The following is a 461,373-nucleotide window of genomic DNA, read 5'->3' as shown; positions in this document are numbered from 1 at the left end:
TCGACTCATGACCACAAGGGCCATCCAGGATGGCCCTTGTTTTTTGACGGTCTCAGCCACCGCGCCCCCCTGCCTTCTGCCGACAAATTTCTTGATGTGCGGCATAAATTCATCAGATCCTGCTGTCGTCCTCTGCCGGGTTGGCTATCATGCCCGTCTGGCTATCACTGCGCCTTGACCCTCGCCGGGGCCACCACAGTCACCCGGCACCAGTTCAGGAAGAACATCATGAAAGGCTACTGCGGATTATCCGTTTTACTGCTGGCGCTGCTGGGCAGCCCGGCGCATGCCGCCTGTGACAAGGGGGTGGCGCTCAGGCTGGCCAAGGCGTTCTGGAACGAGCACAAGGATTTCTATTACGCCGACCCGGCGCCGCTCAAGGCGCTGCTCACCCCCGACTTCTTCGCCGTGCTGAGCAGCGAGGCCGCCTGCAACGCCGATGGCGAGGTGTGCGCCATCGATGCCGATCCCTGGATCAACGCCCAGGATGGCGAGGTGAGCGAACCCGTCAGCTTCACCCTGGCCAACGAGCAAGAGCAAGGGGTAACGGTCAGGATGCAGTATCTGTTCGCCCTCTCCGACACCCAGAAAGAGCCGCAGACCGTCAGCCTCCACTTTCAAAAGAGCGGCGACAATCGCTGCTACCTGATGGATGACTTCATCCCGCCCGGCGACGGCTCGCTCAAGCAGCGCCTGCGCCAATGGCAGAACCACAACGCCATCGAACCACAATAAAAAACCCCCGCCGTGCTGGCGGGGGTTTTACATTCTGCCGGGCCACGTGCGCATCAGCGCAGGGCTGGCCACGGGATCACTCCTCCACGGCCTCCGGCTGAGGCTCTTCAGCGCGGATCTGCTGCAGCTCTTCGACCCTGGCCTGCCATTTGTCGTGGGCCTGTTTGCGCTCCTGTTGCTTGAACTCTTCGCGCATGGTGTCGATCTCTTGGACCAGTTTTTCCATCGGGATGTCTCCTTACATCTAGGTGAACATGACAAGTAAAACGGGTTGACGGCACACTCCGCATCAAGGGCGTTGGCCTGTCGGTTCATCAGGTTTGACTTCCGGTTTGCCAAAACTGTCCAACTAAATAAACGATTGGATATGCAAAAAGCAATCTAAAAAATGATTAAACGTCTCCCAACAGGCCATCAAAAGGAGGTCAAAACCGCCTCTTCCCACTCTGACCAAGAAAATGCAAAATATTAATTATCAAATAGTTAAATGCATACTACTGCAAATCCGCACACCCTTTTCAATCGGCCGATTATGCACTGATTTTTCATCCCCCCCTTCTTGCGTTTCCTGCCACCCCGCCACCGTGAGCATCCCCCACGGCCAGGCCACCGCTTTTGCCGACCGGCTCACAATTTTCCCGCCCGCTCGAGCGCACAAATCTCCATCCCGTCGCCTGCCGACAGCATTCAGGCTCACCACTTATTGGTCATCAGCCGCACTAAGATTAAAAATAATCGACTGTTTTGAAATGCATTATTATAAAAACCAGTTCCCCCGTACAGGCAGGACAAAATGCGAGCAGGGTCACAGGCAGGCACCGTCGGCACAAAAATCCAGTAAAGGGCACATATGTCCGATTTCGGCCAAGCCCTCTGGGAGAAACAATAGGCAGGTCAACCCGTTGCACCACCGTTTTCAACAGGACCAGCTCCATTCGGACGGCACCAGCCAGGAGAGAACCATGCTCACCACCCTGATAGATGAAGGATTGATCTGCCTCGATCTTGCGGCCCGCGACAAGCAGGCGCTGTTTGTCGAACTGGCCGCCAGGCTCAAGGCCAGCGGCAAGATAGCCAGTCAGGATCAGTTTATCCGCGACCTCTGGGCGCGAGAGGAGCTGGACAACACCGGCTTCGAGCAGGGGGTCGCCCTGCCCCACGCCAAGAGCGAGGCGGTGCGAGAACCCGCCATCGTGGTCGGCATCAGCCGCCAGGGCATCGACTACGGCGCCGAAGATGGCGAGCCCTCCAGGCTGTTCTTCATGATTGCCTCCCCGGCGGGCGGCGCCAACCACCATATCGAGGTGCTGGCCGAGCTCTCCACCAAGCTGCTGGAACCCGGTTTCATCGCCAGCATGCAGGCGGCCACCAGCCGCACCGAGGTACTCGCCTTGCTGGCCGCACCAGGGCCATCCGCAGCCCCTGCCCGGGCGCAACCCGCCCAGCCGGCGGAGGCGCAGGAGCGCGGCATCAAGGCCCAGCTCAACACCCTCAAGCAGCACCTGCTGTTCGGCACCTCCCACATGATCCCCTTCATCGTCGCGGGGGGCGTGCTGCTGTCGCTGTCGGTGATGATCAGCGGCAAGGGCGCCGTGCCCGAGGCGGGCGTGCTCAAGGACATGGCCGACATGGGGATTGCCGGGCTCACCCTGTTTACCGCCGTGCTGGGCGGCTACATCGCCTACTCCATGGCGGACAAACCGGGCCTGGCCCCCGGCATGATCGGCTCCTGGATTGCAGTGCAGCAGTTTCACACCGGTTTTCTCGGCGCCATCCTGGTGGGCTTTATCGCCGGCCTCATCGTCAACCAGCTCAAACGCATAAAACTACCGGACTCCATGAGTTCGCTCGGCTCCATCTTCATCTATCCCCTCATCGGCACCTTTCTGGTGTGCGGCATCGTCATGTGGGTCATCGGCGCCCCCATCGCCGCCATGATGGAAGGGATGAACCACTGGCTCTCCAGCATGGCGGGCTCCGGCAAGGTGATGCTGGGTGCCATCCTCGGTGGCATGACCGCCTTTGACATGGGCGGCCCCATCAACAAGGTGGCTACCCTGTTCGCCCAGACCCAGGTCAACACCCAGCCCTGGCTGATGGGCGGGGTCGGCATCGCCATCTGCGTGCCACCGCTCGGCATGGCGCTGGCAACTCTGCTCTCGCCCAAGCGCTACAAGAAAGAGGAACGTGAAGCGGGCAAGGCGGCCGCCATCATGGGCATGATCGGCATCAGCGAGGGGGCCATTCCGTTTGCCGCCGCCGACCCGGTGCGGGTCATCCCGGCCATCGTCGCAGGCGGCATCGTCGGCAACATCACCGGTTTCATGATGCACAGCATCAACCACGCCCCCTGGGGCGGCTGGATCGTGCTGCCGGTAGTGGAGGGCAAGATGGGCTATATCCTCGGCACCCTGCTCGGCGCCCTCACCACGGCCCTTATCGTCAACCTGCTGAAAAAGCCGGTCAGCGACACCGAAGAGAGCAACGAGCGCCTGGAGGAGTACCAGATCATCGAGGCGGAAGGGGAAGCCGAAGTGCTGGCCATCACCGCCTGCCCCTCCGGCGTGGCCCACACCTTCCTGGCCGCCAAGAGTCTGCAAAAAGCGGCCGCCAAGGCCGGCATCAAGCTGAAAGTGGAAACCCAGGGCGCCAACGGCATCATCAACCGCATTACGCCCAAAGACGTGGCCAACGCCCGCTGCGTCATCCTGGCCCACGACGTGGCCATCAAGAACAAGGAGCGCTTCGCCCATATCGAGGTCATAGACGTCAAGACCCGGGAGGCAATCCACAACCCGGAAGGGCTGCTGGCCCGCACCCAGCCGGGGCGCCAGGTGGCCTGATAACGGACTTGAGAGTACCTACGACAGAGGGGGCCAAGGGCCCCTTCTTTTATCTCGGTATCAGGCAACAGCAAACCCTGCTCGTCAGCCGCCCGAACGGGGATAGCGCCCTCCCCCTCAGGATCGATAAGATAGGAGCCATATTGTGCCTTCGCATGCCAGCCGGCCTCGCGACCGCACCTGGATGGAGCCTTGCACTGATGGAATTGACGGACGTACTGCTCACCCTGGCGGGTCTGGTGACCGCCGGCATCATTCTCAAGAATCGCGCGGTGACCCAACCCGACTGGGACAAGCTGCCCACTCTGCCCGAGTACCTCGCCCGCCATCCCGAATGCGCCACCGACGATAGTGAAAACGCCAGCTGCTGTGCCTGCGGCTCTCACAAGGTGCTATTTCAGCCGCTGACCGGCGCCGGCGATTACCGTTTGCGCCACACCTGCCTGGCCTGTGGCAAGGTGCTGTTTCGCAGCCGCGCCATTCTCTGACGGATTCCTATATCAACTAGATGAGTGAAGGGACGCCCAGTGAGTGACCGAACAGCCGCCGCCCGTTGGCGCTGGCTTCGCCAACATATAAAAACATTGCGCAATGCTGAGCTGGAACCCGAAGAAAAGGGGACGACTTGGCGCTTTGCGGGATTGATCGTGGCGGCCATTCCTGCCCTGACAGCAGCGACCTACCTCCTGGGGATGGCCTATCACTATGGCTATACTCTGGCGTTTAACCTCGACTATGCCGAATTTTCTCCACCGGCGGATTATCTGCTGGCCCTTGGCCTTCTCACGACTCTCAATATGCTCAAACCCTGGATGTGGCCTGTATTGGGTAGCATCTTCACGATTTTTTCAGTGGCGATCACCCTACTCATCTGCGCTCGCTGGCGAATTCATCTCACATGGCTGTGGCAAAGCTCAATGTTCTATCGTTGGCTGATCAAAAGAGCCAAAAAGATTGGACGCTACCCCGCCCCCTCTCTTTTCAGAGCATTTGTTTGGATGGGGAATAACTATTACAAATTTGCCTTCTTGTCGTTATCCATATTGATCCCCGTCATGGGTGCGCTCTGGTTCTTTGTGAAAGGTGTTGAAGAGGCACAAACACAGATCACCCGCCTCGAGCAAAACAAGTGGCCGCAGACAGAGGCCCATAGTCAGTCGCTTATGCTCGGGGATGAGCCCCATATCCGCATCGCCTGCAACGCTTCCCACTGTGCCTATCGCCTCAAGGGGGGTGATACCCTGATCCTCCGCTTTGATCAGATAGAAGAGACCCGCTATCGGCCTGACAAGGCCGCCTCGAAATAGCAACCGCCGCCCGAGGGCGGCGGCGCGCTATCTGGCCAGCAGCTCTTGCAGTGCGCTGATAAGGGCGTCTAGGCCTTTCTCTACTTTCGAGCGAGGGCAGCCGACGTTGAGGCGAAGATAGCCAGTGCCTTCCGGGCCATAGGTGTCGCCGCGCATGATGGCGACCCGGTATTTTTCCACCAGCAAGGTTTGCAGCGCATCCATCCGCTCGGTGGTGTCGATGCCAAGGCAGCTCAAGTTAATCCAGGCGAGATAGGTCCCCTCGGGCACACGATAGTCGATGGTGGGGAAGGCGGCGTTTAGCCGTGCAGCCACCTGGGTCAGGTTGCCGTGCAGATAGGTTTTGAGCGCATCAAGCCAGGCGCCGCCGCTCCGATAGGCGCTGATATGGGCCAGCACCCCGAGAATGGGGGGCGATGAGAGGCCATGGGCCGCCTTGAGCCGCTGCAGATAGGCGGCCCGAGCCTCGGCGTTGGCAATAAAGGCGTAGGCGCCGCCAAGGGCCGGAATATTGAAGGATTTGGAACCCGAGCTCACCAGCGCCCAGCTCTCGTCCTCTGCTACCTCGCTCCAGGGCAGGTAGCGGGCAAAGCTCACATCCATATGGATGTCGTCCGAGATAACCTTGACCCCGTAGCGCTGGCAGATGGCGGCCATCCGGCCGAGTTCATCCCGCGTCCAGACCCGGCCGGTGGGGTTGTGGGGGCTGCACAGCAGCAAAATCCGGCAATCGGAGCGGGCCGCTTGCTGCTCGAAGCATTGCCAGTCGATCTGGTAACTCCCCTCTGTTTTTTTGAGCGGGCAAGGCAGCAGCACCCTGTCGTTGGCGGCCAGCATATTGCCGAAGGCATCGTAGGCGGGGGTATGTACCAGCACGCCTTCGCCGGGCGCAGACCAGAGGCTCACCAGCTGGGCGATGATGTAGATGACCGAGGGGCCGTAGACTAGGGTGTCAGGGTCGAGCTGCGCCCCGTAACGGCTGGCAAACCAGTTGCTCACCGCCCCCTTGAAGTCGTCGTGATTCCAGCGGCTGTAGCCAAAGACCCCGTGCTCAAGGCGCTTGGCCAGGGCCGCGCGAATGCAGGGGGCTGTCTCGACATCCATGTCGGAGATGGTAAAGGGGAGCAGGTCGGCGTGGCCGAAGCGGTCGGCCACATAGTCCCACTGGGTGCAGTAGGTGCCGTGGCGATCGACGACGCGATCAAAATCAAAGGAGTCTGTATTGGCCATCTTTTTCTCACCAGTAAAACAGCAATGAACAAGGGGGCATGGCCCCCCCGACGTACGTTAACAGAGGGCAGACTCAGGCCCCCATCAGGCTCTGCAGCTGGTTTTTCACCAGATGGACCTGGGGCCCGATCACCACCTGCAGGTTGTGCTCGTCGAGCTTGATCACCCCGATGGCGCCGTTCGCCTTCAATACCTTGTCATCGACCCGGCTCATGTCCTGCACCGACATCCGCAGGCGGGTGATGCAGTTATCGAGCGCCAGGATGTTGTCGGCGCCGCCCAAGGCGTTCAGGATCACCTCGCCGTTGTAACCGCTGTTGCCAGCCTTCTTGCCCGCGGGCTGGGCAGCCTCGCTGGCCTCAATCTCGCGGCTCTCTTTTTCACGGCCAGGGGTTTTGAGGTTGAAGCGCACGATGGCAAAGCGAAACACCCCGTAGTAGATGGCAAACCAGATGGCGGCTGCCACCGGCACCAGATACCACTTGGTGGCGGTGCCTTGCAGCACGCCAAACACCAGAAAATCGATGAGGTTGCCGTCGGTGTTGCCGATGGTGACGCCGAGCAACCCCATGGTCATAAAGCCCAGACCCGTCAGGATGGCGTGAATGACGTAGAGCACCGGCGCCACGAACAGGAACAGGAACTCCAGCGGCTCCGTGATGCCGCCGATGACGCAGGCCACCACACCGGAGACCAGCAGCGCCTTGATCTTGCCGCGATTTTCCGGGCGGGCGCAGTGATACATGGCGAGCGCCGCCCCTGGCAGACCGCCGAGGAAGGCCGGCATCTTGCCCTGAGAGAGGAAGGAGGTGGCCGATACCGAGAACTGGGCGGTGTCGGCGCAGGAGAGCTCGGCGTAGAAGATGTTGAGTGCGCCGCTCACCTCGTTGCCGCACACCAGCGATGTGCCGCCCGCCTCGGTAAAGCGGATCAGCGCCACCAGAATGTGGTGCAGGCCGAGCGGCAGCAGCAGCCGCTCACCGGTACCAAACAGGAAGGGGCCAAAGGGGCCGGCGTGGGAGATGAGCGTCCCGATGCCGTTGATGCCGGCCGCAAACCAGGGCCAGACCAGGGGCACCACCAGACCGACCACCCCCAGCACGATGGCGGTGATGATGGGCACGAAGCGGGCGCCGCCGAAGAAGGCGAGCGCATCGGGCATCTGGTAGGTGTAGAAACGGGCGTGCAGTTTGGCGACGATCACCCCGACGATGATGGCCCCCAGAATACCGGTGTCGATGGAGCTGATGCCGAGGATGGATTTCACCCCGTAGGCCTTCTCTGCCGCCCCATCACCGATGACATTGGCCACCGTGAGGTAGAAGTTGATGGAGAGGTTGAGCGCCGCATAGCCGACGAAACCGGCAAAGGCCGCCACCCCCTTCTCTTCCCGTGCCAGACCCAGCGGAATGGCCACCGCGAACATCACCGGCAGGTAGATAAAGGCCACCAGCCCGACCTTGGTCATCCAGAGGAACAGCAGTTGCAGCACGGTATTGTCGAGGAAGGGCATGCTCTGCTTGACCGCATCGCTGGTGAGCGAGCTGCCGACACCGAGCAGAATGCCCGAGAAGGCCAGCAGGGCCACCGGCAGCATGAAGGTCTTGCCGAGACTCTGCAGGAACTCCCAGATGGTGGATTTGGCGGGGGACTTGGCCATGTGTCAGATCCTTGTGAGGTGAGGGTCATTCGATACGCCTGCCCGGTAGCCTCCCTGACGGATGGCAACGGCGAACCGTATCTGGTTTTGCTGGATGATAAAACGTTTTATCAACTCACAAGTGCCGACAGGATCACAGTTCAACCGCCCTGCTGGACGCTGTTCCTCAAATTTGTGAGGCAGATCCATGGACGCGGGATGTAACGTTTCACTCGGCAACCCAAGCGGGTATGCTGTGCACCTCCTCTCTTCGCCTTGATCGCCACCGCCTGCCTATGTCGCCCAAACCGCTGCTCGCCAACAACCCCAAGATCACCGACGTGGCCCGGCTGGCCGGGGTCTCGGTCACCACCGTCTCCATGGTGCTGCGCGGCAAGGGGCGTATCTCGCCGGCCACCGCCGAGCGGGTGCAGCAGGCGATAAAAGAGCTCGACTACGTGCCCAACAGCGCCGCCGCCAACCTGCGCAGCCAGCAGTCCAACCTGGTGGGTCTGATCCTGCGCGACATCACCGACCCCTTCTACACCGAGGTGACCGCCGGGGTGAGCGAGGTGCTGGAGCAACAGGGCTATCTGCTGTTTCTGACCCAGTGTGGCCACAGCCCGGAGCGGTTGCAGCAGAGCATCCAGTCCCTGTCGCGCCAGGGGGTGGCGGGCATCATCTTCAACCCGGTGCGCGGCGCCGCCGCCAAGCCGCTGGAGCACCTGCTCGGCTCGGCGCTGCCGCTGGTGTGCGCCGCCCGTTCCTACTATCGGGACGACGTGGACTTTATCGGCCCGGACAACACCCACGCCGCCCAGCAGGCCACCACCTATCTCATCGAGCAGGGCCACCGCCATATCGCCTACGTCGGCGGGCGGGCCGACTCCCTCACCCGCGCCGAGCGCATCGGTGGCTACTGTGCCAGCCTGCTGCAATACGGCCTGCCCTTCAAACCGGAATGGGTACTGGAGTGCGAGCGCACCCAGCGCAGCGCCGCCGACACCATCGCCCAGTTGCTGCACCGGCACCCCAAGGTGACTGCCGTGCTCTGCCACTACCCGGAGGTAGCCCTCGGCGCCATCTACGGCGTCGAGGCGAGCGGGCGCAGCGTAGGCAAGGACAACTACGTCGGCCAACAGGTGGCCCTGCTCGGCTTTGACGATGTGGCGGAGGCCGAACTCACCTTCCCCGCCCTCACCTTCGTCAGCTCGCCGGCCCGCGACATCGGCCGCCAGGCGGCCCTGCGCCTGCTGACCCGATTGCAGCAACCCGAGCTCGCCCCCAACCGCCATCTCATCATCCCCAGCTTGCAAAAGCGGGCATCGGCCTGAGTTCGCTGGGTGGCAAGCCCCCCCTTCACTTTTCCTGCGCCTTGATCCAGCGTCTATAGCGGGCGTTGCCAAGCAGGGTCTGCCACTGCTGGCAGGCCAGCGCCAGGGCGGGCGCGATCTTGGGGCGGCTCGGCTGCCCGCGCCCCAGCCGCCGCAACTGGTATTTCACCATCGCCATGTAACCTACCGAGGCCAGCACCTTGTTGCGCCAGGGGATGGGCCTGAGCTCGGCACTTGCCGCCTGCTCACGGTGCCATCTTGCGGGCAGATCCGGGGCGATGGCCAGCGCAGTGGCCATGCCGGCGACCGCCACCCCGCTGCCAAGCACCTGCTCCACCACCGGGTAGCGGCGAATTCCCCCGGTCACCATCACGGGCATATGGGCAACAGAGACGATCTCCCGAGCGAACTCCAGAAAATAGGCCTCCCGCGCCAGAGTCCGACCATCGCGGGCCTGGCCGTGCATGGCGGGCGCCTCGTAACTGCCGCCGGATAGCTCCACCAGATCCACCCCGATCGGGTTGAGCATCTCCACCACCGCCTTTGCATCCTCGGTGCTGAAGCCGCCACGCTGAAAGTCGGCGGAGTTGAGCTTGACCGACAGTGCGAAGCCGCTGCCCGCCTGCTGGCGGATCCCTTCAACTATCTCCAGCAGCAAGCGGGCGCGATTCTCAAGGCTGCCGCCCCAACGATCGCGGCGCTGGTTGGTAAGTGGCGAGAGGAACTGGCTCAGCAGATAGCCGTGCGCGGCATGGATCTGTACCCCGTCAAAACCGACACGCTGTGCCAGCAGCGCCGTGTTGATGAAGCGCGCCTTCACCTCGGCAATGTCGGCCTCGCTCATGGCTCTGGGCGGAGAGAACTGCCTCGAGAAACTGCCGAGCGCCATGGGTACGGCGGAAGGGGCCAGGGTGGGCTGCCCCAGCGCCGCCGGCATCTGGCGACCGGGGTGGTTGATCTGCATCCAGATCTGGGCGCCACCGCTCTTGGCCGCCTCGGCCCAGGCACTGAAACGCCCGGCCAGCGCTGGGGAGAGATCGTGGGAATCTAGTACCACGCCCCCCGGCCCCGTCATGGCGTGGCCGTCCACCATTACATTGCCGGTGATGAGCAGGCCGGCGCCACCCTCTGCCCAGGTACGATAGAGCTGGATCAGCGCCTCTGAGGGGGCATGGTCATAGTCGGCCATGTTCTCTTCCATGGCGGCCTTGGCGAGGCGGTTGATAAGCTGGCTGCCATTGGGCAGGGTCAGGGGAGTAAATGGGTTCATGGCGATCTCCTCGGTAGTGAGGACCCCACCATAAGTTTGAAGCTGACTTGAAGGTCAAGCCCCTTTATCGGGATGCCATCGCGATGGGAGAAATGGTCTCCACCCGCACAGCCCATAGGACCGTTGACATTCAAGCGGGCTTTCACCCTAGAATTCCCCTTGATCCCCCCTTTCGGCGGGCAGACCCGCCAACCCGCAGCCCAGGAGGCAAGATGAAGATCGGTGAACTGGCCAAACAGACCGGCATGGCGGCCTCCACCATCCGCTTCTACGAAGCCAGAGGCCTACTCAGCAAGGTACGGCGGGGTACCAACGGCTATCGCGACTACCCGCCCGAGACGGTACCCTTGCTGACCATCATCGGCCAGGCGCAGCAGGCAGGCTTCTCCCTCGACGAGATCAAGCAGTTGGTGCCCGCAGATATCAGTTCTTGGCAACACGCCCCGCTACTGGCGGCGCTCGAGGCCAAGGTGAGCGACATAGAAGCGCTGGAGACAAGACTTGCCCACAGCAAGCAGCAATTGCAGGCCCTGATCAGGCTGGTGGAGTCCAAACCCGACGAGATGCCGTGTGAAGAGAACGCCGCCCGGGTATTGGCTAGCATGGGTATTCCCTCCCCCGAGGGCATCGCAACAAACACCATCGCAGCCAAGCCCGCTACGCGCCCCAAAAAGTGATCCCGCTCGCAACCAGCACACGCCCCCAGCATGGGGGATTGAGAGCCAACTGAAGAAGACTATGATGGGCGCGCCATCCATAACAGGTCATCATCATGACAACAGAGCGCACCGCCCACTCCCAAAGCGAGCCACCGAGTGAAATCCATCGCTGTGACAAATGCCGGGAGCGCACCCGCCATATCGTGGTGCTGGTCGCCCGCGATCACACTCAGGACATCATGCCCAAGGATCCGCGCAAAGCCTTCTGGCAAGCCTTTACTTCCAGCAGCATCACCAACTGGGCGTTTGGTGAAACGCTGGCTTACCAGGCCACCCATGTAAAGCACCTGATCTGCGAGCGCTGCGGCGAGAAGTTTCTGGAGTATTGAGGCCCAGAGGACAGCACACCCCGGACCGTCACAGCGAGATAAAAGAGAGAAAGATGAAGTTTGTCGAGATGGACCCCAATCAACTGCCGCTGGCGCTGCTGCTGGAGGCCGATCCCGCAGAGCAGCGCATTGCCGCCTATCTGCCCGGCGCCTGGGGCTTTGCCGCCCTGGCGGGCAACGAGGTAGTAGGCGCCTGCGTGGCAGGTCTGGTGGGGGAGCAAACGGCCGAAATCTTCAATATCGCCGTTGACCCCACTAGACAGCAGCAAGGCATCGGCTACGGCCTGCTGCACTTCGTACTGACCAGCCTGGCCGAGAAAGGGGTATGCCGCGTCGAGCTCGGTACCGGCAGCTTCGGCCACCAGCTCACCTATTACCAGCGCCACGGCTTTCGCGTCGATGCCGTCATCAAGGATCACTTCCTTATCCACTACCCGGAGCCCCTGATGGAGCACGGCATCCAGCACAAGGATATGCTGCGGCTCTCGCTGGTGCTGGAGCCCAATCCCCCGCTCCATAGCGGCCAGTAACCCGTCGCTACCGGCAGGCGGAAGCCAATCAACCCTCTTCCTTATTAAGTAATTTGTTGATCTGAGGCTGATTTTGTTCAGCTTCCTGTTTTGCCACCCAATCACCTTGGTTAAGATGCCCACTTGGAAACCATTTATGCAAAGACACATCTGTGCGGCCGTTTCGCCATCCACCACATCGCCGGATGACCGTAGCAGGCTGGAGGCTGTAATCCACGGTCGGTAGCGTGGAATTCCGCCTCTTTATTCAACTCAATTTAAGACGCTCCGAGACAGTAAATAAACGACGCAAGCAGCACTTTACAAAAGTTCAAGTGGCAGGATAAATCAACATGAAATTACTTATCATCATCACAACTTTATTACTATGCTTCTCCATTTCTGCAAAAGCAGACGCCACATTTATAATTGACGGAGTGAAAGTAGATATTAAAAAGAGGGTGAATGCTTTTACTTGATGACAGCAGGAAAAGAAAAGCAGCAACTTAAATGTATTGATGATAATTTGGAGTCTGATATTTTTATACAGGATTTCAACTTTGATGGTTATAAGGACATTGCCATTACCAACTATCTTGGCATGGTAAATAATATTTTTCATGTGTTCTTATATGATCATATGAATGCAATATTCAAAGAGCTAAAATTTGCAGACTCGAAGACACCTACATCTGCCTGCGAAGATCTCTATAACCTTTCAGTTCGATTAGATGATCTTTCTTTGGTTAGCTCTTGCCGCTCCGGCCCTGTATGGTATTACGATACTTACCGATATAACGCCCAAGGTGAACTCTGGCTATATAAAACAACAGAGTATCAGATCCAAAACTCCGAAATTGATACCTTCCCTCTTTACGAGCACACATTTAATCAGAAGGGAGAGAAACTGGACACCGTTGCGATTGATTTTGATGGCAAGAAAATTCTCTGGTCAGTCACATCCGAGAAAGCCTTTCTCTACTCATCACCTGAAAAAAAATCAAAGACCAAAGCCTATCTTATTCATAACGACAAAGTAGAAATTCTCGAGCAGAAAGATGACTGGATTAAGATCCGATTTGCCTCCAGAAAAGGCCCCCTTGTCCGTTGGCTCTATCTTCCAGAAGCAATAGCCAAAAGTTAACCTAGAACTTTTAATACCCAAGCGTACTTAGACATTCACGTCATCAATTCGGTAGGGTGCAATAAGAGCAGCGCATTGCACCTCTACCTTTTCTGCCTCCAAAAAAACGGTGCAATTCACTTCGTTCATTGCACCCTACCGGGCCAATGCCTGTGCTTTCACTCGCGCGTTGTGGTGGGCTGTCTGGCTCCCATGGCTCAACCCATTTCTCCACCTTTCCCCTCGCCGACCTCCCCTTACCAAGCACCCCGTCACCGCCATTTATGTGCACCAGCTCACACCCCGCCCGCTCTTTTCATCTCACAAATTTACAGTTCCTCACCGATTCTAGGCCGGATAATATCACCCTCCATCATAAAAGCACGTTGAAAGAATCAACATCAAGATACTGATTTTTAAAAATAAAAAATCACTTATCGATTCAATTCAGACCCATTTTGTCAGCTGGTCTGCTGTGCGATCGGGGTCACACTCGAGGTGGTTGCGCACAAAAATCCAGTATTTCGCAGTTTTGTCCGATAGGTGCGCAGCTCAGCGGGCGGGATAATAGTGGGGTCACTTTTGTCTGCATCTCCTGGGCGCTAGCCCAGGAAAAGATGCCAACAGGCTCCGGCCAGGAGCAGGGAGAACGCCATGATCACCACCCTTATCAACGAGCAGCTGATCGCGCTCGATTTAAAGGCCACTCGCAAGGAGGAGGTCTTCACCGAGATGACCCGCCTGCTCGCGGCGCAAGGCAAGGTCAGCAACGAGCAGCAGTTCATCAAGGACTTGTGGGCCCGGGAAGAGCTGGACAACACCGGCTTTGAAGAGGGCGTTGCCCTGCCCCACGCCAAGAGTGCGGCAGTGAGCACCCCGGCGGTGGCCATCGGCATCAGCCGCGCCGGTATCGAGTACGGCGCCGAGGATGGCAAGCCCTCCCGACTGTTTTTCATGATTGCCTCCCCGGCTGGCGGCGCCAATCACCATATCGAGGTGCTGGCCGAGCTCTCCGCCAAGCTGATTGAAGAGGGCTTTATCGATGCCCTGCTGGCAGCCAAGACGCCTACCGATGCGCTGGCCCTGCTGCTCGAGAAGAAAGAGCCGCAAGTGGCCACCCCGGCCGCCGACAAGGGGCTGATCATCGGCGTCACCGGCTGCCCGGCCGGCATCGCCCACACCTATCTGGCGGCAGAGTCCCTGGAGCGCGCCGCCAAGGAGCTGGGCTTTGAAGTGAAGGTGGAGACCAACGGCTCCATCGGCGTCAAGAACAGCCCGACTGCGGCCGAGATTGCCCGCGCAAGCGCCATCGTGGTGGCCTGCGACAAGCAGGTGGACATGGCCCGCTTCAACGGCAAGCCGCTCATCAAGACCGGCGTGAAGGCTCCCATCAAGGATGGCAAGGGGCTGATTGAGCAGGCGCTGAAGGCCCCCGCCTATGTGGCGGACAAGGATGAGCGCAAGAGCGAAGAGAAGAGCTCAGGCGGCAGCTCGGATCTCTACCGTTATCTGATGAACGGCGTCTCCCACATGATCCCGTTTGTGGTCACGGGGGGTCTGCTGATCGCCCTGGCACTGGCCATCGGCGGCGATCCGACCCCGAGCGGCATGCAGATCCCGGCAGGGAGCATGTGGAACCAGATCCTCAACGTGGGGGTCGCCGCCTTCACCCTGATGATCCCCATTCTGGCGGGCTACATCGCCTACGCCATCGGTGACAGACCGGCACTGGCACCGGGCTTTATCGGCGGCTGGATCGCCAACAACGGCAGCTTCTACGGCGCCGACGCCGGTACCGGCTTTATCGGTGCCATCATCGCAGGCCTCTTGGTCGGTTATCTGGTGCGCTGGATTGCCACCCGCCACTACCACAAGATGGTGCAACCGCTGGTGCCGATCCTGATCGCCCCCATCGTCGGTTCCCTGTTTATCGCTGCGGTCTTCATCTTCATCATCGGCGCCCCCATTGCCGACATGATGACGGGTCTGAACGCCATGTTGCTCTCCATGAGCGGCGGCAGTCTGGTGCTGCTGGGGATCGTGCTGGGCGGCATGGCCGGCTTTGATATGGGTGGCCCGGTCAACAAGGTGGCCTTCCTGTTCTCGGTGGGGATGATCGCCTCCGGCCAGACCCAGTTCATGGGTGCCATGGCCTGCGCCATCCCGGCCGCGCCCCTTGGCATGTCGCTGGCTACCGTACTGGGTCGCAAGCTCGGCATCTTCGACGCCACCGAGATTGAGGCGGGCAAAGCCGCCGGTGCCATGGGCCTGGTGGGGATCTCCGAAGGTGCGATTCCATTCGCCGCCCGTGATCCGCTCGCCGTCATCCCGGCCAACGTGCTGGGCAGCATGACCGCCGCCGTGATGGCCTTCCTGTTTGGCATCACCAACAGCGTCGCCCACGGTGGCCCCATCGTGGCCCTGCTTGGCGCCGTCAACAAGCCGCTGCTGGCCCTGCTCTGCATGATCTGCGGCGCTATCGTCACCGGAGTGGTGGCAGTTGCCCTGAAAAAACTGCGGGTCAAGAAGAGTGACGAGGTGACCCTGGCCAAGGCCGCCTGATCCCCGCCCAACCAAGTCGCCCCTGCTGGCGGCGACCAAACCGGACGAGGCCACCTGCGGGTGGCCTCCTCTTTTGTCGGGTTCGAGAGAGCCCGTTCACCTCTGCTGTACACCGCCGGCTTGTGATCCTCTTCACGCTTCGCGGCCGGATCCCGCCAAACTAGGAAATTTTCCTACCCCCCCTAGGGATGGCTCTCACGCCATTTGCAGCGTGCCTCATTAAAGTCACGCTACCTGATGTCGTTACCCGACCCGCGCCATGGCGCAAGGGACGGGCATGGGTTCAATCGACAGGGACTCGCCGCGCACCGCGCCCGCTTCCTGTTGTTCTTTCCGTGGCGTGACCTCCAACTCCAATCAAAAAGTGAGGAACGCGGCGGAAACAGCGTCTATCTCGCAGAGGATGAACGAAGATGTTTAAACTGCTCGAACAGGTCCGGGTCCCCACCCTGAACCTGCCGGTCGAAGCCCGGCGCAAGCTCTGGTTCAAACCGTTTATGCAATCCTATCTGGTTGTGTTCATCGGTTACCTGACCATGTATCTGATCCGCAAGAACTTCAACATTGCGCAGAACGACATGATCCAGGAGTACGGTCTCTCCATGACCGAGCTCGGCATGATCGGCCTTGGCTTCTCCATCACCTACGGGGTGGGCAAGACCATCGTCTCCTACTATGCCGATGGCAAGAATACCAAGCAGTTCCTGCCGCTGATGCTGATCCTCTCCTCCCTCTGCATGCTGGGCTTCAGTGCCAGCATGGGCGGTACCGGTTTCAGCCTCTACCTGATGATCTTCTTCTACGCGGCCAGCGGTTTCTTCCAGAGCTGCGGCGGCTCCTGCAGCTACTCCACCATCACCAAGTGGACGCCCCGCAACAAGCGCGGCACCTACCTCGGTATGTGGAACCTCTCCCACAACGTGGGCGGGGCCGGTGCGGCCGGGGTGGCGCTGTTCGGTGCCAACTACCTGTTCGATGGCAACGTGCTCGGCATGTTCATCTTCCCCTCCATCATCGCGCTGATCGTCGGCTTTATCGGCCTGCGCTTTGGTAGCGATTCGCCGGAAGCCTATGGCCTGGGCAAGGTGGAAGAGCTGTTTGACGAAGTGGCCAGCGAAGAAGATATCGCCACCGAGGAGCAGCAGCTGACCAAGTGGCAGATTTTCGTCAAGTACGTGCTGATGAACAAGGTGATCTGGCTGCTCTGCTTTGCCAACATCTTCCTCTACGTGGTGCGTATCGGTATCGACCAGTGGTCCACCGTCTATGCCCACCAGGAGCTCGGCTTCTCCAAGGAAATCGCCATCCAGGGCTTTACCTTCTTCGAAGTGGGCGCCCTGGTCGGTACCCTGATGTGGGGTTACCTCTCGGATCTGGCCAACGGTCGCCGTGGTCTGGTGGCCTGCGTGGCACTGGCGCTGATCATCGCCACCCTGGGCCTCTACCAGCACGCCACCACCCAGTTCATGTTCCTGGGCTCCCTGTTCCTGCTGGGCTTCCTGGTGTTCGGTCCGCAGCTGCTGATCGGCGTGGCCGCCGTGGGCTTCGTACCCAAGCAGGGCATCAGCGTGGCCGATGGCGTCAAGGGCACCTTCGCCTACCTCATCGGTGACAGCTTCGCCAAACTGGGTCTGGGCATGATTGCAGACGGCACCCCCATCTTCGGCCTGACCGGCTGGACCGGCACCTTCGCGGCGCTGGACATGGCCGCCGCCGCCTGTCTTGTGCTGATGGCCTGCGTAGCGGTCGCCGAAGAGCGCAAGATCCGCCGCATCAAGCGGGAGCTGAAAGCCGCCACTTTGGCGACCCAGTCCGCCTGAACCAGCGCGAACTGAAGCCGCCACCCTGGCCACCCAGTCCGCCTGAGCCCTAGCATCCGGGCAGTCACTGCCCGGTCGCACGGTTTCACTCCGTAGTGTGCATTCGGCCCGCCTTCTGGCGGGCCGTTTTTTATCCCCTGTTTTCCCCACTTGTCCCTTTTGGGGCCATAAATTCGCCGACCCCTTGCCCATCCCTTCAGCAGAGCGCAGTCGGGATCCCATTTTTGCCTCCGCCCCTTTGGCAAGGCCGCCCCTTGGCGCTATCTTGTTGCCCCACCCGAATTTGCCGTGAGAGCCCATGAAGATCCTCGCCGTCACCGCCTGCCCTACCGGCATCGCCCACACCTACATGGCCGCCGAAGCGCTGCAAAAAGCCGCCGACAAGCTGGGGCTCAAGATCAAGGTCGAAACTCAGGGGGCCATGGGGCTGGAGAACATCCTCACCGCCCGCGACATCGCCGGCGCCGATCTGGTGCTGATCGCCTCCGATATCGAGATTGAGCAGAAGGATCGCTTCCTCGGCTGCCCTATCCACCAGGTCAAGCTGGAGGCGGTGCTGCTCGATGCGGTGGCCGTGCTCAAAACCGCCGCCCCCGGCGTCTGAATGCTGATCCGCGAGATCTCCTTTCACTGCCGGCTGGGGCTCACCATCACCCAGGCCAAGCAGTTGAGTCGGCTAGCCGGGCTGTTCAAGTCCCATATCCAGTTCATCAACGTCACCCGCCGCCAGGCGGTAGAGGCAACCAACCAGCTCTCCCTGCTCACCCTGGCCACCCAGCCCGGCGATCTCTGCCTGCTGCTGATCGAGGGGCTGGATGCCGAGCTCGCCCACATGGCCTTCACCTGCTGGTGCGTGGAGCTGGGCCAGCCGCTGGGACGCCCCGGCAGCGCCGCCCTGGCCGAGCAGCGCCTGGGCCAGGCGCTGCCCGACTATTGCTTCACCCTGGCTCAGCTTGGCCATGCCACAGCCCCCCTTGACAAGGCCCAGGCACTGGCGGTGCTGGTGGATCTGCTGCCCGCCCCGCTGATAAGCGACAGGCCAGCGCTGGAGCAGGCCATCGCCGCGCGCGAGCAACTGTCCGCCACCATTATCCGGCCCGGGCTCGCCATGCCCCATGTCATCTGCCCCGCTATCCGTCGACCCGCGCTCTCGCTGCTCAGTAGCAGCGAGCCCATCGAATGGGGCTCCGTACTCGGACCGGTGCAGACCCTGATTTTGCTGGCAGTGCCCGCCGGCCTGGCTCCCGAGCAGTTGCGCCCCCTCACCCGGCTGGCCCGCGCACTGATGGACGAGCAGGTAGGCACAGCGCTGCTGCACGCGAGCTCCGCCCCCGCCCGTCAGGCCATCGTCATCGACGGCCTGCTCGGCTGAGCCGTCCCCGTCGTTCATGCCCGCGACAGCCCCCTGTGGTACACTCGCCCTTCCCCTGTTTTTGGTATGCATGCGATGAAATCAGCCCGTCCCCGTCTCTCCCTCTCCGCCCGCCCTGACACCGAGCACAAGGCCAAAGGGCCCGCCACTGCGCGACCATCCCAACGCCGGGAAGTGCAACACGCCATGAGAGACAGGGAGGGCGAGCGCAAACCGGCCCCCGCCCCGGCCGATCGCAAGCTGCTGCTGTTGAACAAGCCCTACATGGTGCTCTGTCAGTTCACTGACGAGGCGGGCCGCGAGACCCTCAAGGATTACATCACCGAGCCCGGCATCTATGCCGCGGGCCGGCTCGACCGCGACAGCGAGGGGCTGTTGCTGCTCACCAACGACGGCAAGCTGCAGGCACGCCTTACCCAGCCGGGGGAGAAGACCCCCAAGACCTACTGGGTGCAGGTGGAAGGAGTGCCGAGCGAGGAGAAACTGGCTGCCCTGTGCGCCGGCGTGGAGCTCAACGACGGCATGACCTTGCCCGCCGGGGCGCGCATCATGGAGGAACCTGCCGTGTGGCCACGCAACCCGCCCATTCGCGAGCGCAAGGAGATCCCCACCTGCTGGCTGGAGATCAAGATAGTGGAGGGGCGCAACCGCCAGGTGCGGCGGATGACCGCCCACATCGGCCACCCCACCCTGCGTCTTATCCGCTACGCCATCGGCGACTGGTCCCTCGACGGGCTGGCACCGGGGGAGAGCCGCGCCCTGCCCGCTCCCGAGCTGGCCCCGGCGCCACGGCCAGCTACCACGCAAGGGAAAGCACAAACATCCGCCAAGCCACAGGGAGCAGGCCAGCGAGGCGCACCGCGAGCGGCTCGCCGCCCCCAGCATCAGGGCCAAGAACAGGCACCCGGCCAAGGGCGGGGCAGCCGCGAGGCCGAGCCGCACCCCGGCCATCGCAGCGGCGGGCGCGGCACCGCCCGTCGCCCGGCCCGCAGCAAGCCGGCGGAATGATACGAGTAAGCCATTTGGCCAGCGTGCGTCACCTGAACAGCACAGTTGAATCCAGCGCCCCACCGGGGCACAGCCAACCAGACAAGGAGTCCCTTATGAGCGATCACCCACCGCTGCCCACCCGCCTCACCGTGGCCGCCCTGGTACACTGGCAGGGCCGCTTTCTGCTGGTAGAAGAGGAGATCAAGGGCCAGTGCCGCTTCAACCAGCCCGCCGGCCATGTGGAGCCGGGGGAAGATCTTATCCAGGCGGCCTGCCGCGAGCTGAAGGAAGAGACCGGGCTCACTGCCGCTCCCACCGGCTGGCTCGGGGTCTATCTCTACAAACCGGCGGACAGCGAGGCCACCTTTGTGCGCACCGCCGTCATCTTCGACCTTGAAAAGGCGCCGGGTCAGCACCATCCAGAGGATCCTGACGGCGACGTGCTGGCCTGCCACTGGCTCACCCTGGCGGAGATCGCCGAGTGCAAACCGGCTCTGCGCAGCCCCCTGGTGTGGCAGTGCATTCAGGACTATCTGGCCGGCACCAGGCTGCCGCTGTCGGCCCTCAAGGCCTTTATCTGAGAGCCTGCCCATGCTCTTACTGCGAGGCCGTGATCAAGGCTCATGTGCTGCTCGCTTGTTTGCAATCAGGAAAGCTCACGTATATCTATACGTTCCGGTTCCTGCGCTGCTCTTTACCTTGCTGACGGCCTCTTGTGACAGATCGTGAACAGGCTATGCGGGACCGTTTGGCGCCACTTTTTCATCATGGCGCCGACAAATAGAAAAACGATTTCCTGCTGCCGAGTTCCTGATGGGAACGGCGGCATGGATATGTGACCGGGGGCGCGAAATTCTGGTAGAATACGCCCCGTTTAAACGAACTGGTAACTTCGACTAATGACAGACAACAGCCAAATCAAGGTGATCGTCGGCATGTCCGGCGGCGTGGATTCTTCCGTCTCGGCCTACCTGCTCCAGCAGCAGGGCTATCAGGTCGAAGGCTTGTTCATGAAGAACTGGGAAGAAGACGACACGGACGAGTACTGCTCTGCCGCCCAGGATTTGGCTGATGCCAAGGCCGTCTGCGACAAGCTGGGGATGAAACTCCACACCATCAACTTCGCCGCCGAGTACTGGGACAACGTATTCGAGCACTTCCTCGAAGAGTACAAGGCCGGCCGTACGCCGAACCCCGATATCCTGTGCAACAAGGAGATCAAGTTCAAGGCGTTCCTGGAGTTTGCCGCCGAGGAGCTGGGTGCCACCTACATCGCCACCGGCCACTATGTGCGCCGTGACGATAGCACCGGCCGCCCGCGCCTGCTGCGCGGCCTGGATACCAACAAGGATCAGAGCTACTTCCTCTACACCTTGAGCGAAGCTCAGGTGGGTCAGAGCCTGTTTCCGGTCGGCGATCTTGAAAAACCGGAGGTGCGCCGCATCGCCGAGCAGCTGGATCTCATCACCGCCAAGAAGAAAGACTCCACCGGCATCTGCTTTATCGGTGAGCGCAAATTCAAGGACTTCCTGGCCAAGTTCCTGCCCGCCCAGCCCGGTCCCATCGAAACCGTGGACGGCAAGGTGATCGGCGAGCATCAGGGCCTGATGTATCACACCCTGGGTCAGCGCAAGGGGCTTGGCATCGGCGGTCGCAAAGATGCCACCGAAGAGGCCTGGTACGTGGTCGACAAAGAGGTGGAGCGCAACACCCTGGTGGTGGCACAGGGCGAACATCCCCGTCTCTACTCCGATGGCCTGATCGCCAGCCAATTGCACTGGGTGGATCGCACCCCCATTCGCGCGCCGCGCCGCTGCACCGTCAAGACCCGCTATCGGCAGGAAGATATTCCCTGCCTGATCCAGCCCATCGACGATGAGACCATACGGGTCATCTTCGACGAGAAACAGGCGGCGGTCACCCCGGGTCAATCCGCCGTCTTCTACGACGGGGAAGTGTGTCTGGGCGGCGGCATCATCGAACAACGTTTCAGCCATCCGGTCTAAGGGCTGGGCGCTCACGAGCGTCCGCGCTGTACTCCCTTCTCCCCTCGCGGGAGAAGGGTTGGGGATGAGGGGATAACCCCCCTCACCCTGACCCTCTCCCTGAGGGAGAGGGGACAAAGACAAAACAGCACAAGGCAGCGATACATGATTGGCAACTTCCAGGCCGGCTCATGGCATCGGCCGGTGAATGAACAGAACAGGGCTGTGAAGATATGAGCGACAAATTCCAAGACAGAACCATGGCCTTTGCCGGCATCTGCCAGGCCGCCTATCTGGTACAGAAGGTGGCCCGTGACGGCAGCTGCGACGAGGCGGCCCTGCGCGAGAGCCTCTCCAGCATTCTGGTGACCAACCCGAGCCAGCCGCTCGAGGTGTTCAACAACACCCATCTGGCCATTCGCGACGGCTACCGCGCGCTGGTCGAGCAGCTGGGCGCCGACGGCAGCCAGAAGAATGCCGAGCTGACCCGCTACGTGGTGAGCCTGATCGCGCTGGAGCGCAAGCTGGCCAAGCGCAAAGACATCCTCAACATGCTGGGTGAGCGGATCAGCCAGATTGGCCGCCAGCAACAGCACTTCGATCTGCTCGACGAGCAGATCCTGGCCAACATGGCGAGCATCTACAGCGATCTCATCAGCCCGATCGGCCCCCGGATCCAGGTGGCGGGTACCCCGCTGTTCCTGCAGCAGCCGCTGGTGCAGCACAAGGTGCGCGCCCTGCTGCTGGCCGGCATCCGGGCCTGCGTGCTGTGGCGTCAGCTCGGCGGCAGCCGCACCCAGATCATCTTCGCTCGCAAGAAGATGGTGGAGCTGGCCAAACGTTACTAATCATCGGCTTGTGCGCGGGCCGAGGGACGACAGCAAGGCGGGCAGCCGCACATCCCCCTTGCTGACAACCCGGGCCCACGCGCGAGTGGATACGGATCCCCCACACCAATCATCAGGAGTTCACCCCATGGAGCTGTCCGCGCTGACTGCTGTTTCCCCGATTGACGGTCGTTATGGCGACAAGGCCGATGCCCTGCGCCCTATCTTCTCCGAATTCGGCCTGCTGCGTTTTCGCGTCGAAGTCGAGGTGCGCTGGTTGCAAAAACTGGCCAGCCACGCCGGGATCCCGGAAGTCCCTGCCCTGAGCGCGACCGCCAGTGCCCTGCTCGACGGCATAGTCCAGAGCTTCAACGAGCAGGATGCCGCCCGCATCAAACAGATCGAGCGCACCACCAACCATGATGTGAAAGCGGTGGAGTACTTCCTGAAAGAAAAAGTCGAAGTGAACCCGGAGCTGGCAGCTGTCAGCGAGTTCATCCACTTCGCCTGCACCTCGGAAGACATCAACAACAACTCCCACGGCCTGATGCTGAAAACCGCCCGCGAAGAGGTCATCAAGCCTTACTGCGAGAAGCTGATTTCCGAGCTCAAGCGCCTGGCCCACGAGTACCGCGACATGCCGCTGCTGTCCCGTACCCACGGTCAGCCGGCGACCCCGAGCACCATGGGCAAGGAGATGGCCAACGTCGCCTACCGGCTGGAGCGCCAGTACAAGCAGATCATGGCGGTAGAGATCCTCGGCAAGATCAACGGCGCGGTCGGCAACTACAATGCCCACATCAGCGCCTACCCGGATGTGGACTGGCACCAGTTCTCCGAGGAGTTTGTCACCTCCCTCGGCCTTTCCTGGAACCCCTACACCACCCAGATCGAGCCGCACGACTACATCGCCGAGCTGTTCGACGCCATGGCCCGCTTCAACACCATCCTGATCGACTTCGATCGCGACGTGTGGGGCTACATCTCCCTGGGCCACTTCAAGCAGCGCACCATCGCCGGCGAAATCGGCTCCTCCACCATGCCGCACAAGGTCAACCCCATCGACTTCGAGAACTCCGAAGGCAATCTGGGTCTGGCCAACGCCGTGTTCCAGCATCTGGCGAGCAAGCTCCCCATCTCCCGCTGGCAGCGGGATCTGACCGACTCGACCGTGCTGCGCAACCTTGGTGTGGCGGTTGGCTACTCCCTGATTGCCTATCAGGCGACCCTCAAGGGTATCTCCAAGCTGGAAGCCAACGACGCCGCCATGGCTGCCGATCTGGATGCCAACTGGGAAGTGCTGGCGGAGCCGATCCAGACCGTGATGCGCCGCTACGGCATCGAGAAGCCCTACGAGAAGCTCAAAGAGCTGACCCGTGGCCGCCGCGTCGATGCCGAAGGGATGCGTACCTTTATCGACACCCTGGAGTTGCCGGAAGCGGTCAAGGTCGAGCTGAAGAAGCTGACCCCGGCCAACTACATCGGCGACGCCCAGCGTCTGGTCGATCTGCTGAAATAAGCGGATAAGTGACACCACCGGGGCCCTGTGCATGATCTGCAACAGGGCCCCGGTTATTTTATGTGGCACCCTATACACCCTTTGCAAGAGGTCTTGCCCGAGGCCAGCCACCGCCTCCGGCAAGACCTCTCTTGACCTTTGTCGAACCCTTTGACGAGAAGACCTATGTACCAACTCAATCTGGATATCGCTCACTTCCTCGAGCACTACTGGCAGAAGCGCCCACTGCTCATCAAGGGCGGCTTCACCGACTTTCAGGATCCCATCAGCCCGGACGAGCTGGCAGGTCTGGCCATGGAAGAGGTGATTGAATCGCGCCTGGTCACCCGCTTCAACAACAAGTGGGAGGCGGCTCACGGCCCCTTCGAATCTTACGATCACCTAGGTGAAGAGAACTGGACCGTGCTGGTGCAGGCCTGCAACCACTGGGCCCCCGAGGTCAACGAGCTGGCGCTGCCGTTCCAGTTCATTCCGGGCTGGCGTTTTGACGATGTGATGGTGAGCTTCTCCACCCCTCACGGCGGCGTCGGCCCCCACATCGACAACTACGACGTCTTCATCACCCAGGGCCAGGGCAAGCGCCACTGGCGCGTCGGCGATGCCAAGCCCTTGAACGAGTTCGCCGCCCACGCTGCCCTGCTGCACTGCGAGCCGTTCGAGGCGATCATCGACGTCATCATGGAGCCGGGCGATATCCTCTACATCCCGCCTGGATTCCCCCACGAGGGCTACGCCATCGAGCCGTCCCTGAACTTCTCGGTGGGCTTCCGCGCGCCGGATGCCAAGGCGCTTATCTCCTCCTTTGCCGATCACCTGATCGACAACGAGGTGCGCACCGAGCGTTACGGCGATGCCGATCTCAAGCCTCGCGCCCGCCACGGCGAGATCCAGCCCCACGAGCTGCACCGTCTGCGCGAGCTGATGCAGCAGGCCCTCGATGACGAGACCCTGTTCAAGGAGTGGTTCGGCACCATGATCTCCGAGGCCAAGCACGATCTGGACGTCAATCCGGTGGAGCCGGACTACAGCGCCGAGGAAGTGGCCGACCTGCTGACCCAGGGCGAGCCCGCCATCAAGGTGCCGGGCCTGCGCACCGTCTGGTTCAGCGGCGAGAGCCAGCAGTGCTACATCGACGGCGAAGCCTGGACGCTGCAGAGCGAAGATGCGGCAGCCATTTCGCTCTTGTGCGACAAGGACATGGTCACCCAGGCCGACATGGTGGAGCTTGCCGATCAGGCCGGCTTCCTGCAGCTGCTGACCCGGTTGGTCAACCGCGGCTACTGGTTCTTCAGCTGAGCTGACGGACAGAGATAAAAAAGGCGCCCGAGGGCGCCTTTTTCACAGATATAGACCATTCATGCCTCGAGCGGCGCTTCGTCAGGCAGCTCGTCAAACAGCGGGTGGTAGAGCACTTCGCCCTGCATCCCGGTCAGGCCGCCTTCCTGCAGCTCCATCGCCATGAAGCAGTCGGCGGGCACTTCGTAGATGCAGTGCAGGCCGAACTCGCTGGCGGGGCGAAAACCGAAGCGGCTGTAATAGGTCGGGTCACCCAGCACCACCACAGCCTTCCAGTCCATCTCCAGCGCCGTGTCCAGCCCCTCGCGTACCAGATCCGACCCTATGCCCTGCCCCTGCCAATCGGGATGGACCGCCACGGGCGCAAGACCGAGCCAAGGCCCTTCCATGCCGTTAATGGTGATCGGGCTCAGCATCAGGTGCCCCATGAACTCGTACTCCTCCTCCTCGACCATGGTCACCACGGCGGCGCCACATTCGCGCAGGCGGTTGACCAGTTCGGCCTCGTCGGAACGGCCAAAGGCGGCGCTCACCAGGTCATAGACCGGCAGCATGTCGCCGGGGCGCTCGGTTCTCAGCATACAGCGTTACTCCTCGTACAGCAGAGCGGGCATTATTCCACAAACTGACCGCCGCCCTGAGCACCTTTGTCGAGAAATGGGAGGGTGGACTCAGGAAACCGCACGGCCAGCAGGCGCAGCAGTGCTTGCAGATCGCTCGGTTGCAGGGTAGTGATGGTCGCCCGATAGGCGGCAAACAGTTCGGGCTCCATCTGCTCCAGCCAGCTCAGCGTCTGGTCTGGCCCGCGATGCCAGCGTCCGGCCAGCTCGTCGATGAGGGCGGGCAACTCCACCAGCAGCCAGAGCTGGTGATAACGGCGGCTGACCCCCTCCCCCTGTGTGTTCTCGCCGCTGGCCCGGCGGGCCAAGGTGCCCAGCCAGCCGAGCCGCTGACGCCGCTCCGCCAGCGTGAGCGGCGCCGGGCCCTGGCGCTGCAGGCTGGCCAGCTGCTGCAGATAATCCAGCCCCTGCTCTTCATGGTCCTTGAGCAGCAGCCCCCGGTACAAGTAGAGCTGGTCCGGCTCGGCCTGCGCCAGCACAGCCTGATCGTGATACTCCAGCGCCAGTGGCCCGTCGCCCTCCCGCTCGGGCAGGGAGTCGACAGCCAGTCCGCTCTCTGGCTCCCCCTGCTCTACCAGAAAGAGGGCCAGCCGCCTCGGCTCACCCTCCTCGGCGCCTGCTTGCAGGATGGCCGCCACCACCCGTTCGTCGGCCAGCAGAGGGGCCAACTGCCGTGTCAGCGGCGCCGCCAGCGTCTGGCTTCGCTCCAGCTGCCAGTAGCTCACCTCGCACGGCGGCTGACCACTCAGCTCACGCCGACCGCAATAGCGCATGCCAAGCTTGGCCATCACCCGGCCGGAGGCCAGATTGCCTGGCATATGGCGGGCGGTCAGCACCGGCAGTTGCAGCCGGTCAAACGCAAAGGCCTTGACCAGCCGGGCGGCCCGGGTCGCCAGCCCGCGATTTTGCCAGGGCACGCCCACCCACCAGGCGAGCTCGCCATTCCAGTGCAGCGAGATCACCCCCACCAGCGGCGCCTGGCCCTCACCCGCCGGCAGGGTCAGCGCCCAGCTCCAGCCCAGCCCGAGCGCCGCCTTGCGCCAGCAACCGGCCAGCCAGTCGCGAGCGGCCTCCGGCGGGTAGGGATGGGGGATGTTGAGGGTGTAGCGGGCGAGAGCCGCATCGCTGCAATAGCGCACCACGTCGGCTTCATCGCACGCCAGCAGGGGACGCAGTTGCAGGGCAGGCCCCGACGGCGAGGCGGGTTCGGCCAGCACCGGCACCGTCAGACGGCGGGCCCGCAGGCGGTTGAGCACGGCGCCCAGATCGTCTGGCGCCGTCAGCGTCAGATCGGCGCCCTGTGGCCCCAGCGTCAGCAGCCCCTCCTCCCGGGCCAGGGTCAGCAGGGAGGCCGAGCCGCTGATGAGGATCTGGCGGCTCGGATCCCTCGCGGGCTGGGCAGGCAAGTCGCCATCCAACCAGGCGGCCAGCAGCGCGCTGGCCGAACGCACGCCATCGGGCGGACAACCGGACCAGAGTCCGCCAATATCGCTCGGCAAACCCTCATCGACCTTGCTCTGCAGCAACAGCCAGCGGCCGCCCTGCCGTTGCCAGGCTTGCAGCACCGGCGCCCAGTGGGACTGCCACAGGGCCCGCTCGATCAGCAGCTCCATCAGCCGGCCTGGCAGGCAGCCGGCAGGCTCAGGTGACGGGGATGCGCCTCGATACGGGCGATCCAGTCGCGAATAGCTGGCCAGCCCTGCAGCGAGAAGATCCCCTCCTCCGCCACATGGGTGTAGGCATAAAGCGCGATGTCGGCGATGGTCGGGGAATCACCGCACAGGTAGGGACTCTGCTTGAGCTGCTGCTCCAGCACCGCCAGCGCCTTTTCGCCGCCGGCTTTGAGCCCGTCGAGGCGCGCCTCCTGATACTCCGGCCGCCCCAGATAGTGCACGATGAAACGGGCTACCGCGATATAGGGCTCATGGCTGTACTGCTCGAAGAACAGCCACTTGAGCACCTCGGCCTGCTGGCGCGGCTCGGTCGGCCACAGGGGCGAGCCCTGCGCCAGATAGAAGAGGATGGCGTTGGATTCCGCCAGGGTATCGCCGTGGGCCAGCTCCAGCACCGGGATCTTGCCGTTGGGGTTGATGGCCAGAAAATCGGGGGTACGGGTCTCCCCCGCCAGCACATCCACCGGCACCCAGTCGAGGGGCAGTTCAAGCCAGCGGGCCAGCAACCAGGGCTTGTAGCAGTTGCCGGACTTCAGATCGCCATACAGACGCATACAGACTCCTTGTCAGCGGCAGCGGGCACTCAGGGCGCCAGCCGCTCGATGTGCCAGCCTTCCCCTTCGCGGGTGTAGTAGAAACGATCGTGCAGGCGATGTTCGCCCCCCTGCCAGAATTCGACCGTGTCGATCCGCACCCGAAAACCACCCCAGAAGCTCGGCAGCGGCACTTCGCCATTGGCAAACTTCTGCTTGAGCTCGAGGAATTTGGCCTCCAGCACGCCGCGCGCCGAGATGCGGGTCGACTGCTGGGAAACCCAGGCGGCGATCTGGCTGTCCTTGGGGCGACTGTGGAAGTACTTCATCACCTCAAAGGTGCTCATCTTCTCCACCCGGCCAGTCACATGCACTTGTCTATCCAGCGTGTGCCAGGGAAACAGCAGGCTGATGCGGGGGTTGCCCTCCAGCTGATGCGCCTTGCGGCTGCCCATGTTGGTGTAGAACACCATGCCCTCGGCATCGTAGTGCTTGAGCAGCACGGTGCGCTGCCAGGGCTGGCCGTCGGCATCGACGGTGCCCACCACCATGGCGGTGGGATCGGTCAGCTTGGCCTCGCACGCCTGGGCCAGCCACTTCTCGAACAGGGCAAGGGGCTCGGCTGGCAGATCGGCCCGGTGCAATCCACCCCGGGTGTATTCGCGGCGCAGATCGGCTACATCCATCATCTTGATTTTCCTTCTCTCTTTGCCGCCCATGCGGCCATGCGTGCTGGCATTGTGCGACGAGCACGCCATGGGTACAAGCCTTGTGACCGGCAAATGGCGGCTGCAAAAAAGGGGGAGGCTCACGCCTCCCTCCCTTGGTATGCCCTTCGCACGCTCTTGCTACGCGCAGACTTATTGCTTGCCGGCAACAGCGGGACAATGCGCCAGCATGCGCCGGTTGTAATCGGCCGCGTAGGCCGCCAGCTTGGCCTGGGCCTCTTCCTGCCCGGGCTTGATGACATCCCCCAGGCCATCGAGGTAGCGCACGCCGCAGCGCGCCTTGGCCGAGGCCTGCTGCTCCGGCGCAATGCCGGGTGCCACCTCGCCGCGCCCGGCCCGCACGATCAACCGGTAATCCTGCTTGGCCAGACTGGCGCTGACCGCCTGCTCCAGGGTATCGGCGTCCGCCTGACAACCGCCGAGCAGGGATACCAACACCAGCCAGCCAGCCCTCATCCGCGCCTCCGTTGCCAACCCAGCAAGGCCAGCGCCAGAGTCCAGAGACCGATGGCGCCACCACCGCCGCCACCGCCCGAGCTGCCGCCGCTTTGGGCGACCGGCAGCTTGGCCGGACTGATGGCAAAGAAGATGTTGTCGCTGCAGGCCACCTTCAGGCGGGCGGCGCTGGCCAGATCCGCCGGCAGGGTGACGGTGGCGGCGCCGCTGTTGGGCTGGCTGACCGCCAGATTGCTCCAGCTGGTTCCCTCGTTCTGGGTGATGAACAGATCCACCTTGCTGCAGCTGATCGGCGCCAGCGTGGTGCCGGCCACATCCCAGCTGACCGCCTGGCTTGCCCCCGGCGTCAACGCCCCCCCAAGCGGGGCAGTCAGCCGGAAGGCGCTGCCGGTGTTGACCACTTGAACCTTCATGTCGTCGCTGGCGACACCGCCCTTGCCGTCACGCACCGTCAACCGGAAGTTGAGATCCCGGTTGGTCGTGGGCCAGGCCTCGCCCTTGGCGAGCGTGCCCGAGAGCAGAGAGGGCAGGCTCGGCAGGATCCGCTCCGGCGAGCTGGTGGGAGAAACGAAGCGAAACAGCGGCCGGCTGCCGTCGTCCACCATGGTGGCCGGGCTGCTCGATTCCGTGCCCAGGTCGATCTGCTCCCAGGTGTAGGTCAGAGGATCCCCGTCCAGATCGGCACCGGCCCCCTTGAGCACGAACGGCGTATTGGCCGGAATGATGCGGCTGGCCCCGGCCGCTGCCTGGGGCGCATTGTTGACGAGGTTGAGGGTGGTGCCGCAGGCCGGCACGGTCGCCATGTGCGCCCGCATCTGCTCGATGGACTTGCTGTGGAAATAGGGGTCGCTGTGGGGCTGGATGTTCTCGTCCCCGCAGATCCCAGCATAGGCCATGATGGAGGTGCCGCTGCCCGGCTCCCAGGCTTGGGTTGCCTCCCGATTGTCGCTGCCACAACTGTTGGTGGTGCCGTTGAAGGTGTGGTCGGCGCCGAACTGGTGGCCAATCTCGTGGGCCACGTAGTCGATAAAGAAGGCATCCCCCACCGGAGTGGCCGAGCCGGTCATGCCCTGCGAACGGGTGACGGTACAGAGCGCACCGAGATTGGCCAGCCCGCCGCCCCCGGTATTGACCACATGGCCGATGTCGAACTGTCCAAGCGGCGCGCTGGGCAGGGTCTGGGCATTGGCCTGCACCACGCTGTTGATGTCGACGTCGGCATCACCATTGGTGAAGGGATCGCTGGCCGGATCGGTAAAGATGATGTTGTCGTTGCCGCTGGCCAGCTGAAACTCGGCCCCCACATCGCGCTGGTACACCTCGTTGACCCGGTTGAGCAGGGTGGCGATGGCCGCGGTGGCCAGCACCTTGGAGCCACCGTGGAACTGGGTGTACTCCCCCGCCGCCGAGATGGCGATGACGTAACGCTTGCGCACGTTGCCATCCACCTGCACCTTGTGCGCCAGCGCCCTGCTGGCCTCGCTGCCGATAACCTTGTCCGCGTCCTCCTCCAGCCGGCTGTAGGCATCCTGCTGGTAATAGACGGCATAACCGTCGGTATTGCGCAGCGGGTCGACGAACACCGTCTTGCCCTGATGGGTGAACATGGCGTGAAAGCCCAGCGGCCCCAGGTCAAAACGTCCCGTCTCTACCGGTACCGCCGGGTTATAGCCCTTGAAGGTCAGGATCTCGGGGAATTTGGCCGCCTGATCGGCCGGCAGCAGATCATAGGCTTGCAGGGTGAAGGTCACCTCTCCCCCGTCGGGCAACGGCAGGGTCAGCGAACGGGCCCCGGCCTGCAGGCCGGCAAAATAATCGATGGGCACCTTGGCGACCCGAAACTGGCTGGCCCGCACTTCATAGCCGTCGGCGGCGCTGGCGCGCGCCGCCACCGTGTCCCACTCCTTGGCCACGAGGCCACCCGAGCTCATCAGGCTGGCTACCACCAGCGCCAAGGGAGAAAATTTCATCAACTGCATCTTTTTAGTCCTTTTAAATGCACTCACCCAAACTGCAACTGGCATCATTCGCCTGCCGCCCTGCTTAGTCCAGCACCAGCTAGCGGATATTCCCCGAATGGGGAGTGTTGCACCAACCCTGTCTAGCCCCTATCATTGCGCGGATTTATCAGTTTTTGAGCCGCGTCACCATGACGATGGTTCGTCTTTATCTGACCAAGGTTAATCTCATGCTCAAATCCCCACTGTTGCCCCGTTTCGGGGACCTGGTCGTTGCCATTGTTGACGATGTGCTGGGCCAGGGTCTCACCCTGGATCGCGCCTATGCCCGTCACTTCTCTGGCATCGAACTCAAACCGCAAGAACAGGCAAGGATTGCCCTGGTCACCGGCGATCTGCTGCGTCGCCTCAGCCTCTATTGCGCCCTGACCGGCATCCAGGTCCGTCAGGCTGAGAAGAACGTCTGGCCGCTGCTGCACAGCTGGCACGCTTTTCACAAGATAGCCCAACCCAACCATCCGACGCTGGATCGCTTCAATGAAGAGGCGTTTCGTCGCCGTCTGACCGAAGCCAAGAAGAACCCGGTACTGATGGATGGCTGCCCGACCTGGCTGGAAAAACTCGGCAGCGAGCAACTGGGCGAAGCCTGGCCTGCCGAGCGTGCCGCGCTGGCCTGGATGCCCAAGCGTTATCTGCGGGTCAACAGCCTCAAGTGCACCCGTGAAGAGCTGCAGGCCGCACTGGCCAAAGAACAGGTCACCACCATTCCAGTGGAAGGGGTCGATTCGGCCCTGCAAGTGACCTCGGATGCCGCCCTGTTTCGTACCAAGGCCTTTGCCGATGGCTGGTTCGAGCAACAGGATGCCGGCTCCCAGCAGGTTGCAGCCGCGCTGGAAGTGAGCCCCGGCATGCGCGTCATCGATGCCTGCGCCGGTGCCGGTGGCAAGACCCTGCATCTGGCCGCCATGATGGAGGGCAAGGGCCGCCTGCTGGCGATGGATGTGGAAGAGTGGAAGCTGGAAAACCTCAAGCAGCGCGCCCGCCGCGCCGGGGCCCACAACGTGGAGACCCGGGTGATCACCAGCAGCAAGACCGTCAAGCGCCTCAAAGAGAGTGCGGATCGCGTGCTGCTGGACGTGCCCTGCTCCGGCCTCGGCGTGCTCAAGCGCAATCCGGATGCCAAGTGGCGCGACACCGCCGAGCGGCTGCCGGTACTGGTTGCCCTGCAGGCGGAGATCCTGCAGCGCTACAGCCAGATGGTGAAGGTGGGCGGTCTGCTGGTCTATGCAACCTGCTCCATCCTGCCGGAAGAGAACCGTCAGCAGGTGGACAAGTTCCTCGCCGCCAATGAAAACTACCGCCTGCGGGATGACCACACCGTCAGCCCGGCCGCCACCGGCTTCGATGGCTTCTACATGGCACGCATCGAACGCATCGCCTGATGCCTGTTGTGACATAAAGTTGTGAAATAAAAAAGGGGAGCCAGCGGCTCCCCTTTTTGCATGATGCAGCTGCTGCCTTATTCGGCGGCGGCGTCATCCTGCTTGTGTTTGGCGGCAGTTTCCTTGATCAGGGTCTGCAGCTCACCGGCCTGGAACATCTCGATCATGATGTCGCAGCCACCGACCAGCTCACCTTCCACCCACAGCTGGGGGAAGGTCGGCCAGTTGGCAAACTTCGGCAATTCGGCACGGATATCCGGGTTTTGCAGGATGTCGACGTAAGCAAACGGCTCGCCACAGGACATCAGGGCCTGGGAGGCCTGGGCAGAGAAACCGCAGCTGGGTAGCTTGGGGGAGCCCTTCATGTACAGGATGATGGGGTTTTCAGCCAGCTGCTGTTTGATCTTTTCAATAGTTTCCATAGGTGCCTCACTAGAGCGATTTCGGCGGCCATTCTACTGCAATCCGGGCAGACCACAAACTGGCAAACCACCTCGGATGCAAGAAGTGATGAATCAATACGCCGCAGCTTGATCCGGATCATGGCGAGAATCAAGAGTTGTTAGCCCATCTTTGATGCTGGTACAATCGATGGGCTTTGGGCCATCTGGCCCCCTTATTTCAAGAACAATTCTTTTCAAGATAGAAAAGAGTACGCAATGTCTTGCAACCGTCGCCTTCGCACGGCCAGCCAATGGAGAGTAGAAAATGGCATTCGAACTTCCCGCTCTGCCCTATGCAATCAATGCTCTGGAACCGCACATCTCCCAGGAAACTCTGGAATACCACCATGGCAAGCACCACAACACCTATGTGGTCAACCTGAACAACCTGGTGCCGGGTACCGAGTTTGAAGGCAAGTCTCTGGAAGAGATCATCAAGACCTCCACTGGCGGCATCTTCAACAACGCCGCCCAGATCTGGAACCACACCTTCTACTGGCACTGCCTCTCCCCGAACGGCGGTGGCGAGCCTACTGGCGCCCTGGCCGATGCCATCACCAAGGCCTTCGGCTCCTTCGCCGAGTTCAAGGATGCGTTCACCAAGTCTGCCATCGGCAACTTCGGTTCCAGCTGGACCTGGCTGGTGAAAAAGGCTGACGGCTCCCTGGCCATCGTCAACACCTCCAACGCCGGTTGCCCGCTGACCGAAGCCGGTACCACTCCGCTGCTGACCGTCGACCTGTGGGAACACGCCTACTACATCGATTTCCGCAACCTGCGTCCGAAGTACATGGAAACCTTCTGGACCCTGGTCAACTGGGAATTCGTGGCCAAGAACCTGGCTGCCTGATAGCTCCCGTTCTAGCCAAAACGCCCCGCTCTTGCGGGGCGTTTTTTTTATGCCTGTGCAACAGCAGAGACGAAAAAGGCGCCCGCAGGCGCCTTTGTTGCGTTACTCGAGCAGAATGCGCTGGCATCACTGGTCGATTTCATCCAGATAGTCGTCCAGATTGCTGTCGTCTTGCTTCTCCTGCTGCTCTTGCTTGAGCTCGGTCTGACGGCCGGTCACCTTGTTCTGGTTGTACTGCAGATAGAAGTCCTTGGTCAGGGCGTAAGGATCGAGCGCGTTGTCGATGATCCGCTCCTGATCGATCAGCTTGGAACGGGTACCCAGACCATCCAGCGCCCAGTGCACCACCTTCAACGGGAAAGTCAGCAAGGCATAAGGGAAATACAACGTATCCACGGTATCCCCCACCAACTTGCGGGTGGTGGTCGGGCCGTAGACCGGCACCATCAGGTAGGCGCCATCGCCGATATCGGCGCGGCCCAGCACGGTATTGAGCTCCAGCTTGTTGCGCGCAAGGCCAGCATGCTTGGCCACATCGAAGATACCCAGCAGACCCACGGTGGTGTTGAGGGTGAAGCGACCCAGGTTGGTACCCGCCCCCTTCAAATCGCCGGTGATGAGATGGTTGACCATGCTGCTCGGCTCGTTGAAGTTTTCCACCAGGTTTTCGATGCCGTCCTTCATTCCCTGCGGGATATAGCGGGCGTAGCCATGCACCACGGGACGGGCCACATAGGGCTCCAGTACATCGTAGTTGACGGCCCACATGGCCCGGTTGGCGCCCTGGAACGGGTCACGACCATCGCTGGCCGTGCTGGTCGCACCGGGCCGGCTCGGCGTCTCCTTGAGGTCAAGGCTCTCAGGCCCCTGCTTGGGCGGGCCGCCAGCACAGCCGCCCAGCAACAAGGCCACCATCAATGCCCCTACACGCACATACATATGGAAGTCCTAGCTTTTTATTGTGATTAATCTGAATTATAGGCAGCCCGGCCCCATCGAGGGGCCGGGCCAAAGGCGTATTAGAGGGCGTGATCGATGCGGATGTCAATCGGCGCTGAAGGAATCGAACCGGTTGCGACCGGAACGGAGACGCCTTCAAACGCCCCTTCCTTGTTCATGACGTTGCCGCCACGGGAGAGGCGCGCCTTGAACTGCAGCTCGGGATAGGCAGCCAGCTTGTTGCCTTCCATCATGGCGTCACCGTCACCCAGCGACAGGGTCAGCGGGAAGTGCGGCCCCGGGATGCGCTTGACCGCGATGGGCATGGGCGGTCCGTTGGGGATCACCGCAAACACGAACAGATGGGCATCTTCCGGCAGTGCAATGCCATCGGCCAGCGTTACCTTGAGCGGGAACTCGCCAGCCTTCACTTCCAGCACCTGGTCAGAGGCCGCGTTCTGCCCGCTCGCCTCAGCCGGCACGGTCGCACTGGCCATGCCGAGTTTCTTCAACTGCTGCTCGGCATAGTCGATGGATCGCTCCACCATGGTGTAACGGGTCGAGCCCTTCTCCATCAGCGGCAGCATCTCGCGCCAGCGTTGCAGGGCGGTCTTGAAGTCCTCTTTTTGCAGCGCCATGAAGGCGTAGACGGAGCGCGCCTCGATATTGGCAGGATCCTGGGCAATGGCCACCCGCAGCAGCTGGTCGGCTTGCGCGTCATCCCCTGTCATCATCAGCGCCTGGGCGTAGGGCACCGCCACCATCGCCTTCTGTGGAGCCAGCCCGTAGGCCCGCTCCAGCGCCTCGCGTGCCATCTCGGGATCATTGCCATCCAGTGACAGCCGACCCAGCAGCAGCCAGCCGCGGTAATCATTCGGCTCATCCTTCAGGCGGGTACGCAGGCCTAAGGTAAAGTCCAGCAAATCCTGCTCGGTGACCTCGGCGTCCCGCTCCACCAGGATGCGGTTGCTGAGCTCACCCAGCCGGCTGTTGGCATCCTGCCAGCGGCTGACCTCCTGCCAGGAGCCGAGCTTGTAATAGAGCCCCAGGCTCACCACCAGCAGCACCAGCACACCCGGGATCCAGATCATGCTCTTGCCGCCGCGGGCGGTCTGCTCCACGTCGGGGATGTCGTCCAGCAGGCTGCGTTGCAGCTCGATCAGGGAGTCCTGCTCTTCCGCCAGCACCCCTTGCTCGCGCTCTTCCCCGATCTCCAGCAGACGCTGGCGATAGAGCTGTTTGTTGAGGGCCGAGCGGCTGATGCTCTGCTTGCCCTCACCCCGCCACAACGGCAGCACCAGTGCCAGACTCACCAGCACCAGCAGGGCCGCGATCACTATCCAAAATGCGGTCATTGTTTCTCTTCCTCTTTGAGCAGGGCAGCCAGACGACGCTGCTCCTCCGCGCTCAGGGCGCTATCCGCCGGCGTAGCAGCCGCGGGACGACGGCGACTGCGCACCACCACCATGACGACACCGATGACGATCACCAGCAGGGGGCCGAGCCAGAGGATCAGGGTCGACGCCATCAGCGGCGGGTTGTACAGGATGAAGTTGCCGTAACGGGCGACCATGTAGTCCACCACTTCCTGCTTGTCCTTGCCCTCGCGCACCATCTGGTAGGTCTTGTCACGCAAGTCCTTGGCCAGGCCCGCGTTGGAATCGGCGATATCCTGGTTCTGACACTTGGGGCAGCGCAGCTCCTTGGTCAGCTCGCGAAAGGTCTGCTCCTGGGCGTCGCTGTCGAAGGTGTAGACATCGATGGCGGCCAGCGCCTGGCCCGCCCCGCCCAGTCCCGCCAGCAGCAGCAGGGACGCAATAAACATTCTCATCAGGCTCTCCCTCACTTCATGGCGTCATAGATGGGTTTGAGGGTGCTGGCCCACACCTCGGGGTTGACGTCCCCCACGTGGCGATAGCGAATGATACCCTGACTGTCGATGAAGAAGGTCTCCGGCGCGCCGTAGACCCCCAGATCCAGCCCCAGCATGCCGTCGGGATCATAAAGATTGATCTGATAGGGATTGCCGAGCTCCGCCAGCCAGTTGATGGCCTTGGCCCGCTCATCCTTGTAGTTCATGCCGACGATGTAGATCCCCTGCCCCGCCAGCTGCTTGAGGTAGGTGTGCTCCCCATAGCAGGTCGGGCACCAGGTGGCCCAGACGTTGAGCAGCATGGGGCGCCCCTTGAGAATGCTCCTGTCATGCTGTTTGTTGAGGTCATAGATGTCCTGCAGGGTAAACACGGGCACTTCCTTGCCCACCATCACGGACTCGAGCTTGGTGGGATCGGAGTAGAGCCCCTTGAACAGAAACACGGCCCCCAGCAGAAACACGATGAAGGGGATCAGAAACAACCAGGTCTTCTTGCTCATGCCTTGGCCTCCTCGTCACGGCGACCGAAACGGTAGCGCTTGTCCAGCATCGCCAGCACGCCGCCAATGGCCATGAAGACGCCGCCGAACCAGATCCAGCGCACGAAGGGTTTGTAGTAGATCCGCACCGCCCAAGCGCCGCTGTCGAGCTGCTCGCCGAGCGCCGCGTAGAGATCCCGGGTGAAGCCGGCATCGATGGCCGCCTCGGTCATCGGCATCCGGGTCACCTTGTACATGCGTTTCTCCGGCTTGAGCAGGGCGACCTGCTTGCCGTCCTTGTGCACTTCCAGCACGCCCTTGAAGCCGTCGTAGTTGGGGCCGTTCTTCTCCTTGATGCCGGTGAAGACAAACTCGTAGTCGGCAAACTGGACCCGATCGCCGGCCTGCATCCGCAGATCCTTCTCGATGCTGTAGTTCTGGGTACAGGCGATGCCGATGATGCTGACCGCGAGGCCCACGTGGCCCAGGATCATGGCCCAGTGGCTGTTGCCAAGGCGGCGCACGCCGACGGCGAAGCTGTGCTTGTGGGTGGCACGCACCCAGGTCTCCTGCACGCTGGTCACGATGATCCAGGCGCCAAGCCCGATACCGAGCGCAGCCCAGGGCTTGAACTCCTCAGCCAGCAGCAGCGGCAGCAAAATGGCGGCGGCCAGGCTCAATACCAGCGCCAGCACCACCTTGCCCTTGAGCTCGCCCAGCTCCTGGCGGCGCCAGCGAAACAGCGGGCCGACCCCCAGCAACAGGGCGAACGGAATGATCAGCCAGCTGTAGATGTGGTTGAAGAAGGGAGTACCGATGGAGATGCTGCCCAGCCCCAACTCCTTGTGTACCAGCGGCAGCAGGGTGCCGAGCAGCACGGTCAGCAGACCCGCCACCAGCATGATGTTGTTGCACAGCAGCAGGGTCTCGCGGCTCCACAACTCGTGCTTGCCGTGGCTTCTCACCTGGGAGCCCTTGAAGGCAAACAGCAGCAAGGATGAACCGATTACCGCCAGCAGGAAGCCCAGAATGAACAGGCCGCGGGTCGGGTCGGAGGCAAACGCATGCACCGACACCAGCACGCCGGAGCGCACCAGGAAGGTACCCAGCAGGCTCAGGGAGAAGGCGGAGAGCGCCAGCAGCACGGTCCAGGCCTTGAAGGTGGCGCGCTTTTCACTGACCGCCAGCGAGTGCAGCAGGGCGGTGCCCGCCAGCCAGGGCATGAAGGAGGCGTTTTCTACCGGATCCCAGAACCACCAGCCACCCCAGCCGAGCTCGTAATAGGCCCACCAGGAGCCCAGCACGATACCCAGGGTGAGGAAGACCCAGGCCGCCATGGTCCAGGGACGCGACCAGCGCGCCCAGGTGGCATCGAGCCGACCGGTCATCAAGGACGCGATGGCGAAGGCGAAGGCCACCGAGAAGCCCACATAGCCCATGTAGAGCATGGGCGGGTGGAAGATGAGACCCGGGTCCTGCAACAGCGGGTTGAGGTCGCGCCCATCTACCGGGAAGTAGGGCAAGGTACGAATGAAGGGGTCGGAGGTAAACAGCACGAAGGCGGTAAAACCGACCGAGATGAGGCCGAGCACGCCGAGCACCCGCGCCACCGCGTCGAGCGGCAGGCGACGGCTGAACATGGCGACGGCCGCAGTCCAGCCTCCCAGGGTCAGCACCCACAGCAGCAGCGAACCTTCATGGGCGCCCCACACCGCGGAGATGCGATAGGCCAGCGGCAGCAGGCTGTTGGAGTTGGTGGCCACGTACTGCACGGTAAAGTCGTTGTCGATGAAGGCCCAGGTCAGGCACAGGAACGACAGCAACAGCAGCAGGAACTGGGCATAGGCCAGCGGGCGGGCCGCCGACATCATGCCAAGGCGCCCCCATTTGGCCCCGAGCAGCGGATAGCTGCCCAGCAGCAGGGCGGTGGCGAAGGCCAGGATCAGTGAAAACTGTCCCAATTCAGGGATCATGGCTGAACTCCTTTCAAATGAGCCGCAGCACGAACCTGTAAACCGGCTTGAAAAGGTGAAAACGGTGCGAATGCTGCCGGGATCATTGCTTGCTCCCCTTCAGCTGCGCCTCGGTATATTCCGGCTTGAAGTGCATGCCGTTGGTGGCATCGGCCACTTCCGGCGGCATGTAGTTCTCATCGTGTTTGGCCAGCACCTCGAAGGCGGCGACCGTGGTTGCATCCTTGAGGGTGCCCTGGGCGACGATGCCCTGCCCCTCGCGGAACAGATCCGGCAGGATGCCGTCAAACTCGACGGTCACCAGATGCCCGCCGTTGTCCACCAGCTTGAAGGCCACCTTGAGGCTCTGGGGATCCCGCTGTACCGAACCCGGCACCACCAGACCGCCGATGCGCAGGCGCTGTCCCTCTTCCGGCTTGATCTTGTCCGGGCCCTTGCCCTCCACCAGCTCGCTCGGGGTATAGAAGAGATCAATGTTCTGGCTGAGGGCATAGAGCACTAGGCCGATCACCGCGGCAAGCCCGGCACTGATCGCCAGGATGATGGTGAGGCGTTTCTTGCGTCTCGGGTTCATAGGGTGTTCTCCATCTGCTGGGCCGCCTTGCGGCGGGCCTCGCGCGCCTGCTTGTTGCGCAGTTCACCGAGCAGGGCGCGGGTTTTCATACGGGTGGAAATGACGATGCCGACCAGGCAGAGCAGGGTCAGGCCGAAAGAGAGCCAGACGTAGAAGGCGTAACCGCCCATCGCCAGAAAGTCACTGAATGAGGCAAAGTGCATGCTTACTTCTCCTGCTCGGCTATCTCTTTGACCCAGGGGCGGTGCCACTCCCGCATCAAGAGCTCGTTTCTAAAACGCATCAGGGAGAGGGCCCCGAGGAAGGCGGCAAAGGCCAGGATCATGATGAGCAGCGGCCACAGCATCTCGGGGGAGATGGAAGGCTTGTCAAACTTGGTGATGCTGGCGCCCTGGTGCAGGGTGTTCCACCACTCCACCGAGTAGTGGATGATCGGCAGGTTGATCACCCCCACCAGCGCCAGGATGCCGGCGGCGCGACCGGCCAGTACCTTGTCGCTGAAGGCGTTGTAGAGGGCGATGACGCCGAGGTAGAGGAACAGCAGGATCAGCTCGGAGGTGAGTCGCGCATCCCACACCCACCAGGTGCCCCACATGGGTTTGCCCCAGGCGGCGCCGGTAAACAGTGCGATGAAGGTGAACACGGCGCCGACCGGCGCGACCGCAGCCACCGTCATGTCCGCCATCCGCAACTGCCACACCAGACCGATGAAGGCGGCCACCGCCATGGTGGAGTAGGCCCCCATGGAGAGGATCGCGGCCGGAACATGGATGTAGATGATCCGGAAGGAGTCGCCCTGCTGATAATCCGCAGGTGCAAAGGCCAGCCCCCAGAGGGTGCCGATGATGAATGCCAGCAGGCTTGTCACGGCAAACCAGGGCAGCAGGGTCCCTGCCAACTGGTACGCGCGCTCGGGTTTAGCGTAAGGGTGCAACCATTTCCACATAGCTCACAAAACCTTTCTGTTATTAATATCGTGGCGAGGCCTACCATACCCACTGCCGGAAAACATCACATCCCCCGAAAGCAATAAGCAGCCATCCTCTTGATCTATCTCAATTATATTTTTTATAACGGCCCTTCCATGGCCACTTTTTCAGACGCTTTCGTCAATTCACGCTGACCCGCAGCGCCGCCGAGACCGCCAGTGGGGTCAGGGTCAACGCACCGGCCAGCATGGCCCCCAGAATCGCCAGCTGCCCCGAATAGGGCAGCCCCATCCCCGCCGCATCGATGGCGGAGGTGGCAAAAATCAGTACCGGAATATAGAGCGGCAGGATCAGCAGGCTGAGCAGTACCCCCCCCTTGCGCAAACCGACCGTCAGGGCGACGCCGACCGCCCCGAGCAGGCTCAGCACGGGCGTCCCCAGCGCCAGGGTGGCGACCACCGCCAGATAGGTGTTCATGTCCAGCGACAGCAAAATGGCGAGCAACGGGGAGATGAGCAGCAGCGGCAGGCCGGTCAGCAACCAGTGAGCGATCACTTTGGCCAACGCCAGCAAGCCCAGTGGATGGGGCATCAGCATCATCTGCTCCAGCGCACCGTCGCCGAAGTCGTCGCGAAACAGCCGCTCCAGCGACAGCATGGCCGCCAGCAGGGCGGCCACCCAGATGATGCCGGGAGCGATGCGGGCCAGCAGCTTGGGCTCGGGGCCGATCCCTAACGGAAACAAGGTGATGACGATGAGGAAAAACCAGAGCGGGTTGAGGATGTCAGAGCGCTGGCGCAAGGCCATCAACAACTCGCGGTGGATCAGGTGCATTACGGCGCGCAACATCAGAACTACTCCTGCAGCAAGGGCGTGAGAGAGAGGGTCTTCAACCGTCCCTGCATCAGGGTCATGTCCTGATGGGTGGTGAGGATCACCATGCCCCCTCGTTCGGCGTGGGTCAGGAACAACCGCTCCAGCACCTTCACCCCCTGCTTGTCGATGGCAGTAAACGGCTCATCCAGGATCCAGAGCGCCGGCTTGTCGCTGAGCCACAGACGGGCCAACGCGACACGGCGCTGCTGGCCGGCAGAGAGCTGACCGGTGGGATTGTCTTCAAACCCGGCCAAACCGACCTGGGCCAGTACCCGCCACAGATCCACGCTGGTATCGGCCGCATGGTGCAGCTTCTGGTAAAAGGCGAGGTTTTCGAGCGGTGTCAGGGCAGCCTTGACGCCAGGCTGATGACCAAGATAGAGCAGATTGGCGTGATATTCATCGCGGCAACTGCGGATATTTTCGCCATTCCAGCACACTTCACCGGCAAATGGTTGGGACAAGCCGGTCAGCAAGCGCAGCAGGCTGGTCTTCCCTACCCCGTTGGGGCCTTCAATTTGCACCAGATCACCGGGAGCCACCGCAAAGGAGAGATGTTCAAACAGAGTGCGATCTTCACGCACGCAGCTCAGATTGTGAATTTGAAGCAGCATGAGGATGTAATCAGTGAAAAGAAGCGGCCTGCATATTAACACAGTATCGGGAAGCGTCTTTTCAAAGATGCCAATTATCAGCAGGATTTGTGGGGGAGATCCCGCCTTGAAGAGAGGGGAGGAAAATCAGGAAGGCGGACGCCTTCCCGAACATTCATGAGCGGCCTTTTCGCAATGAAATCAACAATTCAGCCTCGGCCTTAGGCAATTCACATTCATTCATGACCTCATCGAGGTCGGCACCAAGTTCCACCATCTTGGCGGCGCGGCTGTACAGACGGCGTTCCGGATCCTGCAGGGTCAGCTCCTGCTGGCGATCGTTGATCTGCTGCATGGCCCCTTCGACGGACTGCAGACGCTGGCCCATGCCGATGGCCCCGGTATGCAGCTCCATCATCTGCTTGCGCAGGCTCTCGAGCTGCCCTTGCAGCGTCTCCACCCTGGCCTCGGACTCTCGCTGGCCACGTCGGCTGCCAATCACCCCATACAGGGCCAGCACCAACGCCAGCAAGGACAACCCCAAGGCGGCAATTTCAATCATCAACACATTATCTTCCTATCAGAGGGAACCGATATCTTCCCACTCTTCATCGGAGAGCAGCTTGTTCAGATCGACCAGGATCAACAGCTGACCATCGCGGTTGCTGACACCCTGAATGAACTTGGCACTCTCTTCGGTACCCACCGCCGGGGCCGCGTCGATCTCGGAGGAGCGCAGATAGACCACCTCGGCCACGCTGTCGACCATGATGCCGATCACCTGCTTCTCCGCCTCGATGATGACGATACGCGAGTTCTCACTCACATCGCCGGAGGGCAGGCCGAAACGGGAACGGGTATCGATGACGGTCACCACATTGCCGCGCAGGTTGATGATGCCCAGTACATACTCGGGCGCACCGGGCACAGGGGCGATCTCGGTGTAGCGCAGCACCTCCTGCACCTGCATCACGTTGATGCCGTAGGTTTCATTTTCCAGCTGGAAGGTGACCCATTGCAGCACTTCATCTTCGGCCAGATTCTGTGCAATATTGCGCTTTTCTGTCATGTTTTTATTCCTTTTATGAAAACGTCTACTGGTAAAACTAGCAATAAAACAGCCCGAGTGCAGAAGTTATCAGCGACCTTCTATGTTGACCCCGCGCTCCAGCAACAGGAGCAATTCTTTCACATGCAGCAGGGCACACATCTTCTCCTTGACCATGCCCGCCAGCCAGGGGCGTTTGCCCTCCTGATGGCGCCATTTGACCTGGTCACGATGCAATAACTCCGTTCCCTTCAGATGATGGCAGGCAAGTCCCCAGGGAGATTCACCCAGCATGATCAAATACTTGTAATCAGGCACTTCCAGATGCTGGCCGGGCATGACCCACTGCGCCGTGTCCACCACGTTCATCTTCTGTTCGCGGGAAGTCATGATCCCCTTGTACCAGCCTGGCTGACCAAACAGGGTGTTCACTTCTCCCAGTTGATGAATGCCGCCAAGCTCGGTCAACGGCACCGCAAAGGTGACACCGGCGACCTCAAAGAACAGCGCCTGAAACTCCTTGCCGGTATCGATATTCTCCCAGGTGGAGGGTGCAACCTCCTCCTGTGGCGCCAATGCAACATCGGTTTCCGTCACCACCAGCGTGGCAGGATCCGCAGCTGCAGGTTCGGGCATCACCTCGGGCCAGACTGGCTCGACGGGCAGCAGGGCATCTTCTGCCTCAATCTGGAGCGGCTCGCTGACGACCTCTTCATGGCTCAGCGCGTCGATTTCAAACTGCACCTGACCGACCTGAGCCAGCAATTCACTCAACTGCTCCAGCCGTTGATCCGCTTCCAGATAGGGTTGCGCCACCTTATCGGCAACCGGCTGGGGCTGACGCTGCAACTGGATGACGGGGGCAGAGTCAGGCTCGTCGGACGAATCCAGCAACAGCGCATCATCCAGCAACAGGGAGTGGAAGTAATCATCCATGGCCCGAACTTGGGTGGTATCTCTCATGATGTTACCTCATGAGCACGCTGACGCTCTTGCGCATCAAGATAGTTGAGCAGGGTCTCATAGGCATAGGTGCCACGGCTGCTCGGCGAATAGATGGAGGGGGGAATGTGAAGCAAACTGGCATCCCGGAATTTGGTATCTATGGGTATGACGGCATTCCATACCGCATTGCCGTGCTGCTCCTTGATGGACTGCAGAGTCATCAGCGAGGCACGGGTTCGCTTGTCAAACATGGTGGGAATGACGGTATAACGGAACTTCTCCCGCTTGGAGCGCTGCATGATTTCAAACGTCTTCATCATCCGCTCCAGCCCTTTGAGCGCCAGAAACTCGGTCTGTACCGGCACCAGGATCCGGTCACACGCCGCCAGCGCATTGACCATCATGACCCCCAAGACGGGCGGGCAGTCGATCAGCACATAATCGTACTGATCCTGAATGCGCAGCAACGCTCGCTTGAGCACAAGTCCCATCCCTTCCCGATTGCCCATTACCCGATCCAGGGTCGCCAGGGTGATTGACGCGGGCAGCAGATGAATGTTGTCAAACTTGGTGCGCAGCGTCAGTTTATTGACGAGCTCTGCCGTTGGTTTGACCGCCTGAAACAGCTCATAAAGAGTGCCATCCAGCCGGTCGGAATCAAAATCGAGATAAGAGGTCAGGGAGGCATGAGGGTCGGTGTCAATCAACAGCACCCGCTGGCCGCGCTGGGCCAGAATACCGGCCAGCGAGACCACTGTGGTGGTTTTACCGACCCCACCCTTTTGGTTGGCAACCGTCCAAACAATCACTGTATCAATCCTGCCTCGTTGTTATGCGTATGCCACCACCTGGCAGCGTGATCACCTTGACCTCTCCTGCCTCGACCGCCTGTTGCACTGCCGGCACTTGCGTCTCCGTTACAGCCTGCACCGGGGGAGTTGATACCGGAGCTAGTGGCACCCAGGCGAACTTGGAAATAGCGACCACCACCTTGCGATTCTGTAAGCGCCCCTGCTCGGTACTGTTGTCCGTGAAGGGAGAAAACTCCCCGTAAGCTTCATAGGCCAACCGCTGCGGCGCTATCCCTTTGGCGATGAGCGCCGTGAGTACGGCTTCCGCCCTTGCCGCAGACAACGTCCAGTTGGAACGAAAAATTTCATTATTTATCTGCTGGTTATCGGTATAACCGCGCACTCTTACATAGTTATCGACCTGCTTCAGAATACTTGAAAGAGTATTTAGCACGGGATCGGCATTGGTACTCATGAAGGCGCTGCCACTGCCGAACAACAGACCTGAGCTCAGCTCGACGGTCAACCAGTTGTCATTGAGCGTTAACTTGACTACCCCGGCATCGACCAGAGAACCCATGCTCTCCTGCAATTGCGTATCGATCTTCGCAAGAGTCATACCATCTTGCGCGATGGGAACAACTGAGATGGGAGCCAAAGAGGGTGAGCGGGCTGTGGCGCTCTCCAGAACCGAGGAGGCGGCAGATACCTCGTTGTTCAACAACGACTTTCCCTGCCCTTCCAGCAAACCGTCGCTGCGTGGCTGCATGACGTTGAATGCCTGGGTCATACCATCGATGACCGCGCGATACTTGTCCTTGTTGACCAGTGCCACCGAATAGAGCACCACGAACAGGGCGAAGATCAGCGTCATGTAATCGGCGTAGGAAACCAGCCAGCGGTCGAGATGTTCCCGACCTTGCAGATGCAAACGGTAGCGCTTGCGCATGGCTATTCTCCCTTCAGATAAGCCTTCAACCGCCGTTCAACCTGAGGACCATTTTCGCCGTGGGCGATTGCCATCAAGCCTTCCAGCGTCATCTCCTGAAACAGGGCGTAATGATAGTGAAAAGCCCGCAACCGGTTGGCAATCGGCAGGTATAACAGGTTGGCAAAGCCAACCCCGTAAATAGTGGCGACAAACGCAACGGCGATACCGGCCCCCAGCGAGGCGGGTTCTTCCAGATGAAACATGGCCTGGATAAGTCCAATCACAGCACCGATGATACCTATGGTCGGACTGTAGCCCCCCATGGCTTCAAAGACCCTAGCGGAGTGTTCGTTTCGCTCCTGCTCGATATCGATATCTGCTTCCAGCAACATGCGAATATCATCTATCGACACCCCGTCCACTATCATGGTGAGCCCCTGCCGGGTAAATTCGTCGCTCTCCTGATCAGCCTGGTTCTCCAGCGCAAGCAACCCTTGCTGACGTGCAAACACGGCCCAGGCTTGCAGTCGCTCGGCCTGGGCGACCAGATCCCAGGCGGGAGGCAGCAACATCCAACGGGTCTGTCTTATCGCTTCCAGCAGAAACTTGCGTGGTGTCTGCAAAATGACCGCCCCCCAAGTTCCTCCTACAACGATGACGAAAGCAGGCCCATCAAGCAGGGTGAGCAGGTTGCCGCCATGCCATAACTGGGCAATGGCTATGGCTCCCAGTGCCAGGATCAGGCCGAACATGCCCATCGTTAGCGGCCCAGCTCAACCAGGATTCGTTGTGCTACCCGATCCAGCGGCAGTGATTCCGTGGCGATGCCGGCTTTGGCAACCGCTTGCGGCATGCCATATACCACGCAGGAAGCTTCATCCTGTGCCCAGATGGTAGAGCCCTGCTCCTTGAGCAGACGCGCACCATCCCGACCATCTGCCCCCATCCCGGTCAACACGATGGCGAGCACCTTGTCGGCATAGGTTTTGGCGGCAGAGGCAAAGGTGATGTCGACGCACGGTTTGTAATTCACCTTGTCATTGCCATCGACAATCCGGATACGGGCACCCGCACCACGCCCTTCCAGCAGCATCTGCTTGCCGCCCGGAGCCAGGTAAGCATGACCAGGTTTGAGCACATCACCATCTTCCGCTTCCTTGACCCCGATCTGGCACAGACCGTTGAGGCGAGCGGCAAACGCAGCGGTAAAGGTTGCCGGCATATGCTGGATCAACAAGATGGGATGAGGAAAATCACCGGGTAATTTGGTCAACACGTTCTGCAGCGCAACCGGGCCCCCCGTCGAGGTACCGATAGCCACCAGCTGATAACTCTTGCCACTGCGTTTGAAGGCTGCCGCAGGCATAGCTCGCGGCGGCTCGGCCTGACGCTCTGCTGGCCGGGCGATTGAGCTGCTCAGCGGGGAACGGGCGGCAGGTTCAGGGGCTTTGGGACGAGCAGGTGCCGCCATCAGGAAACGCTTGCGAGAAATCTCCTTGACTCGCTGCTGCAACAGGCGAACGGCTTCATCCTTGTCACGGGCGATATCTTCAAATTTCTTGGGCAGGAAATCGAGCGCCCCGGCATCCAGCGCATCCAGCGTCGCCTTGGCCCCTTCATGAGTCAAAGAGGAGAACATCAGGATCGGAGTCGGACACTTGGCCATGATCTCGCGTACGGCGCTGATGCCATCCATCACGGGCATCTCGATGTCCATGGTGATCACATCCGGGCGCAGCTGGATCGCCTTGTCCACGGCTTCGCGTCCATTTTGAGCCGTATCGATCACCGTCAGCATGGGATCCTGAGTGATGATCTCGCTGACCCGACGACGGAAGAAGCTCGAATCGTCGACAACTAATACCTTGACTGCCATTGTTATTTTTCTAACTCCTTGGGCCTGGGCTATCAATGTCTACGGGCATACGCCTTGAGCAGACTCGGCACATCCAGAATGAGTGCAATACCGCCATCGCTGGTGATGGTGGCTCCCGCCATGCCTGGGGTACCTTGCAACAGGCTGTCCAGCGGCTTGATCACCACTTCTTCCTGGCCAATCAGGTTATCCACGACAAAACCGATCTGCTGCGTGCCAATCTGCACGATGACCACATGACCCGTATCTTGCCGTGACTTCTTGTGCTTGCCCCTGACCAGCCAGTTGTACAGATAGAAGAGCGGGATGGCTTTTTCGCGCACTATGATGGTGAGCTGGCCATCCACCATGTTGGCCTTCTTGAGGTCCAAGTGGAAAATCTCGTTCACGCAGCCCAGCGGCAGCGCGAAGGTCTGCTCACCCACTTCCACCATCAGGGTCGGCAGAATGGCCAAGGTCAGCGGCACCTTGATTTCAAGACGGGTACCCTTGCCCCAGGTCGAATCGATATGCACCGAGCCATTGAGGCTGACGATACTGGTCTTCACCACGTCCATCCCGACACCACGGCCGGAGATATCCGAGATCTCGGACTTGGTAGAAAAACCGGGAGCGAAGATCAGGTTGTAGGCATCGTTGTCGCTCATCCGAGCTGCCGTATCGGCATCCAGCACACCACGGCTGATGGCGATGGACTTGAGCTTCTCGGGATCCATACCGGCACCATCATCTTCGATGCACAGCAAGATATGATCGCCCTGCTGGGAAGCGCTCAGGGTAATGGTGCCCTGCCGTGGTTTGCCTGCTTTCTCACGGACATCCGGCATTTCAACCCCATGGTCACAGGAGTTGCGCACCAAGTGAACCAGCGGGTCAGCCAGCGCTTCAACCAGGTTCTTGTCCAGATCCGTCTCTTCCCCGACCATCACCAGCTCGATTTCTTTCTTGAGGGTACGAGCCAGATCACGAACGACGCGCGGGAAGCGACCAAACACTTTCTTGATGGGCTGCATGCGGGTTTTCATGACAGCACCCTGCAGATCTGCCGTCACCACATCCAGATTGGCAACCGCTTTTGACATGTCTTCATCGTTGCTGGCAATACCAAGGCTGACCAGACGGTTGCGCACCAATACCAGCTCACCCACCATGTTCATGATGACGTCCAGCGTCTTGGTATCCACCCGAACGGTGGTATCGCTTTGCACTGCGTTGTCAGCAGGCGCAGGGGCCGGTTGCTTGGCTGGCGCAGGGGCTGGTGCCGGTTTTGCCGGGGCCGCAGCCGGTTTGGCGGCGGCCGGGGCTGGCTTGGCTGCCGGAGCTGGCGTAGCGGCAGCGGGTGCTATCGCGGCCTGTACAGGCGCGGCTGGCGGCGGCGTAATACTGGTTTGCGGCCCTTGGCCACGACCGTGCAGTTCATCCAGCAGTCGCTCGAATTCATCGTCATCGATCAGTTCATCAACTTCTTTTTGTACTGATTTCAATGGATTGCTTTCAGGTGCTCCGCCATGTTGGCCCTGACCATGCAACTGATCGAGCAGGGCCTCGAATTCATCGTCGGTAATATCTCCGGAGCTTGCCACCACCGGGCTAGCGGCAGCAGTCGGAGCACCTCCCACGCCATGCAGTTCATCGAGCAGGCGTTCGAATTCATCGGCGGAGATCTCGTCGATGGAGCTCCCACCACTGACGACGGAAGAAGCGGGGACGGGATCGGCGACAGGTTCCGGGATGGCTGCGGCCACCTCGACCACCTCTTCAACGGCAGGAGCCATCTCTTCAGACGCCACACTGCCACCCGCAGAAGCGGTCAACAGCTGCTCTTCCCCTTCAGGCTTGCAGAGCTCATGCAGGTCGTGCAGGATTTCAGCGGAAGCCGGGCTTGGCGGTTCGCGATTCTGCACCTGGGCAAACATCACATTGATGGCATCCAGCGCCTGCAAAATAACATCCATCAACTCGGCGGTAACGGTTCGCTTGCCATTGCGCAAGATATCGAACACGTTCTCGGCACCGTGACAAACATCCACCAACTCGGTCAGCGAGAGAAAGCCGGCACCGCCTTTGACGGTATGGAAGCCGCGAAATATGGCATTCAACAGATTCTTGTCATCGGGTCGCTTTTCCAAGTCGACCAGTTGTTCAGACAACTGTTCCAATATTTCGGATGCTTCGACCAAAAAGTCTTGCAGTATGTCTTCATCAACTTCGAAGGCCATGCGTCACTCCATTAAAATCCCAGGCTAGACAGCAGATCGTCCACATCATCCTGACCATTGACCACATCGGAACGAGTCTCAGGGTTCATGATGGGGCCTTCAGCTTCAATCCCGCTTACAGGAAGGCTGCGAGAAGAATGCTCAGCAGATGCCTCACCAAACATAGTCAGCATTTCTATTAATTTAGTTTCAACTTCCTGAACCAACTTGATGACCTTGCGGATCATCTGGCCGGTCAAATCCTGAAAATCTTGCGCCATCAGGATTTCTGTCAGCAGTTGCCGTAATTTATCGGCATCAGATTCAGAAGCCTTAATGAAATCATCCAGTTGGTGACATAAAGACTTGAACTGCCCAACACTCATCTCTCTGCTCATCAGGGCATTCCAGTTGGGCAGAACAAGCTGAATATTGTCATTTAGTCGATCGGCAATCGGTAGACTGGCTTCCACGGCATCCATGGTGCGATTGGCAGCTTTGTCCGTCATGTCGATGACATAACTGAGTCGCTCCCGCGCATCGGGGATTTCATGGGTGGCCAGATCGGGGATCCGGGGATCTAGCCGAAAATCTTGTAGGGAATCATGCAGTTGTCGGGTCAACTGACCCACTTTGTCAAACAGGGCCGCCGCATTGGGAGCACACGCATCGGCGATGAGAGTGTCGGCCTGTTCAAATTCACCTTGCTCAAGATGGGCAACAAGCATCCTTGCCTGATCGAGCGAAATCATTGCACTCGTTTTGGCCTTCATCCCTGCTGCTCCTTAGCCGATTCGTTCAAAGATTTTGTCGAGTTTCTCTTTGAGCGTTGCAGCAGTGAAAGGCTTGACGATATAGCCATTGACGCCGGCCTGGGCAGCTTCAATGATCTGCTCGCGTTTCGCTTCGGCAGTCACCATCAGAACCGGCAGGTGTTTGAGTTTGTCATCGACGCGAATAGCCTTGAGCAGGTCGATGCCTTGCATACCCGGCATGTTCCAGTCGGTCACGACAAATTGAAAATCACCATTTTTCAACATTGGCAAGGCCGTGTTGCCATCGTCTGCTTCGTGGGTATTGTTGAATCCCAAGTCACGCAGCAAGTTCTTGATAATCCGGCGCATCGTTGAAAAATCGTCAACAATGAGGATTTTCATGTTCTTGTCCAAAATTCCCTCCTAAATAGCCGCCAGAGCGGCTCACTTACATGATGCAGATCGCAGGTTTTGTTTTGCGGATTATGCCTTAGAGTTTTGTTTCAGTGTAGCCAGTACAAACACTTATACATGCCAATCTCTTAAACGCGCGCGTAATCTGTGCATCGCCTGACTATGTATCTGGCTCACGCGAGACTCGCTGACGTTCAATACCTCGCCTATTTCACGCAAGTTCAGTTCTTCATCGTAGTAAAGGGAGAGCACCAGCGCTTCCCGCTCCGGCAGGCGGCCAATGTGTTCGGCCAGCGCCCCTTGAAAACGCTCGGCAGCCAGTTCATCAAACCCGTTGCTGCCCGGCTCATCATCGGGGTGGCCAATGACATCCTCGCTGACGCCAAGATCTTCGATGCCGATGATCTTGCCGCAGGAGACATCCTGCAGCATCGTGTGATACTCACCAAGGCTGACCCCCATCTGGGCGGCAACCTCGCTATCGCGAGCATCACGGCCATGGGCTTGTTCAACATTTTCGATGGCTTCGGCGATGGTGCGGCTGTTGCGGTGTACCGAACGCGGCACCCAGTCACCCCGCCGGATCTCGTCGAGCATGGAACCGCGGATACGGATCCCGGCGTAGGTTTCAAAGCTCGCCCCCTTGCTGCCGTCAAAATTGCGGGAGGCTTCAAGCAATCCAATCATACCTGCCTGGATCAGGTCATCCAGCAAGACACTGCTTGGCAGGCGAGCCAACAAATGCTGGGCGATCCGTTTCACCAGCGGAGCATGACGCTCGACCAGCACATAGGAATCCTGATGACGCAAGTACGCTTGGGCTTTATTCACGGGAACCTTCCTGTGCTATGACCGGCTTTTGCAGCAAATTTTCCAGGAAAAATTCGAGATGACCGCCGGGTTGGTTAGGAATGGGCCAGCTTGCCGCCTTGTTGGCCAGCGCTCTGAACGCCAGCGCGGCCGGGGACTTGGGGAAGGCTTCGACAATCAGCTTCTGCTTGCGCACGGCGGCTCGCAGATTGGTGTCGTAGGGGACGCAGGCAACCAGCTCCAGCGAGGTATCCAGGAAACGGTCGGTGACCCGGGTCAGCTTGGCATAGAGTTCCTGACCTTCGCGCAAGGAGCGAACCATGTTGGCCACCACCTTGAAGCGGAAGACGCCGTGCTCCTTGGAGAGGATCTTGATGAGGGCGTAGGCATCCGTGATGGAGGTCGGTTCATCGCACACCACCACCATGATGTCCTGGGCCGCACGGGTGAAGCTCAGCACCATGTCGGAGATTCCAGCCGCCGTATCCACCAGCAGGATGTCGACCTGGGTCTTCATCTCGCTGAAAGCGCGGATAAGCTCGGCGTGTTGCACCGGCGAGAGCTCGACCATGGACTGGGTACCCGAGGTGGCCGGCACTATCATCATGCCGTAAGGCCCCTCGACGATGATGTCGTCGATGGTGCATTCGCCGGCCAGCACATGGGACAGGTTGCGATGTACCCGCAGCCCCAGCATGACGTCCACGTTGGCCAGGCCAAGGTCGGCGTCCAGTACCATCACCCGTTTGCCTTGGGCGGCCATGGCTCCCGCCACGTTCAGGGTCACGTTGGTCTTGCCGACGCCCCCCTTGCCACCAGACACGGCGATCACTTTTACTCGATTGTTTTGACGCATTTTGCGCAGACCACTCGCCTGATCCATATACATGTTACTCATAAAACTCCGAATCTTCGGCCTCGCCAAAGCCTGTGCCCCAGAAATAGGGTTCTTCTGTTTCCCGCTCCAGCGAGCCCATGGCAGCTCCGACGAGCTGTGCCGCATTGGCGACCTGAATATCTTCCGGAACCCTTTGTCCATCAGTGATATAGCTGATAGGCAGCGCATTCTGGATACACACGTTAATCACTTCGCCCAGATTCAGACTCTCATCCAATTTGGTAAGTATGCAGCCGCTCAATGGAATACGCCGGAAATGGTCCACCGCTTCCTGCATCACCCGACGCTGGGAAGTGGCCGACATCACCAGGTAGCTGCGGATGCGTACCTTGGCATTCTTGACCAGGGTATCGAGCTGCTCGGTCAGCCGGATATCCCGCTGCCCTACCCCGGCGGTATCAATGAGCACCAGCCGGCGGTGACGGAACTGATAGAGCGCATTGGCCAGCTCCTCGGCATCCCGCACCTGCCGCACCGGGCAGCCCATGATGCGACCATAGGTCTGCAGCTGTTCATGGGCACCGATCCGGTAGTTGTCGGTAGTGATGAGCGCCACCTGCTCGGCGCCATACTTCATGGCAAACCGCGCCGCCAGCTTGGCAATGGTGGTGGTCTTGCCCACCCCGGTCGGCCCGAGCAGGGCAACCGCCCCACCCTGCCGCAGAATTTCGTCTTCGCTGATCTTGAGCTGGGCCGCCAACACCTCGGCCAACTGGGCCATGGCCTGATGGATGGACATATCCTCGGGGATAAGGCCGGCCAGCTGATCGGCAAAGGCATCGTCAAACCCTATCTTCTTGAGCTCCTTGATGAGCAGGGCACGCATCGGCTCGCGACGCTCAACCTCCTGCCACATCAGGCCGGAGATCTGGTGCTCCAGCAGCTTGCGGATGCTGGCCATCTCCTTGCGCATCCCCTCCATCTCCTGATCCCGCTGGGGGGATTGGGGAGCACGGCCGGGCGCGGCGGCTCTCGCCTTCGGTTTGGCGGACTCGGGAGCGGCTCCCCATTGTCCCTGTTCGGCCAGAGTGCGGGGCGCGCCGCTGGCAGCAGCCGACGGGGCACCGCTCTGGCCCGCCTGACCGTTCTGGGCCGGGTTCAGCTTCTGCTGGCGGGCCAGCAGGGCGGCCAGGGTGTCGGCATAATGTTCGTTCTGCTCCTGGGCCGGACTCGGTGCAGGGCGGGTCATCTGCCGTCCGGCAGACGAGATATTGACGCTCTCATCGTTTAACTGACGGCGAACCGGCGCATCTTTGGGTCCCGGAACCTGGGATTGATAATCGACAGCGGCGACTATTTCCACCCCACCGGTGACCTTCTTGTTGGACATGATGACGGCATCGGGCCCGAGAGTCTCCTTGACCTCGGCCAGAGCCGTTCGCATGTCCTTGGCAAAAAACCGCTTAATCTTCACCCGTCATCTCCGCTAACTAGTTCTGCCCTACCGCACTGACGATGCGGATTTGCTTGTCATCAGGCACTTCCTGATAAGACAGAACGCGCAATCCAGGAATGGCATTCTTGACAAATTTCGCCAGGGTATTGCGCAGTATCCCTGATGTCAGAAGCACGGCCGGTTGGCCTTCCAGTTCTTGTCGTTGAGTGGCTTCCACCAGCGAGCGTTGCATCCGCTCCGCCAGACCCGGCTCTATGCCGGCGCCATCACCACCCCCTGCCTGCAGGGATTGATGCAATATACGTTCCAATTCCGGTGCCAAGGTGATCACCGGCAGTTCAGGATCCGGGCCGGCAATTTCCTGCACGATCAGCCGGCGCAGGGCGATACGGCAGGCCGCCGTCAGCACTTCCGGATCCTGGCTGCGCGGGGCATATTCCACCAGGGTCTGCAGGATAGTGCGCATATCGCGGATTGGCACGCCTTCATTGAGCAAATTCTGCAATACCTTCACCAGGTTACCCATGGTGATGACCTCAGGAACCAGCCCTTCCACCAGCTTGTTCTGGTGCTTCCCAATCATGTCGAGCAACTGTTGTACTTCGTCATGGCCCAGCAGCAGGGCGGCATGGTTGGAGAGGATTTGGCTGAGGTGAGTGGCCACCACGGTCGCGGTATCCACCACTGTGTAGCCAAGGGTCTGCGCCTGGGAGACCTGCTCCTTGGCAACCCACACAGCCTCCAGCCCGAAAGCGGGATCCCGGGTCGCAACCCCCTGGATCTGGCCGAACACCTGGCCCGGATTGATGGCCATTTCCTTATCATGGTAAACATTGGCCTCGCCGGTACTGACTCCCATCAAGGTGATGCGATATTGGTTCGGGGCCAGATCCAGGTTGTCGCGGATATGCACCGCAGGCACCAGAAAACCCAGCTCCTGGGAGAGCTTCTTGCGCACCCCCTTGATCCGGTTGAGCAGCTCGCCGCCCTGGTTGCGATCCACCAGCGGGATGAGTTGATAACCCACCTCCAAGCCGATGATGTCCACCGGCATCACGTCGTCCCAGCTCAAGTCTTTCTGCTCGTGGGTCTGCTCCGTGCTCGCCGGCATCAGCTCGCCCTTGGCCGCCTTGGCCGCCAGCTGTTTCTCGCGGCGCAGCAGCCACCAGGCACCGGCAGCGGCGATGGCCCCCAGACTGAGGAACGCCAGATGGGGCATGCCGGGCACGCTGCCCATCATCAGCAGGATACCGGCCGAAATGATCAGGGCTTTGGGATTGTCGAACAACTGGCCCAGCACCGCGGTGCCCATGTCCTGATCCGTGTTCTGGCGGGTCACTATGATGGCGGCGGCGATGGAGAGCAGCAGCGACGGGATCTGGGCCACCAGACCGTCACCGATGGCCAGCAGGGTATAGATCTGGGCCGCTTCGCTGAAAGTGAGCTGGTGCTGCACCATCCCGATGATGAAGCCGCCCAGGATGTTGATGAAAAGGATCATGATCCCCGCCACCGCATCCCCTTTCACGAATTTCGAGGCACCGTCCATGGAACCGTAGAAGTCGGCTTCCTGGGTCACGTCCTGGCGGCGCTTCTTGGCCTCTTCCTGATTGATGAGGCCGGCGTTCAAGTCCGCATCGATGGCCATCTGTTTGCCGGGCATGGCATCCAGGGTGAAGCGGGCGCTAACTTCTGAGATCCGGCCCGCACCCTTGGTGACCACCACGAAGTTGATGATCATCAGGATCATGAAGACGATGATGCCGACCGTGTAGTTGCCGCCGATCACCACGTTGCCGAAGGCTTCGATCACGTGGCCGGCCGCCGCACTGCCGTTGTGGCCTTCCAGCAACACCACCCGGGTAGAGGCGACGTTGAGCGCCAGCCGCAGCAGGGTCGCTATCAGCAGCACGGTCGGGAAGGCGGCAAATTCGAGCGGACGGCGGGTGTAGACGGCCACCAGCAGCACCACAATGGAGAGCGCGATGTTGAAGGAAAACAGGATATCCAGCATCAGCGGCGGAATGGGCAGCACCACCATGCCAAGAGAGGCCAGCACCAGCAGCGGCGTCCCCAGGCCCTTGGTCAACAGCCACTTGTACTCTTTGATTCGGCCCAATGATGCCTGGAGTTTCATCGTTTTTCTCAATCTCAAACCGCTGATGCCAGATTAAAGCAAACATCAAGCCAACAATACAAGATATTGAAATACAATGATTTTATTTTGACTGTGTCAGAAGTTTGTCATTTGCGGAATTCGGTTGGAATGGGCAGATCCTTGGCCAGCGGATTGGGACGGCGACCACGGCCACGGCGGAACTTCTTGAGCTGATAGACATAGGCCAGCACCTGGGCCACGGCGGCAAACAGTCCTTCCGGGATCTCGTGACCAATTTCGGTGGCGTGGTAGATGGCGCGAGTCAACGCCGGGGACGGCATCACCGGGATCTCGTACTCCCTGGCTATCTCTCTGATCTTCATCGCGATTTCATCGGTGCCCTTGGCCACTACCTTGGGCGCGCTGCCCGGCTTGGCGGTATCGTACTTGAGCGCCACCGAGTAGTGGGTTGGGTTGGTGATGACCACGTCCGCCTTGGGTACATCCCCCATCATGCGGCGCATCGCCATCTCCATCTGCAGACGGCGGATCCGCCCCTTCACCTCGGGTTTGCCTTCGCTGTCCTTGAACTCGTCCTTGACCTCCTGCTTGGTCATCTTGAGCTGGCGCATGTGGTTCCACTGCTGGAACGGCACGTCGATGGCCACGATGGGAATGAGGGCGCAGCAGAGGATGATCAGCATCCACAGCAGCAGATCCAGCGCGTCTATGATGCCGCCCGGGTAGCCCTCGAGGGAGAGATTGAGCAGGTGGTTGAACTGGCTGGAGAGCATCCACCAGGCGAACAGGGAGATGAACACCACCTTGGCGATGGACTTGACCAGCTCGACCAGGGATTGCACCCCGAACATCCGCTTGATGCCGTTGAGCGGGCTCAGCTTGCTCCACTTGGGCAGCATGGCCTCGGAGGAGAAGTTCATCCCCCCCATCAGGATGTTGCCGACGAAGGCGGCGATGGCCACCAGCATGAACAGCAGACCGAGTGGGTGCAGCAGCTCGCGCAGCAGGGCCGGCAGCATGGTCATCATGGCATTGGGGTCGAACGCCTGCTCCCGATCCAGAGTAAAGCCCATGGTGAGCACCTTGACCATGGCGCCGGCCAGGCTCTCCTTGACCATCAGCAGGCCAAACACGGCCGCCAGCAGGACGCTGGCGGTACCCAGCTCCTTGGATCGTGCAATCTGCCCTTTTTCCCGGGCTTGTTGCAGTCGTTTGCCCGTGGGTTGTTCGGTACGTTCCTGATCGGTATCAGCCATGCTGACCCCCGCACAGGTCGAGGCAATCCGGCATCAAACCCGCCGGAGCGCCGTTGTTCAGTCGCACCATGCCAACAGGGCAGGTCCAGGCAATCAATCTCGGGCAATGGAGCCCCCAGCCTGCCGCCGGCATCTTACTGCCCCCCCAGGCACTGGGTGCCGATGAGGGTGCAACTGGTCTCCTGCACCCGCTCCCACATGCTGTCGAAATGGCCGAGGAAGCCACCTATGGTGAGCCAGAGGATCAGCAGGCCCGACATCATGCTGACCGCAAAGCCGATACTGAAGATGTTGAGCTGGGGGGCGGCGCGGGTCATGACGCCAAAGGCAAAGTTGATGAGCAGCAGGGCGACGATGGCGGAGAGTGCCATCACCAGCGAGGCCTGATACATGACCCCGAGAAAACCGATCAGATCGCGAATGGAAGGCAGGCTGAGGCCGCTGTCCGACACCGGCAGGGTATCAAAGCTCAGCACCACCATGCGCAGCATGATGAGGTGGCCGTCCACCGCCAGAAACACCAGGGTCGCCAGCATCAGGTAGAACTGGCCCACCACCGGTGCCGACTGGCCGTTCATGGGGTCCACCAGAGTAGCGAAACCCAGACTGGTCTGCATGGCGATGATCTGGCCGGCCATCACGAAGCTCTCCATCAGGAACTGGGTCATGAGACCGAGCGCGACCCCGATGAGCAACTGCTGGCCCAGCACCAGAAAACTGCCGACCGAGAACAGCTCTATCTTGGGCATGGGGGGAAGCAAAGGGGCAATCATCAGGGTCAGCGCCAGCGCCAGGCTGATGCGCACACGGGCCGGTGTCAGCCGGCTGCCAAACACCGCCATCACCATCAGCAGCCCGCTCACCCGCGCCAACGGCCAGACGATGGAAGACAACCACTCCATGATGAGAGCGGTTGTGTAGGTCATCCGGGCACCTTGCGGGCCATCGAGGCCGGCAACGAGCACAGAAGGCCGCCCTGCTCGAGCTGGCCCATCATCCCACCACCTCCGGAATTTGGCTCACCATCAGCAGGAAGAAGTCCATCAGACTCTGCAAGCCCCAGTGCGCCCCCGCCCCCAGTGCAAACAGGGTGACGATGAGACGGGGCAAAAAGCTCAAGGTCTGTTCGTTGATGGAGGTGGCCGCCTGGAAGATGGCCACCAGCAAGCCGACGCAGAGGCTCGGCAGGATCACGGCACACACCATGATGGTGACCAGCCAGAGCGCCTCGCGAAACACGTCGATAAAGGTTTCAGGACTCATGCCGTTCGCTCCTTGCGTTGCTCGCCCTTAGCCACCGGCGCCCAGCCCGAAGCTGTTGGCCAGGGATCCCAGGATCAGGTTCCAGCCATCCACCATGACGAACAACATCAGCTTGAATGGCAGGGAGACCAGCATCGGCGACAACATCATCATCCCCATCGCCATCAGGATACTGGCCACCACCAGGTCTATCACCAGAAACGGCAGAAACAGCATGAAGCCTATCTGGAACGCGGTCTTGAGTTCGCTGGTGACAAACGCCGGGATCAGCACCCGCAGCGGCACGTCGGCGGGCTTGTCCACCTGCACGTTCGCTATCTCCATGAAGGTGTTGAGATCCTTGATCCGGGTCTGGGCCAGCATGAACTGGTGGATGGGCAGCTCGGCCTTCTCCAGCGCCTCCTTGGCCTGGATGGTCTCGGCCAGATAGGGTTGCAGCGCCTCGTTGTTGATGCGATCCAGCACCGGCGACATGATGAAGAACGACATGAACAGGGCAATGCCGATCAACACCTGGTTGGAGGGGCTCTGCTGCAGGCCGATGGCCTGGCGCAGAATGCCGAGCACTATGATGATGCGAGTAAAGGAGGTCATCATGATGACGATGGCCGGCAGGAAGGAGAGCGCCGTCATCAGCGCCAGCACCTGCAGGGTCAGGCTGTATTCCTGGCTGCCATCCGCCATGGTCTTGATGGTGACTGCCGACATGCCGTCCTGGGCCAGCGCCAGCGGCGAGCAGAGGATCAGGAGGGATAACAGGCCGACCAGCAGCCCACCGTGCGGCCGTGAGCCGTTAGCTTTTTTCATGCTTGCCCATCAATTTGCCAAGCTGCTGGGAAAACGCCTGGGGCTGGCTCTCGTCCAGCGGCTCTTCCAGGCGATAGAGAAAGTTGACCTGCTGCGGCGTCACCCCGAGCAACAGTTGCTGTTCGCCCACCTTGACCACCAGCAGCTTCTCCTTGTAGCCCACCGGCAGGCTGGCGATGACCCGCATCTGGCCGCCCCCCATGGCGGTGGCAATCTTGCTCTTCTTGAGCAGGAAACCGAGCACCAGGATGAGGCCTATCACCATCAGGCTGGAGAGCAGCCAGGAGGTGAGGCTGGGCGGATTGGCGCCCGCACCGGGTTCAGCCAGTGCGGGGAGGGAGAGAAGCCACAGCGGGAAGAGACGGATCATTTTAGTTTCTTGATCCTTTCGATCTGACTGATGACGTCAGTCAGCCTGATACCGAACTTGTCGTTCACCACCACTACCTCGCCGTGGGCGATCAGGGTACCGTTGACCAGTACGTCGAGCGGCTCGCCCGCCACCCGATCCAGCTCCACCACCGAGCCTTGGTTGAGCTGCAGCAGGTTGCGGATGCTGATCTGGCTGCGGCCCACTTCCATGGCGATGGTCACCGGAATATCCAGAATGGTATCCAGCTTGCGCCGCTCCTCGGCACTGATGGGGGCATCATCCTTGAGCTCTTCGAGGGGAGCGGGCTTGGCTTCGGCAGTCACCTGCTCTTCCAGCGCGGCTGCCCAGGCGTCCGCCATCAGATCCTCTTCATCAGTTCCGCTCATCTTGAATTCCTTATGCTGCTTTCTTGACGGCCTGCCAGTGCAGATCGCCGTTTATCGTTGTTGATCTTCGATGCTGCGCTCGAGCTCTTCCAGCTCGGCCTCGCCATCAATGCGTACACCGCCCCGGGTCACCAGATGCATCTCGGTCTTGACCCCTTCCGGGCGCTTGAGTTTGTCGGTGATCTTGAGCGCCACATTGTCCTTGGTCCGCCCCATCTTGGCATGGAAGGTGGGCAAGTCCTCCACGAACACCAGCAGGTTCTCCGGCATCTCCACCGGGATGATGTCGCCGGGTTGCAGCTCCATCAGCTCGCGCAGGGTGAGCTCGGTCTCCAGCAACTTGGCCCGCAGCTCCACCTTGACGTCCATGATCTCGTCGCGCAGTGCCTTGCTCCAGCGCACGTCGGTGTCACCCTTGTCGCTCTGCACGCCGGCGTCCAGCAGCTCGCGGATGGGCTCCAGCATGGAGTAGGGCATGGCCACGTGAAAGTCACCGCCACCGCCATCCAGCTCGATGTGGAACGAGCTGACCACGATCACCTCGGTGGGGCTGACGATGTTGGCCATGGCCGGGTTCACCTCGGAGTCGAGGTACTCGAAGCCCACGTCCATCACCGGTGCCCAGGCGTCCTTGTAATCCTCGAACACCAGCTTGAGCAGCATCTGGATAATGCGCCGCTCGGTGGGGGTGAACTCACGCCCCTCGATCTTGGCGTGGTAGCGGCCATCGCCACCGAAGAAGTTCTCCACCAGGATGAAAACCAGCCGTGCCTCCATGGTGATGAGCGCGGTCCCCTTGAGCGGGCGGAAGCGCACCATGTTCAGGCTGGTCGGCACGAACAGGGTGTGCACGTACTCGCCGAACTTGAGCATCTGCACGCCGTTGATGGAGACCTCGGCGGTGCGGCGCATCATGTTGAACAGGCTGATCCGCATGTGACGGGCGAAACGCTCGTTCACCAGCTCCAGGGTCGGCATGCGACCACGGACGATGCGGTCCTGGGAGGAGAAGTCGAACTGGGCGACGCCGGGATCCCCCGCCGCGCCTATCTCTTCCTCTTCGACATCATCGACCCCGTGCAAGAGGGCATCAATTTCGTCCTGACTTAACAGATCGCTCACGCTTCACCCTTATTGCATGACAAAGCCGGTAAACAGCACTTGTTCGATAACGGGGGAAGAGACCAGGTCATTGAGCACCCGACGGCACTCTTCCAGTGAATCCTTGCGCAGCTTCTCCTTGCCCTCGAAGGTCATCAGCTGCTCGCTGGTGGCCGCACTGAAGACCCGCAGCAGGGTGCCTTCGATGAGGGGGATATTCTGCTTGGCCAGCGTCTCGTCGGCGGTGCCGCGCACCATCAGCTGGATCTTGATCTGCACCAGCCGGTCGCGCTGACCACCGGAGACGTTAAACACGAAGGGGCGCGGCATGCCCACGTAGAGCGAAGGCTGGGGCGCCGCCTCCTTGGGCTTGGCGTCTTTGCCCTCCCCCGCGGCCTCGGCCGCCGGTTTGTCGCCGCCGGACAGCATGAACCAGGCGCCGGCCCCGCCGCCACCCAGCACAATCACGGCCAGGGCGATAATCATGATCAGCTTCTTTTTCTTGCCTGCCGCCGGGTCTTTCAGCGTCAGTTCGTTATCGTCTGCCATCCCTTGTCCACCCTAGTCTCAAACTTGTTCGATATCATAAACTTACTCGGGCTGGCATCAAGCATAGAAATCAATTCCGCTGTCGTTTGTCGATTCCGTCGACAAACGCATGCCGGCGCCCGTGACCTCTGCCTCAGTTTGGCCTGTTTCGGCAAAAGATCCGCTGCCTTTTTGGCCTTGCTGGCCCTGACCGGCAAATGCCGACTGGCCCTGTGACTGCTGCTGCGGCTGTTGTTGCACCAGGGTCTGGCCCAGCTGGATGCCCTGTCCGGCCAGCATATCACGCAGCCGGGGCATGGCCTGCTCCAGCATTTCCCGGGTCTGGCCGTGCTGCACCACGAAATGGACGTTGGCCTGGCTGTCAGCCCCCATCTGGATCTGGATCTTCATCTTGCCAAGGCCGAGGGGATCGAGCTGGATCTCCGCCTGCTGCAGCTTGTCCGCCAGCATCAGATTGACCTTCTGATGCAACTGGGCCGGCGCCTCCGGATCGGCCAGCTTGAGATGGGGCAGGTTGGCGGGCTCGCGCCGCGCAGCCGCTTCGGTGGCCGCCGGCCGGTTGTCATGACCCACCGCCTGGGGCTGGCTGTTCTGCTGGACCTGCTGGCTGCGGCTGCCCTCCGGGGTGGTGGTCGTCTCGCTGCTCTCCTGGGCGCTACCACGAGCCAGCTCTGCCACCTTCTGCTTCACGTCGACTTTCACCTCGCTGCGGGCCCTGGGGGCTTCGCTGCGCTCGGTGGCTTCCATCTGCTTGAGCCCGGCTGACAGGCTGGCCAGGGACGCTTGCGGGCCCTGCGGCTCGCTGCTGGCGAGCACCTGTTGCGGCGCCACCAGCACGGGTTCGCTGGCTGGGGCCGGCGCCGGTGCGCCGCTGCTGGCGGCAGGAGCAGGCTGGCCCTCGGCCTTGGCAGCTACCGGCTTGGACTGCCCATCTGCATCGGCAGCGGTCTGCGTCGGCGCCTTGTCAGCAGCGGCGCTGCTCGAGCCGCCATCGGTGCGAGTCACCCCCTCTTCAAACGCTCTGGCGGCGCCGGGCTGAGTGGCCACGGCCTGGTGGGTGGCCTGCAGCGGAGCGGTTTTTACCGGCTCTTCCTTGCCCGCCATGGGCGGCACCACTGGCTTGGCCCCCTTGTCGGCGCCCTCCAGCTGGATTTTGGTGTCATTTTCACCCTGTTCGCTTAACGCGGCGGCGGGCACCTTGCTCAACAAGGCCGCCCGCTCGGCGGCGGAGAGCTCGTTTTTGCTCCCCTTGGTCTCTTTGCCATTGCTATCGGTAGGTTGGTTGGCATTGGCGCCGGTGCCACTCTCCTTGCCACTTCCCTCTTGCCCGGTTTCCTGCAGCTGAGCCGCCAGGGCGGCGTCATCCGTCATGACAACATCCGGCTGCGCGGCCTTCGCATCAACCGGCACACTGGTTTCGCCCGTGAGCAAGCTGGCAGCCTGGCGGGCCAACGCGGCGGCACTGGTCGTCGCCCCCTGCTTGTCGCTGCTGCCGGCGAGCGGCTGGGTGAGGGTGGCCGCTGCCTCGGCCGACTCGGCGTCCGCGCCCTTCTGCGGCAACATCTTGCCGTCCGTCTCGACGACGGGTGCGGTGGCGACCAGATTGATGGCCGGCGGGGCGACCAGGGAGGTGTCCTGTTTGAGGGCATCCTGCAGACGCTGCAAGAAATCGTTGGGGGCGAGAGTGGAGTCGGGCTCGCTTCCCTTCTGTGGTTTGTCGTCGGCGCCAGCGGACTCTTCAGCCTCATTCGCCAAAGATTTGGCAGCCTCGCCCTTGGCGGTCGGCACCGGCTTGTTGCTCTCCAATGCACCAGCACTCCCCTGCTCGGCGCCAGGCCGCGCCGGAACCTTGTTATCAGCATTGGGGGCCTTGCCATCAGCGTTGGCAACCTTGCCATCGGCTTTGGCATTGACCTTGTCAGCCTGCTGCACCCGGTTCATCACCTCGGAAAAGCCGACCTTGCCGTCGCTCTGCAGGGCCCCTTCACCGCCATCCTGGCTCGCCGTCAGCACAGCGCTCTTGTCGGCAGCGGCAGCGGTCGGTGCGGCGGGAGAATTGGTTAACAGTGTCTGCATCATGGTGAAGATTCCTGGCGACATTCGGCTTCGGGTTTATCCTCAGCTCCCCGGGGGAAGTGAGGCGCACACGGGATGACAAGAAGAAAGCAAGTTACAGGCCAGAATGGTGGAAACGGCGCAGCATGGCGTACTCGTCCAGCATCTTCTGCTCCTGACGCTGGGCTTTCTGCTGCTCGCGTCCCGCCTGTTTGGCCAGCAGCAACTCCACCGCCTTGCGCCGCTGCTGGGCGGCCAGCCACTCCTCGCGGCGCAGCTCCAGCGCCTGGCGTACCTGCAGCACTCCTTCGTACTGCTGGGTGGCTGCCTGCTCGAGCTTGTTGATGAAGGCGTGATACTGGCTGTTCTGCTGGGCACCTATGCCCTGCAGGCCGCGGTCGGTCCACTGCTGGTGGTAGATCTGGCGGTACTGGTTGAGCGCGTCCTGCTGCTCCATGAAGATCTTCAGATCCTGCTGGGCCTTTGCCAGCGCCAGCGCCGCCTGCTGTTCGGCCTCCACCAGCCGCTCCGACAACATTACCAAGCCTTTACTCATGGGCACGCCTCCCTCTTATCTTCTCGTCAACGCATCAGCGGCATGGCCACCAGCTGCAGGGCCTGCAGGCCGGCATCGTAGTGAATGACCTCGCGCATTCCCTGCTGCAAGAACTGATCCAGATAGGGTTTTTGTATTATGGCGCGGTCGATGCGGGGGTCGGAGCCCTGGCTGTAGGCACCGATAGTGATGAGATCGCGGTTCTGCTGGTAGAGGGAGTAGAACTGCTTGAGGGTGCGCGCCAGCTCCATGTGTTCCGGCGAGGTCACCATGGGCATCACCCGGCTGATGGACTTTTCGATGTCGATGGCCGGGTAGTGGCCCGCATCGGCCAGCTCGCGCGACAGCACGATGTGGCCGTCGAGGATGGCCCGCGCCGCGTCGGCGATGGGATCCTGCAGATCGTCCCCTTCCGTCAGCACGGTGAAGAAAGCCGTGATCGAGCCCTGGCCGTCGCTGCCGTTGCCGGCCCGTTCCACCAGTGCCGGCAATTTGGCGAACACCGAGGGCGGATAGCCCTTGGTGGCCGGCGGCTCGCCCACCGCCAGGGCGATCTCGCGCTGGGCCTGGGCGTAACGGGTGAGCGAGTCCATCAGCAGCAGCACGTTGAGCCCCTGATCGCGGAAATACTCGGCGATAGCCAGCGCCGTCTCACACCCCTTGAGCCGCATCAGCGGCGAGGCATCGGCCGGCGCCGCCACCACCACGGAGCGGGCACGCCCCTCCTCCCCCAGGATCTCCTCGATGAACTCCTTCACCTCGCGGCCCCGTTCGCCGATGAGCCCCACCACCACCACGTCGGCCACCGAGCCACGGGTCATCATGCCGAGCAGCACGGATTTGCCGACGCCGGAGCCGGCGAACAGCCCCATCCGCTGGCCCTGCCCCACGGTCAGCACGGCGTTGATGGCGCGCACCCCCACGTCCATCGGTTGATGGATCGGGCGGCGGGAGAGCGGGTTGATGCGGTGCTGGGCAAACTGTACCGTCTGGGAAGAGAGGATGGGACCGAGCCCGTCCAGCGGCTGACCGATGCCGTCGATGACCCGCCCCAGCAGGTTCATGCCGACCGGGATGCCGTGCTCCTCGGTGATGGGCACTACCCGGGCACCGGGAATGACCCCCTTGAGCTGTTCGCTTGGCATCAGAAACAGCCGATCGCCGGAGAAACCGACCACTTCGGCCTCCAGCGAGCCATCCTGGGTATCGATGCGACAGAGCGCCCCGATGGCGGCACGACAGCCGATGGCTTCGAGGGTCAGCCCCACCACCCGGGTCAGCTTGCCGGCCACCGGCGGTTTGGGGGCAATATCGCGTACCCGATACCCTTGCAACCGATTGAGTAACGAGCCGCTCATCCGGCCTCCTGAGATATGACGTTGAATGGGTAGAGAAAGCAGACGGGCCGCACCCTGGCGGCCCGCACGCCCTTAGCCGCGGGCATCCTGCGATGTATTGTCACGCAGGAAGTTGCGCAGCAGCTGATCGATGCGCCCCGCGAGGGTCAGATCGATGCTGGAGAGTTCGGTGGCCAGTTGCAGATCACCGGGGGAGAGAGTGGGATCGCTTTGCAGCCGCCAGTGGCGCTTGGCACACTCCTCGGCGCCGAACGCCTGCTCGACCCGGGCCAGATCGTCCGGGTGCAGCATCAGGGTGACCCCCAGTTCGGCGGCCGGCAACAGCGCCAGCCCCTGCTTGAGCGCTTCGAGCAACAGCCGGGGCGAGGTTTCGGCCTCGTGACGGATGAGCGCGCGGGCCAGCTGCATCACCAGAGCGATGAGCTGCTGCTCTACCGCGCCGTCCAGCTCCTTGAGCGGGTTGGCGAGGCGATCGATCAGCCCCTGCCAGTGGCTCATTTGCTGCTCCACCAGCTCGCGGCCGAGGGCCAGCCCCTCCTCCTTGCCCTGCTCCAGCCCGGCGGCATGGCCCTGCTGCAAGCCTTCCAGCTTGCCCTCTTCGAGCCCCTTGGCGTAACCGGCGTCACGCCCCTCGGCCATTCCCTCTTCCCAGGCGGCCTGGCGGATCGCTTCGAGCTCCTCGGCAGTGATGCTGGGGGCCGGCTCCTCCACCGGTTCTTCGACCGGAACCTCTTCTTCCTGCCGATACCAGTCTGGCGTCAGCCCGAGAGCATTGGTCTCGACCTCCGCCTCGACCTCCATCTCGGGCCAGCCCCAGGTCTGGACCTGGCTCTCATCCCCGTCGGGTCTGACATAACCGCGCAGCTTGTTGTTGTTCATCTGTCTGCCGCACTCCTCGCCATAATGCTGCCCAGTCTGCTATTCACGCCGACGTGACCGTTCATCAGAGGAACTCCTCGCCGCCACCGGCACCCAGCATGATCTCGCCGGCATCCGCCAGACGGCGGGCGATGGAGAGGATCTCCTTCTGGGCGGCTTCCACTTCGGAGACCCGGATCGGCCCCATGGCCTCCAGATCGTCCGCCAGCATCTCGGCGGCCCGCTTGGACATGTTCTTGAATACCTTCTCGCGCATCTGATCGTCGGAGCCCTTGAGCGCCCGTTGCAGCAGATCCCCCGGCACTTCTCGCAGCATGGTCTGGATGCCGCGATCGTCCACATCGATGAGGTTTTCGAACACGAACATCAGATCCTGGATCTGCTGGCTCATCTCCTCGTCCGACTCGCGGATGGAGTCCATCAGCTGGCCTTCGATGTTGGTGTCGAGGTAGTTCATGATGTTGGCTGCCGCCTTCAGGCCGCCCATCTTGGCTGCCTGGGCACCTGCCGCACCGGCGAACTGTTTCTCCATGATGTCGTTGAGCTCTTGCAGTGCCGCCGGTTGCACCTCTTCCAGGTTGGCGATACGCATCACCAGATCGAGGCGCACCTGTTCCGGGAACTGGCTCAGGATCTCGGCCGACTGTTCCGGCTCCAGATAGGAGAGGACGATGGTCTGGATCTGCGGGTGTTCGTTCTGGATGATGCTGGCCACCTGGCGGGCATCCATCCACTTGAGCGAGTCGAGGCCGCGGGCACCTGACCCCAGGATGATCTGGTCCACCAGGTTGCTGGCCTTGTCTTCGCCAAGGGCCGCCACCAGCGCCTTGCGCACGAAGTCTTCGCTGCCGATACCGATGTTGGTGTACTTCTGGATGTCGTCGATGAATTGACGGTGTACCGCCGCCACCCGGTCGTGACTGAAATCCGACATGGAGGCCATCGACATGCCGAGCCGCTGCACCTGCTTGGGCTCGAGATGGCGGAAGATCTGGGCGGCATCCTCTTCGTTGAGGCTCAGCATCAATACCGCCGCCATCTCCATCCCGCTCATCTGATCCAGGATCTGGCGCTGACTGTCGGTGATGTCATTGCCGGTGACCTGTGTCTTGTTTTCGTCAGCCATCTTTGTTCGCTACCCATTCTTTAATGACCTGTGCGGCCAGATCCGGTTCGTTCGCCACCAGCGCACGTACCGCCTTGAGCAAGTCTTCGTCACGGTGCAGATCCGGCAGTTTCAGATGGCCGTCACGTACCCCGAACACCGGCTCGGATTCAGCCTGAGCCGCCAGCAGACTGAGCTCGTCATCCCCACCCAAGACGGTGTGGTTGTCGAAGTCCAGTTCCCCTTCCGGCTTGGCATCCGGATAGAGCAGGCGCTTGAGCATGGGCCGTACCACGGTGACGATCAACACTATGATGACCAGCACGGAGGCGGCGATGCGCACCGCACGCCAGAACCAGGGCTGTTCGTAGAGCGGCGCTTCGGCCACACTTTCGAGCTCGGGCCGGTTGAACGGGATGGCGACCACCTCCAGAGTATCACCACGGGTCACATCAAAGCCAAGGCCACCGCTCAGCAGACGGCGCAGGGTATCGAGTTCGGGCTGGGTACGGGGCTCGCGGGTCACCTTGCCATCGGCAGCGGTAGACGCCTTGTAATCCACCGCCACCGAGACGGTCATGCGGCGGATGCCACCCATCTGGCGCCGGATATGGCTGACGGTGGTATCCAGTTCAAAGTTGCGGGTCGCCTCCTTGCGGGAGCGGCCGGAAGAGGACGCAGTTGTTTCGGCATTGGGGCCGGTCGCCTGCTGCGGAATGTTGGAGGCGGCAGGCGGCTGATTGGAGAGGGCGCCGGGCACGCCACCGTTGCTGCCGTTGGCGCTGTTCTCTTCCATGGTCATTTCGGAGCGCACCGCCGGCAAGTCCGGGTTGTAGGTCTTGCGGGTCTGCTCCTGCTGGGAGAAGTCGAGGGAGAGATCGACCTCCGCCGTATAATTGTCGGCGCCGAGCACCGGGATCAGGATGGCGTCAATTTTTTGTTTGTATTCCAGCTCCTGCTTCTGCTGCATCGCAAACTCCTTGCGAGTCTGGGCAGAGACGGGATCCTGGGAGCCCGAGTTGAGCAGGCGGCCGTTCTGGTCGGTCACGGTGACGCGAGTCGGCTCCAGACCGTGCACGGCGGAGGCGACCATGTCGACGATGGAGTCTACTTCACCCTGGCCGAGGGCATTGCCCTTGAGGCTCAGCACCACAGTCGCGCTGGGTTTGCGTTCGTTGCGGGCAAACACGTTGTCTTTCGGGATGGCCAGCAGCACCTGGGCCTTGGCCACGTTCTGGAACTGCTCGATGGCGCTGGCCAGCTGGCGCTCGCGGCTCAGCTTGAGACGCTCGCTCTCCATGCGCTGGCTGACGCCAAAGCTGGAGTCCTTGAGCAGGATGTCTTCCCCGTCACTGGTGGTGTCGGTGGCGTTGGCCAGGCCGGCACGGGTCAGCGCCAGCCGGATGCTGGAGTAGTTCTCGGCACTGACCAGCACGCTCTTGCCATCCACCTGATAGGGGATCTTCTGCTGATCGAGGTAGTCGAGGGTCTTGACCAGCTCCTGGGTGGTGTAGGTGCCAAGGGGCCGCATGTCCGGCTCCTTGCCCCACAGCAGGATGAAAACGGCGATCGCCAGACAGATGGCCAACCCCAGGATCAGGGTGATCTGACGCAGCACATCCGTGTTGGACAGAAAGCCGAGTGCTGAACTCTTCTGCTCATTCTCATCGAGGGCGGCACTCCCCTCATCGTTCATCAGCAGTTCGCCGTTTTGGTCATTAGCCACGATTTATGTCCTTATTGCTGACATGTTCATGATGTTCAGTTGCCATGGTGAGCGCGCTTATACCGGCATGTTCATGATGGTCTTGTAGGCATCGACCATCTTGTTGCGTACCTGCACCGTCGCCTCGAAGGCGATGGAGGATTTCTGCCCGGCGATCATCACCTGGGACAAGTCGACCGAGTTGTCGCCCATGTCGAAACGGGTACGCAGATCGTTGGCGGCACCCTGCAACTCGTTGACGTTGCCAAGGGCCTGTTGCAGCAACTGGCCAAAGTCGGACGTGACCTGGCGGCCGGGCTGGGTCAGCGGCGTGGCGCCGGCTTCGACCTTGAGTGCCTGCATCTCTTGCATCAGGCTGCTTGCACTAATTTCCATATTCCATCCCCAGACAGATCATTGACGCTGTCAGGGTGTAAGCAATTAGGGTGCCAACAAGTAGAAAACCACAAGGCAAGCGGGATGAGAGGGGGTAAGCAGCCCGTAACAGGCGATACGAGGGCAGATTATTTGCCAAGTGACGGCCTTCCCGTCAGCCAGCAAGATGCGGGCCGACGGAACAGGCCGGAAAGCGGGTGACTAGCGGGTTAGATCCTTGTCCACCCAATATTTGGAGCCAGAGATGTTGGCATCGAGCAGCAAGCCTTTCTCGCCGATCTGGTAGATGGCCATGCCGCCGTTGTACTTGGCGCTGAGCTCGGCGCTCTCCTTGCCCGCCACGGCCCCCATCTCGGAGGTGGCCTCCCAGCCTTGGCTCACGAAGGCATCGAACCTGGCCTTGTCTTCAAACAGGATCACCTGCTGGTAGAACTTGCCACCGAGCCCGGCCGCGAGCCCGGCACCGAACATCTTCATGTAGGTGTGCTTGCCGCTGGTACGATTGACCGCCACCCCGGCCCCCTGGTTGGTGTGCAGCATCAGGGAAAACTTGCGCGAGTCGAACACCGCATAGCCATAAGCCTTGTCAAACAACAGCTTGGCCGAGGGTTGCTGGTTGAACAGCCGTACCAGGGCGGTGTCAGCCATGGTATCGAGGGCAAGGCGCGCCTCGTCGGCCGTCTTGGGTTCGAGCATCTCGTCGAGCTTCTTGTCGGCCACCGTCAGCCACTCCTTGCCGGTCGCCACGCTCTTGTCGGTCCAGGCGCCGGCGGTGTTGAACGCCTCCGAACCCCACTGGGAAACCGATGCCCAGGTCGCCTTGGAGAAGTCGGTGACGCTCTGCCACGCCTCCTTGCTGGTGTCGCTCACCGCGCTGCCGAGCTCGCTCGCGGCCGCCTTCACCTTGGCCCAGTCAGCCAGGCTGGGGGCCGACGCCAGCGCCATGGTCGTTGCTATCACCAGGAATCGAATCTTCATGCTGTGCTCCACCCTTTGTGATGAGTTGATGGTCACAGTAGCAGATCTGGCCTAAGCCGGATAAGCCCAAGGGCACGAAGCGGGTCAATCAGTGACGCTCGTCATGATGGGCTCCATCCGATTGGCGACCTCGACGGGGCAAAGCCCGCCGCAGCTCTCACGCTATCTCGGGCAGAGTCGCAACAGGGCAAAACGAGGTAAGGCAAGTCATGACACCAGGCCCGCCGCCTAGCTGGCGGCGGGCTCTCGGTATTGCTGATGGATGGCGCGAAACGCCTCCTTGTTGCACAGCGCCGCGGCGACGCAGACGGGGTCGAACTGGCTGCCGGCGTGGGTTTCGAGGTAGGCAAAGGCCGCTTCGAACGTCCAGGCCTGCTTGTAGGGTCGCTCGCTGGTGAGCGCATCGAACACGTCAGCCACCGCGACAATGCGGGCCTCCAGCGGGATTGCCTCCCCCGCCAGCCCCTCCGGATAGCCCTGCCCGTCGAAGCGCTCGTGGTGATAGGCGATGATGTTCTTGAGCATGTCGGTGTGATGGATGCCGTCGAGGCCAAACTCGCTGATCATCAGGGCGATCATCTCCCGCCCCTTGAGCGGGTGGATCTTCATCACCCCGTACTCCTCTGGCGTCAGCTTGCCGGGTTTGAGCAAGATGGCGTCGGGCACCGCAATCTTGCCGATGTCGTGCAGCTCGGAGAAGAGATAGATGAACTCCACCTCCTCGTCGCTCAAGGGATAACGGGTGGCCACGGCGCGGGCGATGAGCCGTGAATAGGCCGACATCCGGTGCAGGTGATTGGCGGTCTCTTCATCCCGGTAGCGGCTGAACTCCCGCGCCGTGGTGAGCGCGCCGCTCAGGGTCTGAATCGAGAAAAACTCCACTGCGATGATGGCCGCCAGGATCTGGGCGTACGCCGCCAGTTCGCCGCGGATGGCGGGGTCGAAGTAGCCAGGCTCCCTGGCATCGCAAAACAGAAAACCGAACAGTTTGCTGTTGAACAACAGCGGTTCGGTGTAGCTGGATTCATAACCGGCCGCCAGCAGCTTGCGGCTGTGCTCGGAGGGGGAGCTCAGCAGCGAATCCAGCGTGTCGAGCACCCTTGCTTGCCGGTGTTCGGCCAGATAGCGTAGAGAGGGGACATCGCTCAGCTTGACCTCGTACTGCACCAGCGGGGAACTTCCCTCGGTGCTGTGGGCAAAGGTCTTGAGCCTGTCCGTGTGCTGGTCATAAATTGCGATGGCCACCCGGCTCAACTTGTCAAACCGCTGCCTGAGCGTGGCGTGCACGTTCTGCATTCTCTCGCCAAATGAGCTGTCCATCCCGTCCTTCCTTCCAGTCTGCCTGCAGGGAGTATAGTGACACCCGTCTTCCCGCTCTCGCAAAATTGAGTTGAAACTCAACAGCCAGCGAACTGACGGGGCAAGGGGGCCGCCATCGGCCCGTATCGGCTCAAAACGGACCTGCCTTGGCACAATCCTGCCTCGCCGGAGATATTGTTCGATTCCGCCGTGCCGGCTGTATAGTTTTTGGTTAGCCATTCCGGTAAAATCCGCGCCCTAAAACTAGAGCCACCTAAGAGTGATTGAGCGATGTCCAACACAAAACAGGCCCCCAAAGTAGGATTCGTCTCCTTGGGTTGCCCCAAAAATCTGGTCGATTCCGAGCGCATCCTGACCCAGCTGCGTACCGAAGGGTACGACGTGGTGCCCAGCTATGACGATGCGGAAGTGGTGGTGGTCAACACCTGCGGCTTCATCGACAGCGCAGTACAGGAGTCCTTGGAAGCCATCGGCGAGGCCCTGGCCGAAAACGGCAAGGTGATCGTCACCGGCTGCCTCGGCGCCAAAGAGAACCAGATCCGCGAGATCCACCCCAAGGTGCTCGAGATCACCGGTCCCCACGCCTATGAAGAGGTGCTGGGCCACGTGCACAAATATGTCGAGAAGCCGACCCACAACCCCTTCACCAGCCTGGTGCCGGCCCAGGGCGTCAAGCTGACCCCCCGCCACTACGCCTATCTGAAGATTTCCGAAGGCTGCAACCACCGCTGCACCTTCTGCATCATCCCCTCCATGCGCGGGGATCTGGTGAGCCGCCCCATCGGCGAGGTATTGGCCGAAGCCAAGCGCCTGAAAGAGGCCGGCGTGAAGGAGATCCTGGTGATCTCCCAGGACACCTCCGCCTACGGCGTGGACGTCAAGCACCGCACCGGTTTCTACGACGGCATGCCGGTCAAGACCAGCATGGTGGCCCTGTGCGAAGAGCTGGCCAAGCTCGGCATGTGGGTGCGCCTGCACTATGTCTACCCGTACCCGCACGTGGATGACGTCATCCCGCTGATGCGCGACGGCAAGGTACTGCCCTACCTCGACATCCCGCTGCAACACGCCAGCCCGCGCATCCTCAAGCTGATGAAGCGCCCGGGCACCGTCGAGCGCACCCTGGAGCGGATCCAGAAGTGGCGCGAGATCTGCCCCGAGATCACCCTGCGCTCCACCTTCATCGTCGGCTTCCCCGGCGAAACCGAAGAAGAGTTCCAGATGCTGCTGGACTTCATCGACAAGGCGGAGCTGGATCGGGTCGGCTGCTTCAAATACAGCCCGGTCGAAGGGGCCAAGGCCAACGAGCTGCCGGATCCGGTGCCGGAAGAGGTGCAGGAAGAGCGCTTCCAGCGCTTCATGGAGCTGCAGCAGCAGGTCTCCATCCGCAAGCTCGCCCGCAAGGTCGGCAAGGAGATGCTGGTACTGATCGACGAGGTGGACGAAGAGGGTGCCACTGGCCGCTCCGCCGCCGATGCCCCCGAAATCGACGGCCTGGTCTATCTGAACGGTGAGACCGGCCTCAAGCCCGGCGACATGGTCAAGGTCCGCATCGATGAAGCGGACGAGTACGACCTGTGGGCCAGCCTCATCGACTGATCCCCGGCAAGCGCCAACAAAAAAGCCAGTCAGTGACCCTGACTGGCTTTTTTATTGATTGCGCGAACTGGCTATACCGGCAGAACAGCAGTATCAAGCATCACTGGACCACCTTTTCTGACGAGGACGGGACGCCGGTATCCGCCACCATCACCAGCACATGAAGGCCTTTATAATGGACCTCCTCAAGGGCCTTGAAACCATGACGGCAATAAACGCCACCGGTCAGGTTCTCGGTTTGCAAGTACAGCTTGCTGATCCCCGCCCGGCGAGCACGGCTGAGGATCTCTGTTACCAGCAAGGAAGCGACCCCCTGCCCGCGCGCTTTTTCAACCACATAGACCCCACCCAACCAATGCTCGTACTCGGGAAACATCGCCATTTCGCGGATCTTGAGCTCGGCAGCCCCCACCCATTCACCGGCCAGGCGGGCCAGTACCATCAGCGGAGCCCGGTCGACCTGGGTGGCCGCCGTGACCTTGGCCAGTACCTGCTCTTGCGTGCAGCGACCAGTGTCGCGGCACCATTCGTCAAAATACCATGAGGCAACCACGCCTGCGGCAGAGGGCGCATCCGCCAGTAACAACAGCTCCATAAAATCCTCTTTTGCCTATGACCCCTGACCAGCAGGGGAGGGATGAACAGGGCGAGGCGAAACCCAGGGTCGCTCCAGCGGACGTCAGCCTCGGCGGCAGCGAGTCTCCAGGACTCGTCTGCCCCAGACTAGGTTACCGAATGGATATCATAACCAGCCGGAGAGCGGAAGCTGGCCATGCCTGAAAAGGCAGGTGCAGCCCCAGCCATTGGCAGAATGCGCTGGTTGCGCGAGGGAGCCAGGAGGCGTGTTCCCGCCATCATGCAGGCAAAGCGATTCACCCCCACCCTCTTGCCATAAAAAAACCTGCTCCGAAGAGCAGGTTTTTACCTAACGGGATGGGAGTCAGGTCGCTCAGGCGACCCGGCCCTTGCCCTGGATCACATCACCCCAGGCCGACTGCACCAGGCTGTTGGCCTGGCTGTCGAGCCGGTTGAGCAGACCCATGTCGCCCGCTTCGGGGGCGAAGCTGCTCATGGCCTGGATCAGCTTGTCCACCGCCTGATGGGAGAGCGCGCTGTAGCTGCGCTCGCCATCAGCCTGCTGCTCGCCAAGCCCGATCACCAGCTGGGCCCGGTTGTCGGCGAAGTAGTTGCTGAAGGTGGCACTGCCCAGCTGCTCGAACTTGCCCTGCTCGCTGGTACCGTCGGTGTGACGGTTGACCAGCAGTTGCAGATCGTAGCCGCTGCGCTTGAACCAGAGATCCCGCCAGCTGACGTCGTTGAAGACGATGAAGTCCTCCTTGCCGATGTCCTGCACCAGGTTCTTTATCACGGCGCCACTGAACACGAAGCTGTCGACGCCGGTGCCACCGCTGAACTGGTTCTGGTAACCGCCCAGCACCAGCAGGTCATCACCGGCGCCGCCATCGAGCTGGCTGAACTTGGCGACCTGATCGGCGATCAACCGATCCTGGCCGTCACCGCCCCGAATGGTGGCGTGATAGCCCATCAGCTTGACCTGGTTGTTGCCATGTTCGGCCAGCAGACGGTTGTGATTGCCAAACACCATGGCAAAGTCGTCGCCTTCTCCGAGCCGGATCTGGTTGTGATGGCCTATGGTCACCGTGAAGTCCTGATCCGAGCCAGCATCTATCTGGTTGTAGTTGCCGGAGGTCACCAGATAATCCTGACCGGCCCCCCCTTCCACTATGCCCTCTTCCCCGAAGATGAAGGCCTGATCGTTGCCCTCCCCCATGAATGCGCGGTTGACACGGCCGGCCAGCACGGCGACATCGTCACCCTGCCCGCCGAACATCATGTTCTCCCGGCCCATCATGATCCCGGTGTCCTGACCGGCACCGCCGGTGAAGATATTGGAAGTCCCGGTGGCGTAGAAGACATCGTCCCCGCGGCCACCCCAGAAGTTGTTGTTGTCGCCGAGGTAGGCCCCCAGATCCTTGCCGTCTCCCCCCCAGTTGAAGTTGTAGTTGCCAAGGGAGACATGCATGTCGCCATCCCCCTGCAGGTGACCACTGTTACGCAGGAAGTCGAAGGTCTGCTCCTTCATGTTGAGCAGATCGGCCGTCAGGTTCTGCTTGAGGTTGCTAGCAAGCGCCACCACCTCCGCCTGCTTGTCCCGGTTGAACAGGGTAGCAAACAGGTTGGGCAGACTCAGCGCATTGAAGCCGAAGGCCCGCTCCTCGGTGGCGGCCGGCAGCGCCGCCGGCTTGGCGTCGTTCCCCTGCTGCACCGTCACGGTACCGGACTTGGCCTCCTCGGGTGCCTCATCCTGCAGGCCGTGGCTGCGGGCAAAGCTGCTGAGGGCATCTTCCCCCAGATCCAGCCCGGCCTTGAGCTGATCGAGCCACTTGGCCGGATCGGTCAGGCTCTTGAGCTGATCGCCACCAAACTCGGCGATGACGCCCAGCATCTCCTGCAACAGGGCCGGCGCATCGATGGCCGCTCCATCACGGGCCACCAGCTGGCCACGGGCGTTGTAATCCACGCCGAAGATGTCCGCCAGCGTGGTATCGGCCCCCACCCCTGCCAGGCGCCCCAGCAACCGGTTCTGCAGCTGGCGCGGCAGATCGGTCGGGGTGAAGGTAAAGGTGGTTTTCGCCTGCCCGCTGGCGGTGAACTCCTGGGTCATCAGCCCGAACAGGGAGCCCAGGTTGGTGTCCAGGATCGCCTGGATGTTGTCACCGAACACGAAGTTCCAGTTGCCCGTGGTGACCTGGATGTCGGCCCCCTGACCGGCCACGGCAAAGTTGAATACCAGCTTCTCGTTGGCCTGGCGCAGCTTGTCCGCCCGGCTCAACGGTCCCTGTTCCCCCTGGCCGCCGCCCGAGATCCGCTTGTTGAACTCCTTGTTGAGGGTTGCCTCCAGATCGCTCTTGAGCCCGCGGCTGCTGCGTTCATGGTCGCTGTCCAGACGCGTGAGCGAGCCGTATTCGACGCTGCTGGTCTGATCCAGACCGGCCATGTCGGCCACGAACTTGTTGGCGCCGGCCAGGGTCCACTGATCCCACTGGCTGGCTACCCAATCCGGCTTTGCACCGTCACCGGCGATCTGCTGCAGGGCGCCGGCAATGCGGGCCGCCCCGCCAAACGGGTTGACCAGCGGCGGAGTGGGGATGGATTTTTCCAGCATCACGATGAGATCGTTGCTGCGCCCCAGGTTGAAGCTGACGTTGCGTTGCCCCACGAACAGCTGGGCCCCTTCCAACGCCCGGTAGCCGGCGATGTCGACGCTGTGTTTGCTGTCGCCATCCCCGATGTGCACCATGACGTTGTTGTCACCGAAGGCCAGCGACTTCATGCCACCCGTGCCCACTTTGACCCCCAGGTTGGTGGTCCCCCAGTTGAGGGCGGTGAACTCGCCATCCCCCACGTTGACCTGGATGTTGCCCGAGTAGCTGACCGCATTGTCGGCATGGCTCGAGGCCGTTTCCGGCTGGCGTTGTTTGTCGGGTGCGACGAAGGTCTCGTCGTTGTCGGCAATGGCGCCCCGGGCACGGCTTTCACCCTCGCCCACCTTGGCCAGCACGATATCCCCTTCAGCCACACCGCCACGCACCCGTTCGTTGTGCACCACGGGTTCGCCGGCGTCATCCAGGGTCAGCACCACCTTGTTGGCAGCCACCTTGCGGGCCCAGACATCCGCCTCATTGCGGGTATGCTTGCGCCCGCCCTGATCGACTGCCACTTCACTGCTGCGGGCCGAGACCTGGGTACGGATCCCCTCATTATCCAGCGCCTGGATGAAACGGCGGGCAAAACCGGTCTGCAGGTCGTCGCTCACCAGGGAGCAACCCACCAGACTGATGTGGCTCGGCTTGGTGGTCACGCCAGCCTCTTGCTGCAGGCGATCGCCCAGGCGGCGCAGATGCCCGGCCAGCTCATCGGCGCTGTAGCCACTGAGGCGGCTGTTGTTCTGCCCGTCGGCATCGCGGCCGTGCCCCACCACCTGCCAGCGGATATTGCCGGCCAGTTGCGCAGGGTCGCCATACACCACCCGATAGTTGCCATCCGCATCCAGCTGCACCACCAGACTGCGGTCTGGGTGCTTGCCAGCCAGGCTGGCCGCGGCCTTGGCGGCCACCGGGTCATCTTCGGTCTGGATGATGACTTGGCTGGTGAAGCGGGTCTCGCCCCCTTCACTGCCCGGCACCACCTCAGGTCGCTGCCACTGCTCGACCCGCTGATTGCGAACCGGCTGATCCGCGCCATCCAGCGCCGCCGGCGGCGTCCACTTCCTGCCGACATCGGCGTACTCGACCCGCTGACTGACATCATCCCCCTGCAGATGGAAGCGATTGTCCGCATCCACCTTCAGGGCCGGCAGCCCCAGACGATGGGTGATGCCGGGCACGAAGCCTTCGATCCCCTTGTGGGACGCCAGGTGCGCACTGCCGTAGATGGCGACGAATTTCTCACCAGCTGGCAGCTTGCCCAGTACGTCGACGGCGACATTGTTGGCTGCCCCGGCCCGGTACATCAGGCCGTGCTCGGTCCCGCCGATAACGGGTCTGGCGGTACTGCCATCGTCCAGCGCCACGATCCGCAGCCCCCGCTCCCGGGCCCGCTCGAACAGGGAGGGCTCCAGGTGCTTGCTCTTGAGCATGGTCGCCAGCTCGGGAGACATTTCCCCCCCCGCCAGATAACGGTCGATCAGCGGCTGCGCCAGCTCACCACGCAGATGCTCCAAGCCGATGACGGTCACGCCCTGGGCCTTGAGTGCATCCATCTGTTCATTGACAAACCGCAGGCCGTTGACATCGCTGCCATGGGTTTCACCGATCAGCAGGCCATTGCGGTTATCCAGCAGGCGTGCCAGTTGTCCGGCCAGCGTACTATCCCCATCCAGCTGCGCGTTCAGCGTCCGCAGGGCGTCGCTACCATAGCGGGCATCCCAGGCCGCCACATCGGTCTGTTTGCTGCTGTGATAGATGTTCTCGATCTGCTCGATGCGGCGAGACTCCAGCTCACCGAGGTAACGGCGGTCACCGAACTTGTCCAGCATGATGTGCTCGGCAGAGAGATCCGAACCGGGTGCGGCCTGCTTGGCAGCCTCCTTGATGAAGTAGACTGCCATCTGGGCGGACTGCTCCCCCGTCATGTCCTGCAGCTCCTGATAGGAGTAACCCAGATGCAGCAACTTGCGGGTGTCGTCCAGCACGGCCCGGCTCAGCAGCCCTTTCCCCTGGGCCTCGGTCAGCCACTTCTTCAGGTCACCATGGTGTTCGCCCAGCGCGATGTGGAAGCGGGCATCAAACGGCAAATCCGCCGGCACGCCCCCCTGGTATCCAGCCTTGGCCGCCAGATAGGGGTCTTGCGCCGCCCAGCGCAGCACCATCTGGGTGAGACCCGGATGCTGGCCCTGCGCCTCTTCGGCAGCCTTGCCGATGACAATGGCAGCCAGGTCCGGGCGGGTCTTGGCCAGCGCCGTCACCTCGGTCTGCAACGAGGCCAGCTCGCCACGATAGAGATTGCCGTGAAGCTGACTCTGCAGCTTGCTCAGCGCCGGGTTTCTGCCGGAACCTTCGTACTTGACCAGGTAGTCGTCAATCAGATTGTTCAACCGCAATGCGGCCTCTATCTTGGTCTGCCCGCTGGCACCGTGCAGCGTGGCGAGCTGATCCAGGATCTGCTGATAAGACTCGCCAATGGGCTTGGCAAAGACCTGGGCGGCTTTTTTCAGCTCATCCGGGCTGTAGACGTCGGCAAACAGCTTGGCTGTGCGCTCCGTCACCACCGTTTTGCCCGGCAGCTCCGCCATCGGACTCTCGTCAAATACCGGCAACTGCAGGATCTCCTGCAGGGTGACCTTGTTGGCCAGATCCTTGGACGGCTTGAAGCGGGCGAGCTCGGCGCCGTTCATCTCGCTGACCCTGAAGAACAGCGGCTTGCCATCCGGCCCCGGCTTGAGGTGGTAGCCGTTGGCCATGTCCAGCCCTTCTTTGCCAAAGAAGCCCGTCATGTAACGACTGAACTTCTCGGCGGAGGAGAATTCGACGATGCCGGCATTGGGATCGTAGAAGCCGTAGATCCGGCCAGACTCTCCCTGCTTGGCCCAGGCCGCCATGGCGTGGCCCGGTGCATCCAGCTCCATCAACACGGGAGCATCGCTGCCCTTGGCGGTCAGCTTGGTGAGCACGGTGCCGAGGGAGATGGCGTTCTTGCCCTCCCACTTCTCCTTGACGATGTCGTACTTGATGCTGCGCAGGCTGTCGTAGTTGTAGGCGGCCGGCGTGTTGGTATGGATCTCCGCCAGGCTGCCCACCAGCTTGCGGGCATTGTCCAGCTCGGTTGCCGAGTAGCGATCCGGGTTGTTGATGACCGCCGCCGCGGAGTAGAGCTTCTCCATCATGCGCCGCGCCAGATCGGGCTGCCCCTCGCTCTCCAGCTGCTTGGCAACCAGCACCAGCTTGGAGAGGGGATCGCAGCGACCACCGAAGCCGTCATCCGCCAGATTGAGCAGCAACAGCTGGGGAGCCAGATGCTCTCTGGCATATGGATCCGTGCCACCTTGCGAAGCCACGTCGCGGAACAGACGGTTGGACTGCTCAATCCTGGGCTTGATGGTGCTCTTGAGCGCCCGGTTTTCGATCTCCCAGGCCAGCGCCCCCTGCTGCTGTGGCGACAGGGTCGGCTGGACGAACAGGTCCACCAGCTGGGTCATGCTCATGTCGGGCTGGAAGCCCTCGACCACCTTGCCGGCCAACCCTTGCTGATACCCGGCCAAGAAGGCCTTGGTGGTACGGATGTCTCTGGTCGCCCCATTGCTGCCCACCTGCGGGGTGAGCGCCTCCTGATAGCGTTTGAGATCGCGCCTGATGGCCTCGATGCCCTTGAGCGGCGCCTCGATGTCTGCAGCCGACGGCGTGCGGTTGAACAAGTCATCCACAATCTGCTCGGCGTACTGGCCCATCAGGCGGTTGCTGGCCAGATGGCCATAGAAGGTCTGCTCGCCGCTGACCTGATAACCGGCCACCGCCAGCTTGGCCCGCAGTTTTTCCCCTTCTCTGCCGAGCCCTTCGTTGTCGGTCAGCAGCATGATGGGCGTGCTCTTGGGCAAGCCATCGAGGTTTTTCTCCACCGAGAAACGACCGTTGATCGCCTTGGCAAGCGCCCCCACCAGACCGCCCGGGTTGGGCAGCTCGTGGGCCGTGATCGCCTTGCTCATGCTGGGCATGGGGCGATCGAGCAGCAGCCCGCCCACCGGCTTGCCCTGCTCGGCGGCATAACGGGCCAGATCGGCGGCAATGGGACCGCCCATGGAGTAGCCGTGGATCAGGATCTTGTCAGGCGCCACCCCACGCTCTTCCACCAAATAGCGGAACATGGTGCGGGCATCCTGGTAGACCCCCTGTTCGCTGGGTCCGCCATCGCTCGTCCCATAACCACGCAAGTTGACCGCCAGCATGTCGATGCCCTGCTTCTGGTAGTGGCTGCGAACCGCATCGGCCTGCTCCTCGGCGGAAGACCCCGAACCGTGCAGGAACAGCACCACCTCGGGCTTGCCATCCTGCGGCGTACCTGGCCGCTCGGCTCCCTTGTGCAGGTAACCGGACAGACGGCCGGCATCTCCTTGCAGGGTCACCTGCTCGGCCTCGCCCTTGCTCACCGCATGGTCGAGCAGTTGGCGGGTGATGTCGCCCACCTGGCGCCGCTCATCACGGGTGCCGTAGAGGTTGTCGTTGAGGAAGCGGGTCAGCGGATTGAGTGGCTGCTTGTCCAGCGGGACCGTATCGGCATTCGCCACGCCCGGGCTCTGGTCTCCCGGTTTGTGGCCGCCCAGAGCCTGCAGTCCGCTTGCATCCTGCGCTTGATGCTCGGCGGTGAGCTGGCTCCATGCCTCGGCATGGTTGGCCATCACCCACTCGGCCTTGTGGTTGGCAGAGGCCACCTTCTTGGCATTCTTGACCGGTGGCAACCCCTGGCGCTCCCGATAGGCCTGATACCAGCTGTCGAAGTCCGCGCTCTGCTCGACCAGATTGTTCACCGCCGCCACTATGGTGCGGCGGCTGACTGGGTCGAACTGGTCGAGGGTCTTCACCTCCACCCTGGCGGTCGATTCCGACTTCGGCACAAACTGGCTCAGCTCGTTCGGTACCTGGCGGAACTCGAACAGGATGGCCGGCTCGGGGTGCTTGCTGTCCCCCGTGGTCGCATTGTTGATGCCATGCCCGGCCACCTCGCCACCAAACTTGAAGTAGTCATAGATGTTCTGTGCCAGCGCCGGTGAATAGGCCGACTTGAGGGTCGCCAGGATCTGCTCGGACACCAGCTTGCGGTCATGGGCACTGAGCAGGGCCAACATGGCCACCGGCTTGGTTCTCGGCAGGATTTCCCAGGCATTCTTGACCTTGGGATCGGTCAACCCCTGGGCGTTGGGCGTGATCCCTTCTGCCAGCGGATCCCAGTCATTGATGTGAATGCCATATTCCCGGGCCAGATCGGCCGTCTTGCCGTAGATGGAGGTGAGATAGGCAAACACATTCTGTGCGGTGGCCGCATCCTCCCACTGCACATTGGCCATGTTGGACAACAGCAGATCCTTCAGCTCGGGGTGATACCAGGGAGCGGACTCCAGCAGCCGGATCTCCTGGGAAGAGCCGCTACCAAACGCCTTGGCGCTGACCGCCACGGTCGCCTGCTGGCCGCTCGGCGTCATGCCGATGGTCTGCCCCTGACCGTCACGGGCGGCGCCATTGCCGGCCGCGATCACGTGGTTGGCATTGGAGATGACCAGAGTAAAACGGCCATCCTCGCTCACGAGATCGGACAGTCTGGTGTGATTGGTCTGGCTGATGTGCTGGGTGAACTCTCTGGCAAGCCAGAGCATGGCCTCCTTGCGTGCTTCCACCGCCTGCTGATCCTGCATCTCGCTTGGATAGGTCACCAGCTCGATGGTATGGGTCTGCCACTGGTTGATCCCTTTGACATCGCTGATCCCGGCGGGATTGGTGTACCCCCCCTGGTTCATGTCCTTGGTCAGCATGAACAGCGGGTTGCCTGCCGCATCGTGCACGTAACCAAACTTCTGTGCCGAGTTCTTCGGCAGCGCCACCACCAGCCCAGTCAGCTCGTTCTCTATGCCGATGGAAGAGCCGTCGAAGTGGCTGCTGAACTCAGGCACGGCCTTGCTGCCCGGGCGGGGGCCATGCAGACCGGTGAGATCCACGGCCGCCTTGGCCAGTACCTCATGCTGCTGCGCCGGTTTGGTCACCGTGGCTGTCGCCTGCGCCTCCTGCTGCACCTCGGTCGGTGTTGGGGTCGGCGTTGGGGCCACCGGTTGACGGGAGCCGGCATTGATCTGCAACCGGTTGACCGCCGCCAGCGCCCCGTCGAGAGCGGACTGTTCCTGCTCGCTCAGCCCGGTGGCGGTGTCGATGGCCGAAGACGGAACCTCATCAGGAGCCGACAAGGTACTGACGGCGGGCACATCCAGTTCGCCGGTCTGCAACAGGGGCTGCCCGGCTGCCGTCGACGGGCCGGACTGAACGCCCTGGCGGGTCGGCTTGTCGCCGCTTTGCTTGAGGCTCGCCGCATTCTGTTTGGCCTGGTTTGCCTGCAAGCCGGCCTGACTGGCCGCCTGCTCGCCGGCGAGCTGTGCCTGGCTGGCACTCGCTTCGCCCTGCTGCTGCCGCGATGTCGCCTCCCCCTGGCGAGCCAGCGCGTCGAGACGGCGCTGTTCAGCCTGCGCAGCCCTGTGCTGGCCCGCCGCCTCGGCATTACCCTGCTGCTGTTCGCTGCGCTGCTGACCCGTTTTGGACTTGGCCAGCGCGGTGTCTAGCTGCTGGTGCTGCGCCTCATGGCGGGATCTGCCCTCTTCGATCGCCGTGCCGGCCGTGTTGCCGGCATCGTCCAGATCTTCCTGGACCGTGCTCAGCAGGCGGTCGGCAAAGCCGGTGCGCCAGTGCTGACCGGACGGTTCGCTCGCCGCGTCGGAAGCTCTGACCTGCTCGAAGCGACGCGCCAGCGTATCGAGCTGCGCCGTCATCTCGCGGGATTCCGCCTCGATGGCGGCACGCTGATCCTGACCATTTTGCGCCAGCTTGTGCTGATCGGTGGCCTCCAGCTGGGCCTGGGTGCCGGCAATGGCGGCCAGCTGCTGCCCCTTCTCCTGCTCCAGCCGCTGCTTGTCGGCGTCGGCACTCGCCTGATCGCCTCTCGCCCGGGCCGCGTTGTCGTCTTGCGCCAGCTGGGCGCTGACCTGGCCTATCTCGGCCTTGCCAGAGGCGGTGGCCACCACGTTGTCGAGCAGGTAGCCAAGGCCGTTGCTCTCACCGATACCGCGGAACGCCAGGGTGTTGCGACCCTCGCTGGCCGTCAGCGTCAGCGCCTTGCTCTGCCAGCTGCTGGCGTCTCCTTCACTGGCAAACACCCGCTCGCCATTCCACAGCACTTCGATGCCGTGTTGCAGGGAAATATTCGCCCGGCGGGCAAAATCAAATGTCAGGTTGACGGTCTCGCCCGCCTTGAGGCCGGCAAGATCCTGGGAAATCTGGGTATTGCGGTCAGTCGACAGTTCACTGACCCGGGCACCGTGCCCGTCGGCAGCCAGCCCGTAGGTGGCGGCGGAAAAATCGGCTTCAATGCCGGCACCGGCATGCTGCCAACCCTGGGCGCCCCGCTCGAAATCGCCGTTGACGATGAGGTTCTCACCCCCTCGGGCCAATCCCTGCTCATCGAGCTGCAGCGCTTTGTCCATGGCCTGCTCGTCGTGCTCGCCGGCCTGGCTCACCTTGCCGGTCAGACTGCCGGCCAGGGAAGACTTCACCTCGCCAATCTCGTCCAGCCCAAAGCCGCTGAGCCCCTGCACCTCGCCCAGGCTGGCCGCTTGCGGCGCCTTGAGCGGGCCCTCTTCGTCCCCCTGCACCAGATAGTTGATGGCCTGGTTGCCCGCGCTGCCGAGCAGGGTCTGCTTGATGTTGTCAAACAGGGTGCCGAGCTTGTTGCTGCTGGTGTTGCTGCTGGCGATGGCCAGACTGTAGAAATCGCCGTTGCCGATCTTGATGGCCACGTTGTGACGGGCATAAGCCGCCGTGATGTCCAGCCCGTCGCCGATCTGGACGTTGGCATTGCCCTTGCCCTTCATGACCGCAACGTTGAGGCCGTCTCCCACCTTGGTGTTGAGGTTGTAGTCACCCCACGCCAGGTTGATGGTGGTGCCATCGCCCACCTTGACGTTGTTGTTGAACTTGCCGTAGGCGGCCGTCACGCTCAGGCCGTCCCCGACCGTGGTGGTCTGGTTGACCTCCCCCTTGGCGAGGGTGACCTGGATGCCATCCCCCACCCGGGTGACGATGTTGGCCTTGCCGAGCAGCGCCTGATAGCCATCGCCCTCCCCGACCTGGGTCACTATGTTCGCATCACCCTTGGCCAGCACGACCTGACGGCCATCCCCCACCTTGGTGATGACGTTGGCCTTGCCCCAGGCGCCGGTGTAGCCGTCGCCGTTGCCGACCTGGGTGACCAGGTTGGCCTCCCCTTGCAGCACGGCCACTTCCCGGCCATCGCCCACCTTGGTCAGCACGTTGGCACGGCCCTTGGCGAAGCTGTAACGATCGCCGTTGCCGACCTGGGTCAGCAGGTTGACGTCGCCCCAGGCGCCCTGTACCACCAGCCCGTCACCCACCTTGGTGATGAGGTTGGCGCGCCCCTTGGCCAGGCCGATGGTGCTGCCGGCCCCGACGTGGGTCATCACGTTGCCCACCTCGGAGATGAGCAGACCCACGGTGGTGCCGTCACCGATCTTGGTCAGCAGGTTGCCCTTGCCCCACAGCACGCCGGCGGTGGTGCCATTGCCCACGTGGGTCAGCACGTTGGCATCGGCCTTGGCGATGGCGCCGAGGAAGTCATCCCCCACCTTGGTGATGATGTTGGCCTTGCCCAGCGCCAGTACGCCGGTCAGACCGCCGCCGACATGGGTCACTATGTTGGCCTTGCCGAACAGGGCTGCCAGCGTGGTGCCGTTGCCCACCTTGGTCATCACGTTCAGCTCGCCGGCAAACAACCCCAGGCTGGTGCCGTTGCCGATGTGGCTGTAGACGTTGGCCTTGCCGATCATCAGCGCAGCCGTCAGGCCATCCCCCACCTTGGTGAACAGGTTGGCCTGCCCCAGCATGGCGGCGAAGGTTTCACCAGCACCGACGTGGGTGAAGACGTTGGCATTGCCCACCATGGCGGCCAGCGTCATGCCGTTGCCCACCTTGGTCGCCAGGTTGCCCTGGGCCAACATCAGCGCCACGGTCAGGCCGTCACCGATATGGGTGAAGACGTTGGCCTTGGCCACCATCAGCGCCAGCGCATTGCCATCGCCGACCTTGGTGAAGATGTTGGCCACCCCGCCCATCAGTGCCCAGGCATCGCCTTGGCCTATCTGGGTAAACAGGTTGCCGGCGCCGATCATGGCGGCAATCGCCGTGCCGTCGCCCACCTTGGTAAACAGGTTGCCAGCGGCCCCCATCACGCCCAGGGTGTCGCCGTTGCCGACATGGGTCAGCACGTTGGCGCCCCCCAGCATCACCGCAGAGAGATCGCCATCACCGACCCGGGTCAGCACGTTGGCAGCCCCCAGCAGCAGCGCCTGGGTATCCCCCTGACCAATCTGGGTCAACACGTTGGCGCCGCCTCCCAGAATCGCCTGCACCTTGCCGTTGCCCTTCTTGGTCAGCACGTTGGCACCGCCCAGCAGCACGGCGCGGGTGTCGGCAGCCTCCTCGCCCTGAGTGACGTGAGTCAGCACGTTGGCGCCGCCCAGCAGGCCGGCGGTCAGTTGACCCGCACCCAGCTTGGTCAGCACGTTGGCCCCACCCACCGACAGGGCGTCGAGCCGGCCGTTGCCGACCTGGGTCAGCAGGTTGAAGCCGCCCCCCGCCAGCCACAGACCGTGGCCGTCGCCCAACTGGGTATGGGTGTTGTAACCGCCCAGCATGACCACCTGGCTGTCGCCACGGCCCTGCTGCACCGAGATGTTGCCATAGGCCAGCAGACGGGCCAGGTACTCGCCGTCACCGCTGCGCACCAGCACGTTGGCCGCACCGGCTGCATAGACATCCATCCGGCCCTGGGCACCCTGATGAACCAGCACGTTGGCCAGGCCCGCCCCACGGAACACCAGGTCGCCGCGCTGGCCGCGCTTGATCAGCACGTTGGCCGCCCCGGCGCCGTTGAAATGGATGTTGCCCTCGGTCACGTCGGACTCGATGACGTTGCCGCCACCGGCGCCGTCAAAGAAGATGTCGCCCTTGCTCTTGCCGCCGCTCTGCTGGCGAGGCAGCAACGACTGGCTGGAGAACTCGCGGGTGGCCGGCAGTCGATCCGACACAGCCGTGACGGTATCGAGCTGGTAGCGCACCTCGCTCAGGGAGTAGCCCCCCGTCCCCATGGCGGTGAAGCCGGTATGCTCCGAAATGACCTTATCGGCCAGCCCCGCCAGGTGGTTGCCCTCCTTGTACCAGGCCTTGGCGAGGTACTTGAGCGCCCCGGTCTCCCGATCATTGGCCAGCTCCACCACCACTATCTTGGTGTAGGGACCAAGCTGTTTGGCAAACACATAGGTATTGGCCTGCGCCCGGGATTTCACCGCGTTCACGTCGACCTTGGTGCCATCCTCAAAAATGGCGTAGCCGCTCATCTTGGCGCTGGAGAGCGTCACGTCGGCAGCCGCCACGTTCACCCCGCCACCGTAGTTGATCCAGCTGTTTTCGGTCAGATCCGCTTCCACCGCCTCCAGCTTGATGCGCTGACGCCGCTCGAACACCAGATCGCTCAGCCGATAGGCGCCGTCGGTTTGCGTCGAGACGAAGCCGTTGCCCGCATCAATTTGACGACCGGCCAAGCCATCGAGGTGATTGCCCTCCTTGTACCAGGAGGTGGCGTGATAGCGCAGGGCACCGTTCGCGCCATCGTTGGAGAGCTCAACCCGGTTGACCTTGGTGTACATGCCGTCAAAGAAGGCAAACAGGTAGGTATTGGGCTGCAGGCTGGACTTGATGGCCGTGACGGGCTGAGACTGGTTGATCCAGCTGCCGCCCATGGTGGCGGTGGTCAACGCGATCTCGTCGGCACGGGCGCCGGCGAAGGGGGAGCTGTCGCTGTCCGCGCCCTTGCGGGAGAGATGGTTGTAACCCCCCGCCCCCTTGAAGTGGATGTTGCCCTCGGCCACGTCCGACAGCAGCCGGTTGTAGCCACCGGCCCCGTTGAAGCGGATGTCGCCACGGGTCTGCAGGTACTCATCCTGCTCGTTGCGCAAGCGGGAGAGCTCGTTCCAGCCGCCGGCCCCGTTGAAGTTGACGTCCCCCTCGCGCCCCTTGCGGAACACCTTGTTGTAGGCACCGGCGCCGTTCAGGGTGACGTTGCCGGACTCCACCTGGGAGCTGATGATGTTGGCCGCACCGGCCCCCGCGAAGTGGATGTTGCCCTGCGAGCCCTGATACTGGCTGTGCCAGGTGCGGTCCAGCTTGTTGGCCGCCCCGGCCCCGCTGTAGCTCAGATCGCCGCGGTCGGTCTGGTGCCAGAGCTTGTTGTAGCCGCCGGCCCCCTCGAAGCTGACGTTGCCGCTGATCCCCTTGCGGGTCAGGAAGTTGGCCAGCGCCGCCCCCTGATAGCGGATGTCGCCGTCGCGCCCCTGGTGATCGATGTTGGTGGCGCCGCTGGCCCCGGCGAAATGGACATTGCCGGACTGGGACTTGCTGATGTCGGCATAGCCCGCCGCCCCCTTGACGGTCAGGTTGCCGGAGTCGTCAACCACCTTGAGGTAGGCAGCACCGCCATAGACGCTGTCGTTGCCCGTACCGGTATAGACGGTGGCGCCGATGGAGCCGACCCTGATGGTGTCGTCACCACCATAGGCATGGATGACGCCACCGAGGCCATAGGCATCGATATCATTGTTTCCGTCATCTGCCGTGTAATTACCGGTAAAGAAGTACTCAATACTTCTCCATACACTCTTTCCCATGTATTAACTCATTATGATTAAATGGAAAACCACTGCACCCTGCGCACACAATGGCCAAGTTCGGCATGAACATGACCGCGCACTGTGCAGACCCGCTGCCCTTTCCATGGCAAGAATATCCGGCGACGCAGATCGCTCACCACGGCGCGGGCGTGTCCGTATGGCGCTATCATCTCCGGAATAAAAATGTGGTCGCCGGATTGCCAATCCTCACGGATCAGCTCCCGCTCGGCGGCCAGCAAGGTGTCACGAATGGATAAAGAGACAAACGCCCAGTTGCAAAATGCAACCGGGCGTCCGCATGAGTCTTCGTAATAGCAGAACTGGTTCAATTCAAATGCTGGCAATATACGTTGCTGCCACTCGGCGACGGAATAACGCCGGTGCAGGGAGGAGTGCTGACTGAGCAGCATGACACCTCCCAACATATGTTGTTTTTGTTGCCAGTTAGGTTCCGTTGGTTGCAATACCAAGTGCATTGACTCCCCACACCGGAAACTTATTTCTTCTTGCGCGGCGCAGCCTGTGCAGTGGCGGCAGGAGCGGTTTCCTGTGCGTCGGCGGGGGTGGCCGGGATCAGACCAGCGGCAATCAGCTTGTCGAACTCGGCCGCCATGCGCGGATCTTCAAGCATGTTTTTTATCATTGAAACCATATACATAAAGCCAGCTGCCGGCATGTGCACCGTCTGTTTCAGCGCCAGCTCATTGTCGCTTTCAGCCATGACGCCCTGCGCCATCTTGAGCGGATCCTGGCCGACGAAATAGAGGGAGAAAATCCCCTTGTTGTAGTTGACGCTGGATACTGTCTGTACAAACTGCTCTGTCATATAAATTCCATTATCAATAAATATAAGGTAAAACAAAAAACAAAAATCCCACCAAAGATAAATCAACATGGTGCTAACATTTCATTTTTCGCTATATTTACCATATTTGAAAATATTATTTGATTCAATTAAACAATGATTCAAAAATAGAGTAATTACGTCAATATAAGTATCAACAAACTCATTAAGGTTAATAATGAGGCCATACTTGAGATTACCTTTAGATATATTGACCCAGTAAATTTATTATTGATTTTGTCAGCGCACATAATATTTGACAGATAATTATCGGCTCGTTAGTATGCGCGCCCTGCCTGTAACAGGTCACCTCGCTCCATATAAACAGGAGGGGTTTAAACGCGGCAACGGGGTATATTATGACTGCGCATGACGAGTCTGTTTTGGCATGCTTGAAGATTATTACCGGATTATTGGGCTGTCCCCCTAAAGATATAGATATCACGCCAGACGAACCCTTTGATATTATTGTCGATAGGCTGCAGCAGCAGACCGACAGCCAGATCCGCCAACGTCACATTGCTCCCCGCAAACTCGCCAAACAGACGCTCCCCCTGGTCCTGCTCAGTGACAACGGCAACCCCTGCGTCCTGGCCCAGCGTCAGGGGGAGCAGGCCCTGATCCTGGACCCCGCCGTCGGCAACCCGCAGGTCATCGACCAGCAGGCGCTGCTGGCTCGCTGGAACGGACGAGTCTATCAAGTACGCAGACAGCAGAGCCGCTTTGACATCCGCTGGTTCATCCCGGCCTTCCTGCAGCAAAAACGGCTGCTGGGGGAGATATTGCTTTTTTCGCTGGTCTTGCAGCTCCTGGCTCTCATCTCCCCGCTCTTTTTTCAGGTCGTCATGGACAAGGTGCTGGTGCATCAGGCCTGGTCGACGCTGGATGTGCTGGTGTTCGGGCTGCTGATCACCGCCCTGGTGGAGGTCTGTCTGCGCGGATTGCGGGAGTACCAATACGCCCACACCGCCAACCGGATCGACATCCAGCTCGGCCTGCGCATGGTGCAGCACCTGTTTGCTCTGCCCCTGCTCTATTTCAAGAGCCGCCAGGTGGGGGCCATCGTGACCCGGGTGCAGGAGCTCAATACCATCCGCGAGTTCCTGACCGGCACCATGTTCACCCTGACGGTGGACGTGCTGTTCATGTTCGTCTTCCTGGCGGTCATGGCCAGCCTTTCCGGCATGCTGACCCTGGTGATCCTGCTCTCCATCCCCGCCTATGTACTGATCGCCTGGTGGATCACGCCGCGCATGCAGCAGGCGGTCGAACAGCAGTTTGGCCACGCCGCCGCCAACACCGCCTTCTTGAACGAGACGGTCGCCGGCGCCGAGACCCTCAAGAGCCTGGCGCTGGAACCGCGCTTCGTGCGGCGCTGGGATGAGCAAACCAGCCAGATGGTGACTGCCGGTTACCGAGTTCAACAGCTCAACAATGCCTCCCAGCACGGCGTCATGTGGCTGCAAAAACTGGTGAGCGCCGGCGTGCTCTGGCTCGGCGCGAGCGAGGTGATCAGCCTGCAGCTCACCATCGGCCAGCTCATCGCCTTCAACATGATGGCCGGCCACGTGGCCCAGCCCCTGTCACGGCTGGTCGAGCTGTGGGGCCAGTTCATCCAGACCCGGATCGCGGTGGACAAATTGGGTGACATGCTCAACCTGCCCCCCGAGCACCAGCGTGATGGCGCGGGTCAGGTGAGTGCCGGCGCCATTTTGCTGGAGAGGGTGCGGTTTCGCTATCAGCCGGACGCCCCCCTCATCATCGATGATCTCTCCCTGACCATAGCGCCCGGCGAAACGCTCGGGGTGGTCGGCGGCTCAGGCTCGGGCAAGAGCACCCTGGCCAGACTGCTGCTGCGCCTCTACCAACCCGAGCAGGGCGAGATCTTCATCGACGGCCAGCCCATCCGCCAGCTCCCCCTCCACCACCTGCGCGAGCAGATGGGGGTGGTGCTGCAGGAGAACCACCTGTTCAACAAATCGGTACGGGACAACATCGCCCAGTCGATGCCCCATGCCAGCCTGGACCAGATCATCCGGGCTGCCACCCTGGCCGGCGCCCACGACTTCATTCTGCGGCTGCCCCTTGGTTACGACACCGTGCTGGCGGAGGGGGGCAGCTCGCTCTCCGGCGGCCAGCGCCAGCGCATCGCCATCGCCCGCACCCTGCTGGCCGATCCCAGGATCCTCATCTTCGACGAGGCCACCAGTGCCCTCGACGATGAGTCCCAGGCGCTGATCCAGCGCAACATGCGCCAGATCGCCTGTGGCCGTACCGTCATCACCATCGCCCACCGTCTCTCCACCGTGCGCCAGTGCGACCGCATCATAGTCCTGCAGCGCGGCAAGATCGTCGAGCAGGGCGACCACGCCAGCCTGCTGGCGCGAGGAGAGCATTACGCCCGGCTGTGGCGACTGCAGCAGGACTTGCACGAGGAGACATCATGAATCTGCGTACCTGGCTGGCCCGCTTTCGCCAACCCCGTCCACCTCGGCAGGCGGATACCCACTACGGCTTTCTGCCGGCCCACCTGGCGCTGGCCGAGACGCCCCCCTCTCCCTTTGCCCGCATCACGGCGCTGACCCTCAGCGCCGGCGTGCTGCTGACCCTGCTGTGGGCCTGCTGGGGCGAGCTAGACATCCAGGCCACCGCCAGCGGCCGCTTGCTGGTGCTTGGCCGCAGCCAGATGATCCAGTCCTACGAGCAGGCCAGAGTGGTGAGCATCCACGTGGAAGACGGTCAGGCGGTTGCCGCCGATGCGCCGCTGCTGACCCTCAATACTCTCGGGGTCAGCCAGGATCTGAGCCGCTTGCGCCAGCAGCAGGCGTTCCAGTACCAGACGTTGATCCGCTACCAGTCGCTCTACCGTGACCAGACCCCCGATCAGCATCCGGACTATCTCAGGCTCACGCCGGAGCAGCAGCAGGCGCTGGTGGAGAACTACCAGAGCGAACTGCACGAATTTCACAGCACTCTCGGCAACCTGCAGGCCGAGCTCGGGGTCAACCAGGCCAACCAGGCCGCCAGACGGGGTGACATGGCTTCTCTCACCACCCTGCTGGCCAACATCCGTCCCCGCCTGCAGGCCCGTCAGACCCTGAGCCAGTCCCATGCCATCTCCCGGGTGGAGTATCTGGAGCAGGAAAAAGAGCTGCTGGAGACCCAGCGTCAGCTCGCCCAGCAGCGGGCGGAGCTCGAGGTGCTGCAATCCCAGCAGCAAAGCCTGCAGGAGCGGCTGGCCGGCTTCAAGGCACAAAAGCAGCGGGAGTGGATCGAGAAACGCCAGCAGGCCAGGCTGCAGCTGACCGCCATCGAGCAGGAGCTCGCCAAGCTGCGCGAGCGGGAACATCTGGAGGTGATCCGCGCCCCCGTGGCCGGCACGGTGCAGCAGCTGGCCATTCACACTCAGGGCGCCGTGGTGCAGCCAGCCCAGCAGTTGCTGGTGATCGTGCCCAACGAAGGGGTGCAGCTCGCCGAGGTGAAGATCCTCAACAAGGACATCGGCTTCGTGCACGAGGGGCAGGCGGTGAGCATCAAGGTGGATGCCTTCCCCTACACCCGCTACGGCACCATAGATGGCGAGCTGGTGAGCGTGTCGCGCGACGCCACCGCCGATGAGCAGCTGGGGCTGGTCTTTGCCGCCAGGGTCAAGCTGAGCCGGGACGAGATGCTGATCGACCAGCAGCCCGTCAAGCTCACCCCCGGCATGTCGGTGGTGGCGGAGATCAAGACCGACCGGCGCCGGGTCATCGACTATCTGCTGAGCCCCATTCGCGAGTATCAGGCCGAGGCGCTGCGGGAGCGATGACGATGCAGCAGACCCACGCCGCCGACAGCGCCCCTGTCGCCAATGGCGCCCTCGCCGCCCTCACCCACGCAGCGCACCAGCTGATGCTGACGGCCGATGCCGAACAGCTGGCCCACGCCCTGGGGTGCGATCTGGCACCGCCCGATCTGACGGTGCGGGAAGCCGCTGCCCGTCTTGGCCTGCGCAGCGCCCTGTCGCAGGGGCCGGGCTGCCCGCTCGCGGCGCTGCCGCTGCCGACCTTGCTCAAGCGGGATGGCCGCTGGTACACCATCACCGCCATCACGCCAGAGGGCTGGCTGCTGTTTGATCCCGCCAGCGGCAGCAGCGGGCAGCAACCGCTGCCGAGCCAGGCCGAGGCGGCGCAGTGGCACTTTCTGTTGCTGGCCCAGCAGGATCTCACCCAAGCCGAGGTCAAATTCGGGCTGAGCTGGTTCAGCCCGGCGGTGCTGCGCCAGCAGAAACAGCTGCGGGACGTCTTCTGTTTCGCCATCTTGCTGCAGCTCATCGCCCTCGCCAGTCCGCTGCTGTTCGAGAACATCATCGACAAGGTGCTGGTGGGGCGCAGCCTCGGCAGTCTGCACGTGCTGGCCCTGGCCATGGTGGCACTGGCCTGCGCCGAGCCGCTCTACGGCTTTCTGCGCGGCCAGGTGTTCGGTCACCTGGCCAACCAGGTCAATGCCGAGCTCTCCGGCAAGCTCTATCGCCATCTGGTCGGCCTGCCCATCGGCTATTTCAAGGCCCGCCAGACCGGCCAGATCATCGCCCGGGTCAAGGAGATGGCCCAGATCCGCCAGTTCCTCACCGGCTCGACCCTGATGCTGGTGCTGGATCTGCTGTTCATCCTGCTGTTCGTCGGGGTCATGTTTCACTACGCCCCGCGCCTGACCGCCTGCGTGCTGGGCTCGCTGCTGATCTACTTCCTGCTCTGGCTGCTGATAGGGCCGCTGGTGCGCAGAAAGGTCGAGGCGGAGTATCAGGCGGATGCCGATGCCACCAGCTTTCTGACCGAGGCGGTCACCGGCATCGAAACCATCAAGACCACGGCCACCGAACGCCGCTTCTACCAGGAGTGGCAGCGCCTGCTGGCACGCCAGCTCAGACGGGGCTTTCAGGCCAAAAAGGTGGGGTTGGCGGCCGGCCAGGGCATCGATCTGGTGCAAAAACTCACCGCCGCCCTGCTGCTCTGGCTCGGGGTCGGCGAGGTACTGAACGGTCGCATGAGCCCGGGGGAACTGGTCGCCTTCAACATGCTGGCCGGCCACGTCACCCAGCCGGTGCTGCGCCTGGCCCAGGTGTGGCAGGATTTTCAGCACACCCTGATCGCCCTGCGCCGGGTCGGCGACATCCTCGACGAGGCGCCGGAGCATGGCAACAACGGGCTCGCCTCCGTGCCCGCCCTCCAGGGTGCCATCGAGTTTCGCCACATCCGCTTTCGTTACCAGCCGGATGCCCCCGAGGTGCTGGCCAACCTCTCCCTCACCATTGAGCCGGGGCAGTTCATCGGCATCACGGGGCCGTCCGGCTGCGGCAAGAGCACCCTGACCCGTTTGCTGCAGCGGCTCTATGTGCCTCAGCACGGCCAGGTACTGGTGGACAACATGGATCTCGCCATCGCCGACCCCGTCTCCCTGCGCCGCAACATGAGCGTGGTGCTGCAGGAGAGCGTGCTGTTCTCCGGCACCATCGCCGACAACATCCGCATCTGCCGCCCCGATGCCACCCAGGCCGAACTGGAGCAGGCGGCGCAGCTGGCCGGTGCCCTCGCCTTCATTCGCGAGCTGCCCCATGGCTTCGAGCAACAGGTAGGAGAGAAGGGAGCCCGCTTGTCGGGCGGCCAGCGCCAGCGCATTGCCCTGGCCCGCGCCCTGCTGGTCAACCCCAGGATCCTGCTGCTCGACGAGGCCACCTCGGCCCTCGACTATGAGTCGGAAGCGGCCATCATGGCCAACATGGCGGCCATCCGCCGCGGCCGCACCCTCATCAGCATCGCCCATCGCCTCAATACCCTGCGCGAAGCGGACCGTATCCTGGTGATGGAGGCAGGGCAGATAGTGGAGTCGGGCAGCCATGATGAACTGCTGGCCCGCGAGGGGCTCTATGCCAGGCTGTGGCGTCAGCAGACCGGAGCTGAGACAAGTCAGACCCTGACTCACACTGGCTAGGAAGTGGCTAATGATGGGGTGGTGAGTAATGGCGGGCTGATTCAGTCCCGATACAGCCAGGGCTGTTAGGATCCGGATTGACTCTCCCCGTCATAAGCCCTCTAATTGACAGCCTGGATCCCCATGATCGCGCACCTTATGAAAATATTGTTGGTCGAAGACGACAAGCTGCTCAATCACCACCTCAGCACCCTGCTGACCGAAGCCCAGAATCAGGTACACAGCACCGACAGCGCCCAGGTGGCACTGCATTACGCCGCCGACTATCCCATCGACGTGGCCATCATCGATCTGGGCCTGCCGGACATGGACGGCCTGCAACTCATCCGCCAGCTGCGCGAGCAGCAGATCCCCTTCCCCATCATCGTATTGACCGCCCGCGGCAACTGGCAGGACAAGGTGGAAGGGCTGGAAGCCGGAGCGGACGACTACCTGGTCAAGCCGTTCCAGAAGGACGAACTGCTGGCCCGCCTCAACGCCCTGGTGCGCCGCAGCGCCGGCTTCATCTCCCCCAGGGTCAAGGCCGGCGACTACGAACTGGATCTCTCCCGCAAGGAGCTGACCATCGCCGGCACCCCGGTGGTGCTCACCAGCTTTGAATACCTGATCCTCGAATACCTGATGCGCAACGCCCGCCAGGTGGTCTCTAAGCAGCAACTGCTGGACCAGCTCTATGGCGATGGCGAGGGGGACCCCAACACCATCGAGGTGATGGTGAGCCGGCTGCGCAAGAAGCTGGATCCGGAGGGGACCATCCAGCCCATCTCCACCATCCGCCGCCAAGGTTACATCTTCAACCTGTCGTGCAACTGATGGACGTTCGTCTGCTGCGCCCCATGCGCTTCATCCGCCGCTCGCTGCACATCAAGCTGATGCTGAGCGCCATGCTGGTCATCGCGCTCATCATGGCCTTCTCGGTCTACATCCTCTATCTGGGTCACACCGAGGAGCAAGCCCAGAAGGCCAGCACCCGCATGCAGGAGAACCTCTCCAAGCTGTTCTCCTCCAAACTGCCGGACGCCCATGCCACCACGGATCTGGGCCGGATCACCCCGGATGCCGTCGACCCCAATCTGGATACCCTGATCTGCCGGGCCGATGGCCAGCTGAGCTGGTCCAGCATGCACATGCCGGAGGTGATCCAGGCCAGGGACACCATCTGCCAGGATCTGATGAAGTATCTGGGCGGGCTGGATCAGGACTACTTCTTCAAGCGTCACACCATCAAGAACGGCGAGAGCTACTTCATTTACAGCCTGCGCTTTTTGCGCAATCACGGCGACGGCCCCACCACCTATTACGTGGTGATGGTCGATTCGGCCAAGCGCTATCTGGCCCAGACCCGCGATTACCTCTACCAGTGCATCCGCCAGGCCCTGCTCGCCTACTCTCTGCTCGGCGCCCTGCTGCTGCTCACCAGCTTCTGGAGCCTGGGCTCCCTGCGCACCATGGCGCGCCAGATGGACGAGATCCGGGCCGGCAAGCGGGAGGCGCTCTCCAACGACTATGAGCGGGAGCTGACGCCGCTGACCGAGTCGGTCAACCAGCTGCTGGAGAACGAACGGCAGCAGACCCAGCGCTACCAGCACGCCCTGAACGATCTGGCCCACAGCCTGAAAACCCGGCTGGCGCTGATCCAGATGACGGCGCAGGAGGTCAAGCTGGGGCGCGACATCCACGACAACATCAATGAGCAGATCCTGACCATGGATCAGATCATCCAGTACCAGCTGCGCCGTGCCGTCACCGGCCGCAAGCGCCTCGCCAGCAAGGGTACCGAGCCGGTGCCCCTCATCGAGAAGCTGCTGGCCAGCCTCGCCAAGGTCTATCGCCACAAGAAGCTGCAGACCCGCTTCAAGTTCGATGACGACGTCTTCTTCGCCGGCGAGCAGGGGGACTTGATGGAGCTGATGGGCAACCTGCTCGACAACGCCTTCAAGTTCGCCATCAGCGAGATCAAGGTGACGGTGAGCCGCCGGCTCGACCGGCTGCGGATCGAGATCGAAGACGACGGCCCCGGCATCGACCCCGGCAAGTCGCAGCAAATCTTCCAGCGCGGGGTACGCGCCGACAGCTCCCCCGGCCAGGGCATCGGGCTGGCGGTGGTCACCGAAATCGTGCACAGCTACGGCGGCCAGATCATGGTGGATGAATCCCCGCTCGGAGGCGCCCGCTTCACCCTCGACCTGCCCTGAGCCCATCCCTACCCACTGCGCCTGCCACCCGGCAGGCGCAGTCCATTGCGGCGCAGGCCCATCCTTGTTGTAGATGACGACATCCCCATCCAGCCGGCAAAGCGCAGGCATAAAAAAACCGGCCGCGAGGGCCGGTGAAACAGTTCAGGCTTGTCAGGTGACAAACGCACCCAGCGGATGAAGACAAGTCCCAACTCCTTATGGAGCCCTGCCTTCTTGAGTACGTGTTGACACTCTACGCCATGGTCACTGAATCAAGGCTGAACCATGGCCGATCCGTCCCCCGGCAAGCCTCCTGCTTATAGCTTGATGCCGAGCGACTGGCGCAGATAGGCGCCGGCGCCGAGCAGACCCGGCCCCTCGTGGGTGATGAGGAAGACGGGGATATCCTTGAGGTAGGATTTGAAACGCCCCTTGTCTTCGAAGGCCACCCGAAAGCCCGAGCCGATGAAGAACTCCTGAAAGCGCGGCACTATGCCACCGGCGATGTAGACGCCGCCGAAGGTGCCCATGTTGAGCGCCAGGTTGCCGGCAAAGCGGCCCATCAGCACGCAGAACAGGCTCAAGGTACGGCGGCAGTCCAGGCACTCGCCCGCCAGCGCGCGCTCGGTGATATCCTTGGGTTCGAACGCCTGCGGCTCGCGGCCGTCGGATTTCACCAGCCCACGGTAGATGTTGACGAGGCCGGGGCCGGAGAGCAGCCGCTCGGCCGAGACGTGGCCCAGCTCGGCGCGCATCACCTGCAGCACCGCATCCTCTTCTTCGCTGTTGGCGGCAAAGTCCACGTGACCGCCCTCGCCCGGCAGGCTCAACCACTGCTCGCCGGTGTGCACCAGGTGGGCCACGCCAAGGCCTGTACCGGCCCCGTAGATGGCGATGGGCTTGCCAGCCACGGGCGCCGCGCCTCCCAGCTGGATGCAGTCAGCCGCGTCCAGCACCGGCACCGCCATGGAGACGGCGGTAAAATCGTTGATCACCTGCAACCGGCTCAGGCCCAGATTGGCCTGCATCTCGCTGATGGAAAACTCCCAGCTGTGGTTGGTCATGGCGACCCAGTCGCCGTTGATGGGGCAGGCGATGGCGATGCAGGCTTCGCCCACCTGCACCTTGTGTTCATCCAGATAGAGGCGAACCACGGCTTCCAGACTGGGATGGGCCAGCCCGGAATAGGTCTTGGCCTGGGAAATGGTGCCGGTTGCCAGCTCGCACAGGGCCAACCGGGCATTGGTGCCGCCTACGTCGCCGACCAGCGCATGGGTATGCTGCATAAAACAACTCCTTCGTTACTGGGGTCGGGGCGGCCGTTACCGTCCCGCACTTATTATTTGGTGCCAATTCTACCCGAGCCCCTCCCCTTGCGGCGCGTTTGATGGGTGCAACTGTGCGCCCGCTCACAGTGTTGTTGCTTTGCAACATTTGTAAGCGCTTTCACGGAATGACTGGAAGTTTGTAACCAAAACAACGAAATAATTAGACATGAGTCATACTTTGCAGGGCCGAGATTAGTTTCGATAAGAGCTTGTCTTGTATAGTCATCAAGTTGATTGGAAACCTGCTTAGCCATGAATTTAGTGCAAAGACACTGAAGCTAAATTACAAAAACGCCTGGTGGTGATGATGAATACCCTTGATAAAATTACTAATAATTTGGAAAGTTTCAGTAAATCAGAGCGTAAAGTCGCCGAGGTCATCCTGGCCTCCCCGCAGACGGCCATCCACTCCAGTATCGCCACCCTCGCCAAGATGGCTGACGTCAGCGAGCCGACCGTCAACCGTTTCTGCCGCCGTCTCGATACCAAAGGCTTTCCCGATTTCAAACTGCATCTGGCCCAGAGCCTGGCCAACGGTACGCCCTATGTGAACCGCCACGTGGAGGCGGAAGACGGGCCCGATACCTATACCGCCAAGATCTTCGAATCCACCATGGCCTGCCTCGATGCCGCCAAGAACAGCCTGGACATCTCCGCCATCAATCGCTGCGTCGATATCCTGACCCAGTCCAAGAAGATCAGCTTCTTTGGCCTCGGCGCCTCCTCCGCCGTCGCCCGCGATGCCCAGAACAAGTTCTTCCGCTTCAACATCCCGGTGGTGAGCTTCGATGACATCGTCATGATGCGCATGAGCTGCATCAACAGCAGCGAAGGGGACGTGGTGGTGCTCATCTCCCACACCGGCCGCACCAAGGCGCTGGTGGAGATTGCCGCGCTGGCCCGCGAGAACGACGCCACCGTCATCGGCATGACCGCCAAGGACTCCCCGCTGGCGCGCGAGTGCAACCTGGTGCTCTCCATGGACGTGCCGGAAGACACCGACGTCTACATGCCGATGGCATCGCGCATCGCCCAGCTCGCCCTGGTGGACGTGCTGGCGACCGGTTTCACCCTGCGCCGCGGCATGAAATTTCGCGAAAACCTGAAGAAAGTCAAAGAAGGTTTGCGCGAATCCCGCTTTGATACACCCCACTCTTCGTAAGCAGCGGGGGCCTCGGCCCCCGGCTGTCTCTGCCACCTTCCTTGGTGTAGTATTGTAATTTAGTAACAAAAGCCACCCAGATGGCTTGCAAGCGGGTGCAATGGGTCATGCGCTTGACGGGGCAGTATCTCAAGTCATATCAACTTCAAAACTGGAGTCTTTCATGCCAAGACGTACAAAGATTGTAACCACACTCGGTCCGGCCACCGATCGCGAAGGGATCCTCGAGGGGATCATCCGTGCCGGTGCCGACATGGTGCGGATGAACTTCTCCCACGGCACTGCTGAAGACCACATCCTGCGCGCCAACCAGGTGCGTGACATCGCCGCCAAGCTGGGTCGTCACGTCGCCATCATGGGCGACCTGCAGGGCCCCAAGATCCGTGTTTCCACCTTCAAGGACGGCAAGATCTATCTGGCCGTCGGCGACAAGTTCATCCTCGATGCCGCCCTCGGCAAGGGTGAAGGCTGCCAGGAGCAGGTCGGCATCGACTACAAGAGCCTGCCGGGCGACGTGATCGCCGGCGACATCCTGCTGCTGGACGACGGTCGCGTGCAGTTGAAGGTGGAGCAGGTCGAAGGCACCCGCATCCACACTACTGTCACCGTGGCCGGTCCGCTCTCCAACAACAAGGGCATCAACAAGAAGGGTGGCGGCCTCTCCGCCCCGGCCCTGACCGAGAAGGACAAGGAAGACATCAAGACCGCCGCCCGCATGAACGTGGACTACCTGGCCGTCTCCTTCCCCCGTTGCGGCGATGACCTGCGCTACGCCCGCGAGCTGGCCCGCGAAGCCGGCTCCAACGCCAAGATCGTGGCCAAGGTCGAGCGCGCCGAAACCGTCGCCACCGACGAGGCGATGGAAGACATCATCCTCGGCTCCGATGCCGTCATGGTGGCGCGTGGTGATCTGGGCGTCGAAATCGGCGATCCCGAGCTGGTCGGCGTGCAGAAAAAACTCATTCGCCACTCCCGCCGCCTGAACCGCGTGGTCATCACCGCCACCCAGATGATGGAGTCGATGATCAACGCGCCGCTGCCGACCCGTGCCGAAGTGATGGACGTGGCCAACGCCGTGCTGGACGGTACCGATGCGGTGATGCTCTCCGCCGAGACCGCCGCCGGCCAGTTCCCCATCGAGACCGTCACCTCCATGGCCAGCGTCTGCGTCGGTGCCGAGAAGCATCCGAGCCTGAACGTCTCCAACCACCGCATGAGCTACACCTTCACTTCGGTGGAAGAGGCCGTCGCCATGTCCACCATGTATGCGGCCAACCACCTGGAAGGGGTCAAGGCGATCGTGGCGCTGACCGAATCGGGCACCACCCCGCTGCTGATGTCCCGCATCAGCTCCGGCCTGCCGATCTTCGCCATGTCACCGCACAACAAGACCCTGGCCTGGACCAACCTCTACCGCGGTGTCACCCCTGTGCTGTTCGACGGCGACGAGACCAAGCCGGTCTACGAGGTGTGCCGCGACGCGCTGGACGTGCTCAAGGCCAAGGGGCTGCTGCAAAGCGGCGACATGGTGTTGCTGACCCACGGCGACAAGATGGAAACCGTCGGCAGTACCAACACCTGCAAGGTGATGATGGTCGAGTAATCGCCCTTCACCGGCACCAAAAACGGCTCCCGCGGGAGCCGTTTTTTTATGGCGAAACCGCCGCCTCAGCCGCGAAACAGTTCGACCTTGTCGCCGTCCTGCAGGCTGCCGGCGCCACGCACCACCACCCTGTCACCCTGCTTGAGCGCTCCGCTCACCGCCACCTGCCGGCTGTCGCCAAACAGCACGGTCACCGGCACCCGGTTCACCGTCAGCTCCTCGCCGCGCTGCTCCACCTGATAGACCACGCTCCCCTCGGTGTTGAGTACCAGGGCATCGCGCGGCAGCAGCATGGTCTGCTGCTCCGCCAGCGGCAGCGCCACCCGCACCGGCGAACCGATGATGAAGCGGCCCGCTTCGGGCTTGAGGCGCAGCTCGATGAGGCGCGACTTGGGATCGGCACTCGCCGCCCGCTGGTAATAGACACCGTGGCCGCTGAGCTGCTCCCCTTCCACCCGCAGCCGGGTCTGGGGCGCCAGCTGACCGGCCCAGACGATGGGGGCCTGCAGCCGGATGTCGGGCTGATCGGGATTGACCAGCTCCAGCGCCTGCTCGCCGGCATCCACGTGCTCCCCCGGCTGAATGAAGTGGTTGTTCACCACCCCGTCGAACGGCGCGAAGATGTGGCTTCTGCGCAGTTGCTCCTCAATCTGGCGCACCTGTACCCGCGCCAGCCGCTCGGCCAGTTCAGCCTGCTCCACGTCGTAGCGCGCCTTGTCATACTGGCTCTGGGAGGTGCTCTTCTGGCGGTGCAGCGTCGCCAGCCGGCCAAACTCGGCGCGGGCGAAGCGCACGTTGCTCTCCCACTTGGCCTGCTCGGCCTGGGCCTGCTCCAGCGAGAGCCGCAGCGCCGCACTGTCGAGGCGCAGCAGCTCATCCCCCTTGCTGACCCGGCTGCCGAACTCGGCGATCCACTCCACCCGGCCGCTCACCTCGGCGCTGAGCGCCGCCTGCTGGCGGCTCGCCACCGTGCCGCTGACCCAGATGCTGGCCGCCGCCTCCCCCCGGGTCACGTCCGCCAGGGTCACCATCTTGCCCTGGGCCAACGCGGGGAGCACGCTACCCGCCAGCAGCGCCGCGCCCACTACCATCCTTGTATAACCGTGTGTCATCGATGAGCTCCTTGCTCAGGCCCGCTGGCGCAGGGCGAGCGGTGATTCGACCCGCTCTCCCAGTCGCAGGAAAGCGGGCAACAGGATCAGGGTAAACAGGGTGCTGCAACTCATGCCGCCGACGATGACGGTGGCCAGCCCCCGGTAAATTTCACTGCCCTCGCTCGGGCTCAGCATCAGCGGCAGCATGCCGAAGATGCTGGTGAGGCTGGTCATGGCGATGGGCCGCATCCGGCTTTGCAGGGCATCGGCCACCGCCAGCTGGCGGCTCATCCCCTCCCGCTCCGCGGTGCGGGTCTGATGCACCAGCAGGATGGCGTTGTTGACCACCAACCCCAGCAAAATGACGAAGCCGATGATGGTCAAGAGATCCATCGGCAGCGGCACCAGCAGGCCGCTCAGGTGCAGCGCCAGCACGCCGCCGACGGTGGCAAGCGGCAGGGTCAGCAGCACCAGCACGGCATCCTTGAGGGAGGCAAAGACCCCCCACAACAGGATCAGCAGGATCATCACGGCAAACAGGAAGATGGCCCCCAAGTTGCCGAGCGCCTGCTGCAGGCTGTCGGCATTGCCGGAGACCCGCAGCTCGCCGCCGGCGGGCAGCAGTGGTCGGATGGCGGCAAAGCTTTTGCTCTGCAGGGTATCGAGTACCTGTTCCATGCTCATCCCCGCCGGGGGCGAGATCTGCAGGCTGATGCTGCGCCGGCCGTCGGCCCGAAAGATGCTGGCCGGCCCCATGTCGTGCTCCACCCGCAGCAGCTCGCCGAGCGGCACGATGCGCCCGGACGGGGTCGCCAGCGGCACCGCCTTGAGCTCGTCCGGGTTGGCCGAGGTCTGCCCCATCAGCATGATGTCGAGCCGCTCCTCCCCGTCGAAATATTCACCGACCCGCAGCCCGTCGCCGAAGGTCTGGATGATGGCGGGCATGGGCGTGCGATCCCAACCCACCTCGGCCAGACGCCTGTCCTGCGGCACCAGCCGCAGCTCGGGGGCGGTGAAATCGAGATCCGGCTGCGGCCTCACCTGGGCGCCCGGCAGATCCTGTTTGACGATGGCCATGGCGGCCCGCGCCGCCTGGTAGAGTTCGGCCAGATCGCCCCCCTGCAGCAGCAGGGAGATCCCGTTCTCGCTGTCAAAGCCGCCGAACAGCGACCCCTGGCCGCCAAACACCTGGGTGTCGGGGATCCCCACCAGCAGCTGCTTCATCAACAGCTGCTCCAGCACCTTGATCTGATCCTCCTCTTTCGGCCGTACCCCGATCTGGGCGCCGCCCGGATAGCGCAGGATGTAGTAGTTCTTGAGGGCCGGCTCCCGCTCCCCCTTCATGTAGGGGGCGAGGCGAGCGATCAGGGTGTCGATCACCTCCTCCCGCTGGGCCTGCAGGTTGAAGCCCGGGGTGAAGTTCATCCAGACATCCACCGCATCGCGCTTCACGTCCGGCAGATAGTCCATCTTCGGCAACAGGGCCCAGGTGGCCAGCGCCGGCAGGCTCATCATCAGGGTGATGACGGTCCAGCGCTGGCGGGAGGTGCCGGTCCAGCGGATCACCCGTCGGGTGGTGCCCTGCCACAGCCCCTCATAGGGATCGATCAGCCGCTCACGTCCCATCCAGCGCGCCGCCACTGCCGGCAGCACGGTCACCGCCACCAGCATGGAGACGGTCACCGCGCAGGCGATGGTGAGCGCCAGATCGGCAAACAGCTGCCCCTCCACGTCGTTGAGCAGCAGCACCGGCAGGAAGATGGCGACCGTGGTCAGGGTGGAGGCCACCAGCGCGGTCCACACCCGGCTGGTGCCTTCCAGCGCCGCCTCCGCCTTGCTCAGATCCCCTCGCTCGTGGCGCCGGTAGATGCTCTCCAGCACCACGATGGCGGCATCGAGCACCATGCCCACCGCAAAGGCGATTCCCGCCAGCGAGATGACGTTGAGGGTCCGCCCCAGCACCTTGAGCAGGCAGAAGGTGAGCATGATGCTGATGGGAATGGCGATCGCGATCATCAGGGTCGCCTTGAGCTGGCGCAGAAAGACCCAGAGGATGGCGCAGGAGAGCAGCACGCCGAGCCCCAGGTTGGCAGTCACCATGCCCACCGCCCGGTTGATGTAGAGGGAGGCGTCAAACGACTGCTCCATGTGCAGGCCGACCGGCTCCAGCATCTCGCGGTTGAGCTCGCCCACCTTGAGCTTGATGGCCTCCAGCGCCGCCAGGGCGTTGGCGCCGCTCTCCTTGAAGATCTGGGCCGCGATGGCGGTGTTGCCGTTCTGGATGCGCAGCACTGGGTTCTCCTCCCGGGCCAGCTGGATCTCCGCCACGTCCCGCAGATAGATGGGCAGGCCGTCGCGCCAGTCCACTACCTTGTCTCCCAGGGTCACCACGTCGTAGCGACCGGCAAAGCGCAGCTTGTATTCCCAGCGGCCAATGTCGAGGGTGCCGGCGGAGACGTCCCAGCCGGTGCTGGCCCGGCTGGCCAATACCGGGATCTCCACCCCCAGCTCGGCGGCGCGGTAAGGGTCGAAACGGATCTGGATCTGGCGCTCGTTGATCCCCTCGATGTCGACCGTCGACACCCCGGGGATCCGCTCCAGCTCCGGCTTGACCCGCGCCTCGATCAGCGCCTGATGATCGTCGATCTGCCCCTTGGCACCGGGCAGCTGCTGGATGAAGAAGAAGGTGAGGGTGTCGTTGCTGCTGTAGTTGTTGACATAGGGGCCGCCAATCTTGTCCGGCAGGCCGGAGACCCGGTTCAGGCGGGAGATGACGTCGAGCTGGGCCCGCTGCATGTCGGTGCCGAGGGCAAACTCCAGGTCGATTTCGGTGAAGCCGGGGAAGCTGTTGCTGGTGAGGTTCTTGAGCCCCTGCACCCCCTGCATCTCCTGCTCGATGGGGTCGGTTATCTCCGACTCCATCTCCTGGGGCGAGGCCGAGCGCCAGTCCACCGAGATGTTGAGGTGCGGGCGATCGATGTCGGGAAACAGCTGGATCGGCAGCCCCCGGATGCTGAGCAGGCCCAGCAGAAAAATCAGCACGATCGAGACCGCCACCCAGATGGGGCGTTCGATCGCCGTTTTGGCGAGATTCATTCACTCTTCCTGAGTTTGTTGTTGTCGGCCATTCCGCTGGCCTTGCTTCCTGCCCCAAGGGTGAGGGGCCATTGCATTAAACTGGAATTAATCGAGGTTGTAAATGCAGGGTTAACAAACAAAAAAACCGGCCATGATGGCCGGTTTCAGGTTCAGGAGTGAGTGCTCTCTCAGGCGGCGTGCACCACCGGATTTTGCTGGGATAACCCCTCCAGCTCACCCGGGGCGAAGTTGTCCACCTGGATCGCCTCGTAGCGCAGGGCATCGGCGGCCAGCAGCTTGTCCGCCTCGTCCTTGCTCAGGATGGATTGGGACAGGGCAGCGGCAACCAGCTCCGGCAGCGCCAGCTTACGGGGCAGTTTGCCCTCTTTCTGGGCCTGCACCAGCTTCTTCTCGTAGGGCTGCACCGAGACCATGGCCTGGAAGGCGCGCTCCATCAGGCCGACCGGATCCGCCTCGTCCTTGCCGACGTAGCACAGCGCCGTCAGACGGTCACGGAACTCGCCCGGCTTCATCATGGCCAGACAGATGGCGTGGCAACGATCGTCGGCCGGCATCTGGTAACCGACACCAAACGGGAATACCACCCGCTTGAGTACGGCCCCCACCACCTTGTTCGGGAAGTTCTGGAAGAAGCCCTCGAACGCCTTGCCAATCAGGTAGAGGTTGCGCTCCACCGCGTACTGCACGAACGGCAGATCGGAGACCATGCGGCCCTGATCCTCGTAGTGCTTGAGGGTGGCGGAGGCCAGGTAGAGGTGGCTCAGCACGTCACCCAGACGGGCGGAGATCATCTCCTTGCGCTTGAGATCGCCACCCAGCATCAGCATGGAGACGTCGGCGCACAGCGCCAGCCCTTTACTCATGCGAGAGAGCTGCTTGTAGTAGCGGGCGGTTTCACCGGCCACCGGCGCGCTGTTGAACTGGCCCAGGGTCAGCCCCTGGAACAGGGAACCGAAGAAGTTGCCGGCGCCGAAGGCGATGTGCTTCAGCAGCAGGGCGTCAAACTTCTCGAGACCGCGCTCCACATCGGTATCGGCCGCCGCTTCCAGCTCGGCAAACACGTACGGGTGGCAGCGGGTGGCACCCTGCCCAAAGATCATCAGGTTGCGGGTCAGGATGTTGGCCCCTTCCACCGTGATGGCCACCGGAATGCCCATGTAGGCGTAGCCAGTGTAGTTTTTCGGGCCCAGCTGGATGGCACGACCGGCGTGGATGTCCATGGAGTCATCCATGATCTGGCGCGCCATCTCGGTCATGTGATACTTGGAGATCGCGGTAACGATGGCCGGAGCCTGACCCAAGTCCAGGGAGCCGGCGGTCATGCGACGGGCCCCTTCCAGCTGATAGGTGAGGCCGCCGATACGGGCCAGCGCTTCCTGCACCCCTTCAAACTTGCCGATGGACATGCCGAACTGCTTGCGCACGTAGGAGTAGGCGCCCACGGTGCGGCTCGCCATGTGACCACAGGCGGTACCCAGAGCAGGCAGCGAGATGCCGCGACCGGCGGAGAGGCACTCCACCAGCATGCGCCAGCCGCGGCCGGCGTAATCCGGGCCACCGATGATCCAGTCGAGTGGAATGAACACATCCTTGCCGAAAGTCGGGCCGTTCAGGAACGCCAGCCCCATGGGGTAGTGGCGATCGCCGACGCGCACGCCAGGGTGGCTGGTGGGGATGAGCGCGCAGGTGATGCCGAGCTCTTCCTTGTCACCCAGCAGTTTTTCCGGGTCATAGAGTTTGAACGCCAGCCCCAGCACGGTGGCACGAGGGGCCAGGGTGATGTAGCGCTTGTTCCAGTTGAGGCGAATACCCAGCACCTCTTCACCCTTGTGCATCCCCTTGCAGACGATCCCCTTGTCAGGGATGGCGCCAGCATCGGAGCCCGCTTCCGGCCCGGTCAGGGCGAAGCAGGGCACCTCTTTGCCATTGGCCAGCCCCGGCAGCCAAAAATCTTTCTGGGCTTGGGTGCCGTAGTGCATCAGTAGCTCGCCCGGGCCAAGAGAGTTCGGCACCATGACGGTGACCGCCACGCTCAGGCTCTTGGTGGCGATGCGGGTGACGATGGTAGAGTTGGCAATCGCCGAGAATTCACGGCCGCCGTAGGATTTCGGGATGATCAGGGAGAAGAAACCTTCCTTCTTCAGATAGTCCCAAACCGGCTCCGGCAGGTCTTTGGTTTCATTGACGATCTTGAAGTCGTCGACCATGGCGAGCAGGGTTTCGACCTGGTTGTCGATGAAGGCCTGCTCCTCGGCGGTCAGCTCGGCTTTACCGTAGCCGTGCAGTTTTTTCCAGTCGGGGTTGCCGCGAAACAGCTCCCCATCCCACCAGACGGAGCCGGCTTCCATGGCCTCCCGCTCGGTGGCCGACAAGGGCGGCAGTATCTTCTTGAAGATGCCGAACACCGGGCGGGTGACCACCTTTTTACGGATGGAGGGCACGCCGAGCACAACGGCTATCGCCAGCACCAGCAGGATAAGCAATGTGATCATACTCAAGTTCCTTCTATTTCACTGTTTCCGTTGATTTATTGTTGGTTGTTACACGGCCAGGGAGAGCCTGGTCGACTCCACGGGCGCCCCGACACCGGACGCCAGATAAGGAATGACGTTGCGTACCAGCCCCTCCACATCGAGCTGCTGGCCGAAATCGGCCTGGGCGATGTCGCGCAGCGCATCGGCCGAGGCCATGGTGAACACGACGGTGCCCAGGGTGAAGTGCAGCCGCCAGAACAGATCCGCCGGCGACAAGGCCGGGTTGGCCTTGGAGATGGCCTGGGTGATCCGCTGCAAAATGGGGCCGTAGTGGGCAGTGATGAAGCGGCGCAGGTGGCCCTGGCTGTCGATGTAGCCACGCCCCAGCAGCTGCATGAAGATGGCCGGGCCGTTGGTGCGCACCGCCACCAGCTTCATCAGGGGATCGACGAAGCTCTCGAACACCTGCAGCAGGGTCAGCTGCTCCTGCGCCATCAGGGTATGCAGGCGTGCATCCAGCTCGGGCATGAACAGGCTCAGATAGCGATCGAGCACCGCCTGGATCAGCTCCTTCTTGGAGCCGAAGTGGTAGTTCACCGACGCCAGATTGACATCGGCCTCGCTGGTGATCAGACGCAAAGAGGTATCGGCGAACCCCCGTTCGGCAAACAACACCTCAGCGGCATCGAGAATGCGGTTTTTGGTATCGATTTTACTCACAGGACACCTCACTTAAACGAATGTTTAAAAAGTACGTTTCACAACCTTTTGTGTCAAGAGAATGTGAACGGGTGTTAGTGAAATGTTTTTGTTGAAAATGGGGAACAAGGCGGGAACTTCACGGACGAATCGGACTCTATATCTATGCCACTGCAATTAAACATTAAGTCTCGCCCAACCTGCTTCATGCTAGTTGGGCATTTTTTTGCCCGGTAACCACGCTGCGCGCTGGCAAACAGGCAAAAAAAACCGTCGCAGGGCGCGACGGCGGGGAAATGAGGTTGCACCATCCTGATCCAACCCATCGATGCGAGTTCAGGCTTTCATCGATGACGCCATCATGACCGCCAAGCGTGTTCAAACTTTGTCATCCAGCCCCCAATTTGTGACAAAGTATGACAAGCCACGACATGGTCTCGACCCGCCGCCTTTGCTATGCTGGCGCCTCACGCCAGAGGGGAAGATAAGATGAAGTACACGGTCGATACCCACACCCACACCGTCGCCAGCACCCACGCCTACAGCACCATCCACGACTACCTGCCCATCGCCAAGGCAAAGGGGATCAAGCTGTTCGCCACCACGGATCATGGCCCCGACATGGCCGATGCCCCCCACTTCTGGCACTTCGTCAATCTGCACGTGTTGCCACGGGTGGTCGACGGGGTCGGCATCCTGCGCGGCATCGAAGCCAACATCAAGAACATCGACGGCGAGATCGACTTCCCCGAGCGCTACGAGTCGCGGCTCGACATGATCATGGCGGGCTTTCACGAGCCGGTGTTCCCCCCCTGTGACCAGGCCACCCACACCCAGGCCATGATCAACGCCATCAAGAGCGGCCGGGTCGACATGATAAGCCACCCTGGCAATCCCGCCTTCCCCATCGACATCCAGGCCGTGGTCAAGGCGGCGGCAGAGTATCGGGTGGCGCTGGAACTCAACAACTCCTCCTTCAGCCACTCCCGCCCAGGCAGTGAAGGCAACTGCCGCGCCATCGTCGAGGCAGCACGGGACATGGGTGCCTACCTCACCTTCGGCTCCGACTCCCACGTGGCCTTCAGCCTCGGGGATTTCGAGCACTGCCACCGACTGGTGACCGAGGCCGGCTTCCCAGCAGAGCGGATCCTGGCACGCTCCCCCCGTGCGCTGCTCGATTTTCTCGAAAGCCGCGGCCGGGCCCATATTCCGGAGTTCGCCGACCTCTGACATTGACCGTAACTCCATGAGCTCACTCATAAAACTGAGTGCAGCTCATTGACTTGCCCCATTGTTTTCGGGAATCTAGTGGCACGCCGGTATAGCTCAGTTGGTAGAGCAGCGCATTCGTAATGCGAAGGTCGGGGGTTCGACTCCTCTTACCGGCACCAGTCACGCAATCAACAACGCCGCATCTCTTATGCGGCGTTGTTGTTTATAGGATGTGCGGGCTCTGCTGCATTGGGCTGGCAGGCTTGAACCGGCTCACGCCTGCAAACCTCTCAGCTCATAGCAGCAACAGATTGTCCTGCCGATTGGAAGCAGTCACCAGCACCGGGATGGACTTGGAGGTCGGCGTAAACGAGCCCGCCCCTATGCTGTCGATGGGGACCAGTGGGTTGGTTTCCGGATAGTAGGCCGCGATGTTGCCACGCGGGATCTCGTAGATCACCACCACAAAACCCGTCACGCTACGCTCGCGCCCGTCGTTGCAGATGGCCGCCATGTCGACCCGATCCCCTTCGGCAAAGCCAAGCTGACGGGCATCCGCCTCATTCATGAACACCACGTTGCGCTGGCCCTTGATGCCGCGATAACGGTCATCCATGCCGTAGATGGTGGTGTTGTACTGATCGTGAGAGCGCAGGCTCTGTAGCAGCAGTACCGGCTGATCCGCCATCTGCTCGGCATGGCGGGTACACTCCGGCAGCACTGATTGCGGTAGGGTGCTGGCACGAAACTCAGCGCAGCCGCTGGCAGTATTCCAGGTCAGCAGCGCCGCGGAGTTATCGAGATGAAAACCGCACGGCTGCTGGATGCGGGCATTGAAATCGGCAAAACCGGCGATAGTCTGCTCGATAAGATCGCGGATAAGCGCGTAGTCATCGCGCAGGGCGAGCCAGTCGACCCGCTCGCTACCCACGGTAGCGTGAGCCATCCGCGCCACTATATCAGTCTCGGAGAAGCAGAGCGCCGAGACCGGCTCGGCCGCACCGGTCGAGGCGTGTACCATGCTGAAGGTGTCCTCCACCGTGATCTTCTGGTTGCCGCTGCGCTGGATATCGAGCTCGGTACGGCCGAGGCAGGGCAGGATCAGCGCCGCCTTGCCTACCTGCAGGTGGCTGCGGTTGAGCTTGGTGCTGATCTGCACGTTGAGTTCGGCCTTTTTCATCGCCCCGTAGGTGAAGCCGGTATCGGGCGCCGCTGCCGCCAGGTTGCCGCCCAGGCAGATGAGCACCTTGCTCTTGCCTTCGTCCAGCGCCTTGAGCGCCTCGTAAACGTTGTGGCCACGGGCCCGCGGCAGGCTCACCTGCAGGTGACGCTCGAGCCGGTCGATAAAGGCGGCGGTCGGCTTTTCGTTGATCCCCATGGTGCGGTTGCCCTGCACGTTGCTGTGGCCCCGTACCGGACAGAGCCCCGCCCCCGGCTTGCCAATCTGACCGCGCATCAGATGCAGGTTGACGATTTCGCGGATGGTATCGACCGAGTGCAGATGCTGGGTCACCCCCATAGCCCAGCAACTGATAATGCGCTGGCTGGCGGCAAAGACCTTGGCTGCCTGCACGATATCGGCGCGAGTCAGGCCGGACTGCTGCTCGATTGCCGCCCAGTCGGTGGCACGCACCTGCGCCTCATACTCATCAAAATGGCGGGTGTGGCGGGCGATGAAGTCGCGATCCACCACCTGTGGCGCCTCTTCCAGGATGTACTTGGCCATGCCGCGGATGGCGGCCATGTCACCCCCCAGTTTCGGCGTCAGGTATTGGTGGCTGATGGTGGTGGCAGCCGGGGTCAGCAGCTCGAGCGGGCTCTGCGGGCTGGCAAAACGCTCCAGCGCTACCTCTTTCAAGTTGTTGAAGCTGACGATCTTGCAGCCGCCACGCGCCGCCTGGCGCAGGGCATTCATCATGCGCGGATGGTTGGTACCCGGATTCTGGCCATAGACGAACACCGCATCGGCCTGATCGAAGTCACCCAGCACCACAGTCCCCTTGCCGATGCCGACCGACTGGATCAGCGCCACCCCGCTCGCCTCGTGGCACATGTTGGAGCAGTCGGGGAAGTTGTTGGTACCAAACAGGCGGCCAAACAGCTGATAAAGATAAGAAGCTTCGTTGCTGGCACGCCCCGAGGTGTAGAACTCCACCTCGTCCGGGCTATTCAGCCCCTTGAGGGTGTCCGCGATCAGGGCAAAGGCATCGTCCCAGCTTGTTGGCTCGTAGTGATCGGTCGCCGGGTTGTAGCACATCGGCTCGGTCAGCCGCCCCTGATACTCGAGCCAGTAGTCGCTCTGGGTCGCCAGCTGGCGTACCGAGTGGGCGGCGAAAAACTCGGCCCCCACCGTCTTGCCGGTGGATTCCCAGGCCACCGCCTTGGCGCCGTTTTCACAAAACTGGAAGGTGCCGTGGTCGTTGTCACCCCAGGCGCAGCCCGGGCAGTCGAAGCCATCGGTCTGGTTGACCCGCAGCAGGTTCTTGATGTTCTGACGGGTCTTCTGGCTGCGCAGCACCTGTTTCATGGTGGATTGCAGGGACGAAAAACCGCCGGCTTTGGCGGGCTTTTCAATATGACTCATGGCACTCTCCGATGGGATCCGCCGGACGATAGCTGGAGTAGCTGACCGGGGCATCAAACTTGGGAATATGAACGACGTTGAGGTTGTATTTGAGGGCCAGCCTGACCGCCAGCTGACTGGGCGATGCCAGACAGATGAGGTGACGGGCACCGAAACGGGCGGCTTTTTGCACCAGCTCGCTGCCGCAGCGGCTGGTCACCACCAGGGTGTCACACGCACTGTGCCCGCGCAGCAGCAGGCCGATCAGCTTGTCGAGGGCATTGTGGCGCCCGATATCTTCCCGGCAGTGCAGGATCCGGCCCTCGGCATCCAGCGCCAGCGCCGCATGCAGGGCACCGTGTTGCTGTCCCTTGAGCTGCCACTGGGCGATCTGAGGGCGCAGCCCTGCCAGCAAGGCCCCATCCAGCGGCGGCGTCAGTGGCAACACCGGCAATGCGGGCAGCGCCTGCTCCACCGCCGCCACGCCGCAGATGCCGCAGCCGGTCACCCCGGTCAGCCGGCGCTTGTGTTCGGCCAGAGCGGCCATAGAGCGGTTGGCAATGGTCACATCCAGCACAATACCCTGTTCGGCTGGCGCGACCTGGATGTCGTGGACTTCGTGGTTATGCCGGATGATCCCCTCACCAAACAGAAAGCCGACGGCAAAGTCGTCGAGATCGTCCGGGGTCGCCATCATCACCGCATGGTTGATGCCATTGATGTTGATGGCGACGGCTACCTCTTCCACCAGATGATCCAGTGACGGCAAGTTGGCGGGGGTTGCGACGGGAGAATGGGCAGGCATGCAGGTTGGCCTAAAAATGCAAACTGCATTCAAGTTTAGAGAGGCGGCAGACGCAAAACCAATGAAATAAATCTATATGGCAATAGAGTTGTTCTATTGACGACGTTTTTTCAATTGATTAATTTTTAGGTTCATCCTCGCCTCCCGAATGATCATGAACATCAAGCAGCTGCACTATTTCCACGAACTGGCCAAACATCAGCATTTTGCCAGGGCGGCCAAGGCCTGCCACATCACCCAGCCGACCCTCTCAGCCAGCATCACGGCACTGGAGAAAAACCTCGGCACCGATCTGGTGGTGCGTACCAGCCAGTTCGTCGCCCTCACCGAAGCGGGCGAGCTGGTGCGCCAGTATGCCGAGCGGATGCTGCTGGAGCAGGAGGCGCTCAAGCAGGAGCTGGCACTGTTTCATGGCGAGCTCTCCGGCACCTTGCGCATCGGCATCGTGCCCCAGTCCAATGTCGACATCATGCCGCTCATCGCCCGCTGCAAGCAGCGCTACCCGGACATCGTCATCCGTCTCTCGGTGCTCAGCAACGAAGCCCTGCTGTCACAGCTGGAGCTGCACCAGTGCGATATCGGGCTGGGGTTTGATGAGCCGCTCACCGGTGCCGCCAGACAGACTTTCCACCTCTATCCCCAGGGCAACAACCAGATGGCGGTGCTGATGAACCGCGACGAGGCGGATCAGAGCCTCCCCGGCGATAAGCTGACCCTGACCGCACTGCAGCAGCGGCCGCTGGTACTGCCCAGCCGCACCATGCAGTTTCGCAAGTATCTGGACCGCGCCGCCGAGCGGGCCGGCATCCGGCTTGACGTGGTGCTGGAAACCGACTCCCTGTTTCATCTGGTGAGCGCCGTGCGCCACCGGCTGGGCTGGGCCATCGTCAGTGCCGGCCTCGCCCGATCCGCCAGCAAGCTCTCGGATCTGGTCTGCCTGCCACTGGCGCCGCAACGCGACATCGGCCACACCGCCTTCATCACCCGCCAGCACAGCATCACCCCCGCCATGCGCGCCTTCCTCGAGCTGGTGCGAGAGGCAGATGCCCCTCTTGAAAAATAAGGTGACGCCAACAAACACACTGCTTTTTTATATTTCCGCCATGGCCAAAGGTGGCATAAATATATACCTTACCACTGAAAACAATCGCGCCATGGTTAAATAGAAGAGATGAGCACTCAGGAAAATGATTGCTGCAATGAGGTAAACAAATGACAACTTAATCCCTATCTAGACTCCTTAAAATAGTTATTCCTCATTGAAAATGACTTTAACCAGGAGATAAAAACGTCGTGTTCAATACACAAGTAGAGTTCTCAAACAAATCCAATTAAAATATTTAAAGCGACGCTTTCATCTTTATTTCAAGGTTATTTGTGAAGCACCACACAATAACGACTTTTCCTCCCGCGTCCCATTTCCTCATATTGATGGCGATCAAGAATGATCATACCGTCTGGTCGGTATGATTGGGCCATGAACATAGAAACCCAACATAGAAAAAAAGACCCTGTACGTCTTTATCGACAACTGCTGGAGTCGGCCGCCACCATCGCCGGCCGGGATGGTATCGCCGCCCTGTCGTTGAACGCCGTTGCCTATGAGGCCGGGGTGAGCAAGGGGGGCTTGCTGCACCACTTCCCCAACAAGCAGGCGCTGATCTTTGCCCTGTTTGCGCGTCTGCTGGCCATCATGGAAGAGGCCATCTCAGCACTGATGGCGGCAGACAAGACCGCCTACGGCCGCTTTACCCGTGCTTACCTGCACTATCTCTCTGCTCCTGAATTGACGGACACCCAGGAGAGCCGCCAGCTGATGGTGCTCTCGCTGGCCATGCCAGATGAGCCGGTGCTGCGGCAATGCTGGCGTGACTGGATGCTGGCGCATCTGGCGCAAGGGGATGAACTGGATAATGGCCATACCGGCACCCTGGTACGTTATGCCGCAGACGGCATCTGGCTATCGGAATTGACCGAGGGGCGCACCATGAGCACCGAGCACCGTCAGGCGCTGGTCAAGACCCTGCATAATATGACGCTCCCCACGTGAAGCTGATGGATTGAGGCCGAGATGCGCTACCACATCAATGCCCGCTTCATTTATGACGCGACCGATGGTTCCCTGACTCAGCGGGAAAGCGTTGAGCCGGACAGCCAATTATCCATCACCGCCAATGCGCTGTTTTATTTTTTCTTGCGAAATACCGGGATAGTCAGCCGCGAGGAAGTGCTTAAAAAAGTCTGGGACGATAACGGATTAACCTCATCGAACAGTAACCTCAACCAATACCTGAGCATATTGCGCAAAGCTTTTCGCCACTACGATATCGACAATATCATCATCACGGTGTCGCGCGGTTATTTGCAGCTCAATCCCGAGGTCATTATCGAGCCTATTGAGCATGTGCCTGCACCATCCATTGAAATAGTGCCTTCGCCCTCCACGGTGGCCGCCGCCGAGCCGGCATTCGACCCTGCCGAATGGCCACTTCCCCTCACCCCCCGTTCACGCGGCATCTGCTGGTACATCGCGGGGGGCTGCATGCTCGCGTTTGCCCTCATGCTGCTGGCATTCGGTCTCTTGAATGGCCGTGAGCCGCGCCCCGTCACCCTGACCGGGATCCCCAACAGCCAGTGCGAATTGCTGGCCAGCGACGAGATGCTGCGCTCGGTCAGCGCCACGACCTACGGTGAGCATTTCGAGCAGGTGCGCCAGCGCTTGAACATCAGTTGCAAACCCGGTGAGCGTTTTTTGTTTTTCTACGGGGACAGACTGGAAACCAACGGCCTGGGCCGGGTATTTCTGGCCCACTGCGCCATGCACGAAGACAACCCGTTCAGCTATTGCGACAACTATTTCTACTACTCCTGGAAGCCGTGATGATACTTGCGCCGCGTCCCTTCTTTCTCTTCTCCTGCACCCTGTTCCTCGCCGCGGCACTCTATGCCTGCTACCAGCTGCCCAGCGAAAATGATGGTGTCATGAGCTGCGCCACCAAAGGCATCATGCGCTTTGAGGACATGAACAAAGAGAACGTCAACGGCAACATCCACTTCAATTTCGGCCGCCAGGGGAAAGGCTCCATGGTGGTTGAAGGCTATACCGATTCGGCCGCAGGCTGGCTCTACCTCCAGCGCTACGTCACGTTTACCTATAGCAGCAACCGGGTCTCCGCCACCGAGCGTCAGTACCGCATCAACAAATGGGATGCGAGCGCCTCCTCCATCGATCAATCGCCGGACGTGATCTTCGACTACTTCATGCGCGAGATGTCCGACAGTCACGATGGGCTGTTTCTGAGCGCCCAGCGGCTCAATCAGCAGGCCATACTGCTGAGCTCCATCAACTCGCCGCTCTGGATCTGCACCCTCAAATCCGGCAGCGAACTGAACTAGTCCCGGCAATACGGCAGATGCCCCGACCCAAGCGCCGATGACGCACACATATCGCCCTGCCCCCACAACCTGACCCGTGCAAGCCCCTGATGACTCAGCCCTGATTCGGCCTGCCCCCCCCCTTCCCCCGACTGCACATCCGTGCCGACAAGACGCCCCTTGCGCATCACCAGGCAAGACCGGCACCCGCTACTTTTCCAGCCCGACCCATCCACTCTCGCACCGGCACCCACATGACGCGCGCCCCGCTCTCAATGCCACCTCTCCCCGTCTGACCCGCCCTCACCGCCCTTATCTCGCCTTCCCGTCACACCCGGCTCACTTTTTACATTTAGCCTCGCCGGCAAAACATGAGCTCCGCCACAGTTAGCAGCCGGCCAAATTACCTCTCGGCCCCCATTGCCCAACAACTCATTAACATCGACCAACGATCTTTTCCCGGGCCTGAATTCGGCCTTATGCAAGGCGAAAACAGCCTCGTGGTCGCAGCATAGATAGATAAATACGGCTTATAAAAATCATAAATACAGAACAACAAACTAAATATCTCAATTTTACAGATTCAAATTCCACAAATGCCGCCAGTACCTATAGTGGCGATTGAACGCCGCAACCGTGGCTCAACGCCGTGACACGGACGGAGTTCCTTAACCACACCACACAATCTGTTCTGAGGAGATCACCATGGGTGATGCATTGGGGCTTATCGAAACCAAAGGTCTGGTGGCCTGCATTGAAGCCGCGGATGCCATGTGCAAATCCGCCAACGTGGAGCTGATCAGCTATGAAAACATCGGCTCTGGCCTGGTCACCGTCATGGTGAAGGGGGATGTCGGCGCGGTGAAAGCGGCGGTGGATTCCGGCGTGGAGTCGGCACAGCGCATCGGTGAAGTGGTGACCTCGCTGGTCATCGCCCGTCCGCACAACGACATCAACAAAATCGTCATTAAACACAAGGCTTGAGGCCGGGAGATCGCAAATGGGTGATGCATTGGGTTTGATTGAAACCAAGGGCCTGGTGGCCTGCATTGAAGCGGCGGATGCCATGTGCAAAGCCGCCAACGTCGAGCTGATCGGCTATGAGAACGTCGGCTCTGGCCTGGTCACCGCCATGGTGAAAGGCGACGTAGGGGCCGTGAAAGCCGCGGTGGACTCCGGCGTGGAATCCGCACAGCGCATCGGTGAAGTGGTGACCTCGCTGGTCATCGCCCGTCCGCACAACGACATCAGCAAGATTGTCGCCCACTACAAAATTGCCGAATAACGGGAGAGAACATGATGAAAGAAGCGCTTGGTCTGATTGAGACCAAAGGCCTGGTGGCCTGCATCGAAGCGGCAGATGCCATGTGCAAGGCCGCCAACGTCGAGCTGATCGGCTATGAGAACGTCGGCTCTGGCCTGGTCACCGCCATGGTGAAAGGCGACGTCGGCGCGGTCAATGCGGCGGTGGATTCCGGTGTGGAAGCGGCGAAACGCATTGGCGAAGTGGTTACCTCTCGCGTCATCGCACGCCCGCACAACGACATCGAAAAAATCGCGGCGCAGCACAAGGCATGACCTGAGAGGGCACGCCCCGTCCGCACTTTTTTAGTCTGATGAAGGATAGATTCATGATTGAACTCGATACCGATTTGCTCTCCCGCCAGAACGCGAGAGAACTGGTGCGCAACGCCAAACAGGCGCAGGTGATTATGGCCACCTTTTCGCAGCAGAAAATCGACGCCATCGTGAAGAACGTGGCCGAAGAAGCCGCGCGCCATGCCGAAACGCTGGCGAAAATGGCCGCAGAAGAGACCGGTTTTGGCAACTGGCAGGACAAGGTGCTGAAAAACCGGTTCGCTTCGCTGCACGTTTACGATGCCATCAAAGAGATGAAGACCGTCGGGATCATTCATGACGATCAGGCGAAAAAAGTGATGGATGTGGGCGTGCCGCTGGGCGTGATCTGCGCGCTGGTACCCTCCACCAACCCCACCTCCACCATCTTCTACAAAACCCTGATCGCCCTCAAGGCGGGCAATGCCATCATCTTCTCGCCGCACCCGGGCGCACGCCAGTGCAGCTGGAAAGCCATCGAAATCGTCAAGCGCGCCGCCGAAGCCGCCGGTGCCCCGGCGGGCATCGTGGACGGTGTCACCCAGCTGACCCTGGAGGCCACCTCCGAGCTGATGCACAGCAAGGACGTATCGCTGATCCTGGCAACCGGTGGCGAAGGCATGGTGCGCGCGGCCTATGCCTCCGGCACCCCGACCATCAGTGGCGGCCCGGGCAACGGCCCGGCCTTTATCGAGCGCAGCGCCGACATTCACCAGGCGGTGAAGGACATCATCACCAGCAAGACCTTCGACAACGGCGTGATCTGCGCCTCCGAACAGTCGATCATCGTCGAACGCTGCATCTACGACGAGGTTCATCGCGAGCTGGCGGCCCAGGGCGCCTACTTCATGAACGAAGACGAAGCCGCCAGGATGGCTGCCCTGCTGCTGCGCCCGAACGGCACCATCAACCCGAAAGTGGTGGGCAAGACGGCGCTCCATCTCAGCCAGCTGGCCGGTTTCAGCGTCCCCCCCAGCACCCGCGTGCTGGTGGCCGAACAGACCACTGTCTCCCACAGCAACCCCTACTCCCGTGAAAAGCTCTGCCCGGTGCTCGGCCTCTACGTGGAAGAGGAGTGGCGCGCCGCCTGTCATCGGGTGGTTGAGCTGCTGACCAACGAAGGGCTGGGCCACACCCTGGTGATCCATACCCGCAATCAGGACGTGATCCGCCAGTTCAGCCTGGAAAAACCGGTCAACCGGATCCTGATCAACACCCCGGCCGCCCTCGGCGGCATCGGTGCCACCACCAACCTCACACCGGCACTGACCCTCGGCTGCGGCGCCGTCGGCGGCGGCTCCAGCTCCGACAACGTCGGCCCGATGAACCTGCTCAACATCCGCAAGGTGGGTTACGGCGTGCGCACCATCGAAGAGCTGCGCGCCCCCATCCAGCCGGTTGCAGTGCAGCCCGCCAGTGCTGCCCCCACCGCACCCCAGCCCTGCAGCATCCTCGACGATGCCCGCTTCAGTGCCCCGGCGCCGGCCTGCCACAGTGCCGACGACCGTTTTGCCGGCGCCAGCGCCGAGGTCGGCGGCGAGATCAGCGAGCAGAACGTGGAGCGGGTCATCCGTCAGGTGCTTGAGCGCCTTGGCAAGTAACCCATTTAGATAAGGCGATAAAAACCATGATTCTCGCAAAGGTAACCGGACATGTCGTCGCCACGCAGAAGTGCGATGAGCTGCGCGGCAGCAACCTGCTGCTCATCACCCAGCTGGACGATCAGCAGCAACCGATGAAGGACCGCTCCTGGGTCGCCGTCGACAGCGTCGGCGCAGGCATGCACGACGTCGTACTGGCCGAGGAGTACCTCGCGCTCAACAGAGACCGCTACAAGGCCATGTCGGTGGTCGCCATTGTCGAGAAGGTGTTTCGGGACGCTTGAGGAGTGAATGACCCAATGAGTGAATTTTTGCTGAAACCCCGGATCCGCTTCGGTCAGGACGCCCTGTCCGCCCTGGCCGAAGTGCCCGCCCGCCAGGCGCTGCTGGTCACCGATCAGATGATGGTGAAAGTTGGCCTGGCCGACCGGGTGACGCAGATCCTGCGCCAGCGCGGCATCCCGTTCCTGTGCTGGGACGATGTAGTGGCCGATCCGGACATCACCACGGTCGTGCGCGGCATGAAGCTCATGGACGGCTGCTATCCGGATCTGGTGATCGCGCTGGGCGGCGGTTCGGTGATTGATGCAGCCAAAGCGGTCATGTTCGCCCTGGCGCAAACCCGCCCGCATCTGGGGCGCGAGCGCCCCTGTTTCGTGGCCATCCCGACCACCAGCGGCACCGGTTCGGAAGTGACCAGCTTCTCGGTGGTCAAGGCCCGCAGCGAGAAGCTGGTGCTGGTCGACCCGTCATTGCTGCCGGATATCGCCATTCTCGACCCCTCGCTGGTGGCATCGGTACCGCCCGCCATTACCGCCGACACCGGGATGGACGTGCTGTGCCATGCGCTGGAGGCCTATGTCTCCCGGGCGGCCAGCGACTTTTCCGACGCATTGGCGGAGAAGGTGGTGCAGCAGGTCTTTCGCTACCTGCCCGCCTGCTGGCGCGACGGCCACGATCTGCTGGCGCGGGAGAAGATGCACAACGCCTCCTGCATGGCGGGCATGGCCTTCACCAACGCCTCGCTCGGCATCACCCACAGCCTGGCCCATGCCCTCGGCGGCGTATTCCGCGTCCCGCACGGGCGTGCCAACGCGCTCCTGATGGCGCAGGTCGTGGCATGGAACGCCGATCATGACGGGCAGTGCGATACCCAGGCCGCCCACAAGTATGCCCGCCTGGCCCACCTGCTGGACCTGCCCGCCCAGACGCCGCGCGAGGGGGTCAACAGCCTGCTGGTGGCCATCCAGGCGCTCAAAGACGAGATGAAGATGCCCGCCGGCATTGGCGATACCGGCCTCCTCGCTGCCGATTTCGACCAGCGGCTGGCGGAGATGGTCAGCCAGGCGCTGCGCGACAACTGCACCCCGACCAACCCGCGCGCACCGGATGCCCGGGCATTGACCGAACTCTATCGCAAGGCATGGTGCGGCACTCTCGCCGCCGGCCACTAAGAACAAGAACTGGAGAACCTACCTCATGGCACACTACAGCTTAACGCCGCGCGTCAACGTGCTGGCTGAACGTTTACTGGCGCACACCAGCACCCTGTGCAGCGAACACGCCACGATTTTGAGCGGGCTGGATGGCGACATCGCAGGCATTCCCGCCGCCGTCAAACCGGCACGTCGCTTTTACGAGCTGATGCGTCAGCTACCGCTGACCATCAGTGCCGACGAGTTGATTGTTGGCAATCAGACCCGCACCCCGCACGGCGCCATTTTCCACGACGAAAGTGCCGGGCAGCGACCGTCCACCTTCCAGTTCCTGAATCTGAACAGCGCCATCGACTCCCCCGACTACAAGCTGGTGGTGGAGAAGGGCGTGCTGGCCATCAAGCAGCAGCTGGAAGAGAAAACCCGCGCGCTGGGCAGCGCCGTCAGCCGCAGCGGCATGGACGAGGTCAACGGCTGCCGCGCCGCCATCCACGCCTGCGATGCCCTGATGGCGCTGGCACAGAACCTGGCCAACAGCGCCGAAACCCTGGCCGCCGCCGAAACCAACCCGTTCCGCCAGGCCGAGCTGCGCGACAGCGCCGCCATTTTGCACCATGTACCGGCCCACCCGGCGCGCAACTTCAAAGAGGCCTGCCAGTCGTTCTACCTGTTCCAGCTGGCGCTTCAACTCGACAACGGCAGCTATGCAGTCAACCCGGAAGGGGCCGACAAGGCGCTGCTGCCCTACTTCCAGCGCGATATCGCCAACGGCGCACTGACCGAGCAGCAGGCGTACGAGATCGTCGAGTGCCTGTGGTTCAAGCTGGCAGAGCTGAGCGAAGTGCGCGCCACCTGCGCCATCGACGGCTACCCCATGTTTGATGCCCTGCTGCACGGCGCCAGCCTGGAGCAGGCGAGCATCAACCCGCTCTCCGAGATGTTCCTCTGCGCCCAGCAAAACCTGAGCGCCCTCAAGCTGCCGGTTCGCCTCTTTCGCGGAGTGCAGCACGTCTCCGCCGCCCCGTTCGCCGCCTGTGCCGATACGCCGGTGATGGAGGGGCTGACGCCGCGCCTGCAGCGCCTGCGCAACCACTATCTGACCGTGCGCCCCAGCGTCTCCATCTACCGGGCACAGGCCTTTACCGAGGTCGTCAAGGCCAACCCAGGCATGCCGACCATCTTGCTGCGGGCCAAGGCGTTCCGTCACGCCTGCGAAACCGCCCCCATCCTTATCCAGGATGACGAGCTGATCGTCGGCCACCCGTGCGGCAAGCCGCGCGCCGGTGCCTTCTCGCCGGACATTGCCTGGCGCTGGGTTCGCGACGAGCTCGATACCATGAGCACCCGTCCGCAAGATCCCTTTGAAATCAGCGAAGCGGACAAGAAAACCATCCGCGAAGAGATAGTGCCGTTCTGGGAAGGCCGCTCGCTGGACGAGATCTGCGAAGCGCAGTACCGGGAAGCCGGCGTCTGGGCCTTCAGCGGCGAAACCTTCGTCAGCGACCTCTCCTACCACCAGATCAACGGGGGTGGCGACACCTGCCCGGGCTACGACGTGCTGCTGTTCACCAAGGGGATGAACGGCATCAAGGCAGACGCCCAAGCCCATCTCGACCAGCTAAGCATGGAGAACCCGGACGACATCGATCGCATCTACTACTACAAGGCAGCGATCGAAACCTGCGAAGGGGTGGTCAACTACGCCCGCCGCATCGCAGCCCATGCCCGCGAACTGGCGGCGAAAGAGCAGGATGCCCAGCGCCGCGCCGAACTGCTGACCATCGCCGAGGTGAACGAGAACGTGCCGGCCAACCCGCCCAAGACCCTGCAAGAAGCGCTGCAGAGCATCTGGACGGTGGAGTCGCTGTTCGAGATCGAAGAGAACCAGACCGGTCTGTCACTCGGTCGGGTCGACCAGTACTGCTACCCCATGTTCGAAGCGGATATCCGCGAGGGTCGTCTGACCCACGAAAGCGCACTCGAGCTGATGCAGGCCTTCATCATCAAGTGTGCCGAGCTGATGTGGATGTCGAGCGAGCTGGGGGCGAAATACTTCGCCGGCTATCAGCCCTTCATCAACCTGACCGTGGGTGGCCAGAAGCGCAGCGGCGGCGATGCCTGCAACGATCTGACCTACCTCATCATGGATGCCGTGCGGTTCGTGAAGGTCTACCAGCCGTCGCTGGCCTGCCGCATTCACAACCAGTCACCGCAGAAATACATGGAGAAGATCGTCGACGTCGTGAAGGCGGGGATGGGTTTCCCGGCCTGCCACTTCGATGACTCCCACATCAAGATGATGCTGCGCAAGGGCTTCGACTTTGAAGACGCCCGCGACTACTGCCTGATGGGCTGTGTCGAGCCGCAAAAATCGGGACGCATCTATCAGTGGACCTCCACCGGTTACACCCAGTGGCCCATCGCCATCGAGTTCGTGCTCAACCGTGGCCGCATGGTGCTGTTCGACAGCCATCAGGGGCTGGATACCGGCGACCTGCGCGAGCTGCGCACCTTCGAGCAGTTCGATGCGGCGGTCAAACAGCAGATTGCCCACATCGTTCGCATGTCAGCAGTCGGCACCGTGATCAGTCAGCGCGTGCACCGCGACGTGGCGCCGAAACCGCTGATGTCACTCATGGTGGAAGGGTGCATGGAGAGCGGAAAAGATGTCTCCGCTGGCGGTGCAATGATCAACTATGGGCCCGGACTCATCTTTTCTGGCCTTGCAACTTATGTCGACTCCATGGCGGCAATCCGCAAGCTGGTGTTCGAGGAGCAGAGATACACACTCGAACAAATTCGCGATGCGCTGCTGGCCAACTTCGAAGGGTTTGAAGCGCTGCGCCGCGACTGTCTCAATGCACCCAAGTACGGCAACGACGACAACTACGTCGACCAGTACGCACTGGATATCACCGAGTGGACGGAGAAGGAGTGTCGCAAGTACAAGATGCTCTACTCCAGAATGAGTCACGGCACCCTCTCCATCTCCAACAACACCCCCATCGGCGAGCTGACCAACGCCACGCCGAACGGGCGCCTGGCCTGGATGCCGCTCTCCGACGGCATCAGCCCGACCCAGGGGGCAGACAAGCAGGGGCCGACGGCCATCATCAAGTCCGTCAGCAAGATGAACGTGGAGACCATGAACATCGGCATGGTGCATAACTTCAAGTTCCTCAAGGGGCTGCTGGATACCCAGGAGGGACGCCATGGCCTCATCACCCTGCTGCGCACCGCCTCCATCCTCGGCAATGGCCAGATGCAGTTCAGCTATGTCGACAACGAAGTGCTGAAAAAGGCGCAGCAGGAGCCGGAGAAGTACCGCGACCTCATCGTGCGCGTCGCCGGCTACAGCGCCTATTTCGTCGAGCTGTGCAAAGAGGTGCAGGACGAGATCATCAGCCGCACCGTGATTGAGAAGTTCTGATCGATGCGTTGATAACCCGTCTTTCTTAATCACCAAAATAACCGGAAGTACTCCGTGATGGCAGGTCGCAAATAATGCGACTGCGGCCTGCCACATCCGGAGAGGAGGCAAGCGTGATCGCAAATAATGAATTAACCGGCCGCATATTCAATATCCAGAAATATTCGATATATGACGGCGATGGCATTCGCACGCTGGTTTTTTTCAAGGGCTGCAACCTTTGCTGCCCCTGGTGCGCCAACCCTGAAGGGCTCAGCAGCCAATTTCAGGTGATGTTTTCCCACGACAAATGCATCAACTGCGGTGACTGCGTAAATGTCTGTCCGGCCGGAGTCCATTACCGGGCCGAAGAGAACGGCAGCATGAAACACTTCGTCGATCGCAATAAAGATTGCATCGGCTGCCGCAAATGCGAGGAGGTCTGCACCCAGCATGCGCTGGACATCATGGGCAAGGATGTCACCGTCAGCGAGCTGATGGAGATCATCATGCAGGACTATGACTTTTACATCTCCTCCGGCGGTGGCGTCACCATCGGCGGCGGCGAGATGAGCCTGCAGACCGACTTTGCCGTCGCGCTGTTCAGCGAATGCAAGAAGATGATGATCAATACCGCCATCGAGACTCAGGGCACCACCTCGCTTGCCAATTACCAGCAGCTGGCGCCCGTCACCGATACCTTTTTGTTCGATATCAAGCAAATCAACAGCGAACAGCATAAAGCGATGCTGGGTATCGGCAATGAAGGTATTCGCCGCAATCTGGAATGGCTGGTTGATTACGGCGCCAAGGTGATTGTGCGCATGCCGCTCATCCGTGGATATAACGATTCATGGGATGCCATTACCGGCGCCATCGAATACGTACAGAAATTGGCAAAGCGGGGAAATATTCTGCGGATCGACATGCTGCCGTACCACCAGTTGGGCCGCAAGAAATATGAGCGGCTGGATATGCCCTACCCGATTGCGCAAGACCCCTCTTACACGCCGGACGAATTGGATCGGCTGGAGAGCTTCTTTGCACAATTTGATTTCGATATTCGCTTGGTCCGCCATTAACAGGAGTCGACGATGAAAAGTTTGGGCGTAATTGAAACGCGAGGATGGGTCGCCGCCATTCAGGCCGTAGACGCCGCCTGCAAAGCGGCAGGCGTCAGCTGCATCGGCTATCGCAAGGTGGGTTCCGGGCTGGTGAGTGTCTGCTTCGAAGGGGAGATCAGCGCCATCCACACCGCCATCGAGCGTGGCGTCGCGGTGGCCGCCACCATCGACCAGCAGGTCCATTCCCTGGTGATTGCCCGTCCGGAGCCAAGCGCGGTAGCGGCGCTCGGCAACCTCAAGGGTTACCCGCCGCGCGCACCGGCCAGCACCAGAACCGAGTTGACGGCCGCAACAGGTGCAGCCCCGGCCCTGCCACCGCCAAGCGGTGCCGATACCGAACCGACCACTCCATCGGCCAGCCAGCCTGCCACGGATCTGGCGGAAGACAGACAGGCCGCGGCAAGAAAAGGGAAGAAAGCATGATCGATCCCCAACTGCATCAAAAGATCGCCGCCCGTCTGAGCCTGGTCAGCCCGGCGATCCCGGTCGGCATCTCGAATCGCCACGTCCACCTGGCACAACAGGATGTGGAGGCCCTGTTCGGCAAGGGCTACACCCTGACGCCGCTCAAACCGCTGCGCCAGCCGGGTCAGTTTGCCGCCGAAGAGTGCGTCACCGTGGTCGGCCCCAAGGGCTCGCTGACCCGGGTACGGGTGCTCGGACCGACCCGGCCGGTTTCACAGCTGGAGGTCTCCCGCGCCGACTGCTTCACCCTCGGTATCAAGGCGCCGGTCCGAGAGTCAGGCCAGCTGGAAAATACCGGCAGCGCCCTGCTCATCGGCCCCGCCGGCCACGTGGAGTTGCGCTCCCAGGTGATCTGCGCCTGGCGCCATATCCACCTCTCGCCACAAGACGCTCGCCAGCTGAACGTGACCCACGGTCAGAAGGTGAGCGTGCGCAGCGACGGCGAGCGCCAGTTGACCTTCGATGAGGTGGTGGTGCGGGTACGCGACGATTTTGCGCTGGAATTTCACATCGATACCGAAGAGGCCAACGCCGCCGGCTTGAAAAACGGTGCGCAGGTCAGGCTGCTCGGCTAACGGAGATCCCCATGACCGACCAACAGATTGAACGCCTGATCGAACAGATGCTCAGACGCCTGCAGCCGCCACTGCTGGTGATGGTGACCGCGGCCCAGGGCTATCGGCAGGCCATTCGAGACCGTCTGGCCGGCTGTGGGCAGCCCCTGCTGCTTGCGCTGGCAGCAGACATCGAGGATGGCGCGCTGTGGCAACCGCTGGGGGAGACAGTGCCGGCCAGCGTCTGGCAACAGGCCCTGCCGCCCGGCCCCTATCGCGCGCTGGTGCTGCCCTTTCTCGACTACCCGCTGGCGATGGATCTGCTGAGCGGCTCGCTGCAAAGCCCCGTCGCCCGGCGGCTGCACGATGCCCTGCTGAGCGGCTTGCCGGTGCTGGCGCTGCGCTATCACTGCGATCCCGCTAGCGAGCTGAACCTGCTGCTGGGGGCGCAACCGAGCACGCCATACGCCGGGCACATGCAGGCGGCGCTCAGCCGTCTGGGCGAGATCGGTGTGGTGCTGTGCACCATGAATGAGCTGCTGGAAAAGCTGGCACCGGCGAACGACGCGGCCCCGGTGCCGGCGGGCACGGCGCGGCGTTATCTCACGGTCAGCGATGTTGAGAAGGATCCGGCGCTGGCACAGACGGCCGAGGCCCAGCTGACCGATGCCGCCATCGATTTTTTGAAAAGCAGAAGAAAAGAACAACAACCTTACCTTAAATAACAAACCCGGAGTTTAACTTATGTCTTCAAAAACAAAATGTTGGCTATGGATGCTGCTGGTGATCGTGTCCGAAACCTCGGCCACCTCCACCCTCAAGATGTTTGGCAGCAGTGAAGGAACCACCAAGATGCTGTTGCTCGGTCTGCTCGTGCTGCTCTATTGCACCTGCTACTACTCCCTCTCCCGCGCGGTAAAAGACATTCCCGTTGGGCTTGCCTACGCCACCTGGTCCGGCACCGGCATCCTGGTGGTCTCCACGCTGGGGATGGCGTTTTACGGCCAGCACCCGGACACCGCCGCCATGATCGGCATGGCCGTCATCGCCAGCGGCATCGTCATCATGAACCTGTTCTCCAAGATGGGCAGCGAAGAGGGCACCGATGCCTCCGCCGAGCCCCTCACTCCCCCCATGAACAACAACATCGCCAACTGACGCAAAAGGAATGACCCCATGTTTAATTTCGGATTTTTATGGCTGGCGCTCTCTATCGGCTCTGAGATCACCGGCACCTCGATGATCAAGAAGACCAACGGTTTTAGCAGACTGGGGCCATCCATACTGGTCGTCTGCGCCTACAGCCTGTGCTACTTCGCCCTCACCCGCGCCATGAGCACCATTCCGGTCGGGGTGGCCTATTCGCTCTGGTGCGGCTTCGGCATCGTCGGGGTCACCATCTGTTCGATGATCCTCTACAAGCAAAAGCCGGATCTGCCCGCCATCCTGGCGATGGCGCTGATCATCTCGGGCGGGGTGATCATGAATGTCTTCTCCAGCATGTAACGCCGTGACAAGACCATGGCAGTGGCGCTCTGCCCCTGCCACCGGCGCGCCGGCATGCCAGCCCTGACACGCCCTGCCGGGTAACAAGCCGGCAAGCGTGCAAATAGAGAAAGGCCCAAGCTGGCTAGCAGCTTGGGCCTGATATTTGATCTCGTTGTCGCTCCCGCGACATACACGCCCCCCATCGCATGCCTCAACCCCATCACCATGAGATGGGGAAAGAGCCTCTCTTGCCGGCAGGCTGTTGGCCTAGATGGGCCAGGAGAGCGTGAATGTCGTTCCGCCACGTTCGGTTGGTTGGCAAACCGCACTGCCGCCGTGGGCCTCGGCAATCGCCTTGACCACGGCCAGCCCGAGCCCGCTGCCGCCACTCTTGCGCGAGCGTGACGGATCCCCCCGGCGAAACGCCTCGAAGATATAGGCGGCGACCTCCTCGCTGATGCCGGGCCCTTCGTCTTCCACGCTCAGGATGCATTGGGCGCCCGAACGATGCAGGCGCACGGTCAGCATGCCGGGCACCGCGTGCTTTTGGGCATTTTCCAGCAGCGCCATCAGGGCCTGACGGATGCGAAGTGCATCGCAACAGACACAAAGCTCGGCATCGAGCTCCCGCTTGAGAGTGAAACCGCTCGCGGCCAGAGGGGTGGCAAACGCCTCGAGCACCACGGCAAGCTCGTCGGCCAGCTTGACCTCTGAGTGTTGCAACTCCAGGTGGCCGCTGTCGTTGAGACTGAGCACCCGCAAGTCTTCGATCAGGTGGGTCAATCCCTCCACCTGACGCAGCAGCCCTTCAAAGAGCGAACGCTCTGGCGGAAATACCCCTTCGGCCAGCCCCTGCAAGCGGCCGCGCAATATGGTCACCGGGGTGCGCAACTCGTGGGCGATGGCGGCATTCCAGAACTCCCGCTCGCGGGTCATGCTCTGCAGTCGCTCGGCCATGGTGTTGAAGTCGCGCACCAGTTGCGCCGTCTCCCCGATCGCCTGTTCATCCAGCGGTACACGGGCGTCGAGCCGACCCTGTGCCACCTCTCGCAGGCTGTTCGCCACCGAGTTGAGGGGAGTCAGGATGCGACGAGAGAGGCGCACCGCCACGTACAGCGCCATCCCCAATGCAATGAGAATGGTCGAGCCAATCCAGATCATCTCGACCCTGGAGGGCATCCAGCTCTCGGAGATGCTGCCAGGCACATAGGTCACGGCAATGGCGTAGAACACATAGGTGCCGATCACCGCAAGGGAGATGATGCCGAGCGCCATCAAACCCAGGGAGTAGATGATCTGCCTGCGCAGGCCGGGTGCCGATGTCACGCATCGCTCCCGAAGCGATAGCCGACGCCCCAGACACTGGCGGGCACCCCCTGAATGCCCTGTGCCTCCAGCTTCTTGCGCAGCTTGCTGATGTGGCTGTCCACCGTGCGCTCCTGGGTATCCCCCTCGGGCAGGCAGTGGGTCAGCAGTTCGGCGCGGCTGAACACCCTTTTTGGTGTCCGCATCAGGGAGGCGAGCAACTTGAACTCGGTCAGGGTCAGATCCAGCATCTGTTGCCTCTCATCTCGGCAAATGCTGGCCTCGTGGCTCTCCAGATCGATCTGGAAGGGGCCGACCCGCAGCACCCTGGCCGTGGCCTGTTTTGCTGCCTGGCTGCGTCTGAGCACCGCCTGTACCCGGGCCACCACTTCGGCCGGGTTGAAGGGTTTGACCACATAGTCATCCGCCCCCATGCGCAGCCCCATCAGCTTGTCAAGGTCCTGATCCAGGGCGGTCAGCATGATCACCGGCATGTCGCCACGGGCCCGGATCTCGCTGAGCACCTGCCAGCCATCAAGCTGCGGCATCTGCACATCCAGCAACAGGAGATCGGGTTTGCATGTCTGGTGCATGGCCAGGGCTTCGCGGCCATCGGCGGCATGCAAAGTGCGCAATCCGTGGCGTTGCAGGTAAGCGGCGAGGATGTCGGCTATCTCGGCTTCATCCTCTGCAATCAGTACCAGTGACTGGGCCGCCGGGTTGGCGGAAGCAGGAAGATACGACATGGTCAGCCTCGAAAATGGTGGGCTTGAACTTTATCACCGGCTCCATGGATTCTCCACAAAGCCTCGAATCATTCGCAATAGCCCCTCTCCATAATGCCTGCTCGATATTCTCTCGCGGCAACACCATGCCGGGGAGACGGTTTAACGAGGTGAGTATGATGTTTGTCAAACAGCGGTATGCGGGCGCCCTGCTCGCCGTCATTGCCGTATTCGGATTGGCAGGTTGCGATGGGGCGCCGCAAGCACAGGACGTGCCGGCCCTTCCTCAGGTGTCGGTGATGGCGCTGGCAGGTCAGGACTTGGTCATCAGCGAGGATCTGCCCGCCCGGGTGACCGCGCTGCGCAGCGCCGAAATTCGAGCCCAGATCAGCGGCATTGTGCAGCGCCGCCTGTTCGAGCAGGGCGCCGAAATCAGCGCAGGCACCGTGCTCTTCCAGATAAACCCGGCCCCCTTCAAGGCGGATGTCGACAGCGCCGCCGCGGCATTGCTGCGGGCCCAGGCCGTATTGGCCCGCGCCCGCATCCAGATTGACCGTCTGGTACCGCTGCTACGCACCGAGGCCATCAGCCGCCAGACCTATGACGACGCCGTCTCCCAGCGGGATCAGGCGGCCGCCGACGTGGCCCAGGCCAAGGCAACCCTGGCCCGGCACCAGCTGAATCTGCAATTTGCCAGCGTGGAGGCCCCCATCGCCGGGCGCATCGATCAAGCGCTGGTGAGTGAAGGGGCCCTGGTGTCCCCCACCGATGCTACCCCCATGGCCAGGATCCAGCAGATCGATCAGGTCTACGTCGATGTGCGTCAACCTGCCTCTGTACTGGACACCCTGCGCCAGCAGGCTGGTTCGACGGCACCGGAACTGGCGGTGGCGATCCTCGGCAGCGACGGCAAGCCGCTGGGGATGCAGGGACGCATCCTCTTCTCCGGCATCGAGGTGGATGCCGGTACCGGCGATGTGCTGCTGCGGGTGCTGGTGGACAACCCCGAAAGGCGCCTGTTGCCCGGTCTCTACGTGCAGGCGCGCATTCCCCGGGCTCACTATGCCAACGCCCTGAGCGTGCCTCAGCAGGCGGTGGTGCGTACATCGGGCCAGACCAGCGTGTGGGTGCTGGATGACCAGGGGCAGGCACAGCAGATACCGGTCAAAACCGGTGAGCTGGTGGCGCGCCATTACCGCATCGCATCCGGACTCAGCGCCGGACAACAGGTGGTGATCGAGGGGATCGACCGCCTGACCCCGGGGGCGCAAGTCATTGCCCATCCCTGGCAATCCCCCGCTGTCAGCCAGCAGGCTGATGCCGGCACCCGCTGAATCGGAGAGTTTTCCATGCCGCAGTTTTTCATTCATCGCCCGGTGTTTGCCTGGGTGATCGCCCTCTTCATCGTGCTGGCAGGCGTCATCGCCATCCCCAAGCTGCCCATCTCCCACTACCCCTCAGTGGCGCCGGTATCGGTGACCCTCTATGCCACCTACTCCGGTGCCACACCGCAGACCCTGAACGATGCGGTGGTGAGCCTGATCGAGCGCGAGCTGTCGGGGGTGAAGAACCTGCTCTACTTCGAGTCATCGGTAGACGCCTCCGGCAGCGCGCAGATCACCGCCACCTTCAAGCCGGGCACCGATCCGGAGCTGGCCCAGATGGACGTGCAAAACCGCATCAAGGCGGTCGAACCCCGTTTACCGCAAGCAGTGCGGCAAAATGGCCTGCAGGTGGAATCCGCCTCTTCCGGTTTTCTGATGATGGTCGGCATGACCTCACCGGATGGCCGCTTCGAGGAGGTCGCCCTCAACGACTACATGGCGCGCAATATCGTGCAGGAGCTGCGCCGCATCGACGGCGTGGGGCGAGTGCAGCTGTTCGGCGCCGAGCAGGCCATGCGCATCTGGGTGGATCCGGGCAAGCTCGCCGCCTACGGGCTGACCATCAGCGAGGTGGCGCAGGCCATCGAGCAGCAGAACGTGCAGATTGCACCGGGGCGCCTCGGCGACGAACCCGCCCTGCCAGGCCAGCGGCTGACGGTCCCCCTCACGGTAGAGGGGCAGCTGACGACTCCCGAGGCGTTTGCCGCCATCGTGCTGCGGGCCGGTACTGATGGCGCCAAGCTGGTGCTGGGTGATGTGGCCCGGGTCGAGCTGGGGGCACAATCCTACGCCTTTGCCAACCGCGAGAACGGCGTAGCCGCCACCAGCGCCGCCATCCAGCTCTCCCCCGGCGCCAACGCCGTGCGCACCGCCGATGCGGTACGCACTCGCCTTGCCCAGCTCTCGCCAACCCTGCCGGCGGGCATGGCTTACTCCATCCCGTTCGACTCGGCCCCCTTCGTCAAGGTCTCCATCGAAAAGGTGATCCACACCCTGCTGGAAGCCATGGTGCTGGTGTTTCTGGTGATGTTCCTGTTCCTGCAGAACCTGCGCTACACCCTGATCCCGGCCATCGTCGCCCCCATCGCTCTGCTCGGCACCTTCGCAGTGATGCTGCTGGCCGGCTTTTCCATCAACTCCCTGACCATGTTCGGCATGGTGCTGGCCATCGGCATCATAGTCGACGACGCCATCGTGGTGGTGGAGAACGTCGAACGCCTGATGGCCAGCCGAGGGCTGTCACCCAGGGAGGCAACGTCGCAGGCCATGAAGGAGATCAGCGGGGCGGTGATCGGCATCACCCTGGTGCTCACAGCGGTGTTCATCCCCATGGCGTTCGGCGGCGGCTCGGTGGGGGTCATCTACCAGCAGTTCACCCTGTCGATGGCGGTGTCGATCCTCTTCTCCGCCTTCCTCGCCCTGACCCTGACGCCGGCGCTCTGTGCCACCCTGCTGCGGCCGATCAGCCCGGATCACCATGAAAAGCGCGGTTTCTTCGGCGCCTTCAACCGGGGCGTCGAGCGGCTCACGGCGGGCTACGGCGCACGGGTGACTTCGCTAGTCGGGCGCAGCGGACGCGTGATGGCCACCTTCGCCGCCCTCTGTGCCGTGCTGGCCATCGCGGCCACCCAGCTGCCCTCCTCTTTTCTACCGGACGAGGATCAGGGCTACTTCATGACCTCCATCCAGTTGCCGACCGGAGCCACCAGCGAGCGCACCCAGGCCGTCATCAAGGAGTTCGAGGCCCATGTGGCCTCTCGCGAGGCGCTCGACACCAACCTGGTGGTGCAAGGCTTCAGCTTCTCCGGCGCCGGCCCCAATGCGGCCATGGCCTTCACCATGCTCAAAGACTGGGATCAGCGTCATGGTGCCACGGCCGCCGAAGAGGCAGAGCTGGCACAAGCGGCCATGGCCAACAGCCATGAAGGCACGGTAATGAGCCTGATGCCGCCCACCATCGACGAGCTGGGCACCGCTTCCGGCTTCACCCTCTTTCTGCAGGACAGGGCCAATCGGGGAGAAGCCGCACTGCTGGCCGCCCAGGCACAACTGCTGGCGCTGGCCGCCAACAGCAAGGTGGTGAGCGATGTCTACCCGGACAGTCTGCCCCCCGGCCAGAGCGTTCACCTCGAGATCAACCGGCAGAAGGCCGAGGCCATGGGGCTCTCGTTCACCAGCGTGAGCAGTACCCTGTCGGCGGCGATGGGGTCGCTCTATGTCAACGATTTCCCCAACGACGGACACATGCAGCAAGTCATCCTGCAGGCCGATGCGTCGGCACGCATGCAGCTCGATGACGTGCTCGGCCTGCGGGTACGCAATGCCAGCGGCGGCATGGTGCCGCTGCGGGAGGTGGTGACACCGGTCTGGCGGGAATCACCGCAACAGATGATGCGTTTTGATGGTTTCCCCGCCGTGCGTATTGCCGGGGGGGCGGCGCCAGGCATATCCAGCGGCGCAGCGATGGCGGAGATGGAGCGTCTGGTGGCGCAACTGCCGCCAGGCTTCGCCGTGGCCTGGACGGGACAGTCGCTGCAGGAACGCCAGTCGGCGGCGCAAGCCCCCCTGCTGATGCTGCTGTCGGGGCTGGTGGTGTTCCTGGTGCTGGCCGCGCTCTACGAGAGCTGGTCCATCCCGCTCTCGGTGATGCTGGTGGTGCCGCTGGGCCTGCTCGGCGCCGTCGCGGCGGTGATGCTGCGCGGCATGCCCAACGACGTCTTTTTCAAGGTGGGCATGATCACCATCATCGGCCTGTCGGCCAAAAACGCCATCCTCATCGTGGAGTTTGCCCGCCAGTTACATGGCGAAGGACGCTCGCTGCTTGACGCTGCGGTAACCGCCGCCCGCCTGCGCCTGCGCCCCATCCTGATGACGTCGCTGGCCTTCACCCTCGGCGTGGTACCGCTGATGCTTGCCAGTGGTGCCAGCGCCGAGACCCAGCATGCCATCGGTACCGGCGTGTTCGGCGGCATGATCAGCGGCACCCTGCTGGCCATCTTCTTCGTGCCGGTCTTTTTTGTCTTCATTATCGGGGCGCAGGAGCGCCTGCAGCGCTGGCAGGCCCGCCGTGCAGAGCAACGGGGGAGCCAATAAGGTGAAAGCAATGCTTCGAACAGCCCAACACTGGCCAGATAAGCCAGGGGGATCCACTGGCATGGAATACGGGGTGGCATACTCGTAGACGCAAAAACGAAAAAGCCCAAGCTGGCTGGCAGCTTGGGCCTTGAAGATGGCGGAGAGACAGGGATTCGAACCCTGGGTGGCATTGCTGCCACAATTGATTTCGAGTCAATCCCGTTCGGCCACTCCGGCATCTCTCCACGGGGCATCATTGTTACCGGAGCCGCCTCTGGAAATCAACTTGAATATCTTTAAAGATCAAACGACTGCACATAAAACCAGCAGATGAGCGCATGCCCGGTGGCGAGATGTTCTCCGCCGTCGTGCCTGCTGTCGTTGCAGCACTGACGCCGAGACATTCTCCCTGTATGGGTGCTTCCGGCGCTACTCACCACTCATCCCCTCTCCCACGCCCCTCCAGGCATGCTGTTCATTGCAGGTTATGCTGCCTTGCATTAAAAACGGGCAAGAAACGGTCAAAATGATGGATTACCATGTCGGGACCCGGCTGTAACCCTGGCAGCCAAGCTGGCAATCGTCACCCGTTTGACTGACAATTTCCCCCTTTTACCCAGGGCGGTCGCCTCGCTGCCCCCTCATCTCAATCAGACAGGAAGTACATGTTCATAGCACGAACCCTCTCATTGCTGGCGCTGGCCGCCAGCCTGCTGACGGCTCCGGTCCTCGCCACCACCTATCCGCTGCCCCCGGCAGGCAGCCGCCTGATCGGCGAACTGGAGGACTACATAGTCCAGCCAGATGAACATCTTGAGCTCATCGGCAAGCACACCCAGATTGGTTTTCTGGCGCTGCTCGAAGCCAATCCAGGGGTTGACCCCTATTTACCAAAACCGGGCACCCGGCTGACCCTGCCAACCCAGATGCTGCTGCCGAATGTGCCTCGCGAGGGCATCGTCATCAATCTGCCGGAGCTGCGCCTCTACTACTTCCCGAAAGGCAAAAACGAAGTGATGGTGCTGCCCATCGGCATTGGCGACATAGGGCGGGAGACGCCTGAGATGACCACCACAGTGATCGCCAAGAACCCCAATCCGACCTGGGTGCCCGGCCCCATGGTGCGCAAGTCCTGGCTGGAGCAAAAGGGGATCACCCTGCCGGCGGTGGTGCCGCCCGGTCCCGACAATCCCCTCGGCAAGTTCGCCATGCGCCTCGGTTATGGCAAGCAGGACTACCTCATCCACGGCACCAACAAGGATTTTGGCGTCGGTCTGCGGGTCAGCGCCGGCTGCATTCGGTTGCGCCCCGACGACATCGAGGCCCTGTTCAAGATTGTCCCCATCGGCACTCAGGTGCGGGTGATCAACCAGCCGGTCAAAACCGCCATCGAGCCCGATGGCCGTCACTGGCTGGAGGTGCACTCCCCGCTCTCCCGTACCGAACTGGAGCTGGAACAGGGCGCCCCATTGATCCTCTCCCCTGAGGTGGAGGCCTTCATCGCCAAACCGGAAGTCGATGGTGACAAGGCCGCCGGCGTGCTAAACAGCAAGAACGGTATCCCCCGTCCCGTCAGCGGCTGATGGCCAACCATGTTCACGAGGATCTTCATGAGCTACCGCATTTTTTTTCTGCTGGCCCTGCTGCTGAGCCCGGCGGTATCGGCCGACATCCTCTGGATGGACAACGGTGACCGGCTGACCGGCACCATAGAGGAGATAGGTGACCAGCAAGTGCGCATCGCGCTCCCTTACAGCGCCCCCATCACCGTCAAGCGCGAAGCGGTCAAGCGCTGGCGCATCGAGAAGCAGGACAAACCCAAACCGACCGTCAAGACCGGCATTACCCTGCTGGCCCTGACGCCGGATGACCAGAAAGCCTGGCTGTGGAGCGGCAGCAGCGATCTGAACGTCAAGCTCAAGCACAGCGACAAGCAGACCAACAACGTCAACCTGAAAGCCTCCACCGAGGTGGCCAACCTCGACTGGCGCTATACGCTGGATGGGGAGTACATCTACGAGACCGCCAACAACGTCACCAACAGCCATGAGTACCGGCTCAAGCCCATGCTGGACTTCTTCTTCGATCAGCGCTGGTTTCTGCGCACCGCCGTCGACTTTGAATACCAGATGCTGAGCCCCGAATACATGGATGTGGGTTATGTGACCGGACCTGGTTACCGGTTCTGGAACGACAAGCGGCGACGGCTGGAGCTGATCAGCCAGGCCGGACTGGAGCGATCCTACTTCCGGCCGGATGACATCAACACCATCTTTATCATCGATCTGTTCAACGACAGGATCATCAACTACCCCCTGATGGGCCTTGGCTGGGACTACCGCCAACCCATCGCGCTCTGGTCGGAGCAACTGGAGCTGTTCAGCAAGGGTAACTACAAGCGCTATCTGGACCAGCCATCCCCCTACATCACCCGAGAGCAGGCCGTGCAGGGTAGCCTGGGGATGCGCTACTACTTCAACGATCATCTGCGCCTCTCCTGGTCGAGCGAGCTCGATTGGGAAGACTCCAGGTTGGACTATCAAGGTGTGCAAACACCCTTATCAGGCAAAGAGTGGCGTCATCTGATAAGCCTGGGGGCCAGCTTCTAGCCCTCGGGGCAAGTCATGGATGCGCGAGTGGCGCCTATATAGAGGCGACATAGGCAAGTACAGCAAACGCCATAAAAAAACAGGCTCACCGAGGTGAGCCTGTTTTTTTCAATACGATTCATGCCAGCGGGTGACACCGTCACCTCATCAGAAGTAGATCCGGGTGACCGATTCAATGACGCAGCCTGGGCGACGAATACCCTCGATCTCGACCTTGATCTCCTTGAGCAGCTCCAGCCCGCCCTTGATCGGGGTAACCCGAGCCAGCTTGGTGCGGGCGCGGATGTTGCTGTCCACCTTGATGGGGTACGGGAAACGCACCTGATCCAGGCCGAAGTTCACCACCATGCGGGCGGTCGGAAACTCGGGGGCGGCCTCGTTGATGCTGCCCGTCAACCGCGGCAACAACGCCAGGGTCAGGAAGCCATGGGCAATGGTGGTTTTGAACGGTGACTCGGCCGCTGCGCGCTCCGGATCGGTGTGGATCCACTGGTTGTCGCCGGTCACGGCGGCAAACTCGTTGATCATCTGCTGGCTGACCAGCAACCACTCACCGACATGGGTCTCTTCGCCGATGCGCTCCTGCAGGGTGGCAAACAGAGCGGCTGCCTCACCGCTGAGTTCGACGGCAGGGGTATCCAGCGGCACGGGCTGGCCATTGACGGCTTGCGCCGCGCCCTGCTGTTGCTGTGTGGACTGGCTGTCGCTCTGCAAATCCAGCACCCGGCCCAGCAGAGGGTGGAGGTGTGCCTTTTGCTGAAACTCACGCCAGTAGTCGCGGATCGCCGGAGAGAGCCAATCCTTGAGCTCAAAGGGGTGCTGCGCCAGTATTTCGCGCTTGCGCTTCAGAAAATCGACAACTTTCATGTACCGATCCCTATTCGATTCAAAGCCTGTAAAGAGGTCTAACCAGTCCTATTTTATGAAAGTTTCAACTGCAAGTGCAAAAAAATCTCAGCGTACAACTGTACCGAGGGTGAAAGTGATCACTAACATGCAGGCGCCAGCCCAGATGCCACAAGGGGAAAAACGATTGTCATGGGTGCCGGGTATCGACCCAGACTGGCCACTGGCGCTCCCCAAAAAACAAGGGGCATACCATCGGCATGCCCCTTGTCGTCGTCCCGCTTCAGCCGGCTCAGGCGTTATCGTGCGCCATTGGCGACCACCACTGCCTGCTGGCAGCCTCGTCTTGGAAAGACCAGGCCAGGACCCGGCTGATCTTGTTGCCCTGGGCCATCTCGAGCACCCTCACCTGACGGGCCCCGATCCGGCTCAGTCCCTGCTTCGCTGCCGGCAGGTTCTCTTTTTTTGACACCAGTGAGCTGAACCAGAGGCACTGGCTGGCGAATGCTTTGCTCTGAGTGATCATGCTGGCCAGAAAGGCGGCCTCCCCCCCTTCACACCAGAGCTCGGCCTTCTGACCGCCGAAATTGAGCACCGGCTTGGCCGTCGCCTCCTTGCCCAGGTTGCGCAGCTTGCGCTCCGTTCCCTTGCTCGCCTCTGCCAGTGAAGCATGAAAGGGAGGATTGCAGAGGGTCAGCGCAAAACGCTCGCGCTGCGCCACAATCCCCTGAAAAATGTCGCCGGCCTTGCCCTGCAGACGGCATTCGATCTGGCTGCCCAGCCCGTTGCTCTTGGCCAGCAGGGTAGCGGCCTTGACCGACACCGGATCGATGTCGGAGCCGACGAAGCGCCAGCCATATTCGCGGGCACCCAGCAGCGGATAGATGCAGTTAGCACCAACCCCGATATCCAGCACCCGCACGCCCTTGCCGGTCGGCACCTTGCCGGCACTCTCGGCCAGCAGATCGGCCACCCGATGCAGATAATCCACCCGCCCCGGAATGGGCGGGCAAAGATAGCCGGCCGGCAGATCCCAGTGCGCAATGCCATAGTGCAGCGCCAGCAACGCCTTGTTCAGCGCCTTGACGGCAGCCGGATCGGCAAAGTCCAGGGTCTGGGTGCCGTGCTCGTTGACGAACACGAAGGGTTGCAGCTCGGGGGTGCGCTGACAGAGCGCATCGAAATCATAGGGAGCCTGATGGCGATTGCGTGGATGCAATCCGGATTTACGGTCGGAATGGGTCTTCATGCTGGGCCTGCCGAGGAAAACGGGCCCACACTATAGTGACTTGGCCCCGGAAAGTCTAAATGACGGCCATAAAAAACCGGGCTGTCGAGCCCGGTTCAAGTGAGGTTGGAAAAACAGTCCGTACTGCGAGCCGTTTGTCCAGCCTGACTCAGATGTCGATCCGGCGTGCCTGCCAGAATTTGCTGCGCCAGTAGGAGCTGTCGAGCTTGGAGCGCGTTACCCCGGCGCGGGTGGAGGCGTGAATGAATTCACCATTGCCCACATAGATGCCGACATGATTGAGACGGCGATTGATCTTGAAGAAAACCAGGTCACCTTCGACCAGATCCTGCTTGGAAACGCGGGTGCCTTCATGGACTTGGGAGCGGGTATCACGGGGAAGTTCGATGCCGACGGCGTTGCGGAACACTTCACGGGCGAAGGCGGAACAATCGATGCCGCGCTGGCTGCTGCCGCCCATGCGGTAAGGAACACCGCGCCACTCTTTGTATACTGTCAGGATTTCGTTTACATCTGGGGTTTGCGAAGCTTCCGGTTCAATAACGGGTTCCATCATGGAAACTTCGATCTTGCTCGCGACCTCGGGCTGGGGTGCCGAGGCACAACCCACCATTCCGAGCGCGACCAGCAGTAGCATCAGGTGGCGCAATCCTTTATCCCCGCAAAATAGTAAAACTTGTTAAAATACGGCCCGAATGGGCAATTTATAAGGCAACAGCACCCGACTATATCCAAGAATTCTATCGAGGCAAGCGAAAATCCCTATCGACATCACATTTCTGCAAGGAAATGCATTATTTTTCCTGATTAATGTGATCGTGGCCAAACAATATACAATCTCGAAAGGGGCCACCCAGGCCGGATCAAACTGACTTTTATCGCTGTTTCAGCATGCTTTTTAAGTGAAAAATTATGATCTCTGTGGATCTCTATTTGTTAAAACCGGCAAACACGGACGCCGACCAGCTGAGCCTGCTGCAAACCTTGCTCTCCCCCGAAGAACGGCAGACATGGCAGTCCATCGGTCAGCCGGCACGCCGCCAGGAGTACCTGCTCAGCCGTGGCTTGCTGCGACGGCTGCTGGCCGAGCGCCTGCTGTGCCGCCCCGATGCGCTGCAGTTTTGCAGCAACCCGCACGGCAAGCCGGCACTGAGCGACGGGCGCTGGCAGTTCAACCTCAGCCACAGCGGTGACTGGCTGGCGATTGCCCTCTGTGCCGCCGGCCCGCTCGGAGTGGACATAGAGATGGGTCAGCGGCGCCGCCAGACTCTGCCACTGGCCCGCCGTTTTTATGCGCAGAGTGAATATGAGTGGCTGCTCGCCCTGCCCGAGGCGGAGCAAGAGTCGGCCTTCTATCGGTTCTGGTCGCGCAAGGAGGCGGTATTGAAGGCCCACGGCGCCGGCATTGCCGCCGGTCTCGACAAGGTGCACTTCGTGCCAGAGGAAGCGTGGCGGCTCGACAACCAACTCGATGAACAGGATTACCGGGTACAGGATTGGCCCATCGGCCGGGGCTGGCTCAGCCTGGCGGCACCGACCCTCACCGTCAACGGCTGGCTGCTCGATGGCAGCTTGAATTCTGTGCCCATCAACCCCATGTTAACTCACACCATTTTCCAAGAGTCAGCCTCATGATCGTCGACATCCATCCCCAGAATTTCCAAAGCGCCCTGATCGATGCTTCCATGAAAAAGCCGATCGTCATCTATTTCCACGCCCCCCAGAGGCCGGAGTGTCAGGCCATGACCCCGCTGGTGGAAGCGCTGGTCGGCCCGGCCAATCCCCAGGTGACCCTGGCCAGGGTGGACATGAACGATCCGCAGCTGCAGCCGCTGGCTGGCCAGCTCGGCCTGCGCGCCCTGCCGGCGCTGGTACTGTTCCACCAGGGCCGCCCTGACGAGCAGGCCATTCTGGAAGGCCCACAGGACGAAGCTACCTTGCGCCACTACTTTGCCGCCTTCGCCCCCAAGGAGGAGGAGTTGCTGTTCGAACAGGGACAGCAGGCGCTGGCGGAGGGTCAGGCGGACCTTGCCTATGCCCATCTCGGCAAGGCCCATCAGCTGGCACCGGAGCGCCACGACATCAGCCTGTGGCTTATTCAGGCGGCGCTCGATCTCAATCTGCTGGACGAAGCACAGGAACGGCTGGGCAAAATCCCGATGATCGCCCAGGACGATCACTACCAGACCCTGACATCCCGGCTGGCACTGGCCCAGCAGGCCGCCGACAGCCCGGAGCTGCGGGCGCTGGAAGCCCGTCACCAGCAGGAGCCGGACAACTTTGCCCTGGCCCAGGAGCTGGCGGTGCAATACAGCCAGGCCGGCCGGCAGGAAGAGGCGCTGACGCTGCTGTTTACCATCCTCAAGCAGGATCTCGCCTTCGGTGATGCCAAGAAGACCTATCTCGACATCCTGACCACCATGGGCAGCAACCCGGCGGCGCAGAGCTACCGTCGCAAGCTCTACAGCCTGCTCTACTGATCGATGCGGGAATGAAAAACGGGGTGATGCCGAGTGATCGGCATTGCCTTGTCAGGCGAGCATCAGAGGGGAAAACGCGGGAATTTGACGAATTTCAGGCAAAAAAAATGGCGCATAACTGCGCCATTTTTTCGCATGGATTACTTCTTGTAGGAAGTAGCCATGTTGTCGATGCGCTGGTTAGCACGCATAGCTTCTTGCTTGGCTTCTGCAACATCAGCAGCGATCTTGGATTGATCAGCACGAACAGCGCTAACATCTTGAGCCAGTTGGTCAACTTTGTTAGACAGATTCTGAACGGAAGTTTCCAGTTCGCTGGTGTTTGCACAACCGCCCAGCAGAGCGGACAGACCAACAACACCTACCAACAACATTTTTTTCATTTTAAAAGCTCCCTTTAACTCGCCAGACGTTTAGCAAGCGGCGTGATTATGGCACAAAAAAATCATAGTTTGGATAGGCCCCATCACAGATAAATGCATTAAAACCCTCATTTTTTTTTAAACGTACACTTTTTGTGCAAAGTTAAGCCAAAAATGAGGGTCTCTGGATGAGGTTCGCACAAAGCGTAACCAAATTTTGGGCTTATTACAATTTCGTATGAGGCTCAGGCTGAACGTTCTGACAGCAATTGACGATATTGCACCAGATCCTCGATGGTCAGCACCGGCATCTGATGCTGGCGACCGAATGCCACCAGATCCGGCAGCCGCGCCATGGAACCATCTTCCTTGGTCAGTTCGCACAACACCCCGAACGGTTTGAGTCCGGCCAGCTGCATCAGATCGACCGTGGCTTCGGTGTGGCCGCGACGGGTCAACACCCCGCCGGTGCGAGCCCGCAGCGGGAAGACGTGGCCCGGGCGGTGCAGATCGGACGGTCTGGCTCCATCGGCGATGGCGGCCCGGATGGTGGTGATGCGATCGGCCGCCGACACGCCGGTGGTCACCCCCTGCGCCGCTTCGATGGTCACGGTGAAGGCGGTCTGATAATGGCTGGAGTTGGCCTCCACCATCATCGGCAGTTCGAGCTGACGTACCCGCTCATCGGTCAGGCAGAGGCAGACGATGCCGGAACACTCGCGGATCATCATCGCCATCTGTTCGTTGGTCATGGACTCGGCGGCGAAGATGAGATCCCCTTCGTTCTCCCGATCTTCATCGTCGGCCACCAGCACGCCGCGGCCGGCACGCAGAGCCGCTAGCGCCGCTTCGACACGGGCAATGGGATCACCAAATTCACTGAGAAGAGACTGATTCATGGTAAGACTCCTAAACAAGACAAGGACCAGAATCAGGGCATGGAAAGGCAGACAGAGATAGGTATGCAGCGGCCGGCCCATGGGGCTTGCCTGCAATATCTGTCTTATCCTCTTTCATCCGGACTATGACCGTCGGCTCCGGCATCTCACCGGATCTGCTGACCCCGTCCCGGTGCAATACCGGGTCGGGCGCTCGCGGGCTCCCCGAGTCACATCGGGATACCGCCGGTGGGGAATTTCACCCCGCCCTGAGAATAAGCGCAGACAGCGTAAAGAAAAAAAACGCAGGATACCAGCCCAAAACCCATCAAAGATGAATAGCGTACCGCTTGTGGCCGCATTGCATCAGGGCACACGGCGCACTGTCTTTTCTGATTTTGTTTGTGGCATAGTGCCTGAAAAAACGCGCAGCCTGCGCAGACTCAGGCGCCAACAACACAAACGGAATCATGACAGAGATGGAAAAGAAAATACTGCTGACGGACTGCCCGGACGCCAAGGGCCTCATCGCCAAGATCACCAACATCTGCTACAAGCACCAGCTCAACATCAACAAGAACGACGAGTTCGTGGATCACGAAAATGGCCGCTTCTTCATGCGCACCGAGCTGGAGGGACGCTTCAACGACGAGACCCTGCTGGCCGACCTCGATGATGCCCTCCCCGCCGGAGCCCAGCGCCGGCTGGTCAAGGCCGGCAAGAAGCGCATCGTCATCCTGGTGACCAAGGAGACCCACTGCCTCGGCGACATCCTGATGAAGAACTACGCCGGTGCGCTGGACATGGACATAGTCGCGGTGATCGGCAACTACGACACCCTCGCCGAGCTGACCGGCAAGTTCGACATTCCGTTCCACACCGTCAGCCACGAGGATCTGAGCCGCACCGAGCACGAAGAGCAGGTGCGCGCCATCATCGACGGCTACCAGCCCGACTACGTGGTGCTGGCCAAGTACATGCGGGTGCTGACCCCGAGTTTCGTCGAGGCCTATCCGCGCAAGATCATCAACATCCACCACTCCTTCCTGCCCGCCTTCATCGGTGCCCGCCCCTATCGTCAGGCCTTCGATCGCGGGGTCAAGCTGATCGGCGCCACCGCCCACTTCGTCACCGACGATCTGGATGAGGGCCCCATCGTCGAGCAGGACGTGATCCACGTCGATCACACCTTCAGCGCCGACGACATGGCCAAGGCTGGCCGCGACGTGGAGAAATCGGTGCTGAGCCGGGCACTGGAGCTGGTGCTGAACGAGCGGGTGTTCGTCTACGGCAACAAGACGGTGGTATTCAAGTAATCCCGGCCACTGAAAACAACAAAGGCTCCCACGGGAGCCTTTGTTGTATGTGCACTAAAGCAACGTCAATCAGAGCGGCAGACCGTTGACGGTCATGGCACCCTTGTCGAGCTTGAGCTCGGCCGTCAGTTGCTCCTTGTCCGCCTTGAGGTAACCCATGGCGGCGAACTGATCCAGCATGGGCGCCAGCTGCGGCACCGCCTTGCCCAGCTTGCCGCTCAGGTTGGCGTGCAGCAGGCCGGAGAGCGCGTGCATGCCCTCTTCGCTGTTGAACAGCTGCTCCAGCGAGGTAGCCGCCAGCTTGATGTCGCCCTTCATGGCCACCGGCTCGCCATTGAGGTGGGAGCTCAAGTCCACCAGCTCCAGCGTGGCGCCACGCTTGAGCATCTTGTCCAGCGCCTGCTGGATCGCCTCCTCTTCCACGCCCTGGCCGCTGGAGGCCTGCAGCGCCTGATAGCCTTCCAGATCCAGCCCCTTCAGATTGAGGGCCAGCTTGCTCTGGGTCAGCGCCAGGTTGTCGGTCTCGTTCTCCAGATTGAGGGTATCCACCTTCATCTGGTAGCTGCTGGAGAGAGTCTGGGCATCATCCCCCGCCAACTGGGTTTCGGTGGTCAGCCCCTGCAGGGAGACCTTGACGCTGTCAGGCAGCTGTACTGACAGCGCGGAGAGGGTCATGTCGCTGCGCGGAGAGAGCCAGATGCCGCTGATCTCGGCCATGTCGGCACTGCCCTTGAGCTCGGCCAGCACCATGTCCATCTTGTTCTGCTCTTCGTGCACCGTCATGCCCTGCCAGTGGAAGGTGACGTGACCGTTGCCTTCCAGATCGCCGTGATAGTCGCCCTTCATCGGCAGGAAGTTGAACTCGTCGAGCCCCTGCTTGATCTTGAACTCGTTGGCCCAGAAGCGGCTGCTGTTGCTGGCGGTCCACAGGCTGCTGACCGACTCGATGCCGAACTGCCACTGCTCCATCTTGAAGGCGTTGAACACCGGCGCCAGCGAACCCTGTTTGGTGTCGAGCAGCATGTGGCTCTTGATGTAGAGCGGCAGGATGCGGCTGTTGACGATGAACTGCGCCTCGACCGGCTCACTCCCCTCCAGCTGACCATCCAGGCTGGCCAGGGTCTGCGGGGTGACCACCACCTTCAACACGCCGTCGCGGGCAAACAGGTTGCTCGAGCTCGGCTGCCAGCTCAGTTCGACGCCGCTCTCCTGCTTCACCTTGGCGATCTGCTCGGCCATGATGCGATCGAACGTGTTGCCCGTGTACCAGCAGGCACCCAGCCCACCCACCACCAAGGCCGCCGTGACGGCCAGCGCTACTCGCTTCTTCATCTTCTTCTGTTTCTCCAGGGAGTGATTGCCGCACTCTACGGGGCCAGCTTGGGGCTAGGCAAGCGCAATTCGGCGCCTGCCGCAATTAAGTGATGTCACAACAAGGGGCTGAACAGGTAGAACATGTTCTCCATCACCTTCTTGTACCAGGGACGTGCCCGCCACTTGGCCAGCGACATGGGGGTCGCCTCTATCATGTAGCCCTGCACCAGCTGGGTCATCTCGGCGACGAACACCGGGTTGTCGATGAGCAGGGTCACCTCGAAGTTGAGCCAGAGGCTGCGCCGGTCCAGGTTGACCGTGCCCACCAGGGCGAAGTCGTCATCCACCAGCACGCTCTTGGTGTGCAGCAGGCCGGCGTCATAGCGATAGACCTCCACCCCCGCCTCCAGCAGCTCTTCCATGAAGGCGTTGCAGGCGTAATTGGCCATCAGGGAGTCGTTGCGCGCCGGCAGCACCAGCTGCACCTGCACGCCGCGGGCCGCCGCCGAGGAGAGCGCCGCCGCCAGCGGATCATCCGGCACGAAGTAGGGGGTGGTCAGCACCAGATGGTGGCGAGCCTGGTAGATGGCCAGCAGCAGGCTCTGCTGGATGCAGTCGCCGCCGACGAAGGGGCCGGATGGAATGAGCTGGGCCCGGTAGTTGCTCTGGGGCCAGGCCTCCGGCTCGTGCTGCAGGCTGTCGAGCAGCCGCTCGCCGGTCTCCATCTCCCAGTCCCAGACGAAGATGGACCACATCAGCGGCACCATGGGCCCCTGTACCCGGATCATGATGTCGACCCACTGGCCGACCCCGGCGTTCTGCTTGAAGAAGCGGGGATCCACCATGTTCATGGAACCGGTGTACCCGACCCGGTCATCGATCACCACCAGCTTGCGGTGCATGCGCAGGTCCTGACGCTGGAACGGGATGCGCCAGGCACCGACCGGCAGCACCTCCACCAGCTTGACCCCGGCCTTGCGCAGCTTTTTCGGCCAGGATGAGCGGAAGAAGGTCTTGCTGCCCATGGAATCGAGCAGCAAGCGACAATCCACGCCGCGCGCCGCCACTTCCATCAGCGCTTCACACACCTCGTCGGTGTCGCCGCCCGGGTGCCAGATGTAGAACTCCAGGTAGCAGGACTGGGAGGATTGGCGGATGTCGCGCACTATCTCGCGCAGGATGGCTTCCGGCTTGCTCAGCAGCGTCATCCGGTTGCCGGAGAGCATGGGCATGGCCAATCGGCCCTGGATCAGATCGTGCAGCGGCTGGGCCTTCTCCCCCACCTCGCAGCAGTGCTGGGGGAAGAGCCGGGCCAGCTGGCGGATCCAGATGGCGTAAGGGCGGTACATGGCCTGCGCCCGCTCGGCGCGGCGCCGGCCGAGGCGGATCTCGCCGAACAGCACGTAAAAACCGACCCCGGCAAACGGGATGGCATAGATGAGGGCGAGCCAGGCCAGCGAGACCCCGATGGGGCGCCGTTTCATCACCACCCGAAATGAAACCCCCGCCACGATCACGGTGTGAAACAGCAGCAGCAACCAGCCGAGGAACTGGGAAAACAGCAGTTGGATGTCGTGCTCCAGACCGTTGATCACGAGAACTCCTTTTACAGACGAGTGAAATGCGGTGGGCAGATCCCGCGAAGCCAGGATGGTATGCTGTAAAACACACCCATTCTATCAGGTCGTTAGCATGATCCTGCAATCTATGCTGCTCAGTCTGGCCATGCTAGGTCAAGGCTCATATGACATCAATGAGCAACAGATAAACCAGTACCTGCAATCCCAGGTGCAAGTGAACAAACAGCTGGAGCTGCCCGGCATCATCAAGGCTCATGTGCAGCTCGAGCAGAGCGATGTCCAGATCGGGCGCCAGAGCCCGGACACCGCCAGGGTCTATGGCAAGGGCAAGCTCAAGATCGCCCTGCCGGATCAGACCGAGTACGACGCGCGGCTGAACATGACCTATGAGGCGAGACCGCGCTACGACAAGGCGCAGAGCGCGCTGTTCCTCGACAACATGAAGTTGATTGAATACAAGCTGGAGCCGGAGGCGGCGCAGCAGAAGTTCGGCTTCATGCTCGGCATGCTGCTGCAGAGCATGGAAAAGCGGCTGGAGACCCAGCCGGTCTATCGGCTCAACGACAAGGATCCGAACCAGGCCTGGCTGAAGGAGAATCTGTTGGGGCTGGAGCTGTCACCGGGCAAGATCCACCTGTTGACCAAGCCCCAGTGAGTCGTCAGTTGTAGACCGGGGCCTTGGCCTGGCGCACCAGCAGCTCGATCTGGTAACCCTGTTCGCGCTGCTGGTCATAAAGCGAGAAGAGCGGCCCCTCCAGTTCATGCAGGGGCAGGTCGGCGAAGCCGGCCTTGAGGTAGAACGGCTTTTCAAACGGCAAGGCCTGACACACCACCGGCTTGTCTTGCAGATCGTTGCAGGCGTGCTGCAACAGGCGCGAGCCCAGCCCCAGCGACTGGTAGTGGGGCAGCAGACGAAAACCACACAGGTGGTAGTAATCCTGTTCGTCGCGCAGGCGCACGGCTCCCACCAGCCAGTGGGCGTCGCGTACCACGAAGATCCGCTCGGCCAGATCCGGCACATAGTGGGAGAAAGTGGTTTCGTAGTAATCCCTGATCAGGGAAAGGTCTGCATCACAGTACTCTTCGAACGTGAGTTCCATCGCCCGCTTGCCTATCACACCCGTTCCATCCATGGCCATTCGGCCCGGTCCTCATACATTGATGTCGGTCGCAGAGATCCGACCAGATTGACGATATCACGGCTTTTAATAACAAAAAAGCCAATAACCACACCGAGTTGCATAATTTTTAACATGCCGTCAGCCGGTCTGGCCAGTGGCGATCCTATCACGGCAAGCCAGTGGCAGACACTGTTTGCGCCTCTTCCCTGCCCTTTACGACTGCCCGCCATTTCTTGGCCCGCAACTCACTGATTTGGCTCTACAAACCCTTTTCGTAAACATTTGTTAACAAACAGATGCCGCTATCCCTCCGCACAAAAAGCCCCATTTGAATAGCAACTTTGGCATTTGCCCCTATGGTGAAGCCTTGGCATAGCCTCGCGCTGTTGTTGCCCGCGTGGGTCCATCCCCACACCGACACCTCACCACTTTGCCAAGGAGTTATCATGTCCAGACCGATCCCCTCCCTGCTGATGCTGGCCCTGCTTCCCGCCGCCGGCTGGGCCGGCGACATCCATGCCCCGCTTGCCCCCTATCACTTCACGGCGCAGCAGCTTGCCGCCAGTCAGACCCCGGCCCTCCCCCTGGATGAGGCCCACTTCGTGTTCGGCGAGGCGGCCATGGCCTTCGATCTGCACGACTTTTTGCTGCAACAGGCGCCCCACCTGCTGCCCAAGGAGGAGGTGATCCTGCACTGGAGCGGCATCACCAGCCTCAACCCCCAGTTGCTGCTGGCTCTGATGGAGGCGAGCAGCCAGCTCATCTCGGCTCCCTCCGAGCAGGCCATGGCGGCGCCGTTCGCCAAACTGGTCAATGCCAGGGGCTTTGACAACCAGCTGGAGCTGATGGCGCGCCAGCTCTCCGAGCGCTTCTATCAGGCCCGCGCCCAGCAAAAACTTATGCAGCGCAGCGCCCCCGCCCTGGCGCCACAGGCTGCGCACCAGGCTGCCCTCGCCAGCATGCTGAGCACGTCAATGCAGCGCCAGCTCGGTGAGCAGTGGCAGACCCTGTTCGGTCAGGACGCCATGACCTCTCCCAGGGGCGGCGCGGCCGCCCCCGCCGCACCGCTGGCCGGCGGCCAGTTCCAGCTGCCCTGGCGCCAGGGCTACAGCTGGAAGGCCAATGGCGCCCACTCCCATACCGGCTCCGGCTACCCCTACTCCTCCATCGATGTCTCCTACGACTGGCCGGGCTGGGGCGGCGCCACCTACACGGTCACCGCCGCCAACAGCGGCACCGTCACCGTCTTCTCCCGCTGCCAGGTGCGCGTCACCGCCACCAACGGCTGGGCCACCAACTACTACCACATGAGCGGGATCTCGGTGCGCAGCGGCGACTACGTGGCCGCCGACACCCCCATCGGCACCTATGCCAGCAACCGCAACGAGGCGCTGTGCGAGGGCGGCTCCTCCACCGGCCCGCACCTGCACTTCTCCCTGCTCTACAACGGGGTGTTCCAGTCCCTGCAGGGGCAGCGGCTGAGCAGCTATGCCGTCAACGTCGGCGCCAGCAACTACGACGACAACTGCAACCGCTTCTGGCTCTACAACCAGCGCAATGGCCAGCGCTACTGCGCCTGGCAACCGCTCTACAACAACGGGATTGACTGAGCCGAAAACAGCCCGGTGAAGTGATTGAAAAGTCAGTAATGACGCGGCCTGCGCGGTTTTTTGCAAGCCGTCACAGATCCGCACAGTCCGCTTTGAAAGTGCTCACAAAATCGCCGCCCGGCGATTGCTGGCAAGACAGGCCGGTGTGAGGCTCTGGGTGCCCATCTGGGCACCCAAAACAAGGACTGACAATAATGAAACACACAGCGGGAATCTGGGCGATCGCAGGCATGCTGATCGCGCCTTTGGCACATGCCGACGTCATACTGCACGCCTTCAACTGGAAATACAGTGAAGTCACCGCCAAGGCCGATCTCATCAAGGCCGCCGGCTACAAACAGGTGCTCATCTCGCCACCCCTCAAGTCATCGGGCAACGAGTGGTGGGCACGTTACCAACCCCAGGACCTGCGCCTCATCGACACCCCGCTTGGCAACAAGCAGGATCTGGAGCAGCTGATCGCCGCCATGCAGGCGCGGGGCATCGCCGTCTATGCGGACGTGGTGCTCAACCACATGGCCAACGAGAGCTGGAAGCGCAGCGATCTCAACTACCCCGGCAGCGAGCTGCTGCAAAGCTATGCCGTCAACCCCGGCTACTTCGAGCGGCAGAAGCTGTTTGGCGATCTGGGCCAGAACTTGCTCGCCGGCCAGGACTTCCACCCGGAAGGGTGCATCAGCGACTGGAACGATCCGGGCAACGTGCAGTACTGGCGGCTGTGCGGCAGCGCGGGCGACAAGGGGCTGCCGGATCTTGACCCCAACAACTGGGTAGTGAGCCAGCAGCAGGCCTACCTCAAGGCGCTCAAGGGGATGGGGATCAAGGGCTTTCGGGTCGATGCGGTCAAGCACATGAGTGATTACCAGATCAACGCCGTGTTCACCCCCGAGATAAAGCAGGGGATGCACGTGTTCGGCGAGGTGATCACCACCGGCGGCGCCGGCAGCAACGATTACGAGCGCTTCCTCAAGCCCTATCTCGACAGCAGCGGTCAGGGCGCCTATGACTTCCCGCTGTTTGCCTCCCTGCGCGGAGCCCTTGGCTATGGCGGCAGCATGAACCAGCTGGCAGATCCGGGGGCCTATGGCCAGGCGCTGCCGGGCAGCCGGGCGGTCACCTTCGCCATCACCCACGACATTCCTACCAACGACGGCTTTCGCTACCAGATCCTGAACCCGACCGACGAGAAGCTGGCCTATGCCTACCTGCTCGGCCGCGACGGCGGCTCGCCGCTGGTCTATTCGGATCATGGCGAGACCCAGGCCAAGGACGGGCTGCGCTGGCAGGACTATTACCTGCGCAGCGACCTCAAGGGGATGATCCGCTTCCACAACGCGGTGCAGGGCCAACCCATGCAGCTGGTCGGCAGCGGCGACTGCTTCGTGCTGTTCAAGCGTGGCAAGCAGGGGCTGGTCGGCATCAACAAGTGCGACTACGAGCAGGAGTACTGGCTCGATACCGCCAAGTTCGAGATGAACTGGTATCGCAACTATCGGGACGTGCTAGACCAAAGCGCCGTGGTCAATGTGCAGAGCCAGTGGGTGCGGGTCGCCATTCCCGCCCGCAGCGCCCGCCTCTGGCTGCAGGAGTAAACCGGCCATTGCCGCGCGAGGCCGCCACCGGGCGGCCTCTTTATTTGGTCTGTCACCGCTATTTTCTCGGCCGAGTGCACGGGTCGGTCAGGGCGGGCTTGTTCTGCCCGCGCCGTGATGCTTTACTCAACAAGGCTAACGAGGCTGAAGGAGCAAGCCGTTGAAAGCATGGATGTTGATGGGATTGATCCCGCTGTTTTCCCCGCCCGGCTGGAGCCAGACACCCGCCCCGGCCGAGGTGGTGATCCTCACTGCCGAGCCGCCGGCACCGCCCCCCGCGGCGGCCCCCGTCACCATGCACACCCCGGGCGTGCTGCCGCCCCCCGAGCCGGCCAGCCCCCCGCTGCCGCCCGGCACTCGCCAGATCCAGGTCTACAAGTCGGTGCAGAAAAACGGTGTGGTGCGCTACTCCGACATGATGCCGGAGCAGGGTCACTACGAGCTGCTGCTGTTCAACGACTGCTACGCCTGCGACCCCGACTCCAAGGTCAACTGGCACACCACGGGGCTGTTTCTCTATGACTACGCCAGCACCATCCAGGCGGCGGCCAAGGCCTATCAGGTGGAGCCAGCCCTCATCCGGGCATTGATCCATGCCGAGTCCGCCTTCAACCCGCTGGCTGTGTCCCGCAAGGGGGCCATGGGGCTGACCCAGCTGATGCCGGCCACGGCGCGGGAGCTGGGAGTGGGCAACGCCCTGCTGGCGGAGCAGAACATCTTCGGCGGAGTGAAATACCTGGCGGGGCTGCTCAAGCAGTATGGCGGCAACGTGGCACTGGCCACCGCGGCCTACAACGCCGGTGCCGGCTCGGTGCAAAAACATGGGGGCATCCCTCCTTATGCCGAAACTCGCGCCTATGTGGAGCGGGTGCAACTGCTGCGCCAGCGCTACAAAGACATGCTGAGCGCCAAGGGGTTGTAAGACCTTTCCTCTTTCACCCAGCAACGCAAGCAGCCGGGCCCTTGTGGCCCGTTTTCGTTCCCGCCAGAAACGAAAAAACACGCCCGGGGGCGTGTCGATACCACACTTTGTTGCCCTGACGGATCAGGCTTTGGTCGCGATCGCGCGATAGGCCAATGCACCCAGAATGGCACCGACGATGGGCGCAACCCAGAACAGCCACAGCTGGCCCAGTGCCCAGTCCCCTACGAAGAAGGCCACGCCCGTGCTGCGCGCCGGGTTGACCGAGGTGTTGGTCACCGGAATGCTGATGAGGTGAATGAGGGTCAGGCACAGGCCGATGGCGATGGGAGCAAAGCCGGCCGGGGCCCGGCTATCGGTGGCGCCCATGATGACGAACAGGAAGAAACCGGTCATCACCACTTCACACACCAGCGCCGCCAGCATGCTGTAGCCGCCCGGGGAGTGCTCGCCATAGCCGTTGGAGGCAAAGCCCGCCGCCAGATCGAAACCGGCCTGACCGCTGGCAATCACATAGAGCACCGCCGCTGCCGCAATCCCGCCCAGTACCTGAGCGACCATGTAGGGCAGCACGCCGGAGGCCGGGAAACGACCGCCGGCCCAGAGACCAATGGTCACGGCCGGGTTCAGGTGACAGCCCGAGATATGGCCGATGGCGTAAGCCATGGTCAGCACGGTCAGACCGAACGCCAGCGCCACGCCAAGCAGGCCGATGCCGACGTTCGGAAAGGCGGCGGCCAGCACGGCGCTGCCGCAGCCCCCCAGCACCAGCCAGAAGGTTCCCATGAATTCAGCTGCAAAAGGTTTCACTTCTCAACTCTCCCAATGATGGATGAAGCGGGAGCCAGCGGCTCACCGGGCCGCACCACGCGGCCGGCGCACATTATGGGAGTCCCGTTCGGGCAAGCGAAGGGAAGCGATGAAGGCCTGAAAACGTGACTTGCGTCACAAGTCGTTGATTAACTGAGAAGATTGTCGTTAGCACCCGGGCGGGCTGCGCCTTGCGGCAGGCAGGCAGTGCGACAGCTTGTGACTCTGTTGAGGCTTTTGCCGACAGTCGCCGCCAGAGGGGCAACCAGCCGGCACATGGCCGCTTGCCTGAGATTGCCGGCATCAGACCGGCAATCTCGGCTCAGCGGTAACGACCGCGCACCGATCCCGTGCTGCGCCCGGCCATCTTGATCAGGATCTGGCGGGTATGGAAGTGGCAAAGCGCCACCCCGAGGGCATCCGCCGCATCCGCCTGAGGGGTGGCCGAGAGCTTGAGCAGGTGGGTCACCATGTGCTGCACCTGCTCCTTGGCCGCGCCGCCCGTGCCCACCACCGCCTGCTTGATCTGGGTGGCCGAGTATTCGCTGACCGGCAGCAGGGCATTGACCGCCGCCACGATGGCGCTGCCGCGAGCCTGACCCAGCTTCAAAGCCGAATCCGCGTTGCGTGCCATAAAGACCCGCTCGATGGCGAACTCGTCGGGTTTGAACTGGGTGATGATCTCGCTCACTCCGTCATAGACCTGCTTGAGGCGCGAAGGCAGTTCGCCCAGATCGGTGCGGATGCAGCCCGAGCCCAGGTACTCCGCCTTGCCTGCCACGATGCGAATGACCCCGTAACCTGTGATGCGCGAACCCGGGTCTATCCCCAAAATGATGCTCATGGACGGGCCACCCTGGCCATCATGGCGGGGATCCGCTGCCGTTTGGCAAGGGCAGCCAGCCGGCCACCCCGTTTCAATAGCTGGTTCATCACACTCTGTCGCTCTGCTGGCAGTTCATGGCCGCCAAGATAGCAAACAAGCGCCCGCTTGGCTTGCGCGGCAGCGCCCCCGCCAATCAACTGCGCAGGGATGCGCCATCTCATACAGTGGTCCGGCGATTTTTTCGCCCGCCGCCCCGCCCATGGCCCTGCGCGGCGATCACCCTCACTCCCCCGCCAAGGCCACCAGTCGCTCTGCCAGCCGGTGGCTGTGCAGGTAGCTCTCAATCAGCGCCCCGTCGGCCCGCCCCGCTTCAATCTGCTGATACCAGTGAGCCAGCATGGCGGCAAAGCCCCGTTGGGTAAGCACCGACTGCCAGTCGTCGGGGGCCAGGGTCTGCACGGTTTTATCGCGGGCCAGGGTGCCCCGGGTGCAATTTTCGATATGCAGGGAGAGGTTGTCGCCATAGGCATCGATGCGCTCCTCGGTGAGGCCGGCGCTGCGGTTCATGCTGCCGCTCACCGCCACCTGCCCGCTCTGCCAGGCAACGCTCACCCCGGCCAGCAGCTCGGGTTGACGGGCACAGCGCCGCAGCACCGCATGCAGATCCCCATCAGGCGCGCCGCCGTAGTAGCAGAGGCTGTCGAGCACATGGATGAAGTCGTCGAACAGAAACGAGCGCGGCGCCCCCGGCAAGGCGTGGCGGTGCTTTTGCCAGTTGAGCTCGGTAAGCAGCTGGCCGCGGGCCGCGCTCATGGCGGGCAGATAGCGGCGGTTGAAGCCCACAAACAGCGGGCGGTTCTGCGCCAGCGCCAGGTTGGCGAGCTCCTCTACCCCGGCAAGAGTGTCGCAGAGCGGCTTGTCGACAAAGGTGGGGATGCCGGCGCGCAGGCACTGGGCGGCCAGCTCAAGGTGCACCGCAGTGGCGGCGTGGATCATCACCGCATCCGGGCGGCTTGCCAGCAGGTCGCCCAGCTCGGTAAAGCACTCGGCGATCCGGTACTGGCGAGCCAGCTTATCCAATACCGCTGGATTGCGGGTACAGAGCAGCGGGGTGACTTGCTCGTCACTGGCAAGCAGCGGCAGATAGGCTTTCTGGGCGATATCACCAAGACCTACGAGGGCAATGCGCATGGGGACTCCTTGTGGCGGCGGGTTATGGGCGCAGTTTTATCCGGCAACGGCTGACAGGGTAGCATCCCCGCCGACCCGGACACAGCCGATGGCTGGCCCAACCCTGCCCTCTGCCGGGGGAGTGTTATTTGGGGCTCCATCTGGCTAAGATGTCCGCTTTTGGACATAAGACGCGCCAAGGAGTGCCATGCCAAGCTCAACCCTGCTCTCGCTGTTTCGCTACAAGGCCTGGGCCGATGGCGAACTGCTGGATGCCCTCGCCACCCTGGATGCCGCGCAAGATGGTGAGGCCCACCACACGGCCCTGCGCATCTTCAACCATATCCATGTGGTCGATGCCATCTTCAAGGCCAATCTGCTGGGGGAACGGCACAGCTTTACCGCCACCAATACCCCGGAGACACCGACCCTGGCGATGCTGCGCACCGCCATCGGCAAGCTGGATGCCTGGTATCTGGAGTACGTTGCCGGCCTGAGCCAGGCAGATGGCGAGGCCGTGCTCTCGTTCAACTTCGTGGATGGCGACAAGGGGCAGATGAGCCGCGCCGAGATGCTGTTGCACCTGGTGACCCACGGCGGCTATCACAGGGGGGCGATCGGGCGCATTCTGGTGCAGTGCGGCATCACGCCGCCGCGCGATACCCTGACCACCTTTTTGCATCGCAGTGAACCCAGGCGGCGGGGCGATGCGGCCCTGACAGATGGCGAGGCCCGCCCATGAAACGCGCCTGTTTGCGGCTCGCACCGCTGCTGCTGATCGGGCTGCTAAGCGGCTGCGCCGCCGCCATCGATCACTACTCGGGGCGCTTTCGCGAGACCCTGGCAGCGGGGCAGACCCGCGCGACCATTCGCGCCGAACTGGGCGAGCCCCAGCTCTGCCAGCAGGCCACCTATCTGACCGAGGATAAGGTGCAGGGCTGCGATCGCTTTACCGTGCTCGGCAAGATCCACAAACGCGGTGATGGCAATGGCCAGGCCACGGCGAGCGCCGTGACTATGGGGCTGGGGGAGCTGATCCTGATACCCATGACGGTGGCCGGCGTGGCGGCGGATTATACCCAGCAGCACACCCTCACCGTCTATTACGATCGGGACGATCACTATCTCTTTCACACCCTGCTCAATGCCAAGGGGCAGGAAGTGTGGCAGTAGGCGCACCAGCCAGTGGGCCTTCTTTGGCCGGCGCATCCTCCCGACGAGGAGACCTTACTGACAGCGCAGCGCCGGTTTGTCTTCCAGCAGCCAGGCTATCCAGCGCCGCCGCGAGTTCAGCACAAACCCTTCGTCTGCCGCGATCCCGCTGACGATATAGCCGTCGGCCGCCAGGTCAGCGGCCTCGCGGGAGAAGATGAAGTCGCTGCTGTTCACCCGCTCACCCTTGCTGAGCGCCACATCGAGCCGCGGCGTCATGACGACGATGGCCAGCCCCGCGGCGGAGTCGATGCCAAGGCCGCTGCTCGCCAGCTTGCCGACCGCCACCGGCACCCGGATGGCGCAGTGACGCCCCTCGGCATCAGTGGTGGTATAGGTTCCCTCCCCCACCCGCCCTTGCATCCACAGCAGCTCGCCACGGGTCAGGCTGTCGACCTGCAGCAGGCCCAGTGCCCCCTTGGGAAAATCGTGGGGATTGTCGACGGCAGCCACCGTCAGCGAGCTGCACAGCATAAACAACCAGAGTGCGTGTCTCATGCCGATGCCTCCTTGCCAACATGGGTTGCCCCGCTTTGCTGCGCCAGCAAATAGATAAGCAGCAAGGGCCCCACGGCCGGCACCAGAAAGACCCAGCCCCACCAACCGGAGCGACCGGTGTCGTGCAAGCGACGCACGATAAGCGCAATCAGGGGCACGCTGCTTACCAGGCCGTAGCCCAGATCCAGCCAACCCAGGTTGGCAAGCAGCACGTCCAGCCAGATGCAGATCAGGGTGACCAACAGATGGCCCAACATGAACCACCCACATTCGGCCCGGGTGGCGCGACCCGAAAAATCCAGGGCGCGTTGCCACCCCAGCCAGTAGAAAGAGAACATGGATACCTGCCTTTTATGGTGATTGGGAGCCCTTATCATGGGGAGCAAAGCGCCCCCTGGCGTCCTCAAACCGGTTTCAGGTCGTCCTCGAACCGCGCCCGCGCCATCATGGGCTTCATTCGCCTGACCCAAGCCGTTATGCTGGCATGCCGCCGCCGGTCAACGGCCTCTCTTTGCACACGGGATACATGATGCTGGCCATACCCATACCCTTTATCGTCTCCTTGCTGCTGGCTCTGCTGGCCGCCGTGCTGCTGGCGCGCCTCGGCCGGGCGGCCAGAACGACCGCCCTCTTTTTGCTGCTGTGCGCCATCACCACCGGCGTGGTGGGGCTGCGCTGGACCTTCGATCTGGCGCTGCTCAGTCTCGCGCAGCCGATCCTCGCCTCACTTATTCCGGTGGCCGCCTGGCATATCTTCAGCCGGGCCAGGGCGCCAGGGGCCCGCTTCTCCTGGCTGCACGGCATCGGTCCCGCGCTGGTTACCCTTGGCATGCTGACCCACAACTGGTTGCCACTGCCGCTGGATGGCCTGCTGACCTCCATCTATCTCTGCTACGGCATCGCGTTGGTGCGTTTTTCCGATAAGACGCAACTACTGCTTTATGTCTCGTTCAATGAGTGGGAGGGGGTCAGACGGGCGGAACATATCGCGGGCTGGATGCTGCTGTTTTCGGCGGCCATCGATGCCGCAATCTCCCTCGACTTCGCCTTCAATCAAGGCCAGCTGGCGCCCTACATCCTGTCGCTGGGTCACCTGATGCTGGTGCCCATGCTGGCGGCGGCCGTGGTGATGGTGGGGGTCAATACCGCTGACGCAGAAGAGGAGGAGATGCCAGCCTCCGTTCCCGAGCCTGCGGAGAAAGCGCAACTGCTGAGCGAAGATCGTGCCCGGGAGATAGTGGCCCTGCTGGATAACCTGATGAAAGAGAAAGCCTGCTATCTGGATCCTGAGCTGACCCTAGCCCGTCTCTCACGCAAACTGGGCATTCCCGCCAAGCAGATCTCCAGTGCCGTCAATCTGGTGTGCCAGCAGAGCATCCCCAGGGTCATCAACGAATATCGGATTGCCCATGTCAAGCAGGCTCTGCTTAACACGGATGAGAGCATCACCCAGATCTTGATGAACGCCGGTTTTCAGACCAAATCCAACTTCAATCGCGAGTTTCAGCGCATCACCGGTCTGACTCCCAGCCAGTTCAGAGCAACCCGCGACCTGTCGGCCGCCTCCTGAATCAGTCGCCAGCGCTCGTTTGCTCCCGGCGATCCAGCCACTTGCCTATCCTGGCCCCCAGCTCGGAGCAGACCAGCGCCGTCACGGCGGCCCAGAGCATCTGGTTGCCATCAAAGCCCGCCTGCTTTTCAAAGAAAACAGGCACCAGCAGATTGAAGCCGATGATCCCGAGCAGCAGCCCAAGGCCGCTGCCCACCTTCTCCCTGCGGGATCGCATCTTTAACGCCATCTGATTGCTCCTGTTGAGATGAGATAAGGGGCACACATCGCCCCTGCAGACATCCCCGGCAAGATAACAAAGCCTCCCCCGATGAAGACAGTCATCTTTTGGGGCGATGAAAATAGCCACATATGCCCTTTCAAATCCATTTGCTGATCCAGTTCAAAAAACGATGAGATTCTGATGGTTGCATCATTTTAAGGCTCGCACAGGTAGTTTCGTTTGGCTTACCATAGCCATCCAGAACCTGTTGAACTGCGATGGGTTGCTGCCATCGCTGGTCAAGGGAGCATATTGGAAGCTGTAATCCACGAGCGGTAGCGTGGGATTTGGTGACGTTACGCCCCACACCGGAAGATGGGTGTCCCAGAATTTCACCATGGATTTGCTTCTTATTCAAAACGATTGATTTCTCAGTCATCTTTATTTATCAACATATCTAAATATAAAAGCCAGACTGATTTCTTATCCTTCTGGGATCTGTTACTCAGAATAGCTATTTAACATGGATTTTTACGAGGTGATATTTTGGCCGGATTTTGGGAAAAAGATGAATATAAAAATTCTAAAAAATGGATCCACAAATCTAGACATGGTAACCTGAATGTCATCCCATGTATATCTGGCTGGATAGATATTTGTGGTTTCGGCACAGCATTAGAAAAATGTGCATGGGATCTCTCTAAATTACAAGATAGTGGTCTAATAACGCTCCTAAATGATGTATACCAGACTGCTGCTCGCCCATTTTTAGTTGGAGTAGAACCTGCACCATATGAAAGTATTTTGGTCATAAATGATGGTATATCTCGTACTGTTGATTTAGGTAAACCCGAGTTTGCTCATGCTCCCATTATTATTTTTTACTTAAGAGATTTATTCGTTGCCCATAGAAACTTAATGAACTTAACCCGGTCCTATGGATATGGAATTAGAACTGTCTTTGCCGGTGGCGAGCGAGTTCAATATTCACCGGAATCATATACAGGAAACATGTTCCTTCAATACAACGAAGAGAATATTACTGACTATGGAAAAGCACTTCTTAATAAAAACTTTCTACACAACCCTTCAGAATTTCAAATGAACACCGCCTTCGCTAAGGCATACTCTGTTGATTCCCTTGGTAGCAAACACGGATTTAAAGTAAACAACTGCTATGTTGAAAAAACATTTTGGCAGTTGATAAACTCAATTCCGATGATCAACATTGAAAAGAAAGGCGCTTCAATTTTAATTAAAATAAATGATATGCCCGCCATTGAAATATATTTTGGAGAGCAGATAAATACCTCTTTCAAGGGTATTAATATGTCTATAAACCAAGTAATTGCAATTCGAATCGATAAAGATTTTGAGGGTGAAGATACTTATATAGATATCACGATGCCGCCAGCGCCCGAGCTCAATCCGGCTTTCGGCAAGGTCATAGATGTCAAAGCTCCCAGATTTCACAAGTCTTAAACAATAAGGCGTAGCATCTTGAAAATTGTATTTAATGTAAACGGAAAGAAAGTACCAATCAAATCGTTAAAGTACATAAGCAAAGCAAATAAACTAGAAGTAATGCGCAGCTGGTTCTACGAGAACTTTGAAAATCCAGTGGAGTCGTGTCCACACGATAGCGAAGATGGGTATATTTACATTTATGGTGGGCCATATGAGGCAAGTGAAGAACTTCAAGAGATGTTTGGCGAGTACATCGATGAAAAATTAATTGAAGAGTTAGTAGCCGATCTCAACAATGAATGTTATGAATGGTCTGCAAACTCCAATAATATCAACGACTGGTACGATGATGATATCTACGATGCCGTAATATCATCAGAACAACCATACATTAAGTTTTGCGAAAACATCAATAGCATAAAGGCACTTTCAAAAAACAATCCCAAATCACAGCAAAAAGAACACTTGCTTGGTCTTTTGTACACCAATGTAATCACCGCCTTAGAAACTCTTTATGTTGAACTCTACGTTAAGTCAATGGAAAAAAACGATACGTATGTGTCAAATTGCATAGAGAAAGGAAAGATAGAGTTCAAAGTAAGCAAGGATATTGCAGCTTTACCTTTCAAAGGTGAAACTATCGAAAAGATGCACGAAGAACTTCTCAAAGCAGTCGTTGATTGCTTGATAAATGCAAGTTGGCACAGCACTAATAAAGTTATTGAGCGTTACAAGGCAACATTTGGCATTCAAGTTCAAAAAAACTGGCCCATAAGTGAAATTGAAGCTGCAACGCTGATAAGAAACCACTTAGTGCATCGAGGTGGAAAGGATAAAGAAGGTAATCCAGTAGTGATTAGCGAACATGACTTAGAGAAGCTGTTAGATAATGCAATGGTACTCGCTGAAAATCTCAACAATAGTGTAGAAGCTGTTATAAAGGATAAAAAGAGAGCTGACATAGAGGCTAGCATTGCCAAATATGGATTCTAGAATGAGGGGCATTGCCCCTCAAGTATTAGTGACATTGGACTTCAATTTGTTCGTGGCTTAACCCAGTAAAATCTCTTCCGTTATCACAAACAATAATGACAGTGTCAAAGGCAACAGGGACTCTGTTGTAAGATATATATTCCGGCTAAAGCGGTCTGATTTTTTAAACGGAAGTTGAACTTCAGAGTTGAATCCCACTTATCAATAAACTTTCTATATAAGTTGGCTATTAAAAAGGCGACCATCCGGTCGCCTTTTTTTATTTCTATCGCTTTCCAATCAGGAAAAATTACCGCGCCGGTCGCTTGGCACCATTGCCTTTTGCCACTGGCTTGCTGCCCTGAGTAGCGGGTTTGGCAGAGCCGGCACGGGTCGGCGCCTTGCCCTTATGGGCGGGTTTGCCGGTCGGTTTGCCCTTACCTGCACTCTTACCAGCACTATGACCTGCGCCTTGTCCGGCGGGCTGGCCGTTCCCTTTACCCAACTTGAGCTCGGAACCCAGCGGCTTGCCATTGCCCTTGCCGCTCTTGTTGGCGTTGCCACTAGCGTGCTGGCCGTTGCTCTGGCCCGCCCCCTTGTTGCCGTTGCCAGTACCGTTGCCACGCTGATGGGCAATGTTGCTATGGCGAGTCAGGGCCGGTTTCATCCCCTTGCCAGTGGCGGCGCGCTCGTTGCGCCCTTCCGCCGGCACCAGACAACCCGGGCCGTTGCCGATCAGGTGACCCTTGCCCATCTCCAGCAGGGCTTCGCGGATCATCGGCCAGCCGGCCGGATCGTGGTAGCGCAGCAGCGCCTTGTGCAGGCGACGGCGACGCTCCCCTTTCACCACGAACACGTCCCCACCCTGGCGGCTCACCTTGTTGAGCGGGTTTTTCTCGGTGTAATACATGGTGGTGGCGTTGGCGAGCGGCGACGGGTAGAAGTTCTGCACCTGATCGAGCTTGAAGCGGTTGGACTTGATCCAGAGCGCCATGTTCACCATGTCTTCATCCGTGGTGCCCGGATGGGCCGAGATGAAGTAAGGGATCAGGTACTGCTGCTTGCCGGCCTCTTTGGAATACTTGTCGAACAGCTCCTTAAAGCTGTAGTAGCTGCCCATGCCCGGCTTCATCATCTTGGAGAGCGGGCCCTCTTCGGTGTGTTCCGGCGCGATCTTGAGGTAGCCGCCGACGTGGTACTTGGCCAGCTCCTTGATGTAGCGCGGATCTTCCACCGCGATGTCGTAACGCACCCCGGAGGCGATGAGGATCTTCTTGATCCCCTTGAGGTCGCGCGCCTTGCGATAGAGGTTGATGGTCGGGCTGTGGTCGGTGTCCATATGCGGGCAGATGGTCGGCCAGACGCAGGAGGCGCGGCGACAGGTCTGCTCGGCCTTGGGGCTCTTGCAGCGCAACTTGTACATGTTGGCGGTGGGGCCGCCCAGATCCGAGATGACGCCGGTAAAGCCCGGCACCTTGTCGCGGATCTCTTCGATTTCTTTCAAGATCGACTCTTCCGAGCGGCTCTGGATGATGCGCCCCTCGTGCTCGGTGATGGAGCAGAAGGAGCAGCCGCCGAAGCAGCCGCGCATGATGTTGACCGAGGTCTTGATCATGTCGTAGGCCGGGATCTTCTCGTTGCCATAGGCCGGGTGCGGCACCCGCTGATACGGCAGGCCGAACACCCCGTCCATCTCGTCGGTTTCGAGCGGGAAGGCGGGCGGGTTGACCCAGATGATGCGATCACCGTGCGCCTGGGAGAGCGCGCGGGCGCAGCCCGGGTTGGTCTCGTGGTGCAGGATGCGCGACGCATGGGCGTAGAGCACCTTGTCCTCCTTCACCCGCTCGAACGCTGGCAGCTTGACGTAGGTTTGCTCCCACGGCTTTTGCTTAGGGGGCTGCACCAGGATGGGCTTGGCCTCCTGCTCCACCGGCGCGGTGCCTTCGTCATCGCTGCAGGGAGCCCCTTCCATATAGGGGTTGGGGATAGGATCGATGCGGCCAATCTGATCGAGCTTGCTCGAATCCACCCCGCGCCAGCCCGGCAGCGGCTCCTTGCGGATCACCGCGGTGCCGCGAATGTCCTGCATGGTGTCGATGGTCTCGCCGCCTGCGATGCGGTGAGCCACCTCGATCAACGGCCGCTCGGCGTTGCCGTAGATGAGGATGTCGGCCTTGGCATCGATCAGGATGGAGCGACGGATGGTCTCGGACCAGTAGTCGTAGTGGGCGATGCGGCGCAGCGATGCCTCGATGCCGCCGATGACCACCGGCACCTCTTTATAGGCCTCTTTGCAGCGCTGGGTGTAGACCAGGGTGGCGCGGTCCGGCCGCTTGCCGCCCACGTCCCCCGGGGTGTAGGCGTCGTCGTGGCGCAGCTTCTTGTCAGCGGTGTAGCGGTTGATCATGGAGTCCATGTTGCCCGCGGTCACCCCGTAGAAGAGGTTCGGCTTGCCCAGGCGCATGAAGTCATCTTTCGATGACCAGTCCGGCTGGGCGATGATGCCGACCCGAAACCCCTGGGATTCGAGCATGCGGCCGATCACCGCCATGCCGAAGCTCGGGTGATCCACGTAGGCGTCCCCGGTCACCAGCACGATGTCGCAGCTGTCCCAGCCAAGCTTGTCCATCTCCGCGCGGGACATGGGCAGGAAGGGCGCCGTGCCGTAGCACTCGGCCCAGTAACGGGGATAGGAGAAGAGGTTGGTAACCGGCTGCATTTTGACCACCTGGAACAATTCGGGTCGCGCATTATACCGGCAGAGCAAGGCGGGGGCGACGGCTTTTTGCCCCTACGATAGATACGGAAAAGGCGAGCCAGCGGGGCTCGCCTGAAAAGTGCGGGTTGATTGTCGGCTCAGGCCAGGACGCGGGCCAGCACGATGCGGTTGTAGTGGCGCTGCAGCAACTGATAGCCGCCCAGCAGGCACCAGACCAGGGCGGGCGCCAGGAACACCGGGTGGGTGGCCAGGCGCAACATCAGCAGGCCCAGCAGGATCAGCGCGAACGGCCGGCTCTCGTAGAGCCACAGCGGCCAGCCCTGCTTTCGCAGTTGCTGCTTGTCGGGCCGGCGATAGGCGCCGCGTCGAAACCAGGCCAGCGAACCGGCCAGATAGAATGCCAACCCGGCCAGCAACAGCCCCGGCTGATCGGCAATCCCCAACAACAGCAAACCGCTGCCCATATAGGCAAAGGGCAGCGGTTCATAAATGGCTGATGGCAACATAGCTCACCTCAACATTAAACTGGCTATATATTAACCCGCTTACCCGAGGATGCCATCAGCTTGCAGTGCTTTTCACCTATATGGGTGTAGGCATCAGGCCGCCGGTTTGTCCTGCTGCGAGGCGGCCTCGCTGGCCGCCAGCGCCTCGTCCACCAGTTGATCCCGCGCCCCGGTCATGCCGGCCCGTTTGGCCAGCAGATGGTAGATGGCGGGCACCAGCAGCAGGGTCACCAGAGTCGCCAGAGAGAGGCCGAAGAAGACCACGGTGCCCACCGACATCCGGCTCTCGTAACCCGCCCCCATGGAGAGCATCAGCGGCACGGCCCCTATGATGGCGGTGAGCGAGGTCATCAGGATCGGGCGCAAGCGGCGCACCGAACCTGCGATGATCGCCTCGTCGAACCCCTCACCGCGCTGGCGCAGCTGATTGATGAACTCGACGATCAGGATGCCGTTCTTGGTCACCATGCCGATCAGCATGATCATGCCGATCTGGCTGTAGATGCTCATCTCCTGCCCCGTCAGCCAGAGGCCAAGCAGGCCACCGAAGATACCGAGCGGCACCGTCACCATCACCACCGCCGGGGTCAGCATGCTCTCGAACTGGGCCACCAGCACCAGATAGACCACCAGCAAGGCCAGACCGAACACCATCACCATCTCGCCCTGGTTGTCGCGATAGTCCTTGGACTCGCCGGCATAATCCACCGTCATGCCGCTTGGCAGGTTGGCGCTGGCCCAGCCGTCCAGGTAATCCAGCGCCTCGCCCAGGGTGTGGCCCGGCGCCAGATCCGCAGTCAGGGTCACCGCCTTCTGACGCTGATAGTGGTTGAGGCGCTGCGGGCTCGCCACCTGCTTGACGGTGGCCAGGGTCGAGAGGGTCACCATCTCGCCGTTGGCCGCCTTGAGGTAGATGCGGCTCAAGTCGGAGACGCCGTTGAAGTCGCGCTGGTTGGCGCGCAGGTAGACGTCGTACTCCTCTCCTCTGTCTACATAGGTGGTCTGGCTGATGCCGCCGAGCAGGGCCTGCAGGGAACTCGCCACTGTGGAGACCGGGATGCCGAGCTGGTTGGCCCGATCCCGCTCTATGGTCACCTGCAGCTCCGGGGTCTTCTCGGCATAGTCGAGATCCGGTGTCTCCATCAGGCCGCTCTGGGCTGCCGCCTCTTTCAGGGCCAACCCCTGCTGATAGAGCTCGGCGTAATCGGAGCCCTGCAGCACGAACTGCACCGCCGCGGTGGAGCCACCGCGAAAGCCCGGCTGGAAGGTGCGGATCATCACGTCCGGAATGCCGGCCAGCCGCCCGCTCAGGGACTTGGCAAACTCGGTGGCGGTCTCATCCCGCTCGGCCCAGTCAGTGAGCTGGATGATGGCCATGCCGGTCTGATCGCCGCCGCGGCCGAAGGCCGGGGTGCTGAAGCTCATGGCCTGCACCACCCCCTTGCCAAGCAGCGGCATGATGGCCGCCTCCACCTGCTGCATGTTGCGCTTCATCCGCTCGATGCTGGTGCCCTCGGCCCCCTTGACGAACACGTAGAGCACGCCCCGATCCTCGGTCGGGGTCAGGCTGGTAGGCAGCTGGGCAAACAGGGCGCCGATGCCGCCAAGGCAGAGCACCAGCACCAGTGGGGTCCAGCGCGAATGGTGCAGCATCCAGCCGAGCAGCCGGCGGTAGTGGGTCTCCACCCAGCCGAGGCCGCGATCGAGCGCCGCCGTCAACCGGTTGGGCCGATCCACCGAGCGCATCAGCCAGGAGCCCATGGCCGGGGTCAGGGTGAGCGCGATCAGCGACGAGAAGAGCACCGCCAGCGACAGCAGGATGGCGAACTCGGTAAAGAGCCGGCCCACCATGCCATCCATGAAGGCGATGGGCACGAACACCATCACCAGCACGGCGGTGGTGGCGATCACCGCAAAGCCCACCTCGCGGGTGCCGTGCCAGGCGGCCAGCAGGGGCTGTTCGCCGCGCTGCAGATGGTGGTGAATGTTCTCCACCACCACGATGGCGTCATCCACTACCAGACCGATGGCGAGAATGAGCGCCAGCAAGGTGATGAGGTTGATGGAAAAGCCCAGATACCAGGCGCCGATAAAGGCCGAGATGAGGGAGACCGGCACAGTGATGGCCGGAATGAGGGTGGTGCGCCCCTGCCCCAGAAACAGGTAGAGCACGGCCACCACCAGCACGGCGCAGATGGCGAGGGTCTCGTACACCTCGTCGATGGCCTGCTTGATGAAGATGGTGGAGTCGTAGTCGACCTCCAGCGCCGCCCCCTCCGGCAGGAAGCGCTGCATCTCGGCCATCTTCTTCTCGACCCCCTGCGCCACCGCCAGCGGGTTGGCGGTGGACTGGGCGACGATGCCTATCCCCAGGCTCTCGCGGCCGTTGCGCTGGTAGGCGCTGTCTTCGTTCTTGGCGCCCACCTCCACATCGGCGATGTCGGCCAGATAGATGCTCTGGCCGTTGGTGGCAGTGCGCACCTGCAGTGCCTGGAAATCGGCGGCGGTGTGATAGAGCCGGGCAATCTGCACCGCCATGGTCATGCTGTTGTTGCGGATCTCGCCGCCCGGCAGCTCGATGTTCTCGCGCTTGAGGGCGTCCTGCACATCCGCCACCGTGACGCCGCGCGCCGCCATGTCGGCTGGGCGCAGCCGTACGTACATTACCTGGGTCAGATCGCCGGAGAGCGACACCTCGCTCACCCCGTCCACCAGGCTCAGGGGATCCACCAACACCCGGTTGGCGTAGTCGGTCATGGCGGTGCGGTCCATCTGGGTGCTGCTGAAGTTGAGCCAGACCGCCACGTCGCCGTTGCCGTTGTCCTTGGTGACCAGGGGTTCATCCACCTCGTCCGGCAGCTTGGGGCGGGCGCGGGAGATGGCATCGCGCACATCGGAGATCCCCTCCACCATGTTCCAGCCGAGCTTGAACTCCACCGTGATGACAGAGCGCCCCTTGCGGGTCACCGAGTTGATGTTCTTGATGCCGCTGATGCCGGAGAGCTGATCCTCGATGGGCTTGGTGACCTGGCTCTCCATGACGGCGGGGGCGGCCCCCTCGTACATGGTGGTGATGGAGACGGACGGCGTCTGCACGTCCGGCATCTCCCGCACCGTCAGCTTGGAAAACGCCACCAGACCGAACACGGTGAGCAGCGCGCTCAGCACCACCGCCACCAGCGGGCGGCGCACGGAAATATCGGAGAGCCACATCAGCCTTTGACCTCCGCCAGATCGTGCACGCTGACGCCGTCACGCAGGTTGACCAACCCCTCGACCACGATGCGATCGCCCACCTTGAGCCCTTCGGTCACCCACACCTCTTCGCCATGGGTATCCCCCAGCACCACCGGTACCCGCTTGACCTTGCCGTTGGGTTCGAGACGATAGACGAAGCGCTGCTCGCCGGCATACTCCACCGACTGGGCCGGGATCAGGGTCATCTTCTGTGGCGGCAGGGAGAGTTCGACGTTGAGCAGCATGCCGGGGCGCAGCTGACCGTCAGGATTGGGGATGATCACCCGCGCCTTGATGTTCTGGGTATCGTTGGAGACGCGGCTGTCCAGCGTCTCCAGCACACCGCGGAAAGATTGGTCCGGCCAGGCCGAACTGGTCGCAGTCACCGCCATGCCGGGGCGCAGCAGCGAGAGGTAGCGCTCAGGCACCGCCAGATCGAGCCGCAGCTTGGCCAGTTCGTCCAGGTGGAGCAGGGTATCGCCGCTGTTGACCAAGGCCCCTTCGCTCAGATCGATGAGGCTGACCGAGCCGTCGAACGGCGCCAGCAGGGTGCGCAGGGAGAGCTCGTACTTGGCGGCATCGGCGCGAGCCTGAGCCTGGGCGACCGTGGCCTCCTGCCCCTCCAGCTCGGAGGTGGTGATGGCGCCGCGCGCCACCAGCCGGCGCATGTCCCGCAGCTTGCGGCTCTCGTCGCGCACGCTGGCGCTCTGCTCGGCCAGCTCCGCCTGCTGCTTGCCGGCGTCGAGGGCGATCAGCACATCCCCCTGCTTGACCTGCTGGCCGGAGCGCACCGCGATTTTGACGATGCGGCCGGTCACCTCCGGGCTTATCACTACGGAGCGATTGGCGGCCAGCTTGCTCACCAGCTTGATGGAGGGTTCGGCCAGGCTCTGGCTGACCGTCTGCGCCCTGATGTTGACCTGACGTGGCTGGGGTTTGCCGACAGGGGCGGAGTGGCGGTAATACAAGCCGGCGGAAATCAGCAGAGAGAGGCAGGCAAGCACCAGCCATATACGCATTTTCATCAAGCAATCCATGAAATTAAGAGAAAAGAGGGCACTTCATCAATGATGGTCACCATGTTACCCCCTGACTATGCCGTGACTATGTATAAATGTGACAAAACGTAACAGAAACGGCGATATTTGATTGAAATAGCAGTAGCAGAAGACGGGCTTCACGATTGTGCCCTAAACTGATGCTCCGAACCTGTCCGGATCCCGCCTAACGCCTATGCCTGAACCCAGATCTCATTTTGTTACCTGTCGCCTGCAATGGCTGCTCTGCGCCTTTGTCGCCCTGCTGCTGGCCATCACTCTCAAGCTGACCCTGACCCAGGTCACCGACCATTATCAGAGCGACACCCTCAGCACTGCCTCCCGCTTGAAATCCCAGTTTCAGCAGATGGAAACCTTTCTCGAGGCCATGCGCGGTCAGGCAGAGGAGCGGCTGCGCAGCAACCCGCAATCCGCCCTCACCCAGCAGCTCTACGGCGCCCTGCGGGAGAATGGTGACCAGGGCTTTGCGCTGGATAAGGTGCCCGCCAACCTGCCCAAGGGGCTGAGCGGCAACCTGACCGGACTGGGGCCGCTGCCGGCCCCCGGCAGCCAGCGCGCCGCCAGGCTGCACCTGGCGCTGAGCCTCTCCCCCCTGCTCTCCACCGCCAGCAAGCTGCTCGGGGACAAGGTCGGCTGGCTCTACTTCACCGGGGTCGATGACTTCGTCTATCTCTACCCCTGGGTCCCCGCCAGCCAGTTTCACTTTCGGCGCAACATCTATCTCAAGTCCTACTGGCAGGATGCCCTCAAGCAGAAGGAGAAGAGCCTGCACGCCACCGTCTCGCGCCCCTACGAGGACTTTGCTGGCGCGGGCCAGATGATCACCCTGTCACAGCCCATAGTGAAAGATCAGGTGCTGGTGGGCGTCATCAGCATCGATGTGCTGCTCTCCCGGCTGGAGCAGCTGCTGCGCGAATCCACCCCAGGTATCGGCACCCTGTTTCTGGTCAACCAGCATCAGCAGATCCTCGCCAGCAGCAATCAGGAGGTCGACTTCGTCCCAAAGCCGTCAACGGCTCTGGATGGCTACCGCTGGCAGCAGGGGGCGTTTCAGTTCCAGTACGCCATTCCTGACACCGAGCTCACCCTGCTCCACCGCATCCCCCTGCCCTCCCTGCTGTGGGCCCTGCTCTGTCAGTCCGCTCCGACCCTGATCGCCCTGTTCTTCATGGCCTGGGCCGTGCTCGCCAATCTCAAGTCTCGCCGCCTGAACCGGCAGCTGGACTATCTCTCTCGCCACGATGCCCTGACCGGCGCCTTCAACCGCCACTACTTAGACGAGTTCGAGCGCCGCCATCAGCAGCGCGGGGGCAGCCTCGGGGTGATCATGTTCGACTGCGATCACTTCAAGCAGGTCAACGACCGCTTTGGCCACGAGGTGGGCGATCAGGTGCTGATCCAGCTGGTGCGCCTGTGCCAGCAGCACCTGCGGCGGGAAGACGCCCTGATCCGCTGGGGCGGCGAGGAGTTTCTGCTGCTGGCGGCCAAAGGGGGCGAACCACTCGACCAGCTGGCCGAACAGCTGCGTCTGCGCATCGCCCGTTACCCCTGGCAGGAGCTGGCGCCGGCCCTGGCGGTGACCGTTAGCCTGGGTTACCACCACAGCACTACCGATACCCAGTTGCAGGAGGCCATTCGGCGGGCCGACGTGGCGCTCTATCAGGCCAAGGCCAACGGCCGCAATCGCAGCGAACGCTGGCAGGATGACGGCGCCGGCAACTGCGGGTAAGCTGGCTTTCTCACTCACTCCTGGAGAGACAAAGTGGCACGAAAACCCCGTGTGGGACTGGCTCTTGGTAGCGGCGCGGCCCGTGGATGGGCACACATCGGCATCATACGGGCGCTGGAGCGGCTCGGCGTCAAACCGGATCTGGTGGCGGGATGCTCCATCGGCAGCTTTGTCGGCGCCGCCTATGCCGCCGGTGAACTGGACAAGCTGGAGAGCTGGGTACGCGGCTTCAGCCGCTTGCAGGTGGTCAGCCTGCTCGACCCGGCCCTCTCCGGCGGCCTGTTTCGCGGCGAGAAGGTGTTCGGCATCGCCGCCAACCACTTAGGCGATCCCGCCATCGAGACGCTGCCGCTGCCCTTTGCCTGCGTCGCCACCGAGCTCGACACCGGCCGCGAGATCTGGCTGCAGCAGGGGCCGCTGCGCCAGTGCGTGCGCGCCTCCTGCGGCATGCCCGGCATCCTGACCCCGACCCGGGTCGAGGATCGCTGGCTGGTGGACGGCGCCGTGGTCAACCCGGTGCCCATCTCGCTGGCCCGCGCCATGGGGGCCGAGGTGGTGATCGCCGTCAACCTCAACGCCGACATGCACCAGCCCTGGACCGACGAGCCGGATGAACCGAGCGGTGGCAACCGCTTCAGCCAGTGGTTCAACCGGGGCGACAGCCCCAACACGCCGGGCATGTGGAGCGTGATGACCGGCTCCATCAACATCATGCAGGAGCGCATCACCCGCGCCCGGATGGCCGGCGACCCGCCCGAGATCCAGCTCTGCCCGCGCCTTGGCAGCTTCTCCATCATGGATTTCCACCGCGCCAGCGACGCCATCAACGAGGGCGAGGCCTGCGTCGAGCGCAACCTCGACCAGCTCAAGGATGAACTCGGCCGCCTCGGTGTGCTCTAGTACAGTTCACCGGATTCGTCCTCCCCAACAAAAAGAGCGCCTTGCGGCGCTCTTTTGCTGTGGGAACTGTGGGTCCAACCCTGCTGGCTAGAACAGCCCCAACCCTTTGAGCATCACGATCAGGATCAGCAGCGGCGACACGTAACGGATGATGAAGAAGAGCGGCTTGAGGATCGCCAGCTCCAGCTCGCCGCCGTTGGTCAGCGCCTCCTTCATCCGCTCGAAACCCCACACCCAGCCCACGAACAGGCAGAGGAAGATGCCGCCAAGAGGCATCAATACGTTGGAAGAGACGAAATCGAACAGGTCGAAGAAGGTCTTGCCGGCGATATGAACGTCCGCCAGCGAGCTGTTGGAGAGCGCACAGGTCGACCCCACCGCCCCCAGCACCAGCAGGTTGAGCAGGGTCGCCTTGGGGCGGCTCATGCCAAATCGCTCTGACACCACCGAGACCGGCACTTCCAGAATGGAGAGCATGGCGCCGGTGGCGGCGATGGCAGAGAGCACGAAGAACAGCACCATGAACAGGTGGCCGAACGGAATGCTGGCGAAGACCGCCGGAATGGTGATGAACAGCAGGGAGGGACCGGCAGTGGGCTCAAAACCGAAGGCGAATACCGCCGGGAAGATGGCGATGCCGGCCAGCATGGAGACGAACAGGTCGGCGCACATCACCCGGAAGGTGGTCAGCGGGATGTTCTGATCATCCCGAAAGTAGCTGCCATAGGTCATCATGCAACCCATGCCGATGGAGAGCTTGAAGAAGGCCAGCCCCATGGCGGTCAGCACCACCCCGGCCGTTATCTTGGAAAAATCCGGTGAGAACAGAAAATGCAGCCCCTGGCTCGCCCCCGGCAGGGTCAGACTGCGGATGCCGATAACGAGCAGCAGGATGAAGAGTACCGGCATCAGCTTCTTGGTCACCGCCTCGATCCCCTTGGAGACTCCCATCAGCAGGATGCCGCCCATCAGCGCCAGCACCAGCCACTGCCAGAGCAGGCTCTGCAGCGGGTCGCTTATCAGCGCCCCGAAGGCCGCCCCGGTCACCTTAGGGTCGGTCGACAGAATGGAGCCGTCAACGGCCTTGAAGATGTAGGCAAAGACCCAGGCTGCCACCTCGGAATAGAAGGACATGATAAGGAAGGCAGCCAGCACCCCCATGGCCGCGATCAACCACCAGGGCTGCCCCTTTGGAGCCAGCTTGCTGAGGGTGGTGACGGCATCGGACTTGCCTTTGCGCCCCAGCATGATCTCGGAGATCATCACCGGCAGGCCGACCAGCAGCGTCGCGATGACATAGACCAGCAGGAAACCGGCGCCACCGTTTTCGCCCGTCAGGTAGGGAAACTTCCAGATATTTCCCAGCCCGACGGCTGAGCCCAGGGTGGCGGCAAGGACGCCGAATTTGCTGGTAAAGCCATCTCTGGCCTTGGGGGTGATTTGACTCATGCTTGTCTCACTGTGCGCATCATGCGAGGGATACCGCTAATTTTAGCGGTCAGAATTTTCTGAGGATTAATCCGGCTTGCCAAGGTATTTTCGTGAAAAGCCTTGGTGAGAGCACAATTAGCCAAATTTAATTAATTTCGTGGGTTATTTGATGGATAAAAAATGCCGCCTCGATGGCGGCATTTTTGTCAAAGCTCAATCAAATCAAGCCTTGGCAATATCGTCCGGGCCGCTCTGACCGATTTCGGCGACTTTTTTGTCAGCCAGCAGCCAGAGGGTGAACTTGTGCAGTTCCGGGTGATGAGCCAGTGCCACCAGGAAGGCGCCACCAACTTCACGATAACCCAGTTCGTAGTTCTTCAGGGTGGTCGGGGGAACGCCCAGCAGATCTGCAAACTTGGGACGGCTCAGGCCGACCGCTTCACGGATCTGACGGATCTTCTTGCCAACAGTTACGATATTTGAATTCATGTGTTCCATACTCCGTACGGCGGATTGACTCCACCTTTATTTTTCGCGACGACTCGTAGTCAAGTGTATCAGTTTTGAACGGACTCGTTATGGTCGAGCCTCTATCTTTAATCAGCGTCTTTCGACGACAACCCTTGCAAACATCGGGGATGGTAATCGCTCAACCGCCTCAGGTAAACAGTCTCGAAAAGAAACCTTTATTGTTGCCACAGGAATAACTCGTATAATTCGCCGGCTATCCCCTAAGAGTAAGAACTCATGGCGCTTCCCGGCATAATCTCCTGTTTACACCCTGTCACCCCCCCCGCAGAACTCGCTCGTCAACTGCAGCAAGGCCAGCAGACTCGTGCCGAGGCCTTCTGGTTGCCCGCCGCACTGCACGATCAGGCGGCAGCAGTTTTGGCTGCGCTCGATGACAAGAGCAGCCTGTTTCTTGAGCGGCCCGCAACCGGGCTGCCAATGCGCAGTCACGATGGCGTCATGCAGGAAAATGGAACCCTGCTGCTTGGTAATGGTCTGCACCTAACACTGGCCAAAGAGCCGGGCGATGGCGGCCTGGTCCCCGTCAACGGTCTGGCCGAGATGGCCGACTGGCTCGAAGCAGGCCACCTGCATTTTTGCTGTTCAGCTGCAGTACAGCCTGTGGCGCGAGCCATCCTCAACATCTGGCCGCTCGATCCCTACCTGGCCCGTCATTTTTTGTGCAGTTTTACACCCTTACTGTGCGAAGCAACCGAGGCCGATTACCTGGCCGTGTTCCAGGCGAGGGAATTTCCCGCCATGGCGCAATCTGACTGGGTTCAGGCCTATATGAAACTCGAGAAGAGACTGCACCGAGCCTATTTGGATCACTAATTAATTTGGATAAACAGCCAGTTATCCACACGACACAATTTGCCATATGGATTATGTGTGAGCTTGATCATGTTTTGAAATCGGCATAGAGTGCGCCACGTCATCGGAATGACATCGGCTGTTCGTGAAGGGTTGAAGGCATTGCTTACGCTGCCACCCGCTCGCTTGTGCACCAGGAATGTGTGCCTCCCGGATGGATCCGGGATCCCTGCCAGACTCAACGCTGTTGTTCGGCAGAGCCTGCAGCTTACATAAATTAAAAAGTGCGAAGCACGTGAACAACGTGCCATCTCAACGAGGATTTTTTTATGATGAAAATGGCTCCTTCCCTGATCGCCATCGCCATGGCTGCCATGGGTGCAACTGCAGCTCACGCCGCTGACGACATCTACTTCGGTGCCGGTGCCGGTGCTGCCCACTTCAACGGTCTGAACAAGATCGGTGGTGGCGGTTACGCTGGTACTGAAGACGCTGCTGCTGCCAACGCCTTCGTTGGTTACAACTTCACCGAAAACTTCGGTACCGAGTTCGGCTACCAGTACGCTGGCCGCGGCAACACCGATGGTCTGCGTTACGAGAACCAGGGTGCCACCCTGTCCGGTATCGCTCGTCTGCCGCTGGGCGGCGACTTCTCTGCCTTCGCTGAAGGCGGCGCCTACTGGGCTCACACCGACGGTCTGGGCACCAGCGACACCAAAGTATCCCCGCTGGCCGGCCTGGGCGTGACCTACAAGGTTAACGACGCGCTGGATCTGCAAGCTCGTTACCGCTACATGTGGGACGTGGCTGACCTGCACGCAGGCGATGCCCCGGACGACGTACGCTACAAGTCCAACCAGAGCGTTGCGACCCTGGAAGCCGTATACCACCCGTTCCGCACTTCCTACGTAGCCCCGGCTCCGGCCCCGGTTGTTGAAGAAGCGCCGGCTCCGGCTCCGCAGGTTGTCGAGAAGAACTTCGCCCTGAACTCCGACGTGCTGTTTGCCTTTGGCAAAGACAGCCTGAAGCCGGAAGGCGTTGCTGCCCTGAACGGTCTGTACCAGCAAATCGTTGAATTCCAGCCGAAAGATGGCAACGCTGTTGTCGTTGGTTACACCGACCGCATCGGTTCCGACGCTTACAACCAGAAGCTGTCCGAAGCCCGCGCTCGCACTGTTGCCAACTTCCTGGTCAGCAAAGGCATGGCCGCCAGCAAGGTTGCTGTTGAAGGTCGTGGCGAAGCCAACCCGGTCACCGGCACCAAGTGCAACGGCGTGAAAGCCAAAGCTCAGCTGATCTCCTGCCTGGCTCCGGACCGTCGCGTTGAAGTTCGCGTATCCGGCGTACAAGAAGTTCAGAAGTAATCTGACTCCGTTCAGATGATGCGAAAAGGGGATGCCACGGCATCCCCTTTTGTTTGTCTCCCCGCCACCAACTGACCAAAAACACAGCAAGGCGCGTCACTTTCTGTCAAATCGTTTCCCTCCGCCAGTTTTCTAGCACCAAGTGCAGAGCCGCGCCAGCGCTGGATATCTGTACAGAAACTTGATCAACGCGAGTCAAAAGAATACAGTAATCCCGCTTGTAAGGCATTGGATGAACTATTAAAAGTGCTTCCGGCCCGGTTAGTTGTCCATGGAGCCAAGGCTTCGTGAGTATCCAGGAACCATCTCTTTTTTCATTCAGGCCAACCGTGGTTCACCATGGCGGTCGCAGCTGAATTGTCACTTGTGACCGGTATAACTGAAGAGTGCGCAGTACGCCCTAGCACGGCAAACTCAACGAGGATAAAACGATGAAAATGAAAATGGCACCCGCCCTGATTGCTCTGGCCATCGCGGCCATGGGGACTTCCACCGCTCAGGCTGCCAACGACTGGTACACAGGTATCGGTGCTGGTTGGGCTTATGGCCACGACCTGAACGACTTTGGCAAAGATGCCGACAAGGATGCCACCGCGCTCTCCCTGTTTGGCGGCTACAACTTCAACGATAACTTCGGCGCCGAGCTGGGTTATCTCTACGCCGGCAAGGGTGGCGTCGATGGCGTTGACTTCAAGACCCAGGGCGCAACCCTGTCCGGTCTGGCTCGTCTGCCGCTCGGCGACATCTTCTCCGTGTTTGCAGAAGGCGGCGCCTACTTCAACCACGTCAACGGCAACGGCAGCAGCGACAACGGCACAGCGCCGCTGGCCGGTCTGGGCGTGACCGCCAAGCTCTCTGACCTGATCGATCTGCAGGCCCGTTACCGCTACATGTGGAACCTGGGTGACGAGCAGAAGACCTGGGAAACCAACATGAGCGTGGCCACCCTGGAACTGGTGATGCACCCGAACCGCTCCACTTACGTGGCACCGGTAGCGGCACCGGCTCCCGAGCCGGTTCCTGAGCCAGTCGTGGTCGACAAGAACTTCGCCCTGAGCTCAGACGTGCTGTTTGCCTTCGGCAAATCCACCCTGAAACCGGAAGGCGTTGCCGCCCTGAACACCCTGTATCAACAGATCGTCGACGTACAGCCGAAAGATGGCAGCGCCGTGGTCGTCGGTTACACCGACCGCATCGGCTCCGACGCCTACAACCTGAAGCTGTCTGAAGCCCGTGCCCGCACCGTGGCCGACTTCCTGGTCGGCAAGGGTCTGCCTGCCGGCAAGGTAGCCATCGAAGGTCGTGGCGAAGCCAACCCGGTCACCGGCACCCAGTGCAACGGCATCAAGGCCAAGGCCCAGCTGATCTCCTGCCTGGCCCCGGATCGCCGCGTAGAAGTGCGCGTCACCGGCGTACAGCAAGTCACCCAGTAAGTCACCTTGGTGGCCGAAAAGGAGGCCATCCGGCCTCCTTTTTTATTGCCTGGCGCTCACCCTGAGCACCTCGACTGACCAGCAGATCCCCGCTCATTGCCATCCTCGATACCACCTAAGTGGTTAAAAACCCTGCATCGCCTATAAATAGTGGTGGTTGTACACAACAGGGCTTGCGCCCTACTACACCAGACATCGACGAGGATACGCGATGAACATAAGAGTAAAACCTGTTTGGATTGCATTGGCACTGGCAGCCACGGGCGCACAGGCGGCGCCGGACAACGACTGGTACGCCGGGGTGGGAGGTGGCTGGGCCATCGCTCACGATCTGGGTGACTTTGGCAAGGATGCGAGCAAGGACGCCACCGCGCTCTCCCTGTTCGGCGGCTACAACTTCACCGAGAATCTGGGGGCTGAGCTCGGCTACCTGTCGACCGGTGACTGGGACGTGCAGGGCAACGACTTCAGCAGCCAGGGCGCCACCCTGTCGGTGATTGGTCGGTTGCCGCTGGGAGATATCTTCTCGGTGTTCGCCGAGGGCGGCGGTTATGTCTACCACGTCAAGTCCATCAACGGCGGCGACAACAACCTGGCTCCGCTGGCCGGCCTCGGCCTCACCGCCAAGCTGCACGACTGGGTCGACATCCAGGCCCGCTACCGCTACATGGTCCGGGTCGGCGACGATCCCGACAATGACAAGGTGGGCAGCGGCACCCAGCGCTGGGTCAGCGACATCAGCACCGCCACCCTGGAGCTGGTGATCCACCCCAACCGCAGCAAACCGGTCGAGCCAGCCCCAGCCCCCATGGTCGTTCCCCCGCCACCACCCGCTCCCGAGCCGGTGGATCAGACCTTCAACCTGAGTTCGGACGTGCTGTTTGCGTTCGGCAAGGCGGAGCTGAAACCGGAGGGGATGCAGGCGCTGGAGTCGCTCTATCAGCAGATAGCCGACGTCAAGCCCAAGGATGGCAACGCCGTGGTGATGGGCTATACCGACCGCATCGGGTCGGATGCCAACAACCAGGCGCTGTCGGAAGCCCGAGCCAGCACGGTCGCCAACTTCCTGATCGGCAAGGGGCTGCCCGCCGACAAGGTGAGCATCCAGGGCAATGGCGAGAGCAACCCGGTCACTGGCAGCCAGTGTGATGCCATCAAGGCCAGGGCCGCCCTCATCGACTGCCTGGCACCGGATCGCCGGGTAGAAGTCAGGGTCACCGGCACTCAGGGGGCCCCCGAGGCAGCCGCCGCCCCGGCCGAGCAGTAATCCCAGCCACCAAGAGAGCACAGCGTCAGACGTGTGAAGAGGTGCAGATAACAACAAGTGGTGAGCAAGCCCACCCACAACGCGATGCACAAAAAAGGGATGCCGAGGCATCCCTTTTGCTTTGCGCCTTCCCGCAGAAATCAGAAGGAGGTACGGCGATAGCGACGATACTCGGGGCGCCAGAAGTTGGCCTCGATGGATTGATCGATCACCTCGTCCGGGGTCTGTACCGCCTTGCCCTGCAGCATGGCGGTCTTGGCCACCATCTTGGCGATGTAGCGGGAGACCTGGTGAATATCCGCCAGATCCGGCAGCAAGGAGCCCTCCTCCCCTTTCACCAGCGGCGAGCACTCCGCCAGCGCGCGGCTGGCCGACATCAGCATGGCATCGGTCACCCGGGTGGCACCGGCGGCGATCACGCCAAGGCCGATCCCCGGGAAGATGAAGGAGTTGTTGCACTGGGCGATGACGTAGCGCTTGCCCTTGTACTCCACCGGTGCAAATGGGCTGCCAGTGGCCACCAGCGCCTGACCGTCGGTCCAGCGGATCAGATCTGCCGGTGTCGCCTCGACCCGGGAGGTGGGGTTGGAGAGCGGGAAGATGATGGGGCGGGCACAGTGCTTGTGCATGGTCTTGACCACCTCTTCGGTGAACAGCCCCGGCTGGCCGGAGACCCCGATCAGGATGTCCGGGCGACCGTGCTCCATCACCTCCAGCAGGGAGATGTTGTCCCCCACCGGCCAGTCGGCGATGCGCTCCACCGGCTGGGAGAGGCGGCGCTGGAAGTCGAGCTGGTTGGGGATCTTGTCGGTGATGAGGCCGAATCTATCCACCATGAAGACCCGGCTGCGGGCCTGGGCATCGGTCAGCCCCTCGGCTTTCATCTGCGCCACGATCTGCTCGGCGATGCCGCAACCGGCGCTGCCCGCGCCGAGGAAGGCGACCCGCTTCTCGGAGAGCTTGGCGCCGGAGGCTTTGCAGGCGGCGATGAGGCTGCCCAGGGTCACGGCGGCGGTGCCCTGAATGTCGTCGTTGAAGCAGCAGAGCTCGTTCTTGTAGCGATTGAGCAGCGGCATGGCGTTGTTCTGGGCGAAGTCCTCGAACTGCAGCAGGATGTCGGGCCAGCGGCGTTTGACCGCCTGAATGAAGGCGTCGACGAACTCGGCATACTCTTCGCCGGAGATGCGCGGATTGCGCCAGCCCATGTAGAAGGGGTCATTGAGCAGCTGCTGGTTGTTGGTACCCACGTCCAGCACCACCGGCAGGCAGTAGGCCGGCGAGATGCCGCCACAGGCGGTGTAGAGCGACAGCTTGCCGATGGGAATGCCCATGCCGCCGATGCCCTGATCGCCGAGGCCCAGGATCCGCTCACCGTCGGTAACCACGATCACCTTGACGTTCTGCTTGGTGGCGTTCTGCAGCATGTCATCGATCCTGTCCTTGTCCGGATAGGAGATGAACAGGCCACGGGCGCGGCGATAGATGTTGGAGAACTCCTCGCACGCCTTGCCGACGGTCGGGGTGTAGATGACCGGCAGCATCTCGGTCAGGTGGTTGGTCAGCAACCGGTAGAACAGCGTCTCGTTGGTGTCCTGGATATTGCGCAGGTAGATGTGCTTGTCCATGTCGTTGCCGAACGCCATGAACTGACGGTAGGCCCGCTCGGCCTGCTCTTCGATGGTCTCGATATTCTGGGGCAGCAGGCCTTCGAGGTTGAAGTTGCTGCGCTCCTCGCTGGTGAAGGCGCTGCCCTTGTTGAGCAGCGGGGTCTCCAGCAGGGCCGGACCGGCATAGGGGATATAGAGGGGACGTTTCTGGTTATTATCTTCAAACATGGATCGGGTACCTAAACGATGACCTGGACGAAGGAGTCCGCCGATCCTATGGGCTTGCGCCATTAATTTCAAAGAGTTTGCACATCCGTTGCAAAAGGTTTGCGACCCAGGCGACGAAAGGCGCCGGGGGTCAAACCAGTGAGCCGGCGAAAGCGGTTGGCAAAGTTGGCGCCGTCGCTGTAACCGACCCGGCCAGCCAGCTCGCCGAGTGGCCAGTTGGTGTAGAGCAGCAGCTGGCGCGCCTTGTTCATCCTGAGCTCGGTCACCTTCGCCATGGGCCCCATGCCGAACGCCTGCTGGCAGAGCCGATGCAGATGGGGCACCGAGCAGGCCATCTGATCGGCGAGCAACGCCACGCTCCATGGCTCGTCGAGGCGCGCCTCCACCCGGCGAAACAGCGCCTGCAACCTGAGCTCAGGCGTGCCGCGCACCTCCCCCTGCAGAGTGCGCTCCAGGAGCGCCAGCAGCAGGCTCAACAACTGGGGCTGCAGCGGTGACCGAGTGCCCTCCCCCTGCATCAGGCTGAGCAGGTGATAGAGCTGCTCCCCCTCCTCCCCCTGCCAGATGCGGTGGCCGAGCCGGTGCAGGTGCTGCCAGCGCGGCACGTCATCCAGCAGGATCCAGCTGGTGCGCCACTGCGCCCCCACCAGCTTGAGACCACCGGGCACTGCCGCCGGCAGGAAGATGAGCGAACCGGCCGGGATGGGCTGCTCGCCACCATCGGTGAGCAGGGCGCCCCCCTCGTCGTGGCTCACCATCAGGATGTGAAACTCCGGCCGGTTGCGACGGATCAGGTAGTGATCGCGGATGCTCGAGAGCCCGGTCAGGAAGATGCCCGCCTCGCCGAGCAGCGGCAGCCCTTCGCGCCCCAGCATTCGCTCCTCGCAGGCCGGGGCGATTTCCAGACTCTCGCTGACAAACGGCATAACACCTCAACAGGATAGTTTTACACAAGAAAGCCGAGAGAGGCTCACAGTGAAGCCGCCCACCACTCCCCCTATCATACCCATGACGAACCTTGCTTTTTATCTACCCGGTTAACATAAATGAATTATTGGCAAGCGATTTTAAAACAAACCACCGATCGTGAGTTCATGACCCGATTGTGGCGGCTGGCCCTGCCGGTCTCGCTGCAATCCATGATGTTCTCCCTGCTCGGCCTCATCGACATCATGATGGTGAGCCAGCTTGGCACCACGGCTGTGGCGGCGGTTGGCTTGGGTAACCGGGTCTTCTTCTTCAATCTGCTGGTGATAGCGGGACTCTCGGGCGGGGTCTCGGTGTTGGCGGCACAATATTACGGTCGCGGCGAGATGGCCGGGGTGCGCCGCTCGCTGGCGCTGGCGCTGGTGGGGGCCCTGCTGGTGAGCCTGCCGTTTGCCCTGGTCTACGTGCTCTCACCGGGCAGCGTGCTCGGCTTTGCCAGCCAGGAGCCCGCGCTGCGCGAGCTGGCCGATCAGTTTCTGATGATCACCGGCGCCACCATCCTCTGCACCGCCGTGGTGGTACCGCTGGAGTCGGCGCTGCGCTCGGTCGGCAATGCCGCCGCCCCCACCCGCATCGGTATCATCGCCATCATCGCCAACGTCACCCTCAACTACGCCCTCATCTTCGGTCATTTCGGCTTCGAGGCGATGGGGGTAGCCGGCTCGGCCTGGGGCACCACCCTTTCACGGCTGCTGCAAACGACCCTGCTGCTGCTCTACGTGAGACGCTATGAGGCGCGCCTGATCCCGCGAAAGGATGACTGGCTGGCCGCCTTCAAACGCAAGGAGGTGGTGCGCTTCACCCTGATCGCCCTGCCGCTCCTGTTCCACGACGGGCTCTGGGCCTTCGGCATGCTGCTCTACGGCTTTCTTTACGCGCACCTTGGCACCGACTCGCTGGCCATCATGACCACCCTCGGCACGCTGGAGAGCATCCTCATCTCCCTCTTCTTCGGGCTGGCGGTGGCCTGCTCCACCCTACTCGGCCACCGGCTCGGGGCGGAAGAGTACGAGGTTGCCTGGCAGCACTCCCAGCTCTTTCTGCTGCTCGCCCCCATTGGTGCCCTGCTGGTGGGGATCGCGGTCTGGCTGCTGCAGACCCACCTGCTGCAGTGGATCGGCAACCTGCCGGGCGAGCTGATGACGGAGGCCGGCCAGGTGCTCGCCATCATGTGTCTGGGCATGCTGCTCAAGGTGTTCAACATGGTGGGCATCATAGGGGTGCTGCGCTCGGGCGGGGATGTGAACTACAGCATCTTCATCGACATCGTCGGCATGTGGTGCATCGGACTGCCACTCGCCTGGGGCGCGGTCAACCTGCTGGGCTGGCCCCTCTCCTGGGTAGTGGCGGTGGTGTTGCTGGAAGAGCTCAGCAAGGTACTGCTGGTGCAACGTCGCATTCGCCAGCGCCGCTGGCTCAGAAATCTGGTGCTGGGATAAGGGGACAGAGCAAAGCGGGAAAATGCGGGGTCATATCAATGACAGAAAATCCCTGTTTGCAGTATGCTGGCCCCCTCTTCAATCAGAGGCAGGGCGCACCGCGTGCAGCGACATTATGCCCCTGCCCAGTAGTCGTTTAAGGAGACGAGCATGCAACCACAAAAAGAGCTGATCACCGAGACTGCCCTGCTGGAGATGGCCAACAAGATCATCAAGGAACACGAAGACTTCATCCACGGCATGCGTGCCGATTCGGTGGAGCAGAAGGGGGAGATCCTGGTGTTCAAGGGGGAGTTCTTCCTGGCCGAAGATGGCACTCCGACCGGCAAGACCATGGCGGTGTTCAACATGTTCAAGCTGCTGGCCCAGCAGCTCTCCGGCAAGTACCAGCTGGGCTGAGCCCGCTCAACCCAGCGCAAGCAAGATGCCGCCCTCAGGCGGCATCTGTCTGTATGGCGGCAGGCTGTGCCGGCTTGCCGCCCAGCTCCCCCACCACGCAGTTGCGCCCGGCCATCTTGGCCATGTAGAGGCACTCGTCGGCCCGGTTGAGCAGATCCTCCACCCCCTCGCCACGCAGGGCCAGGGTCAGGCCGATACTCACCGTCACCTCCAGCAGTTCGTCGGAGGTGGGGCTCTTCACCAGCCGCGCCTCCACCGCCACCCGCAGCCGCTCGGCCACCCGCTTGGCCTGGGCCAGCTCGGCGCAGTTGGGCAGCAGGATGGCAAACTCCTCGCCGCCGTAGCGGCCCAGCACCATGCCGGGCTCCAGCTGCTCCGCCAGGGTCGCCGCTACCTCCTTGAGCACCGCATCCCCCGCCAGATGGCCGAAGGTGTCGTTGATGCGCTTGAAGCGGTCCAGATCCAGCAGCAGCACCGCGAACGGCGCCTGCTTGCGGATCATGCTCATCCTCGCCTTCTCCAGCTGTTTCATCAGCAGGCGGCGGTTCATCATCCCGGTCAGCTCGTCGGTGGTGGACTCCCGGTAGAGCTGCAGCAACATGTTGAGCTGGCCGCACTGCACCCAGCTGCTGGCGAGGGCAAACAGCCCCAGCAACCAGATCTGGTTGAGGGTCTGCACGCTCCAGAGCGGCTGCCCCACCAGCAGCCAGTTGCCGGCCAGCATGGTGACCAGAATGCCCCCCGCCAGCTGCAGGCCGAGGGAGAGCGGAATGGGGAAGATGGCGAACAGGCTGATGAGCAGGTAGGGGAAGGCCATGTAGCCCGCCTGCAGCTCCTGATCCGCGCCGAAGCTGTGCAGGCAGATGAGGGAGAAGAGCATCATCACCGCCATCAGGTAGCCGAGCGCCAGCTTCATGCGTTCGCGTCTGAAGTGGATGAGGTAGGAGAAGGGGATTAGCGGGGAGAGGGCGAGCAGGCAGAAGATCCGGGCCTGAAACAGTTCATCGAACTGGGCGGAGGGCAAGGTCAGCCAGTCCACCACCGCCCAGGCGGGCAGGCCCACCATCAACAGACAGGTGAGCAGCCGAAGACGCACCGTCATAAAGCCCATGCGGGTCAGGGTAAAATCTTCGGAGTGGGCACGGGCACTCCAGAACTCCGACAGCTTCAGCATCCAGAGCCTCCAAATCGCAACAGAGGGCTCATTCTACGCCGTGCGGCGGCAAAATCCTATGCAACCGGCGCCATTTCCGGGCGAGCGCCGTCACACAAACCGGCGGATCATAATCGCCGCGCGCAAACGTTTCAACCCATCAAAAAATAAACCCGTTACAACCCGAATTAGCGCTGGTCAGCCCGTTCTCAATCACTAAAATAGCGCCCAATTTTCTGCCCCCTCCCCCACACATTCGAGGTATTTATGGAACAGGCTGCCGCCGTACGCGCAACCCGAGAGGCCCATCCCCCCAGGCGAGCCCACAGCGAACTGGTCTATGGCATAGAGGATGTCCCGCCCCTGCCCCAGACCCTGTTCGCCGCCCTGCAGCATATGCTCGCCATGTTTGTCGCCATCATCACCCCGCCCCTCATCATCGCCAACGCCCTCGGCCTCCCTGCCGCCGACACCCGCTATATCGTCTCCATGTCGCTGGTCATGTCCGGCATCGCCTCCTTCATCCAGACCCGCCGCTTCGGCCCCCTCGGTTCCGGCCTGCTCTCGGTACAGGGCACCAGCTTCAACTTCCTCGGCCCCATCATCGCCTCCGGCCTCGCCCTCAAGCAGGCGGCCATGCCCACCGAGGATCTGCTGGGCACCCTGTTCGGCACCATGCTGGCGGCCGCCCTCACCATCGTCGTGATGAGCCGCTTCCTGCACCTGGTCAAACGGATCATCACCCCGCTGGTGACCGGCATCGTCGTGCTGCTGATCGGCCTGACCCTCATCAAGGTGGGCCTCATCAGCATGGGGGGCGGCTACGGCGCCCTGGCGGACGGCAGCTTCGCCAGCCACACCAACCTCTTCCTCTCCCTGCTGGTGCTCGGCCTCATCGTGCTGCTGCAGCGCAGCCGCAACCCCTGGCTGCGCCTCTCCGCCATCATGCTCGCCATGCTGGTGGGCTATGCAGTAGCGCTGCTGCTGGGCAAGGTCAACGCCCCCACCTTCGACGGCCCGCTGCTGATGGTGCCTATTCCGCTCCACTACGGGCTCGGCTTTGACTGGCAGCTGTTCGTGCCGCTCGCCATCATCTTCGTGGTGACGGCGCTCGAGGCCATCGGCGACATGACCGCCACCTCCGACATCTCCGGCGAGCCGCTGGAAGGGCCGGTCTACATGGAACGGATCAAGGGCGGCGTGCTGGCCGATGGCGCCAACTCCATGCTGGCGGCGGTCTTCTCCACCTTCCCCATGTCCACCTTCGCCCAGAACAACGGCGTCATCCAGCTGACCGGGGTGGCCAGCCGCCACGTCGGCCTGTTCATCGCCGCCATGCTGGCGCTGCTCGGCCTGTTCCCGGCTGTCGCCAGTCTGGTACAGCAGATCCCCGAACCCGTGCTGGGGGGCGCCACCATCGTCATGTTCGGCACCATCGCCGCCGCCGGCGTGCGCATCATCTCCCGCGAGGAGCTCGATCGCCGCGCCCTGATGATCCTGGCGGTGTCGCTGGCAATGGGCCTCGGGGTGGCGCAGGTGCCGGAAGTGCTGCAGCACCTGCCGGATCTGGCCAAGAGCGTGCTCTCCTACGGCGTCGCCACCGGCGGCCTCACCGCCATCATCATGAACCTGCTGCTGCCCAAGCGCGCCGCCGCACAAGTCTGACACTCCGCCATCCTTGCACCAAAGCCCCGCCATGCGGGGCTTTACCTCCTTCGCTGCCACGGGTAGTGTGCTGGGCAGCCTCTGCTCAGGATGCCTTTCATGCCCTATACCCTGCTTCCCTCCCTGCCCGCCAGCCACACCCCGGATCAGATCCTGGCCGAGGAGCAGCGCTGGCTGCGAGAATGTGCCCATGACCGCCAGCCCCGCGCCCACCTCTGGCAGGCGCCCCAATGCCTCATCGTCACCCGCAAGGACGCCCGCTTGCCCCGCTACCAGGCCGCCTGCGAGCAGCTTGCCGCCGAGGGCTGGCCCGTGCATGTGCGCGACAGCGGCGGCACTGCCGTGCCCCACGGCGCCGGCATCCTCAATCTGTCGCTCATGCTGCCTCGCACCACCACGGATCTGGCTCACTACTACCGGCTGCTGGGAGCGCCGCTGCTGAGCCTGCTCGGGGAATACGGTCTCGCGGGCAGCTATGACTTCGTGCCCGGCTCGTTTTGCGATGGCCAGTACAATCTGGTGATCGGGGGTCGCAAGGTGACCGGCACCGCCCAGCGCTGGCTGGCACCGGGCCAGGATCACCAAGGGGCCGTGCTGGCCCAGGCCATGCTGCTGGTGGCCGGCAATGTGGACCAAGGCACCCGGATGGCGAGCCGCTTCTACGAGCTGGCGGGCGGCGAGCTGCGCTTTCTCCCCGCCACCTCCACCACCATCACGCAAGCCATAAACTGGCAGGGGAGCGAGGGCGAATTGGTGGAGAGGGTGCGAACCCGGCTCACCGCGCTGCTGACCCAGGAGTGAGCTCCGCGCCCTGCTGCCGGGCACCACAACCGGCCCCCTCATCAAAAATGCCCATAAAACAAGCCACGACCCGGGTCGTGGCTTTTCGTTTGGATGGATGGTCGCGGCGTCAGGCCGTCTGCGGCTCGGGCTCGGACTCCGTATCCCGGTCCCGGCTGAAATAGGCGCGGGTCTCGGCGATCACCACGTGGCGCAGGCCGATGAGGCCGATGAGGTTGGGCACCGCCATCAGGCCGTTGACGATGTCTGCCAAGAGCCAGATCAGGTCCAGATGGAGGAAGGCACCACTCGCCACCAGCACCAGATAGATGAGGCGGTAGGGTTTGATCGCCTTCACCCCGAACAGGTACTCGGTGCAACGCTCACCGTAGTAGTTCCAGCCAAGGATGGTGGTAAAGGCGAAGAACAACAGGCCGATGCTCACCAGATACTGGCCGACATGGGCATCGAGCCCCTGGGCAAAGGCCAGACTGGTCATGGCCGCGCCGCTCACATCGCCGCTCCACACCCCGGTCACCACCAGGGTCAGACCGGTCATGGTGCAGATGATGATGGTGTCGATGAAGGTGCCGGTCATGGAGACCAGCCCCTGCTCCACACAGGAGTCGGTCTTGGCCGCCGCCGCCGCGATGGGGGCAGAACCCAGCCCCGACTCGTTGGAGAAGACCCCGCGCGCCACCCCGGACTGGATCGCCAGCATGATGCCGGCACCCACGAAGCCGCCGGTGGCTGCATGGCCAGTGAAGGCACTCCCGATCACCAGGGCGATCGCCTCCGGCAGGGCGGCGGCATTGTTCACCAGCACACCGAGGCAGGCGACGATGTAGAAGATGGCCATGAAGGGCACCACCTTGCTCGACACGCTGGAGATGGACTGGATGCCCCCCAGGGTCACCAGCGCCACGATCAGGGTCAGCACCACGGCGGTCACTTCACGGGGTACCGAGAAGGAGAGGCTCATGGCGTCACTGATGGCGTTGACCTGCGGGAAGGTGCCGATGCCGAAGAAGGCGACGCCGATGCCGAACAGAGCGAACAGCTTGGCCAGTGGCCTGGAGCCGAGCCCCTTCTCCAGATAGTACATGGGGCCGCCGGCCATCTGGCCGTTGGCGTCCTGCTGGCGATATTTGACCGCTAGCAGGCACTCGGCGTACTTGGTGGCCATGCCGAACAGGGCGGCCATCCACATCCAGAACAGGGCGCCTGGGCCCCCCAGCTTGATGGCGGTGGCCACCCCGACGATGTTGCCGGTGCCTATGGTGGCGGAGAGGGCGGTGCAGAGCGCGCCGAAGCTGGATACATCCCCCTGCTTGCCCTGACCCTGATCGCGGCCAAAGACCAGCCGCAGGGCGAGCGGCAAGCGCACCACCTGAAGCAGACCCAGACGCAGGGTAAGGTAGATACCGGTCCCGACCAGCAGGATCAGCAGGGGTGGCCCCCAGATAAAGCTATCGATGGCGGCGAGCGCCGATTGAATTGATGACATGCATCCTCCTTAAGAAACAGAAATTAAGGAGGAGAAGGATGATCTTCCCATAGGTGTCGCGATCAGCCAGAGGCGATCGGATGCGGGCCAAGCCCAGGTACAACCATCCCATCCCCTCTGTCCTTTTGCCTGAGAGTTTCCGGCGCCAGATTGCGATGCAATCACGGTGCCTTGCTCCTTCGGCGCCCGATTCAACGGGTCTCTCCAGAGTATCGTCCAGTAGCAGTCCACACCGGTTGCCCGGTACCTGAAAGATTCACTTCTTCGGTGGATGGTTGCCCATCACTCTCCTGCTACCTTCATCCGAACTAGTTTGGATTAGGAAGCCGGCATGGTAATCCAAAAAGTGTGAGCTGTCTCCCACTCGGCCACCCCGGCCGCCGTTTTTTTTCGCACCGAACCATCTGTTATTTGTTCGTTAACTATCAATAAGTTATTCCCACTTATCGCAGATGGCCCAGCTTCACTAGCCGATACGGCCGCCATATCAAGATGATATTTCGTCTCGACCAGAAAAACTTGCCGACATATCCAATCAAAAGGGTTGCACGCAAACGCAATAAGCCGATAATCCCGCGCATAACTAAGCACTTTGCAATGGAGTTATGCAATGTGCCTGGTTGGTCCCTCCGGACCGCTCGCCTGAGCCGGCCGTCGCCGGTTCAACCCCATATGGCTTGGGCATATCACGCCCCCTAAGGATGACCAAAAGAGAATGAACGAGACCCTGGTAGCACAAGATTACCGTCAGCTGGTTGAACAGTTCGGCTCCCCCCTGCTGCTGCTCGACAAGGCAGCCGTCCGCAAACAGTATCGGGCCCTGGCGGCCGCCCTGCCCGATGTACGATTGCACTATGCACTCAAACCCCTGCCCCACGAGGCAGTGGTCTCTGTCTTGAAGGAAGAGGGGGCCTGTTTCGATCTGGCCACCAATGGCGAAGTGGATCTGGTGCGCAGTCAGGGTGTCCGCCCGGGACGCTGCATTCATACCCATCCCATCAAGCGCGACAGCGACATCCGCTATGCGCTGGAGTACGGCTGCACCGTGTTTGTCTACGACAACCCGCTGGAGCTGGAGAAGTTCATTCCCTACAAGGATGAAGTGAAACTGCTGCTGCGAGTCAGCTTCCCCAACCCCGAGACCAAGGTCGATCTCTCCAAGAAGTTCGGCTGCACCCCGGAGCAGGCGCTGCCGCTGCTGCAACTGGCCCACGCCAAGGGGATCAAGGTGATGGGGCTGTCGTTCCACGTCGGTTCCCAGGTGCCCCACGCCCGTCGCCACGTGCAGGCCATCGATGCCTGCCGCGAGATCATGGAGCAGGCCTGGGAACTCGGTCTCAAGCCCTGGGTACTGGATATCGGCGGCGGCTTCCCGGTGGATTATGAGGGCGGCGAGTTCGACATCGACGGCTTCTGCGCGCCGATCCGCGAGGCGCTGGCCAAGCTGCCGGCCACGGTGCAGAAGATTGCCGAGCCGGGCCGCTTCATCAGCGCGCCGGCCATGACCTCGGTCTCCAGCGTGATGGGCAAGGCTCATCGCGGCGACAAGATCTGGTACTACCTGGATGACGGTCTCTACGGCAGCTACAACGGCCAGCTCTACGATCACGTCACCTACCCGGTGAGCACCCCGCTGGCTCGCGGCGAGCTGCACAACTCGGTGCTCTCCGGCCCTACCTGCGACAGCGTGGACGTGATCCGTGACGGCATCATGCTGCCGGATCTGGCCATCGGCGAGCTGGTGGTGGGCCGGGTGATGGGAGCCTACACCTGGGCCTCGGCCTCCACCTTCAACTTCTTCCCCAAGGCGAGCATCCTCATTCTGGACAGCAGCCAGAAAGGGCAAAAGCTGGTGGCAGTCGCTTAAGAGCCATCAACAGAATGCAAAGAGGGGAAGCCGCGGCTTCCCCTCTTTCGTTTCATCCAGCTCAAACGGCTAGATAAACTGGCTGGCCAGCAACCAGCCGGTGTAGCCCACGAAGCAGGCGAGCAGCAGGCCCCCCTCCAGCCGGTTGATCCGCCCCTGCCCCTTGCGGCCCAGGCACATCACCAGCAGCAACAGGGTCAGCCCCATCATCACGCTCCAGTCGCGGGAGAGCACTTCCGGTGCCACGTCGAGCGGGTGGATCCCCGCCGCGATCCCCACCACCGCCAGGGTGTTGAACAGGTTGGAGCCGAGCACGTTGCCAAGGGCCAGATCGTGCTCGTTCTTGCGAATGGCGATGAGGGATGAGGCGAGCTCCGGCAGCGAGGTGCCGATAGCGACTATGGTGAGGCCAATCACCAGATCGCTGATGCCGAGCGCCTGGGCGATGGTCACCGCCCCCCACACCAGCAGGCGGGAGGCCGCAATCAGCAGCACCAGCCCGACGATGAGCCAGCCGATGGCCGCCTTGAGAGACATCCCCTCGCTGTCGATGCTCTCCTCGGTTTCCGCATCCAGCGCATCCCCCTTGCCGCGCATGCCGGCCCGGATCGACCAGCCCATCAGGCCAACGAACACCACGCCGAGGATGACGGCGTCCGTGCGGTCCAGATGACCGTCCAGCAGCAGAGCGCCGGAGAGCAGGGTGATGCCGAGCAGGATGGGGATCTCCTTGCGCACCACCTGGGAGGCCACGGCGATGGGGCTGATCAGGGCGGTCAGTCCCAGGATCAGGGCGATATTGGTGATGTTGGAGCCATAGGCGTTGCCGAGCGCGAGGCCGGGGTTGCCCTGGGAGGCCGCCAGCGCGGAGACCACCATCTCGGGGGCCGAGGTGCCAAAGCCGATGATCACCATGCCGATCAGCAGCGGCGGCATGCCGGCGTAACGGGCGGTGGCGGCGGCGCCATCGACAAACTTGTCCGCACTCCAGACCAGCAGCGCCAGTCCGGCAATCAGGGCAACAAAAGCCAGGGTCATAACATCTCCATTCCATCGCCAGCAAACGCAAGAGCCAGGCGATGGCCCGGCTCTTTGCAGAAGTGGGCCCAGTGTAGCGAGCCGACTTTCCATTTCAAGGAAAAATCAAACGACGATTGATATTTTACAGCGCCGCCAGCAGGCTCTGGGCATCCGACACCTCGAACTTGCCGGGGGCCTCCACAAACAGCTGCTCGACCACGCCATCGTTGGCGATGAGGGCAAAGCGCTGGGCACGCACGCCACCAAAGGCCCCGGTCTCCTTGGCCAGACCCAGTGCCCGGGTCCAGCTGCCATCGCCGTCGGCCAGCATGGTGATGGCCTCGGCGTTCTGGGCATCCTGCCACGCCTTCATCACGAAGGCGTCGTTGACCGACAGACAGCAGATGGCATCGACCCCCTTCTCCTTGAACTTGTCCGCCAGCACCACATAGCCGGGCAGGTGGGCGTTGGAACAGGTGGGGGTAAAGGCACCGGGCACCGCAAACAGCACCACCCGCTTGCCGCCAAACAGGCTTTGGCTATCCCGCTGCTGCTTGCCCTCGGCGGTGATGAAGGTGAATTCGCCCGCAGGCAGGGCTTGGCCAATCGCTATCATGATCTCTCGTCCTCAACTGGATGGCAGGGGCTCCAGTCTACCCCACTCCCGCCATGTGACACAGACCCCGATCCCGTTCGCCTTTTGGACTAACCTTGAGCAGGATCAGCCGACCAAGGAGGCCTCATGCAGCACTATTACGATGGACTGGAAATTCGCCCCTCCGCCTTGCGAGAGCAGCAACAACTGGATCAACTCAATCACCTGCTTACCCATGTCGGCCAGTATTGCGCCGGTTATTCCAGTGCCTACCGCCAGCGTCGCCTGCAGGATCTGGGCGAGCTGACCAGCCTGCCCCTGCTCAACGCCAGCGAACTGTTCGCCGCCCAACAGGCTCACCCGCCCTTTGCCGGCCTCACCGGCCGCCCCGCCAGTCAGGCGCTGCGGGTCTTCGCCTGTCCGGGCCAGCTGGCCATTCCCGAGTACGCCGGCGCCGACTGGTGGGGGGCGGCGCGCGCCCTGTTCGCCGCCGGTTTCAAGGCCGGGGAGGTATTGCTCAACGGCCACGACTACCACATCAGCCCCACCGCCTTCATCTTCGACAACGGCGCCCGCCAGCTGGGTGCACCCGTGGTGCCCTGCGGCCCCCACGATACCGGGCGCCAGCTGGAGGCACTGCAGCGCTATGAGCCGACCGGGTTCGTCGGGCCGCTGGCGGTGCTGCTGGATCTGCTGGAGGCGGCGGAACGGGCCAACGTGCCGAGCGACAGCCTGCGCTGCGCCCTGCTGTGCGAATCCTCCCACCCCGATACCCGGCCGCTGCAGGCGGTGCACGGCATCCGGGCGCTCAACTGCCTGTTGCTGCAGGATGCGGGGGTGATCGCCTATGAGAGCCAGCCCGGCCAGGGCTTCATCGTCAACGAAAGCTGCCTCATCGAGATCATCGATCTGGCCAGCGGCGAGCCGGTCATCGGTGATGGCGTCGGTCAGCTGGTGGTAACCCGGCTCGATCTGGAATACCCGCTGCTGCGTCTGGTGACCGAGTGGCAGGGCCATTGGCTCGCCGGTGCCAGTCCGTGCGGGCGCACCAACCGCCGACTCAGGCTGATCTAACATCCCCCGCCCCGAAACAAAACGGGCAGCCAGTGGCTGCCCGTTTTGTTTGCAGGGTGCGCGTCAGCGCCGTGCCTGCCAGGTGGCGATGGCGAGCAGGGAGTCGGGGGTAAATTCGGCGGCCCGCGCGGCGATCTCCGCCTGGCTCATCCAGCACACCTCGCTCACCTCTTCGGCCTGCAGTTGCAACGGCCCCTGATAGCGGCAACTGAAGAGACCGCCCCAGACCCGATACCCCTCCCCTTCGGCATAGAAGTCACCGAATGCCTGCAGCGGCACATCGCGGATCCCCAGCTCCTCGGCCAGCTCGCGGCGGGCGGAGGGCTTCATCTGCTCGCCCGTGGTGACCACGCCACCGGCGCAGGCATCCAGCATGCCGGGGCAGAAGTCCTTGCTGAGGGTGCGGCGCTGCACCAGGATGCGGTCAGCCTCGTCGAGCACCAAGATATAGCTGGCGCGGTGGCAGAGGTTCTCCCGCCGCACCTTGGCACGCTCGGCAACCCCGACCACCTGATTGTTTCCATCCACCACATCCACCCATTCCACACGCAGACCCTTCTTGTTCATGGCGTTAAACTGCCCGCAGTATATCGGGGTAACGGCTTGTCATGGCAGCCTTTTTTCACTCCCGCCCCAGATGGACGGCCAATGCGGGTGGAGGACAAACCGGATTCATACAAACCTCCACAAACTGTCACATCCGTGTCACCTGGCAACGCCATAGTGTGCCCTGTCCACGCAACAGGTGTTTTGTGATGAAGGTGTTCAAGAACTTGTCTCCCCGCCAGATTGCCCGCTACATCAAGAGCTTCCATCACGGCAGCTTCATGGTGGAGGCCCACGGGCGGTTCGAGTTCAGCGGCGGCGAGATCAATCTGGAGAGCCTGACCTGCCGTCAGACCCTGAGTCTGGCCAGGCAGATCAATCTGGAGGTTCGCGGCCTGCGTCACACCACCCTGCTGTTGGGGTAACTTCCATAGTCCTTTCTGTTTTGTAGTCTGCGTTCATGCACGTCTTTGCCCGCCGGCTACTCGCCGCGCGGGCCGTTTTCGATATCGGTGATCACCCCGTTTCGCACGGTGACGAAGCGCATGAACTCGTTCTTGCCGAAGTTGTAGGTCCAGCGCTCCCCATACTTCACCTGCATCAGGTTGCCGAATTGATTCTCCTCGTTGCGGGTCAGCTCCTCGCGCAGCATGGGTTCGCCGCATTTGAGCAGCATCTCGGCGGTGCTGTCCCCTTCGGTGATCAGCGCATTCTTGCAGCGCATGGCGCCGGCACTGGCCGGCAGACTCAACAGCAGGGCCAGCAGGGCCCCGCCAACCAGCGGTAGTGACTTCATCGGTGACTCCATTTGAACAGGGCACTGCCCAGGGTGATGCAGCAGAGCGTAAACAGCAGGACCCAGCCCAGTGGCGCCGCCACCTCGGCCCAGCCTGCCCCTTCCAGCATGACGGCGCGGGCCGCCGCGATGATCTGGCTGAGCGGCAGCCAGGCCGCCAGCTGCTGCAGCCAGGCGGGGGCCCCTTCCAGCGAGAACCAGACACCGGAGAGAAACATCATCGGCATGCTGATGACGTTGAGCAGCCCGCTCGCCAGTTCCTCGTTCTGGATGCGGGCCGCCACCAGCAGGCCGAGGGACGCCATGGACGCCCCGCCCAGCAGGGCGATCAACAGCAGCAGCCAGCCCGAGCCCAGCAGCGGCACCCCGAGCAAGAAGTAAGCCACTAAAAATACCAGCAGGCTCACCACCAGGGTGATCAGAATGCGCGACAACAGCTGGGCGCAGAGAAACTCGGCGGCCGAGAGCGGGGTGGCCCGCAGCCGCTTGAGCACCCCGTTCTTGCGGTAGCGGACGATGACGAAGCCCACCCCGAACAGGCCGGAGAACATCAGGTTCATGCCGATCACCCCGGGCAGCAGCCAGTCACCGTAGCGAATGGCCTGCCCGCTCAGGGTCTCCCGCACCAGCTGCACCGGCACGGCCTGGCGCAGCAGGTACTCGGCCATGGCTCCCTGGGGGGCGTCCGGGTTGATCCAGTAACGGCCCGTGCCGGGCGAGAGCAGCAGATCCAGCTGATGGTGGCGCACCTTGAGCCGGCCCTTCTCCTCTTCGTCATAGGGGATGATCTTGAGCAGCGGCACGGCGCGCAGCGGGGCATAGGTCGCGGGCTGCTCCCCCACCACCCCCATCTGCACCAGCGGCTTGGGCGGGCCGGAGAAGATGAGGGTGAACCCCAGCACCAACAGCAGCGGAAAGGCCAGGTTCCAGATCAGCGCGGCCCGATCCCGCACGAACTCCAGGTTGCGGGCATAGAAGAGCGCGCCGATGCGCTTGAGGGATCCCGTCATCTGGTGCTCCTTGGGCTGGCAGGCTGGGGTGACATGCCGGTAGGCGCCGCTGCGGGGTGCCACGGGGCAGCCTTCATGCGCCGCTCCGCAGGCTGTGGCCGGTCAGATGGAGGAAGAGATCCTCCAGATTGGGGGAGCGCACCTGCATGCTGGTCAGCGGCACGCCCAGGCTCAGCAGCCGTGGCAGCAAGTCCGCCACGTCAGGGCAGCTCAGCTCCACCTGCTCGCCCAGCGGGCGCAGGGGATAGCCGAGACTGGCGAGGGCCGGGTGAGCCGCAAGGCGCACCAGCACACCGTCAAAATGCTGGGCCAGCAGGGCGACCGGGGTATCCAGGCTGAGCAGATGGCCGTGATCGACGATGGCAATCTGATCGCACAGCTGCTGGGCCTCGTCCATGTAGTGGGTGGTGAGCACCACCGTCTTGCCCTGCGCCTTGATCGCCTCGATGCGCTGCCAGAAGTGGTGGCGGGCCTGGGGATCGAGCCCCGTGGTGGGCTCGTCCAGAAACAGCAGCTCAGGGTCGCCGAGCAGGGCCAGCGCCAGCAGCAGCCGTTGCCGCTGACCGCCGGAAAGCTTGCGGCTGTCCCGATCGATAAATTCCCCCAAGGCGCACAGCTCGATGAGCTGGGCCTGGGGCAAGGGGGCCGGGTAGAGGCTGGCAAACAGTCGCAGGGTATCGCGCACCGTCAGGAAATCCTGCAGCGCCGTGTGTTGGAACTGGATGCCGATGCGGGAGCGGTAGTCGGGGCCGCGCGGGGCACCGTGGAACAGGATCTGGCCGCTGTCCGGGGTGAGGATCCCCTCCAGCAGTTCGATGGTGGTGGTCTTGCCCGCCCCGTTCGGGCCGAGCAGGCCGAAACAGCTGCCAGCGGGAATGGCAAAGCTGAGCCCGTCCACCGCTTTCACGCCGGGGAAGTGCTTGACGAGATCGACGACTTCAATGATGGCAGCCATGGGCGCTCTCCCAGCAGGAGCCATGACTATATCCAAAAGCGCAGGCGCTGCCCATGCCCCGCCGCGCGTGGCGCAAAAAAACAGACGGCGACCCGAGGGCCGCCGTCTGTATCAATCAAGCCAGCCGGATCACAGGATGTCCAGCAGCTCCACTTCGAATACCAGGGCGGAGTACGGCGGGATGGAACCGGCACCGCGTGCGCCGTAGGCCAGATCCTGCGGAATGTAGAGCTTCCACTTGGAGCCAACCGGCATCAGTTGCAGCGCTTCTACCCAGCCGGCGATCACGCCAGTGACCGGGAATTCGGCCGGCTGGCCGCGGGCGACGGAGCTGTCGAACACGCCACCGTGGGTGAAGGTACCGTGGTAGTGCACACGGACGGACTGACCGGCTACCGGTACGGCACCGTTGCCTTCCACCAGCACTTCGTACTGCAGACCGGACTCGGTGGTCTTCACTTCGGCGCGCTTGGCGTTGTCCGCCAGGAAGGCTTCGCCTTCGGCGGCGGCAGCCTTGGCGACGGCTTCCTGCTCTTCCTGCATGCGGGCGGTGATGACCTGGAAGGCATCGTTGATATCGTCACGGCTGACCGCGAACTCCAGACCATTCAGGGCATCTGCCAGACCTTGCTGCAGGGCCGGGATATCCAGACCGGCGAAGGCTTGCTGCGCCAGTTGATCACCCATGTTGCGGCCGATGCCATAGCTGGCCTTCTGTTCGATAGAGTCGTATTGGGACATTGAGAAGTTGCTCCGGGTCCTGAGGGTAAAAAGAGACGGGATAATATCAGACTTTTGCGCCGGGTGCTGCCGGCCTGGCGCCTGATTTCCCCCACCGTGGGAGAGAGTTCACACAAGCTGGCAGAAGGGCGCCGACATGCGGCGTCCTTCTGTTTCGTAGGATTATCTCCTTCGCCGAGCCGGTATCAGGCCCTGTCCAGCAGAGCCCGCACCGCCGCCACCTTGGCGCCGTCGGTGATATTGACCCGGCCGTCGTCCGAGGTGCCCATGTTGACGCCCCATGACGAGACACCATGCCGCCGCACGGCCCGTATCAGGCCCTGTCCAGCAGAGCCCGAACCGCCGCCACCTTGGCGCCGTCGGTGATATTGACCCGGCCATCGTCCGAGGTGCCCATGTTGACGCCATGGGGCACCATGCCGCCGCGCCAGCCCATGCCGGACATGTGCACCTCGTTCACCCCGGTGAACTCCACTATGGTGAGCACGTTGTCGGCATTGACCCCGGCACCCGGCATCAGGCTGGCCCGCCCCGCCAGCGCCTGCTGCATCGCCTGCAGAGTCTCCAGCCCCGCCAGCGCGGTCGGCGCGTGGCCCGAGCTCAGAATGCGCTCGCAGCCGGCGGCAACTATGGTCTCCAAGTCGAGGCGCCAGTCGGAGGAGAGGTCGATGGCGCGGTGGAAGGTAACGCCGAGGGGCCCTGCCGCCTCCACCAGCTGGGTGAGTTTGGCGGCAGGCACCCGTCCCTGCTCGTCCAGCAGGCCGACCACCACCCCTTGCAGGCCGGCGGCGCGGGCCGCCGCGATGTCCTGCAGCATCATCTCGAACTCCCCGTCACCAAAACAGAAGTCGCCGGCCCGGGGCCGGATCATGGCGTAGACGGGAACGGTGGCATGGCGCGCCGCCAGCTGCATGAAGCCATAGGAGGGAGTCAGGCCGCCCAGCCCCAGCGCAGAGCAGAGCTCGATGCGATTCGCGCCAGCCTCCTGGGCGGTAAACAGGGATTCCAGATTGTCGATACAGATTTCAAGAGAGGTCATGATGGACTCCTTTATTGGGGAGATCAGACCCCGGATCTGATCTCATAAATTGAGCAAGGCGGCCCCGCGCACCCCGCCGGCGCCGCCGAAGCGGGCCTCGCGGATCTCGGGCAGGGCAACCCCGGGCAGCAGATGGCCAGGCAGGCGCAGCGGCAGCTGTTCGTAGAGCGCGGGCAGGCCGCTCAGGCCGCCCCCCAGCACCACCACGTCGGGGTCGACCACCGAGATGGCGGTGGCCAGCCCGGCGGCCATGATTTCGAGCCAGCAGTCGACCGTGGCCACCGCATGGGGTTCGTGCGCCTCGAAGCGCCCCACTATCTGGTGGCCGCTGGCACGCTGGCCGTGGAAGTGGTGGTAGAGCCGCTCCAGCCCGGTGCCGGAGGCATAGGTTTCAAAACAGACCAGACGGCCGCAGCCGCAACGGGGACGAGGCAGGTCGGGGTACTTCATCAGCATGGTGGCCGGCAGCGGGTAGTGACCTATCTCCCCCGCCAGCCAGTTGCGGCCCTGGATGAGCTTGCCCGCCAGATAGACGGCGCCACCGATACCGGTGCCGATGGTGACGCCGAGGGCGCTGTCGGCTCCCGCCGCCGCCCCCTGATGTACCTCGGACCAGAGGAAGCAGTTGGCATCGTTGTCCACCTTGACCGGACGCGCCAGCAGTTCAGCCAGATCGGCGCCCAGGTGGCGGCCATTGATGGAGGGCAGATTGGCCGCCACTATGCTGTGGTCGTGCCGGTTGAGAATGCCGGGAAAGCCGATGCCCACCGCACCACGGGCGCCGAAACGGGCATCCGCCTGTTCGACCCGCGCGCGGATCAGCTGCTGCAGCCCTTCATAATCATTGCCGGGAGTGCTCATGCGCTCCTCGTGACAGAGATTCAAGGCGCCGTCATACACAGCGAACGCTATCTTGGTGCCACCAATATCAAAGCCGTAATACATGCCACACTCCCTTGTCGATGAGTCGCCTCACCTCAGCCTGTCCAGAGGGGGACATTGTATTAATTCGCAAAAAAAATAAAGTGACCGGAGGCGAAAAACGGGAGAGAGATCAAAGCAAACGAAACATTTGTCGCTGCAGGCAGGGCTGGCCGAGGCTCATCAGGGTGCGCTCCTGACCGTCGAACATGAAGCCGCGGCGCAAGTAGAACCCCTCGCCGATGTGGTTGCCATCGAGCAGCCACAATCTGACGCCTTCGCAGCCGGCGCGTCGCATCTGCATCGCCACCGCCTGCCACAGCCGCTTGCCGTGGCCCTGGCGCCAGTGGTCGGGGTGCAGGTAAAAGGCGCGGATCCAGGCGGTGGGGTACTCCCCCGTCGTCTCCGGCTGCCAGTAGAGCAGGCCGATGACCACCTCGTCCTGGCACAGCAGCATGGGCCTGGGGCCTGTCTCCGCCAGCCGGCGCTGCCAGATCTGCAGATGCTCGGTCACCGCCAGCTGGGCCAGCATGTCGGCACCGAGCACGCCGCCGTATGCGGCGAGCCAGCTGGCCCGCTGCATCACCGTCATGGCGGCGGCGTCATCGGGCCGCGCCATGCGCAGGCTTATGCCTTGCATTGGGGTACCAGCCCGGAGGCGCGGGCCTGCTCGTAGAGCGGCACGGCTTCAGCCTGTTGGGCCTGCAGCTCGGCGATCCGGTTCTCGTTGCTGGGGTGGGTGGAGAGCAGCTGGGGCGGCGCATTGCCACCCGCGGCGGCGCTCATGTTCTGCCACAGGGGAATGGCTTCGGCCGGATTGAAACCGGCGCGGGCCATCAGATCCAGACCCAGCCGGTCCGCCTCGCTCTCCTGCTCGCGGCCATAGGGCAGCATGACGCCGACCTCCACCCCGAGCCCCAGCGCTGCCATGGTGGCACCGCGGTATTCGCTGCTGCCCATGGCGATGTCGGCCGCCGCCAGCCCAAGGCCGGTCAGCTGGCTGCGGGAGAGCCGCTCGTTGGAGTGCTGGGCCAGCACGTGGGTCAGCTCGTGGCCGATGACGGTGGCGAGCTGATCCTGGTTCTTGGCCACCTTGAGCAGGCCGCTGTAGACCCCGATCTTGCCGCCGGGCAGGGCGAAGGCGTTGACCTGCTTGGAGTCAAACACCACCACTTCCCAGCTGGTGATGCCGTACTGGCTCGGCACCTGGGCGGTCACCGCCTTGGCGACGCAGGAGACATAGGCGTTCATCTTCGCATCCGTGCTCACCTTCTCCTGCTTCTTCATCTCTTCGAAGGAGTCGGCCCCCAGCTTGCTCATCTGCTGGGGCGAGAACAGCAGCATCTGGCTGCGGCCGGTGGGAGACTGGGCACAGCTGGCGAGCAGGGTGGAACAGAGTGCCGCCAGGCCAAGCTTGAACAGGGGAGATGTCATGGAGGTGTCCTTCACCATAAAGATGCCCTATTTTCGGAAATGCGGGCGTCCGGTGCAAGTCGACAAATCACCCGGTCTGGCGAAAGCGGTCACATACCGCCATCATGCGGCGGCCAAAAAACAAAACGGGCCCCGCAGGGCCCGTCTGGCAAAGGAAACCGGCTTACATGATGCCCAGTTTCTTCAGGTCGGCTTCGACCACCTTGGCCGGTACCGGTACGTAGCCATCTTTGGCAACGATGTTCTGGCCCGCCTTGGAGAGCACCATCTTCAGGAACTCTTGCTCCATCGGAGAGAGCGGCTTGTTCGGGTGCTTGTTCACGTAAACGTACAGGAAGCGCGACAGCGGATACTTGCCGGTGATGGCGTTGTCAGAGGTCGCCTCGATGAAGGTCTTGCCATCCTTGGAGAGCGGTACGGCGCGCACGCCGGAGGTGACGTAACCGATGCCGGAGTAGCCGATGCCGTTCAGGGAGGAGGAAACCGACTGCACCACGGAGGCAGAACCCGGCTGCTCGTTCACGCCGCTCTTGAAGTCACCGTTGCACAGGGCGTGTTCCTTGAAGTAACCGTAGGTACCGGACACCGAGTTGCGACCGAACAGTTGCAGATCCTTGGAGGACCAGTTGCCGTCCAGACCCAGATCAGCCCACTTGGTTGCGGCCTTGGCTTCGCCGCACTTGAGGGTGCTGGAGAAGATGGCATCCAGTTGCGGCATGGTCAGCCCCTTGATGGGGTTGTCCTTGTTGACGAACACCGCCAGGGCATCGACCGCGACGCGGATGGCGGTCGGCTTGTAGCCGTAGCGCTTCTCGAAGGCCTCTTCCTCGCCGGATTTCATGGCGCGGCTCATGGGGCCGAACTGGGCAACGCCTTCGGTCAGTGCGGTCGGCGCGGTGGAGGAACCGGCGGCCTGGATCTGCACGTTGACGTTGGGGTACATGCGCTTAAATTCTTCGGCCCACAGGGTCATCATGTTGGCCAGAGTATCCGAGCCGACAGAGGACAGGTTGCCCGAGATGCCGCTGGTCGGAGTGTAATCCGGCAGGTTTTTATCCACACCGGCAGCCAGGGTGCTGACGGAAAACAGGGTAGCTGCGGTGAATCCGATTACACCAGCCAGTTTGTTGAGTTTCATCCAATCTCTCCAAGGTTGCAGAACGCAGTCCATCAAAACACGGGTTAACTTGGCTCACCGCCGGCCACGCCGGACGATGCGCTGAGTGTCATTTCCTGCCCTCTTCCTCCAGTCCTGTGGTGGCAGAAGGCAAGCGTCAATCTGAGGCCGAAAGTGGTCACATCCCGAGCACTGCGATCGGCTGGTCGCGTTTCGTGCTCTCCCTGCGCCAAACCGGCGACAGGTCCGTTCTCAAGACGGCGCCAGTATCTGACCTGGCAGTGACAAATTTATGGATTTAATGTGACACTTTAATGACATGGCGGGCTTGTTTAACAAATGAAAAAAGGGCCGCCATCGCCGCCCTCTTTTGATGCCAACCCCTTGCCGGAAAAGACTATTTCACCACCACCATGCGGCCGGGGATGAGAAAGCTGAAGCGGCTGCCGAGGCCGACCCGGCTCTCGATGTCGAGCTGGCAGTCGTGGTGACTCAAGGCATGCTTGACGATGGCAAGCCCCAGCCCCGAGCCGCCGGTGTGACGGGAGCGGGCCTTGTCGACCCGATAGAAGCGCTCGGTGAGCCGCGCCAGGTGCTCGGGCGGGATCCCCTCCCCCTCGTCCTGCACCGCAAACAGCGCCATCGCCCCCTGCTTGCGCCACTCCACCGTGATCTTGCGCCCCGCCGGGGTGTAGTGGATGGCGTTGTAGACCAGGTTGGAGACGGCGCTGCGCAACTGATCCTGATCGCCGCGCACCAACAGATTGGGCTGCACCATGAACTCGATCTGGTGGGCCCGCTCGCCGGAGAGCGCCCGCGCCTCCTGCTCCAGCAGCCCCAGCATGGCGGGCATGTCCACCAGGTGGGAGAGATCCACGGTCGGCGCCGCCTCGATGCGCGACAGGGTGAGCAGCTGATTGACCAGATTGTCCATCCGGATGGTCTGCTCCATCATCACCTTGTGCGCCTTGGCCCACATGGCGGGCGGCGGCGGTTCCTCGGTCATCTCCAGATAGCCCTTGAGCACGGTCAGCGGTGTGCGCAGCTCGTGGGAGACGTTGGAGACGAAGTGCTTGCGGGTCTTCTCCAGGCTGCGCAGCCGGGTCACGTCCCGCACCACCAGCATGGCCTGATCCTCGGCGTAGGGCATGATGCGAAACTCGAGAAACTTCTCCTCGTTGATGGGCGAGGTCATCTCGAACGGTTCATCATACTGCCCCTTGCCGAGGTAGGCGCCGAAGGCGGGATTGCGAATGAGGTTGCCGATGTGCTGGCCGGCATCTTCCGGCCAGCGAAAACCGAGCAGCTGCTCGGCCAGCCGGTTGCACCAGAGGATGCTGCCGTCGGTGCGAAACACCACGGCCGCATCGGGCAGAGCCTCCGCCCCTTCCCGAAAGCGGCGGATCAGCCCCGCCAGCTCGCGGCGGCGGGCCCGGTGGCGCTGCTGCAACTTGTAGATGCCGTTGAAGATGTACTCCCAACTGCCGCTGCCGTTGGGGGGCACCAGGCTGCGATCGTGCCACAGCCAGTCCGACAGCCGCTTCTGGAAGCGATAGTGCCAGCCCAGGTGCAGCACGGTGGCCGCCAGCAGGCAGAGGGCGAGGGTATTCGTCAACCAGCCGACCAAGGCGAAGGGCGCATAGAAGAACGCCATTCGCCACAACTGGCGCCGCCAGGCATAAGGTTGCAACATAACTTCCTCTACAGACGGGTTGAGAAGCGATAGCCTGCGCCGCGCACCGTCTGGATCAAGCGATCGTGCCCCGTCTCTTCAATGGCCTTGCGCAGGCGACGGATGTGCACATCCACGGTTCTGTCCTCGACGTACACATTGGTACCCCAGACATTGTTGAGCAGCTGCTCGCGGCTGTAGACCCGCTCCGGGTGAGTCATGAAGAAGTGCAGCAGCTTGAATTCGGTCGGCCCCATGTCGAGCGCCTTCTCCTCGGCGCTGACCCGGTGGGAAACGGGGTCCAGCTTGAGCCCCTGCACCTCGATCACCTCGTCCACCGAGGTGGGAGAGACGCGGCGCATCACCGCATGCAGACGGGCGGTGAGCTCCTTGGGCGAGAACGGCTTGGTGATGTAGTCATCGGCCCCCGCCTCCAGCCCGCGCACCTTGTCCTCTTCCTCGCCGCGAGCGGTCAGCATCACCACCGGGATCTGGCGGGTCACCTCATCCTGCTTGAGCTGCTTGATGAACTGGATGCCGCTGCCGCCCGGCATCATCCAGTCCAGCACGATGAGTTCGGGGTAGGGTTCGCGCACCTTCGCCAATCCGTCGGCAAAATCTTCAGCTTCTACTGTTTCATATCCCTTCTGCTCGAGCACGAAGCAGAGCATTTCGCGGATCGGTGCTTCGTCCTCGACCACCAGAATTCGCTTAGCCATATCCCTTCTCTCTCCTCTGTGAAGATGGGTGCGCCAATTATTAGAACTTTCTGTGACACTTTTATGACTTTATGACAGGCGGGATGATAAACGTTTTCAGATTCAGTTGGCAGCAGCGAGTTGCAGCAGATCCCAGCGGTTGCCACTGATGTCCTCGAACACCACTACGGTGCCGTAAGCCTCGATACGCGGCTGTTCACAAAAGTGGACACCGTACGCCTGCATGCGCTGGTAATCGCCCCAGAAGTCGTCGGTCTCGAGGAACAGGAACACCCGGCCGCCCCCCTGCTGGCCGATGGCGGCCCGCTGCTCCGGAGTGGCGGCACGCGCCAGCAACAGGGCGGAACCCGGGGCCCCCTTGGGGGCAACCCGCACCCAGCGCTTGCCCGGTTTGCCCGGCTCGTCGAGGGGCGTGTCTTCCAGCAGCTCGAACCCCAGTCCCTGGGTAAAGAAGGTGATGGCCGCATCGTAATCGGCCACCAGCAGGGCCAGGGCGCCAATGTGTTGTGCCATGGGAAGTTCCTCAACAGATGAATGGACGGGGCGCATCATAACGGGGGACGGCCCCGGGCTCCAGCACCGGGGCAGATGAGAGGACAAAGGGCAGAAGACGGGTGCATCCCGTCTAAAGCAATCGGTTCAGCCCTGCCCGAGCCAGTCGCGCAGCACGCTATCCCGGTCCCCGTCCAGCGCCGGCGAGGCGCGCCCGTAGCGCACCGGGGTGGCCGACAGATGCAGCGGATTGGCCAGGGTGGGCAAGGGTTGCTCGCCGCGCTGCACCTGCTGCACCCAGCCACGCACCGCCCCCTGCTCGAGGGCGAACAGGGCATCCAGGGTGAGGATGGGGCCGCCCGGCACCCCGGCCGCCTCCAGCATGGCACTCCACTCGGCGCTGCTGCGCGCCAGCAGCCGCTCGGCAATCAAGGCATTGAGCCGGTGGCGCTGGCGCACCCGGGCGCTGTTGCTGGCAAAGTCCGGGTCCTGCGCCCAGCCGGGTTCCCCCAGCAGGGCCGCCAACGCGGCAAACTGGCCGTCGTTGCCCACCGCGAGGATCAGATGGCCATCCCGGGTGGGGTAGACGTCGTAGGGGACGATATTGGGGTGGCCGTTGCCAAGGCGTCCGGGCGCCTGACCGGTGGCGAGATAGTTCATCGCCTGGTTGGCCAGCACCGCCACCGACACGTCGAGCAGGGCCAGATCGATCTGCTGCCCCTCCCCGGTCCGCTCCCGGTGGCGCAGAGCCGCCTGGATGCCGATGGTGGCGTAGAGGCCGGTGAGGATGTCGACAAGCGCCACCCCCACCTTGACCGGCCCGCCGCCGGGGGCCTCGTCCGGCTGGCCGGTGATGCTCATCAAGCCGCCCAGCCCCTGGATCAGCAGATCGTAACCGGGTCGCTGGGCCCAGGGACCGTCCTGGCCAAAACCGGTGATGGAGCAGTAGATGAGCGCTGGGCGGCGGGCCTTGAGGCTCGGGTAATCGAGGCCATAGCGCGCCAGCCCCCCTACCTTGAAATTCTCGATCACCACGTCGGCCCGCTCCACCAGGGCCAGCAGGGTCTCGCGATCACGGGCCAGATCGAGGGCGATGGAGCGCTTGCCCCGGTTGGCGGCATGAAAGTAGGCCGCCTCCCCCGCCACCAGCTCGGGCGGGCCCCAGTGGCGGGTGTCGTCACCGCGCCCGGGGGCCTCCACCTTGACCACGTCGGCGCCGAGATCGGCAAGCAGCTGGCTGGCCCAGGGGCCGGCCAGCACGCGGCTGAGATCCAGCACGCGCACGCCGGCAAGGGGCCCCATCACTCAAATGCCTGCAGGTCGGTCTGGGCCCGCCCCAGGATCAGGGCGTGGATGTCGTGGGTCCCCTCGTAGGTGTTGACCGCCTCCAGGTTCATCACGTGACGAATGACGTGAAACTCGTCGCTGATACCGTTACCGCCGTGCATATCGCGGGCGACGCGGGCTATCTCCAGCGCCTTGCCACAGCTGTTGCGCTTGATGAGCGACACCAGCTCCACCGGGCAGCGCCCTTCGTCCATCAGGCGCCCGGCCTGCAGGCAGCCCTGCAGGCCGAGGGCAATCTCGGTCTGCATGTTGGCCAGCTTGAGCTGAAACAGCTGGGTGGCGGCCAGCGGGCGGCCGAACTGCTGGCGATCCAGCCCGTACTGGCGGGCGGCGTGCCAGCAGAACTCGGCGGCGCCGAGCGCCCCCCAGGCGATGCCGTAGCGCGCCTTGTTGAGGCAGCCGAACGGCCCCTTGAGGCCGCTCACCCCCGCCAGCCGGTTCGCTTCTGGCACGAAGACCCGCTCCATCACTATCTCGCCGGTGATGGAGGCGCGCAGGGAGAACTTGCCCTCGATCTTGGGGGCAGAGAGCCCGGCCATCCCCTTCTCCAGCACGAAGCCGGTGATCTCGCCATCCAGCTTGGCCCACACCACGAACAGATCGGCGATGGGGGAGTTGGTGATCCACATCTTGTTGCCGGTCAGCAGATAGCCGCCGTCGACCCGCTCGGCACGGCTCTTCATGGAGCCAGGGTCGGAGCCCGCGTCCGGCTCGGTAAGGCCGAAGCAGCCCACCAGTTCGCCCCGGGCCAGCCCCGGCAGCCAGCGCTGGCGCTGGGCCTCGTCGCCATAGGCGTGGATCGGGTGCATCACCAGGGACGACTGCACGCTCATGGCCGAGCGGTAGCCACTGTCGACCCGCTCCACCTCCCGGGCGATGAGGCCGTAGGCCACGTGATTGACCCCGGCGCAGCCGTACTGCTCCGGCAGGGTGGCGCCGAGCAGCCCCAGCTCCCCCAGCTCGTTCATGATGGTGCGGTCAAACTGCTCGCGGCGGTTCGCCTCCAGCACCCTGGGCATCAGCCGTGCCTGGCAGTAATCGCGGGCGGCGTCGCGGATGAGCCGCTCCTCTTCGCCGAGCTGGCCATCGAGAAAGAAGGGGTCTTGCCAATCAAATCGGGTACGCGTCATAAAGCACTCCATGCCATGCAAAAGAATCATCAAAGGGTCTCTTGTGGACCCATCTTAACCACGAAAAAGCTCAGGCAACAAACCCCTCAGCCTGCCTCCCGCAGCGCCCGATAGAGGGTAGTGCGGCTGATGCCGAGCCGGCGCGCCGCCTCGCTCACGTTGCCATCGCACTCTGTCAGAGTCTGCTGCACCCGTTGCCGGTTCTGCTCGCGCAATGTACTGCCCGCCACCGCCATGGTGGCGGCCGGTGCCACCGCCACGGTCGGCAGATGCAGGTGGGCAGGCTCAATCCAGCCCTGCCCCTCCGCCAATACGCAGGCCACTTCCAGCGCCTGCTTGAGCTGGCGCACGTTGCCGGGCAGCGGGTGGGCCAGCAACTGTCCCTCGGCCTCATCGGTCAGGCGCAGGGCGGGATCCATCTCGGCGAGCAGGCGCGAGATCAGCGCCTGCCGCTCGCGGGCCGGCCAGGCCCGCAGCGGCGCCAGTTGCTGACGCCAGCCGCAGATCCGGTAGTAGAGATCTTCCCTGAACGTCCCGGCCGCCACCATGGCCGCCAGATCCCGATGGCTGGCGCTGACCAGCCAGAAATCCACCGCCTCGGGTCTGTGGCTGCCGACCGGGGTGACGGCGCGCTCCTGCAGCACCCGCAGCAACCGGGTCTGGGCCAGCAGCGGCAGCTCGCCGATCTCGTCCAGCATCAGGATGCCGCCGTGGGCGGCGCGCAGATAGCCCTGGCTGCCCTGGCTGCGAGCACCGCTGAAGGCCCCGCCGACATAGCCAAACAGCTCGGCCTCCACCAGCTCCGCCGGCAGGGCGCCGCAGTTGACGCACACCAGCGGTTGCGCCCGCCGGCTCGACTGCCCGTGCAATTCGCGCACCAGATGCTCCTTGCCGCTGCCGGTCTCCCCCTCGATGAGCAGCGAGATGCCGCGCTCCAGCATCTTGAGCGGCACCTGCCGGCCGTGCGAGCCGCCGGTATCGGCCGGCAGGCCGGGCAGGGTCGCCACGGGATGAGCCTCCGGCACCAGCCGCAAGCCACGCCGATCCCGCAGCAGTTGCTTGCCGTCGAAGGGGTGCTGGCCGAGCCAGAGCCGACCGGCCCGGTTGGCCCCGAGCAGCTCGCCCTCCTCCCCCAGCAGCAGACGGGCGGACCAGAGACTCTGGGGCTCGAGATCCACCAGCCAGCCCGGCTGGCGCGCCAGCAGCGCGTTTTCCAGGGTCATGGCCAACAGCCGCACCGTGCCCAGCATGTCGCCATCGTGATGGGCCGCGTCGGTGGAGATGTCGAGCACCCCGAGCAGTTGCCCGTCCGGCCCGAGCAGCGGGCAGGCGCTGCAGCTGAGAAAGCTGTGCTGGGCGAAGAAGTGCTGATTGCCGAGCACCTGCACCTCGCTCTGCTCGGCCAGCGCGGTGCCGATGGCGTTGGTGCCCTTGCTCGCCTCCCCCCAGCGGGCGCCGCTGCGCAAAAAAATGCGCTCGGCGTGGCGAGCGAAGCCGTCGTCACCGCTGGCGGCCAGGATGGCGCCTTCGCCATCGCACAGCAGCAACCGACAGGGGCGCCCTGCCAGCAACTGGCCAAACAGCGGCAACACGAAGCGCTGGAAGCTGGCGATCAGCACCCTGTGCTGCTCCTGACGGGCCGACAGCTCCCCCTGGGGCAGCAAGTCCAGCTCGGCGCTCTGCCGGCGGCTCAGCCCCTGATTCAGGCAGCGCTGCCAGGAACGCTCGATCGGGCTGGCACTGGATTGAGATAATTCGCTCATCACGCCTCCTGTTCACAAACGGCACGACTGTCACGGTCACTGTCCAGAATCGGCACAGTTTCCTCACCTTCGCCCTGGTTATTGGTTAACCAAGATACGCTGCCACATCCCGTTTGATAACGTTTTTGTAACTTTTGCTGTGCTGGTCAGACCCTCTGGCACGCCCCTTGCGATACACAGCAGCAACCGGGTTGCCCGCCAGCTCGGTCAGGACCACACACATAAAGGATGATGAGATGATTTATACCGCTCCCGGTCAGGCAGGTGCCCTGGTCAGCTTCAAGTCCCGTTACGACAACTTCATCGGTGGTGAGTGGGTGGCGCCGCGCGCCGGCCGCTACTTTGAAAACATCTCGCCGGTGGACGGCAAGGTGTTCTGCGAAGTGGCCCGCTCCGACGCCGCCGACATCGAGCTGGCGCTGGACGCAGCCCACAAGGCGTTCGCCAGCTGGAGCAAGACCAGCGTCACCGAGCGCAGCAACCTGCTGCTGCGCATCGCCGATCGCATCGAACAGAACATCGAGGTGCTCGCCATCGCCGAAACCTGGGAGAACGGCAAGGCGGTGCGCGAAACCCTGGCCGCCGACCTGCCACTGGTGGTGGATCACTTCCGCTACTTCGCCGGCTGTATCCGCGCCCAGGAGGGCTCGGCCGCCGAGCTGGATCAGAACACCGTCAGCTACCACTTCAAGGAGCCCATCGGGGTAGTCGGCCAGATCATCCCGTGGAACTTCCCGCTGCTGATGGCGGCCTGGAAGCTGGCCCCGGTGCTGGCGGCCGGCTGCTGCAGCGTGCTCAAGCCCGCCGAGCAGACCCCGGTCACCATCATGCTGATGATGGATCTCATCAAGGACATCCTGCCTGCCGGGGTGGTCAACGTGGTCAACGGCTTCGGCGCCGAGGCGGGCCAGGCGCTCGCCACCAGCAACCGGATCCAGAAGCTCGCCTTCACCGGCTCCACCGAGGTGGGCGCCCATATACTGCGCTGCGCCGCCGACAAGCTGATCCCCTCTACCGTGGAGCTGGGCGGCAAGTCCCCCAACATCTACTTCGCCGACGTGATGCAGCACGAGAGCAGCTACATCGACAAGGCGGTGGAAGGGATGCTGATGACCTTCTTCAACCAGGGCGAGGTGTGCACCTGCCCCTCCCGCGCCCTGGTGCAGGCCAGCATCTATGACGACTTCATGGACAAGGTGCTGGCCCGCGCCCGCACTATCGTGCAGGGCAACCCCCTCGACACCGCCACCCAGGTCGGTGCCCAGGCGTCGCGCGAGCAGTTCGACAAGATCCTGAGCTACATGGAGATCGGCCGCGGCGAAGGGGCCAAGATGCTGATCGGCGGCGGCCCGGCCAGGGTGAGCGGGCTGGAGGGGGGCTTCTACATCCAGCCCACCATCTTCTCGGGCCAGAACAAGATGCGGGTGTTCCAGGAGGAGATCTTCGGGCCGGCGCTCGGGGTCACCACCTTCAAGGACGAGGCGGATGCACTGGCGATTGCCAACGACACCCAGTACGGGCTGGGAGCGGGCCTGTGGACCCGCGACAGCAACCTGGCCTGGCGCATGGGACGCGGTATCCAGGCCGGCCGGGTCTGGGTCAACTGCTACCACGCCTACCCGGCGCACGCGGCCTTTGGCGGCTACAAGAAGTCAGGGATCGGCCGCGAGACCCACAAGATGATGCTGGACCACTATCAGAACACCAAGAACCTGCTGGTGAGCCACGACATCAACCCGCTCGGCTTCTTCTAAGCCCATCCGGTGATCAACAAGGGCGCCTGCGGGCGCCCTTTTCATTGCTTAGAGTGGTCGCAGCTAGAGCGCCGCCTGCCCGGCGCCGATGCCCAGTTGCTGGCGATAGCGCTGGGGCGAGCAGCCCAGCTCCCGGTTGAACATGGCGATGAAGGCCGAGGTGGAGCCGTAACCGAGCCGCCAGCCAATCTCCTGCACCGGCAATTCCCCCTTGAGCCAGGCCAGCGCCTTGAGCAGCTTGAGCCGGGCCCGCCACTGGCCGAAATTCATGCCCAATTCCCGCACGCAGCGCCTGGCCAGGGTGCGCTCGGTGGTGTGCAGCTGCTCGGCCCACTGGGCCAGGGTGCGCGGGTCGGCAGGGTCGCTGTGCAGTGCCGCCAGCATGGGGGCCAGCAGCTTGTCCTGGCTCATGGGCAGGTAGCTGTCCTGGCAGCGGGTGCGGGTCAGCTTCTCCACCAGCAGCTCGGCCTGGCGTACGTCCCACTCATCCTCCATATGGCCCAGCTTGCGATCGCAAAAATCGGCCAGGATGGCGCGGATCAGCGGAGTCATCTGCAGCAGCCTGGGCTCGGCCGGCAGCCGCGCCGCCAGGGCGTGATTGACGTAGATGGAGGTGTAGTCGAGGGCCTGCTGGTTGTAGGAGGCGTGCTCCAGATCCGCCGGCACCCAGATGAGGTAATCAGCCGGCGCCACCAGCCGGTGATCGTCAAGCACTATCTCCATCACCCCCAGACTGATCAGGCTGAGCTGGCCCCAGGGGTGGCTGTGAGGCGCACTGGCACTGTCCGCCTGGATCTGCTGATAACGTAGATAGAGCGGATTGGGCGCAGCCAGCTTGGCATCCTGGTCCAGATAGGGGAGGTATGGCATAAGTTGTCCTTTATGCGGGATCATCTGTCAGTTTTACGTTACTTGATAACAGAAAGACAAGGGTAGACTGGCCATCTCGATAATTAGGAGCCTGTAATGCGACTCTTCTACCCACTGATGTTTCCGCTGCTCGCCGTGCTGATCTGGGCCACCAATACCGTGGTGGCCAAGGCCGCCGCTGGGGTGGTGGATCCCGCCGCCATCTCATTTTACCGCTGGGTGATCGCCGCCCTGGCACTGACCCCCTTCTGCCTGCCGCAGCTGTGGCGTCGCCGTGGCGAGATCCGTCCCTTGCTCGGCAGGCTGCTGGTGCTATCCCTGCTCGGCATGGTGCTTTATCAGTGCCTCGCCTACTACGCCGCCCACACCACCTCGGCCACCAACATGGGGGTCATAGGCTCTTTAGTGCCTCTGCTCACCTTGTTGACTAGCGCACTGTTCTTTGGCCAGCGGCCGGGCAAACAGGCGCTGCTCGGCATGAGTATCTCGCTGTTTGGGGTACTTTGGCTGCTAGGTCAGGGTCAACCGCTGGCACTGCTGCATGGTGGTATCAATCCGGGTGATGGCATGATGTTGCTGGGGGCAACCAGCTACGCCCTCTATGGCCTGCTGATCCGCCGCTGGCAACTTCCATTCGGCCCCTGGCTCAACCTCTACATACAGATCCTGCTGGCCGTGCTGCTGCTGATCCCGGTCGCCCTCTGCGCCGAATCGCTGGCGGTGCCCGCCGAAGGCTGGGGACTGGTGCTGTTTGCCGGCATCGCCTCCTCGCTCTTCGCCGCCTACTGCTGGATGCGCGGCCTCGCCTGCATGGGAGCAGAGCGTACCTCGGTGTTCATGAACCTGATGCCGCTGTGCACGGCGCTGATCGCCGTCATCAGCCTGGGGGAGCCCATTCACGGCTATCACCTGCTGGGGGGTGGTCTCATTCTGGCGGGGGTCATGCTCTCCCAGTTCAAGCCGAAGGCCCGCCCGGCCCTGCTGGAAGAGGCCTGAGCGGCCTGCCGTACCGGTTTTTACACCAACAACAGACACAAAAAAGGGAGCTCAGGCTCCCTCTTTTGTTGGCATGGATCTGCGTGCGGCCAGCTGCTCAACTGCCCCGCCGCCAGTGGTAGCGGCGCTCGGGCCGGCCACGCTGACCGTAGTTGAGATCCACGTCCACCCGGTCCTCAGACTCCAGATACTCCAGATAGCGGCGCGCCGTGGTGCGGCTGAGGGACAAGCGCAGCGCCACCGTGTCGGTGGAGAAGGCGCTGTCCGGCTCACCCGCCAGCAGCTCCAGCACCTGGCGCAGGGTGATGGCGTCGATCCCCTTGGGGGTGTCGCGCACCTCGCGCCCCTGGGGTCTCACCTTGCCCATCAAGCGGTCCAGGTCGCTCTGCTCGAGGGAACCGCGCTCGCAGATGCGCCGGTGCAGAGTGAGGATCTCGTCCAGGCTCTGCTGGATGCGAAACAGCCGCAGCGGTTTGATGATGTAATCCTGCACCCCCTGATTGAGGGCCTGCTGGATGGTCTCCACGTCGCAGGAGGCGGTCACCATGATGACGTAGGCTTCGCGGTTGTGGCTGCGCAGCCGGTTCACCCACTCCAGGCCTGAGCCGTCAGGCAGCGAGATGTCCACCAACAGCAGTTGTGGCTGGGCCGCGCGCATCATGAGATCGGCCTGGGTCAGGCTCTCGGCCCGACCCAGCAGGGAAAATCCGGGAGTGGAGGAGACCAGCTCGGCCAGAATGGATCCTATCCGTTCGTCATCCTCGATCACCAGAGTGAAAATGGGCTCCATAGATCACACCAATTGGTTTTTATTCAAGTAGATACCGAACAGAGTCGTCTGTTCGGCGGTGCGGCGCCATTCTATCACACCCCCTCGCCTGGCCACCGTCTCCTTGACCAGGAACAGGCCGACACCGTGATCGCCGGTCTGGCGACTGATGCCGTAATCAAACAGATGGTCCGCCAGCGCCTCGTCCACCCCCTCGCCGCTGTCCTCCACCTCGATCACCAGCCGGCGCCCGAAGTCGTTGAGGGAGATGAGCACCCGTGGTGGACACTGCTTGCGCCGGGCCCAGGCGGCACGGATGCCGTTGTCCAGCAGGTTGCCGATGAGGGTGATGAGATCCGCCGACACCGCTGCCGGGTACTCGCCCAGCGCCGAATCGGGATCCAGCACCAGCTCCACCCCGAGCTCGCGGGCCCGGCTGAACTTGCCGAGGATGAGCCCGGCCACCGGCTTGTCCTCGATGGCCCGCAGCAGATCGTGCAGCATGGTCTGGCACGCCTCGCTCTCCTGCTGGATCAGCTCCACCGCCTGATCCACGTGGCCCAGCTGCAGCAGACCGGAGAGGCTGCTGAGCTTGTTGGCGAACTCGTGGGTCTGCATCCGCAGCATCTCGGCATACTGGCGCAGGTGAGTCACCTGCATGCCGAGGCTGCCGGTCACCTCGGGGCGACTGAAGATCAGCAGCCGACCGGGGATCTTGCCCTCCACCGCCTGCCAGCGCCCGATGAACGACTCGCCGTGCACGGTGAAGCCGAGCTCGGTCTCGAGCTGGGTCAGGGCGGGGGCGAGCGGCGGCGACAGCTCCGCCAGCGGCTGGCCGAGCAGGGAGTGGCGACCGGTGCCGGGCAGGCGCAGCTGGTAAAAGGCGGCGCTGTTGAGCATGCGGATGTGGCCCTGGCTGTCGAGGGCGATCACCCCCTCCGAGATGTGCTCCAGCACCAGCTCCTGCAGCACGAAGCGGTTGACGATGGTCTCCGGCTCCAGATCCAGCAGGGTGCGCCGCAGCCGATGCTGGATCCAGAGCGCCAGCAACAGGCCGCAACCCAGCACGGCGCCGATGGCGCTGATGAGCAGGGCGATCCGATCCAGATAGATGCCCTCCACCGTCTGCATCAGATAGCCCACCACCACGGCGCCGATGGCACGCCCGTCCGCCCCGATCACCGGGGCGAAGCAGCGAATGGCCGGCCCCAGGGTGCCCACGTCCTTGGAGCAGTAGCTGCTGCGCTCGTTGAGGGAGGGCCAGATATCCTCGCCGCGAAACAGACCGCCCACCAGCTCCGGAGAGGGGTGGCTCAGCCGGCGGGCGTGCTCATCGGTCACCACCATGTAGGCGGCGTCGGTGCGGCTGCAGATCCCCTGCACATAGTCCCGCAGACCCGGATCGCTGCCCCACTCCAGCGCCTGTACCACTCGGCTGTCCGCCGCCAGCACCCGCGCCAGGTCCCCCCCCTTCTCCTCCAGGTTCACTTCCAGCAGGTGGCGAATAAAGAGCGCCAGCAGGCTGCCCAGGATGACGATCAGGAGCAGTGACAGGCCCAGGGAGAGGGTGACCAGTTGGTGACGCAGTTTCATCGATTAGCCTTGCAACATCAGGACGCGGACCAATAGTGCGGGCGCCACCAGGTCTGGTCAATCAAAGGTGCGGGATCGCCGGCAAAATCCGCCAGCCCCTCGGCACGGGCACACAGTGCCACCGCTCTCGCCACGGCGCGGGCCACCTCCCCCACCTGCTCGATGGGAGGCAGCAGCCGCCCTTCGGCCAGTGGATAGGCGCCCACTGCCTGCACCGCCGCCCGCAGCATGCCGTCACTGATACGCCGCGCCTTGACCGCACTGGCCCCGAGGCCAATGCCCGGGAACACATAGACGTTGTTGCACTGGGAGACCACTCGCGCCGCCCCGTCCACCGTCACCGGCGGGAAGGGGCTGCCGGTGGCGAGCAGAGCGCGCCCGCCGGTCGCCTGCCACACCTGGGCCGGGGTCGCCTCGGCGCTGCGGGTGGGGTTGGAGAGCGGCAGGATCACCGGCCGCTCACACACCTCCCCCATGGCCGTCAACACCGCCTCGTCGAACAGACCGCCCTGACCGCTCACTCCGATCAGCACCCCGGGGCGCAGCCGCTCGATGAGCGCGGCCAAGGAGTGGCACGCCTCCGCCGCCGGGCGGGCGAACGGCTGCTGGGCCGGGGTGAGCCCGGCGCGGTCCTGGCAGACCAGGCCATCCTGATCAAACAGCTGCACCCGCTCCGTACCGCCCGCCAACTGGGCCAGCATGGCGGCGATACCGCAGCCGGCCGAGCCGGCCCCGACGATCAGCACCGGGGTATCGGCCAGTGTACTGCCCGCCTGCTGCAGGCCCGCCAGCACGCAGGCCGACGCCACCGCCGCCGTGCCCTGGATGTCGTCGTTGAACATGCACAGCTCATCGCGGTAGCGGGCCAGTAGATTGGCGGCATGCTTGCCGGCAAAGTCTTCAAACTGCAGCACCACCTGGGGCCAGCGTTTGCGAATAGCGGCCACCACCTTGTCCATGAAGTGGTAGTAAGGCTCGCCATCCACCCGCGGCGCCTGCCAGCCGAGGTAGGAGTCATCTTCCAGCAGCTCGGGGTTGTTGGTGCCCACATCGACACACAGCGGCAAGGTGCGCGCCGGGTTGATACCGCCGGCAGCGGAGTAGAGCGCCAGCTTGCCGATGCAGATCCCCATGCCGCCGATGCCGAGATCGCCGAGCCCCAGCACCCGCTCGCCATCGGAGATGACGATGACGTCCACCTCCTGCTCCACCGCCGCGAAGATGTCATCCAGCTCGTCCCGGTCGTGCCAGGAGAGGTAGAGGCCGTGGCTGCGCAGATAAAGGTCGCTGTGGCGCTGGCACGCCTCCCCCACCACCGGGGTATAGATGATGGGCAACAGCTCGGGCAGGTGGTGGCGCACCAGCTCGTAGAACAGCACCGGGTTGTCCTCCTGCAGCTGGCGCAGCAGCAGGTGCTGATCAAACGGGCTCTGCATGGCCGAAACCAGCCGGTAGATGCGGCGCCGCTGCTGGGCCAGCGACTCCTCCTTGTGGGGCATGCGCCCCATCAGTCCCTGTCGCTTGCGCTCGGCATAGGGCAGGCTGGTACCCATCATGATGTCGTTCATTATCTTGTTCCTTATGCCAGCAGCGAAATGAGCAGGGTGGCCAGGATCAGCATGACGGCCCCCCCGAGACGGGAAGAGATCTGGGCAAACGGCATCAGCGTCATGCGCTGGGCCGCCGAGAGCACTGCCACGTCACCGGTGCCCCCCATGTTGGCCATGCACAGACCGCCGGTGATGGCCGCCTCGATGGGATAGAAGCCGATCATTCGGCCCACCAGCGCAGCCCCCAGGGCACCGCTGACCACGGTCACCAGCACCAGCACGAAGTAGCTGACGGAGAAGGCGCTGATGAGCTCGGGGATGCTGGTGTAGGCGACGCCGATCCCCACCAGCAGAGAGGGAGTCAGGTTGCTGACCACAAACTGGTACCAGTCAGCCGCCGCCTGCTCGTAACGGCGGGGCAGCAGGCCGCTCACCTTGATGACGGCCACCGCCAGGATCATCAGGGCGAAGGGATGCATGGGGATGAAGTTGCCGAGCAATGAGCCCAGCACGAACATGCTGGAGCTGATGAAGAGCCCGAGACCCAGGCTCTCCAGCGTCGGCGCCTGCACCTTCTCTTCGGCCACGCCAGCGGCACTCTCTTTTATCATCAGCTTGCCGTTGCCGGTCAGGGAGGGGTAGCGGCGACCAAGGCGGGCCAGCAAGGTCCCCACCAGGATGGCCAGGGTGTTGGCGATCACCACCGCCGGCACCATGCGCGACAGCAGATCGGCGCTCGACATCTGCAGCGGCCCGGAGAGGATCTCCACCAGCGGCACGGCGCCGGCTCCCATGCCGCCCCCCATGATGGGCAGACCGATCAGCAGCACCGCATTCTTGAAGCCATACCCCATCAGGGCGCCCACCAGACCGACGCTGAGCAGCGCCAGCGCGACGCCCCCCAGGATCACCGGCAAGTAGCGCATGGCGGCGTTTTTCAGCAGGGCGCCGCTCAGGCCGAACACCGAGCCGGTTACCAGGCTGGCGATGAAGAAGTTGAGAAAGCCCCCCTCCTTCATGAAGCCGATGATCACCTGGCCCGCCTCGACGGGCAGGATCCGGTATTCAAACAGGGCGGCGCCGCCGAAGATGGCGAGTATGGTGCCACCCCCCAGGTATTCACGGATGGGGGTGATGCGCTCCCCCAGCTCGGTCAGCAGGGTGCCGAGCACGAACATCAATGCCAGCGCGCCGACCATGCCGAGTGGCAAGGATCCATTCCAGCCCGAGAAGAGTACGCAGGTAGCAAGCCCGAGGAAGATCATCATGGGCATGCCGGCAATCTGTCGGTCGCCAAACAGCGCGATCCGGGTCTGTGGGGTAGAGAGGTTTTTCATTGTTATGCTCCAGCGTGTGGTGTGGCGCCACTCTAGCTATCTCTCTTCCCCCTGTCGGTTAGCCTGTCTGCAAAGGCATATAAAAACATTAAATTCTTAAACGTTATGGCTGGCAAAGGATGCCGCCCGGCCTGTCATTGGCATTATTCAGGCGCACTATTGTGCCGCGCCAATCAAACCGGTGAGCCCTCATCCCTCAATGCCAACAGGCTCTTGATGGGGCCATTATCAAATAACGATTAAATAATGGGCGGCATACATCTCAATAATGGGAAACCATGCTTGCCCCGCTCGATGCTATTTCGATTGATCACCGGCAAGGATTGCGTGGCGATCTCAAGATCGGCAAATCCCAATCGGATAAACCGCCGCAGACCGGAAGAGACACCAGGAAGATTGCGGGCGGGCGATCACGCCGATGCCCGCAAGGATGATCTGCCCATGGCAGGCCGTGCCTGCCTCAGGGGAGCGTTTGAGCCGATACAAGCAGGCCCTGCAACAGACCATCAGATGATGATGACGGCCTCATGACACCAACCGAAAAACTATTCGGCTAATAACAGTGGAATATTGGCAGGGTCAAATTCATGACAGATTTCGGTACTTTCCAGGCTGAGACCATAATGGCCATCGGCAACATATTCCACCTCCACCAACAGGCTCTCGATGGAGAAATAGGGGTCACCCGATTCATATCGTTCCACAGCTATCGTCTCCCTGTTTAGCTGACCCATCAATATTAGTGGATAAAAAACAGCCTGCCGAATTCAGATAATATTTTTCTGCCACCAACATTATCGGCCATGGCTATTCGAAGGCTATTTTCAGCACGCTCGGTGACATGATTTGGTTATTTCACCGGCCCATGGTGGGAATGGTTCACCCAAATAGGCTCGCGGCAGACACGGGTGGCTGCCAACAGGACATTCAAACCCAGCAAGCAAGATCCATAAGAAACCTACCTCCAATTTTCATAAACAAGATCGCGATCACACTATTTACTTAGCCTGCTAAACAACTACAATGCTTAGCAAGCTAAGTAAATGGAGAGTCTCATGATGAAGGATCTGGAAATGCTGCGCGAGCTGTCCCTCGCCGAACGGGTCGGCCGACTGCATCGGCTGTGGCGCACCGTGGCCGATCTCGAGCTGGCCCCCCTCGGCCTCACCCATCCTCGCTGGACGGCGCTGTGGAAACTGAGCCGGCTCGGTGGCCACCTCAGCCAGAAGACCCTGGCCGAAGCGCTGGAGATCGAACTGCCCTCCCTGATGCGCACCCTGGGCCAGCTGGAAGAGCAGGGGCTGGTGGAGCGCCACTGCTGCAGTCAGGACAAGCGAGCCCGCATCGTCACCCTGACTCCGGCCGGCAAGGCGCTGCTCGACCAGATTGAAGATCGCATCATGGAGATACGCCGGGAGCTGCTCGCCGGCATCAGCCAGCGGGAGCTGGAACAGTTTGAAGATATCGTGCACCGCATCTGCGCCAATGCCCTCGGCAAGATAGGTGCACAGTGCACAGAGTGAAGAGAGAGAGTGAAATGACCCCGGATCAACAATTCAAGCTCTGGATAAAATGGGCCATGGGCGCCTTCGTACTGGTCTTTGCCTACTTCCTGCTGGCCGACCTCAAGATGCCGCTCACCCCGCAAGCCATGGCGACCCGCGTCGTGACCAAGATGGCGCCCCAGGTCAGCGGCAAGGTGGTCGAGGTGGCCGTCGGCAACAACCAGCACGTCAAGCAGGGCGATCTGCTGTTCGTGCTCGATCCCGCCCCCTTTGAACTGGCGGTGGAGCAGGCCCGCCTCGCCCTGGCCCAGGCCGAGCAGCAGAATCGCCAGCTCGATGCCACCCTCAATGCCGCCAGCGCCGACTTCAGTTCGCTGCAGACTCAGGCTGCCCTCAAGCTGCGGGAGGCCGAGCGCATCGACGCCCTCTATCGCCGCCACATGGTCTCCGAGCAGCAGAAGGATGACGCCGACAGTGCGTTTCGCACCGCCCAGGCCAACCTGCTGGCCAGCAAGGCCCGCATGACCCAGGCCCGGGTCAACCGTGGTCTGCCCGGCGACGACAACCTGCTGCTGCGCCAGGCCCGCAACCGCCTCGCCCAGGCCGAGCTCAACCTCGCCTACAGCCGGGTGCACGCCAGCCAGGACGGCATCATCACCAACCTGCAGCTCAAGCCGGGCAGCTTCGCCGCGGCGGGCGCACCGCTGCTGGCGCTGGTCTCCGAGCAGGTGGACGTGATCGCCGATTTTCGCGAGAAGAGCCTGCGCCACGTCAATCAGGACAGCCAGGCACTGGTCGCCTTCGATGGCGAGCCGGGTCGCCTCTATCCGGCCCGGGTCACCAGCCTGGATGCCGGGGTCAGCGCCGGCCAGTTCGATGCCAACGGCCTCCTGGCCAGCCCCACCGAGTCGGATCGCTGGGTGCGCGACGCCCAGCGTCTGCGCCTGCACCTGGCGCTGGAACAGCTGCCCGCCCATCTGCCGGCCGGTGCCCGCGCCACCGTGCAGCTGCTGCCCGACAACGCCCTGACCGGACTGCTGGCCCGCGCCCAGATCCGCCTGCTCAGCCTGCTGCACTACATCTACTGAGGTGACGGCAATGACTTTGTGGCACAGGCCCCTCACCGCCAACGAACTGCGCCAATGCCTGCGCATCGCCTTTGGCAGCACCACCGGCTTTCTGCTCTGCAAGCTGTTCGGCTGGAACTACGGCGTCTTCTACACCGTCACGCCGGTACTGCTGCTGGGCATGGTGCCGGTGATGAACGGCCATGCCGCCCGCCAGCTGATCGCCGCCGCCGTGGTCTGCGGGCTGGAAGTGGGGCTGCTGGGGGGGCTGTTTGGCGGCCATCCCGGCCTGATGGTTCCCATCGCCTTCCTGCTGTTTCTCTACCGCTTCGCCGCCATGTCGCGGGGCAGCCTGTTCCTGTTCGGTGCCAACGGGGTGTTGAGTCTCAGCATCATGCTGCACTTTGCCAGCTACCCGCAGACCGATCTCAACGACCTCATCTTCAGCAACCTGTGGGCCAGCGTGCTGTCGGTGCTCATCGCCTACCTGATGACGGCGCTTATCCCGGACGTGGAGGAGCGCCCCAAACCGGCCCCCTCCCCCAAGGCACCGCACCGGATGCGGCACGAGGCGCTGCTTGGCGCCAGCATCGCCACCCTCTCCTTCATGGTGTTCCAGATCTTCGATCTGCGGGACTCCATGTCGGCCCAGGCCACGACCCTGCTGGTGCTCTTCCCCATGCACTGGGACGGCGCCCTGAGCTATGCCCGCAAACGGGCCATGGGCACCCTGCTCGGGGTGAGCTTCGGCCTGGTCAGCCAGCTGGTGCTCTACGACTGGTCGGGACTGCTGTTGCTGGTCGCCCCCATGCTCTGGCTCGGCGCCATGCTGTTCAGCCATGCCCACGTGAAGGAGGCGAGCGGTTCCGGGGTCGGCTTCGGCGCCCTCACCACCCTCGGCATCCTGTTCGGCCAATACCTGACGCCGGGCAACGATCTGGTGTTCAGCGCCCTCTACCGGGTCAGCAGCATCTTGTTTGCCATCGTCGCCACCCTGCTGGCCTGTTACCTCATCCACCGACTGCTTAACCGCTTCGAGGCTACTCGGTTCGGTTATTGACCCCCTGTTGTTAGCTCAAGGATGTGCTGCCTTTCGCCCCGCTATGCCTACCGGGGCGTTTTTTTGCCTTCCGTTTGGCGGCACCTGCGGCCAGCCCCAGCAACTATGCTTGCTAGGGCAGTCGGCAACAGGAGAGAGACCATGGCACGAGCAGCATACATCCACTGGTTGGCAATCACTCTGCTGCTGGGGATCACCTGTGCCCGGGCAGAGCAGGTGCTCATTGCCGCCGAGGATGATTGGGCCCCCTACTGCGCCCTCGACAAGCAGAGCGGTCAGCCGCAGGGGCTGGCCCCCGAGCTGGTGAAGGCTGCCTTCGCCGCCGAGGGGGTCGACGTCGAGTTTCGCACCATCCCCTTCGCCCGCTGCATGTACGAGGCACGCAGCGACAAGGTGCTCGGCTGCTTCGATGCCACCATCACCGAGGAGAACCGCTACCAGTACTTCTGGCACGAGACCCCCATGTTCGAGGAGGATCTCGCCATCTTCGCCCTGGCCCGCGAACCGCGCCGGGATCTCAAGCTCACCTCGCTGGAACAGAAGACGGTGGGCATCACCCTCGGCTACACCTACCCCACCGACTTCATGGAAAACCCCAGGATCACCCGTTTCCAGGCCAAGTCCGACGCCCAGATCATTGAGATGCTGGTGCGCGGCCGGGTCGACTACATCCTGATGAACGAGATGCCGGGTTACCTCAAGATCCAGCAAAAGCAGCTGAGCGGGAAGGTGGTCAAGGTGGGCAAGATCTCCACCGACGGTTTCTGGCTCGCCTTCTCTCGCGCCCACCCTCAGGGTGAGGCAATGGCCAAGCGCTTCGAGGAGGGGCTGCAGAAGATCCGCAACAACGGCACCTACGAGGCGCTGGTGCGCGCCTTCGAGGCCAGACTCGGCCTGCATTGAGCCGCTGCTCATTAGCGCTTCTTTTGACGCCCATGGACGCATATCGACGCAAGCCGGGTCGAGGCGCATTGCGCCCCTTTGGCAAGCTGTTAGGATCACGCCCGGATGACACCGATGGAGAATCAACATGAAGCACGCCAACCTTCTGCTGCTGGGCATCACGAGCCTGACCCTGCTGAGCGCCTGCGAACGCGGCGCCGGCACCCTGAGCGTGACCGGTGGCGACCCCGTCACCTATCTGTGTGAACAGGGCCAACGGGTGCAGGTACGCTACTTCGCCCTCTCCGATCAGAGCCTGAACTTCGTCAAGCTGGCGCTGCCAGACGGCAAGGATTACACCCTGCCGCAGAGCGTTTCCGCCTCCGGCGCCCGCTACACCGACGACCATGAGGCCGTCTGGTGGAACAAGGGAGATGAAGGCTTTGTCGAAATGCGCGACAAGGATGGCGAGTGGCAGAGCGTCTACAACGACTGCAAGCAGCAGTAAACAGCAACCCCGGCCTGGCCGGGGTTGCTCATTACTCCACTTCAATCTCGTAGCGACCCACCACTCGTACCGGAATGGCCTGCGGGTTCTGCTCCGACACTCGATAGCGGGTCTTGGCCAGTCCCGACAGGGCGATCAGGTCCAGCACACCGGGCGGCTCCGAGGCCACAATCTCTGGGCTGAACAGATTGCCGTTGGAGTCGATGAGATAACGGATCTCCACATAGCCCTTGACGGGCAGCTTGGCTGGCGCGCCACCCACCGGTTCAAACGGGGGCACCTCGCCATCCTGCACCCAATATTTGCCAAGCTCCGCCATGGTCACCTCCAGCGGCGGCTGGTTCAGTTTCACGGTAGGACTGGGGCTGGCACAGCCCCCCAACAGACCGAGCACAGTGCCCAGCAGCAAGACCTTCAAACCCATTCAACACTCCTTGTTGAGTCAGACCAGAGGGGTCACCCCTCCCCGGCAGGGTTGCCGGCCCGTTACTGTAACAATCGGAACCCGTTTGAGCAGCATAAAAAAAGCCAACCCCATCGGGTTGGCTTTTGGCAAAGCGGCTCAACGTCAGCCGCGCTTGTCGCTGACCACCAGCCAGAGCGCATGCACCATGCCGGGCAGGCCGCCGAGCAGGGTCAGCACTATGTTGATCAGAAAATGCAGGCTGAAGCCCACCTGAAGAAAGGCACAGACCGGGGGCAGAAAGATGGCCAGCAGGATCTTGAGCAGATTGTTCATCTCGGATTTCCTCGTCAACGATGTCACAGGGATAGCAATGGGCTAACCATAAACATCCCTGGCTTCAACTGCAAACCAGACAGGTAATGCGCTCACCCCCTTCCCGCCAGGCGTTGAGGTCGTGGATGACCTGGTTGCTGCTGCCGCGCCAGAGCAGGCCGGGATCCGCCAGCCCCTTCTCGAACTTGCCGTCCACCAGCACGTCCAGCAAGGCCACCAGCTCGCGCTGGGCCGGGCTGAGCTCGCCAAGCAGATAGCCGGTCCAGCACCAGATGTCCTTGCCGGGGCACTCGGCACGCACCCGCCGCACCAACGCCAGCACCTGGGGCACGTTGGCCGGGTGGAGCGGATCGCCGCCGGAGAGCGACAGTCCGCGCCGCTTGATGCGCGTGTCGTTGAGATCCGCGATGACGCGATCGCTCATCGCCTCATCGAACGGCTTGCCGCCATCGAGCCGCCAGGTGCTCTGGTTGTAGCAGCCGGGACACTGGTGCTCGCAACCCGAGACGAACAGGGTGGCGCGGGTACCGGGGCCGTTGATCACATCGACCGGGTAGTATTGGTGGTAGTGCATCTTCTCTCTCTATTGCGGCCCCTCATCCCCAGCCCTTCTCCCGCGAGGGGAGAAGGGTGCAAAGCGGCGCCAACAGCACCTCGGATGGTTCCCTCTCCCTTTGGGAGAGGGCTAGGGTGAGGGCTCGGCCTACATATGTTTGACGCGGCGCTTCACCTCTTCCTGCTTGCCCGCATTGAAGGGGCGCGCATCCGGGCTGCCGAGGTAGCCGCAGACACGGCGGGTCACCGACACCTTGGCCGGGTCGTGATTGCCGCAGCGCGGGCAGGTAAAGCCCTTGGAGGTGCACTCGAATTCGCCGGTAAAGCCGCAGTCGTAGCACTCGTCGATGGGGGTGTTGGTACCGTAGTAGGGCACCTTGTCATAGCTGTAGTCCCAGACGTTCTCCAGCGCTTCCAGGTTGTGCTGGATGTTGGGGTACTCGCCGTAGCAGATGAAGCCGCCGCTGGCGATGGGCGGATAGGGCGCCTCGAAGTCCAGCTTGTCATACGGATTGACCTGCTTCTCCACGTCGAGGTGGAAGCTGTTGGTGTAGTAGCCCTTGTCGGTCACCCCCGCCACCACGCCAAACTCCTTGGCGTCGATGCGGCAGAAGCGCGAGCAGAGGTTCTCGCTCGGGGTGGAGTAGAGGCTGAAGCCGTAGCCGGTCTCCTCCTTCCACTCGTCGGTGGCCGCCTTGAGCCGTGCAATGATGGCGATGGCCTTCTGCTGCAGCTCGGCACTGTCAAACAGATGCACCTGATCGCCAAACAGGGCGTTGATGGTCTCGTGTACCCCGATGTAGCCAAGGGAGATGGAAGCGCGACCATTCTTGAAGATCTCGCTGACATTGTCGTCCGCCTTCAGGCGCACCCCGCAGGCCCCTTCCATGTAGAGGATGGGCGCGACCCGGGCCTTGACCCCGTCGAGGCGCTTGATGCGGTACATCAGTGCGGTCTTGGCTACCCGCAGGGCGGCGTCCAGCTTGTCCCAGAAGTCCGCTTCATCGCGGGATTTCAGGGCGATGCGCGGCAGGTTGAGGCTTACCACCCCTAAGTTGTTGCGCCCTTCGTGGACCAGCTCGCCGTGCTCCTCGTAGGCACCGAGGAAAGAGCGGCAACCCATGGGGGTCTTGAAGGAGCCGGTCACCTTGACCACCTGGTCGTAGTTGAGGATGTCCGGGTACATCCGCTTGGAGGCGCACTCCAGCGCCAGCTGCTTGATGTCGTAGTTGGGATCGCCCTGCTTGTGGTTGAGGCCATCCTTGATGGCGAACACCAGTTTCGGGAACACGGCGGTCTTCTTGTTCTTGCCAAGGCCGGCGATGCGGTTGCTCAAGATGGCGCGCTGGATCAGGCGTGACTGCCAGCTGTCGCCGAGGCCAAAGCCGAAGGTGACGAACGGGGTCTGACCGTTGGCGGTGTGCAGGGTGTTCACCTCGTACTCCAGCGACTGGAAGGCGTCATAGCACTCCTTCTCGGTGCGGGCCATGGCGTAGGCATCCACATCGCCGATGCCCCACTCCAGCGCCACTTCCCGGTGCTTCTCCCAGCTGATGGTCACATAGGGAGCCAGCACTTCGTCGATGCGGTTGATGGTGGTGCCGCCATAGATGTGGCTCGCCACCTGGGCGATGATCTGGGCCGTGACCGCGGTGGCGGTGCTGATGGACTTGGGAGTGTCGATCTCCGCGTTGCCCATCTTGAAGCCGTGGGTCAGCATCCCCTTCAGGTCGATCAACATGCAGTTGAACATGGGGAAGAAGGGGGAGTAGTCGAGATCGTGGAAGTGCAGATCGCCGCTCTCGTGGGCCTGCACCACATCGCGGGGCAGCATGTGACTGGTGGCGTAATGCTTGGCGACGATGCCCGCCAGCAGGTCACGCTGGGTCGGGATCACCTTGGAGTCCTTGTTGGCGTTCTCGTTGAGCAGGGCCGCGTTGGTCTGCTCCACCAGGCCGCGGATCTCCTGGGCCAGCCGGCCGCGGGCCTCGCGGGCCTGATCCCGGTCGTGACGGTATTCGATGTAGGCACGGGCGATGGCCTTGTCGTCGGAAGCCATCAGGTGGTTCTCGACCCGGTTCTGGATCTCGTGGATGTCCACTTCCCCCCGTCCTTCCAGCTCCTGGGTGACGGCGGCGGCAATGCGCTCGGCCAGCGCCGGACTGGCCTGATTGACCGCTTCTGCCGCTCGGCCCACCGCCTCGGCAATCAGCTGGGCATTGAATGGTGCGCGACATCCATCACGTTTGATCACAACCGGTTTCATGGATTTTCCCCGTTAAAAAGGCCAGGCTCTCGCCCTCGGCTTACCCTTGTTTGGCCCCCTTCTCCACGCCTCGTCCTCGGCGCAAATAAATTCAGCCGAGGCTTGACAAGCCAGGGCTGACGATGAGAAGGGAACAGCTTGTACACAGCTTAATAACACAACATATAGGGATTAAAAACGAATGCAGCCCTATATGTGGTGTCTATTAGGCACCAAAGCGTGACCGTATTTCTTGATCCAGAACAGGTTTTGAGGCGAGTGGCGCAGTTCCCGACCAGTCACAAACGGCCCCATACAAGACCCAATTCAAGCCTGATGCGGGCTGGCGCCCGATACCGGCCAGAGGGAAAAAGATTTCCCTTCCGACAGTAATTGACCGGGACAGGTTTGCACCAAGATGGACATAATGAAGGACAACTCCTCTTGTTCGATGGGAAGCGACATGACCAACCCGCTATTGCTGCTACTGCTGCTGTGTGCCCTCCCGTTGCGGTTGTGGGCGGCCGAGATTCTGGTGATCAGCAGCTACCACCCCGAATACCTGTGGGATCAGAGCTACAACGCCAGCCTGGCCGCCAACCTCAAGGGCGACCACCACATCAGCCACTTCTACATGGATACCAAACGCCGCCCCGCCGAGGAGTTCGATCAGATAGCCGAGCAGGCGCTCGCCTACTATCGCCAGGTGAAACCGGATCTGGTGGTGCTCGGCGATGACAACGCCATCAACTACCTGGCCAGCGACATCGCCTCCCTCGGCACCCCGGTGGTGTTTCTCGGCATGAACGAGAACCCGCGCCACAAGGGGCTGGTCGGCCACCCCAAGATCACCGGCGTGCTGGAGCGCCCCCTGCTCAAACGCAACATCAGCGAGATGAGCCAGCTGATGGGGGGGATCAAGAAGGCACTGGTGCTGTTTGACTCGAGCAATGTGGCGCTCACCGCCATCGAGGATGAGTTCAAGACCCAGACCGAGCTGCGGGTCGGCCAGACCCGGGTCAACAGCCAGCTCATCGGCGACTACAGCCTGTGGCAGGAGGCCGTGCTCAATGCCAAACAGAGTGGTTATGAAGCCATCTTTATCGGCCTCTACCACACCCTCAGCGACGAACAGGGCCGCCATGTGGATGAGAACAGGTTGCTGGAGTGGACCAGCGCCCACAGCCCGGTGCCGCTGTTCTGTTTCTGGGAATTTTCGGTGGGCAAGGGCAAGGCCATCGGTGGCCTGGTGCTGGATGGCCGCGATCAGGGGGCCAAGGCGGCCGAGCTGGTCAACGCCATCCTGGCGGGTGCCCAGCCCAAAACCCTGGCACCGCGCGCCGCCCTGCGTGGCGAGTATGTGTTCAGCAAGAGCGAACTGGCCCGCTGGCAACTCACCCTGCCGGACAAGTGGCGCTACAAGATCCTCTGGCGTGATTGAGCACTGATCAGTGCCCCCATAACAAAGAACCCGGCCATGCCGGGTTCTTTGTTTATCTGATTGAAGCTGCGACTCAGCCCTGCAACGCCTGTTGCAGCTCCTCTTCACTCCAGACTGTGATGCCGAGCTCCTGGGCCTTGACCAGTTTGGAGCCTGCCGCCTCCCCCGCTACCAGCACATCGGTCTTGGCCGACACCGAGCCCGCCACCTTGGCCCCTAGCGCCTGCAGCGCTGCCTTGGCGTCGTTGCGCGACAGCGTGGTGAGGGTACCGGTCAGCACGAAGGTCTTGCCGGCAAAGGGCTGCTCGCTTGCCTCCTTCTTCTCGATGGCAGGCCAGTGGATACCAGCGGCCAGCAGAGCCTCCAGCACCTCGATGTTGTGGGGCTGGCGCAGGAAGTAGTAGACGTGCTTGGCCACTATGTCCCCCACGTCGGCCACTTCCAGCAACTGCTCCACCGAGGCGGCGCGCAGGGCGTCCAAAGTGAGGAAGTGGTTGGCGAGGTTCAAGGCGGTCGCCTCCCCCACTTCGCGGATCCCCAGCGCAAACAGGAAGCGGGGCAGCGTGGTGCTGCGGGCCGCATCGATGGCGGCCACCAGATTGAGGGCCGACTTTTGCCCCATCCGCTCGAGCCCGGCCAGCTGAATGGCGTTGAGGCTGAACAAGTCCGCCGGGGTCTTCACCAGCCCCTTGTCCACCAGTTGCTCCACTATCTTGTCGCCAAGGCCGTCCACGTCCATGGCACGGCGGGCGGCGAAGTGCTTGATCGCCTCCTTGCGCTGCGCCTCGCAGAACAGGCCGCCGGAGCAGCGGGTCACCGCCTCTCCCTCCAGCCGCTCCACCGCCGAGCCGCACACCGGACACTCGGTCGGGAACAGGATCGCGCGGGCATCCGCCGGGCGCTGCGCCTCCACTACCGCCACGATCTGCGGGATCACGTCCCCGGCCCGGCGCACGATCACGGTGTCGCCGATCATCACGCCAAGGCGCTCAATCTCGTCGGCATTGTGCAGGGTGGCGTTGGAGACTGTGACACCGCCGACAAATACCGGCTTGAGCTTGGCCACCGGGGTCACGGCGCCGGTACGGCCGACCTGGAACTCGACGTTCTCAAGCTCCGTCATCTCCTCCTGGGCCGGGAACTTGTGGGCGGTGGCCCAGCGCGGCGCCCGCGCCACAAACCCGAGCTCCTCCTGCAGGGGGATGGCATCCACCTTGTAGACCACGCCGTCGATCTCGTAGGGGAGCTCGCCGCGGCGCGCCAGGATGTCGTCGTGGAACGCCTGGCAACCGGCGGCCCCCTCCTTGAGCTTCACCTCGGGACTGAGCGGCAGCCCCCACTCTTTGAGCTGATTGAGGCGACCGAAGTGAGAGCCACCGAGCTGCTCGCCACCCACCCCCACGCCATAGGCGTAGAAGGCCAGCGGGCGGCTGGCGGTGATGCGCGAGTCGAGCTGGCGCAGGCTGCCGGCGGCGGCATTGCGCGGGTTGACGAACACCTTCTCGCCGGCGGCCAGCGCCTTGGCGTTCATCGCCTCGAACCCCGCCTTGGGCATGAACACCTCGCCACGCACTTCCAGCCGGGCCGGCCAGCCCTCGCCACGCAGGGACAAGGGAATGGCCTTGATGGTGCGCACGTTCTCGGTGATCTCCTCACCCGTGGTGCCATCGCCCCGGGTGGCGGCCTGCACCAGCTGGCCAGCCACATAGAGCAGGCTCACCGCCAGACCGTCCAGCTTGGGCTCGCAGCAGAAGGTAAAGCTCACCTCCCGCTTGAGGCGATCGCGCATGCGCTGCTCGAAGGCCTGCAGCTCCTCGCCGCTGAACACGTTGTCCAGGCTCAGCATGGGGATCTCGTGGCGCACCTGCTTGAAGGCGGTCAGCGGCTGGCCGCCCACCCGTACGCTCGGCGAGGCCGGCGTCTTCAGCTCGGGGTGCTCGGCTTCCAGCACGATCAGCTCACGCATCAGGCGATCGTATTCGGCGTCCGGCACCGTGGGGTTGTCCAGCACATAGTACTGATGACCGTACTCGATCAGCAGCTCACACAGTTGACGGTGGCGGGAGAGGATATCGCTCATGAAAAAGTCTCGAAGTGTGATGGAAAAACCGGCCAGCGGACCAATAAAAATGCGGCACCTGGGTACCGCACTTTTTATTCATTAGACCCGCATGGCGTATTAGTCGCGACTGGCCTCGTAGGCGGCCAGCTCATGCCGGTAACGGGCGATGGTCTCGTCGCTCAGCGGGCTGCGATCCATATCCGTCAGCATGGCATCGAGATCGCTGGCCAGCTGATCGGCGGCCTGCAGCATGTCCTCAAAGGCAAACGCAGCGTTGCTGCGCAGCGGCAGCTGCATGAAAAGCGACACGCCCGGGGTGGCGAACTGCTCCATCCGGTACGGATTGAAGGTGCCCGGCTTGACCATGTTGATCATGGAGAAGAGCACTTCTCCCTTGCCATTCGGATCTTCGTGACGGTGGAAAATATCCATCTCGCCAAACTTGAAGCCCAGCGCCAGCAGGGAAGAGAGCAGGGTGGCCCCTTGCAGATCATGACCCGGACGGCCCATCAGGTTGATGACATAGACATCCTGCCAGATCTTCTCGACCGGCGCGGCACGTACCGGCTCTTCATAGACGGGCTCCTCGTAGGCAGGCTCGGGGGCTGCATGACGGGGCTGCGCCTGGTATTCGGGTGCGGCGACCGGGGCCGGCTCGCGGGCACCGAAAGTGGGTGCGGTCGCGTAGGCGGGCTCGACCAGCGGCTCTTCGTCCAGCGGTTGCAGCAGCGGCTCGCGCTGGGGACGGGAACGGTGAACCGGGGTACGGCGAATGACCTGGGCGGGCTTGCGCACCGGCGCGGCAGGCACTTCCTCGACGGCTGCGGCAACCGGCTCCTCGAACTCCTCCTCGTCTTCTTCATAGACGGGGGGCGGCGGCACGGGGCGGGCGGCAGGCTTGCGTACCACGGGCGGCGGCAGATCGGCGTCGTCATCTTCATCATCGAAGGCGGGCGCAGGCGCACGACGGCTGACTTCCGGCTGGCGGGGCTCATCATGGTGGAGTTTGGGCTCGGCACGACGGCCACCGCTGACCACTCGCACCTGACCGATGCCATCGCTGTCGAAGGCGTCGTTGTCACGATCCCGTGATTTGGATTCCATCCGGCCCAGAGGTTTCTCTTTGATCGGTGCCTGACGATTCTTTCTGTTGCTCCACAACCCGTGAATGAGCAATGCCGCGATGGCAATACCGCCCAGGGCAACCAAGATGTAACGCAATTCCTGCATTAGCTGCTTCTCTTTCTAGTTTTGCTCAGCCAAAGCGACGGCTTCACCGATATCGACCGACACTATGCGCGAAACCCCGGGCTCTTGCATCGTGACGCCAACCAGCTGCTCAGCCATCTCCATGGAGACCTTATTATGACTGATGTAAACGAACTGTACTGTGCTCGACATCTCTTTGACAAGAGAACAGAAGCGACCGACGTTCACTTCATCGAGCGGTGCATCCACCTCATCCAGCAGACAAAATGGTGCTGGGTTGAGTCTGAAGATGGCAAAAACCAGCGCAAGTGCGGTTAACGCCTTCTCCCCCCCGGAAAGCAGGGCAATGGTAGCATTCTTCTTACCCGGAGGTCTCGCCATGATGCTCACTCCGGCCTCCAAAAGATCATCGGAGGTGAGCTCAAGCCAGGCACTGCCCCCCCCGAACACTTTCGGAAAGAGGGATTTTAAATCTTCGTTGACCTTATCGAAAGTATCCCGGAACCGTATTTGTGTCTCTTTATCAATTCTTTTAATGGCTTGGCTCAAGGTTTCCAGCGCCTGTTCCAGATCCTGGCACTGGTTTTCCAGGTAGCTTGAGCGGGTTTTCGCCTCTTCATACTCCTCGAGGGCCGCCAGGTTGATGGCGCCAAGCGCCTCCACCTGTGCCTCCAGGGTCTGGATCTCCTGGCGCAGCTTGCCGCGATCAGCGGCAATCAGCACCGCCTGATCGAGATCCACCAGCCGCACGCCCAGCTCTTCGAACTGCTCGTGCAGCCCCTGCCGGCGCGTCAGGTTGCGTTCACGCTCAAGGCGCAGGGTCGCCAGCTTCTCCTGAATTTGTACCAGCTGCTTGTGATCGGCGCTTCTGGCCTGCTCCAGCTCGGTCAGCTGACGCTCCAGCTCCGCAAGCCGCTGATGACAGGCGAGCTGCTGCGCCTCAAGATTGCGCTGCTCGGCCAGCAGGGGCGACAGATCCTGACCCGGCGCAGCGCCCGGCTCCTTGAGCTCGGCCAGCTCCAGCCCGAGGCGGGCCAGCTCCTGTTCGCGCAGGGCGATGAGCTGGCGCAGGTTCTGCTGCTCCAGTTGCAGTCGCTGGCAGGCGGCCTGCTGCTGCTCCCGGCGCAGGCGCGCCTCTTCCAGCGCCCGCTCCGCCCCGCTCGCCTGCTCCTGGGCGAGCAGCAGCGCCTCGGCAAGCGCCTCGCCCTGCTCCTGCAGCTCGCCAAGGGCCGCCTCACCTTGCTCAAGCCGCTCCCCGGCCGACGCCAGCCGCTCGGCCTCCTCGGCCTGCTCTTGCGCCAGTCGCGTCAGCTCTTCCCCCAGCTGGCCGAGGCGCTGCAACCGCTCCTGCCGTTGCCCCTCGCGCAGGCTCCAGGCTTCGCGCAGTTGCTGCCACTGCTGCTCCTGCTCGCGCAGGGTACGCAGAGCCTGCTCATGGGCGCCGTGCAGCTGGGCCCGCGTCGCGTTGGCGGCGGCAAACTGCTCATCGAGCCGGCGCAGCGCCTCCCGGCCTGCGGCCTGCTCGGTGTGCAACCGCTCACGTTCACCGAGCAGCGCCAGGGTACCGAGTGCCATGCCCTCCCCCAGATCCGCCCAGTTGGGACCAAACCAGTCGCCCGCAGGAGTGAGCAGCGACTCACCGGCCGCGAGGCTCGGCTGGCGGGCCAATGCCGCTTCCCGGCTCTCCACCAGCCAGATGGCATTGAGGAAGGAAGGAATGTGCTCGCCGCCCAGCTGCGCCGCCAGGGTACCGGCAACCGCCGGCTGGGCCGGGCCGATCCAGAGCCCGGACTGCGTCAGATTGCACTCATCCGCCGGGGTGGCGGTGAGCCAGCGACCGAGCACCTTGTCCAGCCCCCGGGCCCACTCGGGAGGCACCTGCAGCCGATCCGCCAGGGTGGCGCCCGCCATCTGCTCCCCCAGGATCTGATCCAGGGTGGCGAGGCGAGCCTCCAGCTCGCGCAGCAAGCCCTGCTGGTGACCCTGCTCTGTCTTGAGTGCTTCGTGGCGGGCCACGGCGGCCTGCCACGCCGCTTCGGACTCCTCATGGCGGGCGCGGGAGAGCGCGAGCTCCGCCGCCAGCGCATCGAGCGCCGGTTGCAGGTTCTCCCCTTCCCCGCCGAGGGGCCCGGCCTGTTCATCTTCCAGCTTGAGACGGGCCAGCCGGGTCTTGGCCTGCAGCTCCTGCAGACCGTTCACCTCGGCGCGGGTCTGGTTGAGCCGCCCCTGTAACTGCCCCAACTGCTGCTGCCACTGCTGCTGGCGCTGGCGCGCCTGCTCGAGCCGCTCGGTCGCCGCCGCCCGCACGCTCTGCTGGTCGGTAAGCAACTGCTCACACTGCTCGAGGCGTGCCGACGCGACCTCGCCCTGCAACGTGCTTTCGCTCAGCTGTTCCAGCTGGCCGGCCAGTTGGGACTTGAGCCCCTCGATACGCTCGCCGAGGGCTTGCCGCCTTGCCTGCCAGTCGCGGCCTAGCTCGCTCTGGTGCAGTTGCTGCTGCTCGAGACGGGCGATGGCCTGCCCGCCGAGAAAAATCTGTTGCTGGCGGCTGGCCTGCTCGGCCTGCGCCTCCTGGCGGGCCACCGACAGGGTGACGTGACGCCCCTCGTCGGCGGTGCGCTTGGCATCGAGCGCCGCCAGCGCCTGCTCGGTCTGGGCCAGTTCGGTCTTGGCCTCGCCGAGGCGCGTCTCCAGCGCCCACAGTTCCGAGCCGATCAGCTCGGCGCGGGCGGCGCGCGAACGGTTCTTGAGCTGCTTGTAGCGCTCGGCTGTCTCGGCCTGGGCCTTGAGATGCTCGAGGCGTGAGCCCAGCTCGCCGCGGATGTCACCGAGGCGCTCCAGGTTCTCCTGGGTATGGCGGATGCGCTGCTCGGTCTCGCGGCGCCGCTCCTTGTAGCGGGAGACCCCGGCGGCCTCTTCCATGAACAGCTTGAGATCGGCGGGGCGGGACTCCACCAGCCGGCTGACGGTGCCCTGTTCGATGATGGCGTAGCTGCGCGGCCCCAGGCCAGTGCCGAGGAAAAGGTCGGTCACGTCCTTGCGGCGGCACTTCTGGCCGTTGATCTGGTAGTGGTTGGAGCCATCGCGCAGCACTTCGCGGCGCACCGAGATCTCGGTAAAGCGGCCGAACTCGCCGGGCACCCGGTTGTGGGGGTTGTCGAACACCAGCTCCACCGAGGCACGGCCGTGGGCGCTGCGGTTGACGGAGCCGTTGAAGATGACGTCGGTCATGTTTTCGCCGCGCAGATGGCGGGCGGAGCTCTCCCCCAGCACCCAGCGCACGGCGTCGATGACGTTGGATTTGCCGCAGCCGTTGGGGCCCACCACGGCGGTCATGTCGGCGTTGAGTTCGATGCGGGTCGGCTCGACAAACGACTTGAAACCGGCGAGTTTGATCAATTTCAGACGCATGGCGGCCTATGTGGGTAACGAAATAAAGAGGAGGCGGGCAGGCGACTTTACCAAATCAAAAGCTTGTTTGTAATATGCAGGCAGTTTCCCATGAACAGATGGAGCTCAGATGAGCCACTCACCCCGTATGGTAAAAGACTCGATCAGCGGCGCAGACTACTTCCTGCGCGGCTTCTCGCTCATTCGTCAGCCCGGCATCCGCACCTTCGTGCTGATCCCCCTGCTGGTCAACTTCGTGCTGTTTGCCGGCGCCTTCTACGCCCTGCTGCTGCAGCTGGACGGCCTGTTCGGCTGGCTGCACCAGCAGATCCCGAGCTGGCTCGACTGGCTGGACTATCTGCTCTGGCCCATCGCCCTCATCACCATCCTGGTGGTCTTCTCTTTCCTGTTCAGCTCGGTGGCCAACTGGATAGCGGCCCCCTTCAACGGCCTGCTGGCGGAGAAGGTGGAACAGGCCCTCACCGGCGAGACCGTCAGCGATACCGGCATGCTGGACATCGTCAAGGACGTGCCGCGCACCTTCGGCCGCGAGTGGACCAAGCTCAAATACTACCTGCCCAAGGCCATCGGCTGCCTGATCCTGTTCCTCATTCCGGTGGTGGGCCAGACCCTGGCGCCGGTGCTCTGGTTCCTGTTCAGCGCCTGGATGATGGCGATCCAGTACGTCGACTATCCGTTCGACAACCACAAGATCGACTTCATCACCATGCGCGACGCCCTCAAGCAGCGCCGCGGCAAGTGCCTGAGCTTCGGTGCCCTGGTCACCCTCTTCTCCGCCATCCCGGTGGTGAACCTGTTCGTGATGCCGGTAGCCATCTGCGGCGCCACCGCCATGTGGGTCGATCACTACCGCGCCGAACAGCTCAGACGCTGAGCCGGTTGGTAGTGACAACAGGGCTCCCTTGGGGGCCCCGTTTCATTTTTGCATTATAAAAAATAATGCATAGCCTTCATTGCTTGTCCCCTATAGCGCGACTTGATAGGATGCGGGGCTTTCTCGCACCCTGGGATATCTCATGTTACATGCACTCTTCTTGCTGGGCCTGGTGGCCGAAGGGATGACAGGCGCGCTGGCCGCGGGCCGGCGACGGATGGATCTGTTTGGCGTGGTGATCATCGCATCGGCGACCGCCATCGGGGGCGGCACCATTCGCGACGTGCTGCTGGGCCATTACCCCCTGCTCTGGGTCGAACACCCGGAGTATGTGCTGCTGGTCGCCGGCGCGGCCATGGCCGGCGTCATCTCGGCGCCGCTGATGCGCTACCTCGGCAAGCTGTTCATGGCGCTCGATGCCCTGGGGCTGGTGGTCTTTTCCATCTTCGGCGCGGCAAGGGCGCTGGAGATGGGCCACGGTGCCGGGATCGCCTGCATCATGGCGGTGGTGACAGGGGCCTTCGGCGGCGTGCTCAGAGACCTGCTCTGCCAGCGCATTCCGCTGGTGTTTCGCCGCGAGCTCTATGCCGCCATCTCGCTGGTGACGGCCGCCATCTACTGCCTGGCGCTCGATCAGGGCCTGCCCAACGACTGGGCCGCCTTCGGCGCCATCGGCATCGGTTTCGTGCTGCGCCTCCTGGCAGTGCGCTTCAAATGGGGGCTGCCTACCTTCCACTACCAGTACGCCACGCACTGAGCGCGCCAGCTTCTGGCAAGCCGGTACGGATTGCAGCCAACAAAAAAGCGCCGGTCAGGCGCTTTTTTGTATGGGCAACGGGGCTGTTGCGGCCTCAGTTGATTCCTTCCGAGCTGAAGAAGGTCGCCTTGTCGGCGATGAAACGGATCTTGATGTTCTTGCCCTCGTCACCCCAGATGCAGCTGGTAGTCCCCAGTGCATCGTCACAACGCTCGGCCTTGCCGAGGATGCTGCTCGCCTCGGCGTAGCTGATCCCCATCTTGAGCTTGTCGTAGTTTTCACGGTTGAGCTTGCCGCAACCGGTCAGCAGCAGGGCAATCAGCCCGCCAAGCAAAATATGTTTCATCTGGTTCTCCTCTGCATGGTATCCAGAGCCTACCAGCTCGGCCACCCCGCTGACCAGTCACCCGCCGGGCAGGAGTCGCCAGCAGCCAGCCGTTACCAGCTGCGCACCGGCCCGGTGTCGAGGTGCACGAAGTTGTCGCTCGGGTAGTAACCGACGCCACCCACCTTGAGATGGAGCGCCGCCTTGCGCAGGTGCGCCAGCTGTACTCCGGGAATGCGCACATCCACCGCCTGCCCCAGGGTATGGTAGCTGTGCTTAGCCACGGCGCGGCTGCGGCTGCGCTTCTGGCGATTGGTCACGGGGGAGCGATAGCCCGAGATGAGCTGGATTTCACCGTGGCGACCCAGCTTGTGCTGCAGCAGGTAGAGCTGGTCGAACAGCTTGCGGTCGATGTTGAACACTTCGTTGCGACGGTAGTCGCGAAAGATGTGGTTGAGCTCGGCCAGCCCGTCTTTCAGGTAGCGGCCGTCTTCCCAATAGCTGGCGCGCACCCGCTCGCCGGTATTGAGATTGAAGAAACTGAGTTCACGTCCTGCCGTACTGCGGCTCGCCATGGCGGGGAAGGACAGCAGCGAGCCCCCCAGCAGGCAACCGGCACCCAGCAGCAGGCGACGTCGGCTTATCTCTTGATCAAGCATCCCTTGTCCGTCCATCGCTATGTTGAGGTGAAACCGTTGAATGAATTTGATACAGGCGCTTGAAACTACCCGCCGAGCCGGCCGCTGTCAAACCGCAAGGGGCCATGAAAAAGCCCGGCGCAGGCCGGGCTTTTCACTCTGTGGCGAGGATCACAGCAAGCGACTCTGGTAGCTGACTCGATCAAATCCATAGATGTCGTTGCGCAGTTGCTGACGTCCATCCTCGTCGATCCAGCTGCTCCAGTAGACGGTGAACACCGGGATCGGGGTGGTCAGCGGCAGCCACTTGGTCTGGGTCTCTTTCAGGATGCTGGCCACCTTGTCCGGCTGATAGCGGGAGTCCGCCAGCAGCAGCTCGGCCAGATCGTCGGCGTGCTCCACCCGGATGCAGCCTGAGCTGAAGGCGCGCGCGCCCTGCTCGAACAGCGCCTTGCGCGGGGTGGAGTGCAGGTAGATGGCCTCGTTGTTGGGCAGATAGAACTTGTAGCGGCCCAGTGCGTTGTGATCACCCGGCTTTTGCCGCAGCCGGTAGGGGAAGCCGGACGCCAGCGCCTGCTGCCAGCCCTCTTCGGTGAACTGCACCGGATTGCCCTCGCCATCGATCACCTCGAACTGCTCGCGATTGAGGTAGGCGGGATCTCGTCCCAGCTTGGGCAGAATGTCCTTGCTCAGGATGGAGCGCGGCACGTGCCAGGCCGGGTTCAGCACGATGGAGCGGATCTCGCTGGCGAGGATCGGGGTCGCCCGCTGCTCCTTGCCCACGATCACCCGGCTGGTGAATACCTCGTTGCCGGACTCCACCACGCTCAGCCGATAGTCGGGAATGTTGACCAGCACGTAGCGGGCGCCGGAGAGCTGATCCACTAGGTCACGTCGCCACAGGTTGCGCAGCAGCAGGCTGGCGCGCACCTCGGGCCCGGTATTGAGCCAGCTGCGGGTCTGCCGGCCTATGATGCCGTCGGCGGTCAGGCCGTGGCGGCGCTGGAACTGCTTGACTGCTTGCAGGGTCTCGGCGTCGTAGGTGGCGTCATCATGGCGCGGGGCCGTGTCGCCCAGCTCGTTGAGGATGGAGCGGATCTGGCCCAGCTCCGGGGAGACTTCACCGGCCCGCAGGGTCGGCATGGTCAGAGTCGGCCACTTCTTGGCCATCGGCAGCGCCAGCAGCTTGCGCACTTCCTCGCGCACCGCGTCATATTCCGCGACCTGGGGTCTGAGCTGCCTGACCTGCTCCAGCAGGTTGTCGCCGGCCGGCTCGTGGGCCAGCGGCTTGTTGAGGTTGAGCTTGAGGGTCTGCATCTGCTCGCGGGAGACCAGATCCATGGCCCGCCACGCCTGCTGGAACCGGGCCAGCTTGCCAAACGCCTCGTCATAGAGGGCGCCACGCTGATCCGCCGGCTTGGCCTGCAGCTTCTTCCAGAGCGTGTAAAAATCCGGGTGCAACTGGGCCAGCACGGCCTCCTGCAGCTGCAGCTCCAGCTCACGCCTGGCCTGCTCCGCGGTGCTGTTCTGATACCAGTCGTGCTGCATCGCAGCATTGCTCACCACCACCTGGCCCTCGCTGGCCTGTACCATGGCCGCCGGCCAGCAGCCCAGCCAGATCAGGTTTGCCAATGCCAGCCAATACTTCTTCCCCATGCTTACCTCAAGATCGGTTCACTTCAGCCTGTCAGACCCGGCGGTCAAGGCGCTCATGATGCGTGAATGCCCGCGACTTTACTAGCTGGCGGGCGCGTAGCGCCGCCAGATAATGTCATACTCATTTGTTGCTTTAAATTCAGCCAGTTCGCGATTGAACGCGCTGACAAATTCGGGTGACAGCCGCTTCCTGCTGAACATGAAGAAGGTCGGCGCTTCATATACGGCCATGGTGTGGGGAACGATCAGATCGCTCAGCCCCTCCTCCTTCAGGCCCCAGGGGGTGGCCAGCACATCACCGAGAAAGCCGTCGATGCGTCCCAGTACCAGCTTGCCATAGTTTTGCTCGTCATTGACCACGCTCACCTGAGCGGCATAACGGCGCAGCAACTCGCTGATCTCGGCCCCATAGTAGTAGTCCTTGGTGATGCCCAGGGTATGGCCGCTGGCCAGCCAGCTGGCCAGATCGGTTTCAGGGTAAGAGGATGACTTGCGGATCCAGAGCGCACTGCGACCCGGATTGTAGGCATCGGAGAACCAGGCATAGCGGGCGCGGTCCTCATTGAAATAGGCCTCCATGGCGATGTCGACCGAGCCCAGCGACAGACCGTGCAGCACCCGCTTCCAGGGCATCTCAACATAGCTGGCCTTGCAATCGAGCCGCTTGAGCATGGCGGTGAGCGCCTCGACGGCAAAGCCGCGCAGCTCCTTCTGCCCGGCCGCCGTGCCGGCGTAATAGTGATAAGGCGGCCAGTTGTCAAAACCGACCCGCAAGGGCGAGGGACACAGACTGTTTGCCGAGGCCAGCGGCGCCAGCAAGCAGAGCATCCAGCAGCAGAGTTTCAGCTTCATGGGTCATCCTTGACTGCGTGATACGCCATCATAAATCGGCCTAGGCAAAATGGCGACAGATCCTGCCACAGCGATGCAGGCTCCCGGCCGTGTGAGCGGCGCCCTCGTTTATGCTTGTCAGAGCCGGGCCTGAAATACGCCTGGCCTTCGCCAGATCTCCGGCTCGCCAGGGCAGGTAAAATACGGGAACAGCAACATTTGGAACACCGGCCGGAAAGGGGTTAATATGTGACCAAATATATTTTTGTGATCCACTATGCTTTTTTTGCAATTGGATTAGCATATGCGCGAAATCAGCCTACAAACCGTGAGGCGCAGAGAGTGATATGACGTACAAAAAGTTTGGTTTTCTGACCGCCATCATGGCGCTGAGTGGTTTCTACCTTTATACCCTTTACTTGGCCGCCCACCCCAACGTGAGCCTGGCCTACAAGCTCTATTACCTGGAAGGCAAGACCCGCTTCTGGGAGCACAACTCCAGCATGACCTACCAGCCCGGCAACGAGCTCAATCTGACCAAGCCGAGCCGTTTCCTCTCCAGCGAAGGCTGGGCCAAGAAACCGAGTGCGGACGGCACCGAACTGAGCGGCCAGGGCGGCCTCTACTTCGTGCTGCCCAAGCAGCAGGCGCAGCCGGAACAGCTGACCATCCAGGCCCGGGTCAACAGCCCGCAGGCCGGAGCTCTGCTCAAGGTGGCACTGGGTCACGATTTCACCACCACCGTCAAGCTGGCCAAGGCTGGCATCAACGAGATCCGTCTCAGCCTGCCGGGCGAGTCGCTGACCTCGGACCCCAAGCGTCCCAACTTTCTGGCGCTCTCCGCCCCGACGCCGCTCAATATCCAGTCGGTGCGCTTGACCGTCGCCCAATAAGACGTATTCTCCAATACGCTGTTTTATAAAATAATTTTCCAAATAAGGAAGTTTTCATGTCGCATGCCGATTTTCGACTCTCTCTGATCGTTCCCGTTTACAACGAGGAAGAGAGCATAGATGCCTTCATCAACGCGATAGATAACGAACTGGCGCCGCTCAAGGATCAGCTGGAAATTGTATTCGTCAACGACGGCAGCCGCGACCGCACCCGTGAGGTGGTCGAGCAGGCCATCGTCCGCGACCCACGCGTCACCCTAGTCAACCTGGCCCGCAACTTCGGCAAGGAAGCAGCCATGACCGCCGGCCTGCATCATGCCAAGGGTGATGCCGTGGTGCCGATGGACGTGGATCTGCAGGATCCGCCCGCACTCATTCTCGAATTCGTCAAGCTGTGGCAGACCGGCGACTACGACACCGTCTACGGCATCCGGGTGGATCGCAGCGCCGACACCCCGATGAAGCGCCTCACCGCTGGCGGCTTCTACCGCTTCTTCAACGCCCTCTCCACCAGCACCAAGCTGCCGGAGAACGCCGGTGACTTCCGCCTGATCGACCGCAAGGTGGTCGAGGCGATCAAGCAGCTGCCGGAGCGCAACCGCTTCATGAAGGGGCTGTTCGCCTGGGCCGGTTTCCGTGCCATCGGCGTGCCCTACGAGCGCCCCGCCCGCCACGCCGGCGAGACCAAGTTCAACTACTGGAAGCTGTGGAACTTCGCCCTTGACGGCCTGATGAGCTTCTCCAGCTGGCCGCTGCGGGTATGGAGCTACGTCGGCGTCGGCGTCTCCTTCGTCGCCTTCCTCTACATCCTCAAGATCGTCACCCAGGTGGTCTTCTTCGGCATCGACGTGCCGGGTTACGCCTCCTTGATGTCGGTGGTGCTGTTCCTCGGCGGTATCCAGCTGCTGTCGCTCGGCATCATCGGCGAGTACATCGGCCGCATGTTCGTGGAAGTGAAGCAGCGCCCCGTCTACCTCATCGAAGGGGTATACGGCCAATATGCCAAACAGGATGAAGAGCCGAAGCAGGACGCCGCCACCGGCAGCAAGAAGAGCGCCGGCAAGAAGGCTGCTGCCGCGAAAGCCGCTGATGACCAGCAGGAGCAGGCTTCTCAATGATCTCCCGCGAGGAATTCTGGCGGCTGGTACGTTTCGGGTTTGTCGGCGGGGGAGCTACCCTCGTCGATCTGGGCACCTCCATCGCCCTGTTTCACACCTGGCCCACCATCTCGGAGCACCTGGTGACGACGCTGGCCTTTGCCATCGCCTTCTGGTTCTCCTTCTTCGGTCACCGTTACATCACCTTCCAGAAGCAGGGTGCCGCCAGCAAGTTCTTGCTGGTCGCCCTCTTCTCGCTGGCGGTGCGTAACCTGATATTGAGCGGTCTGCTGTTTGCGGGTCTTTCCGGTCTGTTGCCGGTGGTGATCGCCACCCTGACGGTCACCGTGCTCACCTACCTCCTCTCCAGGATCTGGGTATTTGCCTGATGAATGACATGACTACTTCCATCACCCCTGACAATGCGGGCCCCTATCGCCCGTCACTGGCCATCAGCAGCCGTGACTGGCTGATGATCATTGCCGCCTTCGTGCTGAGCCGGGCCGCCCTCTACGGCATGGGCTATTTCGGCGTACAGCTCTACGGCTCCCCCGACATAGGCCCGCTGCAGGCCTATTGCCAGTTCGACTGCGTCTGGTTCCAGCGCATCATCGAGAACGGCTACGATCTCTACCCGCGCTGGTTGAGCAAGGGCAATGCGGCCAACTGGGCCTTCATGCCGCTCTACCCGATGATCTCCGGCACCATCTCCAACCTGCTCAACGTCGAGAGTCTGATCGGCCTGATGCTGGTAGCCAACCTGGCGTTCTTCATCAGCCTGCCGCTGATGCTGCTGGTGCTGCGCCAGCTCAAGCTGGGTGACGACACCGCTCGCTTCGGCGTCTGGCTGCTCGCCTTCTCCCCCTTCTCCGCCTACTTCGTCTCCGGCTATACCGAGTCGATGTTCATGGCACTGATGCTGGGAATGTTCCTGTTCGCCTATCGCCAGCAGTGGCTGATGGTGGCGCTGCTCGGCGTGTTCATCTCCGCCACCCGCAACCTGGGGGTGATGATGGTGTTCCCGGTGCTGATCCTGGCGCTGCAGGCCTACGGCTGGCGCGAGTTCTTCCGCTTCACCGAGCGCGCCTTCAAGGTGGTGTTCACCCTCTGGATGATCCCGCTCGGCCTGTTCGCCTACATGTTCTACCTCTATCACCTCACCGGTGATGCGCTGGCGTTCAAGCACATCCAGGTGGCCTGGGGCCGTTACATGGACAGCCCGCTGGACTGGTGGCTGAGCGGCTTTGAACTGGGCGGACGCAAATCCTACCTCTCCATCATGGTGATGTTTGGCTGGGCTCTGAACCTCTATCTGTTCAGCCAGAAGCGCTGGGCCGAGGCGACCCTGATGTTCATCTGCTGCACCATTCCGCTGATGACAGGGCTCAACGCCATGCCGCGCTACATGTTCGGCCTCTATCCGACCATGCTGGCGATCATCCTGCTTACTCATCGCTGGCCGGCCATTCGCCCGGCCGTGCTCTGCCTGAGCGGCATGGTGGCCTCCTTCATCGCGGTGGCCTTCGTCAACTTCAAGTTCTTCACCGTGTGACGAAGGTGGCAATGCAACAAGCCGGTCTATCGACCGGCTTTTTTATGGGCGCGACACCCCGCTCACACTTTTCCATTCTTGAAAACGTAACCATTTGAACTGATGTCACAAATCGACGGTTTGCCTGTCCAAGCCCGCCCTCATGCCTCCTAGAATGAGCCCCATTGACGGCAATCTGGTCCGCTTAACCCCAGCAAGGAATGGCTTATGCGTCGCACTCCCTCGGTTTCTTCCCTCTGGCTCGCCCTGCTGGCCAGCCCCCTCTTCCTCCATCAGGCCATGGCCGCCGAGGTGCGCCTCTACGTGGATGACCAGCCGGTCGGCGCGCCGCTGGCGCTGGACAAGGGGGCGGTGCAGCTGACCCATCAGCTCACCAAGGGGAGCCACCAGATCCGCATCAGTGACGCGGGCAACAGCTGCGGCACCAGCTTCGGCCCGAGCGAGGCCAAACCGCTCCCCTTCGGCACCGCCCAACCCATGGACAAGTGCAGCAAGGGGCAGCACTTCAACCTGCGGGTGATGCTGGCGGGGGATTATCAGTTCACCTTCAACCCGGATACCCCCAGCCTCAAGGTGCTGCGAGCCACCAAGAAGAGCGAGTTCAAACGCCAGCCGCCAGCAGAACCCTGCATCAGCTGGGATGGCGGCCCGGTCACGGTATCCCTGAAAGGAGTCTGGCCCGACGGCACCCAGCTGCGGGACGCCTACTCCGGCCAGCAAGGGGTGGTCAAGGGCGGCAAGCTGACCCTGACACCCAGTAAAGAGAGCGGCGGCCTACTGCTGCTCGAGCCGGTCAAGGCGGCCACGGCGGCTCCCTTCAGCTGGGATCAGGCGAGCGTCTATTTCCTGCTCACCGACCGCTTCAACAACGGCGATCCCGCCAACGACCACAGCTTCGGGCGCCAAAAAGACGGTCAGGATGAAGTGGCCACCTGGCACGGCGGCGACTTCAAGGGGCTGACCGCCAAGCTCGACTACATCAAGCAGCTCGGCATCAACGCCATCTGGATCACCCCCATGGTGGAGCAGGTGCACGGTTTCATCGGTGGCGGCGAGCAGGGCAACTTCCCCTTCTACGCCTATCACGGCTACTGGGCGCTCGACTTCACCAAGATAGATCCCAACTACGGCGACGAGGAGAGCCTGAAGACCCTGGTGGACGAGGCCCACAAGCGCGGCATGCGCATCATCCTCGACGTGGTGATGAACCACGCCGGCTACGCCACCCTCGCCGACCTGCAAGATCTCGGGCTCACCGACCTCACCCAGAACACCGGCAAACTGCCGGCCCGCTGGAACCAGTGGCGCCCGAGCGGCGGCCTCAACTGGCATGGCTACAACCAGTTCATCGACTACCAGTCGCCGAAGTGGGACCAGTGGTGGAGCGGTGACTGGGTGCGGGCCGGCCTGCCCGGCTACCCGCAGCCCGGCACCGACGACGTCACCGGCTCGGTGGCGGGGCTGCCGGACTTCCTGACTGAATCCACCAAGCCGGTGGGGCTGCCGCCGCTGCTGGCGGCGAAAAAAGATACCAGGGCCAAGGCGCTGGCCAACGCCACCGTGAGCGACTATCTGATTGCCTGGCACACCGACTGGGTGCGCCGCTTCGGCATCGACGGCTTCAGAGCCGACACCGTCAAACACCTGGAGCCCGAGGTGTGGGCCCGCCTCAAGCAGGCCGGCACCGCCGCCCTCAAGGAGTGGAAAGCCGCCAATCCGGCCAAGAAGCTCGACGACCTGCCCTTCTACATGGTGGGCGAGGTGTGGGATCACGGGGTGGCCAAGGATTTCTGGTACCGACACGGCTTCGATTCGCTGATCAACTTCGACTATCAGCGCGAGTTCGCCCTGCCCCAGGCCCAGTGCCTGGCCAGCGCCGAGCCCACCTATGCCGGCTACGCCAGCCGCATCAATCAGGATCCCGAGTTCAACGTGCTGAGCTACATCAGCTCCCACGACACCAAGCTGTTCTTCGGCGACTATCAGGACGTGCCGCTGCAGCGCCGGGTCGCCAGCAGCTTCATGCTGCTGCCGGGCGGCATCCAGATCTACTACGGCGATGAGTCCGGCCGCGGGCTCGCCAAAGATGGCGGAGTGTTCGATCAGGCACTGCGCTCCGACATGAACTGGCAGGAGCTGGCCGGCGGCGAGAAGGCCGAGCTGGTCAAGCACTGGCAGCGGCTCGGCCAGTTCCGCGCCGCCCACCCGGCGGTGGCGGCGGGCAGCCACAAGAAACTGGCCGACAGCCCCTATGCCTTCGTGCGGGAGAAGGGGGATGACAAGGTGGTGGTGGTGTTCGCCGGCCGCCAGCCGTAATCCAGCCCAAGGAATCAACCCCAAACAGAGAGGGGAGCCAGTGGCTCCCCTCTCTGTTTACACCAGCCGTTCAGACAGGCTGTTTCGCCCGCAGGTTCACTGCGGCTGACGGGCGGCCGCCGGCCACTGCAGACGCGCCTTGACCAGGGTCTGCTGCCACAGCGGCCAGGCCAGCAGCGCCTGCTGATAGGCGCCCGCCTGCCCGGGCAGCTGGATGCCATAGCTCGCCAGCCGGTAGGCCATCACCGCATAGAAGGCATCGAGGATCCCCGCCTCGCCAAAATAGAAGGGGCCCCGCGCCTGGGACCAGATGGTCTGCAGCCGGGCCAGCTCGCCGATGGCCTCCACCGGCGGTTCGCTGCGGGTGGGAGCGCCGAGGAAGAAGGGCAGCAGGGTGCGGATCTGGCGAAAACCGGCGTGCAGCTCGGCGCAGAGACTGCGGGCCAGCGCCCGCTCGGCTCGCGCTTCGGGATAGAGCCGGCGCGCGGGGCAGAGCTCATGCAGGTACTCGGCGATGGCCAGCGAGTCGTGTACCCGCACGCCGTCGTGATCGAGCCAGGGCACCAGGCCGGCGGGGGCCAGCCGCTTGAGCCGCTGCAGCTCCTTGGCATCCTCCAGGTCGAACACCTGCTCCTGCCACTCCAGTCCGCTCATGGCCAGCACCAGCGCCGCCCGCATCGCCCAGGTGGAGCCCGTGCCCACCGTCAATACCAGAGATCCCATCTATTGCCTCCTGCATGGGTTGTTCATGACCATCCCATCTGCCCCAATGGCACGACATCCGACGGTCGCTTCACATTTGCGCGCCGGCAGGTTTGACCCTCTCCGGGAGCGGTGCTAGTTTGATTTTCCAAAACAATCAGTTAGCAACAATGTGAGCAATGGACAGCCAATTTACCATCGTCATCGCAGATGACCACCCCCTGTTTCGGGGCGCCCTCTATCAAGCGGTGCACATGGCCATCGACGATGCCCAGCTGCTGGAAGCGGACTCCATCGACAGCCTGGCCCACCTGCTGGGTGAGCACCCGGAAGTCGACCTGCTGCTGCTCGATCTCAAGATGCCGGGGGCCAACGGCTTCTCCGGCCTCGCCCACCTGCGCGGCCAGTATCCCGACCTGCCCATCGTGGTGGTGTCGGCTTCAGAAGAGCCCACCATCATCCAGCAGGTGCTGCGCCTGGGCGCGCTCGGCTTCATCCCCAAATCGGCGCCGATGAAGGAGCTGGTCAACGCCCTCAATACGGTGATCGGGGGTGACAACTGGGTACCGGCCGGCATCTCGCTCCACCCTGAGCCCACTGACGGTGCCGATTTTGCCAGCAAGCTGGCCAGCCTCACCCCCCAGCAGTACAAGGTGCTGGTAATGCTGCGCGACGGCAGCCTCAACAAGCAGATCGCCTGGGAACTCAACGTCTCCGAGGCCACCATCAAGGCCCACATCACCGCCATATTCAGAAAACTCGGCGTCAAGAACCGCACCCAGGCGGTCATCGCCCTGCAGCAGATGGATATCAAGGAGGGTTAACCCTCCCATCCAACCCTCAACTTATCTGCTGCTCGACAAATAGCACGGTCGTACTTTATGCTGCCCAGGTCAATGAAGGAGAGTGCGATGAGCAAGGGCCGGCTGACCCGCGACAACATTTTGCAGACTGCGTTCGAGCAGGCGAGCCAGCAGGGGCTGGAGAGCCTCACCATCGGCTCCCTTGCCAGCGCCTGCGAGATGTCGAAAAGCGGCCTGTTTGCCCACTTCCAGTCCCGCGACAACCTGCAGATCGCCGTGCTGGAGTACGCCGCCGAGGTGTTCCGGGAGCGGGTGATCCAGCCGGTGCGCCAGCAGCAGCACGGCAGCCAGCGAGCGAAGCTGACGGCCCTGCTGCAGGCCTGGCTGGCCTGGAACCAGTGCTTTGCCGGTCGCTGCATGTTCCTCGACGCCTGGACCTCGGCCCAGGAGGGGGAGGTGCAGCAGGCCGCCCGCCGGCTGGTGCGCTTCTGGCTCGACTACCTGGCCCGTCAGGTGGTGCAGGGACAGAGCGAGGGCGAGTGGCACAGCGACATGGATCCCTGGCGCGCCGTCTATCGCCTCTATGGCCTCTATCTGGCGGATCAGGTGTTCAATGCCCTCGATCTGTGTCAGGATCCGGCCCGCCACTTCTGGCCCGAAGTGGAGACGCTGCTGGATGGCTGGCGCTGATGGATTGACCTTTCTTTTTTAAAACCGACAAAAAAGCACGACCGTTCGCACATAAAAACCACAGGATGACCATGAGCAGCAAGATCTACTTCAACACCCGCCGCTTCAGCCCGAGCAAATGGTTGCTTGGCCTTGGCACCCGCTTGCATCACACCCTGGCCCCCGCTCACGCCAAGCGCACCGCCAGCAAGCTGCTGCTCACCCCCCAGCGCAACCAGCGGGATGACACGGCGCCGGCCGGACTGGTCAAACAGGCCGTGCACACCAGCGAAGGCACCCTGATGAGCTACCGGCTCGGCCAGGGGCCGGTCTGGCTGCTGATGCACGGCTGGTCAGGCAGCGCCGGCCAGTTCTACCCGCTGATGAGCCACATCGCCGCCCAGGGCTTCACGGCCATTGCCTACGATCACCCGGCCCACGGCCACAGCGCCGGCCATACCGGCCACCTGCCCCGCTTCGTGCGCGCCTTCGACGAACTGGTGGAGAAGATGATGGCCGAGTACGGCCCGCTGCAGGGCGTCATCGCCCACAGCATGGGGGGCGCCGTCACCCTCTCCAGCCGCCGACGCGAGCTGGATGCCCTGCCGCTGCTGCTCATCTCGCCGGTGCTCGACTACGTGCCCCAGCTCTACGGCATGGTGGCGCGCTCCGGCTACTCCATCCGGCTGTTCGATGCGGTGGTCAAGGAGATTGAGCAGGAGTACCAGCACCCCTTGAGCACGGTCGACCCGCTGGGGCGGCTCGCCGGCCGCAGCGGGCCCGCCATCATAGTGCACGACGAGGAGGACCGCTTCGCCCCGCACGGCGACTCCCTGCGCGCCACTCAGGATGGCCGCACCCGGCTGGTGAGCACCCGCGGCCTCGGCCACGGCCGCATCCTCGCCAGTGCCCCCGCATTCGCCGCGTTCGATCAGCTGAGCGCCGCCCGCCGCGCCAACTGAACAGCCTCAAAAAGGGCCTGCAAAAAATGGTTGGCAGGCCTGTTTTTATATTTGATACAGCGTCTTATAGTTAAATTGCTCGGTGGCAACACCCCCAGTGGCATGCATAAGGCGCAGTATCATGGCCAAACCCAACACAGCTCTTCTGTTGACCGGTGGTGGTGCCCGCGCCGCCTATCAGGTCGGCGCCCTCAAGGCTATCGCCGAGTTCTATCCCCGCAATCTCGGCATTCCGTTTCCCATCCTGTGCGGCACCTCGGCCGGCGCCATCAATGTCACCGCGCTGGCCTGCTACGCCTCCTGCTTTCATCTGGGGGTACGCAAGCTGGAGTGGGTCTGGCGCCGCTTCGAGACCCACCACATCTTCGACTTTCACCCGGGGCGTCTGTTGTGGCGGCTGATGTATGAGGGCTCGGCAGGGCTCATCAATCCCCACACCAACCACGCCTTTCACCTGTTCGACAATGCGCCGCTGCGCCGCCTGCTGGATCAACTCATCGACTATCACCGCATCGACGACAACATCCTCTACGGCAGTCTGGAGGCGCTGGCCATCACCGCCTCCGACTACGACGACGGCCTCTCCACCACCTTCTTTCAGGGGCGGACCGAGCACCTGCCGTGGGAGCGGGCCAGACGGCGCGGGCTGCGTACCCTGCTCACCTCGGATCACCTGCTCGCCTCCTCGGCGCTGCCATTCGTCTTCCCGGCCACCCACATCGGCGACAAGTTCTACGGCGACGGCTCCATCCATCAGTTGAGCCCGCTCAGCCCCGCCATCCACCTGGGGGCGGAGCGGATCCTGCTGATCACCCTGGATCCGCCGGCGCACACGGCACCCACCTTCCACCATGGCCACCTGACCAGTTCCAACATCGCCAGCCACCTGCTGGATACCGTCTTCACCGACACCCTCAACTCGGATCTGGAGCGGCTGTGGCGCATCAACCAGACCCTGGATCTCATCCCGGAGCGGGAACGCAACCGGTTGAAACTCAAACGGGTGGAGACCTGCGTGCTCAAGCCGAGCCAGGATCTCGACCTGCTGGCGCTGGCCTATCTGCGCAAGCTGCCGGTGCACCTGCGCCGCCTGCTGCGGGTACTGGGGGTGACGGGGGACGAGACCAGCAGCCTGGCCAGTTTCCTGATGTTCTACCCCGGCTACTGCCAACAGCTGATCAAGCTAGGCTACCTGGATACCCTGAACGAGCGCCGGCGGGTCGAAGCGTTTCTGGGAATAGAGGAAATGGTACCGGTCGAAGCCTGAAATGGCCTCTTGAGGGTGGACCGGCACGCCAGCAAGCGGCTCACTCACCTGTGGCGAGGATAAGCACACATTAAGGGAGGGCTAACGCCCCTCCAGCAGGCGCTGCTCCGCCTGCTCCACCGCCACCCCATTGCCGAACAGCACCAGCCGATCCCCTACCGCCAGCACCAGCTCTGGTTTGGGTTCCAGCCTCAGTTCGCCGCGCTGTACCTCCTTGATCCGCACCGTCTCCAGCGCCAGGGCCTGCACGCTGCGCCCCACCGCCCAGGCCTGCTCGTGCAGCAGCACGGGGTGCAGCCGCTCGAGCAGCTGATCCGTCTCCAGATTGCCGGCGCTTTGATCCCCCCAGTAGAAACCGTGCAGAAAGCGGTACTGGCTGCTGCGCTCGTGCTCCATGCGCCGGATCACCCGGCCGATGGGGATGTCGCAGTTGAGCAGCAGGTGGGAAACCAGCATCAAGGCCCCCTCCTGAGATTCGGGGATCACCGCAAAGGCGCCCGCCCGCTTGAACGCCTCCAGAAAACTGTCATCCCGGGTGCGCACCAGCACCTTCACCTCCCCCGCCAGCTCCCTGATCAGCGCCAGCATGGCCTCCACCCGCTTGTGATCGTCAAAGGTGATGATCACCAACCGGGCCCGCAGCAGGCCGGCGGCCAGCAGGATGTCGCGGCGGCTGGCATCGCCAAACGCCACCTGCTCCCCCGCCGACTTGGCCTCGCTCACCCGCTCCGGGTCGAGATCCAGCGCCAGGAAGGGGATCTCCTCCTGCTTGAGAAAGCGGGCGCAAGTCTGGCCGGCCCGACCAAAGCCCGCGATGATCACGTGCTGGCTCTTGCTCAGGCCCGACTGGGCCACCTCGGAGCGGGTAAGCAGGGCAGGATCGGTGAGGGAGCGGGCCAGATGATGGGCCTGCAGCACCAGCCAGGGCGTCATGGCGATGGAGGTGACGCCGATGCCGATGAGCAGGGAGACCAGCCGATGGTCGAGCAGACCGTGGTGGTTGGCCAGCGCCAGCAGCACGAAGCCGAACTCCCCCACCTGGCTCAGCATGATCCCCGCCGCCATGGCATCGCGTTTGCGCTCCCCCATCAGCCGGCCGGCCAGCAGCACCAGCAGGGACTTGAACAGGATCAGGCAGAGCACGCTGGTGGCCACCAGCCACCAGTCCTGTGCCACCCGCTGCCAGTCCATGGTCATGCCGATGGTGATGAAGAAGAGCCCCATCAGCACGTCCCGAAACGGCCGGATGTCCACCTCCAGCTGATGGCGATAGTGGGATTCCCCCAGCATCATGCCCGCCAGAAAGGCCCCTAGCGCCATGGAGAGTCCCATCCACTGGGTCAGCGAGGCCGCCAGCAGCGCCACCAGCAGGGCGCTCAGCACGAACAGCTCGTCGGAGCGGGCCCGCGCCACCTCGTGAAACAGCAGCGGCAACAGCCACTTACCCACCGCCAGCAGGCTCAGCAGGGCAAACAGCCCCTTGAGGGTGGCCCAGGCGATCTCCGCCAGCAGGGCGCTGCCCTGGATCTCGGGCCTGGCCAGGATGGGGATCATCACCAAGAGCGGCACCACCGCCAGATCCTGAAACAGCAGCACGCTCACCCCGAGCTGGGCGCGGCGGGTGTGCAGCTGCTTCTGCTCACCCAGCTGCTTGATCACCACGGCGGTGGAGGAGAGCGCCAGGGTGCCCGACACCACCAGCGCCTGGGGCAGGCTCAGGCCCCACCACCAGGCGATGGCGAAAAACAGCAATGACGTGAGCAGCACCTGCAGACCGCCCACCCCGATCACCAGCCGGCGCATGGCGATGAGCCGGGGCAGCGAGAATTCGAGGCCGAGCGAGAACATCAGAAAGACGATGCCGAGCTCGGCGATGGTCTGCATGATCGCCTGGCCGGTGATCACGGCGACGCCATAGGGGCCGAGCAGTACCCCGGCAAGCAGGTAAGCGAGGATCACCGGCTGGCCGAGGCGCCGGAAAATCGCCACCAACAAGACGGCGGCAAGCAGCAGGATCAACACATCTGCGTACAATATTTCCTCCCTTTTTATCTACTTAAGCCTAGCCAGCCACTCTTGTTCGCATCGAACATATTTTGGGCACAAGGATTGCAGGTAAGTGTCAGGAAGTAGGTTGTTTGAGGGCTGTACCGTGGAAAACACATCATCATTGAATGGTCTGGGACATGGCATCGAGCAGTGGGTTCGCCAGATGGAGCGGCTCACGCCGCTGGCCAGTCAGGATCGCAACCAGTTGCTCGAGTTGTTGTTGGTGCAGATGGACCTCGGCAGCCTGCTGGCAACCTTTGCCGATCGTGCGGCAAGAATTGTCCGGATCCACAGCCTGCACTTCGACTGCGGCCAGCCTCATACCCTGATCCAGCATCCGCCCCAGGCCAGCCTGACCCTGCACAGCTACCCGTTCGAGCTGCGCGGCCAACATGGCCAGCTGATCGGCCAGTTGCACTACACCCTGGAACATGCACTGAGCGGCAGCCAGCAGCGGATCCTGCAGCAGTATCATCAGCTGCTCTGCCTGCCCCTGCCCCTCTACCTGCGCCTGTCACAGCTGGAGCTGCAGGTCAGGCTCGATCACCTGACCGGGCTCGGCAACCGCTCCTACTTCGACGAAGCCATCGGCCGGGCGGTGGAGCAGCACAGCCGGGAATCCCACGGTCTGGTGCTGGTGCTGCTGGATCTCGACAACTTCAAGCAGATCAACGACACCTGGGGCCACCCGGTCGGCGATCTGGTGCTAAGCCGCTTCGCCCAGCTGTTGACCCACTGCATCCGCAGCACGGATCAGGCGTTTCGCCTCGGCGGCGACGAGTTCGCCCTGCTGCTGCAACCCGCCGAGCCCGAGGCCTGGCGCCCGGTCTGGCTGCGCCTGCAGCACATGCTGATGATCCACAAGGAGCTCAGCACCTTCTCGGTTGGCTGCAGCCTGGGAGCCGCCAGCTGGCAGTCCGGGGTAGACGTGCACAGCCTGTACGAGGCCGCCGATGCCCACCTCTATGCCCGCAAGAAGGCGGGCAAGGCCGGCCTGCTGGACTGAACCGGCCAGCCGCAGGAGACGACAAGGCCGGCATATGCCGGCCTTGTCCGTTATCCGCGTTGGCGAAGGAGAGCGTCACGCCGGGGGCTGACAGGCCGCCGCCGGCAGCCAGTGCCAGGCCAGACCGGCGTCCTGCGTCATGAATCCGTCACAGAGGAACAGCTCACCCACCGCCGCCACCTGCTCGCCGTAATAGAGGATGGGAATGCGGCCACGCTGCCAGGAGGGAACTCCGTACTCCTGCAGCAGTTTCTTGAGGCGCCGGCTGCCGCCGCGCCCTACCGGCTTGAGCATGCTGCCGGCGGCCACCCCGAAGCGCACCGACAGCGGCTCGTCCGCCCTTGGCAGCCTCAGCCCCTCGCCTTCCACTCGCGGCAGCAAGCGCACCTCCCCCAGCCCGTCCGGCAGGCTCAGCGTCTCCCCCACGGCCAATGTCAGCTGCTCGTAGCGAGGCTGCAGCCCGGGTCGCACCAGATGAAGCCGGCCCTGAAAGCGGCGGCAGCTCTGCCCGCCCCAGTTGAGCTGGGGATTGGCGTCTTCCCGTGCCAGCGCCACCTCCTGCCAGAGCAGACCGAGCTGCTCGCGGGAGGGCATCTCGCCCCCCTGGCGGCGGATCCAGTAACGCAGCAGGTTGTTGCGCCGGGTACCTGACAGAGCCAGCAGCGGCGCGATCTGCAGCGCCTCTCCTGCTGCCGCCAACCGCCAGTCGGCCTCTGCCAGCTCCTCCAGCAGCGCCTCCTGCTCGGCGCACAACGCCATGCTGCGCGCCGCCGTCTGGGCCATGGCGGGCCAGCGGGCCTTGAGCTGGGGAATCAGCCGTTGGCGCAGGAAGTTGCGGTCATAACTCTCATCCTGATTGCTCTCATCCTCCACCCAACCATAGGGGAGACTGGCCGCCGCATCGGCCAGCTCGGTCCGGCTCACCTCGAGCAAGGGGCGCAGCAACAGGCCGCCGGCAAAGGGCTGGCTCGGCACCATGCCTGCCAGCCCGCGCAGGCCGGCGCCACGCTTGAGCGCCAGCAGCAGGGTCTCCAGTTGATCGTCCTGATGGTGGGCGGTGAGCAGCCACTCCCCCTCCCCCAGCTGAGCGGCGAGGCACAGATAGCGGGCCTCCCGCGCCTGCGCCTCCAGGCTGTCACCACTATCCCGCTGCAGTTGCACCCGCTCGACCAGCAGCGGCACCGCCAGTTGCTGACACACCGTTTCGCAGTGGGCCACCCACTCGTCGGCATTTGGGCTCAAGCCGTGATGGACGTGCAGGGCGCGCAGCACCAGCCCCTGCTCGCGGGCAAACTGCGCCGCCAGCACCAGCAGCACGGTGGAGTCGAGCCCGCCGCTGAAGGCCACCAGCAGACCACGGGAACCTTCCGGCGCAGGCAGAGTCTGACAAAAACGAGAATAAATACGAGAAATCATAGGCTTCCCCAATACGACCAGGCCGATCTTAGCAGACTCGGGCTTATCAAGCGCTAACCCGACTGCTAGAGTGAGACGCTCCCTGCGTGGGCAAGGAAGCCGCATAACCCGAATTGGAATCCAACATAATGAACAACAAAAAAAGCATACTGGCCGCCCTCGTCGGGCTGGCCCTGCTGGCCGGCTGCAGTCAGGCCCCGGACGGCGCAGACAAACACTCCGGCCTCGCGCTGGCCAACATGGACACCAGCGTCAAACCCGGTGACGACTTCTTTCGCTACGTGAACGGCCACTGGCTCTCCACCGCCAAGATCCCGGACGACAGGCCCGCCGACGGCGCCTTCTACATGCTGCGAGACAAATCTCTGGCGGACGTGCGGGTGCTGGTCGAAGGGCTGGACGGCAAGGCCGCCGCCGGCACACCGGCCCAGCAGATCCACGACCTTTACCAGAGCTATCTGGATCAGACTACCCGCAACGCCAAGGGCACGGCGCCGCTGATGCCGATGCTGAGCGAGATCGAGCAGATCCGCACGCCGCAGGATCTGGCCCGGGCCTTCGCCCAGAGCGGTCGCAACGGCGGCGGCGCCCCGTTCGGTTTCTGGGTCGATGCCGACGCCAAGGCGCCGGACAGCTATGCGGTCTACCTCTACCAGGCGGGGCTCGGTCTGCCGGATCGGGACTACTACCTCAAGACGGATGCCGCCAGCCAGGCGCTGCGTCAAAAATACGAGCAGCACATCGCCACCATGCTGGGCCGCTTCGGCGAGGCGGATGCGGGGGCCAAGGCCAAACGCATCCTGGCCCTCGAGAGCAAACTCGCCCGGATCCAATGGGACAACGTCACCCTGCGGGATCGGGAGAAGAACTACAACAAGGGGCCCCAGAGCGAGCTCAAACGCCTCGCCCCCGCCATCGACTGGAATGCCTACCTGACCCAGGCCGGCCTCGCCGGCCAGAGCAGCCTCATCATCGGCCAGCCGACCTATCTCGCGGCCCTCAACGAGGTGATGCAGCAGACCCCGGTCGGTGACTGGCAAGCCTACCTCAAGTGGCACCTCATCACCGATTATGCCCCCTACCTCGACAGCCAGACCGATGCCCAGAACTTCGCCTTCTTCGGCACCACCCTGAGCGGCACGCCCAAGCAGCGCGCCCCCTGGGAGCGGGCCCTCGGCGTGCTGGACGATCACCTGGGCGAGGCGGTAGGCAAGCTCTACGTGGAGCGCTACTTCCCGCCCCAGGCTAAGGCCCGCATGGAGCAGCTGGTGGAGAACCTGCGCACCGCCTACGGCCAGAGCATCGAGGAGCTGGACTGGATGTCGCCGGCCACCAAGGCCCAGGCCCAGGCCAAGCTCGCCAAGTTCCGCCCCAAGATCGGCTACCCGGACAAGTGGAAGGATTACAGCGCCATCGCGATCCGTGCCGACGATCTGGTGGGCAACCTGCAGCGGGCCCGCGCCTTCGAATACGCCGACAACCTGGCACGCCTCGGCAAGCCGGTAGACAGAGACGAGTGGCACATGTCGCCGCAGACGGTGAACGCCTACTACAACCCGAGCAACAACGAGATCGTCTTCCCGGCCGCCATCCTGCAGCCCCCCTTCTTCGACATGACGGCGGATGACGCGGTCAACTACGGCGCCATCGGCGGGGTGATCGGTCACGAGATGGGCCACGGTTTTGATGATCAGGGCGCCAAATCCGACGGGGACGGCGTGATGCGCGACTGGTGGACGCCCCAGGATCTCAAGGAGTTTCGCTTCCGCACCAGCCGGCTGGTAGCCCAGTACAACCGCTTCGAGCCCATCAAGGGGCAGTTCGTCAACGGCCAGTTCACCCTGGGGGAGAACATCGGCGATCTGGGCGGCCTTACCATCGCCCACAAGGCCTACCTGCTGTCGCTGGATGGCAAAGAGGCCCCGGTGCTGGACGGCTTCACCGGCGAGCAGCGCTTCTTCCTCGGCTGGGCCCAGGTGTGGAAAGGCATGTATCGCCCCGAGCTGATGCAGATGCTGCTCGCCTCGGATCCCCACTCACCGCCGGAATACCGGGTCAACGGCGTGGTGCCGAACATCCCCGCCTTCTACGAGGCGTTCAAGATCCAGCCGGGTGACAAGCTCTATCTGGACCCGGCCAAACGGGTCAAGATCTGGTAATGACCGCCCCGATGAGGGGCGGATGACGCGAACCGGCGGGGATTGCCCGGCCGGTTCGCACAGTGACACAGGTGGCGGGCAACCGCCGCCGCAGTAACAAGGGTCAAACCGATGAAAGCCTTGCTCATGACACTCGGCCTGCTCACCCTGCCCCTCGCCAGCCAGGCGGCGGACGGGTTCTTCAAACAGCTGACGCTCCCCTCAGGCCAGGTAGTGACCGTCAGCGAAGGGCGCGGCGAACCTGCCTCCACCGGCAGCTACGACGTGCGCCTCTACTCCGGCGCCAACCCCCAGTTCCCGCTGGATCAGTTCATCGACGGCAAGGTGCTGCCGCGCGATGGCAGCATCAAGGAGCTCAAGCTGCTGGATCTCAACGGCGACAAGCAGCCCGAGCTCATCGTCGTGGTCGAGAGTGCCGGCAGCGGCAGCTACCTGAGTGCCGACGCCTTCACCCTCAACCCGCAGGAGGGGCTGGACAGCTTCAACCACGTGGAGGGGCTGGCCCCCAATGAAGATGTGATCCAGGCGCTCAAGACCCCGCGCGACTGACATCCCCATCACCACGCCCCGCCCAGCGGGGCGTTTTTTTGTCCCGCCGCTGACAAAGCGCCTTCCCGCCTCACCCGCAGGGCACCGCCATGGATAGACGGTTATTTTTTCTGCGCTTATAATCGCCGCACCGTGCCATAACGAAACACAAGGAGGTAAAAAATGGTTATCCAAGCGTGTCCGATGTTCTCGGCTCGCCTGTTCGGCACATTCGCCTGCTCTTGCCTGCATACCATCGCGCTGCGATAGCGGGTTCGAGCAAAGCTGACTCCCTTCCATACCGAGACCTTTCTCGACTCTGCCGTTGTCGCCAGCGCTCCTGATGACAGGGATCTTCGATCCCGCGATTTAAGAGAGCAAGAGCATGACAACCCTGATGAGTACCCATTCCCTACAAATGAGTGCGGGGCACCTTCCGTTATTTGACCACCTCGAACTCGGCATCCGCGCGGGCGACCGGCTTGGCCTGATTGGTGCCAACGGCTGCGGCAAGAGCACATTGCTGGCACTGCTGGCGGGCGAGCGCACGCCCCAGGCTGGCCGGGTCGTGCAGGCGGCCGCCTGCCGCTGCGAGTTCGTGGCCCAGCAACTGCCTGCCAGGCTTTCCACCCTCAGCACCCGCGCCGTGCTGCTGGATGCACTGGGCAACGATCCGAGCGCGGAGTGGCAGGTGGCCAAGCTGCTGACCGAGCTGCAGCTGGAGGCCCAGGCCGCGCTGCCGGTCAGTGCGCTGAGCGGCGGCCAGCACAGCCGGCTGCAGATAGGGCGCGCCCTGCTGCGCCAACCCAACCTGCTGCTGCTCGATGAGCCCAGCAACCACCTGGATCTGCCCGCCCTGCTCTGGCTCGAGCAGTTTCTGCTGGGCTGGCGCGGCGCCTTCGTGCTGGTCTCCCACGACGGTCGCCTGCTGGACCGGGTCACCGAGCAGACCCTGATCCTGCGCGATGGCCAGCTGCACCGCTTCGCCCTGCCCTGCAGCCAGGCCCGGGCGGCGCTGGCCGCCGAAGATGAGCAGGCCCGCCTGCGCCGGGCCGACGAGCAAAAGGAGATAGACCGCCTGAGCGCCAGCAGCAAACGCCTCGCCATCTGGGGGCGGGAGCATGACAACGAGAAGCTGGTGCGCCAGGCCAAGTCCATGGAAAAGCGCATCGCCCGCCTGCAGGAGGAGCAGAGCCAGGTCGCGGCGCTGGCCCCCTGGCGGCTCGAGCTGCGCGGACTGAGCCTGCCTGCCGACACCCTGCTGCGGCTGGAGGCCCTCGACGTGGCGCCGGCGCTGGCACTACCGCCGCTGCTGCGGGCCGAAGGGCTCTGGCTGCGGGCGGGGGACAGGGTCGCCCTGCTCGGTGCCAACGGCACCGGCAAGTCCTCCCTGCTGCGCCAGTGCTGGCGCGAACTGGCCGCGCAGAGCCCGCAGGCAGGCTGGTACTGCCACCCCGGTGCCAGCATCGCCTATTACGATCAGTCCCTGCAGCAGCTGGCTGACGACGCCACCCTGAGCGACGCCCTCTACCCGCTGGCCCCTCTGCCGGAGACCACCCGGCGTCAGGCGCTGATCCGGGCGGGCTTCCCCTATGTCCGCCACGGCCAGCAGGTGCACAGCTTGAGCGGGGGCGAGCGGGCGCGACTGCTGTTTCTCGCCCTGTCGCTCGGCAGCCACCACATGCTCTGGCTCGACGAGCCCACCAACCACCTGGATCTGGCGGGTAAGGAGGAGCTGGCCGAGGCCATTGCCGCCTTCCCGGGCGGCGTGCTGCTGGTCTCCCACGACCGGGAGCTGATCGAGCGCAGCTGCAACCGCTTCTGGCAGATCAGAGACGGTCGCATCCAGGAGGCTCACAGCGTCGAGCGTGCCTATGCCGAGCTGCTCGGCGATGCGCCCTCGCCGGCAGCAGACAAGGCAAGCCTGGCCGCCCCCACCATGGGGCAGGCCCCGGCCGGCCCGGCGGATGACGAAGAGGCGCTGCTGGCACGCTGGTATGAACTCGATGCCCTGCTCGCCGCCGATCTGGCCCGCAAGCCCAGGCACCAGACCCCGCGCCTGCAGCAACAGTGGCGTGACGAGCTGACCAGGCTCACCGGTCAGCTCGGGTTGGTCGGATCATGAGCACTGCCATAAACCGGCTTTGCCAGCCACCCCTGTTTGACTCACCACTCGCGGCCAACTCCGGTTGGCCGCAAGGAGCCACCATGACAGCAACGCAACAACCCCACATCAGGCTGGATCCGGTCAGCGACGCCGATCTGCCCCACATCTACCGCGGCCTGTCCGATCCGCGGGTCGTCGCCTACTACGGCGTCAGCTACGACAGCCTGACGGCGTGCCAGGCCCAGATGGCCTGGTATGCCGAGCTGACCCGCACCGGCTGCGGTGCCTGGCACCTCATTCGCGACCAGAACACGGACGAACCGCTCGGCGCCATCGGTTACAACGATGCCGACCCGACTCACCAGCGGGCCGAGCTGGGCTACTGGCTCTATCCCGAACACTGGGGCAAGGGGGTGATGAGCGCGGCGCTGCAACTGTGGCTGCCACTCACTTATCGCACCAGCGAGCTGCACCGGCTGCTGGCGGTGGTGGAGGAGCCCAACCTCCCCTCCGCCCGCCTGCTCGAGCGGGCGGGCTTTCACTACGAGGGCACTGCGCGGGAGTGCGAGCGCAAGGGGGATGGCTTTATCTCCCTGCGCCACTACGCCATCTTGCGCAGCGACCTGCCCGCCAACCTGTGACCTGCAACAAAAAGCCCCACACTGCGGGGCTTTTTTCGGGTTACTTCATGGCGCAGACACCCTCATCGGATGCCGAGCGGCGGCGTCTGCGCCGCCACAGCGAGAAGCAGCCGTACCCCAGACTGAGCACGACGGCATAGAGCACCTGGGAGGCGAGCGCTACCAGCACCAGGGCACAGAGCAGCACACTCACCCCCGCCAGCCCCTTGCCCACCCCGCCGAGCAGGCGCCAGCCCGCCGCCATGCAGAGCAGGTAGACCAGCACGAAGTTGCCGTTGGCGTAGCGGATCAGCTCATCGAGGGGCAGTCGCAGCCAGATGATCAGGGTGATGCAGACCAGACAGATGGCGAGCACCAGACTCAAGGCCCGCAGCGGCGCGCCACGGGCGGTGAGGCGGGCCAGCGAGACCGGCAGCTTGCCTTCGCGCGCCATGCTCCAGATCAGCCGAGCAAACCCCTGCAAGTAGATGTTGATGCTGGCAAAGCAGGAGAGATAGCCGAGCACCGCCACCAGCCACTTGGCGGTGGGGCCGAACAGCAGCGAGAGCAGGGCCGGAATGGCGGTGGCGTTGGTCGCCTCATCGCCGTAGAGGCCGTATTTGAGCACCACCAGCGAGTGCACCCAGTAGATGAGCCCCGCCAGCAGCACGCCGCCGAGCAGGGCCAGCGGATAGTCCCGCTCCGGTCGCTTGAACTCCTCCCCCATGTGGGCGAAGGCCTCAAGCCCGACGAAACACCAGAACATCACCGCCAGCGCGGTGGCCATGGCAGGCCACTCGTCCGTCGTCGGCAGCGGCCGGGCGGCGTCGCGCCAGCTGATATCCCCCTTGAACCAGATGAGCAGGGTGAGCCCCAAAATGGCGAGCGCGATCAGCAGTTGCAGGTTGCCGGAAGAGCGCGCCCCGCGCAGCCCGAGCAAAAATACCCCGAGCAGGGTGAGCAGCTGGATGCCCCACAAGGTCCACTCCCCCAGGTCGAACAGGGCGTGCCAGAAGCCGGCGGCGATCATCAGGGCGGCGGGCAAGCCCACCGGCAGCACCGCCAGAAACAGGAAGGCGGAGAAGCGCTCGGCGCCGTTGCCAAAGGCGAGGCCGATGAGGTGTGGCGCCCCGCCGGCGTGGGGGTAGCGGCGACCGAGGCGCGCGAAGGTAAAGGCGATGGGCAACACCAGCGCAATCAGCAGCAACCAGGCCCACAGCGAGGCTCCCCCCGCCAGCGAGGCGGCGGTCGCCGGCACCACGAAGATCCCGGTGCCCAGCAGCGAGGTGGCGAGCAGCCCCATCCCCTGCCAGAGCCCGAGATCCTTTTTCAACCCAGACATATCCTTTTGTCCCGACTAGAAAAACATCCCGCCATGTTAGGCCTCCCTCGCCCCTTTGTTAAGCACGATGGTTAAGCACGATGGCAAGAATATGCAGCGCTTTATTCAGGCCGGGAGGCTCGCGGGTGAGTCGAGGTCAGCTGCGGTGGCGCAGCGCCTCCAGCAGCAACGAGAAAGCGGGCGAGGCCTGCAAGCGGCTGGTGTAGTAGAGGTAGTAACCGGGGTGCACCATGTTGTAACCGGCCAGCACCTCCTCCAGCCGGCCATCCGCCAGATAGGGCTCAGCCATGCTCTGGGGCAGGTACGCCAGCCCGTAGCCGTCGAGCGCCGCCTCAAGCACGTTGCCGATGCTGTTGAACACCAGTTGCCCTTCGCCACGGATCTTGAGCTCCCGCCCCCCTTCCAGAAAACTCCAGGAGAAAAATCCGCCCTGGGTCGGCAAGCGCAGATTGATGCACTGATGAGCGCTGGCGATCTCCTGCGGCCGGCTCGGGCGGCCATGAGCCGCCAGATAGCGGGGGGCGGCCGCCACCAGCATCTTGATCTCGGGGCTGATGGGAGTGGCAATCATGTCCTTGGCGATCAAGCCGCCGCGACGCACCCCGGCGTCGTAGCGCTCGGCGACGATGTCCACCAGGCCGTAATCGGTGCTGAGTTCGACCCGGATATCCGGATAGTGGTGCAAAAAAGCGCTGATCTTGGGCCAGAGCACGGCGCGAATGGCGTATTCGTCCGCCGTGATGCGGATGGTGCCGGCCGGTTTGTCCCGCAGCGCTGTCAGCTGGCTGAGACCGCTGTCGATCTGCGCCAGCGCCGGTCCCACCAGCGCGATCAGCCGCTCACCGGCTTCAGTAGGGGTGACGCTGCGGGTAGTGCGTGACAGCAGCTTGAGGCCGAGTCGCTGCTCCAGGGTCTTCACCGTCTGGCTGATGGCGGACTGGGACGTCCCGAGCTGGGCAGCCGCGCGGGTGAAGCTCTGCTCCCTGGCCACCACCATGAAGGTCGTCAGCTCGTTGAGGTTCTCTTTCATCATTGATTAGTCATGGTGATAACACTGCCTCGATTATACGCCCCATCCAGATAAGTTTTCTCACCGCTGCTGCCCTGCTGTGCCAGAGTCCATCCGCGTCCCGCTCGCAACGTCACCCGATTCTTGCCGCTATTCATAAGAAATCAGTATTAAAGCATTCGGATTGGGCCATCTAATCAAATCAAAGGTGGCGGCATATGCTCTCTTCGTCGCCGCATCCTGGCGCCCCACTCCCAAGGAGCACACCATGCACCCCGTTCGCTTTGCCAATCAACACCTGAGCCTGGCCGGCCACCTTCATCTGCCTGCTGACCTGCAAGCGGGCGTACGCTACCCCACCATCGTCTGCGTTCACCCTTCCGGTGGCGTCAAGGAGCAGACCGCCGGCCTCTATGCCGCGCACCTGGCAAAGGCCGGTTTCATCGCGCTGGCCTTTGATGCCAGCTATCAGGGAGAGAGCGAGGGTGAACCGCGCCAGCTGGAAAATCCCCATGTGCGCGTGGACGACATCAGCGCCGCCGTCGATTACCTGATCACTCTGGCCGAGGTCGACCCTGAGCGCATCGGCGTGCTCGGGATCTGCGCCGGAGGCGGTTACGCCACGGCTGCAGCCATGATGGACACCCGGCTCAAGGCGATCGGTACCGTGAGTGCGGTCAACTACGGTCAGATGTACCGCCAGGGTTGGGACAAGCGCGGCACGCCGGCCGAGTCTCTGGCCTTGCGCGACCTGGCGATGGCCGCACGCACTGCCGAGGCGACCGGCGCAGCCATCCAGTACCTGCCCACCACGCCGCTCAGCCGTGAACAGGGAGAGCAGCTTCATCCGGATTGGGCGGAAGCCTTCGATTACTACCGTACGCCACGGGCCCGGCATGACAACGCCCCGAGTCGGCTCACCACCCGCAGCCTGGCCCAGCTGGTGACGTTTGATGCCTTCCACCAGGCTGAACTGTTCCTGACCCAGCCCCTGCTGCTGGTGGCAGGCAGCGAAGCCGGCACCCGCTGGATGAGCGAAGCGCTGCATCAGCGGGCCGCCAGTGCACACAAGGGGTTGTTCATCGTCGAAGGAGCCACCCACATCGGTTTGTACGACCAGCCCCAATGGGTCGACGGCGCGCTCACCGGCCTCATCCCCTTCTTTCGTACCCACCTTTGATTCTTTGTGAGGAACAACAGATGACACAGCAACAATCGGTCCGCTTTGCCCACCACCACTGGGACGTTGCCGCCACCCTGCGCCTGCCTGAGGGATTTGGTGCCGGCCAACACTATGCGGCCATCGTCTGCGCCCACCCCATCAGCAGTTGTAAGGAGCAGACTGCCGGCGCCGTCTACGCCGAGGCCCTGACCCGGGCCGGCTTCATCACCCTGGCCTTCGATGCTTCCACCCAGGGAGAGAGCGGCGGCGAGCCGCGTTTTAGCGAAGACCCCGCTACCCGGGTCGAAGATTTTCGCTGCGCCGTCGACTACCTGGTGACCCTGCCCTTCGTGGATGCCGACAGCATCGGCGTACTCGGGGTGTGCGGCGGCGGTGGCTACGCGGTCAACGCCGCCATGACCGAGCGCCGCTTCAAGGCGGTGGCCACCGTGGTGGCGGCCAACTACGGCCGCATCCTGCGCCAGGGGGATCTCACCCCGGATGCGGCCCTCAAGACTCTGGAGGCCATCGCCACCCAGCGCACCGCCGAGGCGCGCGGCGCCGACACCATGGTGACGGGCTATATCCCGGGCTCGGAGGCAGAACGCGAGCAGGCGGGGCTGCACGATATCGACATCGTCGAAGCGGTGCAGTACTACACCACGGCGCGCGGCCAACAACCCGGCTCCCCCAACAAGCTGCGCATGAGCAGCCTGGGGCCGGCCATGAACTGGGATGCGTTTGCCTTTGCCGAACTGCTGCTGACCCAGCCACTGCATATCGTCATCGGTGGTGGAACGCCCGGGGCCTTCGGCTCCTACCGGGACGGGTTCGAGCTCTTTGGCCGTGCCCGCTCGCCGCAAAAACGCTTGCAGATTGTCGAGGGGGCCAGCCATTACGATCTCTACGACCAGCCCGACGCCACCGGCCAGGCACTGGCACAGATAGTCCCCTTCTTCAGGCAACACCTGGCGCAGGCATAACCCAATCACCGCAGCCGGCTCATGCCGGCTGCGGTGATTTGTCGGCCAGCGCCTCGGCCAGAAAATCCCCCAGCAGGGTGATCTTGAGCACCTGCCGGCGCGCCGCCGGGTAGATGAAATGGAGGGTCTTGTCCGGAATGCGGTAGGTATCGAGCAGCGGCAGCAGCCGCCCCGCTGCAATATGCTCTTGCACCTGATCGGCAGGCTGCAAGCTGATGCCGGCCCCCGAAAGCGCCGCCGTCAGTAGCGCCGGCCAGTGGTTGATGCGCAGGCGCGAGGCGACCCGCACCTCCTCGCTCTGGCCATCCTCGCCAACAAACTGCCAGCGCTCGTGCTCGCCCCAGTTGCCGTGCAGACACTGGTGGCGGGCAAGATCGGCCGGCTGACGGGGCACGCCGTGGCGAGCGAGGTAGTCGGGCGCCGCGCAGAGCCGGTAGTGCTGGGTCAACAGCGGGCGGGCAACGAGCGCCTCATCCTGCGGGCGCAGGGTACGGATGGCGGCGTCAACCCCCTCCTCCACCAGATCGACCCAGCGCGGGGTGAGCTGCAGATCCACCTCCAGCTTGGGGTAACGGTCAAGAAAGGCGGGCAGCAGCGGCACCAGCCGGTGGTGGCCAAAGCTTAAGGGAGCGGCGATGCGCAGCCGTCCGGCGGGCTCGGCCAGCAGGTGCTGGGTCAGCGACTCGGTCAGCGCCAGCTCCTCCAGCACCCGCTGGCAGCGGGCCAGAAAGAGCTGGCCCAGCTCGGTCAGGGTCTGCTGGCGGGTGGTCTTGTGAAACAGCTTGCCCCCCAGCCACTGCTCCAGCCCCTGCACATGCTTGCCCACCATCTGGGCGCTGATCCCCTCTTCGCTTGCCACCGCGCTGTAGGAGCCGAGATCCACCACCCGGGTGAAGATGCGCATGCTGGTCAATCGGTCCACAACCCCTCCTTCGCCCCACTCCGAAGCCATTTGGACCGCATCAAGCGACCCATATTCACAACCAAAAGTTTATTAAGAAATGGTTTTTAGCCAATTTATCGCACTTTTGGTTGCCAATATAGTGATCAGCAACCTCACCCATCAGGACATTCATCCATGAAAAGTACCTATCTGGCCGCCCTGCTGGTCGGTCTGCTGGCCACCGGTGTCAGCCAGGCTGCCGAGAGCAGCTTTATCAACACTCAGCAAAGCGCTCCAGTCAGCGCAACCCTGACAGAGACTCAAGCCCAGCCCGATATCTTCCGGGTCAGCCTGCTTGGCACCGGCACCCCGGTGCCCCAGATCAGTCGCGGTGGCTACAGCACCCTGGTCGAGGCGGGCAACCAGAAGCTGGTGTTCGACTTTGGCCGCAACTCCGCCACCCGGTTGTGGCAGCTGCATATCCCCATCGGCCGGGTCAACGCCTTCTTCCTCACCCACTTCCACTCGGATCACACCAACGGGCTGGCGGATCTCTGGCTGACCGGCTGGCTGCAACCGGCCTATGGCCAGCGCCACGCGCCGATGGAGCTTTACGGCCCCAGGGGCACCGATGCCCTCGCTCACGGCCTGCAGCAGGCCTACGCCACCGACATCGCCACCCGGGTCAAGGATGAGGGAACGCCGCTGGACGGGGTGAAGATCAACAGCCATGAGGTGACCGCCGGGGTGGTCTACGACCAGGATGGGGTCAAGGTGACCGCCTTTGACAACGACCACGGGGTCAACATCAAGCCGTCGTTTGGCTATCGCATCGACTACCACGGCCACAGCGTGGTGCTCTCCGGCGATACCCGCTACAGCCCGCAGGTGGTGAAAGAGGCCAAGGGGGCTGATCTGCTGGTGCACTGCGTCTCCATGACCTCAGCCGCCCGCATGAAGGCCAACCCGGGCTACCGAGCGATCGCCGGCCACCTCGCCTCCCCCGAGCAGGCAGCCCGCGTTCTGAACGAAGCCAAACCGGCGCTGACCGTGTTCAGCCACATCGGCCTCAACGGCAAGATCACGGTGAAAGATCTGGCGCAGAGCCTGCGCGCCCGCTACTCGGGCCCCTTCGTCATCGGCAATGACCTGATGCAGATTGACCTGCCCACTACCGCCGCCGGCAAGGGCTACGCCCTCTGGCAGGCGGAGAACATCGACAACGCCCAGCCCTGAATCCCGGCCATAAAAAAAGCCGCCTCTTGCGAGGCGGCTTCTTCATTCAAGCGGGTAACCCGTGTTATCAGGCAATCAGCTTGTAGATGATACCGGACATGGCGATCAGGCCGATGATGGTCACGAACACGTTGCTGATGTTGCCAGCGTATTTGCGCATGGCCGGAACCTTGGTGATGGCGTACATCGGCATCAGGAACAGCAGCATCGCGATGATGGGGCCGCCCAGGTCTTCAATCATGCCGAGGATGCTCGGGTTGATGGTGGCGATGGCCCAGGTGGTCAGGATCATGAACACTGCGGTCACTTTGTTCAGTTGCTTGACGTCAACGTTCTTGCCTTTCTCACGCAGGGACTTGGCCATCAGACCGTTCATGCCCTCTTGTGCACCCAGGTAGTGACCCAGGAAGGATTTGCTGATGGCGACCATGGCGATCAGCGGAGCCACGGTGGCGATAACCGGGTTGTCGAAGTGGTTGGCCAGGTAGGACAGGATGGAGATGTTCTGTTCTTTGGCAGCAGCCAGGTCAGCCGGGGAGAGGCTCAGTACGCAGCTGAATACGAAGAACATAACGGTCATCACCATCATGACGTGGGCGCCCAGCAGGATGTTGCTGCACTTCTTCTCGGCACCTTCACCGTAACGACCCTTGTTGTCCACCGCGAAGGAGGAGATGATCGGGGAGTGGTTGAAGGAGAACACCATGACCGGGATGGCCAGCCACAGAGTCTTCAGGAAGTCGCCGTTGAAAGCGTCACCCAGAGCCGGAGCTTCAGTGATGATGGCACCGTTCCAGTGCGGGATCAGGTAGAGCGCCAGGCCCATCAGGGTGATCACGAACGGGAATACCAGCACGCTCATCGCTTTGACGATAACCTGGCCGCCGAGGCGAACGATCGCCATCAGACCCAGGATCAGCGCCAGAGACAGGATGGCACGGGGAGGTGCAGTCATGCCCAGCTGGTGCACCATCAGGCTCTCGACGGTGTTGGTGATGGCTACCGAGTACATCAGCAGGATCGGGTAGATGGCGAAGAAGTAGAGCAGGGTGATGAACTTGCCTGCAGTCTTGCCGAAGTGCTCTTCTACTACCTCGGTGATGTCGCCATCACGGGTGGAGCCGGACAGCACGAAGCGGGTCAGGCCACGGTGGGCGAAGAAGGTCAGCGGCAGGGCCAGGACCAGCATGGCAACCAGCGGCCACAGACCACCTACACCGGCGTTGATCGGCAGGAAGAGTACACCGGCACCGATGGCGGTACCGTACAGACCCAGCATCCAGACCACATCGGCCTTGTTGATGCCACGGGAAGACGCATTACTGGCTAAGCTGCCTTCTACTGCAATGTTCATGTCAGACATAGGGGTGTTCCTGTCATCAAGGAAAATAGAAAATTTCTAGTCAACCGGGCGCAATGCCCTGTTCCATCTCCCTGGAACTCCTGCAGTCCATCCCTGTTATTCTCATCCCGTCGGCCCGGCAAGCTGGTCATCACTCCATGTAACAACCAAATTGCAACAAACAAGCCGGCAGGTCATAGGCCCGAGGGCCACAAACGCGTCAGACTTTACAACTCGCTAACACGCTCTTGTTCCGATGCGCTGACTCTAATTAAATCCCCTTAGCGATCACAGTGTTTTTTTGAATTAATCAACCAAAGTTTGACTGGAATCGCCTTTCTGGCGTCAGAGATCACGTTACGAGCCCAATTTTGTGAACAGCCGTTAACAAATAGAGGTAGTTTCACCCGTATCTACATCCTTGTGGGTACAACAAATTGCTTACACTCGCCCATTTATTGCTCAGGTTGTGCCTCGCCGTCCGCTGACGTACCCTGTTGCTCAACATTTTTTCGCTGAATTAATATGGCCATCACCCGTACCGATCTCGCCGAACTGGCGGTGTTTGCCGCCGTCGCCCGCCACCAGAGTTTCAGCAAGGCCGCCCTCGAACTCGGCGTGTCTGCCTCCGCCCTGAGCCACAGCCTGAAAGGGCTGGAGACCCGTTTGGGGGTGCGCCTGCTCAATCGCAGTACCCGCGCCGTGGTCCCCACAGATGCGGGTCAACGCCTGCTGACCCAGTTGCTGCCGACCTTGAGCCATCTGGAGAGCGCGCTGGGTGAACTGGCCCGTCACAGCGACGAACCGGTAGGAAGGCTGAAGATCAGCGCGCCGCGCGGCGCCATCGATGAGTTGCTGGCCCCGGTGCTGATCGATTACATGGTGCGTTACCCGCGCATGCAGGTGGAGGTGGTGGAGCAGGAGCTGATGCCGCGCCTCATCGAAGATGGCTATGACGCCGCCCTCTTTTACGGGGATCTGCTGCCCAAGGAGATGATCGGGGTACCGCTCGGCCCGCCCCAGCGCTATCTGGTGGTGGCCTCCCCCGCCTATCTGGCCGAGCACGGCACCCCGCAGCACCCGCGCGAATTGACCCGGCACGCCTGCATCGGCTATCGGCTCACCCCCTCCCATCACTATCGCTGGGCCTTTGCCGGCGAGGAGGGCGCCATGCTGGAGATCGAAGTGACCGGGCCGCTCACCACCAGCACGCCGGCCCTCTACCTGGGGGCGGCCGAGGCGGGACTGGGGCTGGCCTACTGTCTGGAAGAGGAGGTAAGCAGGCAGCTGGCCGAGGGCACCCTGGTGAGTGTGCTGGAGCCCTGGTGCCCCACCTTCGTCGGTTTCTCGCTCTTCTATCCCAGTCGCCATCAGCTGGGCAACGGGCTGCGCGCCCTCATCGACATGCTCAAGGGACACTACCAGCCACGCTGATTGATGAATATGGCTCATCAATTCATCAAGTAGAAACCGGATTATCGATAAAAAAATATTAATCTAGACTATCTGCTCGATAATCGAACTCCCCAAGAGAACAGATATGTCTGCCTACTTCACTCTGCGCCAGCGGGCGATGACCCGCCGTTTCTGGGGCTATGCCCTCCCCTCCATCATGGCCATGCTGGTATCCGGCGCCTATTACCTGGTCGATGGCATCTTCGTCGGTCACTACGTGGGGGCCGCCGGCCTTGCCGGCATCAACCTGGTCTACCCGGTCATCATGGTGCTGATCGGTCTCGCCGCCATGATCAGCATGGGGGCGGCCACCGCCATCTCCTTCCAGCAGGGTGCCAGAAATTTCGGCCTGGCCCGCCAGGCGCTGGTCAATGCACTCTGGCTGCTGGGGCTGCTGGGCGCCGTGGCGCCGCTGCTGCTGCACTACTGGCACGTCGACATCCTGCTGGCACTGGGCATTGAACAGGGTACCGACACCTGGCAGCAAGCCAGCGACTACCTCTACTGGATTGGCGGCGGCACCCTGCTGCTGGCCTGCAACCTGGCGGTGCCCTATCTGCTGCGCAACGACGGCCGCCCCCGTCTCGCCATGCTGCTGGTGAGCAGCGGCGCCATCCTCAACATCATCCTCAACTACATCATGGTGGGCCGGCTGGGGCTGGGACTGATCGGTACGGCGCAGGCCACCCTCATCTCGGAAGGGGTCGTCAGCCTGCTCGGGCTGGGGTATTTCTTTACCCGCCATGCCAAGCTGCGCATAGAGTGGCGCCACCTGGTGCCCGACTTCCCGGCCATGCCGAACCTGCTGTTCACCGGCCTGCCGAGCCTGATCGCCCAGTTCAACCTCGGCCTGCTGCTGCTGCTGCACAACAGCCAGCTGATGGTGCACGGTTCGGTCAAGGATCTGGCGGGCTTTACCGTGGCCGGCTACACCGAGGCGGTGTTCATCGTCATCCTGCAGGGGCTGGCCTTCGGCATCCAGCCGCTGGTCAGTCAGGCGGCCGGCGCCAAACGCCATCGTGACCTCAAGTTCCTGATGGAGATGGGGCTCAAGATCACGCTCGTCTACGGTCTGGCGGTCTGGCTGCTGATCCAGCTGCTGCCGCGTCAGGTGGCCATGCTCTACACCGGCGATCAGGATGGCGAGCTGCTCGCGGCCGCCATCAGCAGCCTGACCCTCAACCTGGGCGCCATTCCGCTGGAGGGGATCATCATGTTCGGCATCGTGCTGCTGCAGTCCATGGCCCGTACCCGCCAGGCGCTGCTCATCTCGGCCGCCAAGACCCTGTTGCTGCTGCCGCTGATCTTCATGCTGCCACTCTGGTGGGGCCGGGACGGCGTGCTGCTGGCCCAACCCACCACCGTGGTGTTGCTGACCCTGCCGCTGTGCTGGTTGCTGTGGCGGGAATGGCGCCGCCTCAAGCTGGCCTGTGCCCCGCTGAGCCGGCCCGGCCGCAAGCCGCTTGGTGCGCGCCAACAAGTGCAACTGGCCAGGCGCGCCGGTTAAGCGCCGCCATCAGGCCGGCAGCCGGCGGGCACAGGTGCGGATCTCGGGCTCGACCATCGCCTGCTGGGCGGCCACCAGCTGCAGCTCGTAGGCGCCCGCCAGCCAGGTCTGGGCCAGCACCGCATCCACGCTGGCATTGGTGCGCTCGAACGCCGCCACCGGCGTAAAGCCCGCCAGCAGGTTGGCCAGCATGGTGGCGCTCAACAGATCCCCCACCCCGATGGGCTGACGCTGAAACTCATAGAGGGGGCGCGAGATATGAAACGCCCCCTCTTCGCACACCAGCAGCATCTCGAACCGGTCCAGGCTCAAGCCGGCGCGGCCCAGATGCTTGACCATCACCAGCTCCACTCCCCCTTCACGCAGTTGCTGGCAAGCCGCCAGCGCCTCGCTCAGATTGCAGATCTCGCGGCCGGTCAGCTGCTCCAGCTCCAGCAGATTGGGGGCCAGCAGGTCGGCGCAGGCCAGCGCCCGGTTTTTCAGAAAATCGGCGACGCCGGGCGCGACCATGCACCCCTTGTCGGGATGCCCCATCACCGGGTCGCAAAAATAGCGGGCATTCGGATTGAGTGCCTTGAGGTGGGCCACTGCCGCCAGGATCTCCTCCCCCTGCTCGGCCGAGCCGAGATAACCGCTCAGGATCGCATCGCACTGCCCCAGTACGCCGATGTCGGCCAGCCCCGCCATCAGCTGGCGGATATGGCCGTTTGGCATCACCATCCCCTGCCAGCCTGCACTGTACTGGGTATGGTTGGAAAATTGCACCGTGTTGACGGGCCACACCTCCAGCCCCATGCGGCGCATGGGAAACACGGCGGCGCTGTTGCCGGCGCAGCCGAACACCACGTGGGACTGGATGGAGAGAACTCGCTTCATGCTGACTCGCAAAAAAATGGATGAACCCAGATGGGAAAAACGGGCCTTGCGGCCCGTTGTTGTCACTCTCGCTTAGCGCAGCACCTTGACGGTGTAGCTGCCATCGGCCTGACGATAGAGGCCGTGGATGTCGGTCTCGAAGCCCGGGTAGTGGGCGCCGATCTCGCACAGCATCTCGAGGAACTCGAGCACCGGCAGGGAATCCTGGGTCACCATCTCGCCCGGCAGCACCAGCGGTACTCCCGGCGGGTACGGCAGGATCATGTTGGCGCTGATGCGGTCCACCATGTCGCGCAGCGGCACTTCCACCACGTTGCCGGCCAGCTCTTGCTGCCAGGCGGCGTGCGGAGTCATCTTCATCTCCGGCAGCACATCGAACGCCTTGAACATCAGCTCCGGCAGACGGTACTTGCTGGTCAGCTCGTGAATCCGCTGCGCCAGCTCCTGGATGCGCATCCCTTCGTAGAAGCTCGGGTCTTCGCGATAGAGGCTCGGCAGTATGCTCTTGATGGTCAGGTTCAGATCGTAACCGCGCTTGAACTCGGTCAGGGCGCGCAGCAGCTGCATCGCCTTGGACTGATCGATACCGATGGAGAACAGGAACAGCAGGTTGTAGGGGCCGGTCTTCTCCACCACGATGCCGCGCTCGTCCAGGAACTTGGAGACCAGCGAAGCCGGGATGCCGTTCTCCAGCAGCTGACCATTGCGGCCCATGCCCGGGGTCAGCAGGGTGACCTTGATGGGATCCAGGTACATGTGGTCATCGTCGATGTCCTTGAAACCGTGCCAGTCATCTTTCGGATCCAGCTTCCAGCACTCGACGGTGTCGATGTCATCCGGCTGCCATACGTCGAAGAACCAGCCTTCACTCTGCTCACGCAGGCGCTTGATCTCTTTGCGGAAGGAGATGGCGCGATCGATGGAGTCCTTGATCAACCGCTTGCCGGTGTTGCCCCGCATCATGGCGGCGGAGATCTCGGTCGAAGCCACGATGCCGTACTGCGGCGAGGTGGAGGTGTGCATCATGAAGGCTTCGTTGAAGGTCTCTTCCTCCACGTCGCCCTTGATGTGGATCATCGAGGCCTGGGAGAAGGCCGCCAGCAGCTTGTGGGTGGACTGGGTTTCGTAGAACACCTTGCCCGGCATGGCTTCGCCGCTCATGCCGCACTTGCCTTCGTAGATCGGGCTGAAGTTGGTGTAGGGCACCCAGGCACTGTCGAAGTGAATGTAAGGGGTGTCCAGCGCCTCCTTGATGAAGCCGGTGTTGTAGAGCAGGCCGTCATAGGTGGAGTTGGTGATCACGGCGTAGCGCGGCGCCTGGGCACCCGGGGTGGCGGCGACCTTGGCGGCGATGGTTTCGCGGCTGAATTCGCTCTGCGGGATGCCGCCCAGAATGCCGTAGGCGTTGCGGGTCGGACGGAAGTAGAGCGGAGTCACGTCGTTCATCATCATCAGGTGAGTGAGCGACTTGTGGCAGTTGCGGTCCACCAGCACAGTGCTGCCGGCCGGCGCCGAGTACATGCCGACGATCTTGTTGGCGGTGGAGGTGCCGTTGGTGACGATGTAGGAGCGATCGGCGTTGAAGGTACGGGCGATGTACTCTTCGGCTTCCTTGTGCGGACCCGAGTGATCCAGCAGGGAGCCCAGCTCCGGCATGGAGATGGAGACATCGGCCTTGAACGCGTTCGGGCCATAGAAGTCATAGAAGATGCTGCCGGCCGGGCTCATCTGGAAGGCGGTACCGCCCATGTGACCCGGAGTACAGAAGGTGTACTTGCCCTCTTCCACGTACTTGAACAGCGCCTTGGTGAACGGCGGCAGAATGGCGTCCTGGTACTCCTGGGTGGCCTGACCCATCTTGAGGGCGATGTCGTCGGCCATGCCGAGACGGTACTCGAAGAAGTGCACGTTCAGACGCAGGTCGGTCAGGTGAATGTCCAGGGTGGACTGGTCGTTGGCGAAGGCGAAGATCGGCAGCTTCTCGTTGCGATCGTGGATCTCCTTGCACAGGCCCAGGGAGTATTTGTCCCAGTCGAAGATGGCGCCGCAAACGCGGGGGTTCTTCTCAATCAGCTTCAACAGGTCGGCCACGTCGACCGGATAAACAACCTCGAAACCCTTGCGCTCGAGGGAGGCTTGCAGCTGGCGAATGGGTTCTTCTTTGAAGAAAACGCCCAGGTGGTTGAGGATGGCAATGATGTTCATCGTAATGCTCCACACGTGATGGGGCGCTCTCCATCAGGGATGGTGAGTGAAGAGCGCTCGGAAAAGGAAAACGGAATTAGTGGCTGGTCTGCTCTTTGAGCAGGGCGTCGTGCTGACGCAGACCCTGTTTCTTGGCGTAGAACATCAGGATGATGAGCGACACCACGAAGGTCGCGGTGAGGTTGGAACCCTTGGCACCCATCAGGGCCACCAGGCAGAACACGCAGGCGACACCGGAGAAGATCATGGCGCCGATGCTGCGGGAGGTCATGCCTTCAAAACGGATCAGGTTAATGCTGGAGTAGAAGTAGGGCAGCATGGTCAGCAGCACCGCATCTGTGGTCAGCACGTTGAAGAGATCGGCGGCGTGGGCGGACTGGGAGGTGAAAGCGGTCAGGCCGACCATCAGCGCAGTCATCTTGAGGGAGCCCAGGATCAGACCCTTCTTGGCGACGCCGTTCTTGTCCACTTCGCCGTAGATTTTCGGGAAGTTGCCGTCGTGGGCGGCACGCTTGCCCGCCTCGCCCACCAGCATCATCCAGGAACCCAGCGAGGTGAAGCAGGCCAGCGCGGTGAAGGCGGAGACGAACGGCGCAGACCAGCTGCCGAAGATGGCGGAAGAGGCCATGGCAAACGGCGCACCGGAGGCAGCCACTTCACCGGCCGGGAACATGCCGCTGATCACCTGGGTGGAGAGGATGTAGATGATCCCCGCGATACCGGTACCCAGCATGGTGGCGAGCGGTACGGTGCGCTTGGGGTTCTTCACCATGCCGGAAGAGACGGCGGCGGACTCGACGCCCACGAAGGACCAGAGGCAGATCAGCACGGCGCTGATGACCGCATGCAGGTCGCTGCCGCTGGTGGTGTTCCAGTTCTGGCTGTAGACGGTGGCATCAAAATGGCCCCAGCCCATCACGGCAGTACCCACTACCGGCAACAGGATCAGCACCAGCCCCAAAGTACAGAGCCGGCTCACCCAGCTGCCGCCAAGCAGGTTGACGAAGGTGAAGATCCAGACGGCGGCGATGGTGGCCGCGGCGGCCGGGATCGGGCTGTTGAGAATGGGGAAGAACACGGAGAGGTAGGAGACGCCGGTGATGGCGATAGCCAGGTTACCGATCCAGTTGGCGTGGTAGTAGAGCACGCCGGTCTGGAAACCGAACACCGGAGAGATCTCGCCGGCGTAGGCGATGGGGCCACCCTCTTGCGGGTTCTTGGTGGCAAGGCGGGCAAACACGAAGGCCAGCCCCATGGCGCCGACCAGGCAGATGGCCCAGCTGAACACAGAGATGGAACCTATGGTGGCCAGGGCCGAGGGCAGCAGTGCAATACCGCTCCCCATCATGTTGCCGGCCACCACACCTGTACAGGCGACAAGGCCGATCTTCTTGCTCGTATCTAGGGACATAAAATCTCCGGGTCGATATTAAGGCATCAAACACACGCTTGGCGGAGCCTCCCGCCAACCAATGGCCACAGACTAGGCTCCTCGGCCCCGGAAAACATAAAGACCAGCTAAGGGATAAAAACATGAGTGAACTTTTTCGACCGGTCAGTCTGAATCGATAAAAACACTTTAAAAACAATCAATTGGCTGATGTGCCATCAAGCACCTTGATAAAACCTTGATATCGACCGCCCCCCTTGATGCGGCCGATGAGCGCCAGTCGGCACGCCTTGATATTTTTCTGAGGGGCTCAACGGCAGAAAGAGCGTCACTCATGACCCACCGAGTCCGGCCATGCCCGGCAGACGGGTTCGCACAGCCCCTTTTGCTAGATGTTTTTGCTCCTCCCTCTGCCGTGGGCACGCTCTCGCCTTCGGTCGGTAGTGCCATGCCAGTACCCGGCCGCGGCAACAGGCACCGGCTGGCGACCACAACCTCGCCGCGCTCCAGGCTCAAGACAATATCAAGGCTGAGGTCGGGCACCTTGAGTGCCCACAGCACGGTAAACACCGGCGCCAGTTCGGCGGTTGGATGATTCAGAGGTTCGGCGGTTCGATGCTGGCGCCAAGGATGGTGGCAATCATGGCTTATGCCTGCACGGGGCAGGCCTGGGATTGGGATGGGTACGGCTGAGAGATGATGTCAGGCGGTGCACCCGCCGGCGCCCCTAGGCAACCGGCGGTGAGCGCCGCTTTGGCGACAGGGCCAGGATGGCCCCGACGGGAGTCAGAACAGCTTCACCTTGCTCTGGCCAAGGGCATTGAACAGGGCCGGGGTGAGGGTTTCCATATTGCTGTAAAAACCGAGTTGCTGGCAGAGCAGATAGGTCTGCTCGGTCGCCTCCATCAGGAAGGCCTGGCTGTAGGCATCCCCCGCCGCCTCGGGGCGACCATCCAGCTCGGCCAGCTTGCCGCGCAGAATGTGATAGAGCACGGAGCGGCCCCGGCTGGCGGCCTCGGCCAGCAGGCGGGTAGCCTCCTGCTGCTGCCCGTTCAGGATCGCCTGCAAGGTGAGGGCCTCCCAGACCCGGGCCGGCAGGGCGGCCTGATCCCGTACCACGCTGGCCAGATGGGCACCGATGCCCTGCAGGCGCTCACTCTGGGGCGTCCCCGTCAGGGTCGCCAGCGCCTCCCCGGCCAGATAACGCTCTGCCAGCAGCAGCGGCTGATCCGGCTGACTGGCCAGCGACTTGTCGAGCAACTCGACGCCGCGCCTGAGGGCTACCGGATCCTGGCTGTTGATGTAGTAGTGCGCCTCCATCATGGCCATCAGCGCCCCGTCATCCGTCGGCCAGCCCATGCCGGGCAGCACGTCCGGCTGATCGAGGGCGCGCAGCAGATCCTGGCTGCTCGCCTGCAATACCCCGTGCACATTGTGACGGCTGAGCTGGTACTGGTGGCTGAACAGCACCCGGTTGGTGTTGATATTGCGGTACTCCAGATCGAGATAGGTGCCCCCCGGCTGGCGGGAGACCCGCACACTCAGCTCCTTGCCGGGCAGGATACCCCCCATCAGGGTGTTGGCCCCATACTGCACCCGCAGCGGCGTGGCAGCGGCCACCTCCCCCATCAGGGCGCGGGTGATACCGTCGGCCAGGCGCACGTTCTCGTTGCTGCCATCCATGCTGGAGTGAAAGCGAAATACCAGCAGGTCGGGATCCAGCATGGAGTGCACCTGGGGGCTGGCGTGCTGATAGCTGAGCAGGCTGACGATGGAGACCAGGATCACCGCCACGAAGACATCGAAGCCGATCATCTTCCAGCGGCTGCGGCCATCCTGGGCGTGGCTCGAGATGGCCCGGGTCAGCGGGCCGGCCGGGAACGGGGCCGCCGTGACCACGGCCTCCGCGTCCTCCTCCGCCAGCGGCGGGCTCAGATCGCTCAGGATCTCGTCACCGGCTGGCGCCATCACCACCGACACCACTTGCAGCGGCCGCACCGGCGCCACCAGCTTGTAGCCGCGCTTGGGCACAGTGACTATGTAGTCGGCGGCATCGTTGCGACCGTCTTTGAGGATCTTGCGCAGCTCGAAGATGGACTGGGTCACCACCTGATCGGTCACTTCGGCGCCATCCCACACCTCGTTGATCAGGCAGTCACGCCCAAATACCGTGCCGGCGTTGCTGGCCAGGAAGCGCAACAGATTGACCAGCCGGGGCTCGAGGTAGACCTCGCGGTCCGGACGACACAGCATGTTGTCGTCGACGCTCAGGGTCCAGTCATGGATCTCAAAAACCGATTCGCTCATGATTCACTCGCTGCAGATGGAGACGATGCACGATGAGAGTGACGTAACACCGGGGCGGCTGGACGCAGCAGGGTACTGCACAAGACTGGGCCGCCGGGAAGGTGAACATTCCTGTGAGTCAGGCCGGGCTGGCCTGTTTACGTCCGCAGAGCGTCCTTGCGGGCATGCCGATCGGGTCGATCGGAAACAATCACTTTAAGCAAAACGGGAGCGGGATCCCACTTTTTTTGGCCACAAATCGCCGTTGAATTGATCCAACAGGGGGGTTTTCGGCAAACATCGTGCCAACAGGTATCCATATGAACAGGATTTTTCACTGCCCCGCTCTCGCCAAACTCTCGCCCAAAAAAAGAAGGCCCCCGCAGAGCGGGGGCCTTCCAGCCTGGTGCGACACCAAAGCGGGCTTAGCAGTAGCCGTAGCCCAGCAGGCGCTGGTAACGCTGCTCCAGCAGCTGCTCGGTCTCGAGCGGACGCAGGGCGTTCAGATCCTGCTGAATGCGGTCTTTCAGGCGCTTGGCCATCTTTTCCACATTGCGGTGGGCGCCACCGAGCGGCTCCTCGACGATGTTGTCGATGAGTTTCAGCTCCTTCAGACGCTGGGCGGTGATGCCCATGGCATCGGCCGCGACCGGCGCCTTGTCGGCGCTCTTCCACAGAATGGAGGCGCACCCTTCCGGCGAGATGACCGAGTAGGTGGAGTACTGCAGCATGTTGACGCGATCGCCGACACCGATGGCCAGGGCGCCGCCGGAGCCGCCTTCACCGATCACGGTGCAGACCACCGGCACGGTCAGACCGGCCATCACTTTCAGGTTGCGGGCAATCGCCTCGGACTGGCCGCGCTCTTCGGCACCGACGCCAGGATAGGCGCCCGGGGTGTCGATGAAGGTGATGATCGGCATCTTGAAGCGCTCGGCCATCTCCATCAGGCGCAGGGCCTTGCGATACCCTTCCGGGCGCGGCATGCCGAAGTTGCGCTTGATCTTCTCCTTGGTCTCGCGCCCCTTCTGGTGGCCGATGACCATCACCGGCTCGCCGTCGAGACGGGCGATACCGCCGACGATGGCCTTGTCATCAGCATAGGCGCGATCGCCGGCCAGCTCGTCGAAGTCGGTGAAGATGTGCTCGATGTAGTCGAGGGTATAGGGGCGCTGGGGATGACGCGCCATCTGGGATACCTGCCAGGCCCCCAGATCGCCGAAGATCTTCTTGGTCAGCTCTTCGTTTTTCTTCTCCAGCCGACGGATCTCTTCTTTAAGATCCACGGCGTGATTGCCTTCACTCACATGACGGAGTTCGTCAATCTGCGCCTGCAACTCGGCGATCGGCTGTTCAAAATCCAGAAAAAGACTCATAGGGACTATAGATCCTCTAATCAAAAACCAATTCAACCCGCTCTCGTCCAAGCAGGACGCGCAAGTCATCTATCAGTTGATCGGTGGGCGTCACCCGCCACTCGGTACCGAGCGTCAATCGCACCCGGGAGCCGGGGCGACGATAGTTTACCTGAACCGGACAAACTCCGGCACGGGCGGGTTCCAAAATCTCGCACAAACGCGGGAAAAAACGATCATCAATCTGCTGTTCATCGAGAGAGATGCGGATCGCTCTGGCAAAACGCTCTCTCGCATCGTTGATATCCAGTAATTCACGGGCCGACATTTTAAGGCCACCGGAGAAGTCATCAAAGCTGACCTGTCCAGAAACCACCAAAATACGGTCTTTTTGCATCAATTCTTCATACTTTTCCAGCGCTTCACTGAACAGGGTCACATCGAGGCGACCGGAACGGTCGTCCAGGGTGAAGATCCCCATCTTGTTGCCACGCTTGGTCACCATGCTGCGCGCCGCAATCACCAAGCCGGCGGCCGTGGTCACGGTATCGCGGGAGGTGGGGTGCAGATCGCACAGCCGGCCCGAGGTATAACGACGCAGCTCGCCGCTGTACTGGTTGATGGGGTGACCGGTGAGGTAGAGACCGAGGGTCTCGCGCTCCCCTTCCAGCCACACTTTGTCAGGCCAGTGTGGCACGTTGGCGAACGCCTTCTTGACGTCGTCTATCTCTTCGGTGAGCACGCCGAACATGTCGACCTGACCCACCGCCTGCGCCTTGGCGTGCTGCTCGGCGGCGCGCATCGCCTCCTCCAGGGTCGCCATCAGGGCGGCGCGGTGGGGGCCGAGCCGGTCCATGGCGCCGGAGAGAATGAGCTTCTCCATCACCCGCTTGTTGAGCTTCTTGATATCGACCCGGTTGCAGAAGTCGAACAGATCGCGAAACGGCCCGTCCCGATCCCGCGCTTCCAGAATCGCATCGATGGGGCCTTCCCCCACCCCCTTCACCGCGCCGATGCCGTAGACGATATGGCCGTCTTCGTTGACGCTGAAGCGGTAGCGACCGGTGTTCACGTCCGGCGGGATCACGGTCAACCCCATCCGCTGGCACTCGTCCACCAGGGTCACTATCTTGTCGGTGTTGTCCATGTCGGCAGTCATCACCGCCGCCATGAACTCCGCCGGGAAGTGGGTCTTGAGCCAGAGGGTCTGGTAGGAGACCAGCGCATAGGCGGCAGAGTGGGATTTGTTGAAGCCGTAGCCTGCAAACTTCTCCACCAGATCGAAGATCTTCATCGCCAGCTCGCCGTCGACGCCGTTCTTGACCGCGCCCTCCTCGAAGCCGGCCCGTTGCTTGGCCATCTCTTCGGGTTTTTTCTTGCCCATCGCCCGGCGCAGCATGTCCGCACCACCCAGCGTATAACCCGCCAGGGTCTGGGCAATCTGCATCACCTGCTCCTGATAGAGGATGATGCCGTAGGTGGGCTCGAGGATCGGCTGCAGGCTCTCGTGCTGCCACTTCTCGTCCGGATAGGAGATGGCCTCCTTGCCGTGCTTGCGCTCGATGAAGTTGTCCACCATGCCCGACTGCAGCGGGCCCGGGCGAAACAGCGCCACCAGTGCGATCATGTCTTCGAAGCAGTCAGGCTGCAGCCGCTTGATGAGATCCTTCATGCCGCGAGATTCCAGCTGGAATACCGCGGTGGTCTCGTAGCGCTGCAGCAGGTCGAACGAGCGCTTGTCGTCGATGGGGATGGCGGCGATGTCGACCGGCGGCTTGCCCTCTTTGGCAAGGCGCGGGTTAATCATGCCGAGCGCCCAGTCGATGATGGTGAGCGTGCGCAGGCCGAGGAAGTCGAACTTCACCAGCCCGGCGTACTCCACGTCGTTCTTGTCGAACTGGGTGACCGGGTGATGGCCTTCGTCATCGCAGTAGAGCGGCGCGAAGTCGGTGATCTTGGTGGGCGCGATCACCACGCCGCCGGCGTGTTTGCCGGCGTTGCGCACCACCCCTTCCAGGCGGCGTGCCATGTCGATGAGGTCCTTGACCTCCTCGTCCTGCTCGTAGAGCTCGGGCAGCTTGGGTTCGGCCTCGAACGCCTTGGCGAGCGTCATACCCGGATCCGGCGGGATCAGCTTGGAGATACGATCGACGAAGCCGTAGGCATGGCCCAGCACCCGGCCCACGTCCCGCACCACCGCCTTGGCCGCCATGCTGCCGAAGGTGATGATCTGCGATACCGCTTCCCGACCGTACATCTCGGAGACGTGGTCGATCACCTCGTCGCGCCTGTCCATGCAGAAGTCGACGTCAAAGTCGGGCATGGATACCCGCTCGGGGTTCAGGAAACGTTCGAACAGCAGGTCAAATTCCAGCGGATCCAGATCGGTGATCTTGAGGGCGTAGGCCACCAGGGAACCCGCCCCCGAGCCCCGGCCTGGGCCAACGGGGATGCCGTTGTCCTTGGACCACTGGATAAACTCCATCACGATGAGGAAGTAACCCGGGAAGCCCATCTGGTTGATCACTTTGAGCTCGATGTCGAGCCGCTCGTCATACTCGGGACGACGCTCGGCCCGCACCGCCGGATCCGGGAACAAGAATTCCAGCCGCTCCTCCAGCCCCTCTTTCGACTTCATGACCAGGAAGTCTTCGGTGGTCATGTCACCGGTCGGGAAGTTGGGCAGGAAGTATTCGCCGAGGCGCACCGTCACGTTGCAGCGCTTGGCGATCTCCACCGTGTTCTCCAGCGCCTCGGGGATGTCGGCAAACAGCTCCGCCATCTCCTCCTGGCTGCGCAGATACTGCTGCGGGCTGTAGCGACGCGGCCGGCGCTTGTCCATCAGGGTATAGCCGTCGTGGATGGCGACCCGGATCTCGTGGGCATCGAAGTCATCGGCGGTGAGGAATACCACCTCGTTGGTGGCCACCACCGGCAGCGCAAACTCGGTGGCAATCGCCACCGCCATGTGCAGGTAGACCTCTTCATCGGGGCGGCCGGTGCGCAGCAGCTCCAGATAATAGGCGTCGGGGAAGTGGGTCTGATAGAAGGCGAGACACTGCTCGGTCATCTGCCGGTTGCCCTTGAGCAGGAACTTGCCCACGTCCCCCTCGCGCCCGCCGGAGAGCACGATCACTCCCTTGGCGTGCTCGGCCAGCCAGGCCTTGTCGATGACCGGGCGCCCCTGCACGTGACCGCGCTGATAGCCGCGGGAGATGAGCAATGTGATGTTCTGGTAGCCGTCGTTGTCCATGGCGAGCAGGGTGAGACGGAACTGCTCGTCGCCGAGCTCGTCACTCTGCACCCAGAAGTCGGCCCCGACGATGGGCTTGACGCCCTTGCCGTGGGCGGCGCCGTAGAAGCGCACCAGGCCACACATGTTCATCTGGTCGGTCAGCGCCAGCGCCGGCATGTTGTTGGCTGCCGCCGCACCGACGATGGGATTGATCTTCTGCAGGCCGTCGACCATGGAGAAGTCGGAGTGGACCCGCAGGTGGATAAAACGGGGTTCAGCCATCGTCATCCCCTCTCGTTGCTCGGACTAAATTGCATGGTCTATTCGATCCCCAGTGCGCGACGCACCGGTTTGAAACTTTTGCGATATTCGGGCAGCGGGCCGCGCTCGGCCAGGATGGCGAGGTGCTCCGCGGTCGGATAGCCCTTGTGGCGGGCGAAACCGTACTCGGGATGACGGCTGTCCAGCTCGGTCATCTCCGCATCGCGAGTCACCTTGGCGAGGATCGAGGCGGCGCTGATGGCAGCCACCAGGCTGTCGCCCTTGACCACGGCGCGGGCCTCCATCGACAAGCTTGGGCAGCGGTTGCCGTCGATGAAGACCAGCTCGGGCGCGATGGAGAGCCCCGCCACGGCGCGCTGCATCGCCAGCATGGTGGCGTGCAGGATGTTGAGCTCGTCGATCTCCGCCGGGCTGGCACGGCCGACGGACCAGGCCAGCGCCTTCTCTTTGATCTCGTCAAACAGGGCGAGCCGCTTCTTCTCGGAGAGCTTCTTGGAGTCGTTCAGCCCGATGATGGGATTGGCCGGGTCAAGAATCACCGCGGCGGTGACCACGTCACCCACCAGCGGGCCACGGCCCACCTCGTCCACACCGGCAACCAGCCTGTCGTCAGGAATATCGATCATCATCTTGTAGCCTTGAATCAAAACAGGCCCCGCAGGGCCTGGCGTCACGTTGGCGCAGCCCCTGCGGCCGCCCGGAAGTTATCTGCCGAGCAGCTCGGCCACCGCTTCGGCCGCCTGCTGATCCGCGTTGCAGCGGATGAGCTGGTGCAGCTCGGTGAAGGTGTTCACCAGCGCGCTGTTGTCGTGCTCGAAGAACTTGCTCACCTCGACCACCAGATTCTCCGGGGTGCATTCGTGCTGGATGAGCTCGGGCACCAGCATGCGACCGGCCAGCAGGTTGGGCAGGGAGACGAATTCGGTCTTCACCAGCCGCTGGGCCAGCCAGTAGCTGAACGGCTTAAGCTTGTAGCCCACCACCATCGGCTTTTTCACCAGCATGGCTTCAAGCGCCGCGGTGCCGGAGGCCAGCATCACCACGTCGGCGGCGATCATCGCCTCACGGCCCTGCCCTTCCAGCAGCACCATGTCGAGATCCGGCGCCAGCTCGGCCTTGATGGCCAGGAACTGCTCGCGCCGCTTCTGGTTGACCAGCGGCACGATGAAACCGAGATCCGGATAGCGCACCGTCAGGTGCTTGCAGGCCTCGAGAAACAGGGGCGACATAAAGCCCACCTCGGCGCTGCGACTGCCCGGCAGCACCGCCAGCCAGCGTCGGTTGGCGTCGATGCCGAGGGTTCTACGCACCGCAGCCTGATCCGGCACCAGCGGGATGTCGTCCGCCATGGTGTGGCCGACGAAACGGCAAGGGGCATCGAAGCGGTCGTAGAAGGCTTTCTCGAACGGCAGGAAGGCGAGCACCATGTCGGTGGCGGCCTTGATCTTGTGAATGCGGTTCTGGCGCCAGGCCCACACCGAGGGGCTGACGTAGTGAACCGTTTTGATACCGGCGCGGCGCAGTTTGAGCTCCACCCCGATATTGAAATCCGGTGCATCCACTCCGATGAAGATGTCGGGTGGATTGGCGATGAAGTGGCGCAGCAGTTCGCGGCGGACCTTGAGAATGCGCGGCAGACGGCCCAGCACCTCGGTGATCCCCATGACGGAAAGCTCTTCCATCTCGAACAGCGCCTTGACGCCGAGGGCCTGCATGCGCGGCCCGGCGATCCCTTCGAACTGGGCGTCCGGGTAGCGGGCCTGCAGCTCGCGCACCAGGCCGGCAGCCAGAATGTCGCCGGAAACCTCTCCGGCGACGATACCGATACGAACGGGATCAGGCACGGATGATCCCGCGCTCGTTATCTTTGAGGAAATCCACGTAGAGCTGGATGGCCGGCTCGGCTTGCGCCATCTCAGTCAGCACCGGCAGCACCTCTTCGATGGTCTTGCCGGAGCGGAAGATCTCTTTGTAGGCGCGCTTGACGGCGGAGATGGCCTCAGGCGTATAACCGCGGCGACGCAGCCCCTCGGAGTTGACCCCGAACGGCTTGGCGTAGTTGCCGGCGGCCATCACGTAGGGCGGCACGTCCTTGTTGAGGGCGGCGCAGCCACCGACGAAGGCGTGGGAGCCGACGCGGCCGAACTGGTGGATCGCGGAGAGACCGCCGAAGATCACGAAATCGCCGATCACCACGTGGCCCGCCAGGGTCGCGTTGTTGGCGAAGATGCAGTTGTCACCAATGATGCAGTCGTGGGCAACGTGAACGTTGACCATGAACAGGTTGCCGCTGCCGATCCTGGTCAGGGACTGATCCTGGATGGTGCCGCGGTGCACGGTGCAGTTCTCGCGAAAGACGTTGTTGTCGCCGATCTCGAGGAAGGTGCGCTCGCCGGCGTACTTCTTGTCCTGGCAATCCTCACCGATGGAGGTGTGCTGGAAGATCTTGTTGCCACGACCAATCTTGGTCGGGCCCTTGATCACCACATGGGAGCTGACCCAGGTGTTGTCGCCGATTTCCACCTCGGCACCGATGACAGAAAAGGGGCCGATTTCAACCCCTTTACCGATGACGGCAGACTCATGGACGACGGCAGTATCGTGAATGATGGCAGTCTGGTCGATCACGTGTGTTAAACCTCGCGTTTGGCGCACATCAGCTCGGCGGTACAGACCACTTCACCGTTGACCGTGGCCACACCGGTGAACTTGGCAATACCGCGACGCTCTTTCAGGAATTCCACGTCGAGCACCAGCTGGTCGCCGGGGCCTACCGGACGCTTGAAACGAGCGTTGTCGATTGAGGCAAAGTAATAGAGTTCGTTGGGAGACGGCTTGCCCACCATGGTAAACGCCAGGATACCGGTGGCCTGTGCCATGGCTTCCAGGATCAGCACGCCGGGGAACACCGGCTTGGCCGGGAAGTGGCCCTGAAAGATCGGCTCGTTGAACGAGACGTTCTTGATGGCACGCAAGGTCTTGCGCTCATCGCTGATCTCGTAGTTTTCCACCTTGTCCACCATCAGGAACGGATAACGGTGGGGCAGCAGATCCATTATTTCCTGGATACCCAGGCTTTTCTTTTCAGTAGTCAAAACAGTACCCTATACCAATCGTGATTATTCTTGGTCCAGCTTCTTCTCAAGCTTGCTCAACCGCTTGTGCATCTCTTCGATACGCATCACCCGGGCGGCGGTCTTGCGCCACTCTTTATTGGTTTGCAGGGGGATGCCGGAAGAGTAGACACCGGGCTCGGTAATGGGTCGCATCACCATGGCCATGCCGGTAACGGTGGCCTGGTCGCAGATCTCCATGTGCCCGTTAAAGACGGAGGCGCCGCCAATGATACAGTATTTGCCGACCTTGAGACTACCTGCCATCACGGTGGAGCCCGCCACGGCGGTGCCGTAGCCGATCTCGACGTTGTGGGCGATCTGGCACTGGTTGTCGATGATGACGTTGTCAGCGATGCGGGTATCTTCCAGCGCGCCGCGGTCGATGGTGGTGCAGGCACCGATTTCGACCCGGTTGCCGATGGTCACGCCGCCGAGCTGGGGGATCTTGATCCACTCGCCGCGCTCGTTGGCATAACCGAACCCATCGGCCCCGATCACTGTGCCGGATTGAACCAGACAGTCGGTGCCCATGGTGATGTTGTGATACAGGGTAACGTTGGCCCACAACCGGGAGCGAGCTCCCAGTCGGGTATTCTTGCCAACGAAACAGCCCGGACCGATGCGCACATCATCCCCCAGCACCACGCCGGATTCGATCACCGCATTGGCCCCGATGGCCACTCTCTCGCCCAGTTGCACGTCCGCCGCGATGACGGCGCTCGGATGGATATCCGTGGCCGGCTGCGGGGTGGTGTCCAGCAGTTGGGCTACCCGGGCAAAGCCCACATAGGGGTCTTTGAGCACCAGGGCATTGGTGGGACAAAATGGCAGATCCGCTTCTGTGATGAGCACGGCGGTCGCCTTGCTCTGCTCCAGATAATGCCGGTACTTTTTATTGGACAGGAAGGTGATATCCCCCTCCCCGGCCTTTTCCAGTGTCGCTACCTTGCGGATTTCCAGGGTTCCGTCGCCATGGACCTGGGCCCCCAGTTGCTGGGCCAGCTGTGCGAGAGTGAATGCCATCAATTAGTTGCTCTTGCTTACCTGAGAAATAACCTGGGCAGAGATGTCCAGCTTGCTGGCGGCGTACGGGGCGGCATTGCGCTCCAGCACCAGATCGTAACCATTGCTCTTGGCGATGGAATCGATGGCAGCCTGCACCTTGGTCAGGATCTTGTTGCGCTCTTCGGACTGACGGCGACCGTTGTCCTGTTCAAACGCCTGACGCTTCTGGTTGAACTCCATCTGCAGCTTGGCCAGCTTCTCCTGGTTCTGCTTCTTCTGCTCGGCGCTCATGAAGGCTTCGTCCTTCTTGAACTTCTCGACCAGTTTCTGACCGTCGGATTCCAGCTTCTGCAGCTCACGCATGCGCGGCTCGAATTCGCCTTTCAGCTTCTTGGAGACTGCTTCACGCTGGGGCAGCTTTTGGAATACTTCGCCCATGTCGACCACGGCGATCTTGGTCTCGGCCAAGGCGGAGCCCATGCCGGCAGCCATCAGTGCAAAACTCAAACCAGCTACTTTCAACGCTTTATTCACACTTACTCCTTGTTCCCTCATGTGAGGGCTACCTGATTTACCTGATTATGCAAGTGGTACCCGGACCGACTTGTTACCTGGTGAGGCACGCAAGCTGCGCGTCCCATCATTGAATACCCCCACCGCTGGGTGGGGGCAGAGTCCGTCCTTAGAAGGTACGGCCGATGTTGAATGAGAAGAACTCGGTCCGGTCGCCCTCGTACTGCTTGAGCGGACGGGCAATCGCGAACACCAGCGGGCCCATCGGGGAGAGCCACTGCAGCGACAGACCGGCCGAGGCGCGGTAGTTGGTCGGATCCGAGTAGTCGGCCAGATAGTTGCAGCCGCTGAAGCAACGGTTGCGGTACTGGTCATAGTCGAAGGTGGTATCCCACACGGAGCCGGCATCGATGAAGAAGCTGGTCCGCAGTTGCGGCTGATAGGTCTCGGACGCAAACGGCGTCGGCACTATCATCTCGAGGGAAGCGACCGCCAGGGCGTTGCCGCCCACCGAGCTGTCGGTGCCCTGGATGACGTCGTTGCCGCTCAGGTTGTAGTAGTAGAGCGCCTTCGGACCCACGGTATTGCTCTTGAAGCCGCGCAGGGTGTCGAAACCACCGGCGAAGTAGTTCTCGAAGAACGGCAATACGTGGTCATAGCTGCCGTTGCTGCCGTAGCCGTTGCCGTAGGAGGCTCGCGCCTTGGCCATCAGCACCCACTTGTGATCCGCATCGAACGGGAAGTAGTGCGCGTCTTCGGCGTTGAGCTTGAAGTACTGCAGATCCATGCCCGGCACGGTCACCTTGGCGTTGACCCGCTGACGGTCACCGGCAGTCGGGAACTGGCCCTTGTTGAGGGTGGAACGGGTCCAGCCGGCGGTGACGTCGACGGTGTTGAACACCATGCGGTTGTCGCCATCCTTGTTCTCGCTGTACACCTTCCAGAACTCATCCACCTGCAGATAGGGGTTGGGCTGGGACAGTTTGTTGTTTTCGACCCCGAGGCTGAAGTCGAGACGGTTGTTCTCGTTGACCGGGAAACCACTGGAGAGGCGGAAGCCGATGGTGGTGTTCTCGTAGTCCACGATGTTGGCGTCGGCCGCACTGAACTGGTTGTAGTAGAGACGACCGCCGAGGCTAACCCCATCCACGGTGAAGTAGGGATCGTTGTAGCTGAGGTCGACGCTCTTGGAGTATTTGTTGGTACTGGCGGAGATGCCGATCTTCTTGCCGGTCCCCATGAAGTTGTCCTGCTGCAGGCCCGCCTGCAGGCTCAGGCCAGATTCGGTACCGTAGCCCACGCCGGCATTGATGGAACCGGCCGGCTGCTCCTTGACCTTGAAGTCCAGATCGACCTGATCATCGCTGCCCGGCACCCGCTTGGTGTCCACTTCGGCGGTTTCGAAGAAGCCGAGGCGGTTGAGACGGGTCTTGGACTGCTCAACGCTGTCGGAAGAGAGCCAAGTGCCTTCCATCTGACGCATCTCACGGCGCAGCACTTCGTCCTTGGTAGTGACGTTACCGGTGAAGTTAATGTTGCGCACATAGACGCGGGGGCCCGGCTCGATGTTGACGATGAGCTCCACTTCCTTGGTCTGGTCGTTGACCTGCGGGAAGGTGACCACTTTCGGGTAGGCGTAGCCGTAGCGACCGAGGAACTTGGAGAGCACCTCTTCGGTGTGGGTCACCTGACTGGCGGAGTAGATGCTGCCGGTCTCGATGGGAATGAGCCCCTTCATCTCGCCACCGCGGTCGATCAGATCGCCCTTGAGCTGGATGCCGGACACCTTGTACTGATCCCCTTCCTTGACGTTGAGGGTGACGTAGACCCCCTTCTTGTCCGGGGTCATGGAGACCTGGGTCGACTCCTGAGTAAAGCGGATGTAACCGCGGTCCATGTAGTAGGAGCGCAGAGTTTCGATGTCGCCGGCCAGCTTCTGCTTCTGGTAGCGCTGGTCACCGGTGAAGTTCCACCAGGGCACGTCGTCCTTGAGGGAGAGCTGAGCCAGCAGCTTCTCTTCCGGGAACACGTTGTTGCCGACGATGTTGATCTGCTGGATCTTGGCCGCTTCCCCTTCCACGAAGGTGAACTTTAGGTCGACCCGGTTGCGCGGCAACGGGGTGACGATGGCCTTGACCTTGGCGGAGTACTTGCCCACGCCGTAGTAGAAATCTTCCAGCCCCTTCTCGAGGGAGCTCAGCACGGTGCGATCCAGCGGATCACCCACCCGGATGCCGGAGGACTCCAGGCTCTGGGTCAGCTGCTCTTCCTTGATATCCTTGTTGCCGGAAAACTCGATGCTGGAGATGGTCGGCCGCTCTTTGACCGCCACTTGCAGCACCTGGCCGTCGCGGTAGACCTTGACGTCCTCGAAGTTGCCGGAGGCATAGAGCTTCTTGATGGCGTTGGCCAGCGTCACGGAATCGACGGAATCGCCCACCCGGATCGGCAGGTTCAGCAGGGCGGCACCCAGGGTCACCCGCTGCAGACCTTCAACCTGAATATCTTGCACCACAAAAGAGGCAGGGGCCGCCTGGGCCAGGAAACTGGCACCCAGCAGGCAACTCAACACCAATGCTTTTTTAACAGCCATTTTGTTCTTATGTGTCCTTGTTGATGCTCTGGCCTCAGAGGCGAGCGAAATCATTAAACAGCGCAATACCCATCAGTAACATCAGAATGGCGGCGCCAATCCGGAAACCCACTTCCTGAATTTTTTCTGATACCGGCTTGCCGGTGACCGCCTCGATGAGGAAGTAGACCAGATGGCCACCGTCCAGCACCGGCAGGGGGAACAGGTTGATGATCCCCAGGTTGACGCTGATCAGCGCCAGAAAGCCGAGAAAGTAGACCAGACCGTAGTCGGCACTGCTGCCCGCGCCCTTGGCAATGGAGATGGGGCCGCTCAGGTTGTCCAGCGAGACGATGCCACCGATCAGCTTGCCGATCATGTCGAAGGTCAGGGTGGTCAGGCTCCAGGTCTTCTGGGCGCCCTGCCACAGGGCTTGCAAAGGCCCATACTGTAACAGAATCCGATACTCATCCGGTAATGGAACCAGTTGCGGCGACAGGCCGACGAAACCGACCAGCTGGCCCCGCACCTTCTTGGCATCCGGCGTCAGGGTCAGGGTCAGCTCGCTGCCCGCCCGCTCGACGGTCACCTCAAGCGGCTGCTGGGGCGACTGCTGCACCTGGTGGACAAACTGGGCCCACTCGGTGATCTCCTGCTCCCCTACCCGCTTGATGCGATCGCCCGCCTGAACGCCGGCCTTCTCGCTGGCGCTCGCGGCCACCACCGCATCGACCACCGGCAGCACCTTGCCACCGAGCGGCACTATGCCCAGGCTGCCGATGGGAGACTCCTTGTCGGGGTCAAACTTCCAGCCGGCCAGCTGCAGGGTCTTGTCCACCTCATAGCTGGTGTTGGCCGCCTTGAGCTTGAGCTGGACCGAGTCATCGCCAAGGTGGCTGATGAGGGCATAGGTCACGCTCTCCCAGTCACCGGTCTCCTCGCCGCCGACGCCGACGATCTCCATGCCGGGCTCAACCCCGGCCGTCGCCACGATGGAGGCGGGACGCACCTCGCCCACCACGGGTTTGACGGCGGGCACGCCGATCATGAACATCAGCCAGAGGGCAAATAGGGCAAACACGAAGTTGGCCATGGGGCCGGCAGCGACGATGGCCATCCGCGCCCAGACGCTCTTGTGATTGAAAGCGTATTGCTCGTCACCGGGCTTGAGCTCGTCCACCCGGCCGTCCAGCATCTTGACGTAACCGCCGAGGGGGATCAGGGCCAGCACATACTCGGTGCCATCCTTGCCGAGCCGACGCCAGATGGCCTTGCCGAAACCGATGGAGAAACGTTCGACCTTGACGCCGCAACGACGGGCCACCCAGAAGTGGCCGAATTCATGTACCGCAACCAGCAGCCCGAGGGCGACGATAAAGGCACCGATGTTCCACAACACACCGCCCATCAGCCCATCACCTCGCTTTCATGCATGGTCCTGTCTCCGACAATCAGGGTGAAGGCAGCACAATGCCACGAAACAGCTCTCATCAGCTAAGCTCCTCAATCAAATTGTGAGCACGGGCACGGGCCGCCCCATCCAGCGCAATCAAATCGTCCAGCGAACCGGCCGCCGTACCGCCCAGGGCGAGCATGGTGGCCTCATTGACTCTGGCAATATCCATAAAACCGATCCGCTCTGCAAGAAAAGCCGCTACGGCCTCTTCGTTGGCGGCATTGAGGGCCGTGGTCGCGGCCTGACCCTGCTGACAGGCATGCATGGCAAGCTGCAGACAGGGATAGCGCTCATAGTCGGGACGGATAAAGCTGAACTCTCCGACACTGAAGAAGTCCAAAGGTTCCACACCGGACTCGACCCGAGCCGGATAGGCCAGGGCGTGGGCGATGGGGGTGCACATGTCCGGGTTGCCGAGCTGAGCCAGCACGGAGCCGTCCTTGTACTGCACCATGGAGTGGATGACCGACTGGGGATGGATCACCACCTGGATCTGCTCGGGCGCCGCGTTGAACAGCCAGCGCGCCTCGATATACTCCAGCCCCTTGTTGATCATGGTGGCGGAGTCGACCGAGATCTTGGCCCCCATGGACCAGTTGGGATGGGCGATGGCCTGGGCCGGGGTGACATGGGCCAGCTCGCCGATGTCGGTGTAGCGGAACGGGCCGCCGGAGCCGGTCAGCAGGATCTTGCTGATCCCCGCCCCCGCCAGATCGCAAAAGCCCGGCTGGCGCTGGATGGCCTCGGGCAGGCACTGGAAAATGGCGTTGTGTTCGCTGTCGATGGGCAGCAGCTCGGCGCCGTGCTCGCGTACCGCCTCCATGAAGAAGGCGCCGGACATCACCAGGGCCTCCTTGTTGGCCAGCAGGATGCGCTTGCCGGCACGCACCGCAGCCATGGTGGGCGCAAGCCCGGCGGCGCCGACGATGGCGGCCATCACGCTGTGGGCATCGGGGTGAGCGGCCACTTCGCACAGGGCGGCCGGGCCAGCCATGACACGAGTCGCGCTGCCGTGGGTCTTGAGTTGAGCGGCCAGCTCGCTGGCGGCGGCCTCGTCCACCATGACGGCGAAGCGGGGAGAGAATTCGAGGCAGTCGCGCAGCATGGCCTCCACGCTGCGGGCCGCGGTCAGCGCCAGCACCTGCCAGCGCCCCGGATTGTGCCGCAGTACCTTGAGCGTACTCTGACCGATGGAGCCGGAGGCTCCCAGAATCACCAGGTTATGCATCAAAACTCCCGCTGTATGACGAATGGATGGCGCCCGCCGCAGGCAGACGCATCAGGCTGAGCATCAAAACTCCTGGCTGAGCAGCAGATAGCTGAGCAGGAACACCGGCAGCGCGGCGGTCAGGCTGTCAATCCGGTCGAGGATGCCACCGTGGCCGGGCAGCAGAGTGCCTGAATCCTTGATGCCGGCTTCGCGCTTGAACATGCTCTCGGTGAGATCGCCGAGCACCGAGGCCAGCACCGCCAGCAAGGAGCAGAACAGCACAATGGCCATCTTGGCGGGCACGAAGCCCATGAACCAGGTCACCCCGACCGCCAGCAGGCTGGCGGTAAACAGGCCGCCACACATGCCTTCGATGGTTTTGCCGGGGCTCACGGCCGGTGCCAGCTTGTGCTTGCCGAACGCCTTGCCGAAAAAATACGCGCCAGAATCTGCCGCCCAGACCAGTCCCATCACGAACAGCAGGATCCAGGCCCCCATCATGGGGTCGTGATAGAAGTTGTAACCACGGATGGCCACCAGGGACCAGAAGAAGGGGACCAGAGTCACCAGACCGAACAGGGACTTGAGCCAGATGGACTCCTTCCACAGCTTGGCGCTCTGGGGATAGCGCAACACCAGCAGCAGCCCCAGCAGCCACCAGCTGACGGCGGTCCAGAGCACGCCCATCACCAGCGGATGCAGATGAGGAGTCCACAGCTGCTCCACCGGCAGCCAGAACAGGCTGGCCCCGAGCAGCAGGCAGTACACCAGCGGCAGCCACTGCTGCGGCTTGGCAGAGACAAAGCCGCTCCACTCGCGGCTGGCCAACAGAAATACCAGGGATGCCAACAGGGCAAAGAATTTCAACGGCAGAAAAAACAGCGCCCCCAACACCAGGGGAACCAGTAGCAATGCGGTAATAATTCGTTGTTTTAGCAAAAGAAGCCTCTCTCTTGGGAGGGGGGTTAGCCGGTCTGTTGCTCGGCGATCAATTCCCGGATCTGTTCACCCGTGCAGCCGAAACGACGCTCACGGGCCACGAAGGAGGCAACGGCCTCGCTGAACTCGGCCTCGTTGAAATCGGGCCACAGCACCGGGGTAAAATAGAGCTCGGCATAGGCGAGCTGCCATAACACAAAATTGCTGATGCGATGATCGCCCCCGGTGCGGATCAGCAGATCCACCGGCGGCAGGTCGGCCATGCATACCTCGCGGCCAAGCATGGCTTCATCTATCTGGTCGGCAGCCAGTTCCCCGCTCGCCACGGCACGGGCCAGCTTGCGGGCCGCCTGGGCGATGTCCCACTGACCACCGTAATTGGCGGCGATATTGAGGGTCAGCCCCTGATTGTTGGCGGTCAGCGCCTCCGCCTTGGCAATCTTGGCCTGCAGACGCTCGCTGAAACGGGCGGTATCGCCGATCACCTTGAGCCGGATGCCGTTGCTGTGCAGCTTCTTGACCTCACGGCCCAGCACCGTCATGAACAGCTCCATCAGGGCACTGACCTCCCCTTCCGGGCGACGCCAGTTCTCGCTGGAAAACGCAAACAGGGTCAGAGCTTCTATTTTGGCTCGCGCAGCAAAGGTTACTGCTTCACGAACAGACTTCACACCTGCCTTGTGGCCATAGACCCGCATCTTGCCACGGTTCTGGGCCCAGCGTCCGTTGCCGTCCATGATGATGGCGACGTGACGAGGCAAGGACGAATTGGCGCAATCACCTACGGCTGCCAAAAGCGACATTCATTTCTCCCACAAAGACAAAAGCGCCGTGCAGGGGCACTACACGGCGCTCGTAATATACCTGTCAGAGGCTTAGATTTCCATTAGCTCCTTTTCCTTCAGAGCCAGTGCTTCGTCTACCAGCTTGATGAAGGAATCGGTCAGCTTCTGGATCTCTTCCTGAGCACGACGGTCGTCGTCTTCGGAGATCTCTTTGTCTTTGAGCAGCGCTTTCAGGTCGGCGTTGGCATCGCGACGGATATTGCGCACGGCAACCCGGGCACCTTCCGCTTCGGCACGCACGATCTTGGTCAGGTCGCGACGACGCTCTTCGGTCAGCGGCGGCAGCGGCACGCGCAGAGTCTGGCCGTTGCTGGACGGGTTGAGTCCCAGATCGGAGGTCAGGATGGCCTTTTCCACCGCCTGGATCATGGAGCGGTCAAAGATGGAGATGGAGAGGGTGCGGGCATCTTCAGCCACCACGTTGGCCAACTGTTTCAGAGGAGTGGCCGCACCGTAATACTCCACCTGGATACCGTCGAGCAGGCTCGGGTGAGCACGGCCGGTACGGATCTTGGACATCTGGGTCTTGAGCGACTCTACGCTCTTGGCCATGCGGTCCTTGGCGTCGTTTTTAATCTCGTTGATCACAGTGGTTTTCCTTTTGGCGAACGAGCCGTCAACCGGCCCGTATCTATCTTATTGGCTGGCGTCATGGACAAACGAGCCGAAGCTCACGCTTGTCTCACTTGCTGACGTGATGGATCAGGGTACCTTCCGGCTCGCCCATGATCACCCGACGCAGCGCACCCGGCTTGTTCATGTTGAACACCCGGATCGGCAGATCGTGGTCGCGGGCCAGAGTAAAAGCAGCAAGATCCATTACTTTGAGTTCTTTTTCAAGAACTTCATCATAACTCAGTTCATGGCACAGCACGGCATCCGGGTTCTTGACCGGATCGTCGGTGAACACACCATCGACCTTGGTGGCCTTGAGCACGACGTCAGCTTCGATCTCGATCCCGCGCAGACAGGCCGCAGAATCGGTAGTGAAGAAGGGGTTGCCGGTACCGGCGGAGAAGATCACCACCTTGCCGGCACGCAGCTGGCTGATGGCTTCGGCCCAGACATAGGAGTCACAGATGCCTTGCAGGGAGATGGCAGACATCAGACGGGCATTCACATAAGCACGATGCAGGGCATCACGCATGGCCAGACCGTTCATCACGGTAGCCAGCATACCCATGTGGTCGCCCACCACGCGGTTCATGCCCGCCTTGGCAAGACCGGCACCACGGAACAGGTTGCCGCCACCGATGACCAGACCGACCTGAACACCCAGCTCAACCAGTTCTTTGATCTCTTGGGCCATCCGATCCAGCACTGCCGGATCAATGCCAAAACCCTCGGATCCTTGCAGGGCTTCACCACTCAACTTCAGAAGAACACGTCTGTATGCAGGCTTGGGATTGGTACTCATGTCACTGATTCCTGGTCATATAAAGACCGCGACATAAGTCGCGGTCTGGGGAAACGGAAAAACCGGTTCGATTAGGCCTTTTGAGCGGCCGCGATTTGGGCTGCAACTTCCGCAGCGAAATCGGTCTCTTGCTTCTCGATGCCTTCGCCCACTTCGAAACGGGTGAAGGAAACAACGTCAGCGCCTTCTTTCTTCAGCAGCTCGGCAACGGTCATGGAAGGATCTTTCACGAACGGTTGACCAGTCAGGGAAACCTCACCGGTGAACTTCTTCATGCGGCCTTCAACCATTTTCTCGGCGATCTCTTTCGGCTTGCCAGAGTTGATGGCGATGTCGATCTGGATTTCGCGCTCTTTGGCAACGACTTCGGCAGACACATCTTCCGGCTTGACGAATTGCGGGCTGTTGGCAGCAACGTGCATGGCCAGATCTTTGGCCAGCTCGTCGGAACCACCGGCCAGCTTGGTGATAACACCGATGCGGGAGCCGTGAACGTAGGTGCCCAGGTTGTCACCTTCAACCAGCATCACGCGACGCAGGTTCATGTTCTCACCGATCTTGGCGATCAGGTTGGTGATGGTCAGCTCAACGGACTCGCCGTTGCCGAAGTCGGCGGCTTTCAGCGCGTCAACGTCAGCGATCTTCTGGGTAGCGGCGATTTCAACGATTTTCTGACCCATGGCCAGGAAGCCAGCATCCTTGGAAACGAAGTCAGTCTCGCAGTTCAGCTCGATCATGACGGCAACGTTGCCTTCGGTACGGGCGAAGATCACACCTTCAGCGGCGATACGGCCAGCTTTCTTGGCGGCTTTGGCCTGACCGGATTTGCGCATGTTCTCGATTGCCAGCTCGATATCACCAGCAGCTTCTTCCAGTGCTTTTTTGCAATCCATCATGCCAGCGGCGGTGCGCTCGCGCAGTTCTTTTACCAGGGCGGCAGAAATGTTTGCCATGTCCAGTATCCTCGGTCTTGAATTGACAAGAAACAGGGGCCACAAGGGCCCCTGCTAACCAATTACATCAGCTTGGTTAATAAGGGCTTTGCAGTCCTTATCAATTACTCAGCTTCAACGAAGCCATCTTGTTCGGCTTGAACAACGATGTCCTGAGCGCGAGCTTCCAGTACGGTGTCAGCAGCAGCATTCAGGTACAGCTGAACGGCACGGATAGCGTCGTCGTTACCCGGGATGACATAGTCAACGCCGTCCGGGTTGGAGTTGGTATCAACGATGGAAACTACCGGGATACCCAGGTTGTTGGCTTCTTTGATAGCGATGTGCTCGTGGTCGGCATCGACAACGAACAGAACGTCAGGCAGGCCGCCCATGTTCTTGATACCACCCAGGCTCTTCTCCAGCTTTTCCATTTCGCGAGTACGCATCAGCGCCTCTTTCTTGGTCAGCTTGTCGAAGGTACCGTCCTGGCTCTGGGTTTCCAGATCTTTCAGGCGCTTGATGGACTGACGAACGGTTTTCCAGTTGGTCAGCATGCCGCCCAGCCAGCGGTGGTTAACATAGAACTGGTCGCAACGCTCAGCGGCTTCTTTTACGGCTTCAGACGCGGCACGCTTGGTACCTACGAACAGTACCTTGCCCTTCTTGGCAGCTACGGAGCTGATGAAGTTCATGGCATCGTCAAACATCGGAACGGTTTTTTCCAGGTTGATGATGTGAACCTTGCTGCGGGCACCGAAGATGTAGGATTTCATTTTCGGGTTCCAGTAACGAGTCTGGTGACCGAAGTGAACGCCGGCTTGCAGCATGTCGCGCATAGAAACTTTAGCCATTTTATACCTCTATTGGGGTTAGGCCTCCACACATCCCATGTAACCGACCCGTTAAGGCACCCCGGCATATGTGTCGATGTGTGTGTGTTGTTTAAGTAAGGGTGATGGCATGAGGACACAAGTTCCCCATTCCGGCGCGCTTTATACCATAACTTTGGTCAGGACACCACCAGCCGAACCGCTAAAAATGGATCCCTGGGCAGCATGCTGAAGCGCTGATTTGACGCTGTGATGACAATCACACTGGAAGTAAACGGGGGTTGGGGATAAAATTTTGGCCTGATTGCAAACGCATCTATTTTTCATTACCTGATTGCCGGACATCGATAGATGCGCGATCAGGTCCCAAGAGAGATCCCATGTCCATTAAAATCAAGACACCGGAAGAGATTGAAAAGATGCGCGTTGCCGGCCAACTGGCCGCCGATGTGCTGGTCATGATCGCCCCCCACGTCAAGGCGGGCGTCACCACCGACGAACTGAACACCCTCTGCCACGACTACATCGTCGACGTGCAGCAGGCCATCCCTGCACCGCTCAACTACCACGGCTTCCCCAAGTCCATCTGCACCTCGGTGAACGATGTGATCTGCCACGGCATCCCGAACCACAAGAAACTGCGGGAAGGGGACATCATCAACCTGGACATCACCGTCATCAAAGATGGCTACCACGGCGATACCTCGGCCATGTTCATCGTGGGTGAGACCACCCCGCTGCGCCGTCAGCTGTGCAAGGTCGCCCAGGAGAGCCTCTACGCCGCCATCAAGCAGGTGCGTCCGGGCATGTGCATCACCGAGATCGGCGCCGTGATCCAGCCCATCGTAGAGAAGGCCGGTTTCTCCGTGGTGCGCGACTACTGTGGCCACGGCATCGGGGCCGAGTTCCATGAAGAGCCGCAGATCCTGCACTATCGCAACGGCGGCAAGCAGGAGCTCAAGCCGGGCATGTGCTTCACCATCGAGCCCATGGTCAACAGCAAGAAGTACCACTGCAAGGTCAATCCGAAGGATGGCTGGACCGTGACCACCAAGGATGGCGGCGACTCCGCCCAGTGGGAACACACCCTGCTGGTGACCGAGGATGGCTGCGAGGTGCTGACCCTGCGCCCGGATGACACTATCGACCGTCTCATCAAACACGGTTAACATCAAACCCCGGCCTCCCGCCGGGGTTTTGTTTTTATCAGCCGCGAACCCGTGCGAGAACAGCGCACAGGCGTGCGACAGTAGAGTGTGAGACGCCATGGATGCCAGCCTGCTTTCCCCCCACCTGTTACCCGACGCTCAGCTCACCCGCGAGAACTGCAAGGAGTACCTGAGCCGTTTTCTCGGCTGGCTGCACGCCCGCTTCGATGCCGGTGACAACATCATCGAACTGGTGGCCACCCGCTCCGAATACATGGACGAGCTGCTGACCCGGTTGTGGCAAAAGTTCGGCTTCGACAAGACGGAGCTCACCCTGATCGCGGTGGGCGGCTATGGCCGCGGTGAACTGCACCCCCACTCCGACATCGACCTGCTGATCCTCTACGAAGGGGACGAGCTGGACGAGGTGCTGGGGCTGCGCATCGGTGAGTTCATCACCCTGCTGTGGGATCTCAAGCTGGAGGTGGGCCAGGCGGTGCGCAACGTGGCCGAGTGCCTCGAGCAGGGGCGTGGCGACATCACGGTCGCCACCAACCTCATCGAGGCGCGCTACATCACCGGCCGCGAGGCGGGCTTCCAGCAGCTCAAGGAAGCCACCGGCCCCCAGCACTTCTGGCCAAGCGAGCAGTTCTTCAAGGCCAAACGCGAAGAGCAGGCCCAGCGCCACCAGCAGTTTCTCGGCACCGCCTACAAGCTGGAGCCGGATCTCAAGAGCAATCCCGGCGGCCTGCGCGACATCCAGACCCTGGCCTGGGTGGCCCGTCGCCACTTCGGCGCCACCACCCTGTTCGAGATGACCAGCCACGGCTTTCTCAACCGGGCCGAGTATCGCGAGCTGCTCGATTGCCAGAATTTTCTGTGGAAGGTGCGCTTCGCCCTGCACATGGCCATCAACAAGGGCGACAACCGGCTGCTGTTCGATCGCCAGCGTACCGTGGCCCAGATGCTGGGCTTCGAGGGGGAAGGCAATGCCCCGGTCGAGCAGATGATGAAGCGCTTCTACCAGACGGTGCGGCGGGTCTCCGAGCTCAACGAGATGCTGCTGCAGCTGTTTGACGAGGCGATCCTCGGCAACACCGCCATGGACGTGCGCCGTCTCTCCGACGAGTTCCAGCTGCGCGGCCGCCTCATCGATGCGGTGGATTCCGAACTGTTCGGCCGCGAGCCCGCCGCCATCCTGCGCCTCTTCTACCAGATAGCCCAGCACCCGGAGATTGCCGGCATCCACTCCGCCACCCTGCGCCAGCTACGCGAGGCGCGCCGCAAGCTCAACTGCTGGCTACAGGACTTGCCCGACTGCCGCCGCCTGTTCATGGCGCTGCTGCGCCACCCCAACGGCATCGGTCAGCCGCTCACCCTGATGCACAAGTACGGCATCCTGGCGGCCTACCTGCCGCAGTGGAACCTCATCGTCGGCCAGATGCAGTTCGACATGTTCCATGCCTACACGGTGGATGAGCACACCCACCGGCTGCTCAAGAACATCCATCAGTTTCCCAACCCGGCCAGCCGTCAGACCCATCCGCTCTGCCACGAGGTGTTCACCCGGCTGCGCAAACCCGAGCTGCTCAGCATCGCCGCCCTGTTCCACGACATCGCCAAGGGGCGGCGTGGCGACCACTCAGAGCTCGGCGCCGTCGATGCGCTGGAATTCTGCCAGCTGCACGGTCTGGATCGCTACGAGAGCCGGCTGGTCGCCTGGCTGGTGCGCCATCACCTGCTGATGTCGGTCACCGCCCAGCGCCGCGACATCTATGACCCTGAGGTGGTCACCGATTTTGCCCAGAAGGTGCGCGACGAGCAGCACCTCGACCTGCTGTATTGCCTGACCGTGGCCGATATCTGCGCCACCAACGACACCCTCTGGAACGACTGGAAAGGCACCCTGCTGCGCGAGCTCTACTTCGCGACCCAGAAGGCGCTGCGCCAGGGGCTGGAAAACCCGCCCGACATGCGCCTCAAGATCCGCGAAAACCAGCGCCAGGCCAAACAGATCCTGGCCCAGCGCGACGTGCCGGAGGCGGCCATCAACCAGCTCTGGAGCGACTTCAAGGCCGACTACTTCCTGCGCCACACGCCGGAGCAGATCGCCTGGCACTGCCGCAAGATCATCGAACACGGCGACAACCCGGCGCCGCTGGTGATCATCGGCAAGCACCCGACCCGCGGCGGCAGCGAGGTGTTCATCTATTGTCGTGACACCCCGAATCTGTTTGCCACCGTGGCCTCGGCGCTGGATCAGAAAAACCTCAACATCCACGACGCCCAGATCATGAATTCGCGCAGCGACTACGTGCTGGATACCTTCGTAGTGCTCGAACCCAACGGCGAGCCCATCAGCCCCAACCGCACCGCCACCATCAAGAAAGCGCTGGAGAAGGCGCTGCAGGAGCCGGGCAAGCTGGTGCTGCGCAGCAAGCCCCTGTCACGGCGCCACCGCCAGTTCAGCGTGCCGACCCGGGTGGTCTTCCTGCCCCATAAAGGGGAGACCCGCCACACCCTGCTGGAGCTGACCGCGCTCGATACCCCAGGGCTGCTGGCCCGCATTGGCGCCGTGTTCCAGCAGTGCGGCCTGTCGCTCCATGCCGCCAAGATCACCACCATCGGCGAGCGGGTGGAGGACTTTTTCAGCCTCACCACCCTGGCCGGCGAACCCTTGACCCAGGCCGAGCAGCATGCGCTGGAGGAGCGGCTGGTCAACCAGCTCAACCCGCAAGAGTCGGCCGATGATGAGGGCAGGCCGGGCCAGTGAAGGCTTCACAAGACGCCGAGTCAGCCCCTGATTTATCAAGCAGAACAAAAGGTTGGACCACGCCAGCACAATAAATCGGCGTTCCCGTGAAGAAATCGGCCCGAGCCCTTAAAAACAATTGGAAAAGTGTGATACAACAAACGGAATTTTTTAAAGGAAACCTGTCATGACCGAGTTGCAACAGATCATCGAAGCGGCCTTCGAGCGCCGTGATTCCATCACTCCCGGCTCCGTCGATGCCGCCACCAAGGCCGCCATCCTGCAAGCCATCGACCTGCTGGACTCCGGCAAGGCTCGCGTTGCCGAGAAGATTGCCGGCGAGTGGGTGGTACACCAGTGGTTGAAGAAGGCGGTACTGCTCTACTTCCGCATCAATGACAACGGCATCATCAAGGGTGACGACGCCCAGTACTACGACAAGGTTCCCCTCAAGTTCTCCGACTACAGCGCCGAGCAGTTCAAGGCTGCCGGTGTGCGCGTGGTGCCGCCGGCCACCGCCCGCAAAGGCTCCTTCATCGCCCCCAATACCGTGCTGATGCCCTCCTACGTCAACATCGGCGCCTTCGTCGATGAAGGCACCATGGTCGACACCTGGGCCACCGTGGGCTCCTGCGCCCAGATCGGCAAGAACGTGCACCTCTCCGGCGGCGTCGGCATCGGCGGCGTACTGGAGCCGCTGCAGGCCAACCCGACCATCATCGAAGACAACTGCTTCATCGGTGCCCGTTCCGAAGTGGTGGAAGGGGTGATCGTGGAAGAGGGCTCCGTCATCTCCATGGGCGTCTTCATCGGCCAGTCCACCCGCATCTATGACCGTGAAACCGGCGAGATCCACTACGGCCGCGTCCCGGCCGGCTCGGTGGTCGTCTCCGGCTCCCTGCCCTCCAAGTGCGGCAAGTACAGCCTGTACGCCGCCGTCATCGTTAAGAAGGTAGATGCCAAGACCCGCGCCAAGGTCGGCATCAACGCCCTGCTGCGCTCCATCGACGAGTAAGCGGTTTTGCGGTGATTTAAAAGGGCGCCTGATGGCGCCCTTTTGATTTTGGCGCCCCTGTCACAGGCAAGCCACACCGACTCGGTTAAGATAGATTGGTCAGGATCGTTTCAAACCGAGGAAGCCCGATGTACGAGAATCTGAAGAGCCTGGGGATCCAGGAACCCACCTCAGTGGACAGCTATACCCTGCGCCAGGAAGCCAATCACGACATCCTCAAGATCTACTTCAAGAAACAGAAGGGCGAGTTTTTCGCCAAGAGCGTCAAGTTCAAATATCCGCGCCAGCGCAAGACCATGCTGGTCGATTCGGGCACCCACGAGTACAAGGATGTCACCGAGATCAACGCCAATCTCAAGTACGTGGTGGATGAGCTCGACAACCTGACCCAGGGCGTGCACGTGCAGGCCGACCCAGACATCAAGCAGAAGATCTTGCGCGACCTGCGCCACCTGGAAAAAGTGGTGCAGAACAAGATCAGCGAAATCGAGCGGGATCTGGAAAAGCTCTAAACCGGTCTGATGCAGCAAAGGCGCCCATGGGCGCCTTTTTCTTTGAGCTCAAAAGCGATGGCAACATTGATACCGCGCCGGTCGAAATATGCACCACCGCATCCGGCTGCCCTATGACGCCCAGCAAAAAGGGAGGCTTGTGCCTCCCTTTTCAACAACTCTGGGATCCAGGCAACAGGATTAGTTGCTCTTCATCCAGATGTCCATGTCGGTTTTCAGGTTGTCGGACTTGGTACCGAAGATGGCTTGTACGCCGGAACCTGCCACTACCACACCGGCAGCGCCCAGTTTCTTCAGACCAGCCTGGTCAACCTTGGCCACGTCTTTCACACCGACCCGCAGACGGGTGATGCAGGCGTCCAGCGAAGCGATGTTATCTTTACCACCGAAGGCAGAGACCAGGGCAGCAGACATCTCGTCCTTGCTCTGACCAACGCTCTCTTCGGCCGCTTCGTCTTCACGACCCGGGGTTTTCAGGTTCATGGCACGGATGACCACGGTGAAGACCACGTAGTAGATGACGGCATAGACCAGACCCAGACCCACCAGCAGCAGCATGTGATCGGCACGCGGGGATTGCACCACGAAGTCGATGAAGCCGTTGGAGAAGGTGTGACCGTGTACCACGCCCAGAGAGTTGGTCAGCACGTAGGCCAGACCAGCCAGCACGGCGTGGATGGCGTACAGTACCGGCGCGATGAACAGGAAGGAGAATTCGATCGGCTCGGTGATACCGGTCAGGAAAGAGGTCAGGGCGGCAGAGGCCATGATACCTACGATCTTGGCGCGGTTTTCCGGCTTGGCGGAGTGCGCGATGGCAAACGCGGCAGCAGGCAGACCGAACATCTTGAACAGGTAGCCACCGGCCAGCTGACCGAAGCCGTTGCCGGCAGCACGGGAAGCGTCGTCAGCAGTCAGGAAGCAGGTCATGATGCCGTGTACGGTTTCACCGGCAGCGTTGACACAGGTACCAGCCTGATAGAAGAAAGGTACGTTCCAGATGTGGTGCAGACCGAACGGGATCAGGGAGCGCTCAACCACGCCGTAGATACCGAAGGCCAGTACCGGGTTCTGGTTGGCAGCCCAGTCGGAGAAGGCACCGATGGCAGCGCCCACCGGCGGCCAAATGACGGACAGGATCACGCCCAGGCCGATGGAGACGAAACCGGTGATGATGGGCACGGCACGTTTGCCGGCGAAGAAGCCCAGATACTCGGGCAACTGGATCTTGTAGAAGCGGTTGAACGCCCATGCGGCCACGCCACCGGCGAGGATACCGCCCAGGACGCCGGTTTCGATGGTCTCAACGCCCATCACGGGCGCCATGACCTTCAGGGTAGCGACCATGATGCCGTAGCCGACGATGGCTGACAGACCGGATACGCCGTCGTTATTGGTAAAGCCGAGGGCCACACCCACTGCGAACAGCAGGGCCATCTGACCAAATACGGAACCACCGGCCTGCTCCATCAATTGGGAGACAATTTCCGGCAACCAGCTGAAGTGGGCAGCACCCACCCCCAGCAGAATACCTGCAACGGGCAAGACCGATACTGGCAGCATCAGCGCCTTACCGACCTTTTGCAGATTAGAGAAAGCATTTTTTAACATGTGTGCGCTCCTGAATGGAATGTCTTACCGTAGACGCTTCAGTCCAATTTATAGACGATCATCAACATCATCTCTCATCGGCATGAATTCGACGCGGGTTTGTTTATTTTGACCAGCTGAATATAACCCAGCAGATCGCAAATATCTTCCATCAGGGGTAAGCGAATAAAAAATTTGGAGGGGAGATCACAAGATAATTTCGGCGGGAATTTTCGGCTAATTACAGATATATTTCGGCATCTTCATGCTAAGCCATAAATATGAAAAGTGCTGTTTCGCATTGTATTTTAGCCAATCAAATTAATACCCAACGAAACGCATTGTAACTTAATGTAACCATTTGCTGTTTTTCTATTTTAGTCTACCGATTAAAAAGGCCTCCAACAAGGGAGGCCTCAAATAAATATTATATTTTAAAGACCGGGCAATATTCAGCCCTTTTGGGAGCGCTTCACCGCATCAATAAAGATCGATTTAGCCTTGGTCGAACCGGCCCGCTCCGCCTCGCTGACCAGTTGCATCGCCTTGTCGATATCACCGGCTTTCACCGCTTTTTCGATCTGGGATTGATAGAAGGCCTCGGTTTCGCTCAGCATGGCGGGCGCAGGCTTGGCAGGCGCGGCTACCGCAGCGGTCGCCACAGTGCCTGCCGCAACGGCCGTCGCCGCCGGTGCAGCCTTGCTCATTGCTACCTTGTCGGCATATTCAGGCTTGAAGACCGCTTCCAGTCCCTGCCCTTTTGCCATGTCGGCCACCTTGATCTGTACCAGACCCCATGGGGAGTGCGGGATCACGGGGTCTTTGATATCCGGTTCAACCGTCCCGTTGGCTCTGGCAAACGCCTTGGAGGGGTGCAGTATGGTGGTGCTGCCTGCCAGCTTGTCGGCCGGGGCATAGACAATCATATAGGTCTCGGCCGCCGGATTGCCCGGCATGCTGCGGTCGACGAACAACTTGCCCTCAATCCTGTCGTTATCGAGCAGATGGGCCGGCTGATAGCTGAATACCGATTCACCCAGCACGCGCGTCACCTTGAACTGGGCATCCAGCATGATGACCTGTGGGATCAGCACCGTCTTGCTCACCTGGGATGCGATGCTGATGGCCAGATTGCCGGTATTGGCCGGCAGGCGATAAGCGGCGAAATAGCTCATCCCCTCGTCAAACTGAAAACTGGGTTGCTTGCTGTCGAGGGCCAGCAGAGTGTCGCCCTCCGGCAACGCCACATAATTGAAATCACTGAAAGCGGTGCAGCAGCTGGTCGCCTGCGAGAGCGCCTGCTTGGCCTGATCGGCATTACTCAGGATGGATGCATGATCCTGCACGGGGACCAACATGCTACCGGAACAACCGGCCAACAGCGCAGTAACCACGGCTGCGATAGACATCTTTACCAGTTTCATTCTTCTTATCTCCATAACCCGGTTGCCGTTACCCGGCGAAACAAAACTGCCCCCATACGGGGGCAGTGACTAACTTAACTTAAACAGCTGCTTACCACCAAGCTTCCGCTTGAACACCAACTTGGTAGGTGTCTTTGGAGGTACCGCTTTCGAAGACTTTCTTGTCTTCGTCGTTGGCCAGGTAGGAGGCGAACACACGGATTTCAGGACGGGCCCAGAAACTGGAGCCGGCAGACCAGGCTTGAGCCAGGGTCAGCTTGTAACCGGAATCATCTTCGGTAGTACCGTTGGTGGACTTGTTCTTGTCCTTGAAGTAACCGCCTTCGAAGATGGTCTTGTTGAAGTCATCCCACTTGTACATCGGGCGAACAACGGCAGACATGGTTTCAAACTTGTCGTTGCCATCCCACATCTCGTTGCCTACACCGTAGACCAGTTGGTGACCCATCTCGAAGTTGTTGCCCATCGGGACAACACCCCAGTTGATGATACGGAAACCGTCAGCACCGTCTTTGGCTTCGGCACCGTACCAGGAACCGTCACCGTAGAAGGCCATGGTCTTGGAGTAACCTTCAGTACCGTACTGCAGAACGGTCTTGTTGAAGCCACCCAGGATGCCTTGGGTCAGTTCGGCAGTCAGCATGACGCCGTCTTTCATGTTGTTGTTTTTCAGCGGTTTCTGCGCTTCGGTCTCATTGACCAGAGCATACATGGCGCCGACTTCCAGAGAGGCTTCGCTCCACAGCGGGATACCGGCATAACGCAGGTCCAGCGTGTTGACGTTCAGATCTTCGTTCTTCACATAGTTCGGAGCTGCGCTGGTACCGGTGTTGGTGTACTCACCGAATACGTCTTTTGCGCTGCGGTCATTGCGAATCCAGGCGAAGGAGATCTTGCCAGGACCGGCCTGGATCCCTTCGATACCGGCACCGGCACCGGAGATGTTCCAGTAGTAGAAGTCAGAGATGTGGATGTCGTGACGTTGGTAGTAACGCTTACCAGCCCACAGGGTAGCTTCCGGCGCGAAGCCCAGCAGGCCCTTGGCTTGCACGTTGAACTGGCGCAGCGCGAAATCGGAGTCGCCGCTGCACTGTTTGGCATCAAAGTTACAAACGGTACCGGTACCTTCCCAGTCGTTTGAACCGTTGGAAGCCATGGCAAACATGGAGTCAACGTAGAAAGTCTTGCCGTCCTTGTTGAATACTTCCTGACCCAGCTGAACTTCGCCGTAGGTATCATTTTCGTTACCCAGACGACCAACCTTGTTCACGTTGTATTTCACCATGTCGCCGTCACCGGAAACGCCGACACCTGAACGGAAGTAGCCGTGGAAATCAACGGCGAAGGCGGCTTGGGAAGCCAGGGCTGCGGTTACTGCTGCAGCGATCGGGAGCCACTTTGCTTTCATTTTCATTTTCCTTATTCCCGCTGAGAGGAGTGTGATCCTGAATATCCAAGTTCTTATCACCATAAAAACGTTTAGGTGATAACCGAGGCCGATTATAGGTAGCCAATTTCGGGACAAACATGAGCTGATTCACAAAATGGCGACAAATCGCCCAGCATTGGCCGTGGAGGGTTTTGTACGATGATAATCAACCGAACCATGCAATAACTCACCATCAACATGGGAGTAAAAGCGAAAAGATCCATCATGAAACCGCTACCAACCATTAATTCGCTTCGATGAATAAGTTATAAATATTCAAATTGATGACAAAAACATGACTGAAATCGCTTTCAATGGGGAACTTTTAAATTTGAGGCATGTCGGCTTCCCCCGAAATAAATCGCTGAGCAAAGCGGGGATGACGTGGAAAATAACCGGATAAATATCGGGCAAATATGGTCAGTTGAGACTGCTGATTATCGCAAAATAAACATCCCCGCCAGACGGGCTGAGCGGGGATGAATAAAGGATAAAAACGGACGATCGCTACAGTTTATTTAGCCAGCCATTGAGCCAGGCCAGCGCTGCCTTTTCCGGCTCATCATCGACGGTGGCATCTATCTCCAGCCGGGGCAGCAGAGGACTGGCACCGAGCTCCTGCAACAGCGCATCGAGATGACGGCCGGCACCGCAGAAATGCTCGTAGCTGCTGTCCCCCATGGCGATCAGTGCATAACGCCACCCTTTCATGTAGGGGGCCCGGTCAGCCAGGGCGGTGGCCAGTGGCTGCAGATTGGGCGGAATATCACCCTGCCCCGTGGTAGCAGTGATGACCAGCAAGAATCGACTCGCATCCAGATCTGCCAGCTCGGCTTCCTCGAACACCTGGCAGCCGTGCCCCGCCTGCTCCAGCTGTGCCGCCAGCGTCTCGGCCACCAGCATGGCCGCGCCATATACGGTACCCACCACTATGTCTATCTGCGCCATCACGGACCCCTTTGACCAACATGGATGCCCAGCATGCCACAGCAACAGCTTGGGCAACACCCCGCGCTCGTCAGGCTCAGTAGTCGCTCTCGCTAGCAGGCCAGCCCAGCTCGGCAAACAGCTGCAGTACTTCCTGTCCCAGCGGCGCCTGGATCCGCATCGGCACCTTCAACACCGGGTGCTCAAAGCTGAGGGTGCGAGCCACCAGCAGCAGGCGATCGCAACCATAATGCTCGCGAAAGAAGCGGTTATGGCGGCCATCGCCGTGGGTGGTGTCACCGACGATGGGGTGAAACAAATGATCCATATGGCGGCGCAGCTGATGCTTGCGACCGGTTTTGGGGAACAGCCGAACCAGGCTGTAGCGGCTGGTGGGGTGTTTCTTGGAGACCGCATGGGGCAGCTCGACCTGATGCAGGCGACGAAACGCGGTCACCGCCTCCTGGGCCGGACGATCCGGGTCGCTCATGGCATCGGCGATCTTGTCCAATTGCTCTTTGAGCGGATAGTCGATGAGCCCCTGCTCGGGGGCCCAGCCACGCACTAGCGCCAGATACTCCTTGTGCACCTGACGGGCGGCAAAGGCTTCGGTCAGGGTACGGGCCACGGCGGGATCGAGGGCAAACAGCAGCACCCCCGAGGTGGGCCGGTCGAGCCGGTGTACCGGGTAGACGTGGCGACCGCCGATAAGATCCCGGGTCATCTGCATGGCGAAACGGGTCTCGGCCTTGTCGAGCCAGCTGCGGTGCACCAGCAGGCCGGAGGGCTTGTTGACCGCCACCAGCCAGTCATCCTGATAAAGCAGGGTCAGTTGCAAGGCGTTCTGTTCTTGTGCCTGCTCACGCATCATTGCTCAACCACTTTGCCGGAGAGCAGCAGATCGAAGCGGGCGATCAGGCGCAGCAGGGCTTCAACCTCGGCCAGCTCCTCCTTGTAGACTTCGCTGGCCATGGGATAGAGGGAGACGCTGCTGGGCAGCGGCGCCTGCAGCAGCACCAGCTGCTCCATACGCGGGATCAGCACGAACTGCAGCCACTGATCGAAGCTCAGGGTATCGACGCAAAATGGCAGCTCGCTGGCCAGGGCCTCTTCACCCGGATGGGCCGCTTGCCAGCGTTCCAGACGTTGCAGCTCGGCGGTCAGTTCACCCAACAGGCCGGCTACCAGCAGATATTGATTCATTGCGTTCTCTTCCTCATCACCACACACCGTCCGCCGCCAATCCTGTGTCGCTGGCGGCAGGCCGAACTTTGCAAAAAAGGGCGTTACTATACACCCTCCCCCCTATCCTCTGCCATGCCCCTTGCGGCCGACAACACGGGCGAAGAACCATGGCGGCTCCCGCTCTAGGCGTACCGGGCCAGATGCCGGGCGGCGCTCCCCCACTGGCTATCTTGTGCAACCTCCTTATAATCGGCCCGCATCACCCTTAGCCGGATCACCTCATGTCCACCATCAATACGCTGACCGAATTCTTGACTCAGGCCGACACCCAGTTTCAACTGTTCGACATGGGCCGCCAGGTGCGACCACTGGCGAGCGACACCTTCGAGCGCATCGAGCAGCAGCAGGAGCCCTACCCCTGGCCCCTGCAGCAGCACGCCTGGCTAGGCGTCCACTTCTTCCAGCCGGCCGAATCCCGTCACTACCTGTGGTTTCTCAAGTTTGCCCTCGACGAGCGCGGTCTGCTCATCGCCAGCGGCCCCAAACACTTCATGGATCAGGTGGTGGAAACCCTGGGCTACAAGCTGACCGGCGATCTCGACGAAGAGAAGGCCCAGCGTCTGGCGGAGAACCCCTACACCTTCCGCCCGGCCGAGGCCAAGATGGCCAGCCTGCACGCCAAACTGGCCCGTCAGCTGGAGCAGGCCCCCTCGACCTACTTCGAGGGGCTCTGCCACTATCTGGCGGCCCCGACGCCAGAGGGATGGCAGACCCTTGGCGTACAGGGTTTTGCCGATCTCGCTGAGCGGCTGCAGGATGAACGCAACCTGGCGCTGGTGTGCAAGGCGCTGCCAAAACTGCCGCAAGAGCCGCTCTACGCCCTTTGTCAGAGCCTGGAAAACGCCCCGTTGCCGCCGGCCGTGCAGGGCGCCCTGTTCGAGCGCATCGGCAAGGAGCAGGAGTGTGCCGAGCCCAATGCCGAGACCCTGGCCTACCTGTGCCGGGCACTGGCCTCCTGCAATGGCAGCAGCATGCGCACCAACAAGCTGCTGACCCTGCTGCAAACCCAGCCAAGCCCGGCCCTGCTGCTGGCCATCGCCGGCCGGCTCTGGCCCGATCTGAAGGATGCCGGCCTGCTCAGCCTGTTCCTGGAACAGCTGGCCCTGCAGCCGACCCAGTTCTTCAATCAGGTATTTGCCGAGCTGGTGACCCTGCCGGCCCTGCGCAATGATATGCTGGCCAGGCTGCGCGACCCCGAGCGCAGCGACGCCCTGGGCCAGGCCATCGGTCGCCTGTTCGCCTCGGCCTGATGATGTCGGCGACCCGCCACCATGACGGGTCGCCTGTCGCCACGGATCACACCCCGGAAGGAGCCCGCGATGGGTGAAATGTTCGCAATCTTGCTGCTTATCCTCGGTGCCGGTGCCTTCTGGCACCAGCGGCGTCAGGCCGAGCTCGCCTGGCAATACATGCGCCGCTACTGCCAGCATCACGACCTGCAACTGCTGTCGCTGGCCCGTAGCCACCGTGCGCTGGCCCACCAGCCGCTGCGGCTGCTCACCTATTACGAGTTTGAATTCTCCAGCGATGGCGAGAGCCACTATCTGGGGCAACTGCGCATGCAGGGGCTGCAGGTGGTCGGTGTCGAGCTGCCACCCCACCGGGTGCCCACCCTGTAAATCTGCCGCCACGGGGCGGGCCTATAATATTCAGGAATGCCTCTTGGGAGAGATGAGATGGAATTCCTGACCCACGATCTGGCCGCCCTGTTTGCCCAGCTGGGGCTGGCCAACGACGAGCTGAGCCTGCACCGCTTCATTCACGAGCACCGCTTGGACAACCAGACCCTGCTGCCGGAAGCCCCCTTCTGGAACCGCGCCCAGGCCGACTTTCTGCGCGATGCCCTGTGGAACGATGCGGACTGGTCGGAAGCCATCGACGAACTGGACGTGCTGCTGCGCCGGCCCGACTGACCCTTGCCCCGCTGTTCAGCGCCCCGCGCTTTGGTTAAGCTCTCTGCCCGTCCAGCCCGAACCACTTTTCATCCTGCGCAGGAGTCCCATGTCAGCCCAAGAGATCATCCGCATCGCCAATGAACTGGCCGCCAAGGGGATCACCCCCTCCACCGCCATGGTCAAGGCCCGCCTCAGCCAGCCCGTTCCCATGGCCGAGCTGCTCAAAGTGCTTAGCCAGTGGAAGCAGCAGCCCGCCAGCGCTTCGGAAGCCGGAAGCACAGCGCAAATGACCCCCGCTCCCGCCGCCGAGCCCACCCTGCTGCAGCTTGCTGAACGGCTCGAGCGGCTCGAACAGAAGGTGGATCGGCTGACCGAGCTGCTGCTCCAGCAGGGGAAGCAGTAAGCCATGTACATCCTTGAACTCTGCTTTGAGTGCTATCGCGACACCTCGCTAGTCGAGGCCGAGCGGGCCATCGTCAATTACCTCGACATGCTGCGCTATCAGGGCCAGATCCTCGGCCGGGAGTTCCCCACCAGCATGCACGAGGGCTATTTCGTCAGCCGGGTGGTCTGCCCGGAGCAGGACAGCCTGCACCCGGACAACCAGAGCGAGCAGGTCAAGCTGGCCGAGCAGCAGCTCAATCAAGCCGGCCTGCTCGCCCCCAAACTCCAGTTGCAGGGGGCGGATTTGCTCTCCGACAGCACCGACCCTTGCGGTCATGATGGTGAGCGCCCCAGCTGGATGCTGCTCTACACCAGCTTCCTGCACACCTGCTCGCCGCTGCGCTGCGGTGACCACTTCGCCCCCATCCCGCTCTATCGGCTGCCGGCCGTCGCCAACGGCGATCACAAGCAGATCATCAAGTGGCAGGAGGATTGGGAGGCGTGCGATCAGCTGCAGATGAACGGCTCCATCGCCGAGCATGCGGCGCTGCATGAAATCGGTGAAGTGGGCAGCCGGCTCCAGCGCCGTGGCAGCGATCTTGGCAAGCGGCTGGAAGCCCTGACCGGCATCCCCACCTACTACTACCTCTACCGGGTGGGCGGCCGGAGTGCGGCCGAGGAGAAAGCCCGTCCCTGTCCGAGCTGCGGCGGCGAGTGGGCGCTGGCCGAACCCTTGCACGAGATCTTCGACTTCAAGTGCGATCCCTGCCGGCTGGTCGCCAACCTCTCCTGGGATTTCAAGGACTGAGCCCGACGGTGAACCAAACAAAAACGCCTTGCCAATTGGCAAGGCGCTTTTCATTGCGGCTGACACTCTTTATTGCGGCAGGGTCTCCAACCGCTCGAGGAACGCCGGCAATGAGGGGGCCAGCACCAACCGACGACCCGAATCGAGCCACTCCAGCCACACCTGCCCGCTCTCGTTGTCGAGCGACACCAGCGTCATCTCGTTGCGGGTGGTGGCGATGAACAAAGAGGGTGAGCGCTTCAACTTGCGCAGCATCAGCAGGTGACCGATGAGGTTCTCCTTGAGCAAGTCGAGATCCGCCTCGTTCCAGGGCAGCACAAACTCGAGCCGCAACCCCTTGTAGAGGCAGGGCACAGGGCGGCTGAACCAGCCACCAAACAGGGCCTGCGCGGCCGGATGCAGGGTCAGCTCGAGCGCCTCGTTCATCGCCGTGAAATCGGCGGGCTCGGCGCGCCGATGCGGGCGCCAGGCCACCCGCCCCTCCTTGGGCTCATCCAGCTCGCAGGGGGAGCGCCAGTCTGCCTCCCACTCACACAGGGGCAGCCCTCGCCTCGCCTCGCCGTCGCGCTGCCAGCGCAAAAAAAAGTGTTCCAGGGCAGACAAGACTTGATCCGACATCGAAATTCCCCACAATTGCTGCCAAAGTTCGCTATTGCACCATCAAAGCCATGAGCAGACAAGGTGCAGCGCGGATCGCCAGCCGGCGCTCCCCGCCTTGCCGCCCCCATCGGGCGCATGCTCTGCCATCGCCCATTCAACGTTCGAGTCAGCACACATGAGCAAACAAGAGAGATACGCCGGAGCCAGCGCCCTGCAGGGGCTGAGCCTGGGTCAACAGTCGGCCTACATCAGTCAGTACACCCCGGCCCTGCTGCAGCCGGTGCCCCGCAGCCTGAACCGCGACGACCTCGGTCTTGGCGGCGAGCTGCCGTTCCAGGGTTGCGACGTCTGGACCCTGTACGAGCTCTCCTGGCTCAATGCCAGGGGCAAGCCCATGGTCGCCGTCGGCGAGGTCTCGGTGCCCGCCACCAGTGCGAACCTCATCGAATCCAAGTCGTTCAAGCTCTATCTCAACTCCTTCAACCAGACCCGCTGCGACTCGCTGGAAGCGGTGCAGGCCATGCTGGTCAAGGACTTGAGCGCCTGTGCCGGTAGCGACGTGAGCGTCACCCTGTTCCCGCTGGCCCAGGCTCCGCACCACATTGCCGCCCTGCCGGGCGAGTGCATCGACGAACAGGACATCGCCGTGGACTGTTACGAGTTCGATGCCGACCTGCTGCAAGGTGCGGCCGGCAGCCAGGAGGTGGAGGAGACCCTGCACAGCCACCTGCTCAAGTCCAACTGCCTGGTGACCAGCCAGCCGGACTGGGGATCCGTGGTGATCCACTATCGCGGCCCACAGCTGGACCGGGAAAAACTGCTGCGCTACCTCATCTCGTTTCGCCAGCACAACGAGTTCCACGAGCAGTGCATCGAGCGGATCTTCACCGATCTCAAGCACTTCTGCCGCCCGAGCCAGCTGACGGTCTACGCCCGCTACACCCGCCGCGGCGGCCTGGACATCAACCCGTTTCGCAGCGACTGGGAAGTGGTGCCGGCCAACCTGCGCCTGATCCGGCAATAATCCGTCACCCCGCCGGGCCTGCAGCGCTGCCACGGCCCGGATCGCGGGGTCGGCGCGCAATCTGTCAGTAAACTCTGGACGCACGGGGGCGGGCTTGGATAACATGCCCTCACTCCCGTGCTGCCCTTAATCCAATGAATCAACTGTTTTTTCTGGCAATGATGATGTCCTCCCTGTCGGCTCCTGATCTGGATCTGGCCAAGGAGCAGTTGTCCATCGATCTGCAACAGGCCCAGACCCTGGTGCTGACCGATCCCGCCAGATGTGTGCAGATCACCTCCGCCTTCCTCACCCGCACGGCCAATAATCCCAAGCAAATCATCAGCAATCGTCAGGAGTACGGCTATCGGGAGCCGCTGCTGAGCTATGGTACCGCCGCCCAGGCCACCGGTGCCCACCTGCTCAAGGGGGAGTGCCTGCTGCAGCTCGGCCAGTTCCAGGCGGCACAGAAGTCCCTCGATCAGGGCATCGCCATGGCGGCCAAGGAGCAGCAACTGGAGCTGCAGGCCCACGGCCTCTATCTGAAGATCCGCAGCCAGAACCTGCAGGAGCGCTCCCACGGCGCCAGCGGCGGCCTGCTCGGCCAGCTGGAGACCCTGCTCAGCACCCCCAGCCTGAAAGAGAGCCAGCTGCAGGTTTACAGCCGACTGCTGCGCACCAACGCCAGCATAGAGGCGCACCAGTTCGACGAGGCCAAGCGCCAGCTGGCCGAAGCCCGTCGCTGGGCGGATCAGACCAAGAATCCGCTGGCCAGCGCCTGGGTCAGCGCGGTGAGCGGCGACCTCTACCACGCCCTCAAGCAGCCCCAGCTCTCGCTGGGTGACTACATCGACGCCCAGCAGCAGGCTAGAGGGTTGCAGGATCCGCTGTTCCTCGGCCTGTTGTCGAACCAGATAGTGAACCTCTATCAGGAGGAGCAGGAGCCGCAGAAGGCGCTGCAATACGCCAACGAGGCGGCCAACTACTTCCATGCCCTCGGCAATCCCTCCCTGCTGAGCGACGCCCTCATCGTGCTGGCCCGCCTCAACCGGGAGCAGGGCGAGATGAACATGGCGCTGGTCTACTTCTTCAATGCCCTGGATCTGCTGGACGAGGGCAACAACCGCACCCGCATCGCCCACCTCAAGTACGAGATAGGCAAAACCTATCTGGAAACCGGCAACCTGACCCTGGCCCGCAACTACCTCACCGCGGCCCGCCAGTCCCACGAGCTGGGGGACGACAAGGAGCCGCTGATCGACACCCTGCTGCTGCTGGGTGAGCTGCATCTCAAGCAGAAGGAGGCGGGCATCGCCATCCTGCAGCTGGAAAACGCGCTGGCACTGGCCAACCAGATCGGCGACGCCCAGCGCCAGTTCGAGATCTTCCGCCTGCTCTCGGCGGCCTACGAGCAGAAGGGCTATCTGCAGCAGGCGCTGGACAGCTACAAGAATTTCCACCAGCGCAGCGAGCAGGTCCGCCAGCAGCAGGTCGATCTGGAGCAGGAGGCGATCCGCGACAACTACGCCCAGGTGGAGCGGGAGCAGCAGATCAAGGAGCTGCAGCAGCAGCTGAGCACCAGCAAGCATCAGCAGGATCGCTACCTCTGGTCGAGCGTGGTGACCGGTCTGTTGCTGACCCTGTTCATCTATCTGTTCTTCACCCTCTGGCTCAAGCTGCGGGTCGCCCGTCTACAGGGCAAACAGCTGGGCGAGGCGCTGCTGCTCGAGCCACGCACCGGGCTGGCCAACTGGCAGCGACTGATGAGCCGCTGGCCGCGGGAGATGGCCAAGCGCCAGCAAAAATCCGAGCGCTGGTATTTAAGCGAACTGCCCACCAGCGAGTTTGACGACAAGCTGCACTACCTGCTGTTTCGGGTGCCCTTCCTGGTCAACAGCCTGGAACAGCACGGTTATCAGGTGAGCCGCGAGATAGAGCAGGCCTTCGGCGCCTACGTCAACGGCCTCACCCCGCAGGATGGCCGCATCTACGACCTGCGCGAAGGCCACCTGCTCTATGTGGTGCCCCAGCGCCATGTGGAAGACCTGCACCGACTGGCCCGCGAACTGCTTGCGGCACTGGCCGAATTCCCCTGCCAGCACCCGCTCGATCGCCACATCAGCCTCGGCATCGTCAGCCACCCCTTCCTGCCCAAGGCGGCCACCGCCCTCGATCATCACGGCCTGTTCGACCTCTGTTATCTGGCCCTGGCAGGAGCCATTCAGCTCAGCGAAAAACACCAGCAAAGCGTCTGGCTGGAGCTGGCCGCCATCGATTGCCAGCAGGCCGCATTTTTTAATGGGGATGTGTGGCAATGCTGCTTGATGGCAATTGACAAGGGACTGGTAAAAGTAAATTCTTCTCATGAAAAGCAATGGGTTAATTGGCTTCGACTTTCACGGACGAAAGCGCTGGTTGATCAATGACAAATAGATAATCAACTGGGTCTGGAACTGGGTTCGACCGCTGTTGCTATCCAACACAACAACGATAATGACAACAGGGCGACCTGAATAATGAATGATATCGCTGCCGTAGCCGGACAATTGGCCAGACTCAGGGAATCCCTTCAGCAAAAGCAGCTGGAGCTGGACGGCGTCGTCTCTTTCTCCGACACCGAACGTGCCCGCAGCATCCAGTTCATCGCCAAGCTGATGCAGGCCTGTCGCGGCCACGATCGCGAGCTGGACAACAAGCTCGCCAAGCTCAAGCAGAAACTCGATGGCAACCCGCCGCTCTCCTCCCTCGATGCCGACCTCGCCGTCATCGAGAAGCTGCTGCAGCAGCACGGCAACGCGCTGGAAGAGTCCATCTCCCTGACCAAGTCCGCCATCGAGCTCGGCAGCAAACAGCTCAAGGCTCTCAAAGGCTTTCCGGAGGAGACCCGCAAATCCCTCAAGGAGTTTCTGGCCAGCCCGGATGGCTATGGCATCGGCGATCACCAGAAGAAGGTGATCCGGTTGCTGGAGTTCTACCAGCAGGCCATCAAGATCCAACTGCTACCCACCCAGCCCCTGCTGGCCCAGAGCTCGCCCGCTGGCAACCAGACTGAAACGGTCACCGACCTTGCCGCGCCGGAGCCGGGCGCCCCCTTTGACGTCAAGGTGCACGCCCACATCGCCGACGAGCTGCAGCGGCTCATCACCGAGCTCGACTTTGCCGGCGCCGTCGGCGAGAGCCTGGCGGACATTCGCCGTCAGTTGCTCAATGGCATCACCCCTCCCCTGCTGGCGGAGATCTGCCTGCAGGTGATCGAGCTCATCATCGAGGGCACCCGCGAGGAGCGCAAAGCCTCCCAGGCGTTCCTCAGCACCCTCAACGAGAGCCTCTCGGCAGTCCACTTCAGCTTCACCGAATCCCTCGACGAGGGGCGCGCCCTGCAAAGCGCCACCCTGGATACCCGCAAGGCCATCGACAGGGAGCTCAAGGCCATCGACCATACCCTAGCCAGCCATGACACCATTGATGACCTCAAGGGGGCCATCTCCGGTCACATGGGGGCCATCAACCTGCTGCTGCAGGACAGGGAGGCCATGGCCGCCCGTGAGCGCCACCTGCTGACCCGCCTCTCCACCATGGAGGCCAAGCTGCGGCTGATGAAGGAGGAGACCGCCGAATACAAGAAGCGGCTCACCATCCAGAAACACAAGCTGTTCCTCGACAGCCTGACCCAGGTGCACAACCGGGCGGCCCTCGACGAGCGGCTCGAGCTCGAATACAAACGCTGGCTGCGTTACAACACGCCGCTGTGCCTGGCCATCATCGACATAGACCACTTCAAGCACATCAACGACAACTACGGCCACATGGCCGGCGACAAGGCGTTGAAGGTGGTGGCCAAGGCGCTGCAGGGAGCCCTGCGCGACACCGACTTCATCGCCCGCTTCGGCGGCGAGGAGTTCGTGGTGCTGCTGCCGAACATCAATCCGGACAAGTTCCAGAAGCCGCTGGAGACCTTGCGCCAGACCATCAAGAGCATTCCGTTCCGTTTTCGGGATGCCAGGGTCGAGATCACCATCTCCATCGGTGCCACCCTGTTTAGGGAGGGGGATCACACCACGGACGCGTTCGAGCGGGCCGACAAGGCACTCTACAGCTCCAAGAACTCGGGTCGGGATCAGGTCAATCTGGCCTGATCGGCGACTAAAAAAGCAGCAAACGCACTTTCCCCCTATTCCCCTGCCCCACCGCTTACATCTACTATCAAATTCAAGGGATGCCACAGGGCATCCCGTTTTCTCCCCAGGGAAAAGCACAACGATAACAAGCGAGTGAAAGGGGAACCTATGATTACGCACATCAATCCAGTCGGCAGCATGGACTTGCTGTCCCAGCTCGAGGTGGACCGCCTCAAGCAAACCGCCTCCAGCGATATCTATCAACTGTTTCGCAACTGCTCGCTGGCGGTACTCAACTCCGGCAGCCATACCGACAGCTCCAAAGAGATACTGGAGCGCTTCAAATCCTTCGATATTCATGTGATCCGGCGCGAGCGCGGGGTCAAGCTCGAGCTGTTCAACGCCCCCGAGCACGCCTTCGTCGATGGCGAGATCATCCGCGGCATTCAGGAGCACCTGTTCTCCGTCCTGCGCGACATCCTCTATGTGTCGACCCAGCTGGAGTCGAACCGGCTGGTCAACCTGACCAGCTCCACCCACATCTCCAACGTGGTGTTCGCCATCCTGCGCAACGCCAAGGCGATCCTGCCGGGCGCCGACCCCAATCTGGTGGTCTGCTGGGGCGGTCACTCCATCAACGAGATCGAGTACCAGTACACCCGCGCGGTGGGCAGCGAGCTGGGCCTGCGTGAACTCAACATCTGCACCGGCTGTGGCCCGGGTGCCATGGAGGGCCCGATGAAAGGCGCCGCCGTCGGCCACGCCAAGCAGCGGGTGCGCAACGGCCGCTACATCGGCCTCACCGAGCCTTCCATCATCGCCGCCGAGCCGCCCAACCCCATCGTCAACGAGCTGGTGATCCTGCCGGACATCGAGAAGCGGCTGGAGGCCTTCGTGCGCCTCGGCCACGGCATCATCATCTTCCCGGGCGGGGTCGGTACCGCCGAAGAGCTGCTCTACCTGCTCGGCATCATGATGCACCCGGCCAACGAGCGGCAGCCCATGCCCATCATCCTGACCGGCCCGAAGGAGAGCGCCGACTACTTCCGCGCCATCGACGACTTCGTCAAGGCGACCCTGGGCGAGCCGGCCACCAGCCTCTACCGGATCATCGTCGGCGATGCCCCGGAAGTGGCCCGGGTCATGAAAGAGGCGATGCCGAAGATCCGCGAATACCGCAAATCGGTCGGCGATGCTTACTCCTTCAACTGGTCGCTCAAGATCGAGCCGGAGTTCCAGCTGCCGTTCGAGCCGGATCACGCCAACATGGCCAGCCTGGATCTGCACCGCAATCAGCCGCCCCAGCTGCTGGCGGCCAACCTGCGTCGTGCCTTCTCCGGCATCGTCGCCGGCAACGTCAAGGAAGGGGGCATCCGCGCCATCGAGAAGAAGGGTCCCTTCAAGCTGCACGGCGACAAGGAGCTGATGCACCTGATGGACAAGCTGCTGGAGAGCTTCGTCAAGCAGCAGCGCATGAAGCTGCCGGGCAGCCAGTATGTGCCCTGCTACGAAATCGTGCGCTGACGGGCAGCACAGCTGAAACGAGGGGCGCATGGCGCCCCTTTTTTGTCGCTGGGAATGCCCGCGGCCATCAATCCCCCATCGAGCCCGCTGGTTTGTTACAATGGGGCGTCCCGACAGCCAAGAGTGCCCCATGTCAAACCCAAGGCCGCATCTGCTCATCATCGATGCCCTCAATCTCATTCGCCGACTGCACGCGGTTCAGGCCCAGCAGGCGCTGACCCCGGCCCAGGCGTTGATCGCCACCCGTGCCAACCTCATCAACACCTGCCGCAAACTGCTGGCCGCCAGCGAGCCGACCCACGTCATCGCGGTGTTTGACGGCGAGGTGCACAGCTGGCGCAAGGAGGTCTACCCGGCCTACAAGGAGGGGCGAACCCCCATGCCGACCGAGTTGCGCGAAGGGTTGAATGAACTGCAGGATGCCTTCTGGGAGTGCGGCGTGGACGCCCTGCTCTCCCAGACCGACGAGGCGGATGATCTCATCGCCACCCTGGCCACCGGCATTGCCCAGCACGGTGCCAGAGCCACCATCATCTCCACCGACAAGGGGTTCTGCCAGCTCATCTGCCCGCAGATCCAGATCCGCGACTACTTCAACAAGCGCTGGCTGGATGCCGCCTTCGTCGAGCAGCAGTACGGGGTGGCACCGGCTCAACTGGTGGATTTCTGGGCTCTGACCGGCATCGGCGGCTCCAACATCAAGGGGGTACCCGGCATCGGCCCCAAGACCGCCACCCAGCTGCTGCAGCAATACGGCGATCTGGCCAGCCTGCTGGCGGCCTGCCAGCAGGAAGACGCCGCCAAGGCGCTGCTCAAGCTGCGCCAGCACCAGGATGAGGCCCTGCTGGCCCAACGGCTGGTGCGGCTGCAGCGAGACATTCCGCTCGGCTTCAACCTGCGGGAGATCCGCTATCCACCGGCTCCCGAAGCCTGAGCAAGCGAAACCGCCAAGCATGATCGGACTCACTCTCGCTGTTGACAAAAACAGATAGAATGTAAAGAAACATGGAGGGTTAGGTGTAGAAATGGTATAAAACCGCCGAATCCTCCCCCTCTGTTCCCTAGAAGTGGATACGTCTCATGTCAAAAAGAAAAATTACCGTCATCCCGGGCGACGGCATCGGCCCCAGCATCATCGAATCCGCCATCCAGATCCTGACCCACGCCGGTTGTGACTTCGAATACGAATACGCGGACGCCGGCCTGGTGGCGCTGGAGAAGCACGGCGAGCTGCTGCCCCAGGCGACGCTGGATCTCATCGAGAAGAACAAGGTCAGCCTGAAGGGCCCGCTCACCACCCCGGTCGGCGGTGGCTTCACCTCCATCAACGTCTCCCTGCGCAAGAAATTCAACCTCTACGCCAACGTCCGCCCGGTGCTCTCCTTCAAGGGGACTCGCAGCCGTTACGACAACATCGACATCATCACGGTGCGCGAGAACACCGAAGGCATGTATTCGGGCGCCGGTCAGAAGCGCAGCGATGACAACAAGAGCGCCGAGGCGATGAGCATCATCACTCGCGAAGGGGCGGAACGCATCGTCAAGTTCGCCTTCGAGCTGGCGCGCCAGGAAGGGCGCAAGAAAGTCACCATCATCCACAAGGCCAACATCCTCAAGTCCACCTCCGGCCTGTTCCTGGAAGTGGCCCGTGAAGTGGCCAGCCGCTACCCGGACATCCAGAGCGAAGAGATGATCGTCGATGCCGCCTGCATGAACCTGGTGATGTACCCGGAGCGTTTCGACGTCATGGTCACCACCAACCTGTTCGGCGACATCCTGTCGGATCTGTGCGCCGGTCTGGTGGGGGGCTTAGGGATGGCGCCTGGCGCCAACATCGGCGATGGCGCCGCCATCTTCGAAGCGGTGCACGGCTCGGCGCCGGATATCGCCGGCAAGAACATCGCTAACCCGACCTCGGTGATCCTCGCCTCCATCCAGATGCTGGAGTATCTGGGCATGCAGGACAAGGCCGAACGGATCCGTGAGGCGGTGCGCGCCACCATCGAATCCGGCGACCGGGTGACCCGGGATCTGGGGGGGGCCGCCTCCACCAGCGAGTTCACCCAATCCATCATCGACCGTTTGTAATCACACCAAGATATTGATTTTTAAAGGGAGCTTCGGCTCCCTTTGTTTTATCTCGCGCCGCTCTCCCCCCTTTGTCGATTGGCTACTATGTTCAATAGATAAGGGATAAGGAGATCCATTATGCGCGCTATCGTTACCCTGCTGCTCATCAGCAGCAACGCCATGGCAGTAGACAGACCGGTCGAGAATGCCTGGCCGCAATTGCCCCCCTCTTCCCAGCAGGCAAGCCAGGTCTGGCGCTCCAATGTGGATACCAACGACCTGCTCAAGGCACCCAAACCGCTCTCCTTCGGGATGGATGTCGTGACCGACAGCGATGGCAACAGTCAGGTCACTCCCTACCAGAAACTGAACCTGACCGCCGAGAAGAGCGTGAGCCTCTCCTTCGAGCAGCACAAACCCAGGATCAAGTTCAAGACCGCCGGCATGAACACCTCCATCAAACTGCGCGGCAACGGGGTGAAGCTGGAGTTCAGCCCGACCGATCGCACCATCCCGCTCGACATCGAACTCAAGCTCACCGACGGCGAATCCTCGCTGCGTTTCGATTACCGTTTCTGATGGCGCAGAAATGACAAGGCCGACAACCCGTGGGTTGTCGGCCTTGTGGTCAGTGGCGCATCGCCAGTAATTACTCCTTGGCGGAGAGCTTGGAAACCCAGTACTTGTTGTAGACGTGCACCGTGATCTCTTCGCGATCGTGATAGAGCTGTTTGGCCTGGATCACGAAGGCGTTGTCGATCTCCTTGAGCAGCTCGCGCAGCACCTCGATGTTGTGCACCGCCTCGGCATAGCGCTTCTTCATCGGCAGCTTGAGGTTGAACATTGCCTCCTGGCAATCGCTCTCCCGGAACCAGTCGGCGATCATGTGGGTGACCCGCGCCGGCTTGTCCACCATGTCGCACACCAGCCAATAGGTGTTCTTCTTGCTCGGCCGCCACACGAAACCATCATCGCGGATGTGCTTGACCTGACCGGTATCCATCAGGGACTGGGCCATCATGCCGTTGTCCACCGCCGTCACCATCATGCCGCGGCGTACCAGCTGATAGGTCCAGCCACCCGGGCAGGCGCCCAGATCGACGGCCTTCATGCCGGAGGTGAGGCGCATGTCCCACTCTTCCCGCGGCACGAACACGTAGAAGGCCTCTTCCAGCTTGAGGCTGGAGCGGCTCGGGGCATCGGCCGGGCAGCGCAGACGCGGGATGCCCATGTGGAATTCGGAGTTGTTGAAGGAGTAGGAGTAACCCAGCAACACGTGGTCATTGGCCAGGAAGAAGGCGTGGAACACCGGCCGGTGCGGCGTCTCCTTCTTGGTCAGCAACTCGTTGCCACGCAGCGCCTGGCGCAGCGGCACGGTGAACTTGCGGCAGAAGGCCGACAGCTCTTTTGCCTCGTTGGTATCGGCGGTTTCCACCCGCAGATCGCCGCAGATGGCGTAACCCTGGGTCGCCTCCAGGATGGGGGTGATGCGATCCGACAGATCCAGATCCTTCAGCTCATGGGTCACCACCAGCATCTGGCGAATGAAGATCAGCTCTCTGAACGGCAGCTTGCGCGCCAGCAGATCGGCCTGCTCCTCGTCATACAGCTCGAATATCACATAACCGCTGTCGTCCTTGACCCGGGCGAAACCGTAGCACTGCATGTTACTGGCACGCTCGGTGATCTCTGCCGCCGCCTCTTTCTCAAAACCGGGGCGGCAATAAAGCAGCAGATTATTCATTTTTTCCTCCAAGACGACAGCCAGCCCATATCAGAGCCGCCCATCCCAACATAAAACAGAGGCCACCGGCCGGGGTAATCAGCCCCAGCCCCTTGCTGCCGAGCAGCACCATGGCATAAATACTGCCGGAGAATCCCAGGATCCCCAGCACGAAGGCGGTGCCGGCAAAGGTGATGACCTTGCTGCGCACACCGCACCACCCCAGCACCAGCAGGGCCAGGGCGTGGAAAAACTGATACTGCACGGCGGTATTGAACGCCGCCAGACGTGAAGGCTCGATCCCGCTGGCCGCCAGACCATGAGCGCCGTAGGCTCCCAGCAGGGTTGCCGTCAAGCCGAACACGCCCGCCAGCACCAGCCAATGTCGATGGAATTGCATCCCTTGCCTCCTCGTCGTTTCGCTTCCCATCCTCACATTCGCGTCGGGATGGTCGCGATGAAGTTCTTGATCTGCCCGGCCGCCTGCCGCAGGTTCTCCTGCTCACTCACCCCGCTGCTCTTGCGCGGTTTGAAGCCATGATCACCATCGGTCAGCCAATGGACCGATACGGCGGGTGAGAAGGGAAAATCAGCCAGTTCGGCACGGGTGCCGAAAGTATCGCGCTCTCCCTGCAACAGCAGGGTCGGCGTCTTGATCTGCTTGAGTACGTCACCCCGCCAGCGGTCGGGGTTGGCCAGGGGGTGGAAAGGATACCCGAGAATGAGCAATCCTGCAGCATTCATCTCGTCCTCGCCATCCTGATAGAGTTCGGCCGCCATCCGCCCGCCCATCGACTTGCCGGCCAGAAACAGCCGGGGATGAGCAAACTCCTTCGCCATCTGGCGCCAGTGCGCCAGCAACACGGGTTGCCTGTCCGGCGGTCTGCGTTTGCCATCCAGCGCGCGCTTGCTCATGTAAGGGAAGTTGAAGCGCACCACCTCGATGTCCGGCCCGGCCAGCAGGCGCGACAACTCGGCCAGAAAGGCGTGCTCCATGCCCGCACCGGCACCGTGGGCCAGCAGAATGCGGACGGGGGCATCGACAGCCCCCTCCCGGATCACCTCATGCATCGGCCAGCCGTGCCCGGCGACGGGCCTCTTCCTGCTCCACCAGCTCCAGCATCCAGTCGCGGAAGGCCACTATCTTGCCCTGATCGGACTGCTGCTCCTGGCACACCAGATAGAAGGCGTTCTTGCTCACCAGCACCTGCTCGAACGGGCAGATGAGGCGGCCGGCCTCTATTTCGGGCTGGGCCAACACGCTGTGGCCAAGGGCCACCCCCTGACCGTGAATGGCCGCCTGGATCACCATGGTGGAGTGGCTGAAGATGGGCCCCTGATTGACGTTGGGCGCATCGATGTCGAGCTGGCGAAACCAGGCCTTCCAGTCGCGGCGCGAGGTGTCGTGCAGCAGGGTGTGGCGGGTCAAGTCATCCGGTGTGCGCAGCGGCTTGGGGCCGGTCAGCAGCAGCGGGGAACAGACCGGGATCAGATACTCGGTGTGCAGCTTGTCGGCGCGCAGCCCAGGCCAGTTGCCACGGCCGTAATAGATGGCTACGTCCACATCGTCGGTGAGCGAACCCTCGTCCATGTCCACCGCCTTGATCCGTACATCGATGTCGGGGTGGCGCTCGCTGAACTTGACCAGCCGCGGCACCAGCCACTGGATGGCGAAACTCGGCTGCAAAGAGACGGTGAGTGCCCCCTTGGCGCTGCGCGCCAGCAGCTTGTCGGTCGCCTCCGAGATGGAGGTGAAGATGTCCTTGATGTCGAGGAAGTAGCCCTGCCCCTCCTCGGTCAACAGCAGGGAGCGGTTCTTGCGGCGAAACAGCTTGATGCCGAGGTACTCTTCCAGTGCCTTGATCTGGTGACTGATGGCGGCCTGGGTCACGAAAAGCTCTTCCGCAGCCCGGGTGAAGCTTAAATGACGAGCCGCGGCTTCGAATGCTTTCAGTGCATTGAGCGGGGGTAAACGACGAGACATGAGACCAGCCGACGATGAGTTTTTCTAATGGGCCGCATTATAATTTGTCGGTTGCGGGTCGACCAGTGAATAAACATAATTCGCTTCGCAATCCGTTGTCATATGGCTCACTTTTTCTCTTCCATGTTGGTTTACATGTGATTTTTGTGAGTCACTGGACTGCGATTGTGGTGTTGTGTTTCTTCCTCTGCGGGAAGAGGGGTTTAAATCGGACCGATTTAACCCAGTCTGTCATCTGAATGTGTTTGGCGCCTCCGGTTGGATGGCGCCTTTTTTCTTATCCCTATACCTTGAACTGCCCCACCAGTTGCTGCTGCTTGTCGGCCAGTGCCGACAACTCACGACCGTTTTCGGCGGAGCTGGCCGCCTCGGCGCGGATGGTGTGGCTCACATCGCGAATGTTGCTGACGTTGCGATTGATCTCGTCCGCCACCCCGCTCTGCTCCTGCGCCGCCCTGGCAATCTGCTCGTTCATCTGATGGATGGTCGCCACCGCATGGATGATCTGCTCCAGCACGCTGACCGACAGGTCCACCTTGGTGAGCGTCAGATCCGCCTGGCTGTGGCCGGTCATGATCGCCTTCACCACGGCCTCGGTGCCGGACTGCAGCTGGCCGATGAGGGTCTGGATTTCGACGATGGCGTTCTGGGTGCGACCCGCCAGATTGCGCACCTCATCCGCCACCACCGCAAAGCCACGGCCCTGCTCACCAGCCCGCGCCGCCTCGATGGCGGCGTTGAGCGCCAGCAGGTTGGTCTGCTCGGCGATCCCCTGAATGACTACCAGGATGTCGTTGATGTTCTCGCTGTTGGCCGACAGGTGCTCCACCACCGGCTTGGCGTCGCTGATCACCGCCATCAGCTTGCGCATCGCCTCCTGGGTATCGGCCACCACGTACTTGCCCTCCTGCGCCGCCGTATCCGCCTGATTGGCCGCGGCCACCGCCGAATTGGCATTGCCCGCTACCTGCAAGGCAGTGGCGCTCAGCTCCTCGAACGCGGTCGCCACCAGATCCACCTCCTGATACTGGGCCTGCATGCCGGCACTGGTGCGCTCGGCGACGCTGGCGGCCTGTTCGGCGCTGGCACGAGTCCCGGCCACGGTATCGATCACCTGGCTGATGGTGCTCTGCAGCTTGTTCAAGAAGCTGTTGAACCACTTGGCCAGCTCGCCAATCTCGTCGTCACGACGCAGCTCGATGCGCTGGGTGAGGTCCCCCTCGCCGCTGGCAATGTCCTTGAGGCGGGCCACCACGGCGCGGATGGGGGCCACTATCTGGTGGGCCATCAGCCAGATGCAGATCAGCGCGACCGCCGAGATGAGGCCGCCGATGAGCAGCTGGGTCATCACGCTGCGGCTGGCCTGACCGGAGAGGTCATCCTGCAGTTGGAGGGCCGACGCCAGCACCACGCTGCGCGGCAGTTCGATGTAGATGCCCCATTTCTGCTCGGTGCCCCGCATCTTGACCGGCACGAAAGTCTGCAGCAGGGTGCCGTCAGGACTCCAGCGGCTGCTGACCTGTCCCTGACCCAGCCAGCCCTGCAGCTCGCCGGCCAGAGTCTGATACTGCTGGCCAAGCGGGCTGCCCAGAGTGACGTCAAAGCCATCCACGCCGGCGACACGGCCCTGGCTGCTGACCAGCAGCACCTTGCCCTGCCCCTCATAGAGCTCCTGATCCATCTCCTTGACCAGGCTTTGCAGCGCGGTCAGCGAGATATCGACGCCGACCATGCCGAGCAGCTTCTCTTGCTCCAGCAGGGGCACGGTCACCGAGGTCATCAACACCTTCTGCGAGCCCACATCATCGAGGTAGGGTTCCAGCAGGCAGAGCGCCTTGCTGCGGATGCTGCAGCGATACCACTCGTTCTCCACCCCGCCGGCCGCCGTCGGGCTTTCGTCCGCCAGCACGGATTCGTTTTGCACCTCGGGTTCTATCTTGCCGTCGACCCGCGCCCAATAGGTGGAGAAGCGGCCCTGATCGTTGGAGCCCAGTGCGCTGGAGCCGTGATAATTGCTGTCTTCACCGTCGAGCTGATCCGGCTCGAACACCGCATAGACGCCGAGCAGGTTGTCAGAGGAGGCGGCCGCGTCGTGCAGCTGCTGATTGACGGCGGTACGCAGCGTTTCGGAGGATCCGAAGTTGTCGGCCGCATTCTTGCGCTGGAACAGGATCCCCTGTCCCAGCAGGGTGGCCCGGAAGTAGGCCTCGTCCAGATAGCTGGTCACCTTGGCCGCCTGCTCGGAACCCATCGCCTTCATCCAGTTTTCGGCCGCACTCTGGGCTTCCGCCGTGGTGGAGGTCAGCACCTGATCCTGCATGTTGGCAGCACTGAAGAGGGAAGAGGCCACCAAGGCTCCGGCACTGGCCAACAAACAACAACCGGCGATCAGGGTGATCCGCCCCTGAACAGAAAGAGAACTCATGCCACCATTTCCTAGCTTTTTACAGATGTGATCAGTGTATCGGTTTTAGAAACAAAAACTTAACCTTATCACGCTAAATCCAGGGCAAGTTGGTTCACTTCACCGGCTGCGGGCAGGCCGACCACCAATCCCAGTAGTCGAATGGGTTTGCCCTGCGCCCGCAGCAAGCCTTCGTGCAGCAGATCGTGAAACCGCTCCGGCTGGTAACCGCCGCGCCGGTAGACGGTGGTCTGCTGAAAATCGGCGAACTTGAGCTTGATCCCCTGTCCCATCAGCTGCTCCTTGCCGTGGCTGACCGAGAAGCGCTGCTCCAGCTCGGGGATGAGCTGGCGAAGCACCTGCCAGCAGGCGGCCTCATCCAGCACGTCGCTGGCGAGCGTCGTCTCCACCCCGATGGTCTTGCGCACCCGCTGGGCCTGCACCGGCTGCTCGTCGTGACCCCAGATCCGCCCGGCCAGCATCTCCCCGAGCTTGCCGAAACGGGCGATCAGCTCCTCGTTACCGAGCTGGCGGGCATCTTCGCAGGAGTAAAGGCCGAGCGACTCCAGCCGGTCTGCGGTCTTGCGGCCGATGCCGGGCAACTTGCCAAGCGGCAGCTGGCGCACGAACTCATCCACCTCCTGCGGGCGGATCACGAACAGGCCGTCCGGCTTGCGCTGCTCGGAGGCGAGCTTGGCCAGAAACTTGTTCGGCGCCACCCCGGCTGAGGCGGTCAACCCCAGCTCGGTGTTGATCGCGGCGCGGATCTCGCGGGCCATCAGGGTGGCACTACCACCACAGCAGGGGCTCATCGTCACATCGAGATAGGCCTCATCGAGGGAGAGCGGCTCCACCTGCTCGGTGTAGCGCAGGAAGATGGCCCGCAGCAGGCGGGAGACCTCCTTGTAGACCGCCATCCGGCCGGGGATGAGCACCAGCGGCGGGCAGAGCTTGCGAGCCAGGGCGCTCGGCATGGCGGAGCGCACCCCGAAGCGGCGCGCCACATAGTTGCAGGTCGAGATGACGCCGCGCCTGTCCGCCGAGCCGCCGATGGCCAGCGGCACCTCGCGCAGGGCCGGGTTGTCCCGCATCTCTACCGCGGCATAGAAGCAGTCCATGTCGATGTGAATGATCTTGCGCATACCACTGTACGAATAAACAGGTAACAAGCCTATGCTAACCCAGTGCTGCCATTTCTGCCATCGGCATGAAATGAGGGTCAGATGTAGACTCTTAAGGCACCATTGATAACCACATCACGCAAGGAGAGTGGGATGAAGATAGCTTGGCTGGGATTGGGGCTCTGCCTGCTGGCACAGCCGGGCAGCAGCAAGGACAACCCGACCGCCGAATGCAGCTGGCTGTATGACCGCATCGCGGCGCTGGAACAGGCCATCAAACAGGGCGACGAGCTGGGCACCCGGGAGGAGCTGGCACGCTGGCGGGCCGAGTTCAAGAAGAAAGCCTGCCAGCAATACGACTACTGAGTCTTTTGCAAAAAAAACGGGCTGACCATCAGGTCAGCCCGTCGCTTATCCGGCACGGGGTCGAGTGCGACTCGGCGCCCTGTCCGCTCAGATGATCCGGTTCTCCGCCAGCATCTTGCGACGGGCCTCTTCCTTGGCCATCTTCTTCTTGCGGTTGTCACAGGGTTCCGGGCAATCACACTCTTTTTCGATACCTATGCTGCCGAGCCCGCCGCAGGAGCCGGAGATGGTCTTCTTCTGGAAGATGTAACCGATGGCCATGGCCACCACTACCGCCAGAAATACCCCGAAGGTGATCAAAAAAATCTGCATGTTACCGCCCCTTATTTTCTAACCAGATACTGTTTGAAGGCATCGGAGTAGGACTCCTCGAAGCCATCATCCGTCTTGGTGATCACGAAGATAGCCAAGCCCCGCTCCTTGGCATAGGCTAGGCTCTTCTCGGGCCCGAGCACCATGAACACGGTCGCCAGCCCGTCTGCGGTCATGCAGGAGGGGTGAATGACGGTCACCGACACCATCCGATGCTGGATCGGCTTGCCGGTCATGGGATCGATGGTGTGAGAGAAGCGCTTGCCGTCCAGCTCGTAATAGTTGCGGTACTCGCCCGAGGTAGCCACCCCGTTGTCACCGGCCACGATCACTTCCTGCACCGAACCGGCGTTGGCGGTCGGCTTCTCGATGGCGACGCGCCAGGGGTGCCCCTTGCCGTTGACGCCATTGATCCGCAGCTCGCCACCGATCTCCACCAGATAGTTGCGCGAGCCCATGGACTCCAGATACTCGGCCACCTTGTCGACCCCAAAGCCCTTGGCGATGGCGGAGAGATCCACGTAGAGATCCGGGATGTCCTTTTGCAGGGTATCGGCATCGGCCGAGGTGATCACGTGCAGATTGCCGAGCCCGGTCTTCTGGCGGGTCTGGGTGATCAGCTCGTCGGAGGGCATCTTGGTCGGTCTGGCATCGGGCCCGAAGCCCCACAGATTGACCAAGGGGCCGACGGTGACGTCCAGCGCCCCGCGGCTCTCACGGCCAATGTGAATGGCCTCGGTCACCACCCGCGCGGTATCGCGGGAGACCACCACCGGCGTCGAGCCGCGATGCTGGTTGAAGCGCGACAGCTCGGAATCCGGGCGGTAGGTCGACATCTGATCGTTGACCCGCTCCAGCAGCACATCGACTTCGGCCTGGAACTTGGCGGGATCCGTGATGACGCTGTCCGCCACCTTGATGGAGTAATAGGTACCCATGGTGCTGCCGGTGATGTGGATCTCCGGCTTCGATTGGACCGTTTGTTCCTGACCGCACCCAGTCAAGAAAAAGGCTAGCCCGAAGGCTAGCCAGGTCTTTACAACACTGTGCATTGATTAACCACCAAAGTCATCCAGCAGGATGTTTTCGTCTTCAACACCAAGGTTTTTCAGCATGTTGATGACGGCAGCGTTCATCACGGGAGGCCCGCACATGTAGAACTCGCAATCTTCCGGCGCCTCGTGGTTCTTGAGATAGTTCTCGAACAACACGTTGTGGATGAAGCCGGTGTAGCCGTCCCAGTTGTCTTCCGGTTGCGGATCAGACAGGGCGACGTGCCACTGGAAGTTGTCGTTCTCGGCCTGCAGCATGTCGAAGTCTTCGACATAGAACATCTCGCGCTTGGAACGGGCACCGTACCAGAAGCTCATCTTGCGCTTGGTCTTCAGACGGCGCAGCTGATCGAAGATGTGGGAACGCATCGGCGCCATACCAGCACCACCACCGATGAACACCATCTCGGCATCGGTGTCCTTGGCGAAGAACTCGCCAAACGGACCAGAGATGGTCACCTTGTCGCCAGCCTTCAGGCTGAAGATGTAGGAGGACATCTGGCCGGGAGGGGCAGTCCAGTTGCTCGGCGGCGGGGTCGCGATCCGCACGTTCAGCATGATGATGCCGAACTCTTCCGGATAGTTGGCCATGGAGTAGGCACGGATGATCGGCTCGTTGACCTTGGACTCCAGCTCGAAGATCTTGAAGCGATCCCAGTCACCGCGATACTCCTCGGGAATATCGAAGTTCTTGTACTGCACGTGGTGAGCCGGCGCTTCGATCTGGATATAACCACCGGCGCGGAACGGTACGCTCTCGCCATCCGGGATCTGCAGCTTGAGCTCCTTGATGAAGGTGGCCTTGTTGTCATTGGAGATGACGGTACAGTCCCACTTCTTCACCCCGAAGATCTCTTCCGGCAGTTCGATGTCCATGTCGGAACGAACGGTGACCTGACAGGCCAGACGCTCGCCGTGACGGGCTTCGCCCTTGCTGATGTGATCCAGCTCGGTCGGCAGGATATCGCCGCCGCCGGATTTCACCCGTACCTTGCACTGACCACAGGAGCCGCCGCCGCCACAGGCGGAGGAGACGAAGATACCGCTGCCGGCCAGCACGCCGAGCAGCTTGCCACCCGCCGGGCTGGTGACAGCCTTGGCCGGGTCGCCGTTGATGCTGATTGTCACGTCACCGGCGGTCACCAGCTTGGACTTGGCGAACAGAATGACTGCCACCAAGGCCAGCAGGATCACGGTGAACATGACCACACCCAGAATAATTTCCATCTATATTTCCTTTCCGATTACAGGGAAATACCAGAGAAGGACATGAAGCCCAGCGCCATCAGACCCGCGGTGATGAAGGTGATGCCGAGGCCACGCAGGCCTTCTGGAACATCGGAATACTTCATCTTCTCGCGGATCCCCGCCATCGCGACGATGGCAAGCATCCAGCCGGCACCCGAACCCACGCCATAGACCACGGACTCAACGAAGTTGTAGTCACGCTGCACCATGAAGGAGACGCCACCGAAGATGGCGCAGTTCACGGTGATGAGCGGCAGGAAGATACCAAGCGCGTTGTAGAGAGCCGGGAAGTACTTGTCCAGCGCCATCTCCAGGATCTGCACCAGTGCCGCGATCACCCCGATGAAGGTGATGAAGCTCAGGAAGCTTAAGTCCAGGCCGGAAACCAGGGCACCGTCCTTGAGGACGTAGTTGTAGATCAGGTTGTTGGCCGGGACGGCCACGGTCTGAACCACGATAACGGCGATCCCCAGGCCCATGGCGGTCTTGACCTTCTTGGACACCGCCAGGAAGGTACACATCCCCAGGAAGAAGGAGAGCGCCAGGTTCTCGATGAAGATCGAGCGAATCAACAGACTGATATAGTGTTCCATACCTTAATCCTTCGCCTCCACCTGCTTGGGATCCTTGGTGCGTACGCCCCAGATGATCAGACCAATGATGAAGAACGCACTCGGCGGCAGCAGCAGCAGGCCGTTGGGCACATACCAGCCGCCATTGTTCACCAGCGGCAGCAGTTCGATGCCGAACCAGGTACCGGAGCCCAGGATCTCGCGCACGGTGGCCACGGTCAGCAGCACGGCGCCATAACCCAGGCCGTTGCCGATACCGTCCAGGAAGGAGGGCAGCGGGGCACTCTTCATGGCGTAGGCTTCGGCACGGCCCATCACGATACAGTTGGTGATGATGAGGCCGACGAACACCGACAGCTGCTTGGAGATGTCGTAGGCATACGCCTTGAGCACCTGGTCAACAACGATAACCAGCGAGGCAATCACCGCCATCTGGGCGATGATCCGCACGCTGTTCGGGATCTGGTTGCGGATCAGGGAGATGAACAGGTTGGAGAAGGCGGTGACCGCGGTAACGGCCAGCGTCATCACGAACGCCGTCTTCATCTGGCTGGTAACGGCCAGCGCGGAACAGACCCCCAGCACCTGCAGTGCGATGGGGTTGTTGCCGAGCACAGGCGTCAACAGCAACTTTTTCATTTCGCTCTTGTCAGCCATTGTTGATTTCTCCTGCACGAACCTTGGCCAGGAAAGGACCGAAGCCCTTGGGACCCATCCAGAAGTCGAAGGTATGCTGTACGCCGTTACCGGTCAGGGTCGCGCCGGACAGGCCGTCGATCTCATGCTCGGAACCAGCCGGAGCATGACCCTTGATCACCCGCAGTGCCGGCATGCCATCCTGATCGAACAGCTTCTTGCCGACGAACAGCTCGCGCCAGGCCGGATTTTCGATCTCGCCGCCCAGACCCGGGGTTTCACCGTGGTCATAGTAGGTGATGCCCTTGATGGTCTGGCCGTCAGCCGCGACCGCCACGAAGGCGTACATGGTGGACCACAGCCCCTGGCCGTAGATCGGCAGGATGATGTTGTCGACCTTGCCCTCGGCATCTTTCGCGAAGAACACCGGGATCAGTTTGGAGATTTGACGCAGGCCGGCCTTGTCGTCGGCCGGGGCCAGACGAATGCTCTTGGCCGGGTCTTTTGCCGCCAGCTTGGTATCGAAGTTGTCGGCATCGCCGTCAACGAACTCACCGGTAGTCAAATCGACCAGACGCGCTTCAATCTTGTCACCGTACAGCTGGGCCAGATCGCGCTTGGCCACGCTGCTGATGTCGACACCGGCGACGGACAGAATGTTGCTTTGCTTGTCCAGCGCCCGGTTTTCCAGCTGGGCCGGACGCAGTCCCACGGCAGCCACGGAGACCACGATGGAGCAGACCAGGCACAGACCGGTCACTATGGTGAGGGTGCCGACAGTAGAGTCTTTATTAAACGCCACGAGCGATCCTCCGCTTGATGTTCGCCTGCGCCACGAAATGGTCAAACAAGGGGGCAAACAGGTTGGCAAACAGAATGGCCAGCATCATGCCTTCCGGGAAGGCGGGGTTCACCACCCGGATCAGCACCACCATCACCCCGATCAGGGCGCCATACCACCACTTGCCCTTGTTGGTGAAGGCAGCGGAGACCGGATCGGTCGCCATGAAGGCCATACCAAAGGCGAAGCCGCCCAGCACCAGATGCCAGTGCCACGGCATGTTGAACATGGGGTTGGTATCGGAACCGATGACGTTGAACAGCAGGGAGGTCGCAACCATGCCGATCATCACACCGGCGATGATGCGCCAGGAGGCGATCCGCATGTAGACGATCATGGCCGCACCGATGAGGATCATCAGAGTGGAGACTTCACCGATGGAACCGGGCAGGTTGCCAAGGAAGGCGTCCATCCAGCTGATGGTCTGGCCGGTGGCACCGTTGATCAGCGCCATCTGGCCGCCCTGGGCCCACTGGCTCAGCGCGGTGGCACCCGAGTAGCCGTCGACGGCAACCCAGACTGCATCACCGGAGATCTGGCCCGGATAGGCGAAGAACAGGAAGGCACGACCCGCCAGCGCCGGGTTCAGGAAGTTCTTGCCGGTACCACCGAACACTTCCTTGGCCAGCACCACACCGAAGGTGATACCCAGGGCAGCTTGCCACAGGGGCAGCTCGGGCGGCACGATCAGCGCGAACAGGATGGAGGTCACGAAGAAGCCTTCGTTGATCTCGTGCTTGCGCACCATGGCGAACAGCACTTCCCAGAAGCCACCGACCAGGAACACGGTCAGGTAGATGGGCAGGAAGTGGGCAGCACCGATCAGCATCTTGCTGCCGATGCCGGCGACGGCCGGATCCAGCGAAGCACCCAGCAGGGTGGCGATGGTGTATTGCCAGGTGTCGGCACCGGCAGCCGTGCCCAGATGGGCGATGGCGGCGATGGATTGGTTGCCGACGTTGTACATGCCCCAGAACATGGCCGGGAACACGGCCAGCCACACCATGATCATCATGCGCTTCAGATCGATCGCATCACGGACGTGGGCGGCATTGCGGGTCACGGACCCGGGGGTATAAAACAGGGTGTACGCCGCTTCGAACAGGGCATAGTACTTGGCGTACTTGCCACCCGGCTCGAAGTGATGTTCCATATTTTCAAGAAGTTGCTTGAAACTCATCGCTTAACCTTCCAGTTCGATCTTGGTCAGGCACTCACGCAAGACTGGGCCGTACTCGGTCTTGCCGGGGCAGACGAAGGTACAGAGCGCCAGATCTTCCTCATCCAGTTCCAGACAGCCGAGTGCTTGCGCATTGTCGGTGTCGCCGGAGACCAGATCCCGCAGCAGCAGGGTCGGCAGGATGTCGAGCGGCATCACGCGCTCATAGTTGCCGATAGGCACCATGGAGCGATCACTACCGTTGGTGGTGGTAGTGAAGTTGATGAGTTTGCCCTTCATCAGGTGAGAGAGGGTGGTACGGGTGATGGAGAACTTGCTGGCGCTGGGATTGACCCAACCCAGGAACTCTTTCTCGCGACCTTCACCCAGTACGCTGACCTGATTGTGGTAGCGACCCAGGTAGTCATGTACCCCTTCGGCCTTGGCACCGCTCAGCAGGGAACCGGAGATGATGCGATTCTCGTCCGCACGCAGTTCGTTGTTGGTCAGCTGGCTGATGCAGGCGCCCATGCGGGTACGCAGCAGACGCGGTTTGACCACGTTCGGGCCGGCCAGCGCGATCACCTTGTCGGTAAAGATCTGACCGGTGGTGAACAGCTTGCCGTAGGCGATCACATCCTGATAGTTGATGTGCCACTGCACCTTCTTGGCACCGACCGGGTCCAGGAAGTGGATGTGGGTACCGGGCAGACCGGCAGGGTGCGGGCCGACAAACACCTCTTCCTTGACTTGCGCCAGGGAAGCGTGCGGCAGGCTGGCCTCGCCCTTGCAGACGTAGACGGTGCCATCGGTCAGACGAGTCAGCACGGCCAGACCGTCGAGGAAAGCCTGGGCCTGTTCCTTGATGATCAGCTCCGCACTGGCAGCCAGCGGGTTGGTGTCCATGGCGGTGACGAAGATGGCGCGAGGGGTGGAACCCACGGCCGGCACCTTGCTGAACGGGCGGGTACGCAACGCGGTCCATTGGCCGGACGCGACCAGGATCTCTTGCACCTTGCTGCGCTCGAGCTTGGCCAGCTCGGCAGACGCAAAGTGCTCAAAGGTCACCTGCTCGTCGGACCCATCGATATCGATGACAACGGATTGCAGAATGCGCTTGGCACCCCGGTTGATCTCTGAAACCACACCGGTGGCGGGGGCCGTGAATTTAACGCCGGGATTCTTCTTATCTTCGAAGAGCTCCTGACCTTTAATGACGCGATCACCTACTTTGACAAACATAGTAGGACGCATCCCCACGAACTCTTCGCCGAGTGTAGCAACACGGGTGATGGCCGGGCCATCGTAGATTACTTGCTCCGGAGCACCCAGCACGGGGATGTCCAGTCCTCTTTTAATTGTAATCATACTCACTTGCACTACCGTTAAGGGAAGACAGGTTGGTTAGCGCCGAGAAATACATCACGACGAGTTGTTGAATGAGCCCGTTGATGTTGCGGGATGATGTCGAAGAAATAAACAAATCAGCAACATACAGGGTCATTCAAAAGCGCCTGAGTTTACCACTTATGGCGAGTTGCCTGCCATGCAAAATGGGGAAAATCCCCGCTCTATCACAAAATCATCGAAATTTAATCACGCGGCTTTTTTTCACGAAACCTCAGGCGCGGCTTCGAGTTAGCCATTATTACCCAAAAATAGGTAATGGTTTTTATGTTCAAAAAAGGATTAGAAATCTTGATATCAGGGCGGGAGGTTGGCGTCCCGTTCCACAGCCCGGGACGCCACCTGAAAACGTTTATGAATTGTTAACTAGTCGCAGATTGAGTAATCAATTCGTCAATAGCCTTAGGAGAGGCCGTTTTTGCTGACGCAGCTGGGGGTGGTCGGTGCCTGCTCCCGCTGTTGCCACTCCTGCTCGGTATAGGTATGCAGCGCCAATGCATGAATGGCCCCCGCCAACTCTTCGGCCAGCACCCCGTTGACCTGGCGATGACGACCCAGCAGCCGCTGTCCTTCGAACGCCTGGCTCACCACCACCACCTTGAAGTGGCTCTCGGAGCCCGGCGCCACCCGGTGCATGTAGCTTTCGTTGATCACTTCCAGATGGCTGGGGGACAAGGCGGCGGCCAGCTTGGCCTCGATCTGTTGTTGCATGGTCACGAGCAAAACTCCCAAAGTGGATGTCCGGCCATTGTAGCCAGGGTTGGCCGGATGACGAAATCACCCAGAACGGGAAAATGGCACGCTTTTCCCCCGCTGCCGTGACGGCCGGGACTGGTGAAATTCTCCGCCCCCGCTAGAATAGCGCCACTTTGCGCCCCGTCGGCGCCCGTTACATGAATCAGCTGGACACTTCGCCTATGCAAACCCTTCTCGACACGGCCCATTGTCGCCTGACCCTGTATCGCTATCCACGCCAGCTCCAGGATCCGTTGCAGGCCTGGGACGCCGCAGACGAGTACCTGATCAACACCCTGGCCGAGGAGCCCCTCGAGCGCGACGGCCCGGTCATCATCATGAACGACGGCTTCGGCGCGCTGGCCGCCTACCTGCACGGCCACGCTCCCGTCAGCGTGACCGACTCCCATATCAGCGAGCAGGCCACCCTGGCCAACCTCGCGGAGAACGGCCTGGATCCCCATGCCATCCGCCTGCAGGATGCACTGGCCTCCCTGCCCGATGCCCCCGCACTGGTGGTGATCAAGGTATCCAAATATCAGGCGCTGCTGGAGCAGCAACTGCTGGCCCTGCGCCAGGTGGCCACCCCCGCCACCCGCGTCATCGCCGCCGGCAAGGCCAAAGACATCCACAGCTCCACTCTGGCGCTGTTTGAAAAATACCTGGGGCCGACCCGCACCTCGCTGGCCTGGAAGAAGGCCCGCCTCATTCACTGCACCCCGGTCGCTACACCAACCGAACGGCCCGCGCTGGCCAATCCCTTTCCCACGGTCTGGCCGCTGGAGGGCACCGACATGCTCATCCACAACCACGCCAACGTGTTTTCACGCACCAGCCTGGATATCGGCGCCCGCTTCATGCTGGATAACCTGCCGATCCACAGCGCCCGCAAGGTTATCGATCTGGGTTGCGGCAACGGCGTGCTGGGGCTCTCCCTGCTGGCACGAGACGCCGAGGTGGAGGTGACCTTCATCGACGAGTCCCACATGGCGGTCGCCTCGGCCCGGCTCAACGTCGAACACAACCTGCCGGCTGCCCTGCCCCGCACCCACTTCCTGGTCAACAACTGTCTCGACGGCGTGGCGGTCGGCTCGGTGGACCGGATCCTCTGCAACCCGCCGTTCCACCAGTTGCAGGCGATCACCGACCATATCGCCTGGCAGATGTTCAGCGATGCCCATCGGGTGTTGCCCAAGGGCGGCGAACTCTGGATAGTAGGCAACCGTCACCTGGATTATCACAACAAGCTCAAGCGCCTGTTTGCCAACGCACAAGTCGTTGCGTCGAACAGCAAATTCGTTATTTTGAAAGCCATCAAACGCTAAACAGAAAGCTAAAGGAAACCCATGATGAAAAAGTCACTCTTGCTGCTGGCCGCCCTGATGCTGGGTGGTTGTGCGACTCACTGGCCGGAGACCGCCCTGCTCAACCCGCAGGTGATCCCCTCCAATCAGCAGTACTACTCCGGCAACCGCATCACCCTGGAAGGGGTGGACAAGCGTGAAGCCGCCTACGTCTTCTCCATCAAGAAGAAAGAGAAGGCTGCCGTGCTGGTCAACAGCGAACAGCCGCTCAACAACCTGCTGGCCGAAAAGCTGGCGGAAGGGCTGCGCAGCCAGGGGCTGGAAGTGGGCAACAGCGGTACCACCAACCTGACCCTGGCCATCTCCAGCGCTGCGGTCACGGTGGAAGAGAAGACCTTCACCTATGTCACCAAGTCCCGCGTCAGCCTGCAGGTGATCGCCGATTTCCAGGGCAGCAAGCTGACCAAGCAGTTCAACATGTCCTCCAGCAAGGAAGGCCCGGGTGAGCCGAGCATGGCCGAGCTGGAGTCCATCCTGAACCAGCAGCTGGGCAGCCTGCTGCAGCAGATCATGGCGGACAACGCCCTGCGCGGTTATCTCAAGGGTCAGCCGAGCTGAGCGAGGAGCGGATAGATGAAAAAACTCTGGTTACTGGCCATGCTGATCGCCCCGCTGGCGTTCGCCGGCCCCAAGGTCAGGATGGAGACCAACCACGGCAATATCGTGGTGGAACTGGCGTCCAAACAGGCGCCGCAGACGGTGAAGAACTTCCTGCGCTACGTGGCGGATGGCAGCTATGACGGCAGCATCTTCCACCGGGTGATCCAGGACTTCGTGGTGCAGGGGGGTGGTTACAACCAGCAGTTCCAGCAACTGCCGACCTTCGATCCCGTGGTCAACGAATCCAAGGGCGGCCTGCCCAACAAGCGCGGCAGCATCGCCATGGCCCGCACCCAGGCGGTCGACAGTGCCACTCGCCAGTTCTACTTCAACCTGGTCGACAACAACAACCTCAACGCCAATGCCGGCGCCGGTTATACCGTGTTCGGCCAGGTGGTGCAGGGCATGGAGGTGCTGGACAAGCTGGCCCAGGTGCAGACCGGTTACAGCCCGATCCTGCGTGCCAACGACGTTCCCACCAGCCCCATCATCCTCAAGAAAGTGGTGCTGCTGGCAGACAAATAACGCGGAGCGGATCACATTCCGCCACCCCGCGCGCTGGGTCGCCGGCGCCCCTTTCTATACTCTGGCCTTGCCCCGCTGTTCGGGGCTAGGCCCACAAGAGGAGAAGGAGGTTCCGGTGACCTGCAATGATTACATCGCCCAGCACGCCATCCCGCTGGCCCAGACGGTTCGTCACTTTCTGGCACGAGAGATCCCCTATCAACAGCTGGAAGATCTGAGCTGGCAGCTGTTGTCCCACTGGCAGGATCTGCCCCAGGTTCCCGCCGACAAGCACCCGGCCTCCGAGCAGGAAGGCGTATTCTGGCACCTGCTGCACAGCCTGCATCAATGGGATGAACAGCAGATCATCGCCGATGCCTGGCTGCGCCTGCAGCTGATGGAGTGCGCCAATTACCTGACCACGGACGGGCCGCTGCCGCGCCACTGCATCGGCCTGCGCCCCTGAATCGCGCAACGCCACCCCCGGCTTGCCTTGGCTATCCCTCTCGAACCTGACAAAATGGCGCAATTTTCCCAGAGGAGTCAGGTATTTGAACACTGTCCGTACACCGAGCTGGCGAGACTCGCTCGCCGTCTACCTTGAGACTCGGGTTCTCATCCTGTTTGCCATGGGATTCTCTTCCGGCCTGCCGCTGCTGCTGGTGTTCGGCACCCTGTCGTTCTGGCTGCGCGAAGCGGATGTCAGCCTGACCGACATCGGCTACATGAGCTGGGTGGCGCTGGCCTACGGCTTCAAGTGGCTGTGGTCACCGCTGGTGGATCGGCTGCCGCTCCCGCTGCTCTCTCGCTGGCTGGGCCGGCGCCGCAGCTGGATGCTGTTCTCCCAGCTGCTGATCGCCGCTTCACTGGTGGGCATGGCCTTCTGCGATCCCAAGACCCAGCTCGCCCAGCTGGCCCTGTTCGCCCTGCTGGTAGCGTTTGCCTCCGCCACCCAGGACATCGTCATCGACGCCTATCGCATCGAGTCGGCCCCCGAGCGGCTGCAGGCGGCCATGGCGGCTTCCTACATGACCGGTTACCGGCTGGCGATGATCATGGCCGGCGCCGGCGCACTGGCGCTGGCGGCCTGGCTCGGCAGCAACAGCGGTTATGACTACAACGGCTGGCGACTCACCTATCTGCTGATGGCGGGACTGATGTCCCTCGGCGTCATCACCACCCTCTGTTGTCATGAACCGGTGATCGACCTTGCCAACCAGAATGAGCAGCAGGCGGCCCACAAAGCCTTGTTGCTTGCTCGTGGCTGGCCCGCTTCGCTGGCCGGGCTCGGCGCCTGGAGCCACGAAGCCATCTGGTGCCCGTTTGCCGACTTCTTCCGCCGTTACGGCGGCTCGGCCCTGCTGATCCTCGGACTCATCGCCTGTTATCGCATCTCGGACGTGGTGATGGGGGTGATGTCCAACAGCTTCTACGTGGACATGCAGTTCAGCAAGACCGAGGTGGCCACCATCACCAAGGTATACGGGGTCATCATGACCCTGGTGGGGGCCGCATTGGGTGGTGTGCTGGTGATGCGCTTTGGCACCCTGCGCATTTTGTTCCTCGGCGCCCTGCTCACCGCCAGCACGAATCTGCTGTTCGCCCTGCTCAACGAGGTGGGCCACAACCTCGAGCTGCTGACCCTGATCATCTCGCTGGACAACCTCAGTGCCGGCATCGCCACGGCCGCCTTCGTGACCTATCTGTCGAGCCTGACCAATGTGGCCTTCTCCGCCACCCAGTACGCCCTGTTCAGCTCGGTCATGCTGCTGCTGCCCAAGCTGCTGGCGGGTTTCTCCGGCCGTTTTGTCGAACAGTTCGGTTACAGCAGCTTCTTCATCAGCACCAGCCTGCTCGGTATTCCGGTGCTGATCCTGATCGTGCTGGTTGCCAAACGAGGAAGATCCTTGCTCTCGCAATCGGATAAATAGCAAGCGTTTGCGTAAAATTGGGGGTGATTAGATTCACACTTCCGAATAAAGTTCCCCGGTGCTGGTTTCTCCGATGAATTTATTTGGCTAGAATCCCTTCCGCTCCTTGTGGGCAGGCTACGGAAAACCTCAACTAACGCACAAGAGACCAATAAAATGGCCAAATTTACCAAGACTCTGATCGCTGCCGGTCTGCTGGCTGCCGCCGCTACCCCGGCCTTCGCTGCTGACTACAGCGGTGACATCCACAAGAATGACTACAAGTGGATGCAGTTCAACGTCATGCACACCATCGACCAACGTCCTTTCACCACCGGTGCTGAAGATTACAACGACACCTACTTCGAAATGGAATTCGGTGGTCGCTCCGGCCTGTTTGACCTGTACGGTTACGTCGACGTCTTCGATATCTTCGACTCCCGTCACAGCGACAAGCACAAGGGTCAGAACCTGTTCATGAAGTTTGCGCCGCGTATGTCTCTGGATGCGCTGACTGGTAAAGATCTCTCCTTTGGTCCGGTGCAAGAGGTCTACATCGCCTCTCTGAACAACATCGGCGACAACCAGATGGAGAACATGATCGGTCTGGGTGCTGATGTACAAGTGCCTTGGTTCGGCAAAGTGGGCATGAACCTGTATGCTCGTCACGCCACCGAAAACCAGTTCTTCACCGAAGAAGAGGGTGAGTGGAACGGTTACTGGTTCGCCATGAACTGGTTCAAACCTTTCTACACCTTCAGCAACGGCAGCTTCGTCTCCTACCAGGGCTACCTGGACTACGCCTTCGATCTGGACACCCACAACCGTGCTGACCGTACCAGCGACAACCTGGCTACCTTCCACGGTATCTACTGGCACTCCGATCGCTACGCCGTCGGTTACGGCCTGAAGTACTTCATGGATGCCTACGGCACCAAAGATGGCTCCACTGCCTACGACGGTACCCCGTGGAAGAGCTCTGGCTTCAGCCACTACTTCTCCGTTACCTACAAGTTCTAATCGAACGGGTATCAGGGATACAAAAAACCGGAGCTGCTGCTCCGGTTTTTTTATGGCTTGCTGCCGGCAACAGGGGAGAGCCGTGCCCTCCCCCGGCCATCATCAGTCGCGGAAATTCTGGAACTGCATCGGCTGACCCAGCTCGGCGCCGCGCACCAGAGCCATGGTCTCCTGCAGGTCGTCACGCTTCTTGCCGGTGACGCGCACTTCGTCGCCCTGAATGGCGGCCTGCACCTTGATCTTGGAATCCTTGATCAGCTTCACCAGCTTCTTGGCGACTTCCTTGTCGATCCCCTGCTTGAACTTCACGGTCAGGTGGAAGCGCTTGCCGGAGTGAACGCTGTCACCCACGTCCATGGAACTGTTCTCGATGTTGCGCTTGAGCAGGGCAGCGCGCAGGATCTCGACCATCTGCTTGAGCTGGAAATCGGCATCGGCCTCCAGCTTGACCTCTTCCTTGTTCAATTCGAAGCTGGCTTCGACACCACGAAAATCGAAACGGGTCGCCAGTTCACGATTGGCGTTGTCGACGGCGTTCAACACCTCGTTCATTTTGACTTCAGAGACAATATCGAATGACGGCATAGTGGGCTCCTCATGTTGCGCTATAAGGGGGCAAATCTACCAGAATTACGGCAAATTTGCTGATTTCGATGGGGCTGCTCTGCTAGAATCCCCTGCGCACAGGAATGGCGAGACCCGTTAGAACCTGTTCAGGATCTGCCGCGAGAGGTCGTTCACAAGGTAAAGTGCTGCGCAGGAGCCGCCGTGTATATGAATACACCAGCTGCCGGTTTCCTATAAGCAAGTCTCATACAAGCCTTGATCACGACCTCGCAGCAAGATCATGAACTCGTTTCTGGTGTCCGCCAGGCGACATCTTCACTTATCCCCGGCAGGCGGTTGACTGGAATGCAGCCCCTACCTTGATTGAGTCTCTCCATGCCAAGCGGATCACGCGATTACAACCTGACACAAAGTCGACACACCTCCTCCCCCCAATGGACACTGCTGGGCTGCGGCGCCCTGGGCGGCGTCTTCGCCTCCCTGTTGACTCAAAGCGGCCAGGCCACTCGCGTCTTGCTGCGCGAGCGCCACCGCTCCACCCTGCACCCGGGCATCGACTTTACCTCGCTGGAGGGCCACACCCAGCTCATCAACATCGAACGCGGTTTCATCAGCCAGCCCGGCCAGATCAAACGGCTGCTGGTGATGACCAAAGCCGGCCAGGTCATCGAGGCGCTGACGCCGCTGGTGGGCCAGCTGGCGACCGACGTGCCCATCGTGCTGCTGCACAACGGCATGGGGATCGCCGAGCAGGTAGTCACCCTGTTCCCGCACAATCCGATCATCGCTGGCGTCACCAGCCACGGCGCCATGCAGAGCGGCCACTTCGTGTTCCGCCACACCGGCAAGGGCGAAACCTGGCTCGGCCCGGTCAACGAGGCGGCCAGAGCCCACGCCGCCCTGGCTGACGATCTGGCGGCCGCCCTCGGCCAGGCCGGCTGGGATGAACAGATCCAGGCGCGCCAGTGGCAGAAGCTGGCGGTCAACTGCGCCATCAACCCGCTCACCGCGCTCTACAAGCTCAAGAATGGCGAGCTGGCCGGTCCGCGCTTTGCCGATGCCCTGCAGCAGATCTGCGTGGAAGTGGCCGACGTGATGCAGGCCGAAGGCCAGCCCACCGGCAGCGACGAACTGCTGCGCCGGGTCATGACGGTGGTGGAGCTCACCGCCGACAATTACTCTTCCATGTATCAGGACATGGAGCAGGGGCGCGAGACCGAGATCGAGGCCATCACCGGCTTCCTGCTGGCCCGGGCTGCCAGCCACGGCATCGCGGTGCCGGTCAATCAGGGTCTCTATCAGGCCATCAAAGAGAAGCAGTGAGCCCGGCGGGCTCGCCAACGCAAGGAGCAAAGGATGAGCGTTCTGGTACTGGTGGCCCCCGGGTCGGAAGAGATCGAGACGGTCGCCATCGTCGATACCCTGGTGCGCGGGGCCATCGAGGTGGTGCTCGCCTCCTGCTGTCCGGCCGGGCAGCGCCAGATCCGCGCCTCCCGCGGGGTGCAGCTGGTGGCGGATTGCCACCTCGACGAGCTGGCGGATCAGGAGTTCGAGGCCATCGTCGTGCCGGGCGGCCTGCCCGGCAGCGAGGTTATCCGCGATACGCCGCGCGCCATCGCCCTGCTCAAGGCGCAGGCGGCAGCGCAGCGCTGGCGGGCAGCCATCTGCGCCGCCCCCGCCGTGGTGCTGCAGCACCACGATCTGCTGGGGGATGCCAGCGCCACCTGCCATCCCGCTTTTCAGGCACAGCTGCCTGCGGCGCAGCTCAGCACGGCGCGGGTGGTGACCGATCAGGCCCATCGCCTGATCACCAGCCAGGGGCCGGGCACCGCCATCGAGTTTGCCCTCGAGCTGGTACGGGTGCTGCGCGGTGACGAAGCCGCCCGTACGGTGGCCGGCCCCATGGTGTTGCCCCCTCGCTCATGCCCTGAGTGACTCTTCCTTTCGCAATAACAGAGCGCCCCTTGCCGATTGGCAAGGGGCGCTCTGCGTTGGGCGGACCGCTTCGCAGCCCGCCTCAGATCCGGCTCAACTGAGCATTTCGGGCCTGAGCTGCTCCATCAGCAGGTGGTTGTCGCTGTAGTCCACCGGGATGGCCACCACCGCCGGCCCGCTCACCGCCATGGCGGCACGCAGCGTCGCCCGCAAATCCTCGGCGCAGGTGACGGCAAACCCGGCTGCCCCGAACGACTCGGCATAGGCTCTGAAGTTGATAGGGCCGAAACTCACCCCGGAGCTGCGGCAGTACTTTTTCTCCTCCTGCATCGCCACCATGTTGTAGCCGTTATCGACCCAGATGATGTGCACTATGTTGGACTTGAGCCGCACCGCGGTCTCCAGCTCCATGCTCGACTGCATGAAGCTGCCGTCGCCAGACACTGAGATGATCTTCTCACCCGGCCGCACCATGGCGGCCCCGATGGCCCAGGGTAGCGCCACCCCCATGGTCTGCTGGCCGTTGGAGATGAGTACCTGGCGGGCCCGGAAGCTGTAGAGATAGCGGGCAATCCAGATGTGGAAGCTGCCCATGTCCACGCACAGGGTCATGTCCTGCCCGATGATGTCCTGCAGCTCCTTGACGATGCGCAGCGGATGGATGGGGGTGCCCCCCAGCCGGCCGGCATGTTCGGCGAGCTGATGGCGCTGGGCGCGGATCTCGCCGAGCAGCGCGGTAATGGCCGGATCCCGCGCCAGCGGCTGGTGCAGCATCCGGGTCAGCCGCGCCAGGTTGGCGCTGATGGAGCCCACCAGCTCCACCGCCGGGCAGTAGCTGCTGTCGATCTCCGCCGGCAGCGCATCGATGTGCAGCAGCTGGCGCTCGCCGGTGCCGTTCCACAGCACGGGATCGTATTCGATGGGGCTGTAACCAATGCAGACCACCAGATCCGCATCCTGCAGCAGCTTGTCCCCCGGCTGGTTGTTGAACAGCCCCACCCGCCCGGCAAAGTCGTCGAAATGGTGGGTATCCACCACCCCGGCCGCCTGATAGGTACCGGTCACCGGTAACCGGCTCTTGTCGAGGAAGGCACGCACCGCGAGAGAGTTCTCCGGCCGGCTGGCCAGCAGGCCGAGCAGCACCACCGGCTTGCGGGCCTGCGCCAGCAGGCTCAGCGCCCGATCGATGCCACGCTCGTCGGCCGCTCCCGGCTCGGGGATAGCGCTCGGCACCAGAATGGCGCCATCGGCCGGCTCGTTGATGATGTCCATCGGCAGGCTGACGAAGGCCGCCCCGGGCCGCCCCAGCTCGGCGCTGCGAAAGGCGTTGGCCATCACCTCGGAGAGGGCGGAGCCGGTGCCCACCTGGGCACTGAACTTGGTGACCGGCCGGCACAGGCTGACGGTATCCAGGCTCTGGTGAGTGAGCTTGAGGCCGTCAGCTCGCCGCACGGCACCGCCCAGCGCCACCATGGCATCCCCTTCCGAGGTGGCGGTGGCAAGACCGGTGATGAGGTTGGCGCAGCCCGGCCCCGAGGTCACCAGCGCCACCCCGGCCTTGCCGGTCAGCCGGCCGACCGCGGCGGCCATGAAGGCGGCATTCGCCTCGTGACGCACCACTATGGTCTCGATGGGGGAGTCCTCCAGCGCATCGAATACCCTGTCGATCTTGGCCCCGGGAATGCCGAATACCTGCTTGACCCCTTGCGCCTCCAGATGGCGCACCACCAGTTCGGCCCCACAGGCCCAGTGTTGATTTTCCATGATGTCACTCCTTGTTAAGCGAAGGGCTCAGCCTTCGGCGGCGCGGATGGCGCGGTCCAGATCGGCGGGATTGAGGTCGGCCTGCTGAAAGGCTGGATTGCGAGGCAGCTCGATGTTGAGGTGTTGCACCACCGACAGTTGCAGCTGGCCGTGGCCCATGGCGTAGTCGAGGATGTGGCCGCCACCCCGGCGATCCTCGGTGATGAAGTGCTCGTGATAACCGGCCACGTTGATCCCCTGCACGAAGGGTGGGCAACGAAAGCCGACCAGGGTGCCGCGCCGCAGGCTGAACGAGAACAGCGGCTGGGCTTCGATGGCCTCCAGCATGGGCTTGTAGGGGGGACTCTGACAGGGGACGGTGCGCACCTGCGCCTGTTCGAACAGGCCGTCGAGTCGAAAGGCGACGAAGACGTTGTCGGTACCCACCAACCGATCCACCCACTGGTGGATCTCCTCGCGGCTCAGGGGGTGAGCGAAGCGGCGCTGCAGGCAGGGGCGAAAGTGGGTCATCACCGCAAACGGGGTCTTCTGCTCGGCCCTGGCCGGACGGGCCGAGCCGTCAGCCTTGAGCTGGTGGATCTGGCGCTCGAAGGCAATCAGCTCGCCGTCGAGCCGGTTGAAGGTCCCGAGGCCGAAGTCACCGTGGCGCAGCAGGTCGGCCATCGTGGTCTCCCCCTCATAAACCCCCGCCAGCAGGGCACTCATCAGGGAGCTCTGGTAGACCTCGCCGCCCCCCTGGCGAGCCTGCCAGCGGGCAAACTGCTGGCTGATTTCGATGGCGCAGTCACATGACGAATTGGTTTCCATTTGGATTTCACCTCCAATCCTGTTAGGTTGGCAAATCAGGATTCAATAGTGACCAAGATCACAGTTTGATACCAATATCCAAACCCATCAGCTTCGAGACGTACCAGATATGGAATTCCGTTACCTGCGCTACCTGGTGGCCGTGGCAGACAAACAGAGCTTTACCCGCGCCGCCGAGGCGCTGGGCATGGCCCAGCCGCCGCTCAGCCAGCAGATCCGCAAATTCGAACAGGAGGTGGGCACGCCGCTGTTTCACCGGCTGACCCGCAGCGTGGAGCTGACCGAGGCTGGGCTGAGCCTCTATCAGGATGCCAAGGGGATACTGGCGCAGACCGAGCAGGCCATGCAGAAGGCCAGGCGCATCGCTCGCGGCCAGCTGGGTTCGCTGCGCCTCGGCTTTGCCGGCTCCACCGTGCTGCACCCGAGCGTGTTGCAACTCATCCACGACTTTCGTCAAGCCTGGCCGGAGGTCAGCCTGCACCCCATCGAGAACAGCATGCCCAACCTGGTGCGCGATCTGGTGAGCGAGGAGCTGGATGCCGCCATTCTGCGCCTGCCCTGCAGCAGCAGCTCGGCGCTGGCCCACCACCTCATCGACGAGGAGGAGATGCTGATCGCCCTCCCCCCACACCATCCGCTGGCCGGCAGTGGCGCCATCCCCATCGAGGCGCTGGCACAGGATCCCTTCATCCTGTTCCCCCGCGAGCTCGGGCCCGGGCTGCACGACGCCATCACCCAGCGCTGCCAGCGGGCCGGCTTCAGTCCCCGCCTCGGCAGCCAGAGCCCACAGGTGATCTCCACCGTCGGCATGGTGCAAGCCGGCTTCGGGGTCGCCATCATCCCGCGCTCGGTCAGCGAGCTGCACCCCCACGGCGTCAGCTATCACCCCATTGCCACCGAGCCGCTCACCACCCGCATCAGCCTCGCCACCCGCCGCCATCCCCGTCAAAAAAGCCTGCAGCATCTGATTGGGCTGATCCCCGGCCATCATTGAAAGACAAACAAAAACCCCCATCGGCATAAGCTGATGGGGGTTTTGGCACCGTATTATTTCGCGAACAAATATTGGCCTGCTGAGTAATTCAACTCACCTTTATCGCCGGTTGAGATGAAACGAATGGCTATTCAGACACAGGATTCACATCGGTGACGGGTTGGGCAGCACGGTAGGCATCCATGATGGGAGCCCAGGCCATTCCGCTAGGAACTGGGTATTGCTTGAATAGTTCACCATATTTTTTGTCAAAATCATCCATACCATATTGGCGCACTATCGATACTTTCTGATCATACCAATCATCGGTCACAACTTCGGCAATACCACGGGCGAGCAGTAGATCAGGGCTAAGTTGTAATCCCCCCCCGGTTAACATGACTTCGAAATAACCACCAGGAGCCAAACCAAAATAGAGGCGATTTCGTCTATCGTAACGTCCTTCGACTAAATACACCTGACGCATTTTTTGCTCTAGATCGGTAGGTAAATCCACCTTGATGCGGTAGCGCTTGCGATCATGGAAGGAAACCAACTCAATCACAGCTTTATCGGGGATGGAAACGCCATCGATAGGCAGGCCTCCACCGCCCGCCCAATAATAACGCTGTCCCTTGATTCTGTCGGCAAATAAACCTCCAGCCCCGCCTCCAGCCAAGCTGTCGGCATAAACCAGTTTCCCTCCAAGATAGAACTCGGTCTTGGTGTTCTTAGTAAGGTCTATATTGCTGCCCGAACCATAACGCCAAGCAAATTTAGGCAAAGGTTGTGGCGCCGCATTGGTCATCAATGACAGGCCGAACCACAACAATGCAACGATATATTTCATCTTTTTGTTGGTACTTCCTGCTCTAGATGGAAGAGACTCATGCTCTCGAGCGCCTTCATATTGTCAATATATCGGCGGCGCATGTCTTGGCGAAGCGCTTCAATCTCCTCTGGCGTGAGCTGTCGCGGGAGGATATCTGGCACTTTTGATCGACATTTTCAAGCTCCGTAGGTATCACCTTACTGGGTCAGTATCCGTCTTGGGTTGGGCAGTGCGATATGCATCCATGATAGGTGCCCAGTCCATACCACTGGGGGTAGGATATTGCTTGTAGGTATTACCGTATGCTTTGTCAAAATCGTCGAACCACTCTTTGTATACTTTGGTGACAGGATTTTCCTTGTCTTGCGAGGTTTGAATTTCGTTAGCAATCCCCCTGGCCAGCAAGATATCAGGCTTCACTTTGGCGTTGGTTAAAAACGCCTCCACATAACCACCGGTGGCCATACCTAAGCCAATGTTATCTCGGCGTACTTCACGCCACTCATCCCTCACTTTGATGCGATAAGGTTGCGCAATCATGCTTTCCAGCTCTGCTGGCAAGGCCAGGCTAATGCGATAGCGCTTTTTATCGTGGAATGAAATCCACTCCACTTCTACCCGATCGGGGGCGGGGTGAATATCTCGGCGACCGGCAGTTATCAACCAGCGATAGTCCCTTGCACGAAGTGATTCTGCATCAACGCGACTCGACGATCCGTTGGTTGAGGCATCTACCAATTGTCCCTGACGATAAAAAAGCACCTCCGTCACCCATATTTCATCAGCATTGGATCCTACCATATGGCGCCAGTCCAGTTGCTTGGGGCCTGTGGGAGCTGCTTGACAGGCTGCGACTAATGGCAACAGCAGCAGTAAGAGTATCCAGCGCATTAATAACCTCCCTTATCATTGCCAGTCAGCTTACGGATTTCTTTGTCACCAACCCTGTTGGGTGTGTTTACCAGTCCAGTGTCAGCGCTGTAGTGCAAATAACTTAGCCGCAACTTTTGGTACAGCTCGTCAGGTAAACTACGAGCCAAGTTGATCACCTCTCCGCGCCGTTTGGCCACATCAACCCATAGCTCATCGAGTTTGGCCAAGTTCACTGTGGGATACGAAAGTGCGCTATCCAAACGGTAGGCATTGTCACCTTGTGATATCCACGTCTTAAAAGGCACACCTGCATCCCGCGCCGCTTCTACCATCATGTGCAGCGGTATACGTGAATATTCCCCCTCCACCACCCGGTGCAGCACCACATCGACGCAGATGTTCCTATGGCCCCCTGATTGACTGCCCGTGATCGGCCCCAGTGGCCTAGGACGCACATTCAAATAGCCAAGTTGAGTTGTATCACGATGGCTAGCTAGGGACACAACGCCTTTGGCCCAGCCTTGTCCAGCCCGCATTTTGGCATAGGCAAGGGCATCTCGATATGATTGGGCATCGGTTGGATTGACGTATGGCATCGCATCGGAATTGAAAGTTGCGATCACACACTTTTCTGTAATTAACGGGGATACCGCATTAGGATCACGCAGGCTCCAGCGGCTGTAATAGCCTCCACCAATATCGGAGTGAGCGCCAGGAATAATGACCTCGGTAAAACCGTCCGCAATCGCGGTGCCTGCTGCATCGTCAGTGATACGGGTCAAGTCAAAGTGATAACGCCACTCATCAGCCGCCACGATATGCACCACCCGCTCGGCACAGTCAGGGGCCAGCGTCACATTACGTTTACCCCACAGATAGGAACTGACCACGGTATCAAACAACCCGACAAACTGGATTCGCACATCATCGCGACTGGCCCAGTCAAAGCCCGCCTTCAAGGGAATATCGGGGTCAGCAGCCATGGCCTCCACCAGTGGGTGGTCCCCTTTCTTATCGATACGGTTTACAAACTGGCGAGCGGCAGAGGCGCCCCGGCTAAAGCCAAACACATCGAACTCGACCTTATGAATGCACTCAATAGTGGGCAATATGCTTTCAAGTTGCTCTTTTATCTCCGCAACAATCTGAGTACGACAAGCCTGTTCGACACGTGAGGCGCTGGAGGTATTACCTTTATCCGCACCAAGACCCAAGCTGGTATCATCCTCACCTTGGGTCGTGCCTATCCCCTCAACATAAACCTTCACGATAGGAGAGCGTTTGCTTGGGGGAAGATACAAGTCATGAGCTTTGCCAACATTGGTGACGTCGTTTTTCTCGCTGTTATTCAAGCCATCAGGTAACGCCCCTTCAAAACACTGTTCCAGCAATACTTGTTGCTCTTCCGGGCTGCATTGCGCCAAGGCTGTCTCCAATGCACTTTTCCCTTCCCTGTGCTTGAAGGTGTTGTTGGCGGTGCCATCAAAGAACACACCGATACGCAAGATATTGATCTGATAGCCTTTCACTTCAATCACATAGGAGTGTTTGGTGAAAAAACGAGGAGGCTGGGCCTGTCCTGCCTGATGCCCTTTCGGCAGTGGCTGCTCTGGGTCGGTGAGACAAAGGTCGCCGGTGGTCACCTTGATATGCTCTCGCTTGACGTCGCAGTGCCCGAATAACTTGTCTGTATAGGCGGGTACCTGTGTGGTCTCACCCTCCTTGAGGGCCTCACGGGACTGTGCCGCCTTGAGCCAGGCTGGCGTCTCGATTTTTACTGTCACCGGACCAACTGCAAACCCTCGCACCAGAGTGGGTCCATCCTGCAGGGTGATCGTCTCTGACTTGCCGGTTTCGTCAGTCAAAGTGGCCTTGAGCCCCTTGAACGAACGGTTGTGCTCATCGCGAATGTCTACCTCTACCCAGTTATCATAACGTTCGCAAGGGATACAGTGGGGATCTGCCGCCATCAGGATACTCCTGTCAATTCGTGATGTTTGTTCAGCCAGTTGGCTACCTGAACCAGCTCATCGTCGGTCAGCATCAAAGGCCCCCGTATCTCTTCAAGAGGCAAATTGGCCTGCAAGGTCAAGACGCCAGCCACCACACCATCGCGCACATCCTCTTGCAACCCATCCTGATTGGCCTGTTTGAGTGTGGGTAAAATGGCCCCGGCCGGGTCAGGATGGCGCTCCATCATAGCCGTCATGGTCTGCCATAACCGCCGCCGCAAGATGTAGGCATGACGGTTCTCGTCGTAGAGTCCAACCAGATGATGAGACCGGATATGAAACCAGGGAGTTTGCAATGCGGGTTGGAACCGAGCATGAGGCGTACGAGAGAAGGCCTTGCCATGGATCCAGAGCCCGGAGCAGGGCCCCAGCACACTATCGCGTTCATCAGAAGTCATGGCGCTGAGCATAGGCAGGAAAATGCGCGGGTCAGAGAAACGAAACCAGACAGCTTCTCCCTCGCGTATCGCTTCTATCAGGCTCTGCCAATGGCGGCGGATCAGCTCCACTGATTGGTCGCTGATCAGGTAGAAGCCGCTCAGGGCGGGATTGGCCATTATGAACTCAGTGGAAGGCGCAGGTAGCAACCAAGGCCCCAACGCAGACTGCTCATCGAAAGCGGTACCGGCAAAAAGTGGATTGGCATTCTCTCCATCATAGGTATAGAAATCCGCCACGGCTGACTCTGCCTGGGCTCCATCGATAACGGCATATATTTCACCCGCTTGCTTGCCAGCGAGCCAATCAGATAACGTCATAATACGGAAACCTCAATCAGTCGCTTGATCCTGCTGCGGTTATCCGATGCATTGTCAGAAGTTGGAATCGTATTGAGCAAGGAGTCAAAATCTCCGCTCATGGAGGAAACCACTCGATCGACCCTGAGTCTGGTCTGGGTCGGAAACAGCATTTCTGCTTCCCCCTTGAAGTGCGCAGCCTCCCCCAGCAGACGGCCACCATGGCCGGCAGGCAGGCGGATCCTCAACAAGGTATCGTTGACCCAGGCCTTGTCCGGTGAGGTACTCATGAATCCTGGCTCAACAATGATATTGCCCACCCCGGTGAACTGATCTTTCAGGGCTGCAAGCTCCGGCTTGTCCAGCGCCAACCCCCGGTACACGAAGTCCAAATCGGGTGAAGCCGGCAATTTCGCCAGACCAGCCTCCACATCGGCAACATAGGCCTTCATTGCCTGGTCAAACTCACTCGCAGATGTCGGCTCATCATTCAAATAGCTGCGACTAAGCAGGGTATCGATGGCCTCTCGCTGCTTGTAGGGGCGATCACGCAAATAGTTATTGAGCAATGTGTACCCTTGCGCCGAATAGTATCTAAGTGCTTCATCCGCTTTGGATATCTCTACCGTCGCCCACTTCTTTGCCGACTTTTTGCCTTCCCCTGTGGCTGCAACAGGTGGCGGCGGCGGTGGCATCATTGGGCCTCCGGCAAGCTGGGGTGGGGCGGGCGGTGGAGCTGGTGGGCCCCCGGCAGGCGGAGGTGGTACAGGTGGTGGAGCTGCTGGACAAGGCTTTGCCAGCGGTGCCATGGACTCCATGCTCTTGTGAATGGCCGGGGCTGGCAATGTTGCTGGTGGTGGTGTTGGCACCTCGACATTGCCTGGCTGGATGGGGGCTTTACCACCCCAACCAGAGCCAGAACCCGGGCTGCCGCCAGAATTCATCTTGATGGAGCCACCGCTTAGCGTGACGCCACTGGCATCCAGCTTAACAAAGCTGCCACCCACCTTGAGCGTCAACTCGGCGCCGGCCTCCATCACGATCTTCATACCCGCCTTGTGGTGCACCTCGCTCCCCGCCTCCATCAGCAGTGATTGCCCCAACTTCTGGTGAAGGGACGCATCCACCGTCAGCGAGTAGTCGGCTTTTATCTGGTCGCGCTTCTCGCCCTCCACCGTCAGGTGATCGTTGGCCTTGATGCGGGTCACCCGCTCGTTGTCGATATCCCGATGCTCGTCGTGTTTGATGTGCCAGGCGGCATCATTTTCGATAAGCACGTTCAGGTCTTTCTGACCGTGGATATAAATCTCTTCCTTGCCCGCCTGGTCTTCAAAGCGCAGTTCGTTGAAGCCTTCACCCTGGTGGGTTTCGGTGCGCAGCACGGTGCGGGTCTTGTTGGCCGGCAACTCGTAGGGTGGCCGGTTGGTGGCGTGGAAGGTTCGCCCCGTTATGATGGGCTGGTCGGGGTCCCCTTCCAGAAAGCTCACGATGACCTCGTGGCCGATGCGCGGGATGGCCATCATGCCGTACTGGCCGCCGGCCCATCCTTGGGAGACTCGCACCCAGCAGGAACTCTGGTCGTTGGAACTACCATATCTGTCCCACGGGAATTGCAGCTTGACCCGGCCGTGCTCGTCGCAGTAAATCTCCTCCCCGTCGGGGCCCACCACGGTCACAATCTGCGGGCCGTCCACCATCGGCTTGTGAGGGGCTTCCGGGCTGCCGATACGCGCCCGCCAGGTGGTACTCGCTTTCACCACGCTAAATTCGTTGTGGTAGACGGTGGGGCCACTTCCCCCCTCCTCTTCCAGCGCCTGTGGCTGCAAGCCGGTGTGGCGGATATGGACGACTTGCCAGTCGGTGTTGAGGCTGCCGTTGGGGTGTTCGGTGAGTGAAAACGTCTGGCCCGGCAGCAGAGCCGCGCTGTTGGACTTGCCACTGCCCGCCACTGCGTCATTGCGCAGCGCATCCAGCCGATGTTGGGCAAAGGCCTTGCCGGTCGGGTCCTCTTTGTAGCGGCCCGGGAAATCGAAGTGCTGGTAGGTGTCGCGCTGGTGAGTCAGCTCCACCCCCACCTTCTTGCGGGAAAGGCCATAAGCCGGGGTCTTGAAGCTGTAGTCTTTGAGCTCCACATCCGACGGGCGCACTGCCTCCCGGTAGTGAAACTGCCGCACATAGGGGCCTTGCTCGAGGGAACGGTTGCCGAGGTTGAAGAAGAGCTCGGGGCCAGCGGTCAGGGCGGCCGCGTCATCGGCAAACACAATGCGGTGTTTGCCCGCTTCAAACTCGTGGAAATAGAACATCCCCTCTTCCGCGGCGAGGCGGTTCACGAAATCGAGGTCGGTTTCGCGATACTGAACGCAGTATTCCCGCTTGGCGTGCTCGTTTTTCAGGGCAAAGGCGTAATCGGTGATGCCGTGCTCTTGCAACAGGATGGAGAGGATTTCATCGGGCTTTTGTGCCTGGAAGATGCGGGAGTTCTGGCGCAAAGAGAGTCGCCACAGGGCCGGCTGCACCAGCAGCTGATAGCGGGTGCGGCGAAAGCCGCTGTCCCCTTGCGCGAAGTCACTCACCACCCCACACACCCGGCGCTGCAGCTCGCCGTTGTACCACACCAGCAGCTCGCACGGCTGGTCCAGCACGGCGCCAAAGTCGAGGTCGGGCTGAGCACTTGCCAGCTCAAGGCGCAGGTTGAATGGCCGGTTAAGCCCTTCATCCAGCGCAAACTCGGCCACCACGAAGGTGCTCTCGGGCAGGGCCCCCACCTTGACGGTAAATTGTAATCCTGTGCTGTCTGCCATGAAGCGCTCCTTAACCTGCCTGTCCGCTGCCTGAACCAATTACCACGCCGCCGACGGCGGTACCAGTCATGGTGATGGGTTGACCGCCACACCGCAAAGTACACTGGCGACCAGAGGTGCTGTGCGGACGGAGGGGATTGTCGAATTTATCGTAAGGGGCCAGCGGCTCGTCCTGCCGGGACGCCAATTTGCCATCGAGGGAACGCTCAGACCGGACTGAAATCACTGGAGATGGGAAAACCCCATCCTGATCGATGAACACATTACCGGACGATGCAATGGTGGAACACATGACGACTGGCCTCTGTTGTGCTTTGCAATAAGGTCGCCTCGCAGCCATATGGCAAAACACAAAAGCTCCGACCTCATCCAGCTGAACAGGTCGGAGAAAGCTTGCACGGGCCTGACGACGGCTGGCACTGCCATCGTCAGGCCATGGGGTGCACTACAAGGAATAACGGCAATAAGAGATCGAGCGTTAGGCCTCGATCGGCGCGCGCCAGTCATCTGCACCGGAAGTACCGGCAACGGTGTGCTCCCAGTTGATCTTGCGATAGGCCAGAGAAACCTGGATCAGTTGGGTGAAGTCAGACTTCGCCGGATCCTGGCAGTGCGGCATCTGGCAGTCGATATCGACGATGGTGGCATCGGTCAGCACGGTAGAGAAGAAGTGCTCCTGCTTGCCCTCGACGGAGGTGCGGTACCACTTCAGGGTCACTTTCGGCAGCATTTCGCCGGACGCCAGCGAGTTGTACATCAGCGGCACAGCCTTGTTCAGCGCAACGGTGAACTTGAACGGCTTGTGGACACGCTGACCAGCAGGCTGACCAGATTGCGGATCGGTCGGTACGGTGACGACGTGTTGGAACTCTTGCACCAGCATCTCGTCTTCGTGACCTTGTACGAAGATGTTGCCGACGGAATCGGAAGTGAAGGCACCGGCAGTGATGTTGCCCTGGGTTTTACCTTCGATGCTGATATAACATGGAGTTGGCATGGGTATGCTCCTGATTGGTTGAACGGTAATGACACTCGACCGAACCAGTTAGCAGCGACCATGCCACTCTTTTTTATAGTTCTTTTTCAAAGACTTAATAAACAGGCAAGCCGTCCTGCCGGATACATGGCGCAAAAAGTTGCAACCAGCAGACTATTGCACCATTAGTTCTTGCACTCACAGTGGAACATCTTGCTACCTACGCAACAAGTTGCTTGTAACAAACATAATCACTGCTTTTCATCCACATTGGCAACTAACGCCATCTCCACATTCAACCTGACCATCCCCTGCTTCAATGCCCATGAAATGGCCTGGCTCTTGCTGCTAGCACCCAGCTTGCTGACCACATTGTTCAGATGAAACGTCACGGTACGGGGAGTGATCCCCAGGATCTGGGCAATATCGCTCACCTGCTTGCCTTCCGCCGCCCAGCGACACACCTCCAGCTCCCGCAAACTCAGCGCATCGTGCGGTGACAGGCCCGCCAGACAGACCCGGGCCACCGCCTCGAAAATATGCATGGAGAGCCAGCTGATAAAAGGCACTGCAGAGAGCCATTGCTGTTGGGTGCGAGGCGTACTGGTAATAAAGGAGAGCAGGCCGACATGACCGTTGGCACCGTGCCAGGGCAGGGTGATGCCGTCACAAATGCCATACTCGTTGGCCAGCTGCATCATCTCCCGGCCCTGCTCATCACAACGCTCCTCATCGTTCACCACATCGGCCCACAGAATGGGGGTGCTCTTGGTCATGGCGCATTTGACGATGGGGTCGATGGCAAAGAAGCCGCTGCTGGTGTAGGTATCCACCCAGGCCTGCGGACAGCCGTTGAAGATGATGACGTCCGGGCGCTGGATGGTACTGGGAAAGATCAGGGCCAGGCGAAAATAGTCGAATCCCATGCGACCGCTCAGCTCGCGCAGCAGGGTCACTATGGTGCGCTCGTCAGCGGCCGTCTCGAACTGGGCGATGAGGTCCAGCGCGTGCAGGGTATTCATCTCTGGGGTATGGGAATTGTGCACAAGGTTGGCTAGCCAAACATGGAAACATGCTGAATGTTAACAAGCGTCAACAGATGACACACTCCGGCATATAGGAAAATCAGAACTCTCCCACACTTTATGCTATCAAACCGTAATTTTTGTAATGAAATGCTACAGAAAACCTCAAGCGTTCCATCAGCAACCAGTCGTGACCCCTACGGATGTTAAGCATTGCAACATTTGCCATGGCTCTCTCCCTCACCGGTGGTCAACAACCCTCAGCTCCTTCCTGCATCACGCAACAGAAGGTGCTCAGTTGTGGCTGAGGAGCCAGCGAGACGAGATAGCCACCGACCTGTGCGAAGATCAGGGCCGAAGGAGATGCTCAATGCACTTGGTTGTCCGGTGATGGGCTGACTATGAACACTGAGCAAAACAGGCGGGAAAACAGCGAGCCTTAGCCAAGCGTCGGAATATACGTGATAAAGATGGCTTGCCCGACCACAGTCAGAATGAAAGCGAGGATTTGAATAGCAAAAAGGCCATCCTTTCGGATGGCCTTTCTGGCTGAATAAATGGCGGAGGAGGTGGGATTTGAACCCACGGATGGTCGCCCATCGCCGGTTTTCAAGACCGGTGCATTCAGCCGCTCTGCCACCCCTCCGCGACAGTGCGGCGAATATTACCCATGGCGATCGCCCTTGTAAATCCCCTCGCCGCTCGTTTGCCGATTTATTGGGCTAAATGACGCACAAAGCCGCCAATTTGAGCATAACCAGCGCTTTTTCAACCAGATAACTTGACTTGAAAACAGACTCACCCACTATAGTCAGCATCACGAAATCCCCAGCAAGATGGACTTATGAAAATCAAACATGCCCTGCTTTGCGCCCTGACGGGTGCCACCCTGCTTGCGGCGCCGGTTCAGGCGAGCGAACTGACCAAGAGCGACGTGGAACAGATAGTGCGCGACTATCTGGTCAAAAACCCGGAAATCCTGGTCGAGATGTCCAACGCCCTGCGTGCCAAGCAGGAAAGCCAGCAGGCCGAGAGCGACAAGACCTTGATCAAGGCACACGCCAAGCAGCTTTATAGCAACCAGGATCCGGAGAGCGGCAACCCCAAGGGCAGCCTGACCGTGGTCGAATTCTTCGACTACAACTGCGGCTACTGCAAACGCGCCCACCCACTGATCAAGCAGCTGCTGGCAGAAGACAAGGACATTCGCTACATCTACAAGCAGTTCCCTATCCTGAGCGAAACCTCCTACTTCGCCGCCCGCGCTGCCCTGGCGGTACAGCTGGGTCAGCCCGACAAGTACCAGGCCTTCCACGAGAAGCTCTACGCCCATCAGGGCCCGCTGGCCGACGAGGCACAGGTGAAGCAGCTGGCAGAAGCAGCCGGCGTCAACTGGAGCAAGGTTGAAGCCAAGATCAAGGATGGCAGCATCGATCAGAATCTCGGCACCAACCGGGCGCTGGCCGAAGCCATGAGCATCTCGGGCACACCGGCCTTCATCATCGGCGATCAGATCCTGCGCGGTGCCCCCCGTGATCTGGCCAGCCTGAAAGGCTTCATCAAGGATGTGCGCGCCGGCAAGAGCATTCAGTAATCCCGTTCCGGCACATAAAAAAACGCCCCGGCATGCCGGGGCGTTTTGCTATTCATGCTGCAAACCATCAGGCCTGATTGGCCGTCGCGAGAAGCGGTCAGCAAGGCGAAGAGCTGCGCAGGGACCCGAATTTATATGAATAAATGAGGTTCCCGAGCAGCGCATGACCCTTGATCACGGCTTCGCAGCAGGGCCATAACCGTTCGGGTTCTGGCTTTGCCAGCGCCAGGTATCGATCATCATCCGCTCCAGACCGCGCTCGGCCTGCCAGCCCAGCTCGGCACGGGCCTTGTGCGGTTCGGCCCAGCACTCGGCGATGTCACCGGGGCGACGGGGCTTGATCTGGTAGGGAATGGTGCGACCGCTGGCCGCTTCAAATGCCTTGATCATCTCCAGCACCGAATAGCCCTGACCGGTGCCCAGGTTGTAGGTAAAGACGCCGGTATCCGACGCGATGCGTGCCAGCGCTTTGAGGTGACCGATGGCGAGATCCACCACGTGGATGTAATCGCGTACCCCAGTACCATCCGGCGTCGGGTAGTCGTTGCCAAACACCCCCAGCTCCTTGAGCTTGCCCACACCGACCTGACTGATATAGGGCAGCAGGTTGTTGGGAATGCCGTTGGGATCTTCGCCAATCAGGCCGCTCTCGTGGGCACCGACCGGGTTGAAGTAGCGCAACAGCACGATGGCCCAGCGCGGATCGGACTTGGCGAGATCGCGCAGGATCTCTTCGACCATCAGCTTGGAGCGGCCATAAGGGTTGGTGGCGCTGGTGGGGAAATCTTCCCGCAGCGGTACCGAGGCCGGATCGCCGTAAACGGTGGCCGAGGAGCTGAAGACCAGCCGGAACACGCCAGCGTTGGCCATCTCTTCGCACAGCACCAGAGTGCCGGTGATGTTGTTCTGGTAGTAGGTGAGCGGGATCTGGCTCGACTCGCCGACTGCCTTGAGCCCGGCGAAATGGATCACCGACTCGATCTGGTGGGCGGCAAACAGCTGTTGCAGGCAGACCCGGTCCAGCACATCCCCTTCCACGAAGATGACCGGCTTGCCGGTGATCCGCTCGACCCGTTTGAGCGATTCGGGGGAGGAGTTGGAGAGGTTGTCCAGCACCACGACCTGCTGCCCGACGTTCAAGAGTTCAACCAGGGTATGGGAGCCGATATAGCCGGCGCCCCCTGTGACCAGAATTGTCATTATTTATCCCGTGTTCGACTGAAACTGGGGGCAGAGTCTACCCGCCCAGCCTTCTCAGGAAAAGAGCGGGATGCCAATGACGCCCTCAATAGTCGACGCTGACATCCCCGCTGGCGGTGCAGGAACAGGCCAGTGCCACCCCGCGCTCGAGATCCTGTGCACTCAGGGTCATCACGCTCTGGCGCTCGATTTCACCTTCCGTGGTACAGCGACAGGCCCCGCACACCCCGGCGCGGCAGGCCGCCATCATGGTTTCCCCCGCCCCCTCCAGCGCCGCCAGCAGGGTTTGACCTGGCAGGATCTTCACCTTCTTGCCGCTCTTTTTGAGGGTCAGCCAGAAGTGGTCGCTGCCGGCCTCAACTGGCGCCGAACTCGATACTCCAGCAGGCAGACCGAACGACTCCTGGTGCAACTGCGCTGCCGGCAGGCCCAGCTCCGCCAGCATGGTGCAGACTGCAGTCATATAGGGGGCTGGCCCGCACAGATAGACGTGGCGCGCGAGCAGGTCTGGCGCCAGTTCCCTCAGCATCTCCGGCGTGAGCCGGCCAACCCAGGGATAAGCCATCGGCGCCTCTTCCCGTACTTGCTCCAGCACTAACGCGTGGCGCACGCCGGAATGAGCAGCGGCCAGCGCAGCCAGGTCGTCTGCGAAGATCACATCCTCCGGCGAGCGGGCGCTGTGAATGAAGCGAATGTCGGCGTCCGGCCGTTTGGCCAGCTCGTCCCGCAGCATGGCCCACATGGGGGTGATGCCGGATCCGGCGCTCAAGAGCAGCGGCCGCTCGCAGGGCAAGGCCGTCAAGTTGAAGTCGCCGAAGGGGCCATCTACCCGGATCTCGTCCCCCACTTGCAGTGTCTGGTGCAGATGGTGGGAGACCAGTCCGACATCCTTGATGGTGACCTGCCAGCAGGCATCCTGCGGGCTGGAGGAGAGGGTATAGGCACGGCAGTGGGGCTGGCCGTCAATCTCGGTGTGCAGCGTCACGCACTGGCCCGCCAGCACGGCAGGCAGGCTGCCCGTCTGCGGCACGAACTGCCAGCTCGCTACATCGTGGGTATCCGCCCGGCGGCCGATGCACCTGAGGGTGAGAGAGGTGGAGGTCATCGCAAGGCTCCTCTTGCTGAAAAATGTTGGAAAGGGGTCGTTAAAAAAAGGCGAGCCATCAGGCTCGCCAAAGGCTTACAACATGCTGAGCGTGTAAGGCGGATGTGGCGCCGCTCAGGCCGCCAGGATCTCGGCGAGATCGGCTTCGGCCGTGGTGGTTCCTTTCAGGCCAAATTGCTCCTCCAGCACCTTGAGCAGAGCCGGGGTGAGGAAGGCCGGGGCGGTCGGGCCGGTACGGATGTCTTTCACGCCCAGCGCCAGCAGGGTGAGCAGGATCACGATGGCCTTTTGCTCGAACCAGGAGAGCACCAGGGTCAGCGGCAGATCGTTGACACCGCACTCGAACGCCTCGGAGAGCGCCAGCGCCAGCTGGATGGCGGAGTAGGCATCGTTGCACTGACCCACGTCCAGCAGACGGGGAATACCACCGATGTCGCCGAAGTCGAGCTTGTTGAACTTGTACTTGCCGCAACCCAGGGTCAGCAGCAGGCTGTCCTGCGGGATCGCCTTGGCAAACTCGGTGTAGTAGGCGCGCTCGGCACGGTCGCCATCACAGCCACCGACCAGGAAGAAGTGGCTGATTTCACCGGCCTTGACCTTGTCGATCACCGCCGGGGCAGCCTGCATCAGGGCGTTGCGGGCAAAGCCGATGGTGATGAAGTGCTCCAGCTCAACGTGCTTGAAGCCTTCCAACGCTTGCGCCTTGGCGATCACGGCGGAGAAATCTTCCCCTTCCAGGTGGGTCACGCCCGGCCAGCCGACGATGGAGCGGGTGAAGATGCGATCCGAGTAGTTGCCCACGTTCGGGTCGATGATGCAGTTGGAGGTCATCACCACGGCGCCCGGGAAGTTGGCAAACTCCTTCTGCTGGTTCTGCCAGGCGGAGCCGTAGTTGCCCACCAGGTGCGGATACTGCTTGAAGAAGGGGTAGGCCAGCGCCGGCAGCATCTCGCCATGGGTGTAGATATTGATGCCGGTGCCCTTGGTCTGCTCCAGGATGAGCTTGAGATCCACCATGTCGTGACCGGAGACCAGGATGCACTTGCCCGGAACCGGAGTGACGCGAACCTGGGTCGGCTCAGGGTGGCCGAAGGCGGTGGTTTCACCGAGGTCCAGCATCTCCATGATCTTGAAGTTCAGCAGGCCAATGTCCATGGCGCACTTGAACAGCGGATCCAGATCGCTCGGATCCGTACCGAGCCAGCTCATGATGCGATGGAATTCGGCGGCTACCCCGGCATCCTGCTGATCCAGCACCCGGGCGTGTTCCATGTAGGCAGCGGCGCCCTTGAGGCCGTAGAGGCAGAGCAGGCGCAGCCCCATGATGTCTTCGTTGACTTCGTTCTTGCCACGGTTGACTGCGGTCTGCGGCGCCTGGGCCAGCTGTGCCAGCAGATCGGCACCCGGCTCGAAACGGGCGGCAGCGGGCAGTGTGTCGGCCTGCACCGCCAGCGGTGCCAGCTTGGCGGCCAGTTGCTGACGATAGGTCAGCGCCTGGTTGACATACGCCACGATGCGGGCGGAGTCAAAGTTGACGTTGGTGAGGGTGGCAAAGAAGGCCTTGGGCACGAAGGCGTCGATCTCGCTGTCGACGATGCCGTGCTCGCGGGCGGCCAGCGCCCAGGCGCTGAGCCCTTGCAGGGTATAGATCAGCACATCCTGCAGATCCGAGGTTTCAGCCGTCTTGCCGCACATACCTTGTGCATAGGCGCAGCCGTTGCCTGCCGGGGTACGAATTGTCTGTTCACATTGCACACAAAACATCATGCCTCTCCTAATTGGACATTTCAGTTGTTTGTTTTGTGGCGATTCTATTCCTACGGCTCAAAACTTAATAGGCATTCAATTTGCCAATTCAATTTTCATTGATGCAGATCAAAAACAAAAAAGCCGCCCAAACAGGGCGGCAAGCGGGTGGATAAAAGGAGAGACAACTCAGGTTTGCAACAGAACACGATAATGGAACGGGCTGGGCTGGCCTCTGGTCAGGCAGATCCAGCCCTTCACTTCATCAAGCCGGCATGCTTCGCAGCGTCCGGCATGATTGGCTATCAGGCCAGCATACTTCGCAGCGTCCGGCTAGGCTGGCTATCAGGCTAAATAAGCTCGCAGCATCCAGACCAGTTTCTCCTGCTGCTGCACATAGTCGGAGAGAATGGACGCAGTCCCTTCATCACCGGCATCGGCGGCCTGCCCCAGGATGCGGCGCTGGGCCACCAGCAGTTCGCGGAAACTTTCCAGCAGGGATTCGACGCAGGCACGACCGTCGTGCAGCCCCTTCTGCTCGGGAATGGCGGAAACTTTCAGGTAGTCGCTGAAGCTGTGCAGCGGCACGCCATCCAGCGTCAGGATGCGCTCGGCCAGAGCGTCGACCTTCAGCAGCAGGTCGTTGTAAATCTCTTCGAACTTCAGGTGCAGCTCGAAAAACTGGTTGCCGCGGATGTTCCAGTGGAAGCCGCGAACGTTCATGTAAAGGATCTGGTAGCTGGCCAGCAACTTGTTCAGCTCGGCGGCCAGCGCTTGTGATTGAACGGTATCAAGACCAATCGGACTCTTCATGTTTCACCTCCAGATTTGACGACCGGGTCATCTTAGAACTCATCAGACTCAAAAGGTAATAGTTAAGATCTAACTGATTGATAGAGTACGGCTATCATCCCTGTTGTCGGCCGGACGAGGCGGCTCATTCAGGCTGCCGCTCGATGTAGAGGAGCACCTCCCCCAGCTGGATGCCGAACTTGCTGATGGCAGCCCGGTTGAGCAGGCGATTTTCATCCAGCAGATACATCCAGTCATCGAAACTCACCCGCACCACGCTGCCGTCAAGGAGCGCCAGATCGAGCTGATAGCGCCAGTTGAGGGCAAAGCCTGCCGTCTTGCCTACCGCCTCCCCCACCACGTCGGCCGCCGTGCCGCGCCAGTGACCATCCGCTCCCTTGCTCAAAAACCAGGTGCGGGTCTGCTGGCGCCCGTCGTCAAAATAGAACTGCTCGAACAGCTCCCCCTTGTCCCCCTGCCAGTGCCCGCGCATCTCCACCCGAAAACGGCTGGTCACCTCACCGCTGCGATCGGTCACCAGACCGTGCGCCGTCAGCTTGCCATTGAAGAAGCGAGCGAGATCCCACTCGGGACCCTGACCGCGATACTCCTCCAGACTGCTGCCGCAACCAGCCAGCAACAGCAGCGGCAACAACAGCAGGTAGCGACAGGCGTGGATGTATTTCATGAATCCCTTTTGCATCAGCGCTCTCCTCGCAGGCGGCGGGTAAGCGCCGGATCGCGGCTCCCTTGTGCCAGCCAGATGGCAAGAAAGGCCGCCGAAAATTGCGGATCGGCGAGGGTGCCGAGCGGCTTGTCTCGCCACCAGAAATGGCCCGCGCCGCCCCTGTCCACATAGAAGGTAAGCCGGTCACCCACCTGGACATCGGGCCAGAGCGCGGCGAGCTGACCAAGCCAGCCCTGACGCTGCGGCTCGCTGCCAAGCCCCAGTCGCTGCCACTCGGCGGCGGTGGCGCTCAACAGATCGTCCCGTTCAATGGCTCTGGCGTAGGTGAGGCTGAGCGCCTGAGGATAGTGACCCGGCCGATAGCGGCCGTTCTCGCTGTAAAGGGTGGCGTCATAGAGCTTGAACCAGAGCCAGCTCATCTCGCCGCGCCCGACCGGCTGCAGCTGCTGCCAGGGAGTAACCAGGGCTTGCCCGGTCTGGGCGAAAGGGGTCAGCGGTAGGCTCAAGCCTGCCAGCAGCAGGCTAATTCCACCCCATGTGCCAATGGGCAGGATCTTCGAGTTCATGCCAGTCCATCTCCTGTTCCAGCAGCGTGTTGATGTCCTGCATCACCACCTGCTGCAGCTGCCCCTGCGCGTCGCGCTGACAGGCCACCACCAGATAGAAACGCTCGGTCAGCTCGTGCCGGCTCTCTTTGGTCCATTTGGAAAACAACAAGGTGTCGGTCGAAAAGGTGTTCATCTCGCTTCACCCTCCAGCTTGACCGTTACCCACAGGAGTACGGGTAACCACCACATCCAGATCACCGCCAGCAGTGCCGCACTGATCCCGATGCCCCAAGGTAAGTGTACTGCCCCCATGGCAGCTCCCGCCACATAGGAGGAGGCCCCCCCAACCATGCCGAACAGCCCCTGCTGCCAGCGTGGCAAGGGCCGCAGCCAGCGCAGGCCGTGGCAGAGGGTCAGGGCAAAACCGCACCAGAGCAGCACCAGCCAGAGTGGAAAACCGGTGTTGAAATAAAACAGCCCGAGTTGCCAGAGCAAGGCATCGAGCAGGCTGCCGGCAAGGGCGACCGGGATGAGCCGCCAGTCGTGCCAGCGGTGGGGGGAGAAGAGAAAATGAAGCAGCAGCAGTGCCAGCAGCGGGCCCGGCTGCTGCCACTTCACCGCCAGCAACCAGTAGAGGTTGAACCCCAGCAGATGGGCCCACTGCCACATGATCAGCGACCGCCGACGGGCAGATCCCCACTCCAGCCGAGTGGGCCCGGCTTGGCCGCCTCCAGCTGCACCAGGCTGATGGTGCGCTCCCAGAAGCCCCCCTCGCAGTAGGCGAAATAGAAGTGCCATAACCGAATGAAGTCCTGGCTGTAGCCGAGGGCTGGCAGCTCGGGCGCCAGCGCCAGGAAGCGCTCGCACCAGTGGGTCAGCGTGCGGGCATAGTGGTGACCGTGATCGTGCAGCCGTACCAGCTGCATGTCGGTCTCGCGCGCCAGCAGCCCCGCCATCTGGGAGACGCTCGGCAAGCAGCCGCCGGGGAAGATGTAGCGCTGGATGAAATCAACCCCGCGCAGATACTGGGCATGGCGCTGATCGGCAATGGTAATGGCCTGAATGAGCAGGCGACCACCGGGTTTGAGCAGCCGCGACAGCTGGCGGAAATAATCGGGCAGGAAGGCGTGCCCCACGGCTTCGATCATCTCGATGGAGACCAGCTTGTCATACGTCCCCTCCAGCTTGCGGTAGTCCTCCAGCAGCAAGGTGATGCGATCCCCCAGCCCCTCCCGCGCAATCCACTCCTTGGCGTAATCGTGCTGGGCCCGGGAGATGGTGGTGGTGGTCACCCGGCAGCCATAGTGACGGGCCGCATAGACGGCGAGGCCGCCCCAACCGGTGCCGATCTCCAGCAGATGATCATCGGGGCCGAGTTCCAGCCGCTCGCAGATGGTACGCAGCTTGGCCTGTTGCCCCTCTTCCAGGCTGGCTTCGGAATGGGGATAGATGGCACTCGAGTACTGCATATGGCTGTCGAGAAAACCCTGATAGAGGGTATTGCCGAGATCGTAGTGGGCGGCGATGTTGGAGCGCGAGCCGGTCAGGGTATTGCGATTGAGCCAATGACGCACCTTGTTGAACGGGAAGCTGAGCCAGCCCAAACGCCGCTCAAGGGAGTCGATCAGCGCCAGGTTGCGGGCTAGCAAGCGCACCAGTGCCACCGGATCCGGGCTGGTCCAGAGCCCCTCCACCCAGGTCTCCCCGGCGGCGATGCTGCCCCCCAGCAGCAGGCGGCGGTAGAAGGCCGGATCCTGCACCACCAGCTCAGCGTGCAGATCGGTGCCCGCCACGCCAAAACTGTGGCGCTCAGCACCATCCCGCAGCAGCAGCTGGCCATGTTCGAGGCGCCCCAGCAGATTGAGCAGCAGTTGCCTGGCCCCCTTGTCGATGAAAGAGGCAGAGAGGGTTGATTGCACAAGTTCCATTAGCGGCTCTCCGGATGGCTAAAAATGGGAGTTCGTTTGATAAAAAGACGCAGTGCCTGCCAGTAGATCCCGAGCAGCACCTTCATGGTCATCCAGGGCCAGCGGGCCAGCAGGGCCACCAGCCCCTTGCGCGACAGCGGCGCCCGGCGCAGCGCCAGGGTGGCGTCAAACAACTTGGCCTCCCCGGATACGGGATGACTCTCGATGTGGATCAGTGTCTCCTGCGCGGGTGGACGAATGCGCCAGTGGTAGCGTATCGCCAACCCCATGAAGGGGGATACGTGAAAATCCTTGTCGTGGGGCGCCAGCGCCGCCAGATCCAGCAGGTAGTAGTGGCACTCGTTCCAGGGGGTGTTCGACACCTCCGCCAGCAGATAGCGCGCCTCTCCTTGCCGGTAGCAGAAGTAGAAGTTGACCGGGCTGAAGTAGAAGCCCAGACAGCGCACGTTGCCAAGCAGCAGCACCCGCCCCTCGGGTTCGGCATCGCCACCCAGTTCGCTCACCTTCTGCCACACCGCCTGCTTGAGCGGCCCCTCGCTGCCGCGCAGGTAGTCGTCACGACGAAACGAGAGCAGCCCTGCCCGCTCCACCCCGAACCAGCGCCCGCGATCGAGTTGTGGCAGCTCGTCGAGATCCAGCCCCAGCATGAAGAGGTTGTAGGAGAAGGCATGGGCGCGCGGGGCGAAGCGGCGGTGGCGCACCGACCCCTGCCAGATGGCGCTGAGGGTGCCGGTTATGGCCTCGGTACTCGCCTCCTGGCCTGCCAGAACTGCACCCTTCATAGCTCTGCCCCGAACCGTCTGGCCACGTCCAGCGCACTGCGCACCCCGTCTTCGTGAAAACCGTTGTACCAGTAGGCGCCGCAGAAGTGGGTGTGCTGCTGGCCGCAGATCTCGGCCCGCCGCTGCTGGGCGGCGATGGAGGCCTGATTGAACACCGGATGGTGGTAGACGAAGCGGCGCAGCACCTTGCTCTCGTCTACCTTGCCCAGGGGATTGAGGCTGACGCAGAAGGGCTGCGGCGAGCTAACCCCCTGCAGTATGTTCATGTTGTAGCTCACCAGCGGCCGCGCCCCGTCATCCTCGCCCAGCTGATAGTTCCAGCTGGCCCACGCCTTGCGGCGCACCGGCAGGCAGCGCACATCGGTGTGCAGCCAGATGTCGTTGGCCTGATAGGGCATGGCGCCCAGAATGGCCTGCTCCCGCTCGCCCGGATCCGCCAGCAATGCCAGCGCCTGATCGCTGTGACAGGCGAGAATGACCTCGTCAAACCGCTCCTCGCCGTAGCTGCTCTGGATCAGTACCCCGTCCGCCTGGCGCCGGATCCCCTGCACCGGACAGGCGAGGCGAATGTGAGCCTGCCAGCCGGCCGTCAGCGGGCCGATATATTCCCGCGAGCCACCCGGGATCACGTACCACTGGGGGCGATTGGCCACATCCAGCAGCCCGTGGTTGGCAAAAAAGCGCAGGAAGAAGCCCAGCGGAAAGGCGCGCATATCGGCCAGCGTCGATGACCAGATCGCCGCCCCCATCGGCAGGATGTAGTGGCGGGCGAAGTAGTTGCTGAACTCCCCCACCTGCAGAAAATCCCCCAGGGTCAGCTCGGGGCCGACCCCCTGATGCTGCCCATCGGCCAGCCAGGCCCGTGCCTCCCGGTTGAAGCGCAGGATCTCGGCAACGAAGCCGTAGAAACGGGGACTCAGCAGGTTGCTGCGCTGGGCAAACAGGGTATCCAGGTTGTGGCCGTTGTACTCCAGCCCCTGCGGGCTTTTCACCGAGAAGCTCATCTCGGCCGGCTGTCGCGCCACCCCGATCCGCTCGAGCAGCCTCAGGAAGTTGGGGTAGGTGCGGTCGTTGAAAACGATGAAACCGGTGTCGATGGCATAGCTGCGCCCCGCCTGGTGAACGTCGACGGTGGCGGTGTGGCCACCCAGGGTCGGCGCCGCCTCGAACAGGGTGATGTCGTGCAGCTTGTGGAGCAGAAAACCGGCGGTCAGACCTGAAATACCGGAGCCAATGATGGCGATCCTTTTCTTCATGAAGGGCGTCCTTTCGAAACGAGTGTGCGGCCAAGGCGCAGCCAGAGCCCCGTCGGCAGCGCACCGAGCAGGCGCAGCAGCCAGATGAAGCGACGGGGAAAGTGGATCTGGTGACGACCGGCGGTGAGCCCCGCCATGATGGCGCGGGAGGCCTCTTCCACCGTCACCAGACAGGGCATGGGAAAATCATTTTTGGCGGTGAGCGGGGTCTGGACAAAGCCGGGGCGGATCAGGGTCACGCCGATCCCTTTGCCGGCCAAATCGAGGCGCAAGGTATCCGCCAGATAATCGAGGGCCGCCTTGGAGGCGCCATAGGCTTCGGCCCTGGGCAGCGGCAACCAGCTCACCGACGAGCTGACGATGGCAAGGCGCCCGCCTGCCCCGAGCAGCGGCAAAAAGGCGGCCAGCGCATGACCGGTGGCAACCAGGTTGGTCTCGATGATCCGGGCAAACAGGGCGCCGTCAAACCCCTCGGCGACATCCATATACTCGCAGTTGCCGGCATTGAGGATCACCAGATCGACCCGCGGCAAGCTGGCGGCTGCCTCGCTCACGGCGCTGGCATCGCGCCCGTCAAACTGCAGCGGCGTGATGCCGTGGCGACCCAGTGCCAACAGCCGCTCGCCATCGCGTCCGCAACCCCACACCTGCCAGCCGGCGCGCCGATAATCGAGCGCCAGCTGAAAGCCGATGCCGGAGGTGGCACCGGTGATCAGCACCCGGCCGCCGCTCATGCGCCCAGCCTCCCCTTGATGGTGCGCACTAGGGGGCCTATCAGCGGCAACTGTTCGTAGAGCATGGCGCCCAGATCGAAGTAGTCGCGGTGCAGGCACACCTTGCCCGCCTCGTCGAACTCGAGGCGGGTGGCCCCCTCCACCGTCACCGGCGCACCGCCGCGCAATCTGGGATGGGAGAAGGTCATGGTCCAGCCGAGCCAGGCCTGGCGCCCCTGCAGCAGCTGGCTGGTGATGACGAAGCGGCAGTAGGCCAGGCGCTGATAGAGGACGGCAAAATAGTCGCTGAGCGCCGCCAGCCCCTCGATGCGGTGAGCAGGATCGGTAAAGACCACCTCGTTTGCGTAGACCTCGGGCAAACGGTGCAGCTCGTCTCTGCTTAGCTGCTGATAGAGGGCCACAAAGCGGGCCAGCGACTCATCCATGCTATTTCTCCAGGGCGCGAAACATCTCGATGGCTCTCACCCGGGCAACGGCGTGGTCCACCATGGGGGCCGGATAATCGTGCCGCCCCTTGAGCCGCAACCAGTCGTGGGGCTGGTGCAGATAGGCGGCAGGCAGATCAGCCAGCTCAGAGACCCAGGTACGAATAAACTCCCCTTGCGGATCAAATCGTTGCCCCTGGGTGGTGGGGTTGAACACCCGGAAATAGGGCGCCGCATCGGCGCCGGTGCCCGCCGCCCACTGCCAGCCGCCGTTGTTGGCCGCCAGGTCGCCGTCGATCAGTCGGCTCATGAAATAATCCTCCCCAAGCCGCCAGTGGATGTGCAGATCCTTGGTGAGAAAGCTCGCAACTATCATCCGCAGCCGGTTGTGCATCCAGCCGGTGGCGTTGAGGCAGCGCATCGCCGCATCGACGATGGGGTAGCCGGTGCGTCCCTCGCACCAGGCGGCAAAGGCATCCGGATCCCAGCTCCACGGCAGGGCTGCCGTCTCCGGCTTGAAGGGCCGATTCATGGAGAGGGTCGGGATCTGCACCAGCAAGTGGCGATAGAACTCGCGCCAGATCAGCTCATTGAGCCAGACAAAGCCGGGCTGAGCCTTGGACTGGGGCCGGTAGCCAAGCCGCTGCTGGAGCGCCGCCACGCACTGGCGCGGGCTGATGATGCCGGCCGCCAGATAGGGAGAGAGCACGGAGGTGCCTGCGATGGCAGGAAAATCCCGGGTCTCGCCATAGTCGAGCACCGCCTGCTCCAGAAAATCATTCAGACGGCGGCTGGCCTCGGCCTCCCCCACCGGCCAGCGGGGGTCTGCCGTCAGCTCGCCAAGGGCGGCATCGACGAAGTGTCGCTCGGCCAGCGGCTGCCACGGCAGCGGCTCACCACGGGGCGCAGGGGGGCGATGAATGACGAAACCATCCTCATCGAGGGCCTTGAGCCAGGCGCGGCTGAAGGGAGTAAAAACCTTGAACATCTCGCCAGAGCCAGTCAGCACCCGCCCCGGCGGCAGCACGCAGCAACCGTTGAGCCAGTGACAACCCACCGTCTGCTCCGCCAGCGCGGCGCTGACGGCCTGGTCCCGGCGCAGCTCGTCGATCTCGATGGCCTGATTGGCGTAGAGCTGGGTTACGCCCAGCTCGCGGCAAAGCTCTGCCAGCGCTGCCGGCACTTCGCTAAAAGTCTCTACCCGCAGCAGATGGAGCGGGATGCCGAGCGCCGCCAGCTCGCGGCCCAGCACATCAACCTGGGCCAGCAAAAAGCGTTGACGGATGGGGGCCAGCTTGTGCTGCCGCCACTGGGAGGGGGAGAGGATAAACAGCGCGGCCACCGGCTCATCACCGGCGCAGGCATGCCGCAGCGCCGGGTTGTCGGCCAGGCGCAGATCATTGCGAAACCAGATCAGCTTCATGATTTTTTCCTCCCGCGTCCGCCTGCACCACCCGCTGCGGGCCTGCCCGCCATCGCCTCGGCAAGGCTTGCCTGCCAGCCGTGGGCTTGCAGCCACTCGCCATCGTAGAGGCGCCCCAGCTCGCCAAACAGGCGGGTGCCGGCGGGCCAACCGGCAGCCAGCTCCTGCTTGCCAAGGCCGGCCCCCAGCAACACCAGCCAGGGGGTGACGGCACGCCCCTCCAGCAGGCTGGTATGGCGCGGCTCCACCGCCCCCAGCAGCTGCACCTCATGGCCCTGACCGATCAGCTCGTAAGCGGCCCAGACCAGATCGAGCGGGCCCACTTGTCCCCAGCTCGCCAAAGTGACCGGTACGCCCTTCTCCTGCTCGATCAGGTGGCGGGCGAAGCGGGTATGCAGCCAACCCAGCCACACCTGCTGCAGCAGCTCGCCATCGGGGCGCTCGCGCCACAGCCCCAGCAAGCGCTCCACCAGCGGCTGCAGCACCCGGCTGCGCACCAGCTCGAACGGGTAGCTCGCCAGCAGGTCGTTCAGCTCGGCCTCGGCCTTGCGCTGGTTGAAGGCGAGCAGCGCCTGACTGAACTGCTCCAGGGTCTGCTGCCAGTGATCGCTCACCGGCTGGGCCTGGGGTTCGCTCAGGAGCACCTTCACCTGCCCGATGCTCACTCCCCGCTCCAGCCAGCTCAGGATCTCGCCGATCTGGCGAATGTCCTGCTCGCTGTAGAGGCGGTGGCCCTTCTCGGTGCGGGCCGGCTGCACCAGACCGTAGCGGCGCTGCCAGGCGCGCAGGGTCACGGCGTTGACGCCGGTGAGGCGGGAGACCTCGCGAATGGGGTAGATCCCCTCCTCCGGCGAAGGAGAAGCGGCGTGCGGTAAATCAGACATAACGGCATCCAGCAAAGGTTGAGGGAGAGGCCCCGGCCATCCGCCGGGGCCTGCACAGGATATTCAGAGCCCGTAGCGCAACTTGAGCGTATCGGGATGGGGATTGAGGTACACCTGCTCGGCGAGATAGGGATTGGGGTACTCGCGCAGGTAGTGGCGGATCAGGGTGAGCGGCACCAGCAGCGGAAAGACGCCGGTACGGTACTTGTCGATGGTGTCGCACAGTTCCTGCTTCTGGGCCGGGGTCAGCACCCGCTTGAAGTAGCCCTGCAGGTGCATCAGCACATTGGTGTGGCTGCGCCGGTTGGCCCGCAAAGTCAGCGCCGCCATCAACCCCTTGATGTAGCTGTCGGCCACCTGCTGCAGGTCGGCCTTGGCCAGATTGCCGAGCAGCTTGCCGAGCGCACGGTAGTGGGTGGTGGCGTGGGAGAGCACCAGATACTTGTAGCGGGAGTGGAAGCGGATCAGCGCAGAGGCGGTGATCCCGCGCGCACAGAGCTGCTGCCAGTCGTGGTAGGCAAAGACCCGCAGCACGAAGTTCTCCCGCAAGATGGGATCGCACAGACGGCCATCTTCCTCCACCGGCAGCAGGGGATTGGCCTCCATCAGCGCCTTGGCAAACAGGCCGACCCCCTCCTTGGCACTCCCCTCGTTGTTGGCGCCATAGATTCTCACACGCTCCATGCCGCAGCTGGGGGATTTGGCGCAGAGGATGTAGCCGGAGATGAAGTCGAGCTGGCGCGCCTTCTGCTCGCTGAAAGCAATCAGCTTCTCGGTGACGTCGAAGCTGCCGTTGCTCGCCTCGGCGCGGATCTCGCCGTGGCGCTTGACCAGCCGGATCGCGGCGCGGGGTGCCCCCAGGCCAATGGCCATCTCGGGACAGACGGGGTGATAGTCAAAGTGGGCACCGAGATCCCGCTCGCAGAAGCTGGAACGCTTGTGGCCCCCGTCGAACCGTACCTCCTGTCCCAGCAGGCAGGCGCTGATACCAACCTTGATCTTGTACATATCATCACTCCTTGTATAAGTCTGAATCAGTTATAGCAGTTATACAAAAAATTGTAAGTTGTATAACTATTGCGGACTGATACGGCGCAAGGGTGAAGGGTGGATCAACCGGAAATGAAAAAACCCATGACCGAAGTCATGGGTAAAAATGAAGACACTACAGGAAGGATGATTAGAAGCTGTACTTCACACCCAGGCTGGTGATGGAGCCCTGTTGCAGGTCCCACTTGCGGTAGGTGTAGTCGGCAGTGAGGGCCAGGTTCTGGCTCACCTTGTAGGCGGCGCCCACTTTGAAATCGTGCATGTCGTCGGTCATGTTGGCGTAGCGGTAGCCGGTGGAGAGCTCGACCGCGCCGATGTCGTAGCGCAGGCCGGCCTCACCGTACATGCTGCCGCTGTTTTTGCGGGTGATCACATCCCAGCCGCTGTCTTTGACGTTGGCGGCCACCTGACGCTCCATGGTGTAACCCATCAGACCTGCTTCCCCATACAGGTTCAGACCTGTGCTGAGCGGGGTGTAGACACCCAGACCCAGGCTGGAGATGCCCATGCTGTCGTTGCCATCGTTGCGGGAGGTGTACTCGCTGCCCAGACGACCGTAGAAGTTGGAACCGAAGCTCTTGGAGAGGTCCAGGTTCAGACCGCCGAAGTCGCGGTTGTTGCTATCCTTGCCGCCGATGTAATCGGACTTGGTGTGCGCCCAGGTCAGGCCGCCTTTGGCGTAGCTGAAGGCATCCTCAGCCAGAGCGGAAGTTGAAGCGAAACCGGCCAGAACCAGAACTGAAAGTGCAACTTTTTTCATTTTGATGACTCCACAGGTTGAGCTAGTTGGGACCTAGCTGGAATGGGGTCATTGTGCAGAGGACGGGGAGAAATGCCGAGCGGCAAGCTGTTGCCAAACCATGTCAGATGTAAGCAACTGTTGCAGGTGGTTACCGGGTTAACAATCAAGACAGGCTCCCTGCAGGAGCCTGTTGCATGAGGGATCAGCGGAACTCCACTTCCTCAATCTCGACCCGCACCAGGGGCTTGCCGGTGAGGCCGGCCGGGCGCGGCACCTCCAGCACCATGGAGGGGCGCTGCTGCCCCTTGCGCAGATAGGACTCCGGCAGACGGTTCTCGCCGACCCAGAAGCGGGCCTCCTGCTTGACCAGCTGGGCCCCCTGCTCGCTGAACAGAGTGACGCTGCCACGCACCCGTACCACGTTGCGGGTGCCGGTGTTGCTCACCATGAATTGCAGTTGCAGAGGATCCGAGCCCTCCATCTTGGCCAGCTTGACGCCGATCCCGTCCTTGACGGCCTGAGCCAGCAGCTCGGGGTTGCTCATCGCCTGCTCGGTCAGCACCGGCACGGCCACCGAACCCTGCACCGCGCTGCCGTCGGCGGCGGGCTTGAGCAGCAGGTATTCCCAGGTAAAGTCATCGTTGAGCTGCACCTGGCGGCCATCCGGCAGGGTCACCTGGGTGAGCGGAGCGGCCTGCACCAGCAGGGGCGAGAGGCAGAGGGCAACCAGCAGACGGGACAAGGGTTTCATAGGGTGATGACTCGGCGTCGATGGAAAAGGGCGTCAGTATAAAGAGTCCGTCCCGGCTTGCCTATGACCGCACTCACGTTCCTGCCCTCGGTTGCCTAGACCACCAGCTCTTGCCGCTCCTCTTCCGCCGCCATGTCCAGCGTCACCAGATCGAAGGCCGTGCTCTTGAGGGCGGTGAGGATATCCGGCTGCAGATCGAAGGCCTGCGCCCGCAGCCGGGCTGGCACCCGCACCCGGGCCAGGGTGGTGGCCCGATCGGCGAGAGTATGAAAAAACACCTGGGCCTCCTCCAGCCCCATGTCGGCCAGCATCTGTTCCGCCATGTCCACCATCCGCAGATGACGGCGCTCCACCAGCTCGGGGTCGGAGAAACGGTAGCTCAGGCAGCCGTGGGCACTCTTGCCCCAGCGCCCGAGCTGACGCTTGTTGAAGCCGTAGCGAAAGTCCCTGTGGGTCATGCCCTGCTTGGCAAACAGCCAGAGGGTATTGGTCGGCAGGCTGCCGAAACGACGCAGATACTCCTGCAGCTCCTCCACCGGCGCCGGCAGCAGCATGGGCAGGTGGCTCCAGTCGGTTTCCAGCGCGGTGAGGTGGCAGATGTAGCGCACCGGGTCGATCACCTCGTTGAGGTGGCGCAGGTGATCGCAGAAGATCATCTCATCGGTCTTGATGACCCGCTGCTCGATGCCGTAACGCTGGCAGTAGCGCTTGGCGCGCGCCACCTCCTTGCGGCTGCGGGTCGGGCTGTCCAGGGTGATGGCCCGGATCCGGATACCGCTGGCGCGGCACAGATCCATGCTGTAGCAGGATTCCAGTCGACCGGAGAAGGAGACCGCCAGTTCGCCGTAGCCAGCCAGGGTCTCGATAAGTGACTGTTCCCTGGTCTGAAAGGTCTGATCGTATCCCCGATTCAGCACAACGATATTGGCATCCATAACGACGGCACCGGATGATGAATTGGGCGCCATTGTGCTGCAACAATCCTGAATAAACCCTTAAAGGGCAGGGATAAATCAGAATTTAATGATAATTTCATGCCAATTAGTTTCATTTTCATCCAGCTGAGCATCGTAAATCCGAAGTTTCGCCTGATGAACCTGATGCATGCGCAGAAATCCCTCCGCCTGTTCGAGAGAGGCAAAGGTCAGCCGACCCCCTCCGCTGTCGGTGAGACACTGCATCTCGCCGTCGGCCTCGACACAGAGCTGATAACCGCTGCCATCCAGACAGGCGATCAGCAGCCCCGCATCCGGATAGTGACTGAGCCAATTACGAAACCGGCCATGCTCCATACCCTCTCCCTCTACATCCTGCCATTCAGGCGGGCAGGTAACCCTGCGCCACCAGCTGCTGGCGACAACTGTATGCATCGGTAAACACCAGGCCGCCGATCCCCAATGCCTGTGCGGCAGTCACGTTGGCCGGGCTGTCATCGATGAACAGGCACTGCTCGGCCTGCAAGTCGAACGACACCAGCAGATAGCGGTAGATATCCGGCTCCGGCTTCATCATCCGTACCCTTGCCGACACCACCTTGCCGCTGAAGAAACGCCAGAAGGGCTGATGCTGCTCCAGCCAGTCGATGCTGGCATGCCCCATGTTGGAGAGTGCGTAGAGGGTATGACCCGCCCCATGCAGGCTCTCTATCAGGCTCAGCATAGCGGGATCCGGCACCAGCGAGGCGGGCACCGCCTGCAAAATCGCCAGGTTTTCGGCGGCGCTCAGCCCGGTGCGATGCTCGGCCTGGCGGGCCATGGTGTGCAGTGACAGGGTGCCGCGGTCCACTTCCAGCCAGTCAGGGTGGTTGAACAGCCGCTCCGCCAGCTGCTCAGCTCCGTGCTCCCCGCGCACCGAGCGCACGATACCGACCGGATCCCAGCTCACCACCACCCGTCCCAGGTCGAAAATAATCGCCATCTTCACCTCCAGCTATCTGCATCATTACGACAGCAAGCGGGTCCGTTTTACCCGGTTTTTCCCCCGCAGGCTCACGCCCCTACCCTGCCCCGTTCTCCTCCCCCGGGCAAGTTTTACTTGCATCGCACGGTCAAATCCCTTAATGGTTATGGCGTTACCTCAAGGACACACTCATGCACGCACCATTCTTTTTTGCTTTCTCGTTTATCCGGCCCTCATGAGGGAAGGCCCGTCGTCACGTGAAGCACTCGCGTAAACAGAAAGCAAAGACGAATCGAGCCTCCCCTAGCGGAGGTTTTTTTTTGCAGCCACCACAATCGATTACTTGGATAGGGAACCATCATGGCAACGCTCGACGAGATCAGACAAGACATCACCCAGTTGGATCAGGAGCTGCTCGCCCTGCTGGCCAAACGCAAGACCCTCAGCATCGAGGTCGCCCGCGCCAAGCAGGCCAACCCGCGCCCGATCCGCGATCCCCAGCGCGAGCAGGATCTGCTGGTCGCCCTGATCCAGAAAGGGCGTGTGCTGGGGCTGGACGCCCAGTACATCACCCGCATCTACCACACCATCATCGAAGATTCCGTGCTCTCCCAGCAGGCCTATCTGCAGAGCCTGCTCAACCCGGAGCAGCAGGAGCCGATGACCAGCGTCGCCTACCTGGGACCACGCGGTTCCTACTCCAGTCTCGCCGCCCGCAAGTACCTGGCCCGCTACAAGGATCAGGTGATCGAGGTGAACTGCCAGAATTTCCGCGAGGTGCTGGATGCGGTAGAGTCGGGCCGTGCCGCCTTCGGCGTGCTGCCCATCGAGAACACCAGCTCGGGCTCCATCAACGAGGTGTACGACGTGATGCAGCACACCAGCCTCTCCATCGTCGGTGAGCTGACCTACCCCATCGAGCACTGCATCCTCACCGCCGTGCCGACCGAGCTGGGCCGCATCAAGACCTTCTATGCCCACCCGCAGGTATTCCAGCAGTGCTCCCATTACCTCAGCAAGCTGGAAGGAGCGCGCCACGAGATCTGCGACTCCTCCTCCAGCGCCATGATGAAGGTCAAAGAGCTGGCGAGCCCGGAGGCGGCGGCCATCGGCAGCGCCGCCGGCGGCGAGCTGTACGGGCTGGATGTGCTGGCCGAGCAGCTGGCCAACCAGAAGGAGAACTACAGCCGCTTCATCGTGGTGGCGCGCAAGCCCATCGACGTGGCACCGCAGATCCCGGCCAAGACCACCCTCATCATGTCCACCTCCCAGAAACCGGGCTCGCTGGTGGAGGCGCTGCTGGTGCTGCGCAGCAACGAGATCAACATGACCAAGCTCGAATCCCGTCCGGTGCAGGGCAACCCGTGGGAGGAGATGTTCTACCTGGATGTCTCCGCCAACCTGCAGACCCCGGCCATGCAGGCCGCACTGATGGAGCTGACCAAGATCACCCGCTACATCAAGGTGCTGGGCTGCTACCCGAGCGAAGACGTCAAGCCGACCGCCGTGCCGCCGGTGCTGCTGGGCAACTAGCCAGCGCTGTAATCAGCCAGGCTTGGGCGGCCGACACCGCCAATGAAAAAGGCGACCCATCGGGTCGCCTTTCTGTCGTCCATTCGCCGCGGGCACGCCGTCAGAACTGGCCTGCCATCAGCTGGTTGATGTTGTAGAGGGCGCGGGTATCGAGCTCCATCTCGGTGGCATAGGTGTTGCCACGGGGATAGGAGGCCACCACTCTGGCACCACGCACCATGCCGGCTACCGACACGTCCAGCGAGTTGGAGGTCTGGGTCAAGTCCTTGTAGCTGCTCTGGCCACGCACCTGCTGGCCGTTGAGCTGTTCCGCCAGCTCGCGATAGGCATCCATCTTGGAGGCGCGGATGGCCTGCAGCATCTTCTCGGACTGGGACGGACCGGGCTGGATGTCGATCACCGCGTAGCCGACCGCCTTGAGCACTGGGAAGTCATCCGGCTTGTTGTTGCCGCCGCCATAGTTGACCACCCGATTGCCGCCGCTGCACGCCGTCAGCAGCAGCGCCAGCAGGCATCCGAACAGGATTTTCATTGCGTCTACTCCTTGTCAGGGCGTCAGATTGACCAGATGGCCGCCGGGACGCGCCTGGCTGTCACGCATCAGGTAACCGCGGTTGATCGAGGCCCGGCCAAACGAATTGTTGGCACCGAACAGATATTTTTGCGGGATCAGGCTCTGGGCCGTGGTCTCCACCATCTTGGTACGCAGGTCGATGATGCGGGCATTGACCAGGATCCCCTGCTTGTTGCGGCTGAAGGTGCCGGTCAGGATGCGGGAGATGGGTAGCCGGGGAGAGAGATCCCGATAGTTGCGGCTCATCACGAAGTCCCCCTGCGGGGTGACCTTGATGCTGCCGGTCAGCTTGAAATCCACCACCACTTCCCCGCGCCGGTTCAGCTCATAGATAAAGCTCTCCTCGATCTGCTGCCCCATCCAGTTGGTGTCCTGCAGGGTATCGAGATCGACGAAAGAGGAGACCGCGATGGGTTCGGTCAGGGTGGAGAGCGACTTGCGCTCCATCAGCTGATCGGTCATGCGCGCCACCAGCCAGTTGAGTTCCATCCCCTGCGCCGCCTGACGAGGATCACCCTGCTCCCGGTTGATGGGGTCGGAGCCGCAGCCGGCCAATGCCAGGGCGAGCGCCAACGCCGTGATGAGTTTGTTCATGGATACCTTTCCTGTATCTGCACCTGATTTGTTATCGGTTCGACCGGCCAAAGCTTGAGCCGGGAATGAGGCATGGATCTTGCTAAATATTCGCGTGTGCTGTGCAACTGGCACGGTTCTGTGATCTGTATCGGCCGGCGACCTCGCTTCGACAGGGGTGAATCGCGCCGACCCGCATATTCAAGGTGCTTGTCATGAAATTACCGCTGCTGTTAACCCTGCTGCTGGCCAGTCTGTCGGCCCGGGCCGAGATCATCGAGGCGCAGGGCAGTGCCGCCATCCTGGGCACAGACGAGGTCTACGCCCGCGAGCAGGCGACCCGCGATGCCCTGCGGCAGGCTCTGCTGGCGAGCGGCGCCGCCGTCTCCAGCATCCAGCGCCTGGAAAACGGCAGCCTGCGCTCCGAGCAGATCCAGATCCGCTCCGGCGGTGACATTCGCCAGTATCGGCTCAAGCGAGAAGAGGTGCGCAACGGCCGCATGTATATCACGGTGCAGGCCGACATCCAGGCCGAGCGCCAGATCTGCCAGACCCAGCACTACGCCAAGGATTTGACGCTGGTACGGCTGCGGCTGCGCTATCCCGAGCAGGCGAGCTACGGCGCCCTCGACGACATGCCCGCCAACCTGTCACGCCGCATGTTCGAGGCCCTGGCCAACGCCCCGCAAGGGGTGGCCGTGCGCCAGTGGCTGGACGAGAACCTGCGCATCGACCCGCTCCACCTGCAACAGGGGGATCGCAGCGCCCTCGAGGAAATCAAGGCGCTCAGCCTGCGCACCGACAGCCAGTATCTGGTGCTCGGCAGCATCGACGATCTCTCCCTCGAGCCGCAAGGCAACCAGCTGACCAGCTGGTATGAAGACCCCATCCGCAACTTTCGCATGCAGCTCTATCTGTTCGACGGCATCAACGGCAGCCTGCTCGGCCGCAAGGAGTACCAGGGCCGGGCCAACTGGACCTTTGCCAAACGGGATCAGGTAGGCAGCAGCAGCGGCCAGTTCTGGCAGTCGAGCTACGGCCAGGAGGTCAACTACCAGTTGCAGGAAGCGGTACAGGATCTGGTGGCCCAGCTCAGCTGCGCCCCGGTCACCGCCCGGGTGGTCGGCCAGAACGAGCGCGGCCCCCACATCAATCTGGGCCGCCGCAACGGCGTCCGGCTCGGGGATCAGTTCCGCATCCAGCACGATGCCGATTTCATCGACCCCTACGGCAAGTCTCGCATGATGCGCAACCCCGCCGATGGCCTGTTCGAAGTAGTGCAGGTGTTCGAGGATGGCGCCATCATCAGCAGCCAGAACAAATATTCGCCGTTTAACATCCAGATCGGGGATCTGGCAGTATTGGAATAAGAATCAATGGTTTAAAAGGGAGCGGCTTCTTGTATAATGCCCGCCACAATGCTCCCGTAGCTCAGTAGGATAGAGCGGTCCCCTCCTAAGGGACAGGCCACTGGTTCGACTCCAGTCGGGAGCGCCATATAAAACAAGGGGTTGGCATCATTACGATGCCAACCCCTTGGTCGTTTTTGGCCCCGTACCCCTCTCCGTACCCCTCCAATGCAGTTCATTGCACAACACCATCATGCTGTAACGCCACCCTTAAAAAATGAGAATTTAATGGCAAATACATCCTATTCAATAAACTTTCAAACCTACATCACCTCCATGAGTTAGCAGGCTGATGTCTGCATTTCACAATTCCTGGAGGAGATATGGCTCACCTGATTGACACCATGGCCTACACGGGCCAAACCCCTTGGCATGGCCTTGGCAATATTTTGCCCCCGCAACAATCTCTCGATATCTGGCTACAGGCAGCCGGGATGGATTGGACCATCGAGCAGAGCGACGTGATGTTTAACGTCGCCTCCGATGCACTGCATATCCGCCCCTACTGCGACAGCAAGGTGCTTTATCGCTCCGATACCCTCGCCCCCCTGTCGGTGGTCTCAAGTCGCTACAACGTGGTACAGCCTCACGAGGTGCTGCATTTCTATCAAGACCTGGTGGAAGCCGGAGGCTTTGAGCTGGAGACCGCAGGCTCGCTCAAAGGCGGCCGCAAGCTGTGGGCTCTGGCCAAAACAGGCCAGGATCTAAAACTCAAAGGCAATGACTTGGTAAAGTCCTATTTGCTGCTGGCGACCAGCTGCGACGGCACGCTCTGCACCACGGCGCAGTTCACCTCGCTGCGGGTAGTCTGCAACAACACCCTGCAGATGGCACTGCGCGGTGCTACCGGTGCCATCAAGGTGCCCCACTCTACTCAGTTCGATGCAGCTGCCGTCAAAGAGTCGCTCGGGCTGGGGCTCTCTCATTGGGATGAATTTAAGGCGCAGACCAAGGCGCTGGCACAGCGGCCCGTGGCCCCTGAAGAGGCACTGCGCTTTTTCAGCGACCTGTTGGCGCAACCGCTGGATGAGGAGAACATCATCCTCACCAAGCCGGTACAACGGCTGCATGAGCTCTATCAGGGCGCAGGCATGGGCTCAGAACTTGTCAGCTCCCGCAATACCGCCTGGGGGCTGGTTAATGCTGTCACGGAATATGTCGATCACCACCGCCGTGCTCGCAGTCAGGACCATCGGCTCGATTCCGCCTGGTTCGGTCAGGGAGCCCAACTCAAATCCCAAGCCCTGAACCAAGCCCTTACCCTGCTGCAGTAATTCCTCTTCCCTATTCAAACCGCATAACGACCTCACCCGGACTGGCACAAGCCAATCCGGGCGTCGCCATTTATGCCGTCAACAAGGAATAGTCATGAAAGCAAAAGCCAAATACGGCCAAGCCCTGCGGCTGGCCTCCACTACCCAGTTAACCCGCGAGCAATGGCTTGCTATCCGCAAGCTTGGCATTGGCTCCTCCGATGCCGCCGTCGCAGTGGGGCTCTCCCCCTACAAATGCCCGCTCAGCCTGTGGTTGGAGAAGACCGGTCGCAAGGAGCCGGAGGATATCTCCCACAAGGAAGCGGTGCTGTGGGGCATCGAGCTGGAGCCGGTGTTGGCGCAGGTCTATGCCAAGCGCACCGGCTACAAGGTGCGCCGGGTCAATGCGGTACTGCAACCCCCCGAGCAACCCTTCATGCTCGCCAACCTCGATCGGGAGGTGGTCGGCCATCCCGATGGGCCGGGCATTCTGGAGATCAAGACCGCCAGCTATCACAGCGCCCCCCAGTGGGAGGAAGGTGTGCCGGTGGCTTATCAGTGTCAGGTACTGCATCAATTGGCGGTTACCGGCCATGCCTGGGCTGAGGTGGCAGTGCTGATCGGCGGCCAGGATTTTCGGATTTACCGCATCGAGCGCGATGAGGAGAAGATCCAGGATCTCACCGAGCGGGAAGCGCAGTTCTGGCAGATGGTGCAACAAGACCAGCAGCCCGAGCCTGACGGCTCCAATGATGCAGCCAATGCCCTGAGCTGGCTGTTTCCGCGTGACGATGGCCAGACGGTAGATCTCTCCGATTCTCCCGAGTTCAACCAGCTGTTTGGGGAGCTGCTGCGCTTGCGTCAGCAGAAGGAAGCTGTCGAGCTGCAGGAGTCGCAGCTCAAGCAGCGGCTGCAAGCCACCTTAGGTGAAGCCACTGCCGGGCTGTTTGCCAACGGCAAGATCACTTGGAAGCGCAGCAAAGACCGGCTGGCACCGGATCTGGATAAGCTCGGTCAGGATCATCCCGACCTGCTCACCCGTTATGTCAAACCGGTGCCCGGCGTGCGCCGTTTCACCATTCAACCCTTGAGGCAAACACCATGATCAAAGGACTGGCGATCACCCCGCCCGTGATCGGGCGGATCTGCATCGGCAAGCTGGTGCAAAAACAGGATAAGTGGGTACCGGAGAAGGACGACAGCTTCACCCTCACCACCCAGATACAGCACAAGGGGGGATGGTTGCTCCATCCCCTGCATCAACACTACTCATCGCAAAAGAGTGGCCAAGGGCAGGAGCAGACCAAGATCCGCGCCATTCCGGTGCGCGTGCTGTTCAACGACAGCGACTTGAATCTGCGAGCGGAATACAGCTCGTTTGACCGGCAAACCGGCAGGCCGCTCTGTGTCGGGAATGGGGAGGTGGCAAGACGAGTGGGGGCACAAGGCATGGAGGAGGTCAGCTGCCCTGGGCCTGAGCGCTGTGCCTTTGCCGGGCAACAGGGCTGCAAGCTGTACGGGCGACTGAACCTGTTTGTGGAGGGGCAAGGGGATGAGCTGGGCAGCTTTATCTTCCGCACCACCGGCTACAACTCGGTGCGCACTCTGGCAGCACGACTGAAGTACCTGGAGGCAGTGAGCGGTGGCCATACCCGCTATCTGCCGCTCACCCTGCGGTTGCGGGCCAAGAGCACTACCCAGTCCTACCGCACACCGGTCTACTACGTGGATGTGACCTTGCGGGAAGAGACCAACCTGACCGAGGCAGTCAGACAGGCACAGGAGGCCGCCCAGCGTGACCAAGAGGCGGGGCTCGCCATCGACCAGATGGAACAAGCCGCTCGCGAGCTGCTGCGCAATGGCCAATTTGAGGATATCGATGAAGAGGTGCCGATGTTGCTGGAGGAGTTCTATCCCGAAGCCAACAGCGACGAGACGGCGAATGGTATCAATGGTTCTGAGGCGACAACCTCACCTCACGTCCCGCTAGGCAAAGCAACCAGAACGCCACAGAGACCACAACCAAGAAGGAGTCCACTCACCAACAAATTGGGGAAAGGGACCCCATCCCCTCCCCAGTGAATGGTGGATGATCAGCGGGAACGGGCCAACCGCTCCACCAACCGTTCTACCGTTTCCAGCAACAGGGTTCGGTCAGCATCATCGAGCCGGGCCAGTTGCTGGCTCAGCACAATGCCCTGCTCGGTCGGGCGGTTACTGGTCTCGCGCAGAAAGTCCGCCAGCTCACAACCAAACAGTTGAGCGAGCTCCGCCAGCCGCACCACGGTCGGCACCACAATCCCTCGCTCCATTCGAGAGACGGCCTCCATCCCGATATTGAGGTGTTCAGCCACATGCTCTTGCGTGAATCCGGCTTGAGTACGCTTGTGGCTAATCGCCTTGCCAACGCTCTTGGCTAACAGCTCAAGGTTGATATCTGTCATGGTTCCTCCAGTCAACCCGTATGGTTGACCATGGACCCATTGACGATAAGGACTCAAAAAGGCGAGTATCAACTAAGTTGGTTGTAATTGGCCGTAAATCGATGATCGCTACGCTGACCGACTCACCGACAACAAACATCAATCCTCGTTTGTGGCATCCCCTCCCATCTCGGGTAAAGCGCTTTTACGCGAGCGGTTAGGGCGACTGCCATTGTTACTATTACTCTGTTACATAAGGAAAAGTACATGGCTCGTTATCCCGTTATTGCCACCCTCTTTTTTCTCGTCATCACCATTTACTCACTCTGGACCGGTAGCTCCCCGCAGCTCGGGTTCTGGGGCCATATCTGGCACTTTGTCTTTGGCTCTCTGTTTACCTCACTTGGCCTGATGGGAGGGGAATTGTTCCGCCGCTTCACCCAACCAAACATGCTGTTTGCTGACGGCGCACAGGAGATGTTCAAGAAGAAGCTGTTTTGGAAAGTTGGCCCCCAGCTCATCGGGGGGGTGGTGGGCTACATCGCGGCAGGTGGCTTTTTACAAAATGTGTTGGGTTACTACGTTGGATAAGGAGAGTTAACCATGAACAAATGTTGGATCACGTTGACGGCCATCCTGCTATGCAACAACGCCCTGGCCTATGGCGAGGCCGGACGCTGGAGCAGTGGCTGGGGTCAGGGCACCAGCGAATACACGGCGGTGGTCAACGAGCAAAACAACCTCTATATCGCCTGCAATGACACCCGAAAGGTCAGCATGACGGCCACGGTACAGGGCAAGGAGTACGGCTCTTATGCTGGGCAGGCTTTCTCCATCATCGTCGATGGCAGCCAATACGATGCGCCCTATGAGACAGAATCCCGTGTCGGTGAGAACAATTTCTTCGACATGTGGGGCAAGCTACGCAAGGCCAAGTCGATCCGCATTTTAACGGCTGACGGCAAGCAACTCGCACTGCCAACCAAAGAGGTCGCATCTGTACTGCCCGCCACTAATACGCCCGAGTTTGACTGCTTGATGTGGGACCAATAGATCACATCCATTCCCATCCAAGAGGAGGCATTTGCCTCCTCTTTTCATTTCTGCCATTCACCCACCTGTGAAGGAGACACACTATGCCCCCCTGTATTCCTCCCGAATGCGAGCCGTTCGACCAGCAAGGCTTTTGGCGCAAGCTCTGCGCCTTTGCCAAGCGTGCCGGTCGGCCCTTTATTGAAACCTGCCTGTTGCTCTACTACACCAGCCAGAAGGATGACCTGCCGCTCTGGGCCAAGCTGCTGATCTACAGCGCGTTGGCCTACTTTATCTCGCCCATCGATGCGATCCCGGATGTGCTGCCTATGGGGCTCACCGATGACATCGCGGTGCTAAGTGCGGCACTCGCCAGTATTACCGCCTTTATTGACACCCAGATCCGTGCCCGTGCGGCCAGAAAAATGCGCGATCTGTTCGGCCAAGATTAACCCCTACAAGGAGTACATCATGACTATTCCCTTTTTCCGGGGCGGCTTTGCTCTGCCCGTAGCCCAAGCATTGCTGGTTCTGCTCGACCAGGAAGTCGCTAAAACCGAGCTCAATATCGAGCGCTTAAGCCAACTGACCTTCAACTTTCGTAATCCCGGCTACAGCGCCGAGCAAGGCGGCGTGCACCCAGTCGAGATCCGCCTGATCCGTGGGCTAGATGGCTGGCTGTTCGATTACGTCACCGACTTCAGCTACCAGGGGCTCGGCCATGATGCCGAGCTCTGCAAGGAGCTCGACTTCAACTTCCTCGATGGGGAACACACCATGTTGGGCTGGGGACCGTTGCGGCTAGCCGAAGCGCGGGAGTTGTTCGACATCTGGCAGCGCAACTTCATTGCCTACTGCCGGTTGGAATGCTTCAGCGTCACGGTCGCTGGAGATTAGGAGGTAACTATGAACCAAGAATTAGCGCTCTCCCATTACACGCGTCAGTGGCTGGGGCGAGTCGCTACCAGCGCCAAGCTAACCCCCACTCGCAGTGGTCAGCGTTGGCTGCTGCACCTGACTCCAGATAGCCCACCAGCCCGTACAGTCACCTTACAAGTGCGCTGGTCTGGCGCACAGTGGCAACTGCTCTCCCTCAGCAATGCCGAGGACTGGTACACCATGAGCAAGCCGAGAGATGAGATCTGCATCGACCCCAAACGTCGCTGTTTCTGGCATTGCCAGGCAGGGCCGGTGCCGCTCACCGAGCAACCCCGCGTACTGGCCAACTTTCTGGCTGACCTGCAGCGCATCTGCATCCATCGCGGCTATGCGGTGGAGAGTGACCCCATCCCTGACAAGGAGACCGAAGATGATTAACTCCGTGATCGCCATCGAGCTGGAGGCTTATCTTGAACACGATGGTCAGATTGAAGTGGTACATGACCAGAGCCTGCCGGTGGACGGTTATACCCTCTACCTGCGCTATGAAAACGAACGGGGCGACGCACTGGCGCAATGGCTGTGCGATCACCCGGATCACAGCTGGCTAACCCAGTTCGGCACCCTACTAGCCACCAGTTACCACATTCCGCTACACGACTACACCCCGCACACCTTGGCGGCCTGAGTACCGCCAGCCAATCCAGCTACTACCACATTTACCAACCCATTAACCAAATACCTCGCCTACCCTGCCGCGTCCAATGCGGTGGGGCGATGGCGTATGGAGCCTAATCATGTTGCATCACAAACTGATCGCCGGGGAGATCCCCGGCACCTATCGGGTAACCGACCTTGTCACCGACGACGACCTGCTCACCATCGCCCAAGCAGTTGCCCGTCAGAAACTGGCCAAGGGAGAAGCTATTACCGATAAACACGTGGCCCATCAGGCCCTGCAAGGGCTGCTGCAAACACGGGATCGCGAAGTGTTTGCGGCACTTTTCCTCGATAACCAACACAGGGTCCTGGCCTACGAGGAGCTGTTCCTTGGCACCCTGTCCGCTGCGACCGTCTACCCCCGCGATGTAGTCAAGCAGGCACTGCACTACAATGCTGCCGCTCTGATGCTGGTGCATAACCACCCGTCGGGATACCCGGAACCCAGCCGGGCAGATATCGCGATTACTCTGCGCCTACAGAATGCCCTGGCACTGGTGGATATCCGGATTTTGGATCATCTGGTCGTCGGTACTGAGGGAGTGGTGTCGCTGGCAGAACGGGGACTGATATGAACCTTACACTTATCAGCCTAGATATACTCATCGAGCGACGCGGCTGGCTTGCAGATAACATCGAGATAGTTTGATACAAGTCACTGAATCAGAAAATTCTGATTCAGTGACTTTCTTTACAATCTCAAACTCGGCGCGGCCTTGAAGAAGAGCGTAGGCCTAGATGCATGCGAGAGAGGACTAAACATGGCAGGTGAGTATGAAAAGGCAATTACCATTCAGGAAGCAATTGCGGCCATTAATGGTGGGGACTATCTGTTGCCTGCTATTCAGCGCAAGTTTGTCTGGAGCAGTCACCAGATCTGTGTGCTGTTCGATTCCATCATGCGGGGATATCCGATTAACTCCTTCATGATGTGGGAGGTGAACAGCGCTGAAATCAAGAACGACTACAAGTTTTATGAGTTCCTGAAGTGCTACTGCCAGCGCTTCAGTGAGGAGAATCCGCATAAGCCGACCACTGCCAGTTATAAAAACTTCAAGGCCATCATCGACGGCCAGCAGCGCCTTACCTCATTGTATATTGGCTTATGTGGCACTTATGCTTACAAGCAACCACGGGTGTGGTGGCCGACAACTCGGGATGACAAGCTGCTGCCGCCACGCAAGTTGTACCTCGACTTGGCACAGGCTGTCGACTCGCAAGACAACGAATCACTGATGCATTACAACTTTAAATTTCTGACCGACGCCCAGTACAAGAGCGCCTTGGCGGCATCGGATAGTAAGCATCACTGGTTTTGCCTGCATGACATCCTCAAGATGCCGCAGGTTGATGGTGGCAACCATATCTGGAACAAGGTGACCAAGCCTTACCTAGAAGCCCATAACTTGCAGGCGAATGAGTTTGCTGCTGACACCTTGGGTCAGTTGTATGACGTCATCCGTTCGCAGCGTATTGTTCATTACTTCAATGAGAGCAGTCAGGAAATAGACCACGTGCTGGATGTGTTTATCCGCACCAACAGTGGTGGTACCAAGCTGGACTTTTCTGATCTGTTGATGTCGATTGCGGTAGCAAACTGGGATGGTGACTTCCGTCAGGATGTGGATGGGCTGATTCGTCAGATTCATCAAAGCGCCGATATTGGTTTCTACATGGATCGCGACTGGGTGCTCAAAGCCTGCCTGGTGCTTATCGGTGCGGACGTGCGGTTTAAAGTGAAAAATTTCAGTGCCGAGCAGGTTCGCCAGATCCAAGACGCATGGGCTGAAATACGTGACTGCATTCTGGAAACACTGCGGCTGATCCGCCGCATGGGCATTAACTCCCAATCGCTGACATCCAAAAATGCGGTGATCCCGATTTGTTACTACCTGTACAAAAAGCAGGTTGGCAATGAATCTCTCTTCAAGAGCATAAACAATCTTTCCAAGCATAATGAGCAGCGAGACCTTATCAGTCGCTGGTTTTATATGGCGCTGCTTAAAGGGGTATTTGGCGGGCAAGCAGATACCATCCTGAAATCGATGCGTGATGTGCTGGATCAGCATATGGACGAGCAGTACTTCCCATTGCAGCAGGTGGTAGAGAGATACACGGCAACCAACAAGGATTTGCGGTTTGATGATGAATACATGGAGAGTGTACTGAATATTGAGCATGGCGAAGGGCGCTGCCGTGCACTGCTGCATTTGTTGTTCCCGGAAATGAATGCAACGGAAGTATTTCATATTGATCACTTGCACCCGCGTAGTCACTTTGACAAGAAGCGTTTGGCTAAAGTTGATGCCCTTCTCAATAATTCTGAGCGAATGGAGTTTTATGCAGATTCCAGCCATTGGAACACTATTGCCAATCTTCATCTGCTGAATGACTCCCAGAACTTGAGTAAGTCTGATCGGCCACTGAAGGAGTGGCTTGAGGACTCTTCTGTTCATCTGACAGCGGCAAACCTGCTGGTAGAGGGTGTCGATCTGGGCTTTGAGGATTTTCCGGAATTTTTTGCCGCGCGCAGAGCAGCGCTTAAAGAACGGCTGAAAAGTCGTGTGTATATTTCGCAGTCTATCCAGGCTGAACCGGAGCCTGAAGATCAGGATGAGGAAGTGGTTGAGGATGTTTTGGCATGATTAGAGGCTGTTGACCTTTCGAGCTGATTGTTGTCGTTAACCACCTCGCCTACCCTACCGCTTCCCATGCAGTGGGGCGATGGCGTATCTACCATCATGCTGCATCACAAACTGATCGCCGGGGAGCAACCCGGCACCTATCTCGTCGTTGCTCTGATTAGCGAAGAGGATCAATTGACCATCACCAACCAATTTGCACGCCAGAAACTAGCCAAAGGCATCACTATCACTCACAAATTATTGTTACAATAAGTACGACAAGAGAATGAACAGCAACTATGCAATACCATCCAAGCTGTTAAGCAAATCCTTTGGATTAACTTAAAAAAGGTAAACGAAATGGAACCCAACAATACAACTGAAACGCTGAACAAATATTTTCCAATGATAGGCTTATCTGCTAATTGGATCTTTCAGACTTGGTTGATAGGCGGAACTACAGAAGATGGAATAGTTATTTTTGAAAACGAGGATAATTCATGCTACGAAGTCATTAAATTTCGATGCAAAGATGAAGATAGAGTCGAAAGACTTTTATTTTCAGGTGAGTTTCATGAAATTGAAGCCTATATTACCAATACTCTTGCCACCCCACTTAAATAGAATTAAACTGAATCATAACTGAAATTTAATTAGGTATACGTAGAGCTGACACCTATTGAGTTTTACAGACAGCCCCGAACATTAATATGAAACCATCGGTGGTATTAAATATCATCAAGAAGACACTATTCACAAAAGTTTCGCGCAGAGACAATTCGACTGATTTTGGAACAAGGACTCAATCAGACGAAGCAGCCTGAAGACTTGGACTGACTAAAGGCATATTGACCAACGGGGGTCGTTGCCACCAATCGGCCCCGGAAGGTCGCTCTGTCACGGAACTGAAGGTCGAATTGCTCGGCTACGAAAAGTGGTAGCACAAGCCAGTATAGAACGCGACATCGTGAAAAAACCGCCGCGTACTTTGCTCAGGAATCACTGCCAAATAGGCATGGATAGCTAAACAGCATGATATCTATCCCGTTTCCATTATCTGTCATGCTCTAGAACTCTCTCACGCAGGCTTCTATCACTGGCGTCAACGCTCACTATCGCCGCACCAACAAGAGAAAAGATGGGACTCAAAGCGATTACCCCTGGTGACTAACTGCAAGACGCAACCATGGTTCAGTGCCATTGCAAGGCGACTGGTGACTGAGGAGTTCCACGCTGGGCAGCGCCGTGAAATGGGGCTATCCGATTTTGTCAGGACACCTCAGAGGTCGGCAAAACAGTAGCTTGCATATCAACGTTGCAAAACAACCTAAATACATGATCAAACATACAGTATTAAATCTTGACTTTCAAAGCTCTATGCATATCCTGGACACAAATTTTATCACGTTAGATTTTGCACAAAGGCACCATCAATGAGCTCACTTCCCTCCCAGCAGAAGCAAGGGACATTTATCGATTTATTTTCAGGGTGTGGTGGACTGTCTCTAGGCCTGATGCAGGCTGGGTGGAAAGGTCTTTTTGCTATAGAAAAAACAAGTGGTGCGTTTGAGACACTGCAACATAACCTTCTGGGAGGGGGGCGCTATACCTACGACTGGCCCAATTGGCTACCGAAATCAAACATGACTGTTGATACTCTATTAGAGAATCACAAAGGTAATCTCTCCTTACTCGCAGGGAAGGTTGACTTAATTGTCGGTGGTCCACCATGCCAAGGCTTCTCTCTAGCAGGGAAAAGAGACCCGGACGACCCCAGGAATAAGCTCGCAGAGCAATACATTGATGTTGTTCGCTTAGTCAAGCCTAAGTTATTGTTACTAGAAAACGTTAGAGGATTTAATACAAAGTTCACAAAGGGGCGCGGTGAAGGAAGTGAGCCGTACTCAAAAATTGTCAAAGAAAAACTGGAAGAACTGGGTTATGGCGTCTCATACAAAGTCATAACAAGTTCTGATTGGGGCGTTCCACAAAGACGCCCGAGATTTATCTTGATTGCTAAATTTGGTGTACCTAGCGATTTGTTTAACCCATTTGAAGATATTGATGCATTTAGATTAAATTTCCTCAATATGAAGGGGTTGAATTCAAATTCACCTGTCTCAGCTAAGGATGCTATTTACGATTTAGAAATATTTGATTCAAAAAATAAAAAAAAGAAGCTTATAGAAAATACTGATTCTGGACAAACTGGATTCTTTGAGTTGGATTATAAACCACCTAAGACAATTAACAATTACATAAAACTACTAAGAGATGGTTTAACCAATGAAAAGCCAAACAGCCTTAGACTTCCTCGTCACACGAAAGCAGTAAGTGAACGGTTTGAGCTTATATTAAAAATTTGCACAAAAGGGACTACAATTTGCAATGAGTTTAGAGATTCATTGAAAATGAAAAAGCATTCATTGACGCCCTTGCATCCTGACTTACCGTCTGCAACAGTTACAACCCTACCAGATGATATTCTTCATTATTCTGAGCCAAGAATTCTTACTGTTAGAGAAAATGCAAGGCTGCAATCATTTCCAGATTGGTTCTCCTTTAAGAGTGCATACACTACCGGAGGGAAAATGAGGAAATTAACTTGCCCTCGATACACTCAAGTAGGTAATGCAGTTCCACCGCTTTTAGGGGAAGCAATGGGCCGGCTTTTGCTTAGTTATATTGAGCCAATAACAAGCCCAGTCAATAATGAAAAAAAACAAGAGGAAAAGGCTGAACAACAGTTTAATTAACGCACGTGACACCATCCCCCAGACCATTTTATGGTCTGGGGGAAATCATTCTATTATTTTAATTCAAAAAATGGTAATCCACGAATAACCTCTCCTGACATATCAAACGATTTATATAAGCAGTGATGATTTGGGAGTGTTTTTACTCGCTCAGATAAATCTGTAATGTCTGAAGTAAATCCTAGGGCACCAAGCTCTGCAGGAGTGACATTCGGTACTTTATGGATAAACCATGTAAGTAATGGCTCTCGATAGTCTGTTGACCCCACTTTAAAATGGCGAAGATATTGAGACGCTAAGATCACCCCAGTGCCGAACTCTCTGCCTTGCAATAATAATTTTCTGAGCACATCAAATTCATAACGCATAATGTTATCTGCTTCATCAACAAGCAAGTATGAATCTATTGCTCGAAGCTGTGGAGTAACACCAATAAAAGGGCGTTTTGGTGTTTTTAGCATATTTTCATAAAACATATTAAGCATTATAGCAACAAGCATATTTTTGCTTTTATCATCCTGCCCCAAAGAGTCTAGCGATATGACTATCACACCATCAAAAAATTTTTCGAATGGAATTGCTTCAGAAGGTTCTTTGGTAAAAATCTCCATGTCAACAATGTCATCAATAATTGCCATCGGTGAGTCTGATTTTCCGTCAAGAATCTCTCTATACTCATGATGAATATCATAGATCGTTGGCTGACGATCCGATGCATTACATTTTTCGTAGGCATTACGTACCGCTTCTTTTAGTTTTCCAAGCTGCACTGGGCCCATACCTGAGTAAATTTTTCCGAGAACATCAGCGAAGAATCGGAACCTATCAAGCCAAGGAGCAGAAGACTCGCCCATACCCGTAGTATCGAAGAGATTTAGAGGAAGCCTGTAGGGCTTTACTACCTTAGCGCCTGTCGCATCAACAAAATCCTGAATGCTATAGTCGCGCTTATAGTCAAAGATCAAGAACTTTGGCTTTATTTCACGATTTTCTTGGCTCGCTCGAGAAATTTGCATGATCAACGACTTAAGGAATTGGGTTTTTCCTGTTCCAAGATCACCCACAACTCCAATATTTAACTGGTTCAACCGAGTGTCCGAAATATTCAAGACTAGTGGGCGAGGCTGAAAACCATCTACTGTATTACCAACAGATAGGATGATTCCACTCCCTGAATATTTATTCAATGGTGTTACATCATTATTTATTAACTCAGTGGGAGATGCATCATCAGCAACTGAAGGAATAAGTCCCCAATCACCAACTTTAGCACGCACACTATCGTAGAACTGCTGTGCATCATTGCTTGCTACGATTTTACTTGCATCCCTCTTCGAGATAACAATTGTCTCACTGTATTTGTCGCCATCACGATCGTAAGCACCGCTCTCTGGCGAATTGTCAATTACAATGAGCCGTCCTCTTGTATCAATACTAGGCCTCGAGCCAGAGCTGAGGATCGCTGCAGCGATACGTTCGTGATAATCGGCCCAGCGGCCAGCCTGCCCTTCAATTGCCTGATGTTGGCTGTAGACACGCAAACCAAATCCAACCATCGAAAGCAGCAGGTGTTGATAAGCTAGGCTCCATGCAACAGAGCTGCCAGCCTGCTTCTCGATAGCCAGTAGAAGTGTAGATAGAGCCTTCGCTTGGGAGAGAGCGTCGATTGCATCACCAAATACGCTGCTCTGGCGGCACTTGACCTCAATGGGCGTCAGATGAATTCCAACTCTGTTGCTACAAACCCGTACACCGATAACAAGTAAGTCCGGGCGTGACAGAGGTGAATCCTTAAGCCCCTTGCCGAGAGAACGTGCAAGATCTGCAAGGTAGCCTCTGAATGGGTCGACGGGGACGATTATTGCAATCGTAGCATCATCAGGTGTGCCATCAAGCACTGGTAGCAGGCTGTTCATGTTGCCTTCTACTCGGAACTGGTCTTGAAGAAGTCGGACCGCAAGGAAAAGACCAAGATCTCCCGTGGCTCCGGTATCATCTCCAGATAGGCCACGCACGGTGGGAATCCCCCTTCTAGCAACCTCGAGGAGGATCTGTTCAATTTTACCGTCTTCTAGCTCAGAACACTCAGGAAGTGGCCTCAAAACTCCACGCAAGGCATCAAGATCGGCTTGCTTGACCTGTGACAAGAGGTAGTAACCGCTGGTATCTCCTGCACGGTGAGAGTACGAGGGAAGATCGTAGTCCCAAAGATAGGTGCCTTTTATCCACCCCCCCAAAAAACAGGCAGGATCAACTGCCGAAGATGAGATTGCAACATAACCGGCACTATTTTTTTCAAGCATTTCAGATACTGCATGGACATTAGGCGAAAATTGTAGACCTACCTTGCCGTCCCTCAGTTTTTCTACCATGAGCATGCATTTTGAAACTTTGTCAGCGAATGGTTCACCGGAAGGCGGCATCTGAAGGCCTTGGCGAGATTCATTCAAGAATGAGCCCAGAAGCTGGCGCCTGACTCTGTGTCTGATTAATCCGCCAGTCCCCATTGGAGAGAGCGAACCTACTTCATTAGATTCAGGTTGTGCAGAATCTAGTTGGGCAATGATGCCCAAGTCAGGTTTTGCTCCAACCGGTTGCTTATCATACCAGCGTACGTGGTTGCCTGTGTCCTCTGAGAGGTTCGCGATTGTGGCCTGGTCAGGCCTGCCGGTCTGCCTCGTATCAAACACCTCCAAAATTCTCGCGCCGACCCCGTGTTTCGGGGTGCTTGACTCCCCGTTACCAAACCTTTTAGTGCACCAGTTTGCTAATCCTTCGTTGCATGCATCAGTGGTACCACCAGCACTTGAGACAACCAGACTGACGATCGGTTTTGCTGCCAGAAGATCAGTGACATCGTCGAGCGCACGTGAAACCTGAGCTGGACTGAATCCACTGGAAATACCGCCAACGGTCAGTCCGAAAGAATTATCAAATGGAGGGCGCAGGGTCCTCTCCGGCAAATGACCTAATCGAGAACCATTCCATAGAACAGACCAGTAGTCTGAGCTACATTCAACGGATAGAAAATCGATCCTATCAACACCGCCCGGAGACTGTATTGAAAGTGTCAGTAGATCGGGAACGCAATCAGGATCAAGGATGCTCGCTGCAGGGCAAGGACATGGTGAGTCACCTTCCACCTCATCTCGCAGAACTTTCTGAGCGAGACTATGCCAGGCAAGCCGCAGTGGATGCAGGGGAGACATGATTATTGCATCCGGAGCTCTCCCAAGAGTTCGGCCGTCTGAATCTAGCGAGAAGACTGTAACGGTATCTATCCAGCAGGCAGTGTCAGGATCGGTTTCGAGCCAAGACATATATGCCTCAAGATATTCCTCTGTCAGTGCACAGAACTCCTGGTTGCTCGATAGCCATGCACCTAATGGAGCTGACTCCATAAGCCCCGACTGGTCATCACTGCCTCGTATGTATTCTGCAATCTTTTGGCGGCTCTCCACGAACCCTTTCGGAGGCAGGAAGCTCAGGATGTCGGGGCGTGGATCGTGTAGAAATTTCCCCCGAGAAAGTATTGGACCACAAGGATCATCCCAATTAGGGGGGGCCCATTGGGAAGCGTAGTCATCAGCGATCACCAAAGGTCTGAACGATTTGGTTACGTTCTGCTCCTCAAGTATCCATGACTGCAAACTTGAAGAACGGGCATTCCGGTCAAGATGGACAACGGCCTTAGTGTCAAACTTTTCGAGGTGTTTGCGGTTTAGTTTAATTAGGCGCTCAAACTCGCTCCGACAGCCTTCCTCTTTTGCCTCTTCACAAGTCAGGTAAACTCTGCAGTGGAGTGGAAGCTCACCTGACGGGGTAAAACCGATGTCCAACTGATACTTGCCGTCAGCTTCGACCTCTAACAAATATTCGTTTTGTCCAACCAGCCGAGCAACAAAGTGCTGCGATTGCTCCTCAAGCTCAGTAGCATCGTCTGGAGTTCCTTCCAACTTACCAATAGTTGTTCCTGGTGATACGTGGAGACGCAGTTCATACCGTCCAGAGCCAGGTAGTGAGAGTGAAGTTTCCCAGTCAATCGCAGCGGTGTTCTTACGTGGTTTCTTTGGTGGTGATAGTTTTGTCGCCAACCTGCAAGTTACTAGGATTCCAGGTTTCCAGTTCATCAAAGATATGACGCGCACACTTGCTGGCTTACAATCCACCGAGGTGACTTTGTAAGATATAGGTGTCTTGTGGGTTGGTGGTAGCAAGTCGGTGTGGTGAGTTGTTCCACTCTGGTCAGCTGGCAAAGATGCAGGTGCTTTGCCATATGAACCGCCAGTTAACAGGAACTCTTGCGGTTTATCATTCCCATTCCAGATGATTTCTAGCTCAACCTTATCACGAACCACTGCTGGTAAGCCCTTGGTCGCTGAAATAATGCTGTTTGTGCAGCGAATACTGATTTCTCCGAGCTCCTCAGGACCTTCGTCTAGCAAATCATTCCACTGCTCTACAGTTAATAACGTCCACCAGGATGGAGGGGAGGCTAGTTCCAGAGTCGATTCTGGAATGTAGAAAGCCTCTGTGGCTCGCTCGAAGGCCGTGGGTACATCGCAACTTGCTTGAAGGTGAACGAGAAGTTCGCGCAGTGCCTGTGCAACTTCTTCAGAAATGTTTTGCGCAAGACGTTCGATGCCAGTCTTGAAGCCATCCGCAAGCTCATCAGCAACTTTCCTAAGGGTTGAGAGCTGGGCTTTCGCCGAGACTCCGCCTTCTTGCATAGGCGGTAAACCACAAGCTAATGCCAGTGCCGTTCCAGACTGGAGGCCATGGTGGGACGCTGCTATCGAATATATACGAGATAACATTCGCCATGCGGCAATGTGGTTAGCTTGATCAGGATCTACCTCATCGACGGCGTCTGTAGCAGCACGTATTAGTTGTTTCGCATCATCTCTCTGTGAATCATTTATTCCGGCGACGAGCAAAGCCTCATTGATTGCCCTCTGTACAAAGCCATCTTCCCACCATTTCTCAACATCTGCGCTCATGCCAAATACGTCAGTTGAGGATTCAATCGATAGGTTATTGTGTTGGCCCGCTGGCACTAAAGCTACGAAACTAGAGTTGTTTGGGTCATTCCTGACATTTAGCAGGTGGTCATTATCGCACTTGCAAGACTCCCCGATTCGGGGCTTATTATCTTTCAAGTGGTCAATAGGACACTGGAGAAGTACTGGTAAAGTCTCCAGATTATTACCAGTTCCAGATCTGACTTGAATTCCACCATCACGAACAAGTTCGTTGTAGACCATGTCGAGGATTTCTAGAGGTGGACCTCTGAAAATCAGTCGGTACTCAAATTTTTTGCCACTTAGTCCGTGTGTTGCCCCCTGTACTTTTTCACGGACAATGGATGCAAGCCACTGTGCAAGTCTATTCATGTTCGTTTCTCTGAGTCGCTTTGCTTGTGTAGAACGGTGGCAGTAACAGCATTCCACTCTCGGCATCTGGGCTATCCAGTACGAGACCAAGCATTCTTAGTTGATGTCCCAAGTCATTTCTAGCTATATCGCGTTTGTCCACAATAACTCCGTATTCCCCGAGATGCAGTCCTAGTCTATGGATTGAACGCGGGCCAACCATTCCAGCAAGCGCACAATGAACCAGAGAGAGAACAGCTACAGGTCCAAGGGAGACGACCCATGGGCTAGAAGTGCTATTACCATTCTTTTTGAGGATATATCCCTGATCGTATCCCCTGAGTAATGGAACTGCGGCCTGACGTTGACCTAATACGTGTCGCGCAAACTCTAGCATGTTGGAACCAATACCTTTTTTGCATAGCAGTGCACGAGCCTCTTGTTCGCGGATGTCAGAGATGATGACGAGAGTACCTGCATTGGTGAGAGCCGTTTGATGTGCCTTGATGTGCTCACAAAGCGCTGCAATACCCTTGCTTGAGGAAAGATCTCCTTCGTAAGGTGCACCTATTTGTACGAGTGACCAAAGGAGGGTATTGATCCCTAGCCTGGCAGTGAGGTAGCTAGATACCTTGTCCTTGATTCCTTGGAGAGCTTTTCCTCCGTAAGCCATGTACTGGGGGGCATCTGGAAAAATTGTCTTCCTTGCCTCTTGCTCGCTAGGAACAACGTTATTGGTAAGTGCAGCCAATAAGCAGTTCCAGATCCTCGAATGGACATCGCAGAGCCATGTCACATGAGAAACCGCGGCTAGACGAAGCACCGCTTCGAGCAGGCTAGTCCATTGTCGGCGAGTCATTGCGTCTTTCGCCTGCATAATTGCGTACAAATCCTTGGTGAACCGTCGAGCTGGAAGGAACGAAACGCCAAGGAAGTCGGATGCTTCGAGTGTCGCCATTTCTTCAGCGGGGATTGGTGCTAACGTCCAGACACCAGCACCTTGATTCCACGCAGATGTTTCCTGCTCGAGCCAACGAGCAAAGACATCGTCGTTGTCATCGACACTCAAGGCCTCGAAGAGTTTTTTCCAGAGTAGCTCTGCTGTCTCCTGATCCTTAGACCCAAGACAGATCATGCGGCGTATTAAGCTGCCCGCTGGCCAGGAGTTACTACTTAGCCGTGCAGAGCCTGAGAAAAGTGCGGTTCCTGACACCAGAGGGGTGACTTGCAGGAATCGCTTGGAAGATTGGTTAGGGAGCTTTGGGCTCTCCAAAATTCCGTGAAGCACAGTATTCCAAGCGTCAATGCCAACTATTGCACTAGTAGGAGGCAGCTGGCTCTTTTCTCGAAGCTTCTGGATTCGTTTGTCCAGATCGCGCCCTGCTTGCGGTACGCTTCCTTCACTAGCAAATGAAAAACCGATGGTTCGGTAGAGTGAGGCAAGTAAAACTTCCGAACTCGCATATTCTGGTGCAGGACTTATTGCTAGGGCCGATTTCTGGTAACTCCTGTGGGAGAAACGCCAAGGGGCCTGCTTAAAATCATTAAGGCTCATTCGTCCCCCTCCATGCTTGCAACAAAGCCATTCCATGAACGACCAACAACTGTTCCATCTGAGCCAATGCGAATCTTGGCATCATCTATTAATTCTTCATCTCGAACAATTGGACCAGATAACCTGGCCTTCGTTGTATCTAGTAATGCCACGACCGTACGTGGTAAAGACGCAGGAGATAATCCCCTTTCCAGTTCCTTCACTGCTTTGAACAAGTCATAAGTCAGAGGAATTGGTTGAGCTGATTGTCCATGTCCTACTCCTAGATAGCAGATAGGTGGACGAGGACGCCCTTCGATATTCTGGGCTAGCATCTTGACTTGCCGCAGCGGGACGATCAGTGTCGCTTGACGTTGCCGTGGAGGGAGCGGCTGCCCAAAAGTAGTGGTTAACGACACCTCGAATTCTTTGCCCGTATTCAGCAACTCCTTGACTTGCTTTACGACCTCGAAGAGGTGCTGATGTTTGTCGTTATCTTCGACGACTTGCTGGAAAGCCTGCAATATCTGAGAGTCTGCAACTACCGCAGTCCTAGTACATATACTCCGACGAACTAATCGACAAGCAAAGTCACGGAGGACATGTTGAACTCGGCTAGCAGCAATTGGCCGTTTACGTCGGATAGTTGGAGTGGAAAGTAATACGTCAGCATTTGATAACCGTTTGAGAAGCTCAACTTCATTTAGTGATAGCACTTGGAACTTGCGGATAAACTCAAGGCCACCTGCGAGGGAACGACTGAAACGCATATCTAGATCGCCAAGCACAATTGTACTGCGACCACTAACTGCAACCTCTATATCGGGGCTTGCGAATGCTGGGTCTAGAGTATCTACGAGACCTTCCAACAAGTGCGCAATGGTCGCAGGAAGGTAGTGATCTTTGCGCTCAGCGAAGAAATAAACAAGCCCCATTAGGGTACGATACCCCTCAGTCGAAACTTCTTTTTCTAGACCTAGCTCCTTAATGTCACGGCGTAGTGAAGTTGCCACACTCTTATCCCATCGGTGGAATAGCGCATGTTGATAGCCAGATGTGGCAAGATGGAAGACAGCCGTGAGAGCTTGCCTGGTGGGTTTCTTTACCGTGACGGCTTTCTGGTCAAGATCGATAAGGTTCGCAGCCCATTGGCAGGGTGTTGATTGTTGAGTGTGTCCTACGGGGTCATGGACCGCAGGGTGGTGCCCGGCCAGCAAGTATGATGTTAGGGAAAATAAATCTCGGAAGCTCCACCGCTTACTACTGGCTAATTCATACCAACGCAATATTTTCAGTAGGGCTGTCCGGTGCTCATCCTTGGCAAGGATTGCCTGACTGGAACAAAAGGGGCATTTATTTCCGGCAATACATGTTCCCTTAGCCGGCCACATTTCAGGCTCAGTAGCTTGGCCAAGGAGTATTTCTGCTGGTGCAGATGTTTCGTTGTCTGGCTTAACCAAAAGGGATTCTGCATCCATCGGCCAGACTGCTATCGATGGAAAGCTCTCGAGGGGCCAACAAGTGGGTGAGTCGTACGCCAAGCTGACCGCCCGAGTAACGGCCTCGAGGATGGCTCGCGGCTTATCCAGCTTGTTGTCTATGGCGTGAATCAGTGCATCGTCAAGAACCCCACGGTTGACACAGCATAGATACGCTTTTGAGGATGGCGCATCTAACAGTCTACTGAGCTCTTCGATTAGGAGCACAGATGCTGTGCTCCCCTCGTGTCCAGCTGTGGCAGAAGCATCTTGAACGATATCCAAGCTCAAGCTGGTATTGATCTTCGCAAGACGCCCAGCATTGACACTTACTAGCCGTGGGACGGCAGAGCCTACTGAGGGGTGAAACTCAGCAGAAAGCTCATCAATTAGTCGCCCCTCACAGTCAAGGCTGCTGTCCAACCAGTGTATGGTCGACTCAATTGCTTCGGTTTTCCCGTTCCCTGGTCCGCCAACTAGAAGGACAATTCTCGGGATATTTGCGCTTTCGACCGAGAGTCTTTTAGCCCAATCTTGTAGCCTCGCGAGTAGGTTTGTCCGAAGTAACTGTCTATTCGGCTGGCCACTGTCTTTGTCTAGAAGCCGCTTCACCCCTCCAGAATGATGTCCGGCCCAATCGACAAGCGCGGCAGGAAAGGAAGAATTTTCTATTTGAGAATTAACCACTTCATCTGGCTCCACCAAGGGTGTAATTTATTGATGGTAAAAGCTTTTATTTACTCTGACAACAGACTTGGGGAGATAGTGTGAGTGCTCGCATCATTTGAGGAGCTATTCCCTGTGGCAAGTTCACTGCTACAAACTGATTCTTTTTGAAGGGAATTTCACACCAGATACCCCCTCTCCCTACACTCGCTCTTACATGGCCCAACAAAGTGTAATAGCCATGCTTTAACGAGAGCAGATGCAGAACATTCTACCGTGCCTACCGTTGCGCTCCTTCCATACCGCATATGCGACGGCCTTCTCGACCTCGACCCGTTCTTGCAGTTCTTTCGCTAGGGCACACAGATTGTGACTCATACTGACCTCTTTGTTATTTGTTGGCGCCATGGTACGCCATCAGTGGCATGCGGGACTTGCGCTGGTTCAAAGGTGGTGCGCTATAATGACTGTATATAAATACAGGTGTTGTTGCCATGACGTTGTTAACCCAAGACCCATCACCCGCCGAGGTGACCATCCCGCTGTTCTTGCACCGCGCCTCTTGTGGCTTTCCCAGCCCAGCCAGCGACTATCTGGAAGGGAAGCTGGACCTCAACACCCACTGCGTGCCGCACCCTGCAGCAACCTTCTATCTGCGTGCCGAGGGGGAGAGCATGACCAGGGTCGGCATCTTTCCCGGTGACTTGCTGGTGGTCGATAAGAGCCTCACCCCGCGCCATGGTGATGTGGTGATTGCACTACTTGATGGCGGCTTCACGGTAAAGACCTTGCAGCTCAAGCCGAGGTTGCGGCTGTTGCCAGCCAATCCGGCGTTCGCGCCTATCGACCCTTGTATGAGCCTCTCCCTGGAGTTGTTCGGAGTGGTCACCCATGTGATTGGCAATCTGAGGCAGCGTGATGGCTATAGCGCTCGTTGATGTAAACAACTTCTACGCCAGCTGTGAGCGGCTGTTTCGCCCTGAGCTGCGTGGCCGCCCGATCGTGGTGCTCTCCAACAACGATGGATGCGTGGTGTCGCGCAGCCCCGAAGCCAAGACGATGGGTATCAAGATGGCCGGGCCCTACTTCAAGATCCGCGAGCAGTTCGAGGCGCATGGCGGTGTGGCATTCAGCTCCAACTACGCGCTCTATGGAGACATGTCTGGCAGGGTGATGAGCACGTTGGAGACCATGGCCCCCGAGCTGGAGGTCTACTCCATCGATGAAGCATTCCTGTCACTGTCGGAGTCGTTTGCCGGGGACCTGACAGCCTATGGACAACAGATCCGGCAGCGAGTGTGGCAGTGGACCGGCCTAACGGTAGGGGTCGGGATCGGCCCCACCAAGACCCTCGCCAAGCTGGCCAACTATGCAGCCAAGAAGTGGCCTGCCACGGGCGGCGTCGTGGACTTGCGTGACGAGCTGCGCCGTGCCCGGCTGATGGCTATCACCCCGGTGGATGAGGTGTGGGGCATAGGACGGCGCTTGGGGGCCAAGTTGGTGGCACAAGGCATCAACACCGTTGCTGACCTGGTGGCTAGCGACGCCAAAGGGTTACGCGCCCAATACGGCGTGGTGGTCGAGCGGATCGTCCAGGAGCTGCGTGGCCTGCCTTGCGCAGAGCTGACCGTTGAACCGGCGGCGAAGCTGCAGATCCTCTCGAGCCGTTCCTTTGGTGAGCGCGTGACTGACCGTGGAGAAATGGCCCAAGCGTTGTCAGGCTTTATGGCTCGCGCAGCCGAGAAGCTGCGGGCCGAGGGGATGTGTTGCCAGCGGGTGCACCTGTTCGTGCGAACCAGCCCCTTTGATGAACGAGCCCCTTACTACAGTGAGCAGGCGGGCATCCGGCTGGTCTGCCCTAGCGATGATACCCGGTTGCTGCTGCAGCAAGTGAACGTGCTGCTACCGCAGATTTGGCGCGACGGTTACCGCTATCAGAAGGGTGGGGTCATGCTGAGTGAGTTCACCCCCAAGGGGCAGCAACAGGCTGACCTGTTTGCCCCGTCCTCCGCTCAATCAGATGCGCTGATGGCCGTGATGGACCAGATCAAAGCCAAGGGATTGGGGCGCGTAGGCTTTGCCAGTCAAGGCACGGGGTCAGCCGAGTGGATGATGCGACAAGAACACTTGAGCCCCTGTTACACCACCCGCTGGGAGGACCTGCCGGTGGCGAGGTAGTCCTAAGTCTGTTAGCTCTGGGGCTAGATGGTTGACGCGTCCGGATCCAACACCTCCTAAGGGACAGGCCACTGGTTCGACTCCAGTCGGGAACGCCATACAAAACAAGGGGTTGGCATCATCATGGTGCCAACCCCTTGCTCGTTTTTGGCCCCGCCCCTCTCTCCGTCCCCCTCCAATGCAGTTCGTTGCACAACACCATCATGCTGCAACTCCCCCCAAAGAATAAGAATTTGAATAGCAAATACATCCCATTTAATAAACTTTCAAACCGATATCACCTCCATGAGTTAGCAGGCTCATGTCTGCATTTCACAATTCCTGGAGGAGATATGGCTCACCTGATCGACACTACGGCCCATACCCTTGGCATGGCCTTGACAATCTCTTACTCCTACAACAATCCCTCGATATCTGACTACACGCTGCCGGAATGGATTGGACCATCGAGCAGAGCGACGTGATGTTTAACGTCGCCTCCGATACACTGCATATCCGCTCCTACAGCGATAGCAAGGTACTTTATCGCTCTGATACCCTCGCCCCTGTCGGTGAGCTCAAGCCGGTAGCTTTGAGCTGAAAACCGCAAGCTCGGTCGGACCGTTGCTGGTCTAGCTCAATTAACCTTTGTGTCTCGATTAACATTTTATCATTTATACGTATAGACCCCTTAGCACCATGGTTATATCGACATTTTTCTTCATCACATAATACAACTAAAAAATTATCGTAATTACCCTCAAAATGCAGTCATCTTAATGAGCTGGCGCAAAATACCCCTCATTAAACTGAACGTAATTTAGACTCTTTTCAGTAATGTACATGATCGTTTATAAAAACCAGAAAGAATAATTAAATGAAAATGATAGTTGAATAAATAAGAGTGCTAGCAATCACATAAATCATCTTGAAAATAGCTATCAACTGCAATTAAAAATCAGCACCAATGTATACTTTTCTAAAAAACATACTGATTCTCATAAACATCACCACTTACACAACAAGATCATTCACTTTATGTTCTTTTTCTAATTTAAACCCCGATTTAGCTGGATTGAAAATATAACCAGAACCAGATACATTTGTTAAACATGAACAATCCTCATCTGCTTTTCTTAAAAACTTCCGGATATTTGACAATGCAACTGAAACTGTATTCTCACATACAATTCGATTAGCCCAAACATTATGTAGGATCTCATCTTTAGAGATCAGTCGCCCTACATTATTTATCAGGTACATCAATACATCTCTGTCTTTTTTGCCTAGTCTAGACTGCACAACCAATCCACCTAGAGCTTTATATTCGACAATTCCATGTTGAAGATCAAAGGCAACGCCCTTGTCTCTATTAACCATCTTTAAATACATATCACGTCACCTCAATACATAAAGAATTATTTTTACGATAACTAACGCAACAATAATCTTATTTTTCAATCAAAATGTAGTGATACTAAAATAATAAATTCATAAAATAAAAAATACTTATATATCAATGCATTGCGAGACAACCAAACTCTATTGACATGGCAATTTCATTGTTTTTTCATCTTCTCATAACTAAAGAATGATCGGGAAGTACTGGTATAGAGCTTATCGTGTCATTGAACGTAAAAACCATCATGTTGGGTAAGCTTTACCCCGCTTGGTTAAAGCTCTTTTAGAGACAAGAACAAATCACAGTCACATAGTTTAATTTGCTCTCAAAAATAAATTATTTTAATTTACAATGACGATACAATACCGCTCAGGGTTCCACCTTAAATTGATAACTCACCTATTTATAGTATCAGAAAATAACTACGCGATGGTCAAATTGATACGCTATTAATTAACCGCAAGTACAAATAATTCCTTTAATAATCCTATAAAATCCCTTTCTAAGGATAATTCACTATACTAACAAATAATTAATTACATCGAACAACAAATTATATCTAATATATATTTTATAACCTATTTTTAGTAAGGCCCTGCGCTCCTATTTTTTTTAAAACACATGAAATGAGCATGATATAATACTCTCCATACACTTATCAAAACACAGCAATTAGAAATTTAGTGATTGTTTTTATAAACAGTTCAAGTAGAAAGTGATTTCAACTTTTTAAGACAAAATAATATAAGAATGCATACTGTTGACAATAGCCTATAATATATGTGGACACTAAGTAATATGGTAATAATAAAAAATACCAAGTTAATGCTATTGCAACTATACCAAAGACACATATAGAATATCTAATAAGATAGGGCTATCGCAGAAGGTGAGTAGCTCATCATTAGATGAAGAAACTAATTTTTAACTTAATCGTTGGTGGTTTTAGAATGCTAGACTACAACGCTATCTCAGGTGACATCACATGGAACTCAGAAGTGATTGCTCGATTAAGCAAAAGCGAGATCCTCATCTTTGCCTCTTTACTAAAAAAATTAAATCAGTTTTCCAGTAAAGAGGAGTTGATTGAAGAAGGGTGGCCTGACAAGTTCGTCTCTCCCAACTCACTGGCAGTTGCTATAAAAAACATCAGAAAAGTACTACAAGAAACTGATGGTGCCTTTAATATAGAAACTGTTCACCGGAGGGGTTATATATTGCATGGAGAAGCAGACAAGATCCAATCTAACATGATTGTTCGGCAACTTCCTTGTGATTCACCAAAAAATAAAAATGAGATAAATACAGAGAGTAAAACAACCGAATCATATTCATATAAAGTAGATGAGGCCATTGGTGACATGGCCAAGATTAATGCAACGAGCATAGCGCAAGAAAGACATGGCAGTTATTTTAAAAAAATATTCATCAAAACATTGTTCTCGCTGTACTGCGTAGCGATTCTGTCATTGAGTATCATTTATTTTTTTTCTTCAGGTGAACTTTACTGCTATCAGTTAAGCGGAAAAACAAAGATATGTGGCGTTTTTGAACTAAATGAAAGCAAGCGAAAGTTAATAGAAGAAAATATACAAAAAGAATATGGTGCTTATCTTTATGGGTATGACAACAATGATCAAAACATTAAAGTTTATAGCGTTGACTAGTTTTATAATCCTCCATGTTTATATTATTACCCCAGTTATCAATGGCATGGGATGTAATTATAATTCTGAGGCAAATGATGTTAAAATGAAATATATAAGTACATGCCGATTAGGCATTGTAGAAACAATCGCATGGAACAAGCTCAGTGGAGAAAAAAAACTTTTTAAAGGGATTCTGGCAAAAAAGCACAATGACTTATTTTTTTTTGTAGTTTATTCAAAAGAGCTATCCAAACCTCTATTCGATTTTGATGATGGCCTAAATGTAAGATTTAGCGATGCTTATATATACTCGGCTAAGCAAATTCATGCGGGGCAATACGATTGGGTTCTTCTAAGAAACCCATCGTATCGTATTTATAAAGTGAATATGGCTGGCAAGTTAGGCTTTTGGTAATGCTATTCCTACCATCAAATAACTTTAAGTGGCGTAGCTATTAATTTTATATTGATAGATGCCTTCTTTGTTAGTTGCGTGCCAACTTTCTATGTAGATTAACATGGTATCTTCTCTCATTGGTTTTGAGAAATAGTACCCTTGTACATATTTTACCCCCAAGTTCTTTAACACCCAAAGCTCGTCTTCCTCTTCAACACCCTCAGCTATTACGTACATGCCCGCTTCGTTCGCATAAGTTAATATGGAGTTTAAAAGGCGCTGCATTGATAGTGATTTATTAATGCCAGAAACTAAATTTCTATCAATCTTGATTGCATCAAATGCCCCCATACTTAATGTAGAAAAAAAGGCGTAGCCAGTACCAAAGTCATCAAGGTAAACCTCTACTCCGAGTTCTTTGATTTGGCCAATAGCATTAATGAAAACCGACTGTTCAACGATTGGCACCGACTCAGTAACTTCTAAATTTAATGTATTGCGTGGCAATTTATATTCAATGATTACTTTTTCCATAATGTTTCTGATCATCCCACCATTGAAGATGATCTGAGATGGAGATATGTTAACTGTAACGGGATAACCTGACGTTAGAATAAAATTCGCTGCACATTGCACCATAAGTTCAAACAATGCATTCATATGACCATAATCTTCTGCCCACTGAATTATATCAACCGTGCTTAAATTAGGATGTCGCAGCAATGCTTCAAATGACTTAATTCCACCCAGCTGAATATCATGTAGCGGCTGGAATACTGCATAACATTCCCCCAGCATCAAATCTATATTGAATGTTCTTTGTAAATAAAATGTCTCATGACTCTTTCGGCAGTCCATTTTTTCTTCAAAATACACTGGCGCACGGTCATGGGAGCATTTGGCCGCATACATAGCCATATCGGCTTTATCAAGCAACTCTTCTAATGCTGTTGCTTGATGAGGATAAGAGCTAACGCCAATAGAAATACCAATTGAAAATGTGCGTTCCCCTAGTGCAATGGGCTGCGTTATTTTTTCGATTAGTTCCTGACAACGCTGCAGGGCCATACTTTTCTCACCAGGAATAACAAAAGCAAATTCATCGCCACCGAGGCGAGCGACAGGGCTATTCATGCCTAAAATTGACGACATCCTTGCTGAAGATATTTTTAATACAAGGTCACCGACAGCATGCCCCATAAAATCATTAATTTCTTTAAACTTATCAAGATCTGCATATGCAACCAAAAACTCTTTATTGGAGTTACATTTTTCACTTAATATGTTCTTGAATCCCTCTCTATTAAGCAAGCCGGTCAAAGGATCTATTAGTTTACTTTTTCTAAGCTCATCTACCGTTTTCTGCAGCGCATGTATAATATGTGTTTCTTTCTTCCGCATTATCAAGATAATGCTGGTACTGATGCATATACTGTAAAATAAAATGAAATCATAAAGAGATAAGTCCAAGGCTACATTTACAGCAGCAAATAAAGCTGAGACCAACGCCGCGACAACAATTCTCACATAGGGTCTGGATCTAATAAAAAGACAAATAAATGATGCCATCAAGATTAATGCAAATGTTTCCTTTGATAAGGTATGAAAAAATTCATTCACTATATAAAAAACGATTGAGGATAATGACACCAATAAACTAAAGTTCATCATTTTAATGTTTTTGTTGTCAGGTATGAATTGCTCTGACAAAAAAAGATATGATGTAAAAAATGTAAATGCCATAAGGTTTGCTGCAAACAGCTGATATACTAGTTTTTCTGAAGAACTAGGGAAAACCAGAACTGATATACTTGCAATAAAAGTACATAAGGCTCCACCAAAATGAAGCCATAGAAATGATAATACTTCATTGTCTTTTGAAAATAAAGATGCTGAAAATTTCCAAAAATTTAACACAAATAGAAAGCCAATGATAAAGACAGTATTATTGACAGCATACATTATCAACGATGACCAGTAAGATCCCATTCCTATTGGATAATTTTGGCTACTAAAATAGAGTAAGTTGAACCCTATTACTGTCATGAAAATTGATATCCATGAGATTGACTTATGTATGTAGCGACCAAATGCCCATAGAAAAAAAATCAGATAAGCATTAGGTGCCCAAATAATGCTGTACTCAGAATGATGATGCCCATCACTTGTCAATGTATGGAATACGGCTTGATAAATAATATTACAGAGAGTTAATGCACACAATGCAACAACAAGTGTAGTGTTCTTAATTGCACTCATAACATGACCTTATAGGAGACATCCTCCAGGTTTTTTGCTAAATGAGCAGTTGAAATATAATCTCCCATCAATGCAAAAAATGGTGTTCGGCAGGCTATATCAAGATCAGTCTGACTTTGCACCCTGTCTAATATAAGCTGCATTGCCAGTTTTTCTTTAATATAGAAACAGGTATCAACAAAGTGATTAACTTCAGCCAGATTGGACGGAGGAGGCCCTAACCTGACATATTTAAATAGCTCTTTAACCATCTGAAAATCTTGAGGTTCATTATCTTTCCAGTTATAACCACCCAGGCAGACCATATGACCACTATCTATAATTTTAAAAAGTGATTTTTGCCACTCCTTATCATTTTTATGATTTGGCAAATTCACGTCAAGAATCAACTCTATCTTTTGAGAGCGCAGACTATCCATTAATGTTATTAGCTGGCCAGATATTTGTGGCAATACTCTTGGTTCAGCCTTAAAAAATAACTGACATGGCCGACGTCCTGCTTGATGATATGCTTTGCAACACTCTTCAAGAAGTGACATTTGTACATAGGTGATCATCAAAAGCAAATCGTGATCACAGGAATTATAGAATGAAGCAGCTTCCATATTGATTGGTCTGAAATAGAAGCTAGCCATTCTTTTTTTGGGATCTTTGCTATAAAGATCCTGCACAAACAATCGAGTGTAGCTATTCCACCACTCAATATCATCCTCGCCGATGCTCCAACTGCTATCCTGTTCCATTCAATCCTCTATCTTACCGGTCTATGATTTTTAAATTAGGAAGATTGATATTTTAAGTTGAACCATCACAAAGTAGATGATTAATAAAATAATAAAAACCACTATCCAAAACAAGACTTGAAAAACAAAAGTTTGATTTAAAATAATATTTTAGACAATCTTACAAGCACTCACGTTAATTGTAGGCAATGTAATAACCAGGAGCATAATGAGTTGTTCTAAATAACTTGTATCATGATATTCCCATTGCTTATTTAAGCTGTAAATGCAAATTACAGACTGCCTTCAGATACTATCGCAAGATAACAGAGGATTATCTGTCATAATACTGCATCAGATTGGTTGTAAATATCAATACCATGCTCAATGGCCTGCAGTATATGGATATTATTCTTATTCTTTAATGCGATGACGTGAATAGCCTACAGCACAAATTTGAAGGTGATAGTGGTGATCACTATCACCACTATCACCGGTTAGTTGCATTCAACTTTCATCGTTTTTGGAAACAACAGCCTCTCAACGACGTATGCATACTACCTGACTAGGCTGTGTGTCACCGAATCCACCAACAGCACCGGTGTGCATATAGACGGCGGCATGAGCGCTAGTACCATGGGGAACATACTTCTCACTCGTCCAATAGTCATCGTAGGTACCACCACACTTGCCATCCATTGGCCATCCATGAACATAACACAATTCATAATTCTGACCAAAGGAAGGGGACACCTCGACAAACAATGCTCTCAATTCATCCACCGTCGGTAAACGGCGCCCGATGTTATTGCAATAGTTGTCGGCATCTAGCCAATTCATGGTGGCCGGATCCGGCTTGAGGAATCTCGATATCATCAATTCTGTAAAGTTAACCGAGGCCACTTTTTGCACTGTACTGCTGTTTGTCGCATATAGCGTAACCTCAACATTCTCAACCACGTTGTTACGCAGTGACACGATCACCGCACCAGCGTCATTGGTAGTGGTCGTCCATGGCGACTCGTTATCGAACGTGACAGTGCTCTTGTCAGCAGTGAACTGCACAGTGATCGGCACATTTGCCAGAACCGCCCCATCAAGGTCTTTGAATGTGGCCACTATTGTGTTCAAGGCCTTATTATTGGCGGGCTGATTATTGGTCCCTACGGCTAATGTATCGAGCACCGGATAGAGTGCGAAGTTGGCATCACTGGTCATGCCCGAGTCACCGGAATTGGCTTGAACCCTGGCCGTCACGGCGACTGTCTCAGCCCGGGTGTTGATGAGGCTCACCGTTGCCAGACCATTACTGTCGGTCACGCTTGTCGCTGCGCCCAAGGTTGCCGTGGTGCTCCCATGCGACCACACCACGCTAGCGCCCTGCATGGGGTTCCCCTCAATATCATGCACAGTCGCTGTCAGCAGGTCAGCGCTGACGTTATCCGCAGGCTGACTGTCTGTTGTGGTCACCAGTTGGACCACTTTCGTGGTGGCTGGGTTAGCGGCCAGAGTCACCTGCAGTGATTGAGGGATAGTGGTCAAGGGAGCGCCATCCAGCTGTGGCGTCAGAGTGACAACGCCAGACTTGGTCCCCGTCAGGATGTACTCATAGATGCCATTGCCCAGATCGTTTTCAGTCAGGGAGATAACATCTGTATCCACACCGCTGTAGCCTAGCGCAACCCGATCACTGATGCCGGTTACCGGTGCTTGATTGTCGTCTTTGAGGGTCAGCGTCAGAACTGCGTTATCAACCCCATCCGCCACTATGGTGGACTTGTTGGCACTGAAGGTGGATTTGGCGGGGTCTGGCCGCCCCTGCACCACCGCAGAGAGAGAACTGCTTACCTCTGCCCCCTCATGCGGATCAGTCACCGCCGGATTGGTGGCCGGGGTAACAGCAAAGCGAAGCTGTTTGCCACGTTCGGCATCGGTCAACAGATAGCGATCACCTCTGGCGAGTTCGATGTCACTATTATTTAGCCAACGCAATACACTGCCCTCTTCCTCATCGGCATCCAGATCATTAAAGGTATATGTTCCCAGCAGGGTATCCCCCACCAATGGCGCCGCCGGGCCAGTCAGTGTCACGCCAGATGCCACTGGCGCACGCCCCTGCACCGACAGGGTGTTGGCACTTTCGGCCATTGCTCCTGTCGTTTGCCACAGCACCATCCACAGTGCCAGATATGACAAATAACGAGATATCACCTTCATTCAAACACTCTCCGGTTTACGACAGCACCATCACCTGCTGTAACTAGCCAGCTTCGCCATCTTCACGGGCCAGGCTGGTTAAATGGTGGGCGCCCACGAGCGCCCTGTATTGCTGATTGATGTGCCCACCTCGCCTTCCCTGGCAAGGCAGGACAACCCGTTATCCATCCGATAACCATCAACCTCTTGCTGCTGGCGATGGTCCGGATATCATGCCCAGCCAGTCGGGGCTGGTGATGACTTTACTTCTTGGTGACATCCACCTGCAGCTTGCGCTTCTGATCATCCTTGCCCGGGGTGTAAGTTTCGCTGGTGACGCCAGCAATCGGACTGTAAGTACCCGCCCCGACAGAGTCTTCAATCATCCACTGATAGGTATAATCAGTCGCCGTACCTATATTCCCGGCGCTGGTAGTGACCTTGGCCCTGAGTTCGGTGGAGACAATCGGATTGCCAGCAAGCGCAGCGTCAGTGGCCGCAATGACGATCTCGACGGCATCCACCTCATTGGGATCAACCACATCAACAGAGTCATCGCCATCGGGAGCGCCACTCACTGCCACCTGAGTCCCCTGATACGGATCGGTTGTTATCGAGTCGGTTTGCGGAATGACACTGGCAGTAATTTTTGTACCCAGGTCTGCCGCAACCAGGGTGTAGCTGTTGCCCGTCGCACCAACAATCGGTGTCCCATCGCGATACCACTTGTATTCACTAGTTACTGGTGCATCCCCATCCAAGTCACCAAAACCGGTTTCGACAATTTGCAAGGTATCGTTCACATCCACCCGACCATTGCCATTAGCATCGGTATAGGTAAAAGATGCACTATCCAACGTTGGGGCGCGCCCCTTAACGGCATCGGTTGGAGCTGACGTTAGCGCACTGGCGCCACTGGTCACCCCCCACATTACCACTGCTACCGATACCGCGATTTTTTGCTTTCTCATCACTTGCTCTCTTCCTTTTGGCTATAAAAAATGATTTACCTAGCGCCGATACACACCACAACGGATGCCTAACCATCACGGCTCTTGCATACCAGTGAACCAAGGCACTCAGCGTCCCAGACATCACCTCCGCACTTCTTGGTGACACTCACAGCGGCGCAACAATGACGCGCACCCGTTTCTTCTGATCTTCTCGCGCGGGTAAATAGGTCACGCTGGTCGCCCCACCGATATCCACAAAATTTCCACTGCCGACACCATCTTCAATCTGCCACTGCCAGGTCAGTCCTGCACGGCAGGCGCTCGAGCCGCAGTCAGACACGGCCGTCAGTACCGCTCCCACCTGAGGAAAGCCGTCAACCAGCCCGGTAATCGTCACCCCCACCAAGCTCGCGAGATAGTTCACACTGCTAGCAGGCCCAGTGTTGCCGCTCTTGTCGGTAGCCGTGGCGGTGATGGTGCCACTCCCCTGCACCGTCGGAGCTTCCAGGGTGTAGTTGCCATCCACATCTGCAGCCGTGGTGCTGGTTGTGCCATCCGGCCAGGTAATGGTCACCGTGCTGTCCGGCTCTGCCTTGCCACTGACCTCCGGCTTGTTGTCGCTATTGCTATCCGTTGCAGCCAACGTCGGGGCCCCCGGTACCGTTGAGTCGATGTAGTTCACGCTGGTAGCCGGCCCGGTGTTGCCGCTCTTGTCGGTAGCCGTGGCGGTGATGGTGCCACTCCCCTGCACCGTCGGAGCTTCCAGGGTGTAGTTGCCATCCACATCTGCAGTCGTGGTGCTGGTCGAGCCATCCGGCCAGGTAATGGTCACCGTGCTCTCTGGTTCCGCTTTACCAGTGACCTCCGGCTTGTCGTCACCATTGCTGTCGGCCGCTGTCAGTGTCGGGGCCCCCGGCACCGTCGCGTCATCAATAAACTCAAACTCCATGCTGTCACGCGCCACATGACCACTCGGGAAGATGACCTCAACATCCAAGCGATACCGCGTGCCGGGGTTGGGTTGCCCGGGTGCAACCAGCTCACGCCCCGTCAGTACCTGTCCAGGCCCTTGAAATGTCAGGCGATAGCGGTACTGGTAACCATCGCGGTCCGCTTCAACATCCCCCTCAATGCTCTCAATCGGGATCCCATTGCGTGCTTTGGCGGGCTTCTGACGGGGGTCAACAACCCCCCAGTCAACTTGGTAGTGAGCACCGGGTAGAAGTTGAACAAAGTGCTCTGCCAACTGGATAGCAGGTTGCAGCCCAGAGTCTTCCGAAACGGCAACAACCCCTTCCGCAATGGCTTCATGGCCATCGATGTCGGTGACGATGGCAACGACCGGATATTGATTGGATTGGCCAATACGATAGGTGGGCAGGGACGGGAGTGTGAGGGCGCGTTTGTCCTGCCCAGCCGTATCAGCCGGGCTAAGCCCACTGAGCCCCAGGACGTCACCCAACCACTGGATGGAGGCTATCTGACGGGAATGCTGGATGTTGAGCGTCAAGGTCAGTGCTTGCCCCTCAACCGCGGAATATTGGTCGTTGAGAGACGCCTTGAGGAGCACCTTGTCACGATACTCAAGCACCATGTCATTGTTACGCTCAATCAGATCGTGGCGCATACCCGCCAACGACTTGTCGACACTGGACGGGTTCAGCATGTCCCAGAGCGTTGCCCCGAGCTTCCACTCCAGCCCCAGCGTAAAGCGGGTGTCATGTTGCCTGCCGCTCGCTTCAACTTGCTCGACATCCATCTTGAGTAACGGGAAGGGGTTATAGTGCAGACCAGCAGTAATGGCATGCGGATCGCGCTCAAGCTGATCAGCGTCCAGCAAGCCAACCCGCTCCCCCAAATACTGCTCAGCAGTGAGGGATGCGCTCCATTGCGGATAGGCTGGCAGATAGGCCTCAAGACGCACATCCATGCCGCGTGCTGCGCGCTCTTCCATACCCTCAAACCGTGGGGAGTCACGCCAACTGCTCAGTGGGGTATAAAAGTTGGCGCCCAACTTGAGATAATCACGCCACGCCTCAGCTCCGACTCCCGCACGCCAGTGCCGATTGGTCAGGTCATAATCAGCAAACAGGTTGTAACCCAGCATCCAGCGGTCGAGGAAATGACGCTGGCCCACCCCCAGATTGGCAATGGTACGATCCTGCCCATTTCGGCGTAGACCAAACTGGGTAAACAACAGAGTCTGCTGCTCTTCAGCAAGCGGCAACAAGAGATCCGCCTCGGCAGTGACCATATTGAAATCGTCATCCAGCGTCACCCGGGTTCTGGCTGTGCCCATCGCCCCCAGCAAGGATGCAGCATACGCATTGGCCTCCTCTTCAAACTGTGTCGCGAGCTGCTGACGCCAGTACTGCACCTCCTGCTCCGAGCCATAGCGCGATGCAGATGTCGGCACCTGCTCTCCAGAGGCAGCTATGCTATTGCGCTGTGCACGACGCGCACCTTTAACTATCTCACTCTCATTTTCAAAACCAGCCTCCCTCCCCTCTTCAAGTGCTGTGAGTGCCTGCCCCAGGCGAGTAACATGCTGAGCCACTTTTTGTTCCACATTAATGTGACTCTCTGTATTTTCTTTCAGGTACAGTGGATTCTCGCTAACTAATATGGGCAAGGTCTGTGGTCGTGGTACATTTATGGTCTCCCCAACCACCAGATAAGGTGCATCGAGTTTCAGGTGGCGGTTTAATGTCAACAGTTGATGTGGCACCACCCCAAACTGGCGTGAGACAGAATCAAGCGTATCTCCCTTTTTGATGAGATAGCGGATAAGTTCAGGTTGCTCAGAAGCGAATGTAAAGAGTGATCCAGCCGCATACACCACAGGAAATAATGCCTGCTGTCCTAAAAAGAGATAAGTCCAAAAAAACTGATGGACTTTGCTTGGTGTGAAGTTCATTAATAGCCCCTGAGGTATACCTTTATCGGCGGGACTATATAAGAGTGGCTGTATCTAGGTGCGATCAATTAAATTGTTAATATTTAATAAATAAATAATAAATTTAATTTAGTAAAGCTACACTCTTTGCTATCCATCTAATAAATGTATCATTTTTAGTGACAGCAATCACAATAATGATTAAAAGGGACCGCATTGAAACCAATAAATGCCAAGCAAGCTTACTTCACATATTTTTAAATATGTGAGCGCGTGCACAATCATACTTACTCTTAGAACAGCTTGAGTTCAGTTTTTCTATGAAGAGATTGATGATCTTTACTTGGCCTAAATAATTTTTATTCTCTAAATCTTAAAATAAAAAAATCAACAAAAAATATTCACATCAGTATCATTATCACTCTCCACAATGGGATATTTCTGCATCAACTACAGGAACCACTGACCAGCAGTTCGCTATCTCACCAGAACATCCGCAACTGGAATGATTCTACTTCATGCTGCCCCCCCTACTACGGCGAAAGCTGCTACATGTTTAAACCTACTCATAGTGCTAAGTAGGCAAAATCCCAGTAAACCATGATTTTCCAGCCTCACCAAGCTGGGGTATGTTTTCAGTGTGATTTTTCCTGCGACAGCTTGAACTGATAAATTGTGGTCTATGCCAGCGAACGACGGTGATACCTCAATATATTCTTCCTGCGCTCCAGCACTTCCTTCTCGCATCACCAATACCCTCATTCCTACAGTGGCCATTTATCCGTAGCCTAGTGTTCTTGCTAGATGGGATACGGACTGTTGCCTCTTTAGATGTAATAAGCAGGTGATTGTCCTTAGGATAGTTTGATGGTTATAGACCCTGCAATGGGCTATACCGCATGCATTCATGCTGCTCCTATTGCTAAAGAAGAGAGCATCTGACTCCATTTCAACTATTGCTTAAGACCCGTTTGCCATGTTGAATAACACCATGTAATGCGAAAAGATTTTTTACCCGCTCGATACCGAGCGTCGTAACCTTCATGGCAATCACCTCTCATCAGTAAAAACTTAACATTCGCTACCTTGGTACTCAGATACCATTTTGGAGACACGCGGCGCCCCCATTCACACCCGAAAGATGGATAAACACATGAGCCAGCTCTCCATACTTGCATGGAATGATGGCAATATGTTCCTCCTTGGCAACCGTAGTATTTGGCGTGAGGCAAAACTGAACGTAATGCGCCTAGGGATTAAAAATACATGATATCGATTCTGGTTGATGGTGAGGACAAAACCGCAAAAATTAGCGACTGGACGATTCGCTGGAACGACAAGCACGAAACGCTGGAAGTGACCTGTCATTTTCCCTCCAGTAAAAAATACACTCGCCCACTCAATCATTGCCAAGTATCACCTTCCCGCGAGTTGAGCAATGTACTGCTGACCAAACCTGGCAGCACGATCGTCAAACCTATCGACAAAGCGGTGATCTACGGTGAGCGATATGCCGTGGTGCACTACCTGGGCGGCAACAGGCCCTATGTCCATAAAATGGACGGCATCGTCTTCTCCGCCCCTACCTCGATCAAAGACACGCCGGTCTTCAGTTATTTCACCGCGGTTGCGAGTGCCCGACACGCTCAAGCGCAATCGAAGGATGATCGTGAGATAGCCAGCAATGTCGTGACTCAGCTTGGAAAACTGCCCGCTATCGCCAGCACTGCCTTGCAAGCCTATTGCACCGGGCGCAACGGCATGCTCGCCCCAGGTCAGGGGCTCATTTATCCGTTCGGGCTGAACGAAAGCCAGTACCAGGCCGTCGAGCGGGCGTTCAGCGCGCAAGTCAGCGTGATCGAAGGCCCACCGGGAACCGGCAAGACCCAGACCATCCTCAACATCCTCGCCAACATCCTGTTGCGCGGGCAGACAGTAGCGGTGCTGTCCAACAACAATGCAGCCGTGGCAAACGTCTACGAAAAGCTGGAGAAATGCGGTCTGGGCTACCTTGTTGCCAAGCTTGGCAACAAGGATAACCGCGAGGCCTTCTTCGCCAACCTGCCTGCATGGCCCGCCAGTGCGCCCAGGCCGGCACCGTCCCAGGAAGAGATCCAGGGCTTGCTTACCCGCTTGAAGCAGCACCTGCAAGACCACAATCGGGCGGCACAACTGCAGATCGAATTGGACGAGCTGGTCATCGAGCGGCGCTACCTGCAGCAGTGGCAGGCAGAAAACGGAGTACAGGCCACAGGCTCATTGGACAAGTACGGGCTGACCCCGCGCAAGACTGCCGACCTCATGGCTTACCTGGCGCACCTGGGCGAGCAGCGCGTGAAGCTCAAGGACCGTATAGAGCTGCTGTTCAAATTCAGAGTCTTTCGCACCAAGCCGTTAGCCGAGGGCGAGGCGCGAATGGCCGCGTTCCATGCCCTGCAGATGCATTACTACGACAAGTCGCTGCAGGATAAAGAAACCGAGCTGCGGGCGTGCCGTGAATCCTTGTCGCGCGCAAATTTCACGGCCTTGCTCAAAGAGCTGACAACCGCATCTATGCACCATCTGAAACAGCATCTGCAAGGCCAGGTTCCGCCGCGAGACAGCTTCGATGTCAAAACCTACCGCATGGATTTTGATGCCTTCGTGCAGCGTTTCCCTATCCTGGGCAGCGGCACGCACTCCATCGTCAACTCGATCGCGCCGGGGGCGATCCTCGACTACGTGATCATCGATGAAGCTTCCTTGCAGGACATAGTGCCGGGCATCCTGCCGCTGGGCTGCGCCAAGAACCTGATCGTCGTCGGCGACAACCGCCAATTGCCGCACATCCCCGTGAAACTGGGGCTGCAGGCGCCGGCCGAGGCCTACGATTGCGAGCGCTACAGCCTGCTGGATTCGTGCATTGCCGTGTTCCAGGACGCACTGCCAAGGACGCTGTTGAAGGAGCATTACCGCTGCCACCCCAGGATAATTCAGTTCTGTAACCAGCAGTTCTATGACAACGCACTGGTGCCGATGACCGTGGACAACGGCGAGGAGCCCCTGCGCCTGGTGGTGACCGCCAAGGGCAACCACGCACGCAAGAACACCAACCTTCGGGAGTTGGACTCCTTGCTGAAGGTGCTCGAAGACGAGGGGACGCCCGTCGCAGTGGACGGTGAAGGTCGCGGTTACATCGCGCCGTTCCGGGCACAGGTCAGCCTCTCCGAAAAGCACCTGCCAGCGGACTTCGTCAATGACACGGTGCACAAGTTCCAGGGGCGCGAGTGCGACGAGATCGTCTTTTCTACCGTGCTGGACAAGAAGCGCTACAACCAGGCGCAAGGACGCCTGGATTTCGTCGACGACCCACGCATGATCAACGTTGCGGTGTCGCGAGCCAAACATCGCTTCACCCTGGTGACCGGTGACGAGGTGTTCACCGACAACAATGGCCACATCGCCGCACTGATCCGCTATATCAGCTATTACGCGCAGGACGAGCAGATCGTGCGTGCGCCGGTGGTGTCGGCATTCGACTTGTTGTACCACGAGTACGATCAGTCCTTGGCACGCCTGAACGCCCGTCTACGACCCGAGGATTCACGCTACAAGTCCGAGCAGATCGTAGCGCAGTTGCTGCGCGAAGCGCTGTCGGCTCCGGCGTGCCAAGCTCTGAAGTACCACACGCAGATCCGACTAGAAAAGCTCGCATCACCGACTAACTCCGACTGGACGGAAACTCAGCGGGCGTTCATGAGGCGCGCCAGTTGCGATTTCGTGATCTATTTCAAAGTGGGCAAGACTCCGATAGGGGTCATTGAAGTCGATGGTGGGTATCACGACCAACCCGTGCAGGCGGCTCGGGACGCCATGAAAAATGAGATTTTGAATAAATGCCGTGTTCCCATTCTACGACTGAGAACAGTTGATAGTGGCATTAAGCAGAGAATCAGCGACTTTCTTGGTCTTTGGATGAAATAGTTGTTCAGAGTAATAAATTACAGGAAGAAGAGGGCGTTTGGCTGTGATCAACTAAATCGGACTCTTGATGAGGCTGCTGGACATCAAACTTACAAGCCCGCAAATTGGGGATCTCAGACCGTTCAGTTCGAGCAACCTGATAGCGATGAACGCTGGGCAGCTTGGGAAGCAACCCAGCCACCTTCATCAGACGACGAACATTGAAACGGCCAATCTGATACCCCCGCATCATCGACATCAAGCGCGCCTGTCTGCCGAATCCCGGGGTTGGCATCATCACGATGCCAACCCCTTGCTCGTTCTAGGCCAAGGCCGCCGTTCAGCCGATTGCGGGCGTGTCAGCCGCCCCACATCCCGCCACAACCATGCCTGCCCAAACTAACCTGCCAGCTCTGCGGAGTGATCTCCTACCGCGACCAGAGTGAGACTGACGCCGTGCTGGGCCAGCACCTCGCGGGCACTCTCGGGCAGTTGCCCATCGCTGATAACCTGATCGATCGCTTCCCAGCCCACCACGTTGAAGGTACCCACCTTGCCGTATTTGGAGGAGTCGCAGATAAGTATTCGGGTCGCGGCAGCCTCCACCACGGCACGCTTGACCGGCACCTTCTGCTCGCTGGGGGTGGAGATCCCCAAGGTATCCCAGGAGGAGGCCGACAAAAAGGCCACATCAAGATGCAAATTGCGCAGGAAGTGGGCGGTGGCTTCGCCGGCGCAGGATTGGTTTTCCCGAATGACCTGTCCGCCGGTGTGATAGAGGCGGCAACGGCCGTGCTCGATCAGGTAGGCACAGACCATGAAGTCGTTGGTCACTATCATCAGATCTTCCCGCTGCGCCAGCTCCCGGGCCAGCTCGAGGGAAGTGGTCCCCGCATCCAGATAGACGGAACTGCCAGGCTCAACCTGGGCCGCAGCACTGTGGGCAATGGCCAGCTTGGCCTCCTGCATCAGGCTGCGCTTGGTGGCGTGGGAAGGTTCGCTCTTGATCCGTTCTGAAAGGCTCACGCCCCCCGACACGGAGATGACCCGCCCCTGATCTTCGAGCTTCTGGATATCGCGCCTGATGGTCATGTGGGAGACCTGCAGGCGCTCGGTCAATTCGGTGATGCTGACGGCACCGCGCTCGGCCAGCAGGTGCAGGATCTGTTGCTGTCTCTCTACGGGGATCATGGGCAATCCGTAACGCTAAAATGAGCGTCCATGTTACCCCAGCAGGATGGGAAGTTTTGATAAAAAAGCAAATCAAGGCTCACAATTCACAACAAATCACATGAACATCTCCATTAAAGTCACTCAATCGGCTCCACGCCTCTTTAAATAACAAAAATTAACACCTTTAAAGTTAAGTTTTGTGACACCTGCCTGATATTTCATCACCACAAGCCCCTACTATCGGTTCATTCGTTGTAATCGAGGAACTGAGAGATGAGCAGACCCTATCACGTTGCCGTCATCGGCCTGGGCGCCATGGGCATGGGCGCCGCCCGCTCCTGTCTGCGGGCCGGACTCACCACCTATGGCATCGACCTCTGTGCGACCGCCCGGGAACAGCTGCAGGCCGCCGGAGCAGCCGCCGTCATGGCCGATGCCCGCCCGCTTGCCGAAACCCTGGACGCCGTCCTGCTGCTGGTGGTCAACGCCGCCCAGGTGCGCCGCATCCTGCTCGGCGAAGAGGGGCTCGCTCGCCATCTCAAACCGGGCACTGCCGTCATGGTCTCTTCCACCATAGCGGCAGAAGAGGCGAGCGCCCTAGCCGCCGAGCTGGCCAAGCTGGACCTGCCGATGCTGGACGCCCCGGTCTCCGGCGGCGCCATCAAGGCCGAGGCCGGCGAGATGACGGTGATGGCCGCCGGCGCCGATGCCGCCTTCGACAAGCTAGCCCCTGTGCTCGATGCGGTGACCGGCAAGGTCTACCGGGTCGGCAGCGAACCGGGCCAGGGCAGCACGGTCAAGATCGTTCACCAGTTGCTGGCCGGCGTGCACATCGCCGTGGCCGCCGAGGCCATGGCGCTGGCGAGCCGCGCCGGCATCTCGCTCGATCTCATGTACGACGTGGTGACCCATGCCGCCGGCAACTCCTGGATGTTCGAAAACCGCATGGCCCGGGTGCTGGCCGGCGACTACCAGGCCCGCTCGGCGGTCGACATCTTCGTCAAGGATCTCACCCTGGTAGCCGACACGGCGCGAGAGCTGCGCTTCCCGCTGCCACTGGCGAGCACCGCCCTCAACATGTTCCTCGCCGCCAGCAACGCAGGTCACGGCAAGGAAGATGACAGCGCCGTCATCAAGATCTTCGATGGCATCACCCTGCCAGGCATGGAGGAGGCACAATGAAACTGGGCGTGATTGCAGACGACTTTACCGGGGCCACCGACATCGCCGGCTTTCTGGTGGAAAACGGCCTCGCCACCCTCCAGCTTGCCGGCATCCCGCCGGCGGTGGATCTCAGCGGGATCGATGCCGTGGTGATCAGCCTCAAGAGCCGCTCCTGTCCGGCCGACGAGGCGGTACGCGACTCGCTGGCCGCCCTCGACTGGCTCAAGGCACGCGGCTGCCCGCGTATCTACCAGAAGTACTGCTCCACCTTCGACAGCACGGCGGCCGGCAATATCGGCCCGGTCACCGATGCCCTGCTGGCGGCGCTGGAGAGCCGGTTCACCCTGATCTGCCCGGCCCTGCCAGTGAACGGTCGCACCGTCTATCAGGGCAACCTGTTCGTCGGCGCCCAGCCGCTGGCCGAGTCCGGCATGCGCCACCATCCCATCACTCCCATGACCGACAGCAACCTGCTGCGATTGATGGAGGGGCAGGGTTCAGGGCGCGCCGGACTGGTGCCCTTCACCACCATAGCGCAGGGCCCCGCAGCCATTACCGACGCCTTCGAGCAGCTAACACAAGCTGGTGTGCGCTACGCCGTGGTCGACACCCTCACCGAGCAGCACCTGCTGGATATCGCTGAGGCCGCCATCGAGATGCCGCTGGTGACCGGCGGCTCCGGGCTCGCCATCGGCCTGGCCCGGTTGCTCGGCAACGGCAATCCGGCCGCCGCCCGCGCTGCGGGAAGACCGCTGGGCACTCGCGCCGTGGTGCTGTCGGGCTCCTGCTCCGAGATGACCAATCGCCAGGTGGCCCACTATCGGGAGGTGGCGCCAGTGCTTGCCTTCGACGTGGCAGCTTGCCTGACGAAAGCCGACTACCCGGCCGAACTGGCACGCTGGGTTCTGGACCAGCCGGCAACCCCCGCTCCCATGATCCACGCCACCACCAGCCCGGACCGGCTGGCCGAGATCCAGGCCCGCCATGGCCGCGACCTTGCGAGCGAGGCGGTGGAGCAGTGCTTTGCTCGCCTCGCCGTACTGCTGCGCGCCGCCGGCATAGACAGTTTCATCATCGCCGGCGGCGAGACCTCGAGCCGCATCACCCAGGCGCTGGCTATTACCGCCTTTCACATAGGCCCGCAGATCGCCCCCGGCGTACCCTGGGTGCGTGCAACTGACGCCCCACTCTCGCTGGCCCTCAAATCCGGCAACTTTGGTGACGAAACCTTCTTCAGCCGGGCACAGGAGTTTTTCCATGACTGAACAGGCACTGCGCGACACCATGGTGATGCTGGGCGCATCCCTTTTCCAGCGAGGCTATGCCACCGGCGGCGCCGGCAATCTCTCCGCCAAGCTGCCGGACGGCACCCTGCTTGCGACCCCGACCGGCTCCTGCCTCGGCCGGCTCGATCCGATGCGTCTCGCCCGGGTGAGCATGAGTGGCGAGCATCTGGGGGGGGATCGCCCCTCCAAAGAGGTGGCCTTCCACCTCGCCATCTATCACAACAAGCCGAACTGCCAGGCCGTGGTGCACTTGCACTGCACTCACCTGACCGCCCTCTCCTGCCTGGAGGGACTGGATCCGGCCAATGTGATCCGCCCCTTCACTCCCTACTACGTGATGCGGGTCGGCCAGTTGCCACTCATTCCCTACTACAAGCCAGGGGATGCCCGCATCGCCGGGGAGCTGGGGCGCCGCGCACCAGAAGGCAATGCTTTCCTGTTGGCCAACCACGGTCCCGTGGTGACCGGCAAAGATCTGGTGGACGCGGTCAACAACATGGAAGAGCTGGAGGAGACGGCCCGCCTCGCCCTGCTGCTGCACGGACAGCGGATCCGCTACCTGAGCGAACCCGAAGTTGATGAATTGAGGAGGATAAAACCATGAGCAAGTTTGCCGCCAATCTCACCATGCTGTTTACCGAGCTGCCGTTCCTGGAGCGCTTCGCCGCCGCCCGCGAGGCCGGCTTCAGCGCGGTGGAGTTCCTCTTCCCTTATGAGTGGCCGGCCGCCGAACTGGCGCGCCAGCTGCAGCTGCACGGTCTCTCCCAGGCGCTGTTCAATATGCCGCCGGGCAACTGGGCAGCAGGGGAGCGCGGCATGGCAGCCATCCCGGGCAGGGAGGCCGAGTTTCGCGCCCACCTGCCAACCGTACGCGACTATGCCCTGGCGCTCGGTTGCACCAAGGTGCACGCCATGAGCGGCATCGTGGATCCGGCACGCAGCCTGGCAGCCCACCGCCAGACCCTGATCGACAACATCCGCTTCGCTGCCGACTTCCTGGCCGAAGACGGTATCAAGGTGCTGCTGGAGCCCCTCAACGATCGGGACGTGCCCGGCTATTTCCTGGCTCACCAGCTCGACGCCCTGGCGCTGGTGCAGGAGATAGACAGACCCAACGTGGGGGTGCAGCTCGATATCTATCACGCCCAGATCATGGACGGGGATCTCACCCGTCTCATCGGCAAGCTGGGCCCGGCCATCGGCCACGTCCAGATCGCCTCGGTGCCGGATCGCCATGAGCCGGACGAGGGGGAGATCGCCTACCCGCACCTGTTCAAGGTGCTGGAGCAGGCGGGCTACCACGACTGGATCGGCTGTGAATACAACCCCAGAGGCAACACCCGGCAAGGCTTGACCTGGCTGGCACAACAATAACGACCCTACACACGAACGAGTCTGAGGATAGCAAGATGCAGATCATCATCACCGGCGGAGGCGGCTTTCTGGGACAGAAGCTAGCCCGTGCCCTGTTGCACAGTTCCTTACCTTTCAGCGAGCTGCTGCTGGTGGACATTCAGGCGCCACCAGCCCTGGCCGACCCACGGGTACGCTGCCTGCAGGCGGATCTGACCGCCCCTGGAGTGGCCGAGTCCCTCATCAGCGAACGCACCACCGTCGTCTATCACCTTGCCGCTATCGTCAGCAGCCACGCTGAGCAAGATTTCGATCTGGGCTGGCAGGTCAACCTGGACACCACCCGCAGCCTGCTGGAGGCGTGCCGTCACGCCCGCCCGGGCATCCGCTTCGTGTTCACCAGCTCGCTGGCCGTCTACGGCGGCCCGCTGCCGGAACTGGTGAACGACGGCACCGCCCTCACTCCGACCTCCTCCTACGGCACCCAGAAGGCGATGGGGGAGCTATTGGTCAACGACTACAGCCGCAAGGGCTACGTCGACGGCCTGGCGCTGCGCCTGCCCACCATCTGCGTGCGGCCGGGCAAGCCGAACCGCGCCGCCTCGTCGTTTGTCAGCAGCATCATCCGCGAGCCGCTGCAGGGAGAGGTAACTGTATGTCCGGTGAGCCCGGATCTACGCCTCTGGCTCTCCAGCCCCGCCACCGTGGTCGCCAACTTCCTGCTGGCCGCCACCCTGCCAAGGGGGGATGCCCGCAGCATCAACCTGCCCGGCATCAGCGTCACCGTCGGCGAGATGCTGACGGCGCTGACCCAGGCGGGCGGCCAGGCGGCGCGGGATCGGGTGCAGTTTGCCGCCGATCCCGCCATCGAGCGCATCGTGGCCAGCTGGCCGGGACGCATCGACAACCAACGCGCCAGCGCCCTCGGTTTCATGGCAGACAGGACGTTTGCCGACATCATCGACAGCTTTATCACCCATGACATGCAGGAGGCATCATGAGCGACATCCCAACCCCCATCATAGGTCTCATCATCGCCGTCTTCGTGCTGGTGTTTCTGGTCATCCGCACCCGGGTGCACGCCCTGATCGCCATGCTGGCGGCGGCCTGCATCGCCGGGATCACCGGTGGCATGAGCATCGACAAGACCCTCACCGTCATCACCCAGGGCTTTGGCTCCACCCTTGGCAGCATCGGCATCGTCATTGGCCTGGGGGTCATGATGGGCCGCCTGCTGGAGGTATCGGGTGCTGCCGAGCAGATCGCCTACAGCTTCATCAAGTGGCTCGGCAAGCGCCGCGAGGAGTGGGCGCTGGCCATCACCGGCTACATCGTCAGCATCCCCATCTTCGTGGATTCCGCCTTCGTCATCCTCTACCCGGTCGCCAAGGCGCTGGCGAAAAGCGGCAAGCGCTCCCTGCTAACCCTGGGGGTGGCGCTGGCGGGCGGCCTGGTGGTGACTCACCATACCGTGCCGCCCACCCCGGGCCCGCTCGGTGTGGCCGGCCTGTTTGGGGTGGACATCGGCGCCATGCTGCTGACCGGCATGGCCCTGGCCATCCCCTGCGTGCTCGGCATCGTCTTCTATGCCCAGTGGCTCGACAAGAAATACCCCGAGTTCGGCGCCCAGGCTGCCCAGACCCCGGATGAGCTGCAGGTCACCTATGAGCAGTACCTCAAGGAGAAGGAGGGCAAGACTCTTCCGAGCCTTACCCTGTCGCTGCTGCCAATCCTGGTGCCCATCGTGCTCATCTTCCTCAAGGCCATCTTCACCACCCTCGCCACCCTGGAAGGGATGGACGGCCTGATGGAGAACCCGCTGGTGCAGGGCATCAACTTCATCGGCGCCCCCATCATCGCGCTCGCCATCAGCGTGCTGCTGGCGGTCTACACCCTAGTACCGCACATGGACAGGCACGCCACCGCCGCTCGCCTGGAAGAGGGGCTGCAGTCGGCCGGCATCATATTGCTGGTGACCGGTGCCGGCGGCGCACTGGGGGCCGTGCTGCGCGACAGTGGCGCAGGCCAGCAGCTGGCCGAGCAGATCGCCCTGCTGCCCATCTCCCCCATTCTGATCCCCTTCATCGTGGCGACCCTGGTGCGCCTCATCCAGGGATCAGGCACCGTGGCCATGGTGACGGCGGCCTCCATCTCGGCCCCCATCCTGGCCCAGATCCCCGGGGTCAACATGCTGCTGGCCGCCCAGGCCGCCACCATGGGGTCGCTCTTCTTCGGCTACTTCAACGACAGCCTGTTCTGGGTGGTCAACCGGATGATGGGGATCTCGGACGTGAAGCAGCAGATGATCGTCTGGTCCATCCCGACCACCATCGCCTGGGCCATCGGCGGCACCGGCGTCGCCCTGCTCAACCTGCTGTTTGGCTCTGGCGGCACCTGGTTTGATCCCTTGCTGCCCCTGCTGGTACTGGCGCTCATCATCTGGGGCGTGCGTCGCCAGCAGTTGCCTGCCATCAGCAGCGCGGTGGCCGACAGCAAATAATCCCGTCGCCACACCACCGAGGTATGGCCATCAGGGAGGGCCGGTCTGCTAGACTGGCCCTCCTTTTGTTCATTCATCTGCAAAGGAGTGTTGGATGTCTGCTGCTTCGTGGTGGGACAAGTCCACCGGGCTGGCGCTGCTGACCATAGTGCTGTGGGCCTCGCTGGCGGCGCTCACCTCCCGGGTCACCAGCGTGTCGCCGCTGGTGCTGGTGGGGCTGGTGCTGTTTTTCTGCGGGATGGGAGCCCTGCCGTTCTGGCGTCAGTGGCGGGCTCGCCCGGTCAACTGGCTGGTGACCATCAGCGCCCTGCTGCTCTATCACCTGCTGCTGTTCATGAGCTTTCGCCATGCCCCCGTGCTGGAAGCGAACCTCATCAACTACCTGTGGCCGCTGTGCATCATCTTGTTCACCCCATTGCTGCTGCCGGGCCACCCGCTGCACGGTCGTCACCTGCTGGCCGGCGCCCAGGGCCTGGCCGGCTCGGTGCTGGTGATGGTGAACGGCGAGCTGCAGCTGCAACAGGCCCATCTGCCGGGCTATCTGCTGGCGTTGGGGGCCGCCATCATCTGGGGCGCCTACTCGGTGCTGTCGCGTCGGCTGCCACCGGCCCCGGCTGTGATGACGGCGGCGGCCTGTCTGCCCGCCGGACTGCTGGCGCTGCTGCTGGCCTGGCTGCTGGAGGGACCGCTGCCGGTAGCCCGCATCCCGACCGGTGACTGGGGCCTCATCATCGGGTTGGCACTCGGCCCCATGGGGGCGGCTTTCGTCACCTGGTATCTGGCGCTGCGAGACGGAGACCCGCGCCGGATCGGGGCACTGGCCTATCTGACGCCGCTGCTGAGCACGCTGCTGCTGGTGCTGCTCAATGGCGAGCAGCTGACCCCCCGTCACCTGCTGGCCGGTGCTCTCATCATGGGTGGCGCCCTGCTCGGCATGCTGGGCAAGCCCCCTGCCCGCCAGCAGCAGGAGGCCCCGGCACCGCAGCCGTAAGCCAGCCCCCTCGACAGTCAGTCCGGCCGCCGGGCTGACTGTCATAAAAGCGCCATCTCTGCTGCTTAAGCTCACGCCGACGCCCATCGCCGTGGTTCAACAAGCAGGAATGCTGCCGTGAAAATTGCCCATTACGCCTCCCTCTCTTCCCTCGCTCTGCTGCTGGTCGCCGCCGTGCAGGTCGGTGCCCTCTGGCACGGCTGGCAACAGCTCAACCAGGCCGAGCAGGCCCAGTACCAGCACGAACGGCTGCAGCAGCGGCTCACCGGCACCTTGCAGGGCACCCTGCGCGACTACCTCGCCAGCGGCGATCCGCTGCGGCTGACCGAGGCCGAAGCGGTGCGCAAGCAGGCGCTTGCCCAGCTCACCCAGCAGGATGTGGCGCTCACGGCCCAGTTGCGCACCCTGCTCGAACAGATGGGAGCGCGCATCGACAGCGACTATCTGGCGGCCGGCAAGCTCTCCGGCAACAGCCAGTGGCTGCTGCAAAATGCCGAGAACGAGCTGACCGATCAGGCCAGGGCGCTGCTGCGTTACGGCCAGCAAGGGGCGACGGGGAGCGACCCGGCCAGCGCCGAGCGCTATCGTCAGCTGGCCGGCGACCTGCTGGCGGCCCTGCCGGGGCTCGCTCACCTGCGCCAGAACTACATGGAGCAGGCCAGCCCCAAGCTGCTGGAAGGGTTGCAGTTCGAGCTGGCAGCCCTGCAAAAACAGGCCGAGCAGTTGGCGGCCCTGCCGCCGCTCGGCCTGTTCGAGGTGCCCCCCGCCGACGAATTCACCTTGGGGGAACCGGAGCGCAAGGAGCTCGGAGAGCAGCCCAAAGCCGAACTGCTCTCGCTACTCAAGCGCTACCCGCAGGAGCTGGAGAACAGCCGCAAGGCGCTGCAACAGCAGCAGGCGGGCCGTCTCGCGGTGCAACAAGACATAGGCCAGATGCTGCAGGCCACCGGCCAGATGGGCAGCGAACTGGCCGCCGTCCGCCAGGCGGTCAACCAGCGGCTAGCCGCCATCCTCGGCAGCTTGGCGCTCTGTCTGGTGCTGGTCGCCCTGCTGTTTGCGCTGGTGCAGCGCCGCTGGCTGGTCAGGCCGCTGCTGCGCCTGCGCGCGGCATTCCTGCAGCTCGACGAGACCGGGCAGGCCGAAACCCTGCAAGAGGGGCGCGAGCGCAACGAGCTGGCCGACATCGTCGCCAGCTACAACCGCCTCATCCTGCGGCTGCAGCAGGATCAGCAGCAGAAAGAGGGCCAGCTGTCGGCGGTGTCGCAAAGCCTGCAGGGGATGGTCAACCAGGTGCAGGAGATCCATCACAGCACCCGCACCACGGAGCAGGCGGTGGACGAGAGCGATCTGATGATGAGCGAGCTGAACCAGCTGGCCGGCGAGGTGCATCAGGTGGCCGCCGAGATAGCGCAGCACGCCCAGCACAACGAGCACTCCATGAGCCAGAGCGAGCAGCTGGTGGGCGGCATGTTGCAGGCCACCGCCCAGACCGGGCTCGCCATCGACGAGAGTGGCGGCGCCCTGAACCAGCTCAAGCGCTCGGTGGAAGATGTGACCGCCATCGTCGACGTGATTGGCCACATCTCCCAGCAAACCAACCTGCTGGCGCTCAACGCGGCCATCGAGGCGGCGCGGGCCGGCGAGCAGGGGCGCGGCTTTGCGGTGGTGGCCGACGAGGTGCGCCACCTCTCCGCCGATACCCAGCGCTCCCTTGGCCAGATCACCGAGATCCTGACCAGGCTGACCCTGGCGGGGGAGCAGCTCGGCACCGTGCTGGCGCGGATCACCGCAGAAGCCGCCGCCCAGCGCCAGCAGGCGGAGCAGCTGCGCCAGACCACTCAGGCGGTGCGGGAGATGGCGCGCAGCACGGCGGTCATCGCCCTGCAGGGGGCCGACAATGCCAAGAGCCAGGAGCACAAGCTGGCCAGTTTTGCCGATCTCATCGGCCGCATCAGCCAGCACGCCCGCCAGGGCAGCCGCCTCTCGGTGCAGGTGTCGGAGCACATCCACCACCAGGCCAGCCAGATCCCGCGCATCCTCGGTCACCAGGCCTGAGCCGCGCCGGTTTAGCCGGCGCCCCCTACCCGGCCCCTGCCATCGCGCAGGGGTTTATCTTTTTTTGTGGCACAAAATTATCTGTTATCCGCTGGTTAACGAAGAAAGATCCCTCTGCACAGTGCGATCCGTCCGGATCGGCCAGCAATTTCATCTGAAAACGTTGTCATCACCGATATCAGCGGGCTGGGAGTGTCCACAGCAAGCGTCATGATTATTTGCACTCGGTCATATTTTTGAAACTTGGTGGGAACTTTCCATTGATATTTCGCACCGCGAACGTACTCTTGGATTGTCCGATAGCCAAGGATCGGAACACAAAAAAACAAAATATGTGATGAACAGAACTGCACCACCGCAGATGTGCCAAGACGTCGCGGCCGCAGCCGACATACTCGAACTTTTTGCCCTTCGGGGTCTTGATTGCAATGCCAATACCGAGCGGCGGGCGCTTGCCTGACTGCCGGACAAAAAAGCTAAGTCCATAAAATCAGGAGCAATACAAAATGGAAAAAGTGATCTTCAAACGTGCCGCATTGAGCGCAGCCATCGTTGCTGCCATGCTCGCCCCCGGTATGGTGTTGGCTGCCGACGAAGCCGGCCCCACCTATGCAGCCGCCGCCAGCAAATTCTATGAAGAAGGCAAACTCAACGGTGGCCTCTTCTACTTCCAGCGTGATCGTCAGCGTATCGACGGCGACCCCACTGCCAAGAACAAAGAAGGCAAGTACCAGTCCAACCTGAGCCACGCCACCACCCAGGCCTCCCTGAACTTCAACTCCGGCTACGCCTGGGACGTGGTGGGTATCGATGTAGGCGGTTTCGGTGCCTATGACCTGGCCGTGACCGAGAACCACCCGGTCAACCAGGAGAACGAATTCTCCTTCGCCGGCAACAAATGGGGCGAAAACTACAAGGACGGCTCCCCGGAAGGCGGCTTCAGCCTGGCCAACGCCTCGCTGAAATTCAAGGCGCTGGACGGTGCCCTCACCGCCAAGGGTGGTCTGACCCAGCTCTACGTACCGGGCGTGATCGGCGTGAACTGGTCCTATCAGCCGGGTACCTACCGCGGTGGCCAGATCGAGGGTAACTTCGGTGGCCTCTACCTGACCTACGCCATCGCCGACGAGTACAAATCTCCCTGGTACAAAGAGACCCAGAAGTTCTCCCGTGCCAAGGCATGGATGGATCCGTTCGCCGATGAAAACGTCATCGACTACATCCAGGGTGTCGCCGCCCGTTACACCTTCGAGAACGGCACCGCCATCACCGGTTCCTACGGTAACTCCGAAAACTACATGGACAGCTACCACTTCAAGCTGGCCCATAAATTCGACGTGCTGAACGGCCTCTCCACCAGCTACCAGTTCTACGGTTCCGACACCAAGACCTATCAGAAGGGTGGTGCCGACATCGAGACTTACGATGGTCTGGCATGGCAGCAAGCGCTGACCGCCGCCTGGGGCATGGGCCCGTACGGCTTCCGTCTGGAAGGTCTGTGGACCAAGGCCGAGGGTAACGAAGGCAACTACCTGCCCCGTCTGACCCGTGGTTACGGCAACTCCCAGGGCGCGAACGAAATCTGGTGGGACTCCCGCTCCGACTGGAACGCCAACAACGAGAAAGCGCTCTACTTCGGCGTGACCCGTTCCCTGGATGACCTGGTGGGTGCACCTGGCTGGTCCGTCGGTGTCTCCGGTGCCTACGGCTGGGATATCCAGAAAGGCGACGGCACCAAGGCCACCAACGGTGAAGATACCGAATGGGCAGCCAACTTCGACGTCATGTACACAGTGCAGGATGGCAAGCTGAAGGGCACCCTGTTCAAGCTGCACTACACCGATTACAACAACGACATCAGCCAGAGCGGCGGTTGGACCGAATACCCCAACATCTTCGCCTCCGAGAAAGACGTCAAGTTCCACATCATCATGCCGTTCACCATCCTGTAAGCAGGTGGTTGAAGTTAGCAAACCGGGCCGATTGGCCCGGTTTTCTTTTTTCTGATCAGCGGGTTAACATGCAAAACCGCAGGCGCTTCTGCCTGCCTCGTCACACAAGGATGCGCCCATGTCCCGCTTCGTTCTGATCACCGGCTGCTCCAGCGGCATCGGCCTGGCCGCCGCCAAGGCGCTCGGCCAGCACGGCTACACCGTCATCGCCTCCGCCCGGAAGGCCGAGGACGTGGCGCAGCTGCGCCAGCTGGGTTTGCTGGCGGTCGAGCTGGATCTGGCCAACGAGGCCAGCATAGAGCGGGGTGCGGCCGAGGCGCAGGCACTGGCCGGCGGCCGCCTCTATGGCCTGTTCAACAACGGCGCCTACGGCCAGCCCGGCGCGCTGGAGGATTTGCCCACCCAGGCGCTGCGCGAACAGTTCGACATCAATCTGTTCGGCTGGCACCACCTCATCCGTCAGCTGCTGCCGGCCATGCTGGCGGCTGGCGAGGGGCGCATCGTGCAGAACAGCTCGGTGCTGGGGCTGGTAGCCATGAAGTTTCGCGGCGCCTACAACGCCAGCAAGTTCGCGCTGGAAGGGTATACCGATACCCTGCGCCTGGAGCTGGCCGGCAGCGGCGTGCAGATCAGCCTGATCGAGCCAGGCCCCATTGACACCCGCTTTCGGGCCAATGCCCGCGCCGCCTTCCTGCGCCACATAGAGCCCGCCACCAGCCGCCATCAGGCCGCTTACCAGCAGACCCTGAGCCGGCTGGAGCGTGAAGGGGGTGCCCGCGGTTTTACCCTGCCAAGCGAGGCCTGCATTGCGCCGCTGCTGCACGCACTCGGCAGCCCGCGCCCCAAACACCGCTACCCGGTCACCTTCCCGACCCGGCTGTTCGGGGTGCTGCGCCGCCTGTTGCCCAGTCGCCTGCTCGACCGGATCCTCGCCAAGTCGGCCTGACGGCGACCACTTCGCCACCCGGCGTACCCACAACAAGCAGCCTGCTGCAAGGAACAAGGAGTGACGACGAGCGTCGTCGCCTCTCGTCTCATCCCCACCAACCGGCACCAGAGTACAGCACCAGAGTGGCTTGAATCAGCCAAGCCGCCATCCCTGGCAGTCCCCGCTCAGTAGTGCTGGCCGTTGCTGTAATAGCAGCTCTTGACGATGGGCAGCACCTGCACCACCACATAGGTCTGCTCCCCCAGCACCGCTTTCAGGTGGCGAGTGATCAGCGCCGCGGCTGCGTCCTGCAGCTCCTGCGGGCGTTCGAACCAGACCAGCTCGACGAACGGAAAGCCGGCCTCGACCTCCCCCTCGCGCACCCAGTGGCTGTCGATGCTCTCCAGGGTGACGAACTCCGGTTTGCCCCCGGTGAGGGCACAGAGATCCGCCAGCAGGGGGGCGCTTATCTGCTTGAGGGTGTCGACGGAGACGGCCCGAAAACGAAGGTGGGGCATGGGAAAACCTCTTGGCTGTGACAAATGAGGACTTATCATAGGGGTTATTGTGACGAAGAGAAGCCATCCGCTGACATAAGGTGCCCCATGAGACTCCATCGCCTGCTGCTCCCCTTCCTGCTCTGCCTGCTGCTGCCGCTGAGCGCCTTTGCCGACCCCGCCTTCTATAAGGTCAGCAAGGGCGATCAGCAGCACTGGCTGCTGGGCTCCATCCACGCGGGCAAGCCCTCGCTCTATCCGCTGCCCGACCCCATCGAGCGAGCCTGGCTGCAGAGCCGCGCCTTGGTGCTGGAGGTCGACCTGACCCACATCAGCCAGCAGCAGTGGCAGGAGATGGGGGCCATCACCCGGCTGGTGGACGGCAAGACCCTCAAGGAGCACGTGCCGCTCGATCTCTACCGGCGCACCATCATCGCCGCCGGCCAGAACGGCCTGACCGAGAACATGCTGGCCCCGCTGCGCCCCTGGTTTGCCGCCATCACCCTCACCCAGGCGGCGCTGGAGCGCACCGATTTTCGCAGCGCGCTCGGGGTGGATCAGCACTTCGCCAAACAGGCCGGCGACAGCGGCAAGCCCATCATCGGCTTCGAGACCCTGCTCGAGCAGCTCGGCTACCTCGCCAGCGTCGGTGACAACCAGACCCTGATGCTGGAGAGCACCCTGGATGAGCTGCCCGAACTCGAGCGCGGCTTTCGCGAGGTGATGAAGGCGTGGGAAGAGGGGGACGAGGCGACCCTCATCAACCTGCTCAAATCGGAAATGGCGCCACCCAAGCTGCAGGCCTGGCTGGAGCAGACCCTGCTGGCGGAGCGCAACCACAACTGGCTGAAGAAATGGTCCACCCTGCCGAACGAGAGCTTCATCGTGGTAGGGGCGCTGCATCTTTACGGCGACCAGGGCTTGCTCGCCTTGCTGGAGCAGCAGGGCTGGCGCATCACCCCGCTCACCGAGCCGGGTCCGCGCAAGCAGGCCCGCCAATAAGGCGCAGGCGGGGCCACATCGGCCCCGTCAGGGTCTTGATATGGGAGGGCGCTCACAGAACCGGCTGCCGATTTAATAACCACAAGAGGACTTGATCGAGATCATCTCTTTGCTCCCAAAGAGGTATCTATCATGCCTGTCATCAATGGGATGACTGGAGTGCATGAGATGGAATTTTGGATGAACCTGATGTTCGGCAACAGCGTGGGACTGATGTCCATGTTGGTGATTATCGGTACCTTCCTGCTGATCAGTTCCTACGCGGCCTATTTCATCTACAAGGTGATGAACGCCAAGCCGCCGAAAGAGGGCCAATAAGCCTGCGTCAGGCGATCCCTGATCGCCTGATCCCGCCCTCGCCTCCCCTTTGCTCACGGGCTGAGCAACCCAGCGCCACCAGCGCGCCCGCCACTTTCAGATCCGCCCCCGCCCGCTATAATGGCCGCTCATTCCACCTGCGGGGAGCCTGCCGTGTCTCATAACGACGAACTCTCACTGTTTCGCAATGAAGTGGCCGACGTGCGCCCCATTCGCAACGACCATATCCGCCTCCAGACGGCGGGCAGCAACCCGACCGACGCCCAGCTGGCGCGGCGCCAGGCCGCCACCGCCGAACAACTCGCCCTGGATCACCTCAGCATGGAGGCAGTCGAGATGCTCGACCCCCACGCCATCGTCGGCTTCAAGCGAGACGGGGTGCAGGAGGGGGTCTACAAGAAGCTGCGACTCGGCAAATACGAGCTGCAGGCGAGCCTAGACCTGCACCAGAAGACCCTGAACGAAGCGCGCCAGAGCCTGGTGCAGTTCATTGCGGATTGCGAACTGCGCGACATCCGCTGCCTGCTGATCCTGCACGGCAAGGGGGAACGCAGCACGCCGCGCGCCCTGCTCAAAAGCTATGTCAGCGCCTGGCTGCCACAGTTGCCGGCGGTGATGGCCATGCACAGCGCCGAGCGCCGCCACGGTGGCGGCGGGGCCCTCTACGTGCTGCTGCGCAAGAGCGAGCGCAAGAAGGCAGAGAACCGCGAACGCCATCAGAAACGGCTCGGCTAGCCAGCGCCCGTCATCTGGTCAGTCATCCTAAGCCAGGGTGGTAAAACGCACGAGGGCAGTGCTAGCATCGATCGGCCCCGAGCATGCCAGGTACGGGGTGTACGCCATCAGGGACGATAACAAGGACAATCCCATGTCATATCAAAAACTTGAACAACATCAGCAACAGCTGCACCGGCTCTCCCACCTCTCGGCCATCTGTGGCTGGGATCAGGCCGCCATGATGCCGGAGGGGGGCAACGAAGCCCGCGCCGAGGCCATGGCCGAACTGGGGCTGCTGATCCACCACAAGCGCACCGCCCCCGAGCTGGGCGACTGGATTGCCAAGGCCGAGAGCGAGCCGCTGGACGAGATCCAGCGCGCCAACCTGCGCGAAATCAAGCGCCACTGGCAGGATGCAAGCCTGCTGCCCGGGGATCTCGTGGAGGCGCTGTCGCTCGCCGGCAGCAAGTGCGAGCACGCCTGGCGCCGCCAGCGCAAGGAGAACGACTGGGCGGGCTTTGCCCCCAACCTCACCGAGGTGGTGACGCTCTCGCGCGAGGTGGCTCGCCTGCGTGCCGACGCACTGGGGGTACGCCCCTACGACGCCATGTTGGCGCTCTATGAGCCGGGCATGACCAGCGCCCGGCTCGACGAGATCTTCGGCGATCTGACCGGCTGGCTGCCAAACCTGATCCAGACCGTGAGCGAGCAGCAAAAGCGCGAATCCGTGCTGATCCCGCAAGGCCCCTTCCCCATCGCCGCCCAGCAGGCGCTCGGCCAGCAGGTGATGGGGCTGCTCGGCTTCGATTTTGCCCACGGCCGGCTCGATGTGAGCAGCCACCCGTTCTGCGGCGGGGTGCCGACCGACGTGCGCATCACCACGCGCTACAACGAACAGGAGTTCGTCTCCAGCCTGATGGGCATAGTCCACGAAACCGGTCACGCCCGTTACGAGCAGGGCCTGCCACGCCAGTTGCTGGGCCAGCCGGTGGCCGAGGCCCGCTCCATGGGCATTCACGAGAGCCAGAGCCTGTTCTGCGAGATGCAGCTCGGCCATGATCCCGCCTTCCTCACGCTGCTGGCGCCGCACATTCGCGCCCACTTCGGCGAGCAAGCGGCGTTGGCGCCGACGAACCTGGTCAAGCTCTACAATCGGGTCGAACCCGGCTTTATCCGGGTCGATGCGGACGAGGTGACCTACCCGGCCCACGTCATCCTACGCTACGAGCTGGAGCGCGACCTTATCGAGGGGCGCATCGAGGTGGCAGACATTCCCGCCCTGTGGGACGCCAAGATGCAGCAGTGGCTGGGGCTCTCCACCCAGGGCAACTACCAGAATGGCTGCATGCAGGACATTCACTGGACCGACGGCTCGTTCGGCTACTTCCCGAGCTACACGCTCGGCGCCATGTACGCGGCGCAGCTGCGCTTCGCGCTCGAGCGGGAGCTCGGCAACATGGGCGAACTGATCGCGGCGGGCCGCCTGCCGGAGATCTTCGCCTGGCTGGGCCGCCACATCTGGTCCCAGGGCAGCCGCTATGGCACGGACGAGCTGGTCAGCCGCGCCACCGGCGAGGCGCTGAATCCGCACTGGCTGCGCCGCCATCTGGAGCAGCGCTATCTGAAGTAGGGCCAGCGCGCCCGCCAGCAGATAACAAACGGGGCCTCGCGGCCCCGTTTTTCATGGCAACGCGGCGCATCAGCGCCCGTCCGGCACGCCGATGAACTCGCGCAGCTGCAGGATGTTGCCCTCGGGGTCGAACGCATTGCGCACCACGAAACCGGGACCGGACCACTGCTGCGGCAGCAAGCCGCCGCCGAGATCGGCCGCTTTCGCCTCCGCCCAGGCGAGGCTCGGCACGGTAAAGAACAGCTTGATGGCGCCCTGCTCGCGCAGCTGCGGCGGCGTGGTGATGACCACCTGCTCGGCATAGGGAGCGGGGATTGCGTGCAGCAACAGCTGGATGTCGGCGTTTTCCTGCACGATCAGCTCGTCACTCTGGCTGCGGATCTCCATCTGCAGCAGGGTGCGATAAAAGTGGCTCAGCAGGCCGGGATCCCTGGCATAGATCAGGGCGCCGGCACGTGCGGGTCCTGGCATGGCTCTCTCCTCCTTGGATGTTGTTATCCCAGATTCGCACACTTGCCCCGCCAAACCGATCTGTTTTTCATACCCTGCAGTCGCGGGCGCGGCCTCGGTTTTATTTCAATTGCTGTCCGTTTCTGGCTAGTCATCGTCTTCGTTCCTGCTTAGTCTCTCACTCATCCGGGCCGCCGCGCCCACCCCGTTTTCGGCGCAAGGAGCCACCGATGCCAACAGATCACGCCATGACGATGTCGCCGACCACAGGGGATGAGGCAGGCCTGCCGCTCAGCGCCGAGCAGTGCCATGCCGCCCGCCTGGCCCGCGATGCGCGCTTCGACGGCCGCTTCTTTACCGGCGTGCTCTCCACCGGCATCTACTGCCGGCCTGTTTGTCCGGCGCGGCCGCCACACGAGCACAACGTGCGCTACTTCCAAAGCGCCGCCGCAGCGGAGCAGCACGGCCTACGTCCCTGCCTGCGCTGCCGGCCGGAGCTCGCGCCCGCCGCCCCCGGCGATCTGCCGCCGACGCTGGCGCGCCTGTTATCCCGGATCGATCGCGGCGAGCTGGCGGAAGGCTCGCTCACCACGCTGGCGGAACAGGCCGGCATCAGTGAGCGCACGCTGCGCCGCCAGTTCGAGCAGCACCTCGGCGCCTCGCCGAAACAAGTGGAGCAGACGCGCCGGCTGCTGCTCGCCAAGCGGCTGTTGACCGAAACCCGGCTGCCCATCACCGACATCGCGTTTGCGGCGGGCTTTGCCAGCATTCGCCGCTTCAACGACGCCTGGCAGCAAGCATACGGGCTGGCGCCGCGGGCGCTGCGCCGTCAGAGCGAGTCAACCGGCGACGACGCCGCCCTGACGCAAGCTGAACCACAGACCGAGGAGGGGGCAATGCTCACGTTGCAACTGCCCTACCGCCCCCCGTACGACGTGGCGGCCATGCTGGCGTTCTACCGGCTGCGCGCCATTCCGGGGCTGGAGCGGGTAGATGGCGAGGTCTATGAACGCTGGCACCGGGTCGGCGATCAGGTCGCGCGGGTGCGCATCAGCCAGGGCAAGGGGCACAGCCTGCTGCTCAGCGTCCATGATTTGCCGCCCGCCGCGCTGCCGGATCTGCTGTATCGGGTGCGCCGGATGTGGGATCTCGATGCCGACATGCAGCGCATCGGTGCGCGGCTCGGGCAGGATCCGCTGCTGGCGAGCCTGCAGGCGCGCTGGCCGGGGGTTAGGCTGCCCGCCGGCTGGGATGAGTACGAGGTGATGCTGCGTGCCATCGTCGGCCAGCAGGTATCGGTCAAGGGGGCCATCACCATACTCGGACGGCTGGTGGCGCGCACCGAGGCGCAATTCGGGATGGCGCAGTTGCCCACCCCTGCCCAGCTGTGCGAACTCAATCTGGACGGTATCGGCATGCCCGGCAGCCGGATCAGAACGCTGCAGGGGCTGGCACAGGCGCTGGCCAGCGGCGAGTTGAGCCTGATCAGCGCTAGCGATGAACAACTGCTGGCACTGCCCGGTATCGGCCCCTGGACGGTCGCCTACTGGCGGCTGCGCTGCGGACTGGACCCGGATGCCTTCCCCGCCTCGGATCTGGTGCTACTGAAGGCGCTGGGGGGCGGCACCAAGTTGCCGGTAAAAGCGGTATTGGCCCACAGCGAAAGGTGGCGGCCCTGGCGCGGCTACGCGGCGAGCTGGCTGTGGCATGCAATGAGTGAAGAGCCGGCTCTGCTGACCGAGTCGGCACCAGGCCGCGCAGCAAGCGACAACCAAGCAGAGGAGACAACCCCATGATCTGCTACGATATCTTGCCCAGCCGCTGCGGCGATCTGCTGGTAGCCATCGACGAGCACGGCCTGCTGCACGTGGACTTCGTGGCGGGACTGCGCGCACTGCCCGACATGAGTGGCTGGCAACAGGACAAGACGGCGCTGGCCCCTTTTCTCGCACAATTTGAGGCCTACTTTGCCGGCCGTCTGCAACGCTTCACCCTGCCGCTCGCACCAAGAGGCACGGCGTTTCAGCAAGCGGTCTGGCAGGCGCTGTGCGACATCCCCTACGGCGAGACCCGCAGCTACAGCGACATCGCCCGCGCCATCGGCAAGCCCAATGCGGTGCGGGCAGTGGGTGCCGCCAACGGCCGCAACCCGCTCTCGATCATCATCCCCTGCCACCGGGTGATCGGCCAGAACGGCAGCCTGACCGGCTATGCGGGGGGATTGCCCATCAAGCAGGCGCTGCTCACGCTGGAGGGTATCTCTGGTTGACGACACCGCGCCCACTCACAGGCGCTCGGCCAGCCAGCCATGGAACCCGAGCGCCTGAAAATAGCGCCGACCAACGCCAAAGCCCGCCGCCTGCAACAGGTGCCGGGTCTGTTTCTCATCGAGGGGAAAGAAGTCCTGTGCCAGGCGCAGTACCATCTGTTCGCTGGCGCTCCGAGGCAGACCGGCACGGTGCGCGTGCAGCCCCATCACGGCGCGCTCGTCATCGTCTTGCGCAGCCATCAGGTCGGCCAGCAACAGAGGGGCACCGCGCCTGAGCTGGCGGGCGATGTCGGCGAGCAGTGCCGCCTTGTGTTCCTGCGGCAGAAAGTGCAGCACCAGCAGACAGAGTGCACCGTCACACGCCATGCTGTCGGCCGGCAACGGCCCCTCCCACCATGTGATCCGCGCCGCCATCCCCGCCTGCTCGGCTTGCCTTCTGGCCTGCGCCAGCATGTCGGCGGATATGTCCTGGGCAATGAACTGCCAGCGGGGACACAGGCTGCCCAGCAACAGCAGTTCGCTGCCCGTGCCGACTCCCACCAGCAGAACGCGTGCCTCCGGCCCAAGCCGTCCCATCAATTGGGACGCGCTGAGCTGGTGCAGCAGCTCATAACCGGGCACCAATCGGGTAATGCGCAGATCATAATCCAGCGCCCCCTCTCCATTGAATCGCGTCATCCTCGCCTCTCCTCCCAGTGAAAACTCCTTGATAGAGCCTGCCGCTGGGAGAAGGTAAAGCATCAGATGTTGGGAGAGGTGAGCTTCATCAACACTTCAAACTCCCCATCACATGCATTTCGCAGCGGTGGCAGTCAAAACGCAGGCGGAAGGTGTCCTTGCCCATCTTGAGCTCCAGCGGCTCGGCCTTGAGGCCCGGCACCTCGTTCGGGCAGAGGTTCTGGCTGTAGCGGATACAGTGTTTGGTGATCATCAGCACCACTTCCCGCTCCTCCTTGTTCGCCTCATAAGCGGGCGCTATGCGCTCCACCCCGTGCTCGCGGAAGAACTGTTCGGCCGCGCTGTTCAGCACGTTGCCAAGATAGGAGAGACGGTGCTGGGGATAGTGGATATCCCGCAGCGCGATGCGCCGCTCGGGGCGCTGGTAGCTGGCCAGACGGGCAGCCTCCAGCGCGGCGATACCCTCCCGGCGCAAGCCGTTGAGCATCGATGCGGCGATGAATAATGGGTGAGTAAACGCCAACTCAACCTTGCGCGCCACAAACAGGGTATTGCCGAGTTTACCAAGTTGGTCGCGCGCCTGTTGCAGCGCCCGCTCCGGGTTGTCGGCAGGCTGTTTGTCGCAGAGAAGCGCGACGGCGGCACTGATGCCCTGCTCGTCGGTAAGCGTGAGGCGCAAGCCCTCATCGCACTCTGCAAGCACCATATCGACCCGGATGCGGCGATCGGCGCTGGTCTTCTCCAGCACCTTGCTGAATGCCTGATCGTGGTTGCGGTAGATTTCGGTGCCTACCTTCAAGCCCGGCATGCGCTCTGACAGGAGTAACTGCTTACCTTCCACCTTGTTGAGGCGCATCCCTACCAGCTCGTTGTTCGGCTTGAAGAAGCCAAGGCCATCGCCGTTGTTGAGGCTCACGGGCTTGCCATCTATCTCGATGCCATCCTTAGTGACTCTGGTGACCCGGCCCAGCGGCTCGCCCACATATTTCGGGCTCTTGGTGGAGTCGATCCCCTGCTGGCGACCATGGAGGAAGTAATCGGTGCTGCCGCGGTTGAAGCTCTTTTTGGGATCAGGCGTGAAGCTGTAGCTGCAACGGCCGGCCGAGGAGGCCACCAGATCGCTGCGGCTATCCAGAATGGCATCGAGTTTCTGCCGATACCAGGCGGTGACGTTCTTGACGTAATCGAGCCCCTTGAGACGCCCTTCAATCTTGAAGGAGCGGATCCCCGCCTCGATCAGCGCCTCCAGGTTGTCGGTCTGATCCATGTCCTTGAGGGAGAGCAGGTGGCTGTCCGCCACCAACACCTGGCCATCCGGCTTTTGCAGCGAGCAGGGCAGGCGACAGAGCTGGGCACATTCGCCACGGTTGGCGCTGCGGCCGGTCCGGGCATGGCTGATGTTGCACTGACCGCTGTAGGAGACGCAGAGCGCCCCGTGGATAAAGAACTCCAGCTGCACATTGGTCGTGGCGCTTATCTCGCGGATCTGCGCAAGGGACAGCTCGCGCGCCAGCACCACCTGGGAGAAGCCCACATCCTGCAGGAATTTCACCTTCTCCGGGGTACGGTTGTCGGTCTGGGTACTGGCATGGAGCGCAATGGGGGGCAAATCGAGCGCCAGCAACCCCATGTCCTGGACGATCAGCGCATCGGCCCCCGCCTCGTAGATCTGGTGAGTCAGCCGCCGGGCCTGCTCCAGTTCGTGATCGTGCAGCAGGGTGTTGAAGGCGACAAAGACCTGGGCACCGAAGCGATGGGCATGGCGCGCCAGCGCTTCGATATCCTCGAGGGAGTTGCCCGCCGCGCTGCGGGCGCCAAAGGCGGGGCCGCCCATGTAGACGGCATCGGCACCGTGGTTGATGGCTTCGATGCCGTAGGCGAGGTTCTTGGCCGGAGCCAGCAGCTCCAATCGGTTGTTGTGGCTTAACGGGTGCTTGTTCTGGTGCATGGTCTCGGGATCAGGGCGGACAGCAAATGGGCGCCACTCTATGGCATTGCCACCCTCCCCGCCTTGATCCCGCTTAAGATCACCGCAAAATACAGGATTGGATCAGAGCACCACCTTCAGGGCCAGCCCCAGCAGCACCAGACCGCTCACCTTGTCGATGACGAAGGATTTTGCCTTGAGCCAGGCAAGCACGGGGCCACGAGAGAGCACCAGCGCCACCAGCACATACCAGACCGCGTCGATCCCGCCGGCGGTCAGCATCATGATGCCACCTTCGCGCCAGCCGGTGTCGGCATGCACAAACTGGCTGAACAGGGCGATGAAGAAGACCGCGAGCTGGGGGTTGAGAAAGGCCACCATAAAACCTTCAAAGGCGCCTTGCCGACCGCGCAGCTGGTGCACCTCTTCGCTCGCCTCCCCCTTGGCAGGCTTGGCCAGCAGCGCCTTGACCCCGAGCCAGGCGAGAAACGCGGCGCCGCCGTAGCGAATAACGTCAAACAGCAGCGGGGTCTGGGTGATCAGGATGGCCAGACCCAAAGCCGTGATCAGCGCATAGATGCCAACCCCGAAGCCGTGACCAAGCGCGGTGGCCACACCGTGCCCCTGCCCTCCCTGCACCGTGTTGCGGATGATCAGCGCCAGGCTCGGCCCCGGGCTGATGGCCCCCATCACGCAGATTGCGGCCAGTGCCAGCCAACTCGTCAGTTCCATGGTGTTCCTTGTCTCAAGCGGAATATGAATGTCTGCGCTCAGGGTAAAGGGCCCCTGGTTATGCCAGAAGTGAAAGTTGGGAATAGAATCCATAGCCAACGGCTATAGACCAACACAAGCGTCTGTTGCTAGCGGGGCAGGTTCAACACCTTGCGGCTCGCCGCCACCGTGCGCTGCAGGTGCTCGCGCAGGAAGGGATAGGCCAGTTCGCGAAACCACTTGTGGGCCGGGTCCTGATGGTGGCGCTGGTGCCACAGCAGATGATACTGCTGAGTGCGGCTGGCAAATGGCAGATCGCAAAAGTGCAGGGCGTGCTCGCAAGAGAGCTGCCAGGCGATGTGGGCCGGGGTGGTCAGCAGGCAGTCGGTGCGCAGCAACACCTCCACCGCCGCCTGAAAGAAGGGCACCCGGGCAAACCAGCGCCGGGACAGCCCCTGCGGCGCCAGCACCTGTTCCACCGGGCTGTCCTTGTCGCCCCCACCGCTCACCTGCAGGTGAGGCCAGGCGAGGTAGTCATCCAGGCTGAGTGAGCGCCCTGCCAACGGGTGGTGGCTCCCCATCAACACCACCAGCCGATCTTCCCCCTGATGCAGGCCGCGGATCTGATCCGGCACCAGCTCGGTGATGGTGGAGACCATGTCCAGCTCGGATTGCCACAGCTGCGGCAGCAGGCGCTTGTCCCACAGGCTGTACTCCAGCGCCGCCAGCGGCGCCTCCCTGGCCAGCGCCGCGCAGATATCCGGCAGGATGTGCTGGGCCACGTAATCGGAGGAGGCGAGCCGGAACACCCGCTCGCAGCGGCTCGGGTCAAAACCGGGGGCCTCGTAGAGCCGCTCCAGCGCACCGAGGGAGTCCGCCAGCTGGGCAGCCAGCGCCTCGGCCCGTGGTGTCAGCAGCCAGCGCTGCCCCTCCCGCACCAGCAACTCGTCGCCAAACTCGCTGCGCAGCTGGCCGAGCTGCTTGCTGATGGAGGGTTGGCTCAGGTGCAGCAGCTCCGCCGCCCGGCTGATGTTGCGGGTCTCCAGCAGCACCTTGAGAGTGGGCAGCAGGTTGAGATTGGCTTTGTGCAAGGAGTGGTTCCATCCAGTGGCGAAAGCCCTATCTTAGGGCAGCCAAGCCCTGTGGTTTAAGCGAAATTTCCCGTCGCCCCCCGCAACCTGGCGTGTCCCTGCTGCCAGATAACCATGACCACAAGATGACAGTGGTTGCCCCGTGCGGCATAATTGCGCGATTTTCCGCCCGCGGGCGATCCACTTGAGAAGCGGTAACAAGATGAAATACGCCAATATCACAGGCTGGGGCAAATGCCTGCCTCCCTCCGTACTGACCAACGACGACCTCAGCACCATCATGGATACGTCGGATGAGTGGATCTACCCGCGCACCGGCATCAAGGCTCGCCGCATCTCCCACGTCAGCACCTCCGATCTGGCCACCCTGGCCGGACGTCGTGCGCTGGCCTGCGCCGGGCTGGAAGCCAGCGACCTCGACGGCATCATCCTGGCCACCGCCACGCCGGACAACCTGCTGCCGAGCGCCGCCTCCGCGGTGCAGAAGAAGCTGGGGGCCGTCAATGCCGCCGTATTCGACCTCAACGCCGCCTGCACCGGTTTCGTCTACTCCCTCTCGGTCGCCACCTCGCTGGTACAGACCGGCATGATGAAGAAGGTGCTGGTGATCGGCGCCGAGCGCCTCACCTATCTGCTGGACTGGGCCCGTCGCGACACCGCCGTGCTGTTTGGCGACGGCGCTGGCGCCGTGGTGATCGAGGCGAGCGAGCAGGAGTGCGGCCTGATCGCCAACAAGCTGGGTTGTGACAGCGAGGCACGCGAGATCCTGCACGTGCCGAACTTCGGTACCGACCGGGTGCGCTTTGCCGACATCGACGGCCTCTTTACCTTCAACTTTGAAGGCCAGGAGATCTTCAAGCGGGCCGTACGCGGCATGGGCGAAGCCACCAACACGGTCCTGGCACAGGCCGGCATCGCACCGGAGCAGATCGATCTTATCGTGCCGCACCAGGCCAACATCCGCATCATCGAGACCCTCGCCAAGCGCATGAACGCGCCGATGGAGAAGGTGATGGTCAACATCGAGCACTACGGCAACACCTCCGCCGCCACCGTGCCCATCGCCCTGTGCGAGGCACTGGAGCAGGGCCGCGTCCAGCCGAATAGCTATCTGCTGACCGCCGCCTTCGGTGCCGGCCTGACTTGGGGCGCCGCCATCATCAAGTGGGGCGATCGCGTGACGCCCATCAAGGCGTGCGACGCCGAGCTGCCACCGTGCGACAAGAGCGCGCTCGAGCTTATCGCCCATGCCGTGGAAGGGTGCCAGAAGGCCCACGCCGACGAAGCGTAAATCTACGCATACAGCACCAAGAGCCTGCCAATGCAGGCTCTTTTCATTGCCTCCTCCAGCACTTCTCCCCTCCTCCCAGGCTCCAGCCCTCTCACGGCTGTGCCTCCCGACGATGGCCCTGTGACAGTCGCCATATTCCAGTTTTCTCAGTAGCGCCCCCCGAATAGGACCAATTTGTAACCAGCCCATTTTTTTGCGCTAACCTTACTGAGCTATTGATAACTAGCAAGTTGGCGCTTGGGTCCCTACCTGAGGGGACGGCGGTTCACCTTCTTCCATCCATATGCAGGGGCAAGTTCGCGTATGACAGACAACACAAGGGCACACTCCTCCCCTTTCTGGGAGCCTGTCAGCTGGGCCTGCAGCCTTGGTCTGGGCCTGTTCAGCACCCTGCTGCTGGTACTTGCGGGCAGCCCCTTGCCGTATCTGCTGGCCAACCTGGTGCTGGCCGTGGCTGCCGCCCTGTGGGGTGCCCGCCACTACCACGCCAAACCTGCCGGCAAGCCCGATGAACAAGAACAGACTCCGTCATGGTCCGCTGCCGGGCTCAACCACTCCATCATCGGACTCGAGCAGGTGTGCGAAAAGGCCGTGCCCATCTGGTCGCAACAGATTGAAAACTCTCGCCAGCAAACCGAAGGGGCCATGATTGACCTCACCCAGCGCTTTGCCGGGCTGACCACCAAGCTGGAAGAAGCGGTCGCCGCCTCCCACAACGCCGCCGGGGATCTGGGCGGCGAGAAATCGGCCGGCATGACCGCCGTGCTGGCCGAGAGCCAGGCCCAGCTCAATCAGGTCGTCGCCATCATGCACTCCACCCAGGCCAACCGTGACGCCATGCTGGCAGAGATAAAAACCCTCACCGCCTACACCATCGAACTCAACACCATGGCGCTCGACGTGGCCAAGATAGCCTCCCAGACCAACCTGCTGGCCCTCAACGCCGCCATCGAGGCGGCCAGGGCCGGTGAAGCAGGTCGCGGCTTCGCCGTGGTGGCGGACGAAGTGCGCACCCTGTCGCGCCTCTCCAGCGAGACCGCCCAGAAGATGACCGACAAGGTCGATACCATCAACACCGGTATCGGCCGGGCCTTCCAGATTGCCGAGAGTGCGGCAGGGCGGGATCAGGCCGCCGTCAGCGACGCCGAACACGCCATCGAACAGGTACTGGAGCGCTTTCGGATGGCCACCACCAGCCTGGCCGAGTCGGCTGCCCTGCTGCAGAGCGAGAGTACCGGGATCCATCGTGAGATTTCCGATGTCATCGTGTCGTTACAGTTCCAGGATAGAGTCAGTCAAATCCTTGGCCATGTTCGTCAGAACATGGACAGCCTCAACGATCACCTGATCTCGTCGCGCACCAGAACGCATCAGTCCGGCCCCATCCAGATCGATGCGGAAAGCTGGCTGGCAGACATGGAACTCTCATATGCCACCGATGAGCAGCGCAATATCCATCACGGTCGCAAAACCCCGACGGCAACCCCATCCAGCAACGCTGATGTCACTTTTTTCTAGGAGAGATATATGGCCAAAACAGTCCTGATCGTGGATGACTCGGCAACCATACGCCAGGTCGTCGGCATGACGCTCAAGGGCGCCGGTTACGAGGTGATGGAGGCTTGTGACGGCAAGGACGCCCTCAAGAAACTCGACGGCAAGAAGATCAACCTCATCATCAGCGACGTCAACATGCCGAACATGGACGGTATCAGCTTCGTCAAGGAGGCCAAGAAGCTGGCCAGCTACAAGTTCACCCCGGTGATCATGCTGACCACCGAGTCCCAGGACAGCAAGAAGCAGGAAGGACAGGCTGCGGGAGCCAAGGCCTGGGTGGTCAAGCCGTTCCAGCCGGACCAGATGCTGGCTGCCGTCGCCAAGCTCATCATGCCCTGAGTCGGGAGGCGTTCATGCCGCTGCATATCGAAACGGGCGAAGAGAAGACGGTTGTGACCATTGCGGGCGAGATGACCATCTATACCGCAGCCGAGCTCAAACAGGCGCTCACTCCCCTGCTCTATCGCCAGCAAGAGCTGGAGCTGGACCTTTCCCAGGTCAGCGAAATGGACAGTGCCGGCCTGCAACTGCTGTTGGCCGCCAAGAAGACGGCGCTGCAGGGCGGCTATCCGCTGCATCTGGTCATGCACAGCCATGCGGTACTCGATGCCCTTGAGCTGTGCCAGCTGGCAACCTTCTTCGGCGATCCCACCCTCATCCCCCACCCCGATCACGCCTAGCTGGTTCCGCGGACAAGGAGTCATTCGTGAGCATCAATCTTGATCAGGCCCTGCAAACCTACATCGCCGAGGCGCGTGAGCTGCTCGAGGAGATGGAGTCCGCACTGCTGACACTGGAAAACGAGCCGGACAATAGCGAGCTCATCGGCGCCATCTTCCGGGCGGCCCACACCATCAAGGGCTCCGCCGGCCTGTTTGGCCTGCAACCCATCGTCAGCTTCACCCACATTGTCGAGGATCTGCTCGATCAGGTGCGCAACCAGCAGCTGACGATCAGTGAAGCACTCATCAAGGATCTGCTGGAGAGCCGGGATCACATCGAACGCCTGGTCAGCCTGGTGGCCGAACAAGGGGAATCGCTCGGTGCGGATGAACAGGCTCAGGATGAACAGCTGCGGCGCAACCTGGCACGCCATCAAACCACCGGCCAAGCCGGCCTGCCGGAACACAACCCACCAGCCGAGACCAGCCCGATCAGCAAGGAGGAGGGTCATGTCAGTGCCACGTCTCTGTGGCACATCTCCTTGCGCTTTGGCCCGGATGTGCTGCGCAACGGCATGGATCCCACCTCTTTTCTGCGTTACCTCGGCACCATGGGTACCCTCTGTGCCATCGAGACCATTCACCATGCTCTGCCCGACTGGGAACATTTCGATCCGGAGAGCTGCTACTTGGGCTACGAACTCGATCTGGACACCCAGGCCGACAAGAATGCCCTGAGCGATGTGTTCGAATTCGTGCGCGATGACTGTCGCATCACCATCATTCCACCCCACAGCAAGCTGGCCGAGTACATCGACCTCATCAATGCCCTGCCGGAAGACAACGAGATGCTGGGGCAGCTGCTGGTCAAGACCGGCGCCCTGACGGCCAGCGAGCTGGTACTCGGGCTGCAAACCCAGCATGAACAACCGCAGACCGACGCCGGCAAGCTGGGAGAGATCCTGATTGCCCAGGGTGCCGTCAGCGAGGTGGTGGTGGATGCCGCACTCAAGAAGCAGAGCCAGAACAAGGAGAGCAAAAACAAGGAGGGACGCTATGTCCGGGTCCATGCAGACAAGCTGGATGACCTGATCAATCTGGTGGGCGAACTGGTGGTCGCCAGCTCGGGAGCCAACCTGCTGGCCCAGCGTTCACGGGACAGCCAGCTGCAGGAGGCCAACTCCACCATTGCCATGCTGGTCGAAGAGATCCGGGATGGGGCACTGCGCCTGCGCATGGTGCCCATCGGCGATACCTTCAACCGCTTCCAGCGGGTAGTGCGGGATGTCAGCCATGAACTGGACAAAGACATCGCGCTGGTCATCACCGGCGGCGATACCGAACTGGACAAATCGGTGGTGGAGAAGATCGGCGACCCCTTGATGCACCTGGTACGCAACGCCATGGACCACGGCATCGAGCCGGCTGAAAGAAGAGTCGCCGCCTGCAAGCCGGCACGGGGCACCCTGACTCTCAACGCCTATCACGACTCCGGCAGCATCGTCATCGAAATTCAGGACGATGGCGCCGGCCTCAACAAGGCCAGGATCCTGCAAAAGGCGCAAGAACGCGGCCTAGTCACCACCAATGCCACCCTGACGGATCAGGAGATCTACCAGCTCATCTTCGAACCCGGCTTCTCCACGGCGGAGGCCATCACCAATCTCTCCGGCCGCGGGGTGGGCATGGATGTGGTCAAACGCAACATCCAGGCCCTGCGCGGCAGTGTCGAACTCGATAGCAAACCAGGCCTCGGCACCCGGGTCCAGATCCGGCTGCCGCTCACTCTGGCCATCATCGATGGTTTTCTGGTGCGCGTCAGCACGACCCACTACGTCATCCCCCTCGACATGGTGATCGAATGCGTGGAGCTGACCCAGAGCGCACTGGCCGATACCCAGGGGCGCAACTACATCAATCTGCGCGGTGAAGTGCTGCCTTTTGTCCGGCTGCAGCACTATTTCGACGTCGAGGGCACCAGAGGGCGCCGGGAAAACATCGTGGTCGTCAGCCACGGCGGCAAGAAGTCCGGCCTGGTGGTCGACGAGCTGCTGGGTGAATTCCAGACCGTCATCAAGCCGCTTGGCAAGCTGTTCCAGCGCCTGCAGGGTATCAGCGGCTCCACCATTCTGGGAGGCGGTGAAGTTGCCCTCATTCTGGATATCCCCTCTCTCATTCAGCACGCCATCGAGCAGGAGCTGGGCCAGCTGAGCCAGTACGCCATTCCACGTCTGCAAACCCAACCTAGAGTCAATTAACGCCAGGAGCCTGTCATGTTCAAAAACTCCACCATCAAGCTGCGACTCACCATTTTACTCTGCCTGCTCTGCGCACTGCTGCTGGGAGTGGGTGCCTTGGGGCTCTACAACATGCAGAGCAGCAACAAGGGTCTGCAGCGGGTCTACAACGATCGGGTGGTGCCGCTCAAACAGCTCAAGACCATCTCAGACAATTATGCCGTCGCCATCATCGACAACGTCAACAAGGCCAATGCGGGCCTCATCAGTGCCGAAGAGGCGCGGCAGCAGATCCAGCATGCCCAGCAGCAGATCAAGCTGGAGTGGCAGCATTACCAGGCCACCAAGCTGACCGAAGCCGAACAGAAGCTGTCAGCCGAGGCCAACAGCCTGTTCAGCGCAGCGGACCGGGATATCACCCGGCTGGAAGCGTTTCTCTCGACCCAGCGCGGTGTCGTCACCGGCATGCTCAACGAATTTGACGGCAAGCTTTACAGCTCCATCGATCCCATCGGCGGCAAGATAACCGAGCTGGTCAGCCTGCAGCTCGACGTCGCTAAGTCCGAGTACGAGCAGGCGCAGGCCTGGTACGACGTCATGCTGCTCACCATGCTGGCGGTCGTTGCCGCAGGCATGGTGGCTGCCGCCTGGTTTGGCATCGTCCTTATCCGCAGCATCATCTCTCCCATCAACCAGGCACTGCAGGTAGCCAACCACCTGGCCGAAGGCAACCTCGACGTCACCATCGACATCGGAGCCCACGACGAAGCCGGTCAACTGCTGCTGGCCATGCAGAACATGGTCAACAAGCTGACCGCACTCATCAACGACATCGAGACCCTGGTGACTGCCGCCGTCGAGCAGGGAAACTTCAGTTACAAGATCGAACTGGATGGACGCCAGGGCTACATCAAGCGGTTGTCCGAGCTGCTCAACCGTCTATCCAACGTCACCGACACCAGCCTCAACGATGTGATGCGCATCGCCACCGCCCTGTCTCGGGGTGATCTGACCCAGAAAATAGAGCAACCCTATCCGGGCATTTTTGGCCAGACCAAGGATGGCCTCAACAGCACCATAGAGGCGCTGACCGCCATCATCGAAGAAGTGCGCAACGCCGCCGACAACCTGACCAATGCCTCCAACCAGGTCAGTACCACCGCCCAGTCCCTGAGTCAGGCCACCAGCGAACAGGCTGCCAGCGTGGAAGAGACCAGTGCCTCTATCGAGCAGATGAGCGCCAGCATCAACCAGAACACCGACAACGCCAAGGTCACCGACAACATGGCGAGCAGTGCCGTGCTCGAAGCCACCGAAGGTGGCCGCTCGGTCCAGCAGACGGTGGCCGCGATGCAGCAGATCGCCCGCAAGGTCAGCATCATCGACGATATTGCCTACCAGACCAATCTGCTGGCACTCAACGCCGCCATCGAGGCGGCGCGGGCCGGTGAACACGGCAAGGGCTTCGCGGTGGTGGCCGCCGAGGTCCGCAAACTGGCCGAACGCAGCCAGATAGCGGCGCAGGAGATAGGTGAACTCTCATCGAGCAGCGTCGATACTGCCGAGAAGGCCGGCAGCCTGCTCGACAAGATAGTGCCCTCCATTCGCAAGACTTCCGATCTGGTGCAGGAGATCAATGCCGCCTCCGGTGAGCAGGCCAGCGCCGCCAACCAGATAAGCCTCGCCATGAGCCAGCTCAACCAAGTAACCCAGCAAAATGCCGCCAGCAGCGAGGAGCTGGCGGCCACGGCCGAAGAGATGAGCTCTCAGGCCAACGAGCTGCAGCAGACCATGGATTTTTTCTCGCTGGAGAACCTGAGCAAACCGGCAAGGACCCACGAGAGCGGACATAAAGGATTGCCCCCCAGAGGCAAATTTGTCATGCCGACCCAGCACCCACTGCACGGCAATACGGCAGCGCAACCTCAGGTTGACGAGGCCGATTTTGTCCGTTTTTAACCGGAGAGCCCCATGAGCATGTCTACCGAAGTGGCCGTCCAGCATGGCACGCTGGCCCCTGATAACCAGGGCGATGCCCAGTACCTGACTTTTCTCATCAACGGCGAGATGTTTGCCATCAACATTCTCGGGGTCAAAGAGATCATCGAATACGGCAACATCACCCCCATCCCCATGATGCCGAGCTTCATCCGCGGCGTGATTAACCTCAGGGGAGCCGTGGTCTCGGTGGTGGATCTCAATGCTCGCTTTGGCAATGCTCCCTCCAGCATCACCCGCCGCAGCTGCATCGTCATTATCGAGGGAGTGCATCCGGACGACCCAGAACACGGCAATCAGGACATCGGCGTGGTAGTGGATTCCGTCTCAGAAGTACTGACCATTCCCTGCAATGAGATAGAGCCGCCACCGAGTTTCGGGGCTCGCATCCGGGCCGACTTTATCAGCGGCATGGGCAAGGTAAATGGCAAATTCGTCATCCTTATAAATACCGAGAAGGTGCTCTCCATCGACGAGATGACACAGCTCAGCGAACTGACCCAGCAGCAGGAACGGTTGCTGGAACAGAAGCCACAGACACCGTGATTCAGGCGTAGCAAGCAACAAGAGTGCCGCTCACCACACAGCAATGACATGTCGCACAAGGATAAGGCTCATGACTCAATCATTTTTTGGCAATCTGTTCGGCAACGGCAGCGCTCATGCCTTGCTGCAGGAACAACTGCTCCAGCTCATTGGTGCAACCCGATCGCTCCAGCAGGGAATCAAACAAGGCGACCAGTCAGCCCAGCTTGAGCTGGGTTCGCTCAGCGGCCCGCTGCGGGAACTCTGTCAGGAGTTCAATACCGTGCTGGCGCTGCTGGGGGAGCGCCTTAGCAATACCCTCGCCACCATCAGTGCCAACCAGACCCTGTATGACGAAAATCTGCGAGTCCGCAAGGCGCTGGATGGGGCCTCGACCAATGTGATGATCGCCGATACCAATCTCGACATCGTCTATATGAATGAAGCCGTGCTCGCCATGCTGGGCCAGGCCGAATCGGACATTCGCAAGGACCTGCCCAATTTTGATGTCAGACAGCTGATGGGCAAGAACATTGATACCTTCCACAAAGACCCCTCCCATCAGCGCAGCATGCTGGCCAAACTGAACAGCACCTATCGCGCCCAGATAACCGTCGGGGGGCGCATTTTCTCGCTGATCGCCAATCCGGTCTTCAACGATGGCGGTGAACGGCTTGGCTCCGTTGTCGAATGGGCAGACCGGACCAAGGAGATCGCCATCGAGAACGAGATGAAGGCTGCCAGCGCTGCGGCCAAGATCGCCGCTGCAGAGAGCCTACGCGTCAAGAAGGCGCTCGATGGCGCCAGCACCAACGTGATGATCGCCGACACCGATCTCAACATCATCTACATGAATGAATCCGTCAAAGAGATGCTGAGCCTGGCTGAAGCGGATATTCGCAAAGAACTCTACAACTTCAATTCAACCACCCTGATGGGGGCCAACATCGACAGCTTCCACAAGAATCCGGGCCATCAGCGCAGCATGCTGGCCAAGCTGAACAACACCTATCGTACCCAGATCCTGCTCGGCGGGCGCACCTTCTCGCTCATCGCCAACCCGGTGTTTGGCGACGATGGCGAACGGCTCGGCTCCGTGGTCGAGTGGTCGGATCGCACCAAGGAAGTCGCCATCGAGCGGGAGATGTCGGAGATCGTGCAGGCGGTGATCAACGGCGAACTACACCGCCGTATGGATCTGACCGGCAAGAATGGCTTCTTCCAGACCCTCGGAGAGGGCATCAATCGCATCGCTGAGGTGATCGATACCAGCCTCAACGACGTGATCCGGGTGGTGCAATCCCTGGCCAGAGGCGACTTGACCCAACAGGTCGAGGCCGACTACCCCGGTGTATTTGGCACCACCAAGGACTCCCTCAACCAGACCATTGTCTCGCTGACCAATATCGTCACCGAAGTACGAGGCGCATCCGACAATCTCTCCAGCGCGGCCGAGCAGGTCAGCGCCACCGCCCAGTCCATCAGCCAGTCAAGCAGCGAACAGGCTTCCAGCATGGAAGAGACCAGCGCCTCCATCGAGCAGATGAGCGCCAGCATCAACCAGAACACCGACAATGCCCAGGTCACCGATGGCATGGCCAGCAAGGCCGCCAAGGAGGCCGTGGAAGGCGGTGAGGCCGTCAAGCTCACGGTCGATGCCATGAAGCAGATCGCCAAGCGGATCGGCATCATCGACGACATCGCCTACCAGACCAATCTGCTGGCCCTCAATGCCGCCATCGAGGCCGCCCGGGCGGGGGATCACGGCAAGGGCTTCGCCGTGGTGGCCGCCGAAGTGCGCAAACTGGCGGAGCGCAGCCAGGTAGCGGCCCAGGAGATCGGTGAGCTCGCCTCTAGCAGTGTCGACATGGCGGAGAAGGCGGGCCGTCTGCTCGATCAGATGGTGCCCTCCATCAACAAGACCTCGGATCTGGTGCAGGAGATCAGCGCCGCCTCCGCCGAACAGTCCACCGGCGTCAGCCAGATCAACATCGCCATGAATCAGCTGAGCCAGGTCACTCAACAAAATGCCTCCTGCAGTGAGGAGCTGGCCGCCACCGCCGAGGAGATGAGCAGCCAGGCCGAACAGCTGCAACTGGCGATGGAGTTCTTCACGCTGGAACAGCACAAGCACGGCACCAACCAGAAGGCACCGGCCCGTGGTGGCACACGGGGGCGTTTCATGCACGAGGGCAATGGCCAGGAAGGTGTAGGCACCACGCCACGCCCTCACAATGACGCCGACTTTATCCGCTTCTAGCCTGATGCGGGTGGGCCAAGCTCACCCGCATCTCGCTCACCGCAGGGAGTTTGCGCGTGTATCAGACCCAGTTGCATGATGATGAATTTGCGCAGTTTCAACGCTGGATCCACCAGACGGCGGGTATCGACTTGTCACCGGCCAAGAAGGCCCTGGTCGCCAGCCGCCTGTCAAAGCGGCTCTGCCACTACGAGCTGGCAAGCTATGGCGACTATTTCAGCCTGATCATGAATAACCGGGGGGCAGAGCTGCAGGTCGCACTCGATCTGCTCACCACCAACGAGACCTATTTTTTCCGCGAACCCAAGCACTTTGAATTTCTCGGCAACAAGGTATTGGCACAACTGCCAAAAGAACGGGCGGTACGGATCTGGAGCGCGGCCAGCTCTTCCGGTGAAGAGCCCTACAGCCTGGCCATGACCCTGGCCGACAATCTGAACCATGGCAGTTGGGAGGTGATCGCCTCTGACATCTCGACCCGCGTGCTGGAGCAGGCCAGAGCAGGGCAATATCCCATCGAGCGGGCCCACAACATCCCGCTGCCATTTTTGATGAAGTACTGCCTGAAAGGGGTCGGTTTTCAGGAAGGCACCTTCATCATCGATCGCAAGCTGCGCGAGAAGGTGCAGTTTCATCACATCAATCTGAATCAGGAGCTGCCCGACATCGGGCTGTTCGACGTCATCCTGATCCGCAACGTGATGATCTATTTCAACCGGGAGACCAAGGCCCAGGTACTGCAACGGTTGGTGCCGCGCCTGCGCAAAGGGGGCTATCTCATCGTCAGCCATGCCGAGAGCCTGAACGGTCTGCCCCATGGCCTGCAACTGGTATCGCCTTCCATCTATCTGAAACCATAAGGGTTTCAATATGAGAGAGGTCTCGCTGCAACCCGGAGAATTCTATTTTGGGCAGGATGACACCATCATCCGCACCCATCTTGGTTCCTGTGTGGCCATTACCATGTGGCACCCGGAACAGAAGCGAGGCGGCATGTGTCACTACATGCTGCCCAGCCGCGGTCACAGCACCATGAGTCTGGACGGTCGCTATGCCGATGAGGCAATCCAATTATTTATCAATGAAATAAGCAAATACCCCGCCCCCATCCACGAATACGAGGTCAAGCTGTTTGGCGGCGGCAACATGTTTATCGAACAACAAACGCTCAACACCATGAATGTGGCCATCAGGAACATCAAGGCTGCCTGGCAACTGACCCAGCACCTGGGCCTCACCATCAAGGCCCACCATCTTGGCCATGCGGGACACAGAAGCCTGATTTTTGAGCTGGCCAACGGCAATGTCTGGGTGCGTCATCACCGCTTGCCACATCGCTAAGGGGACGGGAATGAAACAGATCAAGGTCATGCTGGTGGATGATTCCGCCGTGGTCAGGCAGGTATTGCAGGCCATTCTCGAGCAGGAGCCCGACATCAAGGTCATCGCCACCGCGTCTGACCCGCTGTTTGCGCTGGAGAAGCTGAAGAAGGAGTGGCCGGACGTGATCGTGCTGGACGTGGAGATGCCGCGCATGGATGGCATTACCTTCCTCACCAAGATCATGGCCGAACACCCCACTCCTGTGGTCATCTGCTCCTCCCTGACCGAGAAGGGGGCAGAAACCACGCTACAGGCCATGGCCGCCGGCGCCGTGGATATCATCACCAAGCCCACCGTCGGCCTGAAAAGCTTTCTGCAGGAGTCGGCGCAGGAGCTGGCCATGGCGGTACGCGCAGCCGCCCAGGCCAATGTCAGACGACTGGCCAAAGTGCCCGCCCCCAGCGTCGCCCCCAAGCTCAACGCCGACGCCATCATGCCCGCCGCCAGCCAGCATGCCATGGCCCAGACCACCGAGCGGATCGTAGCGATCGGTACCTCCACCGGCGGCACCCAGGCGCTGGAAGCCGTGTTGACCACCCTGCCCCGGGTCTGCCCCGGCATTGTCATCGTGCAGCACATGCCGGAGAAGTTCACCGCTTCGTTTGCCGAGCGGCTCAACAGCCTGTGTCAGATAGAAGTGCGGGAGGCCAAGAGCAATGACAGGGTGATCCCCGGGCTGGCGCTGATCGCCCCCGGCGGCAAGCACATGCTGCTCAAACGCAGCGGCGCCTACTATCACGTCGACGTGATGGATGGCCCCCTCATCAACCGCCACCGCCCTTCGGTGGACGTGCTGTTTCGCTCGGTGGCCAAGTTTGCCGGCGGCAATGCCACCGGCATCATCATGACCGGGATGGGGGATGACGGTGCCCGCGGCTTGCGGGAAATGCTGGAGGCCGGCGCCAACACCTTCGCCCAAGATGAGGCCTCCTGCGTGGTCTTCGGCATGCCCAAGGAGGCCATCAAGCTTGGCGCCGCCCGCCATGTCTTGCCGCTGCAGGATATCCATCACGCCATCGTGGGCCGCTAACAGGCGGCAGAGATATGAAACGACACAGCCCGGCATAACCGGGCTGTTTTATCTCAATGCGGCATATCGTCGAGCAGGGCAAACAGGCGGTCAATCTCGGCCGAGGTGTTGTAGTGCATGCAGCCTATGCGCAGCACCCCATCGCTCACCCCCAGTTGCTCAACCAGTGCCAAGGCATAGAAATGGCCGGCCCAGCTGCATACCTGATGCTGCCCCAAAAACTCGGCCATTTCGGCCGGGGTATAGCGGTTTGACGTCAGGGCGAAGGTCGGGGTGCGCCCCAGGCTGTTGTGAATGCCGTGCAGGGTGAACCAAGGCCGCTCGGCCAGCTTGGCCAGCAGGTGCTCGCTGAGCAGGCGTTCGTGGGCCTGGCTGCGGGCAAACGCCAGATCGAGGCGTGCTTCCAGCTCATGCTCGGTACCGTCCAACCCGGACAAGGAGGCCAGGTATTCGACGGTGGCCTCCACCCCGGCCAGTGCTTCCCAACTCTGGGTGCCGGTCTCCCACTTGTAGGGCGCCACGTTCTTGGCCGGTTCAACCTTATAGGGAGTGAAATGCGCCAGGTGACGATGCTTGCCGTAGAGAATGCCGAGATGCGGGCCGAAGAATTTGTAGGCGGAACACCCCAGAAAATCGCAATCCCAGGCCTGCACATCGATACGCTCGTGGGGAACAAAGTGAACCGCATCCACATAGAGCAAGGCCCCTACCCCGTGCACCGCGTCGGCGATACGAGGGATATCGACCAGAGTGCCGGTGGTATTGGAGGCGGCCGTCACCGCCACCAACCGGGTCTTGGGCCCCAGCAGGCTGAACAGATGCTCATAGTCCAGCCCGCCGGTGGCCACGTCCACTCTTGCCTGATGCACTACCACGCCGCGATCCGCCGCCGCTTGCTGCCAACTGGAGACGTTGGAGTAGTGATCGAGCGCGCTGACGATGATCTCGTCACCGGCCTGCCACTCCCGCGCCAGCGCTCGGCTGAGCGCAAAGGTCAGGGTGGTGAAGTTGGCGCCAAACACTATCTCTTCTGCCCGCTCAGCCCCCAGCAACGTGGCCACCGCCAGCCTCGCCCGCAGCGCCTGCTGCTCGGTCACCCTGGCCGAGAAAAAGGGGCCCCCCAGATTGGCGTTGAAGTGACCGAGGTAATCGGTCATGGCGGCGAGTACGGCATGTGGCACCTGAGCGCCACCGGGGCCGTCGAAGAAGATGGGGGCTTTGCCCTCAACCAGCTGATTGAGAGCGGGAAACTGGCCGCGCAACACGGCGATATCGAGAGCCTGCATAGGGAAAGTCCACAATCCATGTTAACAGTTGAATAACATGGCGAGAGTAAAATGCGGCAGCAGCAATGTCCATCAAGGAAGCGGTCAGCCATCACACTTAGAAGAGAAGGTGATTTTTTCAGTACAAAACGCTACTCGGCGCATGTTGTCTGATGATGTTTCACACCCGCGATGAGTCCTGGATCTGGTCTGACAGCGACAAGGAAGTCGTTGATAAGCGTGAAAAATGAGCGACAAATATCAAAAAATGACCGAATGGCACTTTTTTATCGCCAGATAGGCCCACCAGGGGTTCACAAAGAGCGAAGATCTGATAGTATGCGCCTCGCACTTGGGGAGGGGTTCCCGAGCGGCCAAAGGGATCAGACTGTAAATCTGACGGCTCTGCCTTCGAAGGTTCGAATCCTTCTCCCTCCACCATTCAAGTGCAACAATCAGGAAAATACCACGTGGAGGGGTTCCCGAGCGGCCAAAGGGATCAGACTGTAAATCTGACGGCTCTGCCTTCGAAGGTTCGAATCCTTCTCCCTCCACCATCTTCCTGAACACAATATGCAAGGCCCCTGTGGAGGGGTTCCCGAGCGGCCAAAGGGATCAGACTGTAAATCTGACGGCTCTGCCTTCGAAGGTTCGAATCCTTCTCCCTCCACCATCATTCAAGAAAACCCGGCCCAGTGCCGGGTTTTCGCTTTTCACACTTCTATCCATTTGACACTGTCAGATCTGACAATTGCCTGCCGGCCCGCTTTTGGAAACAGTATTGCCATCGCATCAAGAGACATGACCATGTTCGAGATCTGGGATGAAAAGGGACAGGCAACCGGGTTGAGTCTGCCGCAGCTGCAGCAACGACTCAGCTCCTATCGCGGCGAGGTGATGGTGCGCTACACCAACCGCATCGGCCTGCCGACCACCCTGTTTCTGACCATCGACCAGGGCCTTGCCTATCAGCGCTTCAAAGCCGATACCCCCCTGCTCGACTGGGCCTGGCTGGCACAGGCCGTACAGCCCGCCCCCTCCTCCGGTCACCCTGCGTTGTCATCAGATAGCCACAGCAGGCTGACGACAGTCCCGGGATAGTGCCGCTAGCTCATCGACAAGTTGTTGCAAAACATCGCGAAATTTCATCAACTCCACCTCGCATCCTGCACGCCCATCTTTGCGGATTTGCTCTTCCAGATGCCATGCCTGCTCTGCAACTCCGTCAACCCTCATCATGGCTATCGTTCCAGCCTGCCGATGCACC

General features: G+C 60.9%; 411 protein-coding genes, 7 tRNA genes, 2 pseudogenes, 2 riboswitches and 1 other annotated feature (1 of these 423 running past the window's edge). Of the genes and pseudogenes, 188 read left to right on the top strand and 232 right to left on the bottom strand.

The genetic code is table 11. The annotated features are described in order from the left end of the window. Positions 1-228 precede the first annotated feature (228 nt). Positions 229-735 (top strand): hypothetical protein, encoded by a 507-nt coding sequence (locus AHA_RS07210; RefSeq protein ID WP_164927588.1) that lies wholly within the window; start codon positions 229-231, stop codon positions 733-735. A 76-nt stretch (positions 736-811) separates the two neighbouring features. Here the strand turns inward: AHA_RS07210 and AHA_RS21690 are convergent, their stop codons facing one another. Beyond that, complete coding sequence (locus tag AHA_RS21690) at positions 812-961, bottom strand: hypothetical protein (protein ID WP_011705333.1); 150 nt, start codon at positions 959-961, stop codon at positions 812-814. 736 nt (positions 962-1,697) lie between these two features. On the opposite strand from AHA_RS21690, the gene AHA_RS07205 reads away from it, so the two are divergent. The 3 genes from AHA_RS07205 (at position 1,698) to AHA_RS07195 (ending at position 4,885) form a co-directional block, all read left to right on the top strand. After that, the gene (locus AHA_RS07205) at positions 1,698-3,578 is read left to right on the top strand and encodes a PTS fructose transporter subunit EIIC (protein ID WP_164927587.1); all 1,881 of its coding nucleotides are present in this window, start codon (positions 1,698-1,700) and stop codon (positions 3,576-3,578) included. 200 nt (positions 3,579-3,778) lie between these two features. Then, entirely contained in the window at positions 3,779-4,066 is a 288-nt protein-coding gene (locus tag AHA_RS07200; protein WP_041217730.1) for a hypothetical protein, read from the top strand. A gap of 39 nt (positions 4,067-4,105) precedes the next feature. Then, entirely contained in the window at positions 4,106-4,885 is a 780-nt protein-coding gene (locus AHA_RS07195) for a hypothetical protein (protein WP_237701969.1), read from the top strand. A 27-nt stretch (positions 4,886-4,912) separates the two neighbouring features. Here the strand turns inward: AHA_RS07195 and AHA_RS07190 are convergent, their stop codons facing one another. Together AHA_RS07190 and malX are read right to left on the bottom strand one after the other, a co-directional pair. Continuing rightward, complete coding sequence (locus tag AHA_RS07190; protein ID WP_011705329.1) at positions 4,913-6,115, bottom strand: MalY/PatB family protein; 1,203 nt, start codon at positions 6,113-6,115, stop codon at positions 4,913-4,915. A 73-nt stretch (positions 6,116-6,188) separates the two neighbouring features. Next, a complete protein-coding gene (gene malX, locus AHA_RS07185; protein ID WP_011705328.1) occupies positions 6,189-7,775 on the bottom strand; it encodes a maltose/glucose-specific PTS transporter subunit IIBC in 1,587 nt (528 codons plus the stop codon). Positions 7,776-8,050: 275 nt separating this feature from the next. Here malX and AHA_RS07180 point away from each other — a divergent pair, with 275 nt between their 5' ends. Further along, entirely contained in the window at positions 8,051-9,088 is a 1,038-nt protein-coding gene (locus AHA_RS07180) for a Mal regulon transcriptional regulator MalI (RefSeq protein ID WP_011705327.1), read from the top strand. Positions 9,089-9,113: 25 nt separating this feature from the next. On the opposite strand, the gene AHA_RS07175 is transcribed toward AHA_RS07180, so the two are convergent. Further along, positions 9,114-10,358: an NADH:flavin oxidoreductase/NADH oxidase family protein gene (locus AHA_RS07175; RefSeq protein ID WP_011705326.1), complete on the bottom strand. Its 1,245-nt coding sequence runs from the start codon at positions 10,356-10,358 to the stop codon at positions 9,114-9,116. A 212-nt stretch (positions 10,359-10,570) separates the two neighbouring features. Here AHA_RS07175 and AHA_RS07170 point away from each other — a divergent pair, with 212 nt between their 5' ends. The 15 genes from AHA_RS07170 (at position 10,571) to AHA_RS07105 (ending at position 25,409) form a co-directional block, all read left to right on the top strand. After that, positions 10,571-11,035: a MerR family transcriptional regulator gene (locus AHA_RS07170; RefSeq protein ID WP_011705325.1), complete on the top strand. Its 465-nt coding sequence runs from the start codon at positions 10,571-10,573 to the stop codon at positions 11,033-11,035. Between the two features lie 95 nt (positions 11,036-11,130). Further along, positions 11,131-11,406 carry a hypothetical protein gene (locus tag AHA_RS07165; RefSeq protein ID WP_011705324.1) on the top strand — a complete coding sequence of 92 codons (276 nt, stop codon included), beginning with the start codon at positions 11,131-11,133 and terminating at the stop codon, positions 11,404-11,406. A gap of 53 nt (positions 11,407-11,459) precedes the next feature. Beyond that, positions 11,460-11,936: a GNAT family N-acetyltransferase gene (locus AHA_RS07160; protein WP_011705323.1), complete on the top strand. Its 477-nt coding sequence runs from the start codon at positions 11,460-11,462 to the stop codon at positions 11,934-11,936. A gap of 332 nt (positions 11,937-12,268) precedes the next feature. Further along, positions 12,269-12,394 (top strand): hypothetical protein, encoded by a 126-nt coding sequence (locus AHA_RS21935; protein ID WP_256681946.1) that lies wholly within the window; start codon positions 12,269-12,271, stop codon positions 12,392-12,394. After that, on the top strand, positions 12,394-13,059 hold the full coding sequence (locus AHA_RS07155; protein ID WP_077392360.1) for an XAC2610-related protein: 666 nt from the start codon (positions 12,394-12,396) through the stop codon (positions 13,057-13,059). The genes AHA_RS21935 and AHA_RS07155 overlap by 1 nt, the downstream gene beginning before the upstream one ends. A gap of 633 nt (positions 13,060-13,692) precedes the next feature. Continuing rightward, positions 13,693-15,600, top strand: a complete 1,908-nt coding sequence (locus tag AHA_RS07150) for a PTS fructose transporter subunit IIABC (RefSeq protein ID WP_011705322.1) — start codon at positions 13,693-13,695, stop codon at positions 15,598-15,600. Between the two features lie 413 nt (positions 15,601-16,013). Beyond that, positions 16,014-17,420, top strand: coding sequence for a hexose-6-phosphate:phosphate antiporter (gene uhpT, locus AHA_RS07145; protein ID WP_011705321.1), 1,407 nt, complete (start codon positions 16,014-16,016; stop codon positions 17,418-17,420). 298 nt (positions 17,421-17,718) lie between these two features. Further along, positions 17,719-18,024: a PTS fructose transporter subunit IIB gene (locus tag AHA_RS07140; RefSeq protein ID WP_011705320.1), complete on the top strand. Its 306-nt coding sequence runs from the start codon at positions 17,719-17,721 to the stop codon at positions 18,022-18,024. After that, a complete protein-coding gene (locus tag AHA_RS07135; RefSeq protein WP_011705319.1) occupies positions 18,025-18,792 on the top strand; it encodes a PTS sugar transporter subunit IIA in 768 nt (255 codons plus the stop codon). A gap of 66 nt (positions 18,793-18,858) precedes the next feature. Then, a complete protein-coding gene (locus AHA_RS07130) occupies positions 18,859-19,800 on the top strand; it encodes a pseudouridine synthase (RefSeq protein WP_011705318.1) in 942 nt (313 codons plus the stop codon). 95 nt (positions 19,801-19,895) lie between these two features. Then, positions 19,896-20,363 carry an NUDIX hydrolase gene (locus tag AHA_RS07125; protein WP_011705317.1) on the top strand — a complete coding sequence of 156 codons (468 nt, stop codon included), beginning with the start codon at positions 19,896-19,898 and terminating at the stop codon, positions 20,361-20,363. 318 nt (positions 20,364-20,681) lie between these two features. Beyond that, positions 20,682-21,788: a tRNA 2-thiouridine(34) synthase MnmA gene (mnmA, locus tag AHA_RS07120; protein WP_011705316.1), complete on the top strand. Its 1,107-nt coding sequence runs from the start codon at positions 20,682-20,684 to the stop codon at positions 21,786-21,788. A 212-nt stretch (positions 21,789-22,000) separates the two neighbouring features. Continuing rightward, positions 22,001-22,615, top strand: a complete 615-nt coding sequence (gene hflD / locus AHA_RS07115) for a high frequency lysogenization protein HflD (RefSeq protein WP_005334622.1) — start codon at positions 22,001-22,003, stop codon at positions 22,613-22,615. Between the two features lie 127 nt (positions 22,616-22,742). After that, positions 22,743-24,113 (top strand): adenylosuccinate lyase, encoded by a 1,371-nt coding sequence (purB, locus tag AHA_RS07110; RefSeq protein WP_011705315.1) that lies wholly within the window; start codon positions 22,743-22,745, stop codon positions 24,111-24,113. A 165-nt stretch (positions 24,114-24,278) separates the two neighbouring features. Then, a complete protein-coding gene (locus AHA_RS07105; protein ID WP_011705314.1) occupies positions 24,279-25,409 on the top strand; it encodes a ribosomal protein uL16 3-hydroxylase in 1,131 nt (376 codons plus the stop codon). Positions 25,410-25,468: 59 nt separating this feature from the next. Here AHA_RS07105 and AHA_RS07100 read toward each other — a convergent pair whose 3' ends face one another. From AHA_RS07100 to AHA_RS07075, 6 genes are all read right to left on the bottom strand, one after another. Beyond that, a complete protein-coding gene (locus AHA_RS07100) occupies positions 25,469-25,990 on the bottom strand; it encodes a GNAT family N-acetyltransferase (RefSeq protein ID WP_011705313.1) in 522 nt (173 codons plus the stop codon). A 32-nt stretch (positions 25,991-26,022) separates the two neighbouring features. Then, positions 26,023-27,642 (bottom strand): GNAT family N-acetyltransferase, encoded by a 1,620-nt coding sequence (locus AHA_RS07095; RefSeq protein ID WP_011705312.1) that lies wholly within the window; start codon positions 27,640-27,642, stop codon positions 26,023-26,025. Further along, on the bottom strand, positions 27,642-28,256 hold the full coding sequence (locus AHA_RS07090) for a glutathione S-transferase family protein (protein ID WP_011705311.1): 615 nt from the start codon (positions 28,254-28,256) through the stop codon (positions 27,642-27,644). Before AHA_RS07090 ends, AHA_RS07095 begins: the two co-directional genes overlap by 1 nt. Before the next feature lie 29 nt (positions 28,257-28,285). Further along, positions 28,286-28,924, bottom strand: a complete 639-nt coding sequence (pdxH, locus tag AHA_RS07085) for a pyridoxamine 5'-phosphate oxidase (RefSeq protein ID WP_011705310.1) — start codon at positions 28,922-28,924, stop codon at positions 28,286-28,288. Positions 28,925-29,095: 171 nt separating this feature from the next. Beyond that, the gene (locus AHA_RS07080) at positions 29,096-29,419 is read right to left on the bottom strand and encodes a hypothetical protein (protein WP_011705309.1); all 324 of its coding nucleotides are present in this window, start codon (positions 29,417-29,419) and stop codon (positions 29,096-29,098) included. After that, positions 29,416-31,398: a reprolysin-like metallopeptidase gene (locus AHA_RS07075; RefSeq protein ID WP_164927586.1), complete on the bottom strand. Its 1,983-nt coding sequence runs from the start codon at positions 31,396-31,398 to the stop codon at positions 29,416-29,418. Before AHA_RS07075 ends, AHA_RS07080 begins: the two co-directional genes overlap by 4 nt. A gap of 209 nt (positions 31,399-31,607) precedes the next feature. Here AHA_RS07075 and AHA_RS07070 point away from each other — a divergent pair, with 209 nt between their 5' ends. Next, positions 31,608-32,819 (top strand): RsmB/NOP family class I SAM-dependent RNA methyltransferase, encoded by a 1,212-nt coding sequence (locus AHA_RS07070; protein WP_029303566.1) that lies wholly within the window; start codon positions 31,608-31,610, stop codon positions 32,817-32,819. Positions 32,820-32,896: 77 nt separating this feature from the next. Here AHA_RS07070 and AHA_RS07065 read toward each other — a convergent pair whose 3' ends face one another. Further along, a complete protein-coding gene (locus AHA_RS07065; protein ID WP_010673955.1) occupies positions 32,897-33,241 on the bottom strand; it encodes a Grx4 family monothiol glutaredoxin in 345 nt (114 codons plus the stop codon). A gap of 286 nt (positions 33,242-33,527) precedes the next feature. Here AHA_RS07065 and sodB point away from each other — a divergent pair, with 286 nt between their 5' ends. Then, positions 33,528-34,112, top strand: a complete 585-nt coding sequence (gene sodB / locus AHA_RS07060; protein WP_011705306.1) for a superoxide dismutase [Fe] — start codon at positions 33,528-33,530, stop codon at positions 34,110-34,112. 126 nt (positions 34,113-34,238) lie between these two features. Here the strand turns inward: sodB and AHA_RS07055 are convergent, their stop codons facing one another. From AHA_RS07055 to AHA_RS06855, 41 genes are all read right to left on the bottom strand, one after another. Beyond that, positions 34,239-35,051, bottom strand: a complete 813-nt coding sequence (locus tag AHA_RS07055; RefSeq protein WP_016350065.1) for an MlaA family lipoprotein — start codon at positions 35,049-35,051, stop codon at positions 34,239-34,241. 80 nt (positions 35,052-35,131) lie between these two features. Further along, complete coding sequence (ccmI, locus tag AHA_RS07050) at positions 35,132-36,406, bottom strand: c-type cytochrome biogenesis protein CcmI (protein WP_011705304.1); 1,275 nt, start codon at positions 36,404-36,406, stop codon at positions 35,132-35,134. Continuing rightward, the gene (locus tag AHA_RS07045; RefSeq protein WP_011705303.1) at positions 36,403-36,882 is read right to left on the bottom strand and encodes a cytochrome c-type biogenesis protein; all 480 of its coding nucleotides are present in this window, start codon (positions 36,880-36,882) and stop codon (positions 36,403-36,405) included. Before AHA_RS07045 ends, ccmI begins: the two co-directional genes overlap by 4 nt. A gap of 11 nt (positions 36,883-36,893) precedes the next feature. Beyond that, positions 36,894-37,424, bottom strand: coding sequence for a DsbE family thiol:disulfide interchange protein (locus AHA_RS07040; protein WP_005298853.1), 531 nt, complete (start codon positions 37,422-37,424; stop codon positions 36,894-36,896). Beyond that, positions 37,421-39,376, bottom strand: a complete 1,956-nt coding sequence (locus tag AHA_RS07035; protein ID WP_011705302.1) for a heme lyase CcmF/NrfE family subunit — start codon at positions 39,374-39,376, stop codon at positions 37,421-37,423. Before AHA_RS07035 ends, AHA_RS07040 begins: the two co-directional genes overlap by 4 nt. A gap of 82 nt (positions 39,377-39,458) precedes the next feature. Further along, positions 39,459-39,950 carry a cytochrome c maturation protein CcmE gene (gene ccmE / locus AHA_RS07030; protein ID WP_011705301.1) on the bottom strand — a complete coding sequence of 164 codons (492 nt, stop codon included), beginning with the start codon at positions 39,948-39,950 and terminating at the stop codon, positions 39,459-39,461. Further along, positions 39,947-40,153, bottom strand: a complete 207-nt coding sequence (gene ccmD, locus AHA_RS07025; RefSeq protein WP_011705300.1) for a heme exporter protein CcmD — start codon at positions 40,151-40,153, stop codon at positions 39,947-39,949. The genes ccmE and ccmD overlap by 4 nt, the downstream gene beginning before the upstream one ends. 2 nt (positions 40,154-40,155) lie before the next feature. Next, positions 40,156-40,896 (bottom strand): heme ABC transporter permease, encoded by a 741-nt coding sequence (locus AHA_RS07020; protein WP_011705299.1) that lies wholly within the window; start codon positions 40,894-40,896, stop codon positions 40,156-40,158. A 163-nt stretch (positions 40,897-41,059) separates the two neighbouring features. Next, positions 41,060-41,728: a heme exporter protein CcmB gene (ccmB, locus tag AHA_RS07015; protein ID WP_011705298.1), complete on the bottom strand. Its 669-nt coding sequence runs from the start codon at positions 41,726-41,728 to the stop codon at positions 41,060-41,062. Positions 41,729-41,733: 5 nt separating this feature from the next. Further along, on the bottom strand, positions 41,734-42,369 hold the full coding sequence (ccmA, locus tag AHA_RS07010; protein ID WP_011705297.1) for a cytochrome c biogenesis heme-transporting ATPase CcmA: 636 nt from the start codon (positions 42,367-42,369) through the stop codon (positions 41,734-41,736). 154 nt (positions 42,370-42,523) lie between these two features. Continuing rightward, the gene (locus AHA_RS07005; protein ID WP_011705296.1) at positions 42,524-42,910 is read right to left on the bottom strand and encodes a DUF2802 domain-containing protein; all 387 of its coding nucleotides are present in this window, start codon (positions 42,908-42,910) and stop codon (positions 42,524-42,526) included. Positions 42,911-42,928: 18 nt separating this feature from the next. Then, the gene (locus AHA_RS07000) at positions 42,929-43,417 is read right to left on the bottom strand and encodes a chemotaxis protein CheW (RefSeq protein WP_005298836.1); all 489 of its coding nucleotides are present in this window, start codon (positions 43,415-43,417) and stop codon (positions 42,929-42,931) included. A gap of 69 nt (positions 43,418-43,486) precedes the next feature. Continuing rightward, positions 43,487-44,359, bottom strand: coding sequence for a chemotaxis protein CheW (locus AHA_RS06995; RefSeq protein WP_011705295.1), 873 nt, complete (start codon positions 44,357-44,359; stop codon positions 43,487-43,489). Continuing rightward, the gene (locus AHA_RS06990; RefSeq protein WP_011705294.1) at positions 44,356-45,150 is read right to left on the bottom strand and encodes a ParA family protein; all 795 of its coding nucleotides are present in this window, start codon (positions 45,148-45,150) and stop codon (positions 44,356-44,358) included. Before AHA_RS06990 ends, AHA_RS06995 begins: the two co-directional genes overlap by 4 nt. Before the next feature lie 4 nt (positions 45,151-45,154). Further along, entirely contained in the window at positions 45,155-46,081 is a 927-nt protein-coding gene (locus AHA_RS06985; protein WP_011705293.1) for an OmpA family protein, read from the bottom strand. A 2-nt stretch (positions 46,082-46,083) separates the two neighbouring features. After that, positions 46,084-46,821, bottom strand: coding sequence for a flagellar motor protein (locus tag AHA_RS06980; protein WP_024943899.1), 738 nt, complete (start codon positions 46,819-46,821; stop codon positions 46,084-46,086). Between the two features lie 2 nt (positions 46,822-46,823). Next, positions 46,824-47,939: a protein-glutamate methylesterase/protein-glutamine glutaminase gene (locus tag AHA_RS06975; RefSeq protein ID WP_011705291.1), complete on the bottom strand. Its 1,116-nt coding sequence runs from the start codon at positions 47,937-47,939 to the stop codon at positions 46,824-46,826. A 32-nt stretch (positions 47,940-47,971) separates the two neighbouring features. Continuing rightward, positions 47,972-50,158 carry a chemotaxis protein CheA gene (locus AHA_RS06970; protein ID WP_011705290.1) on the bottom strand — a complete coding sequence of 729 codons (2,187 nt, stop codon included), beginning with the start codon at positions 50,156-50,158 and terminating at the stop codon, positions 47,972-47,974. An 11-nt stretch (positions 50,159-50,169) separates the two neighbouring features. Continuing rightward, positions 50,170-50,910 (bottom strand): protein phosphatase CheZ, encoded by a 741-nt coding sequence (locus tag AHA_RS06965; protein ID WP_011705289.1) that lies wholly within the window; start codon positions 50,908-50,910, stop codon positions 50,170-50,172. Positions 50,911-50,922: 12 nt separating this feature from the next. Further along, positions 50,923-51,294 carry a chemotaxis response regulator CheY gene (gene cheY, locus AHA_RS06960; protein WP_005298814.1) on the bottom strand — a complete coding sequence of 124 codons (372 nt, stop codon included), beginning with the start codon at positions 51,292-51,294 and terminating at the stop codon, positions 50,923-50,925. A gap of 123 nt (positions 51,295-51,417) precedes the next feature. Beyond that, a complete protein-coding gene (locus tag AHA_RS06955; RefSeq protein ID WP_011705288.1) occupies positions 51,418-52,137 on the bottom strand; it encodes an RNA polymerase sigma factor FliA in 720 nt (239 codons plus the stop codon). Continuing rightward, positions 52,130-53,005, bottom strand: a complete 876-nt coding sequence (locus AHA_RS06950) for a MinD/ParA family protein (protein ID WP_010634619.1) — start codon at positions 53,003-53,005, stop codon at positions 52,130-52,132. Before AHA_RS06950 ends, AHA_RS06955 begins: the two co-directional genes overlap by 8 nt. A gap of 1 nt (position 53,006) precedes the next feature. Beyond that, the gene (gene flhF, locus AHA_RS06945) at positions 53,007-54,428 is read right to left on the bottom strand and encodes a flagellar biosynthesis protein FlhF (RefSeq protein WP_011705286.1); all 1,422 of its coding nucleotides are present in this window, start codon (positions 54,426-54,428) and stop codon (positions 53,007-53,009) included. 16 nt (positions 54,429-54,444) lie between these two features. Continuing rightward, positions 54,445-56,547 (bottom strand): flagellar biosynthesis protein FlhA, encoded by a 2,103-nt coding sequence (gene flhA, locus AHA_RS06940; protein WP_011705285.1) that lies wholly within the window; start codon positions 56,545-56,547, stop codon positions 54,445-54,447. Between the two features lie 107 nt (positions 56,548-56,654). Beyond that, positions 56,655-57,785, bottom strand: coding sequence for a flagellar biosynthesis protein FlhB (gene flhB / locus AHA_RS06935; RefSeq protein ID WP_011705284.1), 1,131 nt, complete (start codon positions 57,783-57,785; stop codon positions 56,655-56,657). A 134-nt stretch (positions 57,786-57,919) separates the two neighbouring features. Further along, positions 57,920-58,711, bottom strand: a complete 792-nt coding sequence (gene fliR, locus AHA_RS06930; protein ID WP_011705283.1) for a flagellar biosynthetic protein FliR — start codon at positions 58,709-58,711, stop codon at positions 57,920-57,922. A gap of 67 nt (positions 58,712-58,778) precedes the next feature. Further along, positions 58,779-59,048: a flagellar biosynthesis protein FliQ gene (fliQ, locus tag AHA_RS06925; protein WP_011705282.1), complete on the bottom strand. Its 270-nt coding sequence runs from the start codon at positions 59,046-59,048 to the stop codon at positions 58,779-58,781. Positions 59,049-59,075: 27 nt separating this feature from the next. After that, entirely contained in the window at positions 59,076-59,855 is a 780-nt protein-coding gene (gene fliP / locus AHA_RS06920; protein ID WP_011705281.1) for a flagellar type III secretion system pore protein FliP, read from the bottom strand. Further along, positions 59,842-60,225, bottom strand: a complete 384-nt coding sequence (fliO, locus tag AHA_RS06915) for a flagellar biosynthetic protein FliO (RefSeq protein WP_005298795.1) — start codon at positions 60,223-60,225, stop codon at positions 59,842-59,844. The genes fliP and fliO overlap by 14 nt, the downstream gene beginning before the upstream one ends. Further along, positions 60,222-60,614, bottom strand: coding sequence for a flagellar motor switch protein FliN (gene fliN / locus AHA_RS06910; protein WP_011705280.1), 393 nt, complete (start codon positions 60,612-60,614; stop codon positions 60,222-60,224). The genes fliO and fliN overlap by 4 nt, the downstream gene beginning before the upstream one ends. A gap of 51 nt (positions 60,615-60,665) precedes the next feature. Next, positions 60,666-61,736, bottom strand: coding sequence for a flagellar motor switch protein FliM (fliM, locus tag AHA_RS06905; RefSeq protein ID WP_011705279.1), 1,071 nt, complete (start codon positions 61,734-61,736; stop codon positions 60,666-60,668). Between the two features lie 9 nt (positions 61,737-61,745). Beyond that, positions 61,746-62,264 (bottom strand): flagellar basal body-associated protein FliL, encoded by a 519-nt coding sequence (gene fliL / locus AHA_RS06900; protein WP_011705278.1) that lies wholly within the window; start codon positions 62,262-62,264, stop codon positions 61,746-61,748. A 57-nt stretch (positions 62,265-62,321) separates the two neighbouring features. Then, positions 62,322-64,343: a flagellar hook-length control protein FliK gene (locus AHA_RS06895; RefSeq protein ID WP_164927585.1), complete on the bottom strand. Its 2,022-nt coding sequence runs from the start codon at positions 64,341-64,343 to the stop codon at positions 62,322-62,324. Positions 64,344-64,434: 91 nt separating this feature from the next. Beyond that, entirely contained in the window at positions 64,435-64,875 is a 441-nt protein-coding gene (gene fliJ, locus AHA_RS06890; RefSeq protein ID WP_011705276.1) for a flagellar export protein FliJ, read from the bottom strand. A 26-nt stretch (positions 64,876-64,901) separates the two neighbouring features. After that, positions 64,902-66,233, bottom strand: a complete 1,332-nt coding sequence (gene fliI, locus AHA_RS06885; protein ID WP_011705275.1) for a flagellar protein export ATPase FliI — start codon at positions 66,231-66,233, stop codon at positions 64,902-64,904. A gap of 72 nt (positions 66,234-66,305) precedes the next feature. Continuing rightward, positions 66,306-67,112 (bottom strand): flagellar assembly protein FliH, encoded by an 807-nt coding sequence (gene fliH / locus AHA_RS06880; protein ID WP_011705274.1) that lies wholly within the window; start codon positions 67,110-67,112, stop codon positions 66,306-66,308. A gap of 64 nt (positions 67,113-67,176) precedes the next feature. Then, the gene (gene fliG / locus AHA_RS06875; protein WP_011705273.1) at positions 67,177-68,238 is read right to left on the bottom strand and encodes a flagellar motor switch protein FliG; all 1,062 of its coding nucleotides are present in this window, start codon (positions 68,236-68,238) and stop codon (positions 67,177-67,179) included. Further along, on the bottom strand, positions 68,231-69,943 hold the full coding sequence (fliF, locus tag AHA_RS06870; protein WP_016350050.1) for a flagellar basal-body MS-ring/collar protein FliF: 1,713 nt from the start codon (positions 69,941-69,943) through the stop codon (positions 68,231-68,233). The genes fliG and fliF overlap by 8 nt, the downstream gene beginning before the upstream one ends. A 57-nt stretch (positions 69,944-70,000) precedes the next feature. Further along, positions 70,001-70,318, bottom strand: a complete 318-nt coding sequence (fliE, locus tag AHA_RS06865) for a flagellar hook-basal body complex protein FliE (protein WP_011705271.1) — start codon at positions 70,316-70,318, stop codon at positions 70,001-70,003. Between the two features lie 201 nt (positions 70,319-70,519). After that, positions 70,520-71,296 (bottom strand): beta cell expansion factor BefA, encoded by a 777-nt coding sequence (gene befA / locus AHA_RS06860; RefSeq protein ID WP_011705270.1) that lies wholly within the window; start codon positions 71,294-71,296, stop codon positions 70,520-70,522. Between the two features lie 228 nt (positions 71,297-71,524). Continuing rightward, a complete protein-coding gene (locus AHA_RS06855) occupies positions 71,525-72,616 on the bottom strand; it encodes an HD domain-containing phosphohydrolase (RefSeq protein ID WP_164927584.1) in 1,092 nt (363 codons plus the stop codon). Positions 72,617-72,886: 270 nt separating this feature from the next. Here AHA_RS06855 and rimO point away from each other — a divergent pair, with 270 nt between their 5' ends. Beyond that, a complete protein-coding gene (gene rimO / locus AHA_RS06850) occupies positions 72,887-74,215 on the top strand; it encodes a 30S ribosomal protein S12 methylthiotransferase RimO (protein WP_011705268.1) in 1,329 nt (442 codons plus the stop codon). 100 nt (positions 74,216-74,315) lie between these two features. Here rimO and AHA_RS06845 read toward each other — a convergent pair whose 3' ends face one another. The 4 genes from AHA_RS06845 to rtxH all read right to left on the bottom strand — a co-directional run bounded on the left by AHA_RS06845 (position 74,316) and on the right by rtxH (position 90,120). Further along, the gene (locus tag AHA_RS06845; protein WP_011705267.1) at positions 74,316-74,810 is read right to left on the bottom strand and encodes a GNAT family N-acetyltransferase; all 495 of its coding nucleotides are present in this window, start codon (positions 74,808-74,810) and stop codon (positions 74,316-74,318) included. A gap of 354 nt (positions 74,811-75,164) precedes the next feature. After that, positions 75,165-89,222, bottom strand: a complete 14,058-nt coding sequence (gene rtxA / locus AHA_RS06840) for an MARTX multifunctional-autoprocessing repeats-in-toxin holotoxin RtxA (protein ID WP_011705266.1) — start codon at positions 89,220-89,222, stop codon at positions 75,165-75,167. Between the two features lie 17 nt (positions 89,223-89,239). Then, positions 89,240-89,701: an RTX toxin-activating lysine-acyltransferase RtxC gene (gene rtxC / locus AHA_RS06835; RefSeq protein ID WP_161772470.1), complete on the bottom strand. Its 462-nt coding sequence runs from the start codon at positions 89,699-89,701 to the stop codon at positions 89,240-89,242. A 20-nt stretch (positions 89,702-89,721) separates the two neighbouring features. Continuing rightward, entirely contained in the window at positions 89,722-90,120 is a 399-nt protein-coding gene (gene rtxH, locus AHA_RS06830; RefSeq protein ID WP_011705264.1) for a protein RtxH, read from the bottom strand. 332 nt (positions 90,121-90,452) lie between these two features. Here rtxH and AHA_RS06825 point away from each other — a divergent pair, with 332 nt between their 5' ends. The 5 genes from AHA_RS06825 (at position 90,453) to AHA_RS06805 (ending at position 98,234) form a co-directional block, all read left to right on the top strand. Further along, a complete protein-coding gene (locus tag AHA_RS06825; RefSeq protein WP_269146583.1) occupies positions 90,453-92,516 on the top strand; it encodes a peptidase domain-containing ABC transporter in 2,064 nt (687 codons plus the stop codon). Further along, positions 92,513-93,877, top strand: a complete 1,365-nt coding sequence (locus AHA_RS06820; protein ID WP_011705262.1) for an HlyD family type I secretion periplasmic adaptor subunit — start codon at positions 92,513-92,515, stop codon at positions 93,875-93,877. The genes AHA_RS06825 and AHA_RS06820 overlap by 4 nt, the downstream gene beginning before the upstream one ends. Positions 93,878-93,879: 2 nt before the next feature. Beyond that, positions 93,880-96,039 carry a type I secretion system permease/ATPase gene (locus AHA_RS06815; RefSeq protein WP_011705261.1) on the top strand — a complete coding sequence of 720 codons (2,160 nt, stop codon included), beginning with the start codon at positions 93,880-93,882 and terminating at the stop codon, positions 96,037-96,039. A gap of 138 nt (positions 96,040-96,177) precedes the next feature. Next, positions 96,178-96,852, top strand: coding sequence for a response regulator (locus tag AHA_RS06810; protein WP_016350040.1), 675 nt, complete (start codon positions 96,178-96,180; stop codon positions 96,850-96,852). Then, positions 96,852-98,234 carry an ATP-binding protein gene (locus tag AHA_RS06805; protein ID WP_016350039.1) on the top strand — a complete coding sequence of 461 codons (1,383 nt, stop codon included), beginning with the start codon at positions 96,852-96,854 and terminating at the stop codon, positions 98,232-98,234. Before AHA_RS06810 ends, AHA_RS06805 begins: the two co-directional genes overlap by 1 nt. 299 nt (positions 98,235-98,533) lie before the next feature. Here the strand turns inward: AHA_RS06805 and glk are convergent, their stop codons facing one another. Continuing rightward, positions 98,534-99,502, bottom strand: a complete 969-nt coding sequence (glk, locus tag AHA_RS06800; protein ID WP_011705258.1) for a glucokinase — start codon at positions 99,500-99,502, stop codon at positions 98,534-98,536. 349 nt (positions 99,503-99,851) lie between these two features. On the opposite strand from glk, the gene AHA_RS06795 reads away from it, so the two are divergent. Next, complete coding sequence (locus AHA_RS06795; protein WP_005298732.1) at positions 99,852-100,706, top strand: MurR/RpiR family transcriptional regulator; 855 nt, start codon at positions 99,852-99,854, stop codon at positions 100,704-100,706. Between the two features lie 163 nt (positions 100,707-100,869). Then, on the top strand, positions 100,870-102,309 hold the full coding sequence (pyk, locus tag AHA_RS06790; protein ID WP_011705256.1) for a pyruvate kinase: 1,440 nt from the start codon (positions 100,870-100,872) through the stop codon (positions 102,307-102,309). Between the two features lie 65 nt (positions 102,310-102,374). Here the strand turns inward: pyk and AHA_RS06785 are convergent, their stop codons facing one another. From AHA_RS06785 to AHA_RS06770, 4 genes are all read right to left on the bottom strand, one after another. After that, the gene (locus tag AHA_RS06785) at positions 102,375-103,421 is read right to left on the bottom strand and encodes an efflux RND transporter periplasmic adaptor subunit (protein ID WP_011705255.1); all 1,047 of its coding nucleotides are present in this window, start codon (positions 103,419-103,421) and stop codon (positions 102,375-102,377) included. 15 nt (positions 103,422-103,436) lie between these two features. Continuing rightward, on the bottom strand, positions 103,437-106,499 hold the full coding sequence (locus AHA_RS06780) for an efflux RND transporter permease subunit (protein ID WP_011705254.1): 3,063 nt from the start codon (positions 106,497-106,499) through the stop codon (positions 103,437-103,439). A 170-nt stretch (positions 106,500-106,669) separates the two neighbouring features. Further along, positions 106,670-108,994 (bottom strand): acyl-CoA dehydrogenase, encoded by a 2,325-nt coding sequence (locus tag AHA_RS06775; protein WP_011705253.1) that lies wholly within the window; start codon positions 108,992-108,994, stop codon positions 106,670-106,672. A 48-nt stretch (positions 108,995-109,042) separates the two neighbouring features. Continuing rightward, the gene (locus AHA_RS06770) at positions 109,043-109,696 is read right to left on the bottom strand and encodes a TetR/AcrR family transcriptional regulator (RefSeq protein WP_011705252.1); all 654 of its coding nucleotides are present in this window, start codon (positions 109,694-109,696) and stop codon (positions 109,043-109,045) included. Between the two features lie 468 nt (positions 109,697-110,164). Between AHA_RS06770 and AHA_RS06765 the strand changes: the two genes are divergently transcribed. After that, the gene (locus AHA_RS06765) at positions 110,165-110,905 is read left to right on the top strand and encodes a phosphatase (protein ID WP_011705251.1); all 741 of its coding nucleotides are present in this window, start codon (positions 110,165-110,167) and stop codon (positions 110,903-110,905) included. 85 nt (positions 110,906-110,990) lie between these two features. Further along, positions 110,991-111,066: transfer RNA gene (locus AHA_RS06760), tRNA-Thr, on the top strand. A gap of 116 nt (positions 111,067-111,182) precedes the next feature. On the opposite strand, the gene AHA_RS06755 is transcribed toward AHA_RS06760, so the two are convergent. Together AHA_RS06755 and fdhD are read right to left on the bottom strand one after the other, a co-directional pair. Then, a complete protein-coding gene (locus tag AHA_RS06755) occupies positions 111,183-113,471 on the bottom strand; it encodes an FdhF/YdeP family oxidoreductase (protein ID WP_011705250.1) in 2,289 nt (762 codons plus the stop codon). Beyond that, positions 113,458-114,255 carry a formate dehydrogenase accessory sulfurtransferase FdhD gene (fdhD, locus tag AHA_RS06750; RefSeq protein ID WP_164927582.1) on the bottom strand — a complete coding sequence of 266 codons (798 nt, stop codon included), beginning with the start codon at positions 114,253-114,255 and terminating at the stop codon, positions 113,458-113,460. The genes AHA_RS06755 and fdhD overlap by 14 nt, the downstream gene beginning before the upstream one ends. A gap of 148 nt (positions 114,256-114,403) precedes the next feature. Between fdhD and AHA_RS06745 the strand changes: the two genes are divergently transcribed. The 17 genes from AHA_RS06745 to AHA_RS06665 all read left to right on the top strand — a co-directional run bounded on the left by AHA_RS06745 (position 114,404) and on the right by AHA_RS06665 (position 129,342). Beyond that, the gene (locus AHA_RS06745) at positions 114,404-115,318 is read left to right on the top strand and encodes a LysR family transcriptional regulator (protein ID WP_011705248.1); all 915 of its coding nucleotides are present in this window, start codon (positions 114,404-114,406) and stop codon (positions 115,316-115,318) included. Between the two features lie 414 nt (positions 115,319-115,732). Further along, positions 115,733-116,305, top strand: coding sequence for a TetR/AcrR family transcriptional regulator (locus AHA_RS06740; protein ID WP_017408463.1), 573 nt, complete (start codon positions 115,733-115,735; stop codon positions 116,303-116,305). Positions 116,306-116,326: 21 nt separating this feature from the next. Then, positions 116,327-117,136: a winged helix-turn-helix domain-containing protein gene (locus AHA_RS06735; RefSeq protein WP_011705246.1), complete on the top strand. Its 810-nt coding sequence runs from the start codon at positions 116,327-116,329 to the stop codon at positions 117,134-117,136. After that, positions 117,136-117,651 (top strand): FidL-like protein, encoded by a 516-nt coding sequence (locus tag AHA_RS06730; RefSeq protein WP_164927581.1) that lies wholly within the window; start codon positions 117,136-117,138, stop codon positions 117,649-117,651. The genes AHA_RS06735 and AHA_RS06730 overlap by 1 nt, the downstream gene beginning before the upstream one ends. 684 nt (positions 117,652-118,335) lie before the next feature. Then, on the top strand, positions 118,336-118,614 hold the full coding sequence (locus AHA_RS06725; RefSeq protein WP_010634659.1) for a BMC domain-containing protein: 279 nt from the start codon (positions 118,336-118,338) through the stop codon (positions 118,612-118,614). 16 nt (positions 118,615-118,630) lie between these two features. Continuing rightward, positions 118,631-118,915, top strand: coding sequence for a BMC domain-containing protein (locus tag AHA_RS06720; protein WP_011705244.1), 285 nt, complete (start codon positions 118,631-118,633; stop codon positions 118,913-118,915). 11 nt (positions 118,916-118,926) lie between these two features. Beyond that, complete coding sequence (locus tag AHA_RS06715) at positions 118,927-119,208, top strand: BMC domain-containing protein (RefSeq protein WP_017408466.1); 282 nt, start codon at positions 118,927-118,929, stop codon at positions 119,206-119,208. A gap of 53 nt (positions 119,209-119,261) precedes the next feature. Beyond that, on the top strand, positions 119,262-120,848 hold the full coding sequence (locus tag AHA_RS06710) for an acetaldehyde dehydrogenase (acetylating) (protein ID WP_115586407.1): 1,587 nt from the start codon (positions 119,262-119,264) through the stop codon (positions 120,846-120,848). Between the two features lie 26 nt (positions 120,849-120,874). Next, on the top strand, positions 120,875-121,132 hold the full coding sequence (locus AHA_RS06705; protein ID WP_010634663.1) for a EutN/CcmL family microcompartment protein: 258 nt from the start codon (positions 120,875-120,877) through the stop codon (positions 121,130-121,132). Between the two features lie 15 nt (positions 121,133-121,147). Next, positions 121,148-122,302 (top strand): 1-propanol dehydrogenase PduQ, encoded by a 1,155-nt coding sequence (locus AHA_RS06700; protein WP_011705242.1) that lies wholly within the window; start codon positions 121,148-121,150, stop codon positions 122,300-122,302. Positions 122,303-122,327: 25 nt separating this feature from the next. Next, entirely contained in the window at positions 122,328-125,714 is a 3,387-nt protein-coding gene (gene cutC, locus AHA_RS06695; protein ID WP_077392390.1) for a choline trimethylamine-lyase, read from the top strand. A 113-nt stretch (positions 125,715-125,827) separates the two neighbouring features. After that, positions 125,828-126,775 (top strand): choline TMA-lyase-activating enzyme, encoded by a 948-nt coding sequence (cutD, locus tag AHA_RS06690; protein WP_164927580.1) that lies wholly within the window; start codon positions 125,828-125,830, stop codon positions 126,773-126,775. 12 nt (positions 126,776-126,787) lie between these two features. After that, a complete protein-coding gene (locus AHA_RS22025; RefSeq protein WP_011705239.1) occupies positions 126,788-127,240 on the top strand; it encodes a BMC domain-containing protein in 453 nt (150 codons plus the stop codon). Continuing rightward, on the top strand, positions 127,237-127,857 hold the full coding sequence (locus tag AHA_RS06680) for a phosphate propanoyltransferase (RefSeq protein ID WP_011705238.1): 621 nt from the start codon (positions 127,237-127,239) through the stop codon (positions 127,855-127,857). Before AHA_RS22025 ends, AHA_RS06680 begins: the two co-directional genes overlap by 4 nt. Before the next feature lie 11 nt (positions 127,858-127,868). Further along, positions 127,869-128,561: a hypothetical protein gene (locus tag AHA_RS06675; protein ID WP_011705237.1), complete on the top strand. Its 693-nt coding sequence runs from the start codon at positions 127,869-127,871 to the stop codon at positions 128,559-128,561. A gap of 19 nt (positions 128,562-128,580) precedes the next feature. Beyond that, a complete protein-coding gene (locus AHA_RS06670; RefSeq protein WP_011705236.1) occupies positions 128,581-128,994 on the top strand; it encodes a DMT family transporter in 414 nt (137 codons plus the stop codon). Positions 128,995-129,012: 18 nt separating this feature from the next. Beyond that, positions 129,013-129,342, top strand: a complete 330-nt coding sequence (locus AHA_RS06665; protein WP_011705235.1) for a DMT family transporter — start codon at positions 129,013-129,015, stop codon at positions 129,340-129,342. A 249-nt stretch (positions 129,343-129,591) separates the two neighbouring features. On the opposite strand, the gene AHA_RS06660 is transcribed toward AHA_RS06665, so the two are convergent. Beyond that, positions 129,592-130,650, bottom strand: a complete 1,059-nt coding sequence (locus tag AHA_RS06660) for an ATP-binding protein (protein ID WP_011705234.1) — start codon at positions 130,648-130,650, stop codon at positions 129,592-129,594. After that, positions 130,647-131,375, bottom strand: a complete 729-nt coding sequence (locus AHA_RS06655) for a response regulator (RefSeq protein ID WP_011705233.1) — start codon at positions 131,373-131,375, stop codon at positions 130,647-130,649. Before AHA_RS06655 ends, AHA_RS06660 begins: the two co-directional genes overlap by 4 nt. Before the next feature lie 155 nt (positions 131,376-131,530). Between AHA_RS06655 and AHA_RS06650 the strand changes: the two genes are divergently transcribed. Together AHA_RS06650 and AHA_RS06645 are read left to right on the top strand one after the other, a co-directional pair. Next, complete coding sequence (locus AHA_RS06650) at positions 131,531-132,688, top strand: efflux RND transporter periplasmic adaptor subunit (protein ID WP_164927579.1); 1,158 nt, start codon at positions 131,531-131,533, stop codon at positions 132,686-132,688. Between the two features lie 15 nt (positions 132,689-132,703). Next, positions 132,704-135,832, top strand: a complete 3,129-nt coding sequence (locus tag AHA_RS06645; RefSeq protein ID WP_011705231.1) for a multidrug efflux RND transporter permease subunit — start codon at positions 132,704-132,706, stop codon at positions 135,830-135,832. Positions 135,833-135,969: 137 nt separating this feature from the next. On the opposite strand, the gene AHA_RS06640 is transcribed toward AHA_RS06645, so the two are convergent. Next, a tRNA-Ser gene (locus tag AHA_RS06640) sits at positions 135,970-136,059 on the bottom strand. A gap of 420 nt (positions 136,060-136,479) precedes the next feature. Here AHA_RS06640 and AHA_RS06635 point away from each other — a divergent pair. Continuing rightward, positions 136,480-137,397 carry a L,D-transpeptidase family protein gene (locus tag AHA_RS06635; RefSeq protein ID WP_011705230.1) on the top strand — a complete coding sequence of 306 codons (918 nt, stop codon included), beginning with the start codon at positions 136,480-136,482 and terminating at the stop codon, positions 137,395-137,397. A gap of 27 nt (positions 137,398-137,424) precedes the next feature. Beyond that, positions 137,425-138,423, top strand: coding sequence for a DUF481 domain-containing protein (locus AHA_RS06630; protein ID WP_011705229.1), 999 nt, complete (start codon positions 137,425-137,427; stop codon positions 138,421-138,423). Between the two features lie 147 nt (positions 138,424-138,570). On the opposite strand, the gene AHA_RS06625 is transcribed toward AHA_RS06630, so the two are convergent. The 3 genes from AHA_RS06625 to AHA_RS06615 all read right to left on the bottom strand — a co-directional run bounded on the left by AHA_RS06625 (position 138,571) and on the right by AHA_RS06615 (position 141,155). After that, a complete protein-coding gene (locus AHA_RS06625; RefSeq protein ID WP_011705228.1) occupies positions 138,571-139,290 on the bottom strand; it encodes a MaoC family dehydratase in 720 nt (239 codons plus the stop codon). A 271-nt stretch (positions 139,291-139,561) separates the two neighbouring features. Next, positions 139,562-140,518 (bottom strand): 23S rRNA (adenine(1618)-N(6))-methyltransferase RlmF, encoded by a 957-nt coding sequence (rlmF, locus tag AHA_RS06620; RefSeq protein ID WP_011705227.1) that lies wholly within the window; start codon positions 140,516-140,518, stop codon positions 139,562-139,564. 148 nt (positions 140,519-140,666) lie between these two features. Next, positions 140,667-141,155 (bottom strand): C40 family peptidase, encoded by a 489-nt coding sequence (locus tag AHA_RS06615; RefSeq protein WP_005298673.1) that lies wholly within the window; start codon positions 141,153-141,155, stop codon positions 140,667-140,669. A 275-nt stretch (positions 141,156-141,430) separates the two neighbouring features. Between AHA_RS06615 and AHA_RS06610 the strand changes: the two genes are divergently transcribed. Both AHA_RS06610 and AHA_RS06605 read left to right on the top strand, forming a co-directional pair. After that, positions 141,431-142,153 carry a 4'-phosphopantetheinyl transferase family protein gene (locus AHA_RS06610; protein WP_011705225.1) on the top strand — a complete coding sequence of 241 codons (723 nt, stop codon included), beginning with the start codon at positions 141,431-141,433 and terminating at the stop codon, positions 142,151-142,153. After that, entirely contained in the window at positions 142,150-142,998 is an 849-nt protein-coding gene (locus AHA_RS06605) for a tetratricopeptide repeat protein (RefSeq protein ID WP_011705224.1), read from the top strand. Before AHA_RS06610 ends, AHA_RS06605 begins: the two co-directional genes overlap by 4 nt. A gap of 140 nt (positions 142,999-143,138) precedes the next feature. On the opposite strand, the gene AHA_RS06600 is transcribed toward AHA_RS06605, so the two are convergent. Further along, complete coding sequence (locus AHA_RS06600) at positions 143,139-143,381, bottom strand: Lpp/OprI family alanine-zipper lipoprotein (RefSeq protein WP_010634682.1); 243 nt, start codon at positions 143,379-143,381, stop codon at positions 143,139-143,141. A gap of 224 nt (positions 143,382-143,605) precedes the next feature. After that, positions 143,606-144,259: a 3,4-dihydroxy-2-butanone-4-phosphate synthase gene (gene ribB / locus AHA_RS06595; protein WP_011705223.1), complete on the bottom strand. Its 654-nt coding sequence runs from the start codon at positions 144,257-144,259 to the stop codon at positions 143,606-143,608. A 102-nt stretch (positions 144,260-144,361) separates the two neighbouring features. Beyond that, a riboswitch (FMN riboswitch) is annotated at positions 144,362-144,519 on the bottom strand. A gap of 198 nt (positions 144,520-144,717) precedes the next feature. Between ribB and purU the strand changes: the two genes are divergently transcribed. Then, positions 144,718-145,554 carry a formyltetrahydrofolate deformylase gene (gene purU, locus AHA_RS06590; RefSeq protein WP_011705222.1) on the top strand — a complete coding sequence of 279 codons (837 nt, stop codon included), beginning with the start codon at positions 144,718-144,720 and terminating at the stop codon, positions 145,552-145,554. 69 nt (positions 145,555-145,623) lie between these two features. Here purU and AHA_RS06585 read toward each other — a convergent pair whose 3' ends face one another. Together AHA_RS06585 and cls are read right to left on the bottom strand one after the other, a co-directional pair. Beyond that, positions 145,624-146,886: a DUF945 family protein gene (locus AHA_RS06585; protein WP_011705221.1), complete on the bottom strand. Its 1,263-nt coding sequence runs from the start codon at positions 146,884-146,886 to the stop codon at positions 145,624-145,626. 95 nt (positions 146,887-146,981) lie between these two features. Further along, positions 146,982-148,463 carry a cardiolipin synthase gene (gene cls / locus AHA_RS06580; RefSeq protein ID WP_011705220.1) on the bottom strand — a complete coding sequence of 494 codons (1,482 nt, stop codon included), beginning with the start codon at positions 148,461-148,463 and terminating at the stop codon, positions 146,982-146,984. A 97-nt stretch (positions 148,464-148,560) separates the two neighbouring features. Between cls and AHA_RS06575 the strand changes: the two genes are divergently transcribed. Next, entirely contained in the window at positions 148,561-149,103 is a 543-nt protein-coding gene (locus AHA_RS06575; protein ID WP_026080151.1) for a DUF1439 domain-containing protein, read from the top strand. 4 nt (positions 149,104-149,107) lie between these two features. Here the strand turns inward: AHA_RS06575 and AHA_RS06570 are convergent, their stop codons facing one another. Then, on the bottom strand, positions 149,108-149,587 hold the full coding sequence (locus tag AHA_RS06570; RefSeq protein WP_011705218.1) for a GNAT family N-acetyltransferase: 480 nt from the start codon (positions 149,585-149,587) through the stop codon (positions 149,108-149,110). Positions 149,588-150,015: 428 nt separating this feature from the next. Here AHA_RS06570 and AHA_RS06565 point away from each other — a divergent pair, with 428 nt between their 5' ends. The 3 genes from AHA_RS06565 (at position 150,016) to AHA_RS06555 (ending at position 153,693) form a co-directional block, all read left to right on the top strand. Continuing rightward, the gene (locus tag AHA_RS06565) at positions 150,016-151,179 is read left to right on the top strand and encodes a M23 family metallopeptidase (protein ID WP_011705217.1); all 1,164 of its coding nucleotides are present in this window, start codon (positions 150,016-150,018) and stop codon (positions 151,177-151,179) included. 194 nt (positions 151,180-151,373) lie between these two features. Further along, positions 151,374-152,771: an alpha-amylase family protein gene (locus AHA_RS06560; RefSeq protein ID WP_164927578.1), complete on the top strand. Its 1,398-nt coding sequence runs from the start codon at positions 151,374-151,376 to the stop codon at positions 152,769-152,771. Positions 152,772-152,943: 172 nt separating this feature from the next. Continuing rightward, the gene (locus AHA_RS06555; protein ID WP_164927786.1) at positions 152,944-153,693 is read left to right on the top strand and encodes a lytic transglycosylase domain-containing protein; all 750 of its coding nucleotides are present in this window, start codon (positions 152,944-152,946) and stop codon (positions 153,691-153,693) included. Between the two features lie 123 nt (positions 153,694-153,816). On the opposite strand, the gene aqpZ is transcribed toward AHA_RS06555, so the two are convergent. From aqpZ to AHA_RS06540, 3 genes are all read right to left on the bottom strand, one after another. After that, entirely contained in the window at positions 153,817-154,503 is a 687-nt protein-coding gene (aqpZ, locus tag AHA_RS06550; RefSeq protein WP_011705214.1) for an aquaporin Z, read from the bottom strand. A gap of 322 nt (positions 154,504-154,825) precedes the next feature. Then, a complete protein-coding gene (ruvC, locus tag AHA_RS06545; RefSeq protein WP_005298649.1) occupies positions 154,826-155,347 on the bottom strand; it encodes a crossover junction endodeoxyribonuclease RuvC in 522 nt (173 codons plus the stop codon). 264 nt (positions 155,348-155,611) lie between these two features. Next, complete coding sequence (locus AHA_RS06540; protein ID WP_011705213.1) at positions 155,612-156,520, bottom strand: Gfo/Idh/MocA family protein; 909 nt, start codon at positions 156,518-156,520, stop codon at positions 155,612-155,614. Between the two features lie 187 nt (positions 156,521-156,707). Here AHA_RS06540 and AHA_RS06535 point away from each other — a divergent pair, with 187 nt between their 5' ends. Both AHA_RS06535 and AHA_RS06530 read left to right on the top strand, forming a co-directional pair. After that, positions 156,708-157,241, top strand: coding sequence for a DinB family protein (locus tag AHA_RS06535; protein WP_011705212.1), 534 nt, complete (start codon positions 156,708-156,710; stop codon positions 157,239-157,241). Beyond that, the gene (locus AHA_RS06530; RefSeq protein ID WP_011705211.1) at positions 157,238-157,672 is read left to right on the top strand and encodes a hypothetical protein; all 435 of its coding nucleotides are present in this window, start codon (positions 157,238-157,240) and stop codon (positions 157,670-157,672) included. Before AHA_RS06535 ends, AHA_RS06530 begins: the two co-directional genes overlap by 4 nt. A 54-nt stretch (positions 157,673-157,726) precedes the next feature. Here the strand turns inward: AHA_RS06530 and AHA_RS06525 are convergent, their stop codons facing one another. Both AHA_RS06525 and AHA_RS06520 read right to left on the bottom strand, forming a co-directional pair. Further along, positions 157,727-158,209, bottom strand: coding sequence for a hypothetical protein (locus tag AHA_RS06525; RefSeq protein ID WP_011705209.1), 483 nt, complete (start codon positions 158,207-158,209; stop codon positions 157,727-157,729). Continuing rightward, complete coding sequence (locus AHA_RS06520) at positions 158,206-158,547, bottom strand: DUF805 domain-containing protein (RefSeq protein WP_011705208.1); 342 nt, start codon at positions 158,545-158,547, stop codon at positions 158,206-158,208. The genes AHA_RS06525 and AHA_RS06520 overlap by 4 nt, the downstream gene beginning before the upstream one ends. A 191-nt stretch (positions 158,548-158,738) precedes the next feature. Here AHA_RS06520 and AHA_RS06515 point away from each other — a divergent pair, with 191 nt between their 5' ends. Then, a complete protein-coding gene (locus AHA_RS06515) occupies positions 158,739-159,779 on the top strand; it encodes a helix-turn-helix domain-containing protein (RefSeq protein ID WP_011705207.1) in 1,041 nt (346 codons plus the stop codon). Between the two features lies 1 nt (position 159,780). On the opposite strand, the gene AHA_RS06510 is transcribed toward AHA_RS06515, so the two are convergent. After that, positions 159,781-160,008, bottom strand: a complete 228-nt coding sequence (locus tag AHA_RS06510) for a hypothetical protein (RefSeq protein WP_164927577.1) — start codon at positions 160,006-160,008, stop codon at positions 159,781-159,783. A gap of 519 nt (positions 160,009-160,527) precedes the next feature. Between AHA_RS06510 and AHA_RS06505 the strand changes: the two genes are divergently transcribed. After that, entirely contained in the window at positions 160,528-161,463 is a 936-nt protein-coding gene (locus AHA_RS06505) for a hypothetical protein (protein ID WP_011705205.1), read from the top strand. 18 nt (positions 161,464-161,481) lie between these two features. Beyond that, positions 161,482-162,441: a hypothetical protein gene (locus AHA_RS06500; RefSeq protein ID WP_011705204.1), complete on the top strand. Its 960-nt coding sequence runs from the start codon at positions 161,482-161,484 to the stop codon at positions 162,439-162,441. Between the two features lie 289 nt (positions 162,442-162,730). On the opposite strand, the gene AHA_RS06495 is transcribed toward AHA_RS06500, so the two are convergent. The 4 genes from AHA_RS06495 to AHA_RS06480 form a co-directional block, all read right to left on the bottom strand. Next, the gene (locus tag AHA_RS06495) at positions 162,731-165,139 is read right to left on the bottom strand and encodes a YgiQ family radical SAM protein (RefSeq protein WP_011705203.1); all 2,409 of its coding nucleotides are present in this window, start codon (positions 165,137-165,139) and stop codon (positions 162,731-162,733) included. Positions 165,140-165,276: 137 nt separating this feature from the next. Next, the gene (locus AHA_RS06490) at positions 165,277-165,645 is read right to left on the bottom strand and encodes a hypothetical protein (RefSeq protein WP_011705202.1); all 369 of its coding nucleotides are present in this window, start codon (positions 165,643-165,645) and stop codon (positions 165,277-165,279) included. Between the two features lie 93 nt (positions 165,646-165,738). Then, a complete protein-coding gene (locus AHA_RS06485) occupies positions 165,739-168,858 on the bottom strand; it encodes an efflux RND transporter permease subunit (protein ID WP_011705201.1) in 3,120 nt (1,039 codons plus the stop codon). Beyond that, a complete protein-coding gene (locus tag AHA_RS06480) occupies positions 168,858-169,907 on the bottom strand; it encodes an efflux RND transporter periplasmic adaptor subunit (protein WP_165444128.1) in 1,050 nt (349 codons plus the stop codon). The genes AHA_RS06485 and AHA_RS06480 overlap by 1 nt, the downstream gene beginning before the upstream one ends. A 208-nt stretch (positions 169,908-170,115) precedes the next feature. Between AHA_RS06480 and AHA_RS06475 the strand changes: the two genes are divergently transcribed. Beyond that, positions 170,116-171,669, top strand: a complete 1,554-nt coding sequence (locus AHA_RS06475; protein ID WP_011705199.1) for a sensor domain-containing diguanylate cyclase — start codon at positions 170,116-170,118, stop codon at positions 171,667-171,669. Between the two features lie 33 nt (positions 171,670-171,702). Next, entirely contained in the window at positions 171,703-172,569 is an 867-nt protein-coding gene (locus AHA_RS06470; RefSeq protein ID WP_011705198.1) for a patatin-like phospholipase family protein, read from the top strand. An 87-nt stretch (positions 172,570-172,656) separates the two neighbouring features. On the opposite strand, the gene AHA_RS06465 is transcribed toward AHA_RS06470, so the two are convergent. Then, positions 172,657-174,018 (bottom strand): sodium-dependent transporter, encoded by a 1,362-nt coding sequence (locus AHA_RS06465; RefSeq protein ID WP_011705197.1) that lies wholly within the window; start codon positions 174,016-174,018, stop codon positions 172,657-172,659. Between the two features lie 204 nt (positions 174,019-174,222). Beyond that, on the bottom strand, positions 174,223-174,489 hold the full coding sequence (locus tag AHA_RS06460; RefSeq protein ID WP_011705196.1) for a helix-turn-helix domain-containing protein: 267 nt from the start codon (positions 174,487-174,489) through the stop codon (positions 174,223-174,225). A gap of 258 nt (positions 174,490-174,747) precedes the next feature. On the opposite strand from AHA_RS06460, the gene AHA_RS06455 reads away from it, so the two are divergent. The 4 genes from AHA_RS06455 to AHA_RS06440 all read left to right on the top strand — a co-directional run bounded on the left by AHA_RS06455 (position 174,748) and on the right by AHA_RS06440 (position 179,387). After that, the gene (locus AHA_RS06455; protein ID WP_011705195.1) at positions 174,748-175,344 is read left to right on the top strand and encodes a hypothetical protein; all 597 of its coding nucleotides are present in this window, start codon (positions 174,748-174,750) and stop codon (positions 175,342-175,344) included. A gap of 308 nt (positions 175,345-175,652) precedes the next feature. After that, the gene (locus tag AHA_RS06450) at positions 175,653-176,687 is read left to right on the top strand and encodes an OmpA family protein (protein ID WP_011705194.1); all 1,035 of its coding nucleotides are present in this window, start codon (positions 175,653-175,655) and stop codon (positions 176,685-176,687) included. A 431-nt stretch (positions 176,688-177,118) separates the two neighbouring features. Beyond that, positions 177,119-178,120, top strand: a complete 1,002-nt coding sequence (gene ompA, locus AHA_RS06445; protein WP_011705193.1) for a porin OmpA — start codon at positions 177,119-177,121, stop codon at positions 178,118-178,120. Between the two features lie 211 nt (positions 178,121-178,331). Next, on the top strand, positions 178,332-179,387 hold the full coding sequence (locus AHA_RS06440; protein ID WP_011705192.1) for an OmpA family protein: 1,056 nt from the start codon (positions 178,332-178,334) through the stop codon (positions 179,385-179,387). A 140-nt stretch (positions 179,388-179,527) separates the two neighbouring features. Here AHA_RS06440 and AHA_RS06435 read toward each other — a convergent pair whose 3' ends face one another. Together AHA_RS06435 and AHA_RS06430 are read right to left on the bottom strand one after the other, a co-directional pair. Next, entirely contained in the window at positions 179,528-181,222 is a 1,695-nt protein-coding gene (locus tag AHA_RS06435; RefSeq protein WP_011705191.1) for an NAD-dependent malic enzyme, read from the bottom strand. 68 nt (positions 181,223-181,290) lie between these two features. Then, positions 181,291-182,148 (bottom strand): helix-turn-helix transcriptional regulator, encoded by an 858-nt coding sequence (locus AHA_RS06430; RefSeq protein ID WP_164927576.1) that lies wholly within the window; start codon positions 182,146-182,148, stop codon positions 181,291-181,293. Positions 182,149-182,268: 120 nt separating this feature from the next. Here AHA_RS06430 and AHA_RS06425 point away from each other — a divergent pair, with 120 nt between their 5' ends. Both AHA_RS06425 and AHA_RS06420 read left to right on the top strand, forming a co-directional pair. Next, a complete protein-coding gene (locus AHA_RS06425) occupies positions 182,269-183,648 on the top strand; it encodes an MATE family efflux transporter (protein WP_011705189.1) in 1,380 nt (459 codons plus the stop codon). Between the two features lie 150 nt (positions 183,649-183,798). Further along, a complete protein-coding gene (locus AHA_RS06420) occupies positions 183,799-184,047 on the top strand; it encodes a YciN family protein (protein WP_005298586.1) in 249 nt (82 codons plus the stop codon). Between the two features lie 34 nt (positions 184,048-184,081). Here the strand turns inward: AHA_RS06420 and AHA_RS06415 are convergent, their stop codons facing one another. Then, positions 184,082-185,221 carry a GGDEF domain-containing protein gene (locus AHA_RS06415; RefSeq protein ID WP_011705188.1) on the bottom strand — a complete coding sequence of 380 codons (1,140 nt, stop codon included), beginning with the start codon at positions 185,219-185,221 and terminating at the stop codon, positions 184,082-184,084. Between the two features lie 246 nt (positions 185,222-185,467). Here AHA_RS06415 and AHA_RS06410 point away from each other — a divergent pair, with 246 nt between their 5' ends. Together AHA_RS06410 and AHA_RS06405 are read left to right on the top strand one after the other, a co-directional pair. Beyond that, on the top strand, positions 185,468-186,865 hold the full coding sequence (locus AHA_RS06410; protein WP_011705187.1) for a nucleobase:cation symporter-2 family protein: 1,398 nt from the start codon (positions 185,468-185,470) through the stop codon (positions 186,863-186,865). A 99-nt stretch (positions 186,866-186,964) separates the two neighbouring features. Continuing rightward, positions 186,965-187,666, top strand: coding sequence for a lipoyl protein ligase domain-containing protein (locus AHA_RS06405; protein WP_011705186.1), 702 nt, complete (start codon positions 186,965-186,967; stop codon positions 187,664-187,666). A 109-nt stretch (positions 187,667-187,775) separates the two neighbouring features. On the opposite strand, the gene AHA_RS06400 is transcribed toward AHA_RS06405, so the two are convergent. Beyond that, positions 187,776-189,152, bottom strand: a complete 1,377-nt coding sequence (locus AHA_RS06400) for an alanine/glycine:cation symporter family protein (protein WP_011705185.1) — start codon at positions 189,150-189,152, stop codon at positions 187,776-187,778. 107 nt (positions 189,153-189,259) lie between these two features. Next, a riboswitch (glycine riboswitch) is annotated at positions 189,260-189,370 on the bottom strand. Between the two features lie 497 nt (positions 189,371-189,867). Here AHA_RS06400 and AHA_RS06395 point away from each other — a divergent pair. Then, a complete protein-coding gene (locus tag AHA_RS06395) occupies positions 189,868-191,019 on the top strand; it encodes a type III PLP-dependent enzyme (RefSeq protein ID WP_011705184.1) in 1,152 nt (383 codons plus the stop codon). 69 nt (positions 191,020-191,088) lie between these two features. On the opposite strand, the gene AHA_RS06390 is transcribed toward AHA_RS06395, so the two are convergent. Together AHA_RS06390 and AHA_RS06385 are read right to left on the bottom strand one after the other, a co-directional pair. Further along, positions 191,089-192,057: a calcium/sodium antiporter gene (locus tag AHA_RS06390; RefSeq protein WP_011705183.1), complete on the bottom strand. Its 969-nt coding sequence runs from the start codon at positions 192,055-192,057 to the stop codon at positions 191,089-191,091. A gap of 124 nt (positions 192,058-192,181) precedes the next feature. Continuing rightward, complete coding sequence (locus tag AHA_RS06385; protein ID WP_011705182.1) at positions 192,182-192,655, bottom strand: peroxiredoxin; 474 nt, start codon at positions 192,653-192,655, stop codon at positions 192,182-192,184. A gap of 126 nt (positions 192,656-192,781) precedes the next feature. Here AHA_RS06385 and AHA_RS06380 point away from each other — a divergent pair, with 126 nt between their 5' ends. Beyond that, complete coding sequence (locus AHA_RS06380) at positions 192,782-193,708, top strand: phenylacetate--CoA ligase family protein (protein ID WP_011705181.1); 927 nt, start codon at positions 192,782-192,784, stop codon at positions 193,706-193,708. A gap of 63 nt (positions 193,709-193,771) precedes the next feature. Here AHA_RS06380 and yfcD read toward each other — a convergent pair whose 3' ends face one another. Further along, positions 193,772-194,275, bottom strand: coding sequence for an NUDIX hydrolase YfcD (gene yfcD / locus AHA_RS06375; protein WP_011705180.1), 504 nt, complete (start codon positions 194,273-194,275; stop codon positions 193,772-193,774). A 188-nt stretch (positions 194,276-194,463) separates the two neighbouring features. Here yfcD and AHA_RS06370 point away from each other — a divergent pair, with 188 nt between their 5' ends. After that, complete coding sequence (locus AHA_RS06370; protein ID WP_016349931.1) at positions 194,464-194,679, top strand: DUF1107 domain-containing protein; 216 nt, start codon at positions 194,464-194,466, stop codon at positions 194,677-194,679. Positions 194,680-194,735: 56 nt separating this feature from the next. Here AHA_RS06370 and AHA_RS06365 read toward each other — a convergent pair whose 3' ends face one another. The 16 genes from AHA_RS06365 to AHA_RS06290 form a co-directional block, all read right to left on the bottom strand. Then, a complete protein-coding gene (locus AHA_RS06365; RefSeq protein ID WP_029303666.1) occupies positions 194,736-195,062 on the bottom strand; it encodes a DUF2845 domain-containing protein in 327 nt (108 codons plus the stop codon). Continuing rightward, the gene (locus AHA_RS06360) at positions 195,047-196,060 is read right to left on the bottom strand and encodes an ABC transporter permease (RefSeq protein ID WP_011705177.1); all 1,014 of its coding nucleotides are present in this window, start codon (positions 196,058-196,060) and stop codon (positions 195,047-195,049) included. The genes AHA_RS06365 and AHA_RS06360 overlap by 16 nt, the downstream gene beginning before the upstream one ends. Positions 196,061-196,133: 73 nt before the next feature. After that, positions 196,134-197,015 (bottom strand): ABC transporter ATP-binding protein, encoded by an 882-nt coding sequence (locus AHA_RS06355; RefSeq protein ID WP_011705176.1) that lies wholly within the window; start codon positions 197,013-197,015, stop codon positions 196,134-196,136. 129 nt (positions 197,016-197,144) lie between these two features. Then, entirely contained in the window at positions 197,145-197,756 is a 612-nt protein-coding gene (locus AHA_RS06350; protein WP_005298548.1) for an FKBP-type peptidyl-prolyl cis-trans isomerase, read from the bottom strand. A 185-nt stretch (positions 197,757-197,941) separates the two neighbouring features. Then, positions 197,942-198,061: a hypothetical protein gene (locus tag AHA_RS06345; protein WP_011705175.1), complete on the bottom strand. Its 120-nt coding sequence runs from the start codon at positions 198,059-198,061 to the stop codon at positions 197,942-197,944. Between the two features lie 8 nt (positions 198,062-198,069). Next, positions 198,070-198,795 carry a copper homeostasis protein CutC gene (locus AHA_RS06340; protein ID WP_011705174.1) on the bottom strand — a complete coding sequence of 242 codons (726 nt, stop codon included), beginning with the start codon at positions 198,793-198,795 and terminating at the stop codon, positions 198,070-198,072. 42 nt (positions 198,796-198,837) lie between these two features. Beyond that, positions 198,838-199,740, bottom strand: a complete 903-nt coding sequence (locus AHA_RS06335; RefSeq protein ID WP_011705173.1) for an ROK family protein — start codon at positions 199,738-199,740, stop codon at positions 198,838-198,840. A 109-nt stretch (positions 199,741-199,849) separates the two neighbouring features. Next, positions 199,850-200,356 (bottom strand): GNAT family N-acetyltransferase, encoded by a 507-nt coding sequence (locus AHA_RS06330; protein WP_011705172.1) that lies wholly within the window; start codon positions 200,354-200,356, stop codon positions 199,850-199,852. Further along, positions 200,344-201,150: a M48 family metallopeptidase gene (locus tag AHA_RS06325; protein ID WP_011705171.1), complete on the bottom strand. Its 807-nt coding sequence runs from the start codon at positions 201,148-201,150 to the stop codon at positions 200,344-200,346. The genes AHA_RS06330 and AHA_RS06325 overlap by 13 nt, the downstream gene beginning before the upstream one ends. Positions 201,151-201,313: 163 nt before the next feature. Beyond that, on the bottom strand, positions 201,314-202,288 hold the full coding sequence (locus AHA_RS06320; protein WP_011705170.1) for a PstS family phosphate ABC transporter substrate-binding protein: 975 nt from the start codon (positions 202,286-202,288) through the stop codon (positions 201,314-201,316). Between the two features lie 376 nt (positions 202,289-202,664). Further along, entirely contained in the window at positions 202,665-203,960 is a 1,296-nt protein-coding gene (phoR, locus tag AHA_RS06315) for a phosphate regulon sensor histidine kinase PhoR (RefSeq protein ID WP_011705169.1), read from the bottom strand. An 8-nt stretch (positions 203,961-203,968) separates the two neighbouring features. Then, the gene (gene phoB / locus AHA_RS06310; protein ID WP_005298527.1) at positions 203,969-204,658 is read right to left on the bottom strand and encodes a phosphate regulon transcriptional regulator PhoB; all 690 of its coding nucleotides are present in this window, start codon (positions 204,656-204,658) and stop codon (positions 203,969-203,971) included. 102 nt (positions 204,659-204,760) lie between these two features. After that, entirely contained in the window at positions 204,761-205,171 is a 411-nt protein-coding gene (locus AHA_RS06305) for a VOC family protein (RefSeq protein WP_164927575.1), read from the bottom strand. 126 nt (positions 205,172-205,297) lie between these two features. After that, on the bottom strand, positions 205,298-206,452 hold the full coding sequence (locus AHA_RS06300) for a CaiB/BaiF CoA transferase family protein (protein ID WP_011705167.1): 1,155 nt from the start codon (positions 206,450-206,452) through the stop codon (positions 205,298-205,300). Then, positions 206,452-207,627, bottom strand: a complete 1,176-nt coding sequence (locus tag AHA_RS06295) for an acyl-CoA dehydrogenase (RefSeq protein WP_011705166.1) — start codon at positions 207,625-207,627, stop codon at positions 206,452-206,454. Before AHA_RS06295 ends, AHA_RS06300 begins: the two co-directional genes overlap by 1 nt. Before the next feature lie 86 nt (positions 207,628-207,713). Next, positions 207,714-209,390 (bottom strand): sigma-54-dependent Fis family transcriptional regulator, encoded by a 1,677-nt coding sequence (locus tag AHA_RS06290; protein ID WP_011705165.1) that lies wholly within the window; start codon positions 209,388-209,390, stop codon positions 207,714-207,716. 236 nt (positions 209,391-209,626) lie between these two features. Here AHA_RS06290 and exaC point away from each other — a divergent pair, with 236 nt between their 5' ends. Then, on the top strand, positions 209,627-211,144 hold the full coding sequence (exaC, locus tag AHA_RS06285) for an acetaldehyde dehydrogenase ExaC (RefSeq protein ID WP_077392350.1): 1,518 nt from the start codon (positions 209,627-209,629) through the stop codon (positions 211,142-211,144). A 63-nt stretch (positions 211,145-211,207) separates the two neighbouring features. Here the strand turns inward: exaC and AHA_RS06280 are convergent, their stop codons facing one another. Next, positions 211,208-212,014: an AraC family transcriptional regulator gene (locus AHA_RS06280; protein WP_011705163.1), complete on the bottom strand. Its 807-nt coding sequence runs from the start codon at positions 212,012-212,014 to the stop codon at positions 211,208-211,210. A gap of 96 nt (positions 212,015-212,110) precedes the next feature. Here AHA_RS06280 and AHA_RS06275 point away from each other — a divergent pair, with 96 nt between their 5' ends. Beyond that, positions 212,111-213,010: a DMT family transporter gene (locus tag AHA_RS06275; RefSeq protein WP_011705162.1), complete on the top strand. Its 900-nt coding sequence runs from the start codon at positions 212,111-212,113 to the stop codon at positions 213,008-213,010. A 97-nt stretch (positions 213,011-213,107) separates the two neighbouring features. On the opposite strand, the gene AHA_RS06270 is transcribed toward AHA_RS06275, so the two are convergent. The 5 genes from AHA_RS06270 to AHA_RS06250 form a co-directional block, all read right to left on the bottom strand. Next, positions 213,108-213,800, bottom strand: a complete 693-nt coding sequence (locus AHA_RS06270) for a response regulator (protein WP_011705161.1) — start codon at positions 213,798-213,800, stop codon at positions 213,108-213,110. Positions 213,801-213,803: 3 nt separating this feature from the next. Further along, on the bottom strand, positions 213,804-215,372 hold the full coding sequence (locus AHA_RS06265; RefSeq protein ID WP_011705160.1) for an ATP-binding protein: 1,569 nt from the start codon (positions 215,370-215,372) through the stop codon (positions 213,804-213,806). 17 nt (positions 215,373-215,389) lie between these two features. Then, positions 215,390-216,940 (bottom strand): NAD-dependent malic enzyme, encoded by a 1,551-nt coding sequence (locus AHA_RS06260; protein WP_011705159.1) that lies wholly within the window; start codon positions 216,938-216,940, stop codon positions 215,390-215,392. Between the two features lie 11 nt (positions 216,941-216,951). After that, positions 216,952-218,259 (bottom strand): 2-hydroxycarboxylate transporter family protein, encoded by a 1,308-nt coding sequence (locus tag AHA_RS06255; protein WP_011705158.1) that lies wholly within the window; start codon positions 218,257-218,259, stop codon positions 216,952-216,954. 545 nt (positions 218,260-218,804) lie between these two features. Beyond that, on the bottom strand, positions 218,805-218,996 hold the full coding sequence (locus AHA_RS06250; protein ID WP_011705157.1) for a hypothetical protein: 192 nt from the start codon (positions 218,994-218,996) through the stop codon (positions 218,805-218,807). 318 nt (positions 218,997-219,314) lie between these two features. Here AHA_RS06250 and slyA point away from each other — a divergent pair, with 318 nt between their 5' ends. From slyA to AHA_RS06225, 5 genes are all read left to right on the top strand, one after another. Continuing rightward, positions 219,315-219,782: a transcriptional regulator SlyA gene (gene slyA / locus AHA_RS06245; RefSeq protein WP_011705156.1), complete on the top strand. Its 468-nt coding sequence runs from the start codon at positions 219,315-219,317 to the stop codon at positions 219,780-219,782. Positions 219,783-219,796: 14 nt separating this feature from the next. Beyond that, a complete protein-coding gene (locus AHA_RS06240) occupies positions 219,797-220,852 on the top strand; it encodes an HlyD family secretion protein (protein ID WP_011705155.1) in 1,056 nt (351 codons plus the stop codon). A 10-nt stretch (positions 220,853-220,862) separates the two neighbouring features. Further along, the gene (locus AHA_RS06235) at positions 220,863-221,891 is read left to right on the top strand and encodes a DUF2955 domain-containing protein (protein ID WP_011705154.1); all 1,029 of its coding nucleotides are present in this window, start codon (positions 220,863-220,865) and stop codon (positions 221,889-221,891) included. A 141-nt stretch (positions 221,892-222,032) separates the two neighbouring features. After that, on the top strand, positions 222,033-222,794 hold the full coding sequence (locus tag AHA_RS06230; RefSeq protein WP_011705153.1) for a substrate-binding periplasmic protein: 762 nt from the start codon (positions 222,033-222,035) through the stop codon (positions 222,792-222,794). Between the two features lie 127 nt (positions 222,795-222,921). Then, positions 222,922-223,281, top strand: coding sequence for an MliC family protein (locus AHA_RS06225; protein WP_011705151.1), 360 nt, complete (start codon positions 222,922-222,924; stop codon positions 223,279-223,281). A 31-nt stretch (positions 223,282-223,312) separates the two neighbouring features. On the opposite strand, the gene AHA_RS06220 is transcribed toward AHA_RS06225, so the two are convergent. From AHA_RS06220 to nrdD, 4 genes are all read right to left on the bottom strand, one after another. Next, positions 223,313-223,705, bottom strand: a complete 393-nt coding sequence (locus AHA_RS06220) for an energy transducer TonB (protein WP_011705150.1) — start codon at positions 223,703-223,705, stop codon at positions 223,313-223,315. Positions 223,706-223,849: 144 nt separating this feature from the next. Continuing rightward, positions 223,850-224,020, bottom strand: coding sequence for a YqaE/Pmp3 family membrane protein (locus AHA_RS06215; RefSeq protein WP_005303354.1), 171 nt, complete (start codon positions 224,018-224,020; stop codon positions 223,850-223,852). A 64-nt stretch (positions 224,021-224,084) separates the two neighbouring features. After that, positions 224,085-224,594 carry an anaerobic ribonucleoside-triphosphate reductase-activating protein gene (nrdG, locus tag AHA_RS06210; RefSeq protein WP_011705148.1) on the bottom strand — a complete coding sequence of 170 codons (510 nt, stop codon included), beginning with the start codon at positions 224,592-224,594 and terminating at the stop codon, positions 224,085-224,087. Positions 224,595-224,723: 129 nt separating this feature from the next. Continuing rightward, entirely contained in the window at positions 224,724-226,841 is a 2,118-nt protein-coding gene (nrdD, locus tag AHA_RS06205; RefSeq protein ID WP_011705147.1) for an anaerobic ribonucleoside-triphosphate reductase, read from the bottom strand. A 442-nt stretch (positions 226,842-227,283) separates the two neighbouring features. Between nrdD and AHA_RS06200 the strand changes: the two genes are divergently transcribed. Beyond that, positions 227,284-228,261: an ABC transporter substrate-binding protein gene (locus AHA_RS06200; RefSeq protein WP_011705146.1), complete on the top strand. Its 978-nt coding sequence runs from the start codon at positions 227,284-227,286 to the stop codon at positions 228,259-228,261. Positions 228,262-228,334: 73 nt separating this feature from the next. Here the strand turns inward: AHA_RS06200 and ligA are convergent, their stop codons facing one another. The 3 genes from ligA to AHA_RS06185 all read right to left on the bottom strand — a co-directional run bounded on the left by ligA (position 228,335) and on the right by AHA_RS06185 (position 234,943). After that, positions 228,335-230,341 (bottom strand): NAD-dependent DNA ligase LigA, encoded by a 2,007-nt coding sequence (gene ligA / locus AHA_RS06195; protein WP_011705145.1) that lies wholly within the window; start codon positions 230,339-230,341, stop codon positions 228,335-228,337. A gap of 99 nt (positions 230,342-230,440) precedes the next feature. Beyond that, complete coding sequence (zipA, locus tag AHA_RS06190) at positions 230,441-231,553, bottom strand: cell division protein ZipA (RefSeq protein ID WP_011705144.1); 1,113 nt, start codon at positions 231,551-231,553, stop codon at positions 230,441-230,443. A gap of 15 nt (positions 231,554-231,568) precedes the next feature. Further along, positions 231,569-234,943: an AAA family ATPase gene (locus AHA_RS06185; protein ID WP_011705143.1), complete on the bottom strand. Its 3,375-nt coding sequence runs from the start codon at positions 234,941-234,943 to the stop codon at positions 231,569-231,571. 109 nt (positions 234,944-235,052) lie between these two features. On the opposite strand from AHA_RS06185, the gene cysZ reads away from it, so the two are divergent. Both cysZ and AHA_RS06175 read left to right on the top strand, forming a co-directional pair. Continuing rightward, positions 235,053-235,817, top strand: a complete 765-nt coding sequence (gene cysZ, locus AHA_RS06180; RefSeq protein ID WP_011705142.1) for a sulfate transporter CysZ — start codon at positions 235,053-235,055, stop codon at positions 235,815-235,817. A gap of 142 nt (positions 235,818-235,959) precedes the next feature. Next, complete coding sequence (locus AHA_RS06175) at positions 235,960-236,574, top strand: trimeric intracellular cation channel family protein (RefSeq protein WP_011705141.1); 615 nt, start codon at positions 235,960-235,962, stop codon at positions 236,572-236,574. A gap of 94 nt (positions 236,575-236,668) precedes the next feature. On the opposite strand, the gene AHA_RS06170 is transcribed toward AHA_RS06175, so the two are convergent. The 4 genes from AHA_RS06170 to AHA_RS06155 all read right to left on the bottom strand — a co-directional run bounded on the left by AHA_RS06170 (position 236,669) and on the right by AHA_RS06155 (position 240,045). Continuing rightward, positions 236,669-236,920, bottom strand: a complete 252-nt coding sequence (locus AHA_RS06170) for a hypothetical protein (RefSeq protein ID WP_005303367.1) — start codon at positions 236,918-236,920, stop codon at positions 236,669-236,671. A 92-nt stretch (positions 236,921-237,012) separates the two neighbouring features. Next, positions 237,013-237,558: a DUF882 domain-containing protein gene (locus AHA_RS06165; RefSeq protein ID WP_011705140.1), complete on the bottom strand. Its 546-nt coding sequence runs from the start codon at positions 237,556-237,558 to the stop codon at positions 237,013-237,015. Between the two features lie 150 nt (positions 237,559-237,708). Beyond that, entirely contained in the window at positions 237,709-239,193 is a 1,485-nt protein-coding gene (locus tag AHA_RS06160) for a L,D-transpeptidase family protein (RefSeq protein ID WP_049048373.1), read from the bottom strand. Between the two features lie 81 nt (positions 239,194-239,274). Next, positions 239,275-240,045 (bottom strand): substrate-binding periplasmic protein, encoded by a 771-nt coding sequence (locus AHA_RS06155; RefSeq protein ID WP_115586406.1) that lies wholly within the window; start codon positions 240,043-240,045, stop codon positions 239,275-239,277. 326 nt (positions 240,046-240,371) lie between these two features. On the opposite strand from AHA_RS06155, the gene AHA_RS06150 reads away from it, so the two are divergent. From AHA_RS06150 to AHA_RS06130, 5 genes are all read left to right on the top strand, one after another. After that, positions 240,372-240,917: a hypothetical protein gene (locus AHA_RS06150; protein WP_011705136.1), complete on the top strand. Its 546-nt coding sequence runs from the start codon at positions 240,372-240,374 to the stop codon at positions 240,915-240,917. 56 nt (positions 240,918-240,973) lie between these two features. Further along, positions 240,974-242,035 carry a glycosyltransferase family 2 protein gene (locus tag AHA_RS06145; RefSeq protein ID WP_011705135.1) on the top strand — a complete coding sequence of 354 codons (1,062 nt, stop codon included), beginning with the start codon at positions 240,974-240,976 and terminating at the stop codon, positions 242,033-242,035. Beyond that, the gene (locus AHA_RS06140) at positions 242,032-242,403 is read left to right on the top strand and encodes a GtrA family protein (RefSeq protein WP_005303379.1); all 372 of its coding nucleotides are present in this window, start codon (positions 242,032-242,034) and stop codon (positions 242,401-242,403) included. The genes AHA_RS06145 and AHA_RS06140 overlap by 4 nt, the downstream gene beginning before the upstream one ends. Continuing rightward, positions 242,403-243,566, top strand: coding sequence for a membrane protein (locus tag AHA_RS06135; protein ID WP_011705134.1), 1,164 nt, complete (start codon positions 242,403-242,405; stop codon positions 243,564-243,566). Before AHA_RS06140 ends, AHA_RS06135 begins: the two co-directional genes overlap by 1 nt. Before the next feature lie 207 nt (positions 243,567-243,773). After that, positions 243,774-245,882, top strand: coding sequence for an alpha-amylase (locus AHA_RS06130; protein ID WP_011705133.1), 2,109 nt, complete (start codon positions 243,774-243,776; stop codon positions 245,880-245,882). A gap of 96 nt (positions 245,883-245,978) precedes the next feature. Here AHA_RS06130 and AHA_RS06125 read toward each other — a convergent pair whose 3' ends face one another. Then, entirely contained in the window at positions 245,979-246,605 is a 627-nt protein-coding gene (locus tag AHA_RS06125; protein ID WP_011705132.1) for a glutathione S-transferase, read from the bottom strand. A gap of 158 nt (positions 246,606-246,763) precedes the next feature. Here AHA_RS06125 and AHA_RS06120 point away from each other — a divergent pair, with 158 nt between their 5' ends. From AHA_RS06120 to AHA_RS06105, 4 genes are all read left to right on the top strand, one after another. Next, positions 246,764-247,408: a response regulator transcription factor gene (locus AHA_RS06120; protein WP_011705131.1), complete on the top strand. Its 645-nt coding sequence runs from the start codon at positions 246,764-246,766 to the stop codon at positions 247,406-247,408. Positions 247,409-247,495: 87 nt separating this feature from the next. Then, the gene (locus AHA_RS06115) at positions 247,496-248,077 is read left to right on the top strand and encodes a TetR/AcrR family transcriptional regulator (RefSeq protein WP_011705130.1); all 582 of its coding nucleotides are present in this window, start codon (positions 247,496-247,498) and stop codon (positions 248,075-248,077) included. A 71-nt stretch (positions 248,078-248,148) separates the two neighbouring features. Further along, positions 248,149-249,018 carry an alpha/beta hydrolase gene (locus AHA_RS06110; RefSeq protein WP_164927574.1) on the top strand — a complete coding sequence of 290 codons (870 nt, stop codon included), beginning with the start codon at positions 248,149-248,151 and terminating at the stop codon, positions 249,016-249,018. 121 nt (positions 249,019-249,139) lie between these two features. After that, positions 249,140-250,285 carry a patatin-like phospholipase family protein gene (locus AHA_RS06105; protein ID WP_011705128.1) on the top strand — a complete coding sequence of 382 codons (1,146 nt, stop codon included), beginning with the start codon at positions 249,140-249,142 and terminating at the stop codon, positions 250,283-250,285. An 81-nt stretch (positions 250,286-250,366) separates the two neighbouring features. On the opposite strand, the gene AHA_RS06100 is transcribed toward AHA_RS06105, so the two are convergent. Next, positions 250,367-252,319: a monovalent cation:proton antiporter family protein gene (locus AHA_RS06100; protein WP_164927573.1), complete on the bottom strand. Its 1,953-nt coding sequence runs from the start codon at positions 252,317-252,319 to the stop codon at positions 250,367-250,369. A 100-nt stretch (positions 252,320-252,419) separates the two neighbouring features. On the opposite strand from AHA_RS06100, the gene AHA_RS06095 reads away from it, so the two are divergent. Then, on the top strand, positions 252,420-253,340 hold the full coding sequence (locus AHA_RS06095; RefSeq protein WP_029301567.1) for a GGDEF domain-containing protein: 921 nt from the start codon (positions 252,420-252,422) through the stop codon (positions 253,338-253,340). Between the two features lie 75 nt (positions 253,341-253,415). Here AHA_RS06095 and tilS read toward each other — a convergent pair whose 3' ends face one another. Next, entirely contained in the window at positions 253,416-254,756 is a 1,341-nt protein-coding gene (tilS, locus tag AHA_RS06090) for a tRNA lysidine(34) synthetase TilS (protein ID WP_011705125.1), read from the bottom strand. Between the two features lie 128 nt (positions 254,757-254,884). Between tilS and AHA_RS06085 the strand changes: the two genes are divergently transcribed. The 4 genes from AHA_RS06085 (at position 254,885) to AHA_RS06070 (ending at position 260,191) form a co-directional block, all read left to right on the top strand. Then, positions 254,885-256,915, top strand: coding sequence for a M13 family metallopeptidase (locus AHA_RS06085; RefSeq protein ID WP_164927572.1), 2,031 nt, complete (start codon positions 254,885-254,887; stop codon positions 256,913-256,915). A gap of 111 nt (positions 256,916-257,026) precedes the next feature. Beyond that, positions 257,027-257,464 carry a PliI family lysozyme inhibitor of I-type lysozyme gene (locus AHA_RS06080; protein ID WP_011705123.1) on the top strand — a complete coding sequence of 146 codons (438 nt, stop codon included), beginning with the start codon at positions 257,027-257,029 and terminating at the stop codon, positions 257,462-257,464. Positions 257,465-257,828: 364 nt separating this feature from the next. Continuing rightward, on the top strand, positions 257,829-259,568 hold the full coding sequence (locus tag AHA_RS06075) for an ABC-F family ATP-binding cassette domain-containing protein (protein WP_011705122.1): 1,740 nt from the start codon (positions 257,829-257,831) through the stop codon (positions 259,566-259,568). Between the two features lie 83 nt (positions 259,569-259,651). After that, positions 259,652-260,191 carry a GNAT family N-acetyltransferase gene (locus tag AHA_RS06070; RefSeq protein ID WP_011705121.1) on the top strand — a complete coding sequence of 180 codons (540 nt, stop codon included), beginning with the start codon at positions 259,652-259,654 and terminating at the stop codon, positions 260,189-260,191. Positions 260,192-260,231: 40 nt separating this feature from the next. On the opposite strand, the gene yjeH is transcribed toward AHA_RS06070, so the two are convergent. Together yjeH and AHA_RS06060 are read right to left on the bottom strand one after the other, a co-directional pair. Next, the gene (gene yjeH / locus AHA_RS06065) at positions 260,232-261,512 is read right to left on the bottom strand and encodes an L-methionine/branched-chain amino acid transporter (RefSeq protein ID WP_011705120.1); all 1,281 of its coding nucleotides are present in this window, start codon (positions 261,510-261,512) and stop codon (positions 260,232-260,234) included. 136 nt (positions 261,513-261,648) lie between these two features. Then, the gene (locus AHA_RS06060; RefSeq protein ID WP_162498680.1) at positions 261,649-262,545 is read right to left on the bottom strand and encodes a LysR family transcriptional regulator; all 897 of its coding nucleotides are present in this window, start codon (positions 262,543-262,545) and stop codon (positions 261,649-261,651) included. 244 nt (positions 262,546-262,789) lie between these two features. On the opposite strand from AHA_RS06060, the gene AHA_RS06055 reads away from it, so the two are divergent. Together AHA_RS06055 and AHA_RS06050 are read left to right on the top strand one after the other, a co-directional pair. Further along, positions 262,790-263,701 carry an alpha/beta hydrolase gene (locus AHA_RS06055; RefSeq protein ID WP_011705118.1) on the top strand — a complete coding sequence of 304 codons (912 nt, stop codon included), beginning with the start codon at positions 262,790-262,792 and terminating at the stop codon, positions 263,699-263,701. A gap of 20 nt (positions 263,702-263,721) precedes the next feature. Further along, the gene (locus AHA_RS06050; RefSeq protein WP_164927571.1) at positions 263,722-264,666 is read left to right on the top strand and encodes an alpha/beta hydrolase; all 945 of its coding nucleotides are present in this window, start codon (positions 263,722-263,724) and stop codon (positions 264,664-264,666) included. Between the two features lie 19 nt (positions 264,667-264,685). On the opposite strand, the gene AHA_RS06045 is transcribed toward AHA_RS06050, so the two are convergent. Further along, positions 264,686-265,588 (bottom strand): LysR family transcriptional regulator, encoded by a 903-nt coding sequence (locus AHA_RS06045; protein WP_011705116.1) that lies wholly within the window; start codon positions 265,586-265,588, stop codon positions 264,686-264,688. A gap of 156 nt (positions 265,589-265,744) precedes the next feature. Here AHA_RS06045 and AHA_RS06040 point away from each other — a divergent pair, with 156 nt between their 5' ends. Then, on the top strand, positions 265,745-266,785 hold the full coding sequence (locus tag AHA_RS06040) for an MBL fold metallo-hydrolase (protein ID WP_011705115.1): 1,041 nt from the start codon (positions 265,745-265,747) through the stop codon (positions 266,783-266,785). A gap of 67 nt (positions 266,786-266,852) precedes the next feature. On the opposite strand, the gene AHA_RS06035 is transcribed toward AHA_RS06040, so the two are convergent. Next, the gene (locus AHA_RS06035) at positions 266,853-268,148 is read right to left on the bottom strand and encodes an HAAAP family serine/threonine permease (RefSeq protein ID WP_024946034.1); all 1,296 of its coding nucleotides are present in this window, start codon (positions 268,146-268,148) and stop codon (positions 266,853-266,855) included. 504 nt (positions 268,149-268,652) lie between these two features. Between AHA_RS06035 and AHA_RS06030 the strand changes: the two genes are divergently transcribed. Together AHA_RS06030 and AHA_RS06025 are read left to right on the top strand one after the other, a co-directional pair. Further along, complete coding sequence (locus tag AHA_RS06030; protein ID WP_011705113.1) at positions 268,653-269,561, top strand: LysR substrate-binding domain-containing protein; 909 nt, start codon at positions 268,653-268,655, stop codon at positions 269,559-269,561. Between the two features lie 106 nt (positions 269,562-269,667). Continuing rightward, on the top strand, positions 269,668-271,089 hold the full coding sequence (locus AHA_RS06025) for an MATE family efflux transporter (RefSeq protein WP_011705112.1): 1,422 nt from the start codon (positions 269,668-269,670) through the stop codon (positions 271,087-271,089). A 9-nt stretch (positions 271,090-271,098) separates the two neighbouring features. Here AHA_RS06025 and pdxY read toward each other — a convergent pair whose 3' ends face one another. The 21 genes from pdxY to rpsB form a co-directional block, all read right to left on the bottom strand. Then, positions 271,099-271,965, bottom strand: a complete 867-nt coding sequence (pdxY, locus tag AHA_RS06020) for a pyridoxal kinase PdxY (RefSeq protein WP_011705111.1) — start codon at positions 271,963-271,965, stop codon at positions 271,099-271,101. Positions 271,966-272,037: 72 nt separating this feature from the next. Next, positions 272,038-274,170 (bottom strand): lysine decarboxylase CadA, encoded by a 2,133-nt coding sequence (locus AHA_RS06015; RefSeq protein WP_011705110.1) that lies wholly within the window; start codon positions 274,168-274,170, stop codon positions 272,038-272,040. 76 nt (positions 274,171-274,246) lie between these two features. Next, entirely contained in the window at positions 274,247-275,581 is a 1,335-nt protein-coding gene (gene cadB / locus AHA_RS06010) for a cadaverine/lysine antiporter (protein ID WP_011705109.1), read from the bottom strand. Positions 275,582-276,346: 765 nt separating this feature from the next. Further along, positions 276,347-277,867 carry a lysine decarboxylation/transport transcriptional activator CadC gene (gene cadC, locus AHA_RS06005; protein WP_011705108.1) on the bottom strand — a complete coding sequence of 507 codons (1,521 nt, stop codon included), beginning with the start codon at positions 277,865-277,867 and terminating at the stop codon, positions 276,347-276,349. Between the two features lie 404 nt (positions 277,868-278,271). Beyond that, positions 278,272-279,222 (bottom strand): acetyl-CoA carboxylase carboxyl transferase subunit alpha, encoded by a 951-nt coding sequence (gene accA / locus AHA_RS06000; RefSeq protein ID WP_016349878.1) that lies wholly within the window; start codon positions 279,220-279,222, stop codon positions 278,272-278,274. 16 nt (positions 279,223-279,238) lie between these two features. Continuing rightward, on the bottom strand, positions 279,239-282,718 hold the full coding sequence (gene dnaE / locus AHA_RS05995) for a DNA polymerase III subunit alpha (protein WP_011705106.1): 3,480 nt from the start codon (positions 282,716-282,718) through the stop codon (positions 279,239-279,241). A 38-nt stretch (positions 282,719-282,756) separates the two neighbouring features. Further along, a complete protein-coding gene (rnhB, locus tag AHA_RS05990; RefSeq protein ID WP_164927570.1) occupies positions 282,757-283,347 on the bottom strand; it encodes a ribonuclease HII in 591 nt (196 codons plus the stop codon). A gap of 75 nt (positions 283,348-283,422) precedes the next feature. Further along, positions 283,423-284,562, bottom strand: coding sequence for a lipid-A-disaccharide synthase (gene lpxB, locus AHA_RS05985; protein WP_011705104.1), 1,140 nt, complete (start codon positions 284,560-284,562; stop codon positions 283,423-283,425). Next, positions 284,555-285,346: an acyl-ACP--UDP-N-acetylglucosamine O-acyltransferase gene (gene lpxA, locus AHA_RS05980; RefSeq protein ID WP_011705103.1), complete on the bottom strand. Its 792-nt coding sequence runs from the start codon at positions 285,344-285,346 to the stop codon at positions 284,555-284,557. The genes lpxB and lpxA overlap by 8 nt, the downstream gene beginning before the upstream one ends. A gap of 5 nt (positions 285,347-285,351) precedes the next feature. Beyond that, a complete protein-coding gene (fabZ, locus tag AHA_RS05975; protein WP_010634777.1) occupies positions 285,352-285,813 on the bottom strand; it encodes a 3-hydroxyacyl-ACP dehydratase FabZ in 462 nt (153 codons plus the stop codon). Positions 285,814-285,837: 24 nt separating this feature from the next. Then, complete coding sequence (gene lpxD, locus AHA_RS05970; protein WP_011705102.1) at positions 285,838-286,857, bottom strand: UDP-3-O-(3-hydroxymyristoyl)glucosamine N-acyltransferase; 1,020 nt, start codon at positions 286,855-286,857, stop codon at positions 285,838-285,840. A 3-nt stretch (positions 286,858-286,860) separates the two neighbouring features. Next, the gene (locus AHA_RS05965) at positions 286,861-287,373 is read right to left on the bottom strand and encodes an OmpH family outer membrane protein (RefSeq protein ID WP_011705101.1); all 513 of its coding nucleotides are present in this window, start codon (positions 287,371-287,373) and stop codon (positions 286,861-286,863) included. A 148-nt stretch (positions 287,374-287,521) separates the two neighbouring features. After that, the gene (gene bamA, locus AHA_RS05960) at positions 287,522-289,945 is read right to left on the bottom strand and encodes an outer membrane protein assembly factor BamA (protein ID WP_011705100.1); all 2,424 of its coding nucleotides are present in this window, start codon (positions 289,943-289,945) and stop codon (positions 287,522-287,524) included. Between the two features lie 34 nt (positions 289,946-289,979). After that, positions 289,980-291,332 carry a sigma E protease regulator RseP gene (gene rseP, locus AHA_RS05955; RefSeq protein WP_011705099.1) on the bottom strand — a complete coding sequence of 451 codons (1,353 nt, stop codon included), beginning with the start codon at positions 291,330-291,332 and terminating at the stop codon, positions 289,980-289,982. 82 nt (positions 291,333-291,414) lie between these two features. Next, positions 291,415-292,608: a 1-deoxy-D-xylulose-5-phosphate reductoisomerase gene (gene ispC, locus AHA_RS05950; RefSeq protein WP_011705098.1), complete on the bottom strand. Its 1,194-nt coding sequence runs from the start codon at positions 292,606-292,608 to the stop codon at positions 291,415-291,417. A 63-nt stretch (positions 292,609-292,671) separates the two neighbouring features. Then, a complete protein-coding gene (locus tag AHA_RS05945; protein WP_005303453.1) occupies positions 292,672-293,529 on the bottom strand; it encodes a phosphatidate cytidylyltransferase in 858 nt (285 codons plus the stop codon). 26 nt (positions 293,530-293,555) lie between these two features. Then, positions 293,556-294,332, bottom strand: a complete 777-nt coding sequence (gene uppS / locus AHA_RS05940; protein WP_011705097.1) for a polyprenyl diphosphate synthase — start codon at positions 294,330-294,332, stop codon at positions 293,556-293,558. Between the two features lie 72 nt (positions 294,333-294,404). Then, positions 294,405-294,962 carry a ribosome recycling factor gene (gene frr, locus AHA_RS05935; protein WP_011705096.1) on the bottom strand — a complete coding sequence of 186 codons (558 nt, stop codon included), beginning with the start codon at positions 294,960-294,962 and terminating at the stop codon, positions 294,405-294,407. Positions 294,963-295,056: 94 nt separating this feature from the next. Further along, positions 295,057-295,791: a UMP kinase gene (gene pyrH / locus AHA_RS05930; protein ID WP_011705095.1), complete on the bottom strand. Its 735-nt coding sequence runs from the start codon at positions 295,789-295,791 to the stop codon at positions 295,057-295,059. A 71-nt stretch (positions 295,792-295,862) separates the two neighbouring features. Continuing rightward, entirely contained in the window at positions 295,863-296,744 is an 882-nt protein-coding gene (gene tsf, locus AHA_RS05925) for a translation elongation factor Ts (RefSeq protein WP_011705094.1), read from the bottom strand. A 104-nt stretch (positions 296,745-296,848) separates the two neighbouring features. Beyond that, complete coding sequence (gene rpsB / locus AHA_RS05920) at positions 296,849-297,577, bottom strand: 30S ribosomal protein S2 (RefSeq protein ID WP_005303470.1); 729 nt, start codon at positions 297,575-297,577, stop codon at positions 296,849-296,851. Positions 297,578-297,936: 359 nt separating this feature from the next. On the opposite strand from rpsB, the gene map reads away from it, so the two are divergent. The 4 genes from map (at position 297,937) to AHA_RS05900 (ending at position 302,983) form a co-directional block, all read left to right on the top strand. After that, positions 297,937-298,725: a type I methionyl aminopeptidase gene (map, locus tag AHA_RS05915; protein ID WP_011705093.1), complete on the top strand. Its 789-nt coding sequence runs from the start codon at positions 297,937-297,939 to the stop codon at positions 298,723-298,725. Positions 298,726-298,822: 97 nt separating this feature from the next. Further along, complete coding sequence (glnD, locus tag AHA_RS05910) at positions 298,823-301,477, top strand: bifunctional uridylyltransferase/uridylyl-removing protein GlnD (RefSeq protein ID WP_011705092.1); 2,655 nt, start codon at positions 298,823-298,825, stop codon at positions 301,475-301,477. Between the two features lie 166 nt (positions 301,478-301,643). Then, complete coding sequence (dapD, locus tag AHA_RS05905; RefSeq protein ID WP_005303473.1) at positions 301,644-302,471, top strand: 2,3,4,5-tetrahydropyridine-2,6-dicarboxylate N-succinyltransferase; 828 nt, start codon at positions 301,644-301,646, stop codon at positions 302,469-302,471. Between the two features lie 128 nt (positions 302,472-302,599). Beyond that, positions 302,600-302,983 (top strand): DUF3461 family protein, encoded by a 384-nt coding sequence (locus AHA_RS05900; protein WP_011705091.1) that lies wholly within the window; start codon positions 302,600-302,602, stop codon positions 302,981-302,983. 180 nt (positions 302,984-303,163) lie between these two features. Here AHA_RS05900 and ptsG read toward each other — a convergent pair whose 3' ends face one another. The 6 genes from ptsG to AHA_RS05870 all read right to left on the bottom strand — a co-directional run bounded on the left by ptsG (position 303,164) and on the right by AHA_RS05870 (position 309,556). After that, positions 303,164-304,594 (bottom strand): PTS glucose transporter subunit IIBC, encoded by a 1,431-nt coding sequence (gene ptsG / locus AHA_RS05895; protein WP_011705090.1) that lies wholly within the window; start codon positions 304,592-304,594, stop codon positions 303,164-303,166. Between the two features lie 431 nt (positions 304,595-305,025). After that, a complete protein-coding gene (locus tag AHA_RS05890; RefSeq protein WP_164927569.1) occupies positions 305,026-305,997 on the bottom strand; it encodes a MalM family protein in 972 nt (323 codons plus the stop codon). Positions 305,998-306,088: 91 nt separating this feature from the next. Further along, positions 306,089-307,405, bottom strand: coding sequence for a maltoporin (locus AHA_RS05885; RefSeq protein ID WP_041217213.1), 1,317 nt, complete (start codon positions 307,403-307,405; stop codon positions 306,089-306,091). A 528-nt stretch (positions 307,406-307,933) separates the two neighbouring features. Continuing rightward, complete coding sequence (locus tag AHA_RS05880) at positions 307,934-308,374, bottom strand: flavodoxin (RefSeq protein WP_011705087.1); 441 nt, start codon at positions 308,372-308,374, stop codon at positions 307,934-307,936. Between the two features lie 76 nt (positions 308,375-308,450). Then, the gene (gene truC, locus AHA_RS05875; RefSeq protein ID WP_011705086.1) at positions 308,451-309,224 is read right to left on the bottom strand and encodes a tRNA pseudouridine(65) synthase TruC; all 774 of its coding nucleotides are present in this window, start codon (positions 309,222-309,224) and stop codon (positions 308,451-308,453) included. Beyond that, positions 309,221-309,556, bottom strand: coding sequence for a YqcC family protein (locus AHA_RS05870; RefSeq protein ID WP_011705085.1), 336 nt, complete (start codon positions 309,554-309,556; stop codon positions 309,221-309,223). Before AHA_RS05870 ends, truC begins: the two co-directional genes overlap by 4 nt. 263 nt (positions 309,557-309,819) lie before the next feature. On the opposite strand from AHA_RS05870, the gene AHA_RS05865 reads away from it, so the two are divergent. The 5 genes from AHA_RS05865 to AHA_RS05845 all read left to right on the top strand — a co-directional run bounded on the left by AHA_RS05865 (position 309,820) and on the right by AHA_RS05845 (position 312,685). Further along, the gene (locus AHA_RS05865; RefSeq protein ID WP_011705084.1) at positions 309,820-310,848 is read left to right on the top strand and encodes a DUF3549 family protein; all 1,029 of its coding nucleotides are present in this window, start codon (positions 309,820-309,822) and stop codon (positions 310,846-310,848) included. A gap of 69 nt (positions 310,849-310,917) precedes the next feature. Next, positions 310,918-311,217, top strand: a complete 300-nt coding sequence (locus AHA_RS05860) for a DUF3301 domain-containing protein (protein WP_011705083.1) — start codon at positions 310,918-310,920, stop codon at positions 311,215-311,217. A gap of 57 nt (positions 311,218-311,274) precedes the next feature. Further along, positions 311,275-311,511, top strand: coding sequence for a DUF2789 domain-containing protein (locus AHA_RS05855; RefSeq protein ID WP_011705082.1), 237 nt, complete (start codon positions 311,275-311,277; stop codon positions 311,509-311,511). Between the two features lie 88 nt (positions 311,512-311,599). Further along, positions 311,600-311,896 carry a hypothetical protein gene (locus AHA_RS05850; RefSeq protein ID WP_077392327.1) on the top strand — a complete coding sequence of 99 codons (297 nt, stop codon included), beginning with the start codon at positions 311,600-311,602 and terminating at the stop codon, positions 311,894-311,896. Between the two features lie 3 nt (positions 311,897-311,899). Continuing rightward, the gene (locus AHA_RS05845) at positions 311,900-312,685 is read left to right on the top strand and encodes a Zn-ribbon-containing protein (protein WP_011705081.1); all 786 of its coding nucleotides are present in this window, start codon (positions 311,900-311,902) and stop codon (positions 312,683-312,685) included. Positions 312,686-312,754: 69 nt separating this feature from the next. Here AHA_RS05845 and syd read toward each other — a convergent pair whose 3' ends face one another. Next, positions 312,755-313,303, bottom strand: coding sequence for a SecY-interacting protein (gene syd, locus AHA_RS05840; protein WP_011705080.1), 549 nt, complete (start codon positions 313,301-313,303; stop codon positions 312,755-312,757). Between the two features lie 157 nt (positions 313,304-313,460). Between syd and queF the strand changes: the two genes are divergently transcribed. From queF to AHA_RS05805, 7 genes are all read left to right on the top strand, one after another. Continuing rightward, positions 313,461-314,309: an NADPH-dependent 7-cyano-7-deazaguanine reductase QueF gene (queF, locus tag AHA_RS05835; RefSeq protein WP_164927568.1), complete on the top strand. Its 849-nt coding sequence runs from the start codon at positions 313,461-313,463 to the stop codon at positions 314,307-314,309. Between the two features lie 134 nt (positions 314,310-314,443). Then, positions 314,444-316,714: a hypothetical protein gene (locus AHA_RS05830; protein WP_011705078.1), complete on the top strand. Its 2,271-nt coding sequence runs from the start codon at positions 314,444-314,446 to the stop codon at positions 316,712-316,714. 90 nt (positions 316,715-316,804) lie between these two features. Next, complete coding sequence (locus tag AHA_RS05825; RefSeq protein WP_011705077.1) at positions 316,805-318,424, top strand: GGDEF domain-containing protein; 1,620 nt, start codon at positions 316,805-316,807, stop codon at positions 318,422-318,424. A 150-nt stretch (positions 318,425-318,574) separates the two neighbouring features. Beyond that, entirely contained in the window at positions 318,575-319,930 is a 1,356-nt protein-coding gene (gene ppnN / locus AHA_RS05820; RefSeq protein WP_011705076.1) for a nucleotide 5'-monophosphate nucleosidase PpnN, read from the top strand. A gap of 130 nt (positions 319,931-320,060) precedes the next feature. Then, positions 320,061-320,864, top strand: coding sequence for a flap endonuclease Xni (xni, locus tag AHA_RS05815; RefSeq protein ID WP_164927567.1), 804 nt, complete (start codon positions 320,061-320,063; stop codon positions 320,862-320,864). 146 nt (positions 320,865-321,010) lie between these two features. Continuing rightward, positions 321,011-322,018 (top strand): isocitrate dehydrogenase, encoded by a 1,008-nt coding sequence (locus AHA_RS05810; protein WP_011705074.1) that lies wholly within the window; start codon positions 321,011-321,013, stop codon positions 322,016-322,018. Positions 322,019-322,138: 120 nt separating this feature from the next. Further along, on the top strand, positions 322,139-322,579 hold the full coding sequence (locus AHA_RS05805) for a hypothetical protein (protein ID WP_011705073.1): 441 nt from the start codon (positions 322,139-322,141) through the stop codon (positions 322,577-322,579). Between the two features lie 70 nt (positions 322,580-322,649). Here AHA_RS05805 and rlmM read toward each other — a convergent pair whose 3' ends face one another. From rlmM to dinB, 6 genes are all read right to left on the bottom strand, one after another. Beyond that, a complete protein-coding gene (gene rlmM / locus AHA_RS05800) occupies positions 322,650-323,744 on the bottom strand; it encodes a 23S rRNA (cytidine(2498)-2'-O)-methyltransferase RlmM (RefSeq protein ID WP_011705072.1) in 1,095 nt (364 codons plus the stop codon). Continuing rightward, positions 323,737-324,123 carry a DUF423 domain-containing protein gene (locus AHA_RS05795; protein WP_011705071.1) on the bottom strand — a complete coding sequence of 129 codons (387 nt, stop codon included), beginning with the start codon at positions 324,121-324,123 and terminating at the stop codon, positions 323,737-323,739. The genes rlmM and AHA_RS05795 overlap by 8 nt, the downstream gene beginning before the upstream one ends. 32 nt (positions 324,124-324,155) lie before the next feature. Beyond that, complete coding sequence (locus AHA_RS05790) at positions 324,156-324,794, bottom strand: alpha/beta fold hydrolase (RefSeq protein WP_011705070.1); 639 nt, start codon at positions 324,792-324,794, stop codon at positions 324,156-324,158. Continuing rightward, positions 324,787-325,707 (bottom strand): transcriptional regulator GcvA, encoded by a 921-nt coding sequence (locus AHA_RS05785; RefSeq protein ID WP_005303519.1) that lies wholly within the window; start codon positions 325,705-325,707, stop codon positions 324,787-324,789. The genes AHA_RS05790 and AHA_RS05785 overlap by 8 nt, the downstream gene beginning before the upstream one ends. 283 nt (positions 325,708-325,990) lie before the next feature. Further along, positions 325,991-328,132, bottom strand: coding sequence for a methyl-accepting chemotaxis protein (locus AHA_RS05780; protein WP_011705069.1), 2,142 nt, complete (start codon positions 328,130-328,132; stop codon positions 325,991-325,993). 68 nt (positions 328,133-328,200) lie between these two features. Further along, a complete protein-coding gene (gene dinB, locus AHA_RS05775; RefSeq protein WP_011705068.1) occupies positions 328,201-329,253 on the bottom strand; it encodes a DNA polymerase IV in 1,053 nt (350 codons plus the stop codon). Between the two features lie 132 nt (positions 329,254-329,385). On the opposite strand from dinB, the gene AHA_RS05770 reads away from it, so the two are divergent. Continuing rightward, positions 329,386-329,598 carry a hypothetical protein gene (locus AHA_RS05770; protein WP_011705067.1) on the top strand — a complete coding sequence of 71 codons (213 nt, stop codon included), beginning with the start codon at positions 329,386-329,388 and terminating at the stop codon, positions 329,596-329,598. A gap of 87 nt (positions 329,599-329,685) precedes the next feature. Here the strand turns inward: AHA_RS05770 and nqrM are convergent, their stop codons facing one another. The 9 genes from nqrM to AHA_RS05725 all read right to left on the bottom strand — a co-directional run bounded on the left by nqrM (position 329,686) and on the right by AHA_RS05725 (position 337,536). After that, on the bottom strand, positions 329,686-329,910 hold the full coding sequence (gene nqrM, locus AHA_RS05765) for a (Na+)-NQR maturation NqrM (RefSeq protein ID WP_011705066.1): 225 nt from the start codon (positions 329,908-329,910) through the stop codon (positions 329,686-329,688). 11 nt (positions 329,911-329,921) lie between these two features. Continuing rightward, complete coding sequence (locus tag AHA_RS05760) at positions 329,922-330,962, bottom strand: FAD:protein FMN transferase ApbE (protein ID WP_011705065.1); 1,041 nt, start codon at positions 330,960-330,962, stop codon at positions 329,922-329,924. A 3-nt stretch (positions 330,963-330,965) separates the two neighbouring features. Beyond that, positions 330,966-332,189 (bottom strand): NADH:ubiquinone reductase (Na(+)-transporting) subunit F, encoded by a 1,224-nt coding sequence (gene nqrF / locus AHA_RS05755; RefSeq protein ID WP_011705064.1) that lies wholly within the window; start codon positions 332,187-332,189, stop codon positions 330,966-330,968. A 17-nt stretch (positions 332,190-332,206) separates the two neighbouring features. After that, positions 332,207-332,803: an NADH:ubiquinone reductase (Na(+)-transporting) subunit E gene (nqrE, locus tag AHA_RS05750; RefSeq protein ID WP_005303538.1), complete on the bottom strand. Its 597-nt coding sequence runs from the start codon at positions 332,801-332,803 to the stop codon at positions 332,207-332,209. A gap of 3 nt (positions 332,804-332,806) precedes the next feature. After that, the gene (locus tag AHA_RS05745; RefSeq protein ID WP_005303545.1) at positions 332,807-333,439 is read right to left on the bottom strand and encodes an NADH:ubiquinone reductase (Na(+)-transporting) subunit D; all 633 of its coding nucleotides are present in this window, start codon (positions 333,437-333,439) and stop codon (positions 332,807-332,809) included. Beyond that, positions 333,432-334,220, bottom strand: a complete 789-nt coding sequence (locus tag AHA_RS05740; protein ID WP_011705063.1) for a Na(+)-translocating NADH-quinone reductase subunit C — start codon at positions 334,218-334,220, stop codon at positions 333,432-333,434. The genes AHA_RS05745 and AHA_RS05740 overlap by 8 nt, the downstream gene beginning before the upstream one ends. Beyond that, positions 334,210-335,439, bottom strand: a complete 1,230-nt coding sequence (locus AHA_RS05735) for an NADH:ubiquinone reductase (Na(+)-transporting) subunit B (RefSeq protein WP_011705062.1) — start codon at positions 335,437-335,439, stop codon at positions 334,210-334,212. The genes AHA_RS05740 and AHA_RS05735 overlap by 11 nt, the downstream gene beginning before the upstream one ends. Before the next feature lie 3 nt (positions 335,440-335,442). Further along, positions 335,443-336,786, bottom strand: a complete 1,344-nt coding sequence (locus tag AHA_RS05730) for a Na(+)-translocating NADH-quinone reductase subunit A (protein WP_011705061.1) — start codon at positions 336,784-336,786, stop codon at positions 335,443-335,445. Positions 336,787-337,227: 441 nt separating this feature from the next. Continuing rightward, complete coding sequence (locus AHA_RS05725) at positions 337,228-337,536, bottom strand: BolA family protein (protein ID WP_011705060.1); 309 nt, start codon at positions 337,534-337,536, stop codon at positions 337,228-337,230. A gap of 206 nt (positions 337,537-337,742) precedes the next feature. On the opposite strand from AHA_RS05725, the gene AHA_RS05720 reads away from it, so the two are divergent. The 6 genes from AHA_RS05720 (at position 337,743) to AHA_RS05695 (ending at position 342,958) form a co-directional block, all read left to right on the top strand. Further along, positions 337,743-338,885, top strand: a complete 1,143-nt coding sequence (locus AHA_RS05720; RefSeq protein WP_011705059.1) for a methyltransferase — start codon at positions 337,743-337,745, stop codon at positions 338,883-338,885. A gap of 24 nt (positions 338,886-338,909) precedes the next feature. Then, on the top strand, positions 338,910-339,482 hold the full coding sequence (locus tag AHA_RS05715) for a YajG family lipoprotein (protein ID WP_011705058.1): 573 nt from the start codon (positions 338,910-338,912) through the stop codon (positions 339,480-339,482). A gap of 15 nt (positions 339,483-339,497) precedes the next feature. Further along, positions 339,498-340,049: a peptidylprolyl isomerase gene (locus AHA_RS05710; protein WP_005303575.1), complete on the top strand. Its 552-nt coding sequence runs from the start codon at positions 339,498-339,500 to the stop codon at positions 340,047-340,049. 115 nt (positions 340,050-340,164) lie between these two features. Further along, positions 340,165-340,494 (top strand): hypothetical protein, encoded by a 330-nt coding sequence (locus tag AHA_RS05705; RefSeq protein ID WP_077392328.1) that lies wholly within the window; start codon positions 340,165-340,167, stop codon positions 340,492-340,494. Positions 340,495-340,579: 85 nt separating this feature from the next. Beyond that, positions 340,580-341,959: an AmpG family muropeptide MFS transporter gene (locus AHA_RS05700; RefSeq protein ID WP_011705057.1), complete on the top strand. Its 1,380-nt coding sequence runs from the start codon at positions 340,580-340,582 to the stop codon at positions 341,957-341,959. Positions 341,960-342,115: 156 nt separating this feature from the next. After that, positions 342,116-342,958, top strand: a complete 843-nt coding sequence (locus AHA_RS05695) for a nucleoside-specific channel-forming Tsx family protein (protein ID WP_011705056.1) — start codon at positions 342,116-342,118, stop codon at positions 342,956-342,958. A gap of 102 nt (positions 342,959-343,060) precedes the next feature. Here AHA_RS05695 and AHA_RS05690 read toward each other — a convergent pair whose 3' ends face one another. Next, complete coding sequence (locus tag AHA_RS05690; RefSeq protein ID WP_011705055.1) at positions 343,061-343,543, bottom strand: YajQ family cyclic di-GMP-binding protein; 483 nt, start codon at positions 343,541-343,543, stop codon at positions 343,061-343,063. Between the two features lie 357 nt (positions 343,544-343,900). Between AHA_RS05690 and AHA_RS05685 the strand changes: the two genes are divergently transcribed. After that, positions 343,901-344,848 (top strand): ketopantoate reductase family protein, encoded by a 948-nt coding sequence (locus tag AHA_RS05685; protein ID WP_011705054.1) that lies wholly within the window; start codon positions 343,901-343,903, stop codon positions 344,846-344,848. Positions 344,849-344,881: 33 nt separating this feature from the next. Beyond that, positions 344,882-345,460 carry a DJ-1 family glyoxalase III gene (locus AHA_RS05680; RefSeq protein WP_011705053.1) on the top strand — a complete coding sequence of 193 codons (579 nt, stop codon included), beginning with the start codon at positions 344,882-344,884 and terminating at the stop codon, positions 345,458-345,460. 93 nt (positions 345,461-345,553) lie between these two features. Here the strand turns inward: AHA_RS05680 and alsS are convergent, their stop codons facing one another. Together alsS and budA are read right to left on the bottom strand one after the other, a co-directional pair. Continuing rightward, positions 345,554-347,224 (bottom strand): acetolactate synthase AlsS, encoded by a 1,671-nt coding sequence (gene alsS, locus AHA_RS05675; protein ID WP_011705052.1) that lies wholly within the window; start codon positions 347,222-347,224, stop codon positions 345,554-345,556. Between the two features lie 27 nt (positions 347,225-347,251). Next, positions 347,252-348,031 (bottom strand): acetolactate decarboxylase, encoded by a 780-nt coding sequence (gene budA, locus AHA_RS05670; RefSeq protein WP_011705051.1) that lies wholly within the window; start codon positions 348,029-348,031, stop codon positions 347,252-347,254. Positions 348,032-348,140: 109 nt separating this feature from the next. Here budA and AHA_RS05665 point away from each other — a divergent pair, with 109 nt between their 5' ends. Beyond that, on the top strand, positions 348,141-349,025 hold the full coding sequence (locus tag AHA_RS05665) for a LysR family transcriptional regulator (protein WP_011705050.1): 885 nt from the start codon (positions 348,141-348,143) through the stop codon (positions 349,023-349,025). Positions 349,026-349,152: 127 nt separating this feature from the next. On the opposite strand, the gene AHA_RS05660 is transcribed toward AHA_RS05665, so the two are convergent. The 10 genes and pseudogenes from AHA_RS05660 to AHA_RS05625 form a co-directional block, all read right to left on the bottom strand. Continuing rightward, complete coding sequence (locus AHA_RS05660; RefSeq protein WP_011705049.1) at positions 349,153-349,854, bottom strand: DUF2931 family protein; 702 nt, start codon at positions 349,852-349,854, stop codon at positions 349,153-349,155. A gap of 174 nt (positions 349,855-350,028) precedes the next feature. After that, a complete protein-coding gene (locus AHA_RS05655) occupies positions 350,029-350,727 on the bottom strand; it encodes a DUF2931 family protein (RefSeq protein ID WP_011705048.1) in 699 nt (232 codons plus the stop codon). Next, positions 350,727-352,679 carry a T6SS phospholipase effector Tle1-like catalytic domain-containing protein gene (locus AHA_RS05650; RefSeq protein ID WP_011705047.1) on the bottom strand — a complete coding sequence of 651 codons (1,953 nt, stop codon included), beginning with the start codon at positions 352,677-352,679 and terminating at the stop codon, positions 350,727-350,729. The genes AHA_RS05655 and AHA_RS05650 overlap by 1 nt, the downstream gene beginning before the upstream one ends. Then, positions 352,679-353,479, bottom strand: coding sequence for a DUF4123 domain-containing protein (locus AHA_RS05645; RefSeq protein WP_011705046.1), 801 nt, complete (start codon positions 353,477-353,479; stop codon positions 352,679-352,681). The genes AHA_RS05650 and AHA_RS05645 overlap by 1 nt, the downstream gene beginning before the upstream one ends. Continuing rightward, complete coding sequence (locus AHA_RS21835; protein ID WP_237702000.1) at positions 353,476-354,153, bottom strand: ADP-ribosyltransferase; 678 nt, start codon at positions 354,151-354,153, stop codon at positions 353,476-353,478. Before AHA_RS21835 ends, AHA_RS05645 begins: the two co-directional genes overlap by 4 nt. A 195-nt stretch (positions 354,154-354,348) precedes the next feature. Beyond that, positions 354,349-356,259 (bottom strand): annotated as a pseudogene (locus AHA_RS05640) (type VI secretion system Vgr family protein); the annotation flags it as partial. A 10-nt stretch (positions 356,260-356,269) separates the two neighbouring features. Further along, entirely contained in the window at positions 356,270-356,551 is a 282-nt protein-coding gene (locus AHA_RS21830; RefSeq protein ID WP_077392329.1) for a hypothetical protein, read from the bottom strand. 186 nt (positions 356,552-356,737) lie between these two features. Beyond that, positions 356,738-357,256 carry a type VI secretion system effector Hcp1 gene (gene hcp1 / locus AHA_RS05635; RefSeq protein ID WP_011705044.1) on the bottom strand — a complete coding sequence of 173 codons (519 nt, stop codon included), beginning with the start codon at positions 357,254-357,256 and terminating at the stop codon, positions 356,738-356,740. A gap of 230 nt (positions 357,257-357,486) precedes the next feature. Continuing rightward, the gene (locus AHA_RS05630) at positions 357,487-358,257 is read right to left on the bottom strand and encodes a LuxR family transcriptional regulator (RefSeq protein WP_164927566.1); all 771 of its coding nucleotides are present in this window, start codon (positions 358,255-358,257) and stop codon (positions 357,487-357,489) included. Between the two features lie 561 nt (positions 358,258-358,818). Next, a tRNA-Ser gene (locus AHA_RS05625) sits at positions 358,819-358,906 on the bottom strand. Positions 358,907-359,104: 198 nt separating this feature from the next. Here AHA_RS05625 and AHA_RS05620 point away from each other — a divergent pair. Beyond that, positions 359,105-359,854, top strand: a complete 750-nt coding sequence (locus tag AHA_RS05620; protein WP_011705041.1) for a DsbA family protein — start codon at positions 359,105-359,107, stop codon at positions 359,852-359,854. A 174-nt stretch (positions 359,855-360,028) separates the two neighbouring features. Here the strand turns inward: AHA_RS05620 and galE are convergent, their stop codons facing one another. The 21 genes from galE to AHA_RS05515 all read right to left on the bottom strand — a co-directional run bounded on the left by galE (position 360,029) and on the right by AHA_RS05515 (position 377,825). Beyond that, positions 360,029-361,054, bottom strand: coding sequence for a UDP-glucose 4-epimerase GalE (gene galE / locus AHA_RS05615; RefSeq protein WP_011705040.1), 1,026 nt, complete (start codon positions 361,052-361,054; stop codon positions 360,029-360,031). An 85-nt stretch (positions 361,055-361,139) separates the two neighbouring features. Beyond that, a complete protein-coding gene (locus tag AHA_RS05610) occupies positions 361,140-362,159 on the bottom strand; it encodes a hybrid-cluster NAD(P)-dependent oxidoreductase (RefSeq protein WP_011705039.1) in 1,020 nt (339 codons plus the stop codon). A 114-nt stretch (positions 362,160-362,273) separates the two neighbouring features. Then, positions 362,274-363,923: a hydroxylamine reductase gene (gene hcp, locus AHA_RS05605; protein WP_011705038.1), complete on the bottom strand. Its 1,650-nt coding sequence runs from the start codon at positions 363,921-363,923 to the stop codon at positions 362,274-362,276. Positions 363,924-364,250: 327 nt separating this feature from the next. Then, a complete protein-coding gene (locus tag AHA_RS05600; protein WP_011705037.1) occupies positions 364,251-364,718 on the bottom strand; it encodes a Dps family protein in 468 nt (155 codons plus the stop codon). A gap of 124 nt (positions 364,719-364,842) precedes the next feature. Further along, positions 364,843-365,400, bottom strand: a complete 558-nt coding sequence (locus AHA_RS05595) for a DUF3833 domain-containing protein (RefSeq protein WP_011705036.1) — start codon at positions 365,398-365,400, stop codon at positions 364,843-364,845. Next, positions 365,400-365,891 (bottom strand): chalcone isomerase family protein, encoded by a 492-nt coding sequence (locus AHA_RS05590; protein WP_011705035.1) that lies wholly within the window; start codon positions 365,889-365,891, stop codon positions 365,400-365,402. Before AHA_RS05590 ends, AHA_RS05595 begins: the two co-directional genes overlap by 1 nt. A gap of 16 nt (positions 365,892-365,907) precedes the next feature. Then, positions 365,908-366,126: a TIGR02450 family Trp-rich protein gene (locus AHA_RS05585; protein ID WP_011705034.1), complete on the bottom strand. Its 219-nt coding sequence runs from the start codon at positions 366,124-366,126 to the stop codon at positions 365,908-365,910. After that, the gene (locus AHA_RS05580) at positions 366,123-366,602 is read right to left on the bottom strand and encodes a DUF2878 domain-containing protein (RefSeq protein ID WP_077392330.1); all 480 of its coding nucleotides are present in this window, start codon (positions 366,600-366,602) and stop codon (positions 366,123-366,125) included. The genes AHA_RS05585 and AHA_RS05580 overlap by 4 nt, the downstream gene beginning before the upstream one ends. Before the next feature lie 2 nt (positions 366,603-366,604). After that, on the bottom strand, positions 366,605-367,861 hold the full coding sequence (locus AHA_RS05575) for an SAM-dependent methyltransferase (RefSeq protein WP_011705033.1): 1,257 nt from the start codon (positions 367,859-367,861) through the stop codon (positions 366,605-366,607). Next, positions 367,861-368,643: a DUF1365 domain-containing protein gene (locus AHA_RS05570; protein WP_011705032.1), complete on the bottom strand. Its 783-nt coding sequence runs from the start codon at positions 368,641-368,643 to the stop codon at positions 367,861-367,863. The genes AHA_RS05575 and AHA_RS05570 overlap by 1 nt, the downstream gene beginning before the upstream one ends. Beyond that, entirely contained in the window at positions 368,640-369,899 is a 1,260-nt protein-coding gene (locus AHA_RS05565; RefSeq protein WP_011705031.1) for an NAD(P)/FAD-dependent oxidoreductase, read from the bottom strand. The genes AHA_RS05570 and AHA_RS05565 overlap by 4 nt, the downstream gene beginning before the upstream one ends. Next, positions 369,896-370,633, bottom strand: a complete 738-nt coding sequence (locus tag AHA_RS05560) for an SDR family NAD(P)-dependent oxidoreductase (RefSeq protein ID WP_011705030.1) — start codon at positions 370,631-370,633, stop codon at positions 369,896-369,898. Before AHA_RS05560 ends, AHA_RS05565 begins: the two co-directional genes overlap by 4 nt. Further along, entirely contained in the window at positions 370,630-371,058 is a 429-nt protein-coding gene (locus tag AHA_RS05555; protein ID WP_011705029.1) for a nuclear transport factor 2 family protein, read from the bottom strand. Before AHA_RS05555 ends, AHA_RS05560 begins: the two co-directional genes overlap by 4 nt. A gap of 1 nt (position 371,059) precedes the next feature. After that, on the bottom strand, positions 371,060-372,481 hold the full coding sequence (gene phrB, locus AHA_RS05550; RefSeq protein ID WP_011705028.1) for a deoxyribodipyrimidine photo-lyase: 1,422 nt from the start codon (positions 372,479-372,481) through the stop codon (positions 371,060-371,062). Further along, a complete protein-coding gene (locus AHA_RS05545; RefSeq protein WP_011705027.1) occupies positions 372,478-373,365 on the bottom strand; it encodes a MerR family transcriptional regulator in 888 nt (295 codons plus the stop codon). Before AHA_RS05545 ends, phrB begins: the two co-directional genes overlap by 4 nt. Before the next feature lie 63 nt (positions 373,366-373,428). Beyond that, entirely contained in the window at positions 373,429-374,373 is a 945-nt protein-coding gene (locus AHA_RS05540; protein WP_011705026.1) for a YbgA family protein, read from the bottom strand. Between the two features lie 172 nt (positions 374,374-374,545). Next, positions 374,546-375,175: an outer membrane beta-barrel protein gene (locus tag AHA_RS05535; RefSeq protein ID WP_011705025.1), complete on the bottom strand. Its 630-nt coding sequence runs from the start codon at positions 375,173-375,175 to the stop codon at positions 374,546-374,548. Between the two features lie 184 nt (positions 375,176-375,359). Further along, the gene (locus AHA_RS05530; RefSeq protein ID WP_011705024.1) at positions 375,360-375,908 is read right to left on the bottom strand and encodes a DUF3157 family protein; all 549 of its coding nucleotides are present in this window, start codon (positions 375,906-375,908) and stop codon (positions 375,360-375,362) included. Positions 375,909-376,003: 95 nt separating this feature from the next. Continuing rightward, positions 376,004-376,876 (bottom strand): adenine nucleotide alpha-hydrolase family protein, encoded by an 873-nt coding sequence (locus tag AHA_RS05525; protein WP_011705023.1) that lies wholly within the window; start codon positions 376,874-376,876, stop codon positions 376,004-376,006. 45 nt (positions 376,877-376,921) lie between these two features. Continuing rightward, a complete protein-coding gene (locus tag AHA_RS05520) occupies positions 376,922-377,200 on the bottom strand; it encodes a DUF6482 family protein (protein ID WP_011705022.1) in 279 nt (92 codons plus the stop codon). A gap of 25 nt (positions 377,201-377,225) precedes the next feature. Then, entirely contained in the window at positions 377,226-377,825 is a 600-nt protein-coding gene (locus AHA_RS05515; protein WP_011705021.1) for an HAD family hydrolase, read from the bottom strand. A gap of 169 nt (positions 377,826-377,994) precedes the next feature. Further along, positions 377,995-378,129 (top strand) — a sequence feature (Phe leader region). A 38-nt stretch (positions 378,130-378,167) separates the two neighbouring features. On the opposite strand from AHA_RS05515, the gene pheA reads away from it, so the two are divergent. Further along, positions 378,168-379,340: a prephenate dehydratase gene (gene pheA / locus AHA_RS05510; RefSeq protein WP_011705019.1), complete on the top strand. Its 1,173-nt coding sequence runs from the start codon at positions 378,168-378,170 to the stop codon at positions 379,338-379,340. A 100-nt stretch (positions 379,341-379,440) separates the two neighbouring features. On the opposite strand, the gene AHA_RS05505 is transcribed toward pheA, so the two are convergent. After that, on the bottom strand, positions 379,441-379,872 hold the full coding sequence (locus tag AHA_RS05505; protein ID WP_011705018.1) for an LPP20 family lipoprotein: 432 nt from the start codon (positions 379,870-379,872) through the stop codon (positions 379,441-379,443). A gap of 15 nt (positions 379,873-379,887) precedes the next feature. Beyond that, positions 379,888-380,508: a FlgO family outer membrane protein gene (locus AHA_RS05500; protein WP_016349807.1), complete on the bottom strand. Its 621-nt coding sequence runs from the start codon at positions 380,506-380,508 to the stop codon at positions 379,888-379,890. Positions 380,509-380,702: 194 nt separating this feature from the next. Between AHA_RS05500 and AHA_RS05495 the strand changes: the two genes are divergently transcribed. The 5 genes from AHA_RS05495 (at position 380,703) to AHA_RS05475 (ending at position 385,231) form a co-directional block, all read left to right on the top strand. Next, positions 380,703-381,857 (top strand): flagellar assembly protein FlgT, encoded by a 1,155-nt coding sequence (locus tag AHA_RS05495; RefSeq protein ID WP_011705016.1) that lies wholly within the window; start codon positions 380,703-380,705, stop codon positions 381,855-381,857. A gap of 50 nt (positions 381,858-381,907) precedes the next feature. Further along, positions 381,908-381,984, top strand: a tRNA-Arg gene (locus AHA_RS05490). A 235-nt stretch (positions 381,985-382,219) separates the two neighbouring features. Further along, positions 382,220-383,170, top strand: a complete 951-nt coding sequence (locus AHA_RS05485) for a DUF932 domain-containing protein (protein WP_011705015.1) — start codon at positions 382,220-382,222, stop codon at positions 383,168-383,170. A gap of 94 nt (positions 383,171-383,264) precedes the next feature. Next, positions 383,265-384,254 carry a YqaJ viral recombinase family nuclease gene (locus AHA_RS05480; RefSeq protein WP_011705014.1) on the top strand — a complete coding sequence of 330 codons (990 nt, stop codon included), beginning with the start codon at positions 383,265-383,267 and terminating at the stop codon, positions 384,252-384,254. Continuing rightward, positions 384,251-385,231 (top strand): recombination directionality factor, encoded by a 981-nt coding sequence (locus tag AHA_RS05475; protein ID WP_115586405.1) that lies wholly within the window; start codon positions 384,251-384,253, stop codon positions 385,229-385,231. The genes AHA_RS05480 and AHA_RS05475 overlap by 4 nt, the downstream gene beginning before the upstream one ends. Before the next feature lie 11 nt (positions 385,232-385,242). Here AHA_RS05475 and AHA_RS05470 read toward each other — a convergent pair whose 3' ends face one another. Continuing rightward, complete coding sequence (locus AHA_RS05470; protein WP_011705012.1) at positions 385,243-385,593, bottom strand: helix-turn-helix domain-containing protein; 351 nt, start codon at positions 385,591-385,593, stop codon at positions 385,243-385,245. Positions 385,594-385,839: 246 nt separating this feature from the next. On the opposite strand from AHA_RS05470, the gene AHA_RS05465 reads away from it, so the two are divergent. The 11 genes from AHA_RS05465 to AHA_RS05415 all read left to right on the top strand — a co-directional run bounded on the left by AHA_RS05465 (position 385,840) and on the right by AHA_RS05415 (position 393,583). Beyond that, positions 385,840-386,163 carry a hypothetical protein gene (locus AHA_RS05465; RefSeq protein WP_011705011.1) on the top strand — a complete coding sequence of 108 codons (324 nt, stop codon included), beginning with the start codon at positions 385,840-385,842 and terminating at the stop codon, positions 386,161-386,163. A gap of 12 nt (positions 386,164-386,175) precedes the next feature. Then, a complete protein-coding gene (locus AHA_RS05460) occupies positions 386,176-386,625 on the top strand; it encodes a hypothetical protein (protein WP_011705010.1) in 450 nt (149 codons plus the stop codon). A gap of 83 nt (positions 386,626-386,708) precedes the next feature. Continuing rightward, positions 386,709-387,056, top strand: coding sequence for a YkvA family protein (locus AHA_RS05455; protein ID WP_011705009.1), 348 nt, complete (start codon positions 386,709-386,711; stop codon positions 387,054-387,056). Positions 387,057-387,075: 19 nt separating this feature from the next. Then, on the top strand, positions 387,076-387,501 hold the full coding sequence (locus tag AHA_RS05450; RefSeq protein WP_011705008.1) for a DUF2787 domain-containing protein: 426 nt from the start codon (positions 387,076-387,078) through the stop codon (positions 387,499-387,501). Between the two features lie 9 nt (positions 387,502-387,510). Beyond that, positions 387,511-387,921 (top strand): hypothetical protein, encoded by a 411-nt coding sequence (locus AHA_RS05445; protein ID WP_077392331.1) that lies wholly within the window; start codon positions 387,511-387,513, stop codon positions 387,919-387,921. After that, the gene (locus tag AHA_RS05440; RefSeq protein ID WP_077392332.1) at positions 387,914-388,171 is read left to right on the top strand and encodes a hypothetical protein; all 258 of its coding nucleotides are present in this window, start codon (positions 387,914-387,916) and stop codon (positions 388,169-388,171) included. The genes AHA_RS05445 and AHA_RS05440 overlap by 8 nt, the downstream gene beginning before the upstream one ends. 109 nt (positions 388,172-388,280) lie before the next feature. Then, complete coding sequence (gene radC / locus AHA_RS05435) at positions 388,281-388,778, top strand: RadC family protein (RefSeq protein WP_164927565.1); 498 nt, start codon at positions 388,281-388,283, stop codon at positions 388,776-388,778. 186 nt (positions 388,779-388,964) lie between these two features. Next, on the top strand, positions 388,965-390,848 hold the full coding sequence (locus AHA_RS05430; protein ID WP_164927564.1) for a DUF262 domain-containing protein: 1,884 nt from the start codon (positions 388,965-388,967) through the stop codon (positions 390,846-390,848). Between the two features lie 30 nt (positions 390,849-390,878). Next, complete coding sequence (locus AHA_RS05425) at positions 390,879-391,100, top strand: hypothetical protein (protein WP_139348858.1); 222 nt, start codon at positions 390,879-390,881, stop codon at positions 391,098-391,100. A gap of 87 nt (positions 391,101-391,187) precedes the next feature. Then, positions 391,188-391,451 (top strand): hypothetical protein, encoded by a 264-nt coding sequence (locus AHA_RS05420; protein ID WP_139348859.1) that lies wholly within the window; start codon positions 391,188-391,190, stop codon positions 391,449-391,451. Between the two features lie 809 nt (positions 391,452-392,260). Beyond that, positions 392,261-393,583, top strand: coding sequence for a DNA cytosine methyltransferase (locus tag AHA_RS05415; protein WP_011705005.1), 1,323 nt, complete (start codon positions 392,261-392,263; stop codon positions 393,581-393,583). A gap of 53 nt (positions 393,584-393,636) precedes the next feature. Here AHA_RS05415 and AHA_RS05410 read toward each other — a convergent pair whose 3' ends face one another. The 3 genes from AHA_RS05410 to AHA_RS05400 are packed head-to-tail and all read right to left on the bottom strand — an operon-like array spanning position 393,637 to position 401,967. Further along, positions 393,637-398,976 carry an ATP-binding protein gene (locus AHA_RS05410; protein WP_164927563.1) on the bottom strand — a complete coding sequence of 1,780 codons (5,340 nt, stop codon included), beginning with the start codon at positions 398,974-398,976 and terminating at the stop codon, positions 393,637-393,639. Continuing rightward, the gene (locus AHA_RS05405) at positions 398,969-400,510 is read right to left on the bottom strand and encodes a hypothetical protein (protein ID WP_011705003.1); all 1,542 of its coding nucleotides are present in this window, start codon (positions 400,508-400,510) and stop codon (positions 398,969-398,971) included. Before AHA_RS05405 ends, AHA_RS05410 begins: the two co-directional genes overlap by 8 nt. Continuing rightward, positions 400,507-401,967: a hypothetical protein gene (locus tag AHA_RS05400; protein ID WP_202795498.1), complete on the bottom strand. Its 1,461-nt coding sequence runs from the start codon at positions 401,965-401,967 to the stop codon at positions 400,507-400,509. Before AHA_RS05400 ends, AHA_RS05405 begins: the two co-directional genes overlap by 4 nt. Positions 401,968-403,127: 1,160 nt before the next feature. Here AHA_RS05400 and AHA_RS05395 point away from each other — a divergent pair. From AHA_RS05395 to AHA_RS22020, 3 genes are all read left to right on the top strand, one after another. Further along, the gene (locus tag AHA_RS05395; protein WP_011705001.1) at positions 403,128-403,571 is read left to right on the top strand and encodes a LexA family protein; all 444 of its coding nucleotides are present in this window, start codon (positions 403,128-403,130) and stop codon (positions 403,569-403,571) included. Next, positions 403,552-404,811, top strand: a complete 1,260-nt coding sequence (umuC, locus tag AHA_RS05390; protein WP_011705000.1) for a translesion error-prone DNA polymerase V subunit UmuC — start codon at positions 403,552-403,554, stop codon at positions 404,809-404,811. Before AHA_RS05395 ends, umuC begins: the two co-directional genes overlap by 20 nt. A 433-nt stretch (positions 404,812-405,244) precedes the next feature. Further along, positions 405,245-405,391: a hypothetical protein gene (locus AHA_RS22020; RefSeq protein WP_011704999.1), complete on the top strand. Its 147-nt coding sequence runs from the start codon at positions 405,245-405,247 to the stop codon at positions 405,389-405,391. A 413-nt stretch (positions 405,392-405,804) separates the two neighbouring features. Here the strand turns inward: AHA_RS22020 and AHA_RS05380 are convergent, their stop codons facing one another. Further along, on the bottom strand, positions 405,805-406,182 hold the full coding sequence (locus AHA_RS05380) for a winged helix-turn-helix domain-containing protein (RefSeq protein WP_161772503.1): 378 nt from the start codon (positions 406,180-406,182) through the stop codon (positions 405,805-405,807). Between the two features lie 918 nt (positions 406,183-407,100). Here AHA_RS05380 and AHA_RS05375 point away from each other — a divergent pair. Continuing rightward, positions 407,101-407,859 carry a winged helix-turn-helix domain-containing protein gene (locus AHA_RS05375; RefSeq protein ID WP_164927562.1) on the top strand — a complete coding sequence of 253 codons (759 nt, stop codon included), beginning with the start codon at positions 407,101-407,103 and terminating at the stop codon, positions 407,857-407,859. Beyond that, positions 407,810-408,256, top strand: a complete 447-nt coding sequence (locus AHA_RS05370) for a hypothetical protein (RefSeq protein ID WP_147296087.1) — start codon at positions 407,810-407,812, stop codon at positions 408,254-408,256. The genes AHA_RS05375 and AHA_RS05370 overlap by 50 nt, the downstream gene beginning before the upstream one ends. 24 nt (positions 408,257-408,280) lie before the next feature. Here AHA_RS05370 and AHA_RS05365 read toward each other — a convergent pair whose 3' ends face one another. From AHA_RS05365 to AHA_RS05345, 5 genes are all read right to left on the bottom strand, one after another. After that, positions 408,281-410,497 carry a putative bifunctional diguanylate cyclase/phosphodiesterase gene (locus AHA_RS05365; RefSeq protein WP_011704996.1) on the bottom strand — a complete coding sequence of 739 codons (2,217 nt, stop codon included), beginning with the start codon at positions 410,495-410,497 and terminating at the stop codon, positions 408,281-408,283. Next, positions 410,494-411,240 (bottom strand): hypothetical protein, encoded by a 747-nt coding sequence (locus AHA_RS05360; protein WP_011704995.1) that lies wholly within the window; start codon positions 411,238-411,240, stop codon positions 410,494-410,496. Before AHA_RS05360 ends, AHA_RS05365 begins: the two co-directional genes overlap by 4 nt. A 519-nt stretch (positions 411,241-411,759) precedes the next feature. Continuing rightward, positions 411,760-413,436: an Ig-like domain-containing protein gene (locus AHA_RS05355; RefSeq protein WP_164927561.1), complete on the bottom strand. Its 1,677-nt coding sequence runs from the start codon at positions 413,434-413,436 to the stop codon at positions 411,760-411,762. A gap of 242 nt (positions 413,437-413,678) precedes the next feature. Continuing rightward, on the bottom strand, positions 413,679-414,386 hold the full coding sequence (locus tag AHA_RS05350) for a ZirU family protein (protein WP_043162952.1): 708 nt from the start codon (positions 414,384-414,386) through the stop codon (positions 413,679-413,681). Positions 414,387-414,534: 148 nt separating this feature from the next. Then, positions 414,535-417,285 carry an inverse autotransporter beta domain-containing protein gene (locus tag AHA_RS05345; RefSeq protein ID WP_011704992.1) on the bottom strand — a complete coding sequence of 917 codons (2,751 nt, stop codon included), beginning with the start codon at positions 417,283-417,285 and terminating at the stop codon, positions 414,535-414,537. A gap of 1,245 nt (positions 417,286-418,530) precedes the next feature. Between AHA_RS05345 and AHA_RS05340 the strand changes: the two genes are divergently transcribed. After that, positions 418,531-421,227 carry an AAA domain-containing protein gene (locus AHA_RS05340; protein WP_011704991.1) on the top strand — a complete coding sequence of 899 codons (2,697 nt, stop codon included), beginning with the start codon at positions 418,531-418,533 and terminating at the stop codon, positions 421,225-421,227. A 64-nt stretch (positions 421,228-421,291) separates the two neighbouring features. On the opposite strand, the pseudogene AHA_RS05335 reads toward AHA_RS05340, so the two are convergent. Both AHA_RS05335 and AHA_RS05330 read right to left on the bottom strand, forming a co-directional pair. Beyond that, a pseudogene (locus tag AHA_RS05335) lies at positions 421,292-421,468 on the bottom strand (IS3 family transposase); the annotation flags it as partial. A gap of 137 nt (positions 421,469-421,605) precedes the next feature. Continuing rightward, on the bottom strand, positions 421,606-422,397 hold the full coding sequence (locus AHA_RS05330) for a DeoR/GlpR family DNA-binding transcription regulator (RefSeq protein ID WP_011704990.1): 792 nt from the start codon (positions 422,395-422,397) through the stop codon (positions 421,606-421,608). A 255-nt stretch (positions 422,398-422,652) separates the two neighbouring features. On the opposite strand from AHA_RS05330, the gene ltnD reads away from it, so the two are divergent. The 10 genes from ltnD (at position 422,653) to AHA_RS05280 (ending at position 434,626) form a co-directional block, all read left to right on the top strand. Continuing rightward, positions 422,653-423,561, top strand: a complete 909-nt coding sequence (ltnD, locus tag AHA_RS05325; RefSeq protein WP_011704989.1) for an L-threonate dehydrogenase — start codon at positions 422,653-422,655, stop codon at positions 423,559-423,561. Further along, entirely contained in the window at positions 423,558-424,808 is a 1,251-nt protein-coding gene (gene otnK, locus AHA_RS05320; protein WP_011704988.1) for a 3-oxo-tetronate kinase, read from the top strand. Before ltnD ends, otnK begins: the two co-directional genes overlap by 4 nt. Beyond that, a complete protein-coding gene (gene otnC / locus AHA_RS05315) occupies positions 424,801-425,433 on the top strand; it encodes a 3-oxo-tetronate 4-phosphate decarboxylase (protein WP_011704987.1) in 633 nt (210 codons plus the stop codon). The genes otnK and otnC overlap by 8 nt, the downstream gene beginning before the upstream one ends. Then, on the top strand, positions 425,430-426,203 hold the full coding sequence (otnI, locus tag AHA_RS05310; RefSeq protein WP_011704986.1) for a 2-oxo-tetronate isomerase: 774 nt from the start codon (positions 425,430-425,432) through the stop codon (positions 426,201-426,203). The genes otnC and otnI overlap by 4 nt, the downstream gene beginning before the upstream one ends. 35 nt (positions 426,204-426,238) lie before the next feature. Continuing rightward, a complete protein-coding gene (gene denD, locus AHA_RS05305) occupies positions 426,239-427,183 on the top strand; it encodes a D-erythronate dehydrogenase (protein WP_011704985.1) in 945 nt (314 codons plus the stop codon). After that, positions 427,180-428,682, top strand: a complete 1,503-nt coding sequence (locus AHA_RS05300) for a GntP family permease (protein WP_011704984.1) — start codon at positions 427,180-427,182, stop codon at positions 428,680-428,682. Before denD ends, AHA_RS05300 begins: the two co-directional genes overlap by 4 nt. Before the next feature lie 94 nt (positions 428,683-428,776). Then, positions 428,777-429,673 (top strand): DMT family transporter, encoded by an 897-nt coding sequence (locus AHA_RS05295; RefSeq protein ID WP_011704983.1) that lies wholly within the window; start codon positions 428,777-428,779, stop codon positions 429,671-429,673. Positions 429,674-429,790: 117 nt separating this feature from the next. Continuing rightward, entirely contained in the window at positions 429,791-431,728 is a 1,938-nt protein-coding gene (locus tag AHA_RS05290) for a methyl-accepting chemotaxis protein (RefSeq protein ID WP_011704982.1), read from the top strand. A 506-nt stretch (positions 431,729-432,234) separates the two neighbouring features. Beyond that, positions 432,235-433,680, top strand: coding sequence for an OprD family outer membrane porin (locus AHA_RS05285; RefSeq protein ID WP_011704981.1), 1,446 nt, complete (start codon positions 432,235-432,237; stop codon positions 433,678-433,680). Positions 433,681-433,798: 118 nt separating this feature from the next. Further along, positions 433,799-434,626, top strand: coding sequence for an SDR family oxidoreductase (locus AHA_RS05280; protein WP_011704980.1), 828 nt, complete (start codon positions 433,799-433,801; stop codon positions 434,624-434,626). A gap of 167 nt (positions 434,627-434,793) precedes the next feature. Here the strand turns inward: AHA_RS05280 and AHA_RS05275 are convergent, their stop codons facing one another. Further along, a complete protein-coding gene (locus AHA_RS05275) occupies positions 434,794-435,126 on the bottom strand; it encodes a DUF1904 family protein (RefSeq protein ID WP_039215483.1) in 333 nt (110 codons plus the stop codon). Positions 435,127-435,213: 87 nt separating this feature from the next. Between AHA_RS05275 and AHA_RS05270 the strand changes: the two genes are divergently transcribed. From AHA_RS05270 to AHA_RS05255, 4 genes are all read left to right on the top strand, one after another. Continuing rightward, a complete protein-coding gene (locus AHA_RS05270) occupies positions 435,214-436,107 on the top strand; it encodes a TraB/GumN family protein (protein WP_011704979.1) in 894 nt (297 codons plus the stop codon). A 132-nt stretch (positions 436,108-436,239) separates the two neighbouring features. After that, entirely contained in the window at positions 436,240-436,425 is a 186-nt protein-coding gene (locus AHA_RS05265) for a DUF3149 domain-containing protein (RefSeq protein WP_011704978.1), read from the top strand. Between the two features lie 153 nt (positions 436,426-436,578). Then, positions 436,579-437,160, top strand: coding sequence for a DNA endonuclease SmrA (smrA, locus tag AHA_RS05260; RefSeq protein ID WP_011704977.1), 582 nt, complete (start codon positions 436,579-436,581; stop codon positions 437,158-437,160). Between the two features lie 133 nt (positions 437,161-437,293). Continuing rightward, a complete protein-coding gene (locus AHA_RS05255; RefSeq protein ID WP_164927560.1) occupies positions 437,294-438,772 on the top strand; it encodes a carboxypeptidase M32 in 1,479 nt (492 codons plus the stop codon). A 69-nt stretch (positions 438,773-438,841) separates the two neighbouring features. On the opposite strand, the gene AHA_RS05250 is transcribed toward AHA_RS05255, so the two are convergent. Then, complete coding sequence (locus tag AHA_RS05250; RefSeq protein WP_005303759.1) at positions 438,842-439,243, bottom strand: VOC family protein; 402 nt, start codon at positions 439,241-439,243, stop codon at positions 438,842-438,844. A 209-nt stretch (positions 439,244-439,452) separates the two neighbouring features. On the opposite strand from AHA_RS05250, the gene AHA_RS05245 reads away from it, so the two are divergent. Further along, positions 439,453-441,018: an AlkA N-terminal domain-containing protein gene (locus AHA_RS05245; protein ID WP_011704975.1), complete on the top strand. Its 1,566-nt coding sequence runs from the start codon at positions 439,453-439,455 to the stop codon at positions 441,016-441,018. Further along, the gene (locus tag AHA_RS05240) at positions 441,015-441,491 is read left to right on the top strand and encodes a methylated-DNA--[protein]-cysteine S-methyltransferase (protein WP_011704974.1); all 477 of its coding nucleotides are present in this window, start codon (positions 441,015-441,017) and stop codon (positions 441,489-441,491) included. Before AHA_RS05245 ends, AHA_RS05240 begins: the two co-directional genes overlap by 4 nt. A gap of 15 nt (positions 441,492-441,506) precedes the next feature. Here AHA_RS05240 and AHA_RS05235 read toward each other — a convergent pair whose 3' ends face one another. The 4 genes from AHA_RS05235 to AHA_RS05220 all read right to left on the bottom strand — a co-directional run bounded on the left by AHA_RS05235 (position 441,507) and on the right by AHA_RS05220 (position 445,898). Then, a complete protein-coding gene (locus tag AHA_RS05235) occupies positions 441,507-442,169 on the bottom strand; it encodes a class I SAM-dependent methyltransferase (protein WP_011704973.1) in 663 nt (220 codons plus the stop codon). A gap of 88 nt (positions 442,170-442,257) precedes the next feature. Next, positions 442,258-444,117, bottom strand: coding sequence for a peptidase U32 family protein (locus tag AHA_RS05230; RefSeq protein ID WP_011704972.1), 1,860 nt, complete (start codon positions 444,115-444,117; stop codon positions 442,258-442,260). 102 nt (positions 444,118-444,219) lie between these two features. Next, complete coding sequence (locus AHA_RS05225) at positions 444,220-444,828, bottom strand: LysE family translocator (RefSeq protein WP_016349742.1); 609 nt, start codon at positions 444,826-444,828, stop codon at positions 444,220-444,222. 128 nt (positions 444,829-444,956) lie between these two features. After that, the gene (locus AHA_RS05220; protein WP_011704970.1) at positions 444,957-445,898 is read right to left on the bottom strand and encodes a LysR family transcriptional regulator; all 942 of its coding nucleotides are present in this window, start codon (positions 445,896-445,898) and stop codon (positions 444,957-444,959) included. A gap of 202 nt (positions 445,899-446,100) precedes the next feature. Between AHA_RS05220 and AHA_RS05215 the strand changes: the two genes are divergently transcribed. From AHA_RS05215 to AHA_RS05165, 11 genes are all read left to right on the top strand, one after another. Next, positions 446,101-447,189, top strand: coding sequence for a ketoacyl-ACP synthase III (locus AHA_RS05215; protein WP_011704969.1), 1,089 nt, complete (start codon positions 446,101-446,103; stop codon positions 447,187-447,189). 303 nt (positions 447,190-447,492) lie between these two features. After that, positions 447,493-448,707: a methyl-accepting chemotaxis protein gene (locus AHA_RS05210; protein ID WP_011704968.1), complete on the top strand. Its 1,215-nt coding sequence runs from the start codon at positions 447,493-447,495 to the stop codon at positions 448,705-448,707. A gap of 9 nt (positions 448,708-448,716) precedes the next feature. Further along, complete coding sequence (locus AHA_RS05205; protein WP_011704967.1) at positions 448,717-449,085, top strand: response regulator; 369 nt, start codon at positions 448,717-448,719, stop codon at positions 449,083-449,085. 14 nt (positions 449,086-449,099) lie between these two features. Beyond that, positions 449,100-449,426 (top strand): STAS domain-containing protein, encoded by a 327-nt coding sequence (locus AHA_RS05200; protein WP_011704966.1) that lies wholly within the window; start codon positions 449,100-449,102, stop codon positions 449,424-449,426. Positions 449,427-449,452: 26 nt separating this feature from the next. Further along, positions 449,453-451,666 carry a chemotaxis protein CheA gene (locus AHA_RS05195; protein WP_011704965.1) on the top strand — a complete coding sequence of 738 codons (2,214 nt, stop codon included), beginning with the start codon at positions 449,453-449,455 and terminating at the stop codon, positions 451,664-451,666. A gap of 15 nt (positions 451,667-451,681) precedes the next feature. Beyond that, positions 451,682-453,604: a methyl-accepting chemotaxis protein gene (locus tag AHA_RS05190; protein ID WP_011704964.1), complete on the top strand. Its 1,923-nt coding sequence runs from the start codon at positions 451,682-451,684 to the stop codon at positions 453,602-453,604. Between the two features lie 12 nt (positions 453,605-453,616). Further along, entirely contained in the window at positions 453,617-454,189 is a 573-nt protein-coding gene (locus AHA_RS05185; RefSeq protein WP_011704963.1) for a chemotaxis protein CheW, read from the top strand. Between the two features lie 70 nt (positions 454,190-454,259). Next, positions 454,260-456,428 carry a methyl-accepting chemotaxis protein gene (locus AHA_RS05180; protein WP_011704962.1) on the top strand — a complete coding sequence of 723 codons (2,169 nt, stop codon included), beginning with the start codon at positions 454,260-454,262 and terminating at the stop codon, positions 456,426-456,428. A gap of 56 nt (positions 456,429-456,484) precedes the next feature. After that, the gene (locus AHA_RS05175; protein ID WP_011704961.1) at positions 456,485-457,288 is read left to right on the top strand and encodes a CheR family methyltransferase; all 804 of its coding nucleotides are present in this window, start codon (positions 456,485-456,487) and stop codon (positions 457,286-457,288) included. A gap of 10 nt (positions 457,289-457,298) precedes the next feature. Continuing rightward, positions 457,299-457,769, top strand: coding sequence for a chemoreceptor glutamine deamidase CheD (gene cheD / locus AHA_RS05170; protein WP_011704960.1), 471 nt, complete (start codon positions 457,299-457,301; stop codon positions 457,767-457,769). A gap of 10 nt (positions 457,770-457,779) precedes the next feature. Further along, positions 457,780-458,841 carry a protein-glutamate methylesterase/protein-glutamine glutaminase gene (locus AHA_RS05165; protein ID WP_011704959.1) on the top strand — a complete coding sequence of 354 codons (1,062 nt, stop codon included), beginning with the start codon at positions 457,780-457,782 and terminating at the stop codon, positions 458,839-458,841. A gap of 53 nt (positions 458,842-458,894) precedes the next feature. On the opposite strand, the gene AHA_RS05160 is transcribed toward AHA_RS05165, so the two are convergent. Then, complete coding sequence (locus tag AHA_RS05160) at positions 458,895-460,127, bottom strand: cysteine desulfurase-like protein (RefSeq protein ID WP_164927559.1); 1,233 nt, start codon at positions 460,125-460,127, stop codon at positions 458,895-458,897. A gap of 335 nt (positions 460,128-460,462) precedes the next feature. Between AHA_RS05160 and AHA_RS05155 the strand changes: the two genes are divergently transcribed. From AHA_RS05155 to AHA_RS05140, 4 genes are all read left to right on the top strand, one after another. After that, positions 460,463-460,547: transfer RNA gene (locus AHA_RS05155), tRNA-Tyr, on the top strand. A gap of 31 nt (positions 460,548-460,578) precedes the next feature. After that, positions 460,579-460,663: transfer RNA gene (locus tag AHA_RS05150), tRNA-Tyr, on the top strand. A 31-nt stretch (positions 460,664-460,694) separates the two neighbouring features. Then, a tRNA-Tyr gene (locus tag AHA_RS05145) sits at positions 460,695-460,779 on the top strand. 134 nt (positions 460,780-460,913) lie between these two features. After that, a complete protein-coding gene (locus AHA_RS05140) occupies positions 460,914-461,207 on the top strand; it encodes a hypothetical protein (protein ID WP_077392338.1) in 294 nt (97 codons plus the stop codon). Here AHA_RS05140 and AHA_RS05135 read toward each other — a convergent pair. Then, a protein-coding gene (locus AHA_RS05135) for a response regulator (protein ID WP_011704957.1) crosses the window boundary here: on the bottom strand, positions 461,169-461,373 show its final stretch. 3,224 nt of this gene lie beyond the right edge of the window; 205 of the gene's 3,429 nt are visible here — the last part of the coding sequence; its start codon lies beyond the right edge, outside the window; the stop codon is at positions 461,169-461,171. The two genes, AHA_RS05140 and AHA_RS05135, sit on opposite strands and share 39 nt — an antisense overlap.

The organism is Aeromonas hydrophila subsp. hydrophila ATCC 7966 (assembly GCF_000014805.1).
Lineage (GTDB): Bacteria > Pseudomonadota > Gammaproteobacteria > Enterobacterales > Aeromonadaceae > Aeromonas > Aeromonas hydrophila.
The sequence above is the reverse complement of the archived record's forward strand: the minus strand, read 5'-3'. Positions and strand labels throughout refer to the sequence as shown.

Coding starts and splice junctions, on each gene's coding strand:
- AHA_RS06225 (WP_011705151.1), top strand. CDS start 222,922: ATGAAGCACGCCAACCTTCTGCTGCTGGGCATCACGAGCCTGACCCTG.
- AHA_RS05445 (WP_077392331.1), top strand. CDS start 387,511: ATGAACCAAGAATTAGCGCTCTCCCATTACACGCGTCAGTGGCTGGGG.
- AHA_RS06950 (WP_010634619.1), bottom strand. CDS start 53,005: ATGTATATGGATCAGGCGAGTGGTCTGCGCAAAATGCGTCAAAACAAT.
- AHA_RS05240 (WP_011704974.1), top strand. CDS start 441,015: ATGATCTGCTACGATATCTTGCCCAGCCGCTGCGGCGATCTGCTGGTA.
- ispC (WP_011705098.1), bottom strand. CDS start 292,608: ATGCATAACCTGGTGATTCTGGGAGCCTCCGGCTCCATCGGTCAGAGT.
- AHA_RS05530 (WP_011705024.1), bottom strand. CDS start 375,908: ATGAAACCCTTGTCCCGTCTGCTGGTTGCCCTCTGCCTCTCGCCCCTG.
- fliL (WP_011705278.1), bottom strand. CDS start 62,264: ATGGCAGACGATAACGAACTGACGCTGAAAGACCCGGCGGCAGGCAAG.
- dinB (WP_011705068.1), bottom strand. CDS start 329,253: ATGCGCAAGATCATTCACATCGACATGGACTGCTTCTATGCCGCGGTA.
- AHA_RS06520 (WP_011705208.1), bottom strand. CDS start 158,547: ATGTTCTCTTTCTACTGGCTGGGGTGGCAACGCGCCCTGGATTTTTCG.
- AHA_RS06480 (WP_165444128.1), bottom strand. CDS start 169,907: ATGAAAATGCGTATATGGCTGGTGCTTGCCTGCCTCTCTCTGCTGATT.
- slyA (WP_011705156.1), top strand. CDS start 219,315: ATGATGAAGGATCTGGAAATGCTGCGCGAGCTGTCCCTCGCCGAACGG.
- AHA_RS05760 (WP_011705065.1), bottom strand. CDS start 330,962: ATGCACAGTGTTGTAAAGACCTGGCTAGCCTTCGGGCTAGCCTTTTTC.
- AHA_RS05560 (WP_011705030.1), bottom strand. CDS start 370,633: ATGAGCGGCGGCCGGGTGCTGATCACCGGTGCCACCTCCGGCATCGGC.
- AHA_RS07045 (WP_011705303.1), bottom strand. CDS start 36,882: ATGAGAATGTTTATTGCGTCCCTGCTGCTGCTGGCGGGACTGGGCGGG.
- rimO (WP_011705268.1), top strand. CDS start 72,887: ATGTCCAACACAAAACAGGCCCCCAAAGTAGGATTCGTCTCCTTGGGT.
- AHA_RS06300 (WP_011705167.1), bottom strand. CDS start 206,452: ATGGGGCCCCTTGCCGGCGTGCGCGTGCTGGATCTCAGCCGCGTGCTG.
- AHA_RS05580 (WP_077392330.1), bottom strand. CDS start 366,602: ATGTGGCAGTGGGCCCATCTGCTGGGGTTCAACCTCTACTGGTTGCTG.
- AHA_RS05885 (WP_041217213.1), bottom strand. CDS start 307,405: ATGAAAGCAAAGTGGCTCCCGATCGCTGCAGCAGTAACCGCAGCCCTG.
- AHA_RS05715 (WP_011705058.1), top strand. CDS start 338,910: ATGAAAAAGTCACTCTTGCTGCTGGCCGCCCTGATGCTGGGTGGTTGT.
- cheD (WP_011704960.1), top strand. CDS start 457,299: ATGAGAGAGGTCTCGCTGCAACCCGGAGAATTCTATTTTGGGCAGGAT.
- AHA_RS06785 (WP_011705255.1), bottom strand. CDS start 103,421: ATGACACACGGTTATACAAGGATGGTAGTGGGCGCGGCGCTGCTGGCG.
- AHA_RS05595 (WP_011705036.1), bottom strand. CDS start 365,400: ATGCAAAAGGGATTCATGAAATACATCCACGCCTGTCGCTACCTGCTG.
- AHA_RS07175 (WP_011705326.1), bottom strand. CDS start 10,358: ATGAACCCATTTACTCCCCTGACCCTGCCCAATGGCAGCCAGCTTATC.
- ribB (WP_011705223.1), bottom strand. CDS start 144,259: ATGAATCAGTCTCTTCTCAGTGAATTTGGTGATCCCATTGCCCGTGTC.
- AHA_RS05660 (WP_011705049.1), bottom strand. CDS start 349,854: ATGAAATATATCGTTGCATTGTTGTGGTTCGGCCTGTCATTGATGACC.
- AHA_RS05555 (WP_011705029.1), bottom strand. CDS start 371,058: ATGGATGAGTCGCTGGCCCGCTTTGTGGCCCTCTATCAGCAGCTAAGC.
- AHA_RS05570 (WP_011705032.1), bottom strand. CDS start 368,643: ATGAAGGGTGCAGTTCTGGCAGGCCAGGAGGCGAGTACCGAGGCCATA.
- AHA_RS06155 (WP_115586406.1), bottom strand. CDS start 240,045: ATGAAGCTGAAACTCTGCTGCTGGATGCTCTGCTTGCTGGCGCCGCTG.
- AHA_RS05825 (WP_011705077.1), top strand. CDS start 316,805: ATGAATGATATCGCTGCCGTAGCCGGACAATTGGCCAGACTCAGGGAA.
- AHA_RS06565 (WP_011705217.1), top strand. CDS start 150,016: ATGTCCAGACCGATCCCCTCCCTGCTGATGCTGGCCCTGCTTCCCGCC.
- otnK (WP_011704988.1), top strand. CDS start 423,558: ATGAAACTGGGCGTGATTGCAGACGACTTTACCGGGGCCACCGACATC.
- AHA_RS05370 (WP_147296087.1), top strand. CDS start 407,810: ATGGGTATGACAACAATGATCAAAACATTAAAGTTTATAGCGTTGACT.
- AHA_RS05525 (WP_011705023.1), bottom strand. CDS start 376,876: ATGGCGCCCAATTCATCATCCGGTGCCGTCGTTATGGATGCCAATATC.
- AHA_RS06175 (WP_011705141.1), top strand. CDS start 235,960: ATGTTACATGCACTCTTCTTGCTGGGCCTGGTGGCCGAAGGGATGACA.
- AHA_RS05485 (WP_011705015.1), top strand. CDS start 382,220: ATGGCTCACCTGATTGACACCATGGCCTACACGGGCCAAACCCCTTGG.
- AHA_RS05440 (WP_077392332.1), top strand. CDS start 387,914: ATGATTAACTCCGTGATCGCCATCGAGCTGGAGGCTTATCTTGAACAC.
- AHA_RS05345 (WP_011704992.1), bottom strand. CDS start 417,285: ATGAACTTCACACCAAGCAAAGTCCATCAGTTTTTTTGGACTTATCTC.
- AHA_RS06070 (WP_011705121.1), top strand. CDS start 259,652: ATGACAGCAACGCAACAACCCCACATCAGGCTGGATCCGGTCAGCGAC.
- AHA_RS05515 (WP_011705021.1), bottom strand. CDS start 377,825: ATGGCGATTATTTTCGACCTGGGACGGGTGGTGGTGAGCTGGGATCCG.
- AHA_RS06775 (WP_011705253.1), bottom strand. CDS start 108,994: ATGATCACATTGCTTATCCTGCTGGTGCTGGCGATAGCCGTTGTGCTC.
- AHA_RS06350 (WP_005298548.1), bottom strand. CDS start 197,756: ATGTCCCAATACGACTCTATCGAACAGAAGGCCAGCTATGGCATCGGC.
- yjeH (WP_011705120.1), bottom strand. CDS start 261,512: ATGTCTGGGTTGAAAAAGGATCTCGGGCTCTGGCAGGGGATGGGGCTG.
- AHA_RS06710 (WP_115586407.1), top strand. CDS start 119,262: ATGATTGAACTCGATACCGATTTGCTCTCCCGCCAGAACGCGAGAGAA.
- AHA_RS06615 (WP_005298673.1), bottom strand. CDS start 141,155: ATGCTACTGCTGGTCGCGCTCGGAATGGTGGGTTGTGCCTCGGCACCC.
- AHA_RS06705 (WP_010634663.1), top strand. CDS start 120,875: ATGATTCTCGCAAAGGTAACCGGACATGTCGTCGCCACGCAGAAGTGC.
- AHA_RS05295 (WP_011704983.1), top strand. CDS start 428,777: ATGTCTGCTGCTTCGTGGTGGGACAAGTCCACCGGGCTGGCGCTGCTG.
- AHA_RS05165 (WP_011704959.1), top strand. CDS start 457,780: ATGAAACAGATCAAGGTCATGCTGGTGGATGATTCCGCCGTGGTCAGG.
- AHA_RS05365 (WP_011704996.1), bottom strand. CDS start 410,497: ATGAGTGCAATTAAGAACACTACACTTGTTGTTGCATTGTGTGCATTA.
- AHA_RS05380 (WP_161772503.1), bottom strand. CDS start 406,182: ATGTATTTAAAGATGGTTAATAGAGACAAGGGCGTTGCCTTTGATCTT.
- AHA_RS07160 (WP_011705323.1), top strand. CDS start 11,460: ATGAAGTTTGTCGAGATGGACCCCAATCAACTGCCGCTGGCGCTGCTG.
- AHA_RS06215 (WP_005303354.1), bottom strand. CDS start 224,020: ATGAACAATCTGCTCAAGATCCTGCTGGCCATCTTTCTGCCCCCGGTC.
- AHA_RS06460 (WP_011705196.1), bottom strand. CDS start 174,489: ATGAATTCAAATATCGTAACTGTTGGCAAGAAGATCCGTCAGATCCGT.
- AHA_RS06050 (WP_164927571.1), top strand. CDS start 263,722: ATGACACAGCAACAATCGGTCCGCTTTGCCCACCACCACTGGGACGTT.
- AHA_RS05330 (WP_011704990.1), bottom strand. CDS start 422,397: ATGATCCCCGTAGAGAGACAGCAACAGATCCTGCACCTGCTGGCCGAG.
- AHA_RS05480 (WP_011705014.1), top strand. CDS start 383,265: ATGAAAGCAAAAGCCAAATACGGCCAAGCCCTGCGGCTGGCCTCCACT.
- AHA_RS07165 (WP_011705324.1), top strand. CDS start 11,131: ATGACAACAGAGCGCACCGCCCACTCCCAAAGCGAGCCACCGAGTGAA.
- accA (WP_016349878.1), bottom strand. CDS start 279,222: ATGAGTCTTTTTCTGGATTTTGAACAGCCGATCGCCGAGTTGCAGGCG.
- AHA_RS07020 (WP_011705299.1), bottom strand. CDS start 40,896: ATGTGGAAATGGTTGCACCCTTACGCTAAACCCGAGCGCGCGTACCAG.
- AHA_RS05725 (WP_011705060.1), bottom strand. CDS start 337,536: ATGCAACAACAGATCGAGGCCAAGCTGGCCGCCGCCTTGTCCCCCAGC.
- AHA_RS06105 (WP_011705128.1), top strand. CDS start 249,140: ATGGCCAAACCCAACACAGCTCTTCTGTTGACCGGTGGTGGTGCCCGC.
- fliN (WP_011705280.1), bottom strand. CDS start 60,614: ATGAGCGGAACTGATGAAGAGGATCTGATGGCGGACGCCTGGGCAGCC.
- AHA_RS06115 (WP_011705130.1), top strand. CDS start 247,496: ATGAGCAAGGGCCGGCTGACCCGCGACAACATTTTGCAGACTGCGTTC.
- galE (WP_011705040.1), bottom strand. CDS start 361,054: ATGACAATTCTGGTCACAGGGGGCGCCGGCTATATCGGCTCCCATACC.
- phoB (WP_005298527.1), bottom strand. CDS start 204,658: ATGGCTAAGCGAATTCTGGTGGTCGAGGACGAAGCACCGATCCGCGAA.
- AHA_RS05810 (WP_011705074.1), top strand. CDS start 321,011: ATGTCAAAAAGAAAAATTACCGTCATCCCGGGCGACGGCATCGGCCCC.
- AHA_RS05395 (WP_011705001.1), top strand. CDS start 403,128: ATGACGTTGTTAACCCAAGACCCATCACCCGCCGAGGTGACCATCCCG.
- AHA_RS06110 (WP_164927574.1), top strand. CDS start 248,149: ATGAGCAGCAAGATCTACTTCAACACCCGCCGCTTCAGCCCGAGCAAA.
- AHA_RS06185 (WP_011705143.1), bottom strand. CDS start 234,943: ATGCGTCTGAAATTGATCAAACTCGCCGGTTTCAAGTCGTTTGTCGAG.
- rtxA (WP_011705266.1), bottom strand. CDS start 89,222: ATGGGAAAGAGTGTATGGAGAAGTATTGAGTACTTCTTTACCGGTAAT.
- AHA_RS06575 (WP_026080151.1), top strand. CDS start 148,561: ATGATCCTGCAATCTATGCTGCTCAGTCTGGCCATGCTAGGTCAAGGC.
- AHA_RS06085 (WP_164927572.1), top strand. CDS start 254,885: ATGAACAACAAAAAAAGCATACTGGCCGCCCTCGTCGGGCTGGCCCTG.
- AHA_RS06200 (WP_011705146.1), top strand. CDS start 227,284: ATGACCAACCCGCTATTGCTGCTACTGCTGCTGTGTGCCCTCCCGTTG.
- cysZ (WP_011705142.1), top strand. CDS start 235,053: ATGAGCCACTCACCCCGTATGGTAAAAGACTCGATCAGCGGCGCAGAC.
- hcp1 (WP_011705044.1), bottom strand. CDS start 357,256: ATGCCAACTCCATGTTATATCAGCATCGAAGGTAAAACCCAGGGCAAC.
- radC (WP_164927565.1), top strand. CDS start 388,281: ATGTTGCATCACAAACTGATCGCCGGGGAGATCCCCGGCACCTATCGG.
- AHA_RS21690 (WP_011705333.1), bottom strand. CDS start 961: ATGGAAAAACTGGTCCAAGAGATCGACACCATGCGCGAAGAGTTCAAG.
- AHA_RS05685 (WP_011705054.1), top strand. CDS start 343,901: ATGCCAAGCGGATCACGCGATTACAACCTGACACAAAGTCGACACACC.
- ccmE (WP_011705301.1), bottom strand. CDS start 39,950: ATGAACCCGAGACGCAAGAAACGCCTCACCATCATCCTGGCGATCAGT.
- AHA_RS06330 (WP_011705172.1), bottom strand. CDS start 200,356: ATGCAAGGCATAAGCCTGCGCATGGCGCGGCCCGATGACGCCGCCGCC.
- AHA_RS06995 (WP_011705295.1), bottom strand. CDS start 44,359: ATGAGAGATACCACCCAAGTTCGGGCCATGGATGATTACTTCCACTCC.
- AHA_RS06715 (WP_017408466.1), top strand. CDS start 118,927: ATGATGAAAGAAGCGCTTGGTCTGATTGAGACCAAAGGCCTGGTGGCC.
- AHA_RS06370 (WP_016349931.1), top strand. CDS start 194,464: ATGAAGGTGTTCAAGAACTTGTCTCCCCGCCAGATTGCCCGCTACATC.
- pdxY (WP_011705111.1), bottom strand. CDS start 271,965: ATGAAGCGAGTTCTCTCCATCCAGTCCCACGTGGTGTTCGGCTGCGCC.
- AHA_RS06485 (WP_011705201.1), bottom strand. CDS start 168,858: ATGTGGCTCTCCGATATTTCCGTGCGCCGCCCGCTGGTGGCGGTGGTG.
- AHA_RS05540 (WP_011705026.1), bottom strand. CDS start 374,373: ATGTACAAGATCAAGGTTGGTATCAGCGCCTGCCTGCTGGGACAGGAG.
- map (WP_011705093.1), top strand. CDS start 297,937: ATGTCCATTAAAATCAAGACACCGGAAGAGATTGAAAAGATGCGCGTT.
- AHA_RS06670 (WP_011705236.1), top strand. CDS start 128,581: ATGTCTTCAAAAACAAAATGTTGGCTATGGATGCTGCTGGTGATCGTG.
- AHA_RS06780 (WP_011705254.1), bottom strand. CDS start 106,499: ATGAATCTCGCCAAAACGGCGATCGAACGCCCCATCTGGGTGGCGGTC.
- AHA_RS06465 (WP_011705197.1), bottom strand. CDS start 174,018: ATGAGTCAAATCACCCCCAAGGCCAGAGATGGCTTTACCAGCAAATTC.
- AHA_RS05735 (WP_011705062.1), bottom strand. CDS start 335,439: ATGAGTTTCAAGCAACTTCTTGAAAATATGGAACATCACTTCGAGCCG.
- AHA_RS06030 (WP_011705113.1), top strand. CDS start 268,653: ATGGCCATCACCCGTACCGATCTCGCCGAACTGGCGGTGTTTGCCGCC.
- AHA_RS06985 (WP_011705293.1), bottom strand. CDS start 46,081: ATGCGCAAGCGCTACCGTTTGCATCTGCAAGGTCGGGAACATCTCGAC.
- AHA_RS05900 (WP_011705091.1), top strand. CDS start 302,600: ATGTACGAGAATCTGAAGAGCCTGGGGATCCAGGAACCCACCTCAGTG.
- fliJ (WP_011705276.1), bottom strand. CDS start 64,875: ATGAGTAAAGGCTTGGTAATGTTGTCGGAGCGGCTGGTGGAGGCCGAA.
- AHA_RS05375 (WP_164927562.1), top strand. CDS start 407,101: ATGAAGAAACTAATTTTTAACTTAATCGTTGGTGGTTTTAGAATGCTA.
- AHA_RS06385 (WP_011705182.1), bottom strand. CDS start 192,655: ATGATAGCGATTGGCCAAGCCCTGCCTGCGGGCGAATTCACCTTCATC.
- AHA_RS05360 (WP_011704995.1), bottom strand. CDS start 411,240: ATGGAACAGGATAGCAGTTGGAGCATCGGCGAGGATGATATTGAGTGG.
- AHA_RS06735 (WP_011705246.1), top strand. CDS start 116,327: ATGCGCTACCACATCAATGCCCGCTTCATTTATGACGCGACCGATGGT.
- otnC (WP_011704987.1), top strand. CDS start 424,801: ATGACTGAACAGGCACTGCGCGACACCATGGTGATGCTGGGCGCATCC.
- malX (WP_011705328.1), bottom strand. CDS start 7,775: ATGGCCAAGTCCCCCGCCAAATCCACCATCTGGGAGTTCCTGCAGAGT.
- AHA_RS05265 (WP_011704978.1), top strand. CDS start 436,240: ATGCCTGTCATCAATGGGATGACTGGAGTGCATGAGATGGAATTTTGG.
- AHA_RS21835 (WP_237702000.1), bottom strand. CDS start 354,153: ATGCCACCGCCGCCGCCACCTGTTGCAGCCACAGGGGAAGGCAAAAAG.
- purB (WP_011705315.1), top strand. CDS start 22,743: ATGGAGCTGTCCGCGCTGACTGCTGTTTCCCCGATTGACGGTCGTTAT.
- AHA_RS06765 (WP_011705251.1), top strand. CDS start 110,165: ATGAAGTACACGGTCGATACCCACACCCACACCGTCGCCAGCACCCAC.
- ltnD (WP_011704989.1), top strand. CDS start 422,653: ATGAGCAGACCCTATCACGTTGCCGTCATCGGCCTGGGCGCCATGGGC.
- bamA (WP_011705100.1), bottom strand. CDS start 289,945: ATGGCTGTTAAAAAAGCATTGGTGTTGAGTTGCCTGCTGGGTGCCAGT.
- AHA_RS05230 (WP_011704972.1), bottom strand. CDS start 444,117: ATGCACCAGAACAAGCACCCGTTAAGCCACAACAACCGATTGGAGCTG.
- fliR (WP_011705283.1), bottom strand. CDS start 58,711: ATGACCTACACAACCGCTCTCATCATGGAGTGGTTGTCTTCCATCGTC.
- AHA_RS07095 (WP_011705312.1), bottom strand. CDS start 27,642: ATGGAGCTGCTGATCGAGCGGGCCCTGTGGCAGTCCCACTGGGCGCCG.
- AHA_RS06060 (WP_162498680.1), bottom strand. CDS start 262,545: ATGATGAAAGAGAACCTCAACGAGCTGACGACCTTCATGGTGGTGGCC.
- AHA_RS05420 (WP_139348859.1), top strand. CDS start 391,188: ATGGAACCCAACAATACAACTGAAACGCTGAACAAATATTTTCCAATG.
- AHA_RS06270 (WP_011705161.1), bottom strand. CDS start 213,800: ATGGAGCCCATTTTCACTCTGGTGATCGAGGATGACGAACGGATAGGA.
- AHA_RS05860 (WP_011705083.1), top strand. CDS start 310,918: ATGGGTGAAATGTTCGCAATCTTGCTGCTTATCCTCGGTGCCGGTGCC.
- AHA_RS06305 (WP_164927575.1), bottom strand. CDS start 205,171: ATGGCACAACACATTGGCGCCCTGGCCCTGCTGGTGGCCGATTACGAT.
- AHA_RS06360 (WP_011705177.1), bottom strand. CDS start 196,060: ATGACGGGATCCCTCAAGCGCATCGGCGCGCTCTTCTATGCCCGCAAC.
- rseP (WP_011705099.1), bottom strand. CDS start 291,332: ATGGGCGGTGTGTTGTGGAACATCGGTGCCTTTATCGTCGCCCTCGGG.
- fdhD (WP_164927582.1), bottom strand. CDS start 114,255: ATGCCTGCCCATTCTCCCGTCGCAACCCCCGCCAACTTGCCGTCACTG.
- AHA_RS22025 (WP_011705239.1), top strand. CDS start 126,788: ATGAAAAGTTTGGGCGTAATTGAAACGCGAGGATGGGTCGCCGCCATT.
- AHA_RS07190 (WP_011705329.1), bottom strand. CDS start 6,115: ATGGCCAATACAGACTCCTTTGATTTTGATCGCGTCGTCGATCGCCAC.
- AHA_RS07100 (WP_011705313.1), bottom strand. CDS start 25,990: ATGCTGAGAACCGAGCGCCCCGGCGACATGCTGCCGGTCTATGACCTG.
- AHA_RS06255 (WP_011705158.1), bottom strand. CDS start 218,259: ATGAAAAACCTCTCTACCCCACAGACCCGGATCGCGCTGTTTGGCGAC.
- AHA_RS05505 (WP_011705018.1), bottom strand. CDS start 379,872: ATGAAAATCCTGTTCGGATGCCTGCTGGCGCTGCTGCTGACGGCGTGC.
- AHA_RS21935 (WP_256681946.1), top strand. CDS start 12,269: ATGAAATTACTTATCATCATCACAACTTTATTACTATGCTTCTCCATT.
- AHA_RS06600 (WP_010634682.1), bottom strand. CDS start 143,381: ATGAAAAAAATGTTGTTGGTAGGTGTTGTTGGTCTGTCCGCTCTGCTG.
- AHA_RS07180 (WP_011705327.1), top strand. CDS start 8,051: ATGTCGCCCAAACCGCTGCTCGCCAACAACCCCAAGATCACCGACGTG.
- AHA_RS22020 (WP_011704999.1), top strand. CDS start 405,245: ATGGATTGGACCATCGAGCAGAGCGACGTGATGTTTAACGTCGCCTCC.
- AHA_RS06325 (WP_011705171.1), bottom strand. CDS start 201,150: ATGACATCTCCCCTGTTCAAGCTTGGCCTGGCGGCACTCTGTTCCACC.
- AHA_RS05405 (WP_011705003.1), bottom strand. CDS start 400,510: ATGAGCCTTAATGATTTTAAGCAGGCCCCTTGGCGTTTCTCCCACAGG.
- flhA (WP_011705285.1), bottom strand. CDS start 56,547: ATGAAACTCCAGGCATCATTGGGCCGAATCAAAGAGTACAAGTGGCTG.
- truC (WP_011705086.1), bottom strand. CDS start 309,224: ATGATGCGTGAGCAGGCACAAGAACAGAACGCCTTGCAACTGACCCTG.
- fliE (WP_011705271.1), bottom strand. CDS start 70,318: ATGGAAATTAGTGCAAGCAGCCTGATGCAAGAGATGCAGGCACTCAAG.
- AHA_RS06165 (WP_011705140.1), bottom strand. CDS start 237,558: ATGCTTGATCAAGAGATAAGCCGACGTCGCCTGCTGCTGGGTGCCGGT.
- AHA_RS06395 (WP_011705184.1), top strand. CDS start 189,868: ATGAACGAGACCCTGGTAGCACAAGATTACCGTCAGCTGGTTGAACAG.
- AHA_RS06150 (WP_011705136.1), top strand. CDS start 240,372: ATGACGTACAAAAAGTTTGGTTTTCTGACCGCCATCATGGCGCTGAGT.
- AHA_RS06630 (WP_011705229.1), top strand. CDS start 137,425: ATGAGCTACCGCATTTTTTTTCTGCTGGCCCTGCTGCTGAGCCCGGCG.
- AHA_RS05805 (WP_011705073.1), top strand. CDS start 322,139: ATGCGCGCTATCGTTACCCTGCTGCTCATCAGCAGCAACGCCATGGCA.
- AHA_RS05630 (WP_164927566.1), bottom strand. CDS start 358,257: ATGAATACCCTGCACGCGCTGGACCTCATCGCCCAGTTCGAGACGGCC.
- AHA_RS06560 (WP_164927578.1), top strand. CDS start 151,374: ATGAAACACACAGCGGGAATCTGGGCGATCGCAGGCATGCTGATCGCG.
- AHA_RS06280 (WP_011705163.1), bottom strand. CDS start 212,014: ATGCCATACCTCCCCTATCTGGACCAGGATGCCAAGCTGGCTGCGCCC.
- AHA_RS06845 (WP_011705267.1), bottom strand. CDS start 74,810: ATGGAGCTGTTGTTACTGGCGGATGCGCCCTCTGCCGCAGGCGTGGTT.
- rpsB (WP_005303470.1), bottom strand. CDS start 297,577: ATGGCTAAAGTTTCTATGCGCGACATGCTGCAAGCCGGCGTTCACTTC.
- AHA_RS06725 (WP_010634659.1), top strand. CDS start 118,336: ATGGGTGATGCATTGGGGCTTATCGAAACCAAAGGTCTGGTGGCCTGC.
- budA (WP_011705051.1), bottom strand. CDS start 348,031: ATGGAAACCAATTCGTCATGTGACTGCGCCATCGAAATCAGCCAGCAG.
- denD (WP_011704985.1), top strand. CDS start 426,239: ATGCAGATCATCATCACCGGCGGAGGCGGCTTTCTGGGACAGAAGCTA.
- AHA_RS06265 (WP_011705160.1), bottom strand. CDS start 215,372: ATGAAACTGCGTCACCAACTGGTCACCCTCTCCCTGGGCCTGTCACTG.
- AHA_RS05730 (WP_011705061.1), bottom strand. CDS start 336,786: ATGATTACAATTAAAAGAGGACTGGACATCCCCGTGCTGGGTGCTCCG.
- AHA_RS05430 (WP_164927564.1), top strand. CDS start 388,965: ATGGCAGGTGAGTATGAAAAGGCAATTACCATTCAGGAAGCAATTGCG.
- phoR (WP_011705169.1), bottom strand. CDS start 203,960: ATGTTGCAACCTTATGCCTGGCGGCGCCAGTTGTGGCGAATGGCGTTC.
- AHA_RS05450 (WP_011705008.1), top strand. CDS start 387,076: ATGACTATTCCCTTTTTCCGGGGCGGCTTTGCTCTGCCCGTAGCCCAA.
- AHA_RS07040 (WP_005298853.1), bottom strand. CDS start 37,424: ATGAGCAAGAAGACCTGGTTGTTTCTGATCCCCTTCATCGTGTTTCTG.
- AHA_RS06120 (WP_011705131.1), top strand. CDS start 246,764: ATGGACAGCCAATTTACCATCGTCATCGCAGATGACCACCCCCTGTTT.
- AHA_RS06535 (WP_011705212.1), top strand. CDS start 156,708: ATGCCAAGCTCAACCCTGCTCTCGCTGTTTCGCTACAAGGCCTGGGCC.
- uppS (WP_011705097.1), bottom strand. CDS start 294,332: ATGTCGCTTTTGGCAGCCGTAGGTGATTGCGCCAATTCGTCCTTGCCT.
- mnmA (WP_011705316.1), top strand. CDS start 20,682: ATGACAGACAACAGCCAAATCAAGGTGATCGTCGGCATGTCCGGCGGC.
- rtxH (WP_011705264.1), bottom strand. CDS start 90,120: ATGTTGATTTATCTTTGGTGGGATTTTTGTTTTTTGTTTTACCTTATA.
- AHA_RS06015 (WP_011705110.1), bottom strand. CDS start 274,170: ATGAACATCATTGCCATCCTCAACCACCTGGGCGTTTTCTTCAAAGAA.
- AHA_RS06490 (WP_011705202.1), bottom strand. CDS start 165,645: ATGTTGCCATCAGCCATTTATGAACCGCTGCCCTTTGCCTATATGGGC.
- AHA_RS06700 (WP_011705242.1), top strand. CDS start 121,148: ATGAGTGAATTTTTGCTGAAACCCCGGATCCGCTTCGGTCAGGACGCC.
- AHA_RS06430 (WP_164927576.1), bottom strand. CDS start 182,148: ATGCCGTTTGTCAGCGAGAGTCTGGAAATCGCCCCGGCCTGCGAGGAG.
- AHA_RS06320 (WP_011705170.1), bottom strand. CDS start 202,288: ATGAAACTCAACAAACTGGCTGGTGTAATCGGATTCACCGCAGCTACC.
- AHA_RS05350 (WP_043162952.1), bottom strand. CDS start 414,386: ATGAGAAAGCAAAAAATCGCGGTATCGGTAGCAGTGGTAATGTGGGGG.
- phrB (WP_011705028.1), bottom strand. CDS start 372,481: ATGAAGCTGATCTGGTTTCGCAATGATCTGCGCCTGGCCGACAACCCG.
- AHA_RS06605 (WP_011705224.1), top strand. CDS start 142,150: ATGATCGTCGACATCCATCCCCAGAATTTCCAAAGCGCCCTGATCGAT.
- AHA_RS05400 (WP_202795498.1), bottom strand. CDS start 401,967: ATGGATGCAGAATCCCTTTTGGTTAAGCCAGACAACGAAACATCTGCA.
- AHA_RS06745 (WP_011705248.1), top strand. CDS start 114,404: ATGATCATGAACATCAAGCAGCTGCACTATTTCCACGAACTGGCCAAA.
- hcp (WP_011705038.1), bottom strand. CDS start 363,923: ATGTTTTGTGTGCAATGTGAACAGACAATTCGTACCCCGGCAGGCAAC.
- cheY (WP_005298814.1), bottom strand. CDS start 51,294: ATGAAAATCCTCATTGTTGACGATTTTTCAACGATGCGCCGGATTATC.
- AHA_RS05415 (WP_011705005.1), top strand. CDS start 392,261: ATGAGCTCACTTCCCTCCCAGCAGAAGCAAGGGACATTTATCGATTTA.
- AHA_RS06675 (WP_011705237.1), top strand. CDS start 127,869: ATGACCGACCAACAGATTGAACGCCTGATCGAACAGATGCTCAGACGC.
- AHA_RS05585 (WP_011705034.1), bottom strand. CDS start 366,126: ATGAACACCTTTTCGACCGACACCTTGTTGTTTTCCAAATGGACCAAA.
- ptsG (WP_011705090.1), bottom strand. CDS start 304,594: ATGTTAAAAAATGCTTTCTCTAATCTGCAAAAGGTCGGTAAGGCGCTG.
- queF (WP_164927568.1), top strand. CDS start 313,461: ATGAGCAAACAAGAGAGATACGCCGGAGCCAGCGCCCTGCAGGGGCTG.
- AHA_RS06665 (WP_011705235.1), top strand. CDS start 129,013: ATGTTTAATTTCGGATTTTTATGGCTGGCGCTCTCTATCGGCTCTGAG.
- AHA_RS05475 (WP_115586405.1), top strand. CDS start 384,251: ATGATCAAAGGACTGGCGATCACCCCGCCCGTGATCGGGCGGATCTGC.
- AHA_RS05340 (WP_011704991.1), top strand. CDS start 418,531: ATGATATCGATTCTGGTTGATGGTGAGGACAAAACCGCAAAAATTAGC.
- pheA (WP_011705019.1), top strand. CDS start 378,168: ATGGCAACGCTCGACGAGATCAGACAAGACATCACCCAGTTGGATCAG.
- AHA_RS07130 (WP_011705318.1), top strand. CDS start 18,859: ATGCATGCGATGAAATCAGCCCGTCCCCGTCTCTCCCTCTCCGCCCGC.
- AHA_RS05850 (WP_077392327.1), top strand. CDS start 311,600: ATGTCAGCCCAAGAGATCATCCGCATCGCCAATGAACTGGCCGCCAAG.
- AHA_RS05575 (WP_011705033.1), bottom strand. CDS start 367,861: ATGGAACTTGTGCAATCAACCCTCTCTGCCTCTTTCATCGACAAGGGG.
- AHA_RS05665 (WP_011705050.1), top strand. CDS start 348,141: ATGGAATTCCGTTACCTGCGCTACCTGGTGGCCGTGGCAGACAAACAG.
- fliH (WP_011705274.1), bottom strand. CDS start 67,112: ATGAACAACAACAAGCTGCGCGGTTATGTCAGACCCGACGGGGATGAG.
- AHA_RS06970 (WP_011705290.1), bottom strand. CDS start 50,158: ATGGCCTTCGAAGTTGATGAAGACATACTGCAAGACTTTTTGGTCGAA.
- tsf (WP_011705094.1), bottom strand. CDS start 296,744: ATGGCAAACATTTCTGCCGCCCTGGTAAAAGAACTGCGCGAGCGCACC.
- AHA_RS07140 (WP_011705320.1), top strand. CDS start 17,719: ATGAAGATCCTCGCCGTCACCGCCTGCCCTACCGGCATCGCCCACACC.
- AHA_RS06275 (WP_011705162.1), top strand. CDS start 212,111: ATGCGACTCTTCTACCCACTGATGTTTCCGCTGCTCGCCGTGCTGATC.
- AHA_RS06220 (WP_011705150.1), bottom strand. CDS start 223,705: ATGGGTTTGAAGGTCTTGCTGCTGGGCACTGTGCTCGGTCTGTTGGGG.
- rtxC (WP_161772470.1), bottom strand. CDS start 89,701: ATGCACTTGGTATTGCAACCAACGGAACCTAACTGGCAACAAAAACAA.
- AHA_RS05210 (WP_011704968.1), top strand. CDS start 447,493: ATGACAGACAACACAAGGGCACACTCCTCCCCTTTCTGGGAGCCTGTC.
- AHA_RS06795 (WP_005298732.1), top strand. CDS start 99,852: ATGAATACCCTTGATAAAATTACTAATAATTTGGAAAGTTTCAGTAAA.
- fliG (WP_011705273.1), bottom strand. CDS start 68,238: ATGGCTGACGAAAACAAGACACAGGTCACCGGCAATGACATCACCGAC.
- AHA_RS05695 (WP_011705056.1), top strand. CDS start 342,116: ATGGCCAAATTTACCAAGACTCTGATCGCTGCCGGTCTGCTGGCTGCC.
- AHA_RS06035 (WP_024946034.1), bottom strand. CDS start 268,148: ATGTCTGACATGAACATTGCAGTAGAAGGCAGCTTAGCCAGTAATGCG.
- nqrF (WP_011705064.1), bottom strand. CDS start 332,189: ATGGAAATTATTCTGGGTGTGGTCATGTTCACCGTGATCCTGCTGGCC.
- AHA_RS06965 (WP_011705289.1), bottom strand. CDS start 50,910: ATGAAGGCCAAAACGAGTGCAATGATTTCGCTCGATCAGGCAAGGATG.
- befA (WP_011705270.1), bottom strand. CDS start 71,296: ATGAAGATTCGATTCCTGGTGATAGCAACGACCATGGCGCTGGCGTCG.
- AHA_RS07125 (WP_011705317.1), top strand. CDS start 19,896: ATGAGCGATCACCCACCGCTGCCCACCCGCCTCACCGTGGCCGCCCTG.
- uhpT (WP_011705321.1), top strand. CDS start 16,014: ATGTTTAAACTGCTCGAACAGGTCCGGGTCCCCACCCTGAACCTGCCG.
- AHA_RS06815 (WP_011705261.1), top strand. CDS start 93,880: ATGCAGCAGACCCACGCCGCCGACAGCGCCCCTGTCGCCAATGGCGCC.
- AHA_RS05270 (WP_011704979.1), top strand. CDS start 435,214: ATGAGACTCCATCGCCTGCTGCTCCCCTTCCTGCTCTGCCTGCTGCTG.
- AHA_RS05655 (WP_011705048.1), bottom strand. CDS start 350,727: ATGCGCTGGATACTCTTACTGCTGCTGTTGCCATTAGTCGCAGCCTGT.
- AHA_RS06610 (WP_011705225.1), top strand. CDS start 141,431: ATGATCTCTGTGGATCTCTATTTGTTAAAACCGGCAAACACGGACGCC.
- pyrH (WP_011705095.1), bottom strand. CDS start 295,791: ATGAGTACCAATCCCAAGCCTGCATACAGACGTGTTCTTCTGAAGTTG.
- AHA_RS05690 (WP_011705055.1), bottom strand. CDS start 343,543: ATGCCGTCATTCGATATTGTCTCTGAAGTCAAAATGAACGAGGTGTTG.
- AHA_RS06025 (WP_011705112.1), top strand. CDS start 269,668: ATGTCTGCCTACTTCACTCTGCGCCAGCGGGCGATGACCCGCCGTTTC.
- AHA_RS07075 (WP_164927586.1), bottom strand. CDS start 31,398: ATGCAGTTGATGAAATTTTCTCCCTTGGCGCTGGTGGTAGCCAGCCTG.
- AHA_RS06585 (WP_011705221.1), bottom strand. CDS start 146,886: ATGAAGAAGCGAGTAGCGCTGGCCGTCACGGCGGCCTTGGTGGTGGGT.
- AHA_RS06390 (WP_011705183.1), bottom strand. CDS start 192,057: ATGACCCTGGCTTTTGTTGCCCTGATTGCCGGACTGGCGCTGCTGGTC.
- AHA_RS05680 (WP_011705053.1), top strand. CDS start 344,882: ATGAGCGTTCTGGTACTGGTGGCCCCCGGGTCGGAAGAGATCGAGACG.
- alsS (WP_011705052.1), bottom strand. CDS start 347,224: ATGGAAAATCAACACTGGGCCTGTGGGGCCGAACTGGTGGTGCGCCAT.
- nrdD (WP_011705147.1), bottom strand. CDS start 226,841: ATGAAACCGGTTGTGATCAAACGTGATGGATGTCGCGCACCATTCAAT.
- AHA_RS06400 (WP_011705185.1), bottom strand. CDS start 189,152: ATGTCATCAATTCAATCGGCGCTCGCCGCCATCGATAGCTTTATCTGG.
- AHA_RS05205 (WP_011704967.1), top strand. CDS start 448,717: ATGGCCAAAACAGTCCTGATCGTGGATGACTCGGCAACCATACGCCAG.
- AHA_RS05770 (WP_011705067.1), top strand. CDS start 329,386: ATGAAGATAGCTTGGCTGGGATTGGGGCTCTGCCTGCTGGCACAGCCG.
- AHA_RS05720 (WP_011705059.1), top strand. CDS start 337,743: ATGCAAACCCTTCTCGACACGGCCCATTGTCGCCTGACCCTGTATCGC.
- AHA_RS06805 (WP_016350039.1), top strand. CDS start 96,852: ATGGACGTTCGTCTGCTGCGCCCCATGCGCTTCATCCGCCGCTCGCTG.
- AHA_RS07200 (WP_041217730.1), top strand. CDS start 3,779: ATGGAATTGACGGACGTACTGCTCACCCTGGCGGGTCTGGTGACCGCC.
- fliI (WP_011705275.1), bottom strand. CDS start 66,233: ATGAGCGGCTCGTTACTCAATCGGTTGCAAGGGTATCGGGTACGCGAT.
- AHA_RS07170 (WP_011705325.1), top strand. CDS start 10,571: ATGAAGATCGGTGAACTGGCCAAACAGACCGGCATGGCGGCCTCCACC.
- AHA_RS05160 (WP_164927559.1), bottom strand. CDS start 460,127: ATGCAGGCTCTCGATATCGCCGTGTTGCGCGGCCAGTTTCCCGCTCTC.
- AHA_RS05865 (WP_011705084.1), top strand. CDS start 309,820: ATGTCCACCATCAATACGCTGACCGAATTCTTGACTCAGGCCGACACC.
- AHA_RS06525 (WP_011705209.1), bottom strand. CDS start 158,209: ATGAGACACGCACTCTGGTTGTTTATGCTGTGCAGCTCGCTGACGGTG.
- zipA (WP_011705144.1), bottom strand. CDS start 231,553: ATGCAGGAATTGCGTTACATCTTGGTTGCCCTGGGCGGTATTGCCATC.
- AHA_RS07055 (WP_016350065.1), bottom strand. CDS start 35,051: ATGTATGTGCGTGTAGGGGCATTGATGGTGGCCTTGTTGCTGGGCGGC.
- AHA_RS05470 (WP_011705012.1), bottom strand. CDS start 385,593: ATGACAGATATCAACCTTGAGCTGTTAGCCAAGAGCGTTGGCAAGGCG.
- AHA_RS05225 (WP_016349742.1), bottom strand. CDS start 444,828: ATGGAACTGACGAGTTGGCTGGCACTGGCCGCAATCTGCGTGATGGGG.
- nqrE (WP_005303538.1), bottom strand. CDS start 332,803: ATGGAACACTATATCAGTCTGTTGATTCGCTCGATCTTCATCGAGAAC.
- AHA_RS06160 (WP_049048373.1), bottom strand. CDS start 239,193: ATGGGGAAGAAGTATTGGCTGGCATTGGCAAACCTGATCTGGCTGGGC.
- AHA_RS05140 (WP_077392338.1), top strand. CDS start 460,914: ATGTTCGAGATCTGGGATGAAAAGGGACAGGCAACCGGGTTGAGTCTG.
- AHA_RS06410 (WP_011705187.1), top strand. CDS start 185,468: ATGGAACAGGCTGCCGCCGTACGCGCAACCCGAGAGGCCCATCCCCCC.
- flhB (WP_011705284.1), bottom strand. CDS start 57,785: ATGGCTGATACCGATCAGGAACGTACCGAACAACCCACGGGCAAACGA.
- dapD (WP_005303473.1), top strand. CDS start 301,644: ATGACCGAGTTGCAACAGATCATCGAAGCGGCCTTCGAGCGCCGTGAT.
- AHA_RS05355 (WP_164927561.1), bottom strand. CDS start 413,436: ATGAAGGTGATATCTCGTTATTTGTCATATCTGGCACTGTGGATGGTG.
- AHA_RS07090 (WP_011705311.1), bottom strand. CDS start 28,256: ATGCGTCTGTATGGCGATCTGAAGTCCGGCAACTGCTACAAGCCCTGG.
- ccmA (WP_011705297.1), bottom strand. CDS start 42,369: ATGCTGCTTCAAATTCACAATCTGAGCTGCGTGCGTGAAGATCGCACT.
- AHA_RS05235 (WP_011704973.1), bottom strand. CDS start 442,169: ATGACGCGATTCAATGGAGAGGGGGCGCTGGATTATGATCTGCGCATT.
- AHA_RS05300 (WP_011704984.1), top strand. CDS start 427,180: ATGAGCGACATCCCAACCCCCATCATAGGTCTCATCATCGCCGTCTTC.
- AHA_RS05620 (WP_011705041.1), top strand. CDS start 359,105: ATGAAAATCAAACATGCCCTGCTTTGCGCCCTGACGGGTGCCACCCTG.
- AHA_RS06415 (WP_011705188.1), bottom strand. CDS start 185,221: ATGCTGAAGCTGTCGGAGTTCTGGAGTGCCCGTGCCCACTCCGAAGAT.
- ccmD (WP_011705300.1), bottom strand. CDS start 40,153: ATGCACTTTGCCTCATTCAGTGACTTTCTGGCGATGGGCGGTTACGCC.
- sodB (WP_011705306.1), top strand. CDS start 33,528: ATGGCATTCGAACTTCCCGCTCTGCCCTATGCAATCAATGCTCTGGAA.
- AHA_RS05600 (WP_011705037.1), bottom strand. CDS start 364,718: ATGAAGAGTCCGATTGGTCTTGATACCGTTCAATCACAAGCGCTGGCC.
- AHA_RS05275 (WP_039215483.1), bottom strand. CDS start 435,126: ATGCCCCACCTTCGTTTTCGGGCCGTCTCCGTCGACACCCTCAAGCAG.
- AHA_RS06475 (WP_011705199.1), top strand. CDS start 170,116: ATGCCTGAACCCAGATCTCATTTTGTTACCTGTCGCCTGCAATGGCTG.
- AHA_RS06055 (WP_011705118.1), top strand. CDS start 262,790: ATGCACCCCGTTCGCTTTGCCAATCAACACCTGAGCCTGGCCGGCCAC.
- AHA_RS05250 (WP_005303759.1), bottom strand. CDS start 439,243: ATGCCAGGACCCGCACGTGCCGGCGCCCTGATCTATGCCAGGGATCCC.
- AHA_RS05650 (WP_011705047.1), bottom strand. CDS start 352,679: ATGGCGGCAGATCCCCACTGTATCCCTTGCGAACGTTATGATAACTGG.
- AHA_RS06380 (WP_011705181.1), top strand. CDS start 192,782: ATGCAGCACTATTACGATGGACTGGAAATTCGCCCCTCCGCCTTGCGA.
- glnD (WP_011705092.1), top strand. CDS start 298,823: ATGGATGCCAGCCTGCTTTCCCCCCACCTGTTACCCGACGCTCAGCTC.
- cadC (WP_011705108.1), bottom strand. CDS start 277,867: ATGAGCGAATCGGTTTTTGAGATCCATGACTGGACCCTGAGCGTCGAC.
- AHA_RS06635 (WP_011705230.1), top strand. CDS start 136,480: ATGTTCATAGCACGAACCCTCTCATTGCTGGCGCTGGCCGCCAGCCTG.
- AHA_RS06440 (WP_011705192.1), top strand. CDS start 178,332: ATGAACATAAGAGTAAAACCTGTTTGGATTGCATTGGCACTGGCAGCC.
- AHA_RS05890 (WP_164927569.1), bottom strand. CDS start 305,997: ATGAAACTGGTAAAGATGTCTATCGCAGCCGTGGTTACTGCGCTGTTG.
- syd (WP_011705080.1), bottom strand. CDS start 313,303: ATGTCGGATCAAGTCTTGTCTGCCCTGGAACACTTTTTTTTGCGCTGG.
- AHA_RS05745 (WP_005303545.1), bottom strand. CDS start 333,439: ATGGCTGACAAGAGCGAAATGAAAAAGTTGCTGTTGACGCCTGTGCTC.
- AHA_RS07065 (WP_010673955.1), bottom strand. CDS start 33,241: ATGGAAACTATTGAAAAGATCAAACAGCAGCTGGCTGAAAACCCCATC.
- xni (WP_164927567.1), top strand. CDS start 320,061: ATGTCAAACCCAAGGCCGCATCTGCTCATCATCGATGCCCTCAATCTC.
- cadB (WP_011705109.1), bottom strand. CDS start 275,581: ATGTCCCTAGATACGAGCAAGAAGATCGGCCTTGTCGCCTGTACAGGT.
- dnaE (WP_011705106.1), bottom strand. CDS start 282,718: ATGGCTGAACCCCGTTTTATCCACCTGCGGGTCCACTCCGACTTCTCC.
- AHA_RS06645 (WP_011705231.1), top strand. CDS start 132,704: ATGCCGCAGTTTTTCATTCATCGCCCGGTGTTTGCCTGGGTGATCGCC.
- AHA_RS06555 (WP_164927786.1), top strand. CDS start 152,944: ATGTTGATGGGATTGATCCCGCTGTTTTCCCCGCCCGGCTGGAGCCAG.
- AHA_RS07105 (WP_011705314.1), top strand. CDS start 24,279: ATGTACCAACTCAATCTGGATATCGCTCACTTCCTCGAGCACTACTGG.
- AHA_RS05855 (WP_011705082.1), top strand. CDS start 311,275: ATGGAATTCCTGACCCACGATCTGGCCGCCCTGTTTGCCCAGCTGGGG.
- AHA_RS06740 (WP_017408463.1), top strand. CDS start 115,733: ATGAACATAGAAACCCAACATAGAAAAAAAGACCCTGTACGTCTTTAT.
- tilS (WP_011705125.1), bottom strand. CDS start 254,756: ATGATTTCTCGTATTTATTCTCGTTTTTGTCAGACTCTGCCTGCGCCG.
- AHA_RS05830 (WP_011705078.1), top strand. CDS start 314,444: ATGAATCAACTGTTTTTTCTGGCAATGATGATGTCCTCCCTGTCGGCT.
- AHA_RS07155 (WP_077392360.1), top strand. CDS start 12,394: ATGACAGCAGGAAAAGAAAAGCAGCAACTTAAATGTATTGATGATAAT.
- AHA_RS05280 (WP_011704980.1), top strand. CDS start 433,799: ATGTCCCGCTTCGTTCTGATCACCGGCTGCTCCAGCGGCATCGGCCTG.
- AHA_RS06980 (WP_024943899.1), bottom strand. CDS start 46,821: ATGGGCATGTTCGGCCTGATCCTGGCACTGGGAGCCATAGCCATTGCC.
- AHA_RS06170 (WP_005303367.1), bottom strand. CDS start 236,920: ATGAAACATATTTTGCTTGGCGGGCTGATTGCCCTGCTGCTGACCGGT.
- AHA_RS07000 (WP_005298836.1), bottom strand. CDS start 43,417: ATGACAGAAAAGCGCAATATTGCACAGAATCTGGCCGAAGATGAAGTG.
- fliP (WP_011705281.1), bottom strand. CDS start 59,855: ATGAAAAAAGCTAACGGCTCACGGCCGCACGGTGGGCTGCTGGTCGGC.
- ompA (WP_011705193.1), top strand. CDS start 177,119: ATGAAAATGAAAATGGCACCCGCCCTGATTGCTCTGGCCATCGCGGCC.
- AHA_RS05845 (WP_011705081.1), top strand. CDS start 311,900: ATGTACATCCTTGAACTCTGCTTTGAGTGCTATCGCGACACCTCGCTA.
- AHA_RS05500 (WP_016349807.1), bottom strand. CDS start 380,508: ATGAACAAACTCATCACGGCGTTGGCGCTCGCCCTGGCATTGGCCGGC.
- AHA_RS06625 (WP_011705228.1), bottom strand. CDS start 139,290: ATGAAAGTTGTCGATTTTCTGAAGCGCAAGCGCGAAATACTGGCGCAG.
- AHA_RS05245 (WP_011704975.1), top strand. CDS start 439,453: ATGCCAACAGATCACGCCATGACGATGTCGCCGACCACAGGGGATGAG.
- AHA_RS06810 (WP_016350040.1), top strand. CDS start 96,178: ATGAAAATATTGTTGGTCGAAGACGACAAGCTGCTCAATCACCACCTC.
- AHA_RS06455 (WP_011705195.1), top strand. CDS start 174,748: ATGGCGCTTCCCGGCATAATCTCCTGTTTACACCCTGTCACCCCCCCC.
- AHA_RS05460 (WP_011705010.1), top strand. CDS start 386,176: ATGAACAAATGTTGGATCACGTTGACGGCCATCCTGCTATGCAACAAC.
- purU (WP_011705222.1), top strand. CDS start 144,718: ATGGAAAAGAAAATACTGCTGACGGACTGCCCGGACGCCAAGGGCCTC.
- nqrM (WP_011705066.1), bottom strand. CDS start 329,910: ATGCAGATTTTTTTGATCACCTTCGGGGTATTTCTGGCGGTAGTGGTG.
- AHA_RS05610 (WP_011705039.1), bottom strand. CDS start 362,159: ATGACCTCCACCTCTCTCACCCTCAGGTGCATCGGCCGCCGGGCGGAT.
- ppnN (WP_011705076.1), top strand. CDS start 318,575: ATGATTACGCACATCAATCCAGTCGGCAGCATGGACTTGCTGTCCCAG.
- AHA_RS06240 (WP_011705155.1), top strand. CDS start 219,797: ATGACCCCGGATCAACAATTCAAGCTCTGGATAAAATGGGCCATGGGC.
- AHA_RS05495 (WP_011705016.1), top strand. CDS start 380,703: ATGAAATTACCGCTGCTGTTAACCCTGCTGCTGGCCAGTCTGTCGGCC.
- pdxH (WP_011705310.1), bottom strand. CDS start 28,924: ATGATGGATGTAGCCGATCTGCGCCGCGAATACACCCGGGGTGGATTG.
- ccmB (WP_011705298.1), bottom strand. CDS start 41,728: ATGTTGCGCGCCGTAATGCACCTGATCCACCGCGAGTTGTTGATGGCC.
- AHA_RS06730 (WP_164927581.1), top strand. CDS start 117,136: ATGATACTTGCGCCGCGTCCCTTCTTTCTCTTCTCCTGCACCCTGTTC.
- AHA_RS07080 (WP_011705309.1), bottom strand. CDS start 29,419: ATGAGGGCTGGCTGGCTGGTGTTGGTATCCCTGCTCGGCGGTTGTCAG.
- AHA_RS06230 (WP_011705153.1), top strand. CDS start 222,033: ATGGCACGAGCAGCATACATCCACTGGTTGGCAATCACTCTGCTGCTG.
- ruvC (WP_005298649.1), bottom strand. CDS start 155,347: ATGAGCATCATTTTGGGGATAGACCCGGGTTCGCGCATCACAGGTTAC.
- AHA_RS06130 (WP_011705133.1), top strand. CDS start 243,774: ATGCGTCGCACTCCCTCGGTTTCTTCCCTCTGGCTCGCCCTGCTGGCC.
- exaC (WP_077392350.1), top strand. CDS start 209,627: ATGATTTATACCGCTCCCGGTCAGGCAGGTGCCCTGGTCAGCTTCAAG.
- ligA (WP_011705145.1), bottom strand. CDS start 230,341: ATGAGCGATATCCTCTCCCGCCACCGTCAACTGTGTGAGCTGCTGATC.
- AHA_RS05645 (WP_011705046.1), bottom strand. CDS start 353,479: ATGACGTTATCTGATTGGCTCGCTGGCAAGCAAGCGGGTGAAATATAT.
- AHA_RS06895 (WP_164927585.1), bottom strand. CDS start 64,343: ATGATGCAGACACTGTTAACCAATTCTCCCGCCGCACCGACCGCTGCC.
- AHA_RS05780 (WP_011705069.1), bottom strand. CDS start 328,132: ATGAGTTCTCTTTCTGTTCAGGGGCGGATCACCCTGATCGCCGGTTGT.
- AHA_RS05180 (WP_011704962.1), top strand. CDS start 454,260: ATGACTCAATCATTTTTTGGCAATCTGTTCGGCAACGGCAGCGCTCAT.
- fliO (WP_005298795.1), bottom strand. CDS start 60,225: ATGATCCGTCTCTTCCCGCTGTGGCTTCTCTCCCTCCCCGCACTGGCT.
- umuC (WP_011705000.1), top strand. CDS start 403,552: ATGGCTATAGCGCTCGTTGATGTAAACAACTTCTACGCCAGCTGTGAG.
- AHA_RS06755 (WP_011705250.1), bottom strand. CDS start 113,471: ATGAGTCATATTGAAAAGCCCGCCAAAGCCGGCGGTTTTTCGTCCCTG.
- AHA_RS05410 (WP_164927563.1), bottom strand. CDS start 398,976: ATGAATAGACTTGCACAGTGGCTTGCATCCATTGTCCGTGAAAAAGTA.
- AHA_RS06135 (WP_011705134.1), top strand. CDS start 242,403: ATGAATGACATGACTACTTCCATCACCCCTGACAATGCGGGCCCCTAT.
- AHA_RS06450 (WP_011705194.1), top strand. CDS start 175,653: ATGATGAAAATGGCTCCTTCCCTGATCGCCATCGCCATGGCTGCCATG.
- AHA_RS05710 (WP_005303575.1), top strand. CDS start 339,498: ATGAAAAAACTCTGGTTACTGGCCATGCTGATCGCCCCGCTGGCGTTC.
- AHA_RS06515 (WP_011705207.1), top strand. CDS start 158,739: ATGCTGGCCATACCCATACCCTTTATCGTCTCCTTGCTGCTGGCTCTG.
- AHA_RS06680 (WP_011705238.1), top strand. CDS start 127,237: ATGATCGATCCCCAACTGCATCAAAAGATCGCCGCCCGTCTGAGCCTG.
- AHA_RS06420 (WP_005298586.1), top strand. CDS start 183,799: ATGCAACCACAAAAAGAGCTGATCACCGAGACTGCCCTGCTGGAGATG.
- AHA_RS05520 (WP_011705022.1), bottom strand. CDS start 377,200: ATGGAGCATGGCCGGTTTCGTAATTGGCTCAGTCACTATCCGGATGCG.
- AHA_RS07035 (WP_011705302.1), bottom strand. CDS start 39,376: ATGATCCCTGAATTGGGACAGTTTTCACTGATCCTGGCCTTCGCCACC.
- AHA_RS06260 (WP_011705159.1), bottom strand. CDS start 216,940: ATGAACGACATCATGATGGGTACCAGCCTGCCCTATGCCGAGCGCAAG.
- AHA_RS05880 (WP_011705087.1), bottom strand. CDS start 308,374: ATGGCGCAGATAGACATAGTGGTGGGTACCGTATATGGCGCGGCCATG.
- AHA_RS06495 (WP_011705203.1), bottom strand. CDS start 165,139: ATGCAGCCGGTTACCAACCTCTTCTCCTATCCCCGTTACTGGGCCGAG.
- AHA_RS06340 (WP_011705174.1), bottom strand. CDS start 198,795: ATGACCTCTCTTGAAATCTGTATCGACAATCTGGAATCCCTGTTTACC.
- glk (WP_011705258.1), bottom strand. CDS start 99,502: ATGCAGCATACCCATGCGCTGGTCGGCGACGTAGGCGGCACCAATGCC.
- AHA_RS05870 (WP_011705085.1), bottom strand. CDS start 309,556: ATGAATCAATATCTGCTGGTAGCCGGCCTGTTGGGTGAACTGACCGCC.
- AHA_RS06140 (WP_005303379.1), top strand. CDS start 242,032: ATGATCTCCCGCGAGGAATTCTGGCGGCTGGTACGTTTCGGGTTTGTC.
- AHA_RS05785 (WP_005303519.1), bottom strand. CDS start 325,707: ATGTCTCGTCGTTTACCCCCGCTCAATGCACTGAAAGCATTCGAAGCC.
- AHA_RS05200 (WP_011704966.1), top strand. CDS start 449,100: ATGCCGCTGCATATCGAAACGGGCGAAGAGAAGACGGTTGTGACCATT.
- AHA_RS06425 (WP_011705189.1), top strand. CDS start 182,269: ATGAATTATTGGCAAGCGATTTTAAAACAAACCACCGATCGTGAGTTC.
- AHA_RS06720 (WP_011705244.1), top strand. CDS start 118,631: ATGGGTGATGCATTGGGTTTGATTGAAACCAAGGGCCTGGTGGCCTGC.
- AHA_RS05465 (WP_011705011.1), top strand. CDS start 385,840: ATGGCTCGTTATCCCGTTATTGCCACCCTCTTTTTTCTCGTCATCACC.
- AHA_RS05455 (WP_011705009.1), top strand. CDS start 386,709: ATGCCCCCCTGTATTCCTCCCGAATGCGAGCCGTTCGACCAGCAAGGC.
- AHA_RS06290 (WP_011705165.1), bottom strand. CDS start 209,390: ATGAGCGAATTATCTCAATCCAGTGCCAGCCCGATCGAGCGTTCCTGG.
- hflD (WP_005334622.1), top strand. CDS start 22,001: ATGAGCGACAAATTCCAAGACAGAACCATGGCCTTTGCCGGCATCTGC.
- AHA_RS06075 (WP_011705122.1), top strand. CDS start 257,829: ATGACAACCCTGATGAGTACCCATTCCCTACAAATGAGTGCGGGGCAC.
- AHA_RS06650 (WP_164927579.1), top strand. CDS start 131,531: ATGATGTTTGTCAAACAGCGGTATGCGGGCGCCCTGCTCGCCGTCATT.
- AHA_RS06235 (WP_011705154.1), top strand. CDS start 220,863: ATGACTTTGTGGCACAGGCCCCTCACCGCCAACGAACTGCGCCAATGC.
- AHA_RS06655 (WP_011705233.1), bottom strand. CDS start 131,375: ATGTCGTATCTTCCTGCTTCCGCCAACCCGGCGGCCCAGTCACTGGTA.
- AHA_RS06975 (WP_011705291.1), bottom strand. CDS start 47,939: ATGGCAGTCAAGGTATTAGTTGTCGACGATTCGAGCTTCTTCCGTCGT.
- pyk (WP_011705256.1), top strand. CDS start 100,870: ATGCCAAGACGTACAAAGATTGTAACCACACTCGGTCCGGCCACCGAT.
- AHA_RS07135 (WP_011705319.1), top strand. CDS start 18,025: ATGCTGATCCGCGAGATCTCCTTTCACTGCCGGCTGGGGCTCACCATC.
- AHA_RS06405 (WP_011705186.1), top strand. CDS start 186,965: ATGCCCTATACCCTGCTTCCCTCCCTGCCCGCCAGCCACACCCCGGAT.
- AHA_RS05565 (WP_011705031.1), bottom strand. CDS start 369,899: ATGAAGAAAAGGATCGCCATCATTGGCTCCGGTATTTCAGGTCTGACC.
- AHA_RS06335 (WP_011705173.1), bottom strand. CDS start 199,740: ATGTATTACGGCTTTGATATTGGTGGCACCAAGATAGCGTTCGCTGTG.
- fliQ (WP_011705282.1), bottom strand. CDS start 59,048: ATGAGTCCTGAAACCTTTATCGACGTGTTTCGCGAGGCGCTCTGGCTG.
- AHA_RS05215 (WP_011704969.1), top strand. CDS start 446,101: ATGAAATACGCCAATATCACAGGCTGGGGCAAATGCCTGCCTCCCTCC.
- AHA_RS05255 (WP_164927560.1), top strand. CDS start 437,294: ATGTCATATCAAAAACTTGAACAACATCAGCAACAGCTGCACCGGCTC.
- AHA_RS07205 (WP_164927587.1), top strand. CDS start 1,698: ATGCTCACCACCCTGATAGATGAAGGATTGATCTGCCTCGATCTTGCG.
- AHA_RS06540 (WP_011705213.1), bottom strand. CDS start 156,520: ATGCGCATTGCCCTCGTAGGTCTTGGTGATATCGCCCAGAAAGCCTAT.
- AHA_RS06365 (WP_029303666.1), bottom strand. CDS start 195,062: ATGGAGTCACCGATGAAGTCACTACCGCTGGTTGGCGGGGCCCTGCTG.
- rlmF (WP_011705227.1), bottom strand. CDS start 140,518: ATGAAGACCCATTCCGACCGTAAATCCGGATTGCATCCACGCAATCGC.
- AHA_RS06570 (WP_011705218.1), bottom strand. CDS start 149,587: ATGGCCATGGATGGAACGGGTGTGATAGGCAAGCGGGCGATGGAACTC.
- AHA_RS05545 (WP_011705027.1), bottom strand. CDS start 373,365: ATGTCTGATTTACCGCACGCCGCTTCTCCTTCGCCGGAGGAGGGGATC.
- AHA_RS07005 (WP_011705296.1), bottom strand. CDS start 42,910: ATGATTGAAATTGCCGCCTTGGGGTTGTCCTTGCTGGCGTTGGTGCTG.
- AHA_RS05285 (WP_011704981.1), top strand. CDS start 432,235: ATGGAAAAAGTGATCTTCAAACGTGCCGCATTGAGCGCAGCCATCGTT.
- ccmI (WP_011705304.1), bottom strand. CDS start 36,406: ATGACCGCATTTTGGATAGTGATCGCGGCCCTGCTGGTGCTGGTGAGT.
- nrdG (WP_011705148.1), bottom strand. CDS start 224,594: ATGCACTACCACCAATACTACCCGGTCGATGTGATCAACGGCCCCGGT.
- AHA_RS06355 (WP_011705176.1), bottom strand. CDS start 197,015: ATGGCTGCCATCATTGAAGTCGTCGATCTCGTCAAGCACTTCCCCGGC.
- cutC (WP_077392390.1), top strand. CDS start 122,328: ATGGCACACTACAGCTTAACGCCGCGCGTCAACGTGCTGGCTGAACGT.
- AHA_RS05190 (WP_011704964.1), top strand. CDS start 451,682: ATGTTCAAAAACTCCACCATCAAGCTGCGACTCACCATTTTACTCTGC.
- AHA_RS05790 (WP_011705070.1), bottom strand. CDS start 324,794: ATGCATGAGGTGATCCGGGAGGGGGCTGTCGATGCCCCCGTCCGCATT.
- AHA_RS06125 (WP_011705132.1), bottom strand. CDS start 246,605: ATGGGATCTCTGGTATTGACGGTGGGCACGGGCTCCACCTGGGCGATG.
- AHA_RS06855 (WP_164927584.1), bottom strand. CDS start 72,616: ATGGACAGCTCATTTGGCGAGAGAATGCAGAACGTGCACGCCACGCTC.
- AHA_RS05535 (WP_011705025.1), bottom strand. CDS start 375,175: ATGAAAAAAGTTGCACTTTCAGTTCTGGTTCTGGCCGGTTTCGCTTCA.
- rnhB (WP_164927570.1), bottom strand. CDS start 283,347: ATGATGATCGATATTCCTGACGACAGGCTGGTTGCCGGTGTGGACGAG.
- otnI (WP_011704986.1), top strand. CDS start 425,430: ATGAGCAAGTTTGCCGCCAATCTCACCATGCTGTTTACCGAGCTGCCG.
- AHA_RS06295 (WP_011705166.1), bottom strand. CDS start 207,627: ATGACGCGTACCCGATTTGATTGGCAAGACCCCTTCTTTCTCGATGGC.
- yfcD (WP_011705180.1), bottom strand. CDS start 194,275: ATGAACAAGAAGGGTCTGCGTGTGGAATGGGTGGATGTGGTGGATGGA.
- AHA_RS21830 (WP_077392329.1), bottom strand. CDS start 356,551: ATGTGTTCCACCATTGCATCGTCCGGTAATGTGTTCATCGATCAGGAT.
- lpxD (WP_011705102.1), bottom strand. CDS start 286,857: ATGGCATTCACTCTCGCACAGCTGGCCCAGCAACTGGGGGCCCAGGTC.
- AHA_RS06820 (WP_011705262.1), top strand. CDS start 92,513: ATGAATCTGCGTACCTGGCTGGCCCGCTTTCGCCAACCCCGTCCACCT.
- AHA_RS07210 (WP_164927588.1), top strand. CDS start 229: ATGAAAGGCTACTGCGGATTATCCGTTTTACTGCTGGCGCTGCTGGGC.
- AHA_RS06080 (WP_011705123.1), top strand. CDS start 257,027: ATGAAAGCCTTGCTCATGACACTCGGCCTGCTCACCCTGCCCCTCGCC.
- AHA_RS07070 (WP_029303566.1), top strand. CDS start 31,608: ATGCTCAAATCCCCACTGTTGCCCCGTTTCGGGGACCTGGTCGTTGCC.
- rlmM (WP_011705072.1), bottom strand. CDS start 323,744: ATGAATAATCTGCTGCTTTATTGCCGCCCCGGTTTTGAGAAAGAGGCG.
- AHA_RS05185 (WP_011704963.1), top strand. CDS start 453,617: ATGAGCATGTCTACCGAAGTGGCCGTCCAGCATGGCACGCTGGCCCCT.
- AHA_RS06510 (WP_164927577.1), bottom strand. CDS start 160,008: ATGGCGTTAAAGATGCGATCCCGCAGGGAGAAGGTGGGCAGCGGCCTT.
- AHA_RS06040 (WP_011705115.1), top strand. CDS start 265,745: ATGAAAAGTACCTATCTGGCCGCCCTGCTGGTCGGTCTGCTGGCCACC.
- AHA_RS07150 (WP_011705322.1), top strand. CDS start 13,693: ATGATCACCACCCTTATCAACGAGCAGCTGATCGCGCTCGATTTAAAG.
- AHA_RS06435 (WP_011705191.1), bottom strand. CDS start 181,222: ATGTTTGAAGATAATAACCAGAAACGTCCCCTCTATATCCCCTATGCC.
- AHA_RS06145 (WP_011705135.1), top strand. CDS start 240,974: ATGTCGCATGCCGATTTTCGACTCTCTCTGATCGTTCCCGTTTACAAC.
- AHA_RS05795 (WP_011705071.1), bottom strand. CDS start 324,123: ATGCAATTCCATCGACATTGGCTGGTGCTGGCGGGCGTGTTCGGCTTG.
- AHA_RS06530 (WP_011705211.1), top strand. CDS start 157,238: ATGAAACGCGCCTGTTTGCGGCTCGCACCGCTGCTGCTGATCGGGCTG.